Source organism: Methylovirgula ligni, from assembly GCF_004135935.1.
Taxonomy (GTDB): Bacteria; Pseudomonadota; Alphaproteobacteria; order Rhizobiales; family Beijerinckiaceae; genus Methylovirgula; species Methylovirgula ligni.
This window is the reverse complement of sequence record NZ_CP025086.1, coordinates 171,882-621,435: the sequence shown is the minus strand read 5'-3', so window position 1 is coordinate 621,435 and position 449,554 is coordinate 171,882. Positions and strand designations below refer to the sequence as shown.

Annotated in this window: 431 protein-coding genes, 5 tRNA genes, 1 other RNA gene and 1 pseudogene (2 of these 438 only partly in view); 225 read left to right on the top strand and 213 right to left on the bottom strand. The window is 63.2% G+C overall.

The genetic code is table 11. The features are described from left to right. From tolQ to tolB, 4 genes are all read left to right on the top strand, one after another. A protein-coding gene (gene tolQ / locus CWB41_RS02935; RefSeq protein ID WP_115837360.1) for a protein TolQ crosses the window boundary here: on the top strand, positions 1–146 show its end. It extends 583 nt beyond the left edge of the window; 146 of the gene's 729 nt are visible here — the last part of the coding sequence; its start codon lies beyond the left edge, outside the window; its stop codon occupies positions 144–146. Between the two features lie 45 nt (positions 147–191). Next, the gene (locus CWB41_RS02930; protein WP_115837361.1) at positions 192–641 is read left to right on the top strand and encodes an ExbD/TolR family protein; all 450 of its coding nucleotides are present in this window, start codon (positions 192–194) and stop codon (positions 639–641) included. Positions 642–671: 30 nt separating this feature from the next. Further along, complete coding sequence (locus CWB41_RS02925) at positions 672–1,748, top strand: cell envelope biogenesis protein TolA (RefSeq protein WP_115837362.1); 1,077 nt, start codon at positions 672–674, stop codon at positions 1,746–1,748. Positions 1,749–1,838: 90 nt separating this feature from the next. Then, a complete protein-coding gene (gene tolB, locus CWB41_RS02920) occupies positions 1,839–3,155 on the top strand; it encodes a Tol-Pal system beta propeller repeat protein TolB (protein ID WP_115837363.1) in 1,317 nt (438 codons plus the stop codon). An 85-nt stretch (positions 3,156–3,240) separates the two neighbouring features. On the opposite strand, the gene leuB is transcribed toward tolB, so the two are convergent. After that, a complete protein-coding gene (gene leuB / locus CWB41_RS02915; RefSeq protein WP_115837364.1) occupies positions 3,241–4,350 on the bottom strand; it encodes a 3-isopropylmalate dehydrogenase in 1,110 nt (369 codons plus the stop codon). Positions 4,351–4,496: 146 nt separating this feature from the next. Beyond that, positions 4,497–7,226 (bottom strand): aconitate hydratase AcnA, encoded by a 2,730-nt coding sequence (acnA, locus tag CWB41_RS02910; RefSeq protein WP_115837365.1) that lies wholly within the window; start codon positions 7,224–7,226, stop codon positions 4,497–4,499. 132 nt (positions 7,227–7,358) lie between these two features. On the opposite strand from acnA, the gene ccmA reads away from it, so the two are divergent. Both ccmA and ccmB read left to right on the top strand, forming a co-directional pair. Beyond that, a complete protein-coding gene (gene ccmA / locus CWB41_RS02905) occupies positions 7,359–7,952 on the top strand; it encodes a heme ABC exporter ATP-binding protein CcmA (RefSeq protein WP_115837425.1) in 594 nt (197 codons plus the stop codon). After that, positions 7,949–8,632: a heme exporter protein CcmB gene (ccmB, locus tag CWB41_RS02900; protein ID WP_115837366.1), complete on the top strand. Its 684-nt coding sequence runs from the start codon at positions 7,949–7,951 to the stop codon at positions 8,630–8,632. Before ccmA ends, ccmB begins: the two co-directional genes overlap by 4 nt. Here the strand turns inward: ccmB and CWB41_RS02895 are convergent. Further along, positions 8,612–9,490, bottom strand: a complete 879-nt coding sequence (locus CWB41_RS02895; protein ID WP_165203945.1) for an ATP-grasp fold amidoligase family protein — start codon at positions 9,488–9,490, stop codon at positions 8,612–8,614. The genes ccmB and CWB41_RS02895 overlap by 21 nt on opposite strands. Positions 9,491–9,629: 139 nt before the next feature. On the opposite strand from CWB41_RS02895, the gene CWB41_RS02890 reads away from it, so the two are divergent. The 3 genes from CWB41_RS02890 to CWB41_RS02880 are packed head-to-tail and all read left to right on the top strand — an operon-like array spanning position 9,630 to position 11,160. Next, positions 9,630–10,394, top strand: a complete 765-nt coding sequence (locus CWB41_RS02890) for a heme ABC transporter permease (RefSeq protein WP_245411334.1) — start codon at positions 9,630–9,632, stop codon at positions 10,392–10,394. After that, on the top strand, positions 10,391–10,558 hold the full coding sequence (gene ccmD, locus CWB41_RS02885) for a heme exporter protein CcmD (protein ID WP_115837368.1): 168 nt from the start codon (positions 10,391–10,393) through the stop codon (positions 10,556–10,558). Before CWB41_RS02890 ends, ccmD begins: the two co-directional genes overlap by 4 nt. Continuing rightward, positions 10,555–11,160 carry a DsbE family thiol:disulfide interchange protein gene (locus tag CWB41_RS02880; RefSeq protein WP_245411335.1) on the top strand — a complete coding sequence of 202 codons (606 nt, stop codon included), beginning with the start codon at positions 10,555–10,557 and terminating at the stop codon, positions 11,158–11,160. Before ccmD ends, CWB41_RS02880 begins: the two co-directional genes overlap by 4 nt. A 62-nt stretch (positions 11,161–11,222) precedes the next feature. Here the strand turns inward: CWB41_RS02880 and CWB41_RS02875 are convergent, their stop codons facing one another. Next, the gene (locus CWB41_RS02875; RefSeq protein ID WP_115837369.1) at positions 11,223–12,002 is read right to left on the bottom strand and encodes a HugZ family pyridoxamine 5'-phosphate oxidase; all 780 of its coding nucleotides are present in this window, start codon (positions 12,000–12,002) and stop codon (positions 11,223–11,225) included. A 313-nt stretch (positions 12,003–12,315) separates the two neighbouring features. On the opposite strand from CWB41_RS02875, the gene CWB41_RS02870 reads away from it, so the two are divergent. The 6 genes from CWB41_RS02870 to CWB41_RS02845 all read left to right on the top strand — a co-directional run bounded on the left by CWB41_RS02870 (position 12,316) and on the right by CWB41_RS02845 (position 16,691). Then, on the top strand, positions 12,316–13,011 hold the full coding sequence (locus tag CWB41_RS02870) for a response regulator transcription factor (RefSeq protein WP_115837370.1): 696 nt from the start codon (positions 12,316–12,318) through the stop codon (positions 13,009–13,011). Positions 13,012–13,025: 14 nt separating this feature from the next. Continuing rightward, positions 13,026–14,855 carry a stimulus-sensing domain-containing protein gene (locus tag CWB41_RS02865; protein ID WP_115837371.1) on the top strand — a complete coding sequence of 610 codons (1,830 nt, stop codon included), beginning with the start codon at positions 13,026–13,028 and terminating at the stop codon, positions 14,853–14,855. Further along, complete coding sequence (locus tag CWB41_RS02860; RefSeq protein ID WP_115837372.1) at positions 14,852–15,328, top strand: HPr kinase/phosphorylase; 477 nt, start codon at positions 14,852–14,854, stop codon at positions 15,326–15,328. Before CWB41_RS02865 ends, CWB41_RS02860 begins: the two co-directional genes overlap by 4 nt. A 225-nt stretch (positions 15,329–15,553) precedes the next feature. Next, positions 15,554–15,955, top strand: a complete 402-nt coding sequence (locus CWB41_RS02855; protein ID WP_115837373.1) for a PTS sugar transporter subunit IIA — start codon at positions 15,554–15,556, stop codon at positions 15,953–15,955. After that, complete coding sequence (locus tag CWB41_RS02850; protein WP_115837374.1) at positions 15,952–16,263, top strand: HPr family phosphocarrier protein; 312 nt, start codon at positions 15,952–15,954, stop codon at positions 16,261–16,263. The genes CWB41_RS02855 and CWB41_RS02850 overlap by 4 nt, the downstream gene beginning before the upstream one ends. Next, positions 16,263–16,691, top strand: a complete 429-nt coding sequence (locus CWB41_RS02845) for a secondary thiamine-phosphate synthase enzyme YjbQ (RefSeq protein ID WP_115837375.1) — start codon at positions 16,263–16,265, stop codon at positions 16,689–16,691. The genes CWB41_RS02850 and CWB41_RS02845 overlap by 1 nt, the downstream gene beginning before the upstream one ends. A 44-nt stretch (positions 16,692–16,735) precedes the next feature. Here the strand turns inward: CWB41_RS02845 and trmD are convergent, their stop codons facing one another. From trmD to carA, 7 genes are all read right to left on the bottom strand, one after another. After that, positions 16,736–17,452, bottom strand: coding sequence for a tRNA (guanosine(37)-N1)-methyltransferase TrmD (trmD, locus tag CWB41_RS02840; RefSeq protein WP_115837376.1), 717 nt, complete (start codon positions 17,450–17,452; stop codon positions 16,736–16,738). Beyond that, the gene (gene rimM, locus CWB41_RS02835) at positions 17,452–18,024 is read right to left on the bottom strand and encodes a ribosome maturation factor RimM (protein WP_115837377.1); all 573 of its coding nucleotides are present in this window, start codon (positions 18,022–18,024) and stop codon (positions 17,452–17,454) included. Before rimM ends, trmD begins: the two co-directional genes overlap by 1 nt. Before the next feature lie 2 nt (positions 18,025–18,026). Continuing rightward, positions 18,027–18,392 (bottom strand): 30S ribosomal protein S16, encoded by a 366-nt coding sequence (rpsP, locus tag CWB41_RS02830; protein ID WP_115837378.1) that lies wholly within the window; start codon positions 18,390–18,392, stop codon positions 18,027–18,029. Positions 18,393–18,423: 31 nt separating this feature from the next. Then, complete coding sequence (gene ffh, locus CWB41_RS02825) at positions 18,424–19,926, bottom strand: signal recognition particle protein (protein ID WP_115837379.1); 1,503 nt, start codon at positions 19,924–19,926, stop codon at positions 18,424–18,426. Positions 19,927–20,148: 222 nt separating this feature from the next. After that, complete coding sequence (locus tag CWB41_RS02820) at positions 20,149–21,429, bottom strand: AmpG family muropeptide MFS transporter (protein WP_115837380.1); 1,281 nt, start codon at positions 21,427–21,429, stop codon at positions 20,149–20,151. Positions 21,430–21,477: 48 nt separating this feature from the next. Further along, positions 21,478–21,801 carry a c-type cytochrome gene (locus CWB41_RS02815; RefSeq protein ID WP_115837381.1) on the bottom strand — a complete coding sequence of 108 codons (324 nt, stop codon included), beginning with the start codon at positions 21,799–21,801 and terminating at the stop codon, positions 21,478–21,480. Positions 21,802–21,876: 75 nt separating this feature from the next. After that, the gene (gene carA / locus CWB41_RS02810; protein WP_115837382.1) at positions 21,877–23,097 is read right to left on the bottom strand and encodes a glutamine-hydrolyzing carbamoyl-phosphate synthase small subunit; all 1,221 of its coding nucleotides are present in this window, start codon (positions 23,095–23,097) and stop codon (positions 21,877–21,879) included. A gap of 138 nt (positions 23,098–23,235) precedes the next feature. Here carA and CWB41_RS02805 point away from each other — a divergent pair, with 138 nt between their 5' ends. Then, positions 23,236–23,649 (top strand): GatB/YqeY domain-containing protein, encoded by a 414-nt coding sequence (locus CWB41_RS02805; protein ID WP_425373907.1) that lies wholly within the window; start codon positions 23,236–23,238, stop codon positions 23,647–23,649. Positions 23,650–23,734: 85 nt separating this feature from the next. Next, positions 23,735–24,025 carry a GIY-YIG nuclease family protein gene (locus tag CWB41_RS02800; protein WP_181902983.1) on the top strand — a complete coding sequence of 97 codons (291 nt, stop codon included), beginning with the start codon at positions 23,735–23,737 and terminating at the stop codon, positions 24,023–24,025. A gap of 66 nt (positions 24,026–24,091) precedes the next feature. On the opposite strand, the gene CWB41_RS02795 is transcribed toward CWB41_RS02800, so the two are convergent. Together CWB41_RS02795 and mbfA are read right to left on the bottom strand one after the other, a co-directional pair. Further along, positions 24,092–24,976 (bottom strand): metallophosphoesterase family protein, encoded by an 885-nt coding sequence (locus tag CWB41_RS02795; RefSeq protein ID WP_115837383.1) that lies wholly within the window; start codon positions 24,974–24,976, stop codon positions 24,092–24,094. Positions 24,977–25,173: 197 nt separating this feature from the next. After that, the gene (mbfA, locus tag CWB41_RS02790) at positions 25,174–26,145 is read right to left on the bottom strand and encodes an iron exporter MbfA (protein WP_115837384.1); all 972 of its coding nucleotides are present in this window, start codon (positions 26,143–26,145) and stop codon (positions 25,174–25,176) included. A gap of 101 nt (positions 26,146–26,246) precedes the next feature. On the opposite strand from mbfA, the gene CWB41_RS02785 reads away from it, so the two are divergent. Then, positions 26,247–26,717 (top strand): NUDIX domain-containing protein, encoded by a 471-nt coding sequence (locus CWB41_RS02785; protein ID WP_115837385.1) that lies wholly within the window; start codon positions 26,247–26,249, stop codon positions 26,715–26,717. Between the two features lie 43 nt (positions 26,718–26,760). After that, complete coding sequence (locus CWB41_RS02780; RefSeq protein ID WP_115837386.1) at positions 26,761–27,267, top strand: GNAT family N-acetyltransferase; 507 nt, start codon at positions 26,761–26,763, stop codon at positions 27,265–27,267. Between the two features lie 7 nt (positions 27,268–27,274). Here CWB41_RS02780 and CWB41_RS02775 read toward each other — a convergent pair whose 3' ends face one another. Then, positions 27,275–27,682 carry a hypothetical protein gene (locus tag CWB41_RS02775; RefSeq protein ID WP_115837387.1) on the bottom strand — a complete coding sequence of 136 codons (408 nt, stop codon included), beginning with the start codon at positions 27,680–27,682 and terminating at the stop codon, positions 27,275–27,277. 299 nt (positions 27,683–27,981) lie between these two features. Between CWB41_RS02775 and CWB41_RS02770 the strand changes: the two genes are divergently transcribed. The 4 genes from CWB41_RS02770 (at position 27,982) to glnT (ending at position 32,322) form a co-directional block, all read left to right on the top strand. Further along, positions 27,982–28,872: a class II glutamine amidotransferase gene (locus tag CWB41_RS02770; RefSeq protein WP_115837962.1), complete on the top strand. Its 891-nt coding sequence runs from the start codon at positions 27,982–27,984 to the stop codon at positions 28,870–28,872. Next, positions 28,869–29,621, top strand: coding sequence for a GltB/FmdC/FwdC-like GXGXG domain-containing protein (locus CWB41_RS02765; RefSeq protein ID WP_115837960.1), 753 nt, complete (start codon positions 28,869–28,871; stop codon positions 29,619–29,621). Before CWB41_RS02770 ends, CWB41_RS02765 begins: the two co-directional genes overlap by 4 nt. After that, the gene (locus tag CWB41_RS02760; RefSeq protein WP_129396382.1) at positions 29,621–30,955 is read left to right on the top strand and encodes an FMN-binding glutamate synthase family protein; all 1,335 of its coding nucleotides are present in this window, start codon (positions 29,621–29,623) and stop codon (positions 30,953–30,955) included. The genes CWB41_RS02765 and CWB41_RS02760 overlap by 1 nt, the downstream gene beginning before the upstream one ends. Before the next feature lie 65 nt (positions 30,956–31,020). Beyond that, on the top strand, positions 31,021–32,322 hold the full coding sequence (gene glnT, locus CWB41_RS02755; protein WP_115836306.1) for a type III glutamate--ammonia ligase: 1,302 nt from the start codon (positions 31,021–31,023) through the stop codon (positions 32,320–32,322). Positions 32,323–32,372: 50 nt separating this feature from the next. Here glnT and CWB41_RS02750 read toward each other — a convergent pair whose 3' ends face one another. Further along, positions 32,373–33,182: a class I SAM-dependent methyltransferase gene (locus tag CWB41_RS02750; protein ID WP_115835529.1), complete on the bottom strand. Its 810-nt coding sequence runs from the start codon at positions 33,180–33,182 to the stop codon at positions 32,373–32,375. 249 nt (positions 33,183–33,431) lie between these two features. On the opposite strand from CWB41_RS02750, the gene CWB41_RS02745 reads away from it, so the two are divergent. Continuing rightward, a complete protein-coding gene (locus CWB41_RS02745) occupies positions 33,432–34,130 on the top strand; it encodes a glutathione S-transferase C-terminal domain-containing protein (RefSeq protein WP_115836307.1) in 699 nt (232 codons plus the stop codon). Positions 34,131–34,243: 113 nt separating this feature from the next. Here CWB41_RS02745 and CWB41_RS02740 read toward each other — a convergent pair whose 3' ends face one another. The 4 genes from CWB41_RS02740 to CWB41_RS02725 all read right to left on the bottom strand — a co-directional run bounded on the left by CWB41_RS02740 (position 34,244) and on the right by CWB41_RS02725 (position 38,254). After that, a complete protein-coding gene (locus tag CWB41_RS02740; protein WP_115835530.1) occupies positions 34,244–34,894 on the bottom strand; it encodes a hypothetical protein in 651 nt (216 codons plus the stop codon). Further along, positions 34,891–35,502, bottom strand: coding sequence for a hypothetical protein (locus CWB41_RS02735; protein WP_115835531.1), 612 nt, complete (start codon positions 35,500–35,502; stop codon positions 34,891–34,893). Before CWB41_RS02735 ends, CWB41_RS02740 begins: the two co-directional genes overlap by 4 nt. Before the next feature lie 12 nt (positions 35,503–35,514). Further along, entirely contained in the window at positions 35,515–36,024 is a 510-nt protein-coding gene (locus CWB41_RS02730; RefSeq protein ID WP_115835532.1) for a hypothetical protein, read from the bottom strand. Positions 36,025–36,085: 61 nt separating this feature from the next. Continuing rightward, positions 36,086–38,254, bottom strand: a complete 2,169-nt coding sequence (locus CWB41_RS02725; protein WP_115835533.1) for a TonB-dependent receptor plug domain-containing protein — start codon at positions 38,252–38,254, stop codon at positions 36,086–36,088. Between the two features lie 349 nt (positions 38,255–38,603). Here CWB41_RS02725 and CWB41_RS02720 point away from each other — a divergent pair, with 349 nt between their 5' ends. The 3 genes from CWB41_RS02720 to CWB41_RS02710 are packed head-to-tail and all read left to right on the top strand — an operon-like array spanning position 38,604 to position 41,451. After that, positions 38,604–39,647 (top strand): ABC transporter substrate-binding protein, encoded by a 1,044-nt coding sequence (locus CWB41_RS02720; protein ID WP_245411237.1) that lies wholly within the window; start codon positions 38,604–38,606, stop codon positions 39,645–39,647. 29 nt (positions 39,648–39,676) lie between these two features. After that, complete coding sequence (locus CWB41_RS02715) at positions 39,677–40,702, top strand: FecCD family ABC transporter permease (protein ID WP_245411172.1); 1,026 nt, start codon at positions 39,677–39,679, stop codon at positions 40,700–40,702. Then, positions 40,699–41,451: an ABC transporter ATP-binding protein gene (locus CWB41_RS02710; RefSeq protein WP_115835535.1), complete on the top strand. Its 753-nt coding sequence runs from the start codon at positions 40,699–40,701 to the stop codon at positions 41,449–41,451. Before CWB41_RS02715 ends, CWB41_RS02710 begins: the two co-directional genes overlap by 4 nt. Before the next feature lie 145 nt (positions 41,452–41,596). Here CWB41_RS02710 and CWB41_RS02705 read toward each other — a convergent pair whose 3' ends face one another. From CWB41_RS02705 to CWB41_RS02645, 13 genes are all read right to left on the bottom strand, one after another. Further along, a complete protein-coding gene (locus tag CWB41_RS02705; RefSeq protein WP_115835536.1) occupies positions 41,597–42,166 on the bottom strand; it encodes an HNH endonuclease in 570 nt (189 codons plus the stop codon). A gap of 217 nt (positions 42,167–42,383) precedes the next feature. Continuing rightward, positions 42,384–43,262: a 3-hydroxybutyryl-CoA dehydrogenase gene (locus CWB41_RS02700; RefSeq protein WP_115835537.1), complete on the bottom strand. Its 879-nt coding sequence runs from the start codon at positions 43,260–43,262 to the stop codon at positions 42,384–42,386. Positions 43,263–43,462: 200 nt separating this feature from the next. After that, entirely contained in the window at positions 43,463–44,305 is an 843-nt protein-coding gene (locus CWB41_RS02695) for an energy transducer TonB family protein (RefSeq protein ID WP_115835539.1), read from the bottom strand. Further along, on the bottom strand, positions 44,302–44,760 hold the full coding sequence (exbD, locus tag CWB41_RS02690) for a TonB system transport protein ExbD (RefSeq protein ID WP_115835540.1): 459 nt from the start codon (positions 44,758–44,760) through the stop codon (positions 44,302–44,304). Before exbD ends, CWB41_RS02695 begins: the two co-directional genes overlap by 4 nt. 3 nt (positions 44,761–44,763) lie before the next feature. Next, complete coding sequence (gene exbB / locus CWB41_RS02685; RefSeq protein ID WP_115835541.1) at positions 44,764–45,762, bottom strand: tonB-system energizer ExbB; 999 nt, start codon at positions 45,760–45,762, stop codon at positions 44,764–44,766. Between the two features lie 222 nt (positions 45,763–45,984). Further along, on the bottom strand, positions 45,985–47,268 hold the full coding sequence (gene efeB, locus CWB41_RS02680; protein ID WP_115836309.1) for an iron uptake transporter deferrochelatase/peroxidase subunit: 1,284 nt from the start codon (positions 47,266–47,268) through the stop codon (positions 45,985–45,987). 158 nt (positions 47,269–47,426) lie between these two features. Then, a complete protein-coding gene (locus CWB41_RS02675; RefSeq protein ID WP_207206624.1) occupies positions 47,427–48,539 on the bottom strand; it encodes a YncE family protein in 1,113 nt (370 codons plus the stop codon). Positions 48,540–48,624: 85 nt separating this feature from the next. Continuing rightward, positions 48,625–50,124, bottom strand: coding sequence for a carbohydrate porin (locus CWB41_RS02670; protein WP_115835542.1), 1,500 nt, complete (start codon positions 50,122–50,124; stop codon positions 48,625–48,627). A 183-nt stretch (positions 50,125–50,307) separates the two neighbouring features. After that, positions 50,308–51,621 (bottom strand): Nramp family divalent metal transporter, encoded by a 1,314-nt coding sequence (locus CWB41_RS02665; RefSeq protein ID WP_115835543.1) that lies wholly within the window; start codon positions 51,619–51,621, stop codon positions 50,308–50,310. 135 nt (positions 51,622–51,756) lie between these two features. Further along, a complete protein-coding gene (locus tag CWB41_RS02660) occupies positions 51,757–54,903 on the bottom strand; it encodes an efflux RND transporter permease subunit (protein ID WP_115835544.1) in 3,147 nt (1,048 codons plus the stop codon). A 9-nt stretch (positions 54,904–54,912) separates the two neighbouring features. After that, positions 54,913–56,076 carry an efflux RND transporter periplasmic adaptor subunit gene (locus tag CWB41_RS02655; protein WP_115835545.1) on the bottom strand — a complete coding sequence of 388 codons (1,164 nt, stop codon included), beginning with the start codon at positions 56,074–56,076 and terminating at the stop codon, positions 54,913–54,915. A gap of 82 nt (positions 56,077–56,158) precedes the next feature. Continuing rightward, on the bottom strand, positions 56,159–56,998 hold the full coding sequence (locus tag CWB41_RS02650; RefSeq protein WP_115835546.1) for a universal stress protein: 840 nt from the start codon (positions 56,996–56,998) through the stop codon (positions 56,159–56,161). Between the two features lie 56 nt (positions 56,999–57,054). Then, a complete protein-coding gene (locus tag CWB41_RS02645; RefSeq protein ID WP_115835547.1) occupies positions 57,055–58,143 on the bottom strand; it encodes an ATP-dependent DNA helicase in 1,089 nt (362 codons plus the stop codon). Between the two features lie 176 nt (positions 58,144–58,319). Here CWB41_RS02645 and CWB41_RS02640 point away from each other — a divergent pair, with 176 nt between their 5' ends. Continuing rightward, entirely contained in the window at positions 58,320–58,658 is a 339-nt protein-coding gene (locus tag CWB41_RS02640) for a cupredoxin domain-containing protein (RefSeq protein WP_245411173.1), read from the top strand. Between the two features lie 22 nt (positions 58,659–58,680). On the opposite strand, the gene CWB41_RS02635 is transcribed toward CWB41_RS02640, so the two are convergent. The 6 genes from CWB41_RS02635 to rsfS all read right to left on the bottom strand — a co-directional run bounded on the left by CWB41_RS02635 (position 58,681) and on the right by rsfS (position 64,419). Further along, the gene (locus CWB41_RS02635; RefSeq protein ID WP_115835549.1) at positions 58,681–59,172 is read right to left on the bottom strand and encodes an RNA pyrophosphohydrolase; all 492 of its coding nucleotides are present in this window, start codon (positions 59,170–59,172) and stop codon (positions 58,681–58,683) included. Between the two features lie 24 nt (positions 59,173–59,196). After that, positions 59,197–60,390: a divergent polysaccharide deacetylase family protein gene (locus CWB41_RS02630; RefSeq protein WP_115835550.1), complete on the bottom strand. Its 1,194-nt coding sequence runs from the start codon at positions 60,388–60,390 to the stop codon at positions 59,197–59,199. A gap of 170 nt (positions 60,391–60,560) precedes the next feature. Beyond that, the gene (locus CWB41_RS02625) at positions 60,561–61,994 is read right to left on the bottom strand and encodes a S41 family peptidase (protein ID WP_165203942.1); all 1,434 of its coding nucleotides are present in this window, start codon (positions 61,992–61,994) and stop codon (positions 60,561–60,563) included. Beyond that, on the bottom strand, positions 61,994–63,394 hold the full coding sequence (locus tag CWB41_RS02620; RefSeq protein ID WP_245411174.1) for a murein hydrolase activator EnvC family protein: 1,401 nt from the start codon (positions 63,392–63,394) through the stop codon (positions 61,994–61,996). Before CWB41_RS02620 ends, CWB41_RS02625 begins: the two co-directional genes overlap by 1 nt. A 79-nt stretch (positions 63,395–63,473) precedes the next feature. Continuing rightward, positions 63,474–63,956: a 23S rRNA (pseudouridine(1915)-N(3))-methyltransferase RlmH gene (gene rlmH / locus CWB41_RS02615; RefSeq protein ID WP_115835551.1), complete on the bottom strand. Its 483-nt coding sequence runs from the start codon at positions 63,954–63,956 to the stop codon at positions 63,474–63,476. 97 nt (positions 63,957–64,053) lie between these two features. Then, positions 64,054–64,419, bottom strand: a complete 366-nt coding sequence (gene rsfS / locus CWB41_RS02610) for a ribosome silencing factor (RefSeq protein WP_115835552.1) — start codon at positions 64,417–64,419, stop codon at positions 64,054–64,056. 266 nt (positions 64,420–64,685) lie between these two features. Here rsfS and sdhC point away from each other — a divergent pair, with 266 nt between their 5' ends. The 5 genes from sdhC (at position 64,686) to CWB41_RS02585 (ending at position 68,813) form a co-directional block, all read left to right on the top strand. Further along, on the top strand, positions 64,686–65,096 hold the full coding sequence (sdhC, locus tag CWB41_RS02605) for a succinate dehydrogenase, cytochrome b556 subunit (protein ID WP_115835553.1): 411 nt from the start codon (positions 64,686–64,688) through the stop codon (positions 65,094–65,096). Between the two features lie 25 nt (positions 65,097–65,121). Next, positions 65,122–65,517: a succinate dehydrogenase, hydrophobic membrane anchor protein gene (gene sdhD / locus CWB41_RS02600; RefSeq protein WP_115835554.1), complete on the top strand. Its 396-nt coding sequence runs from the start codon at positions 65,122–65,124 to the stop codon at positions 65,515–65,517. A 36-nt stretch (positions 65,518–65,553) separates the two neighbouring features. Next, positions 65,554–67,383, top strand: a complete 1,830-nt coding sequence (gene sdhA / locus CWB41_RS02595; RefSeq protein WP_115835555.1) for a succinate dehydrogenase flavoprotein subunit — start codon at positions 65,554–65,556, stop codon at positions 67,381–67,383. Positions 67,384–67,405: 22 nt separating this feature from the next. Then, on the top strand, positions 67,406–68,185 hold the full coding sequence (locus CWB41_RS02590; RefSeq protein ID WP_115835556.1) for a succinate dehydrogenase iron-sulfur subunit: 780 nt from the start codon (positions 67,406–67,408) through the stop codon (positions 68,183–68,185). Positions 68,186–68,330: 145 nt separating this feature from the next. Next, a complete protein-coding gene (locus CWB41_RS02585) occupies positions 68,331–68,813 on the top strand; it encodes a transglycosylase SLT domain-containing protein (protein WP_115835557.1) in 483 nt (160 codons plus the stop codon). Here the strand turns inward: CWB41_RS02585 and CWB41_RS02580 are convergent, their stop codons facing one another. Beyond that, positions 68,814–70,709: a potassium transporter Kup gene (locus CWB41_RS02580; protein ID WP_245411175.1), complete on the bottom strand. Its 1,896-nt coding sequence runs from the start codon at positions 70,707–70,709 to the stop codon at positions 68,814–68,816. 205 nt (positions 70,710–70,914) lie between these two features. Between CWB41_RS02580 and CWB41_RS02575 the strand changes: the two genes are divergently transcribed. The 13 genes from CWB41_RS02575 (at position 70,915) to CWB41_RS02515 (ending at position 85,934) form a co-directional block, all read left to right on the top strand. Further along, a complete protein-coding gene (locus CWB41_RS02575) occupies positions 70,915–72,213 on the top strand; it encodes an adenylosuccinate synthase (RefSeq protein WP_115835558.1) in 1,299 nt (432 codons plus the stop codon). Positions 72,214–72,302: 89 nt separating this feature from the next. Continuing rightward, a complete protein-coding gene (locus CWB41_RS02570; RefSeq protein WP_115835559.1) occupies positions 72,303–73,709 on the top strand; it encodes a hypothetical protein in 1,407 nt (468 codons plus the stop codon). Positions 73,710–73,957: 248 nt separating this feature from the next. Further along, on the top strand, positions 73,958–74,671 hold the full coding sequence (locus tag CWB41_RS02565) for a DUF6134 family protein (RefSeq protein ID WP_129396381.1): 714 nt from the start codon (positions 73,958–73,960) through the stop codon (positions 74,669–74,671). 622 nt (positions 74,672–75,293) lie between these two features. Continuing rightward, a complete protein-coding gene (locus CWB41_RS02560; RefSeq protein ID WP_245411176.1) occupies positions 75,294–77,111 on the top strand; it encodes a PQQ-dependent dehydrogenase, methanol/ethanol family in 1,818 nt (605 codons plus the stop codon). A gap of 229 nt (positions 77,112–77,340) precedes the next feature. Beyond that, positions 77,341–79,158: a quinoprotein dehydrogenase-associated putative ABC transporter substrate-binding protein gene (locus CWB41_RS02555; protein ID WP_165203939.1), complete on the top strand. Its 1,818-nt coding sequence runs from the start codon at positions 77,341–77,343 to the stop codon at positions 79,156–79,158. Between the two features lie 257 nt (positions 79,159–79,415). Beyond that, a complete protein-coding gene (locus CWB41_RS02550) occupies positions 79,416–79,889 on the top strand; it encodes a c-type cytochrome (RefSeq protein WP_245441059.1) in 474 nt (157 codons plus the stop codon). Positions 79,890–80,056: 167 nt separating this feature from the next. Then, the gene (locus CWB41_RS02545; protein ID WP_115836314.1) at positions 80,057–81,265 is read left to right on the top strand and encodes an ABC transporter substrate-binding protein; all 1,209 of its coding nucleotides are present in this window, start codon (positions 80,057–80,059) and stop codon (positions 81,263–81,265) included. A 15-nt stretch (positions 81,266–81,280) separates the two neighbouring features. Then, positions 81,281–82,261, top strand: a complete 981-nt coding sequence (locus CWB41_RS02540) for a PQQ-dependent catabolism-associated beta-propeller protein (RefSeq protein ID WP_115835564.1) — start codon at positions 81,281–81,283, stop codon at positions 82,259–82,261. 25 nt (positions 82,262–82,286) lie between these two features. Beyond that, positions 82,287–82,670: a hypothetical protein gene (locus CWB41_RS02535; protein ID WP_115835565.1), complete on the top strand. Its 384-nt coding sequence runs from the start codon at positions 82,287–82,289 to the stop codon at positions 82,668–82,670. A 46-nt stretch (positions 82,671–82,716) separates the two neighbouring features. After that, entirely contained in the window at positions 82,717–83,907 is a 1,191-nt protein-coding gene (locus CWB41_RS02530) for a WD40 repeat domain-containing protein (protein ID WP_115835566.1), read from the top strand. A 41-nt stretch (positions 83,908–83,948) separates the two neighbouring features. Next, positions 83,949–84,776, top strand: a complete 828-nt coding sequence (gene folP, locus CWB41_RS02525; RefSeq protein ID WP_207206623.1) for a dihydropteroate synthase — start codon at positions 83,949–83,951, stop codon at positions 84,774–84,776. Continuing rightward, the gene (folK, locus tag CWB41_RS02520; RefSeq protein ID WP_115835567.1) at positions 84,773–85,276 is read left to right on the top strand and encodes a 2-amino-4-hydroxy-6-hydroxymethyldihydropteridine diphosphokinase; all 504 of its coding nucleotides are present in this window, start codon (positions 84,773–84,775) and stop codon (positions 85,274–85,276) included. The genes folP and folK overlap by 4 nt, the downstream gene beginning before the upstream one ends. Further along, positions 85,269–85,934, top strand: a complete 666-nt coding sequence (locus CWB41_RS02515) for a dienelactone hydrolase family protein (protein ID WP_115835568.1) — start codon at positions 85,269–85,271, stop codon at positions 85,932–85,934. The genes folK and CWB41_RS02515 overlap by 8 nt, the downstream gene beginning before the upstream one ends. Before the next feature lie 4 nt (positions 85,935–85,938). On the opposite strand, the gene CWB41_RS02510 is transcribed toward CWB41_RS02515, so the two are convergent. The 3 genes from CWB41_RS02510 to CWB41_RS02500 all read right to left on the bottom strand — a co-directional run bounded on the left by CWB41_RS02510 (position 85,939) and on the right by CWB41_RS02500 (position 88,435). Continuing rightward, positions 85,939–86,541, bottom strand: a complete 603-nt coding sequence (locus tag CWB41_RS02510; RefSeq protein ID WP_245411177.1) for a nicotinate-nucleotide adenylyltransferase — start codon at positions 86,539–86,541, stop codon at positions 85,939–85,941. Positions 86,542–86,550: 9 nt separating this feature from the next. Beyond that, a complete protein-coding gene (locus CWB41_RS02505; protein ID WP_425373452.1) occupies positions 86,551–87,792 on the bottom strand; it encodes a glutamate-5-semialdehyde dehydrogenase in 1,242 nt (413 codons plus the stop codon). A 205-nt stretch (positions 87,793–87,997) separates the two neighbouring features. Beyond that, a complete protein-coding gene (locus CWB41_RS02500; RefSeq protein ID WP_115836317.1) occupies positions 87,998–88,435 on the bottom strand; it encodes a MarR family winged helix-turn-helix transcriptional regulator in 438 nt (145 codons plus the stop codon). Between the two features lie 85 nt (positions 88,436–88,520). On the opposite strand from CWB41_RS02500, the gene CWB41_RS02495 reads away from it, so the two are divergent. Together CWB41_RS02495 and CWB41_RS02490 are read left to right on the top strand one after the other, a co-directional pair. Continuing rightward, positions 88,521–90,350 carry a chloride channel protein gene (locus tag CWB41_RS02495; RefSeq protein WP_115835570.1) on the top strand — a complete coding sequence of 610 codons (1,830 nt, stop codon included), beginning with the start codon at positions 88,521–88,523 and terminating at the stop codon, positions 90,348–90,350. Positions 90,351–90,359: 9 nt separating this feature from the next. Beyond that, on the top strand, positions 90,360–91,589 hold the full coding sequence (locus CWB41_RS02490) for a M48 family metallopeptidase (RefSeq protein ID WP_115835571.1): 1,230 nt from the start codon (positions 90,360–90,362) through the stop codon (positions 91,587–91,589). On the opposite strand, the gene CWB41_RS02485 is transcribed toward CWB41_RS02490, so the two are convergent. The 6 genes from CWB41_RS02485 to CWB41_RS02460 all read right to left on the bottom strand — a co-directional run bounded on the left by CWB41_RS02485 (position 91,537) and on the right by CWB41_RS02460 (position 95,784). Continuing rightward, positions 91,537–91,914 (bottom strand): hypothetical protein, encoded by a 378-nt coding sequence (locus CWB41_RS02485; RefSeq protein WP_245411178.1) that lies wholly within the window; start codon positions 91,912–91,914, stop codon positions 91,537–91,539. The two genes, CWB41_RS02490 and CWB41_RS02485, sit on opposite strands and share 53 nt — an antisense overlap. Positions 91,915–92,100: 186 nt before the next feature. After that, a complete protein-coding gene (locus CWB41_RS02480) occupies positions 92,101–92,598 on the bottom strand; it encodes a hypothetical protein (RefSeq protein WP_115835572.1) in 498 nt (165 codons plus the stop codon). Between the two features lie 19 nt (positions 92,599–92,617). Continuing rightward, entirely contained in the window at positions 92,618–92,839 is a 222-nt protein-coding gene (locus CWB41_RS02475) for a hypothetical protein (RefSeq protein ID WP_129396380.1), read from the bottom strand. A gap of 71 nt (positions 92,840–92,910) precedes the next feature. Next, positions 92,911–93,651 carry an aquaporin Z gene (gene aqpZ / locus CWB41_RS02470; protein WP_115835574.1) on the bottom strand — a complete coding sequence of 247 codons (741 nt, stop codon included), beginning with the start codon at positions 93,649–93,651 and terminating at the stop codon, positions 92,911–92,913. 412 nt (positions 93,652–94,063) lie between these two features. Further along, positions 94,064–94,528, bottom strand: a complete 465-nt coding sequence (locus CWB41_RS02465) for a cupin domain-containing protein (protein ID WP_115835575.1) — start codon at positions 94,526–94,528, stop codon at positions 94,064–94,066. A 41-nt stretch (positions 94,529–94,569) separates the two neighbouring features. Then, positions 94,570–95,784, bottom strand: coding sequence for a polyhydroxyalkanoate depolymerase (locus CWB41_RS02460; protein ID WP_115835576.1), 1,215 nt, complete (start codon positions 95,782–95,784; stop codon positions 94,570–94,572). Positions 95,785–95,868: 84 nt separating this feature from the next. Between CWB41_RS02460 and CWB41_RS02455 the strand changes: the two genes are divergently transcribed. Both CWB41_RS02455 and CWB41_RS02450 read left to right on the top strand, forming a co-directional pair. Further along, positions 95,869–96,525: a glutathione S-transferase family protein gene (locus tag CWB41_RS02455; protein ID WP_115835577.1), complete on the top strand. Its 657-nt coding sequence runs from the start codon at positions 95,869–95,871 to the stop codon at positions 96,523–96,525. A gap of 590 nt (positions 96,526–97,115) precedes the next feature. Further along, complete coding sequence (locus CWB41_RS02450; RefSeq protein WP_245411179.1) at positions 97,116–98,363, top strand: tlde1 domain-containing protein; 1,248 nt, start codon at positions 97,116–97,118, stop codon at positions 98,361–98,363. Between the two features lie 24 nt (positions 98,364–98,387). Here CWB41_RS02450 and CWB41_RS02445 read toward each other — a convergent pair whose 3' ends face one another. Further along, the gene (locus tag CWB41_RS02445; protein WP_115835578.1) at positions 98,388–98,771 is read right to left on the bottom strand and encodes a hypothetical protein; all 384 of its coding nucleotides are present in this window, start codon (positions 98,769–98,771) and stop codon (positions 98,388–98,390) included. A 127-nt stretch (positions 98,772–98,898) separates the two neighbouring features. On the opposite strand from CWB41_RS02445, the gene CWB41_RS02440 reads away from it, so the two are divergent. Both CWB41_RS02440 and CWB41_RS02435 read left to right on the top strand, forming a co-directional pair. Next, a complete protein-coding gene (locus CWB41_RS02440; RefSeq protein WP_115835579.1) occupies positions 98,899–100,209 on the top strand; it encodes an AmpG family muropeptide MFS transporter in 1,311 nt (436 codons plus the stop codon). A gap of 96 nt (positions 100,210–100,305) precedes the next feature. Further along, positions 100,306–100,611 (top strand): high-potential iron-sulfur protein, encoded by a 306-nt coding sequence (locus CWB41_RS02435; RefSeq protein ID WP_115835580.1) that lies wholly within the window; start codon positions 100,306–100,308, stop codon positions 100,609–100,611. Between the two features lie 21 nt (positions 100,612–100,632). Here CWB41_RS02435 and CWB41_RS02430 read toward each other — a convergent pair whose 3' ends face one another. Together CWB41_RS02430 and CWB41_RS02425 are read right to left on the bottom strand one after the other, a co-directional pair. After that, positions 100,633–100,836: a hypothetical protein gene (locus CWB41_RS02430; protein ID WP_115835581.1), complete on the bottom strand. Its 204-nt coding sequence runs from the start codon at positions 100,834–100,836 to the stop codon at positions 100,633–100,635. Positions 100,837–101,024: 188 nt separating this feature from the next. Next, complete coding sequence (locus CWB41_RS02425) at positions 101,025–101,471, bottom strand: YkgJ family cysteine cluster protein (RefSeq protein ID WP_165203936.1); 447 nt, start codon at positions 101,469–101,471, stop codon at positions 101,025–101,027. On the opposite strand from CWB41_RS02425, the gene CWB41_RS02420 reads away from it, so the two are divergent. Next, positions 101,464–102,069, top strand: a complete 606-nt coding sequence (locus CWB41_RS02420) for a GNAT family N-acetyltransferase (RefSeq protein WP_165203933.1) — start codon at positions 101,464–101,466, stop codon at positions 102,067–102,069. The two genes, CWB41_RS02425 and CWB41_RS02420, sit on opposite strands and share 8 nt — an antisense overlap. Positions 102,070–102,091: 22 nt before the next feature. Next, positions 102,092–102,424: a GIY-YIG nuclease family protein gene (locus tag CWB41_RS02415; RefSeq protein WP_115835584.1), complete on the top strand. Its 333-nt coding sequence runs from the start codon at positions 102,092–102,094 to the stop codon at positions 102,422–102,424. 147 nt (positions 102,425–102,571) lie between these two features. On the opposite strand, the gene proB is transcribed toward CWB41_RS02415, so the two are convergent. From proB to rplU, 5 genes are all read right to left on the bottom strand, one after another. Next, on the bottom strand, positions 102,572–103,717 hold the full coding sequence (gene proB / locus CWB41_RS02410; RefSeq protein WP_115835585.1) for a glutamate 5-kinase: 1,146 nt from the start codon (positions 103,715–103,717) through the stop codon (positions 102,572–102,574). Beyond that, positions 103,714–104,751, bottom strand: a complete 1,038-nt coding sequence (gene obgE / locus CWB41_RS02405) for a GTPase ObgE (protein WP_115835586.1) — start codon at positions 104,749–104,751, stop codon at positions 103,714–103,716. Before obgE ends, proB begins: the two co-directional genes overlap by 4 nt. Positions 104,752–104,835: 84 nt before the next feature. Continuing rightward, on the bottom strand, positions 104,836–105,474 hold the full coding sequence (locus tag CWB41_RS02400) for a GNAT family N-acetyltransferase (RefSeq protein WP_115835587.1): 639 nt from the start codon (positions 105,472–105,474) through the stop codon (positions 104,836–104,838). A 171-nt stretch (positions 105,475–105,645) separates the two neighbouring features. Further along, positions 105,646–105,921 (bottom strand): 50S ribosomal protein L27, encoded by a 276-nt coding sequence (rpmA, locus tag CWB41_RS02395; protein WP_115835588.1) that lies wholly within the window; start codon positions 105,919–105,921, stop codon positions 105,646–105,648. A 110-nt stretch (positions 105,922–106,031) separates the two neighbouring features. Beyond that, positions 106,032–106,340, bottom strand: coding sequence for a 50S ribosomal protein L21 (gene rplU / locus CWB41_RS02390; protein WP_115835589.1), 309 nt, complete (start codon positions 106,338–106,340; stop codon positions 106,032–106,034). Between the two features lie 386 nt (positions 106,341–106,726). Between rplU and CWB41_RS02385 the strand changes: the two genes are divergently transcribed. From CWB41_RS02385 to CWB41_RS02370, 4 genes are all read left to right on the top strand, one after another. Beyond that, positions 106,727–108,721, top strand: coding sequence for a M23 family metallopeptidase (locus CWB41_RS02385; RefSeq protein ID WP_115835590.1), 1,995 nt, complete (start codon positions 106,727–106,729; stop codon positions 108,719–108,721). A 211-nt stretch (positions 108,722–108,932) separates the two neighbouring features. Beyond that, positions 108,933–109,661 carry a P-loop NTPase family protein gene (locus CWB41_RS02380; RefSeq protein WP_115836319.1) on the top strand — a complete coding sequence of 243 codons (729 nt, stop codon included), beginning with the start codon at positions 108,933–108,935 and terminating at the stop codon, positions 109,659–109,661. A 43-nt stretch (positions 109,662–109,704) separates the two neighbouring features. Further along, positions 109,705–110,406 (top strand): P-loop NTPase family protein, encoded by a 702-nt coding sequence (locus CWB41_RS02375; RefSeq protein ID WP_115835591.1) that lies wholly within the window; start codon positions 109,705–109,707, stop codon positions 110,404–110,406. Between the two features lie 148 nt (positions 110,407–110,554). Beyond that, on the top strand, positions 110,555–111,664 hold the full coding sequence (locus CWB41_RS02370) for an acyltransferase family protein (protein ID WP_115835592.1): 1,110 nt from the start codon (positions 110,555–110,557) through the stop codon (positions 111,662–111,664). Here the strand turns inward: CWB41_RS02370 and CWB41_RS02365 are convergent. Then, positions 111,627–112,757, bottom strand: a complete 1,131-nt coding sequence (locus tag CWB41_RS02365; protein ID WP_115835593.1) for a type III PLP-dependent enzyme — start codon at positions 112,755–112,757, stop codon at positions 111,627–111,629. The two genes, CWB41_RS02370 and CWB41_RS02365, sit on opposite strands and share 38 nt — an antisense overlap. A gap of 771 nt (positions 112,758–113,528) precedes the next feature. Here CWB41_RS02365 and CWB41_RS02360 point away from each other — a divergent pair. Further along, positions 113,529–114,251 carry an RDD family protein gene (locus tag CWB41_RS02360; RefSeq protein ID WP_115835594.1) on the top strand — a complete coding sequence of 241 codons (723 nt, stop codon included), beginning with the start codon at positions 113,529–113,531 and terminating at the stop codon, positions 114,249–114,251. A 200-nt stretch (positions 114,252–114,451) separates the two neighbouring features. Continuing rightward, complete coding sequence (locus CWB41_RS02355; protein WP_115835595.1) at positions 114,452–116,704, top strand: sensor domain-containing phosphodiesterase; 2,253 nt, start codon at positions 114,452–114,454, stop codon at positions 116,702–116,704. Here CWB41_RS02355 and CWB41_RS02350 read toward each other — a convergent pair. Continuing rightward, positions 116,634–117,443 carry a creatininase family protein gene (locus tag CWB41_RS02350; RefSeq protein ID WP_115835596.1) on the bottom strand — a complete coding sequence of 270 codons (810 nt, stop codon included), beginning with the start codon at positions 117,441–117,443 and terminating at the stop codon, positions 116,634–116,636. The genes CWB41_RS02355 and CWB41_RS02350 overlap by 71 nt on opposite strands. A gap of 154 nt (positions 117,444–117,597) precedes the next feature. Here CWB41_RS02350 and CWB41_RS02345 point away from each other — a divergent pair, with 154 nt between their 5' ends. The 7 genes from CWB41_RS02345 (at position 117,598) to lptB (ending at position 123,625) form a co-directional block, all read left to right on the top strand. Continuing rightward, positions 117,598–118,587, top strand: a complete 990-nt coding sequence (locus CWB41_RS02345; protein ID WP_245411239.1) for an ABC transporter substrate-binding protein — start codon at positions 117,598–117,600, stop codon at positions 118,585–118,587. Further along, entirely contained in the window at positions 118,587–119,330 is a 744-nt protein-coding gene (locus tag CWB41_RS02340; protein WP_115835597.1) for an ABC transporter ATP-binding protein, read from the top strand. Before CWB41_RS02345 ends, CWB41_RS02340 begins: the two co-directional genes overlap by 1 nt. Further along, positions 119,327–120,103, top strand: a complete 777-nt coding sequence (locus tag CWB41_RS02335; RefSeq protein ID WP_115835598.1) for an ABC transporter permease — start codon at positions 119,327–119,329, stop codon at positions 120,101–120,103. The genes CWB41_RS02340 and CWB41_RS02335 overlap by 4 nt, the downstream gene beginning before the upstream one ends. Before the next feature lie 131 nt (positions 120,104–120,234). Beyond that, on the top strand, positions 120,235–120,849 hold the full coding sequence (locus CWB41_RS02330) for a ribonuclease D (protein WP_115835599.1): 615 nt from the start codon (positions 120,235–120,237) through the stop codon (positions 120,847–120,849). A 381-nt stretch (positions 120,850–121,230) separates the two neighbouring features. Next, positions 121,231–121,947, top strand: a complete 717-nt coding sequence (gene lptC, locus CWB41_RS02325; protein ID WP_115835600.1) for an LPS export ABC transporter periplasmic protein LptC — start codon at positions 121,231–121,233, stop codon at positions 121,945–121,947. Then, positions 121,944–122,558, top strand: coding sequence for an LptA/OstA family protein (locus tag CWB41_RS02320; RefSeq protein ID WP_115835601.1), 615 nt, complete (start codon positions 121,944–121,946; stop codon positions 122,556–122,558). The genes lptC and CWB41_RS02320 overlap by 4 nt, the downstream gene beginning before the upstream one ends. Beyond that, a complete protein-coding gene (gene lptB / locus CWB41_RS02315; RefSeq protein ID WP_181902947.1) occupies positions 122,555–123,625 on the top strand; it encodes an LPS export ABC transporter ATP-binding protein in 1,071 nt (356 codons plus the stop codon). Before CWB41_RS02320 ends, lptB begins: the two co-directional genes overlap by 4 nt. 2 nt (positions 123,626–123,627) lie before the next feature. Here lptB and CWB41_RS02310 read toward each other — a convergent pair whose 3' ends face one another. The 13 genes from CWB41_RS02310 to rpmH form a co-directional block, all read right to left on the bottom strand. Further along, positions 123,628–125,472: a hypothetical protein gene (locus tag CWB41_RS02310; protein ID WP_129396378.1), complete on the bottom strand. Its 1,845-nt coding sequence runs from the start codon at positions 125,470–125,472 to the stop codon at positions 123,628–123,630. Further along, the gene (locus CWB41_RS02305) at positions 125,448–125,945 is read right to left on the bottom strand and encodes a GtrA family protein (protein ID WP_115835603.1); all 498 of its coding nucleotides are present in this window, start codon (positions 125,943–125,945) and stop codon (positions 125,448–125,450) included. Before CWB41_RS02305 ends, CWB41_RS02310 begins: the two co-directional genes overlap by 25 nt. After that, positions 125,942–126,892 (bottom strand): glycosyltransferase family 2 protein, encoded by a 951-nt coding sequence (locus tag CWB41_RS02300; RefSeq protein WP_425373446.1) that lies wholly within the window; start codon positions 126,890–126,892, stop codon positions 125,942–125,944. Before CWB41_RS02300 ends, CWB41_RS02305 begins: the two co-directional genes overlap by 4 nt. Before the next feature lie 71 nt (positions 126,893–126,963). Then, positions 126,964–128,136, bottom strand: coding sequence for a succinyl-diaminopimelate desuccinylase (gene dapE / locus CWB41_RS02295; protein WP_115835605.1), 1,173 nt, complete (start codon positions 128,134–128,136; stop codon positions 126,964–126,966). Positions 128,137–128,158: 22 nt separating this feature from the next. Then, positions 128,159–128,500 (bottom strand): DUF805 domain-containing protein, encoded by a 342-nt coding sequence (locus CWB41_RS02290; protein WP_115835606.1) that lies wholly within the window; start codon positions 128,498–128,500, stop codon positions 128,159–128,161. Positions 128,501–128,608: 108 nt separating this feature from the next. Continuing rightward, complete coding sequence (locus CWB41_RS02285; protein ID WP_115835607.1) at positions 128,609–129,076, bottom strand: hypothetical protein; 468 nt, start codon at positions 129,074–129,076, stop codon at positions 128,609–128,611. Further along, positions 129,076–129,933: a 2,3,4,5-tetrahydropyridine-2,6-dicarboxylate N-succinyltransferase gene (gene dapD, locus CWB41_RS02280; protein ID WP_115835608.1), complete on the bottom strand. Its 858-nt coding sequence runs from the start codon at positions 129,931–129,933 to the stop codon at positions 129,076–129,078. The genes CWB41_RS02285 and dapD overlap by 1 nt, the downstream gene beginning before the upstream one ends. Before the next feature lie 74 nt (positions 129,934–130,007). Then, positions 130,008–130,748 carry a pyrimidine 5'-nucleotidase gene (locus CWB41_RS02275; RefSeq protein WP_115836322.1) on the bottom strand — a complete coding sequence of 247 codons (741 nt, stop codon included), beginning with the start codon at positions 130,746–130,748 and terminating at the stop codon, positions 130,008–130,010. A gap of 62 nt (positions 130,749–130,810) precedes the next feature. Then, positions 130,811–131,707 carry an acetylglutamate kinase gene (gene argB, locus CWB41_RS02270; protein ID WP_115836323.1) on the bottom strand — a complete coding sequence of 299 codons (897 nt, stop codon included), beginning with the start codon at positions 131,705–131,707 and terminating at the stop codon, positions 130,811–130,813. Between the two features lie 128 nt (positions 131,708–131,835). Further along, positions 131,836–132,483 (bottom strand): ribosome biogenesis GTP-binding protein YihA/YsxC, encoded by a 648-nt coding sequence (gene yihA / locus CWB41_RS02265; RefSeq protein WP_115835609.1) that lies wholly within the window; start codon positions 132,481–132,483, stop codon positions 131,836–131,838. Between the two features lie 111 nt (positions 132,484–132,594). Next, entirely contained in the window at positions 132,595–134,421 is a 1,827-nt protein-coding gene (yidC, locus tag CWB41_RS02260) for a membrane protein insertase YidC (protein ID WP_115835610.1), read from the bottom strand. Between the two features lie 11 nt (positions 134,422–134,432). Beyond that, positions 134,433–134,882 (bottom strand): ribonuclease P protein component, encoded by a 450-nt coding sequence (gene rnpA / locus CWB41_RS02255; protein ID WP_115835611.1) that lies wholly within the window; start codon positions 134,880–134,882, stop codon positions 134,433–134,435. A 41-nt stretch (positions 134,883–134,923) separates the two neighbouring features. Beyond that, positions 134,924–135,058 (bottom strand): 50S ribosomal protein L34, encoded by a 135-nt coding sequence (gene rpmH, locus CWB41_RS02250; RefSeq protein ID WP_115835612.1) that lies wholly within the window; start codon positions 135,056–135,058, stop codon positions 134,924–134,926. A gap of 300 nt (positions 135,059–135,358) precedes the next feature. Here rpmH and CWB41_RS02245 point away from each other — a divergent pair, with 300 nt between their 5' ends. Continuing rightward, positions 135,359–135,619, top strand: coding sequence for a hypothetical protein (locus tag CWB41_RS02245; protein WP_129396377.1), 261 nt, complete (start codon positions 135,359–135,361; stop codon positions 135,617–135,619). Between the two features lie 25 nt (positions 135,620–135,644). Continuing rightward, the gene (locus tag CWB41_RS02240; RefSeq protein ID WP_115835614.1) at positions 135,645–135,896 is read left to right on the top strand and encodes a hypothetical protein; all 252 of its coding nucleotides are present in this window, start codon (positions 135,645–135,647) and stop codon (positions 135,894–135,896) included. An 11-nt stretch (positions 135,897–135,907) separates the two neighbouring features. On the opposite strand, the gene CWB41_RS02235 is transcribed toward CWB41_RS02240, so the two are convergent. The 10 genes from CWB41_RS02235 to rsmI form a co-directional block, all read right to left on the bottom strand. Beyond that, complete coding sequence (locus tag CWB41_RS02235) at positions 135,908–136,630, bottom strand: ABC transporter ATP-binding protein (protein ID WP_165203930.1); 723 nt, start codon at positions 136,628–136,630, stop codon at positions 135,908–135,910. Continuing rightward, positions 136,627–137,388 carry an ABC transporter permease gene (locus CWB41_RS02230; RefSeq protein WP_115835616.1) on the bottom strand — a complete coding sequence of 254 codons (762 nt, stop codon included), beginning with the start codon at positions 137,386–137,388 and terminating at the stop codon, positions 136,627–136,629. Before CWB41_RS02230 ends, CWB41_RS02235 begins: the two co-directional genes overlap by 4 nt. 7 nt (positions 137,389–137,395) lie before the next feature. Beyond that, positions 137,396–138,388 (bottom strand): ABC transporter substrate-binding protein, encoded by a 993-nt coding sequence (locus CWB41_RS02225; protein WP_115835617.1) that lies wholly within the window; start codon positions 138,386–138,388, stop codon positions 137,396–137,398. Between the two features lie 16 nt (positions 138,389–138,404). Continuing rightward, entirely contained in the window at positions 138,405–139,604 is a 1,200-nt protein-coding gene (locus tag CWB41_RS02220) for an alpha-amylase (RefSeq protein ID WP_129396376.1), read from the bottom strand. Between the two features lie 147 nt (positions 139,605–139,751). After that, a complete protein-coding gene (gene nadC / locus CWB41_RS02215) occupies positions 139,752–140,603 on the bottom strand; it encodes a carboxylating nicotinate-nucleotide diphosphorylase (protein WP_115835619.1) in 852 nt (283 codons plus the stop codon). Next, a complete protein-coding gene (locus tag CWB41_RS02210) occupies positions 140,603–142,138 on the bottom strand; it encodes an L-aspartate oxidase (protein ID WP_115835620.1) in 1,536 nt (511 codons plus the stop codon). The genes nadC and CWB41_RS02210 overlap by 1 nt, the downstream gene beginning before the upstream one ends. 10 nt (positions 142,139–142,148) lie before the next feature. Continuing rightward, a complete protein-coding gene (nadA, locus tag CWB41_RS02205; protein WP_115835621.1) occupies positions 142,149–143,141 on the bottom strand; it encodes a quinolinate synthase NadA in 993 nt (330 codons plus the stop codon). Between the two features lie 57 nt (positions 143,142–143,198). After that, positions 143,199–144,197: an NUDIX hydrolase gene (locus tag CWB41_RS02200; protein ID WP_245411180.1), complete on the bottom strand. Its 999-nt coding sequence runs from the start codon at positions 144,195–144,197 to the stop codon at positions 143,199–143,201. Positions 144,198–144,292: 95 nt separating this feature from the next. Then, complete coding sequence (locus tag CWB41_RS02195; RefSeq protein WP_115835622.1) at positions 144,293–144,688, bottom strand: YraN family protein; 396 nt, start codon at positions 144,686–144,688, stop codon at positions 144,293–144,295. Positions 144,689–144,734: 46 nt separating this feature from the next. Continuing rightward, the gene (gene rsmI, locus CWB41_RS02190) at positions 144,735–145,664 is read right to left on the bottom strand and encodes a 16S rRNA (cytidine(1402)-2'-O)-methyltransferase (RefSeq protein ID WP_115835623.1); all 930 of its coding nucleotides are present in this window, start codon (positions 145,662–145,664) and stop codon (positions 144,735–144,737) included. A gap of 243 nt (positions 145,665–145,907) precedes the next feature. Here rsmI and CWB41_RS02185 point away from each other — a divergent pair, with 243 nt between their 5' ends. Beyond that, positions 145,908–147,167: a penicillin-binding protein activator gene (locus CWB41_RS02185; RefSeq protein ID WP_245411181.1), complete on the top strand. Its 1,260-nt coding sequence runs from the start codon at positions 145,908–145,910 to the stop codon at positions 147,165–147,167. Between the two features lie 112 nt (positions 147,168–147,279). Here CWB41_RS02185 and hemW read toward each other — a convergent pair whose 3' ends face one another. Together hemW and CWB41_RS02175 are read right to left on the bottom strand one after the other, a co-directional pair. Further along, entirely contained in the window at positions 147,280–148,443 is a 1,164-nt protein-coding gene (gene hemW, locus CWB41_RS02180) for a radical SAM family heme chaperone HemW (protein ID WP_115835625.1), read from the bottom strand. Between the two features lie 249 nt (positions 148,444–148,692). Continuing rightward, positions 148,693–149,760, bottom strand: a complete 1,068-nt coding sequence (locus CWB41_RS02175; protein ID WP_115835626.1) for a sulfotransferase family protein — start codon at positions 149,758–149,760, stop codon at positions 148,693–148,695. Between the two features lie 444 nt (positions 149,761–150,204). On the opposite strand from CWB41_RS02175, the gene CWB41_RS02170 reads away from it, so the two are divergent. The 3 genes from CWB41_RS02170 to CWB41_RS02160 all read left to right on the top strand — a co-directional run bounded on the left by CWB41_RS02170 (position 150,205) and on the right by CWB41_RS02160 (position 153,431). Beyond that, complete coding sequence (locus CWB41_RS02170) at positions 150,205–151,260, top strand: sulfate ABC transporter substrate-binding protein (protein ID WP_115835627.1); 1,056 nt, start codon at positions 150,205–150,207, stop codon at positions 151,258–151,260. A gap of 47 nt (positions 151,261–151,307) precedes the next feature. After that, positions 151,308–153,089 (top strand): SulP family inorganic anion transporter, encoded by a 1,782-nt coding sequence (locus tag CWB41_RS02165; protein WP_115835628.1) that lies wholly within the window; start codon positions 151,308–151,310, stop codon positions 153,087–153,089. 114 nt (positions 153,090–153,203) lie between these two features. Further along, positions 153,204–153,431, top strand: a complete 228-nt coding sequence (locus tag CWB41_RS02160) for a hypothetical protein (protein WP_115835629.1) — start codon at positions 153,204–153,206, stop codon at positions 153,429–153,431. A gap of 1 nt (position 153,432) precedes the next feature. Here the strand turns inward: CWB41_RS02160 and CWB41_RS02155 are convergent, their stop codons facing one another. Further along, positions 153,433–153,801, bottom strand: coding sequence for a hypothetical protein (locus CWB41_RS02155; protein ID WP_115835630.1), 369 nt, complete (start codon positions 153,799–153,801; stop codon positions 153,433–153,435). 240 nt (positions 153,802–154,041) lie between these two features. On the opposite strand from CWB41_RS02155, the gene CWB41_RS02150 reads away from it, so the two are divergent. Then, a complete protein-coding gene (locus tag CWB41_RS02150) occupies positions 154,042–155,076 on the top strand; it encodes an HAD family hydrolase (RefSeq protein ID WP_115836325.1) in 1,035 nt (344 codons plus the stop codon). An 84-nt stretch (positions 155,077–155,160) separates the two neighbouring features. Here the strand turns inward: CWB41_RS02150 and CWB41_RS02145 are convergent, their stop codons facing one another. The 3 genes from CWB41_RS02145 to CWB41_RS02135 are packed head-to-tail and all read right to left on the bottom strand — an operon-like array spanning position 155,161 to position 157,471. Continuing rightward, on the bottom strand, positions 155,161–155,865 hold the full coding sequence (locus CWB41_RS02145; RefSeq protein ID WP_165203927.1) for a tetratricopeptide repeat protein: 705 nt from the start codon (positions 155,863–155,865) through the stop codon (positions 155,161–155,163). Then, complete coding sequence (locus CWB41_RS02140; protein ID WP_165203924.1) at positions 155,862–157,010, bottom strand: AAA family ATPase; 1,149 nt, start codon at positions 157,008–157,010, stop codon at positions 155,862–155,864. The genes CWB41_RS02145 and CWB41_RS02140 overlap by 4 nt, the downstream gene beginning before the upstream one ends. Further along, entirely contained in the window at positions 157,007–157,471 is a 465-nt protein-coding gene (locus CWB41_RS02135; protein WP_115835633.1) for a hypothetical protein, read from the bottom strand. The genes CWB41_RS02140 and CWB41_RS02135 overlap by 4 nt, the downstream gene beginning before the upstream one ends. A gap of 293 nt (positions 157,472–157,764) precedes the next feature. Between CWB41_RS02135 and CWB41_RS02130 the strand changes: the two genes are divergently transcribed. Continuing rightward, complete coding sequence (locus tag CWB41_RS02130; RefSeq protein ID WP_115836326.1) at positions 157,765–158,115, top strand: ArsR/SmtB family transcription factor; 351 nt, start codon at positions 157,765–157,767, stop codon at positions 158,113–158,115. Further along, complete coding sequence (locus CWB41_RS02125; protein ID WP_115835634.1) at positions 158,102–159,067, top strand: SRPBCC family protein; 966 nt, start codon at positions 158,102–158,104, stop codon at positions 159,065–159,067. The genes CWB41_RS02130 and CWB41_RS02125 overlap by 14 nt, the downstream gene beginning before the upstream one ends. 975 nt (positions 159,068–160,042) lie before the next feature. Here CWB41_RS02125 and CWB41_RS02120 read toward each other — a convergent pair. After that, positions 160,043–160,127, bottom strand: a tRNA-Leu gene (locus tag CWB41_RS02120). Positions 160,128–160,297: 170 nt separating this feature from the next. On the opposite strand from CWB41_RS02120, the gene CWB41_RS02115 reads away from it, so the two are divergent. The 3 genes from CWB41_RS02115 to CWB41_RS02105 are packed head-to-tail and all read left to right on the top strand — an operon-like array spanning position 160,298 to position 164,184. Continuing rightward, the gene (locus tag CWB41_RS02115; protein ID WP_115836327.1) at positions 160,298–161,305 is read left to right on the top strand and encodes a complex I NDUFA9 subunit family protein; all 1,008 of its coding nucleotides are present in this window, start codon (positions 160,298–160,300) and stop codon (positions 161,303–161,305) included. A gap of 57 nt (positions 161,306–161,362) precedes the next feature. After that, complete coding sequence (pheT, locus tag CWB41_RS02110; RefSeq protein WP_115835636.1) at positions 161,363–163,795, top strand: phenylalanine--tRNA ligase subunit beta; 2,433 nt, start codon at positions 161,363–161,365, stop codon at positions 163,793–163,795. Further along, positions 163,792–164,184 (top strand): hypothetical protein, encoded by a 393-nt coding sequence (locus tag CWB41_RS02105; RefSeq protein ID WP_115835637.1) that lies wholly within the window; start codon positions 163,792–163,794, stop codon positions 164,182–164,184. Before pheT ends, CWB41_RS02105 begins: the two co-directional genes overlap by 4 nt. 5 nt (positions 164,185–164,189) lie before the next feature. Here CWB41_RS02105 and CWB41_RS02100 read toward each other — a convergent pair whose 3' ends face one another. Continuing rightward, positions 164,190–164,684: a GNAT family N-acetyltransferase gene (locus tag CWB41_RS02100; protein WP_115835638.1), complete on the bottom strand. Its 495-nt coding sequence runs from the start codon at positions 164,682–164,684 to the stop codon at positions 164,190–164,192. A 45-nt stretch (positions 164,685–164,729) separates the two neighbouring features. Between CWB41_RS02100 and recF the strand changes: the two genes are divergently transcribed. Then, positions 164,730–165,890: a DNA replication/repair protein RecF gene (gene recF / locus CWB41_RS02095; protein ID WP_245411182.1), complete on the top strand. Its 1,161-nt coding sequence runs from the start codon at positions 164,730–164,732 to the stop codon at positions 165,888–165,890. A gap of 7 nt (positions 165,891–165,897) precedes the next feature. Here the strand turns inward: recF and mutM are convergent, their stop codons facing one another. Together mutM and CWB41_RS02085 are read right to left on the bottom strand one after the other, a co-directional pair. Continuing rightward, entirely contained in the window at positions 165,898–166,779 is an 882-nt protein-coding gene (gene mutM / locus CWB41_RS02090; RefSeq protein WP_115835639.1) for a bifunctional DNA-formamidopyrimidine glycosylase/DNA-(apurinic or apyrimidinic site) lyase, read from the bottom strand. A 36-nt stretch (positions 166,780–166,815) separates the two neighbouring features. Beyond that, the gene (locus CWB41_RS02085) at positions 166,816–167,277 is read right to left on the bottom strand and encodes a CHRD domain-containing protein (RefSeq protein ID WP_115835640.1); all 462 of its coding nucleotides are present in this window, start codon (positions 167,275–167,277) and stop codon (positions 166,816–166,818) included. A 166-nt stretch (positions 167,278–167,443) separates the two neighbouring features. Between CWB41_RS02085 and ubiE the strand changes: the two genes are divergently transcribed. The 8 genes from ubiE to CWB41_RS02045 all read left to right on the top strand — a co-directional run bounded on the left by ubiE (position 167,444) and on the right by CWB41_RS02045 (position 174,989). Further along, complete coding sequence (gene ubiE, locus CWB41_RS02080; RefSeq protein WP_115835641.1) at positions 167,444–168,199, top strand: bifunctional demethylmenaquinone methyltransferase/2-methoxy-6-polyprenyl-1,4-benzoquinol methylase UbiE; 756 nt, start codon at positions 167,444–167,446, stop codon at positions 168,197–168,199. Then, positions 168,196–169,758, top strand: coding sequence for a 2-polyprenylphenol 6-hydroxylase (gene ubiB, locus CWB41_RS02075; protein ID WP_115835642.1), 1,563 nt, complete (start codon positions 168,196–168,198; stop codon positions 169,756–169,758). The genes ubiE and ubiB overlap by 4 nt, the downstream gene beginning before the upstream one ends. A 22-nt stretch (positions 169,759–169,780) precedes the next feature. Beyond that, on the top strand, positions 169,781–171,034 hold the full coding sequence (gene coaBC / locus CWB41_RS02070) for a bifunctional phosphopantothenoylcysteine decarboxylase/phosphopantothenate--cysteine ligase CoaBC (protein ID WP_115835643.1): 1,254 nt from the start codon (positions 169,781–169,783) through the stop codon (positions 171,032–171,034). After that, the gene (gene dut, locus CWB41_RS02065) at positions 171,027–171,512 is read left to right on the top strand and encodes a dUTP diphosphatase (protein ID WP_115835644.1); all 486 of its coding nucleotides are present in this window, start codon (positions 171,027–171,029) and stop codon (positions 171,510–171,512) included. Before coaBC ends, dut begins: the two co-directional genes overlap by 8 nt. Further along, on the top strand, positions 171,509–171,952 hold the full coding sequence (locus tag CWB41_RS02060) for an RrF2 family transcriptional regulator (protein WP_115835645.1): 444 nt from the start codon (positions 171,509–171,511) through the stop codon (positions 171,950–171,952). Before dut ends, CWB41_RS02060 begins: the two co-directional genes overlap by 4 nt. A 172-nt stretch (positions 171,953–172,124) precedes the next feature. Further along, positions 172,125–172,760, top strand: coding sequence for a peroxiredoxin (locus CWB41_RS02055; protein WP_115835646.1), 636 nt, complete (start codon positions 172,125–172,127; stop codon positions 172,758–172,760). 115 nt (positions 172,761–172,875) lie between these two features. Further along, positions 172,876–173,865, top strand: coding sequence for a cysteine synthase A (gene cysK / locus CWB41_RS02050; RefSeq protein WP_115835647.1), 990 nt, complete (start codon positions 172,876–172,878; stop codon positions 173,863–173,865). Between the two features lie 125 nt (positions 173,866–173,990). Further along, complete coding sequence (locus CWB41_RS02045) at positions 173,991–174,989, top strand: adenosine kinase (RefSeq protein ID WP_115835648.1); 999 nt, start codon at positions 173,991–173,993, stop codon at positions 174,987–174,989. Positions 174,990–175,082: 93 nt separating this feature from the next. Here CWB41_RS02045 and coaA read toward each other — a convergent pair whose 3' ends face one another. From coaA to hisB, 7 genes are all read right to left on the bottom strand, one after another. After that, a complete protein-coding gene (gene coaA / locus CWB41_RS02040; protein ID WP_115835649.1) occupies positions 175,083–176,045 on the bottom strand; it encodes a type I pantothenate kinase in 963 nt (320 codons plus the stop codon). Between the two features lie 102 nt (positions 176,046–176,147). Then, on the bottom strand, positions 176,148–176,468 hold the full coding sequence (locus CWB41_RS02035; protein WP_115835650.1) for a phosphoribosyl-ATP diphosphatase: 321 nt from the start codon (positions 176,466–176,468) through the stop codon (positions 176,148–176,150). 7 nt (positions 176,469–176,475) lie between these two features. Next, positions 176,476–177,264: an imidazole glycerol phosphate synthase subunit HisF gene (gene hisF, locus CWB41_RS02030; protein WP_115835651.1), complete on the bottom strand. Its 789-nt coding sequence runs from the start codon at positions 177,262–177,264 to the stop codon at positions 176,476–176,478. Next, a complete protein-coding gene (gene hisA, locus CWB41_RS02025) occupies positions 177,257–178,000 on the bottom strand; it encodes a 1-(5-phosphoribosyl)-5-[(5-phosphoribosylamino)methylideneamino]imidazole-4-carboxamide isomerase (protein WP_425373447.1) in 744 nt (247 codons plus the stop codon). Before hisA ends, hisF begins: the two co-directional genes overlap by 8 nt. After that, the gene (hisH, locus tag CWB41_RS02020) at positions 177,997–178,644 is read right to left on the bottom strand and encodes an imidazole glycerol phosphate synthase subunit HisH (RefSeq protein WP_115835653.1); all 648 of its coding nucleotides are present in this window, start codon (positions 178,642–178,644) and stop codon (positions 177,997–177,999) included. The genes hisA and hisH overlap by 4 nt, the downstream gene beginning before the upstream one ends. After that, positions 178,641–179,147, bottom strand: a complete 507-nt coding sequence (locus CWB41_RS02015; protein WP_115835654.1) for a DUF2628 domain-containing protein — start codon at positions 179,145–179,147, stop codon at positions 178,641–178,643. Before CWB41_RS02015 ends, hisH begins: the two co-directional genes overlap by 4 nt. Positions 179,148–179,235: 88 nt before the next feature. After that, positions 179,236–179,829 (bottom strand): imidazoleglycerol-phosphate dehydratase HisB, encoded by a 594-nt coding sequence (gene hisB, locus CWB41_RS02010; protein WP_115835655.1) that lies wholly within the window; start codon positions 179,827–179,829, stop codon positions 179,236–179,238. 235 nt (positions 179,830–180,064) lie between these two features. Between hisB and hslV the strand changes: the two genes are divergently transcribed. From hslV to CWB41_RS01985, 5 genes are all read left to right on the top strand, one after another. Further along, positions 180,065–180,631, top strand: a complete 567-nt coding sequence (gene hslV, locus CWB41_RS02005; protein ID WP_115835656.1) for an ATP-dependent protease subunit HslV — start codon at positions 180,065–180,067, stop codon at positions 180,629–180,631. Next, positions 180,628–181,776 carry a hypothetical protein gene (locus CWB41_RS02000; protein ID WP_115835657.1) on the top strand — a complete coding sequence of 383 codons (1,149 nt, stop codon included), beginning with the start codon at positions 180,628–180,630 and terminating at the stop codon, positions 181,774–181,776. The genes hslV and CWB41_RS02000 overlap by 4 nt, the downstream gene beginning before the upstream one ends. Continuing rightward, entirely contained in the window at positions 181,773–183,080 is a 1,308-nt protein-coding gene (hslU, locus tag CWB41_RS01995) for an ATP-dependent protease ATPase subunit HslU (protein ID WP_115835658.1), read from the top strand. Before CWB41_RS02000 ends, hslU begins: the two co-directional genes overlap by 4 nt. A 211-nt stretch (positions 183,081–183,291) precedes the next feature. Beyond that, the gene (gene trpS, locus CWB41_RS01990; RefSeq protein ID WP_115835659.1) at positions 183,292–184,326 is read left to right on the top strand and encodes a tryptophan--tRNA ligase; all 1,035 of its coding nucleotides are present in this window, start codon (positions 183,292–183,294) and stop codon (positions 184,324–184,326) included. A 35-nt stretch (positions 184,327–184,361) separates the two neighbouring features. Then, a complete protein-coding gene (locus CWB41_RS01985) occupies positions 184,362–185,417 on the top strand; it encodes an energy transducer TonB family protein (protein ID WP_115835660.1) in 1,056 nt (351 codons plus the stop codon). On the opposite strand, the gene CWB41_RS01980 is transcribed toward CWB41_RS01985, so the two are convergent. Next, on the bottom strand, positions 185,395–186,321 hold the full coding sequence (locus CWB41_RS01980) for a LysR substrate-binding domain-containing protein (protein ID WP_115835661.1): 927 nt from the start codon (positions 186,319–186,321) through the stop codon (positions 185,395–185,397). The two genes, CWB41_RS01985 and CWB41_RS01980, sit on opposite strands and share 23 nt — an antisense overlap. Before the next feature lie 113 nt (positions 186,322–186,434). Between CWB41_RS01980 and CWB41_RS01975 the strand changes: the two genes are divergently transcribed. After that, complete coding sequence (locus CWB41_RS01975; RefSeq protein WP_425373453.1) at positions 186,435–187,661, top strand: MFS transporter; 1,227 nt, start codon at positions 186,435–186,437, stop codon at positions 187,659–187,661. A gap of 9 nt (positions 187,662–187,670) precedes the next feature. Here CWB41_RS01975 and CWB41_RS01970 read toward each other — a convergent pair whose 3' ends face one another. Next, positions 187,671–188,507, bottom strand: coding sequence for an alpha/beta hydrolase (locus CWB41_RS01970; protein ID WP_115835662.1), 837 nt, complete (start codon positions 188,505–188,507; stop codon positions 187,671–187,673). Between the two features lie 88 nt (positions 188,508–188,595). Here CWB41_RS01970 and CWB41_RS01965 point away from each other — a divergent pair, with 88 nt between their 5' ends. From CWB41_RS01965 to CWB41_RS01920, 10 genes are all read left to right on the top strand, one after another. Continuing rightward, positions 188,596–189,810 carry a glycosyltransferase family 4 protein gene (locus CWB41_RS01965; protein ID WP_115835663.1) on the top strand — a complete coding sequence of 405 codons (1,215 nt, stop codon included), beginning with the start codon at positions 188,596–188,598 and terminating at the stop codon, positions 189,808–189,810. Positions 189,811–190,025: 215 nt separating this feature from the next. Continuing rightward, positions 190,026–190,553, top strand: a complete 528-nt coding sequence (infC, locus tag CWB41_RS01960) for a translation initiation factor IF-3 (protein WP_115835664.1) — start codon at positions 190,026–190,028, stop codon at positions 190,551–190,553. Positions 190,554–190,807: 254 nt separating this feature from the next. Further along, a complete protein-coding gene (gene rpmI / locus CWB41_RS01955; protein ID WP_115835665.1) occupies positions 190,808–191,008 on the top strand; it encodes a 50S ribosomal protein L35 in 201 nt (66 codons plus the stop codon). Between the two features lie 50 nt (positions 191,009–191,058). Continuing rightward, the gene (rplT, locus tag CWB41_RS01950) at positions 191,059–191,424 is read left to right on the top strand and encodes a 50S ribosomal protein L20 (protein WP_115835666.1); all 366 of its coding nucleotides are present in this window, start codon (positions 191,059–191,061) and stop codon (positions 191,422–191,424) included. 74 nt (positions 191,425–191,498) lie between these two features. Next, positions 191,499–191,651, top strand: a non-coding RNA gene (gene ssrS, locus CWB41_RS01945) — 6S RNA. A 33-nt stretch (positions 191,652–191,684) separates the two neighbouring features. Continuing rightward, positions 191,685–192,257: a 5-formyltetrahydrofolate cyclo-ligase gene (locus CWB41_RS01940; protein ID WP_115835667.1), complete on the top strand. Its 573-nt coding sequence runs from the start codon at positions 191,685–191,687 to the stop codon at positions 192,255–192,257. A 23-nt stretch (positions 192,258–192,280) separates the two neighbouring features. Next, complete coding sequence (locus CWB41_RS01935) at positions 192,281–192,652, top strand: DMT family protein (RefSeq protein ID WP_181902948.1); 372 nt, start codon at positions 192,281–192,283, stop codon at positions 192,650–192,652. Between the two features lie 36 nt (positions 192,653–192,688). Further along, positions 192,689–193,513 carry a TIGR00282 family metallophosphoesterase gene (locus CWB41_RS01930; RefSeq protein WP_115835668.1) on the top strand — a complete coding sequence of 275 codons (825 nt, stop codon included), beginning with the start codon at positions 192,689–192,691 and terminating at the stop codon, positions 193,511–193,513. Continuing rightward, complete coding sequence (locus CWB41_RS01925) at positions 193,513–194,142, top strand: cation efflux transmembrane domain-containing protein (protein ID WP_115835669.1); 630 nt, start codon at positions 193,513–193,515, stop codon at positions 194,140–194,142. The genes CWB41_RS01930 and CWB41_RS01925 overlap by 1 nt, the downstream gene beginning before the upstream one ends. Before the next feature lie 113 nt (positions 194,143–194,255). Continuing rightward, a complete protein-coding gene (locus CWB41_RS01920) occupies positions 194,256–195,002 on the top strand; it encodes a YebC/PmpR family DNA-binding transcriptional regulator (RefSeq protein WP_115835670.1) in 747 nt (248 codons plus the stop codon). Here CWB41_RS01920 and CWB41_RS01915 read toward each other — a convergent pair. From CWB41_RS01915 to CWB41_RS01905, 3 genes are all read right to left on the bottom strand, one after another. Beyond that, complete coding sequence (locus tag CWB41_RS01915; protein ID WP_115835671.1) at positions 194,992–196,626, bottom strand: ATP-binding protein; 1,635 nt, start codon at positions 196,624–196,626, stop codon at positions 194,992–194,994. The two genes, CWB41_RS01920 and CWB41_RS01915, sit on opposite strands and share 11 nt — an antisense overlap. 70 nt (positions 196,627–196,696) lie before the next feature. Beyond that, positions 196,697–197,110, bottom strand: coding sequence for an EF-hand domain-containing protein (locus CWB41_RS01910; protein WP_425373448.1), 414 nt, complete (start codon positions 197,108–197,110; stop codon positions 196,697–196,699). A 190-nt stretch (positions 197,111–197,300) separates the two neighbouring features. Next, positions 197,301–198,839 (bottom strand): YifB family Mg chelatase-like AAA ATPase, encoded by a 1,539-nt coding sequence (locus tag CWB41_RS01905; protein ID WP_115835672.1) that lies wholly within the window; start codon positions 198,837–198,839, stop codon positions 197,301–197,303. 232 nt (positions 198,840–199,071) lie between these two features. Here CWB41_RS01905 and CWB41_RS01900 point away from each other — a divergent pair, with 232 nt between their 5' ends. Continuing rightward, positions 199,072–200,325: a hypothetical protein gene (locus tag CWB41_RS01900; RefSeq protein ID WP_115835673.1), complete on the top strand. Its 1,254-nt coding sequence runs from the start codon at positions 199,072–199,074 to the stop codon at positions 200,323–200,325. Between the two features lie 9 nt (positions 200,326–200,334). On the opposite strand, the gene CWB41_RS01895 is transcribed toward CWB41_RS01900, so the two are convergent. Further along, positions 200,335–200,718, bottom strand: a complete 384-nt coding sequence (locus CWB41_RS01895) for a DUF779 domain-containing protein (protein WP_165203920.1) — start codon at positions 200,716–200,718, stop codon at positions 200,335–200,337. A gap of 108 nt (positions 200,719–200,826) precedes the next feature. After that, complete coding sequence (adh, locus tag CWB41_RS01890; RefSeq protein WP_115835675.1) at positions 200,827–202,347, bottom strand: aldehyde dehydrogenase; 1,521 nt, start codon at positions 202,345–202,347, stop codon at positions 200,827–200,829. Positions 202,348–202,648: 301 nt separating this feature from the next. Between adh and CWB41_RS16255 the strand changes: the two genes are divergently transcribed. Beyond that, positions 202,649–203,050, top strand: a complete 402-nt coding sequence (locus tag CWB41_RS16255) for a (2Fe-2S)-binding protein (protein WP_181902949.1) — start codon at positions 202,649–202,651, stop codon at positions 203,048–203,050. Between the two features lie 163 nt (positions 203,051–203,213). Further along, complete coding sequence (bfr, locus tag CWB41_RS01880) at positions 203,214–203,696, top strand: bacterioferritin (protein ID WP_115835676.1); 483 nt, start codon at positions 203,214–203,216, stop codon at positions 203,694–203,696. A gap of 27 nt (positions 203,697–203,723) precedes the next feature. Here bfr and CWB41_RS16535 read toward each other — a convergent pair whose 3' ends face one another. The 3 genes and pseudogenes from CWB41_RS16535 to hpnN all read right to left on the bottom strand — a co-directional run bounded on the left by CWB41_RS16535 (position 203,724) and on the right by hpnN (position 207,965). Further along, entirely contained in the window at positions 203,724–204,440 is a 717-nt protein-coding gene (locus tag CWB41_RS16535) for a methyl-accepting chemotaxis protein (RefSeq protein WP_425373906.1), read from the bottom strand. Positions 204,441–204,635: 195 nt separating this feature from the next. Beyond that, positions 204,636–205,067, bottom strand: a pseudogene (locus CWB41_RS16530) (protoglobin domain-containing protein); the annotation flags it as partial. Positions 205,068–205,310: 243 nt separating this feature from the next. After that, positions 205,311–207,965 (bottom strand): hopanoid transporter HpnN, encoded by a 2,655-nt coding sequence (gene hpnN / locus CWB41_RS01870; protein WP_115835678.1) that lies wholly within the window; start codon positions 207,963–207,965, stop codon positions 205,311–205,313. Between the two features lie 234 nt (positions 207,966–208,199). Between hpnN and ispH the strand changes: the two genes are divergently transcribed. Both ispH and hpnH read left to right on the top strand, forming a co-directional pair. Beyond that, positions 208,200–209,132, top strand: coding sequence for a 4-hydroxy-3-methylbut-2-enyl diphosphate reductase (gene ispH / locus CWB41_RS01865; protein WP_115835679.1), 933 nt, complete (start codon positions 208,200–208,202; stop codon positions 209,130–209,132). A 35-nt stretch (positions 209,133–209,167) separates the two neighbouring features. Continuing rightward, positions 209,168–210,319 (top strand): adenosyl-hopene transferase HpnH, encoded by a 1,152-nt coding sequence (gene hpnH, locus CWB41_RS01860; RefSeq protein WP_115835680.1) that lies wholly within the window; start codon positions 209,168–209,170, stop codon positions 210,317–210,319. On the opposite strand, the gene CWB41_RS01855 is transcribed toward hpnH, so the two are convergent. From CWB41_RS01855 to hpnA, 6 genes are read right to left on the bottom strand one after another with little or no spacing between them, the layout of a single operon-like run. Next, positions 210,206–210,910 (bottom strand): phosphorylase family protein, encoded by a 705-nt coding sequence (locus tag CWB41_RS01855; protein ID WP_115835681.1) that lies wholly within the window; start codon positions 210,908–210,910, stop codon positions 210,206–210,208. The two genes, hpnH and CWB41_RS01855, sit on opposite strands and share 114 nt — an antisense overlap. A 29-nt stretch (positions 210,911–210,939) precedes the next feature. After that, positions 210,940–212,919: a squalene--hopene cyclase gene (gene shc, locus CWB41_RS01850; RefSeq protein WP_115835682.1), complete on the bottom strand. Its 1,980-nt coding sequence runs from the start codon at positions 212,917–212,919 to the stop codon at positions 210,940–210,942. 31 nt (positions 212,920–212,950) lie between these two features. Beyond that, positions 212,951–214,195, bottom strand: coding sequence for a hydroxysqualene dehydroxylase HpnE (gene hpnE / locus CWB41_RS01845; RefSeq protein WP_425373449.1), 1,245 nt, complete (start codon positions 214,193–214,195; stop codon positions 212,951–212,953). Continuing rightward, positions 214,195–215,037, bottom strand: a complete 843-nt coding sequence (gene hpnD, locus CWB41_RS01840; protein ID WP_281024139.1) for a presqualene diphosphate synthase HpnD — start codon at positions 215,035–215,037, stop codon at positions 214,195–214,197. Before hpnD ends, hpnE begins: the two co-directional genes overlap by 1 nt. Beyond that, positions 215,034–215,915, bottom strand: coding sequence for a squalene synthase HpnC (gene hpnC / locus CWB41_RS01835; RefSeq protein ID WP_115835684.1), 882 nt, complete (start codon positions 215,913–215,915; stop codon positions 215,034–215,036). Before hpnC ends, hpnD begins: the two co-directional genes overlap by 4 nt. Beyond that, positions 215,912–216,910 carry a hopanoid-associated sugar epimerase gene (hpnA, locus tag CWB41_RS01830; protein WP_245411183.1) on the bottom strand — a complete coding sequence of 333 codons (999 nt, stop codon included), beginning with the start codon at positions 216,908–216,910 and terminating at the stop codon, positions 215,912–215,914. The genes hpnC and hpnA overlap by 4 nt, the downstream gene beginning before the upstream one ends. 167 nt (positions 216,911–217,077) lie before the next feature. Here hpnA and CWB41_RS01825 point away from each other — a divergent pair, with 167 nt between their 5' ends. Then, positions 217,078–218,907 (top strand): ABC transporter transmembrane domain-containing protein, encoded by a 1,830-nt coding sequence (locus CWB41_RS01825; RefSeq protein ID WP_115835685.1) that lies wholly within the window; start codon positions 217,078–217,080, stop codon positions 218,905–218,907. 212 nt (positions 218,908–219,119) lie between these two features. Further along, complete coding sequence (gene ychF / locus CWB41_RS01820; RefSeq protein ID WP_115836334.1) at positions 219,120–220,217, top strand: redox-regulated ATPase YchF; 1,098 nt, start codon at positions 219,120–219,122, stop codon at positions 220,215–220,217. 13 nt (positions 220,218–220,230) lie between these two features. Here ychF and arsB read toward each other — a convergent pair whose 3' ends face one another. From arsB to CWB41_RS01800, 4 genes are read right to left on the bottom strand one after another with little or no spacing between them, the layout of a single operon-like run. Beyond that, a complete protein-coding gene (gene arsB, locus CWB41_RS01815; protein WP_115836335.1) occupies positions 220,231–221,295 on the bottom strand; it encodes an ACR3 family arsenite efflux transporter in 1,065 nt (354 codons plus the stop codon). A 5-nt stretch (positions 221,296–221,300) separates the two neighbouring features. Further along, positions 221,301–221,843, bottom strand: coding sequence for an arsenate reductase ArsC (locus tag CWB41_RS01810; protein WP_115835686.1), 543 nt, complete (start codon positions 221,841–221,843; stop codon positions 221,301–221,303). Beyond that, positions 221,840–222,319, bottom strand: coding sequence for an ArsI/CadI family heavy metal resistance metalloenzyme (locus CWB41_RS01805; RefSeq protein WP_115835687.1), 480 nt, complete (start codon positions 222,317–222,319; stop codon positions 221,840–221,842). The genes CWB41_RS01810 and CWB41_RS01805 overlap by 4 nt, the downstream gene beginning before the upstream one ends. Further along, positions 222,316–222,690, bottom strand: coding sequence for an ArsR/SmtB family transcription factor (locus tag CWB41_RS01800; RefSeq protein ID WP_115835688.1), 375 nt, complete (start codon positions 222,688–222,690; stop codon positions 222,316–222,318). The genes CWB41_RS01805 and CWB41_RS01800 overlap by 4 nt, the downstream gene beginning before the upstream one ends. Positions 222,691–222,801: 111 nt before the next feature. Here CWB41_RS01800 and CWB41_RS01795 point away from each other — a divergent pair, with 111 nt between their 5' ends. Genes CWB41_RS01795 through CWB41_RS01780 form a run of 4 tightly spaced genes read left to right on the top strand, consistent with a single transcriptional unit; the run spans position 222,802 to position 225,970 of the window. Continuing rightward, complete coding sequence (locus CWB41_RS01795; RefSeq protein ID WP_115835689.1) at positions 222,802–223,536, top strand: carbonic anhydrase; 735 nt, start codon at positions 222,802–222,804, stop codon at positions 223,534–223,536. Positions 223,537–223,552: 16 nt separating this feature from the next. After that, positions 223,553–224,026: an HXXEE domain-containing protein gene (locus CWB41_RS01790; protein WP_115835690.1), complete on the top strand. Its 474-nt coding sequence runs from the start codon at positions 223,553–223,555 to the stop codon at positions 224,024–224,026. Between the two features lie 47 nt (positions 224,027–224,073). Further along, positions 224,074–225,297: an MFS transporter gene (locus CWB41_RS01785; RefSeq protein ID WP_115835691.1), complete on the top strand. Its 1,224-nt coding sequence runs from the start codon at positions 224,074–224,076 to the stop codon at positions 225,295–225,297. 10 nt (positions 225,298–225,307) lie between these two features. Next, positions 225,308–225,970 (top strand): hypothetical protein, encoded by a 663-nt coding sequence (locus tag CWB41_RS01780; protein WP_115835692.1) that lies wholly within the window; start codon positions 225,308–225,310, stop codon positions 225,968–225,970. 16 nt (positions 225,971–225,986) lie between these two features. On the opposite strand, the gene CWB41_RS01775 is transcribed toward CWB41_RS01780, so the two are convergent. Together CWB41_RS01775 and CWB41_RS01770 are read right to left on the bottom strand one after the other, a co-directional pair. Beyond that, positions 225,987–227,435 (bottom strand): NAD-dependent succinate-semialdehyde dehydrogenase, encoded by a 1,449-nt coding sequence (locus CWB41_RS01775; RefSeq protein WP_115836336.1) that lies wholly within the window; start codon positions 227,433–227,435, stop codon positions 225,987–225,989. A 78-nt stretch (positions 227,436–227,513) separates the two neighbouring features. Next, complete coding sequence (locus tag CWB41_RS01770) at positions 227,514–228,584, bottom strand: patatin-like phospholipase family protein (RefSeq protein WP_165203917.1); 1,071 nt, start codon at positions 228,582–228,584, stop codon at positions 227,514–227,516. A 310-nt stretch (positions 228,585–228,894) separates the two neighbouring features. Here CWB41_RS01770 and polA point away from each other — a divergent pair, with 310 nt between their 5' ends. Both polA and CWB41_RS01760 read left to right on the top strand, forming a co-directional pair. Then, positions 228,895–231,924, top strand: a complete 3,030-nt coding sequence (polA, locus tag CWB41_RS01765) for a DNA polymerase I (RefSeq protein ID WP_115835694.1) — start codon at positions 228,895–228,897, stop codon at positions 231,922–231,924. Then, positions 231,921–233,246 carry a sodium:proton antiporter gene (locus CWB41_RS01760; protein WP_245411184.1) on the top strand — a complete coding sequence of 442 codons (1,326 nt, stop codon included), beginning with the start codon at positions 231,921–231,923 and terminating at the stop codon, positions 233,244–233,246. The genes polA and CWB41_RS01760 overlap by 4 nt, the downstream gene beginning before the upstream one ends. 9 nt (positions 233,247–233,255) lie before the next feature. On the opposite strand, the gene CWB41_RS01755 is transcribed toward CWB41_RS01760, so the two are convergent. The 4 genes from CWB41_RS01755 to CWB41_RS01740 form a co-directional block, all read right to left on the bottom strand. Then, positions 233,256–233,912 carry a septation protein A gene (locus CWB41_RS01755; protein ID WP_115835696.1) on the bottom strand — a complete coding sequence of 219 codons (657 nt, stop codon included), beginning with the start codon at positions 233,910–233,912 and terminating at the stop codon, positions 233,256–233,258. Positions 233,913–233,976: 64 nt separating this feature from the next. Beyond that, positions 233,977–235,137: a signal recognition particle-docking protein FtsY gene (gene ftsY, locus CWB41_RS01750; RefSeq protein WP_342633300.1), complete on the bottom strand. Its 1,161-nt coding sequence runs from the start codon at positions 235,135–235,137 to the stop codon at positions 233,977–233,979. A 114-nt stretch (positions 235,138–235,251) separates the two neighbouring features. After that, on the bottom strand, positions 235,252–235,611 hold the full coding sequence (locus CWB41_RS01745; RefSeq protein WP_115835698.1) for a hypothetical protein: 360 nt from the start codon (positions 235,609–235,611) through the stop codon (positions 235,252–235,254). Between the two features lie 101 nt (positions 235,612–235,712). Next, positions 235,713–236,450, bottom strand: coding sequence for a zinc-ribbon domain-containing protein (locus CWB41_RS01740; RefSeq protein WP_115835699.1), 738 nt, complete (start codon positions 236,448–236,450; stop codon positions 235,713–235,715). 135 nt (positions 236,451–236,585) lie between these two features. On the opposite strand from CWB41_RS01740, the gene ftsE reads away from it, so the two are divergent. From ftsE to CWB41_RS01720, 4 genes are all read left to right on the top strand, one after another. Continuing rightward, positions 236,586–237,248: a cell division ATP-binding protein FtsE gene (gene ftsE / locus CWB41_RS01735; RefSeq protein ID WP_115835700.1), complete on the top strand. Its 663-nt coding sequence runs from the start codon at positions 236,586–236,588 to the stop codon at positions 237,246–237,248. Further along, complete coding sequence (locus CWB41_RS01730) at positions 237,241–238,221, top strand: cell division protein FtsX (protein ID WP_245441058.1); 981 nt, start codon at positions 237,241–237,243, stop codon at positions 238,219–238,221. Before ftsE ends, CWB41_RS01730 begins: the two co-directional genes overlap by 8 nt. A gap of 73 nt (positions 238,222–238,294) precedes the next feature. Next, entirely contained in the window at positions 238,295–239,224 is a 930-nt protein-coding gene (locus tag CWB41_RS01725; protein ID WP_115835701.1) for a slipin family protein, read from the top strand. Between the two features lie 103 nt (positions 239,225–239,327). Next, complete coding sequence (locus CWB41_RS01720; protein WP_115835702.1) at positions 239,328–240,935, top strand: peptide chain release factor 3; 1,608 nt, start codon at positions 239,328–239,330, stop codon at positions 240,933–240,935. Here the strand turns inward: CWB41_RS01720 and CWB41_RS01715 are convergent. Further along, positions 240,917–242,362, bottom strand: a complete 1,446-nt coding sequence (locus tag CWB41_RS01715) for an exopolysaccharide biosynthesis polyprenyl glycosylphosphotransferase (RefSeq protein WP_115835703.1) — start codon at positions 242,360–242,362, stop codon at positions 240,917–240,919. The genes CWB41_RS01720 and CWB41_RS01715 overlap by 19 nt on opposite strands. Positions 242,363–242,555: 193 nt before the next feature. Between CWB41_RS01715 and CWB41_RS01710 the strand changes: the two genes are divergently transcribed. The 5 genes from CWB41_RS01710 to CWB41_RS01690 all read left to right on the top strand — a co-directional run bounded on the left by CWB41_RS01710 (position 242,556) and on the right by CWB41_RS01690 (position 245,908). Beyond that, complete coding sequence (locus CWB41_RS01710; protein WP_129396375.1) at positions 242,556–243,029, top strand: hypothetical protein; 474 nt, start codon at positions 242,556–242,558, stop codon at positions 243,027–243,029. A 20-nt stretch (positions 243,030–243,049) separates the two neighbouring features. Next, a complete protein-coding gene (locus CWB41_RS01705; RefSeq protein ID WP_115835706.1) occupies positions 243,050–243,883 on the top strand; it encodes a ribonuclease T2 family protein in 834 nt (277 codons plus the stop codon). A gap of 117 nt (positions 243,884–244,000) precedes the next feature. Further along, positions 244,001–244,858: a 23S rRNA (adenine(2030)-N(6))-methyltransferase RlmJ gene (locus CWB41_RS01700; protein WP_115835707.1), complete on the top strand. Its 858-nt coding sequence runs from the start codon at positions 244,001–244,003 to the stop codon at positions 244,856–244,858. Positions 244,859–244,958: 100 nt separating this feature from the next. Further along, positions 244,959–245,171: a cold-shock protein gene (locus CWB41_RS01695; RefSeq protein WP_115835708.1), complete on the top strand. Its 213-nt coding sequence runs from the start codon at positions 244,959–244,961 to the stop codon at positions 245,169–245,171. A 134-nt stretch (positions 245,172–245,305) separates the two neighbouring features. Beyond that, positions 245,306–245,908, top strand: a complete 603-nt coding sequence (locus tag CWB41_RS01690; RefSeq protein ID WP_115835709.1) for a glutathione S-transferase family protein — start codon at positions 245,306–245,308, stop codon at positions 245,906–245,908. A 43-nt stretch (positions 245,909–245,951) separates the two neighbouring features. Here CWB41_RS01690 and CWB41_RS01685 read toward each other — a convergent pair whose 3' ends face one another. Then, positions 245,952–246,620 carry an outer membrane protein gene (locus tag CWB41_RS01685; protein WP_115835710.1) on the bottom strand — a complete coding sequence of 223 codons (669 nt, stop codon included), beginning with the start codon at positions 246,618–246,620 and terminating at the stop codon, positions 245,952–245,954. Between the two features lie 317 nt (positions 246,621–246,937). On the opposite strand from CWB41_RS01685, the gene CWB41_RS01680 reads away from it, so the two are divergent. Further along, complete coding sequence (locus CWB41_RS01680) at positions 246,938–247,696, top strand: SDR family oxidoreductase (RefSeq protein WP_115835711.1); 759 nt, start codon at positions 246,938–246,940, stop codon at positions 247,694–247,696. Positions 247,697–247,699: 3 nt separating this feature from the next. Here CWB41_RS01680 and CWB41_RS01675 read toward each other — a convergent pair whose 3' ends face one another. From CWB41_RS01675 to CWB41_RS01665, 3 genes are all read right to left on the bottom strand, one after another. After that, entirely contained in the window at positions 247,700–247,945 is a 246-nt protein-coding gene (locus tag CWB41_RS01675; RefSeq protein ID WP_115835712.1) for a hypothetical protein, read from the bottom strand. A gap of 49 nt (positions 247,946–247,994) precedes the next feature. Further along, entirely contained in the window at positions 247,995–248,525 is a 531-nt protein-coding gene (thpR, locus tag CWB41_RS01670) for an RNA 2',3'-cyclic phosphodiesterase (RefSeq protein ID WP_115835713.1), read from the bottom strand. A 149-nt stretch (positions 248,526–248,674) separates the two neighbouring features. After that, positions 248,675–249,352, bottom strand: a complete 678-nt coding sequence (locus CWB41_RS01665; protein WP_115835714.1) for an arylesterase — start codon at positions 249,350–249,352, stop codon at positions 248,675–248,677. Between CWB41_RS01665 and CWB41_RS01660 the strand changes: the two genes are divergently transcribed. The 4 genes from CWB41_RS01660 (at position 249,333) to CWB41_RS01645 (ending at position 254,444) form a co-directional block, all read left to right on the top strand. Then, positions 249,333–250,055 (top strand): ABC transporter ATP-binding protein, encoded by a 723-nt coding sequence (locus CWB41_RS01660; RefSeq protein WP_115835715.1) that lies wholly within the window; start codon positions 249,333–249,335, stop codon positions 250,053–250,055. The two genes, CWB41_RS01665 and CWB41_RS01660, sit on opposite strands and share 20 nt — an antisense overlap. Positions 250,056–250,270: 215 nt before the next feature. Beyond that, positions 250,271–250,948: a hypothetical protein gene (locus CWB41_RS01655; RefSeq protein ID WP_129396374.1), complete on the top strand. Its 678-nt coding sequence runs from the start codon at positions 250,271–250,273 to the stop codon at positions 250,946–250,948. A 36-nt stretch (positions 250,949–250,984) separates the two neighbouring features. Further along, the gene (locus CWB41_RS01650; RefSeq protein ID WP_115835717.1) at positions 250,985–253,528 is read left to right on the top strand and encodes an ABC transporter permease; all 2,544 of its coding nucleotides are present in this window, start codon (positions 250,985–250,987) and stop codon (positions 253,526–253,528) included. A 133-nt stretch (positions 253,529–253,661) separates the two neighbouring features. After that, entirely contained in the window at positions 253,662–254,444 is a 783-nt protein-coding gene (locus CWB41_RS01645) for a Bax inhibitor-1/YccA family protein (protein WP_115835718.1), read from the top strand. A gap of 81 nt (positions 254,445–254,525) precedes the next feature. Here the strand turns inward: CWB41_RS01645 and CWB41_RS01640 are convergent, their stop codons facing one another. Beyond that, on the bottom strand, positions 254,526–254,957 hold the full coding sequence (locus CWB41_RS01640; RefSeq protein ID WP_245411185.1) for a DUF2794 domain-containing protein: 432 nt from the start codon (positions 254,955–254,957) through the stop codon (positions 254,526–254,528). 522 nt (positions 254,958–255,479) lie between these two features. Here CWB41_RS01640 and htpG point away from each other — a divergent pair. The 6 genes from htpG (at position 255,480) to CWB41_RS01610 (ending at position 266,312) form a co-directional block, all read left to right on the top strand. Then, the gene (gene htpG, locus CWB41_RS01635; protein WP_115836338.1) at positions 255,480–257,408 is read left to right on the top strand and encodes a molecular chaperone HtpG; all 1,929 of its coding nucleotides are present in this window, start codon (positions 255,480–255,482) and stop codon (positions 257,406–257,408) included. After that, the gene (prmC, locus tag CWB41_RS01630) at positions 257,405–258,289 is read left to right on the top strand and encodes a peptide chain release factor N(5)-glutamine methyltransferase (protein ID WP_115835720.1); all 885 of its coding nucleotides are present in this window, start codon (positions 257,405–257,407) and stop codon (positions 258,287–258,289) included. The genes htpG and prmC overlap by 4 nt, the downstream gene beginning before the upstream one ends. Positions 258,290–258,724: 435 nt before the next feature. Continuing rightward, on the top strand, positions 258,725–259,693 hold the full coding sequence (locus CWB41_RS01625; RefSeq protein WP_115835721.1) for a DUF4167 domain-containing protein: 969 nt from the start codon (positions 258,725–258,727) through the stop codon (positions 259,691–259,693). Between the two features lie 174 nt (positions 259,694–259,867). Further along, positions 259,868–262,486, top strand: a complete 2,619-nt coding sequence (clpB, locus tag CWB41_RS01620) for an ATP-dependent chaperone ClpB (RefSeq protein WP_115835722.1) — start codon at positions 259,868–259,870, stop codon at positions 262,484–262,486. A gap of 271 nt (positions 262,487–262,757) precedes the next feature. Continuing rightward, positions 262,758–265,244, top strand: coding sequence for a DNA topoisomerase (ATP-hydrolyzing) subunit B (gyrB, locus tag CWB41_RS01615; protein WP_115835723.1), 2,487 nt, complete (start codon positions 262,758–262,760; stop codon positions 265,242–265,244). Between the two features lie 75 nt (positions 265,245–265,319). Beyond that, positions 265,320–266,312 carry a hypothetical protein gene (locus tag CWB41_RS01610; RefSeq protein WP_115835724.1) on the top strand — a complete coding sequence of 331 codons (993 nt, stop codon included), beginning with the start codon at positions 265,320–265,322 and terminating at the stop codon, positions 266,310–266,312. A gap of 182 nt (positions 266,313–266,494) precedes the next feature. On the opposite strand, the gene CWB41_RS01605 is transcribed toward CWB41_RS01610, so the two are convergent. Then, a complete protein-coding gene (locus CWB41_RS01605) occupies positions 266,495–268,120 on the bottom strand; it encodes a trimethylamine N-oxide permease (protein WP_115835725.1) in 1,626 nt (541 codons plus the stop codon). A 313-nt stretch (positions 268,121–268,433) separates the two neighbouring features. Here CWB41_RS01605 and CWB41_RS01600 point away from each other — a divergent pair, with 313 nt between their 5' ends. After that, positions 268,434–269,240 carry a MerR family transcriptional regulator gene (locus tag CWB41_RS01600; protein ID WP_115835726.1) on the top strand — a complete coding sequence of 269 codons (807 nt, stop codon included), beginning with the start codon at positions 268,434–268,436 and terminating at the stop codon, positions 269,238–269,240. Positions 269,241–269,312: 72 nt separating this feature from the next. On the opposite strand, the gene CWB41_RS01595 is transcribed toward CWB41_RS01600, so the two are convergent. Then, positions 269,313–270,791 carry a phosphatase PAP2 family protein gene (locus tag CWB41_RS01595; RefSeq protein WP_245411188.1) on the bottom strand — a complete coding sequence of 493 codons (1,479 nt, stop codon included), beginning with the start codon at positions 270,789–270,791 and terminating at the stop codon, positions 269,313–269,315. 119 nt (positions 270,792–270,910) lie between these two features. Then, the gene (locus CWB41_RS01590) at positions 270,911–272,158 is read right to left on the bottom strand and encodes a GGDEF domain-containing protein (protein ID WP_245411189.1); all 1,248 of its coding nucleotides are present in this window, start codon (positions 272,156–272,158) and stop codon (positions 270,911–270,913) included. A 265-nt stretch (positions 272,159–272,423) separates the two neighbouring features. Here CWB41_RS01590 and pyc point away from each other — a divergent pair, with 265 nt between their 5' ends. Together pyc and msrB are read left to right on the top strand one after the other, a co-directional pair. Beyond that, the gene (gene pyc / locus CWB41_RS01585) at positions 272,424–275,891 is read left to right on the top strand and encodes a pyruvate carboxylase (protein ID WP_115835727.1); all 3,468 of its coding nucleotides are present in this window, start codon (positions 272,424–272,426) and stop codon (positions 275,889–275,891) included. 72 nt (positions 275,892–275,963) lie between these two features. Next, positions 275,964–276,365, top strand: coding sequence for a peptide-methionine (R)-S-oxide reductase MsrB (msrB, locus tag CWB41_RS01580; protein ID WP_115835728.1), 402 nt, complete (start codon positions 275,964–275,966; stop codon positions 276,363–276,365). Between the two features lie 11 nt (positions 276,366–276,376). On the opposite strand, the gene glsA is transcribed toward msrB, so the two are convergent. Both glsA and CWB41_RS01570 read right to left on the bottom strand, forming a co-directional pair. After that, positions 276,377–277,351 (bottom strand): glutaminase A, encoded by a 975-nt coding sequence (gene glsA, locus CWB41_RS01575; RefSeq protein ID WP_115835729.1) that lies wholly within the window; start codon positions 277,349–277,351, stop codon positions 276,377–276,379. A gap of 30 nt (positions 277,352–277,381) precedes the next feature. Then, positions 277,382–277,609, bottom strand: coding sequence for a hypothetical protein (locus CWB41_RS01570; RefSeq protein WP_115835730.1), 228 nt, complete (start codon positions 277,607–277,609; stop codon positions 277,382–277,384). On the opposite strand from CWB41_RS01570, the gene CWB41_RS16090 reads away from it, so the two are divergent. The 3 genes from CWB41_RS16090 (at position 277,608) to CWB41_RS01560 (ending at position 280,354) form a co-directional block, all read left to right on the top strand. Next, positions 277,608–277,769 (top strand): hypothetical protein, encoded by a 162-nt coding sequence (locus CWB41_RS16090; RefSeq protein ID WP_165203913.1) that lies wholly within the window; start codon positions 277,608–277,610, stop codon positions 277,767–277,769. The genes CWB41_RS01570 and CWB41_RS16090 overlap by 2 nt on opposite strands. Before the next feature lie 111 nt (positions 277,770–277,880). After that, positions 277,881–279,584, top strand: a complete 1,704-nt coding sequence (locus tag CWB41_RS01565) for a uracil-xanthine permease family protein (RefSeq protein ID WP_115835731.1) — start codon at positions 277,881–277,883, stop codon at positions 279,582–279,584. A gap of 80 nt (positions 279,585–279,664) precedes the next feature. Further along, entirely contained in the window at positions 279,665–280,354 is a 690-nt protein-coding gene (locus CWB41_RS01560; RefSeq protein ID WP_115836341.1) for a potassium channel family protein, read from the top strand. Between the two features lie 6 nt (positions 280,355–280,360). On the opposite strand, the gene lepA is transcribed toward CWB41_RS01560, so the two are convergent. Further along, complete coding sequence (lepA, locus tag CWB41_RS01555) at positions 280,361–282,160, bottom strand: translation elongation factor 4 (RefSeq protein ID WP_115835732.1); 1,800 nt, start codon at positions 282,158–282,160, stop codon at positions 280,361–280,363. Here lepA and CWB41_RS01550 point away from each other — a divergent pair. From CWB41_RS01550 to CWB41_RS01530, 5 genes are all read left to right on the top strand, one after another. Further along, a complete protein-coding gene (locus tag CWB41_RS01550) occupies positions 282,107–282,466 on the top strand; it encodes a hypothetical protein (protein WP_129396373.1) in 360 nt (119 codons plus the stop codon). The genes lepA and CWB41_RS01550 overlap by 54 nt on opposite strands. A gap of 19 nt (positions 282,467–282,485) precedes the next feature. After that, positions 282,486–283,190, top strand: a complete 705-nt coding sequence (locus tag CWB41_RS01545) for a TetR/AcrR family transcriptional regulator (protein WP_115835733.1) — start codon at positions 282,486–282,488, stop codon at positions 283,188–283,190. After that, complete coding sequence (locus tag CWB41_RS01540) at positions 283,187–284,386, top strand: efflux RND transporter periplasmic adaptor subunit (RefSeq protein ID WP_115835734.1); 1,200 nt, start codon at positions 283,187–283,189, stop codon at positions 284,384–284,386. The genes CWB41_RS01545 and CWB41_RS01540 overlap by 4 nt, the downstream gene beginning before the upstream one ends. 16 nt (positions 284,387–284,402) lie before the next feature. Then, the gene (locus CWB41_RS01535) at positions 284,403–287,483 is read left to right on the top strand and encodes a multidrug efflux RND transporter permease subunit (protein WP_115835735.1); all 3,081 of its coding nucleotides are present in this window, start codon (positions 284,403–284,405) and stop codon (positions 287,481–287,483) included. A gap of 69 nt (positions 287,484–287,552) precedes the next feature. After that, positions 287,553–288,143: a hypothetical protein gene (locus CWB41_RS01530; protein ID WP_115835736.1), complete on the top strand. Its 591-nt coding sequence runs from the start codon at positions 287,553–287,555 to the stop codon at positions 288,141–288,143. Here the strand turns inward: CWB41_RS01530 and CWB41_RS01525 are convergent. Further along, positions 288,135–288,815 (bottom strand): RluA family pseudouridine synthase, encoded by a 681-nt coding sequence (locus CWB41_RS01525; RefSeq protein WP_115836342.1) that lies wholly within the window; start codon positions 288,813–288,815, stop codon positions 288,135–288,137. The genes CWB41_RS01530 and CWB41_RS01525 overlap by 9 nt on opposite strands. A 100-nt stretch (positions 288,816–288,915) precedes the next feature. Here CWB41_RS01525 and CWB41_RS01520 point away from each other — a divergent pair, with 100 nt between their 5' ends. The 3 genes from CWB41_RS01520 to CWB41_RS01510 all read left to right on the top strand — a co-directional run bounded on the left by CWB41_RS01520 (position 288,916) and on the right by CWB41_RS01510 (position 292,694). Further along, the gene (locus CWB41_RS01520) at positions 288,916–289,188 is read left to right on the top strand and encodes a hypothetical protein (RefSeq protein ID WP_115835737.1); all 273 of its coding nucleotides are present in this window, start codon (positions 288,916–288,918) and stop codon (positions 289,186–289,188) included. A 139-nt stretch (positions 289,189–289,327) separates the two neighbouring features. Continuing rightward, positions 289,328–290,311 (top strand): beta-ketoacyl-ACP synthase III, encoded by a 984-nt coding sequence (locus CWB41_RS01515; RefSeq protein WP_115835738.1) that lies wholly within the window; start codon positions 289,328–289,330, stop codon positions 290,309–290,311. 220 nt (positions 290,312–290,531) lie between these two features. Then, on the top strand, positions 290,532–292,694 hold the full coding sequence (locus CWB41_RS01510) for a hybrid sensor histidine kinase/response regulator (RefSeq protein ID WP_129396372.1): 2,163 nt from the start codon (positions 290,532–290,534) through the stop codon (positions 292,692–292,694). Here CWB41_RS01510 and CWB41_RS01505 read toward each other — a convergent pair. Continuing rightward, on the bottom strand, positions 292,660–295,017 hold the full coding sequence (locus CWB41_RS01505) for a tetratricopeptide repeat protein (protein ID WP_165203910.1): 2,358 nt from the start codon (positions 295,015–295,017) through the stop codon (positions 292,660–292,662). The genes CWB41_RS01510 and CWB41_RS01505 overlap by 35 nt on opposite strands. Before the next feature lie 153 nt (positions 295,018–295,170). Here CWB41_RS01505 and hrcA point away from each other — a divergent pair, with 153 nt between their 5' ends. Further along, positions 295,171–296,271 carry a heat-inducible transcriptional repressor HrcA gene (hrcA, locus tag CWB41_RS01500; RefSeq protein WP_115835741.1) on the top strand — a complete coding sequence of 367 codons (1,101 nt, stop codon included), beginning with the start codon at positions 295,171–295,173 and terminating at the stop codon, positions 296,269–296,271. A 3-nt stretch (positions 296,272–296,274) separates the two neighbouring features. On the opposite strand, the gene mutS is transcribed toward hrcA, so the two are convergent. The 3 genes from mutS to CWB41_RS01485 form a co-directional block, all read right to left on the bottom strand. Beyond that, a complete protein-coding gene (gene mutS, locus CWB41_RS01495; protein WP_115835742.1) occupies positions 296,275–298,974 on the bottom strand; it encodes a DNA mismatch repair protein MutS in 2,700 nt (899 codons plus the stop codon). 206 nt (positions 298,975–299,180) lie between these two features. Further along, positions 299,181–301,112, bottom strand: coding sequence for a potassium transporter Kup (locus CWB41_RS01490; protein WP_115836343.1), 1,932 nt, complete (start codon positions 301,110–301,112; stop codon positions 299,181–299,183). Further along, positions 301,093–301,371, bottom strand: a complete 279-nt coding sequence (locus tag CWB41_RS01485) for a hypothetical protein (RefSeq protein WP_115835743.1) — start codon at positions 301,369–301,371, stop codon at positions 301,093–301,095. The genes CWB41_RS01490 and CWB41_RS01485 overlap by 20 nt, the downstream gene beginning before the upstream one ends. Between CWB41_RS01485 and hrpB the strand changes: the two genes are divergently transcribed. The 10 genes from hrpB (at position 301,370) to CWB41_RS01435 (ending at position 313,219) form a co-directional block, all read left to right on the top strand. Beyond that, on the top strand, positions 301,370–303,844 hold the full coding sequence (gene hrpB, locus CWB41_RS01480) for an ATP-dependent helicase HrpB (protein WP_115835744.1): 2,475 nt from the start codon (positions 301,370–301,372) through the stop codon (positions 303,842–303,844). The two genes, CWB41_RS01485 and hrpB, sit on opposite strands and share 2 nt — an antisense overlap. A gap of 401 nt (positions 303,845–304,245) precedes the next feature. Then, on the top strand, positions 304,246–304,701 hold the full coding sequence (locus tag CWB41_RS01475; RefSeq protein WP_129396371.1) for a hypothetical protein: 456 nt from the start codon (positions 304,246–304,248) through the stop codon (positions 304,699–304,701). Between the two features lie 63 nt (positions 304,702–304,764). Further along, the gene (locus tag CWB41_RS01470; protein WP_115835746.1) at positions 304,765–307,431 is read left to right on the top strand and encodes an autotransporter family protein; all 2,667 of its coding nucleotides are present in this window, start codon (positions 304,765–304,767) and stop codon (positions 307,429–307,431) included. Positions 307,432–307,544: 113 nt separating this feature from the next. Then, entirely contained in the window at positions 307,545–308,231 is a 687-nt protein-coding gene (locus CWB41_RS01465; protein ID WP_115835747.1) for a 50S ribosomal protein L25/general stress protein Ctc, read from the top strand. Between the two features lie 55 nt (positions 308,232–308,286). Continuing rightward, the gene (gene pth / locus CWB41_RS01460) at positions 308,287–308,877 is read left to right on the top strand and encodes an aminoacyl-tRNA hydrolase (protein WP_115835748.1); all 591 of its coding nucleotides are present in this window, start codon (positions 308,287–308,289) and stop codon (positions 308,875–308,877) included. Between the two features lie 144 nt (positions 308,878–309,021). Beyond that, a complete protein-coding gene (gene purL, locus CWB41_RS01455; RefSeq protein ID WP_115835749.1) occupies positions 309,022–311,241 on the top strand; it encodes a phosphoribosylformylglycinamidine synthase subunit PurL in 2,220 nt (739 codons plus the stop codon). Further along, positions 311,241–311,474: a BolA family protein gene (locus CWB41_RS01450; RefSeq protein ID WP_115835750.1), complete on the top strand. Its 234-nt coding sequence runs from the start codon at positions 311,241–311,243 to the stop codon at positions 311,472–311,474. Before purL ends, CWB41_RS01450 begins: the two co-directional genes overlap by 1 nt. Positions 311,475–311,541: 67 nt before the next feature. Further along, positions 311,542–311,889 (top strand): Grx4 family monothiol glutaredoxin, encoded by a 348-nt coding sequence (gene grxD, locus CWB41_RS01445; protein WP_115835751.1) that lies wholly within the window; start codon positions 311,542–311,544, stop codon positions 311,887–311,889. 267 nt (positions 311,890–312,156) lie between these two features. Beyond that, complete coding sequence (gene ykgO / locus CWB41_RS01440; protein ID WP_115835752.1) at positions 312,157–312,282, top strand: type B 50S ribosomal protein L36; 126 nt, start codon at positions 312,157–312,159, stop codon at positions 312,280–312,282. A 64-nt stretch (positions 312,283–312,346) separates the two neighbouring features. Beyond that, the gene (locus CWB41_RS01435) at positions 312,347–313,219 is read left to right on the top strand and encodes a hypothetical protein (protein ID WP_115835753.1); all 873 of its coding nucleotides are present in this window, start codon (positions 312,347–312,349) and stop codon (positions 313,217–313,219) included. A gap of 141 nt (positions 313,220–313,360) precedes the next feature. On the opposite strand, the gene pyk is transcribed toward CWB41_RS01435, so the two are convergent. Together pyk and CWB41_RS01425 are read right to left on the bottom strand one after the other, a co-directional pair. Next, on the bottom strand, positions 313,361–314,779 hold the full coding sequence (gene pyk / locus CWB41_RS01430) for a pyruvate kinase (protein WP_115835754.1): 1,419 nt from the start codon (positions 314,777–314,779) through the stop codon (positions 313,361–313,363). Between the two features lie 147 nt (positions 314,780–314,926). After that, the gene (locus CWB41_RS01425) at positions 314,927–315,379 is read right to left on the bottom strand and encodes a DUF1036 domain-containing protein (protein WP_115835755.1); all 453 of its coding nucleotides are present in this window, start codon (positions 315,377–315,379) and stop codon (positions 314,927–314,929) included. 230 nt (positions 315,380–315,609) lie between these two features. On the opposite strand from CWB41_RS01425, the gene CWB41_RS01420 reads away from it, so the two are divergent. The 7 genes from CWB41_RS01420 to CWB41_RS01395 all read left to right on the top strand — a co-directional run bounded on the left by CWB41_RS01420 (position 315,610) and on the right by CWB41_RS01395 (position 321,040). Continuing rightward, on the top strand, positions 315,610–316,416 hold the full coding sequence (locus tag CWB41_RS01420; protein WP_115835756.1) for an N-formylglutamate amidohydrolase: 807 nt from the start codon (positions 315,610–315,612) through the stop codon (positions 316,414–316,416). 114 nt (positions 316,417–316,530) lie between these two features. Then, positions 316,531–316,788, top strand: a complete 258-nt coding sequence (locus tag CWB41_RS01415) for a DUF2312 domain-containing protein (protein WP_115835757.1) — start codon at positions 316,531–316,533, stop codon at positions 316,786–316,788. A gap of 180 nt (positions 316,789–316,968) precedes the next feature. Continuing rightward, a complete protein-coding gene (locus CWB41_RS01410; protein ID WP_115835758.1) occupies positions 316,969–318,060 on the top strand; it encodes an alkene reductase in 1,092 nt (363 codons plus the stop codon). 100 nt (positions 318,061–318,160) lie between these two features. Next, positions 318,161–318,292: a hypothetical protein gene (locus CWB41_RS16455; RefSeq protein WP_281024142.1), complete on the top strand. Its 132-nt coding sequence runs from the start codon at positions 318,161–318,163 to the stop codon at positions 318,290–318,292. Positions 318,293–318,541: 249 nt separating this feature from the next. Beyond that, a complete protein-coding gene (locus tag CWB41_RS01405; protein ID WP_115835759.1) occupies positions 318,542–318,781 on the top strand; it encodes a hypothetical protein in 240 nt (79 codons plus the stop codon). Positions 318,782–319,022: 241 nt separating this feature from the next. Beyond that, positions 319,023–319,223 carry a hypothetical protein gene (locus CWB41_RS01400; RefSeq protein ID WP_115835760.1) on the top strand — a complete coding sequence of 67 codons (201 nt, stop codon included), beginning with the start codon at positions 319,023–319,025 and terminating at the stop codon, positions 319,221–319,223. 164 nt (positions 319,224–319,387) lie between these two features. Next, positions 319,388–321,040: an outer membrane beta-barrel protein gene (locus CWB41_RS01395; protein ID WP_115835761.1), complete on the top strand. Its 1,653-nt coding sequence runs from the start codon at positions 319,388–319,390 to the stop codon at positions 321,038–321,040. A gap of 1 nt (position 321,041) precedes the next feature. Here CWB41_RS01395 and galU read toward each other — a convergent pair whose 3' ends face one another. Then, a complete protein-coding gene (galU, locus tag CWB41_RS01390) occupies positions 321,042–321,932 on the bottom strand; it encodes a UTP--glucose-1-phosphate uridylyltransferase GalU (RefSeq protein ID WP_115835762.1) in 891 nt (296 codons plus the stop codon). 176 nt (positions 321,933–322,108) lie between these two features. Here galU and galE point away from each other — a divergent pair, with 176 nt between their 5' ends. After that, complete coding sequence (galE, locus tag CWB41_RS01385) at positions 322,109–323,125, top strand: UDP-glucose 4-epimerase GalE (protein ID WP_115836344.1); 1,017 nt, start codon at positions 322,109–322,111, stop codon at positions 323,123–323,125. Here galE and CWB41_RS01380 read toward each other — a convergent pair. Continuing rightward, the gene (locus CWB41_RS01380) at positions 323,116–323,496 is read right to left on the bottom strand and encodes a hypothetical protein (protein WP_129396370.1); all 381 of its coding nucleotides are present in this window, start codon (positions 323,494–323,496) and stop codon (positions 323,116–323,118) included. The two genes, galE and CWB41_RS01380, sit on opposite strands and share 10 nt — an antisense overlap. A 118-nt stretch (positions 323,497–323,614) precedes the next feature. Continuing rightward, positions 323,615–324,625 (bottom strand): ferrochelatase, encoded by a 1,011-nt coding sequence (gene hemH, locus CWB41_RS01375; protein WP_115835764.1) that lies wholly within the window; start codon positions 324,623–324,625, stop codon positions 323,615–323,617. Between the two features lie 121 nt (positions 324,626–324,746). Between hemH and CWB41_RS01370 the strand changes: the two genes are divergently transcribed. Genes CWB41_RS01370 through CWB41_RS01355 form a run of 4 tightly spaced genes read left to right on the top strand, consistent with a single transcriptional unit; the run spans position 324,747 to position 327,355 of the window. Then, positions 324,747–325,196 carry a MarR family winged helix-turn-helix transcriptional regulator gene (locus CWB41_RS01370; RefSeq protein ID WP_115835765.1) on the top strand — a complete coding sequence of 150 codons (450 nt, stop codon included), beginning with the start codon at positions 324,747–324,749 and terminating at the stop codon, positions 325,194–325,196. An 18-nt stretch (positions 325,197–325,214) separates the two neighbouring features. Next, a complete protein-coding gene (locus CWB41_RS01365) occupies positions 325,215–325,775 on the top strand; it encodes a cysteine hydrolase family protein (protein WP_115835766.1) in 561 nt (186 codons plus the stop codon). A gap of 1 nt (position 325,776) precedes the next feature. Continuing rightward, positions 325,777–326,106: a hypothetical protein gene (locus CWB41_RS01360; protein WP_115835767.1), complete on the top strand. Its 330-nt coding sequence runs from the start codon at positions 325,777–325,779 to the stop codon at positions 326,104–326,106. Between the two features lie 4 nt (positions 326,107–326,110). Continuing rightward, entirely contained in the window at positions 326,111–327,355 is a 1,245-nt protein-coding gene (locus CWB41_RS01355; RefSeq protein ID WP_115835768.1) for an MFS transporter, read from the top strand. 3 nt (positions 327,356–327,358) lie between these two features. On the opposite strand, the gene CWB41_RS01350 is transcribed toward CWB41_RS01355, so the two are convergent. Beyond that, positions 327,359–327,691, bottom strand: coding sequence for a MerR family transcriptional regulator (locus CWB41_RS01350; RefSeq protein WP_245411191.1), 333 nt, complete (start codon positions 327,689–327,691; stop codon positions 327,359–327,361). Positions 327,692–328,005: 314 nt separating this feature from the next. Between CWB41_RS01350 and CWB41_RS01345 the strand changes: the two genes are divergently transcribed. Next, a complete protein-coding gene (locus CWB41_RS01345) occupies positions 328,006–331,026 on the top strand; it encodes an SEL1-like repeat protein (protein WP_115835770.1) in 3,021 nt (1,006 codons plus the stop codon). Here CWB41_RS01345 and CWB41_RS01340 read toward each other — a convergent pair whose 3' ends face one another. The 11 genes from CWB41_RS01340 to CWB41_RS01290 all read right to left on the bottom strand — a co-directional run bounded on the left by CWB41_RS01340 (position 331,027) and on the right by CWB41_RS01290 (position 343,383). After that, complete coding sequence (locus CWB41_RS01340; protein ID WP_129396369.1) at positions 331,027–331,377, bottom strand: hypothetical protein; 351 nt, start codon at positions 331,375–331,377, stop codon at positions 331,027–331,029. 124 nt (positions 331,378–331,501) lie between these two features. Then, a complete protein-coding gene (gene pdeM, locus CWB41_RS01335) occupies positions 331,502–332,203 on the bottom strand; it encodes a ligase-associated DNA damage response endonuclease PdeM (protein ID WP_115835772.1) in 702 nt (233 codons plus the stop codon). A gap of 109 nt (positions 332,204–332,312) precedes the next feature. Beyond that, complete coding sequence (locus CWB41_RS01330) at positions 332,313–334,838, bottom strand: ligase-associated DNA damage response DEXH box helicase (RefSeq protein ID WP_115835773.1); 2,526 nt, start codon at positions 334,836–334,838, stop codon at positions 332,313–332,315. Beyond that, the gene (locus tag CWB41_RS01325) at positions 334,838–336,490 is read right to left on the bottom strand and encodes a long-chain-fatty-acid--CoA ligase (protein ID WP_115835774.1); all 1,653 of its coding nucleotides are present in this window, start codon (positions 336,488–336,490) and stop codon (positions 334,838–334,840) included. Before CWB41_RS01325 ends, CWB41_RS01330 begins: the two co-directional genes overlap by 1 nt. Positions 336,491–336,555: 65 nt before the next feature. After that, on the bottom strand, positions 336,556–337,020 hold the full coding sequence (gene ptsN / locus CWB41_RS01320; RefSeq protein ID WP_115836345.1) for a PTS IIA-like nitrogen regulatory protein PtsN: 465 nt from the start codon (positions 337,018–337,020) through the stop codon (positions 336,556–336,558). Positions 337,021–337,134: 114 nt separating this feature from the next. Continuing rightward, positions 337,135–337,725 carry a ribosome hibernation-promoting factor, HPF/YfiA family gene (hpf, locus tag CWB41_RS01315; protein ID WP_115835775.1) on the bottom strand — a complete coding sequence of 197 codons (591 nt, stop codon included), beginning with the start codon at positions 337,723–337,725 and terminating at the stop codon, positions 337,135–337,137. Positions 337,726–337,969: 244 nt separating this feature from the next. Next, the gene (gene rpoN / locus CWB41_RS01310; RefSeq protein ID WP_115835776.1) at positions 337,970–339,523 is read right to left on the bottom strand and encodes an RNA polymerase factor sigma-54; all 1,554 of its coding nucleotides are present in this window, start codon (positions 339,521–339,523) and stop codon (positions 337,970–337,972) included. Between the two features lie 119 nt (positions 339,524–339,642). Beyond that, a complete protein-coding gene (gene truA, locus CWB41_RS01305; protein ID WP_115835777.1) occupies positions 339,643–340,437 on the bottom strand; it encodes a tRNA pseudouridine(38-40) synthase TruA in 795 nt (264 codons plus the stop codon). Continuing rightward, positions 340,437–341,360 (bottom strand): methionyl-tRNA formyltransferase, encoded by a 924-nt coding sequence (gene fmt / locus CWB41_RS01300; protein ID WP_181902959.1) that lies wholly within the window; start codon positions 341,358–341,360, stop codon positions 340,437–340,439. The genes truA and fmt overlap by 1 nt, the downstream gene beginning before the upstream one ends. Before the next feature lie 20 nt (positions 341,361–341,380). After that, complete coding sequence (gene def, locus CWB41_RS01295; protein ID WP_115835779.1) at positions 341,381–341,962, bottom strand: peptide deformylase; 582 nt, start codon at positions 341,960–341,962, stop codon at positions 341,381–341,383. A 71-nt stretch (positions 341,963–342,033) separates the two neighbouring features. Next, on the bottom strand, positions 342,034–343,383 hold the full coding sequence (locus CWB41_RS01290; RefSeq protein ID WP_115835780.1) for a methyl-accepting chemotaxis protein: 1,350 nt from the start codon (positions 343,381–343,383) through the stop codon (positions 342,034–342,036). 159 nt (positions 343,384–343,542) lie between these two features. On the opposite strand from CWB41_RS01290, the gene CWB41_RS01285 reads away from it, so the two are divergent. Next, on the top strand, positions 343,543–344,721 hold the full coding sequence (locus CWB41_RS01285; RefSeq protein WP_115835781.1) for a DNA recombination protein RmuC: 1,179 nt from the start codon (positions 343,543–343,545) through the stop codon (positions 344,719–344,721). 354 nt (positions 344,722–345,075) lie between these two features. Here the strand turns inward: CWB41_RS01285 and CWB41_RS01280 are convergent, their stop codons facing one another. Next, positions 345,076–346,344 (bottom strand): outer membrane beta-barrel protein, encoded by a 1,269-nt coding sequence (locus CWB41_RS01280; protein WP_245411192.1) that lies wholly within the window; start codon positions 346,342–346,344, stop codon positions 345,076–345,078. 463 nt (positions 346,345–346,807) lie between these two features. On the opposite strand from CWB41_RS01280, the gene CWB41_RS01275 reads away from it, so the two are divergent. Continuing rightward, positions 346,808–347,266 carry a PTS sugar transporter subunit IIA gene (locus tag CWB41_RS01275; RefSeq protein ID WP_115835783.1) on the top strand — a complete coding sequence of 153 codons (459 nt, stop codon included), beginning with the start codon at positions 346,808–346,810 and terminating at the stop codon, positions 347,264–347,266. A 9-nt stretch (positions 347,267–347,275) separates the two neighbouring features. Here the strand turns inward: CWB41_RS01275 and CWB41_RS01270 are convergent, their stop codons facing one another. Together CWB41_RS01270 and typA are read right to left on the bottom strand one after the other, a co-directional pair. Further along, positions 347,276–348,058, bottom strand: a complete 783-nt coding sequence (locus CWB41_RS01270; RefSeq protein WP_115835784.1) for a cobalamin-binding protein — start codon at positions 348,056–348,058, stop codon at positions 347,276–347,278. Positions 348,059–348,076: 18 nt separating this feature from the next. After that, complete coding sequence (gene typA / locus CWB41_RS01265; RefSeq protein WP_115835785.1) at positions 348,077–349,894, bottom strand: translational GTPase TypA; 1,818 nt, start codon at positions 349,892–349,894, stop codon at positions 348,077–348,079. A 328-nt stretch (positions 349,895–350,222) separates the two neighbouring features. On the opposite strand from typA, the gene CWB41_RS01260 reads away from it, so the two are divergent. Beyond that, positions 350,223–350,990 carry a TSUP family transporter gene (locus CWB41_RS01260; protein ID WP_207206621.1) on the top strand — a complete coding sequence of 256 codons (768 nt, stop codon included), beginning with the start codon at positions 350,223–350,225 and terminating at the stop codon, positions 350,988–350,990. Between the two features lie 57 nt (positions 350,991–351,047). After that, positions 351,048–351,542, top strand: a complete 495-nt coding sequence (locus CWB41_RS01255; RefSeq protein ID WP_115835787.1) for a TOBE domain-containing protein — start codon at positions 351,048–351,050, stop codon at positions 351,540–351,542. On the opposite strand, the gene CWB41_RS01250 is transcribed toward CWB41_RS01255, so the two are convergent. Then, positions 351,472–351,876 carry a winged helix-turn-helix domain-containing protein gene (locus tag CWB41_RS01250; protein WP_115835788.1) on the bottom strand — a complete coding sequence of 135 codons (405 nt, stop codon included), beginning with the start codon at positions 351,874–351,876 and terminating at the stop codon, positions 351,472–351,474. The two genes, CWB41_RS01255 and CWB41_RS01250, sit on opposite strands and share 71 nt — an antisense overlap. Positions 351,877–352,056: 180 nt before the next feature. Between CWB41_RS01250 and CWB41_RS01245 the strand changes: the two genes are divergently transcribed. Together CWB41_RS01245 and CWB41_RS01240 are read left to right on the top strand one after the other, a co-directional pair. Then, the gene (locus tag CWB41_RS01245; RefSeq protein ID WP_115835789.1) at positions 352,057–352,344 is read left to right on the top strand and encodes a hypothetical protein; all 288 of its coding nucleotides are present in this window, start codon (positions 352,057–352,059) and stop codon (positions 352,342–352,344) included. A 53-nt stretch (positions 352,345–352,397) separates the two neighbouring features. Next, the gene (locus tag CWB41_RS01240; protein ID WP_115836346.1) at positions 352,398–352,838 is read left to right on the top strand and encodes a cytidine deaminase; all 441 of its coding nucleotides are present in this window, start codon (positions 352,398–352,400) and stop codon (positions 352,836–352,838) included. Between the two features lie 57 nt (positions 352,839–352,895). Here CWB41_RS01240 and CWB41_RS01235 read toward each other — a convergent pair whose 3' ends face one another. Both CWB41_RS01235 and CWB41_RS01230 read right to left on the bottom strand, forming a co-directional pair. Next, positions 352,896–353,756, bottom strand: coding sequence for a C40 family peptidase (locus CWB41_RS01235; protein ID WP_245411193.1), 861 nt, complete (start codon positions 353,754–353,756; stop codon positions 352,896–352,898). Then, positions 353,753–355,144, bottom strand: a complete 1,392-nt coding sequence (locus CWB41_RS01230) for a leucyl aminopeptidase family protein (RefSeq protein WP_115835790.1) — start codon at positions 355,142–355,144, stop codon at positions 353,753–353,755. The genes CWB41_RS01235 and CWB41_RS01230 overlap by 4 nt, the downstream gene beginning before the upstream one ends. A gap of 211 nt (positions 355,145–355,355) precedes the next feature. On the opposite strand from CWB41_RS01230, the gene CWB41_RS01225 reads away from it, so the two are divergent. Then, complete coding sequence (locus CWB41_RS01225) at positions 355,356–356,213, top strand: tetratricopeptide repeat protein (RefSeq protein WP_245411194.1); 858 nt, start codon at positions 355,356–355,358, stop codon at positions 356,211–356,213. Between the two features lie 42 nt (positions 356,214–356,255). Here the strand turns inward: CWB41_RS01225 and CWB41_RS01220 are convergent, their stop codons facing one another. The 9 genes from CWB41_RS01220 to CWB41_RS01180 form a co-directional block, all read right to left on the bottom strand. Next, positions 356,256–357,227, bottom strand: a complete 972-nt coding sequence (locus CWB41_RS01220) for a type II secretion system F family protein (protein ID WP_115835791.1) — start codon at positions 357,225–357,227, stop codon at positions 356,256–356,258. Positions 357,228–357,257: 30 nt separating this feature from the next. Then, a complete protein-coding gene (locus CWB41_RS01215) occupies positions 357,258–358,229 on the bottom strand; it encodes a type II secretion system F family protein (protein ID WP_115835792.1) in 972 nt (323 codons plus the stop codon). Positions 358,230–358,267: 38 nt separating this feature from the next. Next, positions 358,268–359,713 carry a TadA family conjugal transfer-associated ATPase gene (locus CWB41_RS01210; RefSeq protein ID WP_115835793.1) on the bottom strand — a complete coding sequence of 482 codons (1,446 nt, stop codon included), beginning with the start codon at positions 359,711–359,713 and terminating at the stop codon, positions 358,268–358,270. 149 nt (positions 359,714–359,862) lie between these two features. Further along, positions 359,863–361,107 (bottom strand): CpaE/TadZ family protein, encoded by a 1,245-nt coding sequence (locus CWB41_RS01205; RefSeq protein ID WP_115835794.1) that lies wholly within the window; start codon positions 361,105–361,107, stop codon positions 359,863–359,865. Beyond that, positions 361,107–361,859, bottom strand: coding sequence for a CpaD family pilus assembly protein (locus tag CWB41_RS01200; protein WP_165203907.1), 753 nt, complete (start codon positions 361,857–361,859; stop codon positions 361,107–361,109). Before CWB41_RS01200 ends, CWB41_RS01205 begins: the two co-directional genes overlap by 1 nt. A gap of 31 nt (positions 361,860–361,890) precedes the next feature. After that, positions 361,891–363,327: a type II and III secretion system protein family protein gene (locus CWB41_RS01195; protein ID WP_115835796.1), complete on the bottom strand. Its 1,437-nt coding sequence runs from the start codon at positions 363,325–363,327 to the stop codon at positions 361,891–361,893. 42 nt (positions 363,328–363,369) lie between these two features. Beyond that, positions 363,370–364,170, bottom strand: coding sequence for a Flp pilus assembly protein CpaB (cpaB, locus tag CWB41_RS01190; protein WP_115835797.1), 801 nt, complete (start codon positions 364,168–364,170; stop codon positions 363,370–363,372). 181 nt (positions 364,171–364,351) lie between these two features. Next, a complete protein-coding gene (locus CWB41_RS01185) occupies positions 364,352–364,861 on the bottom strand; it encodes an A24 family peptidase (RefSeq protein WP_115835798.1) in 510 nt (169 codons plus the stop codon). Between the two features lie 235 nt (positions 364,862–365,096). After that, positions 365,097–365,258, bottom strand: a complete 162-nt coding sequence (locus CWB41_RS01180; protein ID WP_115835799.1) for a Flp family type IVb pilin — start codon at positions 365,256–365,258, stop codon at positions 365,097–365,099. A gap of 511 nt (positions 365,259–365,769) precedes the next feature. Between CWB41_RS01180 and CWB41_RS01175 the strand changes: the two genes are divergently transcribed. Beyond that, on the top strand, positions 365,770–366,237 hold the full coding sequence (locus CWB41_RS01175) for a pilus assembly protein N-terminal domain-containing protein (protein WP_115835800.1): 468 nt from the start codon (positions 365,770–365,772) through the stop codon (positions 366,235–366,237). 63 nt (positions 366,238–366,300) lie between these two features. Here the strand turns inward: CWB41_RS01175 and CWB41_RS01170 are convergent, their stop codons facing one another. The 6 genes from CWB41_RS01170 to CWB41_RS01145 form a co-directional block, all read right to left on the bottom strand. Continuing rightward, positions 366,301–367,800, bottom strand: coding sequence for a phosphomannomutase/phosphoglucomutase (locus tag CWB41_RS01170; RefSeq protein WP_115835801.1), 1,500 nt, complete (start codon positions 367,798–367,800; stop codon positions 366,301–366,303). Positions 367,801–367,906: 106 nt separating this feature from the next. Beyond that, positions 367,907–368,467 carry a retropepsin-like aspartic protease family protein gene (locus CWB41_RS01165; protein ID WP_115835802.1) on the bottom strand — a complete coding sequence of 187 codons (561 nt, stop codon included), beginning with the start codon at positions 368,465–368,467 and terminating at the stop codon, positions 367,907–367,909. Positions 368,468–368,578: 111 nt separating this feature from the next. Then, the gene (locus tag CWB41_RS01160) at positions 368,579–369,241 is read right to left on the bottom strand and encodes a CoA transferase subunit B (protein ID WP_115835803.1); all 663 of its coding nucleotides are present in this window, start codon (positions 369,239–369,241) and stop codon (positions 368,579–368,581) included. A gap of 11 nt (positions 369,242–369,252) precedes the next feature. Next, the gene (locus tag CWB41_RS01155) at positions 369,253–369,957 is read right to left on the bottom strand and encodes a CoA transferase subunit A (protein ID WP_115835804.1); all 705 of its coding nucleotides are present in this window, start codon (positions 369,955–369,957) and stop codon (positions 369,253–369,255) included. A 111-nt stretch (positions 369,958–370,068) separates the two neighbouring features. Then, positions 370,069–370,842: a trans-aconitate 2-methyltransferase gene (gene tam / locus CWB41_RS01150; RefSeq protein ID WP_115835805.1), complete on the bottom strand. Its 774-nt coding sequence runs from the start codon at positions 370,840–370,842 to the stop codon at positions 370,069–370,071. Between the two features lie 8 nt (positions 370,843–370,850). Beyond that, positions 370,851–371,054 carry a heavy-metal-associated domain-containing protein gene (locus CWB41_RS01145; RefSeq protein WP_115835806.1) on the bottom strand — a complete coding sequence of 68 codons (204 nt, stop codon included), beginning with the start codon at positions 371,052–371,054 and terminating at the stop codon, positions 370,851–370,853. 60 nt (positions 371,055–371,114) lie between these two features. On the opposite strand from CWB41_RS01145, the gene CWB41_RS01140 reads away from it, so the two are divergent. Then, positions 371,115–373,451 carry a heavy metal translocating P-type ATPase gene (locus CWB41_RS01140; protein WP_115835807.1) on the top strand — a complete coding sequence of 779 codons (2,337 nt, stop codon included), beginning with the start codon at positions 371,115–371,117 and terminating at the stop codon, positions 373,449–373,451. A gap of 11 nt (positions 373,452–373,462) precedes the next feature. Here the strand turns inward: CWB41_RS01140 and CWB41_RS01135 are convergent, their stop codons facing one another. The 9 genes from CWB41_RS01135 to CWB41_RS16250 form a co-directional block, all read right to left on the bottom strand. Next, a complete protein-coding gene (locus tag CWB41_RS01135) occupies positions 373,463–375,214 on the bottom strand; it encodes a PAS domain S-box protein (RefSeq protein WP_115835808.1) in 1,752 nt (583 codons plus the stop codon). Between the two features lie 160 nt (positions 375,215–375,374). Continuing rightward, positions 375,375–376,181: a HesA/MoeB/ThiF family protein gene (locus CWB41_RS01130; protein ID WP_115835809.1), complete on the bottom strand. Its 807-nt coding sequence runs from the start codon at positions 376,179–376,181 to the stop codon at positions 375,375–375,377. 58 nt (positions 376,182–376,239) lie between these two features. After that, complete coding sequence (gene ruvA / locus CWB41_RS01125) at positions 376,240–376,851, bottom strand: Holliday junction branch migration protein RuvA (protein ID WP_115835810.1); 612 nt, start codon at positions 376,849–376,851, stop codon at positions 376,240–376,242. Continuing rightward, positions 376,848–377,363, bottom strand: a complete 516-nt coding sequence (gene ruvC / locus CWB41_RS01120) for a crossover junction endodeoxyribonuclease RuvC (RefSeq protein WP_115835811.1) — start codon at positions 377,361–377,363, stop codon at positions 376,848–376,850. The genes ruvA and ruvC overlap by 4 nt, the downstream gene beginning before the upstream one ends. Before the next feature lie 57 nt (positions 377,364–377,420). Then, the gene (gene dnaA / locus CWB41_RS01115) at positions 377,421–378,929 is read right to left on the bottom strand and encodes a chromosomal replication initiator protein DnaA (RefSeq protein WP_115835812.1); all 1,509 of its coding nucleotides are present in this window, start codon (positions 378,927–378,929) and stop codon (positions 377,421–377,423) included. 974 nt (positions 378,930–379,903) lie between these two features. Beyond that, positions 379,904–381,547 carry a cisplatin damage response ATP-dependent DNA ligase gene (locus CWB41_RS01110; RefSeq protein WP_115835813.1) on the bottom strand — a complete coding sequence of 548 codons (1,644 nt, stop codon included), beginning with the start codon at positions 381,545–381,547 and terminating at the stop codon, positions 379,904–379,906. Then, positions 381,544–382,566: a ligase-associated DNA damage response exonuclease gene (locus CWB41_RS01105; RefSeq protein ID WP_115835814.1), complete on the bottom strand. Its 1,023-nt coding sequence runs from the start codon at positions 382,564–382,566 to the stop codon at positions 381,544–381,546. The genes CWB41_RS01110 and CWB41_RS01105 overlap by 4 nt, the downstream gene beginning before the upstream one ends. Positions 382,567–382,612: 46 nt before the next feature. Further along, entirely contained in the window at positions 382,613–382,831 is a 219-nt protein-coding gene (locus tag CWB41_RS01100; RefSeq protein ID WP_129396368.1) for a hypothetical protein, read from the bottom strand. A 313-nt stretch (positions 382,832–383,144) separates the two neighbouring features. After that, positions 383,145–383,501 (bottom strand): hypothetical protein, encoded by a 357-nt coding sequence (locus tag CWB41_RS16250; RefSeq protein WP_181902951.1) that lies wholly within the window; start codon positions 383,499–383,501, stop codon positions 383,145–383,147. A gap of 329 nt (positions 383,502–383,830) precedes the next feature. Here CWB41_RS16250 and CWB41_RS01095 point away from each other — a divergent pair, with 329 nt between their 5' ends. Further along, the gene (locus tag CWB41_RS01095) at positions 383,831–384,754 is read left to right on the top strand and encodes a class I SAM-dependent DNA methyltransferase (RefSeq protein WP_115835816.1); all 924 of its coding nucleotides are present in this window, start codon (positions 383,831–383,833) and stop codon (positions 384,752–384,754) included. Between the two features lie 22 nt (positions 384,755–384,776). Here CWB41_RS01095 and CWB41_RS01090 read toward each other — a convergent pair whose 3' ends face one another. From CWB41_RS01090 to CWB41_RS01050, 9 genes are all read right to left on the bottom strand, one after another. Next, positions 384,777–385,106, bottom strand: a complete 330-nt coding sequence (locus CWB41_RS01090; protein WP_115835817.1) for a polyhydroxyalkanoic acid system family protein — start codon at positions 385,104–385,106, stop codon at positions 384,777–384,779. Positions 385,107–385,171: 65 nt separating this feature from the next. After that, complete coding sequence (locus CWB41_RS01085) at positions 385,172–386,074, bottom strand: CopD family protein (RefSeq protein WP_115835818.1); 903 nt, start codon at positions 386,072–386,074, stop codon at positions 385,172–385,174. 55 nt (positions 386,075–386,129) lie between these two features. Then, on the bottom strand, positions 386,130–386,495 hold the full coding sequence (locus CWB41_RS01080; protein WP_115835819.1) for a copper resistance CopC family protein: 366 nt from the start codon (positions 386,493–386,495) through the stop codon (positions 386,130–386,132). A gap of 7 nt (positions 386,496–386,502) precedes the next feature. Continuing rightward, positions 386,503–387,462: a hypothetical protein gene (locus CWB41_RS01075; protein ID WP_115835820.1), complete on the bottom strand. Its 960-nt coding sequence runs from the start codon at positions 387,460–387,462 to the stop codon at positions 386,503–386,505. Between the two features lie 124 nt (positions 387,463–387,586). Further along, positions 387,587–388,009, bottom strand: a complete 423-nt coding sequence (locus CWB41_RS01070; protein ID WP_129396367.1) for a DUF2946 family protein — start codon at positions 388,007–388,009, stop codon at positions 387,587–387,589. A 102-nt stretch (positions 388,010–388,111) separates the two neighbouring features. After that, the gene (locus CWB41_RS01065) at positions 388,112–388,813 is read right to left on the bottom strand and encodes a glutathione S-transferase N-terminal domain-containing protein (RefSeq protein WP_115835822.1); all 702 of its coding nucleotides are present in this window, start codon (positions 388,811–388,813) and stop codon (positions 388,112–388,114) included. A 2-nt stretch (positions 388,814–388,815) separates the two neighbouring features. Then, the gene (locus tag CWB41_RS01060; protein ID WP_115835823.1) at positions 388,816–389,691 is read right to left on the bottom strand and encodes an SDR family oxidoreductase; all 876 of its coding nucleotides are present in this window, start codon (positions 389,689–389,691) and stop codon (positions 388,816–388,818) included. Then, positions 389,688–390,926, bottom strand: coding sequence for a tRNA epoxyqueuosine(34) reductase QueG (gene queG / locus CWB41_RS16305; RefSeq protein WP_245411244.1), 1,239 nt, complete (start codon positions 390,924–390,926; stop codon positions 389,688–389,690). The genes CWB41_RS01060 and queG overlap by 4 nt, the downstream gene beginning before the upstream one ends. Then, on the bottom strand, positions 390,824–391,516 hold the full coding sequence (locus CWB41_RS01050) for a glutathione S-transferase family protein (RefSeq protein WP_115835824.1): 693 nt from the start codon (positions 391,514–391,516) through the stop codon (positions 390,824–390,826). The genes queG and CWB41_RS01050 overlap by 103 nt, the downstream gene beginning before the upstream one ends. A 98-nt stretch (positions 391,517–391,614) precedes the next feature. On the opposite strand from CWB41_RS01050, the gene CWB41_RS01045 reads away from it, so the two are divergent. The 3 genes from CWB41_RS01045 (at position 391,615) to speB (ending at position 394,235) form a co-directional block, all read left to right on the top strand. After that, entirely contained in the window at positions 391,615–392,658 is a 1,044-nt protein-coding gene (locus tag CWB41_RS01045; protein WP_115835825.1) for an AI-2E family transporter, read from the top strand. 114 nt (positions 392,659–392,772) lie between these two features. Then, positions 392,773–393,345, top strand: a complete 573-nt coding sequence (locus CWB41_RS01040; protein WP_115835826.1) for a pyruvoyl-dependent arginine decarboxylase — start codon at positions 392,773–392,775, stop codon at positions 393,343–393,345. Next, on the top strand, positions 393,342–394,235 hold the full coding sequence (gene speB / locus CWB41_RS01035) for an agmatinase (protein WP_245411195.1): 894 nt from the start codon (positions 393,342–393,344) through the stop codon (positions 394,233–394,235). The genes CWB41_RS01040 and speB overlap by 4 nt, the downstream gene beginning before the upstream one ends. 12 nt (positions 394,236–394,247) lie before the next feature. Here speB and CWB41_RS01030 read toward each other — a convergent pair whose 3' ends face one another. The 5 genes from CWB41_RS01030 to CWB41_RS01010 form a co-directional block, all read right to left on the bottom strand. Next, positions 394,248–395,129: a transglutaminase family protein gene (locus CWB41_RS01030; protein WP_115835828.1), complete on the bottom strand. Its 882-nt coding sequence runs from the start codon at positions 395,127–395,129 to the stop codon at positions 394,248–394,250. Next, complete coding sequence (locus CWB41_RS01025) at positions 395,126–397,627, bottom strand: circularly permuted type 2 ATP-grasp protein (protein WP_245411196.1); 2,502 nt, start codon at positions 397,625–397,627, stop codon at positions 395,126–395,128. Before CWB41_RS01025 ends, CWB41_RS01030 begins: the two co-directional genes overlap by 4 nt. Before the next feature lie 2 nt (positions 397,628–397,629). Continuing rightward, positions 397,630–398,175, bottom strand: coding sequence for a molybdopterin adenylyltransferase (gene mog / locus CWB41_RS01020; protein WP_115835830.1), 546 nt, complete (start codon positions 398,173–398,175; stop codon positions 397,630–397,632). A 221-nt stretch (positions 398,176–398,396) separates the two neighbouring features. Further along, the gene (locus CWB41_RS01015; RefSeq protein ID WP_129396366.1) at positions 398,397–399,551 is read right to left on the bottom strand and encodes a hypothetical protein; all 1,155 of its coding nucleotides are present in this window, start codon (positions 399,549–399,551) and stop codon (positions 398,397–398,399) included. Continuing rightward, a complete protein-coding gene (locus tag CWB41_RS01010) occupies positions 399,548–401,419 on the bottom strand; it encodes an extracellular solute-binding protein (RefSeq protein WP_115835832.1) in 1,872 nt (623 codons plus the stop codon). Before CWB41_RS01010 ends, CWB41_RS01015 begins: the two co-directional genes overlap by 4 nt. A gap of 275 nt (positions 401,420–401,694) precedes the next feature. On the opposite strand from CWB41_RS01010, the gene CWB41_RS01005 reads away from it, so the two are divergent. After that, entirely contained in the window at positions 401,695–402,399 is a 705-nt protein-coding gene (locus tag CWB41_RS01005) for an invasion associated locus B family protein (protein WP_115836350.1), read from the top strand. Between the two features lie 73 nt (positions 402,400–402,472). On the opposite strand, the gene hspQ is transcribed toward CWB41_RS01005, so the two are convergent. After that, positions 402,473–402,802, bottom strand: a complete 330-nt coding sequence (gene hspQ / locus CWB41_RS01000; protein WP_115836351.1) for a heat shock protein HspQ — start codon at positions 402,800–402,802, stop codon at positions 402,473–402,475. Between the two features lie 214 nt (positions 402,803–403,016). On the opposite strand from hspQ, the gene CWB41_RS00995 reads away from it, so the two are divergent. Then, positions 403,017–404,594 (top strand): NAD(P)H-hydrate dehydratase, encoded by a 1,578-nt coding sequence (locus CWB41_RS00995; protein ID WP_115836352.1) that lies wholly within the window; start codon positions 403,017–403,019, stop codon positions 404,592–404,594. On the opposite strand, the gene CWB41_RS00990 is transcribed toward CWB41_RS00995, so the two are convergent. After that, positions 404,591–405,922, bottom strand: a complete 1,332-nt coding sequence (locus tag CWB41_RS00990; protein WP_245411197.1) for a multicopper oxidase family protein — start codon at positions 405,920–405,922, stop codon at positions 404,591–404,593. The two genes, CWB41_RS00995 and CWB41_RS00990, sit on opposite strands and share 4 nt — an antisense overlap. Positions 405,923–406,069: 147 nt before the next feature. Here CWB41_RS00990 and CWB41_RS00985 point away from each other — a divergent pair. The 8 genes from CWB41_RS00985 (at position 406,070) to CWB41_RS00950 (ending at position 414,172) form a co-directional block, all read left to right on the top strand. After that, positions 406,070–406,154 (top strand) — tRNA-Leu (locus CWB41_RS00985). 97 nt (positions 406,155–406,251) lie between these two features. Then, on the top strand, positions 406,252–407,649 hold the full coding sequence (tig, locus tag CWB41_RS00980; protein ID WP_115836353.1) for a trigger factor: 1,398 nt from the start codon (positions 406,252–406,254) through the stop codon (positions 407,647–407,649). A gap of 98 nt (positions 407,650–407,747) precedes the next feature. Continuing rightward, complete coding sequence (locus tag CWB41_RS00975; protein ID WP_115835834.1) at positions 407,748–408,401, top strand: ATP-dependent Clp protease proteolytic subunit; 654 nt, start codon at positions 407,748–407,750, stop codon at positions 408,399–408,401. A 412-nt stretch (positions 408,402–408,813) separates the two neighbouring features. Beyond that, on the top strand, positions 408,814–410,079 hold the full coding sequence (clpX, locus tag CWB41_RS00970) for an ATP-dependent Clp protease ATP-binding subunit ClpX (protein ID WP_115835835.1): 1,266 nt from the start codon (positions 408,814–408,816) through the stop codon (positions 410,077–410,079). Between the two features lie 417 nt (positions 410,080–410,496). Beyond that, positions 410,497–412,923, top strand: a complete 2,427-nt coding sequence (lon, locus tag CWB41_RS00965) for an endopeptidase La (protein ID WP_115835836.1) — start codon at positions 410,497–410,499, stop codon at positions 412,921–412,923. Between the two features lie 169 nt (positions 412,924–413,092). Continuing rightward, a tRNA-Val gene (locus CWB41_RS00960) sits at positions 413,093–413,168 on the top strand. Between the two features lie 124 nt (positions 413,169–413,292). After that, positions 413,293–414,018 (top strand): COG3904 family protein, encoded by a 726-nt coding sequence (locus CWB41_RS00955; RefSeq protein WP_129396365.1) that lies wholly within the window; start codon positions 413,293–413,295, stop codon positions 414,016–414,018. 77 nt (positions 414,019–414,095) lie between these two features. Further along, positions 414,096–414,172: transfer RNA gene (locus CWB41_RS00950), tRNA-Asp, on the top strand. A gap of 39 nt (positions 414,173–414,211) precedes the next feature. Here the strand turns inward: CWB41_RS00950 and serB are convergent. Then, positions 414,212–415,108, bottom strand: coding sequence for a phosphoserine phosphatase SerB (serB, locus tag CWB41_RS00945; protein ID WP_115835838.1), 897 nt, complete (start codon positions 415,106–415,108; stop codon positions 414,212–414,214). 127 nt (positions 415,109–415,235) lie between these two features. Here serB and CWB41_RS00940 point away from each other — a divergent pair, with 127 nt between their 5' ends. After that, the gene (locus CWB41_RS00940; RefSeq protein WP_245411198.1) at positions 415,236–415,565 is read left to right on the top strand and encodes a hypothetical protein; all 330 of its coding nucleotides are present in this window, start codon (positions 415,236–415,238) and stop codon (positions 415,563–415,565) included. On the opposite strand, the gene CWB41_RS00935 is transcribed toward CWB41_RS00940, so the two are convergent. The 3 genes from CWB41_RS00935 to bufA2 form a co-directional block, all read right to left on the bottom strand. Further along, positions 415,562–416,365: an HvfC/BufC N-terminal domain-containing protein gene (locus CWB41_RS00935; RefSeq protein WP_115835840.1), complete on the bottom strand. Its 804-nt coding sequence runs from the start codon at positions 416,363–416,365 to the stop codon at positions 415,562–415,564. The two genes, CWB41_RS00940 and CWB41_RS00935, sit on opposite strands and share 4 nt — an antisense overlap. Next, a complete protein-coding gene (gene bufB, locus CWB41_RS00930; protein WP_115836354.1) occupies positions 416,362–417,201 on the bottom strand; it encodes an MNIO family bufferin maturase in 840 nt (279 codons plus the stop codon). Before bufB ends, CWB41_RS00935 begins: the two co-directional genes overlap by 4 nt. 99 nt (positions 417,202–417,300) lie before the next feature. After that, positions 417,301–417,558, bottom strand: a complete 258-nt coding sequence (gene bufA2 / locus CWB41_RS00925) for a BufA2 family periplasmic bufferin-type metallophore (protein ID WP_115835841.1) — start codon at positions 417,556–417,558, stop codon at positions 417,301–417,303. 551 nt (positions 417,559–418,109) lie between these two features. Here bufA2 and CWB41_RS00920 point away from each other — a divergent pair. Together CWB41_RS00920 and CWB41_RS00915 are read left to right on the top strand one after the other, a co-directional pair. After that, positions 418,110–419,321, top strand: a complete 1,212-nt coding sequence (locus tag CWB41_RS00920; protein WP_115835842.1) for a pyridoxal-phosphate-dependent aminotransferase family protein — start codon at positions 418,110–418,112, stop codon at positions 419,319–419,321. Positions 419,322–419,454: 133 nt separating this feature from the next. Continuing rightward, complete coding sequence (locus CWB41_RS00915; protein ID WP_115835843.1) at positions 419,455–421,008, top strand: bifunctional aminoglycoside phosphotransferase/ATP-binding protein; 1,554 nt, start codon at positions 419,455–419,457, stop codon at positions 421,006–421,008. On the opposite strand, the gene CWB41_RS00910 is transcribed toward CWB41_RS00915, so the two are convergent. Next, entirely contained in the window at positions 420,986–421,981 is a 996-nt protein-coding gene (locus CWB41_RS00910) for a zinc-dependent alcohol dehydrogenase family protein (RefSeq protein ID WP_115835844.1), read from the bottom strand. The genes CWB41_RS00915 and CWB41_RS00910 overlap by 23 nt on opposite strands. A gap of 228 nt (positions 421,982–422,209) precedes the next feature. Here CWB41_RS00910 and CWB41_RS00905 point away from each other — a divergent pair, with 228 nt between their 5' ends. The 20 genes from CWB41_RS00905 (at position 422,210) to CWB41_RS00810 (ending at position 442,998) form a co-directional block, all read left to right on the top strand. Continuing rightward, on the top strand, positions 422,210–422,521 hold the full coding sequence (locus CWB41_RS00905) for a phasin family protein (protein WP_115835845.1): 312 nt from the start codon (positions 422,210–422,212) through the stop codon (positions 422,519–422,521). A gap of 334 nt (positions 422,522–422,855) precedes the next feature. After that, positions 422,856–423,221 (top strand): NADH-quinone oxidoreductase subunit A, encoded by a 366-nt coding sequence (locus CWB41_RS00900; RefSeq protein WP_115835847.1) that lies wholly within the window; start codon positions 422,856–422,858, stop codon positions 423,219–423,221. Further along, positions 423,212–423,787 (top strand): NuoB/complex I 20 kDa subunit family protein, encoded by a 576-nt coding sequence (locus CWB41_RS00895; protein WP_115835848.1) that lies wholly within the window; start codon positions 423,212–423,214, stop codon positions 423,785–423,787. Before CWB41_RS00900 ends, CWB41_RS00895 begins: the two co-directional genes overlap by 10 nt. A gap of 17 nt (positions 423,788–423,804) precedes the next feature. Further along, a complete protein-coding gene (locus tag CWB41_RS00890; protein WP_115835849.1) occupies positions 423,805–424,446 on the top strand; it encodes an NADH-quinone oxidoreductase subunit C in 642 nt (213 codons plus the stop codon). Then, complete coding sequence (locus CWB41_RS00885; RefSeq protein WP_115835850.1) at positions 424,443–425,630, top strand: NADH-quinone oxidoreductase subunit D; 1,188 nt, start codon at positions 424,443–424,445, stop codon at positions 425,628–425,630. Before CWB41_RS00890 ends, CWB41_RS00885 begins: the two co-directional genes overlap by 4 nt. After that, positions 425,627–426,580, top strand: coding sequence for an FkbM family methyltransferase (locus CWB41_RS00880; RefSeq protein ID WP_115835851.1), 954 nt, complete (start codon positions 425,627–425,629; stop codon positions 426,578–426,580). The genes CWB41_RS00885 and CWB41_RS00880 overlap by 4 nt, the downstream gene beginning before the upstream one ends. 40 nt (positions 426,581–426,620) lie before the next feature. Then, positions 426,621–427,283, top strand: a complete 663-nt coding sequence (nuoE, locus tag CWB41_RS00875) for an NADH-quinone oxidoreductase subunit NuoE (protein ID WP_115835852.1) — start codon at positions 426,621–426,623, stop codon at positions 427,281–427,283. 9 nt (positions 427,284–427,292) lie between these two features. Next, positions 427,293–428,603 carry an NADH-quinone oxidoreductase subunit NuoF gene (nuoF, locus tag CWB41_RS00870; protein WP_115836355.1) on the top strand — a complete coding sequence of 437 codons (1,311 nt, stop codon included), beginning with the start codon at positions 427,293–427,295 and terminating at the stop codon, positions 428,601–428,603. Positions 428,604–428,608: 5 nt separating this feature from the next. Further along, positions 428,609–430,690, top strand: a complete 2,082-nt coding sequence (gene nuoG, locus CWB41_RS00865) for an NADH-quinone oxidoreductase subunit NuoG (RefSeq protein WP_115835853.1) — start codon at positions 428,609–428,611, stop codon at positions 430,688–430,690. A gap of 8 nt (positions 430,691–430,698) precedes the next feature. Continuing rightward, positions 430,699–431,718, top strand: coding sequence for an NADH-quinone oxidoreductase subunit NuoH (nuoH, locus tag CWB41_RS00860; protein WP_115835854.1), 1,020 nt, complete (start codon positions 430,699–430,701; stop codon positions 431,716–431,718). A gap of 9 nt (positions 431,719–431,727) precedes the next feature. After that, on the top strand, positions 431,728–432,216 hold the full coding sequence (gene nuoI, locus CWB41_RS00855; RefSeq protein ID WP_115835855.1) for an NADH-quinone oxidoreductase subunit NuoI: 489 nt from the start codon (positions 431,728–431,730) through the stop codon (positions 432,214–432,216). Positions 432,217–432,285: 69 nt separating this feature from the next. Continuing rightward, a complete protein-coding gene (locus CWB41_RS00850; RefSeq protein WP_115835856.1) occupies positions 432,286–432,894 on the top strand; it encodes an NADH-quinone oxidoreductase subunit J in 609 nt (202 codons plus the stop codon). A gap of 1 nt (position 432,895) precedes the next feature. Next, positions 432,896–433,204, top strand: a complete 309-nt coding sequence (gene nuoK, locus CWB41_RS00845) for an NADH-quinone oxidoreductase subunit NuoK (protein WP_115835857.1) — start codon at positions 432,896–432,898, stop codon at positions 433,202–433,204. 5 nt (positions 433,205–433,209) lie between these two features. Beyond that, positions 433,210–435,231, top strand: coding sequence for an NADH-quinone oxidoreductase subunit L (nuoL, locus tag CWB41_RS00840; RefSeq protein ID WP_115835858.1), 2,022 nt, complete (start codon positions 433,210–433,212; stop codon positions 435,229–435,231). Next, positions 435,231–436,754 (top strand): NADH-quinone oxidoreductase subunit M, encoded by a 1,524-nt coding sequence (locus tag CWB41_RS00835; RefSeq protein ID WP_115835859.1) that lies wholly within the window; start codon positions 435,231–435,233, stop codon positions 436,752–436,754. Before nuoL ends, CWB41_RS00835 begins: the two co-directional genes overlap by 1 nt. After that, the gene (gene nuoN, locus CWB41_RS00830) at positions 436,751–438,184 is read left to right on the top strand and encodes an NADH-quinone oxidoreductase subunit NuoN (protein WP_115835860.1); all 1,434 of its coding nucleotides are present in this window, start codon (positions 436,751–436,753) and stop codon (positions 438,182–438,184) included. Before CWB41_RS00835 ends, nuoN begins: the two co-directional genes overlap by 4 nt. Positions 438,185–438,187: 3 nt before the next feature. Continuing rightward, complete coding sequence (locus CWB41_RS00825; protein WP_245411199.1) at positions 438,188–438,967, top strand: biotin--[acetyl-CoA-carboxylase] ligase; 780 nt, start codon at positions 438,188–438,190, stop codon at positions 438,965–438,967. 14 nt (positions 438,968–438,981) lie between these two features. Further along, a complete protein-coding gene (locus CWB41_RS00820) occupies positions 438,982–440,652 on the top strand; it encodes a ribonuclease J (RefSeq protein WP_115835861.1) in 1,671 nt (556 codons plus the stop codon). A gap of 89 nt (positions 440,653–440,741) precedes the next feature. Further along, positions 440,742–442,112, top strand: a complete 1,371-nt coding sequence (locus CWB41_RS00815) for an ATP-binding response regulator (RefSeq protein WP_245411200.1) — start codon at positions 440,742–440,744, stop codon at positions 442,110–442,112. Positions 442,113–442,302: 190 nt separating this feature from the next. Next, positions 442,303–442,998 carry a response regulator transcription factor gene (locus CWB41_RS00810; protein WP_115835862.1) on the top strand — a complete coding sequence of 232 codons (696 nt, stop codon included), beginning with the start codon at positions 442,303–442,305 and terminating at the stop codon, positions 442,996–442,998. A 14-nt stretch (positions 442,999–443,012) separates the two neighbouring features. Here CWB41_RS00810 and CWB41_RS00805 read toward each other — a convergent pair whose 3' ends face one another. The 4 genes from CWB41_RS00805 to CWB41_RS00790 form a co-directional block, all read right to left on the bottom strand. Continuing rightward, positions 443,013–443,276: a hypothetical protein gene (locus CWB41_RS00805; protein WP_115835863.1), complete on the bottom strand. Its 264-nt coding sequence runs from the start codon at positions 443,274–443,276 to the stop codon at positions 443,013–443,015. A gap of 354 nt (positions 443,277–443,630) precedes the next feature. Beyond that, entirely contained in the window at positions 443,631–445,400 is a 1,770-nt protein-coding gene (locus tag CWB41_RS00800) for an arylsulfatase (protein ID WP_115835864.1), read from the bottom strand. Positions 445,401–445,809: 409 nt separating this feature from the next. Next, a tRNA-Val gene (locus CWB41_RS00795) sits at positions 445,810–445,884 on the bottom strand. A 59-nt stretch (positions 445,885–445,943) separates the two neighbouring features. Continuing rightward, the gene (locus CWB41_RS00790; RefSeq protein ID WP_115835865.1) at positions 445,944–446,648 is read right to left on the bottom strand and encodes an HAD-IA family hydrolase; all 705 of its coding nucleotides are present in this window, start codon (positions 446,646–446,648) and stop codon (positions 445,944–445,946) included. Between the two features lie 120 nt (positions 446,649–446,768). Here CWB41_RS00790 and CWB41_RS00785 point away from each other — a divergent pair, with 120 nt between their 5' ends. From CWB41_RS00785 to CWB41_RS00770, 4 genes are all read left to right on the top strand, one after another. Next, a complete protein-coding gene (locus tag CWB41_RS00785; RefSeq protein WP_245411202.1) occupies positions 446,769–447,143 on the top strand; it encodes a hypothetical protein in 375 nt (124 codons plus the stop codon). A gap of 45 nt (positions 447,144–447,188) precedes the next feature. Then, positions 447,189–447,893 carry a ribose-5-phosphate isomerase RpiA gene (gene rpiA / locus CWB41_RS00780; protein WP_115835866.1) on the top strand — a complete coding sequence of 235 codons (705 nt, stop codon included), beginning with the start codon at positions 447,189–447,191 and terminating at the stop codon, positions 447,891–447,893. Further along, entirely contained in the window at positions 447,893–449,320 is a 1,428-nt protein-coding gene (gor, locus tag CWB41_RS00775; RefSeq protein WP_115835867.1) for a glutathione-disulfide reductase, read from the top strand. Before rpiA ends, gor begins: the two co-directional genes overlap by 1 nt. Positions 449,321–449,467: 147 nt before the next feature. Beyond that, positions 449,468–449,554, top strand: the beginning of a protein-coding gene (locus tag CWB41_RS00770; protein WP_115835868.1) for a class II 3-deoxy-7-phosphoheptulonate synthase. Its footprint extends 1,299 nt past the window's final position; 87 of the gene's 1,386 nt are visible here — the first part of the coding sequence; it begins with the start codon at positions 449,468–449,470; its stop codon lies off the right edge, out of view.

Genomic DNA, 449,554 nt, shown 5'->3' with positions numbered 1-449,554 from the left:
CCGCCATCCCGGCGCTCATCGCCTACAACAAGCTGCAGGGCGACGTCGCCAAGAAGCAGGCGCGGCTCGAAGGCTTCGCCGACGAATTTTCATCGATCCTGTCGCGTCAGATCGATCAGCACGGCGCGCGCGATCGCGCGGCATAATTTGCGCCCGCTCTGCGGCGGGCCGTTTGATAAGGAGAACAGCGCATGGGTATGTCCGTCGCGCAAGGCCGGGGTGGCGGTCGCCGTCGTCGCGGCGTCCCGCGGTACAAGGCGATGGCCGACATCAACATGACGCCGTTCATCGACGTCATGCTCGTGCTGCTCATCATTTTCATGGTCGCCGCGCCGCTGCTCGCGACGGGCGTGCCGATTGATCTGCCGCACACCAAGGCGTCCGCGCTCAATCTCGATCAGAAGCCGCTGTCGGTGGCGATCGACGAGAAGGGTGCGATCTTCGTGATGGACGAGCCGGTGACGATGGACCAACTCGTCGACAAGCTGAAAGAGGCCGCCAAGGACGGCTTCGACGAGCGGATCTATGTGCGCGGCTCCAACGACGTGAGTTACGGCAAGATCGCCGAAGTCATGTCGCTGATTACCACTGCCGGCTACAAAAAGGTCGCCCTCGTCACAGAGCCGGTCAAGAGCAACTGAGCGCAAGAGCAACTGGGCAATTGAGCCGCGATGGATGATGCATCGGGAAAACCCGGATATATCGCTTCGGGCGCCGCGCATGTGGCTCTGCTCGCGGCGATGCTCATCTCCTTTTCATATAGTCCGAAATTCGATGACGTGCAGGAGACGGTGCCGGTCGATCTCGTGACCGATTCCGACGTCAATCAGATCGTCAAGGGCGACAAGTCGGCGAAGACGGTGCAAGAGCATCCGCATGTCGATCAGGTCGCCACGACCGAGGACTTAAAGCCCAAGCCGCCGATCGCCGATGCCAAGCGCGACGTGCCGACACCGCCGCCGCCGCTGAAGCGCATCGCCGATCCGGGCCAGGACGACAAGGTCGAGCCGCCGAAGCCGCCCGCTGACGCCGCCGCGCCGCCGCCGCCAGCGGCCAAGCTGCTCCCGGTGCCACCCATCGAGGCCAAGCCGCCACCGGATACGACGGCGGACGAACCGTTGCCGCCGCCGCGGCCCAAGATTCTGCCGAAGAAACCGCCGCCGCCCAAGGTCGAGGCGCAGAAGCCGCCGCAGTTCAAGCCGGACCAGATCGCCAAATTGCTGGACGATGCCCCGCCGAAGCCCTCCAAGGTGCATGAGCATCATGCCAGCAAGCCGAAGTCGGGCGACGACACGCACGATCCGCCGCGCCACTTCGATGCCGACGACATCAGCCGGCTGCTGAGCCACGAGGCGCCGTCCCGCCGCGCCTCCACCGGCGCGCGGCTGCAGCAGCTTGCCTCGCTCGGCTCGCCGACCGCGAGCGCGCCGCGCATGTCACCGTCGCTTCAAGCGGCCATGGAAGGCTGGTTCCAGGACCAGTTCCAGGGCTGCTGGATTCAGCCGATAACGGTGCCGCAGGGGCCGAAATATGTGCCGGAAATCCGCGTGCCGCTGAATCTCGACGGCTCGCTCGCGGCCGACCCGACATTGCTCAACCCGCCGGACGATCCGTCCTGGCAGGCGCTGGCGGATAGCGCCATGCGCGCGGTGCGCAAATGCGATCCGCTGCCGGTGCCGGATCGCTTCAAGCCCTATTACGACGAGTGGAGGAATCGAATCGTCCGGTTCGAAGACGATACGATGTAGCCCGCGCGCCTTGCGCCTCGACGCGAGGCCGTTTCCCTTTGATCGCCGCAATTTTCATTCATAGCTCGACGCCAACCAGCGGACCCATTCATGCCTCTTATTCTCACGCGGCGTACTGCCTCCGGGCTTCTTGCCGGAGTCGCGTCCAGCCTCCTGCTCCCGCGGAGCAGCTTTGCGCAGGACCAATATTTCAACGTCAAGCCGGGCAGCAATTTCAAGCCGGTCAATGTCGCGGTGACGCAATTCGCCGGCGATGCGGGGCCGAATATCGCGTCGATCATCAGTAATAATTTCAGCCGCTCGGTCTTTCTCGCGCCGGTCGATCCCGGCCGTTTCCCGCAGCAGATCAGCAACCCCGACCAGGCGCCGCAGTTCGACGGCTGGAAGGCGATCGATACGCAATTCGTCGTCACCGGGCGCAGCGGCGCGGGCGATGGGGGCCGGCTGCAGACCGAGTTCCGTCTCTGGGACGTGAATTCCGGTGCGCAGGTCGCGGGCCAGCAATATGTCACCGATCCCAACAATTCCCGCCGCGTCGCACATATCATCTCGGATGCGATCTTCTCGCGCATCACCGGCGAGAAGGGCTTTTTCGATACGCGCGTCGCATTCGTCGATGAAACCGGCCCGGCGGAGAACCGCCGCAAGCGCCTTGCGATCATGGATCAGGACGGCGCCAATGTGCGCTATCTGACGGGCGGACAGGACCTCGTCGTCACGCCGCGCTTCTCGCCGTCCTCGCAGCAGATCACCTATATGGCGTTCGGCGCCGGCGATCCGAAAGTGCTGCTGCTCAATATCGAGACCGGCCAGAGGCAGGTCGTCGGCAATTTCCCCGGCATGGAATTTTCGCCGCGCTTCTCGCCGAACGGGCAGAACGTCGTCCTGTCGCTGGAGGAGAACGGCGTCACCAACATCTACGAGATGAATATCGCCTCGCACGCATCGACGCGGCTGTCGAATTCGTCGTCCATCGACACCGCGCCCTCGTTCTCGCCGGACGGTTCGCAGATCGTCTTCGAGTCCGACCGTGGCGGCAGTCAGCAAATCTACGTCATGCCGGCCTCGGGCGGGGACGCGCAGCGCATCTCGTTCGGAGAAGGGTCGTATTCGACGCCGGTCTGGTCGCCGAAGGGCGACTACATCGCCTTCACCAAGCAGAAGACCAGCACCTTTGCCATCGGTGTCATGAAACCGGACGGTTCGGGCGAGCGCATCCTCACCGAAGGCTTCCACAACGAGGGCCCGACCTGGGCGCCCAACGGTCTGTTCCTGATGTTCTTCCGCGACCCGGGCGGCGAATCCGGGCCGCATATTTTCATGATCGACGTTTTCGGCCGCGCCGAATTCAAGGTGCCGACGCCATCCTATGCGTCAGACCCAGCCTGGGGGCCGTTGCTAGGCTAATTCTGCGCGTCATTGCGAGCGAAGCGAAGCAATCCACTCTTTCGATTTCTGGATTGCTTCGTCGCTTTGCTCCTCGCAATGACGATCAGACGCGCGCCTTCAGCTCCGCCAGGATGGCGTCGCCCATCTCTGAGGTCGAGATCGCCTTCGGCGCATTGCCCTTGATGTCGGCGGTGCGCAGGCCCTTGTCGAGCACCCCGGCGATGGCGGCTTCGAGCTTGTCGGCGAGTTCCGTCAGGCCAAAGGAATAGCGCAGCGCCATGCCGAATGAGCCGATCATTGCGATCGGATTGGCGAGACCCTTGCCGGCGATATCCGGCGCCGAGCCATGCACCGGCTCATAGAGCGCCTTGCGATGGCCGGTCTTCGCGTCTTCCGCGCCGAGCGAGGCCGACGGCAGCATGCCGAGCGAGCCGGTGAGCATCGAGGCGACATCGGACAGCATGTCGCCGAAGAGATTGTCGGTGACGATCACATCGAACTGCTTCGGCCGGCGCACAAGCTGCATGCCGAGCGCGTCGGCGAGCTGATGCTCGAGCTCGACATCCGGGAACTCGCGCTTGTGCAGATCGATGATGACCTCGCGCCACAAGACGCCGGACTTCATGACATTGTGCTTCTCGGACGAGGTGACCTTGTTGCGGCGCTTGCGCGCGAGTTCGAAGGCGATGCGGCCGATCCGCTCGATCTCGTAAGTGTCGTAGACTTGCGTATCGATGGCGCGTTTCTGACCGTTGCCGAGATCGATGATCTGTTTCGGTTCGCCGAAATAAACGCCGCCGGTCAGTTCGCGGACGATGAGGAGATCGAGACCGTCCACGAGTTCGCGCTTCAGCGAGGAGGCGTCGGCGAGCGCCGGATAGCAGATCGCCGGGCGCAGGTTGGCATAGAGATTGAAGTCCTTGCGCAGCCGCAGCAGACCGGCTTCCGGGCGCACGTCGTAAGGCACCTTGTCCCACTTTGGGCCGCCGACAGCGGCGAGCAGAATGGCGTCCGCGGCGCCAGCGCGCGCCATGTCGTCCTCGCTGATGGCGACGCCATGCGCATCATAAGCCGCGCCGCCGACGAGGCCGCGCTCGATCTCGAAACGGGCGATGCCTTCCTTGGTGAGAAAATTGGCGATCTTCTCGACTTCGGCCGTCACTTCGGGACCGATGCCGTCGCCCGGCAAAACGAAAAGCTTGTTGACCGACATATTCTGCTCCTGCTGTCGGCGGGGTTTTAAGCAGGTTGGGAGAGTGGGGGCAAGTACGCCGGCTATTTGCTCGAAATTCCGCTCGCGCGGAAAAAAGATGGCCGGGCTAAGCCCGGCCATCGCTGTTTCCGTCAGATGTTTCTGCGTTACGCCGCAGCGAGCTGGCGCAGGACGTAGGACAGGATGCCGCCGTTCTTGAAGTACTCAAGCTCATCCTCGGTCGCGATGCGGTTGAGCAGCGGCACTTTCTTCTCGGTGCCGTTGGCATATTTGATGAGCGCCTCGAGCGTCTGGCGCGGTTTCAGCGTGTCGCCGAGGCCGTGGATCGTCACCTGCTCGTCGCCCTTGAGGCCGAGCGACTTCCAGCTCGTGCCCGGCTCGAAGGTGAGCGGCAGCACGCCCATGCCGACGAGGTTCGAGCGATGGATGCGCTCGAAGCTCTCGGCGATCACGGCGCGCACGCCGAGCAGGCGCGTGCCCTTGGCCGCCCAGTCGCGCGAGGAGCCATTGCCATATTCAGCGCCGGCGAACACGACGAGCGGCACGCCCTCGGCCTGATATTTCATCGCCGCGTCATAGATCGACAGTTCCTCGCCGTCGGGCCAGTGCTTGGTCAGGCCGCCTTCCGGCACGCTGCCATCGGCTTTGGAGAGGATGAAGTTCTTGATGCGGATATTGGCGAAGGTGCCGCGCATCATGATCTCATGGTTGCCGCGGCGCGTGCCGTATTGATTGAAGTTCTGTTGCGACACCTGATGTTCGAGCAGGAACTTGCCGGCCGGCGAGGCGGCCTTGATCGAGCCGGCCGGCGAGATGTGGTCGGTCGTGATCTTGTCGCCGAAGAGCGCGAGCACGCGGGCGTTGACGATATCCGTTACCGGCACCGGCTCCTTGGTCAGACCCTCGAAATAGGGCGGGTTCTGCACATAGGTCGAGCCGATGTCCCAGCGATAGGTCTCGCCGTCCGGCACCTTCACCTTGCGCCAGTGCGCGTCGCCTTCGAAGACGGCGGCGTAGCGGCTCTTGAAGATCTTCTTCGTCACATATTTTTCGGCGAACTCGTTGATCTCCTCGGTGGATGGCCAGATGTCGCGCAGATAGACGGGATTACCCTTCTTATCGTGGCCGAGCGGTTCGGTATCGAGATCTTTCGTCACCGTGCCGGCGATGGCATGGGCGACGACGAGCGGCGGCGAGGCAAGATAGTTCGCCTGCACGTCAGGGCTGACGCGGCCTTCGAAGTTGCGGTTGCCGGAGAGCACCGCCGCGGCGACGATGCCGTTCTGGTTGATCGTGTCGGAAATCTCCTGCGGCAGCGGCCCGCTGTTGCCGATGCAGGTCGTGCAGCCGAAGCCGACGAGGTTGAAGCCGAGCTTGTCGAGGTCTTTCTGCAGGCCGGAATTGGCGAGATATTCGGCGACGACCTGGCTGCCGGGCGCGAGCGAGGTCTTCACCCACGGCTTCGCCGTCAGCCCGCGCGCGACGGCATTGCGGGCGAGCAGGCCCGCGCCGATCAGCACGCTCGGGTTCGAGGTGTTGGTGCAGGAGGTAATCGCCGCGATCACGACATCGCCGTGGCCGATGTCGAAATTCTTGCCCACAACGGCATAGCGCTTCTCGCCGTCTTCGGTCTTCTTGTATTCGCCCGCGAGCGCGGTCTTGAACCCCGGTGCGACGGCACCGAGCGCGATGCGGCCCTCGGGCCGCTTCGGGCCGGCCATCGACGGCACGACGGTCGAAAGATCGAGCTCGATCGTGTCGGTGAAGATCGGGTCCGGCGCCGCCGAGGTGCGAAACAGGCCCTGCGCCTTGGCATATTTCTCGACGAGGGCGACACGGGCCGGCGTGCGGGCCGAGGTCTGCAGATAGTTCAACGTCTCGCCGTCAACCGGGAAGAAGCCGCAGGTCGCGCCATATTCCGGCGCCATATTGGCGATGGTCGCGCGGTCGGCGAGGGAGAGGTGCTTGAGGCCCTGGCCGTAGAATTCGACGAACTTGCCGACGACGCCGAGCTTGCGCAGCATCTGCGTGACGGTCAGCACGAGATCGGTGGCGGTGACGCCTTCCTTCAATTCGCCGGTCAGTTTGAAGCCGATGACTTCCGGCAGCAGCATGGAGAGCGGCTGGCCGAGCATGCAGGCTTCCGCCTCGATGCCGCCGACGCCCCAGCCGAGAACCGAGAGGCCGTTGACCATGGTCGTATGCGAATCGGTGCCGACGAGTGAGTCGGGATAGGCGACCTCGACCGTCGCCTCCTTGCCTTTGCCGGGAGAGAATTTTTCCTTCCGCGTCCAGACGGTCTGGGCGAGATATTCGAGGTTGACCTGATGGCAGATGCCGGTGCCGGGTGGCACGACGCGGAAATTGTCGAACGAGCCCTGGCCCCATTTCAGGAAGCGATAGCGCTCGCCGTTCCGGTCATATTCGAGATCGACATTGGTCTTGAGCGCCTTGGAATTGCCGAAGGCATCGACGATCACCGAATGGTCGATGACGAGATCGACCGGGACGAGCGGATTGATCTTCTGCGGGCTGCCGCCAAGTTTCAGCATGGCGTCGCGCATGGCGGCGAGATCGACGACCGCCGGCACGCCGGTAAAATCCTGCATCAGGACGCGCGTCGGACGGAAAGCGATTTCCTTTTCCTCCTTGCCCTTATTGGTCAGCCATTCGGCAACCGACTGGATGTCTTCCTTGGTGACCGAGCGGCCGTCCTCGAAGCGCAGCAGATTTTCGAGCAGCACCTTCATCGAGAAGGGAAGCCGGGAAATGCCAGGCAGGCCGTGCCTCTCGGCCGCTTTCAGCGAGAAATAATGGTAGGTTTTGGCGCCGACATTGAGGATTTTTCGGCTTTTAAAGGAATCGAGCGAAGCCATCGGCTGCAGGGCCCTTGATGTTGAGAAACGCGATGATGCCGGCTTATAGATAATTTCCAATCTAGCCGCTACACCAACAAAAGCCGCGCCATGCAGGCCGCGCGCCATAGGACGACCGGGACCGCGCCCGCCATGCAGATTGAAGCTTCGGGCCTCAGCGTCGAACGCGGCGGACGCGTCATTTTCGCCGGGCTCGGCTTTCGCCTCGGCCCCGGCGAGGCGCTCGTCGTCAAAGGGCCGAACGGGGCGGGCAAATCGACGCTGCTGCGCGCTCTCGCCGGTCTCCTGCCGCTCGCCGCCGGGCAGATCGCCTTGAGCCCCGAAACCGAGGCGCGGCGCGGCGAACTCTGCCATTATATTGGGCATGCCGATGCCCTGAAACCGGCCTTAACGCTCATCGAGAACCTCGCGTTCTCCTCCGCGCTGCTCGGAGGGCAGAATGTCGAGCATGCGATCGGACGTCTCGGCCTTGCCGCCGTCGCCGATCTCCCAGCCGCCTATCTCTCGGCCGGCCAGAAGCGTCGCGCCGCTCTCGCGCGCCTCGTCGCTGTCCAGCGCCCGCTTTGGCTCCTCGACGAGCCGCTGACGGCGCTCGACGCAGCCTCGCAGGAGAGCGTCGGCGAATTGATGCGGGAGCATCTGGCCGCCGGCGGTCTCCTCGTCGCGGCGACCCATGCGCCCTTGCCGGTCACGGCACGGGAACTGGTGCTGGGCCGCGCCGCATGAGCCAGAGCCCGCGCACTCGACCGGCGCCGCTCCGGGCACTGCTGCTGCGCGATCTGCGGATCGGCCGGCGCATCGGCGGCGCTATCAGCATGGGCGTCGTGTTCTTCCTGTGCCTCGTCACGATTACGCCCTTCGCGGTGGGGCCGGACCAGACGCTGCTGGCACGCATCGGTCCGGCGATCCTCTGGATCGCGGCGCTGCTCGCGACGTTGCTGGGCCTCGACCGGCTGCTCCAGGCCGATGCCGAAGACGGCTCGCTCGATCTTTTCCTCACCAGCGAAACGCCGCTGGAATTGATCGTCCTCGTCAAATGCCTGGCGCATTGGCTGCTGACCGGCCTGCCGCTCGTCGCGGCGAGCCCGATTTTCGGCCTGATGCTGGGACTCGCGCCAGCCGAACTCCCGCGTGTCGTCGCCTCGCTGCTCGTCGGCACGCCGGCGCTGACCCTGCTCGGCGCCATCGGCGCGGCGCTGACGGTGAGCCTGCGCCGTGGCGGCCTTCTGCTCGCGGTGCTGATCCTGCCTCTGGCGGTGCCGGTTCTGATTTTCGGAGTGGCGGCGGCGGGCGATCCAATCGTCGGCTTCAAGACGCCGTTTCTGATCCTTTGCGGGCTGACGCTCGCCAGCGTAGCGCTGACGCCCTTCGCCGCGGCGGCGGCGCTACGGTACGGGGTGGAGTGATTTCACCGCGGCGAGGCCGGGCTTTGCCCAGAGATCGCCGAAGTGGCGCTCATAGACCGGCGGGTGAAAACGCCTGAAACCCGCGTTCGGCGTCCAGGTCATCTCGACGAAATAAAGCTGCGCGGCGGTGTCGAAGAAATCGACGCGGACGAAGTCCGTGTCTTCCGCGAGGATTTCGGCGGCGCGCATCATCTCGGCCAGATGTTTCGGTCGCGGCAGGTCGCCGGAAAATTCCGGCAGCCCGTTGGAAATATCGAGCCGCCGCCAGTCGAGGTCGAAGAAACGGCTGCAGGTAACGCCGTTCTCGATCTTGTCGACGATGATGAAAGTCGTCTTGCCGCCGAAAGTATAGACCCGGTAGTCAAGCGGCAGCGGCCCGGTGCCGTCGTCGATCAATTCCTGCACGAGGATGCGCGGGACGATGTTCTTGTAGGCCCATTCGCGATGGCGGCCGTAATAGCTGCGCGCCAGCCAGTCGCGACAGGTCGCGATCAACGCGGCGCGGTCGAGCCGCGTCTTGTCGCGCACCACCTCGAACCAGCCCGATCCATGCGTCGGTTTTACGACGAATCGTGGCGGCAGGTCGTCGAAGGGGAGGGTGGCCGGATCGCCGGTCACATGGAGCAGCCTCGGGAGCACAGCCGCCTCGAGGCGCTTTTCGACATAGGCGCGGGCGCGCAGCTTGTCGGTCGTTTCAATCAGCCGCTCGTCGCGTTCGAAGAGGATGCGATGCAAAACCTTGTCGCAGAAGGTCTTCGGCCGCAGGATATTGGGAAATTCGCCGTGCTGCTCCCAATGCTGCCAGATCGCGTCCGCCCAGCCCGGCAGGCGAGGTCTGATCGTGTCCTTCAGGGCCATGGGCATCCCGGGTATCACTTGCCGGAGGCTTAGCGCCGGTTACGGGCTTTGCCAATGTGCTGCCGCTTCCGGGATTGGGCAAACTTTCCAGCAAGGATAGGCCCCAGTTTAATTTGCCTTCCACGGGCGGGCGGCCTAGATGGAGCGCATGCCGAATTTCGCCAATCCGACGCAATTCCTGCGGCTTGTGCGCGTCCTGGTGCCGATCATGGCCGTGCTCACGGCCATCCTGCTGGCCGTCGGGCTCACGCTCGCGCTTTTCGTCGCGCCGCCGGACTATCAGCAGGGCGAGACGGTGCGGATCATGTATCTGCACGTGCCTTCGGCCTGGATGGCGATGTTCGTCTATCTCGTCATGTCCTCGGCGGCGATTGGGACGCTGGTCTTCCGCCATCCGCTCGCCGATGTGGCGCAGAAGGCGGCGGCACCGCTCGGCGCGGGGTTCACGTTTTTATGCCTGACGACCGGCTCGCTCTGGGGCGAGCCCGAATGGGGCACCTGGTGGGTCTGGGACGCGCGGCTCACCTCCGTGCTGGTCCTTTTTCTCATCTATCTCGGCATCATCGCGATGTGGCAGGTGATCGAGGACCCGGGCAAGGCGGCGCGGCTGGTCGCCATCTTCACCCTCGTCGGCGCGGTCAATATTCCGATCATCAAATTCTCGGTCGATTGGTGGCACACGCTGCATCAGCCGGCCTCGGTGTTCCGCATGGGTGGCCCGACCGTCGCAGCCTCGATGCTCTGGCCGCTGCTCATCATGGCGCTCGGCTTCACCACGCTGTTTCTGACGCTGCACATGCTGGCGATCCGCAACGAAATCTTGCGCCGCCGCCTGCGCCGCCTATCGCTGCTCGCCGCCGCCGGCGCCGCTCCCCTCGACATCGTGCTGGAGCCGGCGGAATGAATCTCGCCGCGCCGCATGTGGGCTATGTGATCGCCGCCTATGGCATCGCCTTCGTGGTGATCGCGGTCATGATCCTCGGCACGCTCATCGATTATCGGACGCTCAAGAGCAGCCTCGAACGGATCGCCGCGCGGGCAAATCGCGGTCGGGACGCCGGCACGTGAGCGAGACCCTGCCGCCCATTGACGAAACTTCGGAAGTGCCTCCGCGCCAGCGACGTGCGCCGCTGGCCTATGTGCCGCTGTTCATTTTTGTTGGCGTGGTCGCGCTGCTCCTGGGGCGACTTTTCTCGGGCGATCCCTCGCGTCTTCCCTCAGCGCTGATCGACAAATCCGCGCCGGCTTTCGATCTGCCGGCGCTCCTGGCGGGCCAGCCCGGGCTTTCGGACAAGGATCTGCGCCAGGGCCATGTCACGGTGCTCAACATTTTCGCCTCCTGGTGCGGTCCCTGCCACGAGGAAAATCCGCAGTTGGTGGCGCTTTCGCACGACAAGCGCCTCGCCGGTGAGGGCATAAGGCTGGTCGGCATCGACTATAAGGACCTGCCCGAGGATGCACGCCGCTACCTCGGCCAGGAGGGCAACCCCTATGCGGCCATCGGCGTCGATGCGAGCGGGCGCACCGGCATCGATTTCGGCGTCTATGGCGTACCCGAGACTTACATCATCAAGGGCGACGGCAAGATCGCCTTCAAATTCGTCGGCCCCATCGACGACGCGACGCTGCGGAACGCCATCTGGCCGCAGATCGAGGCCGCCCGCAAATAGCTGGAGCGTTTTCGAGCGAAGCGGATACGGGTTCGCGTGAAGAAAACGCGCCAAAAAAACCTTTAGTTCTGCGTCCGCGCCGACTGCGCCAGCGCGACCAGCGCGTGCCGCAATTCGGCGATCGTCGCGATCGGCTGCGGGAAGGGTAGCCGCAGGATCGTTTCATCATTGCCGAGATCGACGCCCTCGGGGTCGAACCCCAGCGTGCGCCAATGGCCGCCGCTTTTCCGGCCGAAGGCTTGCGCCAGCAGCGGTGCGAAATCGGCGTGGTCTTGATTTACATGCGCCAGCGCGCCCGCTTCGCCGGCGACAAACTCGGTCGCACCGGCGATCGGAGTCAGGACTTGCGCCACGGTGAGGCCCGGCGCGGCGCGGCCGAAGCCGCCGTTGAGATGCAGGCTGTCCAATTCGACGCGGAAGAAGGCGAAGTCCGGGAAGTCCGCATAAAGCGCGGATTTCGGGTGCCGGGCGAGAAAACGGGCGCGCAGATTGGCGCGTTCGGCCGTGTCTTCGACCAAGATCGCCCGGCCGCCCAGGGTAAGGCGCGGATGCGCCAGCGGATCACCTTTTTTCGGCAGATAGAACAGAAGCGAAACCCGGGGATCGGCCGCGATATGCCGGCGGTGGGCCGCGAGCTGCGACAGCAGCAGGATGGGGCTGCCGTCGGGGGCGCTCGCGACATTGACCAAGGTGGCGAAGGGGTCGCCCGACTCGGGTGCGAGGGTGGCGAGGCTCGCCCAGCGAACCGTGCGCAGAAGCAGCTTTGCCTCGGCAACAGCGTCGAATTTCGGGCTTTCGGGTTGATTTTCCGGCGGGTTTTCGGATCGATCGGGGGCATTCATGGCCGCTGTTCTCCATCTCCGAGAGCCGTCTGACGCCCAAGGCGCGCTTTTGCCCATTACAGGGGTAGATTCCCCTATAGTTCTAATGGTATGGCTTGCCTAGACGCGGATTGCGGCCTCATTTCAGCCCTTAAGCTCGAAGAGGTTTCCAAGGTCGTTCATGCGTCGATCACGTCGTGGCCGCATGGCGGTGCTTTTGGGTTAAGAAGTCCCTCACGTCGTGTTCATCTGATGCCGGGTTAGCTAGTGCCTGTATGAGGCCCGCCGGTAGCGTCTAGCAACATCTCGGTCCTTATGAACCTTAGGAGTGTCGATGCCGACGATCGCCTTGGTCGATGATGACCGCAACATCCTCACATCGGTTTCCATCGCGCTCGAGGGGGAAGGCTATCGGGTTCAGACTTACACCGACGGCTCGACCGCGCTCGACGGGTTGAAGACCAATCCGCCAGACCTCGCGATTTTTGATATCAAGATGCCGCGCATGGACGGCATGGAGCTGTTGCGGCGGCTGCGGCAGAAGTCCGATCTGCCGGTCATCTTCCTCACCTCGAAGGATGAGGAGATCGATGAATTGTTCGGCCTCAAGATGGGCGCCGACGATTTCATCCGCAAACCCTTCTCGCAGCGTCTGCTGGTCGAGCGCGTCCGCGCTATCCTGCGCCGCGCCAACCCCAAGGAAGCGGCGGCGCAAAAGGAGTCCGAGGCCAAGATCCTCGAGCGCGGCCTGCTCAAGATGGACCCCGAGCGCCATACCTGCACCTGGAAGAACGAGCCGGTGACGCTCACCGTGACCGAGTTCCTCATTCTTCAGGCGCTGGCGACCCGGCCCGGCGTCGTCAAGAGCCGCAACGCGCTGATGGATGCCGCCTATGACGATCAGGTCTATGTCGATGACCGCACGATCGATAGCCACATCAAGCGCCTGCGCAAGAAGTTCAAAATCGTCGACGAGGAGTTCGAGATGATCGAAACCCTTTACGGCGTCGGTTATCGATTCAAGGAATGAACGCGGCGATCTGAATGAGCGTCGAAGCGCACGAGCAGTTCGAGCAAGTCCTCGAAGCCCCGCGCAAGCGCAACCTCCGGCGCAGCCTCGCGTGGCGGTTCTGGCGGCGTTTCCGCACGCTTGAGCAGGCGGTCGCGATCCGCTTCTCGTCCTCGCTCACCCGCCGCATCGTCGTGCTCAACCTCGGCGGCCTCGTCGCGCTGCTGCTCGGCTTCCTCTATCTCAACCAGTTCCGCGAAGGTCTCATCGACGCGCGGGTGCAGAGCCTGCAGGTGCAGGGCGAGATCATCGCCGCGGCTGTCGCCGCTTCGGCAAGCGTCGCGACGGACGCAATCACCGTCGATCCGGAAAAGCTGCTGCAACTCATCCCCGGTAAAGGTGGCGCGCCCGACGAGAGCCGCCCCTCGCTCGAATTTTCCATAAATCCGGAGCGTATCGGTCCGGTGCTGCGCCGGCTCGTGTCGCCGACCCGCACCCGCGCCCGCATCTACGACCGTGACGGCTATCTGCTGCTCGATTCACGCGCGCTCAGCGCGCGCGGCGACATTCTGCGTCTCGATCTGCCGCCGCAGAACGAGGATACCGGCAACTGGCTGGACCGGATCTGGGCGGCGATGAAGCGCTCCTTCACCTATAACGAGCTGCCGCTCTACGAAGATATCGGCATGGCCAACGGCAATACCTATCCGGAAGTTGCCCGTGCGCTCTCCAACGAGGCCAAATCCGTCGTGCGGATGAACGCCAGGGGCGAGACGATCGTCTCCGTCGCCGTGCCGATCGAACTTCTGCACACCGTGGGCGGCGCGCTTCTGCTCTCGACGCAAGGCGGCGATATCGACGCGATCATCGCCTCCGAGCGCTGGGCGATTATCCGCGTCTTCCTGGTTTCGGCGGCGATCATGCTGCTGCTGTCGCTGCTGCTTGCGGGCACGATCGCCGGGCCGATGCACCGGCTGGCGGAAGCCGCCGAGCGGGTGCGGCGCGGCATCAAATCGCGCCAGGAGATTCCCGATTTCACCAACCGCAGCGACGAGATCGGCCATCTCTCCGGCGCGCTGCGCGACATGACGCGGGCGCTCTATCATCGCATGGACGCCATCGAGAGCTTCGCCGCCGATGTGGCGCACGAATTGAAAAATCCGCTCACTTCCCTGCGCAGCGCTGTCGAGACTCTGCCGATCGCCCGCACGGAGGACGCACACAAGCGCCTTCTCGCCATCATCCAGCACGACGTGCGCCGGCTCGACCGGCTGATCAGCGATATTTCCGATGCTTCGCGCCTCGATGCCGAACTCGCCCGTGCCGACATGGAGCCGGTCAATCTGGCGCGTATCGTCGGCACGGTCGTCGAGATCGCCAACCATGTCGAGCAGGAGAGCGCGCGCGTCATGCTCGATATTGCCGCGCCCGGCCCCGGCGAGGACGCACGCAAGAACGGCTTTTTGATTCTCGGTCACGACTCGCGTCTGGGTCAAGTTCTCAACAACCTGATCGACAACGCCAAATCCTTTTCCCAGCCGGGCGGCAGCGTCCGCGTCAGCCTGCGTCCGGCCAAAGCGGCGCTCGCCAACGGCACGCTGGCCGATGGCTTCGAGGTTATCGTCGATGACGATGGGCCGGGCATTCCCGCCGACGCCTTCGAGCGCATTTTCGAGCGCTTCTACACCGACCGGCCGAATCAGGGCTTCGGTCAGAATTCGGGCCTCGGCCTCTCCATCTCGCGCCAGATTATCGAGGCGCACGGCGGCCGTATCCGGGGGATGAACCGTATCGCCGCGGGTGCAGACGGCGCGCCGCGGATTCTGGGCGCGCGCTTTGTTGTCTGGATACGGGCGGCGCGGTGAGCGTTGGCGGAGCCGCCCCGGCGCCGGTCGCGATTTACGCCAGCGCGGTCGCGGTGGGAGAGGCCGGAATTCTCATCCGTGGGGCTTCCGGCGCGGGCAAGAGCAGCCTGGCGCTGGCCTTGCTGGAGGCGGCGCATCAAATGGGCCGGTTCGGCGCCCTGATCGGCGATGACGTGGTTCATCTCTTCGCAAATCACGGACGCTTGATCGCCCGCGGCCATCCGGCGGTGCACGGCAAAATCGAGCGCCGTGGCCAAGGCATCGTCGAGATCGGCGCGGAATCCGCCGCCGTGGTCCGGCTCGTCGTCGATCTTCTCCCACCGGATCAGGCGGCGCGCTATCCGGACCCGGTCAACCCTTATGTTACGCTTTGCGATGTAGAATTGCCGCTCTTGCGCTTGCGCGCCGGCGGCGGCGCCACCGATTCGGCGCTGGCGGCTGTGGCATGGCTTCGACAATTTGGGACAATCTGAGGCGGGAGGCTGTCATTTCACTTGCGAATTTCGCCGCGCTGCACAAGATGGCGTCCCCATCGCGACTTGGAAATTTCGCGCCCCAGCAGCCTGGACCTGGACTTGAATTTTGCGTCGGTTTTCAACGTCAAGGATCAAAGGGCAGGAAATGAACGGCGGCATTAGCGTCTTTCGATTGTCCTTGCTCGGTGCGCGGCATGGCCGCGGCTTGAAACGGTGCTGTCAATGATCGGGATGGTGCTGGTCACCCACGGCCATTTGGCGACCGAGTTCCGCGCCGCGCTGGAACATGTCGTCGGCCCGCAGAAGCAGATCGCCACCGTTTCCATTGGACCCGAGGATGATATGGAGGAGCGCCGCCGGGATATTCTCGCGGCGGTCAGGCAGGTCGATCACGGCATGGGCGTCGTGGTCTTGACCGATATGTTCGGCGGTACGCCGTCCAATCTGGCGATTTCAGTGATGAACGGCGGTCAGGTCGAGGTCGTTGCCGGCATCAACCTGCCCATGCTCATCAAGCTTGCCTCGATCCGCGACGCGCTGAGCCTCGACCAGGCGGTGCTTCAGGCGCAGGACGCCGGCCGCAAATATATCTATGTCGCCAGCCGCGTGCTTGGGGGCAAATGAACGAGGCCCGGCAACCCCTTCCCGAGATCGACGACGGTACGCTTGTGCGCGAACTGCCGATCATCAATCGTAAGGGCCTGCATGCGCGCGCGACCGCGAAATTCGTCCAGTGCGTCGAGCAGTTCGCGGCCGATGTCACTGTGAGCCGCGCCGGCGAGACGGTCGGCGGCACCTCGATCATGGGCATATTGACGCTCGGCGCCGGCATTGGCTCGACCATCATCGTCACGGCCAGGGGGAAGGAAGCCGCTGAAGTCCTCGACGCGCTCGAAGCGCTGATCGCCAACAGATTCGGCGAAGACGAATAATGACGGAACTCCGCCAGGCCCTTCACAGGCTGGGCGTCGAGACGTACGGCCAAGGGCTTGTCGAGATCACCAAGCCGATCAAGGATTGGCTGTCGCATCTCGATATCGAAGACGGGCTGCTGACGCTCTTCTGCCGGCACACCTCCGCCTCGCTGCTCATCCAGGAAAATGCCGATCCCGATGTGTGCCGTGATCTCGAAGCCTTCTTTGCGCGGATCGCGCCGGAGGACGGCAACCTCTACGTCCATAACGCGGAAGGCCCCGACGACATGCCGGCGCATATCCGCGCCGCGTTGACGCAGACGCAGCTTTCGATCCCCCTGCATGGCGGCAAGCTCCTGCTCGGCACCTGGCAGGGCGTCTATCTCTTCGAACATCGCCGCGCGCCGCATCACCGTGAAGTCGTGCTGCATCTCATCGGGGAATAGCATCGTTGCGAGGCGCGCAAGCGCAGCGCCGAAGCAATCCAGCCCTATTTCGATTCTGGATTGCCGCGCTTCGCTCGCAATGACGTGGCGAGCAAATCCGGCCGCCGCGCCGCGGTCAGCGCCTGTGCTTCGGCTTCGCGCCAGGCAGCGATCTTCGCATGATCTCCCGAGAGCAGGACCTCCGGCACCGCGCGGCCCTCGAAGGTGCGCGGCTTGGTATAGTGCGGATATTCGAGCCGGCCGTTCTCGAAACTCTCCTCGGCACCTGATTCCAGCTTGCCCATGACGCCGGGCAGCAAACGCACGGCGGCGTCGAGCAGCACCAAAGCCGCAAGCTCGCCGCCGGAGAGTACGTAATCGCCGATCGAAATCTCTTCGAGATCACGCGCTTCGATCGCCCGCTCGTCGATGCCCTCGAAACGGCCGCAGACGAGTGCGACGCCGGGGCCGTCCGCGAGTTGGCGCACGCGAGCCTGCGTCAACGGCTTGCCGCGCGGGCTCATCAGCAGGCGCGGCCGCGCATCGTCCGGCGCCAGTGCGGCGTCGAGGCTCGCGGCGAGCACGTCGGCCCGTATCACCATGCCGGCACCGCCGCCGAAGGGCGTGTCGTCCACGCTGCGATGCTTGCCGAGGCCGTGGGCACGGATGTCGATCGCCTCAAGGCTCCAGATGTCGCGCTTCAGCGCATCGCCGGCGAGCGAAAGCCCAAGCGGCCCCGGAAACATTTCGGGAAAGAGCGTGAGGATAGTTGCGCGCCACATCAGCGGAACGTGTCCAGATCGTCGCCCTCGGGGACGGCCTCGATCTCGATTGGCGGCACGATGAGAAGACGCTTTGCCGCAAGATCGACCGACGGCACGCAGGCCGTGGTGAACGGCAGCAGCAAAGTTTCGCCGCCGCCCGCGGGCGCGATTTCGAGAATATCGCCGCCGCCGAAATTCAGCACATTCAGCACGCGGCCAATCTCCGTGCCGGCGCCGTCGACAGCGGCGAGGCCGATGAGATCGGCGTGGTAGAATTCGCCCTCCGCCGCCGCGGGCAGCGCCGCGCGGGGAAGATAAAGCTCGAGATTGTTCAGCGCCTCGGCCGCGTCGCGTGTTGAAATACCGACGAAACGCGCAATAAAAATATTGTCCTTCACCCGTCGCAGCGTCGCGATCTCGAAGCGCCGTTTGCCGTCTGCATCCTGCAGCGCGCCGTAATCGCCGATCGCTTTGGGATCTTCGGTGAAGGAGACGAGGCGCACCTCGCCCTTGATGCCATGCGCCGCGCCGATCCGCCCGACGAGCACAAGATCGTGCGCCGGGGGCGGGACGGGGCGGCTCGGCGTCACGTTCAGGCCGCCGGTGCGGCTTCTTCGGCGGCGCCGGCCTTGGCGGCGGCGGCTGCGGCGCGCTCCTGCGCCTTCTTCTTCGGCAGTGCCTTCTCCGGGTTATTCTGCGCTTCGCGCTTCACGGCGCCAAGCCCGTCGAGCAGGCGTGCGACGCGATCCGTCGGCTGCGCGCCCTTGGCGATCCAGGCCAGAGCCTTTTCAGTGTCGAGCACCAGCCGGTCGGCGGCGTCCTTCGGCTTTACCGGATCGAACGTGCCGAGCTTCTCGATGAAGCGGCCGTCACGCGGCATGCGTGAATCGGCGACGACGACACGATAGAAGGGGCGCTTCTTGGCGCCGCCACGTGCGAGACGAATTTTCAGAGACATTTTGCGTTTTCCTTTCTAACGAACAAACCTGTTATTTCTTCTTCCCCCCGAAGGGGTTGAATCCACCGCCGCCGAGACCGGGCAAACCGCCCGGCAGCTTGCCGCCGCCGAGACCCGGCAGGCCGGGAAGGCTCTTCGGCGGATTGTTCAAGAGGCCCTGCGGCAGCTCCGGCAGTTTTGGCATGCCGCCACCAAGCCCGAAGGCCGAGGCCATTTGCGAGAGCGGGCCGCGCTTCGCGGAGCCAAGCTGTTTCATCATGTCGGCCATGCCGCGATGCTGCTTCAACAGCCGGTTCACGTCCTCGACCCTTGTGCCGGAGCCGGCGGCGATACGCTTCTTGCGCGAGGCCTTGAGGATGTCGGGGTTGCGCCGCTCCTGCGGCGTCATCGAGAAGATGATGGCACGCTGGCGCTTGATGACCTTGTCGTCGAGATTGGCGGAGGCGATCTGGTCTTTCATCTTGGCCATGCCGGGCAGCATGCTCATAATGCCGCCGAGGCCGCCGATTTTCTCGACCTGCGCAAGCTGATCCGACAAGTCCTCGAGGTCGAACTTGCCCTTGCGCATCCGCTCGGCGATCTTCTGCGCCTTCTGCGCGTCGATCGTCTGCGCCGCCTTCTCGACCAGCGAAACGATGTCGCCCATGCCGAGGATGCGGTTGGCGATGCGGTTGGGATGGAAATCCTCCAGCGCATCCATCTTCTCGCCGGTGCCGAGCAGCTTGATCGGCTTGCCGGTGACGGCGCGCATCGACAGCGCCGCGCCGCCACGCCCGTCGCCGTCGACGCGGGTGAGCACAATGCCGGTGATGCCGACGCGATCGTCGAAATTCTTGGCGAGATTGACGGCGTCCTGGCCGGTGAGGCTGTCGGCGACGAGCAGGATTTCATGCGGGTTCGCGGCCCGCTTGATCTCCACCATCTCGGCCATCAGGGCCTCGTCGATATGGGTGCGGCCGGCGGTGTCGAGCATCACCACGTCATAACCTTGCAATCGCGCGGCCTCTTCGGCCCGCTTGGCGATCTGCACCGGCGTCTGCCCGGCGATGATCGGCAGCGTATCGATGCCGACCTGCCGGCCGAGGACGGCGAGCTGCTCCTGCGCCGCCGGGCGCTTCACGTCGAGCGAGGCCATCAGCACGCGGCGCTTCTGGAGTTCGGTGAGGCGCTTGGCGATCTTGGCGGAGGTCGTCGTCTTGCCGGCGCCTTGCAGGCCGACCATCATGATGGCGACGGGGGGCGGTGCGTCGAGGTCGATCGGCTGCGCGTCCGAGCCGAGGGTCTCGATCAAGACGTCGTTGACGATCTTGATGACCATCTGGCCGGGCGTGACCGACTTGACGACATTGGCCCCGACGGCGCGGTTCTTCACCTTGTCGACGAAGGAGCGCACGACATCGAGCGCGACATCGGCCTCGAGCAGGGCGCGGCGCACCTCGCGCAAGGCGAGGTTCACATCCTCTTCCGAGAGCGTGCCGCGACGGGTCAGCCCGTCCAATATGCCAGAGAGCTTTTCCGAAAGCCCTTCGAACATGCCATCTATCCTTCAGCCTGAGGGGACCTCAAGCAAACGCTGCCCTTGCGGCCTTTATCTGACCGGCGCAATCTGACTGGCGCCGAAATACGTCCAACACCAAACGCGCCCGGGGGCGCAACGCGCTGCCGGACGAGAACCGCCTGCCTCAAGGGCCGGTCGGCTGATTGGACTTTCATCTCTTGCGAGAACAGGGGCTTTTAGGCTCCGGCCCCGGCCGAGTCAAGAAATCCCCGGCTCTCCGCGCTTGCGCCCGAGCCGGCGCTGGTGGGCCCAGATGAAGAGGCATAGCGCCGCGACCGGCAGCCCGATGAGCGACGTCGAGGCGAAGAATTTGGCGAAGCCGATGTCTTTCACCGCGAAGCCCGAGAGGCCGCCGAGAAACTTGCCGAGCAGCGCATAGAGCGAGCTCAACAAGGCATATTGGCTCGCGGCGTAGGCCGGCGAGGTCAGCGACGACATATAGGCGATGAGCGCCGCACCGGCGAAATTGCCGGCGAAATTCTCGACACTGACCGAGAGCGCCAGCAGCGGCAGGCTCTTGCCCGTCGCGGCGAGCAGTGCGAGGCAGAGATGCGAGGCGGCAGCGGTGACGCCGCCGATCAGCAGTGCCGGCATCAAGCCGATGCGGGTGATCGCAAAGCCCCCGGCAAAGGCGCCGGCGATACCGATCCAGATGCCATAGACTTTCGACATGGTGGCGATCTGGCTCTTCGAGAAGCCGAGGCCAATGTAGAGCGGGTTCGCCATCACGCCGCTCAGGAAATCCGGCAGGCGGTAGAGCGCGACGAGCAGCAGGATCGCGGCGAGCATCGGTCCGAAGCGCTGCCAGAGATCGGTCAGAGGCGCGATGAATTTCTCGGCGGCCGAAGCGCCATCGACGCTCACGCGTTCGGGCAGGCGCGGCGACAGGAGGCAGGCGATCATGCCGACCAGCATCAGCACCGCCATGATGAGATAGGCCGCCCGCCAGCCGGAATAATCGGCGATGTAGAGCGCCCCCGCGCCAGCTGCGATCAAGCCAAACCGATAGCCAAGATTATAGGTCGCCGCCATGATGCCCTGCCGCTCGGGGGGGGCGGAATCGATGCGCCAGCCGTCGATGACGATATCCTGCGTCGCGGCGGCGAAGGCGGTGATGGCGGCGCGGACGATCAGCCCGAAAAGCGAATGCGCCGGATCGGCGAAGGCAAGCGCGACGAGTCCGCCCGCGACGCCGATTTGCGCGGCGAGCAGCCAGGCGCGGCGGCGCCCCAGGACTTTGGCGAGCCAGGGCAGATCGACTTCGTCGATGATCGGCGCCCAGAGGAATTTCAGCGAATAGCAAAGGCCGACCCAGCTCAGGAGGCCGATTTCCTCGATCGGTATTTTCGCCTCGGCGAGTCGTGCCGCCTGCGTGCCGAGGATGAGCAGGAAAGGCAGGCCGGAGGAAAAGCCGAGCGCCAGCATCAGCGCGAGGGTCGGATCGGCGGCAATGTCGCGAAGCTTCGTGCGAGCGGTCATGTGATCGCAGTTTACGCGCGAAAGCCCTCCGAGCAAATTCGATGCGGCTTATCGGTCGAGGCTTTTGATATAGGCGACGATATCGGCGATCTCAGCGCGTGTCAGGGCCATGTCCGGCATCCTTGGATGCGACGTGGCGAGAAAATCCGAAAGCACCTTCTCCGTGAGCTTTTCCTGATGGGCGACGAACACGAAGCTCGGCACGTCGGAACTGACCGGCTTCTGGTCGGGCGCCACCTGATGGCAGCCGGCGCACCAGCGTTTGACGATGGTCTGGCCCTGCGCGGGATCAGGTGGCGTCGCGGCCAATGCCGGCAGTGCGAAAATTGTAATGAAGTCGAAGCAGATGAGACGTGAAATCAATCGGAGCATGGCGGACAATCCAGCCTGGGTCCGATCTCGATAGCTGGCGCGCGCCCTTCTCGCGATGCGCCAGATCAAATGCGCCTAGGCTTGGGCCTCCGCCTCGAGCCGCGCCTTTTCCATCAAATCGACGAAGCGCTTGAAGAGATAATGGCTGTCCTGCGGGCCGGGCGAGGCCTCGGGATGATGCTGCACGGAAAAGGCCGGCCGGTCGGTCAGCGCGATGCCGCAATTCGTGCCGTCGAAGAGCGAGCGATGCGTCTCCGTCGCATTGGCCGGCAGCGTGTCGCGATCGACGGCGAAGCCGTGGTTCATCGAGACGATCTCGACCTTGTTGGTGGTGAAATCCATCACCGGATGATTGGCGCCGTGGTGGCCCTGGCGCATCTTGACCGTCTGAGCGCCGATGGCGAGCGCCAGCATCTGATGGCCGAGGCAGATGCCGAAGGTCGGAATCCTTCGGTCGATCAGATCGCGGATCACCTGCACCGCATATTTGCCCGTTGCGGCGGGATCGCCCGGCCCGTTGGAGAGAAAGACGCCATCGGGCTGAAGCGCGACGATTTCCGCTGCGCTCGTCGCAGCGGGCACGATGGTGATGCCGCAGCCAAGATCGGCGAGCAGGCGCAGGATGTTGCGCTTGACGCCATAGTCGATGGCGACGACGTGGAATTTGTCGTGCGTGCGCCGGCCGTAGCCGTGCTCCGGGTCCCAGCTTGTCTCGTCCCATTCGGCGCACTGGGCGCTGGTCACGCTCGGCACAAGGTCCATGCCGACAAGCCCCGGCCATCCGGCGGCCCTGGCCTTCAGCGCGGCGATGTCGAAATTTCCGTCCGGCGCATGGGCGATCACGGCATTGGGCATGCCCTTGTCGCGGATGTAGGCGGTGAGCGCGCGCGTATCGATGCCGTAAAGGCCGATGACGCCGCGTGCCTTCAGCCATTGGTCGAGGTGGCGTGTGGCGCGGTGATTCGACGGGTCGGTGATCGGCGCATGGACGACAACGCCGCAGGCGGCGGCCGCCGCGGCGAGATTGCTCGTCTCAATATCTTCCTCGTTGGTGCCGACATTGCCGATATGCGGGAAGGTGAAGGTGACGATCTGCCCGGTGTAGGAGGGGTCGGTGAGGATTTCCTCATAGCCCGTGATGGCGGTGTTGAAGCAGAGCTCGCCAACGGCTTCGCCGGTCGCGCCGAGGCCGAAGCCCTCCAGCACCGTGCCGTCGGCGAGGACGAGCCGCGCGGTCTTCAGCGGTTTTGTCCAGCCTTCCGGAGTGCCGGCCGGTTTGTCTTGCTGCCCAGTCATGCCTGCTTTACACCCTCTGCGGCGGCGGTTTCGCGGGTCTAAGTGGCCCGGCGCGCGCCGTCGGTCAATGCGGTTATTTGGTAGATAGGGTCGAACGTGGCGATACGCGAGGAACTGACGAGCGAATTGAAGACGGCGATGAAGGCGGGCGACAAGCGTCGCGTCGATACGATCCGCCTCGTCAATGCCGCGCTGAAGGATCGCGACATCGACGCGCGGGGACAGGGCAAGACTGTTTCCGACGACGATATTCTGGCGCTTCTCCAGAAGCTGGTGAAAAGCCGGCAGGAATCGGTCGAAATCTACGACAAGGCCGGCCGAGTCGATCTCGCGACGCAGGAGCGCGAGGAAATCGCCGTCATCCAGACCTTCCTGCCGCAGGCCCTGAGCGCAGAGGAGACGGAGGCCGCCATTGCTGCCGCCATCGCTGAGACTGGCGCCGCCTCGATCAAGGATATGGGCAAGGTCGTCGGGGTGCTGCGGGGCAAATATGCCGGCCGGCTGGACATGGCCAAGGCGAGTGCCGCGGTGAAGGCCAAGCTCGGGGGCTAAGGCAATACAAGCCGTGGCGTCATTGCGAGCGAAGCGAAGCAATCCAGCCTTGGAAGGGTGAATTCACTGTTGTTTGTGGTGATCGGTGAAGCAGCCGAGCGTTTATATTATGGCCAGCCAGCGCAACGGGACGCTCTATACAGGCGTAACATCTGACCTCGCGCGCCGCGCATTTCAGCACCGAGAAGGGCTAATTTCCGGGTTTACCAAGCAATATGGCTGCAAGCTTCTTGTTTGGTACGAGCATTATGAGCGCATGGACGAAGCCATAGCGCGGGAGAAGCAGGTAAAAGCCGGGTCACGCGCCAAAAAGCTCGCGTTGATTGAGACTGTGAATCCTCAATGGAACGATCTCTATGAAGAATTGAGCCGATGATCTTGGCCGTCCGCCCGTTGGCGCGTTCTTCTGGATTGCTTCGCTTCGCTCGCAATGACGGTAAGCTCACAGCACGATCGGCCGCAGATCGCCGATCTCGCGCCCGCCCGGCAGCAGGCCGCGCATCCGCCCGCTGATGCGCGGTTTCTTCTGGTCGCCCTCGATCCGGAACAGATTATACCCGGCGCGGTGGTTGTGCGTGCCGTGGTTGGCCGAGGCGGAGGCGACGCCGATGACCGGCACCTGATGATCGGGCCCCGGGATATGCGTCACCGAAAGCCGGTGATTATGGCCGTGGAGCACGAGTTCGGCGCCGTGGCGGCGGATCATCGACTCGAACAGGGCCGCGTCGGACAGCATGCGGCCGAATTTCGCGCCGTTCCGGTGTGGCGGATGGTGGATTAGGACGACGCGGATCAACCCGTCGCGGCCCGTTTGGTCGAGCAGATCGCCGGCAGCGGCAAGCTGGGGCCGCCCGACCCGGCCCGAGGCGATCAGCGGCGCGGTTGGCACGGCGGAGGAGAGGCCGATGATCGCCACGCTCTCGCGTATCCGCAGATAAGGAAAGCCCGGCGCGCCGGAATCGCCCTGCGTCCAGGGCGCGAAAGTGCTCGCGAGATAGGGCAGCGACGATCTGACATAGGCATCGTGGTTGCCGGGCACGAAACTCACGTCGTGCGGGCTGCCGAGCGTTTCGAGCCAGGCGCGGGCCGGCGGAAATTCGGCCTTGAGACCGATGTTGAGGATATCGCCGGTCATGGCGATATGGCCGGGGTGTTGCGCCTTGAGATCGGCGACGAGCCGGTTCAGCACGTCCATGTCGTGGACGAGATGACGGCCACGGGTCCAGTTGACGTAGCCGGTCAGCCTTTTGCCCAGCAGCTCGCGGTTTCGCGGGCGCGGCAGCGGGCCAATATGTGCGTCGGACAGATGGGCAAGCAGCAGGCTCAACAGGACTCCAGGCGCATTGGATAGCTGTGGTTCGGATCGAACCCGATCCAAACCACAGAATGCCGCCTGTTTTCAATGTTTGGCATCAGAGCGCTGGAGAAACCAACGAGCGCACTGAATTCGCCCCGGGGTTGTTATGTTTTTTTGATCGCATCGGATTTATCCGAAAACCGCTGCGCGCTTTTCGGTCCGATGCTCTAGGCGTTGCCGATCAGAATGCCGGTCAGCAGAACGATGACGCCGCCAAGGACGATCTGGAAGATCGCCTGCAGCAGCGGCGTGTCCATATAATGCGCCCGAACCCAGGCGATGGCCCAAAGCTCGAAGAAGACCACGATTCCGGAAATCCCGGTCGCGATCGCAAAGGCATTCGGCAGCGAATTGGGAACGAGATAGGGCAGCGTATGGCCGAGACCGCCGAGGGCGGTCATGGCGCCGCAGATCGGTCCGCGCAGCCAAGGGGCGCCGCGCCCGCTGATCGCGCCGTCGTCGGAGAGCGCTTCGGCGAAGGCCATGCTGATCCCGGCGCCGATGGAGGCCGCGAGGCCGACGAGGAAGGTCGACCAATTGTTGTGGGTGGCGAAGGCCGCAGCAAAGAGCGGCGCGAGGGTCGAGACCGAGCCGTCCATCAAACCGGCGAGCCCCGGCTGTACATATCGCAGAATGAAGTTGCGCCGTTGGCGGGCATCTTCCTTCTGAAGCTCCTGCGGGGTCAGATATTCGGTCTCGACATCGGCCGCGATCGCTTCGTGGCCCTTCTCGATCTCGGCCAGATCACCGAGTAATTTCCTGATCGCCGGGTCTTTGGCCTGCGAGGCGGCTTTGATGTAGAAATTATAGGCCTCGGTCTCGCGCAACGCGACTTCAGAGCGGATTTGCGAAAGCGGCAGGTTGCGCACCAGCCAGATTGGCCTCCGCTTCATGAAGCCGGAGACATCGGCGCGGCGAATCGGCAGCAGGTTCTTGCCGAATTTCTCACGATAGGTTTTGAGCAGCGTGTCATGGTGCGACTGCTCGACGTCGGCCATTTCGGCAAACATCTTAGCGGTGCCGGGATAGCGTTCGCCCAGATCCTCGGCGAACGCCGAATAGACGCGATGGTCGTCGTCCTCCGCGTCGATCGCCAGAGCCAGGATTTCGCGCTCGGTGAGTTGCGAGAAAGGTTTCAAGAATTTTTCCTGAGAATGATGACTGCCTGTCGATATATTTAGAATAATTCTAATTTATATGAAAGCTTTGGGCTCTGGCAACCCGGCCTTAAAAGGCGTGGATGCCCATTTATTTCCGTCACATCGCTGAGCGGTTGCGATTGCGCGTGCTGAGCCTTTTGCGGCCGCCGCGGCTTGGCGTCCGCTGCCTCCTGATTGCAGAGAACGCTGGGCCGCCCCAAGTCCTTTTGGTCCGCCATACGTATATTGAGGGCTGGTACATGCCAGGTGGCGGCGTCGACCCCGGCGAGTCGGCGCTGGAGGCAGCGGCGCGGGAACTGCGCGAGGAAACGGGATTCGAGACTATCGAACCACCGAAACTCTACGGCTTCTATTTCAAGCGCGGCAGCCGCGATCATGTCGCTCTCTATATCGTGCGTGCGTTTCGCAGCGCCGGGCCGCGTGCGCCGGATTTCGAAATCGCCGAAATGCGCTTCTTCCCGCACGATGCTCTGCCGGACGGCACCAGTCCCGCTACCCGGGCGCGCATCGCCGAAATTTTCGCCGAAGCTCCGCCGGTCGACACATGGTGAGGAATTTGCTGCGCTAGGCTTTGCAAGGTAATAGGCAGCCGCCATGGCTGATCTCTCGCTCATCCTCGCGCCCCAGACGGCGGCCGATCAGGCTACGATCGACAAGCTCGACGAGCGTGTCTTCGGGCCCGGCCGGTTCGCGCGTTCGGCCTATCGTTTGCGCGAAGGTGTCCCGGCGGATTTGCGGCTCTCCTATGTCGCCCGCGTCGGCACCTATCTCGTCGGCGCCAATCGCATAACCCATATCCGTTGCGGCGAGACGCCGATCCTTCTGCTCGGTCCGCTGAGCGTCGAGCCGGCCTTCCGCTCGTCCGGCATCGGCGAAGCGCTGGTGAACAAGTCTCTGGAGGCGGCCCGCGCCGCGGGTCACAAGCTCGTCATCCTTGTCGGCGATCTCGCCTATTATCAGCGGATGGGCTTCCGGCTGGTGCCGGAAGGGCGGCTCGTCTTTCCGGGGCCGGTCGATCCCGCGCGGCTGCTGTATTGCCCGCTGACCGATGACGGTCTCGACAGCATCGGCGGCCGCGTGACCCGCGCGCGCCTCGGCTGAAACCCCATCAGGATTGCGGCCCGACGATGATCGTCGCGACCGGCGCGCCGGGGATGTTCTCGTCCCTGGGATTGAGCCCGGCGCGCTGCAACGCCAGAAAGATCGAGGAATCGGCGGGGACCCCGTGATCGTAAGCGACGGTCAGGCCCGTCGTGCCGGGTTCGACGGAATTGCGTTGATCGTCGGCGACCCAGGCACCCGCCGCGCGTAGCGCCGAGGCGAGTGCCCCAGCGAAATCGTGCGGCTCGCCCTGATGCGGCGAAACGATCGAGGCTTTCGCCTCACGCAGCACGAAACGTTTGATGATGTCGCGCTGATGGGTGTCGAGGCCGCGCGCGCGAGGCTCCGCGCTTGCGCCGGCCAGGAGGGGGACGAGCGCCGGGAGAAGCGCGAGGAGAAGAACACGCGGCGGCATCCCTCCATCTTAGACCCACAAGTCCCGATTGTCGCATGGCGCGGCAGCCGCGCTGTTGCGGCTGAATACGTCCCCCTTTTGCGGCTGATTGGTGCCAAGGGGCATCATTGACCCTGTTTCTGAGAGTCTCTTTTAGATAGCGCCGGGCGGCGCAAGCGGCCTCCCGCGGTGAGCCTGAGGCTCATCCTCAAGATGATTTTTTGGTTGTGCGGGCCGCTGTCGAATTCCCGCTTGTAATTTTCTTCTAACTAAGGTTAGTTTCGTAATAGGAAACTAACCCGGGACGGAGATGGGCCGCGATGTGTGGCATTGTTGGGTTATTTTTGAAGGATGCCTCGCTTGAGTCTGAGCTGGGGCATCATCTGTCGGTGATGCTGGAGACGATGACGGCGCGCGGACCTGACAGTGCCGGGTTTGCGGTGTACGGCGGCGGCGAGGCGGGGCGGACCAAGGTGACGCTGCGGGCGCCGGCCGGGTTCGACGATTTCGCGGCTTTGGAGACGGCACTGGGGGCGGGGGCGCGGCTGACGCGGCGCGGCAGCCATATCGTCGTGAGCGTGCCGACGAACCAGCTCGATGTCATCCTGCAGAAGATCAAGACGGCGGCGCCGGCGCTGGCGGTGAGTTCCGTCGGCGCGCATATGGAGCTTTATAAGGAGGTCGGCCTGCCGGCGGATGTGGCGAGCCAGTTCAAGCTCTCCGAGATGGCCGGCACGCATGGCATCGGCCATACGCGCATGGCGACGGAATCGGCGGTGACCACGGCGGGGGCGCATCCGTTCTCGACTGGCAAGGATCAATGCCTCGTCCACAACGGCTCGCTGTCGAACCACAATCAGGTGCGCCGCCGGCTGATCCGCGAGGGGATCCCGTTTGCGACCGAGAACGACACCGAGGTTGCGGCGGGCTATCTGTCCTGGCGGCTGGCGGAGGGCGACAGCCTCGGCGAGGCGCTCGAATCCTCGCTGAAGGACCTCGACGGTTTCTACACTTTCGTCGTCGGCACCGACACCGGCTTCGGCGTGCTGCGCGATCCGATCGCCTGCAAGCACGCGGTGATGGCCGAGACGGACCAGTATGTGGCCTTCGGCACCGAGTACCGGGCCTTGAGCGCTTTGCCCGGCATCGAGAGCGCGAACATTTTCGAGCCCAATCCCGCCACCGTCTATTTCTGGAACCGCGCGGCATGAACATCCGATCCCAGACACAGACCAAGGACACGGCCGACACGGCCTTCGCCCGGACCATCGATCTCGACACGAGTTCGGTGCGCGAGCTGAACCAGTTTCTGCACGACTTGCCACGCGCTCTGCCGCCGGGCAGCAATGCGACGGCGCTGCGGGTGCTCAATCCGCGCGGCGTGCATGCGGTGGCGGCGGGGGTCGATGCCGATGTGACCATCGAGATCGCCGGCGACGTCGGCTATTATTGCGGCGGCATGAACCAGCACGCCACGATCCTGATCGACGGCAGCGCCGGCATCGGCCTCGGCGAGAACATGATGTCGGGCCTCATCCATGTGCGCGGCAATGCCAGCGATTCGCTCGGGGCGACGGCGCATGGCGGCACCATCATCGTCGACGGCAATGCCTCGGGGCGCTGCGGCATTTCGATGAAGGGCGTCGATATCATCGTCAAGGGCTCGATCGGGCCGATGTCGGCCTTCATGGCGCAGGCCGGGACGCTGGCGGTGTTCGGCGATGTCGGCGAAGCCTTCGGCGATTCGCTCTACGAGGCCCAGCTCTATGTGCGCGGCAGCGTCGCCAGCCTTGGCGCCGATTGTATCGAGAAGCCGATGGAGGAGGCGCACCGCGCGGCGCTTTACGCCAAGCTCGCGCAGCAGGGCCTCGCCGGCGAGGTCGATGTCGGCACGTTCCGGCGCTACGGCTCGGCCCGCACGCTCTATCACTTCCATGTCGACAATGCGGGGGCTTATTGATGAACGAGCAAGTCAAGATCCCGCGCACCACGCCGCGTTTTTCGGCGACCTTCGATCCCCATACCCTGTCGGAGATCCGCCGCGCCGCGGCGACCGGCATCTACGATATCCGCGGCGGCGGCTCGAAGCGGCACCTGCCGCATTTCGATGACCTGCTGTTTCTCGGCGCTTCTATGTCGCGCTATCCGCTTGAGGGCTACCGGGAGAAGTGCGGCACCTCGGTGACGCTCGGCACCCGCTTCGCCAAGAAGCCGATCGAACTGAAGATCCCGATCACCATCGCCGGCATGAGCTTCGGCTCGCTGTCGGCGCAGGCCAAGGAAGCGCTGGGGCGCGGCGCCTCGCTCGTCGGCACCTCGACGACGACCGGCGACGGCGGCATGACGCAGGAAGAGCGCGGCCATTCCAATATCCTCGTCTATCAATATCTGCCCTCGCGCTATGGCATGAACCCGGACGATCTGCGCAAGGCGGATGCGATCGAGGTGGTGGTCGGACAGGGCGCCAAGCCCGGCGGCGGCGGCATGCTGCTCGGCCAGAAGATCTCGCCGCGGGTTGCGCAGATGCGCACGCTGCCGGAGGGGATCGACCAGCGCTCGTCCTGCCGGCACCCCGACTGGACGGGTCCCGACGATCTCGAGATCAAGATCGAGGAACTGCGCGAGATCACCGATTGGGAGAAGCCGATCTATGTGAAGGTCGGCGCCTCGCGGCCCTATTACGATATCGCGCTGGCGGTGAAGGCGGGGGCGGATGTCATCGTCCTCGACGGCATGCAGGGCGGCACGGCGGCGACGCAGGAAGTATTCATCGAGCATGTCGGCATCCCGACGCTGGCGGCGATCCGCCCGGCGGTGCAGGCGCTGCAGGACCTCGGCATGCACCGCAAGGTGCAGCTCATCGTCTCCGGCGGCATCCGCAACGGCGCCGACGTCGCCAAGGCGCTCGCGCTCGGGGCCGACGCGGTCTCGATCGGCACCGCCGCGCTGGTCGCGCTCGGCGACAACGATCCGCATTGGGAATCCGATTACGAGATGCTGGGCACGGTCGCCGGCGCCTATGACGACTGGCACGAGGGCCGCGATCCCGCCGGCATCACCACGCAGGACCCCGATCTCGCCAAACGGCTCGATCCGATCGGCGCCGGGCGCCGCCTCGCCAACTTCCTCTCGGTGCTGACGCTCGAAACCCAGACGATCGCCCGCGCCGCCGGCAAAAGCCACGTCCATAACCTCGAACCCGAAGACCTCGTCGCCCTCACCGTCGAGGCCGCCGCCATGGCCGGCGTGCCGTTGGCCGGGACGAATTGGATACCAGGCGCGGAAAAACGCTGATGCATGACACAAGATTGGACGGCGGTTTCATCACAACGAATAAAAATCCAGAGGAAACACAAATAATGACAACACCGCTTTCAGGAATCGCCAAGGAGCGCGGAATCAAGAATTTCCTCGTGTCCTACACGGACCTTTTCGGCCACCAGCGCGCCAAGCTCGTGCCGGCGCGCGCCATCGACAAGATGGCGAAAGAGGGCGCGGGTTTCGCCGGCTTCGCCACCTGGCTCGATATGACGCCCGCCATGCCCGACCTGTTCGCGGTCCCCGATCCCGAGAGCCTTATCCAGTTGCCGTGGAAGCCTGAAGTCGCCTGGCTCGCCGCCGATCTCTACATGGAAGGCAAGCCGGTCGATCAGGCCCCGCGCAATACGCTGAAACGCCTCACCGCGCGGGCGAAGGAGCTTGGCTATGAGATGCGCGCCGGCGTCGAATGCGAGTTCTTCCTGCTGACGCCGGACGGCGGCGCCATTTCGGACGCGTCGGACAAGCAATCGAAGTCTTGTTACGACCAGCAAGCGCTCATGCGCCGCTATGACGTGATCTCGGAAATCTCGGCGGCGATGGAGGGCCTAGGCTGGAATCCCTATCAAAGCGATCACGAGGACGCCAACGGCCAGTTCGAGATGAACTGGGAATATGACGAGGCGCTCAAGACGGCCGATCGTCATTCATTCTTCAAATATCTGGTCAAGTCGCTGGCGGAAAAGCACGGGTTGCGGGCGACCTTCATGCCCAAGCCCTTCCTCAACCTCACCGGCTCCGGTTGTCATTCGCATGTCTCGCTCTGGCGCGGCGAGGAGAATGCTTTCGAGGACGAGAACGGCGAACTTGGCGTGTCCGAGCTTGGCTATCGCTTTCTCGGCGGTCTCATGGAACACGCGGACGCTTTGTGCGCGCTGACCAATCCCGCGGTCAATTCCTACAAGCGACTCAGCGCGCCACGGACGCTGTCGGGCGCGACCTGGTCGCCCAGCTCGATCACTTATACTGGCAACAACCGCACGCACATGATCCGCATTCCGGACAGCGGGCGCTTCGAATTCCGCCTGGCGGACGGCGCCGCCAATCCCTACCTGCTGCAATCGGCGGTCCTCGTCGCGGGTCTCGACGGCGTGAAGTCGAACCGCCATCCCGGCGCGCGTTCCGACTTTGACATGTATGCGGAGCCGCACAAGGTCAACGGCGCCAAGAAGCTGCCGCAAAATCTTCTCGACGCGCTGCGCCTCTTCGAGAATTCCAAAGTCATCCGCGAAGGTCTCGGTGATTCCTTCGTCGATTCCTACGCCAAGCTGAAACATCAGGAATGGCAGGAATACACCCGTCACCTCAGCGACTGGGAACGCGATAACTCAATGGATTGCTGAGGCCGCGAGGCGGGATGCACTTCGGCCGGGGTTACGCTCCGGTCGTGCCCTCACCGCGGTTTGACAAACCGCAGCGTGAGCCTGTCGGATTCGCCGATCGCTTCATATTGCGCGTGGTCGACGCTGCCCAACGCATAGGTGGGCGGCAATGTCCAAACGCCTTTCGGATGATTGTGGTCGTCTTTCGGATTGGCGTTGACCGGGCTCTCGCCGTCGAACTTGAACCCCGCAGCCGTAGCCAGCCGGATAATAGTCGACCGCTTGATGTAGCCGCTGCTGATTTCGAGGCCGCCAGCGGCATCCTCCGGCAGGCGATGATCTTCCACGCCCAGCACGCCACCGGGCTTCAGCGCCCGGTAGGCATCCGCGAAAAATTGCGCCGATGCGGCGTCTCCGGCCTTCAGAAAATTATGGACGTTGCGGAACGTCAGAACGACATCCGCGCTTCCCGGCGGCGCGATGTCCGAGACTTTGCCAACTTGCAGCGTCGTGAGGATGGCTTTGCCAAAGCGTGGGGAATCCTTGGCGAAGAGAGCGACGATCGCATCGTGACCCTTTCCGGGGGGCACGGCCGCGATATATTTGCCGTGATCCCGGAGCAGCGGGGCCAAAATCTCGGCGTACCAGCCGCCGCCCGGCCAAATCTCCGCCACTGTCTGGTCAGGCTTCACGCCGAAAAACGTCAGCGTCTCGACGGGGTGCCGATAGATATCGCGCGCGATGTTTTTCGGGCTGCGCTGCGGGCTTGCGACCGCCGTTTTGATTGCGTTCTCCGCTGTCGCCGCGCCGACAGAGTCAGCTTGTGCGATGACGGGCGCGAGAGAAAGAACGAAGGTGATCGCGAAAGGCGTAAGGCGCAATTTATCTCTCCAGCCTGAACACTGAGACGAAAGGTGACGGCTCCGTATTCCACTAAATTTGTAGAATAATGCAAATTGCGAATCTGTGAAGAAGGTCTGCAAAGATCGCGCTTTATTTCTCAGGCGACGGCCGCGGAAAGAATATCGTCACCTTTCCGGGCAGAGACACGACGATATTCGTATCCACTCGCTGACATGGGCGCTATGGCGCCTTACACTGCACGCGGCGCTGACGGGGGACACCGCATCTTGATCGTTCTTTATTCCTATCCAACATTGTTCGGCGTCGCCGACAACAATGGATACGGGTTGAAGGTCTTTGCCTTCTTGCGGCTTGTGGGTTTGCCCTTCAGGCACGAGCACGTTTTCGACGCATCGCATGCTCCACGCGGGCAATTGCCTTACATCGTCGATGACGGCGAAACCATCGGCGACAGCAATACCATTATCGCTCATCTTATTTCCAAATATCGCCTGATGATCGATGCGGCGCTCGATGCCCGTCAACGGGACTTGAATCTGCTTGTCGTTCGTCTGTTGGACGATCTCTATTGGGTGATGTCTTATTCGCGCTGGAAAGACGAACGCTACTGGCCAGCGTTCAGCGCGGCGCTTATGCGCGAACATCCACACCTGACTGACGATGACATCGTTCAGGCGCGTGAGTTCAATTTGAAGAGGTACTATTTCCAGGGCATAGGCCGATATGAGCCGGATGCCGCCTATGCGCGCGGTCTCGCCGATCTCCATGTGCTGGCCGATTTAATCGCGCCCAACGACTATGTGCATGGGGCTAAGCCAACCAGTGTAGACGCCGCAATTTATGGCTTCGTCGCCAATATCCATTTCTACGATATCGACACGCCCTTGAAAGAGTTTGTTTCCGGGCACCCGGCTTTGGTGCGCCATTGCGAGGCGATCCACGAGGCCGTGAAACGCGGACTCTGAGTCGCAACGCGGTTCACGGGGTGCATTCGAAATGCAGGCTGGCTGCATACGCTGTGGCTCACCTCAAAAGGCGGGCATAGGGGCAATTTGCTTCGTGTCCACCATGGTCTCACCTACAAGATAGGTTTCTGATACGTAGCAGCGGCGGTCGCATTAGCCCAATCGAGTAGCCCCTTAAGGAAACGGGTAGCGGCAGCCATGAAATGGCTGCCGTTGTGATAAAAGGGGTCGAGTGTCGAAACGAGCAGGCGTCCCGGCGTCGAGACGCGATCTTCGTAAAGGAGTGCGCCCGGAGGATCGCCAAGCTGCGGATCGCCCGGAACCGTGACCAGGGCTTCTGCCCCCGGCGGCGGCAGAAGAATGCCGTGAAAATGCCAGATAGCGTCCTCGAATGGCATGTAATGAAAGAGTTCGTGATCGGGGCTCGCGAGTTGCTGCACCGGTACGGCGTCTTTCTCAAGCCACCACCAGTAATTTATCGGCCGTGGCAGCCAGCGCACACCGGGCGCCCACGTATAGGCTTCGGTTTGCCCCAGAACGATGAGCGTGCGTTTGCGGTCGAGAAAATCGAGCAGCACGGGCCTATGCGCGCGCAATAGCACCGGGTCGATTCGGTCCGGCACGATGAGCGTTGCAACATTGTCGAGATCGCCGGCGCGCAACTCGGGCGCGTAGATCACACGATCGAAGCGGTCGCGATAGCGCGCGCCGTGGATCGACTCGTGATGGTAGAAAGTGCCCCCGTCGAGTACGGCAAGAGTCATGAATTGCGCTTCCCTGCCGAGAGCCATGCGAACAATTGCGGGGCGAGCCGCCCTGCCGTGCTGGTGCCGTCGTCGAAGGCCCACAATTCGTTGCCGCCATGGAACAATACGCGTCCGCTACCGACCCGGTACATGAAATCGACCGGCCGCCGTGCGTCCCCGATCGAATGAATTACCTGCGCGCTAGGTGGCGGGGCATGCCAGCCGCGCGCATAAAATCCGGCGACGCCACGCCGCTGTGAAAGGTCTTCCGTCGCTACGCCGTCCCACACGGGATGCAGAGAGTCTCGGTAAACGATGAGATCGTCGCGACGGTAATCGGGGATCGGCTGAAACGGCGCAATCTGCGGCAGATAGGGGTAGGCGACATGGCCATTGGCGACAATCGTGCCGCCGCGTTCGAGATAGGCCGCGAGTTCGCCGGTGTGCGCTGCGAGCCGGCGCTGATCGGCGTGCATGCCGATCAGGATTGCGTCATAGGCATCGAGGGACTTAAACAGGTCGCTATAAATATTACCGATCGTAATCGGCGCGTCTGGCGTGGACCAGCATTGTATCTTTTCGATCGTCTCCTGCGCACCTGACGAGAGATAGAGAAGTTGTGCCATGCGAGCTTCCGTTCAACTCAACACGAAGAGGCTTACAGGCTCCTGGGCAAGCACGCGAGCCGCGATGGCACGCTTGAGTTGGCTGAACTCGGCGCGCTCCGCATCCGTTTTCTCTTTGATCGCGAGTAGCTCGAAGAAGCGTTGCGGCAGCACGTCCTCTTTCAGGCTAGCGCGGACTCTTCGCTCACCGAGCGAGACCACAAAACTGTAGGAGATGTCAGCCTGCGGGTTCAGCCGGGCGTCGGGCAGAGATCGATCGACGACATAGGCGTTTCGTGTCACGGCGCGCGTCACGAATTCGAAGGCATCTCTCACGCCCGGGCCCGGGTGGCCGCTGGTGATGGATAAAGCCGCGCGCGGGGGCGGTCCATCCGGTGACAGGACGGGCAGAATCGCACGCAATGCCTGAAAGGTGATGGCGAGCATCGCCAGTGCGCTTTGGCCGTGATAGGCCGCGACGGCTTCATAGCCGATGATGATCGGCTCTTCCTCGCCGGCGATAGTGAGGGTTGGCGACGACATGCATTTGTCCTTGGTCGCAGAAAAGCGTGGCGAACGGTGTTCCCGGCCGCCACGCAATCCATCAGAATGTGTGCGTGACCTTAACGGTGAAATTGCGTCCCGGTTCAAGCAGCGGATTGGTCACGCTTCTGTCATAGGCGACATTTGCGAAGGTCGCGGCGTCGGCGTAGGCCGTATCGAAAATATTCTCGACGCCGAGCGAAAGCCTTGTGTCCCCGAGGGCCGGCGACACCAGCTTACCGAGTTGCAGCGTTGCATAGAGGTTCGCGACCGCATAGCCCGATGTCGACAGCTCCTGGCTTGGGTCGATCCGGGTTTTCGCCGCCGCCCAATTCACGACGCCTTCGACCGAATAGCCCGAATCCGGCGGCGCATACTGGATCCCCGTCCGGCCGCGTAGCGGCGAGATATAGGGCAGCGGCACGCCGGTTGTTGTGTTGGTCCCGCGTATGGCGGTGATATTGGCGAAAAGATTGATCGACGGCGTTGCCTGCCAACGTTCCTCGATCTCGATACCGTCGATTTGCGCGTCGCCGGCGTTCTGCTGCTGCGTGTAGGTATTGAGCCCGTCGTAGGTGACTGGCACGGTGAGTATGAGGTTCTGATAGACGCTGTGATAGGCCGTCGCGGTCAGCGTCGCGTCACCGGTGTGGAACCGGAATCCGCCTTCGTAAGTCAGGCCCGTCTCCGGCTTCAGATAGGGGTTCGGGATGGTCGAAGCGGTGGAGCTGAAAAGCTCCGTATCCGTCGGTTCGTGGAACGATGTCTGGATGTCGCCGATGAGATCGAACACCGGCAGAAGGCGGACGACCGCGCCGATGCTTTCGGTCGGCGCGACGCGGGAATTGTTTGCGGACTCATAGGCCGGCAACAGCGCCGGGGAGGCAAGCGGGCTCGTGGCCGACGACGTGTCGAAATAATCGACGCGCTGACCCGCCGAGAATGTCAACGGCGCGATCGGCGTCCATTCGGCGAGGCCGAAGACGCCGACATTCAACTGCTGCGAATTGGGGACGTTCTGCGCTTCGGGCGAAATTTTTATCGCGCCGGTCGCCAGGGTTTCGGTGGCCGAATATAAAGTGCTTCCCGGCCGATATTCGCGGAACGAATCGGCGCCGACCTTGAGATCGAGACGGCCCCAGCCCGGCCCGCTCAACGGCACCACGACGCCGAGGACGCGGCCGCCGACGGTCTCCGGACCGATCACATGGCTGTTCGAGTTGACGATCTTGGTCGCGCTGCTGGTGTTGAGCGTCAGCACATGGGTGTCGAAATAATCGATATATCCGGATGCTTCGATGTGCGAGAACGGCCCTTCAGCGAAATCGCCGGAATAATCGACACGGCCCATCATGAGATCATTCGGGCTTTGCCTCACTTGTAGATAGGGATAGCCGGGCGCGCCGCCGACGCCGCCGGCGCGGCCATCGGTTTCGATGCTCTCGTGGAACGTGCCGCTCAAATGCTGGTTTGCGACGGGCGTGTATTCGATCGTCAGTCCGGCATCGAGGTCGCGGTAGTCGCTGTTCCTGGCGAGACCGTTGGGAGTTTCATAAGAATTGGACTTCTGCTCGCCGATGCTTGAGCGGATGTTAAATCCGAGGCCCGCGGCCTCGACCCATTGATAATTGCTGAGCGCAGTGCCGTTCGAACCAAAGCCGAATGAAACGCCGCCGCCGGCGAATCTGAACGGCCCGTCTGGATCGGCTGTCGGATGGCGCATGATGACGTTGATAAGGCCGCCCATCGCGTCGCTGCCATAGAGGACCGAGGCCGGCCCGCGGATCACGTCGATCTGCTCGATCTCATCGGGCTGGAAATAGGCAAGCTGGAGCGTGTTGCGCCCTTGCAGCCGATCACCGTCAACGAAGAGCGGCACGCGCCAATTATTGGTGCTGAAGCCGCGCAGATAAATCTGGCCGCCGAGGCCGCCCGTCCGCGAAATTTCGACGCCGGGGACCTGTCCCAAAGCGTCCAGAAGCGTCGGGGGATTGGTCAACTCGAGCTGCTGACGATCAACCACGGAGACGTTCTGTGTCACCTGTCTAAGGCTTTTCGGCTTCGGCAGATTTCCGCCAATGGGGCCAACGATGGGATGTGCCTTGGATGGCGGACCACCCTGCGTCGTGACCTCGACTTGCGGCAGGGTCTGCGGGCGAGAAGTGCCTGCCTCCTGGCTTCGCGCAGCGTTCAGCGGCGTCAGCGCCGTCGTCGCCATCACGATACCCATAATATGCCAGCGGTTGAGCCTCGCGCGCGCTATGCAACGCGACCGCGAATACTTTAGAGATGAACGCACTACCAAGCCCCCTTCGGCACGTTTAGTCACAATATTGTGCGACTAGATCTTGTTTGTAACAATTATAAATTAGGGGTTTTAGTAGAAATGCATTCTGAACTGTGCTGATACATCCCATGTAACTCATGAAAGCAAGTAATTTTTCCAAGAATTACTTTTGAATTATAATAGTTCTATTTAAGTGCCCTGCGTGAATTGATGCGCGAAACGAGGGATTCGAATGCTCTGGAATAGGTTGCGGCGCGGTCGTGGAGTTCTCCGCGTTCTGAGCTTGGCTTTTATGTTTGGCGTGGGGGCGGGTGCGCTTACGGCGAACGGCGCGGAGATCGTGGATCAGCGCGGGCATCACGCGACACTCAAGGCACCGGCGCAGCGGATGGTTTTTCTGCCGATGCCGGGGCCGGCGATGTATGTCGCCGTCGATGGTTCGGCGCAGCACATCGTCGGCATGAACCCGTCATCAAAGATCGCGGCGCGCGAGGGCGCGCTCACCAAGTTCTTTCCCGTGCTCGATACCGTCTCGACCGACATCGTGCGCGGAGACGGTTTTGCGCCCAATGTCGAATCGATCCTCGCGCTGCATCCAGATGCTGTCTTCCAATGGACGAATCCCGGCAGTGGCGTGTTCGCACCGCTTGAGAACGCGGGTCTCACGGTCTTCGGCATCCGCAATGGCGGCCAGGATGATTTGCTTGAAGCGACCTTGCTGATGGGGCAAGTCGCCGGCGCGTCCGCGCGGGCCCAAGCGATCGTCGACAAACAAAAGCAACGTGCGAAGGAGATCGCCGATGCGCTCAAGGGCTTGCCGGATGGCGAGCGACCCCGCGTGCTCTATCTTCATCGCTTTTCGGATTCGCTCGGCGTCAATGGCGCGGGCGCCTATAGCGATTTTCTCATCCGCCTCGCGGGCGGCGAAGACGTTGCGCATTCCCTGCCCGGCGTCTCGCAGGCGGTGACATTCGAGCAAGTGCTGGCGTGGAATCCGCAGGTCATCCTGCTCGGCAATTTCGACAAGACGATGCCGCAGGACATTTACAACGATCCCCGCTGGCAAGATGTCGCCGCCGTCAAGGCGCATCGCGTCTATCGCGTGCCGCTCGGCGGCTATCGCTGGGATCCGCCGAGCGAGGAATCGGCGCTTGCCTGGACTTGGCTCGCGCTTCTCCTGCATCCTGACCGGATCAAATACGATCTGCGCAAGGATGTGCGCGACTGGTATCGGTTTCTTTACAATCGCACGGTCACCGACGCCGACCTCGACCGCATCCTTTTCGTCAAGCAGAACGGAACGTCGACGGATTACGCGCGGCTGACTACACCATGAGTGTCGGGAACGCCATGGCGCGGACGGCCATGCCTGAGCAACCTCACCTCAGGAGGAATATCGTCGCGTGGCTTGTGCTGATCGCAACGCTCTGCGGCATTGTTCTTATTTCGCTGGCGTCGGGCCGCTATGCGGTACCGCCCGGCCATGTGATCGATATTCTGCTTTCGCATCTCCACGCCGGTACGCATGGCTGGACGGCGGACGAGGAGATCGTCGTCGATTCGGTGCGTCTGCCGCGGCTCATCACTGCGGCCTTCGTCGGCGCCGGTCTCGCGCTCTGTGGCGGAGTCCTGCAAGGCATATTTCGCAATCCGCTCGTAGGACCCCAGACCATTGGGGCATCGTCGGGCGCCGCGCTCGGCGGTGTTGCGGCGATCCTCTTTTTTGGTTTCGGCCCGGCGGTCCAGATCTGCGCCTTTGTCGGAGCAGCGGCGGCGCTGGCGGCCGTGGTCGCCCTGCAGCGCAGTGATGGTCAGTCGCCGCTGCTGACTCTCGTTCTCGCCGGTGTGGTCGTCGGCGCCTTTTGCTCGGCCATCGTCGGGCTCGCAACCTTTGTGGCTGATCCGGATACGCAATTGCCCGGAATGGTCTTCTGGCTGCTCGGCAGCTTTGCTGCTGCCGACTGGCATCGCGTCATTCTGGTCGGAGCCTTTTGTCTCATCGGCGGCGCAATCCTGCTCGGCATGCGTTGGCGCGTGAACGTCCTCTCGCTCGGCGATGAGGAAGCGCGGCTGCTGGGTCTCGACCCGGCGAAGGATCGGCTCATCCTTCTCGCCGCCATTTGCCTCATTGTCTCGGCGCAGGTTGCGGTCAGCGGTTCGATCGGCTGGATCGGTCTCGTCGTTCCCAATCTCGCCCGCTTCGTCATCGGTGCCGATCATCGCCGGATGCTGCCCTTTGCGACCGTGATGGGCGCGGCCTTCATGATCGTTGCCGACACGCTGGCGCGGACATTGACGCCCGCGGAAATTCCGGTTGGCATTATCACTGCCATCGTCGGAACGCCGATCTTTGCCTATCTGCTTCGCAGCGTCATTGCGGGCGGCAGATGATGGAAGCACATGACATCGGCTTCTGGTACCGGCCCGGCCAATGGCTCTTCCGCCATGTCTCGCTCAGCTTTGCGCCTGGGACGATCACAGCGCTCCTCGGCGTGAACGGCAGCGGCAAGACGACCTTCTTGCGCAGCCTCTGCGGTGTCATCCACCCGAAAGAGGGGCATTTCGTCCGCAGCGGCGTCATTGGCTATGTTCCACAGGCGCTTTACGCCGAGCACGCCTATAGCGCCCTCGACATGGTGCTGCTGGGGCGCAGCCGCTATCTCGGCCGTTTTGGCGCGCCGGGGCATTCCGATATGGAGCGCGCGCTTGCCTGTCTGGACGATGTCGGTCTGGCGGGGCTTGCGCACGCGCGCTATGACCAATTAAGCGGCGGCCAGCGCCAGTTGGTCTTGCTTGCGCGCGCTCTGGCGACGGATTGTGTCGCTCTCGTGCTCGACGAGCCGGCTTCGGCGCTCGACCTTGCGAACGCCGGGCTCATGCTGAAGCTGCTCAGCCGCTTGGCTGCCGAGCGGGGTCTCACCGTTCTGTTCACGACGCATCAGCCCGATCATGCGTTGAGCGTCGCCGATAAAGCACTTCTTTTTCTTGGCGATGGTTTTCATACATTCGGACCGGTCCAGGAAACGCTGAGCGAAGCGAATCTCTCGAAGCTTTACGGCGTTCCGGTCAAGCGTCTGGCCGTGACGGATCACGACAGAATATTTGAGGCGGCTATACCGCTCTATAGGATCGATCGCTAGACGCTGAACGCGATCCCGCAGGAGCAGAGTCGACTGGACTCGACAGACACGCCATCGCTTGACGCGGTGGCGTGTCTTTCCGCCGAAGCGGAACTTTTCACAATGAATTGGGGTGAACCACACACGCGCTTTCCGGCCGGACGCTCTAGGGCTCCAGTTCCGAATCCCAGTAGAGATAATCCATCCAGCTTTCGTGCAGATAGTTGGGGGGAAACAGCCGGCCGTTCTGGTGGAGATCGGCGACCGTCGGCTGATAGGGGTGCCGCGCCGGCCACATATGCGCCTCGCTCGTCAGCCGGTCGCCTTTTTGCAGATTGCAGACGGAACAGGCGGCGACGACGTTTTCCCAGCTCGTGATGCCGCCCTTCGAGCGCGGGACGACATGGTCGAACGTCAATTCCTCGCGCGTGCCGCAATATTGGCAGGAGAAGCGGTCGCGCAGGAAAACATTGAACCGTGTGAAGGCGGGGTGGCGCGAGGGCTTGATATAGGTCTTGAGTGAAACCACCGACGGCAGCCGCATCTCGAAACTGGGACTGCGGACCGTCTTCTCATATTGGGAGACGATGTTGACGCGATCGAGGAACACCGCCTTGATCGCATCCTGCCATGACCAGAGAGACAAAGGATAATAGCTCAGAGGCCGGAAATCGGCGTTGAGCACAAGGGCCGGACAACCTTCCGGCGAGACCGTGGGTTGGCAGTGAATCGTCAAACCTGGCACCTCTTTCGCCGGCGGCGCAACGACCAGATCTATTCAGCGCGACCGGCTTGTAACCCTATCGACCCCTCACATCCCTTTCCTGGCGGCGGCACACGCCGCAAACCGCCGGACCCTCTCTAAAACACCTCACGCTTTATGGCAAATCGCCCGAATCCTCTCTGTCATGCCGGCATGACGGGCCTATGAATACGAAAACGCGAGCGCCTGGCTAGCGGGTCGGCACCGGCGTACCGCTGCGATAATCGTAAAAGCCGCGCTGGGTTTTGCGGCCGAGCCAGCCAGCTTCCACATATTTCACCAGTAGCGGGCAGGGGCGATATTTCGAATCGGCCAGCCCCTCGTGCAAAACCTGCATGATGGACAGCACGGTGTCGAGGCCGATGAAGTCGGCGAGCTGCAGCGGCCCCATAGGGTGATTGGCGCCGAGCCGCAGAGCGGTATCGATGGAGTCGACCGAGCCGACGCCCTCGTAGAGCGTATAGATCGCCTCGTTGATCATCGGCAGCAGAATTCTGTTGACGATAAAGCCGGGGAAATCTTCCGAGACGATCGCGGTCTTGCCGAGCTTGGCGATCAACTGCTTGGCGGCGGTGAAGGTGACCTCGTCCGTGGCGATGCCGCGAATCAATTCGACAAGCTGCATGCGCGGCACCGGATTCATGAAATGTATGCCGATGAAATGTTCCGGCCGGTCGGTCGCGGCCGCAAGGCGGGTGATCGAAATCGACGACGTATTGGTCGCGAGGATGGCGCCGGGCTTCAGGTTCTGGCCGACCTTCTGAAAGATCGCGTGCTTGATCGTCTCGTTTTCGGTCGCCGCCTCGACCACCAGATCACAATCCGCAAGAGCGTTGTAATCGGTCGCACGGGAAACATGGGTGAGCGCCGTCTGCACGGCGGCCTCGTCGATCTGCTTGCGTTCGACGAGGCGGGTGAGGTTGCCGCTGATCGTCGCCAGACCGTGATCGACCCGCTCATCGGAAACGTCGTTCAGTATGACGTCGAAACCTGCGACGGCGCAGACCTGCGCAATGCCGGCACCCATCTGCCCGGCGCCGATAATTCCGATTTTATTGATGTCAGCCATGGGTCTCATTCCGAAAGAGAAACGGCAGGGGATCAGCCGGGTCGAGGACCGCTTAGCGAATGTCGCGCCAGCAAAACGGGCGCAGGAGGGCGCAGGCGACCCGGCGAGGACTTACGCCAGTTCACCATGCCTCGTCAAAGACCGTGTGACGGCATCGTGGTTCTCCCGCCGGATGAGTGCGTCCGACGGGTGAGCGCGTATCAGCGGCCGACGCTGAAATGCAGCGGCACGGTGAACGCGCCGCCGTTGACGCCGGGGGGCGCCGGGGGCACCGGATTGGCCCGGCGCACCGTCTCGACCGCCGCCCGATCGAGGATCGCGGAGCCCGAGCTTCGCGCCAGACGCACGCCGCGGATGCTGCCGCTGGGGCCGACCGAAAACGCGACGAGCGCCGTGCCGCCGACGCCCTGCGACCGCGCCTCCTCCGGATATTCCTTCTCGGCCATGATGCGCATGACGATTTCGCTCTTCCAGTCGGCGACGGCGGCACCACGGAGGCCGGCCATCGGCGCCGCCTGCTGCGCCGAATGCGGCAGGTCGGTGCGCGTCGATTTGATCCGCCGCTGCGGCTTCGGCAAATGCTTGGTCGGCTTCGGCTTTTCGACCTTCTTCTCGATCACCGGTTTCGGCGGCGGTGGCGGCGGCGCGGACATGACGACTTCCGCCTGCTCCGCTGGCAGGACGTCGGGATCGGGCGGTGCGGTCGTGTCCGTCGGCGGCGGCTGGTCGGGCGGCGGCGGGATATTCGGGGTTACCGGCGGCGGTTGGTCGGGCTGCACCTGGTCCGGCTGCGGCGGCGTATCGACCTCGTCTTGCGGCGGCGGCGCGACGGCGATGGGCGCGAGATCGATCATCACGGTATCCGGCGGCGCGCCCGGTGGCCGGTCGTCATGCGGCGTCAGAATGTAGCCCGCCAGAAACGCCAGATGGACGGCGACGACAATGAACGCCGCAAGGCCCCAGCGTCGCCAGCCGAGGTGCTCCTGCGGCGGCAATATGGTTTCGGCGAAGCTCGCCGGCAGTGCTCTTGCGGCGTCGCTCATGGCGCTGCGGCGGGCCCCGGCGCTTTTTCCGGCGGCGCCTGCGAGGCGTCGAGACCGACAAGGGCAATCTTCAGATAGCCCGCCTTGCGTAGCAAGTTCATGATGTCCATGACGCTGCCGTAAGAGATGGATTTGTCGCCGCGCAGAAAGACACGCTGCTGCTTGTCGCCGCCCGAGGCCGCATCGATCGCGGCGCCGAGCGAGTCGCGCGCGACCTGCGAATCGCCGATCGCCAGCGTCAGGTCGGGCTTGATCGAGACGAAAATCGGCTTGTCCGGCCGCTGCGAGGCCTGCGCCGTCGAGGCCGGCAGATCGACATTGATATCGACCGTCGAGAGCGGCGCCGCCACCATGAAGATGATGAGCAGCACGAGCATCACGTCGATGAACGGCGTGACGTTTATCTCGTGGGTTTCATCGAGCGTGTCGTCGCTCGTCGAGAGCTTGACGGCCATGACTCACTCCGCCGGGCGGCGCATGCCGACGACGTGCCAGTTATCGGCCGTCGCGGAGGTGCCGCGGTCGAGATCGCGTGAGACATGGCGCAGGATTTCCGCCGCGGCGTCGGCGAGAATGGCGCGATAGCCGGAAATGCTGCGCGCGAAGACGTTGTAGATGATCACCGCCGGAATGGCGGCGACGAGGCCGAAGGCGGTCGCGAGCAACGCCTCGGCAATGCCCGGCGCGACGACGGCGAGATTGGTCGTGTGCGTCTTCGAAATGCCGATGAAGCTGTTCATGATGCCCCAGACGGTGCCGAAGAGACCGATGAAAGGCGCGGTCGCGCCGATCGTGCCGAGAATGCCGGTGCCGCGATTGATCACCCGGCCGGCGCGGGCCTCGATCCGCGCGATGAGCGCCGCGGCGCGTTCCTTGATGCCGTCGGTGTTGAGATCGGCAGAGCGGTCGACCTCGGCGGCCCCGGCATCGACCATGCGCACCACCGGGCCTTTTGCGCCCTCGAGTTCGGCGCGGGCGGCATCGAGCGTCGCGGCGTGCGCGAGGATGGCGAGCTGGTTTTGCGCCTTTTGCTTCGCGGCAAAGAGTTCGATGCTCTTGGCGATGTAAACCGTCCAGGTCAGCAGCGAGGCCAGAGCCAAGCCGACCATCACCACTTTCACGATGATGTCGGCGTTGAGGAACATGCCCCAAGGCGAAAGATTCTGCGGCAACAGGCTGGCCGAGATCGATCCCGGCGCGGGTTGCAAGGTGGGTACATCCTCCGCTGCGGGTTTCGGCGCGCCTGCGACGGGTGCGGGGCTCGCAACTGCGGGAGTTGCTGGTGCGGAGATTGCGGGCGCGGGGACAGCAGGCGCTGGCGCGGTGACTGGAGCTGGCGACGGGCCGGCGGTCTGCGCGGCGCCGAATGTCGGAATGGCGATCAGGGCGAGGAGGACTGCGGAAGGGACGAAAGTGCCGAACCGGGCCTTTACGCGACGCGTATCAAACAACAGCATGAATTCTATCCCTGTTCTTTGCCTTCCCGCCCGTAAGTGCGGCCAGCTTGCGTGGCAGTGCGCCCATGGTCAATTGGCGGTAGGAAATATTCGCGCAATTGAATGACTTCTCGGTCCTTTCCCGAGCGCGCCGTTCTTTTACAGCGAGATTATTGGCAAGTCTTCTCGATCCTATCGAGAAAATATGAACCGCCATCTGGGAAAAAATCCCTTACGCCTCGTTCAGCTCTCGAACAGTCTGTCGCCGATAAAACCGCCAGCCGTCACGCCAGGGGGGCAGGCGAACAGGCCGCTGCCGATATGGGTGGTGAACTGGTTCATCGCGTCGAGCTTGGAGAGCTTGTCGAACAGTTTGACAAAGCCGGTGCGCGGGTCGCGCTGATAGCAGATGAAAAGGCTGCCGGCATCATATTCGATCCCCTGATGCCAGGGCGGCCAGCGCTCGGCGGTGAAGGTCGCGCCGTTGTTATAGGAATAGCCGCGCCGCAGGATCTGTGTGCCGTCGTTCATCGCCGCGGAAGCGATCCGCGCATGGGCCATCGCCGGGATGAGAGGATTGCCGTCCTTGTCGACGGCATCAAGGTCAAGCGGGTCGGATTCCTTCTTGCCGCTGAGCGGCGCGCCGGAGAACTTGCGCCGGCCGACGGTCTGTTCCTGATAGTCGATGTCCATCCGGTCCCAATGCTCAAGCGCGATGCGGACGACCCGGGCGACGACATAGCTGCCGCCGTTCATCCACGCCGGTCCCTCGTTGCCCACCCAGACGAAGCGATCGTAATCGAGCGGCGTCCCCGGATTGATCGTCCCGTCCTTGAAGCCCATCAGGTTGCGCGGCGCTTTCTCCCCATATTGGGCGGAAAATCCGCTCTGCGCCCAACGGATTGAGGCGACGCCATGCGCCTGGTTCACCAACTGGCGCACGGCGTGGAACGCGACTTGCGGATTGTTGGCGCAGGCCTGGATCGAAAGATCGCCGCCGCTGTGACCGTCGATCAATTGATCGCCATTGAAATAGGGCAGATCGATCAGCGCTTCCGGCATCTTGGCTTTGAGGCCGTAACGATCCTTGCCGCCCTTCTCGAAAAGGCCCTTGCCGAAACCGAAGGTCAACGTGAGGCGGCTGGGCTCAAGGCCCAAAGCCTCGCCGCTGTCGGTCTTCAGAATCTCCGGCGATTGCGCGAGGTTGATGACGCCGGTCGAAAGCTTCGCGGCGAGGTCGGTCCAGCGCCGCAGCAGCGCCTTCACCTCTTCGACCTTCTCCGTCTGCAGATCGAAGACGGCGAAATAGGTCTGCGTCTGCGCCGCCGTGGCGATGCCGCCCTGATGCGTGCCGAAGAAGGGCTCGATATCGGCTTCAAGCGTGGAAGGTTTCGGCGTGATGCCGACTTCCGGCGATGCGGTTGCCGGGCTTTGTGCGGCGATACCGGTCGCGGCCAGGACGCCGCCCGCGCCGACAAGAAAATTCCTGCGCGAGCTCTGCATCTTCTTGTCGTCGGATTTGCTCATGTCAGGCTCGTGCGCCTCACCGAGTTGGGCTCCGGCGCATGCTCTAAGCGCGCCGGAATGCCTTTGTTGCCTGTCTCTCAGATGCTGGCGGTAGACGATTTTTGCATTGATCGCCATCAAATTCCGCTGTCAAACCAAGAGATTAGAACCACTCGAAATTAGCGTGCGACGGCCAGCGTATTGACGTCGTCGTTGACGTAATAGAACCCCTTGTGGTCGGGCGTCAGCGCGACGCCGAAGAGATTGCCGCTGCCGGGCGGGGTCTGCGCCTTGTTGGTATTGATCCAGCGCGAGGCGACCTGCTTCTTCGACGCCGGGTCAACTTCGATGATCTCGCCGTCGAGGCCATTGATCACGAGCAAGTTGCCGTTCGGCGCATTTTCGAGCGCGAGCGGGCGCTTGAACAAGCCGTCCTTGGAAATCAGGGTCCCGGTGCCGGCGCTATCGTTGCGGGTCAGGGCGTGCGGAATGGCATTGACCGAATTGCCGACAGCGTCGGAGACGTAAAGTGTGCTGCCGATGAGCGCGAGCCCGGTCGGGCCGATCACGAACACATCCTTGTCGGCGCGTTCGCCGAAGCCGTCGCCGATGACGGTCTCTTTCTTGATCGCCGGTCCGTCCTTGCCGATCGCAAGTTCGAGGCGCAGGACAGACGCGAGCTTGCCCGATTGCGTGACCGACGGAAATTTGCCCGCGCCGATCTGCGAGACGAACAGGGTTGCGGTCTTGCCATGGTCGACCAGCGCCGTATTGCCCCAGGGTCCATCGATCTTGCTGCCAGCCAGAGTCTTGATGAACTTGCCGTTGCTGTCGAAGACGATGAGGCAGCCGGGCCCCGTGGTCTTGAACGTGCCGTCGGTCGAGGGCAGGCTGCCGATGATGACATAACCGGCCTTCAGGAAGGCGATTGCCGTCGTCAGGCCGACCCCGCCGGGGCAGGACGGCAGAGTCTTCGGCACGGACGCGAACAGGGTCGTCTTGCTGGTCGCCGGATTGTAATCGACGATGGTGGTGCCGACGCCTTGCAGGTTGCCCTTGTCGTTGAAATTACCGACCAGCACATCATCCTTCTTGATCGTCCCGGTCGAATAGGGGGCGACGATGATCGCGTAAGGATTGACGTCGCCGTTGGCCGGAATGGTCGAGCCGAGCGTCGTGTTCTTCTTGATCGTGTCGAGGAAGTTTGTCTTTGCCGCAGCCGGCGCTGCTGTCAGGGCGGATGCCAATGCGGCGACGGCGGCGAAGGAAATCCAATTGCCGGATTTACTCATGATAATGTGTCCTTACTCATATTCATTGCAAAGAACTGTGCGCGTGAGTCGGCCGTCGCGGCCGCGGGCAGCGAATTTGGCAAGTCTAGAATGCGATGGTCGTGCGTACGCCGAACACGGCTTCATCATGCACGAGCTGGCTCGGGATCTCAGGATTCACGATCCCGCCGCCGGGATTGAAGATGTATTGGAAGTCCGGTGTTATCTGCCACCAGGTGGCGAGATTGATTGTGTAGAAAGCTTCGAGGAACGCTTCCGAGGTGCGGATCGGCGAGAGCGTTCCAGGTGCGGCAAAGGTGGCGGCATCGGCGTCAAAGGCGCGTGTATTGCCTGAGATTAGACCGTAACCAAAACCGAGGCCGACGATATCGCCGTCGCGCCCCTGGAATGGTGCCTTAAGTGCGAAGCCGCCATTAGCGCTGAACGTGATGAGATTGCGGTCGCTCTCCGGCGTGCCCATCACACGGATAAAGGCGCTGAGCGCGCGGGGCGCGGATAGATCCGGCTGCCAGATCACTTGATCGGCGATGCCGTAGAAGCTGTAATTGCCCTGATGCAAGACGGCGACGCCGTTGCTCGCCGGGTTCGCCAGCGACAGGCCATCGGTGCCGAACCGCTGATCGGGGAGCGAGCCTGTGTCATACCAGAAGCCGATCTTGTAGGTGCCCGGCAGGCCGGTCGCCTTCACTTTCGGATCGGTCGGCGCCGGGTTCAAGGCATATTGCAATTCGCCCATGATGAGCGCGCCGGTGTTGAGATTGAAGCGCACGCCATTCGCTTCCGGTCCACGCAATTGCGAATCGTCGTTGAAGGGACCGCCCGGCGGATTGTCGTTGAAAACGCCGATAAGCGCCGTCAGGTTCGGCACGATCTGACCGCGTGCCCGTATGCCCAGGGCGGAGAGCGGGTACGCTGGACCGCCGGCATACATATCTTCGGACGGAACCAGCGGCCAGCCCATCGACGTATTGAGGAACAATAGCGACGTAGCGCTGGTGATCCATTCCTGGTCGAGACTTTGCTGTCCGATCTTGATATCCCAACCGCTCTTGCCGAGCGTCTGCTGATACCAAAGTTCCCACAGGCGCGTGGAATCTTCCGCTTCCAGACCACTGACCAACTGCATCACCCCGAGATTCTTGGCGCTGAGATTCGAGCCGTGAATCTGGAAGCCGCTGACCTCGAACGTGCCGCCGTCCCAGCCGAACGCCTTGCTCGTGTCGAGCATGACCGTCGGCGTCGTGACGCCATCATAATCCGCGCCGCGCTTATAGCCGCCGGTGACGTTACCGAAGACTTCGCTTTCTTCAAAAAGCGTGAACGTGATGCCGTATTTGGCGAGCGCGGGACGAATTCCGCCGGCGTCCCCCAGAAGAGTCGTGCGCGATGGTGCGAAAAGATCGCTCAAGGTGAAGGTGGGCGCCGGAGCCGTCAGGGTGCTGGCATCCGCGGCCCACGCCGAATCATTCAGCGCGCTCGCGACCAAGCACAATGTGAGCGCCGTGCCAGTCTCCAGTGCATGGATGCGCCGCGACAGGCGCCCGTGATTGCCATCCGTTGGCATACGATTCTTGGCTCGTGCCATTTGCGCCCCCGCACAAAGAATAAAACCTTACGAGATCGATATTGCGCGAAATTTGCACAGTCAATACTTTGAGTTAAGAAAGGAGTTTTTCTAAAGACTACACAAGAACTGTTCTAAAAGATAAATAAGAACGCTTCTAAAAACTGCGTGAGAATACTTCTAACCAACTGGTGTACTTGTCGGTCAGTTCGACGCCAATCCGGGAATGCTGACGCCCGCCGTCTGCAACAGCAGAACGATATTCAGCGCGAGAATGATCGCCGCGCCTGCAATCGCGGCCGCATCGATCCATCTGCTGTTGGCGAACGCGCCCATAATGTCGGCGCGCCGGGTGAAGATGACCAGCGCGATCATCGGCACGGGCAGGGCGATCGACAGCACGACCTGACTGACGACCAGCGATTGCGTCGCATTGACGCCGAGCGCGACGACGACAAAGGCCGGGATCATCGTCACGAGGCGCCGCAGCCATACCGGGATGCGGAAGCCGACGAAGCCCTGCATGATCATCTGCCCTGCCATCGTGCCCACCGCCGAACTCGACAGGCCGGAGGCCAGCAGCGAGACGAGAAAGATCGCCGCCGCCGCCGGCCCGAGCAGCGGCGTCAGGGTGTGGTAGGCGGTCTCGATCTCCGCGACATCGGCGTGCCCGGCGTGGAACGCGGCCGCGGCCATCATCACCATCGCCATATTGACGAGGCCCGCGACGGCCAGCGCGACGAAAACCTCGATGTTGGAGAAACGCACCAGCTTGCGGCGCTCGCTGTCGTTGCGTGTCGGCGCGCGGTTTTGCGTCAGGCCCGAATGCAGATAGATGGCGTGCGGCATCACCGTCGCGCCGACGATGCCGACTGCGATCGTCAACGCCTGCGCATCGGGCAGCGACGGCACGAAGGTATGAAAGGCCGCCGATCCCCAGGCGACCGGCGCGATGAACAGCTCGGCGACATAGCAGAGCGCAACGGTCGCCACGAGCACGCCGATGACGATCTCCATCGGCCGGAAGCCCTTCGTCTCGACGAGCAGAATGGCATAGGTGACGATTGCCGTGATGCCCATGCCGACGAGAAGCGGCAGGTGCAGCAGGAGCGAAAGCCCGATCGCGCCGCCGAGAAATTCGGCGAGATCGGTCGCCATCGCCGCGACCTCGCTCACCAGCCACATGGCGATGACGACGGGTCTGGGGAAATGCGCGCGGCACAATTCCGCGAGATTCCTCCCGGTGACGATGCCGAGCTTGGCCGATAGCGCCTGAAACAGCATGGCGATCAGATTCGCCAGCAGAACGACCCAGAGCAACGCATAGCCATAGCGTGCGCCAGCCTGAATGTTGGTGGCGAAATTGCCGGGGTCCATATAGGCGATCGAGGCGATCACCGCAGGCCCGGCAAAAAGCAACAGATCAGCGGGCCGCGGCCGTCCGCCCGCCAGAACAGCGCCAATGGCCGTGGTGGTCCGCTCGGTCAGTGTCTGACGCGGCAGAGCTTGATCGGTCATCTTCGAGCGCAGATGTTACCCATGCACCCTAATGTAGCCTTAGCTACATTTACGTCAAGGGGTGTGACATTGCAGCCGCGCCCAATTGGCCGCGAAGTGTCCCGCCAAGTGCAATGGAAAGGTTGAAGGCGAGGCCTATGCCGCGGGGGTCGCCGGGGCCGGCGTCGGCGCCTTGGCCTTGCGGCGCTCCTGGATCTTCTGGACGATCACGTAGAAGGCGGGCACGAACAGGACCGCGAGGCAGGTCGACGCCAGCATGCCGGAGAAGACGGTGATGCCGATCGATTTGCGGGCGTTGGCGCCGGCGCCTTCGGCCACGACGAGCGGGGCAACGCCGAGGATGAAGGCGAAAGACGTCATCAGGATCGGCCGGAATCTGGCGCGCGCCGCCTCCCGCGCCGCCTCGACGATGTCGTGGCCCTCGAGGTGCAGATCGCGGGCGAATTCGACGATGAGGATGGCGTTCTTCGCCGACAGCGCGATCAGCAGGACTAGGCCGATCTGCACATAGAGATTGATGTCGAGCCGCAGAGAAGTGAAGACCGCAACCGGCCCCACCAGCGACAGCGGCACGGCGAGGATAACGGCGAGCGGCAGCAGCCAGCTTTCATATTGCCCGGCGAGGACGAAATAGACGAGCAGCAGCGCGAGGCCGAAGGTGAGATACATTTGGCCGCCGGCGATCTTCTCCTGATAGGACATCGCCGTCCAATCGTAGCCGGTGCCGCGCGGCAATTCGCGGTCGGCCATCTGCTCCATCAGACTCATGGACTGCCCGGAGCTATACCCCGGTGCCGGCGAGCCGATGACCGTCGAGGATGGATAGAGATTGTAGAGGCTGATCAGCGAGGCCCCTACGTCCGACTGGAAATGAACCACCGTGCCGAGCGGGATCATGTTTCCGTCGGTGTTGCGCACCGGCAGATTCTCGACATCCGCCGGTCTGACGCGGAATTGCGAATCCGCCTGCGTGTAGACCTGGAAGGTGCGGCCGAATTTGTTGAACTGGTTGATATAGGTCGAGCCGAGATAGGAGGTCAGCGTATCGAAGACCTGCTGGACCGTGACATGCAGGCTCTCGGCTTTCGTCCGGTCGACCTCGATGGAGAGTTGCGGCACGTTCGCACGGAAGGGCGAGGAGACATGCTGCAGCGCGCTCTGGGCGTTGGCGTCGCTGACCACTAGGTTGGTGATGCTCTGCAATTTCGCGAGATCGAAACTGCCGTCTTTCAATTCGATCTGGAACGTGAAGCCGCCGGCATTGCCCACACCCTGGATTGGCGGCGGCGGAACGACAGCGATCCGCGCCTCATCAAGCTTCGACAGCGCCGCGTTGAGATTCTTGTACATCGGCAGCAGGCCGAGCCTCGTTCCGCGCTCGTTCCAGGGCGTCAGGATGATATAGGCGACGCCCGCATTGGCGAGGCTCGCACTGTTGTCGAGCACCGAGACGCCCGAGACGGCGACCACGTGCTGGACGCCCTCGACCTTGCTCAAGACGGTGCTGACATCCTTCATCGCGGCCTCGGTGCGCTCCAGCGAAGCACCGTCCGGCAATTGCACGGCGGCGATGAAATAGCCCTGATCCTCCAGAGGCAGGAAGCCGGTCGGAATCCGTGCGATGCCATAAATGGCGCCAGCGACGATCAGGAGACCGACGACGACCGTCACGCCGCTATGCGCCGTCAGGTGGCGGATGAGCCACATATAGCCGGCTTCGGCGTGCGCATAGGTTTTGTTGAAACCACGGGCCAGAATGTTGCGCTGATCGGGTGGCTTGGCCGGGCGCAGCCAAAGCGCCGCTTGCGTCGGCTTCAGCGTGACGGCGTTGACGGCGGAAATCAGCGCCGTCGCGGCGATGACGAGCGCGAATTGCGCATACATGCGCCCCGTCAGTCCGGGTAGGAAGGCGGCCGGGAGGAACACCGACAGGAGGACGAGCGTGATGCCGACGATCGGCCCGAGCAATTGCTGCATGGCGCGGATGGCGGCGTCGTGCGGCGTCAGTCCCTCCTCGATATGCGACGCGGCACCTTCGACGACGACGATCGCGTCGTCGACGACGATACCGATGGCGAGGATGATCGCGAAAAGCGTCGAGAGATTGATGCTGAAGCCCAAAGCCGCCATGGCCGCAAAGGCGCCGATGATCGTCACTGGCACGGTCGTCGCGGGCACGAGCATCGCGCGCCAGTCCTGCAGGAAGGCGAGGATCACGATGAGCACGAGAATCCCCGCCTCGAACAGGGTCTTGTAGACTTCATTCACCGAGGCCTGGACGAAGGTCGTCGTGTCGAAAGGAACCGTATAGGTAAGACCCTCGGGAAATTCCTTCGCCAATTGCTTCATCTTGGCTTCGACGGCCTGCTCGACCTGGAGCGCGTTGGCGCCGGGCAATTGATAGATGGCGATGCCGGCCGCGGGCTGCTTGTCGAGAGAGAAGGACTGGCTATAGGTCTGCGCGCCGAGCTCGACGCGGCCGATGTCGCGGATGCGGGTGACGGCGCCGTTGGCCCCCGTCTTGACGATGATGTTCTCGAACTGATGCACGTCGTCGAGGCGGCCAGCGACATTGAGCGTATATTGGAACGCCTGCCCCGCCTTCACCGGCGGCATGCCGAGCTGGCCGGCGGTGACCTGCTCGTTCTGCTGCTGGACGGCGGTGATGACATCCTGCGTCGTGAGCGCCCGCGCATAGAGCTTGTTGGGGTCGAGCCACAGGCGCATCGCATATTGGCCGGCGCCGAAAACATTGACATTGCCGACGCCCGGCACGCGCGCCAGTTCATCCTGCAGATGAATGGTCGCGTAATTCGCGAGATAGAGAGAATTGTAACGTGAGTCCGGCGAATAGAGCGTGACAAAAAGCAGAATCGCGGTCGATTTCTTCTGGACGACGACGCCCTGGGCCTGCACCGCTACCGGCAGCGAGGCCAGCGCCGAGGCGACACGATTCTGCACCAGGATCTGCGCGAAATTGATGTCGGTGCCGATGTTGAAGGTGACGGTCAGGGTATAGGTGCCATCGGAAGCGCTCGTCGATTGCATGTAGATCATGTTTTCGACGCCGTTCACCTTCTCCTCGATCGGCTGGGCGACGGTTTCGACCAGCGTCTTGGCGCTGGCGCCCGGATAGCTCGTCGTCACCTGGATCGTCGGCGGGGTGATATCGGGATATTGCGAGACCGGCAGACGCCACAGCGAGACCGCGCCGATCACCATCGTGAGGATGGCGATCACGTTGGCGAGGATCGGCCGGTCGATGAAGAATTTTGAAATCATCGCGCCGGCCTATTTGGCTTCGGTGTCGGGATCGGTAGCGGTTATCTGCTGGACTTGCGGTACAACCTTCTGGCCCGGCGCGGCTTGCAGCAGGCCGGCGACGATGACCTTGTCCTTCGCCGTCAGTCCCGAAAGAATCCGGCGCATGCCGTCGAACGTTTCGCCGATCGTCACTTTGCGCTGCTCGACGACATTGCTGGCGTTGACGACGAGGACATAGCGGCCGCTCTGATCGGCGCCGATCGCTTCGTCGGGCACCAGCACAGCATCGACCGGCCGCAGCGGCAGGTGGACGCGCACGTAATAGCCGGGCAGAAGCCGGGCCTCTTTGTTGTCGAGCACGCCGCGCACGTTCAGCGTGCCGGTCGAAGGATCGACGTTCGGCGCGATATAATCGATCACGCCCTTGTAGGGGAAACCGTGGTCGGTCTGCAGCCCGACCTCGACGGACACTTTGCCGACAATATCGGCCGTGGTGATCCCGTGCTTGGCCATCGCGGCGCGGATCGTCTGCACATCGCGTTCGCTGATGGTGAAATTCACCCAGATCGGATCGAGCTGATAGATGGTCGCGAGCTGTGTCGGCGAATTGGTGCCGACGAGTTCGCCGACCGAGACGAGATGCTGTGTCACCGTGCCGTCGAACGGCGCGTCAACATGCGTATAGCCGAGGTTGATCTGCGCCTGCTGCAGATTGGCCTCGTCCTGCTCGACCGTCGCCTGATTGAGATCGCGGGTGGCGCGCGCCTGATCGAGCGTCGCCTGGGTCGAGATCTGGCGGGAGGCGAGGGCCTGCTGGCGGCCGAATTCGGTCTGCGACTGAAGCAGTTGCGCCTTGGCGCCGTCGAGCGCCGCCTGCGCCTGGTCGATCTTCAGCTTGTAGGGTTCGGGCTCGATGACGAAGAGCGTCGTGCCTTTCTTGACCGCCGCGCCGTCCTTGTAATCGATCTCCTGAAGGAAGCCCTGCACGCGGGCGACAAGATTGACGCTGTTGACCGCCGCCATATTGCCGGTGGCTTCGAGATAGGGCTGCACCGTCTTTTGAATTGGATTGGCGACGCCGACCGTGGGCGGTGGCGGCGGCACATAGGTGTTTTCCTGTTGGCAAGCTCCGAGCAGGGTCAGAAGCCCGAGTGCCGCGACGCTCCGACCCGTTCTGAAAACCGCCAGCATTCGTTCCCCTCGAACCGGTGCCGACCGGAAATATGCGGCGACCCTAACCTTGAACAGCTTGCCGAGGCAATCGGCGCCACGGCTAATGCGCCATAAAGATCGGAATATTCGCCTCGGCGAGAATTTGGCCGGTGGCACGGCCGAAGATGAATTGGCGCAGACGGCTCTGCGTGTAGCCGCCCTTGATCAAAAGATCGGCGCCGACGGAGCGGGCGGTGACCAGAACGGCGAGACCGGGCGTCTTGGCGGTTTCATGTACGTCGATGGCGCGCGCCGGCACGCCGTGACGTTTCAGATTCTCGACCAGTTGCACATGGTCCGGTCCGGCGAGCGTATAGCCGGGGATGGTGAAGACCGGCACGTCCCGCGCCAGCTTCAGCAGCGGCAAGGCGAAGGCGACGGTGCGCGCCGTCTCGGAATTGCGGTTCCAGGCGATGGCGATCACCTCGCCGAGCCGCTCCGGGGCGCGGGGCGGGGCGATCAGCAGCGGCCGGCCGCTTTCGGTCAGCACCGCTTCGAGGGTCGATTTCCGCGGCTGCTCGGCGCCGGGCCCTGGCCGACCGACGGCGATAATGTCGAAGACGCGGCCATATTCGCCGACGCCCGTGTCGGAGATCAGCCCGTCGCGGACCCAGCCGTAGCTGGGGGCGGAAGCGTCCGCCGCCTCGGACCGCGGCGGGATCGCCGCGTCCCGCATGAAGCTCTCGAAGGTCTTGCGCGCCTCATCGAGAAGGTCGCGCCGCACCGCATAGTCGAAGACGATGCCATCAAGGGAAAAATCCGCCGCGACGATCTGCGTCAGATCCGGCCCCAGCGCGACGCCTTCGATATAGCTGGCGAATTTCTGGGCGAGCAGACGGGCGGTCTCGAGTACGGCCGACATGCCCGCGTGCGTTTCGACGGGGATCAGGATCGACTTCATCGGCCTCGTCCGGTTGCGGGCGCATGATGCCCGAATTTGCGCCTAACACAAAGAATCTAAAGTACGATGGTTAAGCTCACCGCGGCGCGGGTCACGCCTGTGTAGAGCCAGCGGGCGCGATGATCGCGAAAGGCGCTGCTTTCGTCGAACAGCACGACATCGTCCCATTGCGAGCCTTGCGCCTTGTGCACGGTCAATGCGTAGCCATAGTCGAATTCGTCGGATTCACGCCGCAGCGCATAGGGAATCTCCTCCTCGCTGGTGAAGAATTCCGGCAGCACGCCGATGCGCAAGGGTTTGTGCGTGCTGTCCTCTTCCGGCACGACGGTCATGCGGATCTTCCGGCGGCGCAGGCTGCCCGCCGTGCGCACATTCCACAGCGAGCCGTTGAGCAGGCCCTTCTTGCGGTCGTTGCGCAGGCAGACGAGTTTGTCGCCGGGCTCCGGCAAGATGTCGGAGCGGCCGAGCAATTCGCGAATCCGGCGATTGTAGGCGCGGCGCGTGCGGTTGAGGCCGACCAGCACCTGATCGGCTTCGGTCACTTGCTCGGCATCGATCGCGTCGCGATGGATGATGCGGCAGGCACCATAGAGGCCGGGCGACAGCCGGCCGCCCTCGCGGATCGTCATGGAAAGGCGGATGATCGGATTGTCGGCGGCCTGGCGATGCACTTCGGTCAGCATGACGTCGGGCTCGGCCTCGGTGAAGAAGCCGCCGCCCTTGATCGGCGGCAATTGCGCCGGATCGCCCAGCACGAGGACGGGCTTGCCGAAGGAGAGGAGATCGCGACCGAGTTCCTCATCGACCATCGAACATTCGTCGATGATGATGAGCTCCGCCTTGGCGACGGGGCTTTCCTCGTTCAGCACGAACAGCGGTTCCTCGCTGTCGGTTTCCTTGGCGCGATAGATCATGCTGTGGATGGTGCGCGCGTCGCGGCAGCCTTTCGAGCGCATCACCAGCGCCGCCTTGCCGGTGAAGGCGCCGAACAGAACCTCGCCATCTTGGGCGTCGGCGATCGTGCGGGCGAGCGTCGTCTTGCCGCTGCCGGCATAACCGAACAGACGGAAGACCTGCGGTGCGCCGCGCTTCAGCCAGAAGCTGACTGCTTTCAGCGCAGCATCCTGTTGGGGTGACCATTCCATGCTTGCGTCAGATCATGCCATTCGGGGCGAATCGGGGGCGTGCGGCGGCGGTGTTGAAAACGCTTCTAAACAAGCCCTTGGAACATTTCCATTCTCTCAGGCTTGACTTGCTTTTGGCCAAAACTTCGCGCTCTAGATGTTCCATACACGGCCAAACAGGACTTCGGAAAATGCCCATGACTCGCTTGAATATGGCTCATGCCGCGGCGCTTGCCTTCACGTTCGCTTTCGCCGCCGTTCCGGCGCGTGCGGCCGACGCGCCGACGATCGAGTTCCACGATGGCACGATCACACCGCTGCATCTCGAAGTGCCGGCCAATACGCGGTTCAAGATCGTGGTGCGCAACACCGGAAAGACGGCCTCCGAGTTCGAGAGCCACAGGCTGCACAAGGAGAAGGTCGTAGCGGCCGGTCGCACGGTGAGCGTCGAAGTGCATCCGCTGGCACCCGGCAAATATGATTTCTTCGACGATTTCCACGAGGACGCGCCCAAGGGCGTCATCATCGCGAAATAGCGCCCGCCCCGGCGCGGCGGCCTCACTCCGCCAGATGGCCGAAATCCCGGATCACGCTTTCGTAAACCTCGCGCTTGAAGGGAACGATAAGCTGGGGCAGCCGCTCTATGCGTTCCCAGCGCCAGGCATCGAATTCGGGATGCGCGTCGCCGCCGGGCGTATGGATGTCGATCTCGGATTCGTCGCCCTCGAAGCGCAACGCGAACCATTTCTGTCTTTGGCCGCGATACCGGCCTCGCCATGAGGCTCTCGCGGACTCGGCCGGCAAATCGTAGCTGTACCAAGCAGGCGCTTCGGCGAGCAGCTTCGTCGAGGACACATTGGTTTCCTCGAACAGCTCGCGCACCGCCGCGTCATAGGCCGCCTCACCGGGGTCGATGCCACCCTGCGGCATCTGCCAGTCAAAATCGAAATGTTCGCGACGGCGGTGACGGCGGCGGCCGATGAAGACAAGCCCCTCCCGGTTGAGAAGCATGATGCCCACGCACGGACGATAATCCAGGAACTCGCTCATGTGACTCTTGACGACTGGGTTCTTTTACTGGCCTCGATCGACGACGCTCGGCGCGTCCCGGCTGACCGCCGCGCTCAGCGGGACAAGCGCCAGCCCGCGTGACTGGGCGATGCGGGCGAAGCGGCCGATCTTCTCGAGACTCTCTGGCAAAGCGCTTGCCACGCCGATCGCGAGACCCTTGTCGCGGGCGATGGCTTCGAGCTTTACCAGGGTCGCGTCGATCCCGTCCGGGGCCGTGTCGAGAACGAGATCGGCTTTGACGGCGGGCACACCATCCTGCGCGGCGAGACTCGCCGTCAGGCTTTGCGGCGACGTACCATCATCGAGATATATAAGGCCGCGCTCGCCGATTTCCTGCAGCACGGGCGCGAAGCTCGCGGTATCGGCGGTGAATTTGGCGCCGAGGAAATTGCCGATGCCGACATAGCCGGAAAAGCGGCTCATCAGCCAGTGCAGATTGTCGGTGTTCTCGGCCGGGGTCGCAGTAGTCATCAGCGTATGCGGACCGGGATCGGTTTGCGGATAATCGACCGGTTCCATCGGCGCTTGCAGGATCACTTCGTGGCCGCGCGCGCGGGCCTGTGCCACGCTGGCGGCGAGGTCGCGTCCGTAGGGCGCGAAAGCGAAGGTCACGCCGCCGGGCAGGTTCTCGATGGCCGCGTCGGTGATCGGGCGGCTGAGCCCGAGGCCGCCGATGACGAGGACGATACGCGGCGCGCCGGCTTTGAGTGCGGAATTTGCCTCGACCGGCCGCGCATAGACATCGGCCGGGCGCGAACCGTCGTCGCCGACGCGCGGCAAAGGCCCGTAGCGGCTGCTTTCGACGAGTCTCGGATCCGGTGCGGATGCCAGTGCGAGACCATGCGCCTGCGGCACCTCGATGATCATCGAATCGGGCGCGGTGCCGCCATTGGCGCGGACGACCTTGACGCCGCTTTCGTATTCGACTTGCGCCGCGCTCTGAATGAAATCATGTGCCGTCGGCGCTGTTGCTGAGGTCATTTTCGGCGCGGGCGGTGGCGGGGCAGGCTGAGGCGTCGGCGCGACAATGGCGGCGACGGTCTGCGTGTCTATCGGGGGTGCGGCGAACTCGTGCCACAGAATAAGGCCGCCGATCGCGGCGCAACCCAGAAGCGCGGGCATCAACCAGCCGGGCCGGCGGCGCGCCGCGGTTTTGCGGTCGAGTCCTAGCGGCTTGTGGAGATCATCGCTCGGCATTGCTTCGCTTTTTCCGGCCGCAAGGTCGCGCGCAGTTTCTACTGCGAGCGCGAATCAGGGCCGCCCATCATACACAGGCGCGGATGGGGCAGGAACCGGCAGCGAAATCAAAAAGAAAAGTCCCGCAATCGGTGTGATTGCGGGACTTGATCTTGTCGTCGAAGGAGCGATCAGGGGCTCTTGCCGGCGCTCGGGTCAGGCGTTGCCGCCGGTTTGGCGGCGGGCGCCGCCGGCTTCGCCGGGGCTGGCGCGGGAGCCGGAGCAGGGGTCGGAGCAACCGACACACCCGGCGCGGGCGTCTCGGCAGAAGCCGCGTCGGCGCGCTTGATGCCCCGCAGCAAATCCTCGGCGGCGATCAGCTGCTTGTCGTTTTTCTCATCCGGCGGAACATAAGCCTGCGAGCCGAACTGCTCATGCGTGCCGTTCAGCAAGTGGCCCTTGAGCGAGGCTTCGCCCTTGGTTTCGTCGCGGCCCTTGAGATCGGCCGGGACGTCTTCCAGCACAATGATATCCGGCTCGATGCCCTGCGCCTGGATCGAACGGCCAGACGGCGTGTAGTAGCGCGCCGTGGTGAGCCGCAGCGCGCCGCTGTCCGAGCCGAGCGGGATGATGGTCTGCACCGAGCCCTTGCCGAAGGAGCGCGTGCCGATGATGGTCGCGCGTTTGTGATCCTGCAGCGCGCCGGCGACGATCTCCGACGCCGAGGCCGAGCCGCCATTGATCAGGACCACGAGCGGCTTGTCATGAGACAGATCGCCCGGCCGGGCGTTGTAGCGCATCGTCTCGTCGGCGTTGCGGCCGCGGGTCGAAACGATCTCGCCGTGGTCGACGAAAGCATTGACGACCGCGATCGACTGGTCGAGCAGGCCGCCCGGGTTGTTGCGCAAGTCGAGGATATAGCCCTTGAGCTTGTCGCCGGGGTCGGTCTGGAATTTCAGCAGCGCGTCGCGGACGCCGTCGGCGGTCTGCTCGTTGAACTGGGTGATGCGGATATAGCCGATATCGTCGCCCTCGGTCTTCGAGCGCACCGATTTGATCTGGATAACCGCGCGGGTCAGCTTGACGTCGCGGGCATCCTTCTTGGGGCCGCGCAGGATCTTGAGTGTCACCACCGTATTCGGCTCGCCGCGCATCTTGTCGACAGCCTGGTTCAGCGTCAGGCCGTCGACGGCCTGGCCGTCGATCGCCGCGATGATGTCGCCGGAGAGGATGCCGGCGTGAGAGGCCGGGGTGTCGTCGATCGGCGTCACGACTTTGATGAGGCCGTTTTCCTGCGTCACTTCAATGCCGAGACCGCCGAATTCGCCGCGGGTCTGCACCTGCATGTCGTTGAACGCTTTGGCGTCCATATAGCTGGAATGCGGATCGAGCGATGAGAGCATGCCGTTGATCGCCGCCTCGACGAGCTTCTCGTCGTCGGGCTTTTCGACATAATCGGTTCTGATCTTCTCGAAGACGTCGCCGAACAGGTTGAGGCTGCGATAGGTATCCGCCGCCGCCGCCGTGGCTGGCGTCGCACCGGGTATCAGAAAAGCCTGGGTACCAACCAAAGCCGTCGCCGCGCCGAGAGCAGCGCCGCACAACAAAAGCGAAATTTTGCGCATTATCCGCGAACCCTTTGCATGTCCGGCTTTGCCCACCATGGGCCCGGATCGATCGCCGCCCCGTCTTTCCGAAACTCGACATAGAGGATAGGTTCAGCCGCGCCAATGGCCATCGCCGCGGCAGTCTTGACCGACCCGTCACCCATATTCGCGACGGGCTCACCGGCGAGGACGAATTGTCCCGCCTCTACGTTAATTCTCTTCATTCCGGCCAAGACCACATAATAGCCTCCGCCGGCATTGATGATCAAGACTTGTCCAAAGCTCCGGTAAGGTCCCGAAAAGGCAACCCAACCGTCATAAGGCGCGGCGACAATGGCCCCGCGCCGTGTCGCCATCAACATTCCCTTTTCCGTACCGCCGACGCCATCCGGCGCACCAAAAGAGCGCAGAATCGTGCCTGCCGCAGGAAAAGGCAGCAAGCCCTTCGTATCCGCGAAGGCCATGGCGGGAGCAAGGCGGCCGGGGTCTTTGAACGGCGAAATAATCGTTTTTTGAACAGGCGGCACGGCGGCTTCGGCAAGTTTCCGCGCCGCCTCGGCTTTCGCGGCTTCCTCGGCGGCCTTTTTCGCCCCGGCGAGGTCTTCCTCCATCCGGGTGATGAGCTGTTTCATGCTCGTCGCCTGGCGGCCGAGGTCGGCGGCGCGCTGCTGCTCGGCGTCGAGCGCCTGCTCAGCGACACCGAGCGAAGCCTGCCGCGCCGAGACAAGAGCGGCAAGCGTTTGACGCTGCAGCTCAAGCTCCGCGTTCCTTTGCGCCAATTGCGTCTTTTCCGTCGCCACCGCGTCACGCAATTGCACGAGCGCCGAAAGGTCGCTCGCGAGCGCCTCGGTCTCGGCGCGCATCTGCGGCACGACGGCGCCGAGCAGCATCGAGGTGCGAATCGCCTGCAGCATGTCCTCTGGCGAGACGAGGAGCGCGGGCGGCGGCGTGCGGCCCATCCGTTGCAGCGAGGCGAGAACCTCGGCGATGACGTCGCGGCGGCTGGCGAGGGAACGGCGGATGGCGTCCTCGCGCCCCTTGAGGCTCGCGAGCCGCGCCTCGGCATCGCTCACCTTGGTTTCATTGTCCTGGATCTGCTGCGTGGTTTCGATCAAGGCTGCCGAGAGCCGGGCCCGATCGCCCCGCAGGTTCTCGACCTCCGCCTCGATCTTCTGCCGCTGCGCATCGGAGGCGCTGATCGTATCCTCGACGCCCTGCAATTCGGTCTTATGCGCCGATATGTCGTTCTCTTTACTGGTGATCGCAGGCGACGGCGACGCGGGCGCATTAGGTGCAGGTGCATGGGATATTTGCGCGGCGAGCGGCAGCGGCGCCAGCACGGCGAAGGCCAGTCCGAGCGGCGCGAGGCGCATGAGGCGGTGCTTGTCCCAATGGACGGGCGCGTTGGGCGGCGTCACGAATCACAGCTATTGAAGCGGCAATGGCCGAAGTATGGCGCGACAGGCCCTTCAACAAAATCCGCGGCCGCGAATAGCGTCAATTCCGGTGATAAGGGTGGCCTGAAAGGATAGTCGTTGCGCGATAAATCTGTTCGGCGGCGAGCGCCCGGGCCAATTGATGCGGCCAGGTCATGGCGCCGAAGGCGAGGACAAGCCGCGCCTCCGCCCGGAAGGCGGGATCGAGCCCGTCCGGTCCGCCGAGGACGAGGCCGAGCGTCGCGGCGCCATTATCCCGCGCGGTGCCAAGTTGGGTGGCGAAATCGGTGCTGGTGATCGCTTTACCCGTTTCGTCGCAGGCGATGACATGCGCATCGGTGCCGAGTGCGGCGCGGATCGTTTTCGCCTCTTCGAGCTTGCGATCCTGCGTCCGCCGGGCGCGGCTTTCGTCGATCTCGCGCAATTCGATGGGCTGGATGCCGATGCTGCGGCCGATCGCCGCCGCCCGCAAAAGATAACGCGCGACGAGATCGCGCTCGGGGCCGGGCTTTGCCCGTCCGACGGAAATCAGGAGCAAACGCACCGGACCAAGCCTCCGGCCGAGCCGGCATTGCACAAAAAAACAGGCTCTGCGCGCCGCAATGACTCGCGCGCCGATCGACAGGCGGAAACTGTGGCTCTCAGCCGGCCTGGCCTGCGCCCGGCCGGTCTTGCCCCCACATTTTTTCCAGGTTGTAGAATTGCCGCACTTCGGGCCGGAAGAGATGGACGATGGCATCGCCGGCGTCCACCAACACCCAGTCGCAGTTTGACAATCCTTCGACGCGCGGCGCTACGACGCCCAATTCCTTGAGCGCCTTCATGACACGCTCCGCCGCGGCGCCAACATGCGTGTTGGAGCGGCCGGTCGCGATGATCATGGTATCGGCGAGCGCAGTCTTGCCATTGAGATCGATGCAGACAATTTCCTCAACCTTGGCATCTTCCAGACACCGCAGCACAGTCTGCACCAGCACGCCGGGTTGGGATTCAACGGATTCCCGCACCGGAGGGAACGGTAATGCTACCGTTTCACGGGCAATTGTCGAAACCAGTGGCTCGATCCTTTCCTAGCGCGTTCGGAGAACACGCAATTCTAAAATGGAGCGAATCAGCTTTTTTTTCAATCCGTACCTGTGCGAATTGGCCCCTTGCATCGCAGCACGTGCTCCGTATAAGGCCGCTAGGTGTCTTGTCTGCAACAGGTCACATTGCGGCAAGGCGCGATAGGATATCCGCGAGGCGGCATGCGTCAGCATCGGGGAGGGGGTTGATGGCAGGGATCGAGGCGAAACAGGGCCAGGATATCGAATTGCGGCGCCCGCTGTCGCCGCATCTTTCCATTTACCGGCCGATGCTGACCATGGTGATGTCGATCGCCCATCGAATTTCGGGCATCGCGCTTTACGTCGGCACGCTCTTTCTCGTCTGGTATCTGCTCGCCGCCGCCACCGGCGCGGGCTTCACCTTTGCCAGCTGGTTCTTCGGCTCTTTTATCGGCCAGCTCGTTCTCTTCGGCTTCGCTTTCGCGCTGCTGCTGCATTTCTTCGGCGGTATCCGCCACCTGATCTGGGATGCCGGCTACGGCTTCGACAAGGAATGGCGCGAATATCTCGCCGTCGGCACCTTGGCCGCGAGCGTGGTCACGACGCTCATCATCTTCATCGCAGCCCATCTGGGCTAGGGCCTCCGATGCGACGGGATAAAGCATGACGCACGATCCTTCCTCCATCCGCAGCTCGGCCGGCAGAGTCAGGTTTCTCGGCGCCGCCAGAACCGGCACCGGCGATCTCTGGCTGATGCGGGTTACGACTGCCGCCCTGGTGCCGCTTGCCATCGCTTTCATCTGGATTGTGCTGCGCCTCGTGGGAAAAACCCATGTGGCCGATGTGCGGGACGAATTCGCGCATCCCTGCACGGCGATCTTTCTGCTGCTCTTCATCCTTGCCAGCATCGTGCATATGCGCGTGGGGATGCAGTCGATCCTCGACGATTACATCCATGCGCCCCGCGCCAAGGAATGGGCCATGATCGGCAATACTCTGTTCTCGATCGGCTTCGGCGTCGCGGCGATTTTCGCTGTGCTCAAACTGAGCCTCTTTTGAGATCGAACCGGCATTCGCTGGAGAAGGTGAAAAGGTATGGCGGCTGAAGGCTTCGGCACGGCACCCGGCATCAACGGGAAAGCTTATCCGATCGTCGATCATGTTTTCGATGTCGTCGTCATCGGCGCCGGCGGCGCGGGCCTGCGCGCCATCGTCGGCTGTGCGGAGGCGGGGCTGCGCACCGCCGCGATCACCAAGGTCTTCCCGACCCGCTCGCATACCGTCGCAGCCCAGGGCGGCGTTGCCGCCTCGCTCGCCAATATGGGGCCGGACAATTGGAAATGGCACATGTACGACACCGTGAAAGGGTCGGACTGGCTCGGCGATCAGGATTCGATCGAATATATGGTGCGCCATGCGCCCGCCGCGGTCTATGAGCTGGAGCATTGGGGCGTGCCGTTTTCGCGCACCGAAGACGGGCGCATCTATCAGCGCCCCTTCGGCGGCATGACCACGGATTTCGGCAAAGGGCCGCCGGCGCAGCGTACGTGCGCCGCCGCCGATCGCACCGGCCATGCGCTGCTGCACACGCTCTACGGTCAGGCTTTGCGCCATTCGGCTGAATTCTTCATCGAATATTTCGCCATCGACCTCATCATGGAAAATGGCCGCTGTTGCGGCGTCATCTGTCTCAAGCTCGACGATGGGACGATCCACCGCTTTCGCTCGCAACTCGTAATGCTCGCTACCGGCGGTTACGGCCGGGCCTATTTCTCCGCCACCTCTGCGCATACCTGCACTGGCGACGGCAATGCGATGATTCTGCGCGCCGGCCTGCCGCTGCAGGACATGGAATTCGTGCAGTTCCATCCGACCGGCATCTACGGCGCCGGCTGCCTCATCACCGAGGGCGCGCGCGGCGAAGGCGGCTACCTGACCAATGGCGAAGGCGAGCGCTTCATGGAGCGTTACGCGCCGTCGGTGAAGGATCTCGCGCCGCGCGACATGGTTTCGCGCGCCATGACGATGGAAATCCGCGAGGGCCGCGGCGTTGGCCGCAACAAGGATCATATCTATCTGCACCTCGATCATCTCGATCCCAAGGTGCTGCACGAGCGTCTGCCCGGCATTTCCGAGAGCGCGCGGATTTTCGCCGGCGTCGATCTCACCAAGGAGCCGATCCCGGTGTTGCCGACGGTTCACTACAACATGGGCGGTATCCAGACGAATTTTCACAGCGAAGTGGTCGTCAAGAAGGGCGATGATCCGGATGTCGTCGTTCCCGGCCTGATGGCGATCGGCGAGGCGGCTTGCGTTTCCGTCCACGGCGCCAACAGGCTCGGCTCCAATTCGCTGATCGATCTCATCGTCTTCGGCCGCTCGGCGGCGGCGCGCGCGGCCGAGGTCGTCGTGCCCGGCGCCAAGCAGGCCGAACTTGCGGCGGATTCCGCCGACCAGGCGCTGACGCGGCTTGACCATTTCCGCTATGCCAGCGGCAGCACCCCGACGGCCGAACTGCGGCTGCGGATGCAGAAGGTCATGCAGAACAATTGCGCCGTCTATCGGACCGGCGAGACGCTGATCGAAGGCTCGAAACTCATCCACGAGGTCTGGGCGGCGCGCGACGATATTCGCGTTTCCGACCGCTCGCTCGTCTGGAATTCCGATCTTGTCGAGACGCTCGAATTCGACAATCTCATTGTCCAAGCCGTCGTCACGATGGATGGCGCCGCCAACAGGACCGAATCGCGCGGCGCCCATGCGCGCGAGGATTACCCGGAGCGCGACGACACGAACTGGATGAAGCACACTTTGGCTTCGATCGATCCGGAGAAGCGCACCGTCAGCATCGATTACCGGCCGGTGCATAGCTACACGATGACCAATGAGATCGCCTATATTGAGCCCAAGGCGCGCGTGTATTGAGCGATTGATGTAGAGGAAGATTATGGTTCAGCTTACCCTTCCCAAGAACTCGACAATCAGCAAGGGCAAGACCTGGCCGAAGCCCGAGGGCGCGGTCAATCTGCGCGAGTTCCACATCTATCGCTGGAACCCGGACGACAATCTCAATCCGCGAGTGGACACCTATTTCGTCAATGTTGACGATTGCGGACCGATGGTTCTCGACGCGATCATCTGGATCAAGAACAAGGTCGATCCGACGCTGACCTTCCGCCGCTCCTGCCGCGAGGGCGTTTGCGGCTCCTGCGCGATGAACATCGACGGCACCAACACGCTCGCCTGCACCAGGTCGATGACCGAGGTGAAGGGCGCCATCGCGATCTATCCGTTGCCGCATATGAGCGTCGTCAAGGACCTCGTGCCGGACCTCACCAATTTCTATGCGCAGCATGCTTCGGTGCAGCCCTGGCTGCAGACGATCACGCCGGCGCCGGAGAAGGAATGGCGCCAGACGCCGTCCGACCGCGCCAAGCTCGATGGCCTCTATGAGTGCATCCTGTGCGCCTGCTGCTCGACCTCATGCCCAAGCTATTGGTGGAACAGCGACCGTTATCTCGGTCCGGCGGTTTTGCTTCAGGCCTATCGCTGGATCAGCGATTCGCGCGACGAGGCGACGGGTGAGCGGCTCGACAATGTCGAAGATCCGTTCCGGCTCTATCGCTGCCATACGATCATGAATTGCGCCAAGGCGTGCCCGAAGGGCCTCAATCCCGCCAAGGCCATCGCCGACATCAAGGATCTGATGATCGAGCGGCAGCTTTAATCCAGCCGTCATTGCGAGACGCGCAGCGGCGAAGCAATCCAGCTAGATTCCTGGATTGCTTCGCTTCGCTCGCAATGACGTTGCCGTAAAAGCCCCGCTTATGCTGCCGTGCTGAGGCCTAAATCTTTGCGCCTAGCTGCGGGCGATGACTTCGCAATGGCCACGATCTGCCTTGCTTGCCGCTGCGGTGACGCTTCTGTGTTCCGCCGCGTCTGCAACAGAAAAGCCCGTGCCGGCGCTCGATCCGCTGATCGCGCGCTACGCGCATCGTCATGGCGTGCCGGAGCATCTCGTGCGCCGCGTCATCGCCAAGGAGAGCGGCTATAATTCTGCGGCACTCAATCGTCGCTTCTACGGGCTGATGCAGATCACGTATGTCACCGCGCGCGGCATGGGTTATCGCGGTGCGCCGGCGGGCCTGCTCGATCCCGAAGTCAATCTCACCTATGGCGTGCCCTATCTCGCCAATGCCTATCGTCTTTCCAACGGCAACGAGGCGCGGGCTCTACAGCTTTATTCATCGGGCTTTTATTATCTCGCCAAGCACCGCCATATGCTCGGCGTGATGCGCACCGCTGACTCGCCGTCTTTGGAGGCGCCGAAGCCCGTCAAATCCGCATCGCCTTGATCAAATCGGAATCTGCCGGCCGATCTCCACCACCTGTTCCGGCGGCAATTGCAGGAAGTCGCTGAGATGGGCGGCATTGCGGTCCAGCGCCGCGAAGATCGCCTCCTGCCAGCGCGGCATTGCCGATTTGCGGTTCTTGCTCGGCACCACAGTTTCCGTGCCGATGAAATAAACCACATCGGAGAGATCGATCCGCGGGTCTTTGGCGTGGAGGGCCAGCGCCAGGGCAGGCACGTTCGGCCGCTGCATGAAGCCGTAATGCGCGACGGCGCGCCAGAAGCCCGGCCAGACCTCTTCAAGCGTAACACGCTCGGCCTTGCCGACATAGGCCCGCTGCTCCATGACGACGCTGACAGCGATGACCTGCCGATGCAGACTGCGGCAGGTCCGCACATACCAGGCGACGATGGGCGGCGTCGCGCTCTGTGCCCGCGTCAGGAAGACGGCGGTGCCGGGCACGCGGACGATATTCCGGCTTTGCAGATTGGCGCAAAAATCTTTGAGTGGCGTTGTTATGGCCGCGATCTTCCAGCCGACCGCCTGTATGCCCCGGTGCCAGATATACATCACGCCATAGACGAGCGCCGCGAGCGCCAGCGGCACATAGCCGCCTTCGGCGAGCTTGGTCATATTGGCGAGGAAGAAGCTCAGATCGACAATAAAGAAGCAGCCTGCGACAGCACCGGCGGCGGCGAGGCTCCAGCCCCAGATTTCGCGCATGGCTATGAAGAGCAGTACGGTCGTCATCAGCATCGTCGCCGAGACGGCGATGCCATAGGCCGATGCGAGATTGTCGGATTTCCTGAAGGCGAGCGCGAGGCCGATCGTCGCCACCATCAAAATCCAGTTCACCGCGCCGACATAGATCTGGCCGAAACCCTCTTTCGACGTCTGGGTGATCTTGAGCCGCGGCAGCCAGCCGAGATTGATCGCCTGCCGCGTCATCGAAAAAGCGCCGGAAATGATCGACTGGCTGGCGATGATCGTCGCGGCCGTGGCGAGGACGATGAACGGCATCAGCAATGGGTGCGGGCAGAGCTGGTAGAAAATATTGCCCTCGGTCGCACCGCCCGCCGCGACCAGCGCGGCCTGCCCGGCGTAGTTCAGGATCAGGCTCGGGAAGACGACGACATACCAGGCGAGGCGGATCGGCCCGGCGCCGAAATGGCCCATGTCGGCGTAGAGTGCCTCGGCCCCGGTCACGCAGAGGAAGACGGCGCCGAGCACCAGAAACGAAACCCAGCCGCCATGAATGAGGAAGCTTGCCGCATAGGTCGGGCTCAAGGCGACGAGGACTGCGGGGTGGCGTGCCAGTGACATGAGGCCGAGCACGGCGATCGCGACGAACCAGAGCAGCATCACGGGGCCGAAGGCGCGGCCGATTTTGGCGGTGCCGAGCGGCTGCGCGGCGAAGAGCCCGATGAGGATCACGACCGTCAGCGGCAGGATAAAATTATGCAGTTGGGGCGCGGCGATCTGCAAGCCTTCGAGAGCAGAAAGGACCGAGATTGCCGGGGTGATCGCGCCGTCGCCATAGATCAGCGCCGCGCCGAAGAGGCCGACCGCAACGATGAGCGGGCGCTGCCGCCGCTTGATGCCGAGCAGCGACATCAACGCCAATATGCCGCCCTCGCCGTCGTTGTCGACGCGCATGGCGAAGGACACATATTTGATCGAGGTGACGATGATCAGCGTCCAGATCAGCAGCGAGAGGACGCCGAGCACGTGCTGCTGGCTCGCGCCGCCGGTCACGTCCAGCACCGTCTTCAACGTATAGAGCGGGCTCGTGCCGATATCGCCGAACACAACGCCGAGCGCGGCAAGGCCGATGCCGGCGAGGCTCCGGCTGGTTTGGCTGGCAGGGCGATTTGGATCGGCGCTTTTGTCTTGGGGCACGGCAAGGTCTCCGATTGCGGCCCGATTCGCCGATGCGGATGGCATCTTCATAACGGCGGCGGCGGAATAAGGCGATTCCGCGAATCTTTGAACGCCTTTACTCTCCGGGCGGCCTCGTGTATCTGGTCGGCGCAATGAGCCCCGGTGCTGCCGTTGCAGGTCGCGCCGGGGTTTTTCTTTTGTTTTCCGGAGAATTAGTCGCGCCATGGCGAATGTGGTGGTGGTCGGCGCTCAATGGGGCGACGAAGGCAAGGGCAAGATCGTCGACTGGCTATCGCTCGAGGCGGATGTCGTCGTCCGCTTCCAAGGTGGTCACAATGCCGGCCACACGCTCGTCATCGGTGACCAGACCTACAAGCTCGCCCTGTTGCCGTCGGGCATCGTGCGTCCCGGCAAGCTCTCGGTCATCGGCAATGGCGTGGTGCTCGATCCGCATCATCTCGTCGCCGAGATTGCCAAGCTCGAATCGCAGGGCGTCGGCATCTCCCCCAACAATCTCAAGATCGCGGAAAACGTCACGCTGATCCTGTCGCTTCACCGCGATCTCGATGCCTTCCGCGAATCGGCGATCACCGAAGGGGTGAAGATCGGCACGACGAAGCGCGGCATCGGCCCCGCTTATGAGGATAAGGTTGGACGCCGGGCGCTGCGGCTGATGGACCTCGCCGACCCGGATACGCTCGACGAGAAGATCGCCCGGCTGTTGGCGCATCACACGCCGCTGCGGGCGGGCCTCGGCATGCCGGCGGTTTCAGCCGCGGCGGTGCGGGACGAACTCTTGTCCGTGGCGGCGAAAGTCCTGCCGTTCATGGACGCGACCTGGGATCTTCTCGAAACCTATCGCCGCGACGGGCGTCGCATTCTGTTCGAGGGCGCGCAGGGCGCGATGCTCGATGTCGATCACGGCACTTATCCGTTCGTCACCTCGTCGAACACGGTGGCCGCCAATGCGGCCACGGGCTCGGGCCTCGGCGCGAAGGCCATCGGCTATGTGCTTGGCATTGCCAAGGCCTATACGACCCGCGTCGGCGGTGGTCCGTTTCCGACCGAATTGCACGACGAGATCGGGCAGTTCCTGGGCGATCGCGGCCACGAATATGGCGTCAATACCGGGCGGCGCCGGCGCTGCGGCTGGTTCGATGCCGTGCTGGTGCGCCAGGCGGTGAAGACCTGCGGCATCGACGGGATCGCCCTGACCAAACTCGACATTCTTGACGGCCTCGAAGAGATCAAGGTCTGCGTCGGCTATAATCTCGATGGCGAACGGCTCGACCGGATGCCGGCGGCGCAGGCGATCCAGCAGCGGCTGGAGCCGATCTATGAATCGATTCCCGGCTGGCAGGAGACGACGGCGGGGGCGCGTTCCTGGGCCGATCTGCCGGCGCAGGCGATCAAATATGTGCGCCGGATCGAGGAATTGATCGAAGCGCCGGTGGCGTTGCTCTCGACGAGTCCCGAGCGCGAAGACACAATTCTGGTTCATAATCCTTTTCAGGATCGTTAGAGTTCGCCCCGTGGAATTCGCCCGGCGGCGCCGCAATGGTGCATTCCGTGCCGTGGTTTTGCCCTAGATCGAGTGTGGTCTGAAGAGACATGGCTGATTATTACCCCTTGCTGGCCAAAGCCGTCGCTGGCCTGCCGAATTCGACGCCCGAAACACGCCGGGCAGTGTATGAGCGGGCGCGCAAGGCGTTGCTGGGCCAGCTTCAGAGTTTGCAGCCGCCGGTGCCGGAAGCCGATCTGCGCCGCGAAAGCGAGGCGCTCGACGCCGCCGTCGCGCGGATCGAGAGCGAATTGAGCGGGGGCGCCCAACCCGTGCAGCCACAGCCACAACCGCAACGCCCCGTGACAGCGAAACCCGCCGTCCCTCCGCGCCCCGCGCCGCCGCTGCGTCAGCCAGTTTCCCCGCAGGCGCCGGCGCAGCCGGCCACACCGCGCCGGCCGAATGGCGCCACCGTCTTGGGGGACGAGCCCCCCGCGCCGCCGAGCGCTCGCGGCCAGAACGGCCCCACGCCGGTTACGCCCAATCCGGCAAGCGAGCCGCCGCCCACAGCGCCGCAGCAACCTGTTCCGCCGCGCGAGCCGCGCGTGGAACCGCCGCGCGCCCGGCCTTCCGCGGCCGCGCGTCCGGCCGCGCCGCAGCCGGATTTGGAGGATGCGCCGCAGAACCATCGATTGTGGATCGTCGTCGGCGTTGTCGTTGTTCTGGTGGCGCTGGTCGCGGTCGCGGCCTGGAAATTGCGCGACCGGCCTGATCAATTCGCGGCATTCAAACCGCATCCGCAGACAACCGCTGACGCCAACGACAAGAGCACCCAGCGCGCCGACGGCTCGGCCCCGGCCACGCCGACCGTTGCTGACACGACGGCCCCGACCCCGGCGGTGCCGGCTCCGGCCGCAGAATCGGCCCCTGCCGCTGCGGCAAAACCGGCCGACGCCAACAATCCCGTCCCCGTCGCCTACCGGGCGGCACTGCTGGTCGAGGCGCCCGACGAGCCGAATAAGATAAAGACCTATGTCGGCACGGTGATCTGGAAGACGGAGAATGTCAGCAACGGGCCCGGGCAACCGCTGGCGAGCGCCGTGCATGGTGACATCGATGTCCCGGACGACAAGTTGAAGGCCACGATCGATATTCAGAAGAACAACGACCCGAGCCTGTCGGCGTCGCACACGATCACTGTTGTTTTCTCGATCGTGCCCGATAGCCCAACAGGGGGCGTCAAGGAAATCAGCCTGCCGCAGTTACGCAACGAGGATAGTCCGAGCGGCGAGGCGCTGAAGGGAATCGTGGTGCCGATCATGGACAATTCCTTCCTGGTCGGGCTCACGCGCGGCGATGCCGAGGCGCACAACGCCGATCTTCTGAAGAAGCTCGAATGGATCGACATTCCGATCATGCTGAACAACGGCCGTATCGCGAAGCTCACATTTGAAAAAAACACTTCGGGAACGCGGGCGATCAACGATGCTTTCGCCTCCTGGCAGACTCCGCAATAAGGCGTGCGCACGTCTTCGTGTGGCGAAATTCGCGCTCTGCCACATTGACGGCATGAGGACGTGACAAATTGCAAGCGACTGCCGCAAAACGGCGCATGACGAAACCCGGAATTAGCAAAATTCTATTGAAGAATGGCGTGATCCAAATAGCTTGCTAAAACGAATCGGGTTTTTTCAAATTCGTGCCGTTGCGCCGATTTTAAAGTTTGCAGGCCGCTCCGGCGGCAGCCATTGCGAAAGAGAGATCCATGCTCGGAAAGCACACTCTTCTTCTCGGCCTGTTCGCACTTTTCCCATTTGGCGTTGCGGCGCAGTCCGCGGGTAACGATGCAGTGAAGGCGGCTGAGCCACCGGCCGCGAGCGCCGCGATTGTCGCGCCGACGACTGAAGAGCGCGTTTTCGACATTACGCGCGACGGCAATAAAATCGGCACGCAGATCGTCGATATTACGCGCGATGGCGATGAGACGACGGTGAAATTCAAGACCCATATCGAGGTCGAGATCATGTTCGTCGTCGTGCATCGCTTCGACCATATCGCGACAGAAATATGGAATGGCGGAAAGTTTGTCTCCTATAAGGCCTTCACCAAGGAAAACAGCGACGTAAACAAGCTGACGGCTGTGGCCAAGGGCGACAAGATCGCACTCACGGTGAATGGTGAAGAAAAGGACGTCGACGGCAATCTCGTCTTTGCGAGCTTCTGGAAACCGGATTTCGTTGGCCAGAAGGCCTTGCTGCACCCGGATACGGGGCACGAACTCGCAGTCGAAGTCGCGGATCTGGGTGACGATACAATCACGCTGAAGGACGGTAGCTCCGTAAAAGCGCGCCATTACAAGATCAGCGGCGATATTGAGCGCGATCTCTGGTTCGATGGCGACAATCTCATCCGGATCAAGCTTTTCGGCTCCGATCATTCGACGATTGTGTCCGAACTCACTTCGGCCAAAACGAACTGATTTATCCGGGCGAGCCTCGGGCGTTTTTCCTGCTTACGCGCTCAAGCATTTCCTAAATACGACGCCAATCCCGGCCATGGCGTAGCATCGGCTTGCCGCGCCTGCGCGGCTTTGGGTTATGACCCGACCGACAAGCCCACGGTTTTTCTTGCAGATTCGTGCTTGAGATTTATTGCGCAGCGGCATCGCACGCGGGCGCATATGCTGTCGCGCAGCATGAGAGAGGTCCAGCAAGAGATCGGGAAAGCCTCCCGAAAGCGATCGGGAAGAAGTCCCGTGGCTTTCCCCCGCATCTCGTCCTTTATTTCCCCGCCAATAAAAAAGCGAAGCCGCTTCGATCTTCAGTCCCCAAAGACCTCGGTCCCCAAGGCCCTCAAGTCTCCAAGACTTTGGAATCGAATGACAAAATTAGCTTTCGCACTAGGGTAAGGATGGCCGCCAGGCCCTCACAAGCTCAACTTCTCGACATTTTCGGCCGCGCCCTTGGCGCGTTTGCCCACCGTTCCGCTTGCGCATCTGTGCGCGGCAGACCGGTGCCGAAAATATGCAGTCTGCATGGGAGGAAAGTAGCATGAGACTTCGCAAAGTAATGCCTATCTGTTTGGGGCTGTTAGGCGCATGGGTGTATTCAGGCGCCTATGCTGACGGCACCAACTGGAATGACCGCGACCAGAACTATTGGACGGAACCGGGCGCTGACAATCAGCTCACCCGCCACAGCGACCTGAAGCAGATCACCACGCATAACGTTAAGCATCTGCAGCTCGCCTGGGATCAATCGACCGGCGCCCTGCGCGGTCACGAAGGTCAGCCTCTCGTGATCGACATCGACGGCACGCCGATCATGTACATCTTCAGCGCGTGGCCGAACATCGTTCAGGCGCTCGACCTCTCCGATCCGGACAATCCGAAGGAGATCTGGAACTACGTCAAGAAGACCGATCGTGATGAATCGGCTGTTCCGCGCGCCTGCTGCGACACCGTCAACCGCGGTGGTGCTTATGGCGATGGCAAGATCGTCTACCTCACCCTCGACGGCTGGCTGATCGCCCTCGACGCGAAGACCGGCAAAGAGGCCTGGGTCGTCAAGAACAACTATCCGGACAAGGGTGAAGACGGCACGCCGGCTCCGCTCATTGCCGATGGCAAGGTCTTCGTCGGCTTCGGCGGTGATGAATTCGCCGCTCGCGGCGCCTTCTCGGCCTATGATCTCGCGACCGGCAAGGTTGTCTGGCACAAGTACAGCACCGGTTCGGATGATGACGTCGGCATCACTGCAGACACCAACAAGGACAATCTGCGGCACGCCAACACGGCTGGCGACCTCGGCATCCACACCTTCCCCGAAGACAACAATTATAAAGTCGGCGGCGGTGCGGCCTGGGGCTGGTACAGCTTTGATCCGGAACTGCACTACGTCTACTACTCGACCGGCAACCCCGGCCTGTGGAGCCCTGGCTATCGCTGCGGCGAGAAGCCTTTGACTCAGGCTGGCTGTAACTCCGGCAAGTGGGACAACAAGTGGTCGATGACCATTTTCGCCCGCAAGGCGGACACCGGCGAAGCGGTCTGGGCTTTCCAGATCACCCCCTTCGACCAGTGGGACTATGACGGCATCAACGAGAACTATCTCGTCGATTTCCCGAACGTCGATGGCAAGGCTGTCAAGGGCCTTGTGCACTTCGACCGCAACGGCTTCGCCTTTGTGCTCGATCGTGTCACGGGCAAGCTGCTGCGCGCCCACAAGTATGTGACGGCGAACTGGGCCGAGAAGTACGACTTCTCGACTGATCGCCCGATCAAGGTGCCGGAGCATTCGCCGCTCGAAGTCGGCCGCAATACCCAGGCTTGCCCGTCGGCGATGGGCGGCAAGGATCAGCAGCCGGGCTCGGTCGATCCGAGTGATCCGACCAAGTTCTATATGCCGACCAATAACTGGTGCATGGAAGACAACCCGCAGACCCGGGCCTACCAGCAGCAGGGCACGGTCTATGTGTTCGCCAACGTCTATATGTATCCTGAGAAGCCCGGCGTGACCGGCCGTCTCAAGAAGTTCGACGTGCTGACGGGCAAGGCCGATTGGGACATCCCGGATCCGTATCCGAACTGGGGTGGCACGGTGAACACCGCCGGTGGTCTCGTGTTCTACGGCAGCTTGGGCGGTGACTTCCGCGCCGTCGATCGCGACACGGGCGAAATCCTGTGGCAGCGCAAGCTCGGCTCGGGCATCATCGGCAACCCGATCACCTATGAGGTCAAGGGCAAGCAGTATGTGTCCGTGCTCTCCGGTATCGGCGGCTGGATTGGTCTGCCCGTCACCGCCGGCCTCGACCTGAGCGACAAGTTCGGTGCGATCGGCGCGACGGCCATGACCAAGGCCACTGGCCTTGCCATGATCCCGCAGGGCGGCATGCTCTCGACCTTCCGCGTCTATCAGTAAGAAGCGGTCAGGTATAAACACAGATGGCGCCCGGTCCTCTTGGCTCGGGCGCCATTTCTTTTGCAGTGCGAAGTCAGGTCCCGTCGCGGCGTGCAATCTTTCGCGAGCCCGCTTGAAAGCGGACGCGACATGCCAGATTTGAGAGGGGATCGTTCCGGCGCTAAATTGCGCACGCTTGTCTGCGCGATGTTCGCTCCGCATGTATCGCCAAAAGGATATATCGCCCAAGATGAAACCCTATCCCCGGACCGCTCGGCTGACGTTTTGTCTCGCCTCGATCGCCGCCTGCCTGTTCGCCGTCTCGGCTGTCGCGGCCACCCAGGACGAACAGGCGCGGCAGGACCACGCGGTCGCTGTGGCGCTCAGCAAGATCGACGCGCTGCAGCCGCTGACCGCCGGTGACCGTGCAGCGCTGAAAGGCGCCGCCCGCCGGCGGACGCTTCAATCCCTGCGCATTTGCGGCGATCCCGGCAATCTGCCGTTCTCGAACGACCGGCTTGAAGGGTATGAGAACAAGATCGCCGAAATCCTCGCCAAGGCGATGGATACGCACACCGAGTATTATTGGCGGCCCTATATCGATCGCGGCATGTTGCGCGAGACCTATGGCAACGATCAATGCGATGTGCTGATGGACTTGCCCCTTGGCTTCGAAGGCGTTTTGCTGACCGAGCCGCTCTACAAGACGACCTTCGTCCTCGCCTCGCGGGCCGATCGCAATTACCATTTCAAGAGCCTGGAAGACCCCGCGCTCGCCAAGCTCAGGATCGGGGTCTATCAGACCTCGGCCATCCGCCAGGTCTTCCATGAACATGGCATGGACAAGAGCCTCGATATCCACACGGTCAGCCATGACTCCGACATCAACCCGAAGGACGCGCCGATCTATCAGGTTCAGCAAGTGCTGGATGGCTCGCTCGACGTCGCTGCGGTGTGGGGACCATTTGCCGGTTATTACAAGGCCGTGAAAAAGGCGCCGATCACGATCCAGGCGGTCAATCTGATGGAAGATCAGATTCCGCTTGAATTCGAATTGGCGTTTGGCGTGCCGACCACCGACCGTATTCTCAAATATAAGATCGACCTGGCGCTCGAAGACAACAAGGCGGAGATCGAGAAAGTTCTGCGCGATTATGGCGTGCCGCTTGTCCAATGCAGCGAGTGCGTTGTTCAAGGCGACCTGCCGGCGCACGGCGAATATGCCGCGCTGCCGCCGACGCCGGCGGCGGAGCTGAAATCGTCCGTGACGATCAAGCAGCTTGAGTCCTGGCTCGCGGCGGGTGCCGATGTGAACGAGGAGTTCAGCAACGCGGTCACCGCCGGTTCGATCGATCGCGTCACCTTCCTGCTCAGCAAAGGCGCCGATCCGAACAAACCGGACGATCAAGGCGAGCTACCGCTGGTCAATGCGGTGCAGGCGCAGAATATGGATCTCGTCAAATTGCTTCTCGATCATGGCGCCAAGATCAATGCGCATGACGCGAATGGCATGACGGCCCTGCTCGAGGCCGTGATTCAGGACAATACCGCGACGATCAAGCTACTCGCCAGCCGCGGCGCCGATCTCGACGCGCGCACGTCGGATCAAGCGACCCCGCTTGCCCTGGCGATCGTCGAAAACAAGATGCAAGCGGCCTTGGCGCTGATCGACGTCGGCGCGCCGGTCAACACGCCGAGCGGCGAACTCGGGCTGACGCCGTTGATGGTGGCAGCCGGGCGGCAGGGGACGGAGCTGTCGCTCCAGGCCGGCCTGCACGAAGTCGAGAATCTGTCGACCGATCCGCGTTACCCTGGGCCGCTGCAAATCGCCCGCGCCTTGATCGCCCACAAAGCGGACTTGAATGCGGTGAACAAATCGGGCGTCACCGCGTTGATGCTTGCGGCTGCGCATAATAACCCGCCGATCGTCGGCCTGCTGTTGCAGTCGGGCGCCGATCCCTCCAAGCGTTCGCCCGACAAGAAAACTGCCCTCGATTTCGCCGTCGAGAACGGCAACGATTCCGTCATCAGCCTGATCCGGCTCATTCAGCAGTCAGGCGGCAAGTAGGTGGCGAGTAGTTGGCAAGTGGTTGAACTCAGGCAAGGTTCAGGTGCCGTGCCGGGCGGTGCCCGGGCTCTGGCGGATTTGGGCCATGTTTGACGGGAAGATCGGGAAAAGCAGCGCTTGACGTTTGCAAGTGGCTGGCGGAAAAGGCCAACCTCCGCAGGACGATCCGTCCGGCGATCTGGAATTTTGTTGGAAGAAGTCCTGCCGCGCGGGATAGAGGAGGGGTTATGGTCGTCAGAGGTGCAGTGAAAATTGCTTTGAGCCTGGGTTTGGCCTTCGGCGTCATGTTCGCCCTGGGCGCGCGGGCGGACCAGGATAACAACAGTGCTCCGGTCCCGCTAGCGGAGGGGTCGAAGCTCGGCACCCTCGTAAACCCCTATCAGGCCAAAGAGGACGCGCACGATCAGGCGCTCGCCGACGAAGGCCACAAGCTGTTCGGCAATTATGGCTGCCCGGGCTGTCACGGCTTCGGCGGCGGCGGCGGCATGTGCCCGCCGATCACCAACGGCGTCTGGATCTACGGCGACAAGGACGACACGCTCTTCCGTCTCGTTTCGCTTGGCTCGGCGGAACTCCAGTCGAAGTATGGCCTGACGCGTCAGGCGACGGAAAATATCGTCGCGCCGATGCCCTCGATGGGCACCGTGATTCCGAAGGCTGACGACCTCTGGAAGATCATCTCCTGGATCAAGATCCAAGCCTACACGAACGTGAAGAATAACCCCCAATAAGCGCGGCTTACGCGTATCGGTGGTTCGTCTGCGCCATAAGGCGCGGCGGCGAGAGCGGGATAAGTCCCGCTCTCCAATTGTTGAATGTGGCGGAGACGCGGGTGGAGCATGCGGAATTGAAGGCCGCGTTTCGGCGCGCGTTGCGTATTTGCAGCCGATCGATGCTCATGCCGGCGGCAGGCTTAGTGCTTTTCATTGGCGGCGTCGTGCCCGACGTGGCGCAGCCGGCCCCCGCGACACCGGCCGCGCAAGCGCCGTCCCTCAACGTCGACATCCTCTATCTCGGCCGCCAATATAACGAACCGCCGCCCTTGTCGCTGCTCGACAAGATCGTCACCGACGAAGGCATCCAGGGCGCCCGCATCGCTTTGCAGGAAGACGCGCTCACCGGCCGTTTCGTGAACCAGACCTATCATCTCAGCGAGATGATCCTGCCGCTCGAAGACGACTTCAAGGCCAAGGCGCGCGCCGCACTGGCGACCCACAAGCTTGTCATCGCCGATCTCGAAAAGGATGACCTTCTGGCCCTGGCCGATATGCCGGAAGCGAAGAACGCCATCATCTTCGATATTCGCACCAGCGACGACAGCCTCCGGCAGGAGGACTGCCGGGCGAACGTCTTTCATTTTCTGCCGAGCCGGGCGATGCGGACCGATGCCCTGGCGCAATATCTCGTCTGGAAGCGCTGGACGAACTGGCTGCTCGTCTCCGGCAAGCACCCGGACGATCTCGCCTATGCCGAAGCGGTCAAGCGCTCGGCGCGGAAATTCGGCGCCAAGATCGTGGACGAGCGTTTCTATACCTATGCCGCCGGTTCGCGCCGTACCGACACCGGCCATCAGCAGGTACAGCAGCAATTGCCGCTCGTCACCCAGAACGCGCCGCCGTACGACGTGGTCTTCGTGGCTGACGAGAGTGAAGTCTTCGGCGAATATATGCCCTATCGCACCTGGGATCCGCGCCCGGTCGTCGGCACTGCGGGGCTGATCGCGGTCGCCTGGCATCGCTCCTTCGAAGAATATGGCGGCACGCAATTGCAGAACCGCTTCGAGCGCGAGGTCGGCCGGATCATGACCGAGCGCGATTATTCCGCCTGGCTTGGCATCCGCGCCTTTGGCGAGGCGGTTCTGCGCTCGAACATGGTTCAGCCGGCCGCCTTGCGCGCCTATCTGCTGTCAGACCGTTTCGGCGTCGCCGGCTACAAGGATGAGAGCCTGAATTTCCGACCCTGGGATTTGCAATTGCGCCAGCCGGTCATTCTGGCGAGCGCGCGCGATCTTGTCTCGGTGTCGCCGCAAGAAGGCTTCCTCAATCCGAATTATCTGACCGATACGCTCGGCTTCGACAAGCCGGAAAGCAAATGCCATCTTCAGTGAGAGTGAAACCCGGCGATGAATACAATTCGCAAAATCTCTCTCTTCGGCTTTGTCGCGCTCTTTCTCGCGACGGCGATCGGCGAGGCCTGCGCGGCAGCGATCTTCGTCTCGAATGAGAAGGACGATACTGTTTCCGTCGTCGATAGCGAGAGCCTGAAAGTCATCAAGACCATCCAGGTCGGCCACAGGCCGCGCGGCATCATCATCACGCCCGATCACAAGAACATCATCGTCTGTCTCGGCGATGACGGCCAGCTTGCGATCATCGACGCCAACACATTCGCGGTCACGCGCAAGCTCGATTCCGGCTCTGATCCGGAGCTTCTCAATATCGATCCGACAGGCAAGATTCTCTACGTCGCCAATGAAGACGACAGCCTCGTCACGATCATGGACTTCAAGACCGGCAATACCATTCAAGAGGTGCCGATCGGCGTCGAGCCGGAGGGCATGGCCGTGAGCCCCGGCGGCGGCATCGTCGTCGCCACGTCAGAATCGACCAGCATGGCGCATTTCATCGATACCAAGACCTATAAGGTTCTCGCCAATATCCTCGTCGATTCGCGGCCGCGCTATGCCGAATTCACGGCCGACGGTTCCAAGGTCTGGGTGACGTCGGAGGTTGGCGGCAGCGTCTCCGTCATTGACGCCAAGACCTATAAGATCCTCAATGTCGTCCATTTCAGCATTCCCGGTGTCCGGCCGGAATTGATTTCCCCCGTCGGCATCACTTTCACGAAGGACGGCAAGCGCGCCTTCATCTCTCTCGGCAAGGCGAACCGTCTCGCCGTGGTCGATACGTCGAATTACAATGTCATCGATTACGTGCTCGTCGGCCAGCGGCCCTGGCATACGGCGCTCAGCCCGGACGGTTCGACCATCTATTCCGCCAACGGCGAGACCAATGACATAACGGTCGTCGATGTCGCTTCGCTCAGGCCGCTGAAATCGGTCCCGGTCGGGCGTCTGCCCTGGGGGCTGACGATCCGGCCGTAAACTTAAGAAGACAAGGGATGGGAACATGCTTGGAAAGCGCGCGAAATCTTCGACACGGGCCATCCTGGCGATCTCGAGTTTCGCCTGCGCCGCGGTTTTCTTTGCCGCGTTCGCCCATGCGGCGCCGAGGACGAAATTCTGGAACATCACCGGCGACACGGTCGTCAAATTCGAGTTGGCGCCGGCCGGCACCACGAATTGGGGACCGGATCAATGCAAGAACGATTCGGACGATTCCGTTGACGACGACGAGCGCCTGACGATCAAGGATGTGGCGACCGGAACCTATGATGCGCGCCTGAGCTACAAGGATGGCGGCATCTGCTTTGCCAAATCTGTCAAGGTCGTCGAAGGCAAGATTTTCTCGATCGAGAAGAAGGAACTCATCGATTGCACCAAGCCGCGCTGATAAGGTGAGGTGACACAATAGGTCCAAAGCGAAAAGGACCACGCCAATGGCCCATAAAAAAACTGTCGACGGCTGCGGGGGGCCGTTCAAAACCCTCGATGCATTCCACCTGATTTCGTTTTTCTGCGTTTTCGTTCTGGTCGCCGCGAGCCTCGCCTTGGGGCTCGCCACGGCCAGCCGGGCGGACCAGGCCCGGCTGCAGTACATTCAGCTCATCGGGCACTCGGCCGATCTGACCGATGCAACCTATAGCCCGGACGGCAGCGAGATCGTGACCGCGTCGAGTGATAAGACGGCGCGAATTTGGAACGCCACCAACGGCGTTCCACTTCAGGTTTTGCGCGGCCACACCGAAGCTTTACGGACGGCGCGATTTAGCCCCGATGGCAAGCATGTCCTGACCTCGGCGCAGGATTCGACGGCGAAAATCTGGGACGTCGCGACCGGCAAGGTCCTGCTGACGTTGAAAGGCCATACCGACCCGCTCGAAGACGCCGAATATAGCCGCGACGGCAAATTCGTCGTCACCGCCTCGCGCGACGGAACGGCGAAAATCTGGGATGCTTCGAACGGCGCCCTGCTGGAGACGCTCACCGGCCACACCGGCCCGGTCATGCATGCGGTTTTCAGCCCCGACGGGCTGCGCGTGGCGACGGCTTCCGCCGATCGCACGGCGCGCGTCTGGGATTCCAGTACGGGCACGCTGCGCTATACGCTGACGGGCCACAATGGCATCGTCACCGGCGTCAGCTTCAGCCCTGACGGGCGGCTCATCGCCACCGCGTCGAGCGACAAGACGGCGCGGATCTGGAACGCCCGCACAGGCGCGCTGGCCGAGACTTTGCTCGGTCATACGCGCGCCGTCGAGTTTGCCGTCTTCAGCAATGACGGCAGCAAGATTGTCACCGGATCGAGCGACAAAAGCGGAATCGTCTGGGACGTGAAGACCGGCACCAGACTGGTGACATTGCTCGGGCACCACCGCGCGATCATGTCGGCAAGCTTCAGCCCGGACGACAAGCGCATCGCCACGGCCGCATATGATTCGACGGCGCGGGTGTGGGACGCGGCGAGCGGCGCGCCGCAACTGCTCCTGACCGGCCACGGCGGCGAGGTCGTACGCGCGAAGTTCAGCCCCGACGGACAGCATGTCCTCACCGCGTCTTTCGACACGACGGCGCGGATTTGGAACGTCGGTCTCTCGGGCGCCCCATTGGCGGCCACGCCGGCGAAATAGGAACCCTCGACGGCGGGCGCCGGCTCGCTTATTGAAGCGCGATGCAGAAAAAGCGTGACCAATTTCTCGCTTTGATCGCCGGGCGTTCGGCGATCATGGGCATTCTCAACGTCACGCCGGATTCCTTCTCCGACGGCGGCAGGTTTCAGGCGCATGATGCGGCTGTCGCACATGCCCAAAAGCTCGCGGCCGAGGGCGCCGATATTATCGATGTCGGGGCCGAATCGACCCGTCCGGGCCATGTGCCCGTACCGGTCGCGGAGGAACTGGCGCGGCTCAAGCCGATGCTCGCCGATATTGTCCAGGCGACGCCGCTGCCGGTCTCGATCGACACCTCCAAGGCGGCGGTCGCCCGCGCCGCCATTGCCGATGGCGTCGCTGTCATCAACGATGTCTGGGGTTTGCAGCGCGACCCGGAGATGGCCGATGCTGTGGCCGAAGGCGGCGCGGCGGCGGTTATCATGCACAATCGCGAGGACGTCGATCCGGCGCGCGATATTCTCAGCGACATGCGCCGCTTTTTCGATCATTCGCTGGCGCTGGCCGAGAAAGCGGGCATTCCGCGCGCGCATCTCATCCTTGATCCGGGCATCGGCTTCGGCAAGACCAAGGACCAGAATGTAACCGCCTTGCGCGATCTCGATCATTTCAAGGATTACGGCCTGCCGCTGCTTGTCGGCGTGTCGCGCAAAAGCCTGTTCGCGCCGATCCTTGGCGCCGGCGTCGACGAGCGGCTGATCGGCACGATCGCGACGAATATCATCGCCGCGACGCGCGGCGCTTCGATCTTCCGCGTGCATGATGTCGCGGAACATGTCGCAGCATTCAAAGTGTTCGATGCCATCGCGCGCACGCCGGGCGCGCCATGACGGAGATCGGTCTTACCGAGATTGGTCTTGGCCTCGGCAGCAATATCGGTGATGCGGCGGGCAATATCCGTGCGGCCCTGCGTCTGTTGAAGGCGAGCGATGCCGTCGAGATCATCAAGGTGTCGTCGATCTACAAGACGGCGCCCTGGGGCTATGCGGATCAGGCGCCCTTCGCCAATGCCTGCGCTCTGGCGCGGACGGCACTGAGCGCCGAGGCGCTGCTGGCGGCGGTGAAGAAGATCGAAGCGGAAATGGGCCGCACCAAAACGGTGCGCTGGGGGCCGCGGCTGATCGATATCGATATTCTGTTCTACGGCAGCACGTCGCTTGTCTCGGACAATCTCGTCCTGCCGCACAAGGAACTCTTCAATCGCGCCTTCGTTCTCGTCCCGCTGGCTGAGATCGCACCTCATTTGGTGCTCGATGGGCGCTCGGTGGCAGAGGCGGCCACAGCGATTCCTCGCGACGGCATCGAGAAATGGGGCGAAGATCATGGGTAAATGGAGTGAGCTGACGGCGAAGGACGGCGTGACCATCGGCGCTTACGAGGCTGCGCCGAAAGGTATTGCTCGCGCCGGGCTCGTCGTCCTGCAGGAGATTTTCGGCGTCAACCGGCATGTCCGCAGCGTTGCCGACGATTTCGCCGCGCATGGATATCATGCTGTCGCGCCGGCCCTGTTCGATCGCGTCGAGCCGGGTGTCGAACTTGGCTATGAGAGCGACGATGTCGCCAGGGGCGTCGCCATCCGCGCGAAAACAAAGCACGAAGATACGCTCGCCGATATCGCCGCCGCCGTGGATGCGGCCAAGGTTTTTGGCGCTGTCGGCATCGTCGGCTATTGCTGGGGCGGCACGCTCGCCTTCGCCGCGGCCCAGCATGTCGAAGGTCTGGCGGCCGCGGTCGGCTATTACGGCTCGGGCATCGCGGCTCTGCCGCCCGGGCAGTTGTGCTGCCCGGTGATGCTGCATTTCGGCGACCAGGATAAAAGCATTCCGCTCGCCGATATCGAGAAGATCCGCCGCGCGCATCCGGACATCGCCATCCATATCTATCCGGCCAATCACGGCTTCAACTGTAACGACCGCGCTGCCTACGATGCGGATAGCGCCACGCTGGCCCGGCAGCGGACGCTGGATTTCTTCGCGCAATATTTGTGAGGCTTTACTTCCCTTCGCCGCGCAGCGCCGTCGATGACAGGTCCGAGCGCGGGCCGTGCAGAAAGATCAGCGCGGGCGGCTTTGCGAGCGGAAACACCTGACCATCGCTTTCGTCATGGCGATAGCGCGCCAGCGCGAGGGCCGCCGGGGAATGCGTCGCTGAGAGCGTCGAGCCCGGCCGGTCGATGATCGCGATCGGGACATTGGCGGCGATGGTCCGCCAATGTTTCCAGCGCTCGAAGCTCGCGAGATTGTCGGCGCCCATGATCCAGACGAAATGGACGCCGGGGCAGCGCGTCTTGAGATAGAGAATGGTTTGATAGGTGAATCGCGCGCCGATCGCCGCTTCCAAGCCGGTGACGACGATGCGCCGGTCGGGCGCGATCTTTTTTGCCGCCGCGATTCGCGTGGCGAGCGCGGGCAGGGCGTTCGTATCCTTGAGCGGATTGCCGGGGCTTACCAGCCACCAGACGCGATCAAGCCCGAGCCGCCGGAGGGCGAGAAGACTTGCCTGGCGATGGCCCTCGTGCGCGGGATCGAAACTGCCGCCGAACAGTCCGACTTTCAGCCCCGGGGCATGTGGCGGCAGTTCGGAGATTGACGTCACGCGCTGCCCTTAAGGCCGGGTCTGGCCAGAGCCGTGGATGCGATATTTGAATGAGGTCAATTGTTCGAGGCCGACGGGGCCGCGCGCGTGCATCCGGCCGGTCGCAATGCCGATCTCGCCGCCGAATCCGAATTCGCCGCCATCGGCGAATTGCGTCGAGGCATTGTGGATGACGATGGCGGAATCGACTTCGCGTAGGAAACGGTCCGCTGCCACATTGTCTTCGGTAATGATGCAATCGGTGTGATGCGAGCCATAAGTCGCGATATGCGCCAGCGCGCCGTCGAGCCCATCGACGACCCGCACGGAAATGATGGCGTCGAGATATTCGCTCGACCAATCCTCGTCCGTCGCCGGCTTCGCGCGTGCATCAACGGCTTGCGTTGCCGTATCGCCGCGCACTTCGCAGCCGGCGTCGAGCAGCATTTTGACGAGCGGGGCAAGATGCGTCGCAGCGCCGGCGCGATCGACGAGCAGCGTCTCCGCCGCGCCGCAGACGCTGGTGCGCCGGAGTTTCGAGTTGCGCAGGATCGTGAGCGCCTTTCCGAGATCGGCGGCGCGATCGACGTAGATATGCACAAGCCCTTCGAGATGGGCGAAGACGGGTACGCGCGCCTCCGCCTCGACCCGCGCGACCAGGCTGCGGCCGCCGCGCGGCACGATGACGTCGAGATTGCCGCCGAGGCCGGTGAGCATTTCGCCGACCGCGGCGCGGTCCTTCACCGGCACAAGCGTGATCGCCGCCAGCGGCAGGTCCGCGGCGCGGAGCCCGGCGAGCAGGCATTCATGGATCAGCGAAACCGAATGGAAGCTTTCCGAGCCGCCGCGCAGGATCGCGGCATTGCCGGATTTGAGGCAGAGCGCGCCGGCATCGACGGCGACCGAGGGGCGGCTCTCGAAAATCACGCCGATGACACCAAGCGGCGTCGCGACGCGCTCGATGATGAGACCGTTCGGCCGCTCGAACCGCGCCAGGACGCGCCCGACCGGATCAGGCAGAGCGGCGATTTCCTCAAGGCCCCTGGCCATGCCGTCGACATGCTTGGCGTCGAGCGTCAGCCGTTCGAGAAAGGCGTCGGTGAGGCCGTGAGCGCGCGCCTCGGCGACATCGCGCGCATTGGCGGCGAGGATTTTTTCGGCCTTTTCGCGGATTTCGCGCGCGGCGACGAGAAGCGCCGTGTTCTTGGCGTCGGCCGGGGCGAGGGCGAGCAGATGCGCGGCTTTGCGCGCCGCCTGGCCAAGCGACAGCATCACGGCGCGGATGTTGGCCGGCTCGTCATTGCGCACGAGTTTGAGGTCGAGATCTTTCTTCATCTGCTCTTCATCGCGCCCCGCATGGGGCGTCTCACATATAAGCAAATCGCGACCCTTGCCAGCTTCATCGCCGACTTTGGCAAATCCGCTTCGAGTTTACCAGTGATATCAGCGCGTTGGGTGCGCCGTCGCGGCGGAGCAGCTAAATGCGCCGCAGGATTCCTTTCAGGACTGGGCGGAGCCGCGACAGCTCGTCGAGATGAACCGCCGAGAGTTGCGACAGAATATCGGCGGCGGCGTCACTGAGGCTGAGGAGAACGCGGCGGTTGTCGAGCGCGTCTGGCCGGCGCAGCAGCAGGTCGGCATCGACCAGCCGATCCACCAGTTCGACCGCACTGTGATGACGGATGCGCAGCCGCTCGGCCAGATCGCCGATCGTCACCGCCGTGCCCGGCGGAAATCCGCGCACCGCCAGCAAAGCTTGATGCTGTTGCGGCGTCAGCCCGGCGTTGCGTGCGGCGTTTTCGCTGAATTCCAGAAAACAGCGGATCGAATAACGAAAATCCGAAAGCGCCTCATAGTCCTCCTGCGTGGGCCGCAGCGGGCTTTTCAGTTCTTCGCGCCTTTTCTCTTCCGTCATCAGCAGCCTCGCTTGCACCGCAAATAGTATCGTAATACGATATATATCCGCGCTCTTCGCTTCAATCGAATTTGCCCTTTCATCCATGAAATCTGCTGTGCCGACAAGCGATCGCCCCCTCTCCGACTTTTCCGCAGGGCCGCGTATTCTCGCGATTGCCGCCCTGGCCGTGCCCGTAGCGCTGGCAGGGGTCGCGGCGGGGCTGGCGCTTCTCAAGCTGATCCGATTGGCGACCAATATCGCCTATTTCGGCCAATTCAGCTTTGCCGATCTCAAACTTGGGTCGGCGCATCTGGGGCCGTGGTCTGTCCTGATCCCGGTTGCTGGCGCGTTCATTGTAGGGCTCATGGCGCGCTACGGCAGCGAGAAGATTCGCGGCCACGGCATTCCCGAGGCGATCGAGGCGATCCTGCTGGGCCGCTCGCGCCTCGATCCCAAGGTCGCGATCCTCAAGCCGCTGTCCTCGGCGATCGTCATCGGTACCGGCGGCCCGTTCGGCGCGGAAGGGCCGATCATCATGACCGGCGGCGCCATTGGCTCGCTCATCGCGCAAATGCTGCCAGTGAGCGACGCCGAGCGCAAGACGCTGCTCGTCGGCGGCGCAGCGGCGGGAATGACCATTGTTTTCGGGACGCCTATCGCCGCCGTGATGCTCGGCGTCGAATTGCTGCTGTTCGAGTGGCGTCCGCGCAGCTTCGTCCCGGTGGTGGTCGCCGCCGTCACGGCCGCCGTGGCGCGCACCGCGCTGCATATGCCGGGCCCGCTCTTTCCTTTCGCGGGCGTCAGCGAGATTTCGCTGATTGGGCTCGTCACCTGGGTCGTCCTCGGCGTCGTGGCCGGCTTCCTTGCCTGCATCCTCTCGCAGCTTGTCTATCGCTGGGAGGATTTTTTCATGAAGCTGCCGATCCATTGGATGTGGTGGCCAATGCTCGGCGGTCTCGTTGTCGGCCTCGGCGGCCTCATCGAGCCGCGCGCACTCGGCGTCGGCTACGAAAACATCGCAGCGATGCTGCAAGGCCAACTTGCGCTGAAAGTCCTGCTGCTCCTGCTTGTCGTGAAAGCCGTCATCTGGTCGGTCGCGCTCGGTTCCGGTACATCAGGCGGCGTTCTCGCCCCGCTGTTGATGATGGGCGGCGCGGCGGGTGCGGCCCTGTCGTGGGTCATGCCGGACCAATCCCCCGCATTTTGCGCGTTGCTCGGCATGGCGGCGACGATGAGCGGGGCCATGCGCGTGCCTTTGACGGCGACATTCTTCGCGGTCGAATTGACGGGCGATCTCCACGCTCTGCTGCCGCTGCTGACGGCTTGCGCGACGGCCTATGCGGTGACGGTGCTTTTAATGCGCCGCTCGATCCTCACCGAGAAGATTACGCGCCGGGGCCATCACCTCGTTTGTGAATACAGTGTCGATTCCTTCGCCCTGGCGCGGGTGCGCGATGTGATGACATGCCCGGTCGAAACGCTGCCCGAAACGATGACCTTGCACGAAGCCGCACGTTTTCTGACCGCGCCAACGACGGCGCATCCGAGCTTTCCGGTTGTCGATGCTGAAAATAAAGTGCTCGGGATCGTCGATCCGCCGACCGTCTTGCGCTGGCGGCGCGCGGGGCGTCAGCGCGCGACAAATCTGGCTGAACTCCTTGCGGGCGCTGAGCTGCCCGTGGCTTATCCGGACGAATATCTCGAGCGTGTCGCGGCGCGTCTCGCGGCGACCGATATCGGCCATCTCGCCGTGATCTCGCGCGAGAGCCGGCAAATCGTCGGCTATCTCGCCTGGCGGGACGTCATCAGGGCTCGCGCAGGATTTGAGGCCGAAGAAGCACCGAGGACCGCTTTCTTTGGGCGCCGTCCGGCCTCGGCCGGAGCTCCTATCGATGATCGAGGCGGCCTCGCATCTGGCGCGGAGATGCCCTAAATAGGGCCTATGACCGCTCTCGCCGCACTCGTCTTCGCCGCCATCGTCCTCTCCGGGCTCCTGAACACCTATCTCGACTGGCGGCAGGCCGCCGCCGTCCGCGCCCATCGCGGCGCCGTGCCGGGGGCCTTCGCCGGAACCGTGACCCTGGAGGAGCATCAGCGCGCCGCCGATTATACCGAGGCGCGGGCGCGGTTGGCGATCATCGAGGCGATTTACGATGCCGATCTCGCGATCATCTGGCTCGCCTTTCTGCTGCGGCCTGTCTTCCATTTTGTCGCCGCGCATATTCCGGCCGGGCTGACACGCAGCGTCGCCACCGTCGTTCTTGTGACGGCGATTTCTTACCTGCTCACGTTGCCGTTCTCCATCTACAAGACATTCCGCCTTGAGGCGCAATTCGGCTTCAACCGCACGACGCCGGCGATGTTCGCGCTCGATCAGGCGAAGGCGGCAGCGCTGCAACTCGTGCTTGGCGTGCCGTTGCTTTATGGGCTATTCGCGCTGCTGCGCGCGCTGCCGAATCTCTGGTGGATCTTCGCCTGGGCGGCGATGATGGCGATCATGGTGGCGATGATCGTCATCTTTCCGACTTTCATCGCGCCGCTGTTCAACAAGTTCACGCCGATGGCCGAGGGGCCGATGCGCGCCAGCATCGTCGCGTTGCTCGCCAAATGCGGCTTCGAATCGAATGGCCTGTTCGTGATGGACGCGTCGAAGCGCTCGGCGCATGGCAATGCCTATTTCACCGGCTTCGGCAAGGCCAAGCGCATTGTCTTCTTCGACACGTTGCTGGAGAAGCATACGAGCGACGAAATTCTTTCCGTTCTCGCGCACGAGCTTGGGCATTTCAAATTCGGCCACGTGCTCCAGCGCATCGGCGAGAGCGCGCTGTTGGCGCTGGCCGGTTTCGCCATCCTGCATTGGGCCTTCGCGGCCGGTACGCTGCCGGCGGCCTTCCACCTGCCGAACGATCCCGCTCTCGTGCTGATCATCGTGATGACCGCGATGGGGCCATTTGGCAGCCTTCTCGCGCCACTGACGAATTTTCTGTCGCGCCGGGCGGAATTTCAGGCCGATGCCTTCGCCAAGTCCACGGTCGGCGCCGCGCCGATGATTTCGGCGCTGACCAAACTCAGCCGCGACAATCTCGCGACGCTGACGCCGGACTGGCTTTATACAATCTTCAATTATTCGCACCCGCCGGTGCCGGAGCGGATTGCCCATCTTGAGGGTTAGCCTTCGTCGCCTCGATACGCGCTTTGATGCGGCGGACCTGCGCGAGCTGGCCGCGTAGGATATCGATTGCATCTTTCTCGGCCGGCTCGAGGTCCTTGAGCTTCAAATGATCGAGGATGACTTCGAGCGCGTCGCCAATATGGCCGATCTGCCGCCCATAGCTGCCGACATCGTTGAGAATGGTGCGCTCGGTCTGCGGGCTCGGCGTCTGGCCCAAATCGATGTTGAACAAGCCGATCTGCGAACCCTGCTGGTAGAAGGTCAAAGGATTGATCGCCTGCCAAAGCTGTTGCGGCGCAAGTGAAACCTGAAAAGGGTCGGACATGGCTGCCTCCTGAAAGAGGCAAGCCTATCGGGGTTCGCGCGGGTCAGGAAGCCGCGCGGCATAGCCTCCCTCATCCTGAGGCGCGAACATCCGCGGCCTGTGGCTGCGGATGCGAGCCTCGAAGGATGCTTCGAGACGGCTGCTTCGCAGCCTCCTCAGCATGAGGTTCAGCGACGCCCTAATTGGCTAATCCGGCGTCACGACAAGGGCGACGGAGGGCGCGGTGCTGCTGCTGATCTCGACGGTGAAGGGCGTCGCTTTCAGATCGAATTTGACACTCTTCGCGAGGCCGGCGCAGCCGGTGGCACCGGTGTGATCGACGGTTTTCAGAAGATGGCCATCCTGTACGACGTCGATCCAGGCGCCACGCGTCAGCGTGACACGATAGATGCCTGCGCTGGCCGGCGCCGCGAGCGTGACGAAGCCCGCGTAGGAACCCGGAAACTTCGGCGGTCGTGACGGCGCTTGCGGCAGTTTCGCCGTAGCCTCGGGGTCTAGCGTCAGAGTCTCGCCGGTCGCAAGGGTTGCCGCGCCGCCGGAGGCGACAGCGATCGGTTTGGACAGCAAAGCCTTCTCATGGTCGAGCGGCCATTTGAAATGGTCGCAGCCCGTGGGTTCGGCCATGGCCGGCACCACCGCAAGCGTGGCGATCAAAACCGCCGACATGCGCAAGAGGGGCATCATTTCGATGTTTCCAGCGCGGTCACGAAGGACCGGCTTCTTTTTTTATCCGGTGGTCGAACCAGGCCTGCACATCTTCCATCGGCACCGTCTCTTCGTCCGGCCCCTCGATGGCGGTGATCTCGATGCCGTCTTGCTGCGCCAGGTTCCAGGCGTCTTCCAAAGCTTCCTCTTCCGTCGCCCATTCCTGTGAGAGCAGTTCGTGTTTCAACGCTTGATCGATGTAACGCACGTGCCAACCCATGGCCGCATCCTTTCCCCCGAGAAGGCGGAGCATCCTGGCCTGAGCGGGCCGGGATGCCCCGCGCGGTCATATTAAGCGACCCGGCGCTCTTCCACCACTATCGTGCCGGCGATGCTTTCCGGCTCATAGAGCCAGCGCGCCAGCAGGCCGGCGACGATCGCCCCGGCGATCGGCACCAGCCAGAACAGCCAGAGCTGGGAAATATACTCCCCGCCGGCGAAGAGCGCCGGGCCGGTGCTGCGCGCCGGGTTCACCGACGTATTGGTCACCGGAATGGTGATCAGGTGGATCAAGGTGAGGCCGAGGCCGATCGGGATGCCGGCAAAGCCCGCGGCGGCGCCCTTCGAGGTCGTGCCGATGATGATGAAGAGGAAGAAGAACGTCGCCAGGAACTCGGTCAGCGCAGCAGCGCCGAGGCTGTATTTTCCGGGGCTCAAATCGCCATAGCCGTTGGAGGCGAAGCCGCCCGCTACCCAGCCGGGCTGGCCGGAGGCGATCACATGCAGCACCGCGGCGGCGGCGATTGCGCCAATTACCTGCGCGATGATGTAAGGGACCACCTGCGCCCCGTCGTGCCGGCCGGCCGCAAAGAGGCCGACCGTGACCGCCGGGTTGAAATGGCCGCCGGAAATGTGACCGACGGCATAGGCCATGGTTAAAACCGTGAGACCGAAGGCAAAAGCGACGCCGACGAAACCGATCCCGGTATGAGGGAAGGTCGCGGCCAGAACCGCCGCACCGCAGCCGCCGAACACGAGCCAGAACGTGCCGAAGAATTCGGCCGCAACGCGTCTGATGAGATCGTTTTGCATAGGGCACCTCTCAAATTGGCTGGAAAGACTGCCTTCTTTGGTCCGCGCGGAGACGTGGCGGGCATGGGGCAGCTTATTGGGATGACGCAACGAGGCGCGCGACCGTTGCCGGCCCCGCGGCGGGGAGTCTGCTTCGCGGCTAAATCGAAGTCGAGGGGCGGCCGGTTCAACTTTTGGTCGCGCTCGTGCTTGCCGCGACGCCGAACGTCGCGCGCCGCCAAGGCGATGCGCTACGGCGAAGCCAGCGGATAAATCTTCAAAAAAATTGTGGAGTGATGGGCGGCGAGGCGAAGCGGCGCGTCCCGCGTTAATAAAAAACGGCGTGTGGAGTTAACCGATTCGATTCTGACGCCCGCGCGGATAAGGTCATCCGCGCGGCATGGATTGTCTCAGGCGCAGCGCCGCTGCGGTCTCATTTCCACGGCGTCGGCGCCGGAACTTCGGCAACCCCTTCGACCTCGACAGTGCCGAAATTCGCCGGGCCGACGATTTCGAGATATTCCATATCCGGCGAGTAATCGAACAGATAATGGGTGATGCCCGGCCGCTGATGCACAACGTCGCCGGCGGAGACGAGCGTCTCCTTGTCCTCGTACATGAAGCGCGCCCATCCCTTCGTCATGATGACGATCTGGAAATCGGCGATATGCTTGTGCCAGCCCGTTCCTTCGGTCGGCGCCATGTTGGCCTTGACGAGATGCGCGATCACCTTGCCGTTGGTCGCCTTGGCGATGCCGAGATCGCGATACAGGAAAAAGTCGCGCAGGCCCGAGCCTTTGAATTCGGTATCGCCCGGCTTGACGTGGGAGAATTCGGTCTCGGGCTTCGTCGCGGCGGCGAAGTCCTTTTCCAAAACCGCAGCATGTCCTTCTGTCATCACAACCTCCTTACTATTTGGCGCGCGCGCGGCTGCGCCAGTCAATTCATCGCCAGCACCAGATTGCGAATGACCGGATAGATCTGCCCGTTCCAGCGGCGGCCGCTGAACGTGCCGTAATGACCGACGCCGACCTGGTAATGATGGCGCTTCAGGTGCGGCCGCAGTCCGTTGCAGAGCAGATGCGCCGCCGCCGTCTGGCCGACCGAGCAGATGTCGTCGCGTTCGCCTTCGACGGTGAGCAGCGCCGTGCGGCGGATCGCGCGCGGGTCCACTTTTTTCCCGCGATAGGTCAGCTCGCCCTTCGCCAGAGAAGCGTCCTGAAATACGGTCTTGACCGTTTCGAGATAGAATTCCGCCGGCAGATCGAGCACGGCGAAATATTCGTCGTAAAAGGACTTGATCGCCTTGGCCTCGGCCTCACGGCCGGCACTCAGATGCTCGTAGAGATCGCGATGTGCCTTGACGTGGCGATCCATGTTCATCGACACGAAGGCGGTGAGCTGGACGAAACCGGGATAGACGCGCCGGCCGCCGCCGGGCAGATGGTCCGGCACATGCGCGATCAGATTGTCCTCGAACCATTCGATCGGCTTTGAGGTCGCAAGCTCATTAACCTTCGAGGGATTGACCCGCACATCGACGGGGCCGGCCATCAGCGTCATGCTGCGCGGCTCGGCGGGGTTGCGCTGCTCCGCCATCACCGCGACGGCGGCCAGCGTCTGCACGCAAGGCTGACAGACCGCGAGGACATGCGCGCCCGGCCCGATAAGCTCAAGGCAGCGAATGATGTAGTCGACATAATCGTCGAAGCCGAACGGCCCTTCCTCCAGCGGCACGTCGCGGGCATTTTTCCAGTCGGTGATATAGACCTCGTGATCGCGCACCAACGTGCGCACCGTCTCGCGCAGCAGCGTCGCGAAATGGCCGGAGAGCGGCGCCACGACCAGCATTTTCGGCTGCGGCGCAGCGCTTTCCTTGCTGAAGCGGACGAGATTGCAGAAGGGCAGCGAGGCGACCACCTTCTCATGCACCGGCACGGGCTCGCCATCGACCAGCGTGCTTTCGATGCGATAATCCGGCCGCGCGTGCGAGAGCCTGGTGCGGCTGATCAATTCCAGCGCCGCCACATAGTGCTTGCCGAATCCGACTTCGCTGATACCGGTAAACAGCGGACCCAAGCTCAAGCCGGCGCGGGCCATCATGCGGATCGGTTCGGAGGCTTCCGAGTAAGCCTGATAAGCGCGGTACAACATGTGCTTCAAGGCTAAGGTCTTTCATTTTGCGCCGCAATATCGGCGCGTGCTTAAAGTTTCACCCGTTCGCGTCCAGGAGCGGTCATGTCGCGCCCAGTACTTACGATCTCAAGCAAGAACTACTCCTCTTGGTCTTTGCGCGGTTGGCTGCTGTGCCAACTCGCCGGAATAGAGGTGGAAGAGCAGCCCATCGCCCTCGACGATGCGGCCAATCGTGCCGAACTGTTGCTGCTGGCGCCGTCGGTGCTGGTGCCGCGGCTAACAGAGGGCGATGTCAGCGTCTGGGACACGCTCGCCATCGCGGAATATCTCGCGGAGCGCAATCCGGAAGCGGGCATGTTGCCCAAAGATAAGGCGGCACGGGCGCATTGCCGTTCGATCTCCGGCGAGATCCATTCCGGATTTTACAATTTGCGCTCGGCGCTGCCGATGAATCTGAAAGCCCGGCATACGAACTTCAAAGTTTTCGCCGGGGCGCAGCCGGATATCGATCGCGTGCAGACGATCTGGCAGGAATGCCTGACGCGCTGGGGCGGGCCGTTTCTCTACGGCGCCCGGCCGACGATCGCCGACGCCATGTATGCGCCGGTCGCGACCCGTTTCATCACCTATAATGTGCCGCTCAATCCGGCGGCCAAGGCCTATTGCGCGACGATCCTGGATTGGGCGCCGATGCAAGACTGGATCACCGCCGCCAAGGCCGAACCCGAAGAACTCGCCGAATTGGAGGTCGAGTTCTGAGCCGTTCCGGCGTCATGTGACGCCGTTACGCAGGCCGGTGGGAGATAAAGCGGATTCTTTCTGCATGTGTTGCAAGGCTGCATCGCCTTGGGAAATGGGCGCGCCATGGGCGTCGGGCGGCGGCGGCGAGGCGCGTACCGCATCGACATAAGCTTTTAATATCACATGTGAATCTGGCTATGGCCGTGAAAAATCCCGCAGCCGTCCCAGATGGGTCCGGCGCGGCGGATGCACGCAGGCGGCTCCGATTCTGGCGACGAAAGCAGGTTTCGGCGCCTTCATCCCCGTTTTCCAGCCTCGCGCCGGCGGCAGGCCCCTTGTGGCCGAAGTTTTTTTTTGGAAGGCTGGGGCAGGGGCAAAAAGTAAATCCGAAGTTGATGAAGTCTTAATAAGCCCCGCATTCGGCAATCGGCCGGGGCTCTGCCCTGTCATTGCCGTAATCCGGAGTATCGTAAAGATAAGATCATTAATCGGCATTTAACTAAAAACGTCCTCAAATAAGAGCCTCCGCATTTCGGCGCCACCGCGAGGTGGTCAAGTCCGGGCAAGCGAGAAGGCATAGAGTTGAGATCGAACAGGACGCGGGGTGGATGACTTACTGGACCTATGCGCCACAGGATTTCACGTCGTTTAATCGACGGGGGTTTTTCCGCAGAGTTCTTTCCGAGGCAGCGCCTGGCGCTGTTGTCCTCGGCCTCGCGGCATTAGCCGGCGCCTGGATCGTCTACGTTCACCCGGACGCGCAGATCAGGGTCGTTGAAGCGCCAATCGAAGCTCCCACCCTCGAGGCGGCTTCCCTCCTCAGGCCGCAAGTCGCCGCCCAGGCCGTCAGGACACCGGCCGCTCCGGTGCATGTCGCGGCGAATGTCTACAGCCCGTTTATCGACCCCACCTTTTCGTTGAAGGCGGCCCGCGCCTCCTTCGCGCAGAGCGCGCCCCTGGCGTCCACGTTTGGGGAAGACCCCGAGGCCCTTTCGCCGTCCCGCGTTGCCGCGATCCCGACCCAACTCGCCGCGATCCCGATGCCGCCGGTCGAGCCGCAAGCGCTCGTCGCGCCCCGGGTTCCGGCGGATGACGTCGATACGCAGGATAAATCGGCGCAGGACGATCAATCGGGGAAGGAGAACGTGCTTCCCCTTTCCGGCGATCAGAACCTCGCCGCCAGCGCACCGCTGCCGCCGGCCCATATGGTCGCCAGCGTACCGCTGCCGGCGCCGCGCCCCGATGGCCTCGTCGTTCCCGAGGCTGAAAATCACACCCGCGTCGCCGTCCGTCAGGCGCCGCAACCGAAAGAAACCACGCAGGTCGCTGCCGCGCCCACCCCGCCGCAGGATCACAATTCCTTCTTCGACAAGCTTTTTGGCGGCATCAACCGCCCGTCCGGTCAGGCGCTCGCCTATGCCGAATCGGAGGACGGCGTCGTCGATACGTCGAAGCCCGTGGCGGCGGTCCTTTCGCCCTACGATCACTATACGGCCGTCTACAATATCGCGACGCATACGGTTTATCTGCCCGATGGGCGTCGGCTTGAGGCGCATTCGGGCCTCGGGGAAGCCTTCGACGATCCGCGCTATGTCCGCCAGAAAATGCGCGGGCCGACCCCGCCCGGCGTCTATGACCTGCAGCCGCGCGAGCAACTCTTCCACGGTGTCGCGGCGCTTCGGCTGGTCCCGGTCGGCGGAGATCCCTATGGCCGCGTCGGCCTTCTCGCCCACAGATTTATGCTTGGACCGCGCGGCGATTCCAACGGCTGCGTCTCGTTCCGCAATTACCCGGCCTTCCTCGACGCTTTCCGCAACGGCGAAGTCAGACGGCTGGTGGTGGTCGCCGGGCTCTGATCCGGGCCCACCGGCCCTGCATTCTCAAATCTTCCGCGTCTCCGGCTCACGATAGAGCACAAAGACCGCTGCCGCCTGAAGCAGCGCGAGCACGAGTGGCCCGATCGATTTTCCGGCGTCGTGCTGGGCAAGACCGACGAAGAAATCCAGAAACTGGATAATGCCGGCCAGCGTGCCGAGGACGATCAGCGTCGCGCGCCAGTTCTTGAAAATCGCGATCAGCACAAACGCGGCGAGCGGCAGCGTCCGCGCCGCCGCATACATCGCGAAAACACTCGCCGCAGGCGTCGGCGCAAATCCGGCCGGCAGGATCGCCTGCGGACGCAGGAGACCGGCGAGGGCGAACCCGCTCGCCACCAAAACATCGAGCGCGGTCACCGCCTTGGCGAGACCCGTGGATGTGCTCATGATCGCTCTCCGTGAAAGCCGCGGTTGCGTCCGGCAGACGCCGCGCTGCGGCGCGGGTGCCGCGCGACAGGCAAACGTCAGAAAAATGCGCTAGTCATGGCGCGGGAAGTCCGGCTTCAGAGATCTTATGCAAGAGCAAGTTTTGCCCGCGAAGACAGAGACCACTCCGTCGCTCCGCCATCTCATCGCCGATGCGCGCATCCGCGCCATGTTCGGGCTCGGCTTCAGTTCGGGCATTCCGTTTCTGCTCGTCTATGTCACGCAATCGGCGTGGCTTTCGGAAGCGAAAGTGCCGCTCGCGATCATCGGCATGATGAGCGAGCTGACTCTGGCCTACAAGTTCAAGTTCGTCTGGGCGCCGTTCATGGATCAATATGACGCGCCGCTTTTCAGCCGCTTGCTGGGGCGGCGGCGCGGCTGGATCGTCACCGCGCAGATCGGCGTCGCGCTGGCGCTCATCGGCGTCGCGTTCGGCGATCCCGCGCACTGGCTCGCCTGGACGATCTTCTTTTCTCTGGCGCTCGGCTTTGCTGGCGCGACGCAGGATATCGTCATCGACGGCTGGCGCATCACCGTCGCGCCGCCGGAGAATGCGGGCCTCATGTCGTCCTGGTCGGAGATCGGCTGGCGCATCGGCGGTTTCGTTTCGGGCGCGGGGGCGCTTTATATCGCCGATGCCTTCGGCTGGCGCGCCGCCTATCTCTCGATGGCCGTCTGCATGCTGCCCGGCATGATCGCGGCGCTGCTCGCCCCCGAGCCGCCCTCCGATCTGCGCCCGCATGCCAGAAGCGATGGTTTCGTCGCGACGATCGTCGCGCCGATCAAGGAGCTTCTCACCCGTCTCGGCACGATGGGCATTCCCATCCTGCTGCTCGTCGCGGGTTTTCGCATGCCCGGCTATCTGTCGAGCGCGATGGCGATGCCGCTGTTCAAACATCTGCATTATTCGGATGCGGATATAGCAACGGTGACGAAGCTCTTCGGCTTCTGGGTCGCGCTGGCCGGCACGTTCACCGCCGGCATCATCATCACCCGGCTCGGCATCATGGCGACGCTCATCATCGGCACCGTCTTCGCCTCGGCCTCGCATCTCGCGCTCGCCTATCTCGCCGCTTATGGCGGCCACGGGCACGACTTCTGGCTCTTCGCGACAGCAGTCAGCATCGACAGTTTCGCCTATGCCTTCGCCTCGATCGTGCTCATCACCTATATGTCGACCCTCACGGCGACGGAGCACGCGGCGAGCCAATATGCGCTGTTGACATCGCTCTGCGCATTGCCCGGCAGCCTGCTCGCCGGAACGTCCGGCTTCATCATCGAGCGCGAGGACTTCACCTGGTTCTTCATCGAGACGTCACTGATCGGCATCCCGGTGGCGCTGCTTGCGCTTTATGTCTGGCACAGACATTTGCGCGAGCGCGTGCAGGCGCCGGCATGAGCCGGGAACCGCAGCCGCGGCGCGGCGTTAAAGCCCGGCGTGGCGACAGATTATATTCATTCTAAAGTCGTCGCGCCCTAAACGGGAGAAGCGCCGATGACCCAATCCACACCCTGTTCGTGCCGTGCCGAAACCGTGACGCTTGAGACGCAGGCACTTTCGCGCCGCACCCTGCTGAGCGGGGCGGCCTTTGTCGCAAGTGCCGCGGCGGTCGGCCTCATGCCGCTGCGCGCCCGTGCGCAGCAGAAAGTCGCGCAATCGGCGGCGCAATATCAAGACTCGCCGAAGAACGGCCAGCAGTGCAGCACCTGCTCCCACTTCCAAGCGCCGGGCTCCTGCGAAGTCGTCGACGGCACGATCAGCCCGTCCGGCTGGTGCGCGCTCTACACCAAGAAGGGCTGAGCGCAGCGCCGGCGCAAAGCCCTATTTCTTGTGCAGTTCCTTGTTGGCCTTGGCGTCGATCTTGGTCTCTTCCGACTTGCTCATGCGCCCGGCCTTGACGGCCTGCGCCGCGCGGGCCTTGGCGTTGGCCGCATGGGCCTTGTCCTCGACCGGATAGGAGCGGCCGGGGCCAGCGAAATCCTTGGCCGGAAGTTCATCGCGACCCTTGCTTGTGAGCTTGCTCATCGATTTTCCTCCCTAGACCGCTTTCAGGAAAAGTGGAAACCGGTTTTCCGTCCGAAAGCGGTCTAAATATTTGAATTGGAGCGTTTTCATAACGCGAACCGGTATCCACTTCGCGTGAAAACGCTCTAGAGGGCCGCGCATAAAGCGCGGGCCTAAAACAATGCGGTCAAGGCCATCTTTGTTCCGGCTCAGGCGCGCTTGACCTCGAGCACTTCGCCCGGCCGCACGACGAAGGTGCGATTGCTCTGGAAGATGCGCACCAGCGTGCGCGGGTCGGCGCTCAGCCGCCGCAGATCGGCGGCATAGGGCTTGCTGCGCCAGGCATCGGCCGCGCCGCGATCGACATGCACATCGACAAAGCGGTCGAAGGCCGCATCGTGGCCGCCGGTGATCTGCACCACCATTCTGGCTTTCAGCGGCGCCCAATGCTCGCCGGCCGCCGGGTCCGCCAGCCAATGGCAGGAGAAGGTCCGGCAGGTTTGGGGCCGGCTGTCATAAATCGTGCAGCCGCCGGCGCCTGGCCGGCAATGCGCGCACCATTGATCGTGCGGCTTTTCCAGCGCGGCGATGGGCAAAAGCTTGCAGCAGAGCGAGCAGGCGCCGCACGCGCGACGCGGATGGACAGATTTGTCCAATACCCACGGCCCGCGCGCCTTGCTATGTCTGCGCCTGTCCAACGCGGTGATTCGACCCGTGCCAGACTTTTCGGCCTTTTCAATCAAAACGAAGCTCGATGACGGCAGGCCCGTCACGCTGCGCGCGGTGCATCGCGACGACGGCCCGCGCATCCGCCGCGCCTTCCACACCTTGGGGTCGGAGACGATCCACGCGCGCTTTTTCGAATATCGCGCCGAAGTCACCGAAGCGGAGCTGGCGCAGATCACCGGCGTCGATTTCAAGCGCGACGCCGCGCTGCTGGTGACGACAGGCGCCGGCGTGGATGAGGTCGTCATCGGCGGCGTCAGCTATTTCGCGCTCGATGATTTCGATCCGCCGAAGCGCGCCGAACTCGCCTTCACCATCGTCGATGGCTATCAGGGCCACGGCATGGGCCGCGTGCTGATGCAGGAGATCATCGAGATCGCGCGCGCCAACGGGATTCACTATCTCGAAGCCGATTTGTTCGCCGACAATATCCCGATGCTGCACGTCTTCCAGCACGCCGGTCTCCCACTCGTTCTGCTGCGCGAGGAAGATACGATTCATATCCGGCTGGAGGTGAGGGGGGCTTAAGCCTTCGACCTCGCCGTCCGTCATGGCCGGGCTTGTCCCGGCCATCCACGCGGGTCATCCTGAAGCGATGCGGGGAGGCTGGGTCTACATCATGACCAACAAGCCGAACGGCACGCTTTATACCGGCGTGACGAATGACCTTTCGCGCCGCGCCTATGAACATCGGACAGGTCTTTATCAAGGCTTCACGAAGCAATACGGGCTCATACGTCTCGTGTATCTCGAACGCTATGATGATATCCGCGCAGCGATTCAGCGCGAACGCAATATGAAGCATTGGCCGCGTGCGTGGAAAGTGCGCTTAATTCTCGAATCCAATCCCGATTGGCGCGATCTTTACGACGATCTTGCGTGAGCACCACGGCGTGGATGGCCGGGACAAGCCCGGCCATGACGCGTACGGAGATGAATGGGTTGAGCAGAGTGGTGGTACGAGGCCGGACTAGACGGCTTTTCGACTTTGCCGTCATGGCCGGGCTTGTCCCGGCCATCCACGAAATCCTCAGTCCCCCTTCAGCACCATGTCATCCCGGTGGATGAGCGCCGCGCGGCCCGGCGTGCCGAGCAGGGTTTCGATCTCGGCTGAATTGTGCCCGGCGATCTTGGCGGCTTCGTCGGCGTCGTAATTGGCGAGGCCGCGGCCGAGTTCGTGGCCGTCCGTATCGCGGATGATCACGCAATCGCCCCGCGCGAATTCGCCCTCGACTTTCGTGACGCCCGCCGGCAGCAGGCTCTTGCCGGAAAGCAGCGCCTTCACCGCGCCGTCATCGACCGTCAGCGCGCCGCGCGCGATCAGCGTGCCGGCGATCCATTTCTTGCGCGCCGTCACCGGCGTCGCGCTTGTGAGGAACCAGGTGCAGGGGCCGCCCGATTCGATCCGCGCGATTGGATGCTCCACGCGCCCGTCGGCGATGATCATATGTGTGCCGCCGCCGGTCGCGATCTTGGCCGCCTCGATCTTGGTGCGCATGCCGCCGCGCGAGAGAATGGAGGCCGCGCCGCCTGCCATCGCCTCGATCTCCGGCGTGATGCGCGGCACCAGCGGGATGAGCTTCGCGCCGGGGTTCTCCGCCGGTGGCGCATCGTAGAGACCGGCGACATCGGAGAGCAGGATGAGCAGATCGGCGGACGCCATAGTTGCCACGCGCGCCGCCAGCCGGTCGTTGTCGCCATAGCGGATTTCGGAAGTCGCGACCGTGTCGTTCTCGTTGATGACGGGCACAGCGCGCAGGTCGAGCAGGCGGTCAATGGTCGCGCGGGCGTTGAGATAGCGCCGCCGCTGCTCGGTATCGTGATAGGTGACTAGGATCTGCCCGGCTTTGATGCCGCGCGCGCCAAGCACTTCCGACCAGATGCGCGCCAGCGCGATCTGGCCGACGGCGGCGGCGGCCTGGCTGTCTTCGAGCTTCAGCGGACCGCCCGGCAGGCCAAGCACGCTGCGGCCGAGCGCCACCGAGCCGGAGGAGACGACGAGTACATCGGCGCCGATCTTGTGCAGCCCGGCGATGTCGTCGGCGAGGGCCGCGAGCCAGTCGCGCTTCACCGCGCCGCGCGCGGGGTCGACAAGCAGCGACGAGCCGACCTTGATGGTGATGCGACGAAACTGGACGAGCTTTGGCAGCGCCTGCGCGCCCTCGGCAAAGCTCATGGGTGCCACTCCGCCGCCTTGGCCGGCGTGGGGTTCTCGACCGTGCGCTTGGCGTCGATCTCTTTCTGCAGGGCGCGCAAAACCTCCTGCACGTTCTGGCCCGTTGCCGAGGAAAGCGCGAGCGGCGTGCGCTTGGCGGCGCGTTTCAGCCGCGCCAATTGCGTCTTCAGCGTTTCGGCATCGACCGTGTCGATCTTGGAGAGCGCGACGATTTCCGGCTTTTCGGTCAGGCCCGCGCCATAGGCCTCGATCTCGTGGCGCACGGTCTTGTAAGCTTTGCCCGCATGTTCGCTGCCGGCATCGACGAGATGCAGCAGCACTTCGCAGCGTTCGACATGGGCGAGGAAACGGTCGCCGAGGCCGACGCCTTCATGCGCGCCCTCGATCAGGCCGGGAATATCGGCGAGGACGAATTCGCGCCCGTCGCAGGCGACGACGCCGAGCTGCGGCGCGAGCGTCGTAAAGGGATAGTCGGCGATTTTCGGCTTCGCGGCCGAAACTTTGGCGAGAAAGGTCGATTTGCCGGCGTTGGGCAGGCCGACAAGGCCGGCATCGGCGATGAGCTTCAGGCGCAAGATCAGCGTGCGCTCCTGCGCCACCTCGCCCGGGTTGGCGCGGCGCGGGGCGCGATTGGTCGAGGATTTGAAATGCGTATTGCCGAAGCCGCCGTTGCCGCCCTTGAGGATGCGCACGCTCTGGCCGATTTCGGTCAGATCGGCGATCAACACGCCCGCTTCGGCGTCGTAGATTTCGGTGCCGACCGGAACTTTGAGGACGGCGTCCGCACCCCGCGCGCCGGCGCGGTTCTGGCCCATGCCGTGGCCGCCGGTCTTGGCTTTGAAATGCTGCTGATAGCGATAGTCGAGCAGCGTGTTGAGGCCGTGGACGCAAAGGGCAACGACATCGCCGCCGCGGCCGCCGTCGCCACCGTCCGGGCCGCCGAACTCAATGAACTTCTCGCGCCGGAACGAGACCGAGCCGGCGCCGCCGGCACCGGACTTCACATAAATCTTGGCTTCGTCGAGAAATTTCATCGGGCGCTGGAATCGGTTCGCGCGCCAATCCCTCTCCCGTCCGGGAGAGGGGGGCGCTTAACATTGATGCTTATTGCTATCGGATCAGCCAGGCGCGCGGTCAAGCACCGCCGTCTCCCTCGCGTCGCGCTGGTGCGTCATGGCGGGCAGGGCGCGGCCCGCCGTCCGCCAGTGCGCGCGGTCGAGCTCGAAGCGGTCGCACGGGTGCAGGCCGCCACGGGCGGGGAGCGGGTCGAGGCCCGTATCGACATAGACGAAGCCGCTCTTCTCCAGTACCGCGCGGGAGGCGGGGTTGTTGACGCGGGTATTGGCGAGAATCCGCTGCGCCGGGGTCAGCGCGAAGACGGTGTCGACGAGGATTTGTGCCGCTTCGCTGGCATAGCCCTGGTCCCACATCTCGGGGGCGATGGCATAGCCGATCTCCGCCTCGCGCTGCCCTTCGGCAATCGCCGAGACGAGTCCGACCACGGTCCGCGGTCCGCCCTTGAGGGTCAGAGCCAGATGCAGCGCCCGGCCGGCAGCATTGTCCGCACGCGCCTCGAAGATGAAGCGGTCGGCTTCCTGGGCCGGGTAGGGATACGGGATCGCCGCCGTCATCTGCGCCACCTCGGGCCGCGAGGCGAAGGCAGTGATGGCGGCCGCATCCGCGGCGCGCGGCCAACGCAGCCACAGCCGCTGGGTTTCGAGGCGGAAAACGTCGTCGCGTGTCAGGTCCGGGAACATTTTGATCTCCGGGGACCCTGCCGGGTCCAAAAATAAAGGGGATGGTGGTCTCCCACCTCCCCCTATCAAAAACCCTGCCGGGTTTTTCCTGGACCTGACGTCAGCCTATTCGGGCTGCGGACTGTCCACCGGGTTTGCTGGGAGCCGGTGGAGTCCTTTTGAACACCACCGTTATTCTTGTGCCTCGGCACGTTGGGCCGGGATGATCTCGACGCTCGCACGACACGTGGCGCTGGCCCTAAAGTGCACCGTGCCATCGACGAGGGCGAACAAGGTGTGATCCTTGCCGATGCCGACATTGACGCCGGGATGCCATTTGGTGCCGCGCTGGCGCACGATAATGTTGCCGCCCACGACGGATTCGCCGCCGAATTTCTTCACGCCGAGACGTCGGCCTGCCGAGTCGCGACCGTTGCGGGACGAACCGCCTGCCTTTTTATGCGCCATCTTCCTGGCTCCGAACTTCGCCCTCGCGCCGCGCCTGGCGGATCATCGAGGACATTATGATTCTAAACCTTTCCGCCATCGGCGGAAGCTCGACTTAAGGCCAACCCGACTCAGGCGACGCTGGTGATCTTCACCCGCGTCAGATCCTGCCGATGGCCACGCTTGCGCTTCGAATTCTGGCGCCGGCGCTTCTTGAAGGACAGCACCTTCGGGCCGCGCTCCTGCGCGACGATGGTGCCGACAACCTTGGCGCCTTCGACGAAGGGCGCACCAAACCTGGTCGTCTCACCGTCGACAAGCAGCAGAACATTATCGAAGGTCACGGCATCGCCCGGCTCGCCGGGCAAGGTCATGACGATAATCTCGTCGTCTGCGGCAACGCTGTATTGCTTGCCGCCGGTCTTAATCACTGCGAACATCTTTGCCTCGTGTTCGGCCCGGCTCGGAGGCTTTCCGGCCGGCTTTTTGACAGTTTATGTGGCTGGGCTCACGGAAATCCGAGCGGAACCGCCCGATTCCAATGAAAAAACGCGGCATTAGCCGCGCGATCCGGGCGGAGAAGTAACTGCCGGCCGAACATCTGTCAACCGTAATCCGGCAGGCGTCAGCGCCGCATTTGGGCCATTTTCCCGAGGCTTCGTCAACATTCCAAGAAAATCAGCCGGTTCGCCGGAACGCCTGTAAGCTTCGGGCAATATTCCGCGGACCATGAACGTTGCGCCACGCCGCAAGGCAATTGGCCTGACGCCCGGCGGGGCCTAAGGTGCCGCTGGCTCGCCAATTACGAGGGGAACTTGTCGGGCGTATGGACACGCTGACCGCCCATAGCCGTCTCGATTTTTCGCAGGCGGTCGGAGATCTCGGGCTGGAGCCCGCGATCGAGGTTGGCGGCCATCAGCGAAGTCCGCTCGAGCGGCGGCACGTCTCGATCCGCTGGTTCGGCGGTACGATCCTCACCGCCTTTGCCGGGGCGGTCCTCATTGGCGCGGCAATTTATGCGGCGCTCGACCGCCAATCGAATTTCGCCGAGGCGCCGGCGCCGGCGCTTGCCACCCATAAAGAGGCCGAGACGGGCATCAACCCAAGTAAGGGTGACCGGCTGGTCAAAGCCGTCGATATTGTCGCCGACAAGCAGACCTATAGCGCGCCGACGACGATCAAGGTCGGCGACAAGGAAGTCATCCGCCTCCATTCTTTCACCCACGTGGCGACGACCCTGGTGACGACGGAAGCGGGCTTCGCCGACGAAGTGCCGCCCTATGATCCGTTGAAATTGCTGGCCGACGCGCGCAAGGCGGTCAACGAACCCGTCGTCACCGATCAGGGCGACTCGGACGTCGCTTTCACCGTCCACGATCTGCCCACCGATAAAATGTCGTCAACGGCGGTTTTATCGCTGCCGGAGGTTCAGGCGCAGGTGGCCGAAGAGGTCAATTCAGAGCAGACAGCCGGCGGTGGCGACCATTTGTCGTTGCCGCCGCAGCTTTTGCTGATGCGCACGAGCCGCGCCGGCATGTTCAGCGCCTTGCCTTATGCCAACCCCAACGACCCACTGTCCTCCTCGCCGTTCTCGCAGATCGAGGTGCGGATGGTGCCGGAAAATGTGACCGTTGTTCCCCGCACCACGTCGTTGCAGCAGCCGACGGAGATGGAGGAGCGGCTCATCATCGTCCGCCACGGCCAGACGCTGGAAGATGCGTTGCACGGGGCCGGCATCGACGATTCAACGGCCGCGCAGGTCGCCAATGCCTTTGCTCCCAAGCCGGGCCAGCCGGCAGTGGCCGAGGGCCGGCGGCTCAAATTGCTGATGGCCGATCTCAATGGCTCCGGCAACGGGCAGACGCTCGCCCGGCTCTCGGTCTACAACGACGAGACGCTGGAAACGACAATCGCGATCACGGATGGCGGGAATTATGTCCGCGTCGAAGATAACGATGAGGACAACGACGAGAAGGCCGCCGCCACCGCCAATAACGACACGGACGAGGGGGGCATGCGGCTTTACGATTCGCTCTATGAGACCGCGCTCAAGCAAAACATTCCCAAGCCCGTCATCGACGATCTCGTTCGCATCTTCGCCAATGACGTCGATTTCCAGCGTTCGGTGACCGGCGGCGATTCCTTCGAGGCTTTCTACGACAATGGCGCGGAGGGGGAGCAGCGGGACGAACTGCTTTATGCCTCCGTCATCGCCCGCAACGAAACCTATCGCTATTACCGCTTCCAGACGCCGGACGATGGCCTCGTCGATTTCTATGACCGGAACGGCAAGTCGTCGCGCAAATTCCTGATCCGCACGCCGATCGTCGGGGCGCGCGAAACCTCGCCCTTCGGCATGCGGTTTCATCCAATTCTCGGCTATACCCGCATGCATACGGGCGTCGATTGGGCGGCGCCGATCGGCACGCCGATCTTCGCCGCCGGCAATGGCGTCATTGAATCAGCGGGTTGGGATTCAGGCTATGGCCGCCGTGTCGTCATCCAGCATGCCAACGGCTATATGACGACCTACAACCATATGTCGGGTTTTGCCAGATCGATCGCCAATGGCGTGCATGTGCACCAAGGCCAGGTGATCGGCTATCTCGGCGAAAGCGGCCTCGCGACGGGGCCGCACCTCCACTACGAGGTTCTGGTCAACGGCCATTTCGTCGACCCGATGCGGGTGCGGCTGGCCCGGACGCGGGAATTCGACGGCAAGATGCTCGCCGCGTTCAAGCGCGAGCGCGATCGCGTCGATGCGCTGATCGCCAGGGCGCCGAACAGCGGCGCCTTCAACACCGTCCGCGAAGACAAATAGCGCCGTCCCTTCCGCCGGTTGAGCGTAAAAATACTGTCATTAACGAAAATTTCGCTCTGTTTTGCGCACCCGCGAAAGTGCGCTATATCGGCTTATGGCGCGCAACACGAAGCACATAAGACGTGCGGCCCGGACGGCCCATTCGCGGCCGCCGAAAACCGCACCGCAGGCGAAGGATGTCGCGCAGACAGCTGGGATGGGGCACAATCAGATGAAGCCGACGCTGATCATGGTTGGGGCGGACAAGGGCGGGGTCGGCAAAACGACGGTCGCGCGCGCGCTTCTCGATTATCTCGCCAGCAATAATGTCATCGTCCGCGCCTTCGATACCGAGACGCCGCGCGGGACGTTGCAACGCTTCCATCCCGAGATCACCCAAGTCGTCGATATCAATCAGACGCCGGACCAGATGCGTATCCTCGATACGCTCAATACCTCGCAAGTGAAGGTGTCTCTCATCGATACGCGCGCCGGCGCGCTGGCTTCCAGCCTCGCGGCGCTTCGCGATGTCGGCTTCCTCGATGCGGCGAAGGCGGGCGATTTCAACTTCGTCCTGTTTCATATTCTCGGCCCGTCGATCGCCTCGCTTTCGGAAATCAGCGAAACGGCGCCTTTTGTCACCGACGCGCATTATTTCCTCGTCAAAAATTACGTCAACGACTCGACTTTCTTCGATTGGGATCCGGCGACATTGCAGACCTATTTCGGCAAGGTGAAGAACGCGAGCGAGGTCACGATCCCCAAGCTCAATGCGATGGCCTATGAGCAGGTGGAACTCGCCGGCACGCCTTTGTCGAGCTTTGTCGCCGACAAGACCGCGTCGGGCGAACCGGCGAACCATTCTTTCACTCTGCGTGGTTACGTGCGTACATGGCAAAACAAGAACGCGGAAGAGTTCGACCGAATCCACTTGCTCGATCTCATCAACGGCCGGGGTTGATCTTCAAGCCTCACGCGCGGCGCTTTTGGACGGTCCTCGGGCGATGACCGCTCGGACATTCGTCTTCATCGTCTGTTCGCTCTCCGGGCGCGTCGGCAAGACGACGGCGGCGCGCCTGCTCGGCGATTATTATCTCGCCAGCCGCCGCGATTTCCGCGGTTTCGATACCGACGCCCACGAGCCGGATTTCGCGCTGCGCTTTTCCGAGCGCGTCGCCATTGCCGATCTCAATACGATTCAGGGCCAGATGGCGCTGATCGACCCGTTGCTCGCCGATGACGGCGTGCCGAAGATCGTCGATCTCTGGCATCGCACGCTGGAACCCTTCTTCGCCGTCATCGACAATACCGGCTTTATCGCGGAGGCGCTGGCGCGCGGCGTCGAGCCGATCCTGCTCTATGTCGACGACGGGACGCCGCGGACGGCGGAAGTGACCGCCAGGATCGCGGAACGCTATCCCGACCTGCGGCTCATCCTCGTCGAGAACGAGATCGTGGAGCGCGAGGCCGCACCCGAGGCAAGGCCGCTGACCGCACACAGCTTCAGGATCGGCAAGCTCGATCCGACCCTGCGGGCGACGATCGACGATCCGGGCTTCTCGCTCTCACGTTTCATGCTCGCGCCGCCGCCCGACATGTCGATCGTGCTGCGCGCCGCCCTGCGCGATTGGGTCTGGCGCATATTCTCGCAGTTCAAGAGCTTCGAGCTTCGGATGACGCTGAGCGAGACCGAGCACCTCGGCTGATCCCGCAGCGGGATTTCCCCTCGATCTGTTGCCGCCGAGGCATCGGCCTTGCGTGGCGTGAGTCGGAAGGGCGGTCTGCGTCCCACTTCGGGACGGAATTGGGTCGCGAAGACCGAAAATCGCCGCACCGAGAGATAATTCGGGACGAATGCCTCAGCCTGCCACCGAAAAACCGCGCGTCGCCTGGGTCGATTACGCCAAGGGCTTCTGCATCATCATGGTGGTGATGATGCATTCGACGCTTGGCACCGGCACGGCGATGGGCGGCGAGGGCTTCCTGCACGAGGTCGTCACCTTCGCCAAGCCGTTCCGGATGCCGGATTTCTTCCTCATCGCCGGGCTCTTTCTCGGGCAGACGATCGCGCGCGACTGGCGCGTGTTTCTCGATCGCAAGGTCGTCCATTTCGCCTATTTCTTCGTCCTGTGGCTCGCCATCCAGGTCGTCGTGAAGGATGCGGCCGATGGCCCGCGTGCGGTGGCCGAGCAGTTCGCCTTCGGCCTCATCGAGCCGCTCGGAACCCTGTGGTTCATCTATCTCCTGCCGATTTTTTTCGTCACGACGAAGCTGCTGCGCCGCGTCCCCTGGCCGCTGGTCTTCTTCGCAGCCGCGCTGCTTGAGACGGCGCGCGTGACGACGGGTTGGACCGTCATCGACGAATTCTGCTCGCGCTATGTCTATTTCTACGCGGGCTATGTCTTCTCGGGCGCTATCTTCGCGCTGGCGGTCTGGGTGGGCGGGCACAAGACCGCGGCGGGTGTGGGCTTGGCGCTGTGGGCCGTGGTCGAGGGCCTCGCGACCTTTGTTCCGGCGCCGCTCGGGGCGCCGAACTTCGCCGCTCTGCCGCTGTTGAGCCTCATTGCTGGCTTTGCCGGCGCGAGCGCCGTCGTCGCCAGTGCGGTGCTTCTGTCGCAGGCGCCCTACACGCGATGGCTGCGCTATTGCGGCCGCAATTCGATCGTCATCTATCTGGCGTTTTTCCTGCCGATGGCGGCGACGCGCGGGGCGATTGTACATACCGGGGTCATCACCGATATCGGCGTCGCCTCGACACTTGTGACATTCGCCGGCGTCAGCTTTCCGCTGCTGCTCTACGCCCTGGTGCGGAACACGCCACTGAAGTTTCTCTTCGCACGTCCGGCGATATTCCGGCTGGAGAAGCCGGCGGAAAGCCCGGATGCGAAAAAGGCGGAGAGGATACCTCTCCGCCCGGACGAGCCGCTCAGATCACGTAAGACTTCAGAGGCGGAAAGCCGTTGAAGCCGACGGCCGAATAGGTCGTCGTGTAGGCGCCGGTGCCCTCGATCAGCACTTTCGCGCCGATCTCGAGGCTGAGCGGGAGCGGGTAGGGCTCCTTCTCGTACAGCACATCGACCGAGTCGCAGGACGGCCCGGCGATGACGCAAGGCTCCATCGCGTCGTCGTCATAGGCCGTGCGGATCGGATAGCGGATCATCTCGTCCATCGTCTCGGCAAGCCCGTTGAACTTGCCGATGTCGAGATAGACCCAGCGCATCTTATCCTCGTCCGACTTCTTCGAGATCAGCACCACCTCGGCCTCGATCACGCCGGCATTGCCGACCATGCCGCGGCCCGGCTCGATGATCGTCTCCGGGATGCGGTTGCCGAAGTGCTTGCGCAGCGCCCGGAAGATCGCCTGGCCATAGGCCTTCACCGCCGGCACATCCCGAAGATATTTCGTCGGGAAGCCGCCGCCGAGGTTGACCATCTGCAGGTTGATGCCGCGCTCGGCGAGATCCCGGAAGATCGCCGCCGAAGCCTTGAGCGCCGCGTCCCAGCTCTTCGGGTTGCGTTGCTGCGAGCCGACATGGAACGACAGCCCGTAAGCAACAAGCCCGAGGCGATGGGCGTGCTCAAGCACGCGCGCGGCCATCTCCGGCACGCAGCCGAACTTGCGCGACAGCGGCCATTCGGCGCCGTCGCCGGCGCAGAGGATGCGGCAGAAGACCTTGGAGCCGGGCGCAGCCCGGGCGATCTTCTCGACCTCGGCTTCGCAATCGACCGCAAACAGGCGTACGCCGAGCGCATAGGCGCGGGCGATGTCACGCTCCTTCTTGATCGTGTTGCCGAAGCTGATCCGGTCGGGCGTCGCACCGGCCGCCAGCGCCTGCTCGATCTCGACCACGGAAGCCGTGTCGAAAGACGAGCCGAGGCGGGCCAGCAGATCGAGCACCTGCGGGTCGGGATTGGCCTTGACGGCGTAGAAGACGCGCGTGTCCGGCAGGGCCTTGGCGAAGGCCATGTAATTGTCGCGCACGACTTCGAGATCGAGCACCAGGCAGGGCCCGTCCTCACGTCGGTTACGCAGGAATTCAATGATACGATCGGTCATCGCGGCATCCCCTCGAAGCGCGGCAAACCGCGCAGAAGCGAAACAAGCTTGGGATGATGACGAAGGAGGATTCCGGCGCATTGTGGAGACGCCGCCGTTCACCGCTCCGTCATCGCTGACCGACGCCGCACGAGATAACCCGTGCTGCGAAAGTCAGATGCTGCGCCGTTGGCTATGCTGGCGATGCGGCAAAGCTGCCGCCGTAACCGTCATAGCCTTCGCTTGGATTGGGAATGGAGTCCCGTTCCGCACGCCCGGCAAGATAGACTAGCCTCTTCGGTAAGCCAGTTTTGGAAGCTGGCAGAGACGAAAAAGCCCGGTCCGTCGTTGCTTTAAGTCGTGTCCCCCGTTTGGCGGGGTTCACCGGTTCGCTCCGGCTGCCGATTTTTGGTGGCGGTTAACCGGCCTCTTGTCCGGATCCCCGCCAATCGACACACGACCACAGGCACGTGCGATTTGGGCAAGGCAACAAATAAGAAGATTCGCACGTTTTACAAGAACTATTTTGGGTTTGGCGCCAACGAGCCCGTAATCGTGCTCCCGGCACCCGTCACATTACGCGAGGGCGGGGCGGGCGCTTTCGGCCGCGCCGTCGGGTCGCGCGGCGGCGGCGATGCAATTCGTTCAGCGATTTTTAAGCATGCGCAAAATCATGCTCACGGATTGTCTGCCCTGCGTTGTTTCTTCTCTTCCCGATTGTCGAGGGTCGGTAGCGTTGACTGTGCGCGGCGGCAGCCTCAAATTCCTTCGCCCAAACTTCGAGGAAACCTCATGGCGTCGGAAAGCGTGCCGCCGAAACATCCTTTCGAAACGAATTGGTATGTGCAGGCGCCCGCACAGGCGCTGGGGCCGCTGACGGGCTACGTGCTCAAGGACATGATCGCCAAGGCCGAGATCGGCCGCGACACCAATATCGCCGAGGTCGGCGCTACGGAATGGACACGGCTCTCCGACGTGCCGGTCTTTGCCGCCCTGCTGCCGCCGGCTCTGCCGGGGGCGCCCGGCGCCGAAGCGCAGGCTTTCGGCTCCGGCTCGCAATATGCGGGGTTCTGGATCAGGCTTCTCGCCTACATCATCGACGTGCTTGTGATGGAGGCCATCGCGCTTTTCGCCGGCGTCGTGCTGGGCATCATATTGGTCGTGACAGGGCTCGCCGGCGCAGCCGGGCTTCCGCAAGCCGGCCAACACCATTCTCTGCCGCCGGCTTTCACCATCATTTTCTGGATCGTCGGCTTTGCCGTGACGATCGGCTACAACGTCTATTTCAACAGCGGCAAATGGCAGGCGACGCCGGGCAAAAGACTGCTTGGCCTGCACCTTGTCACGATCACCGGCGAACCGGTCAGCGCCTGGCTGGCCTTCGGCCGCTGGGCCGCCTACATCCTCGACGGCCTCACGCTCGATATCGGCTTCCTGATGATCGCCTGGACGCGCGAGAAGACCGGGCTGCACGACATCCTCTGCGGCACACGGGTCGTCTACGGCAAGCTCTAGCTTGCCGCTGCGTCACAGGCGTGGCCTTCGCAGTCATTTTGCGGTCATTGTGAATAAAGTTCGAACCGCCGTTAACCCGGCGCTCGGCATATGACGCCAAAGATCAAAGCGAAAATTGCATCCTTCTGGTATTTCGTTTGTTTGATGTACGGCGATCGGCGGTTCCGTTCGCGTGGTTATTCTAGCGACGAGGCGAGCATATGAAGTGCCCACCGGCGTTGGCGAGCGAGCCGGAGAGGCTGAGGGCTCTGGCGGCCTATGGACTGGCAAGCGATCGCCCGCTTCCCAGCCTTGACCCTGTGGTGAATATTGCCGTGCGCGTGTTCGACATGCCGGTCTCGGCGGTCAACATGATCGGCAGCGATCATGTGTTCTTCGCCGCAAGCGCAGGCATTGGCGATGTCGACATGAGCCGTGACGTATCGTTCTGCGCCCATGCCATCACGCAGAACGGCGTGATGGTCGTGCCGGACGCAACGCGCGATGAGCGTTTCCATGACAACCCGCTGGTGACGGGGAAGACCCATCTGCGCTTTTATGCCGGTGTGCCCATCCGCTCGCCCGACGGCCATGCGCTTGGCTCGCTTTGCATCATCGACGTCAAGCCGCATCCGGACTTTACGTCCGAAGACTGCGAGCGGCTGCGCGAGCTCGCCAAAATGGCCTCCGACCGGCTGGAACTGCGGCGTGTCGAAGCGGCGGTGGAAAAGGCCGATCCGCTGGCCTCCGAGGAATTCGTCAACAATGCCGCAACGCCCATCGTGCGCTTCGACGAAACCGGGACGATTCTCGCATGGAGCGCCGCGGCCGCGGCGATGTACGGCTACACGGTTGAGGAAGGCGTCGGCCGTTCGATTGAGCAATTGATCTGCGCGCGTCATCGACCGCTGGTGCGCGATCTCATCGCGCGCGCCGCAGCGGCTGGTTCGCTCGATGGATTGACTCCGCCCTCCGATCTCGAGGGACTGCGCAAGGACGGGAGCGAATTTCCCCTTAGCTTCTCGATCTATTGCTGGAACGAGGCGTCGCGCATGCGTTTCAGTGTCGTCCTGCGCGATATGACGCAGCGGCGGCGCGAGGAAGAAGAACTCTACAGGCTGGCGAATTTCGATTCATTGACGGGTCTGGCCAACCGCGCCCGGCTTTATCGTCGTGTCGAGGAGACGTTGCTGGCCCCCGCGGCCGCGGCCCTGCTGATGATCGATCTCGACGGCTTCAAGGATGTCAACGATACGCTGGGCCACGCCGTCGGCGACGGGATTTTGCGCGAGGTTGCCAGCCGGCTGGGCGCTGACCTCGGGATGTATGACGTTGTCGCGCGGATCGGCGGCGACGAATTTGCGATCCTGCTGCCGGGCGCGGATCTGGAACGCGCGAACGCGGTGGCGCAGGCCGCTATCACCCGCGTCGCCGCGCCGATTGCCTTCGATGGCCAGGAAGTGCGTGTCGCCGCGAGTTGCGGCATCGCGCTTGCGCCCTTTCACGCGCAGGAAGCTCTGGAGCTGATCGGCGATGCCGACCTCGCTCTATACAAGGCCAAGAGTGCCGGTCGCGGCCGCGCCTTTGTCTTCGTACCGGCGCTGCGGATGGAGGCCGCGGCGCGGCGTCTTTATGCGATGGAATTGCATCGCGCCGTGGTCGGGAGCGAATTCCTGTTGTTCTACCAGCCGCAGGTGCGGCTCGCCGATCAGGCTCTCGTCGGCGCTGAAGCGCTGATCCGCTGGCATCACCCGACGCGCGGCATATTGGCGCCCGGCGCTTTTTTGCCGGCGCTTGAGGGCGGCCCGCTGGCGGCGACGGTCGGCTCCTGGGTGCTCGACGAGGCTTGTGCGCAAGCCGCCTTCTGGCGGCGGCACGGCGTGCCGAAGTTCCGCATTGCCGTCAATCTGTTCGCCGCACAGTTCCGCGTCGGCGATCTCGTCGCCGAGGTCGTCGCGGCGCTGGAGCGGCATGGCTTGCCGGCGGAGGCGCTGGAGCTCGAAGTCACCGAAAACATCGCGCTCGATCGCGACGAGATCGCGCTCGAAACCCTTAGGCGGCTGCGCGCGCATGGCGTCGGCATCGCCTTCGACGATTTCGGCACCGGCTTCGGCTCGCTGAGCCTGCTCAAGCAATATCCGCTGACGCGGCTCAAGATCGACCGCTCGTTCGTGCAGGGGATGCTGACGTCGAAGCGGGACGCCGCTGTGGTTCAGGCGGTTCTCGACATGGCGCGCAATTTTGACCTTGCGGCCATCGCCGAGGGCATCGAGACCTTGGCGCAATCCGAATATCTGCAGGCGCGTGGCTGCGAGGAAGCGCAGGGCTATTACTACGGGAAGCCGATGCCGGCGAAACAATTCGAGGAAGCCTTCGGCATCGCGCCAGGGCCGCTGTACCCGCCTAGCCTTTCTCGGGACCGCCGCTCAGCCGGGCAAGATCGAAGGCCTCGATATCCTGCAACAATTCGATGAAGGCGGTGACGCCGTAATCGGCCGAGGCTTCGCCCTTTGCCGCCGTCGCGGCAGTGGCATTGCCCATCGCCCCGGCGGGAGAGAGGTCTTCCGTCATCCAGCCAAAGCCGGTTGGGCGGCCGGCGCGCAGCCAGGTGAAATCGCTTTCGATCTCCGCGGCGGCAGACTCGAAATTCTCGCGCTCATTGTCGCGAACGAGTTCGGGCCGGAAGTTCAGCATCAGCGAGGTTTCGACATCGCCGGCATGGATGCCGTGCTTCAGCTCGTCCTCGGAAAAGAGTCCATCCGGATAGCCGAAACGATGCCAGGTCGCCTTGACGGCGAGCAGACCATGCCTGGCACGCAAATCCTGTGCGACCACGTCGAGCAGGGCGACATTGCCGCCGTGCGAATTGAGCAGCACGAGCTTGCGCACGCCGGCGCGGGCGATGCCGGCGCCGATCTCGCTCAAAATCGCGATCAGGCTCGCCGGCGAAAGGCTCAGCGTGCCGGGGTAATTCTCGTGCTCGGTCGAGACGCCGACGGCCTGAATCGGCAGGAACAGCACCGGCAGGTCTTCCGGCAGCCGCTCAACAACGCGCGCGATATAGCCCTGCATCAGCAGAAGATCGACGCCGAGCGGCAGATGCGGCCCATGCTGCTCGACGGCGGCAATGGGCACGACGGCGATCGCATCCTCGATCTCGGGCGCTTGAAAATCGCGCCAGGTCAGTTCCGCCCAAAATCGCGTCGGCAGCATTGTCTTTCAGGCTCGCTCTATTGGTTTGATCTACATTGATTGTCGGGAGCCTAATAGGCCGTATCACAGCCCGCTGGGCAAGCCCTTGCATCGTGGCCCGGTCCGGGCGAAACATGCGCGCGGGCCCGGGGCGGGGCGGCAGAGCTGGAATATGATGCGATTTCTTACGGCGCTCTGCGCGTTTCTGGCGCTTATCGTCCCCGCGCGGGCCTTGGATAAAGTCAGCTTCGGTACCAATTGGCGCGCCGAAGCCGAGCATGGCGGCTTCTATCAGGCGCTTGCCGACGGCACCTATGCCAAATACGGGCTCGACGTGACGATCCTGCAAGGCGGCCCGCAGATCAACAATCGCCTGTTGCTTGCCGCCGGACGCATCGATTTCGACATGGGCGCCAACATGATCCAGGCGTTCGACTCGGTGGCGCAGAACGTGCCGATCGTCGCCGTCGCTTCCATGTTCCAGAAAGACCCGTTCATCCTGATGTCGCATCCGAACGCGGGTTACGACCATTTCACCGATCTTCCCCGGGCGACGGCTTTCGTCGGCAATGATGCGTTCGTCACCGTCTATCAATGGCTGAAGCAAACTTACGGCTTCAGCGAGGACAAGGTGAAAATCTATACGTTCAATTCGGCGCCCTTCATCGCCGACAAAAATTCGATCCAGCAGGGCTATGTGACCTCCGAGCCCTATGCCATCGCGCATCAGGCTGGTTTCAAACCCAATGTCTTCCTCGCCGCCGATTTCGGCTATCAATCCTATTCGACGACGATCGAGACGCGGCGCGATCTCATCGACAAGAATCCCGATCTCGTTCGCCGCTTCGTCGAGGCGTCGATCATCGGCTGGTATCATTATCTTTACGGCGACAACGCCAAGGCCAATGCGTTGATCCGCGCCGACAACCCCGACATTACCGAAGATCAACTCGCCTATTCCATCGCGGCGCTGCGCAAATATGGCATTGCCGATTCCGGCGACGCGCTGAAGCTCGGCATCGGCGCGATGACCGACGCCCGGATGAAAGCCTTCTTTGCGCAGATGGTCGCGGCGAAGCTCTTCAAGCCCGATCTCGATTACAAGCGGGCCTATACGCTCGCCTTCGTCGATCATGGCGTGGGGGTGGGGTTGCGGCCGAAGTGATGAGCGAAGCCCTCGTCGCGCTCCAGGATGTCACCAAGATCTATCCGAGCGGCACGCGGGCGCTCGATCCGGTCGATCTCGTAGTCCGCGAGGGCGAATTGCTGACGCTGCTCGGGCCTTCAGGCTGCGGCAAGTCGACCCTGCTGCGGCTCATCGCTGGACTCGAACGTCCGTCCTCCGGCGCGGTGTGGCGGCCAGGCGAGATCGGCTTTGTGTTTCAGGAGGCGACCCTGATGCCCTGGGCCGATGTCGCCGCCAATGTAAGCCTGCCTCTGCGGTTGCAGAACGTGCCGGAGGGCGAGTTGCGCCGACGCCGCGACGAGGCTCTGGCGCTTGTCGGTCTTGAGCCCTTCGCCAAAGCGTTTCCGCGCGAGCTTTCCGGCGGCATGCGGATGCGCGTCTCGATTGCCCGCGCGCTCGTCTCGCGGCCGAAGCTGCTGCTGATGGACGAGCCTTTCGCCGCCATCGACGAGATCGGCCGCTTCCGCCTCAACGACGATCTGCTGCGCCTCAAGGCGGAGCTGGCGACGACAATCGTCTTCGTCACCCATTCGGTTTACGAGGCGGTCTATCTGGCCACACGTATCGCAGTGATGGCGGCGCGGCCGGGCCGGATCGTCGCGGACGTCGCGATCGACCAAAGCTTTCGTCGCGCGCCCGATGCGCGCACCAGCGCGGCCTATCTCGAAACCTACAGCCGCGTCTCCGGGCTCTTGGCGCAAGCGGCGGAGGCGGCGCCATGAAAGCTTTGCGCCGCGCCGTCCCGCCGGTCCTTGCCTTCATCGGCTTTCTTGTCGTCTGGGAGGCGATCGTCCGCGCGGCGAACATTCCTCCCTATATTCTGCCGCCGCCAAGCCTCATCGGCACGACGCTTGTCGCCGATCGCGCGATCCTGCTGCCGGCGCTCTGGGTGACGCTGACGATCACGCTGGAGGGCCTCGCGGCGGCGACGCTTGGCGGGGTGCTCATCGCAATATTATTCGCGCAATGGCGCTGGCTGGAGCGCGCCTTTCTGCCGTTCGCGGTGATATTGCAGGTGACGCCCATCATCGCCATCGCGCCGCTGTTGCTCATCTATTGCACGCCGGCCACGGCGGTTCTGCTCTGCGCCTTTCTCGTCGCCTTTTTCCCGATCCTCGCCAATACGACGCTCGGGCTCGCCTCGGCCGAGCGCAATTTGCGCGATCTCTTCACGCTCTACGGCGCCTCGCGCTGGCAGACGCTCTGGCTTCTCAAAGCACCGGCGGCGCTGCCCTTCTTCTTCGCCGGGCTGCGGATCGGCGGTGGCCTCGCGCTCATCGGCGCCATCGCCGCCGAACTTACCGCGGGCACCCAAGGTGGCCGGACGGGCCTTGCCTTCCGCATCGTCGAGGCCGGCTACCGGCTCAACATTCCGCGCATGTTCGCGGCTTTGACACTCGTCGCACTCACCGGCATCGCCATCTACGCCGCGCTCGCGGTGCTGTCGCATTGGGCTTTGCGCCACTGGCACGAAAGCGCGGCTGAAACGCCATGAGAAGACCCGGCGGCCCGAATCGGCTAAAGAGGAGAACCTTCTCGCTTTGGCGCCGGCTTGCTAAGCCGCCCTCCCGATGCTACCCGGCCTTCTTGTTCCGAGGTTACATGTTCCGAGGTCACTGAGGCGCGATGACGATCAATTTCCACAAGGGCGATCTCCCGGACGGCCTGAGCTTTGGTGACAGCGTCGCCATCGATACCGAGACCCTGGGCCTCGTGCCTTACCGTGACCGTCTTTGCGTCGTGCAATTGTCCGGCGGCGACGGCAATGCGGAAATCGTCCAGATCGCGGCGGGGCAGACACAGGCGCCGAATCTGACGCGGCTGCTGGCCGATCCCGGCGTTACCAAATTATTCCACTACGCGCGGTTCGACATCGCGGTTCTCTACCGGGCCTTCGGAATCATGGCGGGACCGCTCTATTGCACCAAGATCGCCTCGAAACTGACCCGCACCTATACCGACCGGCATGGGCTTAAGGATCTTGTCCGAGAGCTTCTGAGCGTCGACTTGTCAAAACAGCAGCAATCCTCGGACTGGGCGGCGGACTCGCTGAGCGAGGCGCAACTGGCCTATGCGGCCTCCGATGTGCTGCATCTCCATGCCCTGCGCACCCGGCTCGACGCCATGCTGGCGCGGGAAAACCGGACCGAAATTGCCGCGGCCTGCTTCCAGTTTTTGCCGACGCGCGCCAAGCTTGATCTCCTCGGCTGGCCGGATTCGGACATTTTCTCGCACGAATAGCCACTTTTGCCGCTCGACGGGTACGGATAGCGGCGTGTGCGTCACTTGTATTTCCCGTGGAGTTGAAAGGACATGGCGCTACGGCCATGTCATAGGATACGATAGGCTAAGGATTTGCGGGGCATACTCTGCCGTGCCGCGTGTGCCGCAGAGGAAGGGGCCGCGAATTCGGCAAAATTGCCGCCTAGAGCGGGAACCGGTCGCGTCATATACGTCGGGCTTGATTCAGCCGCGATGCATCGCGATCTAGAGCGTATCGGGAAAAGTGCACGTTTTTCCCGATGAGGACGGCTCCAACGTTTTGAGTTGGCATAATTTCTTGTTGGCGGGGCGAGTCCTTCCGGCCGGAAAGCGCGCCAGCCCGCTGACCAGGATTTGCGGATGACCGATCTGACCCGTGCGCCTGCGAAGGCTGCAAGCCGGCTCGAACTGCCGGTCGGGGCGTCGCGCCATGCGGTGCATCATGCGCGCTGGCATTCGCTATTCGTGCGCTCGCTGCGCAGCTTCATCATCATCGGCTGCACGCTGATCGTCGTCATCGTGGGGTTCATCATCATCTTCAACCCGTTCCGGCAGATCACCAAAAACCTTTCGAGCTCGGCCGTCGGCCTGCAGGGGACGACCGTCACTTTGTCTTCGCCGAAGATGCACGGCATCCGCCAGGATGGGCAGCCGTTCGAGCTGACCGGCGGCGTCGGCACGCAGGACATTCTCAATCCCGGTGTCGTCAAGCTCGCGGGCGTCAATGCCAAAATCGGCATGGATGACCGGACCACCACGCGGATCACCTCGATCTCCGGCGTCTATGACAGCAACCGCGACTATGTCTGGTTGAACGATAATGTGCGGATCAAGAACGACGATGCTGGCTATGACCTGTTCACGCAGCACGCCGAGATGGATTTCAACTCGGGCACGATGGTGGCCGACGCACCGGTTAAACTTCTGCTCTCGGGCGGCAGCGTCGTTCACGCGGATCGGATGTCCGTGACGGACAACGGCCATAAAATTTCTTTTCAGGGCCATATCAACTCGGTCATCGATCCCGGCGATGCCAACACCGGCAGGGCGCCGCCGGAGCCGGAGCCGGGACCATGAGGAAAACCGCGATTTTGCCCGCGCATCTGGTTTTGCCGGCTGCCGCGGCCCTCGTGCTCGTCCTCTTCGGCGCGCTGACTGGTGCGTTGGCGCCGGCCAGCGCGCAGACCGCGCATAAGGACGACCACACTCCGATCAACATCGTGGCCGCGCAGCTTGATTATTACGACAAGGATCAGAAGCTCGTTTACACCGGCAATGTCGTCGCCGTCCGTGGCGATACGACGTTGAAGACGCCCAGGCTGACGGTCTTCCTCGCGCCGCATGGCTCGGGCACGCAAAAGGTTTCATCTTCCGACCGCATCCGCCGCATGGAGGCGGTGGGCCCGGTGACGTTGATCTCGAAGGATCAGATCGCCCGCGGCGATACCGGCGTCTATCAGAAGGCGGACGATAAGGTTTATCTCGACGGCAATGTTAGCCTGACTCAGGGGCCGAATGTCACGCTGGGGGATCATATCATCTACGATCTGCACACGGCGGAGGCCGTCGTCACCGGCCATGTGCGCAGCCTCTTTCTTCCCGACAGCGACAATGGCAATACGAGCGGCGAGAAGCCGAAGACCAAACACAAATCCGGCGCCAGCCGTTCGGAGTCGGCGCAACGATGAGCGTGGGTTCGCAGCGTGATTTCGGCGCCAATTCCTCCGCAGCGGGTGCAAATCAGGGGACCGGCCTGATGGCGCGGCTGCGCGGCCTCTTCGGCCGCAAACCCCGCGCGGAAGATGGGCACGCGCAAAGCGCGGAGGCCTGGCTTTTCGAAAGCGGCGAAGCGGCCGAGGTGCAGGAAGCGCTTGGGCCGGATTGGTTGCCGCAAGACCTCGAAACCTGGCAGCCGGATGGGGCGGTAGCGCCCGCGCAGCCAGCGGCGCTCGAACAGGCGCCCGCGACGTCGCGCCGGGTGGCCCCAACACCGACGGCACAGGCCGGGCAGGAAGCCGCTTCTACGTTGCCCGGCGGCTCGCTGATCGTTCAAGGGCTCAGCAAATCCTACAAGAAGCGGCAGATCATCAAGGATGTCAGCCTGACGCTCCATCGCGGCGAGGCGGTCGGCCTGCTCGGCCCGAACGGCGCCGGGAAGACGACCCTGTTTTACATGATCACCGGGCTCATCCGGCCTGATGCCGGCGTGATCATGATCGACGACTACGACGTGACCTCGCTGCCGATGTACCGCCGCGCCCGGCTCGGCATCGGCTATCTGCCGCAGGAACCCTCGATCTTCCGCGGCCTCACCGTCGAGCAGAACATTCGCGCGGTTCTCGAAATCACCCAGCCGAACAAGAAGAAGCGCGCCGAAGAGCTGGAGGCACTGCTTGAGGAATTCGACATTGCGCGGTTGCGCAAGCTGCCGGCCATCGCGCTTTCCGGTGGCGAGCGCCGGCGCTGCGAAATCGCCCGCTCGCTCGCAGGCCATCCCTCGTTCATGCTGCTCGACGAGCCCTTCGCCGGTATCGATCCGATCGCCATTGGCGACATTCGCCAGCTCGTCCAGCATTTGAAGCGCCGCGGCATCGGCGTGCTCATCACCGACCATAACGTGCGCGAGACGCTCGATCTCATCGATCGTGCCTATATCGTCCACAGCGGCGGCATATTGACCGAGGGCGCGCCGGGCGAAATTGTCGCCAACCCGGACGTGCGCCGCTTCTACCTGGGCGAAAGCTTCCGGATGTAGTTTTAGTTCTTGTTCTTGGGATCGCCCGTAGCCGAATCGGGGCGCAAGGCGAGCAATATGCCGTCGGCGCTGCTCATCACGACCTGGAAGTTTTGTTCATACGCCGAACGATCGAACTTCGGGACACGAGAGGTATTGACCGCGAGCATCCGGGCGTCAAAACCCTGCATGATCTTCTTCATGCGGAAGGGGTCGACGAGGCCGCATCCAGAGACGTTGCATATCATCATCTGGCTGTAGCGGCCCGGCCCGAACCAGTCTCCGATGAGAGTGCCGCGGAAAAAGTAGAATCCATTCTCGAAACCTACCTGCACCAAGCGGTCACCAAAACGGCTGCGAAGTTCATTTGCTCTGCTGAGCACGGCATATCCGGGTCGAAGCTCCAGCTTTCGACTCCAGGCGGTCGGCGTAAAATCAACATTCGGCCAAATGCCTACAACAAGGTAGGCAACGGACGAAATCGCGACCAAGCCGGCCAAGACTGCCTTGCCTTGTTGCGGAACGCGAGACCAGGCACTTCGAAGCGCCGGCGGCCAGTCCAAAAAGAACAAGATGGCTACGCAAAGCAGTGATCCCGCCGCGATAACTGGAATCAGGTAACGCTCGACCTGTACGACGAAGAACCAAAATACGAAATAGGAGCAGAATACGAAACGCAGTAACCGCAACCCCGGCCGCATGCCGCGCGCGAGCGGGCTTGCGAGAGCAAGCAGCAAGGGGAGCGCCCCGGCCGCTTTCAGCGCGCCGACAAAGTCGAGTGAGCCTGGCGGTACGCCGTGGGTGGCAAGCTCTTTTTTCTGCCCGGCAAGGTCGGCCGCGTTCCAAAGGTAGAATCCGAAGATGTTGCCTCCGGCGGGGTGGATTGGATCGCCTGAGACGATGAAGCTGTGGATGTACCAGGCTCCGCCCACCGCAAGAGCGGTCAATCCAAAAGCGAGCGAGGCCTTCCAATCCCGGCGGACGATCAATAGCCAGAGGCCAAGAATGCCGACCACGGGCAAGCCGAAATATTTTGTGCCGATTGCGGCTCCGGCCATCAGCCCGGCGATTATTGGCCAAGCGAGAATGTTGCCGGTTTCTTTCGCTTCCAGCCCGATGGCCAGCGCCAGGATTGCCATCCAGCAAAAGAACCCGAGGGCCGCATCGACGTATGCAAAACCCAAAATGATTTGTATCGGGACGAGCTTGACCATCAGGAGGGCGGCCAGAGCGCCGGGAGCGAGCGTACCTAAAAACAATCGCGAAGCCGCGATGAGACCGAGCCCCATCAAATATAAGGGGAGTTGTGCGAAAAGCTGCGCGCCGACGTCGTGGCCAATCAACATTCCCAGCGCGATGAGCAGCTCTCCATTCTGCGGGAAAAGCGGAAAGCGCAGAAACGGAAGTGTTACGATCCCGCTATGCTCGAGATAGGCTCGAGCGATCGGCAGGTGATACATCGTATCGTCCCAACTCCCCGGGGGATGCAGGGAGGTGAGCGCGATTGCGAAAAAAAGCGCGAGTGCAATTGCCGCGTCGAACCACCCAAAACCTGTGAATGCCTCGCGAATAGATAGGGGCACATGGCGCAGAAGGACGGCGGCGAGACAGAATAGGCTCGCTCCCGCCGCGCCAATTCCAACCGGGGTCAAATGGGCGGTGAATCCAAGGGCGAGGAGTGCCAGGATGTCGACCACGAGTCCGACACCCAATGCCATTACCAACACAGCACAAGCGCTATCGTCCGCCGGTTCGCGGGGCCAGGTCGGCCGCAACCGTCCGAGGACCGCAATTCCGATAACGCCACAATGAAAAAGAAATATGAGTGCAGCAGCGCAAGAAACTAAAAAATCAATTTCGATGGACATTCAGTGCCTTCGTGAATAGACGAGCTGGCAGCGCGAGGCGCAGCAGCGTCGTTGACAAAATTTGTTGCGAGTGAAAATCGGAAGCGCCGGAACAGGAGTTGTCGGCTGCTGAAGAAATTGAGCGCCATGCCAGCCAGGCTTCCGCAGGCAATACCGAGGATCGGATGGAGATGCACCAACGGGATATTGTGTACCATCACGGCGTAAACAGTATAATTGATGCCGCCGCCACCAAGCATCAGTGCGATGTAAATCGCCAACTCGAAGGCCGGGATGTGGCCGGAGCGGCGATTGCGGAATGTCCGGGCCCGGTTGAGCCACCATGTCGTGCAGGCGGCGCAGAGGAATGACCAGACTCGAGCGAAATAGAGTCCCAGCCAGGCGACGAGGAGATGGAATACGCCAGCGTCGACGAGGAACCCGACAATTCCCACCCCGGCAAACAGGAATATTTCGCGTTGGGCGCCTCTCACGATTCCTGCCTTTGCTGGACATGCGGAATCGCCAGATAGGCAAGGCGCTTTATCTCCTGCCGGCTGCGTACGACATTATCGAGAATGAGCCCGCAGGTCAGCGAAAGTAATGCACAGACCGCAAGCGCCGCGCAGAGAACGGCGGTCGGCAAACGCGGGACGAGCCCCGTCTTGAAAAACTCGATGACAATTGGTGACGCCAGCAGGAACGTCACAAAAGAGACGACGCCCGCGACCGTCGCATAGAATTGCAGCGGACGCTCGGCGATATAGAGCCGGCCGATGGTCGTGAGAATGCGTGCGCCGTCGCTGTAAGTTGCAAGCTTGCTTTGCGATCCTTCGGGTCGAGCGCCATAAGCGGTTAGCTCCTCAGCCCACGGCATACGAAGTTCTAGAGCGTGAACCGTAAGCTCCGTCTCTATTTCGAAACCCCGCGACAGGGCTGGAAATGTCTTGGCAAAGCGGCGCGAGAAGACCCTGTATCCCGAAAGCATATCCGTGACGTCACCGCCAAAGATCCGCGCGACTCCCTCGGTCAGGACTCTGTTTCCGAAACGATGACCGGGCCGGTAGGCCGCGCCTGCATGCGCGTCCGACGGTTTGCGGCAACCGACGACCATATCAAGACGATCGTCGATGAGACGGTCAACCATGCGCCGGACCGAGGTCGCATCGTAGGTTGCATCGCCGTCGACCATGACAAAGATGTCCGCTTCGATGTCCGCAAACATGCGGCGCACCACATTGCCCTTGCCGCGGAGAGGCACGGAAATAACCTTGGCACCCCCCTTGGCCGCAATCTGCGCGGTGCGATCGGTTGATTGGTTGTCCAGGATGTGGATATCCAGCTGCGGAATGGCGGTCTGGAAGTCCTGAATCACCGTCGCAATGGTGCGTTCTTCGTTATAGCAGGGAATTCCAAGTGCTATGGTCAGCCCGCGGTACAACATATCGGACCTTGCCTATTCCCGAGAATGTTTAGGAAATCGCCTGACCTTTCGATTGGAATAGGCGAGCGTCAAACCGGCGCTTGATCGAAATACCGCTCCAGAATTTCGCTATAGATGTCGGCGAGTGTGTCGATGTCGGCGAGCGGCACGCGCTCGTCGATCTTGTGCATGGTCGCGCCGACGAGGCCGAATTCGATCACCGGGCAATAATTGCGGATGAAACGCGCGTCGGACGTGCCGCCGGAGGTCGAGAAATGCGCGATGCGCCCGCTGTGCGCGGCGATGGCCTCGACGGCAAGATCGGTGAAATGATCGCGCGCTGTGACGAAGGCGAGCGCGTTGCAGGGATCGAAGCTCAATTCATAGCGTGCGCCGCCAGCCACAGCGGCGGCGCGCCGGTCTATCTCGGCGCTCAACGTCTGCGGCGTCCACAGATCGTTGAAGCGAATGTTGAATCGCGCCCGGGCCGTCGCCGGAATCACATTCGTCGCCGGATTGCCGACATCGACGGTGAGGATTTCGAGATGGCTCGGATCGAACTCCGCTGAACCATCGTCGAGCGGCGGCGCGATCAGCGCCGTCAGCAGGCGGAGAAGATGTGGAATGGGATTATCGGCGCGCTGCGGATAGGCGACATGCCCCTGCGTGCCGTGGACGACGAGCGTGCCGGTCAGCGAGCCGCGCCGTCCGATCTTGATCGTATCGCCGAGCGCCTCGACATTGGTCGGTTCGCCGACGAGGCAATGATCGAAATGCTCGCCCTGTTTGGCGGCCCATTGCAGCAGTTTCACCGTGCCGTTGACAGAGGGGCCTTCCTCATCGCCGGTGATGAGCAGGCCGATCGAGCCCTTCAGCGGCTGATGCGTCGCGACATAATCGAGCGCGGCGGCGGTGAAGGCGGCCACCGCCCCCTTCATATCGACAGCGCCGCGGCCCCAAACCTCGCCTTCGGCGATCTCGGCCGAGAAGGGATCGAAGCGCCAGGCGGCTGTATCGCCCGGCGGCACCACATCCGTATGGCCGGCGAAGACGAGATAGGGCGCGCCGTTGCCGATGCGTGCATAGAGATTGTCGACGTCCGGGGCGCCGGGTTCGGAGAAACGCAGCCGGTATATGGCGAAGCCGGCAGGCTTCAGTTGCTCTTCAAGCACGGCGAGCGCGCCGCCGTCCTGTGGCGTCACCGAATGGCAGCGGATCAAGGCGCGCGTCAATTCGCGCGCCAGCTCTGAACGTTGCGACATGCCTGTTACGCCAGCCAGCAGCTCAAGTCGGATCGAAGCGGTTGGGGCCGTCCGTGCCGGGCAGGAAGCCGCATTCGACCACATACCAGATCCAGCCGATGATCGGAACAAAGGCGATCAGCACCCACCAGCCGGACTTGTCGCGGTCGTGGAAGCGTTTGATGCCGATATTGACCGCGGGATAAAGCAGGACCAGCCCGATGATCGCGTCGAGCACGTGGCCGAGCGAATTGCCGTGCCCGAAGACGATGTGAATGACGATGCGCGCGATCAGCGAAATGAGGAAGATGATGACGCTGCCGATCCACCACGGCTGGCGGTCGAGCCGGCCCGTATTGGTCAAGAATAGATTTTGCCAATCCATCGCGATTCCTCCCCTAAATCCCTCAAAAAAATGACCGGACGGACTTTGCAGGTTCCGGGTGCGAGGGTCAACGCCGCCGCCCTGCGGCTTGTCGGGAGATGTGCGTCCTTACACGCGAAAGCGGGCGATCCCGCCGAGCTCGGTGATGTTCCAGATCAGCACTGCAAACAAGAGCAGGTCGGCGGCGATCACCAGCACGTGCGGGGTATCGCCGCCGGTGCGCGGTTCGAGCCAATGCAGCGCAGCGACCACGGCGCCGACGACCGGCAGAATGCCGGCAAAGGCCGGCGGCCGGCCGAGATCGCGCCAGCGCTTGGCGCTGAGATTGTAGAAACAGATCAGCAGCAGCAGGCAGATGACGCCATAGGCGAGGCGATAAAGGTTGGCCGTCAGAACGACGATTGTGCTCGTGATCGTCGTCGCGAGCGACCTGTCGGCAAACGGTTCGATAAGGAGCCAGCCGAGCGTCAGCACGGCAAAAACGCCACCGAGAATCAAGATGCCGCGCCACCAGATTGGCGCGTCGATTTCGCCCTCGTCCGAGCGAAAGAGAGTGAAAAAACTGTGTTGCGGCATCAGTCTCTCAGAAGATCGTTGATCGCCGTCTTGGCACGGGTCTTGGCATCGACGGTCTTGACGATGACGGCGCAGGCGAGCGACGGGCCGGGCGAGCCGTCGGGCAACGGCGCGCCGGGTAGGGCGCCGGGCACGACGACCGAATAGGGCGGCACATAGCCGAAGTGAATCTTGCCCGTCGCGCGGTCGATGATCTTGGTCGAGGTGGAAATGAACGTGCCCATCGCCAGAACGGCGCCTTCGCCGACGACGACGCCTTCGACGACCTCGGAGCGCGCGCCGATGAAGCAATTGTCCTCGATGATCGTCGGGTTCGCCTGCAAGGGCTCCAGCACCCCGCCGATGCCGACGCCGCCGGAGAGATGGACGTTCTTGCCGATCTGCGCGCAGGAGCCGACCGTCACCCAGGTATCGACCATCGTGCCTTCATCGACATAGGCGCCGAGATTGACGAAGGAGGGCATGAGGATCACGCCCGGCGCGATATAGGCCGAGCGACGCACGATCGCACCCGGCACAACGCGCAGCCCCGACTTGGCGAACGCGGCGGCGTCCCAGCTCTCGAATTTCGAGGGGACTTTGTCCCACCAGAAGCCGCCGCCAATTCCGCCGGAGATGAGTTGGGAATCGTTCAGCCGGAAGGAGAGCAGGATTGCCTTCTTGATCCACTGGTTGGTGCGCCAGGCCTCGCGTCCCGCGGCGCCCGGAATGCGCTCGACCACCCGCAGCTTGCCCTGGCCGAGCCCATCGAGAACTGACTCGACCGCATCGCGCACCTCGCCTTTCGTACCGGCGGTGATCGTTGCGCGCGCCTCGAACGCCGTTTCGATGATCTCTTCGAGATTTTGGCTCATCATCAACTCCAAAAATCGTGGGCGAGGTTTCGTCCGCGCGGGCAGCGGAGTCAATGGCCTTGCAGGCGGCGCGGGCCTTAGACGCCGCGCGCGGCGGTCAGGTCCGCCAAAAAGCCGCCGAGATCGGTGGTGACGACGTCGATATGCGGCAGCGTGAGCGTACCCGGGATCTCGAACGGCTCACGATGATCCGGCCGCCCAGCTTCGGGCACGATCAGCACCGTTTTCATGCCGCGCTGGTGCGGCACGACCAGGTTGCGCTCGATGTCCTCGAACATGGCCGCCGTCTGCGGATCGACACCATGCTTGTCGAAAAATCGTTGATAGGTGCGCAACTCGGGCTTCGGGATCAGTTCGGCATCCATGATGTCGAAGATTTCCTCGAAACTCGCACCAAGTCCCAAAGCTTCGGCGGTCAGGAGGGCGTGATCGCGCGAGCCATTGGTCAGGATCAGCTTGCGGCCGGGCAGGGCAGCGATGGCCGCGGCCAAGGGCAGGTTGGGGACGAGCGAGGAGCGGTCGATGTCGTGCACATAGGCCAGAAACTCCGCAGCGCCGACGCCGTGGTCATCCATCAGGCCGCGCAGCGTCGTGCCGTACTGCTGATAATAATATTTCTGCAACGCCCGCGCCGACATGCCGTCGAGACCGAACAGCGCGATCATGAATTGCGTGATGCGCTGGTCGATCTTCGGCCACAGGTCGCAATCGGGCGGATAAAGCGTATTGTCGAGATCGAAGACCCAAGTATCGACGTGTGCGAAAGAATCTACATGCGCAAAAGTATCGACGTGTGAGAAAGGGTCACCAACTTGCACCTCCGCCGCGCCGGGAACTTCGCTTTTCCGGAGCAGCTTCGCGTCTCTCGTCAGCTTCGTCGTCACCGCGTAATCAGGGTTCCCGCGCCGTGGTCGGTCAAAAGCTCGATCAGAACGGCATGCGGGAGCTTGCCGTCGAGAATGACAACGCCTTCGACACCCTGCTCCAGCGCATAGATGCAGGTTTCGACTTTGGGGATCATCCCGCCGGTGATCGTCCCGTCGGCGATCAGAGTGCGGATCTCGTCCATGCGCAATTCGTGGATCAGCCGGCCTTCCCCGTCGAGCACGCCGGGCACGTCGGTCAAAAAGATCAGGCGCTTGGCACCGAGCGCGCCAGCGATGGCGCCGGCGAATGTGTCCGCGTTGACATTATAGGTCTCGCCCGCGCTGCCCTGCGCGATCGGCGCGAGGACCGGAATCAGCTCGCGGCCGAGCACCTGGTCGAGCACAGTGGTATCGACCTTGGCCGGTTCGCCGACGAAGCCGAGATCGACCTCCTCCTGCTCGCCGGTGAAGGGCGATTCGACCGTGTGCACGAATTTGCGCGCGGTGACCATATTGCCGTCTTTGCCGGAGAGGCCGATGGCGCGGCCGCCCTCGGCGTTGATGAAGCCGACAATCTGTTTGTTGATCGAGCCGGCCAGGACCATCTCGACGATCTCGACCGTGGCGCGGTCGGTAATGCGTAAGCCGGCGGAGAACTCGGACTTGATGCCGAGCTTCTTCAGCATCGCGCCGATCTGCGGGCCGCCACCGTGGACGACGACGGGATTGACGCCGGATTGTTCGAGCAGAACCATGTCGCGGGCGAAGCTGCGCGCGACGCTCTCGTCGCCCATCGCATGCCCGCCGTATTTCACCACGACGATCGCGTCGTCGTAATGCAACATATGCGGCAGCGCCTGCATCAGGATTTCGGCTTGCCGCTGCGCGTTCTCCTGCGCTGATTCTGACATATCGCTCATCCGGGTTGGCCGTGCGCCTTTTAGCCTTAGCGCGGGGGGAGGAAAAGCGCCAAGCGGCCTTCCTGCCGTCTTCCCCGGCAAATATTGGGAATCAAGCGCTTACACGCAAATGCATGACCTTACGATGAATGCTCGGCGAGCAGTTTTGCGATCGCCCCGCGCAGCTCGGCGATCCCGGCGCCGGTCTCGGACGAGGTGAGGATGATCTCCGGAAACGCGGCCGGCCGCTTGGCGAGGGCGGCGGCGGTTTCCGCGAGCCGCGGTGCGCGGTCGGCGTCCTTGATATCGTCCGCCTTGGTCAGGACGGCCTGATAGGAGACGGCGGCCCGATCGAGCAGGTCGAGCATGTCGTTGTCGATCGGTTTGAGGCCGTGACGCCCGTCGATGAGGACGAAAACGCGCTTCAGGGTCGCGCGGCCGCGCAGATAATCGTGCATCAGCCGCGTCCAGGAGGCGATCTTGTTCTTCGAGGCCGCGGCATGGCCGTAGCCCGGCATGTCGACGAGCCTCAGCCGGGGCGGCGTGCCGAGATCGAAGAAGTTCAGGGCTTGCGTTCGCCCCGGCGTGTTCGAGGTCCGCGCCAGCGCCTTGCGGTTGGTCAGCGCATTGAGCAGCGAGGATTTGCCGACATTGGAGCGGCCGGCGAAGGCGATTTCAGGCGGACCGGATGGCGGCAGTTGCAACGCATCGGTCGCGGCCCAGATGAAATCGCAGGGCTGCGCGAAAAGTTTCCGGCCGGTCTCTTCGAAATTTTCAGTATCGGCCATATGGCCCTTGTATAGGTTTGACGCCGTCATTACGAGGCGCGGAACGCCGAAGCAATCCGGCTTTCACGTCTGGATTGCTTCACGTCGTTCGCAATGACGCAAGCGACCGGATCAGGTCGGCGCCTTCTTGCGGAACATATTGGCGAGATTGCCCCAGAGCTCGATCTTCACGCCCGCCCGCGCCATGATGAGCGATTGCTGCAGCGCCGAGAGCGTATTGTTCCAGGTCCAGTAGATGACGAGACCGGACGGGAACGAGCCGAGCATGAATGTGAAGATCACCGGCATCCAGGCGAACATCTGCTTCTGCACCGGATCCGTCGGCTCCGGGTTCATCTTCATCTGGACGAACATGGAGACGCCCATGATCAGCGGCCAGATGCCGATGTTCAGGAAATGCCCGATCAGCGGAATGACCGTCGGGTCGTAATGGAGCAGGCCGAAAAGGGTGAAGATGTTGGTCGGGTCGGGCTGCGACAGGTCCTTGATCCAGCCGAAGAACGGCGCCTGCCGCATCTCGATGGTGATGAACAGCACCTTATAGAGCGAGAAGAAGACCGGGATCTGGATCACCATCGGCAGACAGCCTGAAACCGGGTTGATCTTCTCGCGCTTGTAGAGATCCATCAGCTCCTGCTGCTGCTTGATCTTGTCGTCGGCATAGCGCTCGCGGATGGCGGTCATCTGCGGCTGCACGGCCTTCATCTTCGCCATCGACAGATACGATCGATTGGCGAGCGGCAGGAAGGCGGCTTTGATGAGCACTGTCACGATCAGGATCGCGACGCCGAAATTGCCGACGACCTTGTAGATGGCATCGAGCAGCCAGAACATCGGCTTGGTGATGAAGTAGAACCAGCCCCAGTCGATCATCAGTTCGAAGCGTTCGATGCCGAGATCTTTCTGGTACGCATCGAGCGTGCGCGTCTCCTTGGCGCCGGCGAAGACGCGCGATGTCACGTCGGTCGAGGCGCCCGGCGCGATCGTGACTTTGGCGGCGCGATAATCGGCCTGGTAATCCTTGTGGCCATTGTCGTCCCAGGCGCGGAAGGCGGCATCGACGTCGCTGCGCTGGTCGGGGATGACGACCGTGCCCCAGTATTTGTCGGTAAAGCCGAGCCAGCCGCCGGTGCCGGACAGGCTCTTCGTTGCGTTGGTTTCCTTGAGGATCGAATCGTAGGTCGGTTCCTGCACGCCGGAATCGCCGACGACGCCGACCATGCCTTCGTGCAGGACGGAATAGCCCGAGGTCTTCGGCTTGCCGTGGCGCGAGACAAGCGCATAGGGATAAAGCGTGACGGGGGCACCCGACTTGTTCTCGATCGTGTCGGTGATCGTGAACATGTAATGATCGTCGATCGCGATACGACGATGGAAGATGAGGCCGTGGCCGGTATCGTCGGTCAGGGTAATCGGCGTCTGCGAAGTCAGCTTGCCGCCGTCGGACTTCCACTGTGTCGTCGCGTTGGGGAGTGCCAGCGCCGGGTCGGCGCCGATATAGCCAAACTCGGCATAATAGGGCGTCGGCGCGGTGGACGGCGAGAGCAATACGATATTCGGGCTCTTGGGATCCGTCGTCTCGCGATAGGCCTTGAGCGAAACGTCGTCGATCCGCGCGCCGGTCAAATTGATCGAACCGAACAGGGCATGGCTGTCGAGCGTGACGCGCGGTGTCGCGGCGATCGCCGCATCACGCGTCAAAATGGCTTGTGGCGTCTCGCTGGCCGGGCCGCCTTGCGGCGGTGCGTTGGGCGAGCGTGGCGGCTGCGCGCCGATGGAGCCGGGCGCCTGCTCGACCGGCTGGCCCTGCTGCTGGGCGACCTGCGCGGAATGCTCTTTCTGGTATTGCGGCGCGCCGAAGAAATAGTTCCAGCCGATGATGACGAGGATCGACAGGGCCATCGCCAGAATGAGGTTGCGATTATTGTCCTTCGGCATGGCGCGAAAACCTAATCCTTCGTCGGAGTTGGGGCGGTGGGCGTAACCTTGCCGGGACTTTTGTTCGGGCTTCTGGGCGCACGCGCGGGCCGCGCCTCGTGAATATCGGCAATGGCTTTGCTCAGCTGTTGCTGCAGCTTGGCGAAGTCCTCGGTGAGTGCCGCTGGCTGCGCCAGGATTACATAGTCATGACCGGGCCGGGCGGAAAGCGCGGGCGCCCGGCGCAGCGCCTCTTTCAGCCGCCGGCGGATACGGTTGCGCAGGACGGCGCCGCCGAGTTTCTTCGTCACCGTGAAGCCAAAGCGCGGCGGCCGGAGCGCCGCGGCCTCCGGGTTGGCGTGCATTTGCAGGCTGAAGCAAGGCGTGCGCAGACGCCGCCCCTTGGCGGCGCGGAGAAACTCGGCCCGCGTTTTCAGCCGGGCCGGCGGTTTTTCCCGGCCGGCGGTCTCGGGCTTGCGCATGGTCCGTCCCGGCGCGGCGCGCCTTAAGACAAGGGTGCGGCTCAGGCCGAGAGCCGCTTGCGGCCGCGCGCCCGGCGGGTGGCGATCACCTTGCGGCCGCCGACCGTCGCCATGCGGGAGCGAAAGCCGTGGCGGCGCTTGCGCACCAGCTTGCTGGGTTGATAAGTCCGCTTCACTTTTTGGCTCCGTCACAAATATTTTTGGGCCGCGCCGTCAACGCAAATTCACCCCTCCGGCCGCACCGGACTGGGACGCGAAAAAGCGGGGAAGCGCGATCTTCATGCATGATCCTGAAAAATCATAGACTTTCCAGCGCCGACCACGCGCAAAAACAGCTTGGCGCGGGTTATAGGGGCAAGGCGCCCCGAAAGTCAATTTGCGCCGGAGCGTGCCGCGGCCTTTTCCCGTTCAGCATCCGCGCCGATTTGAACTGACCTCTTTGCCGGATCGCGCTAAATTGTACGAAGGGATTCTCCTTGAAAGGGATTTTCATGCGTCTCGGCCGCACCCACGTTGCGCTCGCCGTCGCTCTGGCTCTCGGCTCGCCGGAGGCGGCCTGGGCGCAGTCCGCGAACCCCTTTGACTGGTTTGCGCCACCCCCGCCGTCGCAGCAGGCCGCGCCCTATTATGACCATTATCATCGACGTTGCTCGCTCCAGCAGCGCGAATACGCCTATATCAACGAGTGCGGCGAGTTGATCCCGAGCATCTGGGATCCGATTCCCGGCTCAGGCTGACGCGCCGGCCGGCAGGGGGGTTATCATGAGTATCGATCGAAAAGGGATCGTCTTCGCCGCGATTCTAGGCGTTGCGTTGCCGACGGCAGCCGTCGCGCAAGTTCCCAATCCGCTGGATTGGATATTCCCGCACCATCAGACCCAGCCCGCCAGCGCCCCGTCGCAAGGCCAGGGCAATGACGGGCAATGCTCGATGGACCAGCGTCAAAACGACTATATCAATGAATGTGGCGAGCTGATCCGCGGCTGGCAGGATACGCCGGTCGGCGGGGGCTAGACCTTCGTACTCTAGACTCGTGCAAAGGCGGCGGCGATTTCCGGGCGCCGCATGAAATCCGCCGCAGCCGCATAGGCTTCGGCCATATTTTGCGGACGCGGCGAAAGCGTGAGATCGGCCAGTTTTTGCGCCGGCTGGCCGCCGAGCACGATCAGCCGGTCGGCAACGAGCGCCGCCTCGATCGGATCATGCGTCACGACGATCGCCGCGATCCCCCGTTCAACGACGATCTTCAGCAAGAGACCGCGCAAGTCGTCGCGCAGCGGCGGATCGAGGTTGCTGAACGGCTCGTCGAGCAGCAGCAGATCGGGCGTCATCGCCAGCGCCCGGGCGAGCGCCACCCGCTGGCGCATGCCGCCGGAAAGAGTGCCGGGGTGCTTGGCCCGGTCTGCGGCGGACAATCCGAGACGGTCGAGTATCACCTCTGCTTCAACCCGCGCCGCCGCGTGCGAAAACCCCGCGGCACGCAGGCCGAAGCCGGCGTTGTCCAGCGCGCTCTGCCAGGGCAGCAGGCGGGGCTCCTGAAAAACCTGTGCGATCTTGGCGTCGCAGCGCCTTTGTCCCTCGCTCAGCGGGACCAGCCCCGCGATGGCGCGCAGCAAGGTCGTCTTGCCGACGCCTGACGGCCCCATGATCGCGGTGACGCCGGGGCTCGAGACATCGAGATCGAACCCGGTGAAGATCAACGTGCCGTCGAGGCGCACGGCGGCGTTTTCGAGAGAGAGCTGCATCATGCCGCGGCCCGCAGCCATCGGCCAAGCTGCGCCAGCAGAACATCGGTCACCAGCAGCAGGGCGAGCGCGATGACGACCCAGGCCATCGTCTCCGGCAGATCGAGATTGGCGCGCGCCAGGGCGATCTGGCCGCCGAGGCCGCTGCTGGCGTCGAGCACTTCGGCCATCAGCGCCATTTTCCAGGCAAAGCCCAAAGCGCTGGTCAGCGCCGGCGCGAGGGCGACGGAGAGCTGCGGCAGGCGGATTTCGAGAAACCTTTGTTTCAGGGGCGCACGGAAGGCGTCTGCGAGTTCCTCAAGCTCGGGATGCGCGGCGCGCATTCCCATCAGCGCCGCGGCGAAGACGAGCGGCCCGATGCCGATCGCGACGGCGAAAGTGGGCACAAGCCCTTGCGGGCCGAACCAGAAGAGCGCGAGCACGATCCAGATGATCGGCGGGATGCCGAGGATGATTGTCGAAATCGCCTGGAGCGCCGTGCCGAGCGCATCCACGCTGCCGCCGATGAGGCCGAGGGCGAGGCCGGCGGCCGCGCCGGCGGCATAGCCGGCGAGGACATGGCCGGTTGTCGCTGCCGCTGGTTGCCAGACCGCGCCGCTGCGAACGAAGGACCAGGCCGTGGCGAAAGTTTCAGCCGGCGCCGGCAGGACGAAGGGACCGCCGAGCGTGAAGCCCAATTGCCAGAGCCCGACGAGGGCGGCGAGGCCGAGGCCCGCGAAGAAAAAGCGGCCCGGTCCCCGCCTCGCCCAGCCTCGGGTCATCGGCCGGTCATAGATCGAGGTAGAAGCTCGCGTCCGGCAAATGCCCGTCGAGCGCCTTGGGCGAGAGCGCGATCAGCGTCTTGTAGAAAGCCTCAAGCTCCGGCCGCGCCGCCTTGGCGGATTTCACCTCGATGGCCGAATGGGCGATCGAGGCGGCAACGATTGGCGCGTGGAGTCCCATGACCTTCTCCGCGAGTTCGCCGGCCGCTTGCGGGTTGGCGAGAACCCAATCTTTGGCCTGCGGCAATCCTGTGCGCAAGAGCGGCAGGATTTCCGGCGTCTGCGTCAGCAATTGCTCATGCACTCCGAGGCCGATCATCGGGATGGGATGGCCCGTATGCTTGATCCAGATGTCCTGAAGGTTGATGGCGCGATAGAGTTTGCGGCCTTGCTGCCCCGCCATCATGATCGCGCCCGTTGCCGGCGGCTCGGAGAGAATCGCTGTTTCGACGCGGCCCGCGGCAAGCATTTGCGCCGCCTCCATCGGCATGCCGACATAGCTCAGCTTGAAATCCTTGTCGGGATCGAACCCCTCCATCTTGACGGCGGCACGAAAGACGAGATCCGGCATGTCATGGTGGAAGAATCCGAGCACCGGCTTGCCGGCAAGATCGGCGAGCGTCTTGATCTTGGGGTCGCTGGTGACGATCGTGAGATGGCCAGTGCCGAGCACAGCGAGAAGTTTCACCGGCAGGCCGCGGTTGAAAAGATTGGCGGGCACCGGCGTCGGCGTCGTGAACAGCAGCGCGCGTTTGGAGACGACCGCGGCGCGCAATTCATCCGGATCGTGCCAGAGCTGAAAGCTCGCGCCGGGCAGAGCCGCGCCGAGCGCGCCCGAATCGACGAGCCGGGCGAGAAGGATCGAGGCGGTCATCGGCGCGGCGTAGATCGTCAGGTCGGCCGCGGGCTTGGCGCCCGCGCCGCGTGCGAGCGTCAGCAGCGGCGCCGCCGCGAGGCCGCCGATAAGCGCGCGGCGGCTGAGCGTTGAACGGGCAGGCATGATGCGATCCTCCCGCTCAAAAGCCGACGTGGAGGGCGCCGGTGAGCTGCCAGGCCTCGCCGAGCTGCGGTCCGTTGAGATTCTGGTAAACCGGCGCGCCGCCTTCGATTGCGAGGCTGACATGCTGCAGGCCGAACGGCGCACCCGAGACTTCGAGGCCGCCGAGCAGATTAATGCGCTGGCCGCCGTAGAAATACGGGTTAGAGCCCTGCATCAGACCCATGATCTGCGGATCTGCGCCGTGGATGCGGTCGTCGACCTCGCCTTGGACGCGGAACGTGCTCGTCACGCCGGGAATCCAGCGATAGCCCGCCCAGCCGGAAATCTCCTGCCGGTAGCCGTATTCATAGCCCTCGGTATTGTCGCCAAGCGCCAGCCGGCCGCGATAGATCGCCCCCCAGGACCATTGCGCGATATGGCCAAGATAAGTGACGCCGGGGAGCAGATCGACCGTGCCGGTGCCGAGTTGCATGCCGTAATTGGCGCGCATGGTCATATACGTGCCCATCGGCATGAGCATGTTCATGGTCTCGGTGGTGCTGCCGGTCGGCAGGCTGAGGCCAACGTTGATATGAACCTCGTTGATCGGATCCTTGTAGACCCGCCACAGGCTCATCACCGACGTGTCGCCGAAGCCGCTGGTGCGATTGGTCGTCGAGCCGAGCGCAGTGTCGCCCATGGCGCCCTTGTAGGTCAGCATGGTCATGCTCTTCAGGTCGTAAGCGCCCATGACCATGATGTTCAGCCAATCAGTCACGCCGTACATCGCATGGAACATGTGCATCTGCATGTCCATGCTGGTCGGCACGATGCGATAGGTGTCGAAGGTCATGCCCATCATCATCATCGGCATTGGCAGTTTCACGGTCGTCGCGATCGTATCCGGCGAGACAATGGAAGAGCCGATGTAATTGTCCTCCATCCGCATGTATGATGGCGTGTAGGAGAACATGAAATGTCCGGCGCCGACCATGCCGGCGCCATAGACCCCGGCCGGGATTGCGGCGTGGTCCATGCCGTCCATGCTCTGGCCATTCATGTCCATGCTCGCGCCCTGACCGCTCATGTCCATGGTCATCGGGCCCGGCATCGAAAGGTCAGCGGCATAAGCCGGCGCGGCGGCCAGGCTCGACGCTAGCGCGACGGCGGTGATAACCCCCCGGTGTCGGCGCCCCAAACAGAGAAAATTTTTCTGGATATGTGTGTATCGTTCCATCGACGCCCCCTGACGACGGTTGAACGCGGCCGGCCCAGAGCCGCTGATAAAAAATTAGCTATATATTTTTAGATATAGCTACGCCAGAGAAAATTATTGCGCTTGTGCTTTGCGATAAAGGGTTGTGGCAAATAGGTCGCGGTGGCGTCAGGCGGGGAAATCGAGCCCGATGTCGAGCACCGGCGCGCTGTGGGTCAGCCAACCGATCGAAATGAGGTCAACGCCGCTGGCGGCGATCCGCGCCACATTGTCGAGCGAGACGCCGCCGGAAGCCTCGGTGAGGGCGCGCCCGCCAACGATCTCGACCGCCTCGGCCAATTGTGCGGGGCTCATATTATCGAGCAGGACAGCGTCTGGTTTCTCGGCGAGCGCCGCGCGCAATTGCGCCAGCGAATCCACCTCGATCTCGATCTTCACGAGATGGCCGACATTCTGCTTCGCGCGCCGCAAGGCTTCCCCGACACCGCCAGCGATGGCGATGTGATTGTCCTTGATCAGCACGGCGTCGTCGAGGCCGAAGCGATGATTGTGGCCGCCGCCGGCGCGCACCGCATATTTCTCGACCGCGCGCAGTCCCGGCGTCGTCTTACGTGTGCAGACGATCTGCGCCTTGTGGCCTTCGACGGCGGCGACGAAATGCGCGGTCGCCGTGGCGATGCCGCTCAAATGGCCGAGAAAATTGAGCGCCACGCGCTCGGCTACAAGGATCGATGCGGCCCTTCCGCTAACAGTCGCGATCGTCTCGCCCGCGGCGACTCTGGCGCCGTCCGGCACCGCGACGGAAAAGGCTAGCGCCGGATCGACGAGCTGAAAGGTGAGCGCGGCGAGGTCGAGACCGGCGACGATCCCGGCCTTGCGCGTGACGAAACGCGCGGTCGTTTCAGCATCGGCCGGCACGATGGCGTTGGTCGTCAGATCGCCGGCGAGGCCCAAATCCTCAATGAGCGCGGTACGCACCAGCGGTTCGAGGATCACGCGCGGCGGCGGCGTCAGGGTCATCAGGCGACGTCGGCGAAGGCAAGATTGGTAAGATTGGCGAGATTCCGTGCGGCGTCGAAGGCCTGCGGCAGGTCGAGCGTGCGGGGGACGGCAGGCGATATCTCTTTATGCGGGGAATCGAGCCGGTAATGCGCGCCGCGGCTTTCTTCGCGCCGCAGGGCGGCGACGACAATCATCAGGCCCACGAGCGCGGCATCATTGCTGCCGGCGAGCGGATAAAGTTCGGCGGCGGCACGGCGCAGGTCCGCGCCGTCGCGCAGCACGCCGGCGGCACGGGAAAGGATCGCCCGGACGGTCTGCGGATCGCTCGGGCGTGCGGGCTGGCCGATAGGACCAAGACGCACCGGGCGCCGTGGCGCTGCCTTGATATCGTCGGCGACGAAACCGGCGCAGACGAGCGCTTCGAGCAGCGAGTTGCTGGCGAGCCGGTTGGCGCCATGCAGACCCGTTGCGGCGGCCTCGCCGACGGCCCACAGACCTTCGACATCGGTGCGGCCCGCAAGGTCCACCTTGATGCCGCCCATATGATAATGCGCGGCGGGGCGGATCGGGATCGGTTGCCGGATGGGATCGATGCCTGCGGCGCGGCAGCTTTGCGTGATGCCGGGGAAGCGGACAGCGAAATCGAGCCCCTCGATGCCGCGCGCATCGAGGAAAGTGCGATGGCCCGCGCGCAACTCGCTCCAGACGGCGCGTGCGACGACATCGCGTGGCGCGAGTTCCTTACCCGGCACACCCTCCATGAAGCGGCGGCCTGTCTCATCGACCAGAATCGCGCCTTCGCCCCGCACGGCCTCGCTGATGAGGCTCACTTGCGGGCCCGGCGCGTCGAGCGCGGTCGGATGGAATTGCACGAATTCGACGTCGCGCAGCGTGGCGCCGGCACGCGCGGCGATAGCCAGCCCCTGACCCCACGAGCCGACCGGGTTGGTCCCATGCGAGAAGAGGCCACTGACCCCGCCGGTCGCGATGACGACGCGATTGGTGCGCAGGAAGACCGCGTCATTCGGGCCTTCGGCCATCAGACCGGCGACTTCGCCATCCTCGACGCTGAGGCGCCGCGCGGCAAAGCCTTCGAGGATCGTGATGGAGGGCGTGGCGCGAGCAGCGGCCGCTAAAGTCAGGACGATCTCGCTGCCGGTCTTGTCGCCACCGGCATGGACGATGCGGTTGCGGCTATGCGCGGCTTCGAGGCCGAGTTTCAGGCTGCCATCGGCCGCACGGTCGAAGCGCACGCCAAGCCGCAGCAGATCTTCGATCGCGGCGGGGGCGCCGGCGATGATCTTTTCGACGACCGGCGCATCGCAAAGTCCGTCACCCGCGGCGAGCGTGTCCCCGACCTGCAACGCGACGCTGTCATCCGCCCCGACGCAGGCGGCAATGCCGCCCTGCGCCAGAATGCTGGACGTGTCTTCGCCGATTGCCGCCTTGCTCAACAGCACGCAAGGCTCCGGCGCGAGCTTCAGCGCCGTCATCAGCCCGGCGATACCGCCGCCGACGATCAGAACTTTGCCTTCGAGATCGAGAATGTCCATCGGTTTTGCCTTACGACACCGCCAACATGCGTTCGACCGCCCGGCGCGCCCGCACGGCGGTCACCGGGTCGATCTCGACCTCATGCTCCATCTTCTCCAGCGCGCTGCGGATATTGGCCAGCGAGATGCGCTTCATATGCGGGCAGAGATTGCAGGGCCGAATGAATTCGAGCTCCGGATATTGAACGGAGATATTGTCGCTCATCGAGCATTCGGTGAGCAGCGCGACGCGCTCCGGCCGTTCCTTGGCGACGTAATTGGCGATCGCCGCGGTGGAGCCGGAAAAGTCTGCGGCCTGGACAACCTCGGGCGAACACTCGGGATGGGCGAGGATGACGACGCCGGGATAATCCTCGCGCAATTGCGCCACTTCCTCGGTGCCGAAAAGCTCGTGGACTTCGCAATGGCCCTTCCAGGTAATGATCTCGACGCCCGTCTCGGCAGCGATGTTCTTCGCCAGATATTCGTCGGGGATCATGATCACGCGCGGCACGCCGAGCGACTCGATGATTTTCCGCGCATTGCCGGAGGTACAACAGATGTCGGATTCGGCCTTCACCGCGGCCGAGGTGTTGACATAGGTGACGATCGGCACGCCGGGGTAGCGGCGGCGCAGTTCGCGCACGTTCTCGGGCGTGATCGATTCGGCCAGCGAACAGCCGGCGGCGAGATCGGGGATCAGCACCTTCTTTTGCGGGTTGAGCAGCTTCGCCGTCTCGGCCATGAAATGGACGCCGGCCAGCACGATGACGTCGGCATCGACATCGACCGCCTCGCGGGCGAGCGCCAAGCTGTCGCCGACGATATCGGCAACGCAATAGTAGATTTCCGGCGTCTGGTAATTATGCGCCAGGATCACCGCATTGCGTTCGCGCTTCAGGCGCTGGATCGCCTCGATGTCGCCGGAGAAGACCGGCCATTCGATGGCCGGAATCCGATGACTGACCTTGGCGTAGAGGTCCTGGCTCTTGGGCGCCGCAGGCAACAAGGCAGTCTGGACCATCGTTATACTCCCTCTGAGCATTATTGGGTAATATGCTGGGGTTGAGTATAACGTTTGTCAAGAGCGCGAGATGGGGAGTTTCGTTCCGACGATGGCGCGCTCGAACAGAACTTCCCGGCGGAAGCGGAAGAGCTTGGCTGGGCGCCCGCCCGTCTCCTGGCTCGATTGGCCAGTCTCTTCAACGAGTTCCTGCTGCTCGACAAGGCGGCGGAAATTCTGTTTGTGAACCAGCCGCCCGGCGAGCGCCTCGACGCAGCGCTGCAATTGCAGCAGCGTGAACGTGTCCGGCATCAGCTCGAACACGACCGGATGGTACTTGATCTTGGCCCGCAGCCGGGCGATTCCCGTCGCCAGAATCCGGCGATGGTCGAGGATCATGCTGCGACCCTGTACCGGAGCGGGGCCGGCATCGGGCGCGCCGCGCCGCGCCTCCGGCACCAGCCCAGCCTCGAACAGCAATTCGTAGCGCTGCAGAACGAGTTCCTCGTTCCACGGCCGCCCGTCCGTGCCGAAGGTGACGGCAATGCGATTGGCGCGATCCTGCCGCGCGGCGGCCGACGCCGCGGATTTCGCGAAGGCCCGCAAGGCCGGCAGGATGACCGCGTCGATCATCGGCGGAACGCCGATGCGCCGGTCCTCCCACGGCAGATAATTGTACCAGTCCTGCCAGCCGGTCGTCTCGCCGGCGCCGCGCGGCTGCTGTTCGCGCGTCAGCCCAAGATAAGAGATCGAGATGACTCGCTGGTCGGGCGCAAGGCCGCGATCCCGGTCGGCGAAGGTATAAAGCTGCTCGACATAGCCGAGCGGATGATGCGCCTGGCGTTCGACCCAGGCGCGCAGGCCCGATTGCAATGAGCGGTGAGTGAGTTCGAACGGGCCCGAGGGCAGGGCGCGCGCATCCTGCAACGTCAGCACGCGCGGCTCGCCGGCCGTGACGGCGACGAGCACGGCAACGAGATCGGCGACGATTCCCGAGACATGAACGTCCGGTTCGGCGATGCCGATGTCGGCCGCGGCCGCGTAAAGCGCGGGGGGTGCGGTTTCGGCCGTAGTCATCCGTTCGATCTTCCTTGCCACGTCCACCTGCCGGTTCGTCCGGGGCTTTCGGCGGCTCTACGCCTAATTCATACAACGCGAACGCGATCGCGGTTTTAATCTAAAGCAAGGCTCATCGCGGCAATTGCATGGCGCGGCCAATGACGCGGCGCGAGATAGACAGCGTCGCCGCGTAGCGTCAAGCGCGCGGCCCAGGGGTTGGCCGCAAGCCAATGCGCCGCGGCGCGGGACACACGGCGGTGTTTCGCGCCATCAATGGCTGTCATCGCCTGTAACAATGTCGGGCGGTATTTCACCTCGACGAAGGCGATGGTCGAACCCGCCCGCGCGATCAGGTCGATCTCGCCGCCGCGCACGCAATAGCGCCGGGCGATAATGCGATAGCCCTTGAGCCGCAGATAGAGCGCGGCCAGAACTTCCGCCCGCTGTCCGGCGGCCAAAGCGCGCTGGCGTATTTCAACGCTTGTCGATCTGCCGATCCGCGCAATCATCACCCACCATCCTTGGGGATGAATGTGCGCCCGTTTTGCCGCTGCTTCAACGCTTGCGCGCCGAAAGTTCCACAGCCCGCGCATAAACCTTGCGACGCGGCTGGCCTGTATCTATGGCGACGACGATGGCCGCCTCTTTGACCGAGAGCGTTTCGAGCGCCTTGTCGAGCCGCCGGTCGAGTTCCTCGGCGTCGATCTGCTGTTCGCCCTCGAGCGGAGGGCCAACGAGCAGGACGATCTCGCCCTTGGGAGGCGGCTCCGCGGCGAACGTTTCGGCGAGCTCCGGCAAGGTGCCGCGCCGCACGGTCTCGAAGATCTTCGTCAGTTCGCGCGCCAGCGCCGCCTCGCGCGGGCCGAGAACTTCGGCGAGATCCTTTAGGGCCTCGGCGACACGGTGCGGCGATTCGAAAAAGACGAGCGTGCCGGGGATCGCGGCGAGCGCCGCGATCCGCTCGCGCCGCGCTGCCGATTTCGGCGGCAGAAAGCCCTCGAAGAAGAAGCGATCGGTCGGCAGGCCGGCGACGACCAGTGCGGTCAAAACCGCCGAGGCGCCGGGGACCGAGGTGACCGGCAGGCCCTCCGCCAGCGCGGAAGCGACGAGCTTGTAGCCGGGGTCGGAAATCAGCGGCGTGCCGGCATCGGAGACGAGTGCCAGCGCCGCACCGTTGGCGAGCCGGGCGATGAGATGCGGCCGCATCACCGCCGCATTATGCTCATGATAGGCGACGAGGGGTGTCGCGATGCCGTAATGCGCGAGCAGCACTTTCGTCACCCGCGTATCCTCGGCGACCACGGCATCGGCCGCGGCGAGGGTGGACAGCGCACGCAAGGAAATATCGGCGAGATTGCCGATCGGCGTCGCGACGACATGCAGCCCCGGCGAAAGTTTCACCGCTTCCGCCCGCAAGCCGAAGGCGGTGAAAGTCGCGGGCTCTTCGCCGGCCGGCGTCCCGGAAGCTTTTCGCGTGTCGTTCATGACCGGGCCTATCGTGGAAATGGCGTTCTATATATCGTTCGAACGTTCCGTATATAGAACTGCCTCTTGGAGGGGGCAAGTCTGGAGAAGCGAGTCGGGGGTCGCGCACACGCTTACTTTCGGTTGCCCCAAATCGGATATAATGTGTCTTCAAACAGACATTGCCGCATGGCGCGACGCATTTGCGTGGGAGAGCGTGCCATATCCTGCCCGGCGCTCGCAGAGCCCGGCAAAGGGGGGTTCTTGATCGACCGTTTTGGGTTTGTCCGGCCGATTGCCGCGCGCCGGAGCGCGGTGGGCAAGCTCGCGCTCGCGGCGCTCCTGGCGCTGTCTTTGGGCGCTTGCGAGGAGGTTAATCCGAGCACGTCGAGCAACAGCTCCGATTCCTTCAGCGCCTCGGCGCCGGTGACGCCCGTACAGACGGCGCCGCTGCCCGGTGCCCCCGCCGCAAGCCAGGTCGGTACCGGTGCCGTCCATGTCGCGGTGATCCTGCCGCTGACGCAAGCCTCGGGCGCGCCAAGCATCGTCGGCACCTCGCTACAGGATGCCGTCCAGCTCGCCGCCGATGAAAGCGGCGGCAATGCCGTGACGCTTTCAATCAAGGATGACCATTCGACGCCGGACGGTGCCAAGGCCGCGGCGCAGCAGGCGGTTGCGGAGAATGACGACATCATCCTCGGCCCGTTGTTCTCGCCCAATGTGCGCGCAGTCGGCGAAGTCGCGCAGGCCGCGAACAAGCCGGTCATCGCCTTTTCGACCGACACATCGACGGGGGCGCCGGGCGTCTATCTGCTCTCGTTCCTGGTCGAGAACTATGTCGATCGCATCGTCGATTACGCCGCGAGCCAGGGCAAGAAATCCTTCGCGGCGCTGATTCCGAACAATGATTACGGCCGTGTCGCCTCGGCCGAGTTCCAGCAGATCGCGGCCCAGCGCGGGCTGCGGGTGATGGAAATCGAGAATTACACGCCGCAGACTCTCAAAGCGGCGGTGGGCAAGATCGCCGCGCTCGGCAGCCAGATCGATGCGCTCTTCATCCCCGAGCAGGCCGAGGCCATGCCGACGATGGCGCGGGCGCTCGCCGCCGCGGGACTCAACTCGCAGAAGGTGCAGATTCTCGGCACCGGGCTTTGGAACGATGCCCGCGTGCTCGGCCTGCCGCCGCTGCAAGGCGCCTGGTTTGCGGCGCCGGAAAACGGCGGCTTCCAGGCCTTCGCGCAACGCTATCGCGCCAAGTTCGGCAGTGACCCGACACGCATCGCGACTCTCGGCTATGATGCGGTCTCGCTCGTCATCGCGCTGGCCAAGCGTGGAGGAGCCGACCGTTTCTCCGAAAATGTGCTGACAAGCTCGGCCGGCTTCAATGGGGCTGACGGCATCTTCCGCTTCAAGCCCAACGGGCAGAATGAGCGCGCTTTGGCGATCTTCGAGATCCGCAACAGCGCCGCCGTCGCGCTGATCCCGGCGCCGCGCAGCTTTGCGGGACGGGGCTCGGCGACTTAAACAAGTCTGGCGACACAGCCGTCATTGCGAGGAGCGTAAGCGACGAAGCAATCCAGACATTGCTTTTGGATTGCTCCGCCTTCGGCTCGCAATGACAGCATGATCCGCTGCCTCAGGCTGCGAGATCCGCCACCACGGCATCGAGCACAGGGAAGCCTTCGGCGCTGACGCGCAGCCGGCCGGTCGGCATCATTTCCACCATGCCGTCGGCGATGAGCGAGGCGACGCGGCCGGGGTCGAGACGCCGCCCGGCGACCGCCTCGAAACGCGCGGGCTCGATGCCTTCCGTCAGGCGTAGGCCCATGAGCAGGAATTCGTCGCCCTGTTCCTCATTCGTGAGCAATTCGTCCTCGATAAGGGCTTGGCCGTCGGCCTCGACGACGGTGAGCCACATTTCCGGATGTCGCTCGGTTGATTGGGCGCGGCGGCCACGGGGTGTGATGATGCGGCCATGCGCGCCGGGACCGACGCCGGCATATTCGCCATAGCGCCAATAGATGAGGTTGTGGCGGCTTTCCGAACCGCGGCGGGCGTGGTTCGAGACCTCATAGGCCGGCAAGCTCTGGAGCGCCGTCAGTTCCTGCGTGACGTCCCAGAAGGCCCGGCCGAGATCGGAATCGGGGATCGCGAGCTTGCCGGCGTTGCGCAGCCGTTCGAACATCGTGTCCGGCTCGATGGTGAGCTGATACAGCGAGATATGTTCGCGCACGCGGCTGAGCGCCGTCTTCAGCTCCGCCTCCCAGGCTTTCACGGTCTGGTTCGGCCGGGCGTAGATCAAGTCGAAGGAATACCGCTCGAAGACCTGCGCCGCGACATCGATGGCATTGCTCGCCTCGGCGGCATTGTGCAGCCGGCCCAACGCCTTGAGCGCGGCATCGTCGAAGGATTGCACGCCGATCGAGACGCGGTTGACCCCCGCCGCGCGGTAGTCGCGGAAGCGCGCCGCCTCGACGCTCGACGGGTTGGCCTCGAGGGTGATCTCGACATCAGGCGCAACCTGCCAGTGCTTGGCGATTGTATTCAGAATAGTGGAGACGCTTCTCGCCTGCATCAGCGAGGGCGTGCCGCCGCCGAAGAAGACGGAGCGGACGGTGCGTCCCTTGGTGAGGCTCGCCCGGTGCTCAAGCTCGGCGCCGATGGCGTCAACGAACCGCCGCTCATCGACCGGCTGGGAGCGGACGTGGCTGTTGAAGTCGCAATAGGGGCATTTCGACAGGCAGAAGGGCCAGTGGACGTAAACCCCGAAGCCCGGGTCGGAAGCGGTTTGGCGCGCCATGCCGCCTTATGTCACGGGCGGGTGATTCGGTCACCTGCGCAGGCGGGGCTGCCCACATTTTGTTCGGCGGGGGTGGGACGGCCCCGATTCGGGGCTCTGCACCCTTCGGTCTTTGAGGTTCTGTCAGCGATCTCCGGGTTACGATCCCGCGCCAAAGAACCTCATGACTGCGGTAACGCGGGGTGCAGGGTCGGTGGACGTAATGACGTATGCGGCTGCGGATATTGTGGGCGTCTCGCCCCAATCGGGCTAGATCGCCGTTCTCAACCGATCGAAGAAGAAGCGAATTCTGAGCGAGAAGCGCTGGGCCGATTCTGTCAGGCGTTGTTTCGCCGTCTTGCGCGTCACGGGGATGCCGGAATCGAGGGTGGAACTCTGCTTGATATCCACCTCGCGTGCGAGCCTGTAATGTCGCACCATCTGTTGATAGCCCATCGGAGCCGAAGCGTCGCGCTCGACGATGCCCTTTTGCTTCAGCGCCTCGACCGTCCCGGCGTAGCCGAGCTCGATCATGCGGCGGGGGCCGATGGCATCGAACAAAATCTGCAGCCGGTTGCCGTCGAGGATCGATTTCCATCCACCGACCGAATTGTTGTGAACCCGCGACGTCGCGTGGATCTTGGGATCGCCAAAGATACACTTCGGCCGCCCGTTCTTGTTGAAGGCGACCATGGATTCGATCGTGGACGCCTCGGCTTCGAGACCGATGTGGGGCAGCAGCTTTGCCAATTCCTGATGCGGATCGCAGACCAGGTTCTCGTAATGAACGACGTGGACAAAGCCCGTCCGCCGCTTACCGAACTCGATGAGCCGGTCGAGACCGATGGTCAGATCGAAAATCTCGGGCGCGTCCGTGCGCGAAGCCAGCATCTTTGCCAGATCGGTGCGCCAGGTCGTGAGGTAGGAAGCGGCGACATCCATCGGGTCGCGCCGCAGCCAGATGTAGCGGGCGCGCGGAAAAACCGAGACGATGAAATCGAGGATCAGCGCGTAGCGGGGTGTCTTATCGACGAAGATGGAAGCGCCGCTCTGCTCCAGATGATTCTGGTAGACCGCGGTGGCCGCGCCGCGCGCGCTCAAGATGAGCCCGTCACTTCCGAGGAATTGATCGACGGCCGAGCCGACAAGCGTGCTGCCGGCGGGATGGCGCGGCGAAACGCGGCCCAGTTCGGCGAGCGCCAGCATCAGCCACGGTTCCGGCGGCGCCGTAATGGCCGGATGCCGGTCGAGCATCGTGGCGAGAAGCGTCGTGCCGGAGCGCGGAACGCCGAGCAGAAATACGAGACCTTGGCCCTCGGCCCCAACCCGAAGAGTCATCTTCTCGCCTTTGGCCGAGTTTCGCCTTCAGTTGGAAGGGATCCGGCTCCTGAACGACGCAGCAAGGTCGTTCTCCAACGGCTCCGATTGAGCTTAAAAATTCTCTCAACGTCGCCTAAACAAGAATATTTTTTAAATCAGCAGGAAGTCAATCTCCTGCACGCAACGATAGTGCTTGGTGTTGCGAGAAATACACAGGCTTGTACTCGCGCCACGTCAGGCTAATCGCTGAAGCGGCGAAATTTTAAGCGCAGGTCAAAATTGATACTGTTCGCGGTGGAATATTTTGCAGGATTCAACGCGGAAAAATCCCGCGTGCGAGGTTGGCGCATCCGAGGCCACAGCGATTTTCTGTGGAGCGACATATATTTGTAATCCGTTTGACATCCCCCGATTAGTCCATAATAATTATAGACTAATTGTTATAAGGCCGGGGATGATAAAATGGCGGACGCGACACAGCAGCCTTCTTGGTCGCGTATTCCCTGGCTCAATATTTTCGCGATTGCCGCGGTCGTGGTGGCGGGGAGCCTGATCACCGTCAAAAATCTGCACGGCGATCCATCCAACACGATCCTCAATGTCTCCTACGATCCGACGCGCGAACTCTATGCCGCGCTCGATCCGCAATTCATCGCCGAATACAAAAAGCAGACCGGCGTTAAACTGGAGATCAAGCAGTCGCACGGCGGCTCGTCGCGGCAGGCGCGCAACGTCATCGACGGGTCGGAAAAGGCCGATGTCGTCACGCTGGCGCTGCCGACCGATGTCGATGCGCTGCGCAAGCGCGGCCTGATCGCGCCGGGCTGGCAGTCGCGCCTGCCCAACAATTCGGTGCCCTATACGTCAACGATCGTCTTCGTCGTTCACAAGGGCAATCCGAAGAACATTCACGACTGGCCGGATCTCGTCAAAGGCGATGTGGCCATCGTGACGCCGAACCCGCGCACCTCCGGCAACGGCAAATTGAGCGTCCTCGCGGCGTGGGGCTCCGTCACGACGCGCGGCGGCAGTGATGCGCAGGCGCTCGCCTTTCTGAAAGCGCTGTTTCAGCATGTCGCGGTGTTCGATACGGGCGCGCGGGGCGCCGCCACCAGCTTCACCATCGAGAAGATCGGCGACGTGCATCTGACCTGGGAGAACGAGGCGCTGCGCGAAGTCGCCGCCGACAAGGACGAGTTCGAGATCGTCTATCCGCCCGTTAGCATCCGCGCCGAGCCGGCGGTCGCCTGGGTCGATGCCAATCTCAAGGACAAGAAGACGGCCGCCTTCGCCAGGGCCTATCTCGAATATCTGTTTACCGACGCGGCTCAGGAGACAGCCGCCAAATTCGGCTACCGGCCCATCAAGCCGGAAATCCTGGCGAGACACGCGGACCTTCTGCCCAACATCAAGCTGTTCCCGATCACCGCCATCGCCAAGGATTGGGACGACGCCCGCGAAAAATTCTTCGCCGACAACGGCATCGTCGACACGATCGCGCCACCCAAGACGAATTGAAAACCAATCAAATTTGAGCGCCGCCGCGCGGGCCTGAGGGGAAGCATATGAGCCTCGCTTTGAATTACAATTGGGACAAAGGGCGCCGCGATCTCGTCGCCGGGCTGACCGTTGCCGCGATCTCGCTGCCGCAAGGCATGGCCTATGCCCTCATTGCTGGCGTCGATCCGAAATACGGCCTCTATTCGGCGATCGTGGTGACCACCGTCGCTTCGATTTTCGGCTCCTCCTCGCATCTGATCAATGGGCCGACCAGCGCGATATCGCTGCTGGTTTTCAGCGCGCTCGCCTTTATCGATCCGGAAAACCGCACCGATCTTGCCGAGGCCCTGTTCCTGCTCGGTGTGCTCGTCGGCTCCATTCAGATCCTGATCGCCGTCTTTAGGCTCGGCGACCTCACGCGCTACATTTCGGAATCGGTGATCATCGGCTTCATGGCCGGCGCCTCCTTCCTGCTTGCCATCGGGCAAATCGGCAATGCGCTCGGCGTGCATGACAAGGGGAACGGCCACATGCAGGTTCTGCAGCGGCTGTGGCTGACGCTCTTCGAAGGCGATCACGTCAATTACAAGGCTCTGGCCCTGAGCGCTACAGCGGTGGTGCTGGCGGTCGTCCTGCGCAAGCTCGTCCGCCGTTACAAGCTGCCACAGGTCGATATGCTGTCGGTCCTCATCATCACGGCCTTGATCGCCTATTTCGCCGGCTGGTCGATCCCGGGCCTCGGCGGCAAGACCGCCATTGCCATCGCCGGCAAGGTTCCGGCGAGCCTGCCGCTGCCACACATTCCCGTGGTCAACACCGCGTGGCTCGGCCATCTTTCCCAGGGGGCGCTTGCCATCGCTTTCGTCGGTCTGATCGAGGCGCTGTCGATCGCCAAGGCGATCGCTAACGAGACACGGCAGAAGCTCGATTACAATCGGCAGATCCTCGCCGAGGGTCTCGCCAATCTGGCCGGCGGCTTTTTCCAGAGTCTTCCCGGCTCCGGCTCGCTGTCGCGCTCGGCGATCAATTATCAGGCGGGCGCGGCGACACGTTTCTCCGGCATCATCACTGCCGCCACGGTCGCCATCGCGGTGCTGCTGATTGCGCCGCTGCTGCGCTATATCCCCAAGCCTGCCCTGGCCGGGCTGCTGCTTGTCACGGCGGCGCGGCTCGTCGATTTCAAGCGGCTCGCCTATACGTTGCGAGCCTCCCGCTACGATGCCGGCCTCGTTGTGGTGACGGCGCTCGCGGCGGTGCTGATCGATCTCGACACGGCCGTACTGCTTGGCGTCGTGCTCTCGATCCTGCTGTTTGTGCCGCGTGCGGCGAAGCTGAAATCCTCCGAGCTGGTGGTGGCGCCCGAGCGCGTGGTGCGCGAGCGGCTGCCGACCGATCCTGTCGATCCGGGGCTCATCATCTACGATCTCGAAGGCGAATTGTTCTTCGGCGCGGCGCCGGAACTCGACCGTTATCTCGAAGCGCTGAAGGCGCGCATCGCGGCGCAGAATATCAAATTCGTCATCCTGCGGCTGAAGCGCGCGCGCAATCCCGATGTCGTCTGCATCGAGCGGCTCGAGCATTTCCTGCATGAAGAAACCGCGCACGGCGTCGCTGTGCTTCTCGCCGGCGTGCGGCCGGATACTTTGCGCGCGCTGCAAAATGTCGGCTTCGAGAGCTGGTTTCCGGCGGAGCAGGTCTTCCGCGAAGAGGGCGAGGAATATTCCGCAACGATCAAGGCCGTCCGCTACGCCCATCTAAAGCTGCAAGCCTCTGCACTCGCCCCGGCCGGCGAAGCCGCGTACACGGATGACACAGAACCCCATCACAAGCTCTATTATCTCGTCTGAGGCCGCCCGCCGCAGCGAGGTATATGAAGCGCCGGTCCTGCCCGGGCCGAAAATCCGTTAGATTGTTGCTAAGAGTTTATGCCTATATACCGGTCTTCCAGTTGGAGGATCGAAATGGCGAAGAAGACAACGGTAAAGAAAGTCGCTGCGAAGAAGACAGCGGCGCCCAAAACGGCGCGGCGGGTCATCAAGCCGTGGACGAAGGACGATATCCGCGCTCTCAAGGCACATTCCAAAGCCAGAACGCCCGTTGCGAAGATTTCAAAGCAGATGAAGCGGACGGTCGGCGCGTTGCGCCGCCGCGCGGGCATCATCGGCATTGGACTGGGCGAGCACCGATAGATCACTCTTGCTGCAGCGGCAGGTCTTTCGTGAGCCACTGCGCAAGATCTGTGGCCTCGTTGTCCGGGAAAATATACGTCAGCCAACCGAGGCCCGGGTCGCGGATCGAGAGCATGCGACCGTCGGGATAGCGGACCTCGGGCGTCAGCCAGGCCGGATCTATGACGGGATCAGCCGAGTTATCGTCGAGCTCAGCCGCGACGGGCTGAACAAGAAGCGCGCGATTTTTGCCGAGATCGCGAATGAGAGTATCGGTTTGCGCGGGCGAAAGGGCGATGCTGCCCGCAGCCGCGCCGTTTTGCCATGCCTCCAAGACGATATTGAGCCTTGCAACATCGATATGGACCTTGAATTCCGTCGAATTTGGCATTTCGATTTCCTATAGCTGCTCGAGGCGCTCGCCGCGTGGCGAACAATATTTGCCTGGGCTTCCGTCGCCGGTTCTTCAATTTCGTCGTGACATCGCGCTTTTAGGCGCGCCGCACTGAAGGTGCAATGCTACCGCCGCGGCTATCGTTCCGGAAAAATTGTGACAGCGGCGCGACTTCAAAATTCGGGGTAAAGTCCGGGCGCGTCATTTGATGCGATGCAAATGCGAAAGGCGTTCGCCATGCCGAAACCTTGCATTTTCTCGGGTATCAGCCGCCGCGGGCTCATCGGTGCTCTGACGCTGCTTCCGGCGCTGTCTGAATCGCTTCTTCCATCCCGGGCGCAGGGCGCGGCATCGGGCGATCCGCTGCCATCCTGGAACGGCGGTGCTGCGAAGCGGTCGATCACCAATTTCGTCGATCGGGTAACGCGGGAAGGCTCGGCTGACTTTGTACCGGCCGCTGCGCGCATCGCGACCTTCGACAATGACGGAACCTTATGGGTTGAACATCCTGTGTATGCCCAAATGGCCTTTGCGCTTGATCGCGTCAAGGCGCTTGCGCCGCTGCATCCGGAATGGAAGGACAAGCAGCCGTTCAAGGCCGTGCTTGAAGGGGATATGAAAACCCTCGCCGCGTCCGGCGAACACGGCATGGCGGAACTCGTCATGGCGACCCATGCCGGGATGACCACAGAGGAATTTGAGAAAATCGTCCGCGACTGGTTTGTCACGGCGCGCCACCCGAGGTTCAAGCGTCCCTATATCGAACTCTCATACCAGCCGATGATCGAGTTGCTCGCGTACCTGCGCGCCAACGGCTTCAAGACCTATATCGTCTCGGGCGGAGGCATCGAGTTCATGCGTCCGATAAGTGAGCGCGTCTATGGCGTTCCGCCGGAACAGGTCATCGGATCGTCGATAAAGACGCGGTTCGAGATGCGCGATGGCAGACCGGAGCTTCTGCGTTTGCCGGAAGTGAATTTCATCAATGACAAAGGCGGCAAACCCGTCGGCATCAATGAGTTCATCGGCCGTCGCCCCATCGCGGCGTTCGGCAATTCGGATGGCGACCTTGAGATGCTGCAATGGACAACCCTGGCCGGAGGCGTCAGCTTGGGGCTGATTGTCCATCACACCGATGCGGTACGAGAATACGCCTACGACCGGGACACATCCTTCGGCCGCCTCGACAAGGCTCTCGATGCCGCAGCGATCAACAAATGGACCGTCGTCGATATGAAGGACGACTGGAATCGCGTTTTCGCTTTCCAGTAGCAGCGCTGCGGAATTTGGTGGCTGGCGGAGTTGGGCGTGCAGACAGGTCCGGCGCGGACGGTATGCCGAACGCCGCCAGGCCGATTACCACTGGCAGGCGCCATCGGACCCGGAATGCAGGCTGCGTGCAGCTTCGTCGTTGCCGAGCGCTGCGGCGTCGCTGAGCCAGGTCTTTGCGACCGCACAGTCTTTCTGGACGCCCAGGCCGCGGGCCGTCATTTGACCGAGGTTAAACTGCGCGAGGGGAAGGCCCTGCTGCGCCGCCTTCTGAAACCATTGTGCTGCCTTTGCATAGTCAACCGCGGTGCCCCAGCCGATTTGATAGCTTTGAGCCAAAGTCAGTTCACCATAGGCAAAACCCTGCTCCGCCGATTTGCGATACCAGTCGAAGGATTCGGGTATGTCCTTTTTCGCAAACGGAATTTGGGGAAGCGTCGGGTCATATAACGTTCCCATGTAGAATTGGGCTTCCCCGTTCCCTGCGTCGGCTTGTCTCTGCAACTCGCCGAGAGCCGCGGGATCGGTATTCGCCCGATCCCGAAGCGCCTGGGGTTTGGCCGGCTCCGAAGGCGAAGGGTTGGCGGGCGGTTGCGGCTGTGGGGCAGGAATTGCCGGCGGCGGGAGCGGTGAGACGCCCGGCCAGGCGAGGGCGGCGGATCCGGCAACGATGGCAACAGCCGCCGCAATCGGCACCGCCATCAAACTGATCCGGTAAAGCGGATCTGTCTCGGCCAGATAGGTATGCGCGGCGCGTAACGGCGACATGCTGGCATCGTACAGATCGCTCATATCGACGTTTCCATGGTTTCGATCATGTGATCGATATCCGAAATCGTCACCTCGCTGAGATCGGCGCTCGGATCGGCGGAGAGCCGGATCGCCTGCATCTCGCGAACACGCTCGACCATGGTGCGCATCGAGCGGGCATTTGCCCAGTCGTCGCGGTGCATTGCGCTTGCAACCCATGGCCGGATACGCGCCTCGAAACCCGCCGGGAGTTTCAAATGCTCCTTCGCGCCAATCCGGGCGAAAATCTCGATGAGTTCGTCCTCGCTGTAGGCCGGGAAGTCGATACGCCGGGCGAAGCGGCCGGAAAGGCCAGGGTTGCTGTCGAGGAAGTGGCGCATCTTGTCCGGATATCCGGCGACAATGACGACGATCCGATCGCGGTTGTCCTCCATGAATTTGAGGATCGTCGAAATCGCCTCCTGGCCGAAATCGCTGGAGCCGCCTGCAGGGTCCGTCAAGGAATAGGCCTCGTCGATGAAAAGGATGCCGTTGAGCGCTTCCTTGCAGCGGTCGAGCGTCTTTGGTGCCGTTTGCCCGATATAGCTGCCGATCAATGACACGCGCTCGACCTGGACGACATGGCCTTTGCGGAGAGCGCCGACCGACGCGTAAATGCTCCCGAGGGTGCTGGCGACGACGGTTTTGCCGACACCCGGCGGTCCTGCAAACACCATGTGCAGGCTCATGGGGGTAACCGGGAGCCCTTCTTCGCGTCGCCGCCGTTCCACCTGCATCCGGGCACCAAGGCGGTTGATCTCCGCTTTGACGGAGCCGAGCCCGACCATCGCGTCGAGTTCGGCGATGGCGCGTTCGGCAGGGCTGGACTGGGGCTTCGGCGCCGGGACGTGCAATTCGGGCAGCGGCGCGAACGGACGCGCGGGACCGACTTGCAGGACACCGCTCGGCAGCCGCCGCGGCCAGTTCATCGCGAGCCGCAGCACGACAAAAGCCGCCGCGGCGACCGCGATCGCGGCGGCGGTCATCGCGACCCAAGGCAGGATGGCGCGTATCACGCCGGAAATCGCCGTGCCGACTCCGGGCAGGGCGGCGGTCGCCGCCGCGATGGCGACTCCGCTCACGATCGTCAGCGCGAAGGCCGCGGCAACGGGGTGGCGCTCCAGAAGGTTTCTTTTCGGGTTACTCATGGGCATCCGCCAACAGGAGTCCACCAGACCTTAATGGCTACCGGCGCCGCGATGCGAGCGGAAAAATTTGGCCGGAGCGCCATGCCAAAATTATCCGCGCTGCCCATGACGATCAACTGACCGCGTCCGGTCGAATACGGTGCCGGGAAAGGCAAGGCGACGAGGCTCGGAACTGTCGTCAGCCGGAACGGCGGAGACTGGTAGGCTCCGGACAGGATCGTTATGGTGCCGCCGTTGGTCTCGGGGCTATGCCAGATCGCGACGCGCGCCAGCGGTTCGCGGCAACGCCGCGCCTCCTCAATCAGCCGCGCTCTGTGTTCGGGCACGAGCGTGCTCGCCACTTTGTCGAGGCTTCCAGTCGGAACGACCTCAAGCTGCTGGCCGCTGCCGGAGGGTTGCACAAGCAATGGCCCGATTGCGGCGCCGGCGACGATGCCGCCTCCCGCGCCCAAGCCCAACATGATCAGGAAGCGGCGGCGCGACGTCGGCCCCGGTTCGGGGGCCTGTTCTCGAGGCGTGTAAGGCGCAGTCTCGGAGACGGTCCTACCCTCCAACGCCTGCCGTTGCAGCGGTGGCGTTACAATCGACAGCCCGCCGTGACCGTTGCCGAATTTTTATCAGCAAACGGGTTGAGGGCAAGCCTGCATTCGGGTCTCGCGGATGTTTCAAAGCGCGTCGTGTTCCGCGGCTTGGTAGCCCGCCAAATAATTACTAAAGTGATTGCCTAACTGTCTCCGTCTTGATAGTTAGGTATATGCTTAACAAATCGGCCGACCTCGACAGTTTGTTCCATGCGCTCGCTGACCCCGCCCGGCGGTCCATAGTTGAACGGTTGAGCCGTGGTCCTGCGCCTGTGAGCGAGCTGGCGCGACCGCTCACGATGTCGCTGCCATCGGTCATGCAGCATCTTGGCGTGCTGGAGGCAGCGGGACTGGTGCGCTCAGAGAAACTGGGCCGGGTGCGGACATGCTCGATTCAACCCGACACACTCAGCCTAGCGGAACAATGGATCAATGCCCGACGGCTGGAGTGGCAAGTTCGGCTCGACCGCCTAGACGAATATCTGAAGTCCATGGAAAACGGAGGAGACGATGGGCCAGTCTGATGCTGATAACACTCCGATGCTGCGGCAACCGCCGCCACTGCGCATATCCCGTACTTTCCACGCGAGGCGCGAAACGGTGTTCAAGGCGTGGAGCACCGCCGATCATGTGATGAACTGGTTCAGCCCGGAGACCTACAGCGTTCCTGATGCAAAGGTGGAGATGCGGGTCGGCGGTCCATTCGAGGTTTGTATGCTATCGCCGTCTGGAGAGAAGCATTGGTCCCGTGGCACCTTTGTTGAGGTGACTCCCCACAGCCGCCTGGTGATCGACATGCACGCGACCGACCCGCAGGGCCGCAAGCTTTTCCGTGCCTTCACCGAAGTGACATTCACGGACGTCCTTGGCGGTACTCGGATGGACGTGGTGCAAACCTATACCTTTATCGACCCGTCGATGGCCGCGCCTATGGTCGCTGGCGCCCCCGAGGGCTGGCGCACTACACTCGACAAGCTGGAGCAAGAGGTGCTGCGCATGTCGGGCGCCCAGGGCACGCATCAGCGTTCGGTCGTGCATGCCAGTTTCTACATCGAGCGTAGTTACGATGTGCCGGCGGAACGAGTGTGGAAGGCGTTGACCGACGAGGCGGCTAAGCAGAAATGGTTTGGCGCCCCTTCCGGCGCGTGGGACTTACTCGAACGACACATGGATGTGCGCGAAGGCGGACGGGAGCGAGTGAAGGGGCGATGGGAGAGCGGCGTGGTCTCTACTTTCGACGCTATCTATCATGATGTCGTCCACTGTCAGAGGCTAGTCTATAGTTATGTCATGCACCTGGATGACAAGAAGATATCCGTCTCGCTGGCCACGATGCAGCTCAAGAGAGAAGACCGAGGGACGAGACTCATGGTTGCCGAGCAGGGCGCCTTTCTCGACGGCTACGATGATGCAGGCTCACGCGAGCATGGCACCGGGTATCTTCTTGACCGACTTGGCGCGTCGTTGAGCACGTAGCGGCAACATGACTCGAAGTAAAAAGTGGGTCGCCCATATGAGAGGCAACCACGCGCCGGCGGCGGCCAAATGTCCCCCTTCGACTTTCGCGGGAATGCAATTGGTTGCCAAGAATATGCCTAACGGCCGCACGCTCAACGCTGGCGGCGCCGCAACGCTCTGAATTACAGCATCTTTTTGAAGTTTAAGGAGCTTCCGAAAAGATGGTGCCTGGAGAAGCGCTTGGTGCCTGCGGTTGCATCTGCACGTTCGTGAAAGATGTGCCGCTCAGAGCCACACTAGATTTGTCGCAACGTCTTTTTCACAAAGCGCTTGTGCAGGCATCTTAGTTTATGGGAACTACTTTGATAATTATGCCACTCTCTCCCTTGCAATTCTGAACTCCTCGCTTCAGCCAATCGACGAAATACAGATCGACGTGCTGATTCGACTGTGCCGCCTGCTGGAGCTGCGGAATTACAGCATGATCAATCACGCAATACACATCCTCTTGCGACGACGTGGGGCTCGTCTTTACGTACGCGGTCCACGTCTTGAAGAAGACGCCCTTTTGCTCGACGGCCGTTACATAGCCGGTGTGTTCTCCGCTCGCAGTCCGGTAGGGAACGACCCACAACGGAAACGAGCAGAAAAGTGCGATGACGAACAAGAGACCCAGAAACCATCCGAATAATGTACGCATAATCGTTGCTCGCTTACGCCCCAATTGTTCATCGCGCGATATAACTCTTAATACTGCTAAGAAGCCCGGCGGTCGTAAGGGTTGCTGCGCGGCTTCGCGCTCTCCGCTGCGAGCGTGGGCATCGGAGGACGTCCTTACAGTTGAGGGGTACGATTTCTCTATCAAAGAGCTTCGTACCCTCACGTACCCGCATTGTCACAGGCCGCTATGGCGAACGGCGGCCGGTGAAAATCTCGTAAGCTATTGAAATGCGTTGACTATGCGCAACGGAGGAGAACCTCGAAAGGGCCGCCTGGTGCCCTGGAGAGGACTCGAACCTCCACGGCTTTCACCACTGGTACCTGAAACCAGCGCGTCTACCAATTCCGCCACCAGGGCACTCGCGGCCCCCTCCCATAGGGGCCGCCTCCGCCTCTTGTCAATCGGGCGGCTGCCGCAATGCCGAAAAAGCCTGGCGAGAAGGCCGCGCGGCCTGTACAGGGGCGGCCCGGCTGATTAGAACAGCGGCGCGCAAGCGAGATGGGTCTGCCGCCATGAACGAAGCCGTCATGAATGAAGCAAAGAGGCGCTCCGACCGGCTGGTGACGGTCTTCGGCGGAGCGGGGTTTGTCGGCCGTTATGTCGTCCGCGCTCTGGCGAAGCAGGGCTGGCTGGTGCGCGTCGCCGTCCGCCGGCCGGACCTCGCGTTCCATCTGCAGCCGTCCGGCGGCGTCGGCCAGATCACCGCCGTCCAGGCCAATCTGCGCTATCCCGAATCGGTCGCGGCCGCTTTGCGCAATGCCGACGCTGCGGTGAACCTCGTCGGCATCCTGCGCCAGCGCGGCAAGCAGACATTCGAGGCCGTGCATCACGAAGGTGCGCGCAACGTGGCGGCGGCGGTGCGCGCCGCCGGCATCGGCAATTTCGTCCATATCTCAGCGCTTGGCGCAGATCCCGGCTCGCGCTCGGACTACGCCCGGACCAAGGCGGCCGGGGAAGCAGCAGTGCGCGAGATTTTGCCCGATGCCACAATCTTGCGGCCGTCCGTTGTTTTCGGGCCGGAGGATCATTTCTTCAACCGCTTCGCGGCGCTGGCGCGGCTTTCGCCGGTGCTACCGCTGATCGGTGGCGGCGTCACCAAGCTGCAGCCGGTCTATGCCGGCGACGTTGGCGCCGCGGTCGCGGCTGCGCTCGATGGCAAGGCCGCACCCGGCGCGATCTATGAGCTTGGCGGGCCGGAAGTGCGCAGCCTGCGCGAGATTATCGGCTTTATCCTTGCCGAGACGGAGCGCAAGCGGGCGCTTGTCTCGCTGCCCTTCGGCCCCGCAAGCGGCTTCGGCGCCATCAGCGAACTTATGGCGCAACTCACGCTCGGTCTTTTGCCGGAGGATTTTGTCCTCACCCCCGATCAGGTCAAATTGCTGCGGCAGGACAATGTCGTCAGCGCTGCCGCAACCGTCGCGCGGCGCACCTTGAACGGTCTCGGCATCGCGCCCGAATCCTTCGAGGCGCTGGTGCCGGCCTACCTCACACGCTATCGCAAGACCGGCCAATTCGCCGACCAACGCAGCGCATAAACGCCGGCCTGCGCGCCCGTATCGAAGCCGCAGGCCGCGCGCCGAACCGGACGATTCATGAAATTTACTCTGAGCTGGCTGAAGCAACATCTCGAGACGGATGCCGATCTTGCCGCGATCGTCGAGTCCCTGACCAAGATCGGCCTTGAGGTCGAGCATGTGCACGATCCCGCCGCGGCGCTGAAGGATTTCGTCATCGCGCAAGTGATCGAGGCGCGCCAACACCCCAATGCCGACCGCTTGCGCATCTGCTTCGTCGACATTGGCACCGGCGCGCCGGTGCAAGTCGTGTGCGGGGCGCCGAACGCGCGGACGGGGATGAAATCTGTCTTCGCGCCGCCCGGCGCCTACATTCCCGCCAAAGGCATCACGCTGAGCAAGGGCATCATCCGCGGCGTCGAATCCGGCGGCATGTTGTGCTCCGGCGCCGAGCTCGAACTTTCCGGTGATCATGACGGCATCCTCGATCTTCCCGCCGATGCGCCGGTCGGCGTTCTCTATGCGAAATGGGCGGCCCTCGACGATCCGCTGATCGAGATCAACCTGACGCCGAACCGGCCGGATGCCGCGGGCGTCCTCGGCGTCGCCCGCGATCTCGATGCTGCGGGCCTGGGCCAATTGAAGACGCCGCCGGTCACACCGGTCGCGGGTCAATTTCCCTGCCCGGTGAAAGTGAGCCTCGATTTCGATGCAGCCGACAGGCATCTCGCGCCGGCGTTCGCGCTGCGGCTTGTACGCGGCGTCAGGAACGGCCCGAGTCCCGAATGGCTGCAGACGCAATTGCGCGCTATTGGCCTGCGGCCGATCAATGCGCTCGTCGACATTACCAATTTCCTGACGATCGATCGCGCCCGGCCGCTGCATGTCTTCGACGCAGGTAAAGTCAAGGGCGATCTCAGCGTGCGCCGCGCCCGCGCCGGCGAAAGCCTCGTCGCGCTCGACGGCAAGACCTATCCGCTCGACGAGAATGCCGTCGTCATCGCTGACGACAATGGTGTCGAGTCGCTCGCCGGCATCATGGGCGGCGAGGCTTCGGGCTGTTCTGCCGAGACGACCGATGTACTGATCGAATCGGCTTTGTGGGACCCGGTGAACATCGCCCGCACCGGCCGCCGCCTCGGCATCAATTCCGATGCGCGCTATCGCTTCGAGCGCGGCGTCGATCCGGCGTTCACGCTGCCGGGTCTCGAACTCGCGACGCAACTCGTACTCGAATTCTGCGGCGGCGAAGCCTCCGACATCGTTCTCGCCGGCGAGATTCCCAGCACGGTGAAACGCATCACGTTTCCATGGAGCGAGGTGCGGCGCCTCGCCGGTATCGAGCTTTCGCCGTCGGAAATGGCCGCCATTCTGGAGCATCTCGGCTTTCGTCCGGCGAGCCTGCCGGGCAACAGCGATCTTGTCGTGATCGACGTGCCGTCCTGGCGGCCGGACATCGAAGGCAAAGCCGACATCGTCGAGGAAATTTTGCGTATCGCCGGGGTCGATCGCATCCCGGCGCAGCCGCTGCCGCGCGAGGATGCGCATGTCTCCGCCGCGATTTTGACGCCGCTGCAAAAGCGCGTGCGCAACGTCAAACGGGCGCTTGCCGCCAACGGCCTCACCGAGGCGGTTAGCTGGTCTTTCATCTCGCATGAGCAGGCGCTGCTCTTCGGCGGCGGCGATGAGGCTTTGGTGCTGGCCAATCCGATTGCCTCCGATCTTTCCGACATGCGGCCGAGCCTTTTGCCGGGGCATATCGCCTCGGCCAAACGCAACGCCGATCGCGGCTTCGGCGATGTGGCTCTGTTCGAAGTCGGGCCGATTTTCAAAGGTACGGCGCCCGAGGATCAGAAGACGGTGGTTGCGGGGCTGCGGCAGGGCCGGGCGCGTGTCGCTGCGCGCGGACGTCATTGGGCGGATGGCGCGTCCGATGCCGATATTTTCGATGCCAAGGCCGATGCGCTGGCCTTGCTCGGCGCGCTTGGCGTGCCGCTCGCCGGTTTGCAGATCGTGCCGGGAGGCCCGGGCTGGTTTCATCCCGGCCGCTCGGGAACCTTGCAATTCGGGCCGAAGAACATCGTCGGCTATTTCGGCCAATTGCATCCGCGCGTCCTCGCGGCGCTGGATGTCGATGCGCCGCTTGTGGGCTTCGAGATCGTGCTTGACGACATTCCGTTGCCCAAAGCCAAGCCGACCAAGACCAAGCCGAAGCTTGAGATTTCCGATCTCATGCCGGTGGAGCGCGACTTCGCCTTCCTCGCCGATCGTCATGTGAAGGCGGCGGATCTGTTGCGTGCGGTGCAATCGGCGGATCGCACCCTTATAACGGGCGCTAATTTGTTCGACGTCTACGAGGGGGACGAGATTCCGCCCGGCAAGAAGTCGATCGCTATTGCGGTCACCCTGCAGCCGCGCGATAAAACTCTCACCGATGCGGAGATTGACGCGATCGCTGCCAAGATCATCGCCGAGGTCCAGAATAAAACGGGAGCGACGCTCAGAGGATGAAGAATTTTCGACGCGCCGTCCCGCTGCTCAGTCTGCTGGGCATCGGTCTTTTCGCCGCGCCGCTCGCCGCCGCGCCCCGCTCGATCAGCGATTGCGAGAAAATCCAGGCGGCGGATGCTTATAATCAATGCCTTGCCTCCTTTGGGCCGGTCGCGCATCTGCATGGAGCCAAAGCCATGCCGGACGGCGATGATGGCGGAGAAGGCGGCGGTGGTGCTGGGGAAGGCGGAGAGGGTGGCGACGGCGGCCACTCCAGCCATCATCACCACGTGCATTACTGGCATCACGGCGCGCACCGCCACGGCCGCCAGCATATGGAGATCGAAGTCGGCGGTTCGCATACGCATCACGGGCGCGGCCACACCCGTCACACGCATCATCACGACTGAACAGTCTAGACCGGGCTCGGCCAGTGCATCCGCCAGGTGGCGAGGCCGGAAGCCGGATTGATGCCCGCCTCGCCGCGCTGGAAGCCGGCCTTTTCATAAAAGCGCAGTGCGCGCAGATTGTCGGCGTTGACGTCGAGCGTCAGCCCCTCCGGGCAGAGGCGTTGGGCTTCGCCGATCAGGAGGCGTGCCAATCCGGAGCCGAACAGCGGCGGCGCGATGGCGATCTGTTCCAGATAGGCGCGGTTGAGGTCGAGCAGGAAGAACCCCGCGGCGTCCTCTTCGGAATCATAGGCGCAGACGGTGGTGCCGCCCTGCGCCTCGATATCCGCGACGCAGCGGATGAGCCAGGAGCGGCGGGCGGCGAAATCGATCTGCGGCACGACCGCCTGCCAGGCGGCGACCCAGAGATCGGCGAGCATAGCAACATCGGCGCCGCGCGGCCCAAGCCGGTAGCGCATCTGGCCGTTGCTCTTCTGGTTTGGTGCCTCGTGCTGCGCCATCGCAACCTAATTCCCAGAACTCGCGCCTTCCTTTAATGACCGCATATGAACGAAGCCACAACGCCCGCGAAAATGCGCGCCGCCCTCCCGGCGGTGGCCCGGCTCGTCCTCGCCAATTTCCGCTCCTATGCCGCGCTCGATCTCGCCTTGGCGCCCGGCGTCCTCGTCCTGACGGGTGAGAACGGGGCCGGAAAAACCAATCTGATCGAGGCGATCTCCCTGCTTTGTCCCGGGCGCGGCCTGCGGCGGGCGGACCTTGCCGAATGCGCCCGCGCCGGCGGCCCCGGGACCTTCGCCATCTCCGCCGAAGTCACCACCCATGATGGCACAATTCAGCTCGGCACGGGAACGGAGATTCAGGCTGAGGGCAGCCCCATTCGCCGTTACCGGCTGAACCGCGAGCCTTTGGCCTCCATCCGGCCGTTCGCCGATTATCTGCGCATTGTCTGGCTGACGCCGGCTATGGACGGCCTGTTCTCCGGCCCGGCGGGTGAGCGGCGGCGTTTTCTCGACCGATTGGTGCTGGCGATCGATTCCGAGCATGGCGGGCGCGTCAATGCTTTGGAGCGCGCGTTGCGCAACCGCAACCGTTTGCTGGAAAACGGCGGCCGCGACCGGCAATGGCTCGATGCGACCGAGCGCGAAGTTGCAGAGATCGGCGTCGCCGTTGCCGCGGCACGGCAGCAGACGGTCGCCCATCTGGCGCAGGTTATTTTGCAGGACAGAGACGCCGCCTCGCCCTTTCCTTTCGCCGAATTGACGCTGAAGGGGGATGTCGAAGACTTGCTCGCCACACGGCCGGCGCTGGAGGCCGAGGACATCTACCGCGATCTGCTGCGTCAGAACCGCGGCCGCGATGCCGCCGCCGGGCGCACGCTGATTGGCCCGCATACCGCCGATCTCCTTGTCGTGCATGGGCCGAAACAGGCCGAGGCCGCACGCTCGTCGACCGGCGAGCAGAAGGCGCTGCTGATCGGCCTCGTGCTCGCGCATGCCCGGCTGGTCGCGGCGCTGAGCGGCATCAGGCCCTTCGTCCTGCTCGATGAGATCGCGGCGCATCTCGATGCCGCGCGCCGCGCCGCGCTTTACGAGCGGCTGCTGGCGCTCGAATCGCAAGTCTTCATGACCGGCGCCGACCGCGCCGCCTTCGCCGGACTCGAAGAGCGCGCGCAATTCCTGCACGTCACGCCGGGCCGCGTGGAATAGAGCGAAGCTACTTCTGACAGGTGGGGCAATAATAGGTCGCGCGGCCGGACTGGACGATGCGCTTGATCGTACCGCCGCAGCCGGGGCGCGGGCAGGGCGCGCCGGCGCGGTCGTAGACACGGAAATTATGCTGGAAATAGCCGAGATCGCCGTTGGTCTGGCGATGGTCGCGCAATGACGAGCCACCGGCCTTGACCGCTTCTTCCAGAACCTCGCGAATGGCTTTCGCCAAAAGCTCCGCGCGCGGTGACGCCGCGCCGTTCTTGCGGGCGATCGAGCCTGCGGTGCGGCGCGGGGAAAGTCCGGCGCGATGCAGCGCCTCGCTGACATAGATGTTGCCGAGGCCGGCGATGAGGCGCTGGTCGAGCAGCGCGGCCTTCAACGGCGCTTTCTTGCCGGAAAAGAGCTGTGTCAGGGCTGTGCCGTTCAGCGCCTCGCTCAACGGCTCGAGGCCGACATCGCGAAACAGCGGATGGGCGGCGAGGAGATCGCTCTTGACCAACAGCATGAAGCCGAAGCGGCGCGGATCGTTATAGGTGATGCGCTTGCCGTTCGAGAGGTGAAAGACGACGTGATCGTGCGCGGCATCCTTGCCGCGCGAATTGTGGAACAAGCCGGGTGTGTTCTCGCCCGCGTCGTCCTCGATGCGGAAAGAGCCCGACATGCCGAGATGCATGACAAGCGTCTCGCCGTTATCGAGATCGACGAGCAGATATTTTGCTCGCCGCCGCAGCGCCGTGACGGTGCGGCCGGTGAGCCGCGCTGGAAAATCCTTCGGAAAGGGAAAGCGCAAATCCGCGCGTCTTTGCTCGACGGCAGAAAACTGCGCGCCGACGAGCGCCGGGGCGAGGCCGCGGCGCACGGTTTCGACTTCGGGGAGTTCGGGCATCGGTTCCTGTTCGCTCCCCGCGGCGGGGCGATGTTCTTAGCCCGGCTGCGCCTGCGAGACCTGGCCGCGAATTTCGCCCTTGGGGTTCGCCTGTGTGTGGATGTTGAAATAGACGTTGCCGTCAAGCAGGTCTTTTTCCTGCGCCGGGGTCAATGTCGCCGCGCCGTGGATCGGGCTCGAGCCCACCGGCACCGGCACTTCGACGGGCGCTTCCTTGCCGGGTCCGGCGGGCCCATGGAAATGCGCGGCGAATGGAGCGCTGGTCAATCCCGAATAGGTGACGGTCCAGCTCAGCTTTTTCGTCGTTGTGTCGTAGGTCGCCGTCAGGCTGCCGGTGGCTTTGCTGTCGTTGGGCGGCACCTCGCTCGCGCTGCTGAGGCTGGCGAGCAATGTGTAGGTCTCGGCCGCGGCGGGCGAAAGGCCAAGAAGCAGGGCAGCGGCGAGGCCGCCGAGGGCGGTCCGGCGCGAAGGAGCGAGGCGGAGCAGGAAGGCGGTCATTCTACTCTCCGATGCTGTCGGCCCGGCGGGATTAAGCATGCCTGCAGCCGCGTTTGACGGCGGGGCGCGAAACCGGGCAATAGAGGTCAGGAGAAAGATAGGGTGCCGCGCGCTCCTTGGCCAGATTTGCTGGCGCGTTGCGAGGACGTCCCTGTCGAGTGATGCGATGTCCGAGGACGAAGTAACCCATTTCGGCTTTTCGACCGTGCCGCTGCCCGACAAGCAGCGCCGCGTCGACGCGGTGTTTCACAACGTCGCGGCGCGCTATGATTTGATGAACGATTTGATGTCGGCGGGCCTGCACCGGCTGTGGAAGGATCAACTCGTCGCCGCCGTCCATCCGTCGAAAAAGCGGCCGTTTCGTCATCTCGACGTCGCCGGCGGCACCGGCGATGTTGGCTTCCGCGTCGCCAAGGCCGGCGGCCCGCAGACGCAGGTGACGCTGCTCGACATCAACCCCGATATGCTGGCGGTCGGCCGCGCGAGGGCGGAAAAGAACGGCCTTGCTGGTAAGCTGACCTTCATCGAGGCCAATGCCGAGTCCCTGCCGTTTCCGGACAATGAATTCGACGCCTATACGATCGCCTTCGGCATCCGCAACGTGCCGCGCATCGACCTTGCGCTTTCGGAGGCGTTCCGCGTGCTGCGGCGGGGCGGGCGTTTTCTTTGCCTCGAATTCTCGCAGGTCGATGTCGCCAGCCTCGACAAGCTCTACGAGGCCTATTCATTCCGCGCCATTCCGGCGATCGGCAAATTGGTGACAGGCGACGGCGAGGCTTATCGCTATCTGGTCGAATCGATCCGCCGCTTTCCCCCGGCTGAAGACTTCCGCGTCATGATCGAGCAGGCGGGATTCGCCCGCGCCTCCTATACCAAGCTCAGCGGCGGCGTCGTCGCGATCCACTCGGGCTGGAAGCTTTGATCTTTTCCCTCGGGCATCCTCTGCGTATCGCGCGGGCCGGTTTCGTGCTTTCCCGCGCAGGCCTATTCCGCGACGTCGATATCGCAGCTTTGCCGCCGGTCGCGCGGCTGCCCTTCGCGCTCGCCAAAGCGCTTAGCAGGCGGGAGAAGAAGGGGCCGGACCTTTTGCCGGCGGCGATCAGTCGTCTCGGTCCGTCCTATGTCAAGCTCGGCCAATTTCTCGCGACGCGGCCGGATGTCGTCGGCGCGGATGTCGCACGCCGGCTCGAAGCCTTGCAGGATCACATGCCGCCTTTCCCGCAAGCGGAGGCGGTAAAGGTGGTCGAAACCGCCTTTGGGCGAAAGATCGACGAGGTTTTCGTCGCTTTCGGCCCTCCGGTCGCCGCCGCCTCGATCGCGCAGGTGCATCGCGCCCGCGTGCGCGACGCCAAGGGCGAGCGCGATGTTGCGGTGAAAGTGCTGCGGCCCGGCGTCGAACGGCGCTTTCGGCGCGATCTCTCGGATATGTATTTCGCGTCGCGAATCGGCGAACGCTGGTTTCCCGATGCCAAGAGGCTGAAGCCGATAGAGGTCGTCGATATTCTTGCCCGCACGGTGAAGATGGAGATGGATTTCCGGCTCGAAGCCGCCGCCGCCTCCGAATTCGCCGAAAATACCGAGAAGGAAAGCGACTTCCGCGTCCCGCGCGTCGATTGGGACCGCACGGAGAAGGAAGTCCTCACCGCCGAATGGATCGACGGCATTTCGCTCTCGGACACCAAGGCTCTGGCGGCGGCGGGTTTCGACTTCGCCGAGGTTGGACGCACGGTCATCCAGTCGTTCCTGCGGCATGCGGTGCGCGACGGCTTTTTCCATGCCGACATGCACCAGGGCAATCTGTTCATCGACCGGCAGGGACGGCTTACCGCCGTCGACTTCGGCATCATGGGGCGTCTCGGCCTCAAGGAACGCCGCTTTCTGGCCGAGATCATCTACGGTTTCATCACCCGCAATTACCGCCGTGTTGCAGAAGTGCATTTCGAGGCCGGCTATGTGCCCGGCTATCACAAGGTCGAGGATTTCGCTCAGGCGATCCGCGCCATCGGCGAGCCGATCCATGCCCGTACCGCGGACGAGATTTCGATGGCGCGGGTGCTCACCCTCCTGTTCGAGGTGACGGCGCTTTTCGACATGACGACGCGCACCGAACTGGTGCTGCTGCAAAAGACCATGGTCGTCGTTGAGGGCGTGGCACGGCGGCTCGACCCCAAGCTCGACATGTGGTCGACGGCGGAGCCGGTCGTTTCTGGTTGGCTGCGGGAAAATCTCGGCCCTGTCGGCAAAATCCAGGATGCCGGCCGCGCGCTCAGCGCGCTTTCGCAATTCGCCGCCAATCTCCCGGCCGTCCTGCTGCAGACGGAGAAGATTGTTTCCCAGGTCGAGAGCATGGCCGAGGACGGGTTCGAATTGTCGGAGAACGCGCTCGCCAAGCTCAGCGAGGCGCAGGCGCGCGGCGCCCGGCTCGGCCATATCGCACTTTGGCTGCTGGTTATTATATTGATTGTCTTTATCCTGCGCTGAGGCGCGGGGCAGGGAGACGTCTTTGCTGAACGGCAAACGCATTCTGCTCGTCATCGGTGGCGGCATCGCCGCCTACAAGGTGCTGGAGCTGATCCGCCGCCTGCGCGAGCAGGGCGTCGGCCTCGATGTCGTCATGACAAAGGCGGCGAAGCAATTCGTCACGCCGCTGTCGGTCGCGAGCCTCTCCGGCAGCAAGGTCTTCGACGATCTCTTCTCGCTGACGGACGAGACGGAGATGGGACACATCCAGCTCTCCCGCGCCGCCGATCTCGTCGTCGTGGCGCCGGCGACGGCCGATCTGCTCGCGAGGATGGCGCAGGGCCTTGCCGACGATCTCGCCGCGACGTTTCTGCTGGCGACGGACAAGAAAATTCTCGTCGCACCGGCGATGAACTTGCGCATGTGGCTCCATCCCGCCACGCGGCGCAATGTCGAAACCCTGCGCCGTGACGGGGTTTTGTTCGTCGGTCCGGATGAAGGCGAGATGGCCTGCGGCGAATATGGGCCGGGCCGGATGAGCGAACCGGCGGCGATCCTTGGCGCCATCGCCACGGCGCTCAATGGCGAGACGAAGATCGCGTTGCCTCCGGGCGTCGGCGCCGCGCCGGGCGAAAAGCCGCTTGCCGGCCGGCATGTTGTCGTCACCTCGGGCCCGACGCACGAGCCGATCGATCCGGTGCGCTATATCGGCAATCGCTCATCCGGCAAGCAGGGCCATGCCATCGCCGCCGCGGCGGCGGCGGCCGGGGCGGATGTCACGCTGGTCAGCGGTCCGGTGGCTCTGGCCGATCCGCCCGGTGTTACGACAGTGCATGTCGAAACCGCGGCGCAAATGGCGGCGGCGGTCGAGGCGGCATTGCCGGCCGATATTTTCATCGCTACGGCGGCGGTCGCCGATTGGCGTGTTGAAGCCGCGGCGCCGCAGAAGATCAAGAAATCCGCCGTCCTGCCGCACTTCGCGCTGGCCGAGAATCCCGACATTCTTGCCGCCGTGGCGCAGCGCCGGTCGGGCCGGCCGCGCCTTGTCGTCGGTTTCGCTGCCGAAACCGAAAGCATTCTGGCCCACGCGCGCGATAAGCTGGCGCGCAAACAATGCGATATAATCGTCGCCAATGACGTCGGCGGGGCCGAGGGTGCGATGGGCAAGGATGAGAACCAGATCACGCTGATCACGCCATCCGGGGCCGAGACCTGGCCGAAGATGCGCAAGGAGGACGTGGCGGCCAAGCTCGTCCGGCACCTGGCGCAGCTTTTGAGGGAGCGGCTCGATGCGTGAGGCGGCGCCGCGGGTCGCAGTCCGGGTTTTGCCGCATGGCGAAGGCTTGCCTTTGCCGGCCTATCACAGCGTCGGCGCGGCGGGGGCCGATCTTTGCGCGGCTTTGGCCCCGGATGAGAGAATTGTTCTTGAACCGGGCGCGCGCCACTTGATCGCGACCGGCATCGTGCTCGAATTGCCGGACGGCTACGAAGGTCAGGTGCGGCCGCGCTCGGGGATCGCGCTGCATCGCGGCGTGACCGTGCTTAACGCGCCGGGCACGATCGATTCAGATTATCGCGGCGAAGTCAGCGTGCTTTTGATAAATTGCGGGAGCGAGCCGTTCGAAATCGTGCGCGGTGCGCGGATCGCCCAGCTCGTCGTCGCGCCGGTGATGCGCGCCGTCTTTGTCGAGACGGCGAGGCTGACCGAAACCGTGCGCGGCGCCGGCGGTTACGGCTCGACGGGCCATTCGGCTTTGCAGGGAGATGACGCATGATGCTTCTATCCCGGCGCAGCGTTCTTGCGCTTGCTGCGGTCGTCGATATTGCGATCCACGCCCGGCCGCAGCCCGTTGCGGCGAAACTGCTCGCTGGCCGGCTCGGCCTGCCGCCGCGCCATCTCGAAACCTTGCTGCAGGCGCTGGTGCGCGCCGACATTCTGAAGGGCGTGCGCGGGCCGCGTGGCGGCTACGAATTGGCCCGTGAGCGCCGCCGTATCAGCGCGGCCGAAGTCGTTCGCGCCGTCGCGGTCGACGAGCCTGAGGAAGAGAAGACCGAAAACGTCTTTATCGAGACGATCATCCATCCAATTGTCTCGCGCGCGGGCGAAGCTTTCCTCGGTGATCTTGAAGGCGTGACGATCGACGATATTTGCCGCGAGGCCGGGGAGAAGAAAGTGCTCCACGACGAGGCGGCGAAGCCGGATTTTACAATTTAGTATTGTCTATTGTTTTTATATACTTCCGACGCCCCGGGAATAATGCTAGTTTTCGGCCCGGTCAGGCAGTCTGCTCTCCTGGGCCGGAGCGGGTGAGGCCAAGACCAAACAATCCATGTTGTAACGGGCCGCCGGCGGGTGCCCGCGCGACGCGTATCTGAAGAGGTGAACCATGGCACTGCAGCTTGGCGACATCGCGCCCGATTTCGAGGCCCAGACGACGGAAGGCCCGATCAAGTTCCACGATTACATCAACAATTCCTGGGCGGTGCTGTTTTCCCATCCCAAGAATTTCACGCCGATCTGCACCACGGAACTCGGCTATACGGCGAAACTGAAGCCCGAGTTCGACAAGCGCGGCGTCAAGGTCATCGGCCTCAGCGTCGATCCGCTGACTTCGCACGAGAAATGGTCGGAAGACATCAAGGAAACCCAGGGCTACGCGCTCAATTTTCCGCTGATCGCCGACCCCGAGCGCAAGGTTGCCAATCTTTATGGAATGATCCATCCCAACGCCAGCGACACGCTTACTGTCCGCTCGGTGTTCGTCATCGGCCCGGACAAGAAGATCAAGCTGAGCCTCACCTATCCGGCGAGCACGGGCCGCAACTTCGATGAGATCCTGCGGGTGATCGATTCGCTGCAATTGACCGCGAAGCACCAGGTCGCGACGCCGGTCAACTGGAAGCCGGGGGAGGATGTCATCATCGTCCCGGCCGTCTCCGACGAAGACGCGAAGAAGAAATATCCCCAGGGCTGGAAGGCGCCGCGCCCCTATTTGCGCATCGTCCCGGCGCCGCATAACTGAGGGCAGCGCCAAGGTATAAGAATGCGTGAGGGACAGCCGGACGGGCGCCTCTCACGTTTTCGGGCGAAATTTGCTATTGAGGCCGAGTCGCAGGATCGGCAGGGAGATTAAAGGGATGGCGCAGGCCGCAATCAAGGAAGCCGGAAGCGTGGCCCAGGTGCCGGGCCGCGGACGGATTTACAATTCCATCACCGAGACGGTCGGCGATACGCCGCTGGTCCGGCTCGACAAGCTCGCCAAGGAAAAGGGCGTCAAGGCCAACCTGCTTGCGAAGCTTGAGTTCTTCAATCCGATCAGCAGCGTGAAGGACCGTATCGGCCTCGCCATGATCGACGCGGCCGAAACCGCCGGCAAGATTTCGCCGGATCGTACCGTGCTGATCGAGCCGACGTCCGGCAACACCGGCATCGCGCTCGCCTTTGTCGCTGCGGCGAAGGGCTACCGGCTGATTCTCGTGATGCCGGAATCGATGTCGATCGAACGGCGAAAAATGCTCGCGCTGCTGGGCGCTGAACTGGTGCTGACTCCCGCCCCGCAAGGCATGAAGGGCGCCATCGCCAAGGCGCAGGAACTCGCCAACGCGACGACCGGTGCCTACACATTGCAGCAATTCGAGAATCCCGCGAATCCGGAGATTCACCGGCGCACGACGGCGGAGGAAATCTGGAACGACACCAAGGGCGAAGTGGATGTCTTCGTTTCCGGTGTCGGCACCGGCGGTACGCTGACCGGCGTCGCGCAGGTGCTCAAGCCGCGCCGGCCGAGCCTTCGCATCGTGGCGGTCGAGCCGGAAGATTCGCCGGTTCTGTCCGGCGGTCATCCGGGCCCGCACAAGATTCAGGGTATCGGCGCGGGTTTCGTTCCCGCGACTCTCGATCGCAGCCAGATCGACGAGGTCATCACGGTCGGCAATCAGACGGCATTCGACATCGCCCGGCTGGTCGCCCGGCTTGAGGGTGTTCCGGTCGGCATTTCCTCCGGTGCGGCCTTGGCGGCGGCGATCGAGGTCGGCACGCGCGATGAATTCGCCGGCAAGAACATCGTGGTCATCATCCCCTCCTTTGCCGAGCGCTATCTCTCGACGGCTCTGTTCGAAGGGCTCTGATAATCATTCCAGGATCGTTCCATGCGCCGGTGCGGTCTTTGCGCCGGCGCATTTGTTTTTGCTCCGCTTGACCTGCCCTCGGGGCAATGCGACACGCACGGCTCATTCCGCAACCAGCCCGTCTCATGACCGAACCCAGCCTCGAAATCCTCGGCATCGGCAACGCCATTGTCGATGTCCTCGCCCCTTGCGATGACGATTTTCTGCTCGCCCACGGCCTCAACAAGGGCGGCATGTCGCTGATCGACGAAGCGACGGCGGAAAAGCTCTATGCCGCAATGGGCCAGACCATCGTCGTCTCCGGCGGCTCGGCGGCGAATACGATCATCGGCGCCGCGGCGCTCGGCGCTCGCGCCGCCTTCATCGGCAAGGTGAAGCACGACCCGCTGGGCGACATGTTCACCCACGACATCCGGGCCGCGAAGGTTGATTTCGAGACCAAGGCGGCGACCGAAGGGCTGGCGAGCGCGCGCTGCCTCATCCTAGTGACGCCCGACGGTCAGCGCACGATGCAGACTTTTCTCGGCGCTTGTCAGGCGCTGAGTGAGACCGACATTGATGCCGCGCGCGTCGCGGCGGCGCAGATCACCTATCTCGAAGGCTATCTCTGGGACCCGCCGGCGGCAAAGGCGGCGTTTCTCAAGGCCGCCGGCATTGCCCATGCGGCGGGGCGCAAGGTGGCGCTCACCCTTTCGGACGCTTTCTGCGTCGATCGCTATCGCGACGAATTTCTTGAACTCATCCGCACACGCAGCATCGACATTCTCTTCGCCAACGAGAGCGAATTGCATGCGCTCTACCAGACGGCCGATTTCAAGACGGCGGTCGCGCAATTGCGTGACGAGGATATTCTCGCCGCGGTGACGCGCAGCGAAAAGGGCTCGCTCATCGTCACGCGCGAGGAGACGCATGCGGTGAATGCTTTTCCGATCGACACCCTCGTCGATACGACCGGCGCGGGCGATCTTTTCGCCGCCGGCTTTCTCGCCGGTCTGTCGCGCGAGCAAAGCCTGACGGATTGCGCGCGGCTCGGCGCGCTCGCGGCGGCCGAAATCATCCAGCATTATGGGGCGCGGCCGCAAACGGACCTGAAGGCGCTCGCGGCGGAAAACGGGCTGCTTTAAAGGCTTGCGTCATTGCGAGCGAAGCGAAGCAATCCAGGAACGTTGCTTTGGATTTCTGAATTGCTTCGTCGCAATCGCTCCTCGCAATGACGGCTACAGCTTCCTCAGTTCCACCGTCTGGATCGCGTGTTGCGCGTCCTTGGTGAGCACGAGGCTGGCGCGGGCGCGCGTCGGCAGAATGTTTTCGTGCAGATTGCGCAGATTGATCCGCGTCCAGATATCGCGCGCCATCGACTCGGCCTCGTTCTCCGGCATGTCCGCATATTTGCGGAAGTAGGAGCGCGGGTCGCGGAAGGCGGTCTCGCGTAGCCGCAGGAAGCGGTTGATGTACCATTGCGCGAGGTCGTTCTCGTCGGCGTCGAGATAGACGGAGAAATCGAAGAAGTCGGAGACGAAGGCGCCGGCGTGTCCATGCTTCACCGGCCGGCCGGGCTGCAGCACGTTCAAGCCTTCGACGATGAGAATGTCCGGCCGGTCGACGGTGACGAATTCGTCCGGCATGATGTCGTAGGTGAGATGCGAATAGACCGGCGCGCGGACATTGTGCGTGCCCGCCTTGATGTCCGAGAGGAAATTGATGAGCGCCGGGCTGTCGTAGCTCTCGGGAAAACCCTTCTTGTCCATCAGGCCCTCGGCCTCGAGGACGGCGTTCGGATAGAGAAAGCCGTCGGTCGTGACGAGCTGCACTTTCGGCGTATTGGGCCAGCGCGAGAGCAGCGCACGCATCACCCGCGCGAGCGTCGACTTGCCTGCGGCGACGGACCCGCCGACGCCGATGATATAGGGCATCTTGCCGTCTTCGGCGTCGAGGAAGCGCTGCGTGGCTTTGTAGAGCCCTTGCGTCGCGGCGACATAGAGCGCGAGCAGGCGCGACAGCGGCAGATAGATTTCGATGACTTCTTCGAGCGATAGCGGCTCGCTGAGCGAGCGCAGCCGATTCAGGTCGTCCAGCGTCAGCGTCAGCGGCGTGTCGGCGCGCAAAGCCGCCCATTCGCTTCGGCTGAAGCGATGATAGGGCGAGAGAACCGCCGGAGGCTGCGTGACGCGCTCGTCCATGGATCTCCCGGCTGCCTGGCGCCGCTGGAGGAGATATGGCGCCATTTTAGACGACAATTCTATTTTTGAAACCGGCCAAATGGAGGATTGATTTGCCCGATGTCATGCTTTCCGGGAGGCTTTTTCCTCATGGCCGGACTGGCGCGTGCGCCGCTCCAGCTCGGCCAGAACCTCGCCGAGCGCCACCCCGCGCGCCTGAAGCACGACAAGCAGGTGATAGAGCAGGTCGGCGCTTTCGCTGACGAGCGCCGCGTGATCGCCCTCGATCGCGGCGATCACGGTTTCGACCGCTTCCTCGCCGAGTTTCTTCGCCGCGCGCGCCGGGCCGGCCGTCAGCAGAGATTTGGTGTAGGACGTCTCCGCGCTCGCCTCGGCGCGGCGGGCGATGATGGCCGCGAGATCGTCGAGAGTGAAATCGCTCATTCTGTCCTCACGCGACGGCGGCTGTTGCCGCGATACCATCCAGCCGGATCGCGACGCCATGCCTGGCCATATAGGTCTTGGCTTCGGCAATGCTGAATTCGCCGAAATGGAAGATCGAGGCGGCGAGGACCGCCGTGGCGCCACCGTCGCGGATGCCTTCGACGAGATGATCGAGAGTGCCGACGCCGCCCGAGGCGATGACTGGCACGTTGACCGCATCCGCGACAGCGCGGGTCAGGGCGATGTCGAAGCCCGATTTGGTGCCGTCGCGATCCATCGACGTGAGCAGGATTTCGCCGGCGCCGAGGCTCACCACCTCGCGGGCATATTGGATCGCGTCGATGCCGGTCGGCTTGCGGCCGCCGTGGGTGAAAATTTCCCAGCGGCCGGGCGCCACCTGTTTCGCATCGATGGCGACGACGATGCACTGGCTGCCGAATTTCTCCGCCCCGGCGCGCACGAACTCGCGATTCTGCACGGCGGCGGTGTTGATGGCGACCTTGTCGGCGCCGGCGAGCAGCAGGTTGCGAACGTCCTCGACTGTGCGAACGCCGCCGCCGACCGTCAGCGGCATGAAGCAGGCTTCCGCCGTGCGCCGCACGACATCGAGCAGCGTGCCGCGATTCTCGTGGCTCGCGGTAATGTCGAGAAAGCAGAGCTCGTCCGCGCCCGCCGCGTCGTAGGCAATGGCGCTGGCGACCGGATCGCCCGCATCGCGCAGACCGACGAAATTGACGCCTTTGACGACGCGGCCGTCCTTGACGTCGAGACAGGGGATGACGCGCGCCTTAAGCAAGGCTCTTCTCCGCGTTGCGGACCAGCGCCAAAGCCGCCTGCGGATCGAGCCGGCCATCGTAAAGCGCGCGGCCGGTGATGGCGCCTTCGAGCTTGGCGCAATCGGGCTGCACCAAGCGCTCCACATCTGCGAGCGAGGCGAGGCCGCCGGAGGCGATGACCGGAATGGAGATGGCATCGGCCAGCGCCAGCGTCGCCTCGATGTTCAAACCTTTCAGCGCGCCGTCGCGATTGATATCCGTATAGATGATGGCTGCGACGCCGGCATCCTCGAATTTCACGGCGAGATCGGCGACTTTCATTTCCGTCGTTTCGGCCCAACCCTCCACGGCGACTTTTCCATCCCGCGCGTCGATACCGACGGCGACCCGGCCGGGAAAGCGGCGCGCGGCATCGCGCACGAAATCGGGATTGCGTACCGCCGCTGTGCCGATGATGACGCGGGCGATGCCCTTGCCGAGCCAGGCTTCGACCGTGCGCAGATCGCGAATGCCGCCGCCGAGTTGCACCGGCATGGTCACGCGGGCGAGAATCGCGTCAACGGCCTCCGCGTTCGCCGGCTTGCCGGCGAAGGCGCCGTCGAGATCGACGACATGCAGATAGGTGAAACCCTGTCGCTCGAAGGCTTGTGCCTGTGCCGCAGGATTCGTGTTGAACACGGTCGCCTTGTCCATGTCGCCATGGAGCAGGCGGACGCATTCGCCGTTCTTGAGGTCGATTGCGGGAAAAAGGATCACGGCTGCCACCGCAAGAAATTGGCGATCAAGGCAAGGCCCAGTCTCTGGCTCTTTTCGGGATGGAATTGCGTCCCGGCGATATTGTCGCGGCCGACGATGGCGACGATGGGGCCGCCATAATCGGTGACCGCGACGACTTCATCCTCCGGCACGTCCTTGTAGGCGAAGGAGTGGACGAAATAAGCGTGCAGCCCTTCCGGCCCGGTCGGAATATTCGCGAGCAACGGATGCTGCCGTCCGGTGGCAAGTGTGTTCCAGCCCATGTGCGGGATTTGGAGATCGCCGCCCGGCTCGATGGCGGCGACATCGCCGCCGATCCAGCCGAAGCCCTCGGTTGTCTCGTGCTCCAGTCCCCGCGCGGCCATCAATTGCATGCCGACGCAAATGCCGAGAAAGGGGCGGCCCTGTTTGCGCACGCGCTCTTCCAGTGCGTCCATCATTCCCGGCACCGCCTCAAGCCCGCGGCGGCAATCGGCAAACGCGCCGACGCCGGGCAGCACGATGCGCTCGGCGCGCGCCACGGCTTCGGGATCGCCGGTGACCTTGATTTCGGCGGCGATGCCCGCTTCCCGCGCGGCGCGCTCGAAGGCCTTGTGCGCCGAGTGCAGATTGCCGGAGCCGTAATCGACGATGGCGACGCTCACCGCGCATCCTCCGGGTGTGGAAACAGGCCGACGATGTCGCCATGAGGCGTTCGTGCCGGAGCCGTCGCCGCGTCGCTGATTTTCACCTGCGGCAGCGGCGGAGGGATGGCGCGCAGGGCGCGATGGAAATAGCTGCGCTCGGCATCGATACGGCGGATGCCGGCCGCGACGTCCGAGAGGCGGAAGCCGCGCTGCGTGAGTTCGCGCTGCCGAAGCCCATTGCCTTCGAGGCCGAGCAGAAATTCGAGCAGCAGCGCGATCCAGAAGATCGCGCCATCGCCAAGAAACTGCGGCGCGACGAGCGTGAGCAGGCCAAACAGCACGAACCAGACGATGAGGACGCCCCAGAGCCGGTGCCAGGCGAGCCAGAACGGTCCGAGGAAGAAGGCGGCGCGCGAAAACCCTTCGCGGACGAAAACGGCGTCCGGCAAAGCCGCATATCGATCGGCCTCGGACGGCGCCCTTCGGCCGAAATCGGGGACGTAAACCGTGTAAACGGCCATAGTCTCTTCGTTCCTAAATCCGCTGCCGCGCCCTTCGTGGGGCAGGCTGGCGAGGGCTATTCTCCCGCAAAGGGAGGGCGCCAATGCTCTAGCCCGCCAGCGACCCCTTGGTCGAGGGGATTTCGCCACTGCGGCGCGGGTCGATGGTGACGGCAGTCCTCAGCGCCCGGGCTACCCCTTTGAACGCCGATTCGGCGATATGGTGGCTATTCTCGCCATATAGGGTCTCGATATGCAGATTCATCCCCGTGTGCGTCGTCAGTGCCTGGAAGAATTCGCGCACGAGCTCGGTGTCGAATTCGCCGATCTTGGGCCGCGTGAACACCGTCCGGAAGACGAGATAGGGGCGCCCCGAGAGGTCGATCGCCACGCGCGTCAGCGTCTCGTCCATCGGTTGGAGCGCGTCGGCGAAACGGGTGATGCCGCGCGCATCGCCCAAAGCCTGACGGATCGCCTGGCCGAGCGCGATGCCCGTGTCCTCGACAGTGTGATGCGGGTCGATGTGCAAATCACCTTTGGCGGTGACGTCGATATCGATCAGCGAATGCCGCGCGATCTGGTCCAGCATATGGTCGAAGAAGCCGACGCCGGTCGAAATGTTCGACACGCCGGTTCCGTCGAGATCGACACGGACCTCGATGGCGGTTTCCTTGGTTTTACGGGCGATCTGGGCTTTGCGCATGACAGAAATCGAGAATCCTGAAGCCGCGCCATGCGGCGGCCGGACAATAGAGCATTTTTACGTAAAGAGAAAACCAAGGCCGCGAAAGCGGCCGTGAAGTGCATGATATGATTTATTTTTTTACACCGCGCGCCGTTTGTTCGCGCTTCTGCGCCCTTGCCAGCGGCGCGCCAACTCCATAGATGGGGACGGTCTTCGCATCGCCGTGCCGCGGCATTTTCGTGAGTATTTCGTAATGTCCGAACTGCCCCCAAGGCAAGAATCTTGGCACGGAACGACAATCATCATGGTCCGCAAGGGCGGTCAGACCGTTATCGGCGGTGACGGCCAGGTGACCATCGGCCAGACGATCATCAAGGGCAATGCCAAGAAGGTGCGCCGGTTGGCCAAGGGCGAGGTGATCGGCGGCTTCGCCGGCGCGACGGCCGACGCCTTCACGCTGTTCGAGCGGCTCGAAGCCAAGCTTGAGCAGTACCCCGGCCAGCTCGTGCGCGCCTGTGTCGAGCTTGCCAAGGATTGGCGCACCGACCGCTATCTGCGCCGGCTGGAAGCCATGATGCTGGTCGCCGACAAGGAGGCTGGCCTTGTCCTCACCGGCAATGGCGATGTGCTGGAGCCCGAGGCGACGTCGGACGGCAGCGTGATGGGCATCGGCTCCGGTGGCAATTATGCGCTCGCCGCCGGCCGCGCGCTGCTGTCAACCGACGCCGACGCCGCCACCATCGCCCGCCGCGCTCTCGATATCGCTGCCGACATCTGCGTCTACACCAACCGGAATGTCGTCATCGAGAGCTTGCCATGATCTCCGAAACGGCGCTCGACCAGGCCGTTGCCCGCAATGTTCTGACGCCCGTGCAGGCGGAAGAATTGCGCGCCCTGGCCCGCGCCGAGGCGGCCGCTTTCGCACCTCCACCGCCGCTTCCTCCGCCGGCCATCCCGGCGCACCCGGCGCAGTCCGACGCCAATGCGGTGGATGACGAAAAGCTGCGCTTCATCACCGGCTTCGCCGATATTTTCGTCACGATGGGCCTCGGCTTCTTTTTCGGGGCGGCCTATTACTTGCTTGGGCTCTATGTCGGCAAGCCGGCGGTCTGGGCGCTCCTCGCCGTCTTTGCGTGGCTGCTCGCCGAATTCTTCACGCGCCTGCACCGGATGGCGCTGCCGAGCATCGTCCTGCTCGGAATTTTCGCCACCGCAATTTTCCGCGCCGTTATCGACCTGACACCGGCGACGATCGGCCTGCCGCTTTTCGCGCCGTTTTATTTCGATGCGACGCCGCGCGACTGGCCGCGTCTCCTGTTCGGTGGCAGCGCCTTCGATGTGATCGAAGCGGGCCTTGCGACGGCGCTCGCGACCGCGGCCTATTACTGGCGCTTCCGTGTGCCGATCACCATCGCTGCGGGCGTCGGCGCGCTGGTCGCCGCGATCCTTGCCGCGATCATTCTGGTCTTTCCGGACCTCGATGCCCGCGTCTTCGACGGCGTCGGGCTCATCCTCGGTCTCGGCGTCTTCGCACTTGCCATGCATTTCGATATGGCGGACCCAGCGCGGCAGACCCGCCGCGCCGACATCGCCTTCTGGCTGCATCTCCTTGCGGCCCCGCTGATCGTGCATTCGCTGATCAGCGCGGTCCAGCAAGGGCGCGCGTTCAACAGCACATCTGCGATCGCCGTCCTCGGCATCTTCGTCGTCCTCGGGCTGGTTTCGCTGGTCATCGACCGGCGCGCGCTGCTTGCGTCGGGCCTTGCCTATGCCGGCGGCGCCTTCGGCGTGCTGATCCAGCAGACCGATCTCGCCGACAAGGCGGGCGCGGCGACGTTGCTGCTGCTCGGCCTGTTCATCCTGCTGCTCAGCACCGGGTGGCGGCCGCTGCGCGCCGGACTGCTGAACGCTTTGCCCGCGGGCTTCACCCAACGCCTTCCCCATCCACGCACGAAAATGTCATGACCGATTTTTCTCCGCGCGAAATCGTCTCCGAACTCGACCGCTTCATCGTCGGCCAGAAACAGGCCAAGCGCGCCGTCGCCATTGCCCTGCGCAATCGCTGGCGCCGCCTGCATCTCGAAGGCGTGATGCGCGACGAGGTGACGCCGAAAAACATTTTGATGATCGGGCCGACCGGCTGCGGCAAGACGGAGATTTCGCGCCGCCTCGCCAAGCTCGCCAATGCCCCGTTTCTCAAGGTCGAGGCGACGAAGTTCACCGAGGTTGGCTATGTCGGCCGTGATGTCGAGCAGATCATCCGCGATCTGCTTGAAATCGCCATCGCCCAGGTGAAGCAGAACAAGCGCAAAGCCTTGCAGGCGCGCGCCCATCTCGCGGCGGAGGAACGGCTGCTCGACGCGCTGGTCGGCGCCAGCGCGTCGCAGACGACACGCGATGCCTTCCGCAAGAAATTGCGCGATGGCGAACTGGCGGAAAAAGAGATCGAGATTGAACTGGCGCAGCCCTCGTCCGGCATGCCGATGTTCGAACTGCCCAATATGCCCGGCGCCTCGATCAGCGCGATCTCGATCGGCGATATTTTCGGCAAGGGGCTCGGCAAGCAATCCAAACCGCGCCGCCTTCTCGTCAAGGACGCTCTCGAGCCGCTCGTTGCCGAGGAGAGCGACAAGCTGATGGATCAGGACCAGATCGTTCAGGAGGCGATCCATGAGGTCGAGAACAATGGCATCGTCTTCCTCGACGAGATCGACAAGATCTGCGCGCGCGAGGGACGCGGCGGCGCCGATGTCTCGCGCGAAGGCGTGCAGCGCGATTTGCTGCCCCTGATCGAGGGCACGACCGTTTCCACCAAGCACGGCGCGGTGAAGACCGACCATGTGCTGTTCATTGCCTCGGGCGCCTTCCATATCGCCAAGCCCTCGGACCTTCTGCCCGAACTGCAAGGCCGGCTGCCGATTCGCGTCGAGCTGTCGCCCCTCGACGAGGACGATTTCCGCCGCATCCTCACCGAGACCGAGGCGAGCCTCATCAAGCAATATCAGGCGCTGCTGCAGACCGAGGGCGTCGAACTCGTCTTCACGCCGGACGGCGTGAATGCCATCGCCAAGATCGCCGTGCAGGTGAACTCCAGCGTCGAGAACATCGGCGCGCGGCGCCTGCAGACGGTGATGGAGCGTGTGCTCGACGAGGTGAGCTATTCGGCGCCGGATCGCTCCGGCGAGCGGGTTGAGATTACGGCAGAATTCGTCGAGAAAAACATCGGCGATCTGGCCCGCAACAGCGACTTGAGCCGGTTTATCCTTTAGGGAACACAGGCTCGACGGCCTCGCGCTTCGAGACGCGGCCTATTCACCAGGCCGCTCCTCAGCATGAGGCCGTTGGGGCGCGGCCCTCATCCTGAGGAGCAAGCGGAGCTTGCGTCTCGAAGGATGCCGCCGCTTCGCACCGCCAGCGGCTTGCCACGATGGGGTAGGGGCGGCATAAGACCCGCCACCTTGTATCTGGAGTTCCCCGGCGATGGCCGAATTTCATCAACGCGTTTTTTCCGGCGTGCAGCCGACCGGCAATCTGCATCTCGGCAATTATCTCGGCGCGATCGTCAAATTCGTCGCGCTGCAAAACACGCATGATTGCATCTATTGCGTCGTCGATCTGCACGCCATCACAGTGCCGCAGGATCCTGCCGAGCTCAAAGCCAGTATCCGCAAGGTGACGGCCGCCTATCTCGCCGCCGGCATCGACGCCACAAAGCATATCGTCTTCAATCAGAGCCAAGTCGCCGAACATGCAGAGCTTACCTGGATATTGAATTGCGTCGCGCGGCTCGGCTGGCTGAACCGGATGACGCAATTCAAGGAGAAGGCGGGCAAGGACCGCGAGAATGTCTCGGTCGGGCTCTATGATTATCCGGTGCTGATGGCGGCCGATATTCACGCCTATCGGGCGACGCATGTGCCGGTTGGCGAGGACCAGAAGCAGCATCTGGAACTCGCCCGCGACATCGCGCAGAAATTCAATCTCGATTTCGCCGCCTCAATCGCCGAGCACGGCCATGGCGAGGCTTTCTTTCCGCTGCCCGAGCCGCTGATCCAGGGACCGGCGACGCGGGTGATGAGCCTTCGCGACGGCACCAAGAAAATGTCGAAATCGGACCCTTCCGATTATTCGCGTATCAATCTCGATGACGACGCCGATACGATCGCCCAGAAAATTCGCAAGGCGAAGACCGATCCCGAGCCGCTGCCGAGCGAGATTGCGGGCCTTGCCGGGCGGCCGGAGCTCGACAATCTGGTCGGCATTTTCGCCGCGGTGAACGAGGAGACAAAGGCTCAGGTGCTGCAGACGTTCGGCGGCGCCAATTTCTCGACTTTCAAGGCGGCGCTGGTTGATCTCCTCGTCGCCAGGCTTGCGCCGATCGGCGCCGAAATGTCGCGGCTCTCCAGGGAGGAGAGCTACATCGATTCCGTCCTCGCTGACGGCTCGTCCCGGGCGCGGGCTATCGCCGCTGAGACGGTCAAGGCCGTCAAAGACATCGTTGGCTTTGTGCGCTAGCATCCCGGCGGGGGTCGTCATGCAAGAGTTTTGGCTTGGCCGAGGATTCGCCCGCGACATTTGAGCCCCTGTTCAGGGCGCAATGGCCGGACGCCGATAGCAAGGGCGCGACGCAGCGCGCCGACGAGACGACCGCGGCCGTGCTGCGTCTGGCGCAAAGCCGGTCGTTCTTCGCCGGGCTGATCGGCGCGAGCATTCTCCTCCATCTCGCGGCGCTCGCGGCCCTCGTCTGGCTGGAGCACGCGCCGCCGCTCAAGCCCGATGCGGCGCTGGAAATTCCGGTCGATCTGGTCACCGCGCCCCCCGACGCCAAGCCCTCTGGTGGCTCGAAGGGCGATCCGCATGGCACTGAGCCGGGCAAGCCCAAGCCAGCCGCGTCCAAGGCTGATACGTCCAAGCTTGATACGTCCAAACCCGCCGCTGCGCCCAAGCCCGAGGCGTCCAAGCCGCCGCAGGCCAAGCCGCAGCCCAAAACAGAGGTGAAACCCTCGCCGCCGAAGCTTGAGCCACCCAAGTCCCAGCCACCCAAGCCCCAGCCGGCCAAGCCCGCGCCACCGCCCAAGCCGGAGGTCGCCAAGCCTGAAGCCCCGAAGCTTGACGCCCCGAAGCCGGAACCGCCAAAACCAGCGGAAGCGGTCAAGCCGGTGCCTCCGGTTCAGCCGCCGCCCCCTTTGCCGGTTGTTAAGCCGCAACCTGCAAACCCACCGCCGCCGGTCACTCCATCGGGTTCGCCAGAGGGCCGGGCCGAGGGCCTGATGCAGGACAATTCCCGCGCCGTCGCCGTGCCGCAACCCTCCGCCGATGGCGACGAGGCCGTGAACTATCAGACGCTCGTTTTCGGCATGCTGGAATTGAACAAGGAGTTTCCTGAAGATGCGCGCCGTCGCGGCGCTTCGGGTACGGCGCTCGTCGCCTTCGAATTGAACGACGACGGCACGGTGAAGAACGAGAAATTGCTGCGCTCCAGCGGCGATGCCGCGCTCGATGTCGAAAGTCTGGCGTTGGTGCAGCGCGCCGCGCCTTTCCCGAAGCCGCCGCCCGGCGCGCAGAAGGTCTTTGCGGCGGATATCACTTTCCCGGCGCCGAAGTGAGGTGGCGCGCATGCGGCACTGCGCCTTCCGCGACGAGCCATTCGATAAAACCCGTCAAAGCCGATGATTTATTTGCGTCGAAGGGAATAAGGGCGACATAGCCGGTGCGGGGCACAAGAATTGTCGGAAACGGCGTCAGAATCCGTGCCGTTTCCAGATCGGTTTGAAGGACCGGGAAAGGCCCGATGCCAATGCCAAGACCATCGGCCACCGCCTGAAGCGTGACGAAGAAATGATCGAACACGCGCCGCCGTTGCTCGGCGCGATGCGGCAGACCAGCCCGTTCCAGCCAATCGGCCCAATCGCCCGGCCGGGTCTCGCTTCCCAACAGAATGTGGTTCGCGATATCGGCCGGCTGGTGGAGCGGTTGCCGTTCGAATAGTGCGGGGCTCACGATCAACGTATCTGCCTCGTCCAGAAAAGGCACCGCCTGATATTGGGGCCACGCGTCCCGTTCCGCCGATCCTCGCCGTATCGCGAGATCAAAGCCCCCGCGCAATTCATCACGGAGGGTCGTCGCCGTCGTGACCGAGATTTCCACCTCCGGCCGTTGCGCGTGAAACCGCTCGAGACGGGGGATCAGCCAGCGCATGGCGAAAGTGGTTGGAGCGTCGACGCGGAGAATAGAGCGCACGGACGGATATCCGCAGGCTTCGGCCGCGGCGATCATACGGTCGAACGACAAGCTGACCTCGGCGGCAAAGGCGCGCGCTGCGGGTGTCGGCGTCATGCGCCGGCCCGTCCGCACAAACAGGCGCTGGCCGAGCCATGTTTCCAATGCTGCGATTTGGCGACTGACGGCGCCGTGTGTCAGTCCGAGTTCGACTCCGGCTTTGGCATAACTCCCCGTTCGAGCAGCGACTTCAAAGACGCGTAAAGCGTTGAGCGGCGGCAGGCGACGCATGGGACCCGTGAGAAAAAGAGACAATACTGGTGAATCTAACGGTTCTAGTCGATAAAAACTCACGTGTATAGAATCCCCGGAAGGAAGCGGAAACCGGGTGATTGCAGAACATGATGACGTCGTTGGATTGGGCGCAAAAAAAGCGAAATGCCGAACAATCTCTCCGCCGCCGTAACTTCCTCGGCGCTTGCCTCGCCCACCTCCTGCATGACGGCTATACGGACCTGCTTTATGTGCTTTTGCCCGTCTGGCAGGCGGAATTCGGCCTCTCGTACGCCGGCTTGGCCGCGGTGCGTGCGCTCTACTCGGGAACGATGGGCGGTCTGCAGGTGCCGGCCGGCCGGCTCACGGCGAATCTCAGTGCGCGCAACGCTTTGGTGCTGGCAACGCTCATCTCCGCCGCCGGCTATCTCGTCATGGCTCTTCCATTTCGGTTTACCGGCCTCTGCATTGGTTTGGTGCTAGCCGGACTCGGATCGAGCGTGCAGCATCCGTGCGCGTCGCTTCTGGTCACGAAGGGCTACGGAAAAGATTCGCGGGGACCGCTGGGCGTTTATAATTTCGCCGGCGACTTGGGAAAGGCGACCTTTCCGGCCATCGTGGCGCTGCTGTTGCCGATCTTCGCCTGGCAATCGATTGTTGGCCTCACGGCCCTGGTCGGATTGGCGGTCGCGCTGGGTTTGCTCGCTCTCCTACCGCAACAATTCCTTGAGTCGAACAAGGGAAAGCCGCGAGTCGACGGACATGACGGCCGCGGGTTCGGTCTGCTCCTGACCATCGGTGCGCTCGATACCGCGACGCGCATGGGCTATCTCCTGTTTTTGCCATTTCTCCTTCACAGCAAGGGCGGCGTTGAAGCGACTGTTGGCGTCGGCCTTGCCTTGCTTTTCGCCGGTGGCGCATTGGGCAAAGCATGCTGCGGCTGGCTCGGTCAGCATCTCGGCGTTGTCTGGAGCGTGATCGTCACGGAAGCGGCAACATGCCTCTTCATGGTGGCGACACTGATGGCGCCCCTCGGGCTGGCCGTCGCGCTTCTTCCGTGTCTTGGAATTGTCCTCAACGGCACATCCTCCGTTCTTTACGGGACCGTTCCGGAATTGGCGAAAAAGGGCGAAGTCGGTCGCGCTTTTGCTCTGTTTTACACGGGCGTCATCAGCTTGGGAGGGCTGGCCCCGATTGCTTATGGTGCGATCGCGGATCATTCCGACAGAAACGTTGGCGTCATCGCGGCGGCGCTGACGGCAGCGGCGATCATTCCCTTGGTTCTCGCCTTGCGTCCCTTCCTGCGCAAAGCCACAGCGGATTGGTCGGAAGCCGAGCGACAAATCAGCGGGGCATAGCGGCTGACTTCAATCAAAATCGAGTTCGCCTTGCGCCGGTGTCGCGACGATGTTCTCGATCGCTTGCGCCAACAGGGCGAGATCGGCCGGGCGCGAGAAGCGATGTTCGGCATCCTTCACCAAAGTCAGCGTGACCGGATCGCCGGCGAGATGTTCGACAAGCCGCGTTGCATGGGTCCAGGGTACGTCGGTATCGTTCATTCCTTGCAGGATGTGGACGGGACAATGGGTGCGGATCGTCCCGTCGAGGATCAGATGTTTGCGGCCTTCCTCGATCAGCGCGCGGGTGATCGGATAGGGCTGGTCCGAGTAGGCCGAAGGCAGAAAGCAGCGGCCTTTCTTCTCGATCTCCCGGCGCTGGCTGGGCTTGAGCCCGTCCCAGATCAGCCGCTCGGTCATATCGACGGCCGGCGCGATGAGGATGAGGCCGGCGAGCCGTTCTGCCTCGCCGCTTTTCGCCAGGGCCTCGGCGCAGAGCAGCGCCAGCCAGCCGCCCATTGACGAACCGACGAGGATTTGCGCGCCGCGGCTCTCCTGCCGGATCACGGCCAGCGATTCTTCCAGCCAGACGCCGATCGTCCCGTCTTCGAACCGGCCCTCGGACTCGCCGTGGCCGGAATAATCGAAGCGCAGAAAGGCGCGCCCGGTCCGCGCCGCCTGTTCGTCGAGAAAGCTGGCCTTCGTCGCGCGCATGTCGGACATGAAGCCGCCGAGCCAGACGAGGCCGGGCAGGGCGGAATTGGTCGCCGCGCGGTTGAGGAAGGCGATGCGCCGCTTGGCGGGGACGCCGATGCCAAGGAATTGTGGACGAAGCTCCGCCGGGCCGGTCGTTAATTGGTTGTGCATCGCCGCGCCTTTATCCTTTCCCCATGAACGTCCTTAGCTCTAGAGCAAAGTTCGGGTGGCCTTCGCAAGAGCGCGGACGATACCGAGCATGACATGGCAGAGCCTGAGCGCCGCCGTCTGGCCGCAGCGCGGTCCGCATCCGCTGGCCGGGCAGACGATCCTGCAGATCGTCCCCGTGCTCGGCGCCGACGGGACCGAGCAGATCATCGAGATCGCCGAGGCGCTCGCCAGTGTGGGCGCGCGGCCCCTCGTCGCCAGCGCCGGCGGCCGGCTGGTTCCGGAACTGCAGGCCAAGGGGGGGCTCTGGCTGCCGTTTCCGGCGCAGACAAAAAATCCGCTGGCGATGGCGCTCAACAAGCGAAAGCTCGCCCATCTCATTTGGCGCGAGCGCGTGACGCTGGTCCATGCCCGCTCGCGCGCGCCGGCCTGGGTCGCCTATGGCGCGACCCGGCGGCCGCGTATTGCCTTCGTGACCACCTATCACGCCGGCTATTCGGGCGGCGGGGTGTTCAAGCTGAACTACAATGCCGTGATGGCGAAGGGCGATATTGTCATCGCCAATTCGGCTTTCACGGCGCAGCACATCGCAAGTCTGTATCCCGCCGTGTCGGGGCGCGTCCGCGTCGTCGCGCGCGGCATCGATTTCCGCGTCTTCGCCCCGCAGGACGTCGATGCGGCTCGCGTGCTCGCCCTGCGTAACGCCTGGAATGTCGGGAGCGACGAGCGGATCGTCCTGCTGCCGGCGCGGCTTGTCGCGCATAAGGGGCATAAAGTTCTGATCGAGGCGGCGCGGCTGCTGACCTCGGCAGGGCTGCGCGGGGTCAAATTCATCCTCGCCGGGGACGAGCAGGGCCGCGGCGCCTATGTCCGGGAGCTCGACGCGGCCATCGCCAAGGCGGGCCTCGAGGGAATCGTCCGGCGCACCGGCCATTGCGCCGACATGCCGGCCGCTCTGCTCGCCGCGACCGTCGCTGTCATTCCCGCGACGGAGCCGGAAACCTTCAGTCGGGTGACGGCCGAGGCGCAGGCGATGGGTACGCCCGTCGTCGTCTCCGATCTTGGCGGGCTAGCAGAAATTGTCGCCGCCCCGCCGCAGGTGGCTATCGCCGAGCGCACAGGCTGGCGCGTGCCGCCCGGCGACGCCCGCGCCCTGGCGGCGGCGGTTTATGACGTTCTCATGCTGGGCGCGAGCGCGCGGGAGGCCATGTCGCTGCGCGCCCGCACGCAGGTTCTCGGCCGTTATTCGGTGGCGCGGATGCAGGCCGAGACGCTGGCGGCCTATGCGGAACTGATCGGCCGCTGACGCTTGGGCAGCAACGCCGGGGCCGTGGCGGGGAAGCCGCGGGGCAAGTCTTTTGTCCGCAATATATAAAGCCGCATTGACTTCCCTGCCCAATGCGCCGATTTTTAGTACGGGCCCGGTACGTTTGTGACGCTGGTGAGCTGCTTTGCGCGGTTCCCGCCGCAAGCGCCGGGTTCGATTATTAGCAAAAGGAGATTGAGCCCATTCGCCGTCCTATGAAGAGCACCCAGGCCCCGCAAAAAGATGGGCCGCGCATTAACCGAGAAATCCGCGTCCGCGAAGTTCAGCTTATCGACGCCGAAGGTCAGAACCGCGGCATCGTCCAGATTCTCGAGGCGCAGCAATTGGCCGATGATGCCGGCTTGGACCTTGTCGAGATCGTTCCGACAGCCAACCCGCCCGTCTGCAAAATTCTGGATTACGGCAAATTCCGCTTTCTCGAGCAGAAGAAGGCCGCCGAAGCGCGCAAAAAGCAGAAAATCGTTGAGATCAAGGAGATCAAGCTGCGTCCCGGCATCGATGACCATGATTATGGGGTCAAGATGAAGTCGGTGATGCGGTTTTTCGAGGAAGGCGACAAGGTGAAGGTCACTTTGCGCTTCCGTGGCCGCGAGATGGCGCATCAGGAGCTTGGCTACAAGCTTTTGGAGCGGGTCCGCAGCGAGACCCTGCCATTTGCCAAGGTCGAGGCCGAGCCGTCGATGGAAGGCCGCCAGATGGTGATGGTCCTGGCGCCAAAATAGGCACTTTCCGGCTGGGACAGGGAAAAATGCGGAGCGGTTTTCCACCCGCATCCGGTTCCAAAACGCCAAATGCGGCGGTTGCCTTCGCAGCCGCTTTGCGCTTATAAGCACCGCTTCCCCGAACCGCCCGGCTGATAAGGGCTGCCGTGGCGGTTTGTTCGCTCGTTCGGTAACGAACGGGAGCGGGATTTTTTCCGCTCAAACAAAAATCTGGTGGCCGCGCCCGGCGCGGGTCCGCCTATGGAGACGAGCAAATGCCCAAGTTGAAGACGAAGTCCGGCGCCAAGAAGCGTTTCAAGCTGACCGGCACCGGCAAAGTGGTCTATGCCCATCGCGGCAAGCGCCACGGCATGATCAAGCGCACCAACAAGCAGATCCGCAATCTGCGCGGCACCAACGTGCTGTTCAAGACCGACGGCGACAATGTGAAGAAGTTCTTCCTGCCCAACAGCTGATTCCGGGCCGTCGCCAGCTTCCTTGATTTCGTGATTTTCGGAGATGTTTCATGGCTCGCGTCAAACGCGGCGTCACCTCGCACGCCAAGCATAAGAAGACCCTGAAGGCCGCCAAAGGTTTCTACGGCCGCCGCAAGAATACCATCCGTGCCGCCAAGGCGGCGGTCGATCGCTCGATGCAATATGCGACGCGCGACCGCAAGGTTCGCAAGCGCGAGTTCCGCGCTTTGTGGATCCAGCGCCTCAACGCCGCGGTGCGCGAATTCGGCCTGACCTATTCGCGCTTCATCAACGGCCTCGACCGGGCTGGCATCGAGATCGACCGCAAAGTGCTGTCCGAGCTCGCGATCAGCGAACCGGCGGCGTTCAAGGCGATCGTCGAGCAGGTCAAGGGCGCCCTGCCGGCGCAGGCCTGAATCCCCGGAACGCATCCCGATTTGGTGCGCGATTGCCTCTGGCAATCGCCGCCCGGCAAGCCTAAATTGATCGGGCGGAGCTGCGGGGTGCGTGAGGATCATATTCCCCGGGGCCTTATTGATCTCGACGGGAGCTGTCCCTGTCTTAGCCCGTGGGCTAGGGTACACGGCGCCCACCTACTTTGTAGGTTCCCGGGATCGAATCCCACGGCCATCGTGGCCCCGCGCTTTCCCTTCACGCGAGATCATCCAGCCCGGCCTTGACGGATGCGCCCTCCAAAGCCGCCTTGCGCGCCGAAGCTCTGGCGCGGCGGGCGCAGGTGACGGAGCCGCAGGCGCGCGCCTTCGCGGCGCGGCTTGCTGAGACCGGCGCCGATTTCGCCGCTGCGCACGGCGCCAAGATCGCCTCGGCCTTCTGGGCGATCAAGGATGAGGTTGCGACGCTGCCATTGCTCGAGCGCCTCGCAGCGCGGGGCATCGCGACCGCGCTTCCGGTGATGCAGGGCTTTCGCAAACCGCTGGAATTCCGTCTCTGGGCGCCGGGCAGTCCGCTTGCCGAGGCCAAATGGGGCATCATGGAGCCAGTGCTGGCGCCGGAGGTTTTTCCCGATCTGCTCTTCGTGCCGGTCGCAGGCTTCGACCGCGCCGGCAATCGTCTTGGCTATGGCGCGGGCTTTTACGATCGCACTTTGGCACGGCTACGGCAGAGGCAAGAGATCGTCGCCGTTGGCATCGCCTATGCGGCGCAGGAATTTGCTGCGATTCCGGCCGAGCCTTATGACGAAAAACTCGATTACGTCCTGACCGACCGCGAATGGATTACCTGCGGCTAGCCGCGTCCCAACGGAAGGCTTTCATGCTCAACATCCCGACGCGCCTGCTGCCGATTGTTCTTCTCACCTGCTCCAACATCTTCATGACCTTCGCCTGGTACGGGCATTTGAAGTTCAAGGACAAGCCGCTGTGGTTGGTCATCATCCTGAGCTGGATGATCGCGCTGGCCGAATATTGCTTCGCCGTACCGGCCAACCGCTATGGCAGCGCGGTTTATGACGGGGCGGAGCTGAAGGCCATGCAGGAGGTCATCACGCTCATCGTCTTCGCGGTCTTCTCGGTACTGTATCTCGGCCAGCGTCTGACGCTTAACCATGTCGTCGGCTTCGGCCTGATTGCGCTCGGCGCCTTCTTCGTCTTCAAGGGGCCGTTCGACAATTGGCGTTTCGGCTAGCCACCTTTTATGCTGGCAAAGCAGCGGGATTTCTGAATGCGGCTTCTCTTCATCGGCGATATCGTCGGCCGGGCCGGGCGGCTTGCGCTCACCGACACTCTGCCCGATTTGCGCCGGGCGTGGCGGCTCGATTGCGTCGTCGTCAATGGTGAGAACGCCGCCGGCGGGTTCGGCATCACCGAGGCGATCTTCGGTGATTTCCTCGCCGCCGGCGCGGATTGCGTGACGCTTGGCAATCACGCCTTCGATCAGCGCGAGGCTCTGAGCTTCATCACCCATCAGCCGCGCCTTGTGCGTCCGGCGAATTTTCCGCCCGGTGCACCGGGCCGCGGCGCGGCGCTGATCGAGACGGCGGCCGGCGCCCGCGTGCTCGTCATCAATCTCATGGGCCGGCTGTTCATGGACGCACTCGACGATCCTTTCGCCGTCGGCGAGCGGGAGATCGCCGCCTGTCCGCTGGGCGAGGCCTGCGATGCGGCGATTGTCGATTTTCATGCCGAGGCAACCAGCGAGAAGCAGGGTTTCGCGCATTTTGTCGACGGCCGCGTCTCGCTCGTCGTCGGCACGCATACCCATGTACCGACGGCCGATTATCAAATCCTGCCGCAGGGCACCGCCTATCAGAGCGACGCCGGCATGACCGGCGATTATGATTCGGTCATCGGCATGGAAAAGGAAGAGCCGCTGCGCCGCTTCGTCACCAAATTGCCGGGCAACAGGCTGGAGCCGGCCGCCGGTCCCGCGACCCTCTGTGGCCTCGCCGTCGAAACGGATGCGCGCGGCCATGCCGTAAAGGTCGCGCCGGTGCGGATCGGCGGCCGACTTTCGCAAGCGGGGCCGGAGTTCTGGGAGGGATCCTGATGCCCGGTGCGGGACCGTCAGAGGCTGATAAACGGCTGCGGCAAACGCTGTGGCTCGTCATCGGGCTGAATCTCACTTTTTTTGTTGTCGAGTTCATTGTCGCCCTGTCGATCGGCTCTGTCTCGCTTTTCGCCGACAGCGTCGATTTCGTCGAAGACACGGCGATGAGTTTGCTGGTGCTCGCCGCCGTCCGTCTCTCGCCATTGACTCGGGCGCGGCTCGGCTTCGCGTTCGCCGGCGTGCTGCTGCTTCCCGCGATCGCGTTCCTTGTGACCCTGGCGCATAAGCTCATCTCGGCCACGCCGCTGGTGCCGGAGCCCGCGCTCTTTGCGTTGACCGGCCTCGCGGCCTTCACAGTCAACACGACCTGTGCGCTCCTGCTGGCGCGGGTGCGCAATGCGGCAGGCAGCCTGACGCGGGCGGCGTTTCTGTCCGCCCGCAACGATATGATCGCCAATATCGCGATCATGGCGGCGGCCGGCGTGACGGCGCTCTGGCCCAGCATCTGGCCGGACATCGTCGTCGGCCTCGGCATCGCCGCGCTCAACGCCGATGCCGCAAGAGAAATCTGGGAGGCCGCCCGGAGCGAGCATGGCGCGGCCCTGGGCGGCCCGGACGCGCCCGGTTAGGCTGGCTCTCTTCCTTTATTTTCCCGCTCCGGCGGCTTATAGAGCGGCCAAAAGGCGGCCAAGCGCGGCCGATAGCGTTGAAACACGGATTTTAGGCAGGATTAGAGGTCCGCATGGCAGGGCATAGTCAGTTCAAAAATATCATGCACAAGAAGGGCAAGCAGGATGCGATCCGCTCCAAGCTCTTCTCCAAGCTGGCGCGCGAAATCACCGTCGCTGCCAAGCTCGGCCTGCCGGACCCCGCGATGAATGCCCGGCTTCGCGCGGCGGTGCTTGCCGCCCGCGTGGAAAACATGCCGAAGGACAACATCGAGCGCGCGATCAAGAAGGCCTCCGCTGCCGATTCGGAGAACTACGATGAAGTGCGCTACGAGGGCTATGCGCCGGGCGGCGTCGCCGTCATCGTCGAGGCGCTGACCGACAATCGCAATCGCACCGCGGGCGAAGTGCGCTCGTATTTCAGCAAGGCGGGCGGAACGCTGGCCGAGACCGGCGCCGTCTCCTTCATGTTCGATCATGTCGGCGTCATCGAGTTTCCGCGGAAGGCCGCGTCCGAGGATGCCATTCTCGAAGCCGCGATCGATGCCGGCGCCGAAGATGTCAGCTCGAACGAGGAAACGCATCAGGTTACGACGACGCTCGAAGCGATGCGCGATGTCGCGCAGAAACTCGAAGCAAAATTCGGTGAGCCGAGCAAGGTCGGCTTCGTCTGGAAGCCGCAGACGAGCATCGCGGTCGACGACGAGGCGGGCGAGAAGATTCTAAAGCTCGTTGATGTGCTCGAAGACAACGACGACGTGCAGAATGTCTATGCGAATTTCGAGATTTCCGACGCGCTGATCGCCAAGCTCAGCGGTTAGCAGACAGCTCTGCAAGCGCCGCATCGAGGCCGGCAAAATCGACGGGCTTGGTCAGGAAGAGGTCGATGCCCGACGCCTGCGCCTCGCGTTCGGTATCTCTGAAGGCATCGGCCGAGACGGCGATGAGCCGGCTGGGCGCGGCTCCGGCCTCGCTCTCGAGGCGGCGGATTTCCCGCGCCAGGGTGAGGCCGTCGAGCCCCGGCATCCGCAGGTCGAGAATCACGGCGTCGAAGCCCACTTCCGTTAAAGCCGCTTGCGCTCGCGTCAGCGCCGCTTCGCCATCGGCGACGCGGGTGATCTTCGCGCCGCGCTTTTCCAGATGCTTCTGCAGGATCAGCGCGTTGATGTCATTGTCCTCCGCCAGCAGAATTCGACGGCCGGAAAGATCGAGGGGCGGAGCGGGCGGCGCGGCGGCCACGGGAGCAGGCGCTTCGACGCCAAGACGGGCGAGCAGCGAGCGCAGCCGCAGCGGCTTCACCAGCCAGCCGTCGAATGCGGCGAGGGATTTCTGGCCGAAGGCGCGCCGCTCCGCGGCAGTGAACAGTACGAGCCTTTGCGCAATGCCGGCGTCCTGCGCTGCTGCACCCAGCGTCAAAACCGCGCTGTCGCCAAGACTGCAATCGACAATCAGAGTCTGCGGCAGCGCATCGCCCGCGCGGGCGCTTTCGATGGCGGCGAGGCCGGATTTGAGGCTCGCGGCGCGTGTCACTTCGGCGCCAAGCTCGAACAATTTCTCGACGAGATAAGGCGCCTCGAAGGGCGAGGGGGAGACAACTAGAATGCGCCGTTCGAGACGCTCCTCAGGGGCTTTATCGGCGCTCACCGCGGCGGGCAGAGGCAGCGTCAGCGCGAAGGTCGAGCCTTGCGGCGTGGTCGATTCGAGTTCGAGCCTGCCGCCCATCCGCTCGGCCAGCCGCCGTGAGATCGCAAGGCCGAGACCCGAGCCGCCCGCTTCGCGTGGCGTCGCCTGGGTGAATTCCTCGAAGATGAACTTGGCGCTCTGCGGCGCGATTCCCGGGCCGGTATCGCTGACGATGAATTTGATCTGCGCGTGATCGCGCGCGACGCGCAGGCCGATGCCGCCATGCGCGGTGAACTTCACCGCATTGCCGACGAGATTGAGCAGCACCTGCCGCAGCCGTGCCGCATCGCCGACGACGCGCGGCGGGACATCGGCGCCAATGAAACTTGCGATGTCGAGACCCCGCGCATGCGCGCGCGGCGCTAAAATCTCGACAGCGCCTTCGACCAGCAGGGCGAGATCGAATGGCGCCTCGGTGAGCGGAACCTTGCCGGCCTCGAGTTTTGCAAGGTCGAGGATTTCATCGACAAGGCCGGCGAGGCTTTTGCCCGAGTTGCGGATCGCCTCGACATAGGCGCGCTGCTCGGGATCGAGCGTGGTCGCGGCCAGCAGATCGGCGAGCCCGAGAATGCCGTTAAGCGGCGTGCGAATCTCGTGGCTCATGGTGGCGAGAAGCCGGGATTTGGCTTCGTTCGCGGCCTCGGCACGGTCGCGGGCGATTTCCGCTTCCTTCAGCGCATAGGTCTGCGCTGCGACTTCCGGCGTCGGCGCTGCCGTATCCGGCGTGGCTGGGGGCGGCGGAAAAAGAAAGGCTTCGCGCATAGATCAATCTAATGCGCGAAGCCTTGCGATTGTGTTGCCCGGAAAGGCGAGAGTTTAAGGCGTGTGCCGATCAGCGGATGGCGCGATCGAGCTCGATACCCGCCTTCGAATGCAGCTCCTTGGAATCGATGGTGCCATCGTTTTCCTTGTCGGCTGCCCGGAAGAGCTTGGTCACAAGCGCGAGATATTCGTCCTTGGTCAGTGTCTTGTCATTATCCGAGTTAGCCGCGGAGAAATTCGCTTTGCTGACGTGATGGGCGGCTTCCTTGAGGTCGATCGTGCCGTCCTTGTCCTTATCCAGCTTGTCGAATTCCACGCTCGCGGCGGCCTTTGCCTCATTGAGGTCGATCGTGCCGTCCTTGTCGGTATCAGCGGCGGTCAAAGCTGCCGCAGAGGCCGAAGAAATCGGGAGCATAACGAGCGGCGCGGTGCACAGACCAAACGCGCCAAACAAAATCGCGACGGAACGCGGGAATTTGGGCATGCGTCTCTCCATAAAATGATGCAATGCGAAACTATATCGAAAGAATAGGAAGAAAAAGTCCGAAAATCAAGGCAAAATACTTGGAAAAAATTCTAAAATTCCCACAATAATTAGAAAAATTCCCGAATTATAAAGTCTCCAGAAATAAAATGCCGCATTGCGGTAGGACCTGCAATCCGGCGCGCCGTCTCTAGGCCGCGCGCAATTCCTTCGGCGCGCCGATGCGATAGGACAAGGCCTCGGCGAGATGCGGCCGTCCGACGGTCGTGGCGCCGTCAAGATCGGCGATCGTGCGCGCCAGTTTCAGGATGCGGTAAAAGCCCCGCGCCGACAGATTGAGCCGCTCGGAGGCCTCGCGCAGCAGAACCATGCCCGCCGTATCCGGTCGCGCCAAATCTTCGATCGCGTGGCCCGGGGCGGCCGCATTGGTGAAGACATGCGGCAGGCCGAATTCGGAATAGCGTCGCACCTGCACTTGTCGCGCCGCGGCGACGCGGGCGGCAACTTCGGCCGAGCCCTCTGCCGCCGGCGGCAGCAGCAGATCGGCGGCGTTGACGGCAGGCACTTCGATCATCAGGTCGATCCGGTCGAGCAGCGGGCCGGAGAGCCGTGCCTGATATTGCCCGACGCACCGCGCGGCCGGCTGCCGGCTGCAACTGTAGCCCGGATCGAGAGCATGGCCGCAGCGGCACGGGTTCATCGCCGCGACGAGCTGGAAACGCGCCGGGTAGGTGATGCGGTGATTGGCGCGCGCGATGGCGACTTCGCCGGTCTCCAGCGGCTGGCGCAGCGAATCGAGAACCTGCGGCTGGAACTCGGGCAATTCGTCGAGAAACAGGACGCCCTGATGCGCGAGCGAAATTTCCCCCGGCCGCGCATGCACGCCGCCGCCGACCAGCGCCGCCATCGAGGCCGAATGATGCGGCGCGCGGAACGGCCGCCGGTCGGTGAGCGCGCCACCCGCCAATTGCCCGGCAACGGATTGGATGAGTGAGATTTCGAGCAGTTCGCGCGGCGTCAGCGGTGGCAGGATCGAAGGCAGCCGCGCCGCCAGCATGGATTTGCCGGCGCCCGGCGGTCCGCTCATCAGCAGGTTGTGGCCGCCCGCCGCGGCGATCTCGAGCGCCCGCCTGGCGCTCTCCTGACCCTTGATGTCGCGCAGATCGGGTAGCATTCCACCGCCCTGGCGCATCGCCGGGCTCGGCCGGCTGAGGACCTGAGCGCCCTTGAAATGGTTGGCGAGCTGGATGAGCGAACGCGGCGCCAGCACCTCCATATCCTGCGACGCCCAGGCGGCCTCACCGCCGCGTGCCTCCGGGCAGATGAGGCCCTGGCCGCGGGCATTGGCGGCGATGGCCGCAGGCAGAACTCCGGCGACTTCGGTGATCGCGCCATCGAGGGCCAATTCGCCGAGAACGGTAAAGCCCTGGATCGCATCGGCGGGGATGGCGCCGATCGCCGCCATGATGCCGATGGCGATCGGCAGATCGTAATGACTGCCTTCCTTCGGCAGATCGGCGGGCGCGAGATTGACGGTGATCCGCTTCGCCGGCAGGGCAAGACCCGAGGCGTTGAGCGCTGCGCGCACCCGTTCGCGCGATTCGGCGATGGCCTTGTCGCCGAGACCGACGAGCGTGAACATCACATTGCCGTTAGCGATCTGCACCTGGACATCGACCGGCCGCGCTTCGATCCCCTCGAAGGCTACCGTCGCGACACGTACCACCATCGCCCGCCCCCTCGCGGCAGTCCCTCGCGCGAGCCCTCACTTCGGACGCCCCGCGCTCATAAAAAGCTAAGCATATCCCGAGGAAAGCAGCAAGAACAATTCGGGAACATAGAAAAACACCTGTGCGCCGCTGCTATTCAAGGCAGGTGCATTGCCGCAAGGCTCATTGCGGCGGTTCGAATCTTGCGCCAAGGGTGCTTAGCAAGGGTGCTTAGCTTGTTCAGGATGCGATATGGCCGCCGCTGCCTCTAGAGCCTATGCCGATCCCGCCGCCGCTGCGGCGCGACTTCTACTTTGGCTGGCGCTCATCCTGCTGATGGTTCTGACGCCGGTGGCGGAGCTTGTTTTCCGCGGACCGCTTTATGTGTTCCTGCCGGTCGGCGCCTGTATCCTCATCGTCGCCGGGCGGGTGGCGCAAGAACGCGGCTCGGGGCTGAAGCTCGCCAGGCTCCTGCGCTCGCCCATCGCCGGCGCGGCTCTGTTCCTGTTTTTCTGGGCGGGCCTTTCGCTGCTCTGGACGCCGTTCCCGGACGAAGCGGTGACCCGGTTCCTCAAAGCGGCGCTCACGGCGCTGGTGGTTTTTTTCGCCATCCTCTCGCTGCCGGAAAAGACCAGGGCCACGAATCTCTATTTGCTGCCCATCGGCCTTGCGATCGTGGCGGTCGCGACGATCGTCCTCACGTTCTTCGCGCCGCGCATGTTTTGGCAGGGCGACACGCCCGACGCGACCCTGGCGCAGCGCTGCGTGATGACGCTCACGGTTCTTCTGTGGCCGGCGATCGGCGGGCTGGCGCTCCGCGAAAAATGGCTCCTCGCCGTGGTTTTGGCCGGGGCCGTGACGGCGGCGGTGCTGGCGACGTTTGTCGAAATCGCTCTGGTCGGCCTGGCTTTGGCCGCGGTCGTCTACGCGGTCGCGGTGAGCGAGCCGCAGAGGGTCGGGCAAATCCTCGGTTTCGGGCTCGCGGCTTTGGTCCTACTCGCCCCCGCTGCGGCGCTGATCGTGCTGGCTCTGGTGAGCGTCGGGCATCTCCCGCATGTCGGCCCGGGCCTCGTCTTCGCCGATGTCATCGTGCAGGAATGGCCCCGCTTCATTACCGGCCACGGGCTTGATTTCGCGACCCGTGCGGTCGAAATCGGCGTTCTGCCGGCGGATGCGCCGGGCAGTATCCTGTTCAAGATCTGGTATGAACTCGGCGTCCTCGGCGCTATTGCCTTCGCCGTGCTGGCGGTGAGCGCCTTCATCGCCGCGGGAAATGCGCCGGTCGCCATCGCGCCGGCTTTGCTGGCCGGGCTCGTCGCCGGTCTTGTCGTTGCGGTCTGGGGCACCGAGACGACGCAAATCTGGTGGATGTCGCTCAACGGGCTCGATGCCATCGCCCTCGCGCTGATGTGCAAGGCCGCACCGCGCGCCAAGCGGCCGCTGGCGCCAGCCGCGGAGGATGGGCCGCTCGAACCCGACGAAGAGGCCGATGCTCTCGAGGCCTAGAGCGGATAATTAATGGAGAGCTTCTTCGCCGCTTTCGACCGGCGCAAGCTGCGCCAGTTCGTCGTCGGTGAACAGCCGGCTGCGGGTGAGAAAGCGGACATTCTCCGGCGATTCGATCGAGAAACCCGAGCCTCGGCCGGGCACGACATCGATCGTCAAATGCGTGTGCTGCCAATATTCGAATTGCGACTCGCTCATATAGAACGGCGCATCGCCGATGATGCCGAGCTTCACATCGCTCTTGCCGACGCGGAAATCCCCGCGCGGATAGCACATGGGTGCCGAGCCGTCGCAGCAGCCGCCGGATTGGTGGAACATCAACGGGCCGTGGACCGCCTCAAGCTTGGAGATGAGCGCGAGAGCCGCGGGGGTTGCTGTGACACGTTCGGACAAAGCCGCCTCCCTGTAGCGATAGCCGGCGCGAAAACAAAGGAGCGGCCCGAGGCCGCTCCTTAACATCTGGGACGCCGAGGCCCGGCGTCAAGTCCGATCGGCGCCCCCTCAGAAGAAGCCGAGCGCTTTCGGGCTGTAGCTCACCAGCAGGTTTTTCGTCTGCTGATAATGGTCGAGCATCATCTTGTGATTCTCGCGGCCGATGCCGGACTTCTTGTAGCCACCGAAGGCCGCGTGCGACGGATAGAGGTGGTAGCAATTCGTCCAGACGCGGCCCGCCTGAATGCCGCGCCCCATGCGATAGGCACGGTTGATGTCGCGCGTCCACAGGCCGGCGCCAAGGCCGAAGATCGTGTCGTTGGCGATTTCGAGCGCTTCGGCCTCGGTCTTGAAGGTCGTGACCGCGAGAACCGGGCCGAAGATCTCTTCCTGGAAGACACGCATCTTGTTGTTGCCTTGCAGGACCGTCGGCTGGACGTAATAGCCCTCGGCGAGTTCGCCGCCGAGAACGTTACGCGCGCCGCCGGTCAGCACTTTCGCGCCTTCCTTCTTGCCGATGTCGATATAGGAGAGGATCTTCTCCAATTGATCGTTCGAGGCCTGCGCGCCGAGCATTGTCGAAGGATCGAGCGGGTGGCCGGTCTTGATCTTCTCGACGCGCTTGATCGCCCTTTCTATGAACTTGTCATAGATCGATTCCTGCACGAGCGCGCGGCTGGGACAGGTACAGACTTCGCCCTGGTTCAGCGCGAACATGGCGAAACCTTCGAGCGCCTTGTCGAAGAAATCGTCGTCTTCGGCCATCACGTCGGCGAAGAAGATGTTCGGCGATTTGCCGCCGAGTTCCAGCGTCACCGGAATGATGTTTTCCGACGCATATTGCATGATGAGCCGGCCCGTCGTCGTCTCGCCGGTGAAGGCGATCTTGGCAATGCGCTTGTTCTGCGCCAGCGGTTTGCCGGCCTCGACACCGAAACCATTGACGATGTTGAGGACGCCGGGCGGCAGGATGTCGGCGATAATGTCGGCGAGCACCATGATGCTCGCCGGTGTCTGCTCGGCCGGTTTCATCACCACGCAATTGCCGGCGGCGAGCGCCGGGGCAAGCTTCCAAGCCGCCATCAGCAGCGGGAAGTTCCAGGGGATGATCTGGCCGACGACGCCGAGCGGCTCGTGGAAATGATAGGCGACCGTGGTGTGGTCGAGTTCGGAGATGCCGCCTTCCTGCGCGAGGATACAGCCGGCGAAGTAGCGGAAATGGTCGATGACCAGCGGCACGTCGGCGGCGGTCGTCTCGCGGATCGGCTTGCCATTGTCGATCGTTTCGGCGAGCGCGAGCAGGCTCAGCTTGCCTTCAAGCCGGTCGGCGATCTTGTTCAGGAGCTTTGCGCGCTGCGACGGCGCTGTATTGCCCCAGGCTTCGCGGGCGGCGTGGGCGGCGTCGAGCGCGAGCTCGATATCTTCCGCGGTCGAACGCGCGACCTGACAGAACGGCTTGCCGGTGATGGGGCTGATGTTATCGAAATACTGGCCTTTGACCGGCGGGACCCATTTGCCGCCGATGAAATTGTCATAGCGTTCGCGGAGCGCGACCTGCTGCCTTAATTCCTGAAGGCTTTGCGCGAGCATACTTCGACCTCCCTATCTTACACTGGTTTGATTGGCGCGCATTATCGTCTTCCGCCCGGCGGAGGCAATAGGCCAGAAGTCTTAGACTGAGCCGTGGCTTGAGCCCGGCGCGGGCGCCGCGGAATGGGGTTTCTTTGGACCTTCAGTTTGTATTGGTTTTAAACAGGACGGCTCTTCTTTTTAACGCCTATAAAGTTTGGCCATTACTCTTGCAGCGGGCCCAATTCGCCGCCATTACTTTACTCAACCGAACATTGCGTGCCGGACGTGCCTGTCGCGCAGGATTGAGTTGCAGCAGAAAATGATCATTTGTTCCTGCAATGCGATTTCAGATACGAGCGTCAAGGCTTCGATCCAGAGTGAGAAATCGCCGCGGACGCCGGGCGCCGTCTATCGCTGCCTCGGCTGCCGGCCAAGCTGCGGGCGGTGTTTTGAGACCGTGCGCACGATCATCGACGATGCCTTGAAGCAGGCCGGTGCGGGCGAAAATCTTCATCTGGCCGCGGCGAGGGAGCAGGATTGGGCGGTCGCCGCCCGCGCTCACGACCACCATCACCCGCACGACCATCGCCACGATCATCATCACGCCCACGATCATCATCATGGCCATGCCCGCCGCTCGGCGCCGTCGGCGCATGAGGGTAGCGGCTGCGAGAAGAATTGCGACGCCTGCGCGGCCGCGACGGGTCCGACTTTTTCCTGAAAATTTATTTTCCGCAGGCGCCGTCTTTGCGCGCTGTCAATAAGCCGTCTCCTAAACTGTTTTAGACACTGGGGCATCGTCACGCTCCGGCCTTCTGCTATTGCCGGAGCATTCTAACTAGCTTAGGTTGCGCCCAATTCAGCCAAGGATGGAGCAGTTCTAAATGCAAGGCGACGCGCGCGTCATCGACTATCTCAATCGCGGTCTTCGCAGCGAGCTGACCGCCATCAATCAATATTGGCTGCATTACCGGCTGCTCGACAATTGGGGCTATAAGGAACTTGCCAAGAAGTGGCGCAAGGAATCGATCGAGGAGATGGAGCACGCCGATCGCTTCGTCGAGCGCATTATTTTCCTCGACGGCTTCGCCAACCTCCAGGTCCTCGATCCGCTGCGGATCGGCCAGACGGTGGAAGAGATCATCGCCGCCGATCTCGCTTCCGAGCGCGACGCGCACCGGCTTTATACCGAGGCCGCCGATTACAGCTTCTCCGTCCGCGATTATGTGTCGAAGGAACTTTTCGACCATCTGCTGAAGGACGAGGAAGAGCACATCGATTTCCTCGAGACGCAGCAGGAACTGATCCGGCAGGTCGGCATCCAGCTCTACTCACAAAAGCATATCGGCGAGTTGCACGAGGATTGATCGCATCGCCGCGGGCCTTCCGCACGCTCAGGCTGCGGCGACTTGCGACAGAAAATCGAGAACGTCCTGATGCAGTCGCCCGGCCTGGGTCGCAAGATCGCGCGCCGAGGAAAGCACATGCGACGCGCCAGACCCCGTCGTCTCTGCCGCTCGGTTGACGTCGCTCATGCTCTCGGAAACTTCCGCCGTCCCGTGCGAGATTTGCTGAATGGTCGTGGCGATCTGTTTGGTCGCGGCGTCCTGTTTGTGCATTGACGAGGCGATCGCGTCGGAGATGCCGTTGATCTGGCGGACGACTTCGGCGATCGCGCCGATTCCCCCTGCGGTTTCGGCAATGAGACCGCGGACGTCGTCGATCTGGGCGCCGATCTCCACGGTCGCGCCGCTGGTCTGGCTCGCGAGCATTTTCACTTCCTGCGCGACGACGGCAAAACCGCGGCCAGCCTCGCCAGCGCGGGCGGCCTCGATCGTCGCATTGAGCGCGAGCAAATTGGTCTGGCCGGCGATCCGGTTGATGAGATCGAGGACCGCGCGGATCTGCTCGGACGCCTCCGACAATTTCTCCATCTTGGCGACCGCGTTGCCGCTGATTGCCACGGCCTTCGCCGTCACGGCCGATGCGGTTTTCACTTGCCGGCTGATTTCCGAAATCGCTTCCGCGACGGCCTCGGTTGCCGTCGCGACGGCGTAGATATTGCCCGATGTCCGCTCCGTAGCAGTGGCGACCGCGCCGACGCGGCCCATGGTCGTTTCCGCCGATTGGGTGAGCTCTTCGGCGGCAGTGTGCATATCCGTCGCCGCCGTGGAGAGCGATGTGACGATCGCGCCGACGGAATCCCTCAGCGTGCCCCCAAGGCGATCGATTAACGCCCGGTCGCGCTTGCCGGCTTCGAGATAGACGGCGATCGCATAATCCATGTCGAGCATAATGGCTTTCGTCACCGCCTTTTGCAGCGCCGCGGTGTCGCCGTGATGCCGGCGAAACAGCGTCCAGCCGCGCTTGGGGCCGATCGCCTCGAGAAGCTCGCCCAGCAGAAAATCGTAGGCGCCGATATACCATTGAGGTTCGAGGTTGATCCTGTAATGCGCTTCGCCGACGCGGGTGACCGCGGCGACGTATTCATCTTCGAAACGGCCCTGAAACAGCAGCCCCCAGTGCTTTAGCTGCATGGCCTTGGCATGTTGTACATGCGCGTCGCTGGTAAAGAGACGCGCCGTCTGCGGCGTCTTGAGTACGTGGGTGTAGAATCGGTCGAGTATTCCCGGCAGCAACGGCAGCAGGTACTCCCGCGAAGCGCGAAGCGTGTCGCGTGTCGCCGTATCGATGCAGTGGAATTGCAGGCGCGCAGCGATGTTTTGCTGCTGGTTCATCGAAATGATCCTGTCGCGAACTTTGCCCGCGTGGCCGACCTGCTTTGTGCGCGGCCGTTGATTTTTTATAGGGGAAGAGGGTTAACGAATTCGCGGCTTGCGCCGCCTTTAGCGCGCGAAGAAAGCCACAGCGTAACCCCATCTTGCGCGCTAGGCCGCGAACTGAAAAGGCGGGGAACAAAAGGCATGACATAGCGCAAGATTTGAAGCGTCAAATCTCGCACGCGATTGCCGCAACGCGCTTCAGTTCGCGACTTCGCCGTGCTTTTTGCGCGGCGGCCCCATCAGCGCCGGCTGGAAGAGCACAGCCGCGCACAGCGTCGTCACCAGCGACATGGCCAGCAATTTGCCCATGCTCGACGTACCGGGGTGATGCGACAGCCACAGACTGCCGAAAGCGGTGGCTGTGGTCATCGCGCTGAAGAAGACGGCCCGCGTCAGGCTCGATTGCAAAAGATTCGTCGTGCCCGCGCGCCAGGCCATCACGAAATAGATCTTGAACGCTACGCCGAGGCCGAGCAGCAGCGGCAGCGCGATGATATTGGCGAAGTTGAGCGGCATGTGGAACAGAACCGTGAGTTCCAGCGTCACGACCCCGGCGAGCAGCAGCGGAACGAGCGTGAGCAGCACATCGCTCACGCGGCGCAGGACGATGAACAGAAGGACGCTGATCGAGAGCAGCGCCCAGATGCCGGCCTCGATGAAGGCGCGGATGACGGTGTCGCCCGATTCCTGGATGGCGATCGGCTCGCCCGTCGCGTTCGGTGCGACAGCCTGGACCGCCTTGGCGAAGCGCCTCATGACATCATTGTCGTTCTGATCGCCCTTCGGCGCGACCGAGATCAGAGCCTGCCCGTCGGCGCTCACCCAGTCCCGCTGCAAGCTGAGGGGAATGTCGGCGACGGTCGTCGGCTTCGCCTCCAGCGAGCGATGCAATTGCTCCAGCATCACATTGAGCGGCGGCAGCAGCAGCGTGCGGGCAGCCGCGCGCTTTTCCGGCGGGGCGCTCGCCAATTGGCGCAGGAGATCGGCAAGATGGCGGGCTGCGTCGGCGCCCGCGCCTTTGAGGCCCTTGGTCGCCATATCGAATTGCAACGCGTCGGCATTCATCGCGGCGACGTCGTCGGCATCGCTCGGCGCATCGATGCGGCGCGTCGGATCAAACAGCGGCAGCAGGAATTTCGCCGCATGTTCGATGATCGGCAGCTTCTTGTCCTGGTCGACGGGCACGAGGCTGTTGAGGGTGAGGACGCCGTCGACTTGAGGCAGCTTTTCCAGCTTGGCGACGAGCGGTTTGGTCGCGTCGAGGCTGGGTGCCAGAATGTCGATCGCATTCGCCGCCGGATTGTGGCTGCGGGTGAGATCATCGAGCGTCATCACCGCTTCGGTGTCCTTGGCGCGCAGGTTCAGCGGATTGAAGTCGAAGCGCAGATGCGCGAGCAGCGGCGTGCCGGCGAAGGCCACTGCCAGCGTACCGATGACGACCGCATAGCGATGCCGGGCGAGAAATTCATCGACGGGCGCCAGGAATTTGTAGCCGACGCTGTCCTGTTCGGCCGGCGGCTTCAGCACCGTCAGCAAGGCGGGCAGAACAGTGACCGAGGAGAAAAAGGCGATGATCATGCCGGTGCCGGCGATGAGCCCGAGTTCCGAAACGCCACGGTAATCGGTCGGCAGAAAGGAATAAAAGCCGCAGGTCGTCGCCGCCGCGGCGAGCGCCAGCGGCCGCCCGGCGCGAACCGCCGCGGCGCGCAACGCCGTATTGAAGTCGGGATGGACAAAGCGTTCCTGCCGATAGCGGACGCTGAACTGGATGCCGAAATCGACGCCGATGCCGACGAACAGAACCGCGAAGGCGATCGAGATCAGGTTCAGCGCCCCGACCATGAGGAGGCCGATCGCTGCGGTAACGCAAAGCCCGACAATGACGCCAAGCGCGACCGCGAGCACGATGCGGGCCGAGCGCAACGCCCGCCAGATGATGAAAAGCACGATGAGCCCGGTGATCGCGCCGTTGAGCGCGGAGCCCTCCTTGACCGTTGAGAATTCCTCGTCGGCGAGTGGCACCGGCCCGGTAAGCCGCACGGTGACGCCGTCCTGCGGCGTCAGCCCGAGCTCCTTCGCGCTTTGACGGATGAAATTCGACGGTACCAGGCCGGGCTGCAGCGCGGCGTAATCGAGAATCGGCTTGATCGACAGGAAATGGCGCAACTGCCGCGGGTCCGGCGGTGCGCCGCTGAACAGAGCCTGCCAGGAGAAGAAGCTCTTCCGGCCGGCGAGAACATCCTCCAGCGCCCCGCTGAAGACGAGGATGGGGCGGCTGAAATCGTCGAATGTGCCGGCGCCCGAGCGGACGCCGCGATTGACGTAGGAAAAGGCGTCCGAGACGCCGCGCAGGCTCGGATCGGAGGCGAGCGCGGCGAGGAAAGGCTCGCTCTTCATCAGCCCGCCGATGCTGCGCTGAACCTCCGCGACCGGCTGGAACATGAGTCCGACCTGGTCGAAATAGGGTCCGCTGTCGGGCCGGGTGACGTTCTCGAAGAGGTCTTTCCGGGTCGAAAGGCGCGTCAGCAGCTTCTGCGCGGCCATCTCGGTGAGTTCCGGCGTCTTGCCGTCAATGACGACGATGATGTCGTCGTGGCGCTGCGGGAATGCCTTGTCGAGCTCCGCGAGCCGCTGCCGCCACGGCAGCTTTGCCGAAAGGAAATCATTGGTGTTGGTATTGATGGCGAAATGCGTCGCCGCGTAATAGGCGCTCGCCCCGGCGATGAGGAACGCCGCGACGATCACTGTCCAGGCCGAACGCGAACAAATTTCTACCAAAGCGACGATCGCGCGGCCGATGAACCCGATTTGCGGGGTCTGGCCCGGCGCGGCGCTATTCGGTTGATTATCCATGTCTTTCCAACGTCAATGGTCAAAAATGTGTGGCATCTTTGCAAGGCCGCGGCAATTTCGGCTCAAAAGCCAATTTTGCGATGGCTTAATCGCGCAGGGCTGCCTTAACTGAACTGTTTTGAGTTTCGGCAAAGATGAACTTGCCAGGGACATCCTTAAAAGCGCGCGGTCCAAAAAAAGCAAGCTCTCGTCTTCATCCTCTCTGCCTTGGCGGACAATAAGTTGGGGTGATGAATGAAGGTCATTCTGGCCCAGCCGCGCGGGTTTTGCGCCGGGGTTGTAAGGGCCATCGATATTGTCGAAGGGGCGCTCGAAAAATATGGCGCGCCGGTCTACGTGCGCCATGAAATCGTGCACAACGGCCAGGTGGTTGCGGAGTTGAAAGCCCGCGGTGCCCGTTTCGTCGAGAGTCTGGCCGAGGTGCCGCGCGGGGCGCCGACGGTATTCAGCGCGCATGGCGTCTCGCACGCCGTCGAGCGTCAGGCGCGGCGCCGCAATCTCACAGTCTTCGATGCGACCTGCCCGCTAGTCGCCAAGGTTCATGCCCATGCCGCGCGCTATGTCGAACAGGGCCGCACGCTGATTCTCATCGGCCATGCGGGGCATCCCGAGGTCGAGGGCACGCTGGGGCGCGTCGAAGGGCCGGTCCATCTCGTTCAAAGTGAAGCGGATGTGGCTGCGCTCGTGCTTGCCGAGGACACGCCGGTCGCCTATGTCACCCAGACGACGCTGAGCGTCGACGACACGAAAGCGATTATCGAGGCTCTCGAGAAGCGCTTTTCAAACGTCGTCGGCCCTGAAACGAAGGATATCTGCTACGCGACACAAAATCGTCAGGCGGCGGTGCGGGCACTGAGCCGGCTGGTCGATGTCGTTCTTGTCGTTGGTGCTAAAAACAGCTCTAACTCCAATCGCTTACGCGAAATTGGCGCGCAGGCGGGGGTGCCGAGTTATTTAGTGGCCGATAAAGATGAGCTTGACCTTGATCTCCTGCGTGGGGCAAACACCATAGGCTTGACTGCCGGTGCTTCGGCGCCGGAGGTTTTGGTCGAAGGAATTATCGAAGCTCTGCGGGGGCTGGGACCGGTGGACGTCGCGCTTTTGCCCGGCGTTCAAGAAAGTGTTGAATTCCGGTTACCTTTTGAATTCCTCGCATCTTCCGCTTAAACAAACCGAGCCACTTACATAGGAGCCGGCACTAGATGGCTATTCCAGTCCTGCAGGCAGTGCAAATCGGCGGCTACGTTCTTCGCCAGAAGGTTCAAGGCAAGCGGCGGTTTCCGCTGGTCCTCATGTTGGAACCCTTGTTCCGCTGCAATCTCGCCTGCGCCGGCTGCGGCAAGATCGACTATCCCGATCCGATCCTCAATCAGCGACTGCCGCTCGATGAATGTCTGCATGCGATGGACGAATGCGGTGCGCCGGTCGTCGTGATCGCCGGCGGCGAGCCTTTGCTGCATAAGGAGCTGCCGCAGATCGTCGAAGGCGGCATCGCCCGCGGCAAATACATCACCGTCTGCACCAATGCCCTGCTGCTCGAAAAGCAGATCAGCAAGTTCAAGCCGCACCGGCGCTTCAACTGGTCGATCCATCTCGACGGCGACCAGGAGATGCACGACAAATCGGTCTGCCAGAAGGGCGTCTATGACCGTGCCGTCGCGGCCCTGAAGCTCGCCAAGTCGAAGGGCTTTCGCGTCACCATCAATTGCACCCTGTTCAACGACGCCGATCCGGAGCGTGTCGCCAAGTTTCTCGACGATGTGAAGGGCTTCGGCATCGAGGGCGCCACCGTGTCGCCGGGCTATGCCTATGAGCGCGCGCCCGATCAGCAGCACTTCCTCAACCGCGCCAAGACCAAGCAATTGTTCCGCGATATTTTCAAGCGCGGGCAGGGCGGCAAGAAGTGGCCCTTCTTCCAGTCCGGCCTCTTCCTCGATTATCTCGCCGGCAACCGCACCTATGAGTGCACCCCCTGGGGCAACCCGACGCGCACGGTCTTCGGCTGGCAGCGGCCCTGCTATCTGCTGGGCGAGGGCTACGCCAAGACTTTCGCCGAACTGATGGAAGAGACGAACTGGGATTCCTACGGTGTCGGCAAGTACGAGAAGTGCGCCGACTGCATGGTCCATTGCGGCTTCGAGGCGAGTGCCGTCAATGAATCCTTCTCCAAGCCGTGGGAAGTGCTGAAGGTCGCCATCGCGGGCATCCGCACTGACGGCGCGATGGCGAAGGATATCCCGCTAGACCGGCAAAGACCCGCCGATTACGTCTTCTCGCGGCACGTCCAGAACAAGCTCGCTGAAATCAAAGAAGCCGAAGCCCCCAACACTAGTCATCTGTCGGCTGCGGAATAGCGAGACGAACGCGGCGTTCGCATCGAACGCCGTTTTCACCAGATGCGGGATCTGGCCTGGCGCCCGCGCGAGCGCGCGCAGGACAGGGCCGGCCGCGACGCCGCCCGTTGGGCTGATGCCGGCGAGCGCCGCCGGGGGCACATGCCGTTCGGCCGGATCGGCAACCACGCGAAAAGCCGCGAAGGGCAGGTTGCGGGCGGCGGCGAAGCGTGCCGCGATATGCGATTCCATGTCTGCCACCGCCGCGCGCGTTGAAAGATGCAGAGCGCGTTTGTCCGCCGGAGTCGTGACCGGGCGGTCGATGCCGGCCATATCGACGATCGGGGCGCCGCCGAGAGCCGCTGCAAGCCGCTGCGACCAGGCGCGATCACATTCGAATTGTTCGCCGTCTTCCGCGACGATGGAGCGGGCGATGAGGACGGTGCCGGGCCGCAGCCCCGGCGCGAGGCCCCCGGCGATTCCGAAGCTCAGGACAGCGCCGACATGGGCTTCGAAGACATCATCGAGCGCCAATTCGAGATTTTCCTTGCGGCCGCCGCTGGCGATCACCGAGACGCCAGCGCCGGCGGCAATCCGCGCCTCGGCCTTCATGCCGGTGATGGCAAGGACGGTGCGGCGATCTAGATGCCGGCCAGCACGGTGTTGTGGTTCGCGCGCTTCAGGTTGCGGAAGCGCGCTACCGCCCAAAGCGGAAAGAATTTCGCGTAACCGTGGTAGCGCAGGTAAAACACCCTTGGAAAACCCGTACCGGTAAAATTCTCTTCCTGCCAAGACCCGCCCCCCTCTTGTGCAGCCAGCAGATAGCGGATCCCTCGCGCCACTGCGGGTTCGTCAACTTCACCAGCCGCCATCAGGCCAAGCAACGCCCATGCCGTTTGCGACGCTGTACTCGGGGCTTTCTCATAGCCCGTGTACTCTAACTTGTAGCTTGCACAATCTTCGCCCCATCCGCCATCCCCGTTCTGAATCCGCTTCAGCCACGCGACAGCTTTCTTGAAGGCCGGGTCGGAATGGTCGATCCCGGCGGCATTGAGCGCCGAGAGCACCGACCATGTGCCGTAGATATAATTGACGCCCCAGCGGCCGAACCAACTGCCGTCCGCTTCCTGCTCTTTTAGCAGGTAATCGACGGCCCGGGCGAACTGCGGGTTGTTTTCGCGCGTCTGGCCAAGCTGCGCCATCATCGAGACGCAGCGTGCCGAAACGTCGGCCGTGGGCGGATCGAGCAGCGCGCCATGGTCGGCGAAAGGAATATAGTTCAAGTAATAATAAGTATTGTCCGCGTCGAAGGCGCCAAAGCCGCCGTTCTTGCTTTGCATCCCTTCGATCCATTCGAGGCCGCGAGCAATCGACTCGTCATAGGCGCCGGCGGGCGCCAGGCTGTTGCTGCGGGCACGATCCATGGCCAGCACCACGGCCGCCGTGTCGTCGAGATCGGGATAATAGGCGTTGGCATATTGGAAAGCCCAGCCCCCCGGCCGCGTCTTGGGCCGGATCGCCGCCCAGTCTCCAGCTATATCAAGTACTTGCAGAGGCTTGAGCCAGTCGAGGGCCTTGCCGATCGGCTTTGCGACCTCGGCGCCGCCGGCCTCCATCAGCGTGTGCAGCGACAGCGCCGTGTCCCACACCGGCGAGAGGCACGGCTGGAAATAGATCTCGTCTTCCTTGAAGACGCCGAGCTTCTCGATGGCGGCGCGCGCGGAGACGACGTTCGGATCGTCCTTCGGATAGCCGAGCAGATCGTAGACAAGCACCGAATTGACGATGGCCGGCCAGATCGCGCCGAGCCCGTCGGTGCCGTTGATACGTTCCGTGACGAAGGCGACGGCCTTGTCGACGGCGCGCTTGCGGGGTCCCTGAGGAAAGTAAGGTTCGGCAAAGCGCAGAAGCTTGTCGATCCAATCGAACAGCACGGTCCAGGGAAAGCGCTGGTGTTTGGCGCGCGCCCAGCGCCGCACCTTTTCCGGCGGCTCGATGAAGAGTTCGTCGAGGCGGATATTGCGCGGATTGCGCGCCGTGGCGCGCAGGCTCGTCAACACGCTCAGCGGCACGAGAACGGTACGCGCCCAATAGGAAATCTTCCAGATATGGAACGGGAACCACTCCGGCAGCAGCATGAGTTCGACCGGCACCACCGGCACCGCGCGCCGTGGGACGATGCCATATTGCGCCAGCATGCCGCGGGTGAAGACGTTCGACTGCGCCGCGCCGCCGTGCGCGAGGATCGCCTCGCGCGCCCGCTTCATATGCGGCGCGTCGATCGAGTCGCCGATCATTTTGAGCGCGAAATAGGCTTTGACGCTGGCGCTCACATCGAGCGGGCCACCGTGAAACAGCGGCCAGCCGCCGTTGTCGGCCTGCTTGCGGCGCAGATAATTACCGACCTTGGCCTCGACCTCGGGCGACGGCGGCTCACCGATCTGATGACGAAAAAGGATATATTCCGCCGTGATCGTCGCGTCCGCCTCGAGTTCAAAGACGAAGTGACCGTCGTCGCGCTGAACATCGAGCAACGCCTTGACGCCGGACGTCACCGCCGCATCGACTTCCGGGAGCGTGCGCGCCCGCAAATTACTGCCGGCAAACGTATCCAAGCTCACGTCCGATCAATCCCCTTCAGTCAAATCAACGTCAGCCGTCTGCCAGAAGGGCGTCGGCCGCTGAGAAGCCGGAACGGATGGCTCCTTCGATCGTTGCTGGAACCCCCGTATTCGTCCAATCCCCCGCAAGCAGAAGATTGGACAAAGTGCTCCGCGTATTTGGGCGCCGCGCCTCTTCCGAGGGGGTCGCCGCAAAGGTCGCGCGCTTTTCCTTAATGATCTGCCATGCGGGCAGCGGCGACGCAACCTCCGTAACCAACTGGATTTCGGACCAGATTTTGGCCGCAAGCTCCTCCCGGGGCGTGGCGATGAGGCGGTCGGCGCCGCTGATCGTCACCGAAAGCCGGCCGGGGAAGGCAAAAAGCCATTCCATCGTCCCGTTCACGATGCCGAGAATGGGCGGCAGGCCGGGGGGTGGATCGACCTTGTAATGGGCGTTCACAATTGCGCGAAACGATTGCGGCGTAGGCAAAGCTGGCAAAAGAGCGGCAGCGACCGGCGCGGGAACGGCGAGGATGGCGCGGTCGTCCGGCCCCAACGCGATGCTCTCGCCGCCGAAGATGAGGCCGCTGACGCGGTTTGCCTCCGTGGCGATGGCGGACAGCCGCCGCTCGAAGCGGATTTCGACACCCTTTGTTTCAAGATGACGCAGGGCGGGGTCGATGAAAGCGGTGGAAAGGCCGTGCGCCGCCACGAGCGGGCGGCAGGCCTGGCCGCCTTTCATCAGTGTTTCGCGCAGGAGCTGGGCGGCGAGCGAGGCCGCGCCTTCCTCGGGCTGGGTATTGAGCGCGGCGAGGAAGAACGGATGCCACAGCCGCTCCCACAGTAGGCCCTTGCAAGCCATTGCGTCCTTCAGCGTCGCGCGCTTGCCGGCGGTCAGCAGTGGCAGGACGCTGAAATAATCGAGCGGCCCGGTGCCCGGCACGCGCCGGTTCTTCTGAAAAACCCACCACGGGATCGCGCCATCGCTCGGCTTCAGGGTCCAGTGTTCGGCCGTGGCGAGATCGACGAAGGCGAATTCGGCCTGCTTCGGGCCGACAAGCTGATCCGCGCTGCCGACGAGGCGCAGGAAGCGTTGCGCCGCATGGTTGCCGGAGAGCAGAAGATGGTTGCCGTTGTCGATCTCCATTCCGAGGGTCGTGTCGAAATAGGAGCGGCAGCGCCCGCCCGCATGCGTCGCGGATTCGTGGATGATGATCTCGCGCGCCCCGTCCGCCAGTCGCAGGGCCGCGGCGAGGCCGGCCAGGCCGGCGCCGACAATATGAACGCGGGACATCAGAACAGGCCGTAACGCAGCAGGACGAGCAGCAATTGATGCTTCGGCAACCGGATCTTGGTGCGCGGCGGCGCGAAGCCGCGCGCCAGCAGCGTGGCGAAGATGATCTGATAGGCTTCGTACATCAAACGCGGCGATTTCACGCTTGCCCGGGGGCAGCGCTTCATGATCGCGGCCGCCTCGGCGAAATGCGCCTTGGCGCGGGCGATCACGGGGGCGCAGGCGGCGGCGAGATTGGGATGGGCGACGACCGTTTCAGGGTCGGTGCTTTCAATGCCGGCGGCGAGGAGCGTTTCATGCGGTAGATAGAGCCGGTCGATCGCGGCGTCCTCGTCGAGATCGCGCAGAATATTGGTGAGCTGCAGCGCGCGGCCGAGATGATGCGCAAGCGCCGCGCCTTCCGCCTCCGGCATGCCGAAGACGCGCACGCAGAGGCGCCCGACGGCGCTCGCGACGCGGTCGCAATAAAGATCGAGCGTCTGCCAGTCCGGTGCCTGAATATTTTCCCGCACATCCATTTCCATGCCGTCGATCACGGCAAAGAAATCCTGCTTCTGCAGATTGAATTGCTTGATCGCCTTGGCGAGTCCGGTGAATTGCGGACCGGGAATTTTGCCGGCGATCAGCGCATTGATGTCCTGCCGCCATTGCTCCAATTGCTGGAAGCGCAGACCCTGCGGGCCGCCGTCATCGGCAATGTCGTCGACGAGGCGGCAGAACGAATAAATCTCGAACATCCCATCGCGCTGCGCGCGGGGCAGGATGCGCATCGCCGCATAGAACGAACTGCCGCTCGCGCGGGTCTGCGCGGTTGCGGGCGGCGACGCTTCGGCGACGCTCACGCGCGCCTCGCTTGCGTCGCGGCTGCGGCGGGCGCGCCCTTGATGCGGCCGACGAAACCATCGCCGACGCCGGCGAGAGTCCAGGCGAGGAATTCAGGCTTGTTCAGATGCACGTTCTGGCTCAGTGGATCGCGCTTTTGCAAAAGGGTCACAAGCGTCTGTGCGAGGCGTCCGATCACCGCTGTTTCGAGCGACAGCCGCCAATCCTTCACCTGCGGTGACAAGGTACGGCCTTCGGCGACGAGCTTTTCCGTGCGCGCCGAGAGTTCATGCAGGCAAGCGAGCAGGGCGGGCGTCGCCTTGTCTGCGCCGAGCGCCGCGACATCGGTGCCATATTTGGCTAGCGCATCCTGCGGAATATAGACGCGGTCGAGGTTGCGATAATCCGCGCCGCAATCCTGCGTGTGGTTGATGATCTGCAAGGCCGAGCAGAGGGCGTCGTTGGCGGGCCATGTCGATTCGCTTTCGCCATGCACGTCGAGCACGAAACGGCCGACCGGGGCGGCCGAATAGGCGCAATAATGCATCAGCTCGTCGAAATTGGCGTAGCGCGTCTTGGTCGCGTCCATGCGGAAAGCATAGAGCAGGTCGAGCGCATGGCGTGCCGGGAGCTTGCGCGCCGCCAGCGCCTCGCGCAATGGCCTCGCGACCTCGACGCTGTCGTCGCGCCCGAGCAGCGCCGCCTCGAAACGGTCGAGCCGAGCGATCTTTTCGTCGGGGCTCAGCTCCGGGCTGTCGGCGATATCGTCGGCGGCGCGGACGAAATTGTAGAACGCGAGCACGACAGGCCGGTGCGCCCGCGCGATGAGCGCCGAGGCGACGGGAAAATTCTCGTCGCGATGGGTCTTCGTTGCAGGCTGTAGAATCGCGTCGCTCATTTCAGATAACCGTGGGCGCCGAACCAGGAGAGAGCATCTTCGAGCCCCTGTTTATAGGGCCGTGGCCGGTAGGCCAAATCACGCTCCGCCTTGGCGGACGAGAAGAACATCCGATATTTCGCCATGCGCAACCCGTCGAGGGTCAGGAATGGCTCGCGGCCGGTGAACCGCGCCTGCGCCTCGACCAGAGCGGCGAGCGGGAACAGCAGCCGGCGTGGCACATTTATCTTTGGCGGGCGGCGGCCGGTCAAGGCCGCGATATCGGCCAGCATTTTCGAGAGCAGGACGTTCTCGCCGCCGAGGATATATTGCGCGCCGATCTTGCCTTTTTCGAGGGCCGCCAGATGACCCGCGGCGACATCGTCGACATGGACAAGGTTGAGCCCGGTATCGACGTAGCCCGGCATGCGGCCCATCGCCGCCTCGACGATGATGCGGCCCGTCGGCGTTGGCTTCACATCGCGCGGGCCGATGGGTGTCGAGGGATGCACGATGACCGCGGGCAACCCTTCGCCGGCGATCATCTCCTTGACGATCAGCTCGGCCGCGACCTTGCTGCGCTTGTAGGCGCCGATGGCTTTGTCGAGCGCCAGCGAGCGCGTTTCGTCGCCGGGCGTGCCGTCGGCGGGGATGGCGATGGTCGCGACGGAACTGGTGTAGACGACCCGCTCGACGCCGGCCTTTAAGGCTGCGCGCATCAGATTGCGCGTGCCGTCGCAATTGGTGCGCAGGATTTCTTCCGGGTCCGGCGCCCAGAGCCGGTAATCGGCCGCGACATGGAAAAGATGTTTAACGCCGGCCATGGCGCGCGCGACCGCCTCCGGGTCGCGCATATCGCCTTCGGCCAGTTCGACGTTAAGATCGGCGAGATTTTGTCGCCGGCTGCTGGCGCGCACGAGGGCGCGGACCCCGAAGCCCGCTGCGAGCGCGGCGCGGGCGACGGCGGCGCCGACGAAGCCGGAAGCTCCCGTCACCAGGATTTTATCTCCCGCCACCCTAAATCCTCAAGCTTTCCCGCAAGGTGCAGGGGCCTTAGCATTCCCTTCGCGCCGAGAGCAACCCTCGGCCGCCGTGTCGTCCGCCTGGCGCCGTCTCGCCGCCGGAGCCCTGAAAGAGTACGATTTTCTGGTCATATTGCCCGTTCCAGTTTAAAGGCGTTCCAATGTCATCCGATGCCCCCCTGATCGCCGACGACGCCGACGGCGCGAAACAGCGCAACTCCCCAAAATTCTTGCTGGCGCTGGCTCCCTATGTCGCCCGCTATAAGGGCCGGGTCGCCGCCGCGCTGGTGGCGCTGACGATCGCCGCCGCGGCGACGCTGGTTGTGCCGGTCGCCGTGCGGCTGATGATCGACGACGGCTTTTCGACGCAGAGCGCCGGTACGGTTAACCGCTATTTCGGTGCGATGGTCCTTGTCGTCGGCGTGCTCGCGCTGGCCTCGGGCGGGCGCTACTACCTCGTCATGACGCTGGGCGAGCGCGTCGTCGCGGATCTGCGCGCGGCGGTGTTCCGGCATCTCTCGAGTCTCGATGCCAGCTTCTTCGACGGCGCGCGTGTCGGCGAACTCGTCTCGCGCCTCACCGCCGATACGACGCAGTTGAAATCGACCTTCGGCGCCTCGGCCTCGATCGCGCTGCGCAATTTCTTCATGTTCATCGGCGCCGTCGGGCTGATGATCTATACCAGCCCCAAGCTCTCGGCCTTCGTGCTGATCGCCATCCCGCTCATCGTCCTGCCGCTCTATGCTGCCGGGCGCGCGGTGAGGAAGCGCTCGCGCGCCGCGCAGGACACGCTTGCCGAGGCCAGCGCTTATGCCTCCGAGAATCTCGGCGCGGTGCGCGTCATGCAAGCCTTTGGTGCGGAGGCGGCGACCAATGCGCATTTCGACGCGGCGGTGGAGGAATCCTATGACGCCGCACGGGTCGCCACGCTGGCCCGCGCCGTCGTCACGGCAATCGCCATCTTTCTCGCCTTTGCCAGCGTCGTCGTGGTCCTCTGGCTTGGCGCGCAGGATGTGCTCGCAGGGCGCATCAGTGGCGGCCTGCTGTCGCAATTCGTGCTCTATGCCGTGCTCGCTGCCGGCGCCCTCGGCGAGTTGAGCCAGGTGTGGAGCGAAGTTTCCGCCGCGGCCGGTGCAGCCGGTCGTATCGGCGAGATTTTGGCGATCAAGTCCAGGATCGTCACGCCGCAGCCGCCCGTTCCGCTGCCGACGCCGCCGCGTGGGGCGATCGTGTTCGATCATGTCAATTTCGCCTATCCGAGCCGGCCGGACGCCGCCGCGCTGCACGATCTCTCGTTCAAGGTCGCGCCGGGCGAAACCGTTGCCATCGTCGGCCCCAGCGGCGCCGGCAAGTCGACGATCTTCCAGCTTCTGCTGCGTTTCTACGATCCGCTCGGCGGCCGGATCGAATTCGATGGCGTCGATATCAAGACGGCGGACCCGGCGGAGCTGCGCAAGCGCATCTCGCTCGTGCCGCAGGAGCCGGTGATTTTCGCGGCGAGCTTCGCCGACAATATCCGCTACGGCGCGCCGGGGGCGAGCGAGGCGGCGGTGGAGGATGCAGCGCGAAAGGCCGCGGCGCAGGGTTTCATCACCGCGACGGCGCAAGGCTATGCAATGAAGATCGGCGAGCGCGGCGTCACCCTCTCCGGCGGCGAGCGGCAGCGGCTCGCGATCGCCCGTGCCATTCTGCGCGAGGCTCCCGTCCTGCTGCTCGACGAGGCGACCTCGGCGCTCGATGCGTCGAGCGAAGGGCTCGTCCAGGCGGCGCTGAAGGAGTTGAAGGCCGGCCGCACCACGCTGGTCATCGCCCACCGGCTGGCGACGGTTCTCTCGGCCGACCGGATTCTCGTTCTGGACGCGGGCCGCATCGTCGAGGAGGGGACGCACGCCTCGCTCGTCGCCAGGGATGGGCTCTATGCCCGCCTCGCACGGCTGCAATTCGAGACCGGCGCGCACGCGCTCAGCGGCAGCAGCGCAGCGGCAGAGTGACGGTCCCTGTTGGTGTCATGGCCGGGCTTGTCCCGGCCATCCACGCCGTGCCATTGAAGGCGCGCGATTCAATCTGAAGGCACGACCGGAATTTTGGCCCGTGGCCCATCCGTCATTGGCAATTGAATCGCGTGGATGGCCGGGACAAAGGGCGTTCGGTCGGACGCCCGTCTTCGACGGGCTATGCCGGCCATGACGATGGTGAGATATTCATGGGTTTCAAATGCGGCATCGTCGGTCTGCCGAATGTCGGCAAATCGACGCTTTTCAACGCCTTGACGCAGACGGCGGCGGCGCAGGCGGCGAATTATCCCTTCTGCACGATCGAGCCGAATGTCGGCGATGTGGCGGTGCCCGATCCGCGGCTTGAGGTTTTGGCGAAGATCGCCGGCTCCAAGGAGATCATCCCGACGCGGCTCACCTTCGTCGATATTGCCGGGCTCGTGCGCGGCGCCTCGAAGGGTGAAGGGCTCGGCAACCAGTTCCTCGCCAACATCCGCGAATGCGATGCCATCGCCCATGTCGTGCGCTGTTTCGAGGATGACGACATCACCCATGTCGCGGGCAAGATCGCCCCGCTCGACGATATCGAAACCATCGAGACCGAGCTGATGCTCGCCGATCTCGACAGCCTCGAAAAGCGCGCCCCGGCGCTCGAGAAGAAAGCCAAGGGCGGCGACAAGGACGCGAAGGAGAGTTTCGATCTCGTCTCCCGCTGCCTCGCCTTGCTGCGCGAGGGCAGACCGGCGCGGCTCGCCGCGATCAAGCCGGAGGAGCGGAAAGCCTTCGACATGCTCGGCCTGCTCAGCGCCAAGCCTGTCCTCTATGTCTGCAATGTCGAGGAAGCTTCGGCTGACAAGGGCAATGCCTATTCGGAACAGGTGAAGGCCCGTGCGGCGGAGGAAGGTGCCGGGGCGGTCGTCGTCGCTGCGGCGATCGAGAGCGAGATCGCGCTGCTCCCGGCGGAAGAGCAGAAGGATTATCTCGCCGCCGTCGGGCTTGAGGAGCCGGGGCTCAACCGCGTCATCCGCGCCGGCTACGCGTTGCTGCACCTCATCACCTACTTCACCGTCGGCCCGAAGGAAACGCGGGCGTGGACGATCCCGGTCGGCACACGGGCGCCGCAGGCGGCGGCCGTGATCCATACCGATTTCGAGAAGGGCTTCATCCGCGCCGAGACGATTGCCTTCGACGATTATGTTGCATCGAACGGCGAGGCCGGGGCGCGCGAGGCGGGCAAATTTCGCTTGGAAGGCAAGGACTATGTCGTCGCCGACGGCGACGTGTTGCATTTCAGGTTTGCGAATTAGCCGGATCTGCTTGTCAGGCAGGTTCGCGCGTATGACGCGCGATTGACGGAGGTGTTACCGCGCGCTCGTACCAGCCCTGGGAGCGCTTCAGGATTGCGACGACCGAGAGCATGACGGGCACTTCGACCAGCACGCCGACTACCGTTGCCAGCGCCGCGCCCGAATCGAAGCCGAAGAGGCCGATTGCTGTCGCGACGGCAAGCTCAAAGAAATTTGACGCGCCGATGAGCGCCGAGGGACCGGCCACGCAATATTGCTCGCCGAGAAGCCGGTTGAGGAGGTAGGCGAGGCCGGCGTTGAGATAGACCTGTATCAGGATCGGTACCGCGAGGAGCGCGATGACGAACGGCTTCGCGACGATGGCGTCGCCCTGAAAGCCGAAGAGCAGGACAAGTGTGGCCAACAGTGCCGCGAGCGATATGGGATGCAGATGCGCCAACAGGTTGGCGAGTGCGAGCGCTCCGCCCCGCGCGAGCAGGAGTCGGCGCACGAATTGTGCGACGAAGACCGGGATGACGATGTAAAGCGCGACGGAGGTCGCAAGCGTTTGCCACGGCACGGCGATGGCCGAAAGACCCAGCAGCAAGCCAACGATTGGCGCGAAGGCGAACACCATGATCGCATCGTTGAGCGCGACCTGGCTCAGCGTGAAATGCGGTTCGCCCTTGGCGAGGTTCGACCAGACGAAGACCATGGCGGTGCAGGGCGCCGCCGCCAGCAGAATGAGGCCGGCGATATAGGAATCGATTTGCGCCGCCGGCAGCAGCGGCCGGAACAGCAGGCCAACAAACAGCCAGCCGAGTGCGGCCATCGAGAAAGGCTTTACGGCCCAGTTGATGAAGAGCGTCACGCCGATGCCGCGCCAGTGACGGCGCACTTGGCCGAGCGCCGCGAAATCGATTCTGGCCAGCATTGGAATGATCATCAGCCAGATGAGCAGGGCGACGATGAGATTGATCCCGCCAAGCTCCATCGCGCCGATGACATGGAAGGCGCCCGGCGCGGCATGGCCGAGAGCGATTCCTCCTACGATGCACAGCGCGACCCAGAGAGTCAGATAGCGGTCGAAGCCGGACATTGCCATTACTCCTGCGCGAAGTCTGATGCATCTTCGTGGGCTGGCGGTGGGACGCCGTCCCGGCCGATCTCTCTCAGCTTCGTTCGCAGACTGAATTCGTCGAGCGCGGGGAAAGGCAGCAACGTAAAAAGCTCGATGCGCCGGTGAAGCATCCGATAGGCTTCGTTGAAGGCGAAGGCGATTTCGGCGGCCGTTCCTCTCGCCTCGGCGGGGTCGGGTATGCCCCAATGCGCGGTCACCGGATGGCCGGGCCAGAGAGGGCAGGCTTCGCCTGCGGCATTGTCGCAAACCGTGAAGACGAAATCGAAAACGGGACTGCCCGGCGCGGCGAATTCGTCCCACGATTTCGAGCGCAACGACGAAATGTCGTGGCCGAGGTTTTTAAGGAGCGCCAGGGTGTTCGGATTGACCTCGCCCTTGGGATGGCTGCCGGCGCTGAAGGCGCGAAATTTCCCGGCGCCAATGTGGTTGAGGATTACTTCGGCGATGATCGAGCGGGCCGAATTGCCGGTGCAGAGAAACAGAACGTTGAGGGCGCGCGTGCTCATGATTTGGCTCGCGTATTGCAACAGGCATCCGCTTTCGCCGCGGCCGGTGGTGCGCAGCAGGATTTTTCACGCGCGACGCGGGCGACGCGCTCGCCCGTGCCGTCGCCATAATCAATGTTCTCACCTGTCGTGAGAAAGGCTTCCCAGGCGATGCCGGAAGGATCCTCGATCCAGGATTTTTCGGATTTGGCATAGCAGCAGGCCGTCTGTCCCTGTTCGATGACGTCGCCGTCCGCCCTGTGCAGCCGTGCATAGACGTCTTGCAATTTGTCCTTGTTCTCGACCTGAATCCCGAGGTGGTCCAATCCCAGCTTCCGGCCGCGTGTCGAAATCGCAAAATTCACGCGCGGATCGTCGAGCATCCATTTGGCGTAATCCGGCTTGATGACGGCCGGCGGGGCATCGAAGAGCGCGGAATAAAAGCCGATCGACCTTTCCAGGTTGTCGACGGCGACATGAACATGCATCCGCTTCATGTTGGCTCCTTCAGGCGGAGATCTTGGCCCAGTTTTTTGGCCTGCTTGCCGCGCGCGGGTTTGCAGGTCTGCTCCGGCGTGCAGGCGGCGCCACCGCAACAGTTCTCGGTGAGATAGGCGATGAGCGCGTTCATTGTTGGAAACTGCGCGCTGTAGATCATTGCGCGACCTTCCCGCCGCACGGTGACAAGCCCGGCCATGCGCAGCCTGTCGAAATGAAAGGTGAGGGTATTCGGCGCGGCGCCAAGCGCGCCCGCAAGCTCGCCAGCCTGCATGCCCTGCGGCCCCGCCTGCACCAGCAGGCGAAACACCTGGAGGCGGCTTTCCTGCGCAAGCGCTGCCAACGCTGTAACGGCGTCTAACGTTTCCATATTTCGACGAATATCGAAATATATTCGTTGTGTCAAATCTCGCGGTGGCCTGCCGGCCTTGACGCCTGCGGCTGCGCGGATGCTAGAATCCGGCGCGGCTGGAGGTTGACGATGTGCACAGCATGCGGACTTCCCTCGTTGCATCATGGGTTGGCGTTGCCGCGCCGCGATGTTCTCGCGCTTGGCCTTGGCGCAGCGGCAATGTTCGGGCTGCCGGCGTTTGCAGCGGAAGACGCCCCGCCGCCCAAACCGCAAAATGTCATCCCGCCGGCCGAGGCGCTGGAGCGGCTCCAGGCGGGCAACAAGCGTTATGTCGAGGGCGTCGCCAAGCGGCATGATTTTATCGCCGAGCGCGAAGCGCTTGTAGGCGGCCAGAATCCCTTTGCGAGCATACTCAGTTGCGCCGACTCGCGCGTCGCGCCGGAATATGCCTTCGACACCTCGCGCGGCGATCTCTTCGTCGTCCGCGTCGCCGGAAATTTCATCAACACCGACAATCTCGCGAGCTTCGAATATGCCGTCGCTGTGTTGAAGACGCCGCTGATTCTTGTGCTCGGGCATGAAGCATGCGGCGCGGTCAAGGCGGCGATTTCTGCAGTGAAGGATGGAGCTTCCTTCCCCGGCCACATTCAGGATTTGACGACGGCTCTGGCGCCCGCCGTGAAGGCTGTCCTCGATCGTCCCGGCGACCTTCTCGAAAACGCGACCGTGGAAAACGTTCGCCAGAATGTCGCCGCGTTGAAAGCCGCGACCCCGATCCTCAGCGCCGCCGTCGCCGACAAGAGCCTTGCAATCGCCGGCGGCATCTATCGGCTGGCGACCGGCGGGGTCGATATCATCGCTTAAGTTTCTGAGGGGGATTATGACGCTCAGCGCCTGGATCTGGGTCGCGACGGCCAGCTATGCTCTGCACATGCTGGAGGAATATCAGCTCGATTGGCGCGATTGGGCGCGCAACGTTATCGGCCTTCCGGTCGAATGGGGCGATTTCTACGTCACCAATGCGATCGTCGTCGTTCTCGGCTTTGTCGCCGCGCATATCGCCTCTGCCCAGCCGGCGCTGGCCCTGACCTTTCCAGCGCTCATGCTGATCAACGCGACGTTTTTTCACGTTCTGCCATTTGCGTGGACGAAAGGACGGTTTTCTCCGGGGCTCTTTACTGCGGTCATTTTGTTCTATCCGGTCGGCCTCGGCTGCTATCTCGGCGCCGCGGTGGACGGGCTTCTCGACACCGGCGCCGCGGTCATCTCTTTCGGCCTGGGCGCGCTGCTGATGGCCTTTCCCATCGTCCTGATCCGGATACGCAGCCATCCTTATTTCCGCCAGAACTACTGAGCCGCCCATCGCTTTCGGTTTTTCCTTGAGCCGCTATAAGCGGCGTGATGACGTCTATTCCCTTCAACGCTGCCGGCGGCCTGCTGCGCCATCGGCCGTTTCTTTACTATTTTTGTGCCCGCGGCCTCGCTCGTTTCGCCTCGCAGGTGGCGGCGGTGGCGGTCGGCTGGCAAGTCTATGTCATGACCGGCAGCGCCTTCGATCTCGGCATGGTCGGGCTCGCGCAATTCGCGCCGACGGCACTGCTGACGTTCATCGCCGGCCATGCGGCCGACCGCTATAACCGCAAGCGCGTCGCGCAGGTCTGCCAGACCATCGATGGGCTGGCCGCCGCCTATTTGGCCTTAGGCACTCATGGCGGCTGGCTCACCCTGCCGGAGATTTATGCGGTCGTCGGCGTGCTGGGTGTTTGCGGCGCTTTCGACAGCCCGGCGACCGCGGCGCTGCTGCCGGGTGTGACGCCCGAGGGGATGCTGCAGAAGGGCGCGGCGCTGGCGACCGGCGCCTTGCAGGTCGCCTCGATCGGCGGCCCGGCGCTCGGCGGCGTTCTCTACGCCGTCTCGCCGACCCTCGCTTATGCGGTGCCGGCCGCTTTCTGGCTGGCGGCTTCCGTGTTCAACGCTGCGATCAGGCTCGACCGGCCGGTCGAGGCCCGGGCGCCGCTCAGCCTCTCAAGCCTGTTTGATGGCGTCCGGTTCGTCCGCAAGAACGAGGCGATCCTCGGCACCATCTCGCTCGATCTGTTCGCCGTTCTCTTCGGTGGCGGCACGGCGCTGCTGCCGATCTATGCGCGGGATATTCTACACACGGGCCCCTGGGGGCTTGGCGTGCTGCGCGGCGCTCCTGCGGTCGGCGCGCTGCTCATGGCGGGGCTTCTGGCGCGGCATGCGATCAAGGCCCGCGTCGGGATGCGGATGTTCCAGGCGGTCATCATCTTCGGCGTCGCGACGGTGGGCTTCGCGCTGTCGCATTGGCTCTGGCTCTCGATGCTCATGCTGGCGATCACTGGTGCCGCCGATACAGTCAGCATGGTGATCCGCGTGTCGCTGGTACAGATCGCGACGCCGGACGACATGCGCGGCCGGGTCGGGGCAGTCAATTTCCTGTTCATCAATGCGTCAAATCAACTGGGTGAATTCGAGAGCGGCATCACCGCGGCACTGTTCGGCGCGGTGCCGGCGGCCACGATCGGCGGCGTCGCGTCGATTGCCATCGCGCTGCTCTGGATGCGATTGTTCCCGAAATTGCGGGATTTCGAAAAGCTGGAGTAAAAGCCGGGGCATGAGAATAAAGGCTTCACTGTTCGCGACTCTGGGGCTGATCGCCCTCGGCAAGCCGGCGCAGGCGTCCTCAGCGTGGCCGGATACATATCGCGACCGGCTCGAGGCCTGGGCGCTGCTCGAGACCTTGAACGCGAATTTGCTCGCCTCGAACAGCGCGACCAAAACGCTCGAAACCTGGTGCGGCGCGCATCACATGGCCGCGCAGGTGAAGCTGCATGCGCGGCTGCGCCGTGATGTGCACAAGCCCGTCACGCCGGAGCAGCGCGCGCGTCTCGGCATCGGCGCGAGTGAGCCGGTCATCTACCGGCGCGTCGATCTCACCTGCGGCGATCATGTCCTGTCGCAGGCCGACAATTGGTATGTGCCGAGCCGCTTGCAACCGGCAATGGAGAAGGCGCTGGAGACGAGCGACGTTCCGTTTGGCCGCGCGATCCAGGCTTTGCATCCGCGCCGCGAGACGTTCGGCGTCAGCGTGCTTTGGCATCCGCTGCCGGAAGGCTGGGAGCTTGCGCCACCGCCCGCCGATCATCCCGGCGCCAGCCTGTCGATTCCGCCGGTGCTGTTCGAGCATCATGCGCTGGTCTATTCCGGCGACGGCCAGCCGATCTCGGAAGTCGACGAACATTATACGAGCGGGATTCTCGACTTCGTGCGGCAATGAGTTCGGCGAGCGGACTCTAGCCTGCGGCCTGGGTCACGAGCTTGGTGACGAGATAGGCTTCGACCGCTTCCGGGCCGCCCTCGCTGCCATAGCCGCTGTCCTTGACGCCGCCGATCGGCAGCTCCGGCGAACTCAGATGCGAATCGTTGATCGCCACCATGCCGGCCTCGATCCTCTGCGCCAGCGCGTCGGCGGTCGCGGTCGAGGCGGTGAAGGCGTAGGAGGCGAGGCCATAGGCCAGCCTGTTGGCTTCCGCGACGGCGTCGTCAAGCGTGTCGAAGGAGTTGACGAGCGCGATCGGCCCGAAGGGCTCCTCGTTCATCGCCCGCGCGCTTGTCGGTACATGCGCCAGCACGGTCGGCGCGAAGTAATAGCCCTTGCTGCCGCGGCGCGTGCCGCCAGTCACGAGCTTGGCGCCCTTCTCGACCGCGTCCTCGACAAGGGTTTGCAGCGCCGTCAGGCGCCGCGGATTGGCGAGCGGGCCGATATCCGTTGCGGGATCGAAGCCGCTGCCGATCCTAAGCGCCTCGGCGGCCGCGACGAAGCGGGCGAGAAATTGTGGATAGACGTCGCGCTGAACGAGAAAGCGCGTCGGCGCGGTGCAAGCCTGGCCGGCGTTGCGGAACTTGCGCGCGAGCAGCACCCGCAACGCGACATCGAGATCGGCGTCGGCGAAGACGATCGCCGGTGCATGGCCGCCAAGCTCCATCGTCGCGCGCTTCATATGCGCGCCGGCGAGCGCCGCGAGCTGCTTGCCCACGGCGGTCGAGCCGGTGAAGGAGATTTTGCGGATCGCGGGATGCGGAATGAGATGGGCCGAGATTTCCGCCGGCACGCCGAAGACGAGATTGATAACGCCGGGCGGGGCGCCGGCTTCGGCCAGCACGCGGACAAACTCGGCGGGCGAGGCGGGGGCTTCCTCCGGCGCCTTGACGATGATCGAACAGCCGGCCGCGAGAGCGGCGCCGAGCTTGCGGGCGATCTGGTTGATGGGGAAATTCCACGGCGTGAAGGCCGCGACGGGGCCGACCGGCTCTTTCAGCACGAGATTGGTGATGTTCGGCGCACGGGCCGGCACGACACGGCCATAGGCGCGCCGCATCTCCTCCGCGAACCAGTCGAGCGTATCGGCGGCGACCGCGATTTCGACCCTGGCTTCCTTGACCGGCTTACCCTGCTCGCGCGTCATGATCTGCGCGATGGGTTCGATCCGCTCGCGCAGCATCGCCGCCGCGCGGCGCAGGATCTTGCCACGCTCGAAGGCCGATGTGGCGCGCCAGAGCGCGAAGCCACGCGTGGCCGCCGCGGCCGCGGCCTCGAGATCGGTAGTCTCGGCACGGGCGACCTTGCCGATCAGCTCCTCGGTCGCGGGATCGATGATATCAAGCGTGCGCCCGCCGGCGCCGCGCCGCCAGGCGCCGTCGATGAAAAGCAGAACGTCCAAGTCTTGCAGGTCTTGTGGCATGCGCATCTTTCGTTGCGGCGGGCAGCTTCGCCGTTCGATTTGCGCTTCATATAGTACGGGTTGGCGATTTTCGCCTGCTTAAATCGTCATGGCGGCCTTGAGCGGCGCGATGGCCCGCGGCTCTTCACGAGCGGCCGCTTTGCCCACGAGCCAGGTGTTCGCGGCGGCGCGGCCGTGGTCGCGCAACGTCGTGAGGAAGCTCCAATCGAGATTGTTGGCGCTGGCGTCGGAGAGGCCGGCGAATTCCTCCTCGGCGGAGATGTGGTGGATGGCGAGCCGGCGCAGCTTGCGTCCCTCACTCGAAAGCAGGCCGGAGAGCTGGCGGCTGCGGTCAGTGCGCCGCGCGAGGCTCGCCAGCTCCGCCTGGAGCGAGGAATTGAAGGTGATCTGATCGAGCCGGCGCATGATCTCCTGCGCGCTCGTCGGCGTCTCTGTGCTGAGCGCGGGCGTGATCTGCACGATCAGCAAATCGAGCGCGCGGCTGACCGCGACGAGATCGAGCAGCGGCGGGTTCGCCGAATAGCCGCCGTCCCAATAGGCGACATTGTCGATCGTCACGGCATGGCTGTAGAGCGGCAGACAGGCGGATGCGAGCACTACGTCCGCATTGATTTCCGCATTGCTGAACATGCGCGCACGCCCGTCAACGACGCGGGTTGCGGCGATGAGCAGGCCGATCGGCGAGGAAAACCGCAGCCGCTCGAAATCCACTTCCTCGTTCAGCATCGTGCGCAGCGGGTTCAGGTCGAGCGGATTGAACTGATAGGGCGAGAGCAGGCGCGTCCACAGCGAGATGGCGCCGGCGGCGCCGCCGGGCGCGAAATGCGCCGAGGAACCGAAGGGGCCGAAAGCGGCAGTGCGGCTCAGACGCTCCCAGAAATGGGCGAGCTTCTCCCGCGCGGCGTCACGACCGCCTGCCGCGAGGCCGTCCGCCAAAAGCACGGCATTGAACGCGCCCGCCGAAGTGCCGCTCACCGTGTCGAAATCGACATCGCCGGATTCGAGCAGGCGATCGAGCACTCCCCAAGTGAAGGCGCCGAAGGAGCCTCCGCCTTGCAAAGCCAGCGACAGACGCGGCGGCGGCCAAGCGCCGGTACGGCGGCCGAAAGCCACCTCCAACCTCTGCCCCAAAGTCTCGCGTAGGTTCATCATGCGCTCCGCTATTCACCCGGCCGCGCCTTCAAGGGTCACGACAGAGCCGGACGCCCGATATAGTGCATTGCAATATGATTTGCGATAGTTCGCAAGCTTTGAAATTTATGTGGATTTCACATGATGTTACGGGGCGCACACCGTAATCAATCGGGCGAAATCTGGCCATATTCTGTGCAATGCAGCATAAGTCTTTGAAATCGGCGGCGCTTTGGTTAATCAGCAGCGCAGCGCCGGTCTGGATGGCGCCGGCTGCGGCCGCGGCCTATGTTAACGACGACACCATCTTTTGAGCCGCTCCCACATCATGTCCTTGCATCACGACCCGGTGAAAGCCGGAGATCACGTTTTTCTGGTCGACGGATCGTCGTTCATTTTCCGCGCCTACTTCCAATCGATTCGGCAGGACGCGAAGTACAATTACCGGTCCGATCGCTTGCCGACCGGCGCCGTGCGGCTGTTCTGCACCAAGCTTTTCCAGTTCGTGCGCGAGGGCGCGGCCGGCATCAAGCCGACGCATCTCGGCATCATCTTCGACAAGTCGGAGAATTCCTTTCGCAAGGAGCTTTATCCGCCCTACAAGGCCAATCGCTCCGAACCGCCGGAAGATCTCATTCCGCAGTTTCCGCTGATGCGCGCCGCCGTGCGCGCCTTCGGCCTCGTTCCCATCGAACAGGACCGCTACGAGGCGGACGATCTCATCGCGACCTATGCCGATGAGGCGCGGGCGCGCGGCGCCGATGTACTCATCATCTCCGCCGACAAGGATTTGATGCAACTCATTCGCGATGGCGTCGCGATGTACGATCCAGCTTCCGGCGAGCGGGAGGAGCGGCGCATCGGTCTCGCCGAAGTGCAGGATTATTTCGGCGTGCCGCCGGAAAAAGTGGTCGACGTCCAGGCGCTCGCCGGCGATTCGACCGACAATGTGCCGGGCGCGCGCGGCATCGGCGTCAAGACCGCGGCGCAGCTCATCAATGAATATGGCGATCTCGATACGCTGCTCGCCCGCGCCGGCGAGATCAAGCAGCCCAAGCGCCGCGAAATTCTCACGACGCCGGAAAGCGTCGAACTCATCAAGGTCTCGAAACAGCTTGTGACGCTCGAACGCAATGTCGCGCTTGAGGTGCCGCTCGACGATCTCGGCCTTGCCGCGCCAGATGGTCCGACGCTCATCGGCTTTCTCAAGGCGATGGAATTCACGACGATCACCAAGCGTGCCGCCGAGACCTGCGGCGTTGCCGCCGAGGCGATCGAACCCGATCCGGCTTTCGTCGGTCCGGCCGCCTGGCGCGGCCGCAATGGCGCGATCATCGAAACCGTCGCTGCGATCGAGACGGCGGAAGAGAAGATCGAAGGAACGCAACGCCCCTCCGGCCCGCGCAAGAACGCCCGCTATGGCGAGGCGCCGCAGCGCGAGATTGCACCGTCCGGTCCGGCGGAACTCGCGAGCGCCCGCGCGGCCTTGGCGCTCGTCACCCCGTTCGACCGCAGCACGTATAAGACGATCGCCGCGCTTGCCGATCTCGATCACATCATCGCCGCGGCCTTCGAGGCCGGGCTTGTCGCGGTTGATACGGAAACCTCCTCGCTCGATCCGATGCAGGCAGAACTCGTCGGTATTTCGCTCTGCGTCGTGGAAGGGCAGGGCGTCTACATCCCGCTGCGCCATCGCGGCGAAGGCGCCGGCGATCTCTTCGGCGGCGACGCGCTGCTGCCCGGCCAGTTGCCTGTCGCCGATGTGCTGGCGCGCCTGCTGCCGCTGCTGGAATCGGCCAGCGTGCTGAAGATCGCGCATAATGCCAAGTTCGACACGCTCGTCTTCAAGCAGCATGGCATCGCGGTGCGGCCGATCGACGATACTTTGCTGCTCTCCTACGTGCTCGACGCCGGCTTGACCGATCACGGCATGGATGTGCTCAGCGAGAAATTCTTCCATCATAAGCCGCTCGCCTTCGGCGAGGTCGCGGGCTCCGGCCGCACGTTCATCGGCTTCGCCCGCGTGCCGATCGAGCGGGCGACGGAATATTCGGCCGAGGACGCGGATGTGACGCTGCGGCTCTGGAACGTGCTGAAGCCGCGCCTCCCGGCCGAGCGCATGACCAATGTCTACGAGACTCTGGAACGGCCGATGGTCGAAGTTCTCGCGCGGATGGAATCGCGCGGAATCTCCATCGACCGGACAATTCTCTCGCGTCTGTCCGGCGAATTCGCGCAGGATATGGCGCGGCTTGAGGCCGAAATCTTCGCCGTCGCGGGCGAGACGTTCAACCTCGGTTCGCCCAAGCAATTGGGCGATATTCTCTTCGGCAAGATGGGCCTGCCCGGAGCGAAGAAGACCGCGACCGGCGCCTGGTCGACGGCGGCCGGCGTGCTTGAGGATTTAGCAGAACAAGGCAATCCTTTCGCGCGGCTCATTCTGGATTGGCGACAGCTCTCGAAGCTCAAATCGACCTATACCGACGCGCTGCCAGGCTATGTGAACCCGCAGACGCATCGCGTGCATACGTCTTATGCGCTGGCGGCGACCACGACGGGGCGGCTCTCATCCTCGGAGCCGAATTTGCAGAACATTCCGGTGCGCACGGAAGCGGGCCGGAAGATCCGCCGCGCTTTCATCGCCGCGCCCGGGCACAAGCTCATTTCGGCGGATTATTCGCAGATCGAGCTGCGCCTGCTGGCGCATATCGCCGACATTCCGCAATTGCGCCAGGCGTTCGCAGATGGGCTCGACATTCACGCGTTGACGGCATCGGAAATGTTCGGCGTGCCGGTCGCTGGGATGCCCTCCGAAGTGCGCCGCCGCGCCAAGGCGATCAACTTCGGCATCATCTATGGCATCTCGTCCTTCGGCCTCGCCAATCAGCTCGGTATCCCGCGTGATGAGGCGGGCGCCTATATCAGGCAATATTTCGAGCGCTTCCCCGGCATCCGCGCCTATATGGACGCGACCAAGGGTATCGCGCGCGCGCAAGGCTATGTGACGACGCTCTTCGGCCGCAAATGCCATTATCCGCGTATCAACGCCTCGAACCCGTCCGAGCGCGCGTTCAACGAGCGCGCCGCGATTAACGCGCCGATCCAGGGCTCCGCCGCCGATATCATCCGCCGCGCCATGGCGCGGATGGATGCGGCTTTGGAGAAGGCCGGCCTCTCGGCGCAGATGCTTCTGCAAGTCCATGACGAGTTGGTGTTCGAGGTGCCCGACGCGGAAGTCGAGGCGACGATCGCGCTCGTCCGCAAAATCATGACCGACGCGCCGCACCCCGCGATTCAGCTCTCCGTGCCTCTGCAGGTCGATGCCAAGGCGGCCCAGAATTGGGACGAGGCGCATTGAGCCATGCACCTCCGCCTCTTTGGCTGGCGCTGCCGTTCGCCGGTCTGCTGATCTCGATTGCCCTTGGGCCGATTCTCGCGCGGCGAGTGTGGCACGTGCATTACGGCAAGGCCGCGGCCTTCTGGGCGCTGCTCGCGCTCGCATTGCAGGCGGCGATGCTGGGCCCGGCGCCGACCGCGGAGGCCGCGCTCCACGCGCTGCTCACCGATTATCTGCCTTTCATGGCCATGCTCTTCGCGCTCTATACGGCGGCGGGCGGCATTGTCGTGTCCGATCTCGCGCCGGCGCGGCCACGGCATAATACCGCGCTGCTCGCAGCCGGCACATTGGCGGCGAGTCTCATCGGCACGACCGGCGCCTCGATGGTGCTGATCCGCCCCCTGCTGCAAGCCAATGCGACACGCCAGCACAAGATACATCTCGTCATCTTCTTCATCTTCCTTGTCGCGAATATCGGCGGCGCTTTGAGTCCGCTTGGGGATCCGCCGCTGTTTCTCGGCTTTCTGCGCGGCGTGGATTTCTTCTGGCCGCTGCGGCATCTGTGGCCGCACTGGCTTCTGACAGCCGGGCTGCTGCTCGCGATCTTCTTCGCCGTGGATACCTATTTCGCCCGTCATGAGCCGAAATTCGCGCCCGGCGAGGCGCCCATGCGCGTGCGCGGCCTTGCCAATGTCGCGCTTGTCGGCGTTGCCGTCGCCGCAATCGTCATCAGCGGCGTCTGGCGGCCCGGCATTGCTTTCGACATTTTCGGGACGCATCTCGTCTTGCAGAACATCCTGCGCGACGGTGTCCTGATCGCGGTCGGCTTTATCTCGCTGGCGGTGACGCCGCAAGCGGATCGCGCCGCCAATCATTTCTCTTGGGCGCCGATCGAGGAAGTCGCCAAGCTCTTCGCCGCGATCTTCATCTGCATCGTTCCGGTGATGGTCTTGTTGGCCGCGAAGACTGATGGTCCTTTCGCGCCGGTCATCGCGCTGCTCTCCCGTGGCGACGGCGCGCCGAACGATGCCGCCTATTTCTGGGCGACGGGGCTGCTGTCCTCGCTGCTCGACAATGCGCCGACCTATCTCGTCTTCTTCGGCCTTGCCGGCGGCGATCCGGCGCAGCTTTCGGGCCCGCTCGCGCCGACGCTTGCGGCCATTTCGCTCGGCGCGGTTTTCATGGGCGCTTTGACCTATATCGGCAATGCGCCGAATTTCATGGTCTATGCGCTGGCGCGCCGCGCCCATGTGCCGATGCCGAGCTTCTTTGGCTATCTCGCCTGGTCGGGCGCGATCCTCTTGCCGGTCTTCATTCTGGTAACGGCGCTCTTCTTCTGGTGAGGGCGAGGCTTATCCCGTCGGCTCTTCTTCCTTCAACTCGTGCTTCATCATCAGCGGCAATTGCGCGAGGGTGAAGAGGAAGATCAGGATCATCGTGCCGGGGAATTTGAAATAGACCCACACATTGTTCGATTGCGTGCGCCAGACGATCTCGTTGAGGATCGCGAGGAAGAAGAAGAACAGGCCCCAGCGCAAGGTGAGGAGACGCCAGCCCTCCTCGGTCAGCGGCATGGAATTGTCGAGCACGATTTCGAGGATCGGCTTCTTGAGATAAAGGCCGCCGAGCAGCGCCGCGCCAAAGGCGAAGTAAAGGACCGTCGGCTTCATTTTGATAAAGCGCGGGTCCTGAAAATAGATCGTCAGCGCGCCGAAGATGACGACGAGAATCGCGGTGACGAGCGGCATCACCGGCAGGCGGCGCGATTGGATGTAGGAGACGACGAGCGCGATCAGCACGGCCGGGATCAGCACGATGGTCGCGGTGTAGAGGCCGGCATTCTCGCCAATGAGCAGATGGGGCGGCAGGACGAGATGCGCATAGGGCGCAAACAGCTTCGGCCGCGCATTGGCGAAGAAGAACAGAATGAGCGGCCCGAGCTCCAGCGTCATTTTCAGCCACGGCGACCTTGCCGGTTTGGCTGCGGGCTTTTGTGCGGTTTCGGTCATGAAAGGCCTTTTCCTCGCGCATCGGATTGCTCCGGAAACCGGTTCCTGCTTTCGGGTCCGATGCTCATTCCTCAAGCCCGGCGATGGCGCGGGCGAAATCGCGTGCGGTGAAGGATTCGAGATCGTCGGCGCCCTCGCCGACGCCGATGAAATGAATCGGCAGTTTGAATTTGTCCGCGATGGCGACGAGGATGCCGCCCCGCGCTGTGCCATCGAGCTTGGTCATCACCAGGCCTGTGACGCCCGCCGTGCGGCTGAAAATCTCGACCTGGCTGAGCGCGTTCTGGCCGACCGTCGCGTCGAGGACGAGCAGCACCGCATGCGGCGCCTCGGGATCGAGCTTCTTCATCACGCGGATGATCTTTTCGAGCTCGGCCATCAGCTCGGTGCGATTCTGCAGCCGGCCGGCGGTATCCATGATGAGCAGATCGGCGTTCTGCGCGCGCGCGGCCTCCAGCGCGTCATAGCCGAGGCCCGCGGCATCGCCGCCGCTCTCGCGCGCAATGACCTCGCAATGGAACCGCGCGCCCCAGATGCGCAATTGCTCGATCGCCGCCGCGCGGAATGTATCGCCGGCGGCGAGCACGACCTTGAAGCCGTCGCGCGAAAATTTGGCGGCGAGCTTGCCGATCGTCGTCGTCTTGCCGGAGCCGTTGACGCCGATGACAAGGATCACGAAGGGCCGTTTGCTCGCATCGATCTCGAGCGGGCGGGCGACGGGCGCCAGCACCGCTTCGACTTCGGAGGCGAGGATGGTCTTCACCTCATCGGGGCTGACATTCTTGTCATAGCGGCCCTTGGCCACGGCCTCGGCGATCCGCAGCGCCGCGCCGGTGCCGAGGTCGGCGCGGATCAGCACATCTTCGAGCTCTTGCAGAGTCTCGGAATCGAGCTTGCGCTTGGTGAATATGTCGGCGATGCCGCCGCCGATGGATTGCGAGGAGCGTGACAGGCCCTGACGCAGCCGCGCCCACCAGCTTGGTTTTGCTATTGGCTCGGGCTTGGCTTCCGCCGCCTGCGGCGCAGGCGCGGCGACAGGCTCCAGCGCGAGAGGTTCGGGCGTCGCTGTTGGCACGTCCTCGGGCGCAGCCAATTCTGGCGCGGCAAAATCGGGCGCGGCAGATTCCGGCGCGGCTGGCGGCGGGATATCCGCATCCTTGCGGCCAAGGAGCCGCTCGAAAAGCGAGCGTTTCGGCTTCGCTTCCGGTTTATCTTCATCCGCCAAAATGCATCCGATCTCGCTCGTCCTGCCGCTTCCTATATGGCGACATTGGACACGATACAAAGCCGGAATTTGCCGGAAATAAGGGAAACCCCGACGGGCGCGCGGGGGAAGTCGTTATTTCGCCGGGGCGATCTCGTTCCAGACGCCCGCGCCCAGCACCCACAGCCGGCCGGACTGCGTTTCCAGCCGGTAGAGCCAATAGTTTCCTTTGCCGTCCGCGCCCGCCGCCGAATAAAGCCGATAGACGCCCTGCGGGACGGGTTGCGGGTCTTTGGTGCCGGAAAAATTCACGCCGTAGGTGTAGCTGACCTCGCCGGTTGCGACATTGAGACGATAGATGACGGGCGTAGCATTCCCGCCGGGCGTGACGACCGTCACCTCGTAGGCGGATGCCGCAAGAGACGCCGTGGCGCCAGCGCAGGTGACGGCGACAAGCAGAAAAAGACCTGTGGCGGAATGCATCAGACGCTGCATGGCGCAGTCTCCTCGTTAGGCTTCGCGGTGCGAGACGGTCGAGCTTTAGCGTTTACCGCGTGTCCTGGCCAGCAAAGCGTGGGCGGGGAGCCGATTGCACATCAGCGGCTGGCGAGCATATCCGTGTTGGCAAAGCGCGCGGCGACGTCGCGGCCCCCGGCCGGTGGCTGGGCGAGCCGGGCGCGGAAGAGCAGGCTGTCGCCGGCGGCGAGCGTCCGCCGCTCGGCGCGCACTGTCCAGGCGTAAAGCTCGTGGCCGTCCGCATCGCGAATCGCCAGCCGCACCGCCGGCACGGGGGTCGCGTCGGGGCGGAGATTGACGATTTCGCCTTCGACGCCGAGAAGCAACTGGCCGTCGAGGCGCGTCAGGCTGGTGTGAAGGTCGCGGATCGCCAGGCCGTTGTGCTCGACCGGGATGCCGATCGCCGCATAAAGACGCCCGGCTCCGGGCCAGGCGCGCGCAACCGTTCCGCGCGAGGCGATGAGCCCCATCGCCAGCGCGAGCAGCAGGGTTCCGGCGAAGCAATTGTGAACGAAGGCGGGAATGTGCGGCCGCGGCGCGGGTGGCGCGGGGGTCGAAACGGCGCGGGCGAAGCTTTTGTGCGCCGTGCCCGTGTGCGCCATGCCTTTGTGCCCCATGCCTGCCGTCAGCCGGTCGTCCGGCGAAATGCGCAGGTCCGGCGCGAACGGAACCGTGGCGTCTTCCTCGATGTCCGGCTTGCTGGGCTTTGCGAACCAGATCGTCTCGCAACGCGGACAGGCGACACGGCGGCCATTGGGTTCGAGCGTCGCCTTGGTGATATGGTAGGAGGCGCCGCAGCTCGGGCAGTCGATCAGCATGGCCGGTTCAAACTCGTTGATGAAAGGCGCCGCGATTCATTTCCCGCGTGATGCGGAGGATGGTCGGCTGCTATGGTTAATCTGCGGTTAAGGCCGTGATTCGTTTGGCGGAAACGCCCGGCGCAGGAGAATGTCTTGGTCCGATTTGAGAACGTCGGCCTGCGTTATGGGATGGGCGGCGAGATCTTGAAGGACATCAGCTTCGAGATAGAGCCGCATTCGTTCCAGTTTTTGACGGGCCCGTCCGGCGCCGGCAAGACCACGCTGCTTCGCCTCATTCTGCTGTCGCTGAAGCCGACGCGCGGCCTCATCTCGCTTTTCAACCGGGACGCCGCGCAGCTCAGCAAGGATCAGATCACCGATCTGCGCCGCCGCGTCGGCGTCGTGTTTCAGGATTTCCGCCTGCTCGATCATCTAACGACCTATGAGAATGTCGCCCTGCCGCTGCGGGTGCGGGGCCGCGACGAATCCTCTTATCGCGCCGAGGTCGTTGAACTTTTGCGCTGGGTTGGTCTTGGCGAGCATATACATGCGCTGCCGCCGGTGCTCTCGGGCGGCGAAAAGCAGCGCGCCGCCATTGCCCGCGCGCTCATCGTGCGGCCGGAGCTTCTGCTCGCCGACGAGCCGACCGGAAATGTCGATCCGACCCTGGCTCGCCGCCTCCTGCGGCTGTTCGCAGAATTGCACAAGTCGGGCACCGCCGTCGTCATCGCGACCCATGATCTCGCGCTGATGGACCAGTTCGAGACGGCGCGCCGTCTCGTGCTCGGCGATTGCCGGCTGCACATCTATGAGTGAGCGCGGCATGATCTACGCAAGCTCCGAAGAACAGCGCGGTCTCAGGCGCTTCGTCGATGAGGCGGATGCGGGCTTGCGCCGTGACGTGCCGCTGGTTCCCGCCGCCTCGATCGCGGGCCGCGCGCTTGTTACCGTCATTGCGATCATGACCTTCCTCGCCGGGCTCACGGCCGGCACGGCCATGCTGATCGCCAATGCCGCTGATGGCTGGCGCGGCGAGGTCGCGCGCGAGATGACAATCCAGGTGCGGCCCGTCACCGGCCGCGATCTCGACGCCGATGTAGCAGCTGCCCTTGATGCAGCGCGCGCCATTCCCGGCATCGCCGACGTCTATGCCTATAGCAAGGCGCAGTCGGAGGCTCTGCTCACGCCCTGGCTCGGCGCGGGTCTCGATCTCTCCGAGCTGCCGGTGCCGCGGCTCATCGTCGTCAAGCTCGATCCGAGGGCGGCGCTCGATGTCGATGCCTTGCGAAAGGCGGTGATAGACAAGGTGCCGAATGCGACGATCGACGATCACCGGCTGTGGCTGCAGCGGCTCTCCATCATGGCCGGCACTGTGGTCGTCATCGCCTTCGTCATACTCGCGCTCGTCATGGTGGCAATGGTTCTGGCGGTCGGCTTCGCAACGCGCGGCGCGATGGCGGGCAACCGCGAGATCATCGAAGTCCTGCATCTCGTCGGCGCCGCGGACGGCTATATTTCGCGCCAGTTCCAGCGGCATTTCTTCCGCCTCGGCCTGCGCGGCGGGATCATCGGCGGCGGCGCGGCGATCCTGGTTTTTCTGCTCTCGAGCTCCATATCTGTCTTGATGCGCACGACGGCCGGAGGCGATCAGCTCGAGGCGATGTTCGGCAGTTTCGCACTTTCGATCAAAGGCTATAGTGTCATCGTGCTCATCGCTGGCGGCATCGCCGTCACCACCGGGCTAGTTTCGCGCCTCATCGTGTTCCGGCGCCTGCGCGAGTTGCTGTAAATGATGCGCGGAGACTTGCCGGTCTCCCTGCGAAAAAGATCCAAATCGCTGTCCTTATGCGGAGGTCTACGCCATGCGGCAAAGGAACGCCCTTTCGACAGTGGTCTTCATCGTCATTCTTGTTGCCGGCCTTGGGCTCGATTTTCTCTATTTCGGCCCCAACGGCGGCTGGCTGGGCCCGGCATTCATCTTTGTCGTTGTGCTCGTCGCGGCCCTTGTCGCCACCGCGCTCAAGGTCGCCGACCCATGGACTCGCGCCGTCGTTCTGCGGCTCGGCCGTTTTCATGCGTTGCGCGGGCCGGGGCTGTTCTTCATTATTCCTGTAATCGATACGATTCCCTACTGGATCGATATCCGCGTCATCACGTCCACGTTCACGGCCGAGCGCACGCTCACCAAGGATACGGTGCCGGTGAATGTCGACGCCGTTCTCTTCTGGAAGGTCGTCGATCCGATGAAAGCGGCGCTCGACGTCGCTGACTATCAAAGTGCCATCAATTGGGCGGCGCAGACGGCGTTGCGCGACGTGATCGGCAAAACGATCCTCGCCGACATGCTTGAGGGCCGCGAAAAGATCAGCGTGGAGCTGCAACGGATCATCGACCTGCGCACCGAACCCTGGGGCATCAATGTCATTTCGGTCGAGGTCAAGGACGTCTTGATCCCGCCAGCGCTCGAAGATGCCATGTCGATGCAGGCGCAGGCCGAACGCGAGCGTCAGGCGCGTGTCATCCTCGGCGATTCCGAGCGCCAGATCGCCGAAAAGTTTGGCGAGGCGGCCGCGAGTTACGCCAACAACCCGACGGCCCTGCATTTGCGCGCAATGAATATGCTGTATGAGGGGCTGAAGCATAACTCGACGATCGTCATCGTGCCGAGCACGGCGGCCGACAGTATGCAGCTCGGCAGTCTCTCCGGACTGACGGCGCTTACGATGGGGTTGGGGGCACGGCAACCGGCCCCGTCGGCGCCACCCACGGCTCCTGACGAGCCGCCGGCGTGAAATCAGCCTCCTGCTGGGGAAAGGCGTCCACCCGGCTCAGGCTCCGGCGATTGACATTGCCACGCTCCCGCGCCACATCCATCGCGTCCTCTATTAAATTGCTATGACCGCACCCGATCCCGTCTCGCGTCGGCGTACCTTCGCCATCATCTCGCACCCCGATGCCGGCAAGACCACGCTGACTGAAAAGCTGCTGCTCTTCGGCGGCGCGATCGCGCTTGCCGGCGAGGTACGCGCCAAGGCCAATCGCCGCCAGACCCGCTCCGACTGGATGGGCATCGAGCGCGAACGCGGCATCTCCGTCGTCACCTCGGTGATGACCTTCGAATATGGCGGCTGCGTCTTCAATCTGCTCGATACGCCGGGCCACGAGGACTTCTCCGAGGACACCTATCGCACGCTGACGGCGGTCGATTCCGCCGTCATGGTGATTGACGCGGCCAAGGGCATCGAGGCGCGGACGCGCAAATTGTTCGAGGTCTGCCGCTTGCGCGACATTCCGATCGTCACTTTCATCAACAAGCTCGATCGCGAGAGCCGCGACCCGTTCGATCTTCTCGATGAGATCGAGAAGACATTGGCGCTCGATACCGCGCCGATCACCTGGCCGCTCGGCTCCGGCCGCGATTTCGCCGGCGTCTACGATCTGCGTCATGACGTCGTGCGCCGCCTCGAAGCAGCGGATGCGCCGCTCAAAGTCACGGGACCCAATGATCCGGCGCTCACCGCGCTTCTGCCGCCGCTGGAGGCGCAGACCATCCAGGATCAGGTCGAACTTGCGCGGGCGGCGCTCAAGCCGTTCGATAAGCAGGCCTTTCTCGAAGGCCATTTGACGCCGGTGCTGTTTGGCAGCGCGCTTCGTACCTTCGGTGTCAGGGATCTTATCGACGCGCTCGCCGAATTCGCGCCGCCGCCGCGCGGGCTTGAGGCCGCGAGCCGGCATGTCGATCCGCGCGAGTCGAAGATGAGCGGCTTCGTATTCAAGATCCAGGCGAACATGGACCCGAACCATCGCGACCGCATCGCGTTCGTGCGCGTCTCCTCCGGCAAACTCGTGCGCGGCATGAAAGCCAAGCTTGTGCGCACTGGCAAGAATCTGGCGCTCAACGCGCCGCAATTCTTCTTCGCCCAGGATCGCCACGTCGCCGATGAGGCCTATGCGGGCGATGTGGTCGGCATCCCGAACCACGGCACTTTGCGCATCGGCGACACCCTGACCGAGGGCGAGGATCTCGTCTTTCGCGGCGTGCCGAGCTTCGCGCCGGAAATCCTGCGCCGGGTGAAAATCTCCGACGCCATGCGGGCGAAGAAATTGCGTGAGGCTTTGCAGCAAATGGCCGAGGAGGGCGTCGTCCAGCTTTTCCTGCCCAACGATGGGTCGAATGCCATCGTCGGTGTCGTCGGCGCCCTGCAGCTCGATGTGCTGGTCGAGCGGCTCGCTGCCGAATACGGCCTTGTCGTAGCGCTTGAGACCTCGCGCTTCGAGCTTGCCCGCTGGGTGAGCGCGGAAAATCCGGCCGAGCTCGAAAAATTCTCGCGTGCTTATCCGACATCCATCGCGGTCGATCTCGACGGTGCGCCGGTCTATCTCGCCGCCTCCGCCTGGGACCTGCGTTATGAGCAGGAGAAATGGCCGGAGATCACCTTCGCCGACATCAAGGACTATCAGAAGGTCGAAGGCGGCAAGGGACGTCAGAAGGCGTTGGTATAGCCGCGCTTGCTGGTCAGCGTCAGCCACAGGATTTCGATATCGAACCACATCGACCAATGGTCGATGTAATAGAGGTCGTGCTCGACGCGGGCGCGCATCCGTTCTTCGCTCATGCCGCCGCGAAAACCGTTGATCTGCGCCCAGCCGGTAATGCCCGGCTTCATGTTATGACGGCGCGCGTAGAGCGCGATGCGCCGCTCGAAAATCTGGTCGATGACCAGCGCATGCGGGCGCGGACCGACGAGAGACATGTTGCCGATCAGGACGTTGAAGAGCTGCGGCAGTTCGTCGATATTATGCCGCCGGATGAATTCGCCGACGCGCGTGACCCGCGCGTCGCCCTTTTTGACCAGGGTAAGATCGGCGCTGTCCTCCAGCGTCGACATCGAGCGGAACTTGAAGATGCGGAAGGGCTGCTGGTTGAAGCCGTAGCGCCGCTGCTTGAAGATCACGGGGCCGGGGCTGTCGAGCTTGATCGCGATGGCGACGATCAGAAACAGCGGCGACAGCAGGATGAGGCCGAGGCCGGCGCAGACAATGTCGAACATCCGCTTGGCGATCCGCTCTGCGAGACTCAGCGGGTCGCGGACGATATTGAGGCTCGATACCGGGCCCGTCTTGGTGATGCGCGCCTTGGTGAAGCGGTCGAGCACGCTCTCCGGGCCGAGGTGGATCGAGGTCGGCACATGCAGGAAAGCTTCGATGGCGGCATCGATGGTCGGCTTCTCGCTCCACGGCGCCAGGATAAACACGTCGTCGGGCGCGAGCATCCGCGCCGAGGCACGGGCCAGCGCCAGATCTTCCTCGAGGCTCTGCGGCCCGCGCAGCACGGCGGCGCCGACGATGTGGACGCCGAAGACCCAGGGCTCGTAGCGCTTGGTGAAAGCTTCAAGTTCGGATTCATAGCCGAGCAGAAAGATGCGATGCGCGGCGATCTCGCCGCGGCGGGCGCGGGCGCGGGTCTGGATGGTGATCAACAGCCGGGCGAAATTGACTGCAACAAAGCCGCCGCCGAAGAGAATGAACAGGGCGAGCGGTTCGGAATCGGCGAGCGGCCGGCGCGAGATCAGCAGCACCAGCGTGCAGAGCACGGCGATGCTCCAGGGGACGATGGAGCGCTGGATGAGCCGGTCGAACGTCAGATATTTCGTCACCGAATAATCGTCGCGGATGGCGCTGACGCAGGTGAAGAATATTGAGGTCAGCAGTCCAAGCCGGGTATAGGTGCCGGCGGGCAGGGTGACGGCGGCATTGTGGAGAGACAGATGCGCCAGATAGGCGCAGGCCGTGATAAGGCCGAAATCGACCGCGGCGGCGAAAAACGCGAAGCTGCCACGCAGAAGCGCGGTGCTCTTGCGCGGCAGGGCGTTTGCCCAAGTGGCTCCGGTGGCCGCACGCAGCTCCGACTGCGGCTTGCCCCGAAACATTTCCAATCGGTCCCGAAGATTTGACACAGCAGCGTCCTAAAAGGACACACCCATGACCACAAAGCGGAACGCTTTTCGGGCCAGAGCGATATCCTGGCTCAGCCCCGCAATCGCTGTACCGTGTGTCCGCGGCGCCCTTGACGCTCGGAGCGCGGCGAAGCATCGTCTCGCCGCCCGAACCCCGGAGATCGACATGACAGGGTCCAAAGCTTCCGCTCTGGCGCGGTCCGCCTGTTTCGCCATGGCCTGTCTCGTGGCGGCGCCGTTCTGCGCCGCGTCGATCGCCACGGCCCGGCCCCTCATTCCGGCCGAGAAGCGCTATGATTCCTATGCCGGCGTGCTGCCGAGCTGCGCCGACCCGGGGGTTTTCGACCGAATCCGCTCGCTGTTCCATGATCGCGAGACGGAATTCTGGAAATCGGGTCTGGAGATCGTCAATCTCGGCGATATCCGCGAGATCGGCTTCCGCACCGAGGGGCTGGATTACATTCCGCGGCGTTATTGCTCGGCGCAGGTCTATCTCAACAATCAGGCGGTCCGCCCCGTCAGTTATTCGATCGTCGAGGACGCCGGCTTCATCGGCTTCAATTATGACGTCGAATGGTGTGTCGCTGGCCTCGATCGCAACCATTCCTATGGCGGCTATTGCCGCGATGCGCGGCCCTGAGCATCGGCAGGGAGGGCGGCATGGCAATCGTCTTGCGCCTGCTGCGGGCCGCCGTGCTTGCCGGCCTTTACGCGCTTTGCCCGCTTGGCGCGGCCGCGCAATATTCGGGCTGCATTCTTGACAATTGCGCAGACAAGAAGCCGCTGCCGCCACCGAATAGTGACCAGAACAAAGGCCCGAGCAGCGGCGATCAGGTCCCCGCGAGTCCCGGCGGGAGCGGCTCTTGGGCGCCGAGCGCGCCATCACCGCCGCCGAGCTATTCACCGCAGCCGAGCGGCGCCAGCGCGCCCGGCGATTTCGATTTCTATGTATTTTCGCTCTCCTGGTCTCCCGGCTTCTGCGATACGGGCGGGGACGAGAAGGCGCCCGACCAATGCCACGCCGGCAGCGGTCTCGGCTTCGTCGTGCATGGCCTATGGCCGCAATACAATCAGGGCTTTCCCTCTGACTGCGGCGGCGGCTCGCCATCCTGGATGGTGCTGCAATCGATCGAGGGGCTTTACCCCGACACTGGCCTCGCGCGCTATGAATGGCGCAAGCACGGCACCTGTTCGGGCAAGAGCCCGGCCGCCTATTTCGCCGATGTGCGCCGGGCGCGCGATCTCATTGTCGTCCCGCCGGCGTTCCAGAATGCGCAAACCGAACAGGATACCAGCGCGATCGAGATCGAGCGCGCCTTCTACACCGCCAACCCACGGCTACGGCCGGGCATGATGGCGGTCGAATGCGTCGGCCGCGAATTGTCGGAGGTCCGTTTTTGCCTGTCGAAGGACGTGCGCAATTTCGTGCCTTGTCCCGAGGTCGCGCAGCACTCCTGCTATGCGCCTGAGATCGCCGTCGCGCCGATGCGCTAGAACGTTTTCACGCGAAGTGGAGCCCGGTTCGCGTTATGAAAACGTTCTCATTCAAATTGTGAGACCGCTTTCGGACGGAAAACCGGTTTCCACTTTTCCTGAACGCGGTCTAACCGGATGAACTACCGCCACGCCTTCCATGCCGGCAATTTCGCCGATGTCTTCAAGCACGCGATCCTGACGCGCCTGCTTGTCTATCTTTGCCGCAAGGAGACGCCCTTCCGGGTCATCGATACCCATGCGGGCGAGGGCATCTATGATCTTTCGGACGAAAGGGCGGAAAAGACCGCCGAATGGCGCGGCGGCATTGGCCGGCTGCTCGAATCGCCGCCACCGTCCGAGGTCGCGGCATTGCTCGAACCCTATCTCGCGCTGGTCCGGCCGCTGATCTCGGCCGACCCGCCGCTCTATCCGGGCTCGCCCGCCTTGGCGCAGAAACTCACCCGGCCGCAGGACCGGATGATCTTCTGCGACGTGCATCCGGAGGTGATCCCGGCGCTCAAGGCGCGGCTCGGCCGCGATGCCAGGGTGAAGATCGTCGAGATCGACGGCTATATGGCGCTCAACGCTTTTGTGCCGCCGCGCGAGCGGCGCGGTCTTGTCCTCGTCGATCCGCCCTTCGAATCGAAATCCGAGTTCGAGGCGCTTAAAGCCGCCCTCTTGCTCGCGGTTGCGAGATGGCCGACGGGCACCTTCGCGATCTGGTTTCCGATCAAGGACCCGAGCGCCGTTGCCCATTTCGTAAGCGCGTTGGAGATGGAGCTGCCCCGGCAGGGCGTCAAAAACGTGCTCTATCTGCGGCTCGGGGTCGCGCCGCCGCGGCCGGATGCGCCTCTGGCGGCTAGCGGCCTGATAATTCTCAATCCTCCCTTCACGCTTGATGTGGAAGCCCGGCTGATTTTGCCGTATCTTGCCAAAACCATGGCGACCATGGGCCGGGGCGACGTCGAGGTCGCGTGGCTTGCCAAGCATTGACCAGTTGGTGTGCTTGCGGGCAGACGCGGGATAAGACTTTGCGTTGCGTCGAAAAATAAGCGTTGGCCAAAGCCAGCGTCGTAAAGTCAGGGAGAGAAATATGCCGCAGCAGGGAACTGTCAAATTTTTCAATGCCAACAAAGGGTTTGGCTTCATCACCCCGGACGGCGGCGGCCCTGATATCTTTCTGCATGTCACCGCTGTGGAGCGCGCCGGCCTGACGACGCTCAACGAGGGACAGCGCGTCAGCTTCGAGACCGAGCCGGACAAAAAGGGCAAAGGCCCCAAAGCCGTCGATTTGCATCTCGTCTAGATCGCGCTGCGCCCGGATTTCACAAATTCGGGATCGCGGATCGGGAAGATTCTGGTAATTGAGCCTCGAATTTGCGGGCGTAGGCCACGTCGGCGCGCGCCCGCACGCGCTCAAACCGGAACAGGTATTTCCAGATGATGATATTGCGCTCGGCGCCGGCGTCCCCGTTCGGCCGCAAGGTGAAGATTGCGGCGGACCTGCTCGGCCTGCACGACGAAATCGAGGTCGTGTTCGCCGATACGAGCGACCCCAGCGATTCGTTGCGGGGGCAGAATCCGCTCGGCAAGATTCCGGTGCTGATTCTCGCCGACGGCACGACGCTCTATGACAGCCGCGTCATCGTCGAATATCTCGACGCGCACGCCGGGGGCGATCGCCTCATTCCGGCGGAACCGGCGGCGCGCTGGCGTGTGCTGACCGCGGCGGCGCTTGCCGATGGGATCAATGACGCCGCGCTGCTGCAGGTCTATGAGAAGCGTTTCCGGCCGCCGGAACTCTGGTCGCAGGCGTGGGTGGATCGCCAGGCCGAGAAGGTAACGCGCGGCCTCGCTGCCTTCGCCGCGGCGCCGCCATCGGGCGCGCGGGACATCGCCCATATCGGACTTGCCTGCGCGCTCGGCTATCTCGATTTGCGTTTCGCCGGTGCCTGGCGGGACAAGCATCCCGTGCTTGTCGCCTGGCTCGACGCCTTCGCGGCCGATGTGCCGGCCTTCGCGGCGACGCGGGTGACGGCTTAGCACGTCCAGCCAGATCGACCCGGCTGGCCGTCAGGCGACTTTTTTAGAAGTGATAATTGACGCCGGCGCGCAGGGTCGAGAGGCTGAGGCCGGGGTGGATGCTGTCGATCGTCCCGTTGAAGAGATTGCCGCTGCCGTAATCGCTGTAGAGGTATTCCGCTTTCACCGAGACATTGTGCGTCAGGGCGAATTCGATACCGCCGCCGATCGTCCAGCCGTTCAGGAAGGTCGATTCATTGGCATAGATATTGGGCGAAGCGGCGTAGTCCGTGACCGAGCCTTTCAGATTTGCGCCGGTATAGCCGCCGGTGATGTAGACCAGTGTATGGTTGAAGGCATAGCCGAAGCGCACGCGCAGCGAGCCTTCGGCATTGACGTTACCGTTGGAATAGACGCCGCCGTAAGGGCTGTTCGAGCCGCTGATGCCGCCAAAAGCGATGTCGCCTTCGACGCCCGCGACCAGCGGCCCGGACTGATAATTATAGCCCGCCGTAATGCCGAAAAGGCCGCCATCCGCGCTGCCGAAATAGGGTGAGCCGCCGTTGGTGAAATTGCCGAAGCCGAAGGCCGCGTTGGCGCCGACATAGGCGCCCGTCCAGGTGAAGATCGGCGCCGGTTGATAATAGGGCGGCGGCGAATAGGGCGGCAGATCGGCGGCCAGCGCCGGGAAGCTCGCCGCCGTCGCGGCGATCGCCAGTAGAAGCCGTTTCATTCCTCACCTCACGCTACGAAACCTTCGATGCGGAGATTTAGCGGGGGCTGGTTACCTAAGAATTAAATAAAAGATTCGTAAAATACAAAATATCTTGAGTTATAATATATTAACCATGCCTATTAAGGTAATCTTCCCGGCGTGGTAAACAATATTCTAACACAAGTACTCAGCTATTACTTGGCTATATTATTTAACGCTGCTTGTTTAATGCGCCGTCTCTCAGGAGGCCGCCGCAAGAGGCTTGGCTGGCCTCGCATTTCGCGCCGCCGCGAAACTGCGTAAAAGGGCTGCCGGAACATCGAGGGGAGCAAGTCATGTCGCGCAAGGCCGCTTTGGTGACGGGCGCCGCCCGCCGGATCGGGCGCGCGATCGCCGAGCGCCTTGCCGGCGCGGGCTATGACCTCGCCATCCACGCCAGCGAAGCGACGCGGGCCGAGGCGGAGACACTCGCCGCGCATCTGCGGGAACAGGGCCGCAGGGCCGTCGTCATCGCTGCCGAACTCGCGGATGCCGAGCAGCCGGCGCGCATTGTCGAGGCCGCAACGGCGGCGCTCGGTCCGCTGTCTGTTCTTGTCAACAACGCCTCGATCTTCGAGCACGATGCGGCCGAGGCGATCGACGCCGCTTTGTTCGACAAGCTCGTCGCGATCAATCTGCGCGCGCCGCTGCTGCTCGCGCAGCATTTCGCCGCTCAGGTTCCGGAGGGAACGGACGCCGCGATCGTCAATCTGGTCGATCAGCGTGTTTTGCGGCCGACGCCGCAGTTCTTCTCTTACAGCATCAGCAAATCGGCGTTGTGGTGGGCGACGCAGACCCTCGCGCAGGCCTATGCGCCACGCCAGATCCGGGTGAACGCGATCGGGCCGGGGCCGGTGCTGCCGAATACGCCGCAGGGCGATGCCGCCTTCGAGAAGGAGGTCGGGGGCGTGCTGCTTCAGCGCGCCGTCCATGTCGAGGAGATCGCCGACGCGGTGCTCTATCTCGTCGAGGCGAAAAGTGTGACTGGCCAGATGATCGCCGTCGATGCCGGCCAGCATCTCGCCTGGCAGACGCCGGATATTTCGGAGGCTTGAAGGTTAGTCCGCGCTCGGCAGGCGGCGGATGGTGAATTCGATCTGCCCGTCCGCGAGTTCGCGCCAGGATTCGATCTCGGTCATATAGGCGGCCTTCGGGAAAGCATCGAACCATTCGTGCGCCTTGGCGCGGGCCTCGCCACGCGGCAGCGTGTAGGTCTCGCGCCGCCAGGCGCCGGGCGATTCGCGCTTGGGCCGCCGGCTCAGGCGGCGGGCAATCTCTAGGGGTGTCTTGCGTCCCGCATTCATGTCGCGGCTCCCGTGAAGGAGATAAGGCGCCGTGCGGTTTTCGCCAGGTTTACCCCAGCGGAAAGTCCGCCTCGACCAGATAGGGCCCGCCGCCGGTGGCAGAGCGCGCCGAGAACAAAACAAATCGTGTCGCCTCGAAGCGGCGCGAGAAGAAACCGCGCGTCGTCAGATAAGCGGCGACGGCCGCGCTGGAGGCGTCGCGCAGCCGCGCGAGCGTGATGTGCGGGGTGAATTTGCGCGGTTCGGGCGGAATGCCGATCCGCCGCATCAGCCGTTCCTGCTCGGCCTGGAGCTCGACGAGCGGCGCGGCCGGCTTCGCCTTGGCGATGATCGCGCGCGGCTTGCCGCCGCCGAAGGAATCAAGCCCCTCCAGCGTAACGGTGAAGGCCGGCCGGCGAATCTGTTCCAGCGTGCCGCAGACATCGCGCGCCGTGGCATAGTCGATATCGCCGATGAAGCGGAGCGTGAGATGATAACGATCGGTGTCGATCCAGCGAGCGCCGGAGATACCTCCGCGCAGCATTCCGAGATCGCTGGCAAGATCGGAAGGAATCTCGAGACCCGTGAACAAACGGGGCATGGGATCCTCCTCTCGATGAGGACCGCGCCGTAATCACGAAGCGCGATCGCGACAGGAAACGGGCCTGTGCATCGCCGCTGATGCGTCAACGCACCGAATCGATTCCGACTACGCTCATTTTGGCCCGGATTTAATTTTTGAGAAAGACCTTATTGCGCTGCGAGAGAGCGGACGAACATCTCCGCTTGCGGCAGAAGTCCGGCGACGATCCGCTCGACCCCAGCGCGGTTCGGATGCAGGCCGTCGGCGAGTTCGAGGCTCCGGTCGCCTGTGACCCCTTGCAGGAAGAATGGATAGAGCGGCACTTTGTATTTCGCCGCCAGCGCCGGATAGATCGCATCGAAGGCCTGCACATAGTCGGGGCCGAGGCTCGGCGTCGCGCGCATGCCGGCGATTAGCACCTTGATGTGCCGCGCCGCGAGCCTGGCAAGGATCGCATCGAGCGTTTGGCGTGTGCGGGGGGGGGCGAGGCCACGCAGCATGTCGTTGGCGCCGAGTTCGAGGATAACGCCATCGGCGCCATCGGCGAGAGCCCAATCGAGCCGTGCGAGCCCATCCTCCGCCGTATCGCCGGAGACACCGGCATTGATGATCGTGACGTCATAGCCCGTTTTGCGCAGCGTCTTTTCCAGCACGGCGGGGAAGGTGGCATCGGCCGGTAGCTCCGGGCCTGCCGTCAGACTGTCGCCGAAGGCGATGATCTTGAGCGGCTTGGCGACGGCGGCCGCCGTCGCGAAAAGCCCGAAAACCGCCGGAATTGAAAGCGCTAGTGCGACAGCGAGAGCGAAGCGGAATCTGGACGCGATAATGAACGATGCGGCGATCATATTTGACGATGTCGATTTGAGCCTTGGCCGCGGCGCGGCGCGCGTTCATATCCTGAAAAGCATCTCCTTGGCCATCGCGCGCGGTTCCTCGGTAGGGCTGACGGGGCCCTCCGGCTCGGGCAAATCGACGTTGCTGATGGCGATGGCGGGGCTCGAGCGGCCGCAATCCGGCACGGTGACGGTCGACGGCACGGCTCTGCACGCGCTCAGTGAAGACGCCTTGGCGCGCTTTCGCGGCGCGCGGATCGGCATCGTCTTTCAATCGTTCCATCTCATCCCGACGATGACGGCACTCGAAAATGTCGCCGTGCCGCTCGAACTCGCCGGCGTGGCGCAAGCCTTCCAGCGGGCGGAAGCGGAGCTTGCGACGGTGGGCCTCGCCGACCGGCTGGCGCATTATCCGGCCGAGCTTTCGGGCGGCGAGCAGCAGCGCGTCGCTTTGGCGCGGGCTCTGGCCCCCAATCCGTCGATCCTCATTGCCGACGAGCCGACCGGCAATCTCGATGAGGAGAACGGAACCCACGTGATCGAACTCCTCTTCGGTTTGCAGCGCGCGCGGGGCGCGACGCTGGTCCTCGTCACGCATGATGCGGCTTTGGCGGCACGCTGCGACCGCGTCCTGCGCCTGCGCTCCGGGCGGATCACCTCGGACGCGGCGCCGTCCGCGCGAGCGATCGCGCCGGGGCTTATCGCCAACGACTGATCGGCGGCGCAGGCACAAACCGCCGCCAAAATAACTAAAAAATTACCTGTCGCGTTCAAAATCCGTCCACGGCGCGCCTGCCCCCCGCGCGTCGGAGATCAATGATGGACACGCCGACAAAGCCTTCCCACAGATTTAACATATGGAGCCTCGTGAATCCGGGGGAGGTTGAAAGCCGTCCAGTTGGGGGGCCCAAGGCCGGTGTCAGCGCGTCCGTGACAGGCCAGCCGCAGCATCCGCGTCAAAGTGACTCGTTCATCCGCGGCGCCAATGACCGTCGCCGCCCTTCGACGACGGTCGCCCGCCCGACGATGCGGCCTTTCAGCGGCAAATGCGTGCTGCCGAATGGCGCGGAGCTGACCTGCGTGACGCAGCGGGTCACGCCCGAGCGCATCGTGCTCATCTATAACGAGCCCGGTGGGGGAAAAGTCGCCATACCTTTGAATATGAAGGTCGGGATTGATCTCGAATATTTCGGCCTGGTCCAGGGCGTCGTCCGCGATCAAAGCGAGAGCGGTTTTTCCATCGCGCCGGACATCGTCTATCACGAGAAGATCGTTGCCAGGCTCGCCGAGCTTCACGCGGGGGGGCTCGATCTCGAAAACGAGCGTGACAATATCGAGCGGCTGATGGCGCGGATCACGCTGCGCAATCCGGCCTGCGTCTACAGGCTCGTTGATTCCGACACCACTCTCTACCGGGCGAAGATCGCGCTGTTGTCGCACAAGGTGGCGACGCTGCGGACCGCGCAAATCCAGCGGGCCGGAACGCGCATCCTGCTCGGCTGGCGGGACGCCAAGTCCGGCAAGGTTCTGCGCAGCTTCGAGAGCGGCTTTACCGTCGAATTCGACCAGATGATCGAAAGCCTGGACGAAAACCTCAGGTTCGACTGACCCCACTTCGCCACAAAGCCGTGGCACGGCCAGCCGATGCCCGCATCCGCCTTTCGACCGTTTTCTCTGGCCGTCCGTCTGGCGCTGCGCGACTTTCGCGGTGGTCTCGGCGGCTTTTTCATCCTCATCGCCTGTCTGACGCTCGGGCTGATGGCGATTGTCGGCGTCGGCTCGATCACGCGCTCGCTCGCGCAAGGCCTCGTCGAGAAAGGCCGCATTATCCTCGGCGGCGATATTTCCTTTGATCTCATTCAGCGCGAGGCGACGCCCGGCGAACGTGCCGTGCTCGCGTCCTATGGCAATCTCAGCCGGATTGCACTGATCCGCGCCATGGCCCGAAGCGCCGATGCCGAGGTAGCGCTGATCGAGATGAAGGCCGTCGATGCGAGCTATCCCGTCGCGGGCCAGGTGGGGCTGAACCCGCCGCAAGACCTGGCCAGCCTGCTGGCCTTTCGCGACGGCGCTTTTGGCGTCGCTGCGGACTCGGCGTTCGCCGCGCGGCTTAATCTCAAGCCCGGCGCACGCTTCAAGGTCGGCGTGGCAACCTTCGCCCTGCGCGCCATCCTGACGAGCGAACCGGACAAGCTCGCCGCCGGCGTCGGCTTCGGCCCGCGCGTCATCGTGTCCGACGCGGCGTTGAGGGCGACGAAACTCCTGCAGCCGGGTGCGCTGGTGCGCTGGCTTTACCGGCTCTCGCTGCGGCCGGACGAAACGCCGGAAGCGGTCCGCGCGGCGGTTCGCAAGGCATTGCCGTCCGCCGGCTTCGACATCAGGACATGGAAAAACGTCTCGCCGGAATTTTCGCGAGATCTGGACCGCTTCAGCCAGTTCCTGATCCTCGTCGGGCTCAGCGCTCTGCTCATCGGCGGGGTTGGCGTCGCCAATGCGTCGACAAGCTTCGTCGAACGCAAGACCGAAACCATCGCGACCTTGAAGGCGCTTGGCGCGTCCGGCTTTTTCGTCTTCTTCGTCATGTTGATCGAGGTGCTGGCCATGGCGTCGATCGGCATGGCCGCCGGCATCGCGCTCGGCGTCGCGCTGCCCTTCGCGCTCAATGCGGCCTTTGCCGCTTTCCTGCCGTTTCCCTTCGTGCCGGGAGTGTTCCCGGGCGAGATCGGCGCGGGCCTCATCTATGGCACGCTGACGGTGCTGGCCTTCGCGCTGCTGCCGCTCGGGCGCGCGCATGACGTGCCGGTCTCGGCCCTTTTCCGTGACGAGATCGCGCCGGAAAAGCCGCTGCTGAAGCCGTTTTATCTCGTGCTGTTCGCGCTCGCCGCCGGGGGACTTGCGCTCTCGGTTCTCGTCTTCTCGCCAGACCGCAAACTGGCGCTCGTTTTCATCGTCGCCTCCCTCGGCGCCTTCGCACTGCTGCGTGGCGCCGCGACGCTCATCATGCGCGGAGCAAAAAAGATCCGCCCGCGCGATATCGAGCTGCGGCTCGCAATCGCCAACCTGCACCGGCCCGGCGCGCTGACGCCGGTCATCATTCTCTCGCTCGGGCTCGGGCTCACGCTGATCGTTGCGTTGACGCTCATCGACGGCAATCTGCATGCGCTCTTCAACCGCGGGCGCACCGGTGCCGTGCCGGATTTCTTTTTCCTCGGCGTTGAGAAGGCGCAGACACCGGCCTTCCGCGATTTCGTGCTGGCCGACGCGCCGGGCGGCCAGATCGAAATCGTGCCGATGCTGCGTGGGCGCATCGTGCGGCTCAAGGGACAGCCGGCCGAGAGCGTGAAGATCAGTGCCGACGCCGCCTGGGCCCTGCAAGGCGATCGCGGCATCACCGTCGCCGCGACATTGCCCGCCGGCTCGAAGCTCGTCGCGGGGCGTTGGTGGCCGCAAAATTATGCCGGGCCGCCGGAAGTCTCTATTGCAGCAGACATCGCGGCGGGGCTGGGTCTTGGCCTCGGCGACAGCATCACCGTCAATGTGCTCGGCCGCGAGATCGAGGCGCGTATCGTCAGTCTGCGCAAAGTCGATTGGACCAATCTCGGCATCAATTTCGTGCTCGTCTTTTCGCCCGCGACCTTCGCCGGCGCGCCTTATTCCAATCTCGCGACGCTTGCCTTCACCACGCCGCCGCCGGAGGCGAGGGAGCGGAGGCTGGTCCGGGATATTGCAATGGCCTATCCCGATGTCGTGAGTCTGCGCCTCAAGGATGCGCTTGAGGCCGTGCGGCAGGTCGTCGACGAACTGGCCGCTGCGGTGCGTGGCGCGGCGGCCGTCGCGCTGCTCGCCGCCACCCTGGTTCTGGCCGGGGCGCTCGCCGCCGGGCAGCGGGCGCGGCTTTATGACGTGGTGGTGCTGAAAGTGCTCGGCGCGACCCGGCGGCGGCTCATTGTCTCGCTCATCTGCGAATTCGGCCTCATCGGCGCCGCGGCAGCGCTTTTCGGCGTCGTTGCGGGAAGCGCCGCCGCGCTCGCCGTCGTGCAACTCGTCATGAAGCTCGATTTCGTCTGGCTCTGGCCGCAGGCGCTCGTCGCCGCGGCCGTCGCGCTCATCGCCGCGGTTGCGCTTGGACTTTTCGGAACATGGCGGATTCTGGGTCGTAAACCCGCCGAAACCTTACGAAATTTATAGGTTTCGCCATGTCCTGAAGCGTGGCGGCGGCCTTGTATGACTTTGGCCGCTGGGCCATATTATCGGCGATGTTCCCGCCGGACGAGAGATCGGCGGCCGGAGGCGATCAAGCCTCCTAACCCACGAGGAAACAATGTCCGACTTCGACCGCAACACCGCCCGCTGGGGGCAGAGCGTTCCCCAGGCAGGCCGTGCCCAGATCGACCAGGGCCTTCGCTCCTACATGCTCGGCGTCTACAACAATATGGTGATCGGCCTCGCAGTCACGGGCCTTTTCGCCTATGGCGCCAATTTGCTGGCGGTAACGCACGATCCGGCGCAGGCGGTCGCGCACCTCGGCAACATTTATCTCACGGCTTTTGGCCAGGCGATCTATTTCAGCCCGCTCAAGTGGCTGGTCGTGTTCGCGCCGCTGGCGCTCGTCTTCTTCTTTTCGTTCCAGATCAACCGCATCTCGGCCTCGACGGCACGCGCGTTGTTCTTCGTCTTCTCGGCGGCAATGGGCTTGTCGCTCTCGACCTTGGTGCTGGTCTATACCGGCAATTCGATCGCTCGCGCGTTCTTCATTACGGCGGGCTCCTTCGGCGCGCTGAGCCTTTACGGCTATACGACGCCGCGTTCGCTCTCGGCGATGGGCTCGTTCATGATGATGGGCCTGTTCGGGCTTATCATCGCCAGCGTCGTCAACATCTTCCTGCACAGCACGGGCCTGCAGTTCGCGCTGAGCATTTTGACGGTGATCATCTTCGCCGGCCTCACCGCCTGGGACACGCAGTCGATCAAGGAAATGTATTACGCTTCCGACGATCACGAGACGGCGGAAAAGAAGTCGGTCAACGGCGCGCTGCGCCTCTATCTCGACTTCATCAACATCTTCGTCGCGGTGCTGCAGCTCACCGGCTCGCGCAACAACTAAAGCAGATGCGATGTTTCGCATCTGCGCCATAAAGACGAAGACCTGAGATAGAAATAAAGCCCCGCTCCGGCGGGGCTTTTGTCATCCGGAGACCAAGCTCAGCTTCTTCTCCAGCACGCCGATGACGCGCTTGAGATCGTGACCGCGCTTCAGGATCAGCCCGGTCGCGGCGATGACGCTGTAGAGGCCCTGCTTGCGCGCCGTCTTGGGGTTTTTCTCGATCCGGTAGAGCGGGAATTCCGCCGTCCGCCGGTAGATAGAGAACACCGCCTTCTGGCTGGTGAAGGAGATGGCGTAATCGCGCCATTCGCCGGCGGCGACCTTGCGGCCATAAAGATCAAGAATATCGCGTAATTCCTGCCGGTCGAAAGTCACCTGCGCTGGCGACGGGGCGGAGCGGGGCGGGCTGCTGGCGGTCTGGCTTGGCACAGTCTGGCTTCGTGCAGTTTGGCTTGGGCTGAGCGGCACGATGCGTGCCGCCAGGAAATTCTCGTCCGCCGACTCCATGCTCATACCGGCCCTCCACCCCCATGATTGCGGAAAGCGCGGGAGCCGGCAAGCCTTTCGGCGACCTGGCAGGAGCGCGCGGCGCTGGCGCTCAACTTTTCTTGCGCCGGCATGAGGTTGTGATTCTGCCAGCCTCGTAATTATTTGAAATATAAAAGAATTAATCATCAAATCCGTCGCTGTGGACGGCGTCAGCGAATCACAGTTTCGCCCTTTTGCAGCCCAGTACCCGCCGATTTGGGGGATGAAACTTCCACTCTGTCGCCAAGGGTTCGGACGCGGTTCTAGCGGACTCGTCAGCCCCCCAGCCCCCCGCTGGATCGTGATTGGGCCCGCCTCAGATGAGATGCGGCGACACTATAGGGCCGGCTTGAAGCCTTCTTGCTTCAGCCGGCCCCTTTTTATCCATCCTTGTTCCATCTCCTCCCGGCGCCCGGCTCGCGCTTCGCCTTGAATTCGCATGTCGCAAAAGCGATATGTGGCGCGCGCAACCCTCAAAACCTGACTTTTGAAATTCTGACTCGGGAGATGTCACAGATGGAAGCGGCCGCAAGCCAATCGCATGCGTTTCAGGCAGATGTTTCGCGGCTCCTCGATCTCATGGTCCACTCGGTCTATTCCGAGCGCGATATTTTCCTGCGCGAACTTGTCTCAAATGGCGCTGACGCCTGCGAAAAGCTGCGCTACGAGGCGCTCGCCAATCCAGCCCTCGTCGGCGACGACAGCAATTTTCTCATCACCGTCACCCTCGACAAAGAGTCGAAAACACTGACCGTCGCCGACAACGGCATCGGCATGTCGCAAGAGGATTTGACGCAGGCGCTGGGCACCATCGCGCGCTCGGGCACGCGCGCCTTCCTCGACCGGCTGAATACTGAGGCCAAGGACGATGCGGCGGGCAAGGATCTGATCGGCCAGTTTGGCATCGGCTTCTATTCGGCCTTCATGGTGGCGGACCGCATCGATATAGAGACCCGCAAGGCGGGTTCGGATGAAGCCTTTCTCTGGAGTTCGGACGGCAAAGGCACGTTCTCGATCGCGCCGCTGGCTCTCGACAAGGCGCCGGTGCGCGGTACGCGCGTGATCCTGCATCTCAAGGAGGCGGCCGGCGAATATCTCGAGCCATCGCGGGCCGAGCACATCCTGCGCGAACATTCGAGCGCGATCACGGTGCCGATAGCTCTCGTAGAGGCGCCGGGCCAGGAGCCGCACAAGCTGACCGAGGGCTCCGCGCTCTGGACCAAACCCAAGAGCGCCATCACCGAGCAGGAATATGCCGAATTCTACCACGATCTTTCCGGCCAGTTCGACGAACCGGCGCTGACGCTGCATTGGCGCGCCGAGGGACGGCACGAATATACTGTGCTTGCCTTCGTTCCCGGCTCGCGCCCGTTCGATCTTTTCGATTCATCGCGCAAAGGCCGCGGCAAGCTTTATGTGCGGCATGTGCTGATCGCGGCGGACGCCGATCTTCTGCCGAGCTGGCTGCGCTTTGTCCGGCTTGTCGTCGATTCCGCCGATCTGCCGCTCAACATGTCGCGCGAATTGATCCAGCAGAGTCCGGTCTTCGCGTCGATCAAGAAGGCGGTTGCCAATCGCGTCACGCAGGAACTGACCAAGCTCGAGGAAACCGATCCCGAGGCTTTCGGAAAGATCTGGGCGAACTTTGGCGCGGTGCTGAAGGAAGGTCTTTACGAAGACCCCGAGCGCCGCGACGTGCTCTTCAAACTCGCGCGCTTTACCTCGACCGCTGATCTCGATGGCAAGCGCACGCTCGCGGCCTATGTCGCGGCGCTGCGGCCGAACCAGACGGCGATTTATTATCTCAACGGCGACGATGCGAAGACGCTCGCCGCAAGCCCGCAGCTCGAAGGTTTTCGCGCGCGAGGCATCGAGGTTCTGTTGCTTGCCGATCCGATCGACGCCTTCTGGGTCTCGTCCGCGGCCGGCTACGACGGCAAGCCGTTCAAATCCATCTCGCAAGGCGCGGCGGACATCAAGGCGATCCCGCTGCTCGAAGGCAAGGAGGAGACGGCCGCCGAGCCGCCCTCCGCGGCGCTGGCCTCGCTCTTCGTTCTGATGAAGCAGGAGCTGGCGGACTCGGTCTCCGACGTGCGCGCCTCGGACCGCTTGTCCGAAAGCCCCGCCTGTCTGATCGCGCCGGAACATGGCTTCGACCGGCGGCTGGAGCGCATCCTCGCCGAACATGGCCAGTTGCGTGAGGCGAGCAAGCCGGTGCTTGAAATCAACCCGTCGCATCCGCTGGTCGCGGCGCTGGCGGCGCAAGTCGGCCACGCCGACAAGGCGGCGCTCGCCGACATCATCTGGCTCGTTTTCGACGAGGCGCGCCTGCTCGATGGCGAGAAGCCGGTGAATGCCGCCGATTTCGCCGCCAGACTGACGCGTGTGCTCACCAAGGCCGTGGCCGAACCCGCGGCCAAGACGCCCGCCGCATGACGGCAAAATTCGCCGGGTTCGACCCGGCGCTCTCGCGCGCCGCGGCGCAGCGCCTGATGGCGCAGGCTTTCGTAGCAGCGGGGATCGAGTCGGCGGCGCTCGACGCACGGCTGATCCTTTGCGCCGCGCTCGGTATCGATCATGCCGATCTCGTGCGCGAGCCGGATTGCGCCATCGGCGCCGCAGCCGGGCAACTGGCCGCGATGGCGCAGCGGCGGATCGCGCGCGAACCTGTCTCGCGCATTCTTGGGCGGCGCGAATTTTACGGGCTCGATTTCGTCCTCGGCCCGGCGGCGCTCGACCCGCGGCCGGATACGGAAATTCTCGTCGATACGGTCCTTGCCGCCTTGCGGCCGCGCGGCGACGCGCCTTTGCGCCTGCTCGATCTCGGCGTCGGGTCCGGCGCCATCCTTGCTGCTTTGCTGTCGAAATTGCCTTCGGCCTATGGCATCGGGCTCGACCGTTCGCCGGTGGCCTGCCGCATCGCGTGGAACAACTTCGCCGCGCTGGGGTTGGGGGGACGGAGCGCGGTCGTCTGCGGCGATTGGACGGCACCGCTCGGCGGCGACTTCGATGCGATCGTTTCCAACCCGCCCTATATCGGGAGCGGTGAGATCGAAGGCCTGGCGCCGGAGGTGCGAGACTATGATCCCCGCGCGGCACTCGATGGCGGTCCGGACGGGCTTGCCGCCTACCGGTCTTTGACACCGGCGGTCGCGGCGCTCCTGGCGCCGGACGGCATCGTCGCCTTCGAGGTTGGGGCGGGCCAGTCCGAATCGGTGATGGCCCTGCTGGCGGCGACCGGCACCCTGGAATCGGTCGCTTCGGTGCGCGATCTTGGCGGCCATTTGCGGGTCGTGACGGCAGTCCGGCGCGGCTAGGGCGGATGCAGCGCGGACGGTGCGACCCTATGCCAAATACGTGGCATATCCGCCACATAGACGGGTCAGAGGCGAAAATTTTTGCGAAAGTCCTTGGCGGAAGAGCCGAAAACGATTAGGTTCCTGCGCAAAGATCGCCTTGCGCGAATGTTAATGAGGCAGCGTCGAGATCGTCCCTACCCGAAGCGGGGTTTGATTTCCGCGTCTTGCGAGCCCGAGAGTGCTCGCCGCGATTAAGGTGATTGTCCCCAACGTCTGAGATCCCGGATTGAGGGATCGGTCCTGTCTGGCGTCCGCGCTACAGGGCTTTGCGTTAGCAAGCTGGAGAACGGAAGCCAGCCTATCCTTGCACCTTAGCCGCTGATTTGCGGTGCCGACTCGGGCTGTGCCCGGGATCGGAAGGGATGGGCTATCGGAAACATCCAAGGAAGATCGATGAGACCAAACCAGAATAACAAGCGCATGCGCGGGCGGAACAATAATAACAACAGCAACAACAATCGTAAGGGACCGAACCCTCTGTCGCGGTCTTATGAGTCAAATGGCCCGGACGTGAAGATCAGGGGCACCGCCTACCATATCGGCGAAAAATATCTCCAGCTCGCGCGGGATGCCCAATCGTCCGGCGACCCGGTGACGGCCGAGAGCTATCTCCAGCACGCCGAGCATTATTTCCGCATCATCGCCGCCGCCCAGCAGGCGCAGCAGGCGCAATACGGCAGTGCCAACAGTCCAGCGGGTGAGGCCGAGCCCGAGGAATCCGAAGAGGAAGACGATTTCAGCGGTCTGACCGACCGTTTCGCCTCGCCGCCCGAGCGCGTCGCGCCGCAGCAACAGCCGCAGCCTTATGCCGGGCAACCGCAGGGGCAGAACGGCCAGAACGGCCAGCCGAATTACAACGGCCAGTCGAATTATCAGGAGCGGCCCCCGCAGGCGGAGCGCCCACAGTCGGAGCGCCCGCAGTACGAACCGCGCGGCGATCGCGGCAACCGCAATTTCCAAGGTCGTCAGGATCGTGGCGGCCAGGATCGTGGCGGTTACGAGCGCAACAATTTCGCCGAGCGCGGCCCCCAGCCCAATCGCGACGGCAACCGCCCGCGTCAGCCGTCCCACCGGCCTGAGGGGCAGCGCTATGACAATGCCCCGCGTTATGAGCGCCAGGAGCCGCGCCCCGTGAGCGACGAGGTGGAGAACACCGGTCTGCCGGCCTTCATCACCGCGCCGGTCCCGGTCCGCGTCCAGCCCGAGCCGCCTTTGCCGATCGAGGAGGAGGCTGTCGGCACCGAGGTTCTCGCCCGGCCGGAGGCTGAGGGTGAGGCGGGCTTTGCGCTGCGGCCGCGCCGCCGCCGCCGCAAGCCGGAGTTCGGCGGGGCCGAGACGAACAAAGCCTCCTTCGAGGATTAAGCTGTTAAATGGCCACTGCATGCGGTGGCCATTTTTTAATCCTATGCGCGGCGCCTCTACCAATCCGCGCGCCGCTTTCCTAAATCTCCTGTAAGGTCCGCTGTCGGATGTTCCGAGGCGGAATCGCCATGCCATGATGCATGCACAGCCTTGCCATTGGGAGGTCTGGAAAGAATGAATTTCGAGAAATACACCGAACGCGCGCGCGGATTCGTGCAGAGCGCGCAATCGCTGGCGGTTCGCGAGAACAACCAGCAATTCACCCCCGAGCATCTGCTCAAGGTTCTGCTGGACGACCCCGAAGGGCTCGCGAGCGGCCTGATCACCAAGGCCGGCGGCAACGCGCGGGAAGCGCTCACCCAAACAGAGCTTGCTCTGGCGAAACTGCCGAAGGTGCAGGGCGCCGGCGCCGGCCAGCTTTACATCGCGCCCGCCACCGCACGGCTCTTCGACAATGCCGAACAGATCGCGCAGAAGGCGGGCGATTCCTATGTGACCGTCGAGCGTCTGTTGCTTGCTCTCGCGCTCGAAAAGGGCACGGACGCGGCCAAGATCCTGCAGCGCGCCGGGGTCACCGCCCAGGTGCTCAACGCCGCGATCGAGGATTTGCGCAAGGGCCGCACAGCCGACAATGCGACCGCCGAAAACGCCTATGATGCGCTCAAGAAATATGCCCGCGATCTGACCGAGGCGGCGCGCGCCGGCAAGCTCGATCCCGTCATCGGGCGCGACGAGGAAATCCGCCGGACGGTGCAGGTTCTCTCGCGGCGGACCAAGAACAATCCGGTGCTCATCGGCGAGCCGGGTGTCGGCAAGACGGCCATCGTCGAGGGTCTTGCCCTGCGCATCGTCAACGGCGACGTGCCGGAGAGTTTGCGCGACAAGAGCCTGCTCGCGCTCGACCTCGGCGCGCTGATCGCCGGCGCCAAATATCGCGGCGAGTTCGAGGAGCGGCTGAAGGCCATCCTCAACGAAGTCACCTCAGCCCAGGGCGGCATCATCCTCTTCATCGACGAGATGCACACGCTGGTCGGCGCCGGCAAGGCGGACGGGGCGATGGATGCCTCGAACCTGTTGAAGCCGGCTTTGGCGCGTGGCGAATTGCACTGTATCGGCGCCACAACGCTCGACGAATATCGCAAGCATGTCGAGAAGGACGCGGCTCTGGCGCGGCGCTTCCAGCCGGTCTTCGTCTCCGAGCCGACAGTCGAGGATACGATCTCGATCCTGCGCGGCTTGAAGGAGAAGTACGAACTGCATCACGGCGTGCGGATCACCGATTCCGCTATCGTCGCCGCGGCGACCTTGTCGAACCGCTATATCGCCGACCGCTTCCTGCCCGACAAGGCAATCGACCTTGTCGACGAGGCGGCCTCACGCCTCAGGATGCAGGTCGATTCAAAGCCCGAGGAACTGGACGAGATCGACCGCCGCGTCGTGCAGCTCAAGATCGAGCAGGAAGCGCTGAAGAAGGAGACGGATAATGCCTCCCGGGAACGGCTGCAGAAGCTTGAGAAGGAACTCGCGGATGTGGAGGAAAAATCCGCGGCGCTGACTTCCCGCTGGAAAGCGGAGAAAGACAAGCTGGGGTCCGCGCAAAAGCTCAAGGAGCAACTCGAAGCCGCGCGCATCGAACTGTTGCAGGCGCAGCGGCGCGGCGAATATCAGCGCGCCGGCGAACTGACCTACAGCGTCATCCCCGAGCTTGAGAAGAAGCTGGCGGAGACTGAGTCGAAGGGCAGCGGAGTGCTCGTCGATGAGGCGGTGACACCTGACATGGTCGCGCAGGTCGTCTCGCGCTGGACCGGCATCCCGGTCGACAAGATGCTTGAGGGCGAGCGCGGCAAGCTGCTCCGCATGGAGGAGCAATTGGCCAAGCGCGTCGTCGGCCAGGCGGAAGCCGTGGCGGCGGTGGCGACGGCCGTGCGGCGCGCACGCGCAGGCTTGCAGGATCCGAACCGGCCGATCGGCTCGTTCATGTTCCTCGGCCCCACCGGCGTCGGCAAGACCGAGCTGACCAAAGCGCTCGCCGAATTCCTGTTCGACGACGAGACGGCGCTGCTGCGCATCGACATGTCGGAATATATGGAAAAGCACTCGGTCGCCCGGCTCATCGGCGCCCCGCCCGGCTACGTCGGTTATGAGGAGGGCGGCGCCTTGACCGAAGCAGTCCGGCGCCGGCCCTATCAGGTCGTGCTCTTCGACGAGATCGAGAAGGCGCATCCGGACGTGTTCAACGTCCTGTTGCAGGTGCTCGACGACGGCCGCCTGACCGACGGGCAGGGCCGCACTGTCGATTTCCGCAACGTGCTGATCATCATGACTTCGAATCTCGGTGCCGAGCTTCTGGTCATGCAGCCGGAGGGGCACGACACGGCCACAATTCGCGACGAGGTGATGCAGATCGTACGGGCGCATTTCCGGCCCGAGTTCCTGAACCGGATCGACGAGATCATCATGTTCCACCGCCTGCGGCGGGACGACATGGCGACGATCGTCGATATCCAGATCGGCCGGCTCTCGCGCCTGCTCGAGGATCGCAAGATCACCCTCGAAATGGCCGAGACGGCGCGCGAGTGGCTGGCCGAGAAGGGTTACGATCCGGCCTATGGCGCACGGCCGCTGAAGCGTGTGATCCAGAAGGCGTTGCAGGACCCGCTGGCCGAGAAAATCCTCGGCGGCCATATCCACGACGGCGAACTGGTCAAGATCGGCGGCGGCCCGGAAGGGCTCATCATCGGCGAGGTCACGCCGCCGAAATCGGGCGGCAAAGGCAAGACGAAGGTCGCCTGAAGCCAGTCGCCTGACACAGCAGAAAATGCCGACCGCCGGAGCCCGAAATGGGCTTCCGGCGGTTCGCGTTTGGGGCCGGATTTTCCGCCCTTGTTTTGAACCGCGAAGGCCCGCCCGCGCCAGGGCGTCGCAGGGGCCGGAATCGGTCCCCAAAGACGGGAAAACCGCATTTCAGGACATGCATTTGGCGCGATTTATGACTATATATTTCCTATGCGCTGAAGCGCCCGATTCCCCTGCCAAATCCGCAAGCCAGAAAGTGCCAGACCGTATGTCTCAATCCGCGTCCGCCAGCCCGAATCCTGTGCCCCAGAACGCGCAAGATCCGGCCGGCGTCGAACACGATGCCTACGGCGCAGACTCGATTAAAATTCTGCGCGGGCTCGATGCCGTGCGCAAACGGCCGGGCATGTATATCGGCGACACGGACGATGGCTCCGGACTGCACCACATGGTCTATGAGGTCGTCGATAATGCGATCGACGAAGCGCTCGCGGGCTACGCCACAAAGGTCACGGTGACGCTCAACGCCGATGGCTCGGTGACTGTCACCGACGACGGCCGCGGGATCCCGACCGACATCCATTCGGAGGAGGGCGTTTCCGCCGCCGAGGTCATCATGACCCAGCTCCACGCGGGTGGAAAATTCGACCAGAATTCCTACAAGGTTTCCGGCGGCCTGCATGGCGTCGGCGTCTCTGTCGTCAACGCGCTCTCGGTGTTCCTGAAGCTGCGCATCTGGCGCGACGGGCGCGAGCATGTCGTCGAGTTCGCCAATGGCGATGTGGTCGCCCCGCTCACGGTCGTCGGCCCGGCACCGGTCGTCGATGGCAAGGTCAAACGCGGCACGGAAGTCACCTTCCAGCCCTCGCAGCAGACCTTCACCATGATCGAGTTCGATTTTGCGACGATCGAGCACCGTCTGCGCGAACTGGCGTTCCTCAATTCCGGTGTGCGGATCGAACTGACGGATCTGCGGACCTCCGAGATCAGGCAGGAAGAGCTTTTCTATGAGGGCGGTCTTGAAGCCTTCGTGCGCTATCTCGACCGCACCAAGGCGCCATTGATCGGCACGCCGATTCTCATCAAGGGCGAGCGCGATCGCATCACTGTCGAAGTCGCATTGTGGTGGAACGATTCCTACCACGAGAACGTGCTGCCTTTTACCAACAACATTCCCCAGCGCGACGGCGGCACCCATCTCGCCGGCCTGCGCGCGGCACTCACACGGCAGGTGACCGGCTATGCCGAACGCTCCGGCTTCACCAAGCGCGAGAAGGTCGATCTCACCGGCGATGATTGCCGTGAGGGCTTGACCTGCGTGCTCTCGGTCAAGGTGCCGGATCCCAAGTTCTCCTCCCAGACGAAGGAGAAGCTCGTCTCGTCCGAGGTGCGCCCGGCGGTCGAGGGTCTCGTCAACGAAATGCTCGCGACGTGGTTCGAGGAGCACCCGCAGGACGCGAAGATCATTGTCGCCAAGGTGGTCGAGGCGGCGCAGGCGCGCGAGGCGGCGCGGAAAGCCCGCGAATTGACTCGCCGCAAGGGCGCGCTCGATGTCGCCAATCTGCCCGGCAAGCTCGCCGATTGCCAGGAACGCGACCCGGCGAAGTCGGAGCTTTTCCTTGTCGAGGGCGATTCCGCCGGCGGCTCCGCCAAGCAGGGCCGCAACCGCGAATTCCAGGCCGTGCTGCCGCTGCGCGGCAAGATCCTCAATGTCGAGCGCGCGCGCTTCGACAAGATGCTGTCGAGCCAGGAGATCGGCACGCTGATCACCGCGCTCGGCACCGGCATCGGCCGCGAGGATTTCAACCCCGACAAGCTGCGCTACCACAAGATCATCATCATGACCGATGCGGATGTGGACGGCTCGCATATCCGCACGCTGCTGCTTACCTTCTTCTTCCGTCAGATGCGGGAATTGATCGAGCGCGGCCATATCTTCATTGCCCAGCCGCCGCTCTACAAGGTCAAGCGCGGCACGTCCGAGCAATATCTGAAGGACGAGCGCGCGCGCGAAGATTATCTGATTGAGAACGGGCTCGACGGCGCGGTGCTGCGACTCGCCAGTGGCGAGGAGCGCGCGGGGCAGGATTTGCGCCTCGTCGTCGAGGAGGCGCGGACGGTCCGGCAGGTTCTGGCCGGCCTGCATTCACGCTACGACCGCTCGATCGTCGAACAGGCGGCCATCGCCGGCGCCTTGCAAACCATTCATGCGGATGATGACCCGGCGGTCATCGCCCATGCGGGCGAAATCGCCGAGCGGCTGGATCGTTTCGCCGACGACATGGAACGCGGCTGGACCGGCGCCGTCAACGCCGGCGGCTACGTGCTTTCCCGCGAGTTGCGCGGCGTCCGGCAGGTCTCGACGCTCGACGCCGCACTGCTGGCCTCGGGTGAGGCCCGCCGCCTTAACGAGCACGCGCCGGCGCTGCGCGATGTCTACAGCCTGCCGGCGAGATTGATCCGCCGCAACGAAGAAAAGCAGGTCGGCGGTCCGTCGCAACTGGTCGATCTCATCATGGCGGCTGGGCAGAAGGGCATTTCGCACATCCAGCGCTACAAAGGTCTTGGCGAGATGAACGCCGAGCAATTGTGGGAGACGACGCTGGACCGCGACGCGCGCTCACTGCTTCAGGTGAAGATCAAGGAAGGCGACGAGGCCGACGATATTTTCGTCAAGCTGATGGGCGATGTCGTCGAGCCGCGGCGCGAATTCATCCAGGAGAACGCGCTCAACGTCGCCAATCTCGACGTGTGAGGCGGTTCTTATGGCGGACCTGTCTATCCGGCTTTGAGGTCCGTTTACCGGCGTGGGTTCGACAGGAGGCGATTATTGCGATCAAGATTCGCTTTTATCACCGCGATTCATTTCTTCGCTTTGTTCCTCGCCGGAGTATTGGCGGTGCGATCAGCGACGGCGGAGCCGACATCTGACGTTCCGGCCTGGCTGGAGGCCCATGTCGGCTACGGGGATGGTCAAATCGCCCCCGTCGTATTGCAGCGGGCGCGCGGGCTCTATCTGCAAAAGTTGGGCGAAGGTGAAGTCCGAAACCGTTGCTATTTCGCGATGGACGCGACGCGCCCGAACGATACGGGAGGCGCTGCCGGCCGCCGCTTTTACATTATCTGCGAAGACGCGCACGCGTTTCGCGCGATTCCAGCGGGGCACGGCGGCGGTCTCGATTTGAGAGGCGTCGCGGATTTCGCCAACGGGCGCCAGTGCGCCAAGAATTTTGGCAACGCAACGGGCTCGGATCTGACGGCTGGCGGAGCTTATGTGACGGCCGGGATGAAGACGTCGTTCAAAGGCTATTATCGTGCCGGGGGACATAGTGCGGCGCTGATCCGCTCCTTCATTCAATTCGAAGGCGAAGGCCAGACGGCGAACGCCAGAGAACGCGAGATCGGCGGCCATGCCACCGTCAAACTGGCGGGCCTGTGCCTCATGAAAAATTCGGGCAGCCCCTACGCGGACCGCGATGGCTATGTGCCGTTCGGGCAACTCGTCGATTACTCGGGCGGGCGCAGTAACGGCTGCACGAGCTGGTCGCCGTCGGACGCCGCCCAGATCATCGCAATGGTGAGGAACAATCCGACGACGCTCTACATCTATCCCGGGGCAGCGGACGTCAACGCGGTCGCGCGGGCGCGGGCGGGCGGCCAATCATTGTCGCGAACGGGATTATACTGGAACGCGCTTTGTCTGAATGAAATTCGCGCGCCGAGATTTTGGTCGGACGAGTCCCTCGGTCCGCTGATCGCGCAGTTCAAAAGAGATCATCCGCCGCCGCCGCCACGGCCGCTGCCGATTTGCGGGGCACGTTGAAAGCCCGCTGCTGCCCGCGCCTTCGTCCGGATAGGTGTCCGATCGCGCCACAGCCTGCTCCGAATTGATCGCCCCGGGACTGATCGTCCCGGGGCGCTTCAGCGGGAAGCGAGTGAGCGCGTGCGCTTCGACCGCCAAACAATGACTTCCCGAACCAAAGTCGGACGGGAAGCCGACGTCGGTCAGTTGACGGCCAGATAGGCCCCCGCTGTGACGACCAGCACCCCGGCGGCTGCCGCCAAATAGGGAAGCCACTTTGCCTGGCCGACATGCAGGTCGCTGGCACCTGAACCGTCCGCGGCAATTTCGGTCAGCGCCTTCGGGAACACGCCTTTGTCGACCACGTAATGGCGGAAAAGGAAAATCGGCACGACAAGAAACACCGTGATCAAGCCCCATTTCAAAACCCCGGCGCCGAACACATTCGAGCCCATGCCAATGAAGAAGAGATTGACGAAGCCGAGCAACGCGCCAATGGCGATGAGCCAGGTCGGTGCCTTGTAAGGCCGCTTCTGACCGGGCCGGTCGACCCGGTGAATCCAGCCTGCCTGGAGATTGATGAAGTTGAAGACGAGATAGCAGACGTTTGAGATGGCGAGCAGGAAGACGTTGTTGGAGACGAGCAGGAGCACGAGATTGACGGCAATATCCGTCCACATGGCGTTACTGGGGACGCCGTGGGAATTGGCTCTCGAGAGATACTTCGGCAGGAAGCCGTCGGTCGATGCCTGATACAGCGTGCGGGACGACCCCGACATGGCGGTCAGAACCGACAGCAACAGCGTGATGATCAACATCGCGACGATGATGGCGGTTACCATTGGCGACGTACTGACCATTTTCGCCATGGCGCCCGCGACGCCCGAGCCGTCGGCGATCGAGGGATCGGAAATGCCGCTCAGTCCCAGGAAAGCCTGGAAGCTGATTGGAACGACCGCATAGAAGAAAAGGCACAGCGCGGCGGTCGCCAGCGAGGCCTTGATCACGTCGACGTTCGGCCGTTTGAATTCGCGCGCGTAGACCAGACAGGCTTCGATGCCATAGCTCGACCATGCCGCAAGCCCCAGTGCGCCGACGAAGAGCGTGATGCCCGCCATATCCCATTTGCCGGGAATGACTTTGCCGGCCGCATCGTGCGCGAGCGGGACGACGGGCAACAATTGATGGAGATCGGCCTTGCCGGTGAGGAGGGGAAGAATGCCGATGATGCCGAGGGGCAAGAGGGAAGCGACCGCAAAAATAACCTGAAAGCGGGCGGCGCGGAGAATGCCGCCATGCTGGATGAGAAAAACGACAAGAAGCAGAATCGCGCTGATGAGGAAATTGGCGTTGATACGAAGCGTGAGGCCAGACTGAATAAAGTTCAGATCGATGAGCGTGATCTGCCAGGTGTTGATGGGAGACGTAGCGGGAAAGAATGACGTCAAAATATATCCCGACGCGATGGTCGTGCCGATCGCGAGCACCGGCGACCAGGCCAGCCAATAGCACCATGCTGAAATCGCCGGGACAGCCTTGCTGTATGGCAGCCAGGCAAGGGAGCCGGCAACGGCGGCGCCGCCGGATTTGTTCGAGAACATTCCGACGACCTCGGCATAGGTGAACATCTGGAACGACCCGATCAGCACGGACAAAATCCAGACCAGCCAGGAGGGGGAGCCGACCGTCGAGGCGATGGCGCCGATCGAGAAAAGAACCAGGGCAGGAACGCCCGTCGCGATGCCGACGGCGTGGACCCAGTTTATCTCTCGCTTGAGCGACGGCGCCTCTTCAAATTCTACAAAAGTTTCGACTGCCTGGTCGGTCATGGCTCGCTCCTTTGGCGCGATATCCGCTTGAATTGATGGGATATTGCAGAAGGTGTGCCATTGACCGGGGGATGATTTTTGTTATGTAAACGGCTGAATATACAAAATATTCGATAAATGATTATTTTCTCAGCAGGAAAAATATGTGCTTAAAACCAAGCCCTTCACTGCCAAAATGCGCGTCATTTGGCGCGCGGGACGGGCAGGACCTTTGATCTTGGATAAGGCGCGCGCTCCCCAAATTGCCAATTGAAAATGCCTCCACTATTGCCTTCCTCAAGCGCGACACTCGGGCCGGCACAAAGAGAAAACGATGAGTGAGCGGAAGATTTCGGATGTCGCCAAAGAGGTCGGTGTTACGCCGGGTACGCTGCGGCAGTGGGAGAAATATGGTGTCCTGACGCCGATTCGTGCTCCCTCCGGGCATCGTTCGTACACGCCGGAGCAAATCGATAAGGCCAACGAGATTGCCCGGCTTCGCAACACGGGCGGCTTGAGTCTCGCGGAGATCAAATCTCATCTCGGCGCCGCCGGCGCTTCCAAAGACCCTTTGCGCGGCGGCGACCTTACGAGCCGGATGCTGTCACCCGGTGCGCAGGTCAGGCGCAGGCGGCTCGAACGCGGCTTGTCTCTTCAAAAGCTCGCGAGCGACCTCGGTGTTTCCGCTTCGACCCTCAGCACGTTCGAGCGGACCTCGAAAGGCGCGAGCGTAAAGCTATTGCGCACGCTTGCCGATTATTTCGGCATCACGATCACGCAGCTTTCCGCGGCGCCGCAACCAGCCGTTATGGGGCCGGTCAGACGCAACGAAGGCCAGCGGCTCACCAACCTCGGCGAGGGGATCGTCGTTCGCGCTATTGCGACGGGCGACCGGATGATGGATTGCAAGGAGTGGAACCTTGCGCCCGGCGCGCAAAGCAGCGGCTCCTATAATCATGCCGGTGAGGAATTCGTCTTCGTGCTCTCGGGATGCCTTGAACTGTCGGTCGATGGGATCGGCAGCGTCCGTCTCTTTGCCGGGGACAGCCTTTACTTCGAGAGCGTGCGGAAGCACTCGTGGATCAATCCCGGCCTCGAAACCTGCCAGGTTCTCTGGGTCAATACGCCAGCGTCTTTCTAGCTCATCTCGACATTCGATCGACCCTCTCCCGCGGGAGAGGGCTTCGCCAGACCGGATCGATTAAGCCAGATCCTAATGCGCGGGTTTGTTGTCGGCCGCTTCCATCGCCTGAGCTTTTTGCGCGGCGTGATAGAGGTCGAGCCGCGAATAGACGCCTAAGGGATTCCCGCCGTCGAGAAAGCCGCCGCCCGGACCTTCGGTCTCGGCCAGAATGCGGTCGGCGTCCTCAAGCGCGAGCTTCGGGTAGGCGGCGGTCAGCAGATAGCCGGGGTTTGGCGTCAGTTTGCTGACGTCCTCGGTGGCTTTCGCGGCGGCCGGCCAGACGACGGGGAGGCCGTAGGTCTGCGTCGCGTTGTAGAACGCCTCGTTCTTATCGGCATTGGCGAAGCGGCTGTGATCCTGCGCGGCGCAGGCCGACAAGATTTTTTCCGAGCATTCGCGGAGGAAAAATTGTGTCAGGTCTTTGCGGGCCTGGGCGAGCACGCTTGAGAAATCGGCGTGGCTCTTGTTGGCGGGCGCCTTGCTGGCCGCTGCTCCGGCGCCCGTCTTCGGGTCGAGAAGCCTGGCGACCTCGTAAAGCGCCAATGTCCGCCCGGCGAGCACGTCCATTGCATAATGGGCGCCCAGGATGATGCGGTCGTTGCCATATTCCGCCGCCCGCACGATCATCTGCGGATAACGCGCCGGCACGAGGATGCCGAGCAGCACGGACTCGGTATAGCCGAACGTTGTGTGGCCGCTGGGAAAGCTGGGGCTGGTTTGCAGCGGTTGCTGCGGGCCGCACAGGAACGACAGATTGCTGACGGGGACGCCGAAATAATCCTTGCCGAGATAGATCGCCAGTCCCGGCTCGGTCTGGAACGGCCGTGAGTTTCCGTATTTATCGAAGCTCTTCGTGCAGGCGGTCGGGTCGCTGTCGAATTGCTTGTCGGTTATGTCCGTGCATTCCTTCGTGACCGGATCGTGATCATAGGCCGTGCCGAAAACATCGATCTTGCCGTGGACGTCATCGAGAACTTCATGCGCCTTGCTCCAAAGGCAGGCCTTCTTGTCCGCTTTCCCGTCGGCGAAGAAATATTTGGCCGTGCCGGACGCTTTATTCTCTTCGGCATTCGCGATGTAGAACAGGGTCTCGAGGGCTGGCGAGATGTTTATGCCGCTCGCCGTCAGGCCATCGTCCGTGCTCGTATATTTGGCCGCGGACTGGTAGAGGCCGCCGAGTTCGCTGCCGAGGCCGTCTGCAAATTCGACGGCATTGTCTTTGGTAATGAAGGCGTCGCGTAGCGCCTGCTGTTGCTGAATCTTGAAGTCCTGCAACAGCGGTTGTTTGGCGCTGCCGTTCTGAATTTGCTGCGTCACCTTGAGATTGGCGGCCAACGCGCCCGTCTTGTCTTGCGGTGGCACGCCAAGGGCGCTTACCGGCGCCAGCAGGCGCAATGCGTCGAGATCGGGGGAACCGGCATCACCGGCGCGCGCAATTGATGTCAGTGCGAGGAAAATGATGGTGAAAGGCACGAGAGTCGTCTTGGCGGGCGAATTCATAAGCGGCATGTCCAACTCGTAGGCTTAAGGCAGAGCTTCGATGATCTAGCGTTGAGTTCTATGACATCTCCACGACGCCGCTCCAAGACCGCGCTCTAAGACGTCGGCGCCTTGCCTTTGGGCGCCACTCACGCTTTCCGGAGTGCCCTGTCCATCGTCGCGATGGTGTCGAGGCTGGCCGGGCGTGGCCACACCTGATTTCGGCCGCTTCGCTTGGCCGCATAGAGCGCGCTATCGGCATTGGCGATGATCTCGACCGCCCCGAGGCGATGGCCGAGCCTAGTCCCGGCGATGCCGAAACTCGCGGTCACAACCGGGGCGGCGGCGGGTGCAGGATGTGGAATCGCCGCTGCCTCGATGGCGCACCGCATCCGCTCGGCAATCTCGATTGCCTTGGACAGCGTTGTTTTCGGCAGCACGACGATGAATTCCTCACCGCCGAAGCGGAAGACGAGGTCGGCCTGCCCGCGCAATTCGGCCTGGACAATTCCGGCGACCCGCTTGAGGCAGAGATCGCCCGCCTGGTGGCCCGCCGTGTCGTTGAACATCTTGAAATGGTCGATGTCGATCAGCACGACCGAGAAATCATCGGGCTGTCCGATTGAGGGTTCGCAGTCCGCGAGCGTTTCCTCGAGGGCGCGGCGATTGCCGAGGCCGGTCAGCATGTCGCGCCGGCTCATCCGGTCGAGTTCCGAATTGAGCGCCCGGTCGCGAAGCGAGAGCAGATAATGCAGTCGCAGATCGCGCTCCATCGTATAGGACGCGACGAGCGAGAAGATCACGCCGGCGCCGAAAACCATATTGGTCGCGACCTGCGGGCCAACCGGATAGGCGTAGAATTCCGCCAGCGCCAGGCTGTGGGCGAGCAGGCAGGCGAGACAGACCGGGAGGAGATACCAGAACCGGACTCGCTGCACGACCGTCAGGAACAACACGACCAGAATCATCGACTCGTGCAGCGAGGGCTGCGGCGATCCTCCGCTGGCGGCCATGAGATAGATGATCGTTCCGATCGCCAGCGCGCCGCCGCCGAGGCACATGATGCTCTCGCGCAGGAAGGCCGGCGGCGACAGGTAGAGGCTTGCGGTCAGAGCCAGGGATACCGGCGTGAAGAAGACAACACGCACCCAGAAGGCGGTCATGAAAAGATGCGGCGCGGCCCACAGATCCGCGATGGCGAAAAGGTTGTAGACGATGATCCCGATATAGGCGCGGACGATGAGTTCGTGGCATCTTTGCGGGCCGGTGTCGCGCTCGAACATCGCCTCGAGTTGCGGTGGAAACCGCAGCAGCCAGCTCCGCTCCGCGATGGCGGCGTCGATGGCCTTGGGATCGAGGCTTTCCGGCAGCGAAATATCGTCGGTATTTCCCGCCATGCCCGGCCGTGTCCCGCGTTAAATATGGCGGCGAAACTAGGCCGCAAGGCTTAACAAGAAGTCTCCGGGCACACATGGATTTGCGTCAAGACATCACGTTCTTCACTGTTGCGGGATTCCGGGCTATGGGTGCGCAGTGGTGGTGGCACGCGACATGCCATGCAGTTGACGCAAACGTGTCTTGACCCTCATGCGGATGCTGATTGTCGCGGCTCTAGGCGTACCCGTGGGGACGCCGTGAAGCCGATCGGAAGGAGCAGCTTTCTTGGCCATCAAGCGTCTTCTGGTCGCCAACCGCGGCGAAATCGCCATTCGCGTATTCCGCGCCGCCGCCGAGATGGGTATCGCGACGGTCGCGATTTATGCCGAGGAAGACAAGCTTTCGCTGCATCGATTCAAGGCGGATGAGGCCTATCAGGTCGGCCGCGGCCAGGCGGGCGAGATACATCTGGGGGCGCTGGACTCCTATCTCTCGATCGAAGAGGTGATCCGCGTCGCGCTGATGGCGCGGATCGACGCCATCCATCCCGGTTACGGCTTTCTTTCCGAGAGCCCGGAATTCGCCGAAGCCTGCGCCGCCAACGATATTATCTTCATCGGGCCGCAACCCGAGACCATGCGCACCCTCGGCAACAAGGTCGCGGCGCGAAATCTCGCGATGTCCGTCGGCGTCCCGGTGATGCCGGCGACCGGCCCGCTCCCGGAGGATGACGACGAGATCAAGCGGCTCGCGGCGGAGGTCGGCTATCCCGTCATGCTGAAGGCCTCCTGGGGCGGGGGCGGGCGCGGTATGCGGCCGATCGACAGCGAGGCGAACCTGCTTGATTCCGTGAGGAGCGCGCGCCGCGAGGCGAAGGCTGCTTTCGGCAAGGATGAGGTCTATCTCGAAAAGCTCGTCCGCCACGCCCGGCATGTCGAGGTGCAGCTTCTCGGCGATACGCATGGCACGTGCCTGCATCTCTTTGAGCGCGATTGTTCGATCCAGCGGCGCCACCAAAAGGTCATCGAGCGGGCGCCGGCGCCCTATGTTGATGCGGCGACGCGGGCGGCGCTCTGCGATGCCGCGCTGAGGATCGGCCACGCGACGAATTACGTCGGCGCCGGGACGGTCGAGTTCCTGATGGATGCCGACAGCGGCAAATTCTATTTCATCGAGGTCAATCCGCGCATCCAGGTCGAACATACGGTCACCGAGCAGGTGACGGGGCTCGACATTGTCAAGGCGCAGATCAGGATCGCGGATGGCGGCCGCCTCGGCCGGCTGGAGGAGACGGGCATCCCGCCGCAGGATCAAATCCGTCTCGATGGACACGCCCTGCAATGCCGCATTACCACCGAGAATCCGGACAATAATTTCATCCCCGACTATGGCCGCATCACCGCCTATCGCGGGGCTTTTGGCTTCGGCATAAGGGTCGATGGCGGCACGGCCTATTCCGGCGCCGTCGTCACCCGCTATTACGACGCGCTGCTCGAAAAGATCACCGCCTGGGCGCCGAGTCCGGCCGAGGTCATCCAGCGCATGGATCGCGCCTTGCGCGAATATCGTATTCGCGGTGTCGCGACCAATCTCGCCTTTCTCGAAGTGGTGCTCAATCATCCGAAGTTTCGCGCCGGCGCCTATACGACGCGCTTCATCGACGAGACGCCGGAACTGTTTGCCGCCAAGAAGCGCCGTGACCGGGCGACGAAACTGCTCACCTATATCGGCGATGTCACGGTCAACGGCCATCCCGATACGCGCAACCGGCCGAAGCCGCCGGCCTACGCGCGCGCGCCTGAAGTGCCGCAATTTCCGGTGCCGCCCGCGACGGTTGAAGGCTCGCGCAGCGCCTTCATGCGGCTCGGGGCGCAAGGTTTCGGCGAATGGATGAAGGCACAGCCGCGCGTGCTGGTGACCGATACGACGATGCGTGACGCGCACCAGTCGCTTCTCGCGACGCGCGTCCGCACCCATGACATCGCCGCCGTCGCCGAGGCCTACGCCAGAGGATTGCCGCAGCTCTTCTCGCTTGAGTGTTGGGGTGGCGCGACGTTCGACGTCGCCATGCGCTTCCTCAACGAAGACCCTTGGGAGCGGCTGGAGAAAGTCCGCGCCGCCGCGCCCAATATCCTGACGCAGATGCTGCTGCGTGGCGCCAATGGTGTCGGCTACACCAATTATCCCGACAACGTCGTGCGCTATTTCGTCCGCCAGGCGGCGCGCGGCGGCATGGACCTCTTCCGTATTTTCGACTGCCTCAACTGGGTCGAGAACATGCGCGTCTCCATCGACGCCGTGGTGGAAGAAGGCAAGCTGGCGGAAGGCGCCATCTGCTATACTGGCGACATTCTCGATCCGGACCGGGCGAAATATTCGCTCGCCTATTACATCAAGCTCGCCAAGGAGCTCGAAGCGGCGGGCTGTCACATCCTCGGTATCAAGGACATGGCCGGCCTGCTGAAGCCGGCGGCGGCAAAAGTGCTGATCGGCGCGCTCAAAAACGAAATCGGCCTGCCGCTGCATTTCCACACGCACGATACGTCGGGCATCGCCGGCGCGACGGTGCTGTCGGCGGTCGCCGCGGGTGTCGATGCCATCGATGCGGCGATGGACGCGCTCTCGGGAACGACATCGCAGGCGTGTCTCGGCTCGCTCGCGGAGGCCTTGCGCCATACCGAGCGCGACACCGGGCTCGATCCCGATGCGATCCGCCGGATCAGCTTTTACTGGGAGAGCGTGCGGCAAAGCTATGCCGCCTTCGAGAGCGACCAGAGGCACGGCGCTTCGGAGGTCTATCTGCACGAGATGCCGGGGGGTCAGTTCACCAATCTCAAGGAACAGGCGCGCGCCATCGGCCTCGACACGCGCTGGCATCAGGTGGCGCAGACCTACCGCGTCGTCAACGACATGTTCGGCGACATCGTCAAGGTGACGCCCTCCTCGAAAGTCGTCGGCGACATGGCCCTGATGATGGTGAGCCAGAACCTGACCCGCGCTGACGTTGAAGACCCGGACCGCGAGATCGCCTTTCCGGGCTCGGTCGTGGAGATGCTGCATGGCGATCTCGGGCAGCCGCCGGGCGGCTGGCCGGCCGAATTGCAGAAGAAGGTGCTGAAAGGCGAACCGCCGATCACAGTTCGGCCCGGCGCGCTTCTGAAGGAGATCGATCTCGACGCCGAGCGGGCGAAGGCCGAGAAAGCCTGCGCGCGGCAGATCAGCGATGCGGAATTCGCCTCTTACCTCATGTATCCGAAGGTCTTTTCCGAATTCGTCGCCGCCCAGCGCAAATATGGTCCGGTTTCCGTGTTGCCGACGCCGGTGTTCTTTTATGGCATGAGCCTCGACGAGGAGCGCACGATCGAGATCGAGCACGGCAAGAGCCTGGTGCTGCGGCTCACGACGCTCGGCGAGACGGACGAGGACGGCCAGGTTCAGGTTTTTTTCGAGCTCAACGGCCAGCCGCGGACGATCAAGGTTCCGAACCGCACGGCGGTCGCGACGCGCGCCTCGCGCCGCAAGGCGGAAGAGGGCAACGAAAATCACATCGCCGCGCCCATGCCGGGGCTCGTCTCGACGCTGTCGGTCAAGCCGCAACAGGCGGTCAAGGCGGGCGACGTGCTGCTGACCATCGAGGCGATGAAAATGGAGACCGCGCTTCATGCGCCGAAGGACGGGACGGTGCAGGAGATTCTCGTCTCCGCCGGCAATTCGGTCGACGCCAAGGATCTGCTCTTGATCCTGACCGACTAGGGCGGCGCGGCTGTAACAAAATCGGTGCGATCGGCGTAATACACGTCGAAATGCGTAAAGGGAGTGAGAGGCATGGATGCAAAGCAATTTCCCGTCACCCATACCGATGCCGAATGGCGCAAGCTGCTGACCCCGGAGCAATACCAGGTCATGCGCGGGCACGGCACCGAACGGCCGGGCTCCTGCGCGCTAAACTTCGAGAAGCGCGCCGGCAGCTTCACCTGCGTCGGCTGCGGCCAGACTTTGTTCCGCGCCAAGACGAAGTTCGAGAGCGGCACCGGCTGGCCGAGCTTCAACGATCCGGTGCCGGGCGCGGTCGAGACGTCGGAGGATCGCAGCTATGGAATGGCCCGCACGGAGGTGCATTGCAGCCGCTGCGGCAGCCATTTGGGTCATGTTTTTCCGGACGGTCCGCCGCCGACACATCTGCGCTATTGCATCAACGGCGTGGCGATGAATTTTCAGCCGGAATAGGCCGCTTCCGACTATTTAAGAAACGGGCGGACGAACGCGGAGCCGGCGTTCGAGCAATCGAAGAGATGCAGGCCGAGCTCGTCGCCGATGTCCTTGAAGGCGGCAATGCCGCGCACCGAATTGCCTTTGGCGTCGAGGCGTGGCGAAAAGCTGCCAATGCCGAGCTGGCGGTTGACGACACCGACAATGCCGCCGCCGACGCCGCTCTTGGCCGGCACGCCGACGTCATAGGCCCAGTTGCCGGAATAATCGTACATGCCGCAGGTGAACATCACGGCCAGCGTGTTGCGCACCGCCATCAGGTCGAACACTTGCCGGCCTGTGACCGGGTTTTCGCCGACATGCGCCAGCGTTGCTCCCATGCGTGCGAGGTCGCTCGCGGTCACCAGAATCGAGCATTGGCGGAAGTAGAGATCGACGACGTCGTCGACGTTGCCTTTCAGGGCGCCGACATTGCGCAGCAGATGGCCGATGGCGCGGTTGCGATGCCCCGTCTCCGCCTCGGAGCGATAGACGGCTTCATCCATCTCGAGGCGGTGGCCGGCGGCGTCCGAAAGCCGCTCGAGGATGAAGTCGAAAGCGCCCGCGCCGGCGACGTCGTGGATGATGCCAGCGACGGTGATGGCCCCGGCATTGACCATCGGATTGAAGGCACGGTTGGTATGCGGGTCGAAAACGATGGCGTTGAACGCATCGCCACTCGGCTCGACCCCGACGCGTTCGAGGACGGCGTCGCGGCCGATCAGTTCGAGCGCGAGGCAATAGACGAAAGCTTTGGAGATCGACTGGATGGTGAACGGATAATCCGCGTCGCCGATCTTATGAAGCGCGCCATCGACAGTCGCGACGGCAATACCAAAGCGGTTCGGATCGACAGCGGCCAATTCGGGAATGTAATCCGCTGGTGCACCCGCTACATTATCGCGATGGCGCGCATAGGCCGCGTTCAGGACATTACCAATTCCGTATGATGTCTCTTCTTGCATCGATCAAGCGGTAGGGAAGGTAGTTTCAAGTCATGGAATATAAACGGCTTCGATTACCTTAAGCTCATCGCCCATCGGGTCAAGTTCAAGGCGGACGACCTCGGCCATCAGCTTGTCGCGGAACTTATAGGCACGGCGCCAGCCGTCCTCGGTCGAGGGGGGCCAGGGCGTGAAGCTCGCCTTGTCGACCATCAACGCCTCGCAGCGCAGATTCCGGCTCCTGGCCGGGCTCTTGATGTTGCGCGCGATGATATACATGGGCCTCGATCCGCAGCGCATCGGATTTGAAGCGTTTTCGAGCGAAATGGAAACCGGTTCGCGTGAAGAAAACGCGTCGCAACAAAAAATCTGGCGCCTCAATCTTGAAGCTCCGGCCAGTCTAACGCGGCCCGCGGCTTTGTCACGACTCCATTTTTAACTGGTTCATGAGGCAGGGCTGTCGTCATCGGCGCCTATTCAAATTGATGGCTTCGTGTTCAACTGGGCGCCTTACGCCGCAAGTCTTCCCGCACGATCTGGTCGTTATAAAATGAAGAAGCCTGCAAGCCTCGTCTACGGGGCGGAGGAAAAGCCACCGCTGTCCATCATCATCGTCAGCGCCATCCAGCATGTGGCGGTGATCGCGATTTTCATGGTCTATCCGTTGATCATCGCGCGTCAGGCCGGTGCGCCGCCGGCGGAGATCGCGGCGATTCTGCGCGTCGGGGTGCTGGCTCTGGCTTTTGCCGTCCTGCTTCAGGCGTTGCCGCGCGGACCCGTCGGCAGCCATTTCCTGGCGCCCTCGATTTTCACCGGCGTTTATCTCGGTCCGTCGCTGCTGGCGGCGAAGCTCGGCGGCCTGCCGCTCGTCTGGGGCATGACCATCTTCGCGGGCTTCGTCGAGATCGGCCTTTCACGGGTCTGGTCGCGGCTGCGCGCCTTCATCCCGCCGGAGACCGCCGGGATGGTCGTCTTCCTCGTCGGCGTCATCATCGGGCTTGCCGCTTTGCATGTGCTGCTCGGCAAATCGTCGGGCAATATGGTTGCGGGCCGCGACGCCTTCGTCGCGGGGGTGAGCCTCGCAACCATGATCGGCCTCAATATCTGGAATAAAGGCCGCCTGCGGCTTTTCTGCATTCTGATCGGCATGGTCGTGGGCTACGTGCTTTCGGGCTTCACGGGGCAGATCACCGGCGCCGATCTCCGCGCCGTGCTGAACCAGCCGGTGCTGGCGTTGCCGTCGTTCGCGCATCTCGCCTGGGCCTTCGACTGGTCGATGGTCGTTCCCTTCGCGGTGACCGGCCTTGCCGCGGCGATGAGCACGACCGCCGTCATCACGACCTATCAGCGTTTGACCGATGCCGATTGGGTGCGCCCCGATGCGCGCTCGATCGACGGCGGCATTCTCGCCGACGGCCTCGCCGCCGTGGCGGCCGGCCTTCTCGGCACCTACGGCCTGACGATTTCGACCGCGAATGTCGGGCTTGTCGCAGCGACCGGCGTCGCCAGCCGCTACATCGCGTTCGTTATCGCCGCGATTCTCGCCATCGCGGCATTCCAGCCGACCTTGATCGGCATTTTGACGATCATGCCGGCGCCGGTGATGGCTTCGGCGCTTTTATTCACCGCGGTCTTTATCATGATCAGCGGCGTGCAGATCATTTCGACCCGCGTGCTCGATCCGCGCCGCACTCTGGTGATCGGCGCGGGCATGATGGCTTTCTTCATGGTCTCCGTCGTGCCATCCGCCTTCGCCGGCGTGCCGCGATGGGAGCAGCCGCTGGTCACCTCGCCTTTGGTGATCGCGACGCTTGTGGCGCTTTTGCTCAATCTTGTGTTCCGCATCGGCATTCGCCGCACGGTCACTTTGGAGATCGACCCCAAAGCGGTGGCGCCGCAGGATGTCGTGAATTTCATCGAGCGCGCGGCGGGTATCTGGGGCGCGCGGCGCGATGTCGTCACGCGAGTGGAATTCGCCGTGCAGCAGGCGGTCGAGGCGATTGTCGAATTTTGCCGCGTCAAGGGGCCGATCGCGCTGGCCGTGAGTTACGACGAGTTCGATATCAACGCCAAACTCACTTACGAGGGGCTTCCCCTGGAGCTTCCCAACTGGGCGCCTTCGCAAGAGGACATACTCGAGTCGGAGGACGGCCCGCGCCGCCTCGCGGGCTTTCTCGTGCGCCGCCAGGCCGACCGCGTGCAAAACACCGCGGCGCATGGCGCGACGGTTCTGAGCCTGCAATTCAAGCATTAGGCTGTGGCCGATTGCGGCTTCAAATGGCGAATGCTGCTCAATCGAATGGAGCGCCTGTGACCGTCCTGTCGGATCGCCTCATGTCCAAAGCGAGTTTCCGCCGGCTGCGGGAGCGCTTCGGCGATCCCTTGCTGACCACGCTGACAATCATGTTGGCGCTGTTGCTGTTCGTTATCGCACCGCTGCAGGCGAGCGGTGTCAGGGGCGCGCATTTCTTCGGGATTCTCTTCGGATTTGTCCTGGTTGCTGCTGTGTTTGTCATTTCCGGCAGTCGTCTGGCGGTGGCGGCGACCGCTCTCGCGCTCATTCTGTCGGTCGTTACCAGCTCCCTCCGGGCTCATCATCAATCCATTGTCGACGTTTATCTGGAGGCTGCGAGTTGGCTGGTCGCCGGGCTCACTCTGCTTATTGTCGTTGCGCGGGCGGTCTTCGCACCGGGCTTAATCACGTTTCACCGCATCATAGGCGCAGTCCTGCTTTACCTCGATGTCGGACTGATTTTTGCGGCGCTCTATGGCTTCCTCGCGCTCGCGAAACCGCAGGCCTTTGCCGGTTTACCGCCGATGCTCGATAATCTCTCCGTCGGGACGAATGTCGTCTATTTCAGCTTCGTGACATTGACGTCGGTGGGTTACGGTGACATTGCACCGGTGCATCCGCTCGCGCGATCGCTTGCCAATGTCGAAGCGATCATTGGTCAGCTTTATCCGGCGACTCTGCTGGCGCGCCTCGTCACGCTCGAACTCGCGCACCGGATCGATAAGAAGTGAGGCAGATCACGAATCCATTTTCAGCGCGGCGATAAAAGCTTCCTGCGGAATCTCCACCTTGCCGAACTGGCGCATCTTCTTCTTGCCGGCCTTCTGCTTTTCGAGAAGCTTGCGCTTGCGGGTGGCATCGCCGCCGTAGCATTTCGCCGTCACGTCCTTGCGCAAGGCGCGGACCGTCTCGCGGGCGATGATCTTGCCGCCGATCGCCGCCTGGATCGGAATCTGGAACATGTGCGGCGGGATCAGCTCCTTCAGCTTCTCGACCATGGCGCGGCCGCGCAGCTCGGCGCGATCGCGGTGGACGAGCATCGAGAGCGCGTCGACCGGCTCGGCATTGACGAGGATCGACATTTTGACGAGGTCGCCCTCGCGATAATCGGTGATGGTGTAATCGAAGCTGGCATAGCCCTTCGAGATCGACTTGAGCCGGTCGTAGAAGTCGAACACGACTTCGTTGAGCGGCAGGTCGTAGACCGCCATTGCGCGCGCGCCGACATAGTTCAGATCGACCTGCACCCCGCGCCGTTCCTGGCAGAGTTTCAGCACCGCACCGAGATAATCGTCCGGCGTCAGGATCGTTGCCCGTATCCACGGCTCTTCGATCTTCTCGACCCGCGTCAGATCGGGCATGTCGGCGGGATTGTGCAGCGAGACGGTTTCGCCCGAGCGCAGCACGATCTGGTAGACGACCGAAGGCGCGGTGGCGATGAGGTCGAGATTGAATTCCCGCTCCAGCCGCTCCTGGATGATTTCGAGGTGCAGCAGGCCGAGGAAGCCGCAGCGGAAGCCGAAGCCGAGCGCCGCGGAGCTTTCCATTTCGTAGGAGAAGCTCGCATCGTTGAGGCGCAGCCTGCCCATCGCGGCGCGCAGATCGTCGAAATCGGCCGCATCGACCGGAAACAGACCGCAGAAGACGACCGGCTGCGCCGGCTTGAAGCCGGGCAGGGCTTCGGCGACGGGGTGGCGCTCGTCGGTGATCGTGTCGCCGACGCGGGTGTCGGCCACCTGCTTGATCTGCGCGGTGATGAAGCCGATCTCGCCGGGGCCGAGTTCCTCGACATCCTGCATCTTCGGGCGGAAGACACCGATCCGGTCGATCACATAATGCGCATCGGTGCCCATCATCTTGATCTTCTGGTGCTTCTTCATGACGCCGTCGAAGATGCGTACCAGCACGACGACGCCGAGGTAGGCGTCGTACCAGGAATCGACGAGCAGCGCCTTCAAGGGCGCCTTGGCGTCGCCCTTCGGCGGCGGCAGGCGATGGACGATCGCTTCGAGCACATCGCCGATGCCGATGCCGGTCTTGGCCGAAATCAGCACCGCGTCCGAGGCGTCGAGGCCGATGACGTCCTCGATCTGTTGCTTGATGCGCTCGGGCTCCGCGGCCGGCAGGTCGATCTTGTTCAGCACGGGCACGATCTCATGGCCGGCATCGAGCGCGTGATAGACATTGGCAAGCGTCTGCGCCTCGACGCCCTGGCTTGCATCGACGACGAGCAACGAGCCTTCGCAGGCCGCGAGCGAGCGCGAAACCTCATAGGCGAAGTCGACGTGGCCCGGCGTGTCCATCAGGTTGAGGATGTAGGTTTCGCCGTCCTTGGCCTTGTATTCGAGGCGGACAGTCTGCGCCTTGATGGTGATGCCGCGCTCGCGCTCGATATCCATCGAGTCCAGGACCTGTTCCACCATATCCCGCGCGGCGACCGCGCCTGTCGTCTGGATCAGGCGGTCGGCGAGGGTCGATTTGCCATGGTCGATATGCGCGACGATCGAAAAATTGCGGATATTTTCAAGCTTAATCATGCGCTGCGGGATAGCAGGCGCCCCTCGCGAAAGAAAGACATGTGTCGCGGGATCGCCGATTTGTCCCGGCTCGGGATGGTTTCGGATCGCGCCGATCTGGACTCACGGGCAGGTCTCGGTTCCAGGGATTTTGAGCGGGCATTTGCGCAACGGATGTTCAATTTTTTGGGTCCCGCTCGGGCCACATTCGAAGGCCATCCTCCTGACCTGCCGAGGCTTTCGGGAGCCAAGGCGGCGGCCTTGGCGCGCGGTGCCATGCCGCAGCGCGGATATGGCGGCTATTTTTACTTGACAGCCGGTAAGTGAGCGTTCACTTACGCGGGCCATGCAACCACCTCGGCTTTCCCGCGACAACCGTCGCCAGCAGATTCTCGAAAGCGCGCTGCCGCTGTTCGCCCGCTACGGCTTCGCCGGGACGACGACCCGGCGAATCGCCGACACGGCGCGTATTTCCGAGGCGCTGCTGTTCAAGCATTTCCCCAACAAATCCGCGATCTACGCCGAAATTCTCGCCGGCATCTGCACCGCCGATCCGGGCCTCGCGCGGTTGCGGGCCGAACCGCCCTCGACGCGCACTTTGGTGCAGATCGTCCGTGGTATGGCGCATTATTTCCTGCAAGCGGCGGATGGCTCCGACGCCGAGGGCAACCAGAAGCTGCGGCTCACCCTTTCGTCCTATCTCGAAGATGGCGAATTCGCCAAGGTCCTCTCCGACAAAGTCGAGCAGGTCATCGCGCCGATTTTCATCGATTCTCTGGAACAGGCCATTGCCGTTGGCGATGCGCTGGCGGGCGCGTCGAGCCCGCGCAATCTCTTCTGGTTCACGCATCATACGATCTGCACCCTGGCGGCGACGCAACTGCCGTCGCTGCCGTCGCTCGATTATCCCCCCGCCGCCAAACTCGAGCGGGAAGTTTGCGAATATATCTTGCGCGGCGTCGGCCTCACCGATGCCGCGATTACGGCGCATGGCGCACTCGATCTGTCGTTCGAAGCTTTCGAAACCTCTCTTCTGGAATTTGCCAAATGACGCTTTCTGCCGAAACCGAAGTCGCGACCAGGACGGACTATCGCAAGTCGAAAGGCGAGCGGCCGGTGCGCACCAAGCTGTGGTTTTCGATCGTCGCCGTGTTGCTGGCGCTGCTGGTCGGCGTCTTCTGGGGTTTCAATCAATTCCGCAACCATATGATCGCGCAGTTTTTCGCGCATATGAAAATGCCGCCGGTCTCGGTCAGCGTCGCGAAAGTCAAAAGCGAGGTTCTGCCGAATCTCCTCACCGGCATCGGTGATGTCGTCGCCGTGCATCAGGTCAATGTGACGACGGATGTCGCCGGCCGCGTCGTGAAAATCATGTTCGAGCCGGGCGCGCATGTCGTCGAGGGCCAGCCGATCGTGCAATTGTTCGACGATCCCGACCGCGGCGATCTGGCGAATTTCCAGGCGCAGGCGCTCGCCGCGAAACTGGCGCTCGATCGCGCCAAGGCGCTCGCCTTGCGTCAGTTCGGTCCGCAGGCGACCGTTGATGACTCGCAAGCGACCTATGACCAGGCGCAAGCCAACATCGCCAAGACCAAGGCGCTCATCTCGCAGAAGCTCATTCTCGCGCCGTTCAGCGGCGAACTCGGCTTACGGCATATCGAGCTTGGTCAGTTCCTCAATGCCGGCTCGGAGATCGTGACGCTCACCGACCTCTCGCAGGTCTGGGTGAATTTCACCGTCACCGAGAAGAACAGCGCGAAACTGAAGCTCGGCCAGACCGTGCATGTCAGCGTTGACGCCTATCCAGGCCGCGTCTTTGTCGGCAAGATCACCACGGTCGAGCCGCAGATCAGCACCGATACGCGTAATATCTCGGTGCAGGCGACCTTCGATAACCCCGATCATGCGCTGAAGCCGGGCATGTTCGCGAATGCGACGATCGTGTTGCCGGATCGGCCGCCGGTCCTGACCGTGCCGGAGACGGCCGCCGACTATTCGCTCTATGGCGATTCCGTCTTCCTCATCAAGAAATCAACGGGAAGCGACGGTAAGGAGGCGCTGACAGCAGTGCGGACCTTCGTCAAGACGGGCGAACGCCTCGATGGCCGCGTTGTCATCGCTTCCAGCAACATCAAGCCGGGCGACGACGTCGTTGCCGTAGGGCAGATCAAATTGCAATCGGGCGCGGCCGTGGCGATTTCATCCGAGCCGCCGCCGGTTATTCCGGCCGAACCCAGCCCCTATTGAGGGCGGAGCGTAGTCTATGGCTTTCACAGATATCTTCATCAAGCGGCCGGTTCTGTCGCTCGTCGTCAGCCTGCTTATTCTGCTGATCGGACTTAATGCCGCCGTGCATCTGCCGGTGCGGCAATATCCGAAATTGTCGAACACGGTGATCACCGTGACGACGACCTATCCCGGCGCCTCGCCGGAGCTGATGCAGGGCTTCATCACCACGCCCATCGAGCAGGCGGTCGCCTCGGCCGAGGGCATCGACTACATGACCTCGCAATCGGTGCAGGGCACCAGCACGATCTCCGTCTATATGAAGCTTAACGCCGATCCCAACGAGGCGTTGACCGACGTGATGGCGAAGGTCAATCAGGTCAAGTATCAGATCCCGAAGGAAGCCAACGATCCGATCATTCTGAAATCGACCGGCCAGACGACGGCGGTGATGTACATCGGTTTTTCGAGTACGGAGCTTTCGGGCTCGGCGATCTCCGATTATCTGACGCGCGTCGTCCAGCCGATCCTTTCGACCGTCGATGGCGTTGCCTCCGCCGATATTCTCGGCGGCCAGACCTTTGCGATGCGCTTGTGGCTCGATCCGGTTCGCATGGCCGGCCGCGGCGTCGCTGCTGCCGACGTCGTCGCCGCCATTCAGGCCAATAACTTCCAGGCTGCGGCTGGCCAGACGAAGGGCTATTACACGATCTCGAATGTCACGACGAACGCTGACCTGACCGATATCGATCAATTCAAACGCATGATCGTGAAGGCCAAGGACGGCGGCTTCGTCCGCATCGAGGATATCGCACGGGTCGATCTTGGCGCGCAGAGCGAGGATTCCAGTGTCGCCTTCAACGGCGAGCACGCGATCTTCATCGGCGTTCAGGCGACGCCGGAAGGTAATCCGCTGTCCATCGTCAAGGGCGTGCGCGCGTTATTCCCGACCCTCGAGCGCAATCTGCCGCCCTCGCTGAGGATGAAAGTCGCTTACGATTCGACGAAATTCATCCAATCCTCGATCGACGAGGTGGAGCACACGCTGATCGAAGCGGTGCTGATCGTCGTCGTGGTGATCTTCCTGTTCCTCGGCTCGTTCCGCTCCGTGCTGATCCCGGTCGTAACGATTCCGCTGTCGCTCGTCGGCGCCTGCGCCATGATGCTTGCCATGGGCTTCAGCCTCAATCTGTTGACCCTGCTTGCCATGGTTCTAGCGATCGGCCTCGTCGTCGATGACGCGATCGTCGTGGTCGAGAACATTTATCGTCATATCGAGGAGGGCAAGACGCCGGTGCAAGCGGCGCTGGTTGGCGCGCGCGAAATCGTCGGCCCCGTCATCGCGATGACGATCACGCTGGCGGCGGTCTATGCGCCCATCGGCTTCCTCGGCGGTCTGACCGGCACGTTGTTCCGCGAATTCGCCTTCACTCTCGCAGGCTCGGTCGTCATTTCGGGTATCATTGCGCTCACGCTTTCGCCGATGATGTGTTCGATGCTACTCAAGAGCGGCGAACCCGGGCGCTTCGCGCAGCTTGTCGATAGAGTCTTCAGCGCGATAACGGACTGGTACGGCCGGCGGCTCGATCGCTCGCTGAATTATCGCGCCGCGACGGGGCTTTTCGCGGTAACGATCCTCGGCCTTCTGGTCTTTCTCTATCTCAATACGAGCTCGGAGCTTGCGCCGGAGGAGGATCAGGGCATCGTCTTCGCGCTGACCAAGACCCCGCAATACGGCAACATCGATTATTCCGACTATTACGGTGCACAGCTCGACAAGGTCTTCGCCTCGTTTCCCGAGACCGATCTGCGCTTCGTCCTCAACGGGACGCCCTCGTCCAACCAGGGCATCTCCGGCATGCTGCTGAAGCCCTGGGACGAGCGCAAGCGCACGGCCATGGCTTTGAAGCCTCTGGTGCAAGCGAAGCTGTCCGCGATTCCGGGCGTCAGCGCCTTCGCCTTCAATCTGCCGGCACTGCCGGGAGGGCCGGGCGGCCTGCCGATTCAGATGGTCATCAATTCGACGGCCGGCTTCCCTGTGATTTACAAGGAAATGGAGAAGATCAAGGCGGCGGCGATGAAGAGCGGGCTCTTCATCGTCACCGACAGCGATCTTCAGTTCAATCAGCCGGTCGTCCGCATCAAGATCGATCGCAACAAAGCAAGCGATCTTGGCCTCACCATGCAGCAGATCGGCAATACGCTGGCGCTGATGCTCGGCGGAAACTACGTCAACTGGTTCAACCTGCAGGGCCGCTCCTACGAGGTGATTCCGGAAGTACCGCGCACGTTCCGTCTGACGCCGGAAATGCTGTCGAGCTATTATGTGCCGTCTCTTAAAGGCGTGCAGATTCCGCTGTCGACGGTGGTATCGATCTCGACCGACACCGATCCGAACGCGCTGACGCACTATAACCAGCTCAGCTCGGCGACGTTCCAGGCGGTCGCCATGCCGGGCGTCACGATGGGGACGGTCGTCGGCTTCCTTGAAAAGCAGGCGCAGAATCTGCCGGCCGGCTTCAGCCACGATTATCTCGCCGATTCGCGGCAGTTCGTGCAGGAAGGCAATCAGCTCGCCGTCACCTTCGTCTTCGCGCTGATCATCATCTTTCTCGTGCTCGCCGCGCAATTCGAGAGCTTGCGCGATCCGCTCGTCATCATGATCTCCGTGCCGATGGCGATCAGCGGCGCGCTGGTGCCCTTGTTCTTCGGCGTCGCGACGATCAACATTTACACGCAGGTTGGCCTCGTTACTTTGATCGGGCTTATCAGCAAGCACGGCATCCTGATGGTCGAATTTGCGCGCGAATTGCAGATTCACGAGAAGCTGGATCGCACCGCGGCGATCAAGAAGGCCGCGCGCATCCGTCTGCGTCCGATCCTGATGACGACGGCGGCGATGGTGACGGGCCTCGTCCCGCTCGTCACGGCCAGCGGCGCGGGCGCGGCGAGCCGCTTCTCGATCGGCATCGTCGTCGTTTCCGGCATGTCGATCGGCACGCTGTTTACGCTCTTCGTCCTGCCGGCGGTCTACACCGTGCTGGCGAAAGATCATCGCGCGTCGGCTGAGTCGCGCCGCGAGAAGGAAATCGCCGCGCTTGCGCAAACCGCGTCGTAATTAACAGGGCGGTGGCGCTCGTGCGCCATCGCTCTCGCCGGCCGCGAACCGCCGCACGATGCTGAAAAGATGAGCCAAACGCAACAAAAGACTCTCTTCGGCCGGGCGATCCACGCCTTCTGGTTCGCTTGCGCTGCAGTCTTCCTGTTTGAAGCGTGGCTTTGGGATGCCGTCGGCGGTCTGCTGAAGCAGTTCGTCGCACTCATCCCGCTTGCGGCGCTCAAAAGGGTGCTCGCGCGCGTCCTTGCGGAATTGCCAGCGCCCGTCGCGTTTCTCGTCCTCCTGCTGCCGTTGGCGGTGATCGAGCCTTTCAAGATTATCGGCCTCTGGCTCATCGCGCGGCATCATCTCGTTCTGGGTATTCTTGCCTTCGTCGCGGCGAAGGTGCTCGGCGTCGGCATCCTCGCTTTCCTCTTCGATGCGATGCGCGGCAAATTGCTGAGCATGTCGTGGTTCGCGCGCTTCTACGTCTTCGTGATGAATGTTCGCGCCAAGGCGCATGCGATCATCGAGCCCTACAAGATTCGTCTGCGTGCCGCGCTCGCGCCATTCAAAGAGCGGCTGAAGGGCATACTGGCGTCGCTGGAAGCGCGCGGCGGGCTCGGCCGCCGGTTCGCATTGTTGCGTGCGCGGGCGCGGCGGCTGCGCGGCTTAACCTGAGGCCGCGCCGAGCAATGCCGAGACTTCGGCCAGCATGTGCGGCGCCACCGGCGCCTCGACCCTGACCGGATCCTTGTTCTTGTAGATTGGAATTTCGATCGCGCGCGCGAGCAGATGCAGCCGTGCCTCGCGGTCACCCGTGCCGTAGACCGGGTCGCCGAGGATCGGGAAGCCGCTCGCCGCGCAATGGACGCGGAGCTGATGCGTTCGGCCGGTGAGCGGCGTCAGTGCCAGCAGCGATTGTCTTTCGTCGCGCGCGAGGATTTTCCAGCGCGTCTGCGCGGGCTGGCCTTGCGGATCGACCTTCATCCACCAGCCGCGCGTGGCGTCGAGCCGGCCGAGCGGCAGGTCGATCAGGCCCTCATCCTCGGGCGGAGCGCCTTCGACCACCGCCCAATACGTTTTCCCGATCTTGCCTTGCTTGAAGAGCAGACCAAGCTTCTCCAGCGCCTTGTGATGCCGTCCCAGTACAAGGCATCCGGCGGTGTCGCGATCGAGCCGATGCGCCAGCGCAGGATCACGCGGCAGGCCGAAGCGTAAGGCCGGAAATCCCGCCTCGAGCGATACGCCGCCCTTCGGCCCGCGATGCACGGCGATCCCCGCCGGCTTGTCGAGCACGAGCATCAGCGCATCGCGATAAAGAATGCGCGTTTGCAGATCGTCCAGCGTCATGCCGCTCACATCATATTTCCGAATATTTCCGAAGTGGAACATATAGCAGCCTGGGGCGTTGAGAAGCAGTACGATGTTTTCTCGAACAAGGAGGCTGGATATGTCGGGCGATCTGCGTTCTCAGGCCGAATTGCGCGAAATTTGCCTGCGCACCTTGCGCAAACAGACGGGATTCGAGGGTATCGGCGATATCCTCATCCGGCCGTGTGCATCCGAGGACGGCGGCGCGAATTGGGCCTTTGCCGGGTTCAGGCCGCGCGTCGATAACACGGCTTTGCGCCAGGCCCGCGGCGTCATCGATCGTTTGCGCAGTTCTTATCAATTGCGGCCGGAAGCTGCACCGGCCAGCGAATATGGCAAGCCGGTCAATTAGGCGCCGTTAGGGGAGCGGCCGCCCGCATCATCGGCGCGGCCGCGACTTCTGTGGCGGACGTCTTATCCGCGATTGCGGTGTCGTCCGTTTCAGCCTATGCGTTGCTCTGAGCCGCTGAGCGGCGATAAGGGCCGACAACGTGACGCATTCCCATATATTGGGGACGGGAGCCTACGCACCGTCGCGCATCCTCACCAATCACGATCTCGAAAAGATCATCAATACGTCGGATGCCTGGATCGTCGAGCGTACGGGGATCAAGCAGCGCCACATCGCGGCTGACGGGGAAGTGACGTCCGACATGGCTGTCGCGGCGGCGCGCAAGGCGCTCGAAATGGCCGAGACGACGCCGGCCGAACTCGACATGATCATCGTCGGTACGATCTCTCCGGATATGCCGATGCCATCCTGCGCGGTGTTCGTGCAGGCCAAGCTCGGCGCCACACGCGCCTTCGCCTTCGATCTCTCGGCGGCTTGCGCCGGCTCGCTCTACGGCCTCACGATCGCCGATCAATTCATACGCAGCGGCCGTGCCAAACGCGTTCTCGTCATCGGCGCGGAATTGCTGAGCCGGCTTGTCGATTGGGAGGATCGCAGCAGTTGCGTACTCTTCGGAGATGCGGCCGGCGCAATGGTGCTTGGCCCGACGCCGGACCCCGAGCGCGGACTCATCTCGACGCATCTGCATTCCGATGGCACGGCCGCCGGCGCCCTGATGATACCCGGCGGCGGCAGCAAGCACCCGCAATCCGAGGAAGTGCTGGCGAAGCGGATGAACAAGATCGCGATGAACGGCCGCGAAGTCTACAAATATGCGACGCGCGCGCTTCAGGACGTCATTCTCGAAGCGCTCGCCGCCAACGGCCTCAAGCCCGGCGCCATTGACCATGTGATCTCGCATCAGGCCAATGTTCGCATCGTCGAGTCGGTCGTCGACCGGCTCGGCATCCCGCGCGAGAAATGCTGGTTGAACATCGACCGCTATGGCAACACGTCGAGCGCCTCGCTCCCCATCTCGCTGGATGAGGCCAATCGCGCCGGCCGGTTGAAGCCCGGCGATCTCGTCGCGATGATGGCCATCGGCGCCGGCATGGCCTGGGGCAGCGCGCTGCTGCGCTGGTAGCGTGTCGTAACATATTGATAATTATGCATTTTATTTGATATACCGGCTATCGTCGCAGAGTGGGTTTTCTTCCGCTGCGGTCCTGTTAACCTGAGCTTCCGATCGCGCCTCGCGCCGTCGGGGGGCCGATTTAGGATCAGCGGAAACGGAAAAGCCTTTGCTTTCAAAAGGCCGCTCGCGCCCGGACGGCTCGCGCCGTTCGTTCTTTCAGCCAAAGCCCATGATCGTGGTATTTGGCATTCTGCTCGTTGCCCTCGCGGCGACGGGCGCAGCCTTGTCGATCCGCGAATTCCGGGTCCGGGATGTCGCCGAGGCGCGGCGCGAGTTGATGGCGCTTGATCTCCTGTTGTCACAGGAGACCGAACGCACGATGCAGAGCGTCGATCTCGTCCTTTCAAGCTTGCAGGACGATCTGACGCTCGGCGGCATCACCAAGCCGCAGGACATCATGCGCAAGCGCGCCAGCGTCGAAATGTATCTGCTGCTCAAGTCGCGCATCGTCGGCATCCCGCAGATACATGACGTGAGCCTCATCGGGCCCGACGGCAAGCTGATCTGCACGACCAAAGTCTATCCCGCGCCGGAGTCCGATCTGTCGGGCCGCGACTATTTTACCGTCCTGCGCGACGTGGAGATCAGCGGCTCCTATCTCAGCCTGCCGTCGTACAATGAGGACACCAAGAGCTGGTCGATCTATCTCGCACGCCGTGTCGACGATGCGTCCGGCCATTTCCTCGGCGTCGTCGCCGCGGCGATCGATCTCAATTATTTCGAACAGCTCTACAAGACATTGCAGATCGGCGATTACGGCGCGGTCAGCCTGTGGCGCAGCGACGGAACCATGCTTGCCCGCTATCCGGCCGCTGGGCGCGTCGGCGAGGTCTACAAGATCAAGTCGTTCACCGGCATCCTCCAGCCGGGCACGCCCGTCACCTATGATTCAGCCCATGCGATCGATGGCCCCGAGCGTATCGTCGCGACAATCAGCGTCGATGAATTTCCGCTCGTCGTGAACATTTCGCGGCTCAAGGATCATATCCTCGCCGACTGGCGTCAGGCACGGTTTCTCATCGCCGCCGGCGCCGTGCTTTTCGCCTTTGCGATCAGCTTCGTGCTTTGGCTGCTCATCCGCCATTTCAATACCTATGAAGCGCTGATGGCGGCGGACCGCGAGCGCAGCAAGGCTGTGGCGGAGCGCGAGCGCGCGGAGGCGCAATTGCGCCAGGCGCAAAAGCTCGAATCGATCGGCCAGCTCACCGGCGGCATCGCGCACGACTTCAACAATCTGCTCACCGCCGTGCTCGGCAATCTCGAGATGCTGAAGCGCCATACCGAGAAGGGCGAAGCGCGGCTGCATCGCTGGGCGACCAACGCTTTCGATGCGGCCAGACGCGGCGCCGTGCTGACGCAGAGGCTATTGGTCTTTTCGCGCCGCCAGCCGCTTGAGCCGCGCGGCGCCAGGATCGAGACGATCCTTGCCTCGATGTCGGACTTGCTGGCCCGGACACTCGGCGAAAACATCGAGATCGTCACCACCATCGCGCCCGGCCTCTGGCCGGCTTTTGCCGACCTCAACCAGCTCGACAATGCGATCCTCAATATTGCGATCAACGCCCGCGACGCGATGGAGGGACGCGGCCGGCTGACGATCACCGCCAGCAATTGCGCTTTCGCCGCGCGGACCGAGATTGAGGATCCTGAAATCACGCCGGGCGACTATGTCCTCCTCTCGATCGAGGATACCGGCAAAGGCATCGACAGGGAGATTCTCGATCGGGTGTTCGAGCCGTTCTTTTCGACGAAGCCGACGGGGCAGGGGACTGGCCTAGGGCTCAGCCAGGTCTATGGCTTCGTGAAACAGACCGGCGGCCATGTCCGCATCGAGAGCATACCCAGCAGCGGAACAACGGTCAGACTCTATTTGCCACGCGCCCAGTCCGAGGATGTGCTGGTCGAATCCGAGCCGCTGGCGGAGCGGGCCTTGCTGCCGGGGCCGGCCGGCACAGTCCTCGTGGTCGAGGACGATGCCGAAGTGCGGACCTATTCCGCCGAAATTCTCCGCGATCTCGGTTTCGAGGTCCGGGTTACGGAAAATGCGGCTCAGGCTTTGGAGATCCTGCGCGGTGGCACAGAATTGACCCTGCTCTTCAGCGATGTCGGTCTGCCGGGCGTTACCGGCGCGGAGCTTGCGGAAGAAGCGCTGAAACTGCGTCCGGAACTGAAAGTTCTGCTCACCACCGGCTATGTGCAGGATACAACGATCGATCGCTGCCGCTTCGTCCTTGGCATCCAGGTTCTGCCGAAGCCGTTCACGCGCGCCGAACTCGCCGACAAGATCACGAGCGTTCTCACCCCCGTGCGGCGACTCGCGGTGAACAGCTAAGGCCGGCGCGCGCAGTAATCTGCACCTGCACGGCGTCCACAATTTCGGCGAAGACCGGCGTCCAATCGCCCCGCTGCGTCTGTCGGAACAGCCGCATTGTCGGATACCAGGGGGAACGTGTGCCCGTGGCGAGCCAGCGCCAATCCGGCGCGTGGCGCAGCGCGAGAAAGACCGGCTGGCCGAGCGCCCCGGCGAGATGCGCGATCGACGTGTCGGAGGTGACGATCAGATCGCAATTGGCCATCACCGCCGCGGTGTCGAGAAAGGCGTCGGGGCCGGCGTCGAGATCGGGACCGAAAGATTCGAGCGCGAAGCCGGCGGCCTCGGACTCCGGCTCTTTCATCAGATTGATCAGGCGCACGCCGGGGATCGCCGCCAATCCGGCGAAACCGGTGAGCGGTATATTTCGCTTCAGGTTGATCTTCATGTTGCCGTGCCGGCAGATGCCGATGCGGAAACCGTGCCGACCGATCCGTTCCGCCCAGGCAGCGATCCGCGCCGGCTCGGCATGGAGATAGGGCACATCCGCCGGTACGCTCGCGAGCGATGTCCCGAAGGCGAACGGCAGGCTCATCAAGGCGCTTTGATAATCGAAGCCCTCGGGCACCCCGCCTGCGTCAACGAAATGCGGTGGCGATGGCAGCGTCGAAAGCAGGCGAAACATCGATTTGCGGCCGAACAAGGTGACGTCCGCGCCGCGCGCGGCGAGCAGCGGCAGGTAGCGGCAGAACTGGATGAGATCGCCGAGCCCCTGTTCATCCCAGACGAGAATGCGGCGCCCTTCGAGCGGCTCGCCACGCCAATGCGGCAAGGGCGAAATCAGCGTCTTCGGCGGCGCATCGCCGCGCTCCCAGCGGCTCTCGAAGGCTGCGAAACCCTGCACGAGATCGCCTGCGAGCAGCAAAGCGCCGGCGCGATTGTTACGCGCATCGGGATAGTTGGGCTTCAAGTGCAAGGCCGTGTCGAAAGCCGCCCGGGCTTCGTCGAGACGGCCGAGTTCCTTGAGCGCAACGCCCCGGCTCGACAGAACCTCGGGGTAGGCGGGGCGCAGCGCCAACGCCGTGTCGTAGCTCGCAAGCGCGTCTTCGAGCTTGTCCTGCTCTTGCAGAACATTGCCGCGATTGAGCCAGGCTTCGGCAAAGTCCGGGCGGACCGCGACGGCGCGGTCGAGAAAGACCAGCGCGGCATCGAGATCGCCGAGCCTTTGCTGCGCGGCGCCGCTGATGCACAAAGCCTGCGCGTGGTTCGGCTCCTGCGCCAGAATCTCGGCTGCCGCAGCGCGGGCAAGCTCCGGCCGCCCGAGCGCGAACAGCACATTGGCGCGGTTGATCTGCGCCTGACGGAAGTGGGGCCGTAACGTCAACGCCTGTTCGTAGGACGCGACGGCCTCAGTGAGGCGCCCCAGCTCGCTGAGCGCATTGCCGCGATTGCAGAGCGCTTCGGGGTAGGCCGGCTTTTGCGTCAGCGCGGCATCGAAATCCTCGATCGCCTCGACAGGGCGGCCGAGTTTTTGCCGGGCGATGCCGCGATTGTAATGGGCTTGCGGATAATGCGGCCGCATCTGCAATGCCGCGTCGTAGCAGGCGAGCGCCTCGGCGTGGCGGCCGAGCTTCTGCAGGACATTGCCGCGGTTGACCTCGTTTTCGGGGTGCGCGGGATCAAGCCGCGTCGCCGCCGCGTGATCGGTCAGCGCCGCTTCGAAGCGGTTCGCCTTCTGCAGCACGCAGCCGCGATTGAAATAATTGACTGCATCCTGCGGCCGCAGCGCGATGACGCGATCGAAAGAGGCGAGCGCTTCTTCGATTTGTCCCGCCTGTTCGAACAACGCGCCGCGATTGACCAGCGCGTCGCAATAATCCGGATTGATCCGCAGGGCGCGATCATAGGCGGCCAGCGCCGCATCGGTCCTGCCGAGGCTTTGCAGGATGACGCCGCTCATATGCACGGCTTCGGCGTCGGCGGGATGGTCGCGCGCCGCGGCCTCGAAGGCGCTGAGCGCCTCGCCGATCCGGCCGAGTCTTTGCAAAGCGACGGCACGGCCTTTTCCCGCGTCGGGATGGCGAGGATTGAGGCTGAGGGCGCGCTCGAACCAGGAGAGCGCCAAAGTCCAATCGCCGGTGTTGAAATAGAACAGGCCAAAAACGTAGCTGGCCGTATCGCTGGCGGCGGCGAGATGCTGCACCTCGTCGAGATGGGCGCAGGCTTTGGCCGTGGCGCCTGCGGCGAAGCAGGCAAGGGCCTCCGTCACCGCCATTTGCAGCAGCGCCTTGGCGCGGGCGTCTTCGCACCCGTCGATCTTCGCTTCGGCCAATGCCGGTGCCATGAGAAAGCCTTCGCTCCCAAGCGGTGCCCGAGTGAATCGCAACAATCTTTCCCGGGCCTGACGCCGCGCGGGCGGCTTGCATCCGCGCGCCCGGCCAGCCATGTTATTGGTGGGATTGGAAAATCCCCTCATGCCGGGAGCGGATCACAGTCTATGACCGAGCGTTTTGACCCTTCGCGCAGGACGATTTCGCCGGAATCGGGCGGCTTCAGCCAGCTCAACGAGCGCTCGCGCGAGATTTTCCGCCATATCGTCGAATCCTACCTGACCTATGGTGGCCCGGTCGGCTCGCGCCAGCTCGCGCGGCTTCTGCCGATTGCGCTCTCTCCGGCTTCGGTCCGCAATGTGATGCAGGATTTGGAAGAGCTGGGACTGATCTATGCGCCGCATATCAGCGCCGGCCGCCTGCCGACGGAGCGCGGGCTGCGCTTCTTCGTCGATGCGATGCTGGAGATTGGTGACATTGGCCAGCCGGAGCGCGCGCAGATCGAGGCGCAGGTGCGCGCCTCGTCTAAGGAACATGCCTTCGAGGCGGTGCTGAGCGATGCGATGAGCATGCTCTCCGGCCTCACGCGCAGCGCCGGCGTGGTCGTCACGACCAAGGAGAACGCGCGCCTCAAACATGTCGAGTTTGTCCGCCTCGACCTGGACAGGGCGCTGGCGGTGCTCGTGGCAGCCGACGGCTCCATCGAAAACCGCATCGTCCAGACGCCGCGCGATTTGCCGGCTTCGGCGCTGATCGAAGCGGGCAATTATCTCAATGTCCGCATCGCCGGACGCACGCTCACCGAGGCCAAGGCCGAGGTCGAGGCCGGACACGCCGCCGCGGAAGCGGAGCTTGGCGAATTGACCGCGCGGCTTGTCGCGGCGGGCCTTGCGAGCTGGGTCGATACGAGCAGCCAGGGCCAGCAGCTCATCGTGCGCGGCCAGGCCAATCTGCTCGAAAATCTCACCGCGCTCGAGGATCTGGAGCGTATCCGCCTGCTCTTCGCCGATCTCGAAACGCAGAAGGACGTGATCGACCTGCTCAGCCGCGCCGAGGGGGGCGAAGGCGTGCGCATCTTCATCGGCTCGGAGAACAAGCTCTTCTCGCTTTCCGGCTCATCGATGATCGCGGCGCCGTTCCGCGATGAGCAGCAGCGCGTTGTCGGCGTGCTCGGCGTCATCGGGCCGACACGGCTCAATTACGCCCGCATCGTGCCGATGGTCGATTACACCTCGAAGATCATCAGCAGCCTGGTGCACGGGTCGTAGCCCTCACCCGTCTTTTTCCCGCAATGCCTTGAGCTTGAAGAGCGCCGCCTGCGCCTCGCGCGGCGAGAGTTCGTCCGGGTCGATGTCGTCGAGCGCGCGCTCCACGTCGCTCGGTGCGGCTGGCGCGGCCGCGAAGAGCGGCAGATCGGCGACGGGCTTGACGGTCTTGCGCCGGTCGCCGGCTTCAAAGTCCGCGAGCAGGGTCTGCGCGCGCTTCACCACCGCCGGCGGCAGGCCGGCGAGCTTGGCGACCTGGATGCCATAGGAGCGGTCGGCGGCGCCCGGCACGATCTCGTGCAGGAAGACCACATCGCCCTTCCAATCCGCCACACGCATGGTGAGATTGACGACGCGCGAAAGCTGTTTGGCGAGGTGTGTCAATTCGTGAAAATGCGTCGCGAACAACGCACGGGATCGGTTCTTTGCATGGAGTTGCTCCATCACCGCCCAGGCGATGGCGAGGCCGTCGAACGTCGCCGTGCCGCGGCCGATCTCGTCGAGGATGACGAGTGAGCGCTCGCCCGCCTGGTTGAGGATCGCCGCCGTCTCGACCATTTCGACCATGAAGGTTGAGCGCCCGCGTGCCAGATCGTCGGCCGCGCCGACGCGCGAAAACAGCCGGTCCACAATGCCGATCCGGCAACGCTTTGCGGGCACGAAGGAGCCCATCTGCGCCAGCATGGCAATCAGCGCGTTCTGCCGCAGATAGGTCGATTTGCCGGCCATGTTCGGGCCGGTGATGATGGCGATGAGGCCCGGCCCGTCGCCTTTGCCGGAAAGTTCGCAATCGTTGGCGACGAAAGGCTTGCCGTCGCGGGCGAGCGCCGCCTCGACGACCGGATGGCGGCCCGCTTCGATGGTGAAATCGAGCGAATTGTCGATCTCCGGCCGTGTCCACTCACGCGCCTCGGCAATCTCGGCCAGCGCTGCCGCGACGTCGAGGGCGGCGAGCGCCTCGGCCACGGTTTTGAGCGCGCCTTCGGCTGCCAGAATCTGCGCCGCGAGCGCATCGAAAATGCCCATCTCCCGCACCAGCGCCTGATCGGCGGCGGAGGACATCTTGCTTTCGATTTCGGCGAGTTCGGTGGTGGAGAAGCGCATCGCATCGGTCATCGTCTGGCGATGCACGAAGGTGGCGTTGAACGGCGGTTTCAGCAGTTTCTCGCCATGCGCCTGCGGCACTTCGATGAAGAAACCGAGGAAATTATTGTGTTTGAGCTTGAGCTGCTTGATCTCGGCGAGCGCCGCATAGCGCGCCTGCAATTCGGCGATGACCTTGCGGCTGTCGTCGCGCAGCCGCCGCAGCGCGTCGAGATCGGAATCGAATCCGACGCGCACGAAATCGCCGTCACGCGTTTTCAGCGGCAAATCGGTCGCTAGCGCATCGGCGAGCCGCGTCGCGATGGTGGGGTCCGCGCTCGCGGCCTTGCGCGCGGCATCTTTTAAATCGTCGGGAAGAGCCGCGACCGTGTCGAGACGCGCGGCGATGGCCTCTGCCGCGCGCAAGGCATCGCGGATCGCGGCGAGATCGCGCGGCCCGCTGCGCTGCAAGGCAAGGCGCGAGAGAGGCCGCGCCAGATCGGGCGCCGCTTTCAGGCAGTCGCGCAGATCGCTGCGCAAGTCGCGGTCGTCGCGGAGAAAAGCGACGGCGTCGAGCCGGCGCCGGATCGCTGCTTCATCGGTCAGCGGCCCGGAGAGCCGCTCGGCAAGCAATCGGCCGCCGCCGGGTGTCACGGTCCGGTCGATGGCGGCGAGCAGGGCGCCGTCACGACGGCCGGACAGCGTTTGCGTCAATTCGAGATTGGCGCGAGTGGCAGCGTCGATCTCCATATGCGCATCGAAGCGCATGAGCGTCGGCAGGCTGAGCGCCGGGCGCGCGCCGCGCTGCGTGCGCTCGATGTAGAAGACGACGAGCGCCGCCGCACCAGTCTCGGCCGGCGAGAGAGTGCCGAGACCGTCGAGCGTGGCGAGGCCGAAATAATCGCGCAAGCGCTGCGCCGCCGCGGCGGGGTCATCGAGCAGGCGTCCGACAGGCGAGAGCGGAATGCCCATGTCAGTGACGAGGCGGGCGAAGTCCTGATCGTCGGCGAGCGCCTCGGGCGCGACAATCTCGGCGGCGCCGATGCGGGCAATCTCCGCGCTCAGCGCGGCGCTTTCGACTTCCATCACCGAAAATGCGCCGGTCGAAATATCGACGCTCGCGAGACCGAAAGTCGACTTGCCGCCGCGGAGCACGCGCGTAATCGCAAGGAGGTAATTCGCCCGCGCCGGCTCCAGCAGGCTTTCCTCGGTGATCGTGCCGGGTGTGACGAGCCGCGCGACATCGCGGCGCACGACCGCCTGGCTGCCGCGTTTGCGGGCTTCCGCCGGGTCTTCGATCTGCTCGCAGACCGCGACGCGATGGCCGAGCGCAATGAGCCGCGCCAGATATTCGTCGGCGCGGTGGATCGGCACGCCGCACATCGGAATATCACGGCCGAAGTGCTTGCCCCGATGCGTCAGCACGATGCCGAGCGCGCGCGAGGCGACCTCCGCATCCTCGAAGAACATCTCGTAGAAATCGCCCATCCGGTAAAACAGAAGGCAATCCGGATTGGCGGCCTTGATCTCGATATATTGCACCATCATCGGCGTGATCTTGCCGGCGGCGGGATCGGAGACCAGGGCGCGGTCTTGGGCGCGGTTTTGGGCGCGGTCTTGCATCGGCGGAGCTTAGCAGCCCCGCCTCCGCGATGCACGGGGCGCCAGAGCGTGTTCCGGAAAAGTTGCATGACTTTTCCGGTCAGAACACGCTCCAGCTTTTTTTATTTAGCACGTTTTCTTATCGATCGCCGATTCCGGGCGATCGGAAAGCGCGCTGCCCGCTATGCAGAGCTTTGCGCGGGCCGCCGCAGCGAAATAAAGATTTGTCAGATCGCGACTTGAGCGCCGAGTTCGACGACGCGGTCGGAGGGGATGGAGAAGAATTCCGTCGCGTCGATCGCCTGTTTGGATAGAGCGATGAAGAGATTATCCTGCCAGCCCGGCATGCCGGAGTTGATAGAGGCCTTGATCGTCCGCCGCCCAAGGAAGAACGATGTCGTCATAATATCGAATTTATGGCCCGACTTGCGCAGCAGCGCCAGCGCGGCGGGGATGCGCGGGCTTTCCATATAGCCGAAATGCAGGGTGACAGTGGTGAAATCCGGCGAGAGCTTCTCGATCTCGTAGCGTTTGGCGGCGGGCACGCGTGGCGTGTCCTCGGTGCGCACAGACATGAGCCAGACATGCTCGTGCAGCACCTTGTTGTGCTTGATGTTGTGCAGGAGTGCCGAGGGTGCCGAGGTCAATTGATTGGTGAGAAAGATCGCCGTGCCGGGTACGCGCGTCGGTTTGGATTTCTCCAGCATCGGGATCAATTCGCGCAACGGGATCGAATCGCGCTGCATTTTTTCCGCGAGCAACGTATTGCCGCGCACGAAGGTCCACATCACGATCATCGTGAAGGAGGCGATCATCAGCGGCACCCAGCCGCCGTCGATGATCTTTACGAGGTTGGCGGCGAAGAAGGCGAAATCGACCAACAGGAAGAAGGAGACGAAGGCGAGCGCGCGCCAGAGCGGCCAGTTCCACTTCCGCCAGACCACTACGAAGGCGAGCGCGGTCGTCACCACCATCGTGCCGGAGACCGCGATGCCATAGGCCGAGGCAAGGGAGCTTGAGCTCCTGAACATGAGAACGAGCAGGAGCACGCCGATGAGCAGGATGCGGTTGACCTTCGGAATGAAGATCTGCCCTTCCTGCGTTTCGGATTTGTGCTGAATCTCCATGCGCGGCAGCAAACCAAGCTGGATCGCCTGCCGGGTAAGCGAGAAGGCGCCGGTAATCACCGCCTGACAGGCGATGACTGTGGCGGCCGTCGCCAGAATCACGAGTGGCAGCAGCGCCCAACGCGGCGCGAGAAAATAGAACGGGTTCTCGATCGCGGCATGGTTGGCGAGAATGAGAGCGCCTTGACCCAGGTAGTTGAGCGTCAGCGCCGGCAGCACGAAGAAAAGCCACGCGAGCTGGATCGGACGGCGGCCGAAATGGCCCATATCGGCGTAGAGCGCTTCCGCGCCGGTGACCGCCAGGAAGACCGAGCCGAGGACGAGAAAGCCGATAAAACCGTGATCGATAAGGAAGGCAATGCCGACAAACGGATTGAAGGCGCGCAGAATGCGCGGCGCATCCGGGATGTGAATTGCCCCGAGCACGGCGATGATAACGAAGAAGATCGCCATGACCGGACCGAAAAAGGTCGCAACCTTCGCCGTCCCGTGGCGCTGAACGGCGAAGACGGAAATCAGCACGACGATCGTCAAGGGGATCACGTAATCGCTGAAAAGCGGCGTGCCGACCTGCAGGCCTTCAAGCGCCGAGAGAACCGAAATCGCAGGGGTGATGATCGCGTCGCCGGAAAACAGCGCCGCTCCCGCGACGCCCAGAAAGAAGATCGGCGCCGCCCGGCGGCCGAAGGCCGATTGAGCCAGCGCCATCAGCGAAAGCGTGCCGCCTTCGCCCTTGTTGTCGGCGCGCATCAGAAACAGCACGTACTTCGCGGTGACGATGAAAAACAAAGCCCAAAGCAGAAGCGAGACGGTCCCGGTGACGTTGTGTTCCGTCAGCCCCGTCGACCTGTCGCTATGAATGATCGATTCCCGCAGCGCGTAGAGCGGGCTGGTGCCGATGTCGCCGTAGACGACGCCGATAGAGCCGAGGGCCAGCGCCGCGGTGCTTGCCTTTTTCTCTGAATGTCCGCTGGAAGGAACGACTGGCCCGCAGGCGGCCGGATCGGCGGCCTTATCTTGCGCGGTCGGCATCATTCAAGAAATCCTCAATCCGGCGGTGGCATTCGGTTCTTGCGATATCGGCAAGTTGGATGCCAAGCGGCGGAGCGACCGGTTGGTTGAGCGCGGTCGGCGGCGGCATATAACGCTTTCCCTCGGTAACGAGAAGCGGAATCGTCAAACGGGTTCGGTTGGCGGCTGTTATCTTCGCGGTCGTTGCAAGGGGTCCACGCCAAGCGTGATGGGTCCAGAGTCTTGCCGAGTGGTGCTTCTCCTGCCAATTCAGCTTCATGCATAATTCCCAGGCCAAGCTCCCGGTTTTTGTGATCCTGCCGCAGCTATCTGCCGCGTTCGAGGGCAGGACCGCCGCTGTTCTGGTCGCGCCGCCGGGCGCCGGCAAGACGACCATCGTGCCGCTGGCGCTGCGCGAGGCCGGATGGGCGCGGGGAAAGAAGATCGTTCTCCTTGAGCCGCGCCGGCTGGCCGCGCGCGCCGCCGCCGAGCGCATGGCTGCATTGCTAAAAGAGAGTCTCGGCGAGACGATCGGCCTGCGGATGCGGCTTATGTCCCGCACTTCGGCGAAAACCCGGATCGAGGTGGTGACGGAAGGTGTTTTCGCCCGGATGATTCTGGACGACCCCAGCCTTGATGGCGTCGCCGCCGTCATCTTCGACGAGTTTCACGAGCGTTCGCTCGATGCCGATTTCGGCCTCGCGTTGGCGCTCGACAGTCGGGCGCATCTGCGGCCGGATTTGCGGCTTCTGGTCATGTCGGCGACTCTTGACGGCGCGCGGGTCGCAAGCCTGCTCGGCGCCGATGTGCCGGTGATCGCGGCCGAGGGCCGCGCTTTTCCGGTCGAGACCGTCTATCTTGGCCGCGACCCGCAGGAAAGGATCGAGGCCGCACTCGCCCGCGCGGTGCGCAAGGCGCTGGCGGAAGAGAAAGGCTCGATCCTCGTCTTTCTCCCCGGCCAGGGCGAGATCACGCGGCTCGCTGCTCTGTTACAGGAGGCGATCCGCGATCCAGCGATTGAAGTCGCGCCGCTCTATGCCGCACTCGACCGAACAGCCCAGGAAAAGGCGATCGCGCCGACGCCGGCCGGCACGCGCAAGATTGTGCTCGCCACTTCGATTGCCGAAACCTCACTGACGATCGAAGGTGTGCGCGTCGTGATCGATTGCGGCCTCGCTCGTGTGCCGCGCTATGAACCGGATCGCGGCCTGACGCGGCTAGAGACGGTGCGCATTTCCCGCGCCGCTGCCGATCAGCGCCGCGGCCGCGCGGGGCGCACGGAACCCGGCGTTTGCTACCGCCTCTGGCACGAGGCGGCCAATGGCGCATTCGAAGCTTTTTCCGCGCCGGAAATTCTCAATTCGGATCTCTCCGGCTTTCTGCTCGATTGCATTGCCTGGGGCGCGCGCGAGCCGGCTCGCGATCTGCGCTTTCTCGATCTGCCGCCCGAACCGGCGATGAAGGAGGCGCGCGCGCTGCTGAGCGAGCTTGAGGCGATCGATGCGACAGGCGCCTTGACCGATATGGGCCGCGATATGCGCGCCGTCGCGCTGCCGCCGCGTCTCGCCCGTATGCTCGTCGCGGCAAAGGAGATCGGTGAAGCGCGGCTTGCGGCGGAGGTCGCGGTGCTGCTGACCGAGCGCAATCTTGGCGGTGATGATGTCGATCTCGTCACCCGCATCGAACGCTTGCGCCGCGAGCGTTCGTCGCGCGCCGAGGATGCGCGCCGCCTTATCGCCAGCTTGCTGAAACAGGTCGGCGGCGACGGCGCGGCCGCCGCGTCGGAAGCCGGCCGCCATCTTGCGGCGGCTTTCCCGGATCGCATCGCCAAGGCGCGCGGCAAGCCCGGCGAATTCCTGATGGCGAACGGCCGCGCCGCCGCACTCGAACCGCATGATGTACTTGCACGCGAAGCCTATCTGGCTGTCGGCGAAATCTCCGGCCGCGCGGCTGCCGCGCGCATCCTGCTCGCTGCGCCTCTCACGCTCGCGGAGATCGAGGCCGTGGCTGGCCCGGAGATCGTGACGCGGGAGGATGCGCAATATGATTCCGCGCGCGAAAAGATCATCGCGCGGCGCCAGCGCCGGCTCGGCGCGCTCGTTCTGACCGAGCAGACGCTGAGCGCGGCGGAACATCCCGACGCGGCCAAGATTCTGGCCGAAGGTATCGCCGCCTCGAGCTTTGCGCGCCTGCCGTGGAGCAAGGCTTTGGCGCAATGGCGGGACCGGGTGAATTTTTTGCGCGCGAGCGAGGGCGAGGCGTCCTGGCCCGATCTGTCGGACGCGGCTTTGCAAGCCGGCGCCGCCGATTGGCTCGCCCCGTTCCTCGGCGGCAAGACCAGCCTCGACGAGATCAAAGCGGCCGATCTTGAGGCGGCGCTGCAGGCGCTGCTGCCTTACGACATGCAGAGGCGGCTTGATGCGGAAGCGCCGACGCATTTCGAAACGCCGGCGGGTTCGCGCATCGCCGTTGACTATGCGGCGGAGAACGGACCACTCGTCTCGGCGCGCGTGCAGGAATTTTATGGGCTCGAGCAGCATCCGGCGCTGGCCAAGGGCACGGTGCCGTTGACGCTCGAACTGCTGTCGCCGGCGCACCGGCCCGTGCAGATCACGCGCGATCTGCCGGGCTTCTGGCGCGGTTCCTGGGCAGCGGTGAAGACGGAAATGAAGGGCCGCTATCCGCGCCATCTCTGGCCCGACGATCCGGCCAAAGCAGTGCCGACCACGCGGGCGAAGCCACGCGGAACGTGAACGTCGCTATTGGTGATTTGCGCGTGACGCGCGGCATCCATGAAATTCTCGTTGCAAAGATGTCTCATCGCGCGGGAAAAGATATTTCGATGCACGTCATGCGCGACGATCGCAGCAGTTTCGAATTATCTTCTTAACGATCGCTGTCACGATTCGCATCATCGTGGTCACGCTATAGCCGGGGGGCTAAGTGTATGATCAATTTGCTTTTCCATAAGCCACATTGTTCAAAGTGCGATTTCTTTTTGCAACGGCATGGTCTCCGTGCAGTTTGCCGCGCAACTTGCTTTGTCAATTTACGTTACGTAATCGCGGCGACATTCATTGTAGCCGGCGGCGCCAGCATAGCCCAGGCGCAAACCTGTACAGTCGCCGTCAATCAATCGAGCCAGCCAAGCACGGTGAGCCAGAGCGGCGGCTCCTGCACGATTCCCAGCGGTCAGGTGCTGCAGCCGCCGGGCTTTTATCCAATGCCGGGGCCGACGCAGATATTGGCGACAAACGGCGGCGTGATCAGCGGCAGCAATATGACGATCTATACGACGCCGAGTGGCGGGGCGGCGCATCCGGTCGTCTGGGCCACCGGATCTGGGAGCGAGATCGATCTCGATACCGACAGCGCCGGCAATGCCACCGGAAGCGGGTCGACGATTACCAATCCAGCCGCCAGCAGCGGCGGCGGGTCAGTTTTTCTGCAGGCCGATAATTCAGGCATCATCAGAGCGCATGACCTGACCATCACCTTTCCGACCGGCGGTCAGGATGTCGGCGTGCATGCGACGACGAACGGCCAGGTGTTCCTGACCGGCGGCGCGCTCGCCATCGGCGGCAATGCCGGCGGCAATACCGCGTTGTAGGCGGACAACGGCGGCGCAATCAGCGTCAGCGGCACGACAATCAGTCTTGGCACTCCTACGTCGTTGCAAGGCGGTAATGACTTCGGCGCGCTGGCGACACATGGCGGCACGATCACGCTCAGCGATGCAGCGGTCAGCATGTATAGTGTGGGCGGCAACAACATAGGACTTTCGGCTGACAGCACCGGCGGAGCCAGCGCGATCACGGCGAACAATGTGGTTGTGAGCATGGAAGATGCGAACAATCCGTCGCATGTCGATAACGAAATCGGTGCGCAGGCCACGAACGGCGCCAATATCACGCTGAACAGCGGCAGCGTCTCGGTCTATAGCCTTGGCTCCGGCGAAAAAGGTCTGGTCGCGAGCGGCGTCGGAAGCAAAATCTCGGCGAATGGCGTTCTCGTGGATGTTCGCAACGGAACTGGCGCCGGCGTCGAGGCTTCCAGTGGCGCGACAATCGCACTGACGCAGGACAGCGCCATCTACACAGGCGGTGCCGGTACGCCGGGCGGTCATCTGCTGAATGGCGGCACCATTACAATGGACGGCGGCAGCGTATCGACCGCGGGCGCCGGCTCCGACGGATTTTATGTCGAAGGCAATGCCGGCATCCTCAATACGGCGCAGCTCAACGATGTCACGGTGAGCGCGACGGGCGCATCGTTCGATGTGAACAACGCGACCGCCGATATCGCGCTGACCGGCACGACTGCGACTGTCAATAACGGCATTGTCCTCGATACGCGCGGCGCGGCAGGCCTCACGATTTTCGATGCGGGAAGTTCGATTCTTCAGGGTACGATGATCACGGCTGCCGGTAGCACCAGCGATGTGACGCTGCACGATCAGACTACCTGGGTCATGACGGGCAATTCCAATGTCACCGACCTGACCAACGATACGAGCACGATCATCTACTCGCAGCCGACCGGCGATCCGACGCAGCAAGCGAGCTTCAAGACGCTGACGGCCAATAATTATGTCGGCGCGAACGGCCTGATCGAACTCAATACCTATCTCGGCACCGATGGCGCGCCGTCCGACCTCCTCGTCATCGACGGCGGCACGGCGACAGGCTCGACGGCACTTCAGATTGCCAATGCCGGCGGTCCGGGCGAGCAGACATACGACAACGGCATTCTGGTCGTCTCCGCGATCAACGGCGCCGCGACGGCGAGCGACGCCTTCTATCTCAGCGGTGGCGAATTGCGCGCCGGTGCTTTCGATTATGATCTGTTCCAGGGCGGCCTCGGCGGTAGCGACCCGGAGAGTTGGTACTTGCGTTCGTCTTTTGTCGTGCCCCAACCGGGGGAGCCACCACCGACGCCGCCGGTGGAGCCTCCGCCCGTCACTCCGGGGCAGCCGGAGCCGCCGCCGGTGGTCGTCCCGCCGCCGATCACCCCAGAGCAGCCGGAGCCGCCCCCGATACCTCCACCGGAGCCGCCGCCCACGCCGCCGGGTCCGCCTACGCCGCCGCCGGTGGAGCCTCCACCACCGCCGACGCCACCACCGCCGCCGCCGGTCACGCCGACGCCGCCGATCCAACCGATTACGCCGCCAATCGAGCCGGGGCCGCCGATACCCGTGACCCCCACCTTTCCTCCGACGGACGTGCTGCCGCCGGACCCGCCGCCGTCGACGCTGCCGCCCGGCACCTATCCCATCATCGGGCCGGAGATCGCGACCTATGGCGTTGTGCAGCCTGTCGCCCGGCAGTTAGGGCTTCTCACCCTCGGCACGCTGCATGATCGCATTGGCGATACGCTGCTCGATGACATCGGATCCTGCACTCCGGATAGAGCGCGCGCGGCGCGCAACGCGGCGTCGCCTCTTTCGCAATGGGCGCTCGATTGCACCGGCAACGGCTGGCGGCCTCCGGTCTGGGCGCGGGTTTTCGGTGAGCGGATCGAGGACCATTATCTCGCTTATGCCGATCCCAGAACGTCCGGCCAGATTCTCGGGATGCAGGCCGGGGTCGATCTCTGGCGCGGCGCTCTCGCGCCGGGGCACCGCGACGCGGCGGGGCTGTATTTCAGCTACGCCGACGCAAATGTTGACGTGGACGGCCTCGTCACCAATGCGACTGCGACGAATTATGTCCTCGAACATACCGGGCGTGTCGACCTCAGCGGCCTGTCAGCCGGCGCCTATTGGACGCATTACGGGCCGGGCGGCTGGTATATCGACAGCGTGATTCAGGCGACCCGTTACGATGGCGAGGCGACCACGCAATATGCGTCGCTGCCGACGCAGGGCTATGGCGTGATCGGGTCACTCGAGGCGGGTTATCCCTTTGCGATCCCCATGCTCGGGCCGGGCTTCGCGCTTGAGCCGCAGGGCCAGATCATCGGCCAGCATGTCGAATTCGATGATGCGAGCGACGAATCTGGCGAAGTGGCGCTGGGAACGACAAATGGCGTCACCGGCCGCCTCGGCCTGCGTGGCAGATGGAGCTTCGAGACCGTTCAGGGGCAGATCTGGCAACCCTATCTGCGGGTGAACTTCTGGCGTGACTGGGGCGGCAATGTGCTGACGACCTATGCGACGGTCGATCAGGTTCCGCTGGAGGAGCAGGACGAGCGGGTCGAGGCGGGCGGTGGCCTTACGGTGAAGATCAACGAGGATTTTGGCGTCTTCGCCAATGGCGATTATGAGTTTGGCGTGGGCGATACCGCCGGCGGCCGGCGCGAGGGCATCCGTGGTGCCCTGGGCGTGCGCTATTCGTGGTGATCACGGCTGGCCGGCCGGCTTGCCCTCAAGCTCTTGGCCCCCTATAAGGCGCCCGCGGTCCGTTTCCGACACCCCTGGAGGCGAGGGCCGCCTTCTCAGATAAGGATACCACTATGGCCGAGACAAAGACGCTCGCGGCCACGGTGCGCAGCGCAGGCGGCAAGGGGGCCGCCCGCAGCGTTCGCCGTGAGGGCCGTATTCCCGCAGTCATTTATGGCGGCGGTGACCCCGCCCAGGCAATTTCGCTCGATTGGCGTGAAGTCAACAAGCACATCTATGCCGGGCATTTTCTGACGACGATCTATGAGATCGATGTCGAGGGCGGCAAGGAGCGGGTCATTCCGCGCGACTATCAGCTTGACCGCATCAACGACCGGCCCGTGCACGTCGATTTCCTGCGGCTGAAAGCCGGTTCGACGCTGCGCGTCGCCATCCCGGTGCATTTCATCAATCAGGACATCAGCCCCGGCATCAAGAAGGGCGGCACGCTCAACATCGTGCGCCATTCGATCGAGCTGAAGGTTCCGGCCGACGCCATTCCCGAGGCGATCACGGTCGATGTCGGCCAGCTCGATATCGCCGAGTCGGTGCATATTTCGGCAATCACGCTGCCGGCCGGCGTCCGTCCGGTCGATACGCAGCATGATTTCACCATCGCGACCATTGCGCCGCCGATCGCCGTCATCGAGACGCCGGCGGCTGCCGCGGCGACGACTGCGCCCGCGGCAGGTGGTGCGGCTCCGGCTGCCGGCGCTACGCCGGATGCCAAGGCTGCGGCTGCGGCCAAGCCGAAGAAGTAATCCGGATTGCCGGGCGGCTCAGGCCGCCCGGTCTCTTTTTGCCCGGGTTTCCCGCATGAAGCTTTTCGTCGGTCTCGGCAATCCCGGCCGCGCCTATGCCGGGCAGCGCCACAATATCGGCTTCATGGCCGTCGACGCCATCGCCGGCCGCCATCCGTTTGCGCCGTTCCGTACCCGCTTTCAGAGCCAGACGAGCGAGGGTGCCATCGGCGTCGAGCGGATCATCCTTTTGAAGCCCGAAACCTTCATGAACGAGTCCGGCCGCGCCGTCGGCGAGGCGTCGCGCTATTACAAAATCGATCTCGCCGACATCATCGTCTTCCATGACGAACTCGATCTCGCACCGGGCCAGCTCCGGGTGAAGATTGGCGGCGGCAATGCCGGGCACAACGGCCTGCGCTCGATCACCGAGCATATCGGCAACGACTACCGTCGCGTGCGGATCGGCATCGGCCATCCGGGTGACAAGGCGCGTGTGCATGATTATGTCCTGGGCAATTTCGCCAAGGCCGAGCATCCTTGGGTCGCCGCGATCTGCGAGGCGATCGCCGCCAATGCCGGCTATCTCGCCGACGGCGCCGACAACAGTTTCCAGAACAAGATTTTTCTGGCGATGCAGGAGTCCGGGACGCTGGGCGAGGAATAAGCCGATGCAGCCGTGTCGTCATTGCGAGCGAAGCGAAGCAATCCAGGAGCCCTTCTGGATTGCTTCGTCGCAGACGCTCCTCGCAATGACCGCAACGGCCCTGTCCATGTTTACGCCGTTCCTATTCCTCTCTAAGAAGCGCGCATGAGCGAACCCGCAATCACGCCCGAACTCGTTGCCGCACATGGCCTGAAGCCGGACGAATACGCGCGCCTCGTCGCGCTCATCGGCCGGGTGCCGAGCTTCACCGAACTCGGCATTTTCTCGGCCATGTGGAACGAGCATTGTTCCTACAAATCCTCGCGTCTGCATCTGCGCAAATTGCCGACCAGTGCGCCGTGGGTCATCCAGGGGCCGGGCGAGAATGCCGGCGTCATCGATATCGGCGATGGGCTCGCCTGCGTCTTCAAGATGGAGAGCCACAACCATCCATCTTATATCGAGCCGTTTCAGGGCGCGGCGACGGGCGTCGGCGGCATTCTGCGCGATGTGTTCACCATGGGCGCGCGGCCGGTCGCCTGCCTTGACCTGTTGCGCTTCGGATCGCCCGAGCACCTGCTGACCCGCCATCTCGTCGGCGGTGTCGTCGCCGGCATCGGCAGCTACGGCAATAGTTTCGGCGTGCCGACCGTCGGCGGCTCGACGCGCTTCAACCGCGCCTATGACGGCAACATCCTCGTCAATGCGATGGCCGTCGGCATCGCCGAGAAGGACGCGATCTTTTACGCCAAGGCGACCGGCGTCGGGAACCCGATCGTCTATCTCGGCTCCAAAACCGGCCGTGATGGCATCCACGGCGCGACCATGGCGTCGGCCGCCTTCGATGAAAATTCGCAGGAGAGCCGTCCGGCGGTGCAGATCGGCGATCCCTTCGCCGAAAAGCTGCTGCTCGAAGCCTGCCTCGAACTGATGAAATCGGGCGCCGTCATCGCCATTCAGGACATGGGCGCGGCGGGGCTCACCTCCTCCGCGGTCGAAATGGGCGCCAAGGGCGATCTTGGCATCCTGCTCGATCTCGACGCCGTACCCTGCCGCGAGCCGGGCATGACGGCCTATGAAATGCTTCTGTCGGAAAGCCAGGAGCGGATGCTCATGGTCCTCGCGCCGGGCAAGGAGCAGCAGGCCGAGGCGATCTTCCGCAAATGGGGGCTCGACTTCGCCATCATCGGCCGCACGACCGACGATCTGCGCTTCGTCGTCAAGCACAAGGGCGAGGTGAAAGCCGATCTGCCGATCAAGGAGCTGGGCGACGAAGCGCCGCGCTACGACCGCCCGCATGCGCCGACGCCCAAGCAGGCCATCATCAAGCCGCAGGATGTTCCCGCGCCGAATTCCAACGCCGATGCGCTGCTGTGCCTTATCGGCAGCGCGAACCTTGCGTCGAAGCGCTGGGTCTATGAGCAATACGATCATCTCATCCTCGGCAACACCGTGCAGGCGCCGGGCGGCGACGCGGCTGTGATCCGCCTTGGCGACGGGCCGAAGGGGCTGGCGCTGACGACCGACGTGAACGAGAATTATTGCGGCGCCGATCCCTTCGAGGGCGGCAAACAGGCCGTGGCCGAAGCTTGGCGCAATCTCTGCGCCGTCGGTGCGTTGCCGCTCGCCTGCACCGACAATCTCAATTTCGGTAATCCCGAAAAGCCTGAGGCGATGGGCCAGTTCGTCGCCGCGGTCGAAGGTTTGGCCGCGGCCTGCAAGGCGCTCGATTTCCCCATCGTCTCCGGCAATGTCTCGCTCTACAACGAGAGCCCCGAGGGCGCGATCCTACCGACGCCGGCAATCGGCGGCGTCGGGCTTATCGATGATGTCACGAAGACGGCGTCGATCGGCTTCAAACAGCCGGGCGAAATTATCCTGCTGCTTGGCGAGACGCAAGGCTGGCTCGGCCAGTCCGCCTATCTGCGTGAGATTTGCGGCCGTGAGGATGGCGCGCCGCCGCCGGTCGATCTCGCGGCGGAGCGAAAGGCGGGCGATTTCGTCCGCGGCCTCGTCCGTGCAGGGCAGGTGACCGCGGCGCATGATCTCTCCGAGGGCGGCCTTGGCGTCGCTCTGGCGGAGATGGCCCTGGCTGGCGGCCTTGGCGCGACAATCGAGGCCGCGCCGGAAGTGCCCTTGCACGCCTTCCTCTTTGGCGAGGATCAGGGCCGCTATCTGCTGACCAGCCAGCCTGAGACGGCTGCCAGCATCGCCGCGGGGGCAAACGCGCGGGGCATCCCCTGCCAGAGGCTTGGCACCACGGGCGGGGATACGTTGACCATTCCGGGGGCCGCCGCCATATTGCTTTCGGACCTGCGCCAGCGGCACGAAACTTGGTTGCCGGACTACATGCAGGGCCAACTCGTTCTGGAGGAACATATCTGATGCCGATGCCTGCGGCCGAGATCGAATCCCTGATCAAGCAGGGAATCCCCGACGCCAAGATCGAGATGCGCGCCTTGGCCGATGACGGGGATCATTGGGCGGCGACGGTCGTCTCGAAGGAGTTCGCCGGAAAATCGAAGCTCCAGCAGCATCAGCTCGTCTACAAGGCGCTCGGCAGCCACATGGGCGGTGCGCTCCACGCCTTGCAACTGCAGACCTTCGCGCCGAAATAGGGATTTACGCCGGATTTCCGAGGAGCCGGAGGGCTTCCGGGGCAGCGATCAACGAAAAGGACGGACCATGCCGAATATCAACGAACAGCTTCAGTCGATTGTCGACAATAACGATGTCGTCCTGTTCATGAAGGGCACGCCGGATTTCCCGCAATGCGGCTTCTCGCATCAGGCAACCCAGATCCTGCGCTTTATCGAGGTCGATTTTAAGGGCGTGAACTGCCTTGAGACCGATGAATTGCGCCAGGGCATCAAGAGTTTCTCGAACTGGCCGACGATTCCGCAGGTCTATCTCAAGGGCGAGTTTGTCGGCGGGGCCGACATTTTGCGCGAATTGTTCCAGTCGGGTGAATTGTTCGCGACATTGACGGAGAAGGGCATTCCCTTCAAGGCACCGGCCGGGGCCCAGGCTTAACCCCAAAGCTGATCCGTCAAACTGTCCCCAGGGGTTGATTGCCTCGGGGAAATCGGGCATAGCACCGCCACGACGCGCGGCCTTAGAGCGGGATGCGAAAAAGTGTGAGCGGTTTTTCGCAAGAATCCCGCTCTAACTTATTGAGTCTCTTCACTGCCGCGTTTTAGCTTGAGCCGGCCGGGCGTGACGCCATCAGGTCTGAACAGGCGCTCCCGAAATCCCGATTTTGCCGGCCCTGCCGTCGGCGCGATTTGCTAGGCTGAGGTCATGAAAGTCCGTAATTCTTTGAAATCCCTGCGCAAGCGTCATCGCGCCAACCAATTGGTGCGCCGCAAGGGCCGCGTCTACATCATCAACAAGGTGCAGAAGCGCTATAAGGCACGGCAGGGCTGACCTTTCCCGCCGATAATCCCCTGACGCATTTTGACATTCACCGGCGCTGCTCTAATTTGCGCCGATGCGCCTGCGTGTCACTTCCTGGCTGACGCTTCTCGCCGCCGCGGGTCTGCCGCTTTTCGCGATCGGTCCCGTTGCCGCAGGCGATGATGATTCGCCGGCATGGCCCGATGGCTCGTCGGGCGAAGTCCTGAAGCTGCCCGGTATGCCGGCCATGCGGCTGCCGCCCGGCGTCCATATTTTCGGTTCGGACGGACGCGAGCTGCCTATCGGGCCGGGGGAGGGTCTTAGCCAGCCCTCGCAATTCGGCGATGGCTCGCTTGCCCCGCATCACCAATTGCCACAGCAGCTGCCGCCGGAAGATGCGGCGACGCGCGCCGCCAAGGCTACCGCCGCGCGTGCCGAGGCGCTGAAACGCGCCATGGCGCCGCAACCGACCCATGCCGCCTTGCGCGCAGAGACTCTTGACGCCTTGTTCAAACGGCTTGCCGTCGCGAGCGACCCCGATGAGGCGAACGGCATCTCCGCGGCGATCGAAAACGTCTGGATGCAATCGGATTCCGATACGGCGAGCCTGTTGATGCAGCGCGCGACGGTGGCACAACAGGAAGGCCATCTGCCGTTGGCTCTGGCGCTTTACGACAAGGTCGTCGCCCTGGCGCCGGATTGGGCCGCAGCCTGGAGCAAACGCGCCGGCACGCGCCTGCTTGGCGGCGATCTCGCCGGAGCAACGGACGATCTTCAGCACGTGCTGAAGCTGGAGCCGCGGCAATTCTCGGCGCTAGTCGCGCTCGGCTTCATCCTGGAGAAGCAAGGCCTCGACAAGCGCGCGCTCGAATCATTTCTGAAAGCGCTGGCGCTCAATCCGCATCAGCCCGAGATCCAGTCCATCGTCGAGAAGCTGCGCAGCGAGGTCGAGGGGCGGGATATCTAGAGCCTCCGACCGAAAAGTGCGCAGCGGTTTTCGGGCAAACCGATTCTGTTCTTGAGCCGTCATTGCGAGCGAAGCGAAGCAATCCAGAATTTAAAGACCGGATTGCTTCGGCGCGATGCGCCTCGCAATGAGCGCGCTGATCTACTTCTCGATGTAAGCGATCCGCACCATATTGGTCGCCCCCGGCGAGCCGAAGGGCACGCCCGCGACGATGATGATCCGCTCGCCGGGCACGGCGAAGCCCTCCGACGCGGCGATGACGCAGGCGCGCGCGGCCATATCGTCGACATCCTGCGCATCCTCGGTGACGACGGCATGGACGCCCCAGACGAGCGCGAGGCGCCGGGCGGTGTCGCGGTTCGGCGTCAAGGCGAGGACGGGCGGTTCCGGCCGCTCGCGGGCGATACGAAACGCGGTCGAGCCGGACGAGGTCCAGGCGACGATCGCCTTCAAATCCAGCGTCTCGGCGACGTCGCGCGCGGCGGTGGCGATGGCGTCGGGGACGGTCGCTTCCGGCTTCGGCCGCTGGGCATTGATGATCTGTCGGTAGAAGGAATCGCGCTCGACCTCTTCGGCGATCTTGTTCATCGTCGCCACCGCTTCGACCGGATAGCGGCCGGAGGCGCTCTCTGCCGAAAGCATGACCGCGTCGGCGCCCTCGAACAGCGCCGCCGCCACATCGGAGACTTCGGCGCGCGTTGGCACCGGCAGCGAGATCATCGATTCCAGCATTTGCGTCGCGACGATCACCGGCTTGCCGAGACGCCGCGCCATGCGATTGATGCGCTTCTGCAGGCCGGGCACCTTTTCGAGCGGCATCTCGACGCCGAGGTCGCCGCGCGCCACCATGAAGGCATCGGCAACTTCCATAATCTCGTCGAGCCGCGAGATCGCCTGCGGCTTCTCGATCTTGGCGAGCACGAGCGCACGGTCGCCCGCGACTTTCTTGACGTCGGCTACGTCTTCGGCCTTCTGGACGAAGGAAACGGCGATCCAATCGACGCCGGCCTCGAGCCCCGCTTCAAGGTCGTCGCGATCCTTCGGCGTCATCGAGGCGACGGGAATTTCCGTATCCGGTAGGCTGACGCCCTTGCGGTTCGAAACACGCCCGCCGATGTCGACCAATGCCACGGCGCGCTCCGGGGACGCCTCGCTGATATGCAGGCGCACCTTGCCATCATCGATCAGAACGACATGGCCCGGCTGCAACGCCAGCAAGATTTCCGGATGTGGCAGGTTCACGCGCGTCGCGTCGCCGGGCGTCGTGTCGGAATCGAAGATGAAGCTGTCGCCGCGCTTCAATTCCACCGCGCCGTCCTTGAACAGCCCAACGCGCAGCTTGGGGCCTTGCAGATCGAGCAAAATCGCGATCGGACGGCCGAATTCCGGCTCCAGCGAACGGATGATCTGGACACGTTCGCGCATGTCATCATGGCTCGCATGGCTCATGTTGATGCGGAACACATCCGCGCCGGCGCGAAACAAATCGGCGATGACGGCGCGCTGGGCGGTCGCGGGACCCAAGGTCGCGACGATCTTGCTGCGGCGAAGCCGTCGCATCGGTTAACTCCCTTTCCTCAATCTTCGAGCTTCGCTCTTAGGCGATCGGACCGGCATTTAATACGGAATACGGCCGTAAGTTAGATGAAATTTTGTGCGCTTTAGTGAAGGTCCAATGCCGGGAAGCCATCGGCGTTCCGAATTGAATCAGGGGCCGGAATGGACCGGCGCCGGCGCCGGGTCGGTCAATTGCACCGTCCAATTGCGCGCCTCACGCCCGGTGTCGACTTCGAAGAAGCCGGTCCGGTCGAAGCCGCGGACGAAACAATCCTGCCGTCCGGTAATGCGGAACTCATGGTCGGCCGTGCACATAAAGGCCTTGCCCTTCCACTCGGAGCCGCGCTCGTCCATGGCATAGACATAATAGAATTCCGCCGCCAAGGGGCCGCGCACGAGATTGTCGCAGGCACCGGCCTTGATATTCCACCACCCTTCGCTCACCCAACTGGAGCCGTTCGTATAGGCGATGGCGACGCTCACGCGATTCGTGCTCATGTTGCAAAGCCGAAAATCGGCGCGTGCCGGATGGGCCGCAACCAAAGCCGCGACGAACAGCAGCGGTGCCAGCACCCGCACGAGATTATGACGTGAATGGCTCATCGGATCGGAGATAGTCCAAGGCGAAGACTATGTCGCAACAAAGGCCAAGGAGAGGGCCAGACGCATCGCACCGGGCCAGAATAAGCGGGCTTGGGCCAAGTGGTGCAAGGGAAATCTTCTCGTCGGCCCCGATCATCCCAAAGTTCCGCCAAAAAATCCGTCCAAGAGCAGCGAAACCCGACGGCAGCGAAAAGTTGACTTCGGCCCCTCCGTATCTTTGAAGATTTGTCATGGCAGAGGCGTCCAGGCCGGATCAATTCGAAGCGATCGAGCGAATCGACGGACGCCCTGAGGCCGGCGTCCTGCTGCTCTGCGATCACGCCAGCAATGCCTTGCCGGAGACGTATGGCACGCTCGGGCTGCCGGCCGTCGATCTCGAGGCGCACATCGCCTATGACATCGGCGCCGCCGATCTCACCCGCCGGCTCGCGGTCCAACTTGGCGCCCCGGCGCTGCTCACCCGCTTTTCGCGGCTGCTGATCGATCCCAATCGCGGCGCGCAAGACCCGACCCTGGTGATGCGCCTGTCGGACCGCAGGCTGATTCCCGGTAATGCCCGCGTTGACGCGGCTGAGATTGGCCGTCGCCGCGCGCTTTATTGGCAGCCTTATCGCACCGCCATTGCCGAGACGATCGCCGCGCTCACAGCCAGGGGGCCGGTTCCGGCCGTTATTTCCCTGCATACGTTCACGCCCAATTGGCGCGGCACGGAAAGGCCCTGGCAGATCGGCATTCTGTGGGATGCCGATCCGCGCCTGCCGCTGCCGCTGATCGCGGCGCTGAAAGCCCGTGGCCTGATCGTTGGCGACAACGAGCCCTATGACGGCGCCCTGTCAGGCGACACGCTGCATGAGCAGGTCACCTCGCGCGGCCTCGCCGGACTCCTGATCGAGGTTCGTCAGGATCTCGTCGCCACACCTGAAAAAGCGCATGGCTGGGCCGACCTTTTAGCCGAAGTGCTGGCGCCGATTCTGGCGCGGCCGGAGATGCACGAAATCGCTTTTGGTCCAAGCCGTGCCGGCGGCGCCGCCGGATAGGCCAGAATAGCGGGGATTTCGCGCTCGGATGCTTGATTTTGGGTGGCCGGAGCCGCAACGAAGCTCAAAATCGCGGGCGCGCCAATGCGTCCGGCCCAATCAAGGTAGCGTAAAATGACGGCAGTAGCCAAAACCGATAGCGGCGTCGCGGCAGGGGAATTGAAGCAGTTCGTCGAACGGATCGAACGGCTGGAAGAAGAAAAGAAAGCGCTGGCCGACGATATCCGCGATGTTTACGCGGAACTGAAGGGTCGCGGCTATGACACAAAGGCCGTGCGCCAGATCGTCAAGATCCGCAAACAGGACCACGCCGAGCGCAAGGAGATGGAGGCAATTCTCGATCTCTATATGCAGGCGCTGAATATGAACTAAAATTTTCGCGTCTTACGCGGATTTGAAGATTTCTATCTCGGGCGCAGACCCGGGTTTGATCGAAATCAATCCCGCGTTATCTCAATCTTACAAAATGCGCGCCGCCTTCCTATTTTGGGCGTGTGCGGCAGCGGAATAAGTCTGTTCCGCGCCGCATCGCATTTTGTTAGGGGTTGTGGCATGACGCAGGACGCAAGCATTCTTTTCTCGCCCTTTCGTTTGGGCGATATCGAACTGAAAAATCGTATCGTCATGGCGCCGCTGACGCGCAATCGCGCGACACACGGCACCGACGCGCCGAACGACCTCAACGCCGAATATTATCGCCAGCGCGCCTCGGCCGGTCTCATCATCAGCGAGGCCAGCCAGATTTCGCAGCAGGGCCAGGGCTACATCTGGACGCCGGGTATCTATTCGCAGGCCCAGATCGAAGGCTGGAAGAAAGTCACCGATGCCGTGCATGAAGCCGGCGGCAAAATCGTCATCCAGCTTTGGCATGTCGGCCGCATTTCGCATGTCTCGCTGCAGCCGCACGGCAACGCGCCGGTCGCCCCATCGGCGATCCGGGCGAAGGGGCAGACCTTTATCGAGGGTGGCTTCGTCGATGTCTCCGAGCCGCATGCACTGACCATCGACGAGATCAAGAGCGTTGTCCGTGATTATGTCGCGGCCGCCGAGAATGCGAAAAAGGCCGGTTTCGACGGCGTCGAAATTCACGGTGCCAACGGTTATCTCATCGAGCAATTCCTGAAGGACAAGACCAATCACCGGACCGACGAATACGGCGGCTCGGTCGAGAATCGATTGCGCTTTGCGCTCGAAGTCGTTGATGCCGTCCTTAGCGTCTTGCCGCGCGAGCGCGTCGGCATAAGGCTCTCTCCCGTCACCCCCGCCAACGACATTTCCGACAGCGATCCGGCCAAGGTCTATTTCCCCTTGGTCGAACAGCTCAGCGCCCGTGGGCTTGCCTTCATCCACGTCATCGAAGGCGCGACTGCCGGCCCGCGTGATTATGCGCCATTCGATTATGTCGCTCTGCGCAAGACGTTCTCCGGCGCTTACATCGCCAACAACGGCTATACGCGCGATCTGGCGATCGAGGCACTGCGGGAGAACCGCGCCGATCTCATCGCTTTCGGTATACCGTTCATCGCCAATCCGGATCTCGTCGAGCGTCTGCGCCGTGATGCGCCGCTGAACAAGCCGGATCAGCCGACCTTCTACGGCGGCGACGCGCATGGCTACACCGACTATCCGGCGCTCGCGAGTTAGAGAGTTCGCCGCATATATTTTTCGACGCGCCACGGCCTCTCGAATTTATATGCGCCTATGTGCTGATACTCCCGCCGGAACACATTCTGGCGGGAGCGTCATGAGCACCAAGCGGAGTCGGGAGCCGGAGCAGGGCGCCCGCGTGATGTTCGAATTCGGCGTCATGCTTGCCATTCTTCTGGCGGTGGCGCTCGCCTGCGAACTTGGGTTACGGATTTCGGGCTTGGGCTAGACGCGATGGCCTGCGAATAGTCGCGGCCTCATTATCCAATCCATTGCATCGGATTTATCGGAAGCCGCGTATCTTTCGTCGACCGCTTTGGAAATCATTTTTTGCAAATTATTTTTGTTGCGCTGTAACGCCGCTGACTCCCCCTGCGTAGAGGTAGACGTCGCGGGTCCACAAGAGAGGACCGCGACCCACATCGAAGACAGATGGCCTCGAACGACCCTGTTATCCGCAGGGCGAAGGAGTACGAACATGCGTGTTAAAGCCACTTTCATCGCCCTTGCTGCTGCGCTTCTCTTCGCGACCAGCGCCGGTGCCGTTGATGTACAAGAGACAGTCGAGATGATTACGCACACCGATCTCATCATGAAGGACGGCGGCACCATGCATGCCGACATCGTCAAGATGAATGGCAAGACCTACATCATGATGTCCGTGGATGACCTCCCGGACTATCTGCACCAGCAGATTTTGAAGGCGATGCCGCAGTAATTGCGATGACTGGTTTTCGGTAAGTTTGGTCCGATTTCGCCGGCCACATTTTGAGATTCATGACGACTTGCCCCGCGGCGCGTCAATGCTGCGGGGCACCTTGGAAGCAGCCGCAACGTGTTGCGCGCGCTAATTAGGTAAATGTTTTCTAATTTCTGGATCGTGCAAATTCGCGAAATCCGATTTCCCCAGCGTAAATGTCTAAGGGAGATGATCCAGCCGATTTCATGAGGGTCCCGCCATGTTTTGGGACGCATATTTAGATTTCGTCAGAAACGCCCTTTCGAATGACCTCGGCGAATGGTTCCTCGCCTCGCTTCTGGTCGCTGTCTTTGTCACGAAATTCATTTCGATCGCGGGCCTATCGTTGGGGTTCCGGCAAGAGCTTCAGTGCTGCGTCGCCGTCTTCCTCGTGCTCGCCGGGCTCTTCTACCTGCCTTAGAGTGCGCTGCGCAGGCGCAGCCACGTCCCGTTTCGGGACGCAATTTCGCCGATGCTAATATGACGTTAACCATGTTTGCCTAACTCTCGTTGATCGCAGCCTTCGGGCGGCTGCGACAGCGAGGGCGTGTGCCGGTTTTAGCCAAATTCTGCCGGGCAGCGGTCGTGGCCGCGATTTTCGCCGCCGCAACGGGCGCGTGCGCCTTCGCCCAGCAGATGACGACGCCTGCTCAGGTAGCGCCGGCGCCGGACGATGCCAGCTCTGGCGACGGGCCGGTCCTGCAGGCGGCGCCGCTGCTGTCGCCGGAACTGCGCGGCACCGAGCCGCCACCGCTTAACGATCTCTCCGCCGAGCAAGCCGCCCCGGATCTGGGCGACACCAATCCGGTTGCCGCTCAGCCGCCGCAATATGGGCTTCCGCCTCCCGTCAGCTCGACCGGCCATGTCATCAATTACGGCCGGCGCAAACTGAAGAAGTCGCAGCTCTATCAATTGCCGCAGATCAAGCGGCCGGGACAGACGCTGTTGCCGGCGCTCGCGCCGTACGCGACGGCGCCGGGTATGAGGAAGCGCGGCAACAATCCGCCCGCGGCGAACCTGACCGATCCGGGACCGACCGTCGCCGTCATTCCGACGCTGCCGCGGCCCTTGCGGCCCAAGCCGGATTCGGCGCCCTTCGATCCGATCGGCGTCGATGTGGGCGGGCTGCGGCTCTTTCCCTATGTCGAGACCGATACGGGCTACGATACCAACCCTAACCTTCTCTCCGTGGATGTCGTGCCCTCGGCCTATATCTATGGCGGCGCCGGGATGAAGGTGCAGTCGGATTGGTCGCAGCACAGCCTGACGGCCGATCTGCGCGGCGGCTATTATGATTATTTCAGTGTTCCGACGGCCAACCGTCCGAATGTTTCCGGCACGATCACGGGCCGTGTCGATGTTACCCGCCAAACGCAGATCAATTCGCAGACGACCTTCAGCTTGTCGACGGAGCAGCCGGGCTCACCGATCCTCGCCATTCCCAATGCCGTATTCGTCACCAACCGGCCGCTCTACGCGACGGTCGGCCAGATGCTCGGCGTGACGGAGAAGTTCAATCGCCTTTCGGTCAGCCTGTCGGGCGCGTTCACGCGCTATGCCTTTGGTGACGCGACGCAATCGGACGGCACGATCCTGGAGCTCTCGCTCGAGGACAACAATGTCTATGCCATCGCCGGCCGCCTCTCCTATGAAGTGACGCCGACGCTCATCCCCTATCTGCAGGTGACGGGAAACCATACCCAATATGACTCGGCTGCCGACGTCTACGGGTTCGACCGCACCTCGAACGGCATTCAGGCGAAGGCTGGCACGACCTATCAGGTCACACCGCTCATCACCGGCGATATCGCGGTGGGCTACGAGAACGGCGTCTATGTCGATTACAGGCTGCCGGTGGTGAGCACGCCGACGGTCGATGCGAGCCTCATCTATACCCCGACGCCGTTGACGACTGTGACCTTCGCCGTCGCGACGGACGTTGCGCAAACCACGCTCGCCGACGCCTCCGCCGCCATCGCGCATACATTCACGCTGAAGGTTTCTCATGAGCTTCTGCGCAACGTCACCTTGTCCGCGACGGGCACCTACCAGATCAACAATTATGTCGGCCAGCCGGTGACCGAGAACTATTATTCAGGTCTGTTCGAGGCCGACTATCACATGACGCGTTCGATCCTCATTACCGGCTCGTACCAATATCAGCGCTTCATCAGTTCCGAAGCGCTGACGAATTACACCGATCAGGTGTTCCTTGCCGGGTTGAAGTTCCAGCTCTGATTTACGGCTTGGCAATGAGCGTCTTAAGCAGCAGGCGAAAATCCGGAGCGATGTCGGGGTTCGCTAGCGCGAAGGCGACATTGGCGCCGAGGAAGCCGATGCTCGAGCCGCAATCGTAGGTGCTGCCGTCAAAGATGACACCGTGAAATTCCTGTTCCTGCGCGAGCGTCTTCATGCCGTCGGTGAGCTGGATTTCACCGCCGGCGCCCTTCTCGCCCTTTTCGAGGATTTTGAAAATTTCCGGCGAAAGCACATAGCGGCCGGAGATGATGAAATTCGACGGCGCCGTGCCTTGTGGCGGCTTTTCGACCATGCCGTTGATCTCGAAAGTCGAGCCGGATTTCTTGCCGACCGAGACGATGCCGTATTTATGCGTCTCCTCGGGCTTGACCTCTTCGACCGCGATGATATTCCCGCCGTGCTTGTCGAATGCCTCGATACATTGCGCGAGGCTGCGCTTGCCGCCGCGCTGGGCGGCCATGGTCAGCATGTCGGGCAGCACGACGGCGAAGGGCTCATCGCCAACGATATCGCGGGCGCACCAGACGGCATGGCCAAGGCCGAGCGGCGCCTGCTGACGGGTGAAGCTCATCGCGCCGGGCGCCGGCAGATCGGCCTTCAGCGCCTGCCATTCCTTGGTCTTGCCGCGTTTGAGCAGGATATCTTCCAGCTCGTAGGCCAAGTCGAAATAGTCCTCGATGGCGGCCTTGTTGCGGCCTGTCACGAAGATGCAATGTTCGATCCCTGCCTCAAAGGCTTCCTCGACCACGTGCTGCAAAATCGGCCGGTCGACGACGGTCAGCAATTCCTTCGGGACGGATTTGGTGGCAGGCAGGAACCGCGTGCCGAGGCCGGCGACGGGGAAAACAGCTTTGCGTACGCGTTTGGTCATCCGAGAAGGTTCCTGAAGGTTTCAAGCCAGGTTTTGGAAAAAATCGATCAAAGTCTTTCCACTAGGACGCAAAGGATTGCAGCGTCAACTTGGCGGAAAAGGGTGTTTCACAGGCATTTTTCGCCGTACATGACCTCATCCTTGGTCTCATCGGCGCAAAAACGGGAGCGGAGCGGATGGCAATTCTGGTAACTGGCGGGGCAGGCTATATCGGCGGCCACATGGTCCTGGCCCTGCTCGACGCCGGTGAGCAGGTCGTCGTCCTCGATGATCTGTCCACGGGCTTTGCCTGGGCGGTGCCGGCGGCGGCGACGCTTGTCGTGGGCGATATCGGGGACGAGGCGAAACTGCGGGCGATCGCCGCGGCGCACCAGATCGATACAATCGCGCATTTCGCGGCAAAGATCGTGGTGCCGGATTCAGTCTCCGACCCACTGGGATATTATCTCAACAATACCGTCAAGGCCCGCGCTCTCGTGGAATTCGCCGCAAGAAACGGCATCTCGAATTTCATCTTCTCCTCGACCGCCGCCGTTTACGGCGAGCCCGCCGTCAACCCGATTTTTGAGAACTCGCTGACGGCGCCGATCAATCCTTATGGACGATCGAAACTCATGGTCGAGTGGATACTTGAGGATGCCGCTCGCGCGCATGGGCTCTCCTATGTGGCGCTGCGCTACTTCAACGTAGCCGGTGCCGATCCCAAAGGCCGCCTTGGCCAGTCAGCCTCTAACGCAACACATCTGATAAAAGTTGCAGTCCAAGCCGCGCTTGGCGTGCGAAAGGGGCTCGATATTTTCGGTACCGATTATCCGACTCCCGACGGAACCTGCCTGCGCGATTATATCCAGGTCAGCGATCTCATCGCGGCGCATGTTCTGGCGCTCAAGCATTTGCGCGGCGGCGGCGGGAGCCTCGTGCTCAATTGCGGCTACGGGCACGGCTATTCGGTCAGCGAAGTCGTGGACATCGTGAAGGATGTGTCGGGCGTTGATTTTGAAACGCGCCGCGCCGGCCGCCGCGCGGGCGATCCTGCCGCGCTTGTGGCCGGGGCGGAGCGCATTCGCGTGGAGCTCGGCTGGGTGCCGCGACACGACAATCTGCGCGAGATCGTCACCCAGGCCTATGAATGGGAGCGCAAGCTGCGTGACGGCACGGTGCCGAAAGCCCGCGCTTCATCGTCTCATTTCTGATCGGGAGCCGGGGCGCTCGTCTCGGGCGTGGACGCTGCGGGAGGGGCGGCTGCGGGGCTTGTGGCTGCAGGGGTGGTCGTCGACCCAGCCGGCGGCGCGCCGGTCACCGCGCTGTTCTGCTCCTCGATCTGCTTTTGCTTGGCGGCCTCTTCCTTTTCGCGCTCCAGCTGCTTCTTGTACTCATGCCGCCGCGCCATGCCGGCGAGGCAGCCTGCAAGAGCGCCCTTGAAGGCATGATGGCCAGCGTAATGGCCGGCTACGGCGCCCGCCGCGCCATATTTGAGACAGCCGCCAGGCTTGGCTTCGACATGCGGCGCGCCGAGAAGCGCGGCGGTGGCCAGGGCGCCAATGGCGAGTTTTGCAGTCCTCATCAAAATCTCCTCGGAGGCAATTGCAGCAGCCATATCGACCGCCACGGGAATATGGGGGGATTACTCAAACGCGGCAAGCGGATCGCGTGCGTCGGCGCACGCGATGGAATTCAACCGATCAAGTCCAGCCCTGAAGCTCGCGCGCGACGAGATGATAAATCACGCTCATTCCTTCCACGCTATCGTTGAGACAGGGGACGGTCGCGTAATTCACGCCACCCGCCTCGCGGAAGAAATGCCGGTTTTCGATGTCGATTTCCTCCAGCGTTTCGACGCAATCGGCGGCAAAGCCCGGCGCCATGACAACGAGATTTTTGCGGCCTTCACGCGCCAGGCTTTGCACCATATCGGCGGTATAGGGCTTGAGCCATTCGGCGCGGCCGAAGCGTGACTGGAAGCTCATTTTCGTGAGTTTTACATCATTGGCCAAAGCCGCCGCCAAAGCCGTGAAGGTCGCCGTGCATTGCTGCGGATAGGGATCGCCCCTGTCGGCATAGCTTTGCGGCAGGCCATGAAACGAGACAAGCAGCGTATCGGGCACGAAGCTGAGCGTGCCGGCGAAATCGCGATAGGATTGTGCCAGCGCGGCAATATAGACCGGGTCGTCGGGGTAGGCCGGAACGATGCGCAGGGCAGGCTGAACCCGCATCTTCTCCAGCGCCGCGAAGACGGCGTCGCCGACGGTCGCGGTCGTCGTCGCAGAATATTGCGGATAGAGCGGGAAAATCAGAATCCGGTCGCAGCCGACCGCGGTCAGCCGGTCGAGCTTTTCGGCGATGCTTGGCTTGCCGTAGCGCATGCCCCATTCGGTGATCGGCTGCGCGCCAAGATTGCCGGCCGCGACCCATGCCGCGAGCTTTTTCGCCTGCGCTTGGGTGACCGCGCGCAAGGGGCTGCCCTCGCCGATGCGGTTCCAGATCGAGGCATAGGCCTTGCCGCTGCGCGCCGGGCGCGTTGTGAGGACAATGAGGTTGAGGATCGGCAACCAGAGCCAGCGCGGCGCTTCGATGACCCGCGGGTCGGAGAGAAATTCCTTCAGATAGCGTCGCACCGACCAGAAATCGGTCGCGTCGGGCGTACCGAGATTGACCAGAAGAATGCCGATTTTGGGCTCTGACGGAGCGTTCACGAACGGCCTCTCGTGCTGAAGATCCGCCCTCCATAGAAAGAATCCCTCGCCCGATCCAGAGTCGTCATGAGATATGAAGATAGGCTTTGTAGTTTACCTTCATATGTGCTAGGAATATTTCATGAGTGAGAAACCCATCCCCCCGCGTTCGGCCGAGGCCGCGACCCTGGCCCGGGAGCTGAGAATCCTGCTCGGCAATTTCAAGCGCCGGATGCGCGACCAGACGCGGGCCGGCGATCTTACGCTCGCGCAAATTTTCGTGCTCGCACGGCTCGAACGCGAAGGGCCGGCGACTGTTTCGACCCTGGCCCGTGAGGCGGGCGTGCGGCCGCAATCCATGGGGGCGACGATCGCGGCGCTGGAGGCGGCGGATTTCGTTCGCGGTGCGGCAGACCCCGCCGACGGGCGCCAGACCCTCCTGTCACTCACCGACGCATGCCGGGAAGTGATCCGGGCGAGCCGCCTCGCCCGTGAGGATTGGCTGCTGAATGCCATCGAAACCAAACTGACGCCGGAGCAACAGGCCGAGCTTTCCCGTGCCGTCGTTCTCCTGCAGCGACTTGTCGAATAACCCACCAGGAAAATCCATATGACCGTCACCACGCTTGACCCGAAAAGCGCGCTCATCGTCGTCGATTTGCAAAAGGGGATCGTCACACTCCCGAGCGTCCATCCCATCGCCGGTGTGATCGCCAATGCCAGCGCGCTTGCCACGTCCTTCCGCCGCCACGGCCTGCCGGTGGTGCTGGTCAATGTCGCCGGCGGCGCACCGGGCCGCACCGAGCGGGCACATGCGCGAGGCACCCTGCCGCCGGACTGGGCCGACCTGATTCCCGAACTGAACGCCCAGCCCGGCGACTACAAAGTGACCAAGCTAACCTGGGGCGCCTTCGCCAACACCGATCTCGACGCGCTGCTCAAGGAGCTTGGCGTGACCCAGGTGGTGCTCGCAGGCGTCGCGTCGAGCATCGGCGTCGAAACGACCGCCCGCGAAGCCTATGCGCTCGGCTTCAATGTCACCATTGCGACCGATGCGGTGACCGATCTCGATGCGGGCGCGCACGAGAACAGCGTGACGCGCATCTTTCCGCGGCTGGGCGAAACCGGCACGAAGCAGGAGATCATCGACCTTCTGGACAGAAGCGCCTGACATGGATTGGCTTCACGACCTATCCTACCTGTTCGGCGGCGCTTTTCTCGCGAATGCCATTCCGCATTTCGTCAGCGGCACGATGGGGCGGCCTTTTCAGAGCCCGTTTGCCAAGCCGTCAGGCAGAGGTCTTTCGTCCTCGACGGTGAACGTGCTCTGGGGATTTGCCAACTTCGTCTTCGCCTACCTTCTCATCGCCCGAGTGGGGAACTTCGATGTCCACGCCGCCGATCATGTCGTCGCCGTGGGTGTGGGCGTTCTGCTTATGGGCGTGATTGCTGCGCGCGCGTTTGGGCGGTTCCACGGCGGCAATTCGCCCACAGGCGCATGACGGCATGGCCAAGGGCACGTTCCGCTCGCTGCGCTTTCATAATTTCCGGCTCTGGGCGGGCGCGTCGCTCGTCTCCAATGTCGGATCGTGGATGCAGCGCACGGCGCAGGATTGGCTGGTGCTCACCGTACTCACCCACAACAATGCGACGGCGGTCGGCGTCGTCGTGGCGTTGCAATTCGCGCCGCAGGTTCTGCTCCTGCCGTTGACCGGCTTCGCCGCCGATCATTTCGACAAGCGGAAACTTATTTTCGCGACGCAAACGGCGATGGGCCTGCTTGCGCTCGGGCTCGGGCTTCTCGTCTATACCGGGCTCGCCCGGCTCTGGCAGGTCGATGTTTTCGCGCTTCTGCTTGGCTGCGTGGCCGCCTTCGATATGCCGGTGCGGCAAGTCTTCGTCGGCGAACTTGTCGGCGAGGCCGATCTTGCCAATGCGGTCGCGCTCAATTCGACGCTGTTCAACGCGGCACGGATGCTCGGCCCGGCGGTGGCGGGCATTCTGATTGCCGCGGTCGGAACCGGCGCGGTGTTTCTCCTCAACGCGGCGTCCTTTGTCGCGGTCCTCGCGGCGCTGGCGCTGCTGCGCGGCGAGGCGCTGCACAGGCATCCTCGGGCGGAGAAACGCCGTGGCAGTCTCGCGGAAGGCGTTCGCTACATCTGGCAGCGGCCCGATCTCAAGGCCGCTCTCTTGATGCTGCTTCTCGTCGGCATGTTCGGGCTCAATTTTCCGATCTTCATTTCGACGATGTCGGTTGCGGTCTTCCATTCCGGCGCGAGCCAGTTCGGAGTCCTGACGTCGATGATGGCGATCGGTTCGGTCGTCGGTGCACTCCTGGCGGCGCGGCGCGGACGGCCGGATATGGGCGTGCTGCTCGTAGGCGTGCTGATCTTCGGCATCGGCTGCGCGGTTGCGGCGGTGATGCCGAACTATCTGCTCTTCGGTCTGGCTCTCGTCGTCGTCGGCGTCGCGACGCAAATCTTTACGACCTCGACCAACAGCCTGGTGCAACTTTCGACTGCGCCGCACATGCGCGGCCGGGTTCTCGCCATACTTCTCGCCGTCGCTTTGGGTGGCACGCCGCTTGGCGCGCCGATCGTCGGCTGGGTCGCGGATCGGTTCGGCCCGCGGGCCGCGCTCGGTGTCGGCGCAGCATCCGGCTTTGCCGCGGCGATCATTGCCGTGATCTATCTTACCAGGCGCGCCTCCGTCGGGGTTACGGTGGGTGCCGATAAACCACACGAAGCGTGATCGTCAGAGCGAAGTCTGAACTGTCTTCGTCTCGACATGGCGTAATTCTGCGATCGCCTGATCGAGGCTGTCGCGCTGGCGTTCGAGATGGTTGATTTGAGCGCGGATCTGATCTGGAGCCAGATGGAGCTCGGGGCCGCTGGCATCCGCCTCGGAGAGCAGAGTGCTGATCTCGGTCAACGTGAAGCCGAGACGGCGTCCCTTCAGGATCAATTGCAGGTGCTGCCGGTCGCGGTCCGAATAAAGCCGGGTAACGCCGTTGCGCAACGGGTGTAGAAGCCCCCGATCCTCATAAAAGCGCAGCGTCCGTAAGCTGACTTTAAATTCACGGGCCATCTCACCGATGCTCGTCAGCGGCTCACGCTTGGCGTGGGCCGACTCAAAACCTTGGTTCTCCTGCATCCGCGCCCGCCCTCTCTCACCTAAGGACAGCTCTCATGTTTAACCGATCTGCTGCGGTATACAACTATAAATTGTATCTTAAGACGACTCCCTCTTAAGTTGTCCAGATGTATCAAAATCAATCAGAATTAACCCGCTGTTTACCGAGGTTACGGAAATTCATTCAAACAGCGCGTCGCGACCGAGGGCATGATTCGGTGCCGGCGCCTTGAAGGTTCGGCAATCAGGGCGATCCCTCCGGAGCGATTATGATCAAAGCGTTTCCGTGGAAAAACCGGGATCACGCCGCGACGAATTCTGGCCAGACACCTGCACGGGACACTCCGCCAGCTGCGCCGGAGGCCGATGCTCCCGCCCGCGTCTATGGCGCGCAGCTCAGCCGGGTGGAGGCGACGCTTAACACGCTTTTGGCCGCGGTCGCCGCATCTGCGGGGCCGCAAGCTCCCGCCGCACCGCCCGCCCGCCCCGCGCCGCGCCGTCCCTCGCTCGGCGCCGCGATCGCCGAAGTTTCCCGCCGCCAGCAGGAGCTTGAAGGCTTGGCGCCGACGTCCGCGACACGTCAGGCTGTGGAACAGGCGGCCGGGCAATTCGGCCAGGCACGGCCGCGCGCGACCTCGCTCGCAAGCTTGCAGGACGACATCGCCGGGCTCGCCGCCAAGCTCGATTCGATGCAGCGCGAGCAGACGACGCGCTATGCAGCCCCGCAGGCTTGCGACCTCGATAAATTGCGCTCCGAGATCGCCGGCATGTCGGAGGCGCTGCGCGACGTCGCCTCGCGCGGCTCGGTCGCCACGGTCGAGGCCGCGATCCGCGGCCTGTCGCAAAAGATCGAGGAATCGCGCAGCGACGGCATCAAGGAGACGGTGCTGCGGCCGATGGAAGAGCTGGTCGCGGAATTGCGCCAATCGCTCGCCGAGATCGATCCGCGCATGACGATCAAAGGTCTCGACAGCGAAATCAAGAAGCTCGGCAGCAAGATCGAAGATCTCGGCCGCAGCAGTGTCGATCCCGCGGCTTTCGGCCATATCCAGGCGCAGACCCGCGAAATCCGCGATCTTCTGACCGCCGCCGCCGCGCATCCTCTTCCCGTCGAGCGGATCGAGCTGCAGGTTGCGCAGCTCGTCCAAAGCCTCGGCGAACATCGCCCGGCGCCACACCTTTACGACGAGACTCCGCTGCTGGAGCCGCGCCACGACAAGGCGCATTTCGATGCGATCGAAGCGCGTCTGGCGGAGATCGCCGGAAAGGTCGAGGAATCGCTCCAGGCCACGCGCGATCACAGCCGCTATCGCGATCTCTCCGATCGAATCGAGACCGTCCACACCGGACTTTCCGAACGCATTGCCGAGGTGCAGCGCACCGCGGTTCCCGACACGAGCGGGTTGGAAGAGCTGGTCCGCTCGCTTTCCGACAAGATCGAACGCGCCATGGCGCCGCAAGCGGACCATCGCGCGATCGAGGCGCTCGAACAGCAGATCGTTCAGCTTGCGGAGCGGATGGATCATTCCACTACCGCCGCGTCTCTCGGCTCGCTCGAGCGGGCGATCAGCGAACTCTTCGGCGAACTCGAGCGCACGCGCGTTGCAAGTCTCGACGCAGCCGAACAAACCGCGCGCGGCGCGGCGCGCGACGTGCTGGCGGGGACGCCCGACCATGCCGCCGCGCAAGAGAAAATTACCGAAGAGCTTCTTGAACTGCGCGCCCGGCAGGATCAGGCCGACGCGCGCACGCTCTCGACCTTGAACGCCGTGCACGAAACCCTGGAGAAGGTCGTCGACCGGCTTTCGACGTTTGAAGCGGGAATGGACGACCATCAGGGCGGCGATCCGGGCGCAACTTTAGCTTCGGGGCCGGCGCCCGTCTTCGCGCCGCCACGCGGCGACAATCCGCCACCCCCGCCGCCGTTCGCCGAGCCGCGCGGCAGCCGTGGCGGAGAGGACGCGTCCTCTAGTGCGGCGGAAGACTTTCTGATCGAGCCGGGCAGGGGCTTCCCCGGCCGCCGCGAGAACGGCGGCTCCGGCCCGCAGGGCTCGACCCTCGATTCTCTCGAAGCGCCCAGCCCGCGCTCCGATTTCATCGCCGCCGCCCGCCGCGCCGCTCAGGCGGCACAGCGCGAAACCGCCGCTGCGGCCTATGCGGGGGCCGGTGCGGCGCCGCTCGCCCAGGGCAAGGGCGGGCTGCTCGACACGACGCGCGGCTTAATTGCCCATTACAAGCGGCCGGTGGTTCTGTCGCTGGCAGCGATTTTCGTCGCCGTCGGCGCCTATGCCGTGCTGAAGACGCTCGGCCATCCAGACCGTACGAAGCTCTCCTACAACGTCGAACCGCCGGCCGCCGTCGCGGTGGTGATGCCCGACGCACCGGTCATGTCGCCGTCCCCGGCGCAGCAAAATGCCTTTACGCAGATGACCACCGCGGCCAAGGTCGACGACAGCGCCCTGTCACCCAATTCGATCGTCACGCCGCCGTCAGCGCCGCCGCGCGCCGCCGCGCCGGCCGCCGGGGTCGATCCGGTCGTGACCGGATCGATCGCGCCGAAACCTCCCGTCACGGCGGAGCAACCGCGGCAAATCTCCTTCGCTGATCTGCGCAGCCAGGCGCGGGCCGGTGACGCGAGTGCGCAATTTGCGCTTGCCGCCAATTATGCCGAAGGGCGTGTGACCGCGCGCGATCTCCAGGCGGCGGCCGAATGGTATGGAAAGGCGGCGGCGCAGGGTCTCGCCCCGGCGCAATATCGTCTCGGCTCGCTTTTCGAGAAGGGCATCGGCGTGCCGCGCGACCTCAGCAAGGCGCGGTCGCTGTATCAGAGCGCGGCCGAGCAGGGGAATATCCGCGCGATGCATAATCTCGCGGTGCTCGCGGCCGATGGCGGCGACAACGGCCGGCCGGATTATGTGACCGCCGCACATTGGTTCAAACGGGCGGCGGAATTCGGCGTCCGCGACAGCCAGTACAATTACGCCGTCCTCCTCGCGCGCGGCCTTGGCGTGCAGCAGGATTTCGTCGCCTCTTATGTCTGGTTCGCTGTCGTCGCGGCGCAGGGCGATCAGGACTCGGCGACCAAGCGCGACGATGTTGGGGCGCGGCTCTCACCGGATCAACTGGCGACGGCCAAGGCGGTCGCGGCCAGCTTCCGTCCGCGCACACCCGCGGTCGATTCCAACAATGTGGCGCTGCCGGTGGTCGTTGGCGCGACGCGCGCTTCTCCGCCACCGTCACCGCCACCGAGCCTGAGTTTCAGCCAGCGTCCGAAAGTGTCGATGCTGTAATCAGCGGAATCGGCAGGTCGTGAGCGGCTCGGATTGATTGGGTAGAAATACCCGCAGCGTCCAGCCGGCGCCGCGCGGATCGGCGCAGATGCCGTGCGCCGTTTCGATCGTCACCTTGCGGATGACATCCTCGCTAATCCCGTCAGGCTGGGCGGCGGTCGCGTCCATCACCCGCTTGCTCTCATCCAAAGTATAATGCTGGATGAGGCGCGATGCTTTGTTGGCGTCGCCGATGTTGCCCATCGTCGTGACGCTCGCCGCAGCATAGGCGGGGGACGCCGCGCCAAGCGCCAAAGCCAGTACCGCGGCAGCCGTTTTACGCGATCCGAAAATGCCTCTTTGCCTCGCCATGAGTCTCTTCCCCGCCGGAACGCAACTTTCATAGCTAGGATTACGGAGGCGCGCAATTCGTTCGCGTTCCGCAGCAACGCTTGCGCCAGCGGCGGGAAGTCAAAACGCGCGCGGGGATTTTGGGTTAATCCGGCAAGCACTGCCGGTGCGAGATTCGATAGACGCGCTCGCGGCCCATGACATGGGCAATGCGTTCACGGCCGCCGAACAATGGCGCGAAGGCGCGGTCGTGCAGGTTGAGGCCGCCGGCATAGGCGCCGAAGGCGGGAAGAATGCAGCGCGTCCTGTCGCTCAGAAAACAGCGCCGCCGAACGGACCCCGTGCTGCCCACGACGCGCGCGACCGGATGCAGATGGCCGGCGATCTCGAATCCGTCATGCTGCGCGCTGGGCTCGTGGCGAAGGGTGATGCTGCCAATTGCGAGTTCGTCGTGCCGCGCGCCGCCGAGATCCTCGGGCAGGACCGGATCGTGATTGCCGGCGATCCAGATCCAGTGCCGCCCGGCCTGCAATTGCCGGAGCGTGGCGCGGAATTGCCCCGGCAGCCGCTCGCCGCCGTTCACGTCATGGAAGGAATCGCCGAGCGCGACGATGGTGCGCGGCGCATAGCGGGCGATCAACGCGGCGAGTGTGGCGAGCGTCGCGGCCGTGTCGTAAGGCGGCAGAAACACCCGCCGCGCTGCGTAGGCCGATCCCTTTTCGAAATGCAGGTCCGCCACGATCAGCAGTCGCTCTTCCGGCCAATAGAGCGCGCCGAGAGAGTCGGCGACGAAGGCCGCGCTGCCGAGGGCGAGTATGGTGACGGGGTGTTTCACCTGGATATTCATCTCTCTCTGTCGTGCCCGTCATTGCGAGCGAAGCGAAGCAATCCAGAGACTGCAGGACTGGATTGCTTCGCTTCGCTCGCAATGACGCTGGCGACACTAGCCAATCCGGTCACTCTTCCGCCGCTTCCCGCGCCAGCGCAGCCGATGCCTCGGCCAGGATGGCCTCGCGCGCCTCGCCATAGACGGCCTCGCGGCCGATTTCCAGCAGGATCGGCACCGCCAGCGGCGACACGTGATCCAAAGCTTTATGCATGATTCGCCCCCGGACACGCGAGAGCATAGCCGCGATCCGGGGCAGGTCGAGCAGCCCGAGAGCGGCGTCCTGCCGGGTTGCCCGCAGCAGGATGTGATCCGGCTCGTGCCGGCGCAAAACATCGTAGATGAGGTCGGTCGAGACGGTGATCTGGCGTCCGGTCTTCTCGCGGCCGGGAAAATTGCGCTCGATCATCCCCGAAATGATCGCGCAATTGCGGAAGCTGCGCTTCATCAGAGAGGATTCGAGCAGCCAGGCTTCGAGATCGTCGCCCAGCATGTCTTCCGAAAAGAGGCTGGCGAGGCTCACGCGTTTTGCCTTGATCCGCGCCGCGATGTCTTCCGCGCCCCAGACGCCGATCGCATAATCATTGGCGACGAAGCCGAGCGGCTTCAGGCCGGCGCGCTCCATGCGCCGCGTCAGCAACATTCCCAATGTCTGATGCGCCAGCCGCCCCTCGAACGGATAGGCGACGAGGTGGAAACGGTTGCCGCGCGGAAACGTCTCGACCAGCAGATGGCCGGACGGGGGCAGCGCCGAGCGTTGCGCCTGCAGGCCGAGCCATTCGGCGACAGGCTCCGGCAATTCATGCCATTGCTTGGGGTTCGCCACCATATGGCGCACCCGCGCCGCGAGATGCGTCGAGAGCGGAAATTTGCCGCCATCATAGGAGGGGATTTTCGGCGCCTCGGCACGGGCGCGAGAGACAAGCGCCTCATCCTCGACAATGCCCTGCAGGGCGAGGATTTCACCGCCGAAAAGAAAAGTGTCGTTCGGTGCCAGCGTCTCCAGAAAATATTCCTCGATCTGGCCGAGCACACGCCCGCCGCGCCGCAACGGCCCGGTATAGGCCGCGCCGCGCTCGCTCGCGGCACCGCGCACCAGCCGCACCTTCAGCATATCGGCTTCGACGATCGTGCCGACATTCATGCGATAGGTTTGCGCCACGCGGCCGTTGGCGATGCGCCAGGAGCCGTCCTTCTGCTGTTTGATCTTGGCGAAACGTTCATAGGAGGCGAGCGCGTAGCCGCCATGCGCGACGAAGGCGACGGCGGCGTCGAAGTCCTCGCGTATCAGATTGCGATAAGGCTCCGCCGAGGTGACTTCGCGGAAAAGCTCGTCGGCGAAGAACGGCTCGGCGCAGGCCATGCCGAGAATATGCTGGCAAAGCACGTCGAGCGCGCCGCTGCGCGCGATGGCGGTATCTTGCTCGCCGGCATAGGCGGCATCGACCGCCGCGCGGCATTCGAGCACCTCAAAACGATTTGACGGCACGAGGATCGCGCGCGAGGGCTCATCGAGCCGATGATTGGCGCGGCCGATGCGCTGCAACAGCCGGCTGGCGCCCTTCGGCGCGCCGAGGTTGATGACGAGATCGACATCACCCCAGTCGATACCGAGATCGAGGGTCGAGGTGCAAACGACGGCCCTCAAGCGGCCTTCGGCCATGGCCGCTTCGACGCGGCGGCGCTGGCCGACATCGAGCGAGCCGTGATGCAGCGCGATTGGCAATTTCTCCTCGTTGATCCGCCACAGTTCGGCAAAGGCAAATTCGGCCAGCGCGCGCGTGTTGACGAAGACGAGGCTCATATGCGCCTGCTTGATGAGCCCGTAGACCTCCGCGATGGCATGGCGCGTCGTATGGCCCGACCAGGGCAGATGCTCGGTCGTGTCGAGAATCGAAATGTCTGGCTTCGCACCGGGCGGGGCATTGACGAGATGCGCTAGAGCGGGCTGCGAGACGAGCCAGCGGCGCAATTCGTCCGGGTCGCGGACAGTCGCGGAAAGGCCTGTGGTGCGCATCTGCGGCGCGATTGTCCGCAGCCGCGCGAGATCGAGGCTCAGAAGATCGCCGCGCTTCGAGGCCGCGAGCGAGTGCAATTCATCGATCACGACGCGCTTCAGGTTGGCGAAGAAATGGCGCGCGTCGGCGCTGGCGAGCAGAAGCGCGAGTTGCTCGGGTGTCGTCAAGAGAATGTCGGGCGGATCGCGCCGCTGGCGTTGGCGTTTCGACATCGATGTATCGCCGGTGCGCGTCTCGGCGCGGACGGCGAGGTTCATCTCGTTGATCGGTATTTCGAGGTTGCGCGCGACATCGGTCGCGAGCGCCTTCAGCGGCGAGAGATAGAGCGTGTGCAGGCTACGCCGGTTGCGCGGCCGGTCGAGATCGATCAGCGTCGGCAGGAATCCGGCGAGCGTCTTGCCCGCGCCGGTCGGGGCGATCAGCAGCACGTCCTCTCCGGCTTCGGCATGTTTCACCAAGGCGAGCTGATGCGCGCGGGGCGTCCAGCCGCGCCGGGCGAAGAAGGCTTCGAAGCGCGCGGGCAAGAGGAGGCGGTCGTCGTCGTTCGCGGTGCGTGCCTTGGTCCGGCGCCCCGCCATCAGGATGCGGCCGCGCCGGATTTTTCCGCTTCTTCCAAAACCAGATCCTTGCGGCTGATTTTGCCGATATTGGTTTTGGGCAGGCTCGCGCGGATTTCAATCACCCGTGGCAGCGCGATCCGCGATAGATGCTCCGAGAGGAAGCGCAGGAGTTCCCCCGGCGTCGCTTCGGTGTTCGGCATCAAAGTGACGAAGGCCTTCGGCACTTGTCCACGCACGGCGTCCGGCAAGGCGATGGCGACCGCCTCGGCGACGGCAGGGTGCTGCAACAAGGCTTCCTCGATGAGACGCGGATAGATCTTGAAGCCGTTGCAGATGATGATGTCCTTGATCCGGTCGACAAGAAAGAGATCGCCGTCCTTGTCGAGATAGCCGACATCCCCGGTTCGCAGCGCGCCGCCGATGAAGGCTGCTTTCGTCTCCTCCAGATTGCGCCAATAGCCGGCCATGATCTGCGGTCCGCGCAGGCAGACTTCGCCGCGTTCGCCGGCGGGGAGGATTTTCGCCGGTTCGTCGAGCGAGCGGATTTCGACGATCGTGTCCCGTAGCGGCGGCCCGACGGATTCGTTTTTGTATTCCCGATCGAGCGGATTGGCGGCGACGACCGGCGAGGCCTCGGTCAGTCCGTAGCCTTCGACAAGTTTGCATCCGGTGAGGGACTCAAACTGCTGGCGGGTGTCGAGCGGCAGCGGCGCGCCGCCGGAAATGCAATAGCGGATCGAGGAAAGATCGAAATTGCTGTGTGCCGCTTTGTGGCTCAGCGTCGCGAAAAGGCTCGGGACACCGGGAAATAAGGTCGGCTTTTTGCTGGCGATGAACTTCAGTACTTGTACGAGGTCGAAGCTCGGCAGCAGCACGATTTCCGCGCCGAGAGAGATGCAGAAATTCATCCCCGCCGTCATGCCGAAGATATGAAACAGCGGCAGCAGCATCAGCGCGCGCTCGCGCCCCGGCTGCAGGTTCGGCACGCGATCCTTGATCTGCGCGACATTGGCGGTGAGGTTGGCGTGGCTGAGCATGGCGCCCTTCGGCACGCCGGTCGTGCCGCCGGTATATTGCAGCACCGCGAGATCGATCACCGGATTGATCGCGACCGGCGTTATCGGGCTGCGATCGGCGAGGAGGCGCTCGAAGCGGATGTGCCTCGCGTCGCGTGGAATCCTGGCGAGTTCCTTTGCTTTGAACAGACCGAAGAGCAGCCCCTTCAGCGGTGGCAGCGCCGCGCGCAGCGAGCAGACGATGATTTTTTCGAGGCCGCTCGCCTGCGGCACGGCGGCGACCTTGGGATAGATCTTTTCGACATCGAGGGTCACCATGATCGTCGTGCCGGAATCCTCGACCTGCCGGGCGATTTCGCGTGCGACATTGAGAGGGTTGAAGGTCACGACAATGCCGCCGGCTTTCAGCACGGCATAATAGGCGATGACGAAATAGGGTGAATTGGGCAGACAGAGCCCAACCCGCGTACCGTGGATCACGCCGATCTTCTGGAAGCCGCGCGCGGTGCGGTCAACGAGGCGTCCCAGTTCCGCGTAGGTGAGCTTGCGTCCGAAAAAATCGAGGGCGTTTTGGTGGCCAAAGCGCACCACTGCTTCATCCAGCAGGGCTGGCAGGGAGGAGATCGCGAGGGGCTTTTGCGCGGCGCTTGGCATGGCTGCAATCTAGCGCAGGTCCGTTGGGGACACATCCATGCCGTAGGTCCGCGTCGGAAAAAAGCTCAAGCGGCGTTCGAGGCGGGCTCCTGAGTCAGGACCGCATAAAGCGCCGCAGGATCGCGAGTCGCGCGCAATTTGGTAGCGATCGCGATATCGCGCAGAACCCGGGCGACACGCGCCAGCGCCTTCAGATGATCAGCGCCGGCAAGCTCCGGCGCGACGAGCATCAACACGAGATCGACGGGTTCGCCGTCGATGGCGTCGAAGTCCACCGGCTTTTCGAGCCGCGCGAATACCCCGAAGATCCGCAGGCATTTCTTGAGTTTGGCGTGTGGCAGGGCAACGCCGCTGCCTGTGCCGGTCGAGCCCAGCCTCTCGCGCTGCAAAAGCGCGTTGAAGATTTCGCGCGGCGGCAGGCCGGAAATCCGCGCCGCCCGTTCGCTCAACTCTTGCAGGACAAGTTTCTTCGTCCCGGCGCGCAGAGACGGGACGATGGCGTCGGGGGCGATGAGATCCGTGAGCCGCATGGGAAGACTGACTTCCAACTTCCGGACGCTCGATAAAAGAGCCATGTTGTGCACCGCGCAGGGATCCGCTCGGCGAGAGGCCATATGGCCTCTTCCGCGCCTAAGGTCCAGTGTTTAGAGAGATGACGCTTTCGCTGACGGGGTGGAGAGATCGATCCACCCGATGTTGCCGTCGGTACGCCGATAGACCAGATTGATATGGCGATTGCCGGGATGACGAAAGAACACGACGGACGCATCGCCGATGTCGAGTTTTTCCACCGCGGCTGAAACGGATAGTTCCGCGACATCGCCGATGGCTTCGGCGATCACCACCGGATTGGCTTCGTCCGCCTCGTCCGCTTCGCTGGAGAAGTTGATCGCATGGGGCACAGGAGCCGCCGTTGCGATGGCGGATTCGGCAGGATTGTTCGTGCGCGCGCGGCTGCGATCTTTCTGCCGGCGCAGACGGTTCTCGATGCGGTCCGCGGCTTTGTTGAAGCTCGAATAGGCGTCGGAGGCTTCCGCTTCCGCCTGCAATGTGACACCTGAGTCGAGATGCAAGGTGCAATCGGTGCGGAAGCCGGAGCCTTCCCGTTCGATTGTCACATGACCACCGGTCGGTTCCGCCGCATATTTCAAGACCACGAGGTCGAGCCGTGCGCCGACATAGGTGCGTAACGAATCCCCGATATCGATGTTCTTTCCAGAGACGCGCAATGTCATTGGTTTACCTCCAATCCACTGTCGCTCCAACGCGATCCGCTGTTCACCGGCGGTTGCTTCAGGGTTAGGAGCCTCGCGTCGCGAAGTCAATGGTTTGACGCGACGCCTGCGGTGACAGCGGGGAAAACACGCTTGAGCGGAACCGCGTTTGCACCATGCAAGCTCTACAATCGTGAAAGGATTCAAGCTTTTGTAGAAGAGTTACAGAATCGCGCTGGACAATCTCGCGTGTTACACAATTCAATCAATGCAAGCCGCGCATGCGTCGGCGCTCGACCGACGAGGGGATGCGCAGGCTCTCGCGATATTTGGCGACAGTGCGCCGGGCGATCTCGACATTCGATTTCTTCAACTGTTCCACGATCGCATCATCGGAGAGAATGTCGCTCTCGGATTCATGCTCGATCATCTGCCGGATGCGGAATCGCACCGCTTCCGCTGAATGTGCATCGCCGCCATTGCGCGAGGCGATCGAGGCGGTGAAGAAATATTTCAACTCGAAAAGCCCGCGCGGCGTGGAAATATATTTGTTCGAGGTGACGCGCGAGACAGTGGATTCATGCATGCCGATGGCGTCGGCAATCGCCTTGAGATTGAGCGGGCGCAGATGTTCGACGCCATGCGCGAAGAAAGCATCCTGCTGGCGAACGATTTCGCTGGCCACCTTGAGAATCGTGCGGGCGCGCTGTTCGAGGCTCTTGGTCAGCCAATTGGCCGTCTGCAGACAATTGGAGAGGAAGGAGCGGTCGATATCGCTGGCCTTGGCGCGGGCGACCCGCGTCGCGTAGACCTGATTGACGAGCAGCCGCGGCAGGACCTCGGAATTCAATTCGACATGCCAAGAACCGTCGGGCAAGGCCCGGATGATGACATCGGCGACGACCGGCTGCACGATGCCGCCGCCGAAGGCGCGGCCGGGTTTGGGGTCGAGCCGTTTTATCTCGGCGATCATGTCGGTCACGTCTTCGGCGCTGACGCCGCAGAGCTTGCGCAGGGCGGCGTAATCGCGCTTGGCGACGAGGTCGAGCCGCGCGACGAGCGCCTGCATCGCCGGATCGAAGCGGTCTTTTTCCTTCAACTGGATCGACAGGCATTCGGCGAGATTGCGGGCGCCGACGCCGCTGGGCTCGAAGCTCTGGATGGTGGCGAGAAGCTTTTCTACACGCTCCACCGGCGCACCGAGGCGCAAGGCGACCTCCGCCACGGGCTCCGTGAAATAGCCCGACTCATCGATCGAATCGACGATCGCATGGCCGATCACCCGCTCGATCGGGTCTTTGGTCGCGAGCGTCAATTGCGCGGCGAGATGGTCGCGCAGGCTTAGCTCGGCGGCGACATAGGCTTCGAGATTGGTCGCCTCGCCGCCGTCCGACGCAGGCGAGGGGGCTCCGGACCAGGAGGTCGAGGAGAGCCCCAGCCCTTCGCTGGCGGCTGGATGTTCGGCCGGCGTCGGGGCGCGATCATCCTCGAACGCATTGGAAAGCTCTGTGCCGAGGCTGGCTTCGAGGGCACCGCGGTCGGTGGCGAAGGATTCCGAAGTCCATTCGGTCTCGCCCGCTTCGCTTGAATCGTTTTCGGCGGAGGCGTCGCCATAATCGCCGCCGTCACCTTCAATCGCCGGCTCGTTGTCCGGTGCTTCCTCGGCCCGTTCCAGCAAAGGGTTACGCTCAAGCTCGTCCTGAACGAAGGCGGCGAGTTCCATGTTTGAGAATTGGAGAAGCTTGATCGCCTGAAGAAGCTGCGGCGTCATAACCAGGGACTGGCCCTGGCGAAGGAGGAGTTTGGTGGTTAGCGCCATTACTCTATACACCCCCAACAAGGGAAAACTGCACAACGGCCCGTTTTTTGCTTGTTAGGATCTATAGCACGATTAAAGGGGCTGTCTCCTCCCAAAACCGGCCGAGATATAAATTTTTGTCACTTTGCACCGGTTTCGGAGAAATCTTCTCCGCGGGGCAGACCGCTGCCCGGCTCCGGGTAATCCACCGACAGAAAATACAATCCTGCCGCGGGCGCGACAGTGCCGCAACGGCTGCGGTCGCGTGCCTCCAGAGCCGCGCGCAAATCTTCGCGCGACCATTTCCCGGCTCCGACATGTTCGAGCGAGCCCACCATCGAGCGCACCTGATGGTGCAGGAACGAGCGCGCGCTCGCATAAATTTCGATCACATCTCCTTGCTGGACCACGTCGAGACGCTCGAGCGTGCGCACCGGGCTCGCGGCCTGACAATCGGCATCGCGGAAGGTCGAGAAATCGTGCCGTCCGACCAGCACCTGCGCCGCCTCGTGCATGGCTGCGGCGTCGAGTTTGCGTTTCACCAGCCAGGCGCGGCCCGATTCGAGTGTAAGCGGCGAGCGCCGGTTGACGATCTTGTAGAGATAATGACGCCGGATGGCGGAAAAGCGCGCATCGAATGTGTCGGGAACCGGCTCCGCCCGGACGATGGCGATGCGGCTCGGCCGCAGATGCGCGTTGAGCGCGTCGCGCAAGACGTCCGGCCGCCAGTCGCGCGCGAGGTCGGCGTGCGCGACCTGGCCGACGGCATGGACGCCGGCGTCGGTACGTCCCGCGCCCCGGATCGGCGCCGCGGCGCCGGTGATCGCGGTCAGCGCCGTCTCGATTGCCTCCTGAACGGAGGGGCCGTTCGCCTGCCTCTGCCAGCCGACGAGGCCCGCGCCGTCATATTCGATGGTGAGTTTGTAGCGCGGCATTAATCTGGTTGCCGCAGCAGCGCGCCGCGCGCCAGCCGTGCGCCGCGCAGAAATTCGGCGGCGCTCATCGGTGCGCGGCCAGCGCGCTGCACTTCGAGAAGCCGCAGCGCATCGCGGCCGCAGGCGATGGTCAAGTCGCCGTCGAGAATGGTGCCGGGCACGCCCTGCATCGCGACGGTGTGGCTGCGCAGAACCTTGATGCGTTCAGCGCCCTTGCCGAGATCGACAAAGAAGGCGGCTCCCGGAAACGGCGACAGCCCGCGCACGAGATCGTGCAGAGCGGCTGCATCGCGCGACCAGTCGATCACCGCCTCGGCCTTGCTGATCTTTTCGGCATAGGTGACACCGGTGGTGGGCTGCGGGGTAAAGGTCAATTCATCCTGCGCCAGAAGATCGAGCGTGCGGGCAATCAGATCAGCACCGATCGACGAGAGTTTGTCGTGCAATTCGCCGGCGGTCATCTCCGCGCCGATGGCGACGCGCTCTTCGAGCGCGACGGGCCCGGTATCGAGGGTTTCTTCCATCCGCATCACCGCGACGCCGGTTTCGCGGTCCCCAGCCATGATGGCGCGCTGGATCGGCGCCGCGCCCCGCCAGCGCGGCAGCAGCGAGGCGTGCAGGTTGAGGCAACCCCTAGCCGGCGCGTCGAGAATGGCTTTCGGCAGGATCAGGCCATAGGCGACGACGATCGCGATATCGGCCTTGTGGCTGGCAAAGAGCGCCGCCGCTTCGGGCGTACGCAGACTCGTCGGAGTGAGGATAGGAAGACCCAGTTTCGTCGCGGCGAGCGCCACTGGCGAAGGCAGGGTCTCAAGCCCGCGCCGGCCGGCCGGCTTTGGGGCGCGCGTATAAACCGCGACGATGTCATGGCCGCGCGCAGCGATCTCGGTCAAAACCGGCACCGAGAAGTCGGGCGTGCCCATGAAGACGATGCGCAAGGCGCTCAGCCTTCCAATCCTGCCTGTCTGGTCTCGGCCTCGTCGTCGTTGTCGTGCCTGGCGTCGGCCGCGCCGCGCTTGGCCGCCTTGCTGAATTTCTTCGAGATCATCTCCCGCTTCAGCCGCGAGATATGGTCGATGAAGAGAACGCCGTTCAGATGGTCGATTTCATGCTGGAGACAGGTGGCGAGTATGCCCTCGGCCTCGATCTCCTGGCGCTTGTTGTCGCGATCGAGATAGCCCACCCGGATCCGTGCCGGGCGCTCGACCTCCTCGTAAATCTCGGGGATCGAGAGGCAGCCCTCGTTGTAGGTCGAAAGCTCTTCCGACGCCCAGAGGATTTCCGGATTGGCGAAGACCAGCGGATTGGCGCTCGCGTCTTCGTCCTGCCGCTTGGCCACATCAAGCACCAGCACGCGCTTGATCTCGCCGATCTGCGTCGCGGCAAGGCCGATGCCCGGCGCGGCGTACATCGTTTCCAGCATGTCGTCCATCAGCGCGCGAATCTCGTCGTCCACGGCGGTGACCGGAGCGGCTTTCTCGCGAAGCCGTTTGTCGGGCAGAATCAGGATCGGTCTCAAGGGCATGGCAGACGTCAAATCCGGGGAACTGGCCCCAGACATAGGCATCAAGAGCCCCCGGGTCAATTTCCGGCCGGTTAGGCCGCCCCGACCATCCGCAGGAAGTCATGCACCTGTTTTGACAGGAGCTCCGACTGGCGGTTGAGCCGGGTGGCGAGTTCGAGCACCTGCTTGGCGGCGGAGTTGGAATTGCCCGCCGCTTCCGTCACGCCGAGAATATTCGTCGCCATCTCATGCGTACCGACCGAGGCCTGCTCGGCGCGGCGGGCGATTTCGCGCGTCGCCGCTTCCTGCTCCGCGACGGCGGTTTCGGCGGCTATGGAGATGGAGCTCACCCGCTGCGTCGTCTTGGCAATGCTGGCTATGAAGGAGGCGACGTGCTCGGTCGCATCCTGGATGCCCGCGACCTGCGCATTGATCTCAGCGGTCGCCTTGGAAGTCGCGAGCGCCAGATTCTTCACCTCCTGAGCGACGATGGCGAAACCGCGGCCGGCTTCGCCGGCGCGTGCCGCCTCGATCGTCGCGTTGAGCGCCAGCATATTGGTCTGCGCGGCGATGTTGCTGATGAGCACGACGCTGCCGCCGATTCGCTCTGCCGCTCCGGAGAGGCTGCGCACGGCTTCCTGCGTCTGGTCGGCCGCCCCGGCGGCATGGCCCGCGACCTGATTCGATTCATGGACACGGGCGCTGACTTCGCCGATCGCCTGCGAAAGATAATGTGTCGCGCTGGCGACGGCTTGAACATTCGTCTCTGCCTCGCGCGAGGCCAGTGCGACAGCCATGGACCGCTCGCTGGTCTCTTCCGCCGATTGGGTCAGCGCGTCCGCCGTATTGCGCAAATCCTCGGCCGCGGTCGTCACGCCCGAGACGATCCCGCCGATCGCGTGCTCGAAGGATTTCGCCAGATGATTGAGGGTGCGCAGCCGCTCGTCCTGGCCAGCCTGCAGATAGCTGTCCATCGTCATGACGATATCGAGCATCGAGACGCGGAAATAGGCGAGCTGAACCTTCGTGCGCCGGCGCGTCGGAAAGATCTCCAACGGCTTGCGCGGTAGACGCAGCGCGATCGCTTCGAGAACAGAGGCAAATATGAAACTGCGCCCAGCGGTCGAGAGCCGGAAATCGATTCCGAAGTCGTTGCGAAGCCGATAAACGTCGGCAACCGAAGCGTCATATTGCGCGTCGAAACGCCCTTCCATCAGCACGCGCCAGTGGCGCAGATATTTTTCGCGCGCCAGGGCGATGCTGGCAGGATTGCCGACGTAGGAATCACCGCCGAATGATTTCGCCGCGACACGATAGAAGGCATCGAGCGCGGAAGAGAATTCGCGGAAAAGGAAATCGAAGTTCTGACGAATGATCCCGATACATTCGTCGTCGATCGCGTAAATGCGCCTGAGATCGGCGAGGTCAGTTTTCGAGGTCATGATTGTACCCGTTTCGTCGATGGAGAATTTAGGCGAATTTTATTAGCGAGCCGTAACTTAGCGACGAAAAGCCTGGTCGTTGCAGCGAATTGCCGCGCCTTGCCTCTGGAAAATCCGTTCCGCCTATGTTCTCTCGGGGCGAATCTGCTAGAAGGGGATATGGACAGAATTCTCTTCACAATCTTTGCTATCCCGGTGACGGCCTTGAATCTTGCGTTGGGTCTTGCCGGATTCGTGTGCCTGCTGCTGGTCCTCGGCCTTTTGCTCGGTGCAAGCGCGCGACGGCGCGAAGTCACTGTGGCGGCCGGACGCCAAGCTGATCTGCAGGAGAAGATCGCCGAGCTTGCCCGTTCGCATGCGGAGGTCACTGGCAGGTTGCGGAGCATGGGCGAGATTCTCGGCTCGCGTCAGGCCGATCTCGCGCGCATCGTCGCCGAGCAACTCGATTCGGTGGGCACGCGCGTCGGTCGCAGCCTTGAGGATCAGTCGCGTACCGCGAGCGAAAGCCTGGGCAAGCTCAACGAGCGACTTGCGGTGATCGATGCGGCGCAGGCGCGACTTACCGGCCTCACCGAGGAAGTGATCGGCCTAAAAGATATTCTCGCCAATAAGCAGGCGCGCGGGGCTTTCGGCCAAGGGCGGATGGAAGCCATCGTCCGGGACGCTTTGCCGCAGAATGCCTATGAGTTTCAATACACGCTCTCGAATCATTGCCGGCCGGATTGCGTGATCCGCCTGCCGGGCGATGAGCGCGTGATGGTGATCGACGCGAAATTCCCGCTGGAATCTTTCGTCGCCTTGAAGGACGCAGCCGATGCCGAGGCGCGCAAGGTGGCGGCGGCGCGCGTGCGTAGCGATGTCGGCCGGCATATCGCCGATATCAAGGAACGCTATTTCATTTCCGGCGAAACGCAGGATATCGCTGTTCTGTTCGTCCCGTCCGAATCGCTCTACGCCGATCTTGCCGAACATTTCGAAGATGTCGTTCAGAAGGCGCATAAGAATCGGATCGTCATCGTCTCGCCGTCGCTGCTGGTGATGGCCGTGCAAGTCATGCAGGCGCTCGTTCGCGACGCGCGGGTGCGCGAGCAGGCGCATGTGATTCAGATAGAGGTGCGCCGGCTTGTCGAGGACGTCGTGCGGTTGCGGCAGAGGGTCGGCAAGCTCGGCGGCCATTTCGGCCAGGTGCAGGAGGATGTTTCCGGCATTCTGATTTCCGCCGACAAGATCGCCAAGAGCGGCGAGCGCATCGACATGCTCGATTTCGGCAAGCCGGACGCGGGCGCCGAAGCGCAGCGGCCGATCCCGTTCGGGGGCGTCGATAAAGCAGCGGAATGATCGGCCGGCACTGGGAGCCGGAACCTGTCGTTCGGAATGCTTTCCCGAGATTCCGCCCGAGAACCCGGCACAGCTCTCTCACCTGTCATAGCCGCGCCCCAGTCGCACCGATCCGCGCAGCGGCACCGCCACGCCATCGCAATCGTTAAAGCAATATCCCTGCGTGAATGGCCGGGACTAAGCCCAGGCCGTGAGGCCGAGAGGTTTGGGCGTCGCTTCGCGCCGCTATTTCCCTACGATTCATATCGGCGAAGCTCGCCACGGCACGCTGGTGGCGCGAAGCCATCGATCTGCGGCAGCCCAAACAAAAACGCCGGCCCGAAGGCCGGCGTCTGAAAGTCAATCTCTGGGAGATCAGAACTTCAGGATGATGTCGCCGCCGAGAGTGACCTGGCTGGTCTTCAGCGGGATACCATTATAGTTGTAGTCGAACGCCGCGACATTGTTGAGCGTCGTGTCGTAGCGAACTTCCGGCCGGATGATCACGCCCTTGAGCAGCGGAATAGAGGACGGAAGCGTCGGCGTGATGTTCAGGCCGGCCGTGAACTCGAAGTAGGTCGCGGGCACATCCGCGCCGTCGAACGAGTAGCCGAAGCCGTGCTCGGCATTCACGAAGTCGAAGTTGCCCGGGTAGTCGCCGACGTAGGTGACAGGGCCGTCATCACGGAAGACTTCGGCGCGGCCATTGATCTTCAGCCAGTCGATCGGCGTCTGATATGAGGCATAGCCCACCACACCGTAAGTATCGGAGTCGGTGAGGTCGTTCTTCGTATAGTTACCTTCGCCGATGATCGTCAGCTTGTCGGTCGCGGTCCAGGTCACGACGAGATCGTTCTCGTACACGAGAGCCGAGTTCGCCGCCGGATTGAAGCCGACATAAGCATTCTGGTCCCAGGGCCGGCCAGCGCCGTTCTCCGGGCCGATATGGGTCGTGGCCAGCACGGTGACCGCGCCGCCGAAGAGCTTGTTGAGGCCGATACCGCCTTCGAAGGCCGGCGCGTCGTTATTGTCGCCGACATACGGCACAAGCGTCGTCTGCTGGCCGCTGGTGACGCCGGTGTAGATGTCCAACGTCGGGTTGACGTGGGTGATCGCCAAGACGCCGAAGTCTTTGAACGGCTCCGGATAGTTGAAGATATAGGAGTGCGAATAGAACAGGTTGCCGGCCGGGTCGATGACCTCGGCACCCTCAAGCGTCGACCATTCGCCGAGCTTCCAGTCGATACCCGCGGAGGTGAGCCAAGGCGTATGGACCTGCACGTTCGCCTGCAGGACGTCGAATTGCTCGCGAGAATCGAGCCAATATTCGCCTTCACCAAGGTAGTGGGTGAAACGTGCGTCCGAGCCGTATGTGCCTTGCAGTGTGAAGCCGACGTCATAGCCCGTTGCGTTCGGGTCGGTCGGCCGGGAGATCGTCAGGATCGTCGCATTGAGCGTCGGTTCGTTCGCCTTGTCGGTAAACAGGGCGGCGCCGTTCAGGCCGCTCTCCGGGCTATCCGGATTGCCGGTGATGCCGGCGTCGACTTCACCGGTAACAGTCAAAGTCGACCACCAAGACGGCGGCGGTGCAGGCGGAGCTTTGCTCGTCGGCAGATCGGCGGCCGCAGCGACCCCGCCCGTCACGCCGAGTATCGTGCCCGCACAGAGCGCCGATAAAAATGAAGATCTGCGCGAAAAAGCCATTTCTTGTGCCCCCAGTAGGTACCCGTGTTCTAACATGACAAAAGTACACGGCAGCTTCGGGCAAGCAACGGGAGATCGCTGTTTCCGCTTGCTTTTCAGGGGGGCGGTGCTTTCCTGCAACGGATAGTCGGTTCTCGCGCCATGTTGCCTGAGCAATTGGCAGATTTTGAACGGTTCTTAGTCGCGGCGGAGCTCCAGCCAGCCCGAAACTCGAAGCTTTCCGGCGGCGTCAGCGTCTGATTCGCGAATCTATTTGATTCGCGACTCGCGCGGTGATGGCGGTCACACCGCTTTGTGTCTAACGATGGATACTTGAAGACCGGCGCGTAGGCCGGGCGGCAATCAAGCGCTATGGTGGCATCGCGCCGATGGCGTGCCGGAACCTCACTCGGCCAGGTAAGCTATGGAAATTCGCGAATTTCTCGATCTATCCCACATCATCCCGCAGCTCTATTCCACCGACAAGACGCAAGCCCTGCGTGATTTGTCGCGGCGCGCGAGCATCGCGCTGGGAATTCCGCAGGAAACGATTTTCAATGCCATCACGGCGCGGGAAAAACTCGGCTCGACCGGTCTCGGCCAAGGTTTTGCGCTGCCGCATGCGCGAATCGAAGGGCTCGATCGCTTCTTTGGCCTTTTCGCGCGGCTCGGCCGGCCGATTCCCTTCGAGGCGGCGGATGAAAAGCCGGTGGATCTGATCTTCTTCCTGCTGATACCGGCGAGTTCAGTCGTCAATTACGTCACCGTCCTCGCTTCGATCGCGCGGCGAATCCGCGACCAGGACATCGCCAAGCGGCTGCGTCAGACAGACGACCCCGCCGTTCTCCACGCCCTTCTGACGAGTGGTCCCGAGGAAGTTTAAGCCGAAGCTTCAGGCGCGCCCCAGCGCCGCGACGATGGCATCCAGCCCATCGGTCAGCGCGGCGGGGCCGGGCTGGAGAATCAGCGGCGATTTGATTTCGACGATCCGGCCGTTGCGCACCGCCGGGATGTCGGCGAAGCCGGGCCGCATCTTGATCTTCTCGGGCACGACCTTCTTGCCGCACCAGGACGCGAGGATAATGTCCGGCGCGGCCTCGGCGACGGCTTGCGGGGTGACGATCCGGTCCGAAGCTGCCGCCCGCGTGCTTAGGCCCGCGAAAACATCCACGCCGCCAGCGATTTCGATCAATTCCGACACCCAGCCGATGGCGGAAATCATCGGCGCGTCCCATTCCTCGAAATAGACGCGGGGCTTTTCCCGCCCTTGCGCAGCGGCGGCGACATCGACGAGCCGCTGGCGCAGGCTTTCGGCCAGCGCCACGGCTTTGTCCGCCGCGCCGACCAGCGCGCCGAGCGTGCGGATCATCGCCAGAATCCCGGCAATGTCGCGCTGGTTGAAGACGTGGACAGCCACGCCTACCGCGATCAATTCGGCGGCGATCCCGGCTTGCAGGTCCGAGAAGCAGAGAACGAGGTCGGGCTTGAGCGCCAGGATTTTCGGAATATCGGCGGAGGTGAAGGCCGAGACCCGCGGCTTCTCCCGGCGCACGCGGGCCGGGCGCACCGCATAGCCGGAAACGCCGACGATGCGATCTTCCTCGCCGAGCAGATAGAGCGTCTCGACCGTTTCCTCGGTGAGGCAGACGAGGCGCTCGGGCGGGAAGCTCCGCACTGGGCGGGCTGGAGGCGCCTAGGCGCTTTCCTTCGCCCGCACGGCGCGCTTGCGGTCGGTCGGGTCGAGGATCGCCTTGCGCAAGCGAATCGACTTCGGCGTCACTTCGACCAGCTCGTCGTCCTGGATATAGGCCAAAGCGCGTTCAAGCGTCATCTGAATCGGCGGGGTAAGCTTCACCGCCTCATCCTTCGAATGGGTGCGGATATTGGTGAGCTGCTTGCCCTTCATGACGTTGATTTCGAGATCGTTGTCGCGCGAATGCTCGCCAACGATCATGCCGCGATAGACCTTCCAGCCGGGCTCGATCATCATCGGGCCGCGATCTTCCAGTTTCCACATGGCGTAGGCGACGGATTCGCCCTGGTCGTTGGAGACGAGCACGCCATTGCGGCGCCCCATGAGTTCGCCCTTCCAAGGCGCATATTCATGGAAGAGGCGGTTCATGATGGCCGTGCCCTTGGTATCCGTCAAAAGTTCGCCCTGGTAGCCGATAAGGCCGCGCGTCGGTGCGTAAAAGACCAGCCGCAGACGGTTGCCGCCCGACGGCCGCATCTCGATCATCTCGGCCTTGCGCTCCGACATTTTCTGAACGACGACGCCGGAATGCTCTTCATCGACGTCGATGACGACCTCTTCTATCGGCTCGAGCAGATCGCCTCTTTCGTCCCTTTGAAAGACCACCTTCGGACGCGAGACGCCAAGCTCAAAGCCTTCGCGGCGCATGTTCTCGATCAGGATTGCCAACTGCAATTCGCCGCGTCCCGAGACGATGAAGGAATCCGTGCCGGGCGAATCTTCGACCTTCAAGGCGACATTGCCTTCGGCTTCCTTATAGAGACGCTCGCGGATGACGCGGCTCGTGACCTTGGCGCCTTCTGTGCCGGCCAGCGGCGAGTCGTTCACCATAAAGGTCATCGACAGGGTCGGCGGATCGATCGGCTGCGCCTGCAAGGGCTCAGTGATCTCGGGCGCGCAGAGCGTATCGGCGACGTTGAATTTCTCGAGACCCGCGATGGCGACGATATCGCCGGCTTCGGCTTCCTCGACCGGCACGCGCTCAATGCCCCGGAAGGCGAGAATTTTCGATACCCGGCCCTGTTCGACGACATTGCCTTTGCGGTCGAGCACTTTCACGGCCTGGTTGGGCTTCACGCTACCCGCAAACACGCGGCCGGTGATGATGCGGCCGAGATAGGCATTGGCCTCGATCAAAGTGCCAAGCATGCGGAAACCGCCTTCTTCGATCGTCGGCGGCGGGACATGTTTCAGGACGAGATCGAACAAAGGCGCCATGCCGTCCTGCGGACCGTCGGGGCTATTGGCCATCCAACCTTGCTTCGAGGAGCCGTAGAGGATCGGGAAGTCGAGCTGTTCGTCCGTCGCATCGAGCGCCGCGAAAAGATCGAAGACCTCGTTGACGACTTCCTGGATGCGGGCGTCCGGCCGATCGACCTTGTTGATGGCGACGATCGGCTTCAGGCCGATCTTCAGCGCCTTGCCGACGACGAATTTCGTCTGCGGCATCGGGCCTTCCGAGGCATCGACGAGAACGATGGCGCCATCGACCATGGAGAGGATGCGCTCGACCTCGCCGCCGAAATCGGCGTGGCCAGGCGTGTCAACGATGTTGATGCGCGTGTCCTTCCAGGCAATCGACGTGGCCTTGGCCATGATCGTGATGCCGCGCTCTTTTTCGATGTCGTTCGAATCCATGACCCGCTCCGCCACCTTCTGGTTTTCGCGGAAGGCGCCGGATTGCTGGAGCAGACGGTCAACAAGCGTGGTCTTGCCGTGGTCGACGTGGGCGATAATAGCGATATTGCGCAAGTTCATGAATCAGGTCCGCGTTCAGGGCGAGCGCCGCGCTGCGGCAAGGTCGCGCATGGGTATGACACAGGTGTCTCTACGGGGGCTACAGGTGCACAAAAGGCCGCCTTGTCCCCAACATATGGTGGCGGCCTTTCGCAATTGCAGCATCCCATATACGAATTGAATTGATTTGAAAACCGGGCTCGGGAGCGCGTTCCGTAGAAGTCGCGTGACTTTTCCGATCGGAACATTGCTCCAACGTTTTGAATCGGCGTGATTTTTGTCGGTCAGGCGATTCCATCCGGGCCGAAAATTGCGTTGGGCAGCCCGGTGCGGCGCGGTTGGGGGTTTTGTGGTTAATCCGGAAACGCTGGCCGTTCTGGCGGCCGGGGCGGGCATCGCCGGCTTTGTCGACACATTGGCAGGCGGCGGCGGCCTCATCACCGTGCCGCTGCTTTTGCTGACCGGCCTGCCGCCGCTCCTGGTTCTCGGCACCAATAAGCTTCAGGGGACGTTCGGAACCCTCTCGGCCACGGCGACGCTGCTGATCCGGCGGCAGATATTCTTCGGTCAGATCGAGGCCGGCTTCGCTGCTGCCTTTGCTGGCGGCCTCCTCGGGGCGCTGGCGGCGCGAATCATGGGCGCCGGGATGCTGGATATCCTGATCCCCTTCGTGCTGGCCGGGATTGCGGTCTATTTCCTCTTCGCGCCGACAGCGGCGGAGGTCGGCGGCAAGGTGCGGCTCTCGCGCCCCGCCTATCTTGCCAGCGTGGTTCCGGCGATCGGCTTCTATGACGGGTTTTTCGGCCCCGGCACCGGCTCGTTCTTCGCGCTCGCCGGAGTCGGACTGCGGGGCGAGACCCTACTCAAGGCCACGGCCTTTGCCAAAGTGCTCAATTTCGGCAGCAATCTCGGCGCGCTGGTCCTTTTTCTGCTCGCCGGGAAAGTGGTCTGGGCCTATGGCGCGGTGATGATCCTGGGGCAGATCGTCGGCGCGACCGCCGGCTCGCATGTGATGATCCGCGGCGGTCCGCGGTTGATCCGGCCGCTGATTGTGGTTGTCTGTCTGGCGATGCTCCTGCGCTACCTTTGGCAAAAGGGCTATCTGGTCTGGCTTTGAGCACCGGCATTGACGCCCGCCGGGCGCCGGGCGAATAGTGGGGGCGGAACACGAGCGATGCACATCCTTCCGGCCGATAAAGAGAAATTGACGAGCCCGCCCGCGCTGGAGACGACCGTCTTCGCGCGCATCCTGCGGCACGACCCGGAATTGGCGCTGACCAGCCTGCTGTTCGACGATGGCGAATTGCGCCTGCCGATGGTGAATTATCCGGTCGGCTCCAGCGTGATCGTCAAGATCGACGCGCGCGACGTTTCGATTGCACTATCGCGGCCGATGGATGTTTCGATCACCAACCGTTTGCCCGGGACGATCGACGAGATCGAATATCTGACGTCGCCCTATGTTCGCGCGACGCTCAGCCTGGGCAAGACCCGGGTGCATTCGCTCATCACGCGCGAATCGGTCGTCCGCCTTGCCTTGCAGCCGGGTATCAAGGCTTGGGCGATGATCAAGGCGGTAGCGATCTCCGGACGCGGCGTCAGGCCAGATCGCGCTCCGCAACCGCGCTCCTGGCCTTCGGATCGAAGCTCCAGTCCAGAGACGCGGTAATTTCCTCGAGCGATTTTTTCGAGGCGCTGCCGGCGTGCCGCTCGATTGATTGATAGAGGGCAACGAGCCGTTCGCCGAAAGCGGTGATTTCGGCCCCGCCGCCGCGCCGTCCCGGATAGGTCGCCACGACCGGGCTCTCGAACGTCCGGTTCAACGCGTCGACGCAGAGCCAGCATTTACGATAGGAGAGGCCAAGTGCGCGGCTGGCACCGATGATCGAGCGCTGCGTGCGGATGGCATCGATCAGCTCGATCTGCTCGCGTCCAAAAATCCCGCCGTTCGGAAAATTCATCTCTACGGTCACATACGCGACGGGGGAAAGCTGCTTGGCCATGGGTGTGTTCCAAATCTCCCGCCGGGAGGTTACCCCAGGCGAGACGTCACACACAACCTATCAAGCGCCTTTGGCCTTGTCGCCGGGCAACCTTTCCCGCGTTGTGGCCAGCCGGTGCGAAATTGCACAGAAATTCGCCCGCGAAGGCTATCTGGGTTCCCGCGCACGGGAGTTTGCCCATTGGCCATCGAAGCGCTTTACCCCAGCAGACGCCATCCCAACCGCAACAATCCGCTGCTTCGGCGCGAATGCCGCCGGAGCCGTCTGATGGTTGTACTGGCGGTCGCCTTTTGCGCGCTGGTCCTGGCGGCGTTTCGCATTTCACCGAACGAGGCGGCGGCGGAGGGCCGGTCCCTGACCCCGTCCCGGATGGCGACGACCGCGTCGAAGCCTGCGCCGCATATCCGCGTCATCCCGCTTTACAAGATTCCGCCGGAGCAGGGCAGCCTCTTCGCGTATCAATACTAGTTTTCGCCCGCATCCGGGAGGGCTATGTTCGGTGGGAGCACTTGGGAAAGCCGATGACCGCCATCCTGCAAGACGCCGCTCAGAGCGCGTCGCTCGACAGACTCTTCACCGCGGCGCACGCGGCGCGTGAAAATGCCTACGCACCTTACTCGCATTTCGCGGTCGGCGCCGCCGTGCGCACGCCAGACGGCGCGATATTCTCGGGGGCCAATGTGGAGAACGCCGCTTATCCGGCCGGCTGTTGCGCCGAGACGGGCGCTATTGCCGCGATGGTCGCCGCGGGCGGCCGCCAGATTGCCGAGGTTCTTGTCGTCGCGGATTGCGGCGAGGGGATTTGGCCGTGCGGAGCCTGCCGCCAGCGTATTGCCGAATTCGCTACGGAAGATGCCGTCGTCCACAGCGCCGGCCCGGAAGGCGTGCGCCAGAGCATCAAATTCGCCGCGCTTCTGCCACGGGCCTTCGACCGCCAGACGCTTGAGAGCGAATCCGGGTAGAGCGTTTTCGAGCGAAGCGGATACCGGTTCGCGTGAAGAAAACGCGTCAAAATAAATCTAGATCCGCTTGATCGCGGTGATCTCCCCGGCGCCCCTGCGCAGGATACGCGCGCGGGCCTCGGCCAAAGGCTCGAAGCTGACGAGCATATGATGGCCGTTGGCGTGCAGCAGGATTTCCGGATCGCGCATGATGCCGACATGGCCCTTCCAGAAAACGAGATCACCCCGGCGCAAATGTCCGAGCGCTGCATCGACCGGCAGGGCCTCACCCAGTGCCGCCTGCTGCAAATCGGTGTCGCGCGGCGCGGCGAGTCCAGATTCCGCAAGCGCGATTTGGACGAGGCCCGAGCAATCGATCCCCAGGCTCGATTTGCCGCCCCACAAATAAGGGCTGCCGACGAAGCTTTCCGCGACCGCCACGAAGTCCACCGCCCGGCTCGCGAGCGTGTCGAGATGTGCCGCGAAGACGAAGCCGCCGCCCGCGAGCTGCGCGAAATCGCCGCTCTCGCCCGCGACGGCGACGCGCGCGCCACGCGTCAGGGCGCCGGTGATCGGCAGCTTCATGTTCGCGGCGGGATAGATGAAGGTATGGTTGACCGTGACGCGATGCGTCGGCGCGGCCGGCCCTTCGGCAAGAGCATCCCGCGACACGTAGCCGACATAGCCGTCGCTCGCGAGTTGAACCCAGGCCCAGCCCTCGTTTTCATCATAAAGCGTGACGGTTTCGCCGAACAGAACTTGCGTGTCGATCGGCGATTCGAGCGAGGGCGTGCGGCGCAGATCGGCGATTTCGGCGCGCAGATGCATTGGCCGGCCCTCGACGAAACGCAGGGCTGCCACTTGGCCACGCAACTGCGCGGCGGCGAGGTCCGGCCGCGCCGGCGTCAGCCGTGGATCGCGAGTCGGATGGCTTGTCACGGCGCACCCGTCCCGTAGCGGCTTTCGAGCAAATCGAAGATAAGCCGCGCCACCTGCACCTCGGCGCCCTCCGGCCGGCCGGGTTTGGCGCTCGGCGTCCAGGCGTAGATGTCGAAATGCGTCCAGGCCCGGCTCTTCTCGACGAAGCGCTTGAGAAACAGCGCCGCGGTGATCGAGCCGGCGAAGCCGCTTGCCGCATTATTGGTAATATCGGCAATCTTGCTGTCGATCATCTTATCGTAGGGCTGCCAGAGCGGCAGCCGCCAGACGGGATCGTTGGCGGTGGCCGCATGTTCCGCGATCGCCGCCGCAAGCGGCTCGTTTTCAGTGTAGAAGGGCGGCAGGTCCGGGCCGAGTGCCGCGCGCGCCGCCCCGGTCAACGTAGCGAAGTCGAACAGCAACTCCGGGGCGTCTTCATCCGCCAGTGCCAGCGCATCGGCGAGGATCATCCGGCCTTCGGCATCCGTATTGCCGACCTCGACGCTGAGACCTTTGCGGCTCGGGTAGACGTCGCTGGGCCGCATCGCGTCCGCCGAGATCGCGTTCTCGACAATCGGCAGCAGCACGCGCAGCCGCACCGGCAGGCCGCGCGCCATGATCATATGTGCGAGAGCCAGCGCCGTTGCCGCTCCACCCATGTCCTTCTTCATAAGGTACATGCCGCTCGACGGCTTGATGTCGAGGCCACCGGTGTCGAAGCAGACGCCCTTGCCGACGAGCGTGACTTTCGGCGCGTCGTCCGGCCCCCAGGAAAAATCGACGAGCCGTGGCGGCTTCGCCGCGGCGCGGCCGACCGCATGGATAAGCGGGAAATTCTCCTTGAGCAGATCATCGCCAATGGTGACCGCCGCCTCAGTGCCGAATTGCGCGGCGAGTGTCACAGCCGCGGTCTCAAGGGCGTCAGGGTCCATATCGTTGGCCGGCGTATTGATGAGATCGCGCCCGAGCGTCACGCCAGCGGCGAGCGCCTTGATCCGCGCGAGGTCTATCTCACGCGGCGGCACGAGTTGCGGCAGATCGTCCTTTTTCTTCTTGTAACGGTCGAAGCGATAGGCGGTCAGCGCCCAGGCCAGAGCCGCGAGCGCCGTGTCATGCGGCGCGTTGGAGAAGCGATAGACGCCCCCCGGTAATACGCTCGCGAGTTTGCCCGGCAGGAACGGGTCGCGAAAGTGAGCCGGATGACCTTCGAGGCCGAAAAGAACGCCCGCGAATCCGCCATCGGCATCCGGCAGAATCAGGCTGCGGCCCGGCGTTGGCTCGAATTTCGAAGCCGCCGCGAAATGGGCCGCCACGGCGGGCAGGGCCGCTTTGATCTCGGGCCAGGACTGCGGCGTCACGAATGTGATCGGCACCGCATCGGCCGGCGCCGGCCCCTCGAAAAATGGCATCCAGGACTCCTTCTGAGACCGTTCTTTGTACGCGAAGCGAGCTTTGCACGCAGCCTTCCGAAGCGCCGGATTGGCCGATTTAACTGTTTATTAGGGTTAACTTTTTATTGCTAACAGGCGGCACGGCAAGAGGGGTGAAGGAATGCGCAGGTCTCGCGCCGGAAGGCGAAACGCCGCGAAGGAATTTCGCACACGGCTTAGAGGCTCCGTCATGCCAGCCGCGCTGCTCATGGCCTCGCTCGCACTCGCCGGTTGCCAAAGCATTGGCCCCGACTCGATCACCGGCTCGATCGGCAGCGATGCCGTGGCGCCCAATTCGCCGGCGGCGCTGCAACGCTATACCGAAGATCTCGGCCAGCGCTACGATTCCCAGCCGGACAACAAGAGCGTCGCGATGGCCTATGCCCGCGCGCTGCGCGCTAGCCAGCGCTACGATCAGGCGGTGGCGGTCGCACAGCGGCTTGCAGCCAAATATCCCAAGGACATGCAAGTGCTGGGCGCCTATGGCAAGGCGCTGGCGGAAGCCGGCCATTTGCGCCAGGCCGAAACAGTCCTGCCCGAGGCGCATACGCCGGAGGAGCCCAACTGGTCGATCCTTTCGGCTCAAGGGACGGTGGAGGATCAACTCGGCGATCACGATCAGGCGCAGGCCTATTATCGCGCCGCGCTGAAGATCGTGCCGAACCAGCCCGAAGTCCTCTCCAACCTTGGCCTGTCTTACGCCTTGTCGAAGCAATTGCCTCTGGCCGAAGACACGCTGCGGCTCGCCGCGGCGCAGCCTGGCGCGGACTCGCGCGTGCGGCAGAACCTCGCTCTGGTGTTGTCGCTTCAAGGCAAGTTCGACGCCGCGCAAACCGTCGCGCAGCAGGATTTGGCACCTGTCGATGCGGCCGAAGATGTTGCCTCGATCAAGCAGATGATTGCCCAATCGGATACGTGGAACCAGATCCGCGATCTCGACAAGCCGCAACGTACTGCGGCTCTCGCGCATCGGCCGCGCCACTATGCCAAGGTGGAAAAGGCGACGCCGCAAAATCTGCACCCGACGCAGATCGGTTCAGCGGATTAGAGCGTGTTCTGGAAAAGTTAAATGCTTTTCCAGACCCGCGCATCAGCGCATCGTGGCAGAGACCTGGATGATTGCCGGCGTGATGATCACGGCGAAGAGAACCGGCAGAAAGAACAGGATCATCGGGACGGTGAGCTTCGGCGGCAGGGCGGCGGCCTTCTTTTCCGCCTCGGACATACGCCGCTGGCGGCTCTCGGTGGCGACGATACGCAGCGCCTGGGCAAGGGGCGTACCATAGCGTTCCGCCTGCGTCAGAACGGTCGATATCTGCTTCAACGAATCGACGCCGGTGCGTGTTCCCAAATTCTCGAAGGCCTGGCGGCGGTCGGACAGATAGGAGAGCTCCGCTGTCGTCAAGGTCAATTCCTCGGCGAGAGGAATGGATTGGATGCCGACCTCCTGCGCGACTTTGCGAAACGCGAGTTCGATCGACATACCCGACTCGACGCAGATCAGCATGAGATCGAGCGAATCCGGAACCGCCTTGCTCATCGATTTCTGGCGCTTGGCGATCGCGTTGCTGACATAAATTTCCGGCGCCTTGATCCCGATATACGCGGCGCCGATGGCCACAGCGATATTCATCATCGGGGACAGGCCGAACCGGCTCAGAAAGAACAGATAGATGAGCGCGAAAACGAACACTCCGATCGGAGTCACAAGGCGAAAGAACAGAAACCCAACCTCCGCCTGCTGTCCGCGAAAGCCCGCCATGACCATCTGGTGCTTCGCCTTTTCCGTGCCCAGCCAGGACGACAGATTGAAGCGGTCGACGATGTTTTTCATATAGGCTTTTGGCGCCTGGCGCAGGGTGACCTTCGATTCGGCGAGCCGCTCGCGTTCACGCGCGCGAATGCGCTCGCGCTCCGAGGCGACGATTTTCATGCGCCGTCCGAGCCTATCCGTCTGCAGCAACGGCATGGCGAACGTCAGGATCGTCGCAAATATCGAGATTGCGACCAACGCCGCCAGCATCGCCTGACGGTTCAGCAAAAAGTCAGTCACATCATTCATGTCGATCCGCCAAACAAAAATTCCGCGCCGTCAGTAGTCGAAATTCACCATCTTCTTCATGACAAAAATGCCGATCGCCATCCAGAGCGCGGCTGCCCCGAGAACGAGCTGCCCGGTCGAGGTCGTCCAAAGCAGGGAAATGTAGGCAGGGCTGGTGACGTAGACCAGGCCCGCGACGGCGAAGGGCAGCGAGCCGATGATCATCGCCGAAGCTTTCGCCTCGGACGAGAAGGCTTTGATCTTGCCTTCCATCATTTTGCGATCGCGCAGCACGCCGGAAAGGTTGGACAAAGCCTCCGAAAGATTACCGCCCGCCTTTTGCTGAATGTTGATGACGATAGAAAAGAAGTTCGTCTCGGCGATAGGAATCTGGTTCGTCAGCCGCTCGACCGCCTCCGAGATCGAAAGACCCATAGTCGCGGCTTCGACGATCGCACGAAATTCACCACGGACGGGCTCTTCGACCTCGCTCGCGATAATGCGCAGGCAATCGCCAAGCGGCAGGCCCGCCTTCACGCCGCGCACGATGACGTCGATCGTGTCCGGAAACAGATTGACGAATTTCTTCAGACGCTTTTTCGCGAGATAATTGATGACCCATGTCGGCAGGCCGATCGCGCCGACGAGGCCCGCCGCGGCGGCGAGATAGAGCTTGCCGGTGAGGACATAGAACAAGAGCGCGAGAACAAGGCCGCTGATGGCGGAGTAGATGAAAAAGACGGATTTGGAGATTCGAAGGCCGGCGCGGCTGATCTTGGTTTCCAGGCTGACACGCTTGCGGGTGTTGCGCCGCTCGATCTCTTTGAGGCTATCGGCGATCTGTTTACGCCGCACCGCGGCGTCGGTTTGCTTTTCCGGCTGCTTTCCGGCGCTGGCGGAGAGCGCTGCCTGCCGCTTCTCGGCCTGCCGCTCGCCGCTGAGCAGCGGATAAACGAAGGCGAGGCCGAACCCGCCGACGGCGAGCGCCGCCAGGAAAGCTGAGAGGAGGGCCTGAATGGGCATGGTCTAGTTCCCGGCCGTAACGATCTTCGGCATAATCTTCATGCGGTCGTCTGTTCGCTGGCGTCGAGTGCGGCGGCGAGCCGAACCTCCTCGCCGAAATAGCGCGCGCGTTCCCAGAACCTGGGGCGGCCGATCCCGGTCGAGCGATGCGCGCCCTTGATCCGGCCGGAGGCGTCCTCGCCGTCGATCTCGTAGAGAAAAAGATCCTGTGTGATGATGACGTCGCCTTCGAGACCCATCACCTCGGTGATGTGAGTGATGCGGCGCGAGCCGTCACGTAAGCGCGCCGTCTGGATGATGACGTCGATCGACGAGACGATCATCTCGCGGATGGTGCGCGCCGGCAGCGAGAAGCCGCCCATGGTGATCATCGATTCGAGACGGCTGAGCGCCTCGCGCGGGGAGTTGGCGTGGACCGTGCCCATCGAGCCATCGTGGCCGGTGTTCATCGCCTGCAACAGGTCGAAGGCTTCGGCGCCGCGCACCTCGCCCACGATGATCCGCTCGGGACGCATACGCAGGCAGTTTCTCACGAGGTCGCGCATCGACACCGCGCCGGTGCCTTCGAGGCTCGGCGGCCGCGTTTCCAGACGGACCACATGCTGCTGCTGCAATTGAAGCTCGGCGGCGTCCTCGCAGGTGATGACGCGCTCGTCTTCGTCGATATAGTGGGTGAGGCAGTTCAGCAGCGTCGTCTTGCCTGAGCCGGTACCGCCGGAGATGAGAACATTACAGCGGACGCGGCCGATGATTTTCAGGATTTCGCCGCCTTCGGGCGAAATACAGTTGTAGCGGACGAGCTGCTCGAGGGTGAGCTTATCCTTGCGAAATTTGCGGATCGTGAGCACCGGGCCGTCGATGGCCAGCGGTGGCGCAATGACGTTGACGCGCGAACCGTCCATGAGGCGCGCGTCGCAGATCGGCGAGGCTTCGTCGACGCGGCGGCCGACCTGGCTGACGATGCGCTGGCAGATGTTCATAAGCTGCGCGTTGTCGCGGAAGCGGACGTTGGTCAACTGGATTTTGCCGCCGACTTCGATGAAGGTCTGCCGTGCCCCGTTGACCATGATGTCGGCGATGTCGTCGCGGGCGAGCAAAGGCTCGAGCGGGCCATAGCCGAGCACATCGTTGCAGATGTCGTTGAGCAGGTCTTCCTGCTCGGAAATCGACATGACGATGTTTTTGATCGCGATGATCTCGTTGACGATGTCGCGGATTTCCTCGCGCGCGCTGTCGGCGTCGAGGCGAGCCAATTGCGATAGATCGATGCCCTCGATCAGGGCGCCGAAGATCATGCTCTTGGTGACGTAATATTCGTCGGAGCGCGGCTCAATGGGCGGAGGCGGCGGCGCGGAGGGCGGCTCGATCGTGACCGGCGTCTTGCGCCCGGTGTCGGTCACGCCGCGGAAATTCGTGATCGCGACGGCCGGCGTCGGCGCGCGCGGGGGTGCGCTTTCGCTTGCAGGCGACCGCCGTCCGAACATCGCTTAACTCCTCTTCGGCGACGCCGACAGGGCGTCGCGCAATTTCCACTACCGGCGCGACCAGCAAACCGCGCAAGCCTAAAAAAATCCCTACAAATCACCCGCATCTTTTGCGGAACTCGCGCGGCGTCGTGCGCTGCGCCGGAAGCTCAGGAAGCCCGGCTCAAGCCGAGCTTCAATTTCAGCGGCTCCAGCAGGGTCTTTTTGGCTTTTCGTATCTCCGTTCGCCCGGTCACGGCGCGCGCCAATTCCGAAATCGTCTCGTTGATTTTGTTCGCCGGGTCGACCTCGGCGATCATCTGGCCGTTGTTGGCGGCGGTGCCGAAGAGCTTCGGCTCGAAATTTATGAACCCTTGCGGTTCGAGATCGACCGCCTTGGCGAAGTCGCTCACCGCGATTTCCGGCCGCTTGGGCACGCCCATGAAGTTCAGGATGAGCCGGGGTTTGGCATCGTTCGGGCGTGCCGCCCGGACGGTATCGAGGAGGCTCTTGGCGTTGCGCAGATTGGCAAGGTCCGGCGTCGCGACGAGGACGATCTCGTCTGCGCCGAGGATCAGCCGCCGCATCCAGGCAGTCCAGCCATGTGGAATGTCGAGGACCACGCAGGGCGTCGAGGCGCGCAGGATTTCGACAATCGCGTCGAACGCGGTTTCGGGAAAATCGTAGATGCGGTCGAGCGAGGCGGGGGCGGCGAGCAGACTGAGCTTGTCACCGCAGCGCGACAGCAGGCGATCGACGAGATTGCTGTCGATCCGGTCCGGCGCGAACACCGCTTCAGCGATGCCTTGCGGCGGGTCCTGATTGAAATCGAGCCCCGCGGTGCCGAAGCCGAGATCGAGATCGACGAGCGCCGTCTGAATGTCGAGTTCACGTGGGATCGACCAGGCGACGTTGTGGGCAATTGTCGAAGCTCCTGCGCCGCCCTTGGCGCCGACGAAGGCGACGATCTTGCCGACCGGCTCCGCGCCGACGCCGGTGTAGAGGCGGGAAATCGTGCGGATGAAATCGAGCACCGTGAACGGCGCGACGAGATATTCGCTGACGCCGCGCGCCATCAACTCGCGATAGAGCACGATGTCGTTCATACGGCCGGTCACCACGACTTTGGTTCCGGCGTCGCAGAATTCGGCGAGCGCGTGCAGGTAGTTGATGAGTTCCTCGCGCTTGGACGTCGTCTCGATCAAGATCACGTTCGGCGTCGAGGCCGAACGGTAGGCCTCGAGAGCCGCAGCGGCGCCGCCCATGTGCACTTTGACATGCGCCTTTTCCATCCGCCGATCGCCGATCGCGGACTGGATGATCTGCGCAACCTCCGGCGTTTCGCAGAACGCCTGCATGGAAATGCGTGGAACCGGCGCGATTTGTTCCGGCGAAGTATCCGATCCGTCGCTCATCACTGGGCCCCCGAGCCGATGGGGTTGATGCTGGTGCCGTTGGTATTCCAGGTGGTCGCCGGATCTTTGCCCGCGCGGACCTGATCGATCGCATAGGTCCTGAACACCGTATCCGATGGATCCTCGGCGCGCGGTCCGACGAGATCGCGCGGGTCGGCGACCTGTGCGGCGAAAATGCTCTGATAGGAGCAGCCGTAATTCCAATAGGGCTTGTTCTGCCAACCTTGCAGCGAACTGCCGGAGGCAAGATCGCTCGGCCATTGGCCGCAAGCATCGGCGACCTTGGCTTTGAGCCCGATAAAGCTCAGCCGGATCGGCGAAGCGAGGTCGCGATTGACGACAGGATAGGTTGTGACCTGCAGCGGCGCATAGGCGCCGCCGGCGGCAAGCGCGCGGCGGATCGATTCGATCGTCCCGCGATTTGCCGTGCCAGCCTCCGGCAGGAAGGCCACGATCGGGCCTTGCCCGTTGGAGCGGTAGAGCTTGCCGTATTGGACCACCTGCGCATAGCTGCGGCGGTCGAGGCTGCGCGCCTGCGGCGGCGGGAAAATATCGAGCCGATTGGCCGATTCCGAGAGGACGATCGGATGACGGACGCGATAATCGTCCATAGGGATGGAGGAGGTCCGCATCCGGTCGACATTCGCCGACGCGCAGCCGCTCAGCGCCGCCGCGGTGCAGAGCGCAAGCAGAGCGCGTCCTTTTGCGGCCTTTCGGCCGGTTTGCGCTGTTCTATTTGGCGAGATCGGCATCTTTCGTCCCACTCTTCTCATCAGTTCGGGCTCAATCCACGATGAAGCCGACACGGCCTTTGAAATTCTTCACCGCTTCAGGGTTGTTCGGCGAAGCGTAGAGGCGGTTGATGCGGCCAAGCAGCCAGGCTTGCGGATCGGTCGAATCCGCATATCCGTCGTCGGGCTGCGGCAACTCCGCCGTCGATGTCGCCCGCACCAGATAGGGCGTCACGATGATCATCAGCTCGGTTTCTTCCCGCTGATAATCGCGTGAGCGGAACAGGGTGCCGAGGATCGGCAGATCCATCAGGCCGGGAAATCCGTTGATGACCTGGCGCGAAACCGTCTGCAGCAAGCCGGCGGAGGCAATCGAGCCGCCGGAAGGCAGTTCGACGCTGGTCGCGTTCTTGCGCGTCAACAGGCCGGGGGTCGGCACGCCCTGGATGCTGACGGTCTTGGTGTAATCGATGTCGGTCACCTCGGTCGACAGATGCAGGAGGATGCGTCCTTCGCCGAGAACGACCGGCGTGAACGTCAACATGACGCCGTAAGGCTGATAGACCGCGCCGCCGGAGCAGACGGCGGTGGTTGAGACCGTGCCGGGGCAGGTTGTCGGCGGACCCGGGATCGGGAATTCGCCGCCGACCGTGAAATTGGCGCTCTCTCCCGAGACGGCCGCGACCGTCGGTTCGGCCAGAATATGCGAGACGCCGTAGCGCTCGAACGCCTGCAGCGTCGCCGACACGGTGCCCGACGGATTGGAAAGCGTGATGCCGCTTGTCTGACCGTTCCCGGCCGTGGCGATATTGCCGTTGATGCCGAACGGATTGTATTGCGTGAACGGGCCCCAGGTGCTCGACGTCAGGCCCAGTTGCTTGGCGATGCTGCGGTCGATTTCGGCGATGGTGACTTTCAGCATCACCTGATCGCGCCCGTGAATGACCAGGGAATTGACGACCATTCCCGTCGACGAGCCGTTGTTGCCGTTAAAGTCCTTGGCGAAGCCCTCCGCGATATCGTCGGCGCGCTTGGCCTCCTCCGCCGAATCGACTTCGCCGGAGAGGATGATCGTGTCGTTGACCGTGCGGGCGATAATATTCGACGTCGGCATGGCCGCGCGCAGGATCTGCTGCAATTCTCCGACGTCCCGGCCGATGTTGATCTGCATTGCCGCGATCTGGTGGCCTTGGGCATCAAGCGCGAAGACCGTGGTCTGGCCCTTGTCGAGGCCAATTATGTAGAGCTTGCGAGCCGAGCGGACGATGGCATTGGCGACCTTGGGATTGCCGACGAAGATTTCCGCGGCGTCCCGGGGCAGATCGACAATCAGCGACTTGCCGATGCCCATCGATATGCGCCGCGAGAAGCCGGAGTTGCTCCCATCCTCGACCTGCATACTTGCCTGTGCGAAAGCCTCTTGCACCGGCGCAAGCAGCATCAGCGCTGCGGACAATCCGCATAGGAGAGTTGGGACGCGGCGTTTCATGCGTGGTTCCTTAGGATCTGGTTATGTCTGTTCGCATCCAACTCAACGCGCGCGGCCCGGGACCGGAATTCCGTAGCGAATGATGGTGAAATTCGTTTCTTTCTCTGAAGAATCGAGGTCCCCGGTCGTTTTGGAATCGGCCATGCTTCGCAGGCTCAACGAAAGCTGGCCGACTTTCTGGGCGAGGAGAATCTGCTCGACCTGTCCGGGGCTCAGTTCAAGAGTTGCATTGGAGCCGCCGATCACGGGCTCCTTGCCGGCCTTTTGAATGCTCTCGCCGATGGCGAGGACCCGGACGTTGTGCAGGAGCGTTTCGCTCACCATGCCGTCGCCGCCATTAGCGCGTGCCACGTCATCGTCGCGGAATGTATGGAGCACATCGACATGATCGCCGGGCAGAATGAAGTTGCCGGCAGTGGTCGAGCCCTGCGAATCGATCGTGATGGCGACGGCTCGCATCCCCTCCGGGAGGAGGGCGGCGAGGAAGCCGGACTTGCCGGGCTGGATGAGACGGTCCTTATAGACGGGTTCGCCCTGGCCAAGGCGGTTGCGCACGAGCCAGCCTTCGAATTCGGTCGTGGCGTCCGGGTCTTTCGACTGAAGGAGGACACCTGCCGGTGCTTTGTTCTTCGGCCAGGCCTGCCAGCGCAGGTCGCCCGACTCGATCGTATTGCCGAAAGGAATGTCCTGGTCGGCGACGAGAACCTGATCCATCGGCGGCGGTGGGGCCGACACGGCGATCTTGACAGGCTCCGGCGGCTTCGTGCCGCTGAGAATAAGCAAAAATGCCCCGACGCCAGCGAGCGCGGCAACTCCGAGAATGACGAGGCGGGCGGGCTTCATCGCTGAACCTATTCGACGCGTGGGTTTCCACTCGCCTTGGATAGGAACATGCAAACGTCAAATTAAGGTTAACCAAATATCTCCAATCCGCGCCAACTGCCTCGCTCCAAGACAGATGCGCTTCAGCTAGCGCGCGAAAGCGCCCGCGTCTTTGCGGCGCAGCCGGACAAATGGTTAACGATTAGTGAGCGACGGCCGATAGCCAGATGCCTGTCTGCGGATAAAGCAGGAGACCGGCGACGGCGAGCGCGATGCCATAGGGAACACCGTTCCCCTGCTCGTGCAGGCGGGCGATCCAGCTCTGGCGGATCAGGACGGTCGGCAGCGGGTGCCGGCGAATAATCAGAATGAACAAAGTGAGCAGGCCGCCGAGCAGCGCCGCATAGAGGCCGTAGTCAGCCAGATGGTCGAAGCCGATCCAGAGCGCAATCGCCGCAGCGAGCTTGGCGTCGCCGCCGCCGATCCAGCCGCGTGCGAACATGAAAAAGGTCAGTACGAGCACGAGAAGGCCTGCCGCGGCGTGCAGACCGATTTCCCAGGCCGGCATGCCCAGCACCAGGGCGAGCGCAAAGAAGATCGCCATAAGGGCGAGGGAGATGAAATTCGAGATCGTCATCGTGAACAGGTCGGAGAAGGCGGCATAGACCATCAGCACGGGAAAAAAGACGAGTGTCGCAAATGCCATGATCAGCCCAGCCCGAAGGAATCGTGTGAGTCGTGGTGCGCAAGACTAAGCCGCGCCTGTTTACCGAGCCTTAACGGCTCACCACCGCCGCGTTCGGCGCGGCGGCACGGGGCTCAAGAAACCGAGTGTTTCAGAATGGCGCAGCTCACGGTGCCTCGTCGGAGGCCCAGGGGCAAAATAGCTGCGGCGCGCACCGCTCTGCGCAGCGCGCGCCGCAAAAACCAGCTCGCAACAGACGCGATTAGGTCAGGTTGCTCGCAATGGCGTTGAACTTGTTCTTGACGTTCGTGCCGAGCGTCGTCAGGGCGCTGATGATGACAACGGCGATCAGGCCGGCGATGAGGCCGTACTCGATAGCGGTGGCACCGGATTCGTCATTCATGAAACGGGCAAAAATCTTCATAGGTGGCTTCCTCATTCGCGAGTTTGCAAAAACATCATTCCAGCTTGGTGGCGGAACGCAGGGGAACCTTAGGATGCTTTTGCTCAAAACCGCTTAAGCGCCGCCCAAAATTCCAGAACCCCGAATTATCGAGTTCTTAATTAACGCAGCGCCGCCAAGTTGGCCCCGTAGCGCCGCGAGCGTTGGCCGCCGGCCGGGCGCCGGCTGGCCTAAAAAGGGATGCGCTCGAAAGGCCGAGAGGAATGAAGACGCTTCACGGACTGCGGGAACGTCAGGTTTTCATTGGGGTCCGGGCGCTGTCGACGGCGGAGAGCGTGGACCGGAAAAGCCTCGGCACCATCGCAGATGCGGGCGCCGCGCCGGGGTTCACGTGCATTTCTTTGATACACATGCAGCGGTTGCGTCGGTGATTTCACCCGGTTTGGAAGCTTTTTCGCATTGTCACGGTTTAGCAAAAATTCACCATTCGGAGTCAATTTGCCAAAGCACGCTGCGATCGCGAAGGGTAGCTATGGGTCTGCACGCCTCAAAACTCTGTCGGCTCGGCATAAGCGCGGCAGCCGTTTGCCTCGCGCTTGCGCTTTCGGTCCCGGCCTTCGCTGTCGACACGCTGACCGTGACCGTCGATCAGGCAAAGATCGTACAGATTCCGCCCGGGGCGCGGACCTTGATCATCGGCAATCCGATGATTGCCGATGTGACTCTGCTGAAATCCGGTAACACGATGATCGTGACCGGAAAGGGCTTCGGCCAAACCAACATGATCGCGCTCGACGCAGGTGGCAATCCGGTCGCGGAGTCGAACATAGTCGTCGTCGGCGATCCCAGGGCGCTGGTGGTCCAGCGCGGCATGGACCGCCAATCCTATACCTGCGCGCCGCGCTGCCAGCCGACTGCCATTCTTGGCGATGACGGCGGATACTTCAACAACGTCGCCGCCGAGATTCAGGCCCACAACGCCGACGCGCTGGGCAAGTAACCGCGACGCTTCCCGGTCGTTGCGGGGCGCGCGTCAGCGCCGAAGCAATGCCCGCAACGCCGTTCAAATCGTCTGATTATAGGCGCCGACTTCCGGGTGGCGGCGCAAGACCGCGTCGATGGCCTTGAACATCTCGCGCATCCGCGCCTCGGAGACGGGGCTTTCGACGACGACCACCAGTTCCGGCTTGTTGGACGAGGCGCGGACCAGCCCCCAGGTGCCGTCCTCCGTCACGACGCGCACGCCGTTGACCGTCACGAGATCGCGGATCTTCTGACCGGTGACTTTCTCGCCTTTGGCCTGCATGTCCTTGAAGGTCGCGACGACCTGATCGACGATGCCGTATTTGGCCTCATCGGCGCAATGCGGCGCCATCGTCGGCGAGCCCCATGTCTTCGGCAGATCGGCATAGAGATCGGCCATCGACTTGTCAGGGTTGCGGTCGAGCATTTCGAGAACGTGGATGGCGGTGAGCAAGCCGTCGTCATAGCCGCGGCCGACTGGCGCATTAAAGAAGAAATGGCCCGATTTCTCGAAGCCCGCGAGCGCGTTGAGATCGGAGACACGCCGCTTGATATAGGAGTGCCCCGTCTTCCAATAATCCGCCTTCACGCCATTGGACTGCAACACCGGGTCGGTGATGAACAGCCCGGTGGATTTCACATCAACCACGAACGTCGCGCCGGGATGGAGCTTCGACAGGTCCCGCGCCAGCATCACGCCGATCTTGTCGGCGAAAATCTCTTCGCCGTTATTGTCCACGACGCCGCAGCGGTCGCCATCGCCATCGAAGCCGAGGCCCACGTCGGCGCCGCTCTCGCGTACCTTGTCGGCCATCGTGTGCAGCATCTTTAGGTCTTCGGGGTTGGGATTGTAATGCGGGAAGGTGAAGTCGAGTTCGGTATCCAGCGGCACGACGTCACAGCCGAGCTTTTCGAGAACCTGCGGCGCGAAGGCGCCCGCCGTGCCGTTGCCGCAGGCCGCGACGACCTTCAATTTGCGCTTGAGCTTGGGACGGTTGGTCAGATCGGCGATATAGCGTGCGCCGAAATCCGGCACGTAGCGATAATTGCCGCCCTCGGCATAACGATAGGCGCCGGAGAGCACGATCTCCTTCAGCCGGTTCATCTCGTCGGGGCCGAAGGTGACGGGGCGCTGCGCCCCCATTTTGACGCCGGTCCAGCCGTTGTCGTTATGCGAGGCGGTGACCATGGCGACGGCCGGTACGTCGAGATCGAATTGGGCGAAATAGGCCATCGGTGACAAGGCCAAGCCGATGTCGTGCACCTTGATGCCCGCGGCGACGAGGCCGGTGACCAGCGCCAGTTTGATGGACGCGGAATAGCTGCGGAAGTCGTGCCCGGTGACGATCTCCGGCCTAACGCCGAACTCATGCAGCAGCGTCCCCAGGCCGAGGCCCAGCGCCTGGACGCCCATCAGGTTGATTTCCTTCTCGAAAAGCCAGCGCGCGTCGTATTCGCGGAAGCCTGTCGGCTTCACCATCGGCGTCTGCTCGTAAGCGAGGCTGTTGGGTCGCAATTCAGGCAATGGCTTGGGAAACATAGAAAATCCTTGATTTCGGCCGTCGGGCGCGGCGTTCGCGGACCGGCGCGTGCAGGAAGCAGGGAAGGCAGGCAAATTTGAGGAGCCGGCGCGTTACCTAGCGCGCTTACCTTTGCAGGACCAGCCTGCCGTCGGCGATATGGACGCCGCCAAGCCGGCTCAGCGCGCTCATGCCGAGCAGACTTCGCCCCAGAGCCCCCGGCTGCATGACCATGGCATCGACGCCATCGATCTCGATATTGCCGATCCGCACGGCATCGAGATGGACCTTGGCGGCGGAGCCGGTGCCGTTCGCGGTCATCGTTTGGTAGCGGAAATCGGCCGGGGCGAGGTTGATGCCGAGCGCGTCGGCGTCCTCGCTCCGCAGCGACAGAAAGGTGGCGCCGGTATCGACCACGACATGGATGATCTGCCCGTCGACATCGATATCGGTCAGATAATTGCCGCTGCTGTCGGGGGCGATCTCTACACGGTCGAGGTTATTGCCCGGTGCCGGCGCTACGGGGGTTACGACGAGCGCCTGCGGTGCCGCGGGGAAAGATTGCTGCCCTGCCGGGACGGCAGCGGGCTGCAACGCCGGCGGCGCGAGCTTATGGCTGAGGTACGAACTCGCCACGAGGCTCACGGCCAGAACCACAGCGAAGGTCGAGAGAGCGAAACGAAACATGAGCGGCGCCGGGAAAAATCGCCGTGACCATGCCGCCAAAAGCTTTCGGCGTGTTTAAGCCTACCGCGCGCCTTTTCGGCAACCGCCGCAAGAGTCGCGAAACCCGGGACGTCACGCCGCCCGGCATTCAAGCTCCGGGCTGACTTTCAGCTTGGCTTCGGTTTTCTGCTGGATCTCGTCGATGCTGACGCCCGGCGCCAGTTCGATCAGCGTCAGGCCGGTGCCGCCATGTTTGTCGACATTGAACACACCGAGATCGGTGATGATGAGATCGACGGCGGCAGAGCCGGTGAGCGGCAGCGTGCAATGATGCAGCAGTTTCGGCTCGCCTTTCGCCGTATGTTCCATGACGACGACGACGCGCTTGACGCCGGCGACGAGGTCCATCGCGCCGCCCATGCCCTTCACCATCTTGCCGGGGATCATCCAATTGGCGAGATCGCCGTTCTCGGCGACTTCCATCGCGCCGAGAATGGCGAGATCGATATGGCCGCCGCGGATCATCGCGAAACTGTCGGCGGAGGAAAAATAGCTCGTCGTCGGCAATTGGGTAATCGTCTGCTTGCCGGCATTGATGAGGTCCGGGTCTTCCTCGCCTTCGTAGGGGAAGGGCCCCATGCCGAGCATGCCATTCTCGCTCTGCAATTGCACATGCATGCCGGGCGGGATGAAATTCGCGACAAGCGTGGGAATACCGATGCCGAGGTTCACATAGAAACCGTCGCGCAGTTCTTTCGCCGCGCGTTCCGCCATCTGGTCACGTGTCCAGGCCATGAACTCCTCCTTCAGGCGGCGCGTGCGCGCGTCGTGCGTTTTTCGATCGGCTTCGCCGGGTTCGGCGCATAGATGATGCGGTGAACGAAAATGCCGGGCGCATGAATGTCGTCCGGATCGATTTCGCCCGGCTCGACCAGATGCTCGACTTCAGCGATCGTCACTTTGCCGGCGGTCGCCATCATCGGGTTGAAATTGCGCGCCGTCTTGCGGAAGACGAGGTTGCCTTCGGTGTCCGCCTTGAAGGCATGGACGAGCGAAATATCGGCGACGAGGCCGCGCTCCATCACATAGGTTTCGCCGTCGAAGTCCTTGTGCTCTTTGCCCGTCGCGATGATCGTGCCGACGCCGGTCTTCGTATAAAACGCGGGAATTCCGGCGCCGCCCGCGCGGATGCGCTCGGCCAGAGTGCCCTGCGGATTGAATTCGAGTTCGAGCTGACCGGAAAGATATTGCTCGGCGAAAAGTTTGTTCTCTCCGACATAAGACGAGACCATCTTCTTGATCTGCCGCGTTTCCAGCAGAATGCCGAGGCCGACGCCATCGACGCCCGCATTGTTGGAGATGACGGTCAGATCTCTGGCGCCGAGCTCGCGGATCGCTTCGATCAGCGACGTGGGAATGCCGCACAGGCCGAAGCCGCCAGCCATCAGCGTCATGCCGTCTTTCAGCACGTCTTCAAGCGCGGCGCGGGCGTCGGGGTAGAGCTTGTTCATCCTCCGCTGAGCCTTTCTTTTTTCATTAGGGGCAGGAAATTCGCTGAGCAAGAAGTTCCTAAGCTGCCCGATGCCGCAATGCAAGAAGCCCGCCGCCCGGAAAAGGGGCGCTCAGGCGCGCACGGCAATGACAAAGAAGCGGGGGAAATGTAAAAGCACGCGCCCGTCGGTCCGGGGCGGATAGGCGGCCGTCACGCGAGCTTTGTAATCGGCCAGAAAGGCACCGCGCTCGGCCGCGTCGAGCGCCGCGAGATAGGGCCGCAGCCCCGAGCCTTGCATCCATTCGACAATCGCGTCGGCATCGGCGAGCGCGTGGTGATAGGTCGTATGCCAGAGGTCCAGCCCGCGGCACAGCGGCCGGAGCGCATCGTAATAGACCTCGGGCGGCGGCAGCAGGCCGCGCGCGTCGCGGATGGCGGCAAGACGCGCGGCCCAAGGGCCGTCCGCCGCCACATCGCGCATCAGAATCTTGGCCGGCTCGGCCAGATTGTCGGGCATCTGGACGGCGAGAACGCCGCCCGGGGGGAGGGCCCCGAGCAATTTCTGAAAAATCTCGATGTGGTTCGGGAGCCATTGGAAAACGGCATTGGCGAAAAGCAAATCCGCCGGCCGCTCGGGCTGCCATTGCTGCAAATCGGCGGCCCGGAAATCGACCGCAGGCAGGCTCTGGCGGGCGAGCGCGAGCATATCCGGCGAAGAGTCAACGCCGACAGTTTCGGCGCCCGGAAAGCGGCCGACGAGCAGTTCGGTCGAATTCCCCGGCCCGCAGCCGAGATCGTAGACCAATTGGGGCGTGTCGATTGGTACCTGGGCGAGGAGATCACGCGCGGCGCGCGTGCGCTCATCGCCAAAGCGCAAATAGAGCTTCGGATCCCAGGCTGTCACGAATTGCCTCAGGCTTCGAGCAAGGTGCCATTGTAGCCGACCGCGGCCAAAGCCTCGGCGACGAGCGACGGTAGCGCGCGCGTATCGACCGCGACTTCGCGCGTCTCGAGGTCGCAGGATATTTTCGCCGCCGGATCGAGCGACTTCAATGCGTCCTCGATTGTCCTCACACAGCCGTCACATTTCATTTTTGGGATTTTGTAGAGTTGCATGCCGTCTCCAAAACGCGTGGGCTCTTGTATACGGGGCGGCCAGCCGCCAATATCTGCTAGATGACTATTACACCGTTAGATGCAACCCCCAAGGTCGGCATAAATCTCAAGATCGGGGGCATGTCCTGCGCCTCCTGCGTCAACCGCGTCGAGAAGGCGCTGCAGGGCGTGCCGGGGGTTGTCTCGGCCAATGTCAATCTGGCGCGTGAGAGCGCCCGCGTGACCGCGACGCCGGGGACGGCCACGGTCGCCGATCTCGCCAAGGCAGTCGAAAAGGCCGGTTATTCCGCGTGGCTCGAAAAGCCTGCCGTGCTGGGTCAGTCGCATGCGCATCACGACATGGCTCATCACCACATGGACGATCACGACATGGCCGGCATGCAGGGTGGCATGGACCACATGCATCACGGCGGCCCCGATCGCAGTCAGCTCATCCTGGCGGCCGTCTTGACGGTGCCTGTTGTACTAATGGCGATGGTGCCGGATATGGTGCCGTCGCTGGATACCTATATCCGCACCCATATCGGCATCTTCCCCTGGCGGCTTATCGAAGCGGTCCTGACGACCATCGTTCTGTTCGGCCCAGGGCTTGTATTCTTCAAGATCGGCGTTCCGGCCTTATTGCGCGGCGCGCCGGAGATGAATTCGCTCGTCGCGCTCGGCTCTTTCGCCGCCTGGGCCTATTCGCTTGTCGCGACGTTCGCGCCGGAGATATTCCCCGAGGGTACGGCGAATGTCTATTTCGAAGCTGCGGCGGTGATCTCGACCTTGATTCTCCTCGGCCGTTTTCTTGAGGCGCGCGCCCGCGGCGAGGCCGGCTCGGCGATCGAACATCTGCTCCGGCTCGCACCCGACACCGCGACAGTTTTGCGCGCAGGCGCGCCGGTTTCCGTGAAGCTCGATACGATCGTCCCCGGCGATGTCCTGCTGGTGCGGCCGGGCGACCGTGTGCCGCTCGATGGCGAGGTGACCGACGGTTCGTCGCTGGTCGATGAGTCGATGCTGACCGGTGAATCCCGGCCGGTGAACAAGGCGGTCGGTGCCGAGGTTTTCGGCGGCACGGTCAACGGCAACGGCAGTCTGACGGTGCGTGTGACGAAAGTCGGCGCCGACACCGTGCTGGCGCGCATCGTTCATATGGTCGGGGAGGCGCAAGGCGCCAAATTGCCGGTTCAAGCTTTGGTCGACAAGGTGACGGGCTGGTTTGTGCCCGCCGTCATCGCGATCGCGCTGCTGACTTTCGTTTTGTGGTTTGCCTTCGGGCCGCGTCCCTCGCTTGCCTTTGCGGTCGTCAATATGGTGGCCGTGCTGATCGTCGCTTGCCCCTGCGCCATGGGGCTCGCCACGCCGGTATCTGTCATGGTGGCGATGGGGCGCAGCGCCCAGCTCGGAATTCTGTTCCGCGACGCGACCGCCTTGCAGACCCTGCGCGATGTGAAGACTGTCGCTTTCGACAAAACCGGCACGTTGACGGAAGGCCATCCGGCCCTCACCGACATTCAGGTATCTCCGGGTTTCGATGAGGGCGAAGTCGTCGCGTTCGCCGCTGCCGTGGAGGCTCTGTCCGAACATCCGCTCGGCAAGGCGCTTGTCGCTGCGGCGCAGACGCGCGGGCTGACCATTCCCAAGGCCGATGATTTTCATGCGACGCCGGGGTTCGGCGTTGCTGCGACGATTGGCGGCAACGCGGTTGCCATCGGCTCGGCGCGCTTCATGGCGAAACTCGGCGTTGACATATCCACGTTCGATGCCGCCGCAGGCCAGTTGAGCGCGGCGGGAAAATCGCCGCTCTTCGTCGCTGTCAACAATCGCGCTGCGGCGATCTTCGCTGTCGCCGACCCGCTCAAGCCATCCGCTGCGCCGGCCATCGCCGCGCTGAAGAAGGACGGGCTCAGCCTCGCGATGGTCACCGGCGATCGCAAGGCGACGGCGGAGGCGGTCGCCCGCACGCTCGGCATCGACAAGGTCGAGGCGGAGATCTTGCCCGAAGGCAAGGCGGATGCGGTCAAGGCCCTGCGGCCCGCGAACGGCAAAATCGCCTTTGTCGGCGACGGCATCAACGACGCGCCGGCGCTCGCCGCTGCCGATGTCGGCCTCGCCGTCGGGACGGGGACGGATATCGCCATTGAAACGGCAGATGTGGTGCTGATGCGCGGCGATCTCGGCGCCGTCGCCGGCGCCATCGACTTGAGCCGGGCGACCTTGCGCAATATCGCCCAGAATTTGTTCTGGGCCTTCGGCTATAACGTGATCCTGATTCCGGTCGCGGCCGGCGCGCTTTACGGATTCGGGCATATCCTGCTGTCGCCGATGCTCGCCGCGGCGGCGATGGCATTCTCCTCGATCTTCGTCGTCGGCAACGCGCTGCGGCTGCGCCGCTTCACGCCGCGAGTCTAATCCGGGGTTGCCTAGCCCGGGATCGCCGCAGCCTTCTCGCGGACGACGGATTTTTCCGGCACGTCGAGTTCCCAGACAACGCCTTCCGGCGCGAATGTCGTCTCGGAGCGTCCGCCAAGCGCCTGGCCGGCGATACGATCCATCACCAGGCGGCCGAACCCCCGATGATCCGGCGCCACGACAAGCGGGCCGTTTTCCTCGCGCCAATGAAGCCGAATGCGCCGCTCGTCGCCTTCCGTGATGAGCGACCAGGAGACTGTGACAATGCCGGTCTCGACCGAGAGCGCGCCGAACTTCGCCGCATTGGTCGTCAGCTCATGCAGCGCAATACCGATGTTTTGCGCCGCCTCCGGTCGCAGGATGAGATCGGCGCCGCGGATCAGAATGCGCGTGTCGAAGAGATCGCCGAAATGCTGAAGCTGGGAATGGATTAGCTGGACAAGCGAGGCGCCGGCCCAGTCATCGTTGGAGAGCAGATCATGCGAGCCTGCAAGGCTCGACAGACGCTCGCTGAAGCGGCCGACGAATTCGTGCGGGTCCGTCTGCAGGGAGAGAGATTGCCGCGCCATCGCCTGAATGACCGCGAGCAGGTTCTTCGAGCGATGCGTGAGCTCGCGCATCAGGAATCGCACATGCTCCTCGCGCTGCTTTTGCGAGGTGATGTCGCGGATGATGAGTGAGGCGCCGAACAGATTGCCCTCGACGCTGCGCACCGGCGCGCCGCGGATCCAGACGTCAATCGTGCGGCCCTCGTGGTTGAGCCGCCGCGTTTGATATTCGACAGCTTCGCCGTCCATCAGCCGGTCCATCGCGGCCTTGCGTTCGGCATGCAGCTCCGGCGGGACGACGAGCAGCGCGTTTTTGCCGATGACGTCCTTGGCCAGATAGCCAAATAATTGTTCGGCGCCGTAATTCCATGTGCGGATATTGTCGTCGAAGTCGACACTGACGATGGCGTCGATCGATGAGCCGACGATCGCTGCGAGCTGCGCATTACGCAGTTCACCGCGCTTGCGCGCGGTGATGTCGAGGCACAGACAAAGTATTCGCTCGATCTTCCCGCCGGCGCGGAAGAAGCTGCCGCGGGCGCTGATCCATCGCGTCACGCCGTCGTCGCGGCGAATGCGGAATTCACGCTCGAACTGGCCTCCCTGGCGCAACAGCCTGCGATAATCCTGTGCGAGCGAGACGCGATCGTCGGGATGCGCGACCGCCAGGATCATGCCGAAGCGGAGCCGTTTGCCCGTCGTGTCAGGCGGAAGGGTGAATATATCGGCGAATTTCTCCGACCATATCACGCGCCGGGTCACGAGATCGCAGTCGAGGACCGCCAGACCGCCCGCGTCCTGGACGAGTTGCAGCCGTGCTTCGGCGTCGCGCAAGGCAAGGCGCGTGTAGTTGAGCCGCAAAAGCGAGCGCACCAGCGTGATAAGTTCGGAGGGCTCGAAAGGGTCGAGCAGATAGCCGTCGATCGTCGCATCGATGGCGGCCGAAGTCTTGACGCTGTCGGCGCGGGCCATCCGCAAGACGGCCGTCGCCGGGCTTTTCTCCTTCACCGTTTGATAAAAGCTCGCCTCGTCGCCGTCCGCGTCCTCGACGCTTGCAAGAACGAGGTCGAACACTTCCGTATCGAGACAGCGCAGGGCCTCACGTCCGGTTTCGACGGCCGTGGGCTGCAGCCCGGACAGTTTCAGGAGCTGCATTTTCAATTCGCGCGATTGCGCGTCTGGGTCGACGATCAACAGTTTGCGGTTGACGTCCATTGCGGCGGCGCCTGATCCCTGTTTGGCGGCCAAGGCCGCGGTCCCGTCCCTCTATGCTATGTTTCGCGCGGAACTTGGTTCCATCGCCATAGCGGTATTTTGGCGCGATCTGGCTGGAAAACTTAATATATTTCGCCTGCCCCAAGAGAAAACGCATTTTTCAGAGCACGGGAGCGATCGTCTGCGGCTTTGCCGACGCCGTGACGCCGTTCAGCGGATTGGCGTCGTCCCAGCCGTATTTCACCGTCTCGAAGCGCATATGCGCCAGGTCGACGAGCAGGAGACGGCCGACAAGACCTTCGCCATAGCCGACAATCTCACGGATCACCTCATGGGCCATCAGGGCGCCCAGTACGCCCGGCAGCGCCCCGATAACGCCCGCTTCCTCACACGTCGGCACCGTGCCGGGCGGTGGCGGCTCGGGAAACAGGCAGCGATAGGTCGGGTTCGGCGTGCCGGAGGGCGAAGTCTCGAACGGCCGCAGGGTGGTGAGCGAGCCATCGAACATGCCGATCGCGGCGCTGACGAGTGGCCGGTGCGCATAAAAGCAGGCGTCGGAGACGGCATAGCGGGTGGCGAAATTATCGGAACCGTCGGCGACGATGTCCCAGCCCGCGAGAAGCTCTTGGGCATTCGCCGCATCGATCCGCTTCTGGATAGGCGTTGCCCTGACATACGGGTTAAGGCGGCGAACCGCGTCGGCGGCGCAGACGGCCTTGGGCTTGCCAAGATCCGTGCTCGCGTAAAGCACCTGGCGTTGCAGATTGGACAGCGAGACGACATCGTCGTCGAGAATGCCGATCTCGCCGACGCCCGCAGCAGCAAGGTATTGGATAAGCGGCGCGCCGAGGCCGCCCGCGCCAATCACGAGAACCCGCGCCGCCTTCAGCTTCTGCTGACCGGGGCCGCCGATGTCGCGCAAGACGAGGTGACGCGCATAGCGCTCGATTTCGCTCGGGGTGAACATGCAGCCTATCTAATACGCCGCCGCGAAAAAATCGATCCCGCTCAAAAGGCGTGTCGCGCTAGCGCGCAAGCTCTTTGAGGCTGCGCCGGATCAACGCCGGCGCTTCTGCCGCCTCGCCCAATTCCGCGCGGGCGAGCGCGACGGCATTGGCGGCCTGCTGACGGCTATAGTCGAGGCCGATAAGCGCCGCGATCGCGTCCTGCATGGCCGGGGCTTGCGCAGCGCCTGCGGGGGCGGAAAGGCTCGCGAGAGCGGCCGGCACGTGTATGGCCGGAACCTTGTCCTTCAGTTCCGTCACCAATCTCGCGGCAACGCGCGGGCCGACGCCGGGCGTGCGCGACAGCGCCGTCTTGTCCTGCCGTGCGATGGCGACGCCGAGCTCGCTCGCGCTCAGCACGCCGAGCAGCGCCAGTGCGACTTTCGCGCCCACGCCCTGCACCGTCTGCAACAGGCGAAACCAATCGCGCTCGTCTTCGTTGAGAAAGCCGTAGAGCCGTATGGAATCCTCGCGCACTTGCGTCTCGATCGCCAGCGCGGCGGCCTCGCCGGCAGCAGGCAGATTCTGCAATGTCCGCGTCGCGCAATTCACGACATAGCCGACGCCATGGACGTCGAGAATGACGAAATCCTCGCCGATGGAATCGATCGTGCCGCGCAGCTTGCCGATCATGCTCTGCGCACCGCCGTCATCTTGTAGTGGTGCGCATGGGTGATCGCGATCGCCAGCGCATCCGCCGCGTCAGTGGGAAGCGCGCGCAGATCGCTGGCGCATTTCGGCAGCAGCACTTTCACCATTATCGCGATCTGCGCCTTCTCGGCGTGGCCTGAACCTGTCACGGTCTTCTTCACGAGGTTGGCCGCATATTCGGTGACGGGCAGGCCGGCGAGGGCGGGGACGACAAGGGCGATGCCGCGCGCCTGGCCGAGCTTCAAGGCCGATTGCGGGTCGCGATTGACGAAGGTTTCTTCGACGGCGGCCTCATGCGGCGCATGCGCCTCAATGATGCGCGTCAATCCTTGATGGAGCTGGCGCAGCCGCGTGCCGAGATCGTCCGTGCTTTGCGAATGGATCGATCCGCTCGCCACGTAGATGAGGCGGGTGCCGGCGGCCTCAATGATGCCCCAGCCCATATTGCGCAGGCCGGGGTCGATGCCGAGAATCCGAATCGCCGTCGCACTCATGCTTCGGCTTTACCCCTTTCCGGACCGTTTGCCCACGCCGGCGTATAGCGGAGAGGGTCAGTTCTCGGTCAGCATCCGCTTGAGCAGCTCGATCTCCTCGGAGAGCCGTCCGTCGCTGCCGACCAGGGCCTCGATCTTGCGCACGGCGTGCAGCACCGTCGTGTGGTCGCGGCCGCCGAAGCGCCGGCCGATCTCCGGCAGCGAGCGGGGGGTCAGCGTTTTGGCCAGGAACATGGCGATTTGGCGCGGGCGCACCACATTCGCCGTTCGCCGCGCGGAGAGGATATCGGCCTTGGTGACGTTGTAATGGCTGGCGACGAGTTTCTGGATGTCCTCGATCTTAACCCGCTTGGGCTCGCGAGGGCGCACCAAATCCTGGATCGCGGCTTCCGCCGCTTCGAGAGACAACGCCGCGCGGTTCAGCGAGGAATGGGCGACAAGGCGGTTGACCGCGCCGTCGAGATCGCGGCCGTTGGTCTGAATGACGCTCGCGACATAGGTGAGGATGGCAGATGACAGTTCGAATTGCGGGTGCAGCAGTTTGGCCGCGGCGACGCGCGCCTCCAGCATCTTCAGCCGCAACGGCTCATCGAGCGCCCCCATTTCCACGCAAAGGCCGCCCGCGAGGCGTGAGCGTACGCGCTCTTCGAGCGTTTCGAGTTCGCCCGGCGGCCGGTCGGCGGCGATGACGATTTGCCGGCGTGCATCGATCAGCGCGTTCAGCGTGTGGCAGAACTCCTGCTGGATGGATTTGCCGCGCAGGAACTGCACATCGTCGATGACCAGCATGTCGATGCCGCGCAGCTTTTCCTTGAAGGAGATGGCCGTCGAGGCTTCGAGCGCGCTGGCGAAACTGTGCATGAATTTTTCGGCGGTAAGATAGATCACGCGCCGCCGCTGTGCCGTTGCGGCATGGGCGATCGCCTGCAGCAAATGGGTCTTGCCGAGACCGACCGAGGCGTGGATGTAGAGCGGGTTGAAGCGCACGGCCTCGCCGGGCGCGGCGTTGGCGATATCTTGCGCCGAAGCATAGGCGAGCTGATTCGAGCGGCCGACGATGAAGGTCGAGAAATTCAGCCGCCGGTCGAGTGGCGAGCCGCCAAATGTTTCAGCCTCGCCGGCGGGCCTCGTCGGTGCCCTCATTTCTTTCTGCTGGAACGAGCCCGGGCGATGCGGCTCCGCGTTCAAACGCGGGTGCGCGGGCTCGACGAAGCCGGCGCCGCTTTCGTGCAGGTCTTCGGCGTCGAGAGGCTGCGCACTGCGTGCGGGAGGAGTGCGCGTCGAAGAGCGCACATTGATGACAAGGTGTTTGACCGCCGGAAATTCCGCGACGATGGCCGCAAGCATGCGCGGCGCATAATGCGTCTGTATCCACATCTTGAGAAATTTCGTCGGCACAGAGAGATGGGCGACATCGTCAGCCAGTTGCGTCAGTTCCAGCCGCAAGAACCAGGAGGTATAGGTGGCCTCGCCAAGCTCGGCCTTCAATCGGCGGCATACGACGCCCCAGGATTCTTCCGCGCTCGTTTTTTGGGGTGAAGCTTCGGTGCGTCGTGGATTTAGCATCGGCCTGAATCTCGATAATAGAGGAACGTCGGCGCAGAGCACCGTGGGCAGAACAAGTCTTCCGCGTGACTGAAGAAATGCGACTGAACGGTTGCGAGCGGCTTGCGGACTCAGAGGTCGGGCAAAAGCCCCCGCTTACGCACTTTAACGGGGCAAGGGCGCTCGGTGGCGCGTGAAGTCATTGTCCGGGCGAAAACGATAGGCCCGATCTCCACCGCTGGAATCCTGCCAAGCAAGAACAGCCCTTGTCATAGCCAAAAATCCCCCAATCTTCGAAACCGAAATTTCGAAGCCCTACCCATTCGTACGCGCGTGAGGTGTGACAGGCGCTACCTTAAGCCCCTTCCCGCTGCACGCAATAACTCTTTGCAAATTTTCTTCACGGCTCTCTCCGACATAGCTTCCCATGCGCCAAATAACGCATCGAAAACAGCAACGTCACTCGGGAAAAACGCGTTCGAGATTCGCTCGAAGCATCAGTGCAGTCGGTGCAACCGGCCACGACCAAACTCTAACATAGAACTAACGCCCCGCAAGAAAATCGTGTCACGAAAATTTCACGCCATCGCCACCTTGTCGCTGCGCGCGGCGTTACCGCGTAGCCTTTCGCTGGTGTAACCCAATGATTCATTGGCCATCTATGAAGGCGAGACCGGCGTGGGACACAGAGGCTCAATTTAATGAGCGCGGGCCGCGAAAAAACGCGGATGTATCGCCGCGCCACGGGCGATTCCTGGCCGTCTTCGGCGCTTTGCCCTTAAAACATTGAATCGAATAGCACTTGATTGGCGGTCTCAAAATGCGCCTTGAACGGTTGAACATCGCAACCGCGACGCGTCGCAAAAGGCGGATAAGGCGAAAAGCCGCCGCGCGGGCAAACGCTGCGTTAGCAGCGGGAGACAGTCTTTCGTTTTCTTGGCATAGAGTCATGTGACAGGCCATTTGCCGCATAGGCGGGAGGAGGCGTCATATGCTTAGTCGGCGATCAGCCTCTCAAGCGTCTCGAGCCTGTCCGCTTCCCGTGCCGGTTTGTCCCAGCGGATGCGATTAACGCGGGGAAAGCGCATCGCGACGCCTGACTTGTGTCGGCTAGAGTGGTTCACGCCATCAAACGCGATCTCCAGCACCAGACCTTCGTCGTGCCCATAGGCCACCTCGCGCACCGGGCCGAAGCGATTGGTTGTGTGATTGCGCACATAGCGGTCGAGTAGACGCAACTCGTCATCGGTGAAGCCGAAATAGGCTTTTCCGACAGGGACGATCTCGTCGCCGTCCGATCCCGCACGCCACAGGCCAAACGTAAAATCGGAATAAAAAGACGAGCGTTTGCCGTGGCCGCGCTGCGCATACATGAGCACGGCGTCGACAGCGAAAGGATCGCGCTTCCACTTATACCAGAGGCCCTTGGGCCGTCCCGGAACGTAGATTGAATCCAGACGCTTCAGCATCACGCCTTCGATCGCGGCAGCATCGGCGTCAGCGCCGCCCGCCACAGGGTCGCGCCGCGCTGCAGCGAGAAAATCCCAGGTGCCGAAAGCGATTTGCGGCGAGAGATCGAGACGCTCGAGGCGTGCCTCCGCAACAAAATCCTCGAGCCTGCGCCGCCGCTCGACAAAGGGCAGGGCCCGAAGATCTTCGCCATCGAGGCCCAGCAGATCATAGGCGCGGATATGGGCTGGAAAATCGGTGAGCAGCGCCGCCGTCACCTGTTTGCGATTGAGTCTCTGTTGCAGAACACCGAAAGATTGCACACGGCCCGCGCGCAAGATCAGCAATTCGCCATCGAGCGAGAATTGGCCGCGCGGCGCGCGCGCCAGCGTTTCGATGAGATCGGGAAACGCGGCGAAAATATCTTCTCCGGTGCGCGAATAGAGCCGGATGATTTTTCCGCTTTCGCCGGTCCCGACGGCCGCCTGGACGCGAATGCCATCCCATTTCCATTCGGCGCTGAAATCGGCCGGCGCAAGCACCGCCAATTCCTCTTCCGTTACGGGATGCGCCAGCATCGCCGGACAGAACGGGGCGGGGTCATCTGGCTTCGGGCGTGGCTCGCGCCCTTCCAGCCAGGCGAAGAGGTCGAGATAGGGTGGTGCCAGCCCGTGCCAAAGATCTTCGATGGCATTGGCGTCGTGGCCGCCGAGTTCGGCTACTGCTTGTTTGGCGAGCCGTGCCGAGACCCCGACGCGCAGGGCGCCGGTGATGAGTTTCAAAAGCGCCCAGCGGCCTGTTTCATCGAGCCCGTCGAGCAGACGCGAAAGAACGCCGGGCAGTTCGAGTTTGCTCGCCGCTTCAAGCGTCGCGATCACCTCGCCCAACCGCAACGCGTGGGCGCCAGATGTGACGCGGTCGCTGGGCCAGAGCAGCGCGACGGTTTCGGAGAGATCGCCGACGAAATCATAGGAAAGATCGAAGAGCACCGGATCGACCCGCTCATAAATGAGCGTGCGGATCAGCGCCGGCTTGGCGTGCCGGAAACTCAGCGCGCCGGTCAGGGCGGCGAGCGCGAAGCCGCGGTCGGGATCGACGACCGTGCGAAAATAATCGGTCATCAGCCGCAATTTGCCAAGCCGCGAGGGCTCGTAGGCGAGACTGTCGAGAAGCGTGGCGAAGCGGTTCACGTGTCGGTCTCGAGGGGCGTCTCCGCCTCTTCGTCGCCATAGCCGAGAATGTGCAGCGGCGCGGCTTCTAGCCCGCGCTGGCGGAAGCAATGCACCAGCGCCTCGGGCTCGCCGTGGGTGACAAGCAGCGTGCTGCATTGCGTCTCGTCGACCGTGACGCAAAGCCCGTCCCAGTCGGCGTGATCGGAAATGACGAGCGGCAGCTCGATGCCGCGCTGGCGGGCGTGGGCGCGCACACGCATCCAGCCGGAAGCGAAGGCGGCGCGCGGCTCGGCGAATTTGCGGCTCCAGAGATCGTTGACGGCGCTTGGCGGACAAAGGACGATTTCGCCGGGCAGCGCGCCCGCGCCCGCGGCGAGGCGCACATCGCCGAGCGTGATGCCGGCCTCTTGGTAATAGGCGGTGATCTTTTCGAGCGCGCCGTGAATATAGATCGGCCGATCGTAACCGGCCTGCCGCAGCAGCGCGATGATGCGCTGCGCCTTGCCGAGCGGATAGGCGCCCACGAGATGCGTGCGCTCCGGAAACAGCTTTTGCGAGGCGAGCAGCTTGTCGATCTCGCCCGCGGCATTGGCGTGGCGGAAGACGGGCAGGCCGAATGTGGCCTCGCTGATAAAGGTGTCACAGATCAGCGGTTCGAAGGCGGCGCAGGTCGGGTCGGCTTCGCGCTTGTAATCGCCCGAGACGACGATTCTTGTGCCGCCCTGCGCAAGCCGGATCTGGGCGGAGCCGAGCACATGGCCGGCGGGGAAAAAGCCGACGTCGACGCCGCCGATGCCCAGCGTTTCGCCATAACGCACGGTCTGGGCCGCGCCGGCGAAATTCTCGCCATAGCGGATGGCCATGACGGCGAGAGTTTCTGCCGTGGCGAGCACCTGGCCGTGGCCGGGGCGTGCGTGGTCGGAATGGGCGTGGGTAATCAGCGCGCGCGGGACGGAGCGCAGCGGGTCGATAAAAAAATCACCCGCCGCGCAATAGAGCCCGGCGGGTTTCAGCGTCAGAATATCGGAGGCGGCCATCACCTGAAGATAGGTGTCGGCCGCTGCAGGGAACAGAGCGAAAACTTTATTCGCAGGCCATCTCGCGCGGGACGTAAAGGCCGCCGTAGGGGCCTTGTGCGGCCGTGACCACCTTCGTCGCCTGCACGCATTCGTCGTCGCGGTTGCGCGTCAGCGCCACCGCGGCGCCCTGAGCCAGGGGCGCGTAAGACGTCTTGTCGACGGGGAGGCTGTGATAGCCGAGGTCGCCGCGCATGGGCGAACCGAAGATCGGCGAGCCAAACACCAGCGCTGCCGCCAAGCACGACAAACCCAAACCGACAACCAATGACCGAATAACGCTACTATCGAGGATTTGCCGAGACGACTGCATAGTCTGCCCCTCCACTCAACCTCACGCCGCACCTGAACAATAGGGCGGCAGGACCCGGGGTCGGTGCGCTAGCGCACAGGGAGCCAATCCCCCCGGCGCCGGTGGGTTGCATCGCAGGGCGAAGAATTCGAGGGGAATGTCGAAAAGGCGTCCGTGGGGCGCAGCAAGCCGCGGGCGCGGCTTGCTGATCTTAAGCGTGGGCGGGTTCAGGCCGCCGGGACAATTTTTAGTAGGGGTAGCCGTAATAGGGCCGGCGATAATAGCCGTAGGGGTAGCCGTAATACGGATACGGGTAGCCATAGCCGTATCCATAATAGGGATAGGCCAGCGCGCTGCCGACGGCGAGACCGCCAAGCAGACCCGCGGCGCCCCAGCCCCAGCCGCCGCCGTAATAGCCGCCGCGCCAGCCACCACCGCGCCAGCCGCCGCCGCGCCAGCCGCCACCATGCCATCCGCCGCCACCGCCGTGCCATCCACCGCCGCCGTGGAAGGCCGCGGCCGGCGTTGAGGATGAAACGACGCCAAGGCTCAATGTCGTGGCGATCAAGCCGCCAGTGACAAGCTTTCTCATGAACGGCGACATCTGCTTTACTCCTCTGATCCAAGGCCGGCGATATGGGTGCCGGACCCTAAGATGCAAATTCCCAAATCATCCGGGCAGTTCCCGGTTCCCGGCCGCCGCCGCATAAATTGCGTACGGCCAGCCTTCCGGGGATCTCCCATCGCGAGTGGAATTAGGGAGGCGTTCAGTTGAACTCAAGATGAACATGTCATTTCGTCCAGCCTCGCACCCTCATTTGGCCCAGACGAATATGTATTTTTGGCAAAGGGTTGATCGCTTGAATCACAATCAGTTTATCTGCTAACTCCGCGATGCCGCGAGACAAGTTAAGGTTATTCAACGGTGTTGAGATGCACGACGAACCGGCGCGCTCCCAACCCGTGTTTCTGTCGTCGGGCGATGTCATCGCCGACCGCCGCTTCGCGCACGCCGCCGATTACATGGCCGGTGACGATGCCCGCGCAGCGCATGATCTTCTGACCCAGACATTGGAGCTTGCGCCGCATTGGCCGGCGGCCTGGTTCGCGCTTGGCGAAGCCTGCCTTGCGCTCGGCTGGCAAGAAAAAGCACGCGCCGCTTTCGGGCGCGCTTTGGCGGCGGCGCCGGAAGATGCGCTGGGCGCAAGCCTCAAGCTCGCCCAGCTCGGCGTTATGCCGCCGGCGCCTGCGCCTGAGGCCTATGTGAAGCGCCTCTTCGACGGCTATGCGGATCGGTTCGAGTCGCATCTCGTCGGTCGCCTCGCCTATCGCGGGCCGCGGCTTATGGCTGATGCGATTGCCGGTCTTGGCCGAACGCGGTTCGCGCGGGCGATCGACCTCGGCTGCGGCACCGGGCTTTGCGGCGAGATTTTCCGCGCCCGCGTGCAGCACCTCGCTGGTGTCGATCTTGCGCCGCGGATGATCGCGCGCGCAAAGGCGAAGGGGATCTATGACCATCTTGCCGTCGGCAGCCTCGAGCGTTTTCTCGCTGACGAAGCGGCGGCGAGTGCCGATCTGCTCCTCGCCGGCGATGTTCTTATCTATATCGCCGATCTTGCGCCGCTCTTCGCCGCCGCTTTTCGGGTGCTGCGTTCCGGCGGTCTTTTCGCCTTCACCGTGCAGACGGCGGAAAGCGGCTTTCTACTCGGCAAGGATCTGCGCTATGCGCACGCGGCCGGCTATATCCGCGACGTGGCGGCCAATGCCGGGTTCACGCTCCGGGTCCTTGAGAATGCGGCGGCGCGCCAGGAGGCGGGGAGCGATGTGCCGGGTCTCGTCGCCGTGCTCGAAAAGTGAGATGCGATCTTCGCGGCGAGGGTCAGGATTTCTTCGAGCGATCGCTGAGCGCGAGCGTTTCTCGCGTCGTCGCGGCCAGCTTTTCCTGCAGCGGCGCGGCGAGCTTGGCCAAAAGCCACGGCAGGACGATTTCGATGCGCACGCTGTCGGCAAGCACATCGATGCGGCCCTTGATCTCCTGCGCCAGGGCGAAGACGCGAATGTTCGCGCTATCGGCCGCCCAGACGATCTCGGAATGCGCGAATTTGTTGATGTATTCGTTCCTGAGCTGATCGATCTCGATGGCAACACGCCGCCGCGCCTCGTCGACGCTGAGGTTGTGCGGCACGGAAACGACAATCGACTTGGCCATGGGACCCTTCCGCATTCGATACCAGCGTAAGACTGGCACTGGCGGCGCGCAAAACGCAAGCCATGCTATGCGGGCGGTGGCGTGACGCCCAGAAGCGCAGCGGCGCCAATCACCAGCACGCCGAGCGCGAGTTCGACGCCGATGCTGCGAGAAAGACCGGTGAAAACGGGCGTTTGTCGGGCCGTCTCAAGCCGCGGCAGCGCGATGAAGCGGTTGTAGACGGCGAAGGCGAGCATGATGCCGACGAGCAGGAGCTTGACGAGCAGGATCTCGCCATAGTCTGTGGCGACGAGCCGCGCCAAATGGCCCTGCACGCGAAACAAGGCATTGGCTATGCCGCTCGCGATAATCAGCGTCACGGCGCCTGTCGCCAGCACCGAATAGCGCGACAGGATTATGACGATCTCGCGTGGCCCGCGCGCCGGGTCGCGCCGCGTGAGCACGAGACACAGGACCGGCAACCCGCCGACCCAGGCCGCCCCGGCGAGGACATGGGCCGCATAGATCACGATCATGGCCGCGCCGAAAAGACCGGCACCGCCATTGGTGGCATGGCCGAGCCAGGCTTGATCGATGATGAGGCCCGCGCCGATGAAGAGCCAGACGCCAAAGCGGATGCGCCGCGGCAGCGCGATGGCGAGCAAGGCGGCGGCCAGCAGAATCAGGCGGGCGATGACAACGGGGCCGAACTGCGTCTCGAAAAAGAAGGCGTTGAGCGTGTCGCGCGTTGTGGCATCAGTGAAACTTCCCGCCATATTGGCGATGAGCGCGGCGATCCAGATAACGCCGGAAAGGGCCGCTATCACCGCCGCGATTTGCAGCAGTCGATTCGTGGCGCGGAAAATTCGCTCCGCCTCGGCCGCCCCTGTGCCGCGCGTCAGCAGGAACGACAGCGGACAGCCGAAAAGCGCAAAGAGCGCGGTGAAGTGAACCCAGCGCGCGGCGACCAGAATTTGCAAGATCGTCATGGGTTCGGCACGAATTCGAAGTGGCGGGAGCCCCGCGCTGGCGGGGCTCCTCCGTTTACGGGGCTATGGTGAATTTATACGTGCCTTGCGTGTGATGCGTGTCGACCGAGACCACATGCCAGCTCACGACATAAGTGCCGGGCTTGAGCGCGTGGGCGAGGCGCAGATGCAGCGTGTTCGCCGGGCCGACGACGGCCTTCCCGGTCGGCACCGGCGCGCCGCCTGCCGTCACGGCACTCGCGCCCGAGAACGCGGCGACAATGTCTTCCGTAAAGGTCAGTTGCAGTTCGGGAGGCGAGGCGTTGACAATTGTGCCAACGCCGGGCTCGGCATGATTGAGAAAGGCGTGTGCGAAGGCCTGCGTACTCACCAGAAAACTGGCGAGGCCGGTGGCGGCGATGAGCAAAGAAGCGTGTTTCATGTAAGCCTCAATATCTGGCGAGGGGAGAGAGGGGCGCGCCGAAGAGCGGCTTGCCTAAGCTGGTCGGGGCCACATCATCGAGAAAGATGTCGAGAACGGCGAGCGCGCCGACATGGTCGCCGCTCGCGCGGTTGATCGGAACCTGCGCCATGACGCCGATCTCGAAATATTGGCCGATATAGTAGAGCGAGGGGCCGACGACGCCGGTCGTCTCGTAGGGCGAGAATTCGCCGGGGATTACCGGCCCCTGATTGGCGACGGGCGTGCTGAAAATGCCCTCGAACGCCGGGATCAGCCGATTGAAGACATCCGGCAGTTGATGCACGAAGGAGTTCTCGTAGAGCAGGCTGTATTGCAACGATGCGCCATAGGTGAGCATCGTCGGGTTGTAGCTGCCGTCGGAATTGATGGTGACAGTCGGGATCGAATAGTCGACCTCGCCGGTCACGGCGAAGGGCCGCGCCCAATCCGCCGAGGCATCGCCGAAGCCTTTGCCGATGAAGAATTTCGGCGTGATCGTCGAGAAGGGATCGGAGGGGAGCGACGCGCTTTGCGGGCTTCCGGTATTGCCGATCTCGGCAGAGACCGCCGCCGACATGATGAACTCGTGCCCGGGGTCCTGATAGAAGGCGAACTTCGCTTCGGTTTCGATGTTCGACCAACCTTCGGCCTGCGGATTGCGCTGCCAAGTATAACCGTCCGAGCCGATGGAAATGCCGAAATCGGGTGTGATCGTCTTGGCGTATTCCCATGCCAGCGAATAGGAGGTCGTGCCCGGTGTGCCGTCGGGGTTTGCCGCCTGCAAGTAGGAGAATGCCGGCAGCGCCAATTCGTCGTTGACGCCCGGATCGTCGATCGTGAGCGTCGCCGGGAAGACGCGGTTTCCGACGATGGTGTGCGCGTAGAGCGGGTTCGCGGCGAGCAGGAGAGCCGCTGCGGCGCTCGCGCAGGTGAAGTGTCGAATCATTGGAGAATCCTCAACGGAGAAGAACGTGCCGGCGCCTTCAGCCCTTGACCGCAGCGATGCGACATCGCGCGGGGAACGGCAACCGGCTTGGAAAATGCCTACCGGCGCCTAACGCCGGCGTCTTCTAGCTGAGGTGTGGAGGGCCGCGCGGCTGTGCCGCGATGGCGAAATAGAGACGCGGCTGCGCCGTTGCTCGCGCGAGCTGCGCCGCCCACGCACCGGCGATGAGCGCGACAATGGGAAGCGCCGGCGGCAAAATGACCGCGAGGTGGCAATGCAGCGCGCAGAAGGCGCAGGATTGTTGCTGTTGCTGCGGCGCACGGTCCGGCTTGGGCACTGAGCCTTGATCGCCCGATGCCGTATGGCAAATCGGGAAGCTGCCAAAGTTTCCGCTCGACGGAAGACCCGCCGTGCAGAACGCCCCGGCGGCGAGTTGCAGGTAAAGCCCGAGAATGGCCAGACCGGCGACAAATTGACGACCCGCCGCCGCCTTCGCGCGAAGGCGACCGCCAAGTGCGGTCATTGTATCGGCAATACGGCCCAGCACTTTGTCTCCCCTGGGCCGATCTTACGCGACTCCCGCGCGCGGCGACAAGCCGTCATCACAATTTCGCGGATTCGCGCCGGCCTGTTGCGTGTGAACCACGCCTCAGGCGGTGTTTGCCGCCGTCTTGCCGAAGAGATGTTTGCGGGCCTCAGCGTCGAATGCGGGCGGAGGCGTGGGGTTCACATCCTTCGCTTTGGCATAGGCCGCGATTGTCGCCGGGCGCGCCTTGATCGCTTCGAACCAGCGCTTCAGATGCGGGAAATCGTCGAGGTTCTGGCCCTGCGCCTGGTAGGGCACGATCCAGGGATAGGCGGCCATGTCGGCGATCGAATAATCGTCGGCCAGAAATTCGTGGCTAGCGAGGCGCTTGTTCATCACGCCGTAGAGCCGGTTCGTCTCATTCACATAGCGATCGATCGCATAAGGAATTTTTTCCGGCGCATAATTGCGGAAATGATGCGTCTGCCCGGCCATGGGGCCAAGGCCGCCCATCTGCCAGAACAGCCATTCGAGTGTCGCGACCCGCTTGCGGAAATCGGAGCCGATGAACTTGCCGGTCTTCTCGGCGAGATAGAGAAGGATCGCGCCCGATTCGAAGATCGAGATTGCCGCCCCGCCGTCCTTCGGCGCGCGGTCCACGATAGCGGGAATGCGATTGTTCGGCGCGATGGCAAGGAACTCGGGCTTGAATTGTTCTCCCTTGCCGATGTTCACCGGATGGATCTCGTAAGGAAGCTGTGCCTCTTCAAGAAACATCGTGATCTTGTGGCCGTTCGGCGTCGTCCAATAATAGAGATCGATCATATTCAGCCTCGTCCTTCGCCAGCGTCCCAAAGTGCCTTGAGGCCCTCGCGGTACGTCGGATACGCGAGCTCGACGCCAAGCCCTTCTTTCAGCTTGCCGTTCGCCGCGCGCTTGTTCTCCTCATAAAAGCTGCGCGCCATCGGGCTCAAGGGGGCGGTGGCGAAATCTTCCTCCGGCGGCGGCGCGACGCCCATCAATTTTGCGGCATAAGCGATGACGTCCTGCGGCGGGGCCGGCTCGTCGTCGGAGACGTTCCAGACATCGCTGTCGCCGTCATAGGCGAGCGCCGCGGCGATGGACGTGCCGATGTCGGCGACATGGATTCGGTTGAAGACCTGATCCGGTTTGATGATGCGCTGCGCCGTGCCGCTCTTCAATTGCAAGAGCGCATTGCGGCCGGGGCCGTAGATACCGGCAAGACGCAGGATCTGGATCGACTTGCGATTGTCGCGGGCGAGCGCCTGCCAGGCTTTTTCGGCGCGCAGCCGGGCAATGGAGCGCGGCTGTTTCGGCACCGGCACACGAGTCTCGTCGACCCATTCGCCTGCGCGGTCGCCATAGACGCCGATGGTCGAGAGATAGACGATCTTGAGCCGTTGCGGCAATTGCGACAGCACGCGGCCGAATTTGCCGAGCGCCGGATCGACGGAAGCGTCGGGCGGGATGGAGACGAGCAGCACGTCGGCGCGCGCCAAAGCCGCGGGAATTTCCGCATCGGCGCGTTCGGCGTCGAACATATAGCCCGCAAGGCGCGGCACGCCGATCTGCTCGACGGCATAATGGCTGCGCGCCGTGCCGGCGATCGTATCGAACGCTTCGCCATAAGCTTTGATGAAATGCTGCGCGCTATAGCCGAGACCGAAACAGAACAGGTTCATTGCATGACCTCGACAGGCGCTTCGATGCGACCCCATTCGGCGAGAACATCCGCATCATCCTCGCGGGCGCGATGGCGCGCGGCCAGCGCCGCGGCGCTCTGCGGCGCGAGACGCCAGAGCGCCCAGACGGCCATCGCCCGCACCAGCGGCGAGGGATCGTCCAGCCGCAATTCCACAAGCGGCAGGAGCGACAGATCGCCGGAATTGCCGGCGGCGACGAGCAGATTGCGGGCAAAGCGTGCGCTGCCGATGCGCTTCACCGGGCTCCCGGAGAAGTGCGCGCGAAAGCCCGCATCATCGAGTATGAGCAGATCAGAAAGCCGTGGCGCGACGAGATCGGCGCGCGCCTGCAATTTGGCTTCGCGCGAGGCTTGCGCGAATTTGTTCCACGGGCAGGCCGCGAGGCAATCGTCGCAGCCATAGATGCGGTTGCCGATCGCCGCGCGCACAGGCGCGGGGATATGGCCCTTATGCTCAATGGTGAGATAGGAGATGCAGCGCCGCGCATCGAGCAGATAGGGCTGCGGAAAGGCATTGGTCGGGCAGGCATCGAGGCAGGCGCGGCATTGGCCGCAATGGTCCGTCTCCGCCACATCGGGCTCGATCGCGAGATCGGTGAAGAGCGCGCCGAGAAACAGCCAGGAGCCCGCCTCGCGCGAGACGAGATTGGTGTGCTTGCCCTGCCAGCCGAGCCCGGCGGCCTGGGCGAGCGGCTTTTCCATCACCGGCGCCGTGTCGACGAAAACCTTGAGTTCTGTGCTGGGCGCCAGCGCCGCGAGCCAGCTGCCGAGCTGCTTCAGCCGGCCCTTGATGAGATCGTGATAATCGCGATGGCGCGCATAGACGGAGATGTTGCCGCGATCCTTTTGCGCGAGCGTCGCCAGCGGGTCGCCCTCCGGCGCGTAATTGGTGCCGAGCATGACGACGCTGCGGACGTCCGGCCACAGCGCGCGCGGGGAGGCGCGGCGCACTGACGTCTCCGCGATGTAATCCATATCGCCGGCATATCCCGCCGCGAGCCAGGCGTTGAGCCGCGCGGCCGTTTCCGGCGTGGCGTCGGGGCTGGTGACGCGGCAGAGATCGAATCCGAGGCTCTTCGCCTTGGCGACAAGCGCGGGCTTGAAATCGCGCGTCAGAAGTCGAGGTCCGCGTAGACCGGCGGCGGGCTGATGCCCGGCACGCGGTCGGCGAGCAGCGCGCGGAAGCTCTTGCGCGATTTCACCCGCGCGTACCAAAGCTTCGCCGTTTCGTCCTCGTCCCATGGCACGTCGCCCAGAAAATCCGCGACGGAGATATGCGCCGCGGCGGCCAGATCGGCATAGCTCAGCCTGTCGCCGGCGAGCCAGTTCCGCTGCGCCGTGAGATAGCCGATATAGCGCAGATGATAGCGGATATTGGCGCGCGCCGCGCGCACCACGTCCATGTCCGGCGCGCCGCCGCCCGCCTCGGCCGGCATGAAGCGCTTATAGACCTTTTCCGTCACCAGCCAATTCGAGACTTCGCCGTAGAATTTTTGCGCGAACCAGTTAACAAGCCGGCGCACTTCGACCCGTGCTTCGGGCGTCTCGGGCAACAGCCGGTTCTCGCCCAGCGTCTCGCCCAGGCTCTCGTCGAGATATTCGGCGATCACCGTCGCGCCAGGGACGGTGAAATCATGATCCGTGACCAGCACGGGCGTCTCGCCCGCCGGATCGAGCAGCAGGAAATCCCGCCGCCGCTCGAAGACCTTTTCCTCGATCAATTCGGGCTCGACGCCATATTCGGCGAGGGCGAGACGGACGAAACGCGATTGGGGGTCGAGCGGATGATGATAAAGCTGGGGCATAAGCGGGTGGGGAAACCAAAGCGCGGCCGGTGTAGGCTGGCGGCGGATGTTTGAGTAGGGATAATTTACTGTAGCCGCAAGGGATATGGACCGGCATCATGGATGCGACCCCGCAGGGTACTTCTCCTAGGAATGTGGCCGCCCCGAGTCCGGGCGGGGCCGACCTTGTGGCGCAGGGGCTCGTGCTCCTTGGGCTCCTCGCCATCCTCTGGCTTGGCCTTCTCTCGGCCTTTCTCGCCGGCTTCTTCATCTATTTCCTTATCGAGTTCGGCGTCCGGCGATTGGGGAGAATCGGCGTCCTCCCGGGCGTTGCGCGAATCGTCCTGGCGCTGGCCATCGCCGTCATCGTTATCGCGGGGCTCACGTTTGGCATCATCGCGCTCGTTTCCTTCATGTCGAACGATCAGGACAATCTCGGCCGGCTGCTGCAGCGCATGGCCGAGGTCGTCAGCAACGCGAAGGCTTATCTGCCGGCGGGGCTGCAGGATTATGTGCCGACAAGCCTCGATGAATGGCGCCGGGCGGCCGGCGGCGCGCTGCGCGGCAATGCGGCGCATCTGACGGTTCTCGGCCGCGGCGCGGGCGCGCTCATCATCCACATTCTTTTCGGCATGATCGTCGGCGCGCTCGTCGCCGTCAGTCCGCCCGCGCCCGCCAACGGGCCGCTGGCGCGCGGTCTCGAGGAGCGGGTGACGCGCGTCGGGACGGCCTTCAACCGCGTCGTCTTCTCGCAGATCAAGATTTCGGCGCTGAACACGCTGCTCACCGCCATCTTCCTCGGCGTCGTGCTGCCGCTCATCGGCCGGCCGCTGCCCTTCACCAAGACGATGATCGCCGTCACCTTCGTCGTCGGCCTTCTGCCGATCATCGGCAATCTCATCTCGAATTCGATCATCGTGCTTATTGCGCTCGGCGTATCGGCGCTCGATGCGGGGCTGGCGCTCGCCTTCCTGATCGCGATCCACAAGCTCGAATATGTTTTCAACGCGCAGATCATCGGCACGGAAATCCGCGCCCATGCCTGGGAGATTCTGCTGGCGATGCTGGTGCTGGAGGCGGCGTTCGGCCTCAAGGGCCTCGTCGCCGCGCCGATCTTCTACGCCTATCTCAAGGACGATCTGAAGGCGAGCGGGTGGGTGTGACGGGCGCGCGCCGCGCACAAGCGGGAGAGGGATAGCGCCCGTGGCGGGCCCTTGTCGCAATCTCGGCACGCAGGGCTTATAAGCACATCCCTCGAACGCCCGAGGCTATTATTGATGTTTCCCGTCCCGACCAGCGTTTTCCTCACCCGTGGCGTGGGCGTCCATCGCGACCAGCTCACCGCCTTTGAATTCGCCTTGCGCGATGCCGATATCGAGCAGCAGAATCTTGTCTCGGTCTCATCGATCGTGCCCCCCGGATGCCGTCTCATCTCCGCCACCGAAGGCATCGAAACGCTGCACCCCGGCGAGATCACCTTTTGCGTGCTGGCGCGGGCGGAAACCAACGAGCCGGGGCGACGCGTCCATGCGAGTGTCGGGATCGCGCGCCCCGCCGATCCCGGCGTCTATGGCTATATTTCCGAATATCACGGCTTCGGAAAGACGGAACTGGAGAGCAGCGATTATGCCGAAGACCTCGCCGCCACGATGCTGGCGACGACCCTCGGCATCGATTTCGATCCCGACGCCGCCTGGAACGAACGCCGCCGCGTCTATGAGACGAGCGGCCATGTCTTCGACAGCACCTCGATCACCGCGGCGGCCGAAGGCAATAGCAACGGCTTATGGACCTGCGCGGTGGCGGTCGCCGTCTTCCGCTTCGCGCCTGTGCCGGGAACGCCGACGTGACCGAGCCCACGTTCTCCCTGCCGCCGACATTCCTCGGTGTCCGTAATACCGCGCGCGACGCCCGGCTTTGCATCGCCGGCATTCCGCTCGACATCGGCACGACCAACCGTAGCGGCGCGCGCGACGGCCCGGTGGCCATCCGGCGCGCCAGCCGCATGCTCGTCGACGGCGCGCATCCGCACCGCTGGATCGACCCGGTTGCGGACCTCGATCCCGCCGACATCGGCAATTTCGCCATCGCGCTCGGCGACCTTGCGGCGAGCCTCGCGCTGATCGAACGCCAGGCCGCGCCGCTCGCGCATCTCGTGGCGCTCGGCGGCGAACATACGATCACCTTGCCGCTGCTGCGCGCCCTCGCCAAAAAGCGCGGCGCTGTCGGCCTCGTGCATTTCGATGCGCATATCGATACGTGGAAAGACAATTTCGGCGAAACCTACGGACACGGCTCGGTCTTCTTTCACGCCATCGCGGAAGGCGTCGTCGATCCGCGCCGCATGGTGCAGATCGGCATCCGGTCGCCGGTCCAGAAAGAGATTTTCGATTGGACTTTGGCGCAAGGGGTGACGATCATCACCGCGCAAGATGCGCATCTGCGCACGCCGGGCGACATCGCGACGACAATCCGTTCGGTCGTCGGCGAAGCGCCGGCCTATTTGAGCTTCGACATCGACGCGCTCGATCCGGCCTTTGCGCCCGGCACCGGGACGCCGGAAGTCGGCGGCCTCGCGACCTGGCAGGCGCAGGCGATTCTGCGGCAGCTCGAGGCGATCGATTTCATCGGCATGGACGTGGTCGAAGTCGCGCCCGCCTATGACACGGCCGAAATCACCGCCTTGGCGGCGGCCACAATGGTCTGGGAATATCTCGCGCTCATCGCACCGGCGCCATAGGGCGCGTCTTCTTCACCACCGCCGCGGCACGACATCCACCTGCACATCGATATCCTGTTCGCGCGCGCCGGTGACGATGCCGGCGACGGGGGAAATGTCGGCATAGTCGCGCCCTTCGGCGAGCATCACATGGTCGTTGTTGACGAGCGTGCTGTTGGTCGGATCGAGGCCGATCCAGCCGAGCCGTTCGCCGCACCAGAGCGAGACCCAGGCGTGCATCGCGTCCGAGCCTTCGAGCTTCGGCGTGCCGTCGAGCGGGATGGTGCGGATATAGCCGGAGATATAGGCCGCGGGCAGGCCGAGGCCCCGCAGCCCGGCGATCATGATATGGGCGAAATCCTGACAGACGCCGGACTTCTGCGCGAAGGCTTGTGACAGTGGCGTCGAGATCACCGTCGAGGTCGGATCGTAAGTGAAATCCTTGCGGATACGGCGCATCAGCTCGACCGCGGCGTCGAGCACCGGGCGTCCGTCGGTGAAGCTCTCGCGCGCATAATCCGTCGCCGGAGCGAAGCGCGGCACATAACGGCTCGGGTGCAGATATTGTGCAGGCGAGCGTCTGCCGAGCGACTCGCTGTCGAAAGCCTCCTCGCGGACGAATTCCCAGGCGCCGGTCGTGGCGGGATCGGGCGGCTTCGGGCGGTCGATCTCGACGACGGAGGTCGCCACGACGGAGAGTTCGCGATGCGCCGTCTCGATCATCATCGAGGTAACGCGATTGCCGAAGAAGCAGGTGCGCTCCTGCATCTCCTTCGGAGCCGGGTCGATTTGCAGCTTGGTTTCAAGCACGCGCTGGCCGGGCCCGTCCTGCGGCAGCAGGCGCAGGGCGCAATAATTGAACGTCACCGTCGAACCATATTCGTAGATGGTAACGTGCTTTATGTCGTAAATCACGCCAGACCGCTCGCGGTATCCGCCCGCGCGACATGCGGGCCTTGCAGGAAATAGCGTGCCGCGATGGCTTCAGCCAGAGAAAGCAACGCATTTTCGAAGGTCAGGATGCGGTTGATGTCGAGCTTGTCGGCTACCGTCGTCGCGACATCGGCGCCGATCTGCAAGGCGATCCGGCGCGGCGCCTCCAGCATCCCATCCTCGGCCAGCACCGGCAATTGCGAGATATGGCCGTTGAGCTTCTCGACCTGGAAGGCGACGGAGCGTGGGTTGAACGGGTCGAGCACCGCCATGTCGCGCACCGGGCCGAGCGCGATGCCCATCATGTAGCGCGAGCGATAGGTGATCGTGGAATCGATGAGGTCGAGGAGAATATCGAGTTCCTCGACCGGCGCCTCGGGATGGCCGAAATGGCGGGCGAAGCGGCAGGTATTGATGGCGCGCTCGATGCGCCGTCCCATCCGCAGGAAATGCCAGCCCGCGCCGCGGATCATGTTCTCCTGCGCGAGGCCGGCGATGGCGGCCATCGTCTGCAAGGCGGCATTGGCGCGCTCATGGGCTTCGGCCTCGGTCAGCGAGGCGTCCTCGTCGCGGTCGAGCTCGCTGCGCAATTGCTCGATCAGCCGCCAGGTGTCGGTCGAAAGCCGCTCGCGGATGAAGGAGGCGGCGCGATGCGCATCGCGCACCAGCGCCAGCGCAGAGCCGAATTCCTTGTTCGAATGCAGGCCCGTGGCGGCAAGCTGCATCACTTCGCTCGACGCCTTGGCCGGCACCGTGCCCCAGGCGACGAAAAGCCGGACGATGCGCTCGATGGCCGAGCGGGTATTGCCCAGAGTGTCGGTGTCGATCAGCCGCCCCGCGAGACATCGGATGAGCCGCAGCGTCGCCTCGGCGCGTTCGAGATAGCGGCCGAGCCAGAAGAGATTGTCGGCGGCGCGGCTCGGCAGGTGGCCCATGACGCGGCGGATACGCACCGTCTCGTCGGTCGGCAGCAGCGTGACATGCTGCACCGGCCCCTGAGAGAGCACCCAGACGTCGGCCGAGCGCACGCCTTCGCCCATCGACACGGCGCGGGCGTCGGGCCGTCCCGAGATGCGGCAGAAGCCGCCGGGCATGACCGTCCAGCCGTCGCGCGTGCGCGCCGCATAGATGCGCAGGACGAAGGGGCGGGGCACCAGCTTGCCGTCTTCCCAGACCGGCGTCGTCGAGAGATTGACCACTTCCTGTCCGACGAAATCGATACCGCGCCGCTCGATCTCGGAGACCAGTTTCTGCTTTTCTTCCGCCGTCAACGAAGCGCCGACGACCGCCTGATTGGCCGGTCGGCCGAGGACGGAATTGCCGAAGGCGCCGGCGATCGCCATGCCCTCGGGCTGGGCGAGGACGCGCTCGCGCTCGCGCGGCTGACCGCACCACCAGGTCGCGACATTGGACATCAGCAGATCTTCGCCGAGCACGCGGCGGCAGAGCCGCGGCATGAAGCTCATCATCACCGGGGCTTCGAGGACGCCCGCGCCAAGCGCATTGGCCATCACCACGCCGCCGGCGCGCAAGGCATCGACAAGGCCAGGCACGCCAAGCCGCGAGCGCGCGTTGAGCTCCAGCGGATCGGCATAATCGGAATCGATGCGCCGCCAGATCACATCGGCGCGCTTGAGGCCGGCGATGGTGCGGACGTTGATCTCATTGTCGCGCATCGTCAGATCACCGCCCTCGACCAGCAGAAAGCCGAGATAGCGGGCGAGATAGGCTTGTTCGAAATAGGTTTCGTTATAAGGGCCCGGCGTCAGCAGGCAGATGCGTGGATCGGCATGCGCGGCGGCGCCGATCAGGCCGTCGCGGAAAGCCTGGAAGAACGGCGCCAGCCGGTTGACGTTCATGTCGCGATAGAGCGCGGGGAAGGCGCGCGACTGGACGATGCGGTTGGCGAGCGCGTAGCCAGCGCCGGAAGGCGCCTGGGTGCGGTCGCCGATGACCCACCAATTGCCGTCCGGTCCGCGGCCGATGTCGGCGGCATAGAGAAACAGGAAATTGTCGCCGGGCGGCCGCAGCCCCTCGAGTTGCGGCAGGTAGTCGGTGCAGCCGGTCACGGCGGCGGCGGGCAGGTCGCCGTTGCGGACGAGATCGGCCGGGCCGTAAATGTCACCAACGACCGCTTCGAGCAGGCGCGCGCGCTGCGTCACGCCGGCGGCAATAGCGCGCCATTCGTCGGACTCGATCAACAGCGGCAAATGGCTCAGCGGCCAGGCGCGCTCGCTCGTATCGCCATAGGCGCGGTAGGACACGCCGGTATCGCGGATGTTGCGGTCGGCGGTGGCGAAGCGCCGGTCGATCTCATCGCCGCCAAGCTCGCTCAAGGCGTGGAAGAATTTGACCCAATGTTCCCGCGGCACGCCATCGGGGCCGATGAACTCGTCCGGCACGTTGGGGAGCGGACGATAGCCGGAGACAAGCGCGGCGAAGCGCTTTGCGGCTGTTTTATCGTGGGAGGCGGCGGTCATCGTCATGATTTCGGCCGGAAGGTTTTGACCAAAGCGGTGTCCGTTTCAAGTCGCGCCGCGCCGATGAGGTCGAGGCAATAGGGCACCGCGGGGAAGACGGCGTTGAGGCAAAGCTCGATCGAGGCGGGTTTGCCGGGCAGGTTGATGACGAGACAGGCGCCGCGATGTGCGGCGATCTGGCGCGAGAGGATTGCCGTCGGCACCTGTTTCAGGCTTTCGGCGCGCATCAATTCGCCGAAGCCCGGCAGTTCGCGCGGTGCGGCGGCCAGCGTCGCCTCCGGCGTCAGATCGCGGGGGCTTGGCCCGGTGCCGCCCGTGGTCAGGATCAAATCGCACCCCTCTTTGTCGGCAAGCTCGATCAACGTGTCGCGCACCGAGTCGAACCCATCGGGAATGACGCGATGCACCGTCGCGAAGGGCGACGTCAGAATGCGCTCCAAATAGGCAATGATCGCCGGGCCACTTTCGTCACGGTAGAGGCCCTGACTGGCCCGATCTGAAACAGTGACGACTCCGATCAGCGCGGTTTTTTCTACTTTTTCCGTCATCTCGACTGTTTTCGATTACATTCCCGCGCGTTGCCGCAAGACTATGCAAATGTCATTCTCGCTACGTTGCATAAAATCATCGGCATTAAGGTCGTGCGGATGCCAGCGGGCTCCGGCTTGCATCGACATTTATCATGTTCTGGACGGCTTCGGGGAATGACGGCAGGTGCTTTCAACACCTCATCGCGTAGAGAGCCTTAGACGGCGGTGCCGAGGTTTAATCAATCCGCGGTCACGGCCGCGCCGCGGAAGATCAGTCTGCCGTCTGCCTCTGCGGCTTGCTCCACCGTCAGGATACGCGATTCCTCGAAGCCGATGAAATGCGGCTCCAGCGCCGGCGCCGCGGGCATGGAATTGCGCCGAGGTTCGGCGATAACCCCTGTTTCATCAATCGCATAGAGATCGACGATCGGGCATGGTGCGTCGAGCACCGGAGGCGGGGCGAAGGTCTCGCCGCCGGCGAGCCGCGACACCAGAACGGCCGAGGCCAGCCCATCGAATATGCCGGCGAAATCGCTGGCGAGCGCGACGGGCAGGACGAGATGGGCCGATTCCATCTGGTTACGCGCCGCAAGGAAATCCTCTTCCGAGAAGGGTCCGTGCAGATAGAGCGTCGCGCCGGACAGCAGCGCCGCGCAAGGGCCGGCGACGAAACCGGCGCAGGAGACGGGCGGCAGGGTAGAGAGGATCGGTGTGACCCGGCCGATTCTGGCCCGGGCGACGAAATCGAGCCCGGCGGTAATCAAGGTCGCCTGCCGGTGCAGCACCGGCCGCGCCCTATGCCGGTCGTAGGTGATAAGCGGCGGCGGCTCGGCCGGCAGGGGCTTGCCGCGCTCGAGGCCGAGATCGGGGTGCTGCGCCGCATATTGAAGGATGGCGCCGGGGCTGACGCCGATCGCCCCGTCATGGTCCTCCGAGCTGAAATTGGCGACCAGACGAATCGAGGGTACGGCGGCTGCGGCCTGCAGACAGGTTTCGAGCGGCGCGAGATCGCCATAGGTGGCGGGTCCGGCGATCGCCGCCGCGCCGGTGGCCTCGGCATAGGCGGCCAGTGCCGAAGTATCGAGATCGACCGGCGCCAGCGCCGGGACGAAGCCGCCGCGCAAGGCCGCGATGGCCGCCGTCGCGACATTGGCCTCGGCGCCGCCGACAAGCACGATGCGCTCGCCGGGCTGCAGGCCGCAATCCGCGAAAATGCGCGCCAGCGCCGCGATCTGCGTGGCGACAAGGCCGAAGGGCAGGGCGTTGACGCGATCGGCAAAAGCAATGGCGGCGGGCCGCAGCCGTGCGGCTCCCGACACCAATGTGTCGAGGCTGTAGGGCGCGAGAGTATCGCGCCGGACGCTCAGGGTTTCGACGGACTGCGCAACGTTCACGGCGTTTTCCTCCACCAGGAATCGAGCGTCGCATCAAGACTAGGAGAACCGTAAGCAGGCAATTTCGCCGGTCTGGCAAGCGTGGTCGAGGCCGCAATCCACTGGTTTTGCGAATGGTACAGCGGCACGATGTAAAACCCCGAGAGCAGCACCCGGTCCAGCGCTCTTACCGCGGTGACGAAATCCTCCTCGGATTCGGCCGCCAGCAAGGCATCGACCAGCGCATCGACGGCGGGCGATTTGACCCCGGCGAGGTTGAAGGAGGCGGGTTCGTCCGCCGCGTCCGAGCCCCAGCGCGTGCGTTCCTCGCTGCCGGGCGAGGCCGAGGCGACCCAGGAACCGAGCATCATGTCGAAATCGAAATTCTGCCGGCGGCGCTGGTATTGCACCTCGTCGACGATGCGTATCCGCGTGTCGACGCCGATGCGCGTCAGCGAATCCGCATAATCGAGCGCGAGCCGCTCCTGCGCGCGGTCCTCCACCATGATCTCGAAACTGAGGGGCGTGCCGTCGCGGGTAAGCTTGCCGTTGATCACCTTGTATCCGGCGGAGGCAAGCAGGGTCAGCGCGCGGCGCGGCCAGATCCGGTCATGTCCCGAGCCGTCGGTCTTCGGTGGGCGCCAGAGGCCTTCGAGAATGTCGGGCCTGACCGCGCCGGGAAACGGCTTCAGCAGCGCCCGTTCGGCGAGGCTCGCCGGCCGGCCGGTCGACATAAAGATCGAATCGTCGAAGAAGCTCTTGGTGCGGGTGTAGAGACCGGCGAAAAGATTGGTGTTGATCCATTCGAAATCGAACACCATGCCCAGCGCCTCGCGCACGCGGACGTCTTTGAAGAAGGTGCGCCGTGTATTGAAGACGAAGCCATCCATGCCTTTGGGGCCGCCAATAGGCAGATTTTCGACCGCCACGCGATGCTCCCGCACGGCCGGCAGGTCATAGCCCGTCGCCCAGCGCAACGGGTCATTCTCGAAGCGGGCATCGATGAGCCCGGCGCTAAGGGCTTCGAACAGGCTGTTGGGGTCGCGGTAGTAATCGATCTCGATCGTGTCGAAGTTGAAAAGTCCGCGCTGGCTTGGCAGGTCCCTTGCCCAATAGCGCGTATTACGCTTGAGGATCAGCTTTTCCCCCGGGTCGACTTCGGCGATCTCGTAAGGGCCGGAGCCGAGCGGAACGGCGAAACTTGCCGCATCGAAATCGGCTGCGTTCGTCGCGTTGCGCGACAGCACCGGCATCAGCGCCAGGATCAGCGGTAATTCGCGATCGTTGAGACCGGGGAAATCGAAGCGGATCGTTTCATTGTCGGGCGTCTCGACGCTTTTCACCAGCGTATAGGCGCTGCGCTGTTGTGGCCGGCCCTTGGTCTTCAGAAGATCGAAGGTGAAACGGACGTCGGCGGAGGTGATCGGTGAGCCGTCGGCAAAACGCGCCCGCGGATCGAGGTGGAATAGCGCGTAATCGCGGGCCTCGTCCGTCTCGACGCTCTGCGCGATGAGCCCGTACATCGTGAAGGGCTCGTCCATCGAACGTGTCATCAGGGTCTGGAATACGTCCGGGATCAGACCCGGCGCCGCCGATCCCGATTTGACGTTGAACGGGTTCAGGCTGTCGAACGTGCCGAGAAAGCCGAGCGTGAGTTTGCCGCCCTTGCGCGCCGCCGGATCGGCGTAGGGAAAGTGGGCGTAATCTGGCGGCAGCGCCGGCGTACCGTGCATGGCGAGTCCATAGGCTTGCGCCGCCGCGCCTGTTGCCGTGGATGCAAAAGCCGCCGCGGCGGTTGCCAGGAGCGCTGCTGTGAAAGCCTTGCGGAACGGCCCCGAAATCTGGTGTCGGGGCCACCGCCGAAGGCGGCGAATCGCTTCCGATTGCATCGCGGGAGTCTAGAGCGGGCGGGCGAAAGTGCGAACCAGTTTTCGCAAGAGGGGTTACATTGTCACCTCTCGGCGGAGAATTTAGGAAAAAGCCCGGTTAATCCGCAACTTCGCTGCGCTCAGCCAATTTCTCGCCTTATTCCCAAGCGATTGGCGTCGCCTGTTCTTGACTGGCGGCCAAGCTTCGCGTCTTTGTGGCCCGCGGCCAATAATTGCTGTATTTCGACCCTCCGCGCCAGAACGGTCCGGCGCAGATTATCGGAAAGGTTTTTCTTATGGCGTCCTCGTTGATGCGTCTTGGCTTCGCTGGTCTGGCGGGCTTTCTCGTCCTTGCGAGCGCGGGTCAATCCCAGGCGCAGCAGCCGCCAACGCCGCAGCAGGTGCCGCAGCAGGCCCAGGCCCCCCAGGGGCCGATCAAGCTCGATCTCATCGGCACCCAGTCAAAGTGGACCAAGGTTTGCGGCCACGATCAGGGCGCCAACCGCGACGTTTGCTATACGACGCGCGACTTCAGCGCGCAGCCCAGCCAGCCGCCGGTCATTGCGGTCGCGATTTACGACATCAACGGCGAGGACACGCGCATCGTCCGCCTGCTCATGCCGGTCGGCCTCATGCTGCGTCCGGGCTTCCGCTTCTGGATCGACAAGGGCGAGACGCTCGATGGCTCCTATGAAATCTGCTTCCCGAACGGCTGCTTTGCGGAATCGAAGATCAAGGGCCCAACGCTCAACGAAATGAAGAATGGCACGACGCTCAGCATCGCTGTGCGCAACCAGGCCAATAACGAAGTCACGTTCGCCGTGCCGTTGGCCGGCTTCGGTGACGCCTTCGATGGCCCGGCGGTCGACCCCAAGGTTCTCCAGGCGGAGCAGGAAAAGTTCCAGGAAGAGTTGAAGAAGCGCGCCGAGGAAGAGCGCAAGCGTCTGCAGGCCAACAAGGCGGCTGGCGCGACCGGTGGCGCCGCTCTCCCCGGCAAGTAAACGCGACGTGCTGGATGCCCTCTCCGTCGGAGAGGGCAGACCGGCATCGAGCGTTGAGGGGTAAAGCTCCGGCTTAGTTCAGCCGCACGGTCTTGACGCGATATCCGCCGTCGTCCGCGCGGGTAAACATTTCTTCGACTTGCGGATGACGGACGGGATCGCCGGACGTGTCGGGGAGCAAATTCTGCTCGGAGACATAGGCGACATATTCCGTGTCGGCGTTTTCGGCGTAGAGATGGTAGAAAGGCTGATCCTTGCGCGGCCGCACTTCTTCGGGAATGGCAAGCCACCATTCGTCGGTATTCGCGAACACGGGATCGACATCGTAAATAATCCCGCGAAAGGGATATTTGCGATGCTTGACGATCTGGCCGATGCCGAATTTTGCTTTACGCGGTTTCACATTCACGGAAGATGCTCCGAAGAGCAGGCGCCGTAAGCGAAATTCGAACTCACGGCAACGGATTTTGTTATCCGCCGCGAATTGCAATGTCAACCGAACGCATGTCGCGTCGCGCGCACCGCAATTCTCTGCAAGATAAATTGAAATTGGCGTACATCCTCAAGTGAGCACGCCCACGTGCGGGATGTTCGAAAGCTCAAGCCAAGGTCGGGTCATGCTGCCACGCTTCTTTCCTCCCGAATTGCTGACCACCGCCGAGATGAGTACTGCCGACAGGCTTGCAGTTGCAGCGGGCGTACCGAGTGCGACGCTGATGGAGCGCGCCGGAACGGCAATCGCGAAAGTGACGGCGCGGCTTCTCCCCGGGCGGCCGATGCAGGCGAGCCGCATTGTCGTCTTCTGCGGCCCCGGCAATAATGGTGGCGACGGTTTCGTCGCGGCGCGCTATCTCAAGAGCGAAGGCTATCACGTCTCGGTCGGGCTTCTCGGCGCGCGCGATGCGCTCAAGGGCGATGCCGCCCATGCCGCGCAGGGTTGGAACGGCGAAGTTCTGCCCTTCGATCGCGTGCCGCTCGAAGAGGCGCATCTGGCCATCGCGGCAATTTTTGGTGCCGGTCTTGCGCGCGACATCGAGGGCGCGGCGAAGACCGCGATCCTGCGCCTCAACGAATGGGCGCGGCGCACGCGCAAGCCTGTCGTCGCGGTCGATATTCCCTCGGGCGTCGATGGCTCCACAGGGCAGGTGCGCGGCGTCGCCGTCGAGGCGACTCAGACCGTCACTTTCTTCCGGCTCAAGCCCGGCCATCTGCTGCTGCCGGGGCAGATGCATTGCGGCGAGGTTAGCCTCGCCGACATCGGCATTCCTGAATCCGTTCTCGCGACGATCAAGCCGCAGACCTTCGCCAACGAGCCGGCCCTGTGGGGCGCACACTTTCCGCGTCCGCACATCGACGGTCACAAATACAAGCGCGGCCATGCGCTCGTGCTTTCCGGCTCGCTGGCGCACACGGGCGCCGCCCGGCTCGCGGCGCGCGGCGCCTTGCGTGCAGGCGCCGGTCTTGTCACGGTGGCGACCCCGAGCGATGCGCTGCCCGTGCATGCTGCGGCATTGACGGCGATCATGACGCGCGTCTGCGACAGCGCCGCGGATCTCTCTGAACTTCTCACGGACGCGCGCAAGAACGCCATCGTCATGGGTCCGGGCCTCGGCGTCGGCGAGGCGACACGCGAGCTTGTGCTCACGGCTCTGGCGCAGCCGAGCCAGAACGAGCCGCGCGCGCTTGTCCTCGATGCGGATGCGCTGACGAGCTTTGCTGGTGAGGCAATGAAACTCGCCGCTGCCATCAAGGCGTCCGGCAAATCGGTCGTGCTGACGCCGCATGACGGCGAGTTCGCGCAGCTCTTCTCCGCAAAGGAAGGCGAATTGCGTGATCATCCGCAGGTCGAACGGCTCGCCTCGCCCTCGAAACTGGATCGCACCCGTGCCGGCGCCGCCTTGATGGGCGCGGTGCTGCTGTTGAAGGGCGCGGATACGGTCGTCGCCGATCCTGCGGGCCGCGCGTCGATCAATTACGGCGCGCCGGCGTGGCTGGCGACCGCTGGCTCCGGCGACGTTCTATCGGGCATCATCGGCGGCCTTCTGGCGCAGGCCATGCCGGCCTTCGAGGCGGCGAGCGCCGGCGCGTGGCTCCATGCCGCGGCGGCCAGCGAGTTCGGCCCCGGCCTCATCGCGGAGGATATTCCCGAATATCTGCCGCCGGTGCTGCGGCGCCTGCTTGAGACCGAGGCTTAATCCACAGCGAACCAGGTCACCATGTCGGCCGCCGGAACGTCGAGCGGCAAAACCTCGATCGCCCATTTGCCGGGATTGTTGGCGACGAAGGCGACATGCTTCGTCCGCCCCGGCGGCACGACGACGCTGTCGCGCCAGAACGGATCCCAGCCGTCGTCGAGATCGTGCAGAAGCCGCATGGCGTGGCCGTGAATGCGCATCTGGGCTGCCGCGGTGCTTTTGTTGACAAGGGAGAGCGCCGCGGGCGCGCCGCGCTTGACGGAAAACAGCGGTTCCTTGCCGAACGCCTTCGCCGGCGCACCGTTGAGGTTGAAGGGCGCCGCCCCGCCGCCGGTGATGCTCACCTGGACACTCTTGGCATCCTGCAGCCGGATCGCTTTTGGCAGCAGCGGATTTTCCGGCAGCGCCGCGACCGGCGGCATGTTGGGCCATTTGTCTCCCGACGTCTTGAAAATGATGAGCGGCTGATCCGCGCGCCCGGTCTCGTGCAGAACGAGACGCGCCGGGCCGCCCGTCACCGGCAGATCGAAGATCACATCGAAGCGGCCGCCGGGTCCTATCGGGAGCAAATTGCCGACCGGCGAAAACACGGAACATGGCTGGCCGTCGACGGCCAGAACATGCGGCGTCACCCCGTCGAAGGCGACAAAGAACAGCCGCGCCGCTGCGGCGTTGAGCAGACGCAGGCGTACGCGGCTGCCGGGATTGTGCGTCTGCTCCAGGGCGAGCGGCTTGGAATTGATCGTCGCAAGCGATTCGCCCGGTTTCGGCGTATCGAGAATCTGGGCTTTGGGGTCCAGCTCCCAGTCGGCGAGAATGGCAAGGATGTCATTATCCGCCGCAGGGGGGGCGGCCTCGTCGACGATGATCGCGCCGTAAAGCCCGTGGCGGAGCTGGTCGCCGGCATCGGGCGCGACGAAGGAGCGATAGCCGAAGAGCCCGGCGTCGGGCGGCGTCAAGTGATAGTCGAAGCTTTGGCCGGGCGGGACGCGCTGTTGCGTCAGCGGCGCGACACCGTCGAGGGCGTTGGGAATACGCAGCCCCCAATTGGCGAGGGTCAGTGGCCGATCGGTCTGGTTGACCAGCCGAATCGCCAGGTCTTCCCCGAGCTTGCAGCGCAGCAGCGGCCCCGGCGCCGTGCCGTCGAAGCCGAGGATGGGAGTCTCGGCCGTCAGCGATGGCAGCAGGCGCAGCGTCGCCTTTTGCGCGATGATCTGGCGCGGCGGCGCCTCGGGCAGTTGCGGTGCGGTCGCGGCCCGGATGCTTGTTGTCCGGGTCACGAGTGTCGCGAGGGTCGTGCCCAGGAGCACGCGGCGGGTGAGGGTCATGCATGGGTCCGGCATCGGTTGAGACTTGTTGCTAGCTGTGAATTGGGCAAAACGATAGGCGCTTGCCGCCTCACTTTTTTGCTGCGGCGGGTTTTGGGCGTGCTATAGACGCGGCCCGAGTGGTGGGGCCGTGGCGCTTTTGCGCATGCGGGCGTGGCGGAACTGGTAGACGCGCCGGATTTAGGTTCCGGTGGTGAAAACCGTGGGGGTTCGAGTCCCTCCGCCCGCACCAGCCGCAAGAATTCTCGCGCCATGTCCGAAGCTTAGCGGCGCCGGCCGGTGGCTTATCATTTGGCCGTCCGGCTGAAACAGACAAGGGAAAGATGCCGATGCAAGTGACGGAAACACGCTCTGAGGGGCTGAAGCGCGAATATAAGGTCGTGCTCCCGGCGGGCGATCTCGCCTCGCGGGTCGAGAATCAGCTCAATGAGATCCGGGCCAAGGCGCAAATCAAGGGTTTCCGCCCCGGCAAGGTGCCCGTCGCACATCTGCGCCGTCTCTATGGCCGCTCGATCATGGCCGAGGTCATGCAGGAAGCGGTCAACGACGCCAACCGCAAGATTGTCGAGGACAATGCGTTGCGGCTCGCCGGCGCGCCCAGGATTGATCTGGCGAAGGATGAGGCGGAGCTTGAAAAGGCTTTCGCAGCCAAGGCCGATCTTTCCTATGTCGTCGCCCTCGAGGTTCTGCCGAAGATTGAAGTCGGCAGCTTCGATGACGTTCAGGTGGAGCGGCTCGTGGCCGACATCCCGGACTCGGAGATCGACGACAACGTCAAGAAGCTCGCCGAGCGCAACCGGCCCTTCACCGCGAAGGACGGCGAGGTAGTGGCCGAGACCGGCGACAAAGTGACGATCGATTTCGTCGGCAAGGTCGGCGGTGAAGTGTTCCAGGGCGGCAGCGCCGAGGATGTCGACCTCGTTCTCGGCTCGGGCTCGTTCATTCCGGGCTTCGAGGAGCAGCTTGTCGGCTTAAAGCCCGGCGAGGAGCGGACCATCAATGTCACATTTCCCGAGACCTATGGCGAAGCCTCGCTCGCCGGCAAGCCGGCCGAATTCGCGGTGACGTTGAAGGCGGTCGCGGCGCCGGGCGAACTCGCCATCGACGACGATTTCGCCAAGGGCATCGGCTTCGAGAGCCTGGAGAAGCTGCGCGAAATGCTGCGCGCCTCGCTCGATCGCGAGGCGAGCCTATTGTCGCGCCGCAAGTGGAAGCGCGAGTTACTCGACGCGCTCGACAAGAAATATACATTCGACCTGCCGGAAGAGCTGGTGACGCGCGAGTTCGACGCGATCTGGCGTCAGGCCGAGGCGGAGCTGAAGGCTTCTGGCCGTACCCTTGACGACGAGGGCACGACGGAGGAGCAGGAGCGCGCCACCTACCGCAAGATCGCCGAGCGGCGCGTCCGCCTCGGCCTCGCGCTTGCCGAGATTGGCGACAGCGCCGGCGTTAAAGTGTCGGATGAGGAGGTCGCTCAAGCGCTTTATGAGCGGGCGCGCCAATATCCCGGCATGGAAAAGCAATTCGTCGACTTCTACCGGGGCAACCCGGAGCGGCTCGCCGAGATCCGCGGTCCTCTCTTCGAGGAGAAGGTGATCGACTACGTGCTTGGCCAGTCCAAGGTCGCCGACCGCCACGTCAGCAAGGACGAATTGGTCAAGCTGGTCGAAGAGGCGGAGAAGGCGGCCGAGGAAGAGGCGCAAAAGAGCCTGGGGCCGGCGGCCTGAGGCCAAATCCGGGTCGAGGCTCGCCCGTTGCGAACGCGGCGGAAGCGATTATCTTTCGCCAAGGGCATGCCGATTCAGGCACTACATGAGGTTGCAAGATGCGCGATCGTGATCCGCTCGAAATTTATGACAACTACCTGATTCCGCAGGTTATCGAGAACACCAGCCGCGGCGAGCGCGGGTTTGACATCTATTCGCGCCTGCTGCGCGAACGGATCATCTTCCTGACCGGCCCGGTCGAAGACCACATGGCTTCGGTCATTGTTGCCCAATTGCTGTTCCTCGAGGCGGAAAACCCGAAAAAAGAAATCTCGATGTACATCAACTCGCCGGGCGGCGTCGTGACCTCCGGCCTTGCTATCTACGATACGATGCAATTCATCCGGCCGAAGGTTTCGACCCTCTGTATCGGCCAGGCGGCCTCGATGGGCTCACTGTTGCTGGCCGGCGGCGAGGCGGGGATGCGCTATGCGCTGCCGAACGCCCGCATCATGGTGCATCAGCCCTCAGGCGGCTTCCAGGGCCAGGCTTCGGACATCCTCCGCCATGCCGAGGACATCATGAAGGTCAAGCGCCGGCTGAACGAAATCTACGTCCGCCACACCGGCCGCGATTACGACACCATCGAAGGGACGCTGGACCGCGACCATTTCATGTCGGGCGATGAGGCGAAAGCCTTCGGCATCGTCGATCAGGTGATCGAAAAACGCCCGGACGAAACGCCTGCGGGCAAGGCGGCGGCAGCGGCTTAAGCGCTGCTCTGCGGGCCGTCTCTGGCTCTATCCGCGAATCAAGGAGGCGCACCGGCGGGCAACAGTCCGGTGTCTGCCTTCTCCCACGGCCCTTGCGGCCCGGCTTATGGCACATAGATTGCTGTTTGAGCCGGGATGGGCAGGGACGCCCCAAGTTTAACTGAATAAACGCAAATCCACGACACTATGAAGTCAGGTTGGCGCGTCTCTGTGGCATAAAGGGCGCGGTTGACTCGCCAAATTGGCTCGGGGCTTGATCCCGGCGCTTCGGCATGATGCACTTGCGTTTACCAAAACGACGCAAATGGCGGGGCGGGGGGATTGGAAAGAGACAGGTAAGCGGCTCGTTTCGAGCTTCTGCCTGGCGCAAGAAAACAGGGTCCGGCTCGCCAGACCCATAAGGAGATAGGCCATGACGAAGGTCGGCGGCAGCGACTCGAAGAACACGCTCTACTGCTCGTTTTGCGGTAAGAGCCAACACGAGGTTCGCAAGCTGATCGCAGGTCCGACGGTATTCATCTGCGATGAATGCGTCGAATTGTGCATGGATATTATCCGCGAGGAGAACAAATCCGCGCTGGTGAAGAGCCGCGACGGAATCCCGACGCCGCGCGAAATCTGCAAGGTTCTGGATGATTACGTGATCGGCCAGTTCCAGGCCAAGCGCGTGCTCTCGGTCGCCGTCCACAATCATTACAAGCGGCTGAATCACGCCACGAAGCACAACGATGTCGAGCTGGCGAAGTCGAACATCCTTCTGATCGGCCCCACGGGTTCCGGCAAGACGCTGCTCGCCCAGACGCTGGCGCGCATTCTCGATGTGCCCTTCACCATGGCCGATGCGACGACGCTGACCGAGGCCGGCTATGTCGGCGAGGACGTCGAGAACATCATCCTGAAACTGCTCCAGGCCTCCGACTACAATGTCGAGCGGGCGCAGCGCGGCATTGTCTACATCGATGAGATCGACAAGATTTCGCGCAAATCCGACAATCCCTCGATCACCCGTGACGTTTCGGGCGAGGGCGTGCAGCAGGCGCTGTTGAAGATCATGGAAGGCACGGTGGCTTCCGTGCCGCCGCAGGGCGGCCGCAAGCACCCGCAACAGGAGTTCCTGCAGGTCGACACGACGAACATCCTGTTCATCTGCGGCGGCGCTTTCGCCGGGCTTGAGAAGATCATCTCGGCGCGCGGGACTCAGACCTCGATCGGCTTCGGCGCCACGGTTCAATCGCCGGACGAGCGCCGCACGGGCGATGTCCTGCGCCGGGTCGAGCCGGAGGATCTGTTGAGGTTCGGTCTCATCCCCGAGTTCGTCGGCCGTCTGCCGGTTCTGGCGACGCTTGAGGATCTCGACGAGGACGCGCTGAAGCGCATCCTGGTTGAGCCGAAAAATGCGCTCGTCAAGCAGTATCAGCGCCTGTTCGAGATGGAGAACACCGAGCTCACCTTCCAGGACGAGGCGCTGAATGTCGTCGCCAAGAAGGCGATTGAACGCAAGACCGGCGCGCGCGGCCTGCGCTCGATCATGGAGTCGATCCTGCTCGATACGATGTTCGATCTGCCCGGCCTCGACAGCGTCGAGCAGGTCGTCATCGGCCCGGATGTGGTCGAGGGCAAGTCACGCCCGCTCTACATCCACGCCGAACGGACGGAAAAGAGCGCGACCAGCGCTTGAGCCATGCGAATCTCGCGGCGAGACCTTCGTCCCGCCGCGGCTTCCCTTTTTTCAGTCTTCAAGAGCCCTGTTGGCGAAGCGCGTCCGCGCCGGCGTTTGTCGGGTTTGCGCCAAGCGGCGGCCTGTGCGCTGGCCGCAAGCTTGACGTTGAAACACCGGCACAAGCCGGCCCATCGTTCGCTGCGGCATGAATCGTCGCTCGGATGCGGCGATCGCAGCAGGTTGGCTCGCGGAATGCTTGAAAGCCGCGTCAGCCTGCCCATCTTAAGGTGGAAAAATGCCTGAATGTGGGTCAGGATAAATGTTTGGCCGAGCGAAAGAGTTAACTTGCCGCAGCAAAAGGCGCAGGATCGCTCACAGTCTCGGTGGATAGTCTCCGGCCCGGAACCAGAACGAAAGTTCGGATAGGAACAAGCGATGACCAATAAAAAGCGCGAGCTGCTGCCGCCGGGAAAGGTCGAGACATATCCGGTTCTGCCGTTGCGCGATATCGTCGTTTTCCCGCATATGATCGTGCCGCTCTTCGTCGGCCGCGAAAAGTCCATTCGCGCGCTCGAAGAGGTGATGAAGGCCGACAAGCTCATCTTGCTTGCGACGCAGATCAATGCCTCGGAAGATGATCCGACGCCCGATGCGATCTTCAAGACCGGGACGCTCGCCACTGTCCTGCAATTGCTGAAGCTGCCCGATGGCACCGTGAAGGTGCTGGTCGAGGGGCAAGTGCGCGCCCGCGTCCACGGCTACACTCGTACCGCCGATTATTACGAGGCGGAGGCCGAAGTCATGGTCGATGAGTCCACCGACAAGGTGGAGGTCGAGGCTTTGGCGCGTTCAGTGATGGCCGAGTTCGAATCCTACGTGAAGCTCAACAAGAAAGTTTCGCCGGAGGTGATCGCCGCGGTGAACCAGATCGATGACTTCTCGAAGCTCGCCGATACCGTCGCCTCGCATCTCGCGGTGAAGATTCTCGACAAGCAGGCCGTGCTGGAGACGAGCTCCGTCGCCAAGCGGCTGGAGAAGTGCCTTGGTCTGATGGAGAGCGAAATCTCGATCTTGCAAGTCGAGAAGCGCATCCGCACGCGCGTCAAGCGCCAGATGGAGAAGACGCAGCGCGAGTATTATCTCAACGAGCAGATGAAGGCGATCCAGAAGGAGCTCGGCGACGAGGAGGGCAAGGACGACCTCTCCGAGATCGAGGAGCGCATCAAGGCGACTCGTCTCTCCAAGGAGGCCCACGACAAGGCGACGGCCGAATTGAAGAAGCTGCGCCAGATGTCGCCGATGTCGGCGGAAGCGACCGTCGTGCGCAATTATCTCGACTGGCTGCTCTCCATTCCGTGGAACAAGCGCAGCAAGGTCAAGAAAGACCTTACCGTCGCGGAAGAGATTCTCGACAGCGAGCACTTTGGCCTCGATAAGGTCAAGGAACGCATCGTCGAATATCTCGCCGTCCAGTCGCGCGCGAACAAGTTGACCGGGCCGATCCTGTGCCTTGTCGGGCCGCCCGGCGTTGGCAAGACCTCGCTCGGCAAGTCGATCGCCAAGGCGACGGGGCGCGAGTTCGTGCGCATGTCGCTCGGCGGTGTGCGCGACGAGGCGGAGATCCGCGGCCATCGGCGCACCTATATCGGCTCGATGCCCGGCAAGATCATCCAGTCGATGCGCAAGGCCAAGACCTCCAATCCGCTCTTCCTGCTCGATGAGATCGACAAGATGGGCATGGATTTCCGCGGCGATCCGTCCTCGGCGCTGCTGGAGGTGCTGGACCCTGAGCAGAACGCTTCGTTCAACGACCATTACCTCGAAGTCGATTACGACCTCTCGAACGTGATGTTCGTGACGACGGCGAACACGCTCAACATCCCGCCGCCGCTCATGGACCGCATGGAGATCATCCGCATCGCCGGTTATACGGAGGATGAGAAGATCGAGATCGCGCAGCGTCACCTGATCCCGGCGGCGTTGAAGAAGCACGGTCTGGCGCCTGTCGAGTGCGAGATCGCGCGTAGCGCGCTCGTGTCGATCGTCCGCCGCTATACACGGGAAGCGGGCGTCCGCAACCTCGAGCGCGAGATTTCCAACGTCGCGCGCAAGGCGGTGAAGCAGATCGTCACCGGCAAGACTCTGGCGGTGAGCGTCACCGACGCGAACATCGACGACTTCCTCGGCGTGCCGCGCTATCGTTATGGCGAGGTCGAAGCAGAGGATCAGGTCGGTGTCGTGACGGGTCTCGCCTGGACGGAAGTCGGCGGCGAGCTGTTGACGATCGAAGGCGTGATGATGCCGGGCAGGGGTCGCATGACCGTGACCGGCAATCTGAAAGAGGTGATGAAGGAATCGATCTCGGCGGCGGCGTCTTATGTCCGCTCGCGGGCGGTTGATTTCGGCATCGAGCCGCCGCTGTTCGACCGCCGCGACATCCATGTGCACGTGCCGGAAGGCGCGACGCCCAAAGATGGCCCCTCGGCGGGCGTGGCGATGGCGACCGCCATCGTCTCGACCCTGACCGGCATTCCCGTGCGCCGCGACATCGCCATGACAGGCGAGATCACGCTGCGCGGCCGTGTCCTGCCGATCGGCGGCTTGAAGGAGAAGCTGCTGGCGGCCCTGCGCGGCGGTATGAAGAAGGTTCTCATCCCGGAGGAGAACGCCAAGGATCTGGCGGAGATTCCGGACGCGGTGAAGAACAATCTTGAGATCGTGCCGGTTTCGCGCATGGACGAAGTGCTGCGGCACGCGCTGGTTCGTCAGCCAGTGCCGATCATCTGGGAAGAGGACGTCAAGGCCATCAAATCGCCGGCCGTTGCTGGCGAGGACGAGGCTTCCGGTCTCATCGCCCACTAAATTGCTGGTATTCCTAACAAGGCCGGGCCCGGAATTTTCCGGGCCCGTTTTTTGTGTCGCTTAGCGCCAAGCTGATGAATTGGCGGGACTTCCCTGTCGGCCGGATGATTCCATCGAGCCTCAAAGCGCGCTAGATTTCCGGGCGGAGTATGTTAGACCGGCGCCGGATGGGCGGTTAGCTCAGTTGGTAGAGCGTCTGCTTTACACGCAGAATGTCGGCGGTTCGAGACCGTCACCGCCCACCAGACCTTACGCGCGCCCCGCGCGCTCTTGTTAATCCTGCGCCCATCCGCCGATTGCGTCATGCGCGCGAAACGTTATCCTGCTGTGGTCGGATGCGCCGCGATCCCGAAGGCGCTGGGGCAGGTCATGAAGCAACGTACTGGCTGGGACGTTTTCGCTGATTTGCTGGACACGAAGGTCATTCATCGGATCTGCGCTGTCCTTTTGCTCTGCGCCGGCTGGGGCTTCGTCCCGCGCGCGGCACACGCCGATCCCATGACTTTCCAGATCGTCTCGGTCAGCGATTCCGGCCGATGCGGACGCTATTGCCCGGCGGTCATCGCCGCGGAAGGCGAGATCACCGACGAGACGCCCGAGCAGTTCCTCGAGTTCGTGCAGGAGAACGTCAATCAGGCGAGTCTCCATGCCGTCGTCTTTCTCGATTCGCCCGGCGGCAAGGTCGCGGCTTCGATGCAGCTTGGCCGCGAATTCCGCCACCTCGGCGCCGCGGCGATCGTCGCGCGGGTCGATCCCGACGGCCGGCGCGGCGTGAGTTCCTTCGTCGGTGCGCGCTGCCTCTCGGCCTGCGTCTATGCGCTGATCGGCGCCAAGAAGCGTGTCATCCCGCCTGAGAGCCTTGTCGGTATCCATCGCATGTTCGCCTATGTCGACAGCGTCGATGCGCGCGGCGACGCCGAGCACTACCGGCTTTACGACAACGGAACGATGCGCGCCGCTCTTTCCCATTACACCGGCATGATGGGGGTGAGCCCTGAGCTCATCTACAGGGCCGAACATATTTCCTCCGACCGGATTCATATTCTCACGCGCAAGGAAATCGCGCGCTATCGGCTGGGGTCGTCGCAGTTTTGAGCCCGCAGGGCCTTCATGCTTGACTTGCCGGGGCGCCTCCCTTATCCGGCATGTCTCCGTCGGGTACGGCAATCCACGGGGGAGTAGCTCAGCTGGTTAGAGCGCCGGCCTGTCACGCCGGAGGTCGCGGGTTCGAGCCCCGTCTCTCCCGCCATTAATTCAATGACTTAGCCGCTCGTCGCCCCACACGCTCTCAGCCATCTGGCTGGCTATCGCGGAGTTCGTCGCGACTATAGCCCTGCGCATAAAGCAATGCGGTGAGATCGGAATGATCGACGCGAGCGTGTGCCGCCGCGGCCACCGCGGGCTTGGCGCGGAAGGCGACACCGAGGCCGGCCTGCGCCAGCATCTCGAGATCATTGGCGCCGTCGCCGACCGCGAGCGTGTCGCTGACTGGAATGCCGTGTCGTTCGCAAAGACCCAGAAGCGCCTCACGCTTGGCCGTCTGGCCCAAAACCGGTTCCTCGACGCGGCCGGTCAACTTGCCTCCGGCGATCGCGAGTCTATTGCCGATATGCGCGTCGAAGCCGGCCATCGCCGCGACCTCCTGCGTGAACAAAGTAAAGCCGCCTGAGAGAAGAATAGTATGGGCGCCGTGCGCGCGCATGGTCTGCACGAGCGTTCTTGCGCCGGGGACAAGAGTGATGCGCTCCGCGATGATCCTGCCGACGGCATCAACCGGCAGATTTTCGAGCAGCGCGACGCGCTCGCGCAGCGCCGGCTCGAACGCGATTTCGCCGCGCATCGCCCGCTCGGTGATTGCGGTCACATGCTTCCTCAGCCCGACGAAATCGGCCAGCTCATCGATACATTCCTGGCCGATGATCGTTGAATCCATGTCCGCCGCGAGCAGTCTTTTGCGGCGGCCCGCGCCGGGCTGAACGAAAACATCGACAGGTGCGTCGCCCAGTGCCGCGCGTACGCTCCCACCAGCCGTCGGCGTCATCTGCCCGTCGAAGAAAATATCCGCAGCGGTGCCCTCATCGAGCCAGATTGTTTTTTGCGCCCCGGGCAATGCTCCCGCCGCGCGGCGCAAAATGTCCTCGTCGAGCGTCGTTGCGCCCGAGACGAGGGTTACGACGAAAGGCATGGCAGCATGGCTTTCTGCACTTTTATGGGCGGGCTCGGTTCTATCTTTCGCACGACCGCCATTTTAGCCTAAATTCACGGCGGCGACGCAGCGGCCATGATCCTGGAGCGAAGTAATGAAACGGCGGATGTCTTTGCTCATATGTGCGCTCCTGTCGGCATCGGGCGCGCAGGCGTCTTCCTGCAGCCCGCAGATCGATAAGGTTCAGAGGCAGGTCGATGCGCGAATCGACGCGATCGCCGCGGCGAGTCCCGGAGATCGCGAGTCGCGGGCGGCGCTGCTGCATCATCAGCCGACGCCGGCCTCGATCGCCGCCGCGGAAAAACGCCAGCGCGGCTATGCCGGTGTCAAGCGCGCGCTCAGAGAACTGAAACACGCCCGCGTGGCCGACCACAACGGCGACGTCAAGGCATGCGAGGCGGCGCTGGCCGCGGCGCGCGCCGCGATCGCGCCTTAGAGCGTGCCGGGCGGATTGCGCACCTCGATGATGAGGCCATCCGCGAACCATTGCGCGAGATAGCTGCCGGCGCGTGCGGCGACCGCGTCCGCATCAGCCTCGTCGCGAAATTGAAGAAGCGCGCATATGTCGCCGAAGCTTTTGCCGGCGAGAGCCTCGCGCAAGGCTAATGCCTCGGCCGCAGTCAACTCCCGGTAGACGACCTGTGCATCCCCATTGCGCCAGACGAGCAGGAATTCGTCCTGTGTCTCATCCGGCTCGGGGCAGGGCGTTTCGGCCGCCGCAGCTTCAAAGGCCGCGGCGATCCCTTTCGTCAAGGTCAGCACGCGCGCGCTCGCGTGAAGGGCGAAACGCACTTGCGGCCAGTCCTCGCGCGCCAGTGCCGCGAGCGCGGCGACCGGGCAGGCCGCGGCGTCCGTCGCATCGAAAGCGTCGGCCAGCGCCCGCTCCAGACGGGCGATGTCGATGAGGCCCCGGCTTTCGTTCCAGGGGGCGGTCGCCTGCATGAAATCCGGCAGATCGCGCGCATACCAGCGCGCATTGCGGTGATGCGAGGGCGTCGCGTCGATATAGGCCTCCGCCAGCGCGTGAAAGCCATCGTTGCCAAGGGCGTTGTTGAGCACTTTGAAGTCTTCGGCCAGAAGGCCCGCGAGCCTCAGGCGGTAGGCGCGCGCGTAGACGTGGAAACGCATCGCCGGTTCAAGCCGCCGCGAAGCGTTGATGTCCGCCAGAATGTTCCGATCCGCATCGAGGCCGAGAATAGCGGCTTGAAATTTGGCCTGCAGCGTCGCGAGACTCATGCCGCCGCCCCGATCCTGGAGACGGTCGCGGCGATCTCGCGGGCGCGTTGCAGTTCGGCAAGCAATTCGGCGAAGGGCGGAAACTTGTCGTCGCGCTCGATCATGGTCGAGACGGGGCCGAAGCGCCGCCAGGCTTCGGCAAACAGCGTCCAGACCTCTTCGCTGACCGGCTCGTCATGTGTGTCGATCTTGTGCGTGCCCTGATCCTCGTGGCCGGCGAGATGGAATTGCACGACGCGATCGACATCGATTGAGCTCAGGAATTCATGCGGGTCGAAATCGTGGTTGTATCCAGAGACGAAGACATTATTGACGTCGAGCAGCAGCCAGCAGTCGGCGCGGCGCGCAAGCTCGCGAACGAAGGTCCATTCGTCCATTTCCGATTCGGCAAAGGTCACATAGCTCGAAACATTTTCGATCGCGATGCGGCGGCCGAGAAAATCCTGCACCTGGGCGATGCGGCGGACGACATGGTCCAGCGCTTCCTGCGTATAGGGGATGGGCAGCAGATCGTGCAGGTTGAGGCCGTGGACACCGGTCCAGCAGAGGTGGTCGGAGACATATTCCGGCTGGAACCTGTCGGCGAGGTTCTTCAGCGCTGCGAGATAATCCATGTCGAGCGGCGCGGTTGAGGCGATCGACATTGAGACGCCGTGCATCACGATGGGATAATCGGCGCGAATCCGTTCCAGCGCCGCGAGCGGCGGCCCGCCCTTCACCATGTAATTTTCGGAAATCACTTCGAACCAGTCGACGGGCGGCTTGGATTCGAAAATTTCGCGATAATAGATCGGGCGCAACCCGAGGCCGAAACCAAGCGGAGAGGGTTTCTGCATCGCTGGCTCCATGTTTATCGTGCGAAGTTTATCGCGGGCCCCGGTTTGATGGACGCCCGGCGGCGGACCGCGCGGGCGCCCCCTTTTGGATTTCGCGGCTCAGCCGATCTTGCCGCCGAGTTTCAGGCAGGCGTGCTTGGACTTCTCCAACAAGAAGCCCTGGCCCTTGCAGGAATTCTGGCCCTTGCAAGCATTGTTGGCGGTGTGGCAATCGCTGTGGCCTTTACAGGAATTTACCCCAAGGCAATGAACCTTGCCGGCCGCGACAGCCGAGCTCGGCGCCACTGTCGTGCCGGCAATCGCCAGTGCTACCGCCGCCGCCGCGATGCTACCGCCCGAAACAAATGTCATTTTCATTTGATGCTCCTCAAAGAGATCGTCCCTCAAACGGGTGCCACGGCGCTGCTGCGCCAAGGGCGTATTCGTGCGGAACCCCGGCCTTGTTACGCACGCACGAAATAGGCGAGGCGAATTTTGCGCCGCCCCGCCGCTCCGCTGGCGGCCGCGCGTCAAATGCGCACGGGGCGCGGAAATCCGCGCCAGCGGGCGCTTATTTTTGCGGCTTCGACCCTCGTAATATCGCGCTTCTAGAGGATGCTGCGAAGCGAAATGCTCTTTTGCGCCGCACACGCGAAGTCTTTGCTACATCGCCAAATTTGTGTTGAGCCCTGCCAGTTTTGACCGTATTCATGCGCCAACCGCGATGGCGCTGCCAGAATGCGCAGTTTTTGCGCGCTCGGCTGGCGTTTTCTCGAGTCTTTTGCTCGATGACCGAATTTTTCTAGTCGATTTCTCGGCCGGAAAGAGGGCGCGAGGGGGTCTGCGGCGCGGACCTGCCTAAAAATAAACCACGAGCGTTTGTCCTTCATCTGGGCAAAGGCGGCATTTGAGATTTGGAGACATAGACGATGAGCAACAAGCCGCGGAGCCCCGGCCGTCATTTCCTGCAAATTCCCGGCCCGACGCCGATCCCCGATCCCGTGCTGCGCGCGATCGACCAGCCGGTCATCGATCATCGCGGCCCCGCGTTCCAGAAGCTGTCGAAGCGCGTCCTCGAAAAGGTCAAGGCTCCCTTCAAGACCAAGAACCCGGTCATCATCTTCCCGTCCTCGGGCACGGGCGGCTGGGAAGCGGCGCTCGTCAATACCCTGTCGCCGGGCGACAAAGTTCTCATGTTCGAAACGGGCCAGTTCGCTTCGCTTTGGAATACGATGGCGAAAAGCCTCGGCCTAAAGCCGGAGTTCATCGAGTCCGATTGGCGCATCGGCGCCGATCCGGCCCAGATCAAAGAGCGTCTCAAGGCCGACAAGAACCACGAGATCAAGGCGGTCTGCGTCGTCCACAACGAGACGGCTAGCGGCACGACCTCGCCGCTGCAGGAAATCCGTCAGGTGCTCGACGAGTTGAAGCACCCGGCTCTGTATTTCGTCGACGCTGTCTCGTCGCTCGCCTCGATCGATCTGCGTCACGACGAATGGGGCATCGACGTCACCATCGCCGGCTCGCAGAAGGGCCTCATGCTGCCGGCGGGCCTTGGCTTCAACGCCATCAGCCAGAAGGCGCTCGAAGCCTCGAAGAAGTCGGGCTTCGCCAAGTCCTATTGGTCGTGGGCCGACATGCTCGCCAACAATGCCAATGGCTTTTTCCCCTATACGCCGGCAACGAACCTGCTCTATGGCCTCGACGTCGCGCTCGACCTGCTGGAGCAGGAGGGTTACGACCGCGTCTTCGCGCGCCACAGGCGTCATGGCGAGGCGACCCGCCGCGCCGTTGTCGCCTGGGGCCTCGAAGTGCTTTGCAAGGACCCGAAGTACTATTCGCCGGTCGTCACCTCGGTGCTGTTGCCGCCGGGCCATGATGCCGATGCGTTCCGCGCCATCGCGCTTGAGAACTTCGACATTTCGCTCGGCACCGGCCTCGGCCGCGTCGCCGGCAAGGTGTTCCGCATCGGCCATCTCGCCGACACGAACGACCTGACGATCCTCGGCGCGCTCAGCGGCGTCGAGATGAGCCTCGAGCTCGCCGGCATCCCGCACAAGAAGGGCGGCGTTCAGGCGGCGATCAACTATCTCGCTGAGCAGGCGAAGAACCCGTCGCACAAGCTTGCGGCGGCGGAATAATCATAGCTTTAGTGGGCGGCGCTCGGGCGCTGCCCACTGAGTTTAAATACTGGAGCGAATTCCGAAAAAGTCTGCCAACTTTTTCGGAATTCGCTTAGCCTTCGGGACTTCATCCATCGCGTGAAGAGCAGCCGTGGGCACACAGCAGACCGATCAGGGCGAGATTTTCGCGTTCCTCGCGCAGCCCTCGGCATATGGCCTTCCGGATTCAGCAAAAAACTCGATCAAGCGCATAGATACGCACGGCGCCGTGGTGTTTCTCGCCGGGCCGGATGCCTATAAGGTCAAGCGCGCGATCTATTATCCCTTCATGGATTTTTCGACGCTCGAAAAGCGCCGCGCCGCTTCCGAGAACGAGATTCGCGTCAATCGTCCGAACGCACCGGACATTTATCTCGAAGTCCTGCCGATCCGGCGTACGCCGCTGGGTCTTCGTCTTGGCGGCGAGGACGGCGACATCATCGAATGGGCGGTCCATAGCCGCCGCTTCGATGATGACGAGACGCTCGACAAGCTCGCCCTGCGCGGTGAACTGGATCTTGCCACCGCCGCCCGGCTTGCCGAGGCCATTTCCGCCGCGCATGCGCGTTCCCCGCGCCATGATCAGCGCACGGCGGAGAGATTCCGCGGCTGGATGAGCGACACGCTCGACGGGCTCGCCGCGTCCGCGACCTTTCCTGCCGCCGGCGTCGCGGATTTGCGGACGCGGTTCCTGGCGGCCTATTCGGCCGTCGCGCCGCTGCTTGAAAGGCGGGAAGCGCAAGGCAACGTACGGCGCTGCCACGGCGACCTTCACCTGCGTAACATCGTCCTCGAAGCTGGCACGCCCGTTCTGTTCGATGCGATCGAATTCGACGATGGGCTCGCGACCATCGACATCCTTTACGATCTCGCCTTCGTGCTGATGGATTTCTGGCAAAGAGGGCTGCGCGACCACGCCAACCTCCTGTTCAACCGCTATTTGTGGCGCGCGCCTGAGGTTGAGCAGGAACTTGAAGGGCTGGCGGCGCTGCCGCTGTTTCTGGCGCTGCGGGCCGCAATTCGCGCGCTCGTGACGGCGGCGCTCTCCAATCTCGATGCCGGGGATCATAGTGCCGAGGCGCGGCAGTTCTTCGGCGCGACGGAGGATTTTCTGCGCCCGCAGGAAGCCCGGCTTGTCGCGGTCGGCGGCTTCTCGGGCACCGGCAAAAGCACGCTGGCGGCGGCGCTGGCGAGCGAGCTCGGCCATGCGCCTGGCGCCGTGCATCTCCGCAGCGATATCGAGCGCAAGCGCCTCTTCGGCGCAGACGAATTCGTGCCGCTGCCGCCGGAGGGCTACCGGCCGGAGGTGACCGCGCGGGTCTATGCGCGGCTGCTCGCGCTGGCCGAGATCGCCTTGCGGGCCGGCCACAGCGTCATCGTCGATGCGGTCCACGCGAAGCCCGAGGAGCGCGACGCGCTTACGGCCCTCGCCGCGCGTCTCGGTCTCTCCTTCACGGGCCTCTGGCTGGAGGCGCCGGTCGAGACGCTCGTCGCGCGTGTCGAGGCACGGCAGCACGATGCGTCGGATGCCCGCGCGCCCGTCGTGCGTGAGCAAGTCACGCGCCCGCTCGGCGCGCTCAATTGGGCCCGGCTCGATGCCAGCCAGCCTCTCCCAGAGCTCGCGGAGGCCGCGCGCGCGGCGCTCAGGCTTCCTGCGGCGGGATGAGGACGGCGGCGCCATGCAGCCGCCCGTGGCGCAGGTCCGCCAGCGCCTCGTTGGCGTGATCGAGAGGGTAGGCGGTCGTGTAAGTCTTGATGCCCGCGCCCGCCGCGATTTTCAGAAAATCCAGCCCGTCCTGGCGCGTGAGGTTGGCGACGGAAAACAGCTTCCGCTCCTCCCACAAGAGATCGTAGGGGAACTCCGGAATATTGCTCATGTGGATTCCGGCGCAGACGACGGTGCCGCCTTTCTTCACCGCGGCCAGCGCCAGCGGCACAAGCGGGCCGACGGGCGCATAGATGATCGCCGCGTCGAGCTTTTCCGGCGGGGGTTGGTCCGAACCACCCGCCCAGACGGCGCCGAGGCTGCGCGCGAAATCCTGCGTCGCGCTATCGCCGGGGCTGGTGAAGGCAAAAATCCGTCGGCCGAGTTTTATCGCCACTTGCGCGATGATATGCGCCGCTGCGCCGAAGCCATAAAGCCCCAGTGTCTCGCCTTCGCCGGCCATGACGTAGGAACGCCAGCCGATGAGGCCGGCACAGAGCAAGGGCGCCAGTTCCTGATCCGAGCCATGCTCGCCGAGCGGAAAGGTATAATGGGCATCGGCGACCGCATGGGTCGCAAAGCCCCCGTTGCGCGTGTAGCCGGTGAAGATCGGTTCGTCGCAGAGGTTCTCCCGTCCGCTCAGGCAATAGGGACAATGGCCGCAGGTATGGCCAAGCCAGGGGATGCCGACGCGCTCGCCGAGGCTGAGGCCGCTCACATTGGGGCCGATCGCATCGATCCGTCCGACAATCTCGTGTCCGGGAACGATCGGCACTTGCGGATTTGGCAATTCTCCGTCGACGACATGGAGATCGGTGCGGCAGACGCCGCAGGCGCTGACACGCACGCGAATCTGTCCGGCGGCGGGCTGCGGATCAGGCAAGTCTTCGTAGACGAGCGGGGCACCGATCTTGTGCAGGACCATAGCTTTCATGCGGGATGTTCCAAAGAGTGCGGTCAAGTTTGCGAAGTGAATTTTTTGTCACATCGCTTGAATATGCTCGCTTGTAGACGAGTTAAATTCTCAGCGTAGAATAAAGCAACAGGCGTTGAAGCGAGGGCTAAGCTGCCACGCTGATGGCACAGCCCCGCAGCCTTGTTATTCGCAATCCAACTATCCGCGATCCAAACGTGCAGAATATTGCGCCCGATGGAGGATGTTATGGAAACGCAGGCTATCGGCTCTGAAATTCACAACGCGCAGAACAAGTTTTTGGCGGCGGCTTCGCCGTTTCAGGAAGTGTGGCGGCAGACCTTGGTCGAATGGCCGGTTGTCGTGGCGTCCGAATCCCTGCGCTTCGCCGCGCACCGGCTCCGCGCACACAGCGACTATTTCGGCAAGTTGCAGAGCTGCGGTTCGGTGCCCGAAATCATCGAAGTGCATTCGAGCTTCGTGCGCGGTGCTTTCGACGATTACGGCGCGGAAGCCAGCAAAGTGATCAAGGACGTCACGCGGAACGTGCCAGCTGTTTAATCCGGCTCCAGCCTGACGCAAACGTGCGCCGGAGCTGCGCGTGGGGAAGTCGCGTTCTTGCTCTGCAAAATTCCGGCTTCCGGCGCGCCTTGCGTTGCCGCCTTCACGTGCCGATCCGGCTGAGTTTGGCGGATAGCCTTCAAGGCATTGAAATGCTTGTAGCTATGGAGATTTTCCCGAACCGGGAGGGCGCCGGGCGGTCGGCTCTGAAACCAAATGCAGAAAACCATTGGCTTGTGACCGCCGTACGCTTGCGTCTCAGATTGCACTGCGGTAGGGAACGCCAGACTGGAACTAGAAGTCTTCCAGCCTATCTACCTAGGCTAGTTCGACCATGCCAAACCTGCTCAGCCAATATCTGCCGCTCGTCATCTTCATGGCCGTTGCGGCGGTCATCAGCGGGGCCCTGGCGGTGGCGCCATTTTTGCTAGCCTTCAAGGCGCCAGATAGCGAAAAGCTTTCCGCCTACGAGTGCGGCTTCAATGCGTTTGACGATGCGCGGATGAAATTCGATATCCGCTTTTACCTCGTTTCTCTGCTCTTCATCATCTTCGATCTCGAAGTTGCCTTCCTGTTTCCCTGGGCTCTTGCGTTCAAGGCGGTTGGCGCGGCGGCCTTTTGGGCCGTCATGATCTTCCTCGGGGTGCTGACGATCGGCTTCGTCTACGAGTGGAAGAAGGGAGCCCTGGAATGGGATTGAACGCTTCCGTCGAGACCGGCACCGGCTCCGGAACGCTCGTCCATCCCGCGACCGGCAGGCCGGTGCGCGCGGATGATCCGACCTTTCTCGCCATCAGCAACGAGCTTGCCGACAAGGGCATGCTGGTGACGAGCGCCGACGCGTTGATCACCTGGGCGCGCACGGGCTCGCTGATGTGGATGACCTTCGGCCTCGCCTGCTGCGCGGTCGAGATGATGCAGGTGTCGATGCCGCGCTACGATATCGAGCGGTTCGGCTTCGCGCCGCGCGCGTCGCCGCGGCAGAGCGACGTGATGATCGTGGCGGGCACGCTGACCAACAAGATGGCCCCGGCCTTGCGCAAGGTCTACGACCAGATGCCGGAGCCGCGTTACGTCATCTCGATGGGCTCCTGCGCCAACGGCGGCGGCTATTACCATTATTCCTATTCGGTGGTGCGCGGTTGCGATCGGATCGTGCCCGTCGATATTTATGTGCCGGGCTGTCCCCCGTCGGCTGAGGCGCTCCTCTACGGCGTTCTTTTGCTCCAGAAAAAGATACGCCGCACGGGTACGATCGAGCGCTAGGCGGAAGGATTGCGCGGATGAGCGATGAGCTTGAAGCCCTCGGGACTGCGATTGCCGCCGCGCTCCCCGGCGCCGTCGCTGCCAGCACTTACGCCTATGGCGAACTCACGCTCGATGTCGCGCTGGAGCGCCTGATCGAGACGGTGCGCTATCTGCGCGACGACCCGTCGTGTCTCTTCATCTCCTTCATCGATCTCACCGCCGTCGACTACCCGACGCGGGTGCCGCGCTTCGATGTCGTCGTCCATCTTCTGTCGCCGAAGTACAACCGGCGGATTCGGGTCAAGGTCGCGACCGACGAGGACGTGCCGGTGCCCTCGCTCACGGCGCTTTACCCCGCCGCCAACTGGTATGAGCGCGAGACCTACGATCTTTTCGGCATCCTGTTTTCGGGCCATCCCGATCTGCGCCGTATCCTGACCGACTACGGTTTCGAGGGGCATCCGCTGCGCAAGGATTTCCCGATGACCGGCTATGTCGAGGTTCGCTATGACGATGCCGAGAAGCGCGTCGTCTATGAGCCGGTCAATCTGCGGCAAGAATTCCGCAGCTTCGATTTTCTCTCGCCGTGGGAGGGCGCGGTGGATTACGTGCTCCCCGGCGATGAAAAGGCGAGCAAAGAGCCGTCCGCCCCAGCCCCGCAAGTCAAGCCGCAATGACCGATCAGAACGTCCGCAACTTCTCGATCAATTTCGGCCCGCAGCATCCGGCGGCGCACGGCGTTCTGCGGCTTGTGCTCGAGCTCGATGGCGAGATCGTCGAGCGCGTCGACCCGCATATCGGCCTGCTTCATCGCGGTACCGAGAAGCTGATTGAGGCGCGCACCTATCTCCAGAACGTGCCTTATTTCGACCGGTTGGATTATGTCGCGCCGATGAATCAGGAGCACGCCTTCTGTCTGGCGGTCGAAAGGCTGCTCGGCGTCGAGGTGCCGCGCCGGGCGCAATTGATCCGCGTGCTCTATTCCGAGATCGGCCGCATACTCTCGCATCTTCTCAACGTCACGACGCAGGCGATGGACGTCGGCGCACTGACGCCGCCGCTCTGGGGCTTCGAGGAACGCGAGAAGCTCATGGTCTTTTATGAGCGGGCGTCCGGCTCGCGCATGCACGCGGCCTATTTCCGTCCGGGCGGCGTGCACCAGGATCTGCCGCCGGAGCTTATCGCGGATATCGGCGCCTGGTGCGATCCGTTTCTCAAGGTGCTCGACGATCTGCAGGAGCTTTTCATCGAGAACCGCATCTTCAAGCAGCGCAATGTCGATATCGGCGTAGTGAGCCTCGAAGATTGTTGGCGCTGGGGCTTTTCCGGTGTGATGGTGCGCGGCTCCGGCGCACCATGGGATTTGCGCAAGGCGCAGCCCTATGAATGTTACGAGGAAATGGACTTCGACATTCCCGTCGGGCTGCACGGCGACAATTACGATCGCCAGGTCATCCGCATGGAGGAGATGCGCGAAGCCACCAAGATCATGAAACAATGCGTCGAGAAGCTTTCCTCGCCGACCGGGCAAGGACCGGTGCATGTGAAGGGCAAGGTCGCGCCGCCGAGCCGGGCGGAGATGAAACGCTCGATGGAATCCCTGATCCATCATTTCAAACTCTATACCGAGGGCGTCCACGTTCCGGCCGGCGAAGTCTATGCCGCGGTCGAGGCGCCGAAGGGCGAATTTGGCGTCTATCTCGTCTCCGACGGCACCAACAAACCCTATCGCTGCAAGATTCGCGCGCCGGGCTTTGCGCATCTTCAGGCGATGGATTTCCTCTGCCGCAAGACGATGCTCGCGGATGTCAGCGCCATCCTCGGCTCGATCGATATCGTGTTCGGCGAGGTCGATCGATGAACCAGCAGCAACCGATCATCTTCGATCGTGCCACTGGCCATCTTGAGGGCGCGACGCCAGCCGAGCGCGGTGCGATGCTCGCGCTTCAGGCGGGTGCGAAGATCTGCCTGCGGTTCAACATTCGTGGGTTCTCGATCGGCGTGCGCGTCATTTCATCGATGCTGAAGCCGCGCGATATGATCGTTCTGCTTGGCGAGGACGCCCGTTTTATCGTTCCGTTCGCTGATTCCTACTGGAGCTGGCTGGTCGATCGGAACTTCATTTATGAAGACGAGATCGCACGCTTCCTCAGAAACGTCGCCGATGTCGATTATCACTTCGTCGATGGCGGGGCGAACTACGGCTTCTGGTCGGTGCTGGTGTCGAGCCGTCCATTCGGCAATCATGCGGCGACGGCCATTGAAGCTGCATCCGCGAATGTCGCGTGGTTGACCCGCAACGCCGAGCTGAACGGCCGTCGTTTCAAGATTCTGCACTGTGCCATCGGTTCCGCGAACGGGAGCCGCGTCCGGCTCAAAGGCGCGAAACATGAGGCGTTCCATGTCGAGCTGGATTCGGACCGTGATGCCGACGCCGGCGAGAGCGTGGATATGGTGTCGCTCGATGGCCTCGTAGAGCAGGGGATCATCTCGCCGGAGCATCCGCTTGTCATCAAGCTTGACGTCGAGGGCTTGGAGATCGATGCGGTCAAGGGCTGCGAGCATCTTCTTGAGAGCGATACGATCCTCATTCTGGAGGAACACGGCGGAGACCGCGACCACGTGGTTTCGCGTTATCTGCTGAACGATGCCGCCTGCCGCGTCTTCGTCTTCGATCCGGCTTGCGCGCGCTACGTGCCGCTGGACGATCTTTTGATTCTCGACCGCATCAAGGTCAACCGCGCCATCGGCTATAATGTTTTTGCCACCAAGAGCGCGTTCTGGGAAGAAAGGATCAGGTCCATCCAATGATCATCGCGTCGTCGACATCGAGCATAGCGGAATAATCGTCATGACAGTCCGCCGTCTCGCCGAAGTGCAGCCAGACAGCTTCGCCTTCACGCCGGAGAACGAGGCTCTGTGTGCCAAGGAAATCGCCAAATATCCGCCCGATCGCCAGGCCTCGGCGGTGATTGCGCTTCTCTGGCTGGCGCAGAAGCAACATGACGGCTGGCTGCCGAAGCCGGCGATCGAGAATGTCGCGGCCAAGCTCGGCATGGCGCCGATCCGGGTGCTCGAGGTCGCGACCTTCTACACGATGTTCAATCTCGCGCCGGTCGGCAAATATTTCATCCAGTTCTGCGGTACGACACCCTGTGTCCTCGCCGGCGCGAATGTGATCAAGAACGTGCTGGAGAGCCGCATTGGTCCGCAAGGGCATGTGACGGCGGATGGGCTGTTCTCCTGGCTCGAAGTCGAATGTCTCGGCGCCTGCTGCAACGCGCCGATGGTGCAGATCAACGACGATTATTACGAAGATCTGACTGAAGAGAATTTCAACACGCTGCTCGACGCTCTCGCGGCCGGCCGTCCGGTCAAGATCGGGTCGCAAACCGGGCGTAGAACCTCGGAGCCGGCCGGCGGGCTGACGTCGTTGACGAGCCTTTACGGCGTCAACGGGTTGAGCGGTCCGCAATCCGAATCCACGGTGCTTGCGCGCCGCGATGACAATTGAGGCTTGGCGATGCTCGAAGACAAGGATCGCATCTTCCTCAATCTCTACGGCTTCGGCGACTGGCGTCTGAAGGGCGCGCAGGCGCGCGGCGGTTGGGACAATACCAAAGCCATCATCGACAAGGGCAGGGACTGGGTCATCAACGAGATGAAGGCCTCGGGCCTGCGCGGGCGCGGCGGCGCCGGCTTTCCGACCGGCCTCAAATGGTCCTTCATGCCGAAGCCGGACCCGGCGCGGCCGTCCTATCTTGTCGTCAACGCGGATGAATCCGAGCCTGGCACCTGCAAGGATCGCGAGATCCTGCGCAACGACCCGCATCTTCTGATCGAAGGTTGCCTCATCGCCTCCTTCGCCATGCAGGCACATGCCTGCTATATCTACATCCGTGGCGAATACCGGCTCGAATATGCCCGCGTGCAGGCGGCGATCGAGCAAGCCTATGCGGCCAAGCTCGTCGGCAAGGACAATGTCCACGGCTGGCCCTTCGACATTTACGTTCATCACGGCGCCGGCGCCTATATCTGCGGCGAGGAAAGCGCGCTGCTTGAATCGCTCGAAGGCAAGAAGGGAATGCCGCGGATGAAGCCGCCGTTCCCGGCCAATATGGGCCTCTACGGTCATCCGACGACGGTCAACAATGTCGAATCGATCGCCGTCGCACCGGCGATCCTGCGCCGCGGCGCTGCCTGGTTCTCCAGCTTCGGCGCCGAGAACAACAAAGGCACGAAGCTTTTCTGCATCTCCGGCCACGTCAACAGGCCGTGCAATGTCGAAGAGGCGATGTCAATTCCGTTCCGTGAGCTGATTGATCGCCATTGCGGCGGCATCCGTGGCGGCTGGGATAATCTTTTGGCCGTCATCCCCGGCGGCTCCTCGGTGCCGGTCGTTCCGGCGCATGAGATCGCCGACGCGGCGATGGATTTCGATACTTTGCGCAATCTGAAGTCCGCGCTCGGCACGGCGGCGGTGATCGTGATGGACAAGTCGACCGACATCGTCCGCGCCATCACCCGCATCAGCTATTTCTACAAGCACGAGAGCTGCGGCCAGTGCACGCCTTGCCGGGAAGGCACGGGCTGGATGTGGCGTGTGCTGACCCGCATGAGCGAAGGCCGGGCGCAGAAGCGCGAGATCGATCTTCTGCTCGAAGTGTCGACGGAGATCGAGGGCCATACGATCTGCGCGCTCGGTGATGCGGCGGCCTGGCCGGTGCAGGGCTTGATCCGGCATTTCCGCCACGAGATCGAAAAGAAGATCGACGATTATGCGGCCAATCCGCATTCCGAGCCCGTGGCCGGGCTCAGCGCGGCGGCGGAGTAGGGGCGATGGCGGAACCGGGCAAGCTCAGCAAGCTGATCGTCGACGGCATCGAGGTCGAAGTGCCGCCGGAATATACGCTGCTTCAGGCATGCGAGGCGGCCGGCGCCGAGATTCCACGCTTCTGTTTCCACGAGCGGCTGTCGATCGCCGGCAATTGCCGCATGTGTCTTGTCGAGGCGAAGGGCGGTCCGCCGAAGCCGGTCGCCTCCTGCGCCATGGCGGTGCGCGATCTGCGTCCGGGTCCGAACGGCGAGCCGCCGGTCGTCTTCACCAATTCGCCGATGGTGAAAAAGGCCCGCCACGGCGTGATGGAATTTCTGCTCATCAACCATCCGCTCGATTGCCCGATCTGCGATCAGGGCGGCGAATGCGATCTGCAGGATCAGGCAGTCGCCTTCGGTTTTTCCGGATCGCGCTACGCGGAGAACAAGCGGGCGGTCGAGGACAAATATATCGGTCCGCTGGTCAAGACCTCGATGAACCGCTGCATCCATTGCACGCGCTGCGTCCGTTTCACCGCGGAGGTTGCCGGCACGGGTGATATGGGCGCCATTGGCCGCGGCGAGGATATGGAGATCACGACCTATCTCGAAACCGCGATGCACTCCGAACTGCAGGGCAATGTCGCCGATCTCTGTCCCGTCGGCGCGCTGCTGCCGAAGCCTTATGCGTTCAAGGCGCGGCCGTGGGAACTGGCCAAGACCGAGTCGGTCGATGTGATGGACGCACTTGGCTCGGCGATCCGCGTCGATACGCGCGGGCGCGAAGTCATGCGCATCCTGCCGCGTCTCAATGATGCGGTGAACGAGGAATGGATTTCCGACAAGACACGGCAGGTCGTTGACGGGCTCAAGACCCGGCGGCTCGACCGGCCCTATCTGCGCGAGAACGGCAGGCTGCGCCCGGCCACTTGGCAGGAAGCCTTCGCCGCCATTGCTGCCAAGCTTAAAGCCGCGCCGGCCGACCGCGTTGGCGCCCTCGCCGGCGATCTCGCGGCAGTGGAAGAAATCTTCGCGCTGAAGCTTTTGATCCAGAGCCTCGGCAGCACCTCGCTCGACAGCCGCCAGGACGGCGCGAAGCTCGATCCGAAATTCGGCCGCGCCAGCTATATTTTCAATCCGGCCATTGCCGGCATCGACGAAGCCGATGCGATCATGATCATCGGCTCAAATCCGCGCAAGGAATCGCCGGTTCTCAATGCCCGCATCCGCAAACGCTGGCTCAAGGGCAATCTGCTTGTCGGCGTGATCGGCGAGAAGGCCGATCTGACCTACGACTACAATTATCTCGGCGCCGGGCCGGAGAGCCTGGCGCGTTTTGTCGATCATCCCCCGGCGCAGAAGGAGCGGCCGCTGCTGCTTGTCGGTCAGGGCGCCTTGGCGCGGCCGGACGGGCAGGCGATCCTCGCCCAGGCGGCCAAGGCCGCCGTCTCGCTGGGCTGCATCAAGCCGGGCTGGACAGGTTTTGGCGTGCTGCATACCGCGGCAGCCCGCGTGGGCGCGCTCGATCTTGGCTTCGTGCCGGGCGAAGGCGGCCTCGATGCGCAGAGCATGGCCAAGGCCGGCGCGCTCGATGTTCTGTTCAATCTCGGCGCCGACGAGGTCGATATCGCGCCGGGCGCTTTCGTGATCTATCAGGGCACGCATGGCGACCGCGGCGCGCATCGCGCCGATGTCATCCTGCCGGGCGCGACCTATACGGAGAAGCCGGGTCTTTACGTCAATACAGAAGGCCGCGTTCAACTCGCCGAGCGGGCCAATTTTCCGCCCGGCGATGCGCGTGAGGATTGGGCGATCCTGCGGGCGCTTTCGGCCGTCATCGGCGAGACCTTGCCGTTCGATTCGCTGCACGCGCTGCGGCAGAAGCTCTTTGCCGACTATCCGCTCTTCGCCAAGATCGACGCCATCCTTCCCGGCGATCCGGCGGATATTGGCAAGATCGGCGACGGCGGCGCGGCGATAAGCGATGCGCCTTTCGCCCCGGCGGTCGAGGATTTCTATTTGACCAATCCGATCGCGCGGGCCTCGGCTGTCATGGCTGAATGTTCGGCGCTCTCGCGCGGCGAACTGAAACAGGCGGCGGAGTAGAATCGACGATGGCTGAAATTCTGCCGCTTCTGCTGACCCTTCTGAAGAGCGTCGTCCTGCTCGTCGTTCTGCTGATCTTCGTCGCCTACATCATCTACGCCGACCGCAAGGTCTGGGCGGCGGTGCAATTGCGGCGCGGGCCGAATGTCGTCGGCCCCTGGGGCCTGTGGCAGAGCTTCGCCGACTTGATCAAATTCGTGCTGAAGGAACCGATCATTCCGGATGGCGCGAACAAGGGCCTCTTCGTTCTTGCGCCGGTCATCACCGGCTTTCTGGCACTCGCCGCCTGGGCGGTCATCCCCATCGCGAAAGGCTGGAGTGTCGCCAACATCAACGTTGGCATTCTCTATATCTTCGCGATCTCGTCGCTCTCCGTCTATGGCATCATCATGGGCGGCTGGGCGTCGAATTCGAAATATCCGTTTCTCTCGGCGTTGCGTTCCGCGGCGCAGATGGTCTCCTACGAAGTTTCGATCGGCTTCGTGCTCGTCACGGTTCTGCTCTGCGTCGGCTCGCTGAATCTCGAGGATATCGTCAAGGCGCAGAACACGCGCTTCGGCCTTCTCGGCTGGTATTGGCTGCCGCTGCTGCCGATGTTCGTGATCTTCTTCGTCTCGGCTTTGGCGGAGACCAACCGGCCGCCCTTCGATCTCGTCGAGGCGGAGTCGGAGCTCGTCGCCGGCTTCATGGTCGAATATTCCTCGTCTGGCTACCTGCTCTTCATGCTCGCCGAATATGTGGCGATCATCACCATGTCCGCGCTGGGGACGATCCTCTTCCTCGGGGGTTGGCTGTCGCCGGTCCCGTTGCCGCCCTTCACCTGGATTCCGGGGCCGATCTGGTTCGTTCTGAAGGTCTGCTTTTTCTTCTTCATGATTGCGATGGTAAAGGCCTTCGTGCCGCGCTATCGCTACGATCAGCTCATGCGGCTCGGCTGGAAGGTGTTCCTGCCGATCTCCCTGTTCATGGTGGTTCTTGTCGCCGCTGTGCTCCAGCTTACGGGCTGGGGCGGCAGCATGGCGCAGTGAGGTGACGCGATGAAAATCGAAACCGCCGCCAAATCGCTTTTGCTGAAGGAGTTCGTCGGCGCCTTCTTCCTGTCGATGCGCTATTTCTTCAAGCCGAAGGCGACGCTCAACTATCCGCACGAAAAGAATCCGCAATCGCCGCGCTATCGCGGTGAGCATGCGCTGCGCCGCTATCCGAACGGCGAGGAACGCTGCATCGCCTGCAAGCTCTGCGAGGCGATCTGCCCGGCTCAGGCCATTACAATCGAGGCGGGGCCGCGCCGCAACGACGGCACGCGGCGCACGACGCGCTACGATATCGACATGGTGAAATGCATCTATTGCGGCTTCTGCCAGGAGGCCTGCCCGGTGGATGCGATCGTCGAGGGGCCGAACGCCGAATATTCCGTCGAGACGCGCGAAGAGCTTTATTTCGACAAGGTGCGGCTATTGGCGAACGGCGACCGCTGGGAACGCGAGATTGCCCGCAATATCGCGCTTGACGCGCCCTATCGGTAAGGCGATGCGGGCAATGAGGGGGGACGACATCATGGCGATCCATCAGCCAAGCGGGGGCCACGCGGCGCCATGAGCACTGTCACCTTCTTCTTTTATCTTTTTTCCGCGATCATGATCGCTTCGGCTTTCATGGTGATCACGGCGCGCAATCCGGTTCATTCGGTCCTGTTTCTCATCCTCGCCTTCGTCAATGCGGCCGGGCTTTTCCTGCTGCTCGGCGCGGAATTTTTGGCGATGATCCTCGTCATAGTCTATGTCGGTGCGGTGGCGGTGCTTTTCCTCTTCGTCGTCATGATGCTCGATGTCGATTTCGCCGAATTGAAGCAGGGCTTTCAACGCAATCTGCCCTTCGGCGTGACCATCGGCGGCATCGTCCTTGTCGAACTCGCCTTTTGCGTTGCGGCCTGGCGCCTCAGCGCCGGCGCGCTGACGCAGACGCAATCGCCGACGCCGCACGGCCTCACCAACACGGCGGCGCTCGGACACGTCCTTTACACGCAATATGCCTATCTGTTCGAGGCGTCCGGCCTCGTGCTGCTGACGGCCATGATCGGCGCCATCGTGCTCACCCTGCAACATAAGGCGGGCGTGAAGCGCCAGAATATCGCCGAGCAGAACGCGCGCACGGCCGTCACGGCCGTCGAGCTGAAGAAACAGCCTTCGCGGGCGGGGGTGTAGGATGCAGATCGCGCTTGGTCATTATCTCGTCGTCGCAGCGATCCTGTTCACGCTCGGCATCGCCGGCATCATCGTCAACCGCAAGAACATCATCGTCATCCTGATGTCGGTCGAGCTGATCCTGCTGTCGGTCAACATCAACCTCGTCGCTTTCTCGGCCTTTCTCGGCGATCTCACCGGCCAGGTCTTCGCGCTCTTCGTGCTGACGGTCGCGGCGGCCGAGGCGGCGATCGGCCTCGCCATTCTCGTGACCTATTATCGCAACCGCGGCACCATCGCGGTTGAAGACATCAACCTGATGAAGGGCTGAGCCGGATGTATCAGGCGATCGTCTTTCTTCCGCTTGCGGGCTTCCTCATCGCCGGCCTTTTCGGCCGTTTCATCGGGCCGCGCCCCTCCGAGCTCATCACGACGAGCCTGCTGTTCGTCGCGGCGGCGCTGGCCTGGGTGACCTTCGTCGGCTTTCTCTCCGGGCAGACCCCGAGTTCGATCGATCTTATCACGAACTGGTTCAATTCAGGCTCGCTGCATGTCGAATGGGCGATGCGCGTCGATACGCTGACCGCTGTCATGCTGGTCGTCGTGACGACCGTATCCGCGCTCGTCCATCTCTACTCGATCGGCTACATGAACGAGGATCCCTCGCGGCCGCGTTTCTTCGCCTATCTGTCGCTCTTCACCTTCGCCATGCTCATGCTGGTGACGTCCGACAATCTGGTACAGATGTTTTTCGGCTGGGAGGGCGTCGGTCTCGCCTCCTATCTGCTCATCGGCTTCTGGTATCAGAAGCCCTCGGCCAATGCGGCGGCGATCAAGGCTTTCGTCGTCAATCGTGTTGGCGACTTCGGCTTTACACTTGGTATTTTCCTCGTTTTCGTCCTGACCAATTCGGTCGCTTTCGATCCGATCTTCGCCGCGGCGCCGGGCCTCGCCCACAAGACCATTCACGTGTTCGGCGGCGATTTCGATGCGCTGACGGTCACCTGCCTGCTGCTCTTCATGGGCGCGATGGGCAAATCGGCGCAATTCCTGCTGCACACCTGGCTGCCGGACGCGATGGAAGGCCCGACGCCCGTCTCGGCCTTGATCCATGCGGCGACGATGGTGACGGCTGGCGTCTTCATGGTCGCGCGCCTCTCGCCCTTATTCGAGCAATCGCCGGAGGCGCTTAGCTTCGTCACTTTCATCGGTGGCACGACGGCCTTTTTCGCGGCGACCGTCGGCCTCGTGCAGAACGATATCAAGCGCGTCATCGCCTATTCGACCTGTTCGCAGCTTGGCTATATGTTCGTCGGTCTCGGCGTCGGCGGGTATTCCCTCGGCATCTTCCACCTCTTCACGCATGCTTTCTTCAAGGCGCTTCTCTTCCTCGGCGCTGGCTCGGTCATCGTCGCGATGCATCACGAGCAGGACATGCGCAAGATGGGCGGGCTGGCGCGGAAAATCCCCGCGACTTTCCTCATGATGCTTGTCGGCACTCTGGCACTGACGGGCTTCCCGCTGACCGCCGGTTATTTCTCGAAGGACGCGATCATCGAGGCGTCCTACGCGGGGCATGGCTGGACGGCGACCTATGCCTTCATTCTCGTCACAATCGCGGCGGGGCTCACGTCCTTCTATTCCTGGCGGCTCGTGTTCATGACCTTCTTCGGTCCGGCGCATTGGCAGGCAGCGCACGAAGAGGCCGCCCACGACCATGCGCATGATGATCACGCACACGGCCATGATGATCACGGGCATGACGCGCACGGCGATCATGCCCATGCGCTCGATCCGCATGAATCGCCCGTGGTGATGATGATCCCGCTTTATGTTCTGGCGCTCGGCGCGCTGGCAGCCGGCCTCGTCTTCAAACATTATTTCATCGGCAGCGGAGCTGATGCGTTCTGGAAGTCGTCGCTCTTCTATGGCCCGGCGAACCACATTCTCGAAGCGATGGAGCATGTGCCGCCGCTGGTGAGCCTGGCCCCCACACTGATGATGGTCGGCGGGTTCTTCGTCGCGCTTTATGTCTATATTCTCGCACCGGGCACGGCGCAGAAATGGGCGGATGCGCTGCCGGGGCTTTACCGCTTCCTGCTCAACAAATGGTATTTCGACGAGCTTTATGACCGCATCTTCGTGAAGCCGGCCTTCTGGCTCGGCAATCTGTTCTGGAAGGGCGGCGATCAGAACATCATCGATAGGCTCGGGCCGGACGGCGTCGCGGCGCGCGTTGTCGACGTGACCAAGAGTGTCGTGCGGCTCCAGACCGGCTATCTCTATCATTATGCCTTCGCCATGCTGATCGGCGTCGCGGCGCTCATCACTTATTATCTCGTTGGGAGCCTGCGCTGATGTTCGGTTTCGGCATTCTCACCGGGCTCACTTTTCTGCCGCTGGTCGGCGTCGCCTTTATCCTTACGCTGCGTGGCGACGACGAGGCGGCGAAGGCGAACGCGCGCTGGGCGGCGCTAGCGACAACGCTCATCACCTTCGTGCTTTCGCTAGTCGTCTATGCGCGGCTCGATCTCAGCTCTTCGGCCTTCCAACTCGTCGAGGAGAAACACTGGTTCGGCGGCGGTCTCGTCTACAAGCTCGGTCTCGACGGGCTTTCGGCGCCCTTCGTCGTGCTGACCACGTTCCTCATGCCGTTCTGCATCCTGGCCTCGTGGCAGTCGATCCAGAACCGGGTGAAGGAATATATGATCGCCTTCCTCGTGCTGGAGACGCTGATGGTCGGCGTGTTCTGCGCGCTGGATCTCGTTCTCTTTTATCTGTTCTTCGAGGGCGGCCTCATCCCGATGTTTCTCATCATCGGCATCTGGGGCGGCAAGAGGCGCGTCTACGCTGCGTTCAAGTTCTTCCTCTATACGCTGCTCGGCTCGCTGTTGATGCTCGTCGCCATCCTGGCGATGTATACCTATGCCCATACGACGGACATCACCGTCCTGCTGAAGACCGATTTCCCGGCCTCGATGCAGAAATGGCTGTGGCTCGCCTTCTTCGCCTCTTTCGCGGTGAAGATGCCGATGTGGCCGGTCCATACCTGGCTGCCGGATGCGCATGTCGAGGCGCCGACGGCCGGCTCGGTGATCCTTGCCGGCGTGCTCCTGAAGATGGGCGGATACGGCTTCCTACGTTTCTCGCTGCCGATGTTTGCCGATGCTTCGGTCTATTTCGCGCCGCTCATCTATGCGCTGTCGGTGATCGCGATCATCTACACCTCGCTTGTCGCGCTGGTGCAGACCGATATGAAGAAGCTCATCGCCTATTCGTCGATCGCGCATATGGGTTTCGTCACGATCGGTCTGTTCTCGATGACACAGCAGGGCATCGAGGGCGCGATCTTTCTGATGATCTCGCACGGCCTCGTCTCCGCCGCGCTATTCCTCTGCGTCGGCGTCGTTTACGACCGGATGCACACCCGCGAGATCGCCGCCTATGGCGGCCTCGTGGAGCGGATGCCGCTCTATGCGGTCGCGTTCATGATTTTCACCATGGCCAATATCGGGCTACCGGGCACCTCTGGCTTCATCGGCGAATTCCTCACCATGCTCGGCGTCTTCCGCGTCAACACGTGGGTGGCGGCCTTCGCGGCTTTGGGGACGATCCTTTCGGCGGCTTATGCGCTTTATCTCTATCGCCGCGTCATCTTCGGTGTGCTCGACAAGACGAGCCTGCAGAACATTCTCGATCTCTCGCCGCGCGAGATTGTCGTGCTGGCGCCTTTGATCCTGCTCGTCCTCTATTATGGCGTGCATCCAGCGCCGATTCTTGACAGCTCGGCCAGTTCGGTCGCGAGCCTCATTCACAGCGCCGGCGCGCGCTTGGCGTCGCTGCATCCCGCGGTGCTGCAACTGGCAGGTTTCTCCGAATGAGCACTTTCGGCATTCTTTTCGCGCTCGCCCACAGTCTTCCGGAGACGATCCTCGCGCTTGGCGTTCTCATCCTCATATTGATCGGCGCTCTGCGGCCGCGGGCGGAGCTTTTGATCACCGAGCTTGCCGTCGGCATCCTCGGCCTTGCGCTGCTGTCGCTTTTCAGCGGCAGGTCGAATGCTGTGCTATTTGGCGGTGCCTTCATCGACGATGGCTTTGGCCGCTTCGCGAAGGGGCTCTGCTACGCCGGCTCGATCGTCACATTGCTGATCGCGCATAATTTTCTGGTGCGGGAGAAGATCAACAAGTTCGAGTTTCCGGTGCTCGTACTGCTGTCGACCCTCGGCATGTCCATGTTGATTTCAGCCGATGGTCTCATCGCGCTTTATCTCGGCCTCGAATTGATGTCGCTTGCGCTTTACGTCGTTGCTGCCTTCCATCGCGACGACGCGAAAGCCTCCGAGGCTGGGCTCAAATATTTCGTCCTCGGTGCGCTGTCGTCGGGCATGCTGCTTTATGGCGCTTCGCTGCTTTACGGCTTTGCCGGAACGGTCTCCTTCGCCGGCATCGCGTCGGCGGTGAGCGGCACGCCCTCGCTCGGGGTGATCTTCGGTCTCGTCTTCCTGCTCGCGGGCCTGGCGTTCAAGATTTCCGCCGTGCCCTTCCACATGTGGACGCCCGACGTCTATCAGGGTGCGCCGACTCCGGTGACGGCCTTCTTCGCTTCGGCGCCGAAAGTCGCCGCCTTCGCCGTTGTCGTGCGCGTCATCATCAGCGTTTTCCCGGGTGTTGCGCCGCAGTCGCAAGGAATCATCATCTTCCTGTCGATTCTGTCGATGGTGCTCGGCTCTTTCGCCGCCATCGGCCAGCAGAACATCAAGCGGCTGATGGCTTATTCCTCGATCGGGCATGTCGGTTTCGCGCTGGTGGGTCTTGCCGCGCATAATGAGACGGGCGTCGCCGGCGTTCTGTTCTATCTCAGCGTATATGTCGTCATGGTTCTCGGCACTTTCGCCGCGATCCTGTCGATGCGCATCGACGGTAAAGCGGTCGAGAACATCAGCGATCTTTCCGGCCTCGCGCGCACCGATGGCAGCATGGCCTTTTATCTGTCGATGCTGATGTTCTCGCTGGCGGGCGTTCCGCCGCTCGCGGGTTTCTTCGCCAAATTCTATGTTTTCGACGCCGCGGTGCAGGCCCATCTTTACGGGCTCGCCGTCATCGGCTTCCTCACCAGCGTCGTCGCGGCCTATTATTATCTGCGTGTCGTCAAGATCATCTATTTCGACGAGCCGGTGGCGGCGTTCGACAAGGCGCCCGCAACGCTACGCGTCGTCCTCGCCGCGGCGGGGCTCTTCGTCCTGCTGCTCTTTGCCTATCCGGCGCCCTTCGTCGCCGCGACCGCGGCCGCGGCCAAGACGCTGTTCTGATCTTTGACCCTGGAAAGCCGGGCTCAGGGCTTCGCTCTTGCCGAAACGGCCATTGCCGCCGGCTTCCGGCTGCGTGCTTTCGAGACCATAGGCTCGACCAACGATGCGGCGCTGGACCTCGCGGCGGGTGGCGCTTCAGCTAACCGGACCTGGATCGTCGCGCGGGCGCAAACAAAAGGACGCGGCCGGCATGGGCGCCAGTGGCAATCGCCGCCCGGCAATCTCTACGCCAGCCTTCTGCTGATCGATGAGGTGACGCCGCGCGCTGCACCGCAACTCGGCTTCGTCGCCGGAGTGGCTTTGGCGCATGCCCTGCGGCGGCTCAGCCCCGACGGCACCCGGATCAGGCTCAAATGGCCGAACGACATCCTGCTTGATGACGCCAAACTGGCGGGGATTCTTGCCGAGGGGCGGGCGCTGGCGCAGGGCTACGCCGCCGTCATCGGCCTCGGCGTCAATTGCCAATCCTGCCCGCCGGATTTGCCTTACAGGGCGGCGGCCTTTATCGACACGGGCGCGGCGCGGCACAGGGCAGAGGATGTTTTCCTTCTGCTCTCCGAAGAAATGACGAACTGGCTTGGCTTCTTCCAGCAGGGCTTTGACGTAATCCGCGCGGAATGGTTAAGGCTTGCTGCGGGAATTGGCGGCGAGATCAAGGTAACGACGACAGCGCGGCAATTCGCAGGAACGTTTGAATCAATCGATGCCGATGGGCGCTTGGTGCTGCGGGATGCGCAGGGCGTTCACGTGATCGAGGCCGGGGACGTGATTCTCGGCCATTGAGCAAGGTGGAGTGGATGGACGGGGCTGATAGTGAACTGGTCTTTGTAGCGCTCGGAGGGCTCGGCGAAATCGGGATGAATGTCGCGCTCTATGGCATCGGCCCGCGTCGCAAGCGCAAATGGCTGATGGTCGATTGCGGCCTCGCCTTCGCCGATCCGGAAAAAGCCGGCATCGAGATCATTCTGCCGGACCTCGCTTTCGTCGAGAAGATCAAACGTGACCTTGTTGGTCTCGTCATCACTCATGCGCATGAGGACCATATCGGCGCGGTCGCGGACCTGTGGCCGCGCTTTCGCTGTCCGCTCTTCGCGACGCCCTTCGCCGCGGCGCTTCTGGCAGCGCGCCTCGAAGGTCTGGCCAATGCGCCGGAAATCAACGTCTCGACGGTGAAGCAGGGCGGCCGCCTGAAGCTCGACCCTTTCGATGTCGAATTCATCTCCATGGCGCATTCGATCCCCGAAAGCTGCGCGCTCGCGATCCGCACGCCGCACGGCACAGTTCTGCACACCGGCGATTGGAAGATCGATCCCGAGCCGGGGCTTGGCCTGCCGACGGATTCCGCCCGTCTGACCGAGATCGGCGACGAGGGCGTGCTCGCGCTTGTTTGCGATTCCACCAATATCCTGCGCGAGGGCGTGAGCCCCTCGGAGGCCGACGTCGCTTTGGCGTTGCGCGACGTGATCGGCGAGGCGCGCGGGCGCGTCGTGGTCACGACTTTCGCCTCCAATGTCGCGCGCATTCGCGCCGTCGCGCTGGCGGCCAAGGCTGCCGGCCGCAAGGTCGTGCTTCTCGGCCGCGCGATGGAGCGCGTCGTCAATGTCGCGCGCGAAAGCGGCTTCCTCGAGGGGGTCGATCCGTTTCTCTCGGGTGAATCTTATTCCTCGCTTCGGCGAGAGGAGATGGTTCTGCTTGCGACCGGCAGTCAGGGCGAAAGCCGCGCCGCGATGGCGCGGATCGCTCTTGACGATCATCCGATCGCCAAGCTTTCACCGGGCGATACGGTGATTTTTTCCTCGCGCACGATTCCCGGAAACGAGCGCGAGGTCGGCCGCATCATCAACAATCTCGTCAAGCAGGGCATCGAGGTCATCACCGATCGCGCTGGGCTGGTTCACGCCTCGGGCCATCCGCGCCGCGGCGAGGTCGCGCAACTCTATGGATGGGTACGTCCGAAGATCGTCGTTCCCGCGCACGGCGAAGAGCTTCATCTCGCCGAACATGCGCTCTTTGCCGCCGAACGCGGCATCGAGACGGTGGTCAAGGCGCGCAATGGTGATGTGGTTCTGCTTGCGCCGGGAGACCCTGCGATCGTCGATGAAGTGCCGCATGGCCAGCTCGCGCGGGACGGCAGCATTCTTCTGCCATTGGAGAGCGAGCCTGTCAGAGCGCGCCAGAGGCTCGCCTTCGCCGGTGTCGTGACGATCGCCCTCGCCATCGATCGGAAGGGCGAAATGGCCGGCGTGCCGGATGTTGCGCTCACGGGCCTGCCAGAAAAGACGGAAGCCGGTGTCAGCCTTGATGAGATCGTCGACGCCGCAGTCTTCCAGACGTTCGATTCCCTGCCGCGGCCAAAGCGCCGCGATGCCGATGTCGTCTCCGGTGCCGTCGAAAAGGCGGTGCGTGCGGCTGTCGGCGTCGTCTGGGGCAAGAAACCGACGGTGAATGTGCTGGTCATCGAAATTTAGCGGCCGCATGGACAACTTCGGGGCAAAACTGTAAAATTGCTTAGCTTTTTGATGCTGTTCGAGTGGCGTCGCGGCGGCCCTGAGCGCGAATGATGAATTTTGTCGATCCTAGCAGGCGCGATAGACAAACAGCCGAGGCGGAATCCGCCGATCAGCACATCGAAAAGCTGACCAGGGTCAATCGCGCGCTCGTGCGCCGCGTCGAACGCGCGTTGGGCCAGCCGGAAAACGCGTCCTCGTTGTTCCAGGCAGCGATCGCGCTCGGCGCCGAGGCCAAGGCGCGCACCGAAGAGCTCAAGGATACGCTCGCGCAATTGGAGCGCTCCAACCTCGATCTCAAGCGCGCGCGCGATGTCGCCGAGCGCGCCGATCGCATCAAGACGGGCTTTTTCACCGCTGTCGGACACGACGTATTGCAGCCGCTGCAAGCCGCGCGCCTGACGTTGTCGGCGCTGGCCGAGATGGAGGAAGGCCTGCCGGGCCAGCAACTCGTTGGACAGGTCGATCATGCGCTGTCGATTGTCGAGGATCTGCTGCGTACAATTCTCGATCTGTCGCGGCTCGAGTCCGGCGCCTTGCGGCCAAATATTCAGCCTGTCGATCTCAACGAGATTTTCAATTCCGTTGTCGTCGGCCTGCTGCCGCTCGCTGCTGCGAAGGGGATCTCGCTGCGCTATCGGCCGACCCGGATGTGGGTGATGTCCGATCCGATCATGCTGCGGCGGATCGTTCAGAATCTGGCGGCCAATGCGGTGCGCTACACGCACGTGGGCCATGTGCTGATCTGCGCGCGGCCGCGCGGCGCCGATGCCTGTGTCGCCGTCTACGACACCGGGCCGGGAATCGCCGCGCGCGAGCGGGAAGTGATCTTCCAGGAGTTCGAACGCGGCGAAGCCTCCGAGCGCGACGGAAGTCTCGGATTCGGGCTTGGACTCTCGATCGTGCGGCGGATGAGTGCCGCGCTTGGCCACGAGCTTTTCCTGCGTTCGGCAGAGGGTCGCGGCTCGTGCTTCGGCCTGCGCGCGAAACGGGCCGCCGCAATGGCGCGTCAGCCGGGCCGAACGAGCCAGTCGCCGGTGCAGCAGGTGAAATTGTCCGGACGCGTGGTTGTCGTCGAGAACGATCCCGCCGTCGCCGCCGGTATGGTGACGCTGCTGAAGCAATGGGGGTGCGAGACGCGCGCCGTTCGCAATTTCAGCGAGGCCAGCGATCTCGCGGGTGGCCCGGCGCCGGACATCGTTCTCGCGGATTATCATCTCGACGATCACGAAACCGGCCTCAAGTCCGTGCGCCTGCTCCGCAAGGTGTTTGGCGCCCGGCTTCCCGCCATCGTCGTGACGGCCGATCGCACACCGGAAGTCGCCAAGGCCGTGCTGAGCGCCGGTTGCGAGATCATGCTGAAACCGGTGAAGCCGGCTGAGATGCGCTCGCTGATCGCTCATCTTTTACGGAAGAGCTGAGGCGGCCCGAAGGCGTAGTTTTCTCTGTTGCATACGCCGAAAGTCCAATGGCGCGCGGCGTGCCGGCTTTTATGATGCAGATGCCCCGCCGGTGTGAGGGTTGGGCGCCGCGGCGCCGCGCCAACAGGGACTTTTTTAAATGCTCGTACCGGATGTTATATCTGCGGAAACCAAGCGATTGGGGCAGACGATGCTGGAGCGATTTTTAATCGTCGACGATCACCCGCTGTTTCGCGAGGCGTTGCAGAACGCCATCCATCTCGCGTTTCCCGTCGCGGAGATTTTGGAGGCGAGTTCGATCGAAGCGGCGCAAAAAATCCTCGAAACCGAGGAGAACATCGATTTGCTGCTGCTCGATCTGACGATGCCGGGCACGCGCGGTTTCGAAGGGCTTCTCGCCTTGCGGCGGCAGCGCCCACGTTTGCCGGTGGTGGTGGTTTCCGGGCTCGAGGACAGCCGCATCGTCGGCGAGGCATTGGCCTGCGGCGTCGCGGGCTTCATTCCGAAATCCGTGCGCAAGCCGGAACTCGCCGCGGCCATCCGCAATGTCATGAACGGCATGGTCTATGTGCCGGAATGGTATGCGCCAGACTCGCCTTCGCCGGCCAGCGAGGGGCCGAGCGTCGCCGCGCGCCTCAAAACGCTGACGCCGCAGCAATTGCGTGTGCTCGAGATGCTGCGCCAGGGCAAGCTCAACAAGCAGATCGCGCATGAACTGAGCGTTGGCGAGACGACGGTGAAGGCGCACATCACCGAGATCTTCCGCAAGCTCAACGTCCACAGCCGGACGATGGCGGCGATGCAATTATCGAAGGTCGATTTCGCGGCCGTCCTGGCCGACGCGGGGATCGCCGATAAGCGCCCACGCTCCGCGTCGGACGCTTAGGCGACCTTGCGCGGTTAGCGGCGAACCAATTGCGCCGACTGAAGGCCGGGCCGGTAATCGCGATAGCAGGCCGCCCAAATCTGGCGCCGCTCCGTCACGGAGATATTGAGCCGCTTCACCCAATAGTCCTGCTCTGCACGGCTCAGGCCGCGAACGTCGTCGCAAGTAAAGGCCATCGCGGAAGACGACAGAATGGTGATGGAGACGAGAGCTGCAGCGAAGCCGCCGCAGATATTCGTAATATTCAATTTCAATTTGCGGTTTATCGAAAGCATCATTTCTCCTCTATAGCCATAAGCCCGCAAGAGCCCGGCTCTTGAAAATCTTCACGAAGCTTTGAATGGCGCGCATATTCGCGACAAAAAAGGCTCAATTTTGTCGAGACGAGCCGAATCAACTTCCGCAGACCGCTTATTCCACGCTCATATACGTTGATTCACAACGTGAAATGCCATTCACGGCAGTTTTGTGTGAAATTTATCGACAGTTTCTGACGTTGGGGAGTTTGTATAGGCCGCTGCCTGATAGGGCGGGCGGTAGCTTTGCGGCCGATCAGCCGATGCGGGGACCGGCGCGACGCGCGCCGTCCCCGAGGCCGGATCGGGCGCGCGGGGCACGCGCCCGTATTTCAGCTATTGTCCTTCGCGACTCTTCACCACCGCGTCGATCTTGGCCTTGATGGCCTGGAGATTGAAAGACGCAGGGGCTTGCATAGGCGGATATTCGATGGCCGTCTGGACCAAGGCCCCAACCTTCTGCTGCACAAGCACGAAGCGCCAGAATTCGCGTGCCAGGAAGTCGTTCATATAGCCGCCGCCCAGATCATTGAGCGTCTCGCCGCGGACGGACGGCGTTCGTTCGAACGGGTCCTGCCGAAGATTGACGATAGTGGGCATATCCGTCGTCACCTTCTCGCCCGGCCACCCAAAGGGTTGCTGGATGAACTGGAACTTGAAATCGTCGATGCGGATGGCACCAAGTTGCGCTTCACCGAAATAGAATATTTCGTGCCGCGCCGAGGGTCCGTTGCCCGTAAGTAAATCGATTTGATTATAGCCATCCAAATGGTTCTTGTAGGTGCGCTCGCCGAGTTGCACACCTGCGAGCAATTGCTCGCTGATGTTCGGATTGCCGGCCGCGGCCGCAAAAGTTGGTAGCCAATCGAGACCTGAAAAGATGCCGTTCTCGACCGAGCCGGGTTTTATCTTCCCCGGCCAGCGGATAATCGCCGGTACGCGGAAACCGCCTTCGTATACTGTGCCCTTTGTCGCGCGGAATGGCGTCATGCCGCCATCGGGCCAGGTGAAGACTTCCGCGCCGTTGTCCGTCGTGAAAACGACGATCGTATTGTCGGCTTCGCCGATATCGTCCAAATGTTTTAACAACGCGCCGACGGAATCGTCCAACTGGGCCATGCCGGCTTCTTCGACGTTGTAATTGCTGTTGTAGTTCATCAACGCCTGATATTTTTCCGACAGGTACGTAAAGACGTGCATGCGCGTCGTATTGTGCCAGATGAAGAACGGTTTGCCGTCCTGTTTGGCTTTGTCCATGAATCCCTTGGTGTGATCGACGAGCACCTCGTCGAAGGTTTCCATATCGTATTTGGCGGGGCGACCTTTTTGCCAGAACTGATGATCGGCGCTCATGTTCGGGAAGGGAGGGAGCGGGCCTTCGTCAGTTATTTTCTGCTTCCCGACGCGACCCCAACGCGGTTCCTCGGTCGGATCGTCCACATCCGTCGCGTAGCAGTGAACCAGATTGCGCGGTCCATATTTGTCGAGCCAATCCTGCGGATAGTCGAACCAATAGGGATCCGACATCGCATCGAGGTGATACAAATAGCCAAAAAATTCGTCGAAGCCGTGCAGCGTCGGCAGATATTTGTTCTTGTCGCCGAGATGGTTTTTGCCGAATTGCCCCGTTGCATAGCCGAGCGATTTGAGAACTGTCGCGATCGTGATGGCCTGGTCCGGCAGGCCGACATCCGCTCCTGCCTGACCGACCGTCGTCATGCCTGTCCGCAGTGGAATCTGGCCGGTGATGAAATTGGCGCGGCCAGCGGTACAGCTTGCCTCGGCATAATAGTCGGTGAAGCGCATGCCCTCGGCGGCGAGCTTGTCGAGGTTGGGTGTTTTGCCGGACATGATGCCCTGATGATAGGCACCGATATTAAACCAGCCGACGTCATCGCCCATGATAACGAGAATGTTCGGCTGCTTGCCTGATGGCGCGGCCGATGGCTGCTGCGCGCGTGCGACTTCCGGCGGAACGCCCGAGGCCAGTGCTGACGCGGCGGCGAGTGCGGTTCCCGATAAAAGAATCGCACGGCGGTTTATTCCATCGCTTGGTTTTTGGATTTGGCTTTTCGAATCCTCAGTTGAATCGTCACCGGGCTTCATAATGCTGCTCCTATCGAACGATGCATTGGAACCAAAATGACTTGTCGAAGTGTCGCAGCTCAGAACGATATGGCGCGCGGAGTTGGCGCAGAGAGCTGCTCTACGAGAGTTCAGCAGTTCAGCGCCATGGAATGTGCGAGGACGCACAGACGCTTCCGGGTGTGATCTTTGTTGGGTCTGTGACCTGCATGATGATCGCCGCGTCCCGCAGGTTCGCCCTGCTATCAAACGACGTGGATCCTTTCGCGCTCAGGGCGCGGAGTGTCTTGAAGTGAGTTGAAGCGGCTCGCCCGGCAGCGAACATCTACAAATTCGGGCTATCGCCTTTCGTCCGCTGATCGGATCAAAAGACGGCTGCCCTTGCCGGCGGTCTTTTTAACGGAACGGCTTATTTAACTGATTGGCTTGATGGTGGGCGCGACAGGGATTGAACCTGTGACCCCTCCCGTGTGAAGGGAGTGCTCTCCCGCTGAGCTACGCGCCCTCAGTTCCGCGAGGGTTTACGCATCCCGGTATGGGCAAGTCAAGCCGTGCCGCCGCAGCTCATGTCGAGGCTTTCCGCACGCCGCCGACGGCCGCGCCTCGGTCAATATCCGCCACGGCGTCCCACAACGCATCGAAATGCGAGATCACCCGATTGGGTTTGTAGGTCGCCACCGGATGGTCGGAATAGCCGAAATCGACCGCGACGACCGGAACCCCGGCGTTCTGCGCCGTTTCGATATCGGTCTTCGAATCCCCAACCATGACGGCATTGTCGTGCCGGCCGCCGGCCTTTTCGATCGTCATCAGCAGCGCGCGGCCGTCCGGCTTGCTCATCGCAAATGTGTCCTTGCCGCAGATCGCCGCGAAACGGTCGGCGACGCCGAGGGCTTTCAGGAGAAGAACGGAGGATTGAGCGATCTTGTTGGTGCAGACCGCAAAGCGCCAGCCGGCATCCTCGAACTGGTCGAGCGCCGCGAGAACGCCGGGAAAGAGCGTCGAGGCATCGGCGATATGCGCGTTGTAATGGACCAGAAAGTCGTCGAACATCTGGTCGATCTTCGGCTTGGGCAGCGAAACCCCGGCATGCGCCAGCGCGCGCTCGATCATCAGCCGGGCGCCGCCGCCGACCATGGCGCGCGCCGACTCATAGGTCACAGGCGCAACACCGATCTCCGCCAGCACCTGATTGAGCGTTGCGACGAGGTCCGGGGCGGTTTCGGCAAGCGTGCCATCGAGATCGAAGACGAGAAGCGGTTGGGTCATGGGGCAGGGCATAAGCATCTTGCGTTGCGGGATCAAGCATTCGCGCCATCGCGCGCGGCGACCGCAGTTTTGACCGCCACCGGTATAGAATAGGGCCGATTCGCAGAACCGGAGCCTCCAATGCCGAGATTTTTCCCGCCTGCCGCTCTCTGTCTGGCCATTGGCCTGTTTAGCCTCGGCGCGGGCGGTGCCTTGGCCGGGAATTACGATTTTCTGGCGGCGCCGGAACGGGATTTGAACCGCGTCTATCGGCTCGATCGCGCCACGGGGGAGGTCGGCGCCTGCCAATATGGGCTCAAGGAAGGAACGGTCGGCGTCACGCTCTGCTACGAGCCGGGGCAGGGTGCAGGTCCCCAGGGACCGAGCGATTATGCTCTTGTCGCCTCGAGTCATGAACGCGAAGGCGGCGTGTTCCGCGTCGATTTGCGCAACGGCCTGATGTCGATCTGCTACGTCCTCAACGATAAAGTCGTCTGTACGCCGCTCGCGAAATAGGGCCGTCCTGTTGACGCGTGGCGGGCGAGAGCCTAGCTGGCCATTATGAGCAATGCGGATGAATTGAAGCGGCAGGCCGCGGCCAAGGCGCTCGAACTTGTCGAGCCCGGTATGCGCCTCGGCCTCGGCACCGGCAGCACGGCGACGCATTTTGTCGCCTTGCTGGGCGAAAGAGTGGCGCAGGGGCTTCAGGTCATCGGCGTGCCGACCTCGGAGCGTACGCGCGCCCAGGCCGAATCGCTCGCCATCCCGCTCGCCGATCTCGACACTTTGCAGACCCTCGATCTCACCGTCGACGGCACCGATGAATTCGACCCGGCCCTGCGGCTCATCAAAGGCGGCGGCGGGGCGCTGCTGCGCGAGAAGATCGTCGCCGCTGCCTCAAATCGCATGGTCGTCATCACCGATTCCTCGAAGGCGGTGCAGACGCTTGGGAAGTTTCCGCTGCCGGTCGAGGTCAACCGCTTCGGCGTCGAGGCGACGCGCCATCTCATCGCGCGAGAATCCGCACTGGCTGGCAGCTCCGGCGAAATACGCTTGCGCAAGGAGGCCTCGGGCGCGCCTTTTGTGACCGATGGCGGCCATTACATTTTCGATTGCGCCTTCGGAATCATTCCAGCGCCGGAGGATCTCGCGGCGCGGCTGACCGCCATTCCCGGCGTCGTCGAACACGGGCTGTTCCTCGGCCTTGCCAGCGCCGTCATCTCTGCCGGGGCGCAGGGCGTCACCGTTTATGGGAGCCTGGTCTGATGGCGGATTACGATGTCGATCTCTTCATCATCGGCGCCGGCTCCGGCGGCGTGCGCGCCGCCCGGATCGCCGCTGGCTATGGCGCGAAAGTCATGCTGGCGGAGGAATTTCGCGTCGGCGGCACCTGCGTCATCCGCGGCTGTGTCCCGAAAAAACTAATGGTCTATGCGAGCCGCTTCGCCGACGCCTTCGCCGATGCGGAAGGTTTTGGCTGGACGCTCGGCTCGGCCGCTTTCGATTGGTCGAAGCTCGTCGCGGCGAAAGAGAAAGAGATCACGCGTCTTTCGGCCATCTATCGCGCCAATCTCGAAAAGGCCGGCATCACGCTGATCGAGAGCCGCGCTTTGGTCGAGGATGAGCACAAGGTGCGGCTGCTCGCCGACGGCCGCACCATCTCGGCCAAGGTGATTCTTGTCGCGACCGGCGCGGCGCCCTTTCTCGGGCCGGACGTGCCAGGCCGCGAGCTCGCCATCACCTCGAACGAAATCTTCGATCTCAAGCAACAGCCCAAGCGCATTCTCATCGTCGGTGGCGGCTATATCGCCGTCGAGTTCGGCGCCTTGCTGCGCCGCCTCGGCAGCGAAGTCACCATCGCCCTGCGTGGCGAGAACATCCTGCGCGGCTTCGATGACGATCTGCGCGCGGCTTTGCGCGACGCATTAAGCGAAACCGGGATTGTCTTTAAATTCGAGAACATGCCGACGCGCCTTGAGAAGAAAGGCGAGGCCATCAGCGTGACCTTGGCCAAGGGCGAAACGCTCGTTGTCGATCAGGTTCTGCTTGCGACGGGGCGGCATCCGAACACCCGCGGTCTCGGCCTCGAAAAGCTGGGCGTGCGCCTCGATGGCGTCGGCGCGGTCTGCGTCGATCCCTATTCGCAATCCTCGGTGCCGTCGATCTACGCCGTCGGCGATGTGACGAACCGTCTGGCGCTGACGCCCGTCGCGATCCGCGAAGGCCATGCGTTTGCCGATACGGTCTTCAGCGGCACGGCGCGCGCCATCGATCATTCCAATGTTCCGACCGCGGTGTTCACGACGCCGGAACTCGGCACGGTCGGCCTCACCGAGGCCGAGGCGCGGTTGAAGCACGCGGTCGTCGATGTGTTCCAGACGCAGTTTCGGCCGCTCAAGGCGACTCTGTCGGGCCGGGCGGAAAAGGTCTTCATGAAGATCATCGTGGATGGCGAGACGGACCGCGTGCTGGGCGTCCACATTCTCGGCGACGATGCCGGCGAGATGGCGCAACTCCTCGGAATCGCTGTTAAAATGGGAGCCACAAAGGCCGATTTCGACGCCACGACCGCAGTGCATCCGACCTCCGCCGAGGAATTGGTGACACTGCACAGCCGCCGTGCCCGCTACGAGCAGGTCAAGCTCGACCCCGGTGAGGCAGCGGCGCTGATGGACGAGGAACGAACGTCGTAAGCCATTTTAAATCAGCAATATAGGCTTGCGCGGGCGGTTTGGTTGACGAGTGTCGCCAAGCATCACATATCGTGTTAACAGCAGCCGCTGAAATTCGTTCTCATCAATTGCATCGCGCCGGCACTTCGCGGCGCTTCGGATCGTGTCATGCCTCTCGAACCCTGGTCGCCCAAAAACTGGCGGACAAAGCCCATTCAGCAGGCGCCGGATTATCCGGACGCGCAGGCTCTTGCC

Bases quoted from the DNA above. Each gene is read 5' to 3' on its own strand.
- CWB41_RS02930 (WP_115837361.1), top strand. From the start codon at position 192: ATGGGTATGTCCGTCGCGCAAGGCCGGGGTGGCGGTCGCCGTCGTCGC.
- CWB41_RS02925 (WP_115837362.1), top strand. From the start codon at position 672: ATGGATGATGCATCGGGAAAACCCGGATATATCGCTTCGGGCGCCGCG.
- tolB (WP_115837363.1), top strand. From the start codon at position 1,839: ATGCCTCTTATTCTCACGCGGCGTACTGCCTCCGGGCTTCTTGCCGGA.
- leuB (WP_115837364.1), bottom strand. From the start codon at position 4,350: ATGTCGGTCAACAAGCTTTTCGTTTTGCCGGGCGACGGCATCGGTCCC.
- acnA (WP_115837365.1), bottom strand. From the start codon at position 7,226: ATGGCTTCGCTCGATTCCTTTAAAAGCCGAAAAATCCTCAATGTCGGC.
- ccmA (WP_115837425.1), top strand. From the start codon at position 7,359: ATGCAGATTGAAGCTTCGGGCCTCAGCGTCGAACGCGGCGGACGCGTC.
- ccmB (WP_115837366.1), top strand. From the start codon at position 7,949: ATGAGCCAGAGCCCGCGCACTCGACCGGCGCCGCTCCGGGCACTGCTG.
- CWB41_RS02895 (WP_165203945.1), bottom strand. From the start codon at position 9,490: ATGGCCCTGAAGGACACGATCAGACCTCGCCTGCCGGGCTGGGCGGAC.
- CWB41_RS02890 (WP_245411334.1), top strand. From the start codon at position 9,630: ATGGAGCGCATGCCGAATTTCGCCAATCCGACGCAATTCCTGCGGCTT.
- ccmD (WP_115837368.1), top strand. From the start codon at position 10,391: ATGAATCTCGCCGCGCCGCATGTGGGCTATGTGATCGCCGCCTATGGC.
- CWB41_RS02875 (WP_115837369.1), bottom strand. From the start codon at position 12,002: ATGAATGCCCCCGATCGATCCGAAAACCCGCCGGAAAATCAACCCGAA.
- CWB41_RS02870 (WP_115837370.1), top strand. From the start codon at position 12,316: ATGCCGACGATCGCCTTGGTCGATGATGACCGCAACATCCTCACATCG.
- CWB41_RS02865 (WP_115837371.1), top strand. From the start codon at position 13,026: ATGAGCGTCGAAGCGCACGAGCAGTTCGAGCAAGTCCTCGAAGCCCCG.
- CWB41_RS02855 (WP_115837373.1), top strand. From the start codon at position 15,554: ATGATCGGGATGGTGCTGGTCACCCACGGCCATTTGGCGACCGAGTTC.
- CWB41_RS02850 (WP_115837374.1), top strand. From the start codon at position 15,952: ATGAACGAGGCCCGGCAACCCCTTCCCGAGATCGACGACGGTACGCTT.
- CWB41_RS02845 (WP_115837375.1), top strand. From the start codon at position 16,263: ATGACGGAACTCCGCCAGGCCCTTCACAGGCTGGGCGTCGAGACGTAC.
- trmD (WP_115837376.1), bottom strand. From the start codon at position 17,452: ATGTGGCGCGCAACTATCCTCACGCTCTTTCCCGAAATGTTTCCGGGG.
- rpsP (WP_115837378.1), bottom strand. From the start codon at position 18,392: ATGTCTCTGAAAATTCGTCTCGCACGTGGCGGCGCCAAGAAGCGCCCC.
- ffh (WP_115837379.1), bottom strand. From the start codon at position 19,926: ATGTTCGAAGGGCTTTCGGAAAAGCTCTCTGGCATATTGGACGGGCTG.
- CWB41_RS02820 (WP_115837380.1), bottom strand. From the start codon at position 21,429: ATGACCGCTCGCACGAAGCTTCGCGACATTGCCGCCGATCCGACCCTC.
- CWB41_RS02815 (WP_115837381.1), bottom strand. From the start codon at position 21,801: ATGCTCCGATTGATTTCACGTCTCATCTGCTTCGACTTCATTACAATT.
- carA (WP_115837382.1), bottom strand. From the start codon at position 23,097: ATGACTGGGCAGCAAGACAAACCGGCCGGCACTCCGGAAGGCTGGACA.
- CWB41_RS02805 (WP_425373907.1), top strand. From the start codon at position 23,236: ATGAAGGCGGGCGACAAGCGTCGCGTCGATACGATCCGCCTCGTCAAT.
- CWB41_RS02785 (WP_115837385.1), top strand. From the start codon at position 26,247: ATGCCCATTTATTTCCGTCACATCGCTGAGCGGTTGCGATTGCGCGTG.
- CWB41_RS02780 (WP_115837386.1), top strand. From the start codon at position 26,761: ATGGCTGATCTCTCGCTCATCCTCGCGCCCCAGACGGCGGCCGATCAG.
- CWB41_RS02775 (WP_115837387.1), bottom strand. From the start codon at position 27,682: ATGCCGCCGCGTGTTCTTCTCCTCGCGCTTCTCCCGGCGCTCGTCCCC.
- CWB41_RS02770 (WP_115837962.1), top strand. From the start codon at position 27,982: ATGTGTGGCATTGTTGGGTTATTTTTGAAGGATGCCTCGCTTGAGTCT.
- CWB41_RS02765 (WP_115837960.1), top strand. From the start codon at position 28,869: ATGAACATCCGATCCCAGACACAGACCAAGGACACGGCCGACACGGCC.
- CWB41_RS02760 (WP_129396382.1), top strand. From the start codon at position 29,621: ATGAACGAGCAAGTCAAGATCCCGCGCACCACGCCGCGTTTTTCGGCG.
- glnT (WP_115836306.1), top strand. From the start codon at position 31,021: ATGACAACACCGCTTTCAGGAATCGCCAAGGAGCGCGGAATCAAGAAT.
- CWB41_RS02740 (WP_115835530.1), bottom strand. From the start codon at position 34,894: ATGACTCTTGCCGTACTCGACGGGGGCACTTTCTACCATCACGAGTCG.
- CWB41_RS02735 (WP_115835531.1), bottom strand. From the start codon at position 35,502: ATGGCACAACTTCTCTATCTCTCGTCAGGTGCGCAGGAGACGATCGAA.
- CWB41_RS02730 (WP_115835532.1), bottom strand. From the start codon at position 36,024: ATGTCGTCGCCAACCCTCACTATCGCCGGCGAGGAAGAGCCGATCATC.
- CWB41_RS02725 (WP_115835533.1), bottom strand. From the start codon at position 38,254: ATGGGTATCGTGATGGCGACGACGGCGCTGACGCCGCTGAACGCTGCG.
- CWB41_RS02720 (WP_245411237.1), top strand. From the start codon at position 38,604: ATGTTTGGCGTGGGGGCGGGTGCGCTTACGGCGAACGGCGCGGAGATC.
- CWB41_RS02715 (WP_245411172.1), top strand. From the start codon at position 39,677: ATGCCTGAGCAACCTCACCTCAGGAGGAATATCGTCGCGTGGCTTGTG.
- CWB41_RS02710 (WP_115835535.1), top strand. From the start codon at position 40,699: ATGATGGAAGCACATGACATCGGCTTCTGGTACCGGCCCGGCCAATGG.
- CWB41_RS02700 (WP_115835537.1), bottom strand. From the start codon at position 43,262: ATGGCTGACATCAATAAAATCGGAATTATCGGCGCCGGGCAGATGGGT.
- CWB41_RS02695 (WP_115835539.1), bottom strand. From the start codon at position 44,305: ATGAGCGACGCCGCAAGAGCACTGCCGGCGAGCTTCGCCGAAACCATA.
- exbD (WP_115835540.1), bottom strand. From the start codon at position 44,760: ATGGCCGTCAAGCTCTCGACGAGCGACGACACGCTCGATGAAACCCAC.
- exbB (WP_115835541.1), bottom strand. From the start codon at position 45,762: ATGCTGTTGTTTGATACGCGTCGCGTAAAGGCCCGGTTCGGCACTTTC.
- efeB (WP_115836309.1), bottom strand. From the start codon at position 47,268: ATGAGCAAATCCGACGACAAGAAGATGCAGAGCTCGCGCAGGAATTTT.
- CWB41_RS02675 (WP_207206624.1), bottom strand. From the start codon at position 48,539: ATGAGTAAATCCGGCAATTGGATTTCCTTCGCCGCCGTCGCCGCATTG.
- CWB41_RS02670 (WP_115835542.1), bottom strand. From the start codon at position 50,124: ATGGCACGAGCCAAGAATCGTATGCCAACGGATGGCAATCACGGGCGC.
- CWB41_RS02665 (WP_115835543.1), bottom strand. From the start codon at position 51,621: ATGACCGATCAAGCTCTGCCGCGTCAGACACTGACCGAGCGGACCACC.
- CWB41_RS02660 (WP_115835544.1), bottom strand. From the start codon at position 54,903: ATGATTTCAAAATTCTTCATCGACCGGCCGATCCTCGCCAACGTGATC.
- CWB41_RS02655 (WP_115835545.1), bottom strand. From the start codon at position 56,076: ATGCTGGCGGTTTTCAGAACGGGTCGGAGCGTCGCGGCACTCGGGCTT.
- CWB41_RS02650 (WP_115835546.1), bottom strand. From the start codon at position 56,998: ATGAAGTCGATCCTGATCCCCGTCGAAACGCACGCGGGCATGTCGGCC.
- CWB41_RS02645 (WP_115835547.1), bottom strand. From the start codon at position 58,143: ATGGAATGGTCACCCCAACAGGATGCTGCGCTGAAAGCAGTCAGCTTC.
- CWB41_RS02640 (WP_245411173.1), top strand. From the start codon at position 58,320: ATGACTCGCTTGAATATGGCTCATGCCGCGGCGCTTGCCTTCACGTTC.
- CWB41_RS02635 (WP_115835549.1), bottom strand. From the start codon at position 59,172: ATGAGCGAGTTCCTGGATTATCGTCCGTGCGTGGGCATCATGCTTCTC.
- CWB41_RS02630 (WP_115835550.1), bottom strand. From the start codon at position 60,390: ATGCCGAGCGATGATCTCCACAAGCCGCTAGGACTCGACCGCAAAACC.
- CWB41_RS02625 (WP_165203942.1), bottom strand. From the start codon at position 61,994: ATGCGCAAAATTTCGCTTTTGTTGTGCGGCGCTGCTCTCGGCGCGGCG.
- sdhC (WP_115835553.1), top strand. From the start codon at position 64,686: ATGGCAGGGATCGAGGCGAAACAGGGCCAGGATATCGAATTGCGGCGC.
- sdhD (WP_115835554.1), top strand. From the start codon at position 65,122: ATGACGCACGATCCTTCCTCCATCCGCAGCTCGGCCGGCAGAGTCAGG.
- sdhA (WP_115835555.1), top strand. From the start codon at position 65,554: ATGGCGGCTGAAGGCTTCGGCACGGCACCCGGCATCAACGGGAAAGCT.
- CWB41_RS02590 (WP_115835556.1), top strand. From the start codon at position 67,406: ATGGTTCAGCTTACCCTTCCCAAGAACTCGACAATCAGCAAGGGCAAG.
- CWB41_RS02585 (WP_115835557.1), top strand. From the start codon at position 68,331: ATGACTTCGCAATGGCCACGATCTGCCTTGCTTGCCGCTGCGGTGACG.
- CWB41_RS02575 (WP_115835558.1), top strand. From the start codon at position 70,915: ATGGCGAATGTGGTGGTGGTCGGCGCTCAATGGGGCGACGAAGGCAAG.
- CWB41_RS02570 (WP_115835559.1), top strand. From the start codon at position 72,303: ATGGCTGATTATTACCCCTTGCTGGCCAAAGCCGTCGCTGGCCTGCCG.
- CWB41_RS02565 (WP_129396381.1), top strand. From the start codon at position 73,958: ATGCTCGGAAAGCACACTCTTCTTCTCGGCCTGTTCGCACTTTTCCCA.
- CWB41_RS02555 (WP_165203939.1), top strand. From the start codon at position 77,341: ATGAAACCCTATCCCCGGACCGCTCGGCTGACGTTTTGTCTCGCCTCG.
- CWB41_RS02545 (WP_115836314.1), top strand. From the start codon at position 80,057: ATGCCGGCGGCAGGCTTAGTGCTTTTCATTGGCGGCGTCGTGCCCGAC.
- CWB41_RS02540 (WP_115835564.1), top strand. From the start codon at position 81,281: ATGAATACAATTCGCAAAATCTCTCTCTTCGGCTTTGTCGCGCTCTTT.
- CWB41_RS02535 (WP_115835565.1), top strand. From the start codon at position 82,287: ATGCTTGGAAAGCGCGCGAAATCTTCGACACGGGCCATCCTGGCGATC.
- CWB41_RS02530 (WP_115835566.1), top strand. From the start codon at position 82,717: ATGGCCCATAAAAAAACTGTCGACGGCTGCGGGGGGCCGTTCAAAACC.
- folP (WP_207206623.1), top strand. From the start codon at position 83,949: ATGCAGAAAAAGCGTGACCAATTTCTCGCTTTGATCGCCGGGCGTTCG.
- folK (WP_115835567.1), top strand. From the start codon at position 84,773: ATGACGGAGATCGGTCTTACCGAGATTGGTCTTGGCCTCGGCAGCAAT.
- CWB41_RS02515 (WP_115835568.1), top strand. From the start codon at position 85,269: ATGGGTAAATGGAGTGAGCTGACGGCGAAGGACGGCGTGACCATCGGC.
- CWB41_RS02505 (WP_425373452.1), bottom strand. From the start codon at position 87,792: ATGCTGTCGCTTGGCCAGGCGGCGCGCAAAGCCGCGCATCTGCTCGCC.
- CWB41_RS02500 (WP_115836317.1), bottom strand. From the start codon at position 88,435: ATGACGGAAGAGAAAAGGCGCGAAGAACTGAAAAGCCCGCTGCGGCCC.
- CWB41_RS02495 (WP_115835570.1), top strand. From the start codon at position 88,521: ATGAAATCTGCTGTGCCGACAAGCGATCGCCCCCTCTCCGACTTTTCC.
- CWB41_RS02490 (WP_115835571.1), top strand. From the start codon at position 90,360: ATGACCGCTCTCGCCGCACTCGTCTTCGCCGCCATCGTCCTCTCCGGG.
- CWB41_RS02485 (WP_245411178.1), bottom strand. From the start codon at position 91,914: ATGTCCGACCCTTTTCAGGTTTCACTTGCGCCGCAACAGCTTTGGCAG.
- CWB41_RS02480 (WP_115835572.1), bottom strand. From the start codon at position 92,598: ATGATGCCCCTCTTGCGCATGTCGGCGGTTTTGATCGCCACGCTTGCG.
- CWB41_RS02475 (WP_129396380.1), bottom strand. From the start codon at position 92,839: ATGGGTTGGCACGTGCGTTACATCGATCAAGCGTTGAAACACGAACTG.
- aqpZ (WP_115835574.1), bottom strand. From the start codon at position 93,651: ATGCAAAACGATCTCATCAGACGCGTTGCGGCCGAATTCTTCGGCACG.
- CWB41_RS02465 (WP_115835575.1), bottom strand. From the start codon at position 94,528: ATGACAGAAGGACATGCTGCGGTTTTGGAAAAGGACTTCGCCGCCGCG.
- CWB41_RS02460 (WP_115835576.1), bottom strand. From the start codon at position 95,784: ATGTTGTACCGCGCTTATCAGGCTTACTCGGAAGCCTCCGAACCGATC.
- CWB41_RS02455 (WP_115835577.1), top strand. From the start codon at position 95,869: ATGTCGCGCCCAGTACTTACGATCTCAAGCAAGAACTACTCCTCTTGG.
- CWB41_RS02450 (WP_245411179.1), top strand. From the start codon at position 97,116: ATGACTTACTGGACCTATGCGCCACAGGATTTCACGTCGTTTAATCGA.
- CWB41_RS02445 (WP_115835578.1), bottom strand. From the start codon at position 98,771: ATGAGCACATCCACGGGTCTCGCCAAGGCGGTGACCGCGCTCGATGTT.
- CWB41_RS02440 (WP_115835579.1), top strand. From the start codon at position 98,899: ATGCAAGAGCAAGTTTTGCCCGCGAAGACAGAGACCACTCCGTCGCTC.
- CWB41_RS02435 (WP_115835580.1), top strand. From the start codon at position 100,306: ATGACCCAATCCACACCCTGTTCGTGCCGTGCCGAAACCGTGACGCTT.
- CWB41_RS02430 (WP_115835581.1), bottom strand. From the start codon at position 100,836: ATGAGCAAGCTCACAAGCAAGGGTCGCGATGAACTTCCGGCCAAGGAT.
- CWB41_RS02415 (WP_115835584.1), top strand. From the start codon at position 102,092: ATGGCCGGGCTTGTCCCGGCCATCCACGCGGGTCATCCTGAAGCGATG.
- proB (WP_115835585.1), bottom strand. From the start codon at position 103,717: ATGAGCTTTGCCGAGGGCGCGCAGGCGCTGCCAAAGCTCGTCCAGTTT.
- obgE (WP_115835586.1), bottom strand. From the start codon at position 104,751: ATGAAATTTCTCGACGAAGCCAAGATTTATGTGAAGTCCGGTGCCGGC.
- CWB41_RS02400 (WP_115835587.1), bottom strand. From the start codon at position 105,474: ATGTTCCCGGACCTGACACGCGACGACGTTTTCCGCCTCGAAACCCAG.
- rpmA (WP_115835588.1), bottom strand. From the start codon at position 105,921: ATGGCGCATAAAAAGGCAGGCGGTTCGTCCCGCAACGGTCGCGACTCG.
- rplU (WP_115835589.1), bottom strand. From the start codon at position 106,340: ATGTTCGCAGTGATTAAGACCGGCGGCAAGCAATACAGCGTTGCCGCA.
- CWB41_RS02385 (WP_115835590.1), top strand. From the start codon at position 106,727: ATGGACACGCTGACCGCCCATAGCCGTCTCGATTTTTCGCAGGCGGTC.
- CWB41_RS02380 (WP_115836319.1), top strand. From the start codon at position 108,933: ATGAAGCCGACGCTGATCATGGTTGGGGCGGACAAGGGCGGGGTCGGC.
- CWB41_RS02375 (WP_115835591.1), top strand. From the start codon at position 109,705: ATGACCGCTCGGACATTCGTCTTCATCGTCTGTTCGCTCTCCGGGCGC.
- CWB41_RS02370 (WP_115835592.1), top strand. From the start codon at position 110,555: ATGCCTCAGCCTGCCACCGAAAAACCGCGCGTCGCCTGGGTCGATTAC.
- CWB41_RS02365 (WP_115835593.1), bottom strand. From the start codon at position 112,757: ATGACCGATCGTATCATTGAATTCCTGCGTAACCGACGTGAGGACGGG.
- CWB41_RS02360 (WP_115835594.1), top strand. From the start codon at position 113,529: ATGGCGTCGGAAAGCGTGCCGCCGAAACATCCTTTCGAAACGAATTGG.
- CWB41_RS02355 (WP_115835595.1), top strand. From the start codon at position 114,452: ATGAAGTGCCCACCGGCGTTGGCGAGCGAGCCGGAGAGGCTGAGGGCT.
- CWB41_RS02350 (WP_115835596.1), bottom strand. From the start codon at position 117,443: ATGCTGCCGACGCGATTTTGGGCGGAACTGACCTGGCGCGATTTTCAA.
- CWB41_RS02345 (WP_245411239.1), top strand. From the start codon at position 117,598: ATGCGATTTCTTACGGCGCTCTGCGCGTTTCTGGCGCTTATCGTCCCC.
- CWB41_RS02340 (WP_115835597.1), top strand. From the start codon at position 118,587: ATGAGCGAAGCCCTCGTCGCGCTCCAGGATGTCACCAAGATCTATCCG.
- CWB41_RS02335 (WP_115835598.1), top strand. From the start codon at position 119,327: ATGAAAGCTTTGCGCCGCGCCGTCCCGCCGGTCCTTGCCTTCATCGGC.
- CWB41_RS02330 (WP_115835599.1), top strand. From the start codon at position 120,235: ATGACGATCAATTTCCACAAGGGCGATCTCCCGGACGGCCTGAGCTTT.
- lptC (WP_115835600.1), top strand. From the start codon at position 121,231: ATGACCGATCTGACCCGTGCGCCTGCGAAGGCTGCAAGCCGGCTCGAA.
- CWB41_RS02320 (WP_115835601.1), top strand. From the start codon at position 121,944: ATGAGGAAAACCGCGATTTTGCCCGCGCATCTGGTTTTGCCGGCTGCC.
- lptB (WP_181902947.1), top strand. From the start codon at position 122,555: ATGAGCGTGGGTTCGCAGCGTGATTTCGGCGCCAATTCCTCCGCAGCG.
- CWB41_RS02310 (WP_129396378.1), bottom strand. From the start codon at position 125,472: ATGTCCATCGAAATTGATTTTTTAGTTTCTTGCGCTGCTGCACTCATA.
- dapE (WP_115835605.1), bottom strand. From the start codon at position 128,136: ATGTCGCAACGTTCAGAGCTGGCGCGCGAATTGACGCGCGCCTTGATC.
- CWB41_RS02290 (WP_115835606.1), bottom strand. From the start codon at position 128,500: ATGGATTGGCAAAATCTATTCTTGACCAATACGGGCCGGCTCGACCGC.
- CWB41_RS02285 (WP_115835607.1), bottom strand. From the start codon at position 129,076: ATGCCGCAACACAGTTTTTTCACTCTCTTTCGCTCGGACGAGGGCGAA.
- dapD (WP_115835608.1), bottom strand. From the start codon at position 129,933: ATGATGAGCCAAAATCTCGAAGAGATCATCGAAACGGCGTTCGAGGCG.
- argB (WP_115836323.1), bottom strand. From the start codon at position 131,707: ATGTCAGAATCAGCGCAGGAGAACGCGCAGCGGCAAGCCGAAATCCTG.
- yihA (WP_115835609.1), bottom strand. From the start codon at position 132,483: ATGGCCGATACTGAAAATTTCGAAGAGACCGGCCGGAAACTTTTCGCG.
- yidC (WP_115835610.1), bottom strand. From the start codon at position 134,421: ATGCCGAAGGACAATAATCGCAACCTCATTCTGGCGATGGCCCTGTCG.
- rnpA (WP_115835611.1), bottom strand. From the start codon at position 134,882: ATGCGCAAGCCCGAGACCGCCGGCCGGGAAAAACCGCCGGCCCGGCTG.
- CWB41_RS02240 (WP_115835614.1), top strand. From the start codon at position 135,645: ATGAGTATCGATCGAAAAGGGATCGTCTTCGCCGCGATTCTAGGCGTT.
- CWB41_RS02235 (WP_165203930.1), bottom strand. From the start codon at position 136,630: ATGATGCAGCTCTCTCTCGAAAACGCCGCCGTGCGCCTCGACGGCACG.
- CWB41_RS02230 (WP_115835616.1), bottom strand. From the start codon at position 137,388: ATGACCCGAGGCTGGGCGAGGCGGGGACCGGGCCGCTTTTTCTTCGCG.
- CWB41_RS02225 (WP_115835617.1), bottom strand. From the start codon at position 138,388: ATGCCTGCCCGTTCAACGCTCAGCCGCCGCGCGCTTATCGGCGGCCTC.
- CWB41_RS02220 (WP_129396376.1), bottom strand. From the start codon at position 139,604: ATGGAACGATACACACATATCCAGAAAAATTTTCTCTGTTTGGGGCGC.
- nadC (WP_115835619.1), bottom strand. From the start codon at position 140,603: ATGACCCTGACGCCGCCGCCGCGCGTGATCCTCGAACCGCTGGTGCGT.
- CWB41_RS02210 (WP_115835620.1), bottom strand. From the start codon at position 142,138: ATGGACATTCTCGATCTCGAAGGCAAAGTTCTGATCGTCGGCGGCGGT.
- nadA (WP_115835621.1), bottom strand. From the start codon at position 143,141: ATGGTCCAGACTGCCTTGTTGCCTGCGGCGCCCAAGAGCCAGGACCTC.
- CWB41_RS02200 (WP_245411180.1), bottom strand. From the start codon at position 144,197: ATGACTACGGCCGAAACCGCACCCCCCGCGCTTTACGCGGCCGCGGCC.
- CWB41_RS02195 (WP_115835622.1), bottom strand. From the start codon at position 144,688: ATGATTGCGCGGATCGGCAGATCGACAAGCGTTGAAATACGCCAGCGC.
- rsmI (WP_115835623.1), bottom strand. From the start codon at position 145,664: ATGAACGACACGCGAAAAGCTTCCGGGACGCCGGCCGGCGAAGAGCCC.
- hemW (WP_115835625.1), bottom strand. From the start codon at position 148,443: ATGGCGCGCCAAACCGCTTCCGACCCGGGCTTCGGGGTTTACGTCCAC.
- CWB41_RS02175 (WP_115835626.1), bottom strand. From the start codon at position 149,760: ATGACTCTTCGGGTTGGGGCCGAGGGCCAAGGTCTCGTATTTCTGCTC.
- CWB41_RS02170 (WP_115835627.1), top strand. From the start codon at position 150,205: ATGGCGGACGCGACACAGCAGCCTTCTTGGTCGCGTATTCCCTGGCTC.
- CWB41_RS02165 (WP_115835628.1), top strand. From the start codon at position 151,308: ATGAGCCTCGCTTTGAATTACAATTGGGACAAAGGGCGCCGCGATCTC.
- CWB41_RS02160 (WP_115835629.1), top strand. From the start codon at position 153,204: ATGGCGAAGAAGACAACGGTAAAGAAAGTCGCTGCGAAGAAGACAGCG.
- CWB41_RS02155 (WP_115835630.1), bottom strand. From the start codon at position 153,801: ATGCCAAATTCGACGGAATTCAAGGTCCATATCGATGTTGCAAGGCTC.
- CWB41_RS02150 (WP_115836325.1), top strand. From the start codon at position 154,042: ATGCCGAAACCTTGCATTTTCTCGGGTATCAGCCGCCGCGGGCTCATC.
- CWB41_RS02145 (WP_165203927.1), bottom strand. From the start codon at position 155,865: ATGAGCGATCTGTACGATGCCAGCATGTCGCCGTTACGCGCCGCGCAT.
- CWB41_RS02140 (WP_165203924.1), bottom strand. From the start codon at position 157,010: ATGAGTAACCCGAAAAGAAACCTTCTGGAGCGCCACCCCGTTGCCGCG.
- CWB41_RS02135 (WP_115835633.1), bottom strand. From the start codon at position 157,471: ATGTTGGGCTTGGGCGCGGGAGGCGGCATCGTCGCCGGCGCCGCAATC.
- CWB41_RS02130 (WP_115836326.1), top strand. From the start codon at position 157,765: ATGCTTAACAAATCGGCCGACCTCGACAGTTTGTTCCATGCGCTCGCT.
- CWB41_RS02125 (WP_115835634.1), top strand. From the start codon at position 158,102: ATGGGCCAGTCTGATGCTGATAACACTCCGATGCTGCGGCAACCGCCG.
- CWB41_RS02115 (WP_115836327.1), top strand. From the start codon at position 160,298: ATGAATGAAGCAAAGAGGCGCTCCGACCGGCTGGTGACGGTCTTCGGC.
- pheT (WP_115835636.1), top strand. From the start codon at position 161,363: ATGAAATTTACTCTGAGCTGGCTGAAGCAACATCTCGAGACGGATGCC.
- CWB41_RS02105 (WP_115835637.1), top strand. From the start codon at position 163,792: ATGAAGAATTTTCGACGCGCCGTCCCGCTGCTCAGTCTGCTGGGCATC.
- CWB41_RS02100 (WP_115835638.1), bottom strand. From the start codon at position 164,684: ATGGCGCAGCACGAGGCACCAAACCAGAAGAGCAACGGCCAGATGCGC.
- recF (WP_245411182.1), top strand. From the start codon at position 164,730: ATGAACGAAGCCACAACGCCCGCGAAAATGCGCGCCGCCCTCCCGGCG.
- mutM (WP_115835639.1), bottom strand. From the start codon at position 166,779: ATGCCCGAACTCCCCGAAGTCGAAACCGTGCGCCGCGGCCTCGCCCCG.
- CWB41_RS02085 (WP_115835640.1), bottom strand. From the start codon at position 167,277: ATGACCGCCTTCCTGCTCCGCCTCGCTCCTTCGCGCCGGACCGCCCTC.
- ubiE (WP_115835641.1), top strand. From the start codon at position 167,444: ATGTCCGAGGACGAAGTAACCCATTTCGGCTTTTCGACCGTGCCGCTG.
- dut (WP_115835644.1), top strand. From the start codon at position 171,027: ATGCGTGAGGCGGCGCCGCGGGTCGCAGTCCGGGTTTTGCCGCATGGC.
- CWB41_RS02060 (WP_115835645.1), top strand. From the start codon at position 171,509: ATGATGCTTCTATCCCGGCGCAGCGTTCTTGCGCTTGCTGCGGTCGTC.
- CWB41_RS02055 (WP_115835646.1), top strand. From the start codon at position 172,125: ATGGCACTGCAGCTTGGCGACATCGCGCCCGATTTCGAGGCCCAGACG.
- cysK (WP_115835647.1), top strand. From the start codon at position 172,876: ATGGCGCAGGCCGCAATCAAGGAAGCCGGAAGCGTGGCCCAGGTGCCG.
- CWB41_RS02045 (WP_115835648.1), top strand. From the start codon at position 173,991: ATGACCGAACCCAGCCTCGAAATCCTCGGCATCGGCAACGCCATTGTC.
- coaA (WP_115835649.1), bottom strand. From the start codon at position 176,045: ATGGACGAGCGCGTCACGCAGCCTCCGGCGGTTCTCTCGCCCTATCAT.
- CWB41_RS02035 (WP_115835650.1), bottom strand. From the start codon at position 176,468: ATGAGCGATTTCACTCTCGACGATCTCGCGGCCATCATCGCCCGCCGC.
- CWB41_RS02015 (WP_115835654.1), bottom strand. From the start codon at position 179,147: ATGGCCGTTTACACGGTTTACGTCCCCGATTTCGGCCGAAGGGCGCCG.
- hisB (WP_115835655.1), bottom strand. From the start codon at position 179,829: ATGCGCAAAGCCCAGATCGCCCGTAAAACCAAGGAAACCGCCATCGAG.
- hslV (WP_115835656.1), top strand. From the start codon at position 180,065: ATGTCCGAACTGCCCCCAAGGCAAGAATCTTGGCACGGAACGACAATC.
- CWB41_RS02000 (WP_115835657.1), top strand. From the start codon at position 180,628: ATGATCTCCGAAACGGCGCTCGACCAGGCCGTTGCCCGCAATGTTCTG.
- hslU (WP_115835658.1), top strand. From the start codon at position 181,773: ATGACCGATTTTTCTCCGCGCGAAATCGTCTCCGAACTCGACCGCTTC.
- trpS (WP_115835659.1), top strand. From the start codon at position 183,292: ATGGCCGAATTTCATCAACGCGTTTTTTCCGGCGTGCAGCCGACCGGC.
- CWB41_RS01980 (WP_115835661.1), bottom strand. From the start codon at position 186,321: ATGCGTCGCCTGCCGCCGCTCAACGCTTTACGCGTCTTTGAAGTCGCT.
- CWB41_RS01975 (WP_425373453.1), top strand. From the start codon at position 186,435: ATGACGTCGTTGGATTGGGCGCAAAAAAAGCGAAATGCCGAACAATCT.
- CWB41_RS01970 (WP_115835662.1), bottom strand. From the start codon at position 188,507: ATGCACAACCAATTAACGACCGGCCCGGCGGAGCTTCGTCCACAATTC.
- CWB41_RS01965 (WP_115835663.1), top strand. From the start codon at position 188,596: ATGACATGGCAGAGCCTGAGCGCCGCCGTCTGGCCGCAGCGCGGTCCG.
- infC (WP_115835664.1), top strand. From the start codon at position 190,026: ATGAAGAGCACCCAGGCCCCGCAAAAAGATGGGCCGCGCATTAACCGA.
- rpmI (WP_115835665.1), top strand. From the start codon at position 190,808: ATGCCCAAGTTGAAGACGAAGTCCGGCGCCAAGAAGCGTTTCAAGCTG.
- rplT (WP_115835666.1), top strand. From the start codon at position 191,059: ATGGCTCGCGTCAAACGCGGCGTCACCTCGCACGCCAAGCATAAGAAG.
- CWB41_RS01935 (WP_181902948.1), top strand. From the start codon at position 192,281: ATGCTCAACATCCCGACGCGCCTGCTGCCGATTGTTCTTCTCACCTGC.
- CWB41_RS01930 (WP_115835668.1), top strand. From the start codon at position 192,689: ATGCGGCTTCTCTTCATCGGCGATATCGTCGGCCGGGCCGGGCGGCTT.
- CWB41_RS01925 (WP_115835669.1), top strand. From the start codon at position 193,513: ATGCCCGGTGCGGGACCGTCAGAGGCTGATAAACGGCTGCGGCAAACG.
- CWB41_RS01920 (WP_115835670.1), top strand. From the start codon at position 194,256: ATGGCAGGGCATAGTCAGTTCAAAAATATCATGCACAAGAAGGGCAAG.
- CWB41_RS01915 (WP_115835671.1), bottom strand. From the start codon at position 196,626: ATGCGCGAAGCCTTTCTTTTTCCGCCGCCCCCAGCCACGCCGGATACG.
- CWB41_RS01910 (WP_425373448.1), bottom strand. From the start codon at position 197,110: ATGCCCAAATTCCCGCGTTCCGTCGCGATTTTGTTTGGCGCGTTTGGT.
- CWB41_RS01905 (WP_115835672.1), bottom strand. From the start codon at position 198,839: ATGGTGGTACGTGTCGCGACGGTAGCCTTCGAGGGGATCGAAGCGCGG.
- CWB41_RS01900 (WP_115835673.1), top strand. From the start codon at position 199,072: ATGGCCGCCGCTGCCTCTAGAGCCTATGCCGATCCCGCCGCCGCTGCG.
- adh (WP_115835675.1), bottom strand. From the start codon at position 202,347: ATGCTCGCGCAAAGCCTTCAGGAATTAAGGCAGCAGGTCGCGCTCCGC.
- CWB41_RS16255 (WP_181902949.1), top strand. From the start codon at position 202,649: ATGATCATTTGTTCCTGCAATGCGATTTCAGATACGAGCGTCAAGGCT.
- bfr (WP_115835676.1), top strand. From the start codon at position 203,214: ATGCAAGGCGACGCGCGCGTCATCGACTATCTCAATCGCGGTCTTCGC.
- CWB41_RS16535 (WP_425373906.1), bottom strand. From the start codon at position 204,440: ATGGGCCGCGTCGGCGCGGTCGCCACTGCTACGGAGCGGACATCGGGC.
- hpnN (WP_115835678.1), bottom strand. From the start codon at position 207,965: ATGGATAATCAACCGAATAGCGCCGCGCCGGGCCAGACCCCGCAAATC.
- ispH (WP_115835679.1), top strand. From the start codon at position 208,200: ATGAAGGTCATTCTGGCCCAGCCGCGCGGGTTTTGCGCCGGGGTTGTA.
- hpnH (WP_115835680.1), top strand. From the start codon at position 209,168: ATGGCTATTCCAGTCCTGCAGGCAGTGCAAATCGGCGGCTACGTTCTT.
- CWB41_RS01855 (WP_115835681.1), bottom strand. From the start codon at position 210,910: ATGAAGGCCGAGGCGCGGATTGCCGCCGGCGCTGGCGTCTCGGTGATC.
- hpnE (WP_425373449.1), bottom strand. From the start codon at position 214,195: ATGTCCCGCGTTCATATTGTCGGCGCCGGCCTGGCCGGCCTCGCCGCG.
- hpnC (WP_115835684.1), bottom strand. From the start codon at position 215,915: ATGAGCGACGCGATTCTACAGCCTGCAACGAAGACCCATCGCGACGAG.
- CWB41_RS01825 (WP_115835685.1), top strand. From the start codon at position 217,078: ATGTCATCCGATGCCCCCCTGATCGCCGACGACGCCGACGGCGCGAAA.
- ychF (WP_115836334.1), top strand. From the start codon at position 219,120: ATGGGTTTCAAATGCGGCATCGTCGGTCTGCCGAATGTCGGCAAATCG.
- arsB (WP_115836335.1), bottom strand. From the start codon at position 221,295: ATGTCCGGCTTCGACCGCTATCTGACTCTCTGGGTCGCGCTGTGCATC.
- CWB41_RS01810 (WP_115835686.1), bottom strand. From the start codon at position 221,843: ATGAGCACGCGCGCCCTCAACGTTCTGTTTCTCTGCACCGGCAATTCG.
- CWB41_RS01805 (WP_115835687.1), bottom strand. From the start codon at position 222,319: ATGAAGCGGATGCATGTTCATGTCGCCGTCGACAACCTGGAAAGGTCG.
- CWB41_RS01800 (WP_115835688.1), bottom strand. From the start codon at position 222,690: ATGGAAACGTTAGACGCCGTTACAGCGTTGGCAGCGCTTGCGCAGGAA.
- CWB41_RS01795 (WP_115835689.1), top strand. From the start codon at position 222,802: ATGTGCACAGCATGCGGACTTCCCTCGTTGCATCATGGGTTGGCGTTG.
- CWB41_RS01790 (WP_115835690.1), top strand. From the start codon at position 223,553: ATGACGCTCAGCGCCTGGATCTGGGTCGCGACGGCCAGCTATGCTCTG.
- CWB41_RS01785 (WP_115835691.1), top strand. From the start codon at position 224,074: ATGACGTCTATTCCCTTCAACGCTGCCGGCGGCCTGCTGCGCCATCGG.
- CWB41_RS01780 (WP_115835692.1), top strand. From the start codon at position 225,308: ATGAGAATAAAGGCTTCACTGTTCGCGACTCTGGGGCTGATCGCCCTC.
- CWB41_RS01775 (WP_115836336.1), bottom strand. From the start codon at position 227,435: ATGCCACAAGACCTGCAAGACTTGGACGTTCTGCTTTTCATCGACGGC.
- CWB41_RS01770 (WP_165203917.1), bottom strand. From the start codon at position 228,584: ATGAACCTACGCGAGACTTTGGGGCAGAGGTTGGAGGTGGCTTTCGGC.
- polA (WP_115835694.1), top strand. From the start codon at position 228,895: ATGTCCTTGCATCACGACCCGGTGAAAGCCGGAGATCACGTTTTTCTG.
- CWB41_RS01755 (WP_115835696.1), bottom strand. From the start codon at position 233,912: ATGACCGAAACCGCACAAAAGCCCGCAGCCAAACCGGCAAGGTCGCCG.
- CWB41_RS01745 (WP_115835698.1), bottom strand. From the start codon at position 235,611: ATGCAGCGTCTGATGCATTCCGCCACAGGTCTTTTTCTGCTTGTCGCC.
- CWB41_RS01740 (WP_115835699.1), bottom strand. From the start codon at position 236,450: ATGCTGATCGACTGCCCGAGCTGCGGCGCCTCCTACCATATCACCAAG.
- CWB41_RS01730 (WP_245441058.1), top strand. From the start codon at position 237,241: ATGAGTGAGCGCGGCATGATCTACGCAAGCTCCGAAGAACAGCGCGGT.
- CWB41_RS01725 (WP_115835701.1), top strand. From the start codon at position 238,295: ATGCGGCAAAGGAACGCCCTTTCGACAGTGGTCTTCATCGTCATTCTT.
- CWB41_RS01720 (WP_115835702.1), top strand. From the start codon at position 239,328: ATGACCGCACCCGATCCCGTCTCGCGTCGGCGTACCTTCGCCATCATC.
- CWB41_RS01715 (WP_115835703.1), bottom strand. From the start codon at position 242,362: ATGTTTCGGGGCAAGCCGCAGTCGGAGCTGCGTGCGGCCACCGGAGCC.
- CWB41_RS01710 (WP_129396375.1), top strand. From the start codon at position 242,556: ATGACAGGGTCCAAAGCTTCCGCTCTGGCGCGGTCCGCCTGTTTCGCC.
- CWB41_RS01705 (WP_115835706.1), top strand. From the start codon at position 243,050: ATGGCAATCGTCTTGCGCCTGCTGCGGGCCGCCGTGCTTGCCGGCCTT.
- CWB41_RS01700 (WP_115835707.1), top strand. From the start codon at position 244,001: ATGAACTACCGCCACGCCTTCCATGCCGGCAATTTCGCCGATGTCTTC.
- CWB41_RS01695 (WP_115835708.1), top strand. From the start codon at position 244,959: ATGCCGCAGCAGGGAACTGTCAAATTTTTCAATGCCAACAAAGGGTTT.
- CWB41_RS01690 (WP_115835709.1), top strand. From the start codon at position 245,306: ATGATGATATTGCGCTCGGCGCCGGCGTCCCCGTTCGGCCGCAAGGTG.
- CWB41_RS01685 (WP_115835710.1), bottom strand. From the start codon at position 246,620: ATGAAACGGCTTCTACTGGCGATCGCCGCGACGGCGGCGAGCTTCCCG.
- CWB41_RS01680 (WP_115835711.1), top strand. From the start codon at position 246,938: ATGTCGCGCAAGGCCGCTTTGGTGACGGGCGCCGCCCGCCGGATCGGG.
- CWB41_RS01675 (WP_115835712.1), bottom strand. From the start codon at position 247,945: ATGAATGCGGGACGCAAGACACCCCTAGAGATTGCCCGCCGCCTGAGC.
- thpR (WP_115835713.1), bottom strand. From the start codon at position 248,525: ATGCCCCGTTTGTTCACGGGTCTCGAGATTCCTTCCGATCTTGCCAGC.
- CWB41_RS01660 (WP_115835715.1), top strand. From the start codon at position 249,333: ATGAACGATGCGGCGATCATATTTGACGATGTCGATTTGAGCCTTGGC.
- CWB41_RS01665 (WP_115835714.1), bottom strand. From the start codon at position 249,352: ATGATCGCCGCATCGTTCATTATCGCGTCCAGATTCCGCTTCGCTCTC.
- CWB41_RS01650 (WP_115835717.1), top strand. From the start codon at position 250,985: ATGCCCGCATCCGCCTTTCGACCGTTTTCTCTGGCCGTCCGTCTGGCG.
- CWB41_RS01645 (WP_115835718.1), top strand. From the start codon at position 253,662: ATGTCCGACTTCGACCGCAACACCGCCCGCTGGGGGCAGAGCGTTCCC.
- CWB41_RS01640 (WP_245411185.1), bottom strand. From the start codon at position 254,957: ATGAGCATGGAGTCGGCGGACGAGAATTTCCTGGCGGCACGCATCGTG.
- htpG (WP_115836338.1), top strand. From the start codon at position 255,480: ATGTCACAGATGGAAGCGGCCGCAAGCCAATCGCATGCGTTTCAGGCA.
- prmC (WP_115835720.1), top strand. From the start codon at position 257,405: ATGACGGCAAAATTCGCCGGGTTCGACCCGGCGCTCTCGCGCGCCGCG.
- CWB41_RS01625 (WP_115835721.1), top strand. From the start codon at position 258,725: ATGAGACCAAACCAGAATAACAAGCGCATGCGCGGGCGGAACAATAAT.
- clpB (WP_115835722.1), top strand. From the start codon at position 259,868: ATGAATTTCGAGAAATACACCGAACGCGCGCGCGGATTCGTGCAGAGC.
- gyrB (WP_115835723.1), top strand. From the start codon at position 262,758: ATGTCTCAATCCGCGTCCGCCAGCCCGAATCCTGTGCCCCAGAACGCG.
- CWB41_RS01605 (WP_115835725.1), bottom strand. From the start codon at position 268,120: ATGACCGACCAGGCAGTCGAAACTTTTGTAGAATTTGAAGAGGCGCCG.
- CWB41_RS01600 (WP_115835726.1), top strand. From the start codon at position 268,434: ATGAGTGAGCGGAAGATTTCGGATGTCGCCAAAGAGGTCGGTGTTACG.
- CWB41_RS01595 (WP_245411188.1), bottom strand. From the start codon at position 270,791: ATGCCGCTTATGAATTCGCCCGCCAAGACGACTCTCGTGCCTTTCACC.
- CWB41_RS01590 (WP_245411189.1), bottom strand. From the start codon at position 272,158: ATGGCGGGAAATACCGACGATATTTCGCTGCCGGAAAGCCTCGATCCC.
- msrB (WP_115835728.1), top strand. From the start codon at position 275,964: ATGGATGCAAAGCAATTTCCCGTCACCCATACCGATGCCGAATGGCGC.
- glsA (WP_115835729.1), bottom strand. From the start codon at position 277,351: ATGCAAGAAGAGACATCATACGGAATTGGTAATGTCCTGAACGCGGCC.
- CWB41_RS16090 (WP_165203913.1), top strand. From the start codon at position 277,608: ATGGGCCTCGATCCGCAGCGCATCGGATTTGAAGCGTTTTCGAGCGAA.
- CWB41_RS01570 (WP_115835730.1), bottom strand. From the start codon at position 277,609: ATGTATATCATCGCGCGCAACATCAAGAGCCCGGCCAGGAGCCGGAAT.
- CWB41_RS01565 (WP_115835731.1), top strand. From the start codon at position 277,881: ATGAAGAAGCCTGCAAGCCTCGTCTACGGGGCGGAGGAAAAGCCACCG.
- CWB41_RS01560 (WP_115836341.1), top strand. From the start codon at position 279,665: ATGTCCAAAGCGAGTTTCCGCCGGCTGCGGGAGCGCTTCGGCGATCCC.
- CWB41_RS01550 (WP_129396373.1), top strand. From the start codon at position 282,107: ATGGTCGATATGCGCGACGATCGAAAAATTGCGGATATTTTCAAGCTT.
- lepA (WP_115835732.1), bottom strand. From the start codon at position 282,160: ATGATTAAGCTTGAAAATATCCGCAATTTTTCGATCGTCGCGCATATC.
- CWB41_RS01545 (WP_115835733.1), top strand. From the start codon at position 282,486: ATGCAACCACCTCGGCTTTCCCGCGACAACCGTCGCCAGCAGATTCTC.
- CWB41_RS01540 (WP_115835734.1), top strand. From the start codon at position 283,187: ATGACGCTTTCTGCCGAAACCGAAGTCGCGACCAGGACGGACTATCGC.
- CWB41_RS01535 (WP_115835735.1), top strand. From the start codon at position 284,403: ATGGCTTTCACAGATATCTTCATCAAGCGGCCGGTTCTGTCGCTCGTC.
- CWB41_RS01530 (WP_115835736.1), top strand. From the start codon at position 287,553: ATGAGCCAAACGCAACAAAAGACTCTCTTCGGCCGGGCGATCCACGCC.
- CWB41_RS01525 (WP_115836342.1), bottom strand. From the start codon at position 288,815: ATGACGCTGGACGATCTGCAAACGCGCATTCTTTATCGCGATGCGCTG.
- CWB41_RS01520 (WP_115835737.1), top strand. From the start codon at position 288,916: ATGTCGGGCGATCTGCGTTCTCAGGCCGAATTGCGCGAAATTTGCCTG.
- CWB41_RS01510 (WP_129396372.1), top strand. From the start codon at position 290,532: ATGATCGTGGTATTTGGCATTCTGCTCGTTGCCCTCGCGGCGACGGGC.
- CWB41_RS01505 (WP_165203910.1), bottom strand. From the start codon at position 295,017: ATGGCACCGGCATTGGCCGAAGCGAAGATCGACGGGTGCGAAGACGCC.
- hrcA (WP_115835741.1), top strand. From the start codon at position 295,171: ATGACCGAGCGTTTTGACCCTTCGCGCAGGACGATTTCGCCGGAATCG.
- mutS (WP_115835742.1), bottom strand. From the start codon at position 298,974: ATGCAAGACCGCGCCCAAAACCGCGCCCAAGACCGCGCCCTGGTCTCC.
- CWB41_RS01490 (WP_115836343.1), bottom strand. From the start codon at position 301,112: ATGCCGACCGCGCAAGATAAGGCCGCCGATCCGGCCGCCTGCGGGCCA.
- hrpB (WP_115835744.1), top strand. From the start codon at position 301,370: ATGCATAATTCCCAGGCCAAGCTCCCGGTTTTTGTGATCCTGCCGCAG.
- CWB41_RS01485 (WP_115835743.1), bottom strand. From the start codon at position 301,371: ATGAAGCTGAATTGGCAGGAGAAGCACCACTCGGCAAGACTCTGGACC.
- CWB41_RS01465 (WP_115835747.1), top strand. From the start codon at position 307,545: ATGGCCGAGACAAAGACGCTCGCGGCCACGGTGCGCAGCGCAGGCGGC.
- pth (WP_115835748.1), top strand. From the start codon at position 308,287: ATGAAGCTTTTCGTCGGTCTCGGCAATCCCGGCCGCGCCTATGCCGGG.
- purL (WP_115835749.1), top strand. From the start codon at position 309,022: ATGAGCGAACCCGCAATCACGCCCGAACTCGTTGCCGCACATGGCCTG.
- CWB41_RS01450 (WP_115835750.1), top strand. From the start codon at position 311,241: ATGCCGATGCCTGCGGCCGAGATCGAATCCCTGATCAAGCAGGGAATC.
- grxD (WP_115835751.1), top strand. From the start codon at position 311,542: ATGCCGAATATCAACGAACAGCTTCAGTCGATTGTCGACAATAACGAT.
- ykgO (WP_115835752.1), top strand. From the start codon at position 312,157: ATGAAAGTCCGTAATTCTTTGAAATCCCTGCGCAAGCGTCATCGCGCC.
- CWB41_RS01435 (WP_115835753.1), top strand. From the start codon at position 312,347: ATGCGCCTGCGTGTCACTTCCTGGCTGACGCTTCTCGCCGCCGCGGGT.
- pyk (WP_115835754.1), bottom strand. From the start codon at position 314,779: ATGCGACGGCTTCGCCGCAGCAAGATCGTCGCGACCTTGGGTCCCGCG.
- CWB41_RS01425 (WP_115835755.1), bottom strand. From the start codon at position 315,379: ATGAGCCATTCACGTCATAATCTCGTGCGGGTGCTGGCACCGCTGCTG.
- CWB41_RS01420 (WP_115835756.1), top strand. From the start codon at position 315,610: ATGGCAGAGGCGTCCAGGCCGGATCAATTCGAAGCGATCGAGCGAATC.
- CWB41_RS01415 (WP_115835757.1), top strand. From the start codon at position 316,531: ATGACGGCAGTAGCCAAAACCGATAGCGGCGTCGCGGCAGGGGAATTG.
- CWB41_RS01410 (WP_115835758.1), top strand. From the start codon at position 316,969: ATGACGCAGGACGCAAGCATTCTTTTCTCGCCCTTTCGTTTGGGCGAT.
- CWB41_RS16455 (WP_281024142.1), top strand. From the start codon at position 318,161: ATGAGCACCAAGCGGAGTCGGGAGCCGGAGCAGGGCGCCCGCGTGATG.
- CWB41_RS01405 (WP_115835759.1), top strand. From the start codon at position 318,542: ATGCGTGTTAAAGCCACTTTCATCGCCCTTGCTGCTGCGCTTCTCTTC.
- CWB41_RS01400 (WP_115835760.1), top strand. From the start codon at position 319,023: ATGTTTTGGGACGCATATTTAGATTTCGTCAGAAACGCCCTTTCGAAT.
- galU (WP_115835762.1), bottom strand. From the start codon at position 321,932: ATGACCAAACGCGTACGCAAAGCTGTTTTCCCCGTCGCCGGCCTCGGC.
- galE (WP_115836344.1), top strand. From the start codon at position 322,109: ATGGCAATTCTGGTAACTGGCGGGGCAGGCTATATCGGCGGCCACATG.
- CWB41_RS01380 (WP_129396370.1), bottom strand. From the start codon at position 323,496: ATGAGGACTGCAAAACTCGCCATTGGCGCCCTGGCCACCGCCGCGCTT.
- CWB41_RS01370 (WP_115835765.1), top strand. From the start codon at position 324,747: ATGAGTGAGAAACCCATCCCCCCGCGTTCGGCCGAGGCCGCGACCCTG.
- CWB41_RS01365 (WP_115835766.1), top strand. From the start codon at position 325,215: ATGACCGTCACCACGCTTGACCCGAAAAGCGCGCTCATCGTCGTCGAT.
- CWB41_RS01360 (WP_115835767.1), top strand. From the start codon at position 325,777: ATGGATTGGCTTCACGACCTATCCTACCTGTTCGGCGGCGCTTTTCTC.
- CWB41_RS01355 (WP_115835768.1), top strand. From the start codon at position 326,111: ATGGCCAAGGGCACGTTCCGCTCGCTGCGCTTTCATAATTTCCGGCTC.
- CWB41_RS01350 (WP_245411191.1), bottom strand. From the start codon at position 327,691: ATGGCCCGTGAATTTAAAGTCAGCTTACGGACGCTGCGCTTTTATGAG.
- CWB41_RS01345 (WP_115835770.1), top strand. From the start codon at position 328,006: ATGATCAAAGCGTTTCCGTGGAAAAACCGGGATCACGCCGCGACGAAT.
- CWB41_RS01340 (WP_129396369.1), bottom strand. From the start codon at position 331,377: ATGGCGAGGCAAAGAGGCATTTTCGGATCGCGTAAAACGGCTGCCGCG.
- pdeM (WP_115835772.1), bottom strand. From the start codon at position 332,203: ATGAATATCCAGGTGAAACACCCCGTCACCATACTCGCCCTCGGCAGC.
- CWB41_RS01330 (WP_115835773.1), bottom strand. From the start codon at position 334,838: ATGGCGGGGCGCCGGACCAAGGCACGCACCGCGAACGACGACGACCGC.
- CWB41_RS01325 (WP_115835774.1), bottom strand. From the start codon at position 336,490: ATGCCAAGCGCCGCGCAAAAGCCCCTCGCGATCTCCTCCCTGCCAGCC.
- ptsN (WP_115836345.1), bottom strand. From the start codon at position 337,020: ATGCGGCTCACGGATCTCATCGCCCCCGACGCCATCGTCCCGTCTCTG.
- hpf (WP_115835775.1), bottom strand. From the start codon at position 337,725: ATGACATTGCGCGTCTCTGGAAAGAACATCGATATCGGGGATTCGTTA.
- rpoN (WP_115835776.1), bottom strand. From the start codon at position 339,523: ATGGCGCTAACCACCAAACTCCTCCTTCGCCAGGGCCAGTCCCTGGTT.
- truA (WP_115835777.1), bottom strand. From the start codon at position 340,437: ATGCCGCGCTACAAACTCACCATCGAATATGACGGCGCGGGCCTCGTC.
- fmt (WP_181902959.1), bottom strand. From the start codon at position 341,360: ATGGGCACGCCCGACTTCTCGGTGCCGGTTTTGACCGAGATCGCTGCG.
- def (WP_115835779.1), bottom strand. From the start codon at position 341,962: ATGCCCTTGAGACCGATCCTGATTCTGCCCGACAAACGGCTTCGCGAG.
- CWB41_RS01290 (WP_115835780.1), bottom strand. From the start codon at position 343,383: ATGACCTCGAAAACTGACCTCGCCGATCTCAGGCGCATTTACGCGATC.
- CWB41_RS01285 (WP_115835781.1), top strand. From the start codon at position 343,543: ATGGACAGAATTCTCTTCACAATCTTTGCTATCCCGGTGACGGCCTTG.
- CWB41_RS01275 (WP_115835783.1), top strand. From the start codon at position 346,808: ATGGAAATTCGCGAATTTCTCGATCTATCCCACATCATCCCGCAGCTC.
- typA (WP_115835785.1), bottom strand. From the start codon at position 349,894: ATGAACTTGCGCAATATCGCTATTATCGCCCACGTCGACCACGGCAAG.
- CWB41_RS01255 (WP_115835787.1), top strand. From the start codon at position 351,048: ATGCACATCCTTCCGGCCGATAAAGAGAAATTGACGAGCCCGCCCGCG.
- CWB41_RS01250 (WP_115835788.1), bottom strand. From the start codon at position 351,876: ATGGCCAAGCAGCTTTCCCCCGTCGCGTATGTGACCGTAGAGATGAAT.
- CWB41_RS01240 (WP_115836346.1), top strand. From the start codon at position 352,398: ATGACCGCCATCCTGCAAGACGCCGCTCAGAGCGCGTCGCTCGACAGA.
- CWB41_RS01230 (WP_115835790.1), bottom strand. From the start codon at position 355,144: ATGCCATTTTTCGAGGGGCCGGCGCCGGCCGATGCGGTGCCGATCACA.
- CWB41_RS01225 (WP_245411194.1), top strand. From the start codon at position 355,356: ATGCCAGCCGCGCTGCTCATGGCCTCGCTCGCACTCGCCGGTTGCCAA.
- CWB41_RS01220 (WP_115835791.1), bottom strand. From the start codon at position 357,227: ATGAATGATGTGACTGACTTTTTGCTGAACCGTCAGGCGATGCTGGCG.
- CWB41_RS01215 (WP_115835792.1), bottom strand. From the start codon at position 358,229: ATGCCCATTCAGGCCCTCCTCTCAGCTTTCCTGGCGGCGCTCGCCGTC.
- CWB41_RS01210 (WP_115835793.1), bottom strand. From the start codon at position 359,713: ATGTTCGGACGGCGGTCGCCTGCAAGCGAAAGCGCACCCCCGCGCGCG.
- CWB41_RS01205 (WP_115835794.1), bottom strand. From the start codon at position 361,107: ATGAGCGACGGATCGGATACTTCGCCGGAACAAATCGCGCCGGTTCCA.
- CWB41_RS01200 (WP_165203907.1), bottom strand. From the start codon at position 361,859: ATGCCGATCTCGCCAAATAGAACAGCGCAAACCGGCCGAAAGGCCGCA.
- CWB41_RS01195 (WP_115835796.1), bottom strand. From the start codon at position 363,327: ATGAAACGCCGCGTCCCAACTCTCCTATGCGGATTGTCCGCAGCGCTG.
- cpaB (WP_115835797.1), bottom strand. From the start codon at position 364,170: ATGAAGCCCGCCCGCCTCGTCATTCTCGGAGTTGCCGCGCTCGCTGGC.
- CWB41_RS01180 (WP_115835799.1), bottom strand. From the start codon at position 365,258: ATGAAGATTTTTGCCCGTTTCATGAATGACGAATCCGGTGCCACCGCT.
- CWB41_RS01175 (WP_115835800.1), top strand. From the start codon at position 365,770: ATGGGTCTGCACGCCTCAAAACTCTGTCGGCTCGGCATAAGCGCGGCA.
- CWB41_RS01170 (WP_115835801.1), bottom strand. From the start codon at position 367,800: ATGTTTCCCAAGCCATTGCCTGAATTGCGACCCAACAGCCTCGCTTAC.
- CWB41_RS01165 (WP_115835802.1), bottom strand. From the start codon at position 368,467: ATGTTTCGTTTCGCTCTCTCGACCTTCGCTGTGGTTCTGGCCGTGAGC.
- CWB41_RS01160 (WP_115835803.1), bottom strand. From the start codon at position 369,241: ATGGCCTGGACACGTGACCAGATGGCGGAACGCGCGGCGAAAGAACTG.
- CWB41_RS01155 (WP_115835804.1), bottom strand. From the start codon at position 369,957: ATGAACAAGCTCTACCCCGACGCCCGCGCCGCGCTTGAAGACGTGCTG.
- CWB41_RS01145 (WP_115835806.1), bottom strand. From the start codon at position 371,054: ATGCAACTCTACAAAATCCCAAAAATGAAATGTGACGGCTGTGTGAGG.
- CWB41_RS01140 (WP_115835807.1), top strand. From the start codon at position 371,115: ATGACTATTACACCGTTAGATGCAACCCCCAAGGTCGGCATAAATCTC.
- CWB41_RS01135 (WP_115835808.1), bottom strand. From the start codon at position 375,214: ATGGACGTCAACCGCAAACTGTTGATCGTCGACCCAGACGCGCAATCG.
- CWB41_RS01130 (WP_115835809.1), bottom strand. From the start codon at position 376,181: ATGTTCACCCCGAGCGAAATCGAGCGCTATGCGCGTCACCTCGTCTTG.
- ruvA (WP_115835810.1), bottom strand. From the start codon at position 376,851: ATGATCGGCAAGCTGCGCGGCACGATCGATTCCATCGGCGAGGATTTC.
- ruvC (WP_115835811.1), bottom strand. From the start codon at position 377,363: ATGAGTGCGACGGCGATTCGGATTCTCGGCATCGACCCCGGCCTGCGC.
- dnaA (WP_115835812.1), bottom strand. From the start codon at position 378,929: ATGCTAAATCCACGACGCACCGAAGCTTCACCCCAAAAAACGAGCGCG.
- CWB41_RS01105 (WP_115835814.1), bottom strand. From the start codon at position 382,566: ATGGCCGCCTCCGATATTCTGACGCTGAAACCCGCCGGGCTCTATTGC.
- CWB41_RS16250 (WP_181902951.1), bottom strand. From the start codon at position 383,501: ATGTCGCCGTTCATGAGAAAGCTTGTCACTGGCGGCTTGATCGCCACG.
- CWB41_RS01095 (WP_115835816.1), top strand. From the start codon at position 383,831: ATGCACGACGAACCGGCGCGCTCCCAACCCGTGTTTCTGTCGTCGGGC.
- CWB41_RS01090 (WP_115835817.1), bottom strand. From the start codon at position 385,106: ATGGCCAAGTCGATTGTCGTTTCCGTGCCGCACAACCTCAGCGTCGAC.
- CWB41_RS01085 (WP_115835818.1), bottom strand. From the start codon at position 386,074: ATGACGATCTTGCAAATTCTGGTCGCCGCGCGCTGGGTTCACTTCACC.
- CWB41_RS01080 (WP_115835819.1), bottom strand. From the start codon at position 386,495: ATGAAACACGCTTCTTTGCTCATCGCCGCCACCGGCCTCGCCAGTTTT.
- CWB41_RS01075 (WP_115835820.1), bottom strand. From the start codon at position 387,462: ATGATTCGACACTTCACCTGCGCGAGCGCCGCAGCGGCTCTCCTGCTC.
- CWB41_RS01065 (WP_115835822.1), bottom strand. From the start codon at position 388,813: ATGATCGATCTCTATTATTGGACGACGCCGAACGGCCACAAGATCACG.
- CWB41_RS01060 (WP_115835823.1), bottom strand. From the start codon at position 389,691: ATGAACCTGTTCTGTTTCGGTCTCGGCTATAGCGCGCAGCATTTCATC.
- CWB41_RS01050 (WP_115835824.1), bottom strand. From the start codon at position 391,516: ATGCCCCAGCTTTATCATCATCCGCTCGACCCCCAATCGCGTTTCGTC.
- CWB41_RS01045 (WP_115835825.1), top strand. From the start codon at position 391,615: ATGGATGCGACCCCGCAGGGTACTTCTCCTAGGAATGTGGCCGCCCCG.
- CWB41_RS01040 (WP_115835826.1), top strand. From the start codon at position 392,773: ATGTTTCCCGTCCCGACCAGCGTTTTCCTCACCCGTGGCGTGGGCGTC.
- CWB41_RS01025 (WP_245411196.1), bottom strand. From the start codon at position 397,627: ATGACCGCCGCCTCCCACGATAAAACAGCCGCAAAGCGCTTCGCCGCG.
- mog (WP_115835830.1), bottom strand. From the start codon at position 398,175: ATGACGGAAAAAGTAGAAAAAACCGCGCTGATCGGAGTCGTCACTGTT.
- CWB41_RS01010 (WP_115835832.1), bottom strand. From the start codon at position 401,419: ATGCAATCGGAAGCGATTCGCCGCCTTCGGCGGTGGCCCCGACACCAG.
- CWB41_RS01005 (WP_115836350.1), top strand. From the start codon at position 401,695: ATGGCGTCCTCGTTGATGCGTCTTGGCTTCGCTGGTCTGGCGGGCTTT.
- CWB41_RS00995 (WP_115836352.1), top strand. From the start codon at position 403,017: ATGCTGCCACGCTTCTTTCCTCCCGAATTGCTGACCACCGCCGAGATG.
- CWB41_RS00990 (WP_245411197.1), bottom strand. From the start codon at position 405,922: ATGACCCTCACCCGCCGCGTGCTCCTGGGCACGACCCTCGCGACACTC.
- tig (WP_115836353.1), top strand. From the start codon at position 406,252: ATGCAAGTGACGGAAACACGCTCTGAGGGGCTGAAGCGCGAATATAAG.
- CWB41_RS00975 (WP_115835834.1), top strand. From the start codon at position 407,748: ATGCGCGATCGTGATCCGCTCGAAATTTATGACAACTACCTGATTCCG.
- clpX (WP_115835835.1), top strand. From the start codon at position 408,814: ATGACGAAGGTCGGCGGCAGCGACTCGAAGAACACGCTCTACTGCTCG.
- lon (WP_115835836.1), top strand. From the start codon at position 410,497: ATGACCAATAAAAAGCGCGAGCTGCTGCCGCCGGGAAAGGTCGAGACA.
- CWB41_RS00955 (WP_129396365.1), top strand. From the start codon at position 413,293: ATGAAGCAACGTACTGGCTGGGACGTTTTCGCTGATTTGCTGGACACG.
- serB (WP_115835838.1), bottom strand. From the start codon at position 415,108: ATGCCTTTCGTCGTAACCCTCGTCTCGGGCGCAACGACGCTCGACGAG.
- CWB41_RS00940 (WP_245411198.1), top strand. From the start codon at position 415,236: ATGTCTTTGCTCATATGTGCGCTCCTGTCGGCATCGGGCGCGCAGGCG.
- CWB41_RS00935 (WP_115835840.1), bottom strand. From the start codon at position 416,365: ATGAGTCTCGCGACGCTGCAGGCCAAATTTCAAGCCGCTATTCTCGGC.
- bufB (WP_115836354.1), bottom strand. From the start codon at position 417,201: ATGCAGAAACCCTCTCCGCTTGGTTTCGGCCTCGGGTTGCGCCCGATC.
- bufA2 (WP_115835841.1), bottom strand. From the start codon at position 417,558: ATGAAAATGACATTTGTTTCGGGCGGTAGCATCGCGGCGGCGGCGGTA.
- CWB41_RS00920 (WP_115835842.1), top strand. From the start codon at position 418,110: ATGAGCAACAAGCCGCGGAGCCCCGGCCGTCATTTCCTGCAAATTCCC.
- CWB41_RS00910 (WP_115835844.1), bottom strand. From the start codon at position 421,981: ATGAAAGCTATGGTCCTGCACAAGATCGGTGCCCCGCTCGTCTACGAA.
- CWB41_RS00905 (WP_115835845.1), top strand. From the start codon at position 422,210: ATGGAAACGCAGGCTATCGGCTCTGAAATTCACAACGCGCAGAACAAG.
- CWB41_RS00900 (WP_115835847.1), top strand. From the start codon at position 422,856: ATGCCAAACCTGCTCAGCCAATATCTGCCGCTCGTCATCTTCATGGCC.
- CWB41_RS00895 (WP_115835848.1), top strand. From the start codon at position 423,212: ATGGGATTGAACGCTTCCGTCGAGACCGGCACCGGCTCCGGAACGCTC.
- CWB41_RS00890 (WP_115835849.1), top strand. From the start codon at position 423,805: ATGAGCGATGAGCTTGAAGCCCTCGGGACTGCGATTGCCGCCGCGCTC.
- CWB41_RS00885 (WP_115835850.1), top strand. From the start codon at position 424,443: ATGACCGATCAGAACGTCCGCAACTTCTCGATCAATTTCGGCCCGCAG.
- CWB41_RS00880 (WP_115835851.1), top strand. From the start codon at position 425,627: ATGAACCAGCAGCAACCGATCATCTTCGATCGTGCCACTGGCCATCTT.
- nuoE (WP_115835852.1), top strand. From the start codon at position 426,621: ATGACAGTCCGCCGTCTCGCCGAAGTGCAGCCAGACAGCTTCGCCTTC.
- nuoF (WP_115836355.1), top strand. From the start codon at position 427,293: ATGCTCGAAGACAAGGATCGCATCTTCCTCAATCTCTACGGCTTCGGC.
- nuoG (WP_115835853.1), top strand. From the start codon at position 428,609: ATGGCGGAACCGGGCAAGCTCAGCAAGCTGATCGTCGACGGCATCGAG.
- nuoH (WP_115835854.1), top strand. From the start codon at position 430,699: ATGGCTGAAATTCTGCCGCTTCTGCTGACCCTTCTGAAGAGCGTCGTC.
- nuoI (WP_115835855.1), top strand. From the start codon at position 431,728: ATGAAAATCGAAACCGCCGCCAAATCGCTTTTGCTGAAGGAGTTCGTC.
- CWB41_RS00850 (WP_115835856.1), top strand. From the start codon at position 432,286: ATGAGCACTGTCACCTTCTTCTTTTATCTTTTTTCCGCGATCATGATC.
- nuoK (WP_115835857.1), top strand. From the start codon at position 432,896: ATGCAGATCGCGCTTGGTCATTATCTCGTCGTCGCAGCGATCCTGTTC.
- nuoL (WP_115835858.1), top strand. From the start codon at position 433,210: ATGTATCAGGCGATCGTCTTTCTTCCGCTTGCGGGCTTCCTCATCGCC.
- CWB41_RS00835 (WP_115835859.1), top strand. From the start codon at position 435,231: ATGTTCGGTTTCGGCATTCTCACCGGGCTCACTTTTCTGCCGCTGGTC.
- nuoN (WP_115835860.1), top strand. From the start codon at position 436,751: ATGAGCACTTTCGGCATTCTTTTCGCGCTCGCCCACAGTCTTCCGGAG.
- CWB41_RS00820 (WP_115835861.1), top strand. From the start codon at position 438,982: ATGGACGGGGCTGATAGTGAACTGGTCTTTGTAGCGCTCGGAGGGCTC.
- CWB41_RS00815 (WP_245411200.1), top strand. From the start codon at position 440,742: ATGATGAATTTTGTCGATCCTAGCAGGCGCGATAGACAAACAGCCGAG.
- CWB41_RS00810 (WP_115835862.1), top strand. From the start codon at position 442,303: ATGCTGGAGCGATTTTTAATCGTCGACGATCACCCGCTGTTTCGCGAG.
- CWB41_RS00805 (WP_115835863.1), bottom strand. From the start codon at position 443,276: ATGATGCTTTCGATAAACCGCAAATTGAAATTGAATATTACGAATATC.
- CWB41_RS00800 (WP_115835864.1), bottom strand. From the start codon at position 445,400: ATGAAGCCCGGTGACGATTCAACTGAGGATTCGAAAAGCCAAATCCAA.
- CWB41_RS00790 (WP_115835865.1), bottom strand. From the start codon at position 446,648: ATGACCCAACCGCTTCTCGTCTTCGATCTCGATGGCACGCTTGCCGAA.
- CWB41_RS00785 (WP_245411202.1), top strand. From the start codon at position 446,769: ATGCCGAGATTTTTCCCGCCTGCCGCTCTCTGTCTGGCCATTGGCCTG.
- rpiA (WP_115835866.1), top strand. From the start codon at position 447,189: ATGAGCAATGCGGATGAATTGAAGCGGCAGGCCGCGGCCAAGGCGCTC.
- gor (WP_115835867.1), top strand. From the start codon at position 447,893: ATGGCGGATTACGATGTCGATCTCTTCATCATCGGCGCCGGCTCCGGC.